Origin of the sequence: Micromonospora sp. H33, assembly GCF_052068455.1 — a bacterium.
GTDB lineage: Bacteria > Actinomycetota > Actinomycetes > Mycobacteriales > Micromonosporaceae > Micromonospora.
In genome coordinates this window covers 55,452-383,978 of record NZ_JBQHDE010000005.1, presented here as the reverse complement: position 1 = coordinate 383,978, position 328,527 = coordinate 55,452, and the positions used below count along the sequence as shown (strand labels likewise).

Annotated in this window: 287 protein-coding genes, 9 pseudogenes and 2 riboswitches; of the genes and pseudogenes, 160 read left to right on the top strand and 136 right to left on the bottom strand. The window is 73.9% G+C overall.

Going from position 1 to position 328,527, the window contains the following annotated elements; genetic code table 11:
* Together ACTMS0_RS15710 and ACTMS0_RS15705 are read right to left on the bottom strand one after the other, a co-directional pair.
* The coding region (locus tag ACTMS0_RS15710; RefSeq protein WP_441155912.1) for a hypothetical protein at positions 1-275 on the bottom strand (275 nt) is incomplete at its 3' end.
* 225 nt (positions 276-500) lie between these two features.
* On the bottom strand, positions 501-1,256 hold the full coding sequence (locus ACTMS0_RS15705; RefSeq protein WP_441155911.1) for a GAF and ANTAR domain-containing protein: 756 nt from the start codon (positions 1,254-1,256) through the stop codon (positions 501-503).
* A 346-nt stretch (positions 1,257-1,602) separates the two neighbouring features.
* Between ACTMS0_RS15705 and ACTMS0_RS15700 the strand changes: the two genes are divergently transcribed.
* The gene (locus tag ACTMS0_RS15700; RefSeq protein WP_441155910.1) at positions 1,603-1,875 is read left to right on the top strand and encodes an STAS domain-containing protein; all 273 of its coding nucleotides are present in this window, start codon (positions 1,603-1,605) and stop codon (positions 1,873-1,875) included.
* A gap of 207 nt (positions 1,876-2,082) precedes the next feature.
* On the opposite strand, the gene ACTMS0_RS15695 is transcribed toward ACTMS0_RS15700, so the two are convergent.
* From ACTMS0_RS15695 to ACTMS0_RS15675, 5 genes and pseudogenes are all read right to left on the bottom strand, one after another.
* A complete protein-coding gene (locus ACTMS0_RS15695; protein WP_441155909.1) occupies positions 2,083-2,928 on the bottom strand; it encodes a class II fructose-bisphosphate aldolase in 846 nt (281 codons plus the stop codon).
* Positions 2,928-3,842 carry a 1-phosphofructokinase family hexose kinase gene (locus ACTMS0_RS15690; RefSeq protein WP_441155908.1) on the bottom strand — a complete coding sequence of 305 codons (915 nt, stop codon included), beginning with the start codon at positions 3,840-3,842 and terminating at the stop codon, positions 2,928-2,930. The genes ACTMS0_RS15695 and ACTMS0_RS15690 overlap by 1 nt, the downstream gene beginning before the upstream one ends.
* A gap of 20 nt (positions 3,843-3,862) precedes the next feature.
* The gene (locus tag ACTMS0_RS15685) at positions 3,863-5,683 is read right to left on the bottom strand and encodes a YncE family protein (RefSeq protein ID WP_441155932.1); all 1,821 of its coding nucleotides are present in this window, start codon (positions 5,681-5,683) and stop codon (positions 3,863-3,865) included.
* 54 nt (positions 5,684-5,737) lie between these two features.
* Positions 5,738-5,821 (bottom strand): annotated as a pseudogene (locus ACTMS0_RS15680) (twin-arginine translocation signal domain-containing protein); the annotation flags it as partial.
* A 144-nt stretch (positions 5,822-5,965) separates the two neighbouring features.
* Positions 5,966-7,234: a Gfo/Idh/MocA family protein gene (locus tag ACTMS0_RS15675; RefSeq protein ID WP_441155907.1), complete on the bottom strand. Its 1,269-nt coding sequence runs from the start codon at positions 7,232-7,234 to the stop codon at positions 5,966-5,968.
* A gap of 149 nt (positions 7,235-7,383) precedes the next feature.
* On the opposite strand from ACTMS0_RS15675, the gene ACTMS0_RS15670 reads away from it, so the two are divergent.
* The 7 genes from ACTMS0_RS15670 (at position 7,384) to ACTMS0_RS15640 (ending at position 14,603) form a co-directional block, all read left to right on the top strand.
* The gene (locus tag ACTMS0_RS15670; protein WP_441155906.1) at positions 7,384-8,625 is read left to right on the top strand and encodes an ABC transporter substrate-binding protein; all 1,242 of its coding nucleotides are present in this window, start codon (positions 7,384-7,386) and stop codon (positions 8,623-8,625) included.
* Between the two features lie 64 nt (positions 8,626-8,689).
* A complete protein-coding gene (locus tag ACTMS0_RS15665; protein ID WP_441155905.1) occupies positions 8,690-9,589 on the top strand; it encodes a carbohydrate ABC transporter permease in 900 nt (299 codons plus the stop codon).
* The gene (locus tag ACTMS0_RS15660) at positions 9,586-10,482 is read left to right on the top strand and encodes a carbohydrate ABC transporter permease (protein WP_441155904.1); all 897 of its coding nucleotides are present in this window, start codon (positions 9,586-9,588) and stop codon (positions 10,480-10,482) included. Before ACTMS0_RS15665 ends, ACTMS0_RS15660 begins: the two co-directional genes overlap by 4 nt.
* 2 nt (positions 10,483-10,484) lie before the next feature.
* A complete protein-coding gene (locus ACTMS0_RS15655) occupies positions 10,485-11,483 on the top strand; it encodes a hydroxyacid dehydrogenase (protein WP_441155903.1) in 999 nt (332 codons plus the stop codon).
* Positions 11,484-11,539: 56 nt separating this feature from the next.
* On the top strand, positions 11,540-12,421 hold the full coding sequence (locus ACTMS0_RS15650) for a Gfo/Idh/MocA family protein (RefSeq protein WP_441155902.1): 882 nt from the start codon (positions 11,540-11,542) through the stop codon (positions 12,419-12,421).
* Between the two features lie 101 nt (positions 12,422-12,522).
* Entirely contained in the window at positions 12,523-13,539 is a 1,017-nt protein-coding gene (locus ACTMS0_RS15645; RefSeq protein ID WP_441155901.1) for an NAD-dependent epimerase/dehydratase family protein, read from the top strand.
* Between the two features lie 11 nt (positions 13,540-13,550).
* Entirely contained in the window at positions 13,551-14,603 is a 1,053-nt protein-coding gene (locus tag ACTMS0_RS15640; protein WP_441155900.1) for a dihydrodipicolinate synthase family protein, read from the top strand.
* 50 nt (positions 14,604-14,653) lie between these two features.
* Here the strand turns inward: ACTMS0_RS15640 and ACTMS0_RS15635 are convergent, their stop codons facing one another.
* Positions 14,654-15,874: a hypothetical protein gene (locus tag ACTMS0_RS15635; protein WP_441155899.1), complete on the bottom strand. Its 1,221-nt coding sequence runs from the start codon at positions 15,872-15,874 to the stop codon at positions 14,654-14,656.
* Between the two features lie 81 nt (positions 15,875-15,955).
* On the opposite strand from ACTMS0_RS15635, the gene ACTMS0_RS15630 reads away from it, so the two are divergent.
* Genes ACTMS0_RS15630 through ACTMS0_RS15615 form a run of 4 tightly spaced genes read left to right on the top strand, consistent with a single transcriptional unit; the run spans position 15,956 to position 19,486 of the window.
* A complete protein-coding gene (locus tag ACTMS0_RS15630) occupies positions 15,956-17,128 on the top strand; it encodes a DegT/DnrJ/EryC1/StrS family aminotransferase (RefSeq protein WP_441155898.1) in 1,173 nt (390 codons plus the stop codon).
* Entirely contained in the window at positions 17,125-18,021 is an 897-nt protein-coding gene (locus ACTMS0_RS15625; protein ID WP_441155897.1) for a dihydrodipicolinate synthase family protein, read from the top strand. The genes ACTMS0_RS15630 and ACTMS0_RS15625 overlap by 4 nt, the downstream gene beginning before the upstream one ends.
* Positions 18,018-18,758 (top strand): amidohydrolase family protein, encoded by a 741-nt coding sequence (locus ACTMS0_RS15620; protein WP_441155896.1) that lies wholly within the window; start codon positions 18,018-18,020, stop codon positions 18,756-18,758. Before ACTMS0_RS15625 ends, ACTMS0_RS15620 begins: the two co-directional genes overlap by 4 nt.
* Entirely contained in the window at positions 18,755-19,486 is a 732-nt protein-coding gene (locus ACTMS0_RS15615; RefSeq protein ID WP_441155895.1) for an amidohydrolase family protein, read from the top strand. The genes ACTMS0_RS15620 and ACTMS0_RS15615 overlap by 4 nt, the downstream gene beginning before the upstream one ends.
* Before the next feature lie 55 nt (positions 19,487-19,541).
* Here the strand turns inward: ACTMS0_RS15615 and ACTMS0_RS15610 are convergent, their stop codons facing one another.
* On the bottom strand, positions 19,542-20,579 hold the full coding sequence (locus tag ACTMS0_RS15610) for a hypothetical protein (protein ID WP_441155894.1): 1,038 nt from the start codon (positions 20,577-20,579) through the stop codon (positions 19,542-19,544).
* A gap of 1,615 nt (positions 20,580-22,194) precedes the next feature.
* Here ACTMS0_RS15610 and ACTMS0_RS15605 point away from each other — a divergent pair.
* From ACTMS0_RS15605 to ACTMS0_RS15595, 3 genes are all read left to right on the top strand, one after another.
* Entirely contained in the window at positions 22,195-23,190 is a 996-nt protein-coding gene (locus ACTMS0_RS15605; RefSeq protein ID WP_441155893.1) for an IniB N-terminal domain-containing protein, read from the top strand.
* Between the two features lie 163 nt (positions 23,191-23,353).
* Positions 23,354-23,989 carry a hypothetical protein gene (locus tag ACTMS0_RS15600; protein WP_441155892.1) on the top strand — a complete coding sequence of 212 codons (636 nt, stop codon included), beginning with the start codon at positions 23,354-23,356 and terminating at the stop codon, positions 23,987-23,989.
* Positions 23,990-24,150: 161 nt separating this feature from the next.
* Positions 24,151-25,035 (top strand): hypothetical protein, encoded by an 885-nt coding sequence (locus ACTMS0_RS15595; protein WP_441155891.1) that lies wholly within the window; start codon positions 24,151-24,153, stop codon positions 25,033-25,035.
* Positions 25,036-25,287: 252 nt separating this feature from the next.
* On the opposite strand, the gene ACTMS0_RS15590 is transcribed toward ACTMS0_RS15595, so the two are convergent.
* The 6 genes from ACTMS0_RS15590 to ACTMS0_RS15565 all read right to left on the bottom strand — a co-directional run bounded on the left by ACTMS0_RS15590 (position 25,288) and on the right by ACTMS0_RS15565 (position 34,026).
* Complete coding sequence (locus tag ACTMS0_RS15590) at positions 25,288-25,944, bottom strand: hypothetical protein (RefSeq protein WP_441155890.1); 657 nt, start codon at positions 25,942-25,944, stop codon at positions 25,288-25,290.
* Positions 25,945-26,142: 198 nt separating this feature from the next.
* Positions 26,143-27,378 (bottom strand): MalY/PatB family protein, encoded by a 1,236-nt coding sequence (locus ACTMS0_RS15585; RefSeq protein WP_441155889.1) that lies wholly within the window; start codon positions 27,376-27,378, stop codon positions 26,143-26,145.
* A gap of 224 nt (positions 27,379-27,602) precedes the next feature.
* On the bottom strand, positions 27,603-29,834 hold the full coding sequence (gene katG / locus ACTMS0_RS15580) for a catalase/peroxidase HPI (protein ID WP_441155888.1): 2,232 nt from the start codon (positions 29,832-29,834) through the stop codon (positions 27,603-27,605).
* Complete coding sequence (locus ACTMS0_RS15575; RefSeq protein ID WP_441155930.1) at positions 29,831-30,238, bottom strand: Fur family transcriptional regulator; 408 nt, start codon at positions 30,236-30,238, stop codon at positions 29,831-29,833. Before ACTMS0_RS15575 ends, katG begins: the two co-directional genes overlap by 4 nt.
* A 103-nt stretch (positions 30,239-30,341) precedes the next feature.
* Positions 30,342-31,394, bottom strand: coding sequence for a LacI family DNA-binding transcriptional regulator (locus ACTMS0_RS15570; protein ID WP_441155887.1), 1,053 nt, complete (start codon positions 31,392-31,394; stop codon positions 30,342-30,344).
* A 79-nt stretch (positions 31,395-31,473) separates the two neighbouring features.
* Entirely contained in the window at positions 31,474-34,026 is a 2,553-nt protein-coding gene (locus tag ACTMS0_RS15565) for a GH32 C-terminal domain-containing protein (protein ID WP_441155886.1), read from the bottom strand.
* A gap of 274 nt (positions 34,027-34,300) precedes the next feature.
* Between ACTMS0_RS15565 and ACTMS0_RS15560 the strand changes: the two genes are divergently transcribed.
* The 4 genes from ACTMS0_RS15560 to ACTMS0_RS15545 all read left to right on the top strand — a co-directional run bounded on the left by ACTMS0_RS15560 (position 34,301) and on the right by ACTMS0_RS15545 (position 38,368).
* The gene (locus ACTMS0_RS15560) at positions 34,301-35,386 is read left to right on the top strand and encodes a substrate-binding domain-containing protein (protein ID WP_441155885.1); all 1,086 of its coding nucleotides are present in this window, start codon (positions 34,301-34,303) and stop codon (positions 35,384-35,386) included.
* Positions 35,387-35,484: 98 nt separating this feature from the next.
* Positions 35,485-36,513 carry an ABC transporter permease gene (locus ACTMS0_RS15555; RefSeq protein ID WP_441155884.1) on the top strand — a complete coding sequence of 343 codons (1,029 nt, stop codon included), beginning with the start codon at positions 35,485-35,487 and terminating at the stop codon, positions 36,511-36,513.
* Positions 36,510-37,349 carry an ATP-binding cassette domain-containing protein gene (locus tag ACTMS0_RS15550; protein WP_441155883.1) on the top strand — a complete coding sequence of 280 codons (840 nt, stop codon included), beginning with the start codon at positions 36,510-36,512 and terminating at the stop codon, positions 37,347-37,349. The genes ACTMS0_RS15555 and ACTMS0_RS15550 overlap by 4 nt, the downstream gene beginning before the upstream one ends.
* A 56-nt stretch (positions 37,350-37,405) precedes the next feature.
* Complete coding sequence (locus ACTMS0_RS15545) at positions 37,406-38,368, top strand: carbohydrate kinase family protein (RefSeq protein WP_441155882.1); 963 nt, start codon at positions 37,406-37,408, stop codon at positions 38,366-38,368.
* Positions 38,369-38,386: 18 nt separating this feature from the next.
* On the opposite strand, the gene ACTMS0_RS15540 is transcribed toward ACTMS0_RS15545, so the two are convergent.
* Positions 38,387-39,016: a TetR family transcriptional regulator gene (locus tag ACTMS0_RS15540; RefSeq protein ID WP_441155881.1), complete on the bottom strand. Its 630-nt coding sequence runs from the start codon at positions 39,014-39,016 to the stop codon at positions 38,387-38,389.
* Positions 39,017-39,147: 131 nt separating this feature from the next.
* Between ACTMS0_RS15540 and ACTMS0_RS15535 the strand changes: the two genes are divergently transcribed.
* Genes ACTMS0_RS15535 through ACTMS0_RS15505 form a run of 7 tightly spaced genes read left to right on the top strand, consistent with a single transcriptional unit; the run spans position 39,148 to position 45,217 of the window.
* Positions 39,148-39,924: an SDR family oxidoreductase gene (locus tag ACTMS0_RS15535; RefSeq protein WP_441155880.1), complete on the top strand. Its 777-nt coding sequence runs from the start codon at positions 39,148-39,150 to the stop codon at positions 39,922-39,924.
* Positions 39,924-40,706: an SDR family NAD(P)-dependent oxidoreductase gene (locus ACTMS0_RS15530; protein ID WP_441155879.1), complete on the top strand. Its 783-nt coding sequence runs from the start codon at positions 39,924-39,926 to the stop codon at positions 40,704-40,706. Before ACTMS0_RS15535 ends, ACTMS0_RS15530 begins: the two co-directional genes overlap by 1 nt.
* Positions 40,703-41,686, top strand: a complete 984-nt coding sequence (locus tag ACTMS0_RS15525) for an NADPH:quinone oxidoreductase family protein (protein ID WP_441155878.1) — start codon at positions 40,703-40,705, stop codon at positions 41,684-41,686. Before ACTMS0_RS15530 ends, ACTMS0_RS15525 begins: the two co-directional genes overlap by 4 nt.
* A 47-nt stretch (positions 41,687-41,733) precedes the next feature.
* Positions 41,734-42,489 carry a 3-oxoacyl-ACP reductase FabG gene (fabG, locus tag ACTMS0_RS15520; RefSeq protein ID WP_441155877.1) on the top strand — a complete coding sequence of 252 codons (756 nt, stop codon included), beginning with the start codon at positions 41,734-41,736 and terminating at the stop codon, positions 42,487-42,489.
* Between the two features lie 15 nt (positions 42,490-42,504).
* Complete coding sequence (locus tag ACTMS0_RS15515; protein ID WP_441155876.1) at positions 42,505-42,957, top strand: MaoC family dehydratase; 453 nt, start codon at positions 42,505-42,507, stop codon at positions 42,955-42,957.
* Positions 42,954-43,982: a phosphotransferase family protein gene (locus ACTMS0_RS15510; RefSeq protein ID WP_441155875.1), complete on the top strand. Its 1,029-nt coding sequence runs from the start codon at positions 42,954-42,956 to the stop codon at positions 43,980-43,982. The genes ACTMS0_RS15515 and ACTMS0_RS15510 overlap by 4 nt, the downstream gene beginning before the upstream one ends.
* The gene (locus ACTMS0_RS15505; RefSeq protein ID WP_441155874.1) at positions 43,982-45,217 is read left to right on the top strand and encodes an acyl-CoA dehydrogenase family protein; all 1,236 of its coding nucleotides are present in this window, start codon (positions 43,982-43,984) and stop codon (positions 45,215-45,217) included. The genes ACTMS0_RS15510 and ACTMS0_RS15505 overlap by 1 nt, the downstream gene beginning before the upstream one ends.
* Before the next feature lie 60 nt (positions 45,218-45,277).
* Here the strand turns inward: ACTMS0_RS15505 and ACTMS0_RS15500 are convergent, their stop codons facing one another.
* From ACTMS0_RS15500 to ACTMS0_RS15475, 6 genes and pseudogenes are all read right to left on the bottom strand, one after another.
* A complete protein-coding gene (locus ACTMS0_RS15500; protein ID WP_441155873.1) occupies positions 45,278-46,210 on the bottom strand; it encodes a DUF817 domain-containing protein in 933 nt (310 codons plus the stop codon).
* An 89-nt stretch (positions 46,211-46,299) separates the two neighbouring features.
* The gene (locus ACTMS0_RS15495) at positions 46,300-46,473 is read right to left on the bottom strand and encodes a hypothetical protein (protein ID WP_441155931.1); all 174 of its coding nucleotides are present in this window, start codon (positions 46,471-46,473) and stop codon (positions 46,300-46,302) included.
* A 14-nt stretch (positions 46,474-46,487) separates the two neighbouring features.
* Positions 46,488-46,544, bottom strand: a pseudogene (locus ACTMS0_RS15490) (hypothetical protein); the annotation flags it as partial.
* 14 nt (positions 46,545-46,558) lie between these two features.
* Complete coding sequence (locus ACTMS0_RS15485; RefSeq protein WP_441155929.1) at positions 46,559-46,822, bottom strand: zinc ribbon domain-containing protein; 264 nt, start codon at positions 46,820-46,822, stop codon at positions 46,559-46,561.
* A gap of 912 nt (positions 46,823-47,734) precedes the next feature.
* A complete protein-coding gene (locus ACTMS0_RS15480) occupies positions 47,735-48,169 on the bottom strand; it encodes a CocE/NonD family hydrolase C-terminal non-catalytic domain-containing protein (RefSeq protein WP_441155928.1) in 435 nt (144 codons plus the stop codon).
* A gap of 123 nt (positions 48,170-48,292) precedes the next feature.
* Positions 48,293-49,255 (bottom strand): annotated as a pseudogene (locus tag ACTMS0_RS15475) (CocE/NonD family hydrolase); the annotation flags it as partial.
* A 640-nt stretch (positions 49,256-49,895) separates the two neighbouring features.
* Here ACTMS0_RS15475 and ACTMS0_RS15470 point away from each other — a divergent pair.
* From ACTMS0_RS15470 to ACTMS0_RS15455, 4 genes are all read left to right on the top strand, one after another.
* Positions 49,896-51,479, top strand: a complete 1,584-nt coding sequence (locus tag ACTMS0_RS15470; protein WP_441155872.1) for a BCCT family transporter — start codon at positions 49,896-49,898, stop codon at positions 51,477-51,479.
* Positions 51,480-51,741: 262 nt separating this feature from the next.
* The gene (locus tag ACTMS0_RS15465; protein ID WP_441155871.1) at positions 51,742-53,274 is read left to right on the top strand and encodes an amino acid permease; all 1,533 of its coding nucleotides are present in this window, start codon (positions 51,742-51,744) and stop codon (positions 53,272-53,274) included.
* Positions 53,275-53,495: 221 nt separating this feature from the next.
* The gene (locus ACTMS0_RS15460) at positions 53,496-54,230 is read left to right on the top strand and encodes a DUF899 domain-containing protein (RefSeq protein ID WP_441155870.1); all 735 of its coding nucleotides are present in this window, start codon (positions 53,496-53,498) and stop codon (positions 54,228-54,230) included.
* A gap of 145 nt (positions 54,231-54,375) precedes the next feature.
* Positions 54,376-55,119, top strand: a complete 744-nt coding sequence (locus ACTMS0_RS15455; protein ID WP_441155869.1) for a YqjF family protein — start codon at positions 54,376-54,378, stop codon at positions 55,117-55,119.
* Between the two features lie 3 nt (positions 55,120-55,122).
* On the opposite strand, the gene ACTMS0_RS15450 is transcribed toward ACTMS0_RS15455, so the two are convergent.
* The 10 genes and pseudogenes from ACTMS0_RS15450 to ACTMS0_RS15405 all read right to left on the bottom strand — a co-directional run.
* Positions 55,123-55,986 carry an energy-coupling factor ABC transporter ATP-binding protein gene (locus ACTMS0_RS15450; RefSeq protein ID WP_441155868.1) on the bottom strand — a complete coding sequence of 288 codons (864 nt, stop codon included), beginning with the start codon at positions 55,984-55,986 and terminating at the stop codon, positions 55,123-55,125.
* Complete coding sequence (cbiQ, locus tag ACTMS0_RS15445; RefSeq protein ID WP_441155867.1) at positions 55,980-56,723, bottom strand: cobalt ECF transporter T component CbiQ; 744 nt, start codon at positions 56,721-56,723, stop codon at positions 55,980-55,982. Before cbiQ ends, ACTMS0_RS15450 begins: the two co-directional genes overlap by 7 nt.
* Positions 56,724-57,041 (bottom strand): energy-coupling factor ABC transporter substrate-binding protein, encoded by a 318-nt coding sequence (locus ACTMS0_RS15440; protein WP_441155866.1) that lies wholly within the window; start codon positions 57,039-57,041, stop codon positions 56,724-56,726.
* Positions 57,038-57,721, bottom strand: a complete 684-nt coding sequence (locus ACTMS0_RS15435; RefSeq protein WP_441155865.1) for an energy-coupling factor ABC transporter permease — start codon at positions 57,719-57,721, stop codon at positions 57,038-57,040. Before ACTMS0_RS15435 ends, ACTMS0_RS15440 begins: the two co-directional genes overlap by 4 nt.
* A gap of 29 nt (positions 57,722-57,750) precedes the next feature.
* A riboswitch (cobalamin riboswitch) is annotated at positions 57,751-57,922 on the bottom strand.
* A 217-nt stretch (positions 57,923-58,139) separates the two neighbouring features.
* A complete protein-coding gene (locus tag ACTMS0_RS15430; RefSeq protein WP_441155864.1) occupies positions 58,140-59,285 on the bottom strand; it encodes an alanine racemase in 1,146 nt (381 codons plus the stop codon).
* Positions 59,282-60,880 carry an IucA/IucC family protein gene (locus ACTMS0_RS15425; protein ID WP_441155863.1) on the bottom strand — a complete coding sequence of 533 codons (1,599 nt, stop codon included), beginning with the start codon at positions 60,878-60,880 and terminating at the stop codon, positions 59,282-59,284. Before ACTMS0_RS15425 ends, ACTMS0_RS15430 begins: the two co-directional genes overlap by 4 nt.
* A complete protein-coding gene (locus tag ACTMS0_RS15420; RefSeq protein WP_441155862.1) occupies positions 60,877-62,502 on the bottom strand; it encodes an IucA/IucC family protein in 1,626 nt (541 codons plus the stop codon). Before ACTMS0_RS15420 ends, ACTMS0_RS15425 begins: the two co-directional genes overlap by 4 nt.
* Positions 62,499-63,668 carry an ATP-grasp domain-containing protein gene (locus tag ACTMS0_RS15415; protein WP_441155861.1) on the bottom strand — a complete coding sequence of 390 codons (1,170 nt, stop codon included), beginning with the start codon at positions 63,666-63,668 and terminating at the stop codon, positions 62,499-62,501. Before ACTMS0_RS15415 ends, ACTMS0_RS15420 begins: the two co-directional genes overlap by 4 nt.
* An 88-nt stretch (positions 63,669-63,756) precedes the next feature.
* A complete protein-coding gene (locus ACTMS0_RS15410; RefSeq protein ID WP_441155860.1) occupies positions 63,757-65,322 on the bottom strand; it encodes an MFS transporter in 1,566 nt (521 codons plus the stop codon).
* A 49-nt stretch (positions 65,323-65,371) separates the two neighbouring features.
* Positions 65,372-65,668 (bottom strand): annotated as a pseudogene (locus tag ACTMS0_RS15405) (SIP domain-containing protein); the annotation flags it as partial.
* Positions 65,669-65,879: 211 nt separating this feature from the next.
* Here ACTMS0_RS15405 and ACTMS0_RS15400 point away from each other — a divergent pair.
* The 3 genes from ACTMS0_RS15400 to ACTMS0_RS15390 all read left to right on the top strand — a co-directional run bounded on the left by ACTMS0_RS15400 (position 65,880) and on the right by ACTMS0_RS15390 (position 70,149).
* Positions 65,880-66,938: a S8 family peptidase gene (locus ACTMS0_RS15400; RefSeq protein ID WP_441155859.1), complete on the top strand. Its 1,059-nt coding sequence runs from the start codon at positions 65,880-65,882 to the stop codon at positions 66,936-66,938.
* Positions 66,939-67,069: 131 nt separating this feature from the next.
* A complete protein-coding gene (locus tag ACTMS0_RS15395) occupies positions 67,070-68,728 on the top strand; it encodes an FAD-dependent oxidoreductase (RefSeq protein ID WP_441155858.1) in 1,659 nt (552 codons plus the stop codon).
* Positions 68,725-70,149, top strand: a complete 1,425-nt coding sequence (locus ACTMS0_RS15390; protein ID WP_441155857.1) for an ATP-binding protein — start codon at positions 68,725-68,727, stop codon at positions 70,147-70,149. The genes ACTMS0_RS15395 and ACTMS0_RS15390 overlap by 4 nt, the downstream gene beginning before the upstream one ends.
* A 13-nt stretch (positions 70,150-70,162) precedes the next feature.
* Here ACTMS0_RS15390 and ACTMS0_RS15385 read toward each other — a convergent pair whose 3' ends face one another.
* Both ACTMS0_RS15385 and ACTMS0_RS15380 read right to left on the bottom strand, forming a co-directional pair.
* Complete coding sequence (locus tag ACTMS0_RS15385; RefSeq protein ID WP_441155856.1) at positions 70,163-71,155, bottom strand: glycosyltransferase family 2 protein; 993 nt, start codon at positions 71,153-71,155, stop codon at positions 70,163-70,165.
* A gap of 48 nt (positions 71,156-71,203) precedes the next feature.
* Complete coding sequence (locus ACTMS0_RS15380; protein ID WP_441155855.1) at positions 71,204-72,985, bottom strand: hypothetical protein; 1,782 nt, start codon at positions 72,983-72,985, stop codon at positions 71,204-71,206.
* Between the two features lie 259 nt (positions 72,986-73,244).
* Here ACTMS0_RS15380 and ACTMS0_RS15375 point away from each other — a divergent pair, with 259 nt between their 5' ends.
* A complete protein-coding gene (locus ACTMS0_RS15375) occupies positions 73,245-74,621 on the top strand; it encodes an FAD-dependent oxidoreductase (protein WP_441155854.1) in 1,377 nt (458 codons plus the stop codon).
* A 79-nt stretch (positions 74,622-74,700) separates the two neighbouring features.
* Here the strand turns inward: ACTMS0_RS15375 and ACTMS0_RS15370 are convergent, their stop codons facing one another.
* Positions 74,701-76,038, bottom strand: a complete 1,338-nt coding sequence (locus ACTMS0_RS15370) for a carbohydrate-binding protein (protein WP_441155853.1) — start codon at positions 76,036-76,038, stop codon at positions 74,701-74,703.
* 213 nt (positions 76,039-76,251) lie between these two features.
* Here ACTMS0_RS15370 and ACTMS0_RS15365 point away from each other — a divergent pair, with 213 nt between their 5' ends.
* The 5 genes from ACTMS0_RS15365 to ACTMS0_RS15345 all read left to right on the top strand — a co-directional run bounded on the left by ACTMS0_RS15365 (position 76,252) and on the right by ACTMS0_RS15345 (position 81,072).
* Positions 76,252-76,890 (top strand): TetR/AcrR family transcriptional regulator, encoded by a 639-nt coding sequence (locus tag ACTMS0_RS15365; RefSeq protein ID WP_441155852.1) that lies wholly within the window; start codon positions 76,252-76,254, stop codon positions 76,888-76,890.
* Complete coding sequence (locus ACTMS0_RS15360) at positions 76,877-77,668, top strand: hypothetical protein (RefSeq protein ID WP_441155851.1); 792 nt, start codon at positions 76,877-76,879, stop codon at positions 77,666-77,668. Before ACTMS0_RS15365 ends, ACTMS0_RS15360 begins: the two co-directional genes overlap by 14 nt.
* A gap of 114 nt (positions 77,669-77,782) precedes the next feature.
* Positions 77,783-78,241, top strand: coding sequence for a hypothetical protein (locus tag ACTMS0_RS15355; protein WP_441155850.1), 459 nt, complete (start codon positions 77,783-77,785; stop codon positions 78,239-78,241).
* Entirely contained in the window at positions 78,238-80,211 is a 1,974-nt protein-coding gene (locus ACTMS0_RS15350; RefSeq protein ID WP_441155849.1) for a permease-like cell division protein FtsX, read from the top strand. Before ACTMS0_RS15355 ends, ACTMS0_RS15350 begins: the two co-directional genes overlap by 4 nt.
* 87 nt (positions 80,212-80,298) lie before the next feature.
* On the top strand, positions 80,299-81,072 hold the full coding sequence (locus tag ACTMS0_RS15345) for a peptidylprolyl isomerase (RefSeq protein WP_441155848.1): 774 nt from the start codon (positions 80,299-80,301) through the stop codon (positions 81,070-81,072).
* A 52-nt stretch (positions 81,073-81,124) separates the two neighbouring features.
* On the opposite strand, the gene ACTMS0_RS15340 is transcribed toward ACTMS0_RS15345, so the two are convergent.
* Positions 81,125-82,435 carry an aminotransferase class V-fold PLP-dependent enzyme gene (locus ACTMS0_RS15340; RefSeq protein ID WP_441155847.1) on the bottom strand — a complete coding sequence of 437 codons (1,311 nt, stop codon included), beginning with the start codon at positions 82,433-82,435 and terminating at the stop codon, positions 81,125-81,127.
* 138 nt (positions 82,436-82,573) lie between these two features.
* Between ACTMS0_RS15340 and ACTMS0_RS15335 the strand changes: the two genes are divergently transcribed.
* Positions 82,574-83,167 carry a TetR/AcrR family transcriptional regulator gene (locus ACTMS0_RS15335; protein WP_441155846.1) on the top strand — a complete coding sequence of 198 codons (594 nt, stop codon included), beginning with the start codon at positions 82,574-82,576 and terminating at the stop codon, positions 83,165-83,167.
* Here ACTMS0_RS15335 and ACTMS0_RS15330 read toward each other — a convergent pair.
* Both ACTMS0_RS15330 and ACTMS0_RS15325 read right to left on the bottom strand, forming a co-directional pair.
* The gene (locus ACTMS0_RS15330; protein ID WP_441155845.1) at positions 83,164-84,024 is read right to left on the bottom strand and encodes a diacylglycerol/lipid kinase family protein; all 861 of its coding nucleotides are present in this window, start codon (positions 84,022-84,024) and stop codon (positions 83,164-83,166) included. The genes ACTMS0_RS15335 and ACTMS0_RS15330 overlap by 4 nt on opposite strands.
* Positions 84,025-84,026: 2 nt before the next feature.
* Entirely contained in the window at positions 84,027-85,592 is a 1,566-nt protein-coding gene (locus tag ACTMS0_RS15325; protein ID WP_441155844.1) for an FAD-binding oxidoreductase, read from the bottom strand.
* 46 nt (positions 85,593-85,638) lie between these two features.
* On the opposite strand from ACTMS0_RS15325, the gene ACTMS0_RS15320 reads away from it, so the two are divergent.
* Positions 85,639-87,165: a glycerol-3-phosphate dehydrogenase/oxidase gene (locus ACTMS0_RS15320; RefSeq protein ID WP_441155843.1), complete on the top strand. Its 1,527-nt coding sequence runs from the start codon at positions 85,639-85,641 to the stop codon at positions 87,163-87,165.
* A 215-nt stretch (positions 87,166-87,380) separates the two neighbouring features.
* Here the strand turns inward: ACTMS0_RS15320 and ACTMS0_RS15315 are convergent, their stop codons facing one another.
* The 4 genes from ACTMS0_RS15315 to ACTMS0_RS15300 all read right to left on the bottom strand — a co-directional run bounded on the left by ACTMS0_RS15315 (position 87,381) and on the right by ACTMS0_RS15300 (position 91,180).
* Positions 87,381-88,172 carry an endonuclease/exonuclease/phosphatase family protein gene (locus tag ACTMS0_RS15315; protein ID WP_441155842.1) on the bottom strand — a complete coding sequence of 264 codons (792 nt, stop codon included), beginning with the start codon at positions 88,170-88,172 and terminating at the stop codon, positions 87,381-87,383.
* Positions 88,173-88,344: 172 nt separating this feature from the next.
* Positions 88,345-88,731 (bottom strand): DUF2267 domain-containing protein, encoded by a 387-nt coding sequence (locus ACTMS0_RS15310; protein ID WP_441155841.1) that lies wholly within the window; start codon positions 88,729-88,731, stop codon positions 88,345-88,347.
* A gap of 186 nt (positions 88,732-88,917) precedes the next feature.
* Positions 88,918-90,294: a glycosyl hydrolase family 18 protein gene (locus tag ACTMS0_RS15305; RefSeq protein ID WP_441155840.1), complete on the bottom strand. Its 1,377-nt coding sequence runs from the start codon at positions 90,292-90,294 to the stop codon at positions 88,918-88,920.
* A gap of 247 nt (positions 90,295-90,541) precedes the next feature.
* Entirely contained in the window at positions 90,542-91,180 is a 639-nt protein-coding gene (locus ACTMS0_RS15300; protein ID WP_441155839.1) for a TetR/AcrR family transcriptional regulator, read from the bottom strand.
* Between the two features lie 139 nt (positions 91,181-91,319).
* Here ACTMS0_RS15300 and ACTMS0_RS15295 point away from each other — a divergent pair, with 139 nt between their 5' ends.
* Positions 91,320-91,775 (top strand): MarR family winged helix-turn-helix transcriptional regulator, encoded by a 456-nt coding sequence (locus tag ACTMS0_RS15295; RefSeq protein WP_441155838.1) that lies wholly within the window; start codon positions 91,320-91,322, stop codon positions 91,773-91,775.
* Between the two features lie 77 nt (positions 91,776-91,852).
* Here ACTMS0_RS15295 and ACTMS0_RS15290 read toward each other — a convergent pair whose 3' ends face one another.
* From ACTMS0_RS15290 to ACTMS0_RS15280, 3 genes are all read right to left on the bottom strand, one after another.
* The gene (locus ACTMS0_RS15290; RefSeq protein ID WP_441155837.1) at positions 91,853-93,448 is read right to left on the bottom strand and encodes a glycoside hydrolase family 64 protein; all 1,596 of its coding nucleotides are present in this window, start codon (positions 93,446-93,448) and stop codon (positions 91,853-91,855) included.
* A gap of 198 nt (positions 93,449-93,646) precedes the next feature.
* The gene (locus ACTMS0_RS15285; protein ID WP_441155836.1) at positions 93,647-94,033 is read right to left on the bottom strand and encodes a hypothetical protein; all 387 of its coding nucleotides are present in this window, start codon (positions 94,031-94,033) and stop codon (positions 93,647-93,649) included.
* Between the two features lie 230 nt (positions 94,034-94,263).
* Positions 94,264-95,496 (bottom strand): hypothetical protein, encoded by a 1,233-nt coding sequence (locus tag ACTMS0_RS15280; protein ID WP_441155835.1) that lies wholly within the window; start codon positions 95,494-95,496, stop codon positions 94,264-94,266.
* A gap of 156 nt (positions 95,497-95,652) precedes the next feature.
* Here ACTMS0_RS15280 and ACTMS0_RS15275 point away from each other — a divergent pair, with 156 nt between their 5' ends.
* The gene (locus ACTMS0_RS15275; RefSeq protein WP_441155834.1) at positions 95,653-96,726 is read left to right on the top strand and encodes an SRPBCC domain-containing protein; all 1,074 of its coding nucleotides are present in this window, start codon (positions 95,653-95,655) and stop codon (positions 96,724-96,726) included.
* Positions 96,727-96,772: 46 nt separating this feature from the next.
* On the opposite strand, the gene ACTMS0_RS15270 is transcribed toward ACTMS0_RS15275, so the two are convergent.
* The 3 genes from ACTMS0_RS15270 to ACTMS0_RS15260 all read right to left on the bottom strand — a co-directional run bounded on the left by ACTMS0_RS15270 (position 96,773) and on the right by ACTMS0_RS15260 (position 99,121).
* Positions 96,773-97,048, bottom strand: coding sequence for a hypothetical protein (locus ACTMS0_RS15270; RefSeq protein WP_441155833.1), 276 nt, complete (start codon positions 97,046-97,048; stop codon positions 96,773-96,775).
* Positions 97,049-97,065: 17 nt separating this feature from the next.
* Complete coding sequence (locus ACTMS0_RS15265; RefSeq protein ID WP_441155832.1) at positions 97,066-97,464, bottom strand: DUF2267 domain-containing protein; 399 nt, start codon at positions 97,462-97,464, stop codon at positions 97,066-97,068.
* Positions 97,465-97,639: 175 nt separating this feature from the next.
* Positions 97,640-99,121, bottom strand: coding sequence for a S1 family peptidase (locus tag ACTMS0_RS15260; protein ID WP_441155831.1), 1,482 nt, complete (start codon positions 99,119-99,121; stop codon positions 97,640-97,642).
* A gap of 458 nt (positions 99,122-99,579) precedes the next feature.
* Here ACTMS0_RS15260 and ACTMS0_RS15255 point away from each other — a divergent pair, with 458 nt between their 5' ends.
* The 3 genes from ACTMS0_RS15255 to ACTMS0_RS15245 all read left to right on the top strand — a co-directional run bounded on the left by ACTMS0_RS15255 (position 99,580) and on the right by ACTMS0_RS15245 (position 102,861).
* A complete protein-coding gene (locus tag ACTMS0_RS15255; protein ID WP_441155830.1) occupies positions 99,580-101,718 on the top strand; it encodes a hypothetical protein in 2,139 nt (712 codons plus the stop codon).
* Between the two features lie 73 nt (positions 101,719-101,791).
* Complete coding sequence (locus tag ACTMS0_RS15250) at positions 101,792-102,211, top strand: hypothetical protein (RefSeq protein WP_441155829.1); 420 nt, start codon at positions 101,792-101,794, stop codon at positions 102,209-102,211.
* A gap of 152 nt (positions 102,212-102,363) precedes the next feature.
* Positions 102,364-102,861 (top strand): pyridoxamine 5'-phosphate oxidase family protein, encoded by a 498-nt coding sequence (locus tag ACTMS0_RS15245; RefSeq protein ID WP_441155828.1) that lies wholly within the window; start codon positions 102,364-102,366, stop codon positions 102,859-102,861.
* Positions 102,862-102,864: 3 nt separating this feature from the next.
* Here the strand turns inward: ACTMS0_RS15245 and ACTMS0_RS15240 are convergent, their stop codons facing one another.
* Positions 102,865-103,587, bottom strand: a complete 723-nt coding sequence (locus ACTMS0_RS15240) for a DUF2306 domain-containing protein (RefSeq protein WP_441155827.1) — start codon at positions 103,585-103,587, stop codon at positions 102,865-102,867.
* 200 nt (positions 103,588-103,787) lie between these two features.
* The gene (locus ACTMS0_RS15235; protein WP_441155826.1) at positions 103,788-107,132 is read right to left on the bottom strand and encodes a BTAD domain-containing putative transcriptional regulator; all 3,345 of its coding nucleotides are present in this window, start codon (positions 107,130-107,132) and stop codon (positions 103,788-103,790) included.
* Positions 107,133-107,285: 153 nt separating this feature from the next.
* On the opposite strand from ACTMS0_RS15235, the gene ACTMS0_RS15230 reads away from it, so the two are divergent.
* Positions 107,286-108,164, top strand: a complete 879-nt coding sequence (locus ACTMS0_RS15230) for an alpha/beta fold hydrolase (protein WP_441155825.1) — start codon at positions 107,286-107,288, stop codon at positions 108,162-108,164.
* A gap of 157 nt (positions 108,165-108,321) precedes the next feature.
* Positions 108,322-109,494, top strand: coding sequence for a PQQ-dependent sugar dehydrogenase (locus ACTMS0_RS15225; protein WP_441155824.1), 1,173 nt, complete (start codon positions 108,322-108,324; stop codon positions 109,492-109,494).
* A 70-nt stretch (positions 109,495-109,564) separates the two neighbouring features.
* Here the strand turns inward: ACTMS0_RS15225 and ACTMS0_RS15220 are convergent, their stop codons facing one another.
* The 5 genes from ACTMS0_RS15220 to shbA form a co-directional block, all read right to left on the bottom strand.
* Complete coding sequence (locus tag ACTMS0_RS15220) at positions 109,565-110,815, bottom strand: family 16 glycosylhydrolase (RefSeq protein WP_441155823.1); 1,251 nt, start codon at positions 110,813-110,815, stop codon at positions 109,565-109,567.
* Between the two features lie 296 nt (positions 110,816-111,111).
* A complete protein-coding gene (locus ACTMS0_RS15215) occupies positions 111,112-111,462 on the bottom strand; it encodes a hypothetical protein (RefSeq protein ID WP_441155927.1) in 351 nt (116 codons plus the stop codon).
* Between the two features lie 44 nt (positions 111,463-111,506).
* A complete protein-coding gene (locus tag ACTMS0_RS15210; protein WP_441155822.1) occupies positions 111,507-111,953 on the bottom strand; it encodes a hypothetical protein in 447 nt (148 codons plus the stop codon).
* Positions 111,954-112,247: 294 nt separating this feature from the next.
* Positions 112,248-113,057, bottom strand: coding sequence for an anti-sigma-D factor RsdA (locus tag ACTMS0_RS15205; RefSeq protein WP_441155821.1), 810 nt, complete (start codon positions 113,055-113,057; stop codon positions 112,248-112,250).
* Positions 113,054-113,635, bottom strand: a complete 582-nt coding sequence (gene shbA / locus ACTMS0_RS15200) for an RNA polymerase sigma factor ShbA (RefSeq protein ID WP_441155820.1) — start codon at positions 113,633-113,635, stop codon at positions 113,054-113,056. The genes ACTMS0_RS15205 and shbA overlap by 4 nt, the downstream gene beginning before the upstream one ends.
* Before the next feature lie 164 nt (positions 113,636-113,799).
* Here shbA and ACTMS0_RS15195 point away from each other — a divergent pair, with 164 nt between their 5' ends.
* From ACTMS0_RS15195 to ACTMS0_RS15135, 13 genes are all read left to right on the top strand, one after another.
* Entirely contained in the window at positions 113,800-114,795 is a 996-nt protein-coding gene (locus ACTMS0_RS15195) for an ABC transporter ATP-binding protein (RefSeq protein ID WP_441155819.1), read from the top strand.
* Entirely contained in the window at positions 114,792-115,559 is a 768-nt protein-coding gene (locus ACTMS0_RS15190; RefSeq protein ID WP_441155818.1) for an MlaE family ABC transporter permease, read from the top strand. The genes ACTMS0_RS15195 and ACTMS0_RS15190 overlap by 4 nt, the downstream gene beginning before the upstream one ends.
* Position 115,560: 1 nt before the next feature.
* Complete coding sequence (locus ACTMS0_RS15185) at positions 115,561-116,364, top strand: MlaE family ABC transporter permease (RefSeq protein ID WP_441155817.1); 804 nt, start codon at positions 115,561-115,563, stop codon at positions 116,362-116,364.
* A 2-nt stretch (positions 116,365-116,366) separates the two neighbouring features.
* Positions 116,367-117,656 (top strand): MCE family protein, encoded by a 1,290-nt coding sequence (locus ACTMS0_RS15180; RefSeq protein ID WP_441155926.1) that lies wholly within the window; start codon positions 116,367-116,369, stop codon positions 117,654-117,656.
* Positions 117,653-118,684 carry an MCE family protein gene (locus tag ACTMS0_RS15175; RefSeq protein ID WP_441155816.1) on the top strand — a complete coding sequence of 344 codons (1,032 nt, stop codon included), beginning with the start codon at positions 117,653-117,655 and terminating at the stop codon, positions 118,682-118,684. Before ACTMS0_RS15180 ends, ACTMS0_RS15175 begins: the two co-directional genes overlap by 4 nt.
* Positions 118,681-119,664 carry an MCE family protein gene (locus ACTMS0_RS15170; RefSeq protein ID WP_441155815.1) on the top strand — a complete coding sequence of 328 codons (984 nt, stop codon included), beginning with the start codon at positions 118,681-118,683 and terminating at the stop codon, positions 119,662-119,664. Before ACTMS0_RS15175 ends, ACTMS0_RS15170 begins: the two co-directional genes overlap by 4 nt.
* A complete protein-coding gene (locus ACTMS0_RS15165) occupies positions 119,664-120,890 on the top strand; it encodes an MCE family protein (RefSeq protein ID WP_441155814.1) in 1,227 nt (408 codons plus the stop codon). Before ACTMS0_RS15170 ends, ACTMS0_RS15165 begins: the two co-directional genes overlap by 1 nt.
* Before the next feature lie 8 nt (positions 120,891-120,898).
* Positions 120,899-122,284, top strand: coding sequence for an MCE family protein (locus tag ACTMS0_RS15160; RefSeq protein ID WP_441155813.1), 1,386 nt, complete (start codon positions 120,899-120,901; stop codon positions 122,282-122,284).
* Positions 122,281-123,519 (top strand): MlaD family protein, encoded by a 1,239-nt coding sequence (locus ACTMS0_RS15155; protein ID WP_441155812.1) that lies wholly within the window; start codon positions 122,281-122,283, stop codon positions 123,517-123,519. The genes ACTMS0_RS15160 and ACTMS0_RS15155 overlap by 4 nt, the downstream gene beginning before the upstream one ends.
* A 119-nt stretch (positions 123,520-123,638) precedes the next feature.
* Positions 123,639-124,331, top strand: coding sequence for a hypothetical protein (locus ACTMS0_RS15150; protein ID WP_441155811.1), 693 nt, complete (start codon positions 123,639-123,641; stop codon positions 124,329-124,331).
* A 26-nt stretch (positions 124,332-124,357) separates the two neighbouring features.
* On the top strand, positions 124,358-124,867 hold the full coding sequence (locus tag ACTMS0_RS15145) for a hypothetical protein (protein WP_441155810.1): 510 nt from the start codon (positions 124,358-124,360) through the stop codon (positions 124,865-124,867).
* A gap of 152 nt (positions 124,868-125,019) precedes the next feature.
* A complete protein-coding gene (locus tag ACTMS0_RS15140; RefSeq protein ID WP_441155809.1) occupies positions 125,020-126,852 on the top strand; it encodes an AMP-dependent synthetase/ligase in 1,833 nt (610 codons plus the stop codon).
* A gap of 209 nt (positions 126,853-127,061) precedes the next feature.
* A complete protein-coding gene (locus ACTMS0_RS15135) occupies positions 127,062-128,396 on the top strand; it encodes a metallophosphoesterase (RefSeq protein ID WP_441155808.1) in 1,335 nt (444 codons plus the stop codon).
* Between the two features lie 40 nt (positions 128,397-128,436).
* Here ACTMS0_RS15135 and ACTMS0_RS15130 read toward each other — a convergent pair whose 3' ends face one another.
* The 3 genes from ACTMS0_RS15130 to ACTMS0_RS15120 are packed head-to-tail and all read right to left on the bottom strand — an operon-like array spanning position 128,437 to position 131,637.
* The gene (locus tag ACTMS0_RS15130; protein ID WP_441155807.1) at positions 128,437-129,513 is read right to left on the bottom strand and encodes an alcohol dehydrogenase catalytic domain-containing protein; all 1,077 of its coding nucleotides are present in this window, start codon (positions 129,511-129,513) and stop codon (positions 128,437-128,439) included.
* A complete protein-coding gene (locus ACTMS0_RS15125; RefSeq protein WP_441155806.1) occupies positions 129,510-130,928 on the bottom strand; it encodes an aldehyde dehydrogenase family protein in 1,419 nt (472 codons plus the stop codon). Before ACTMS0_RS15125 ends, ACTMS0_RS15130 begins: the two co-directional genes overlap by 4 nt.
* A gap of 43 nt (positions 130,929-130,971) precedes the next feature.
* Positions 130,972-131,637, bottom strand: coding sequence for a TetR/AcrR family transcriptional regulator (locus tag ACTMS0_RS15120; RefSeq protein WP_441155805.1), 666 nt, complete (start codon positions 131,635-131,637; stop codon positions 130,972-130,974).
* Positions 131,638-131,728: 91 nt separating this feature from the next.
* Between ACTMS0_RS15120 and ACTMS0_RS15115 the strand changes: the two genes are divergently transcribed.
* Positions 131,729-132,877 carry an acyl-CoA dehydrogenase family protein gene (locus tag ACTMS0_RS15115; protein WP_441155804.1) on the top strand — a complete coding sequence of 383 codons (1,149 nt, stop codon included), beginning with the start codon at positions 131,729-131,731 and terminating at the stop codon, positions 132,875-132,877.
* Between the two features lie 44 nt (positions 132,878-132,921).
* Positions 132,922-134,094, top strand: a complete 1,173-nt coding sequence (locus ACTMS0_RS15110) for an acyl-CoA dehydrogenase family protein (RefSeq protein ID WP_441155803.1) — start codon at positions 132,922-132,924, stop codon at positions 134,092-134,094.
* Between the two features lie 68 nt (positions 134,095-134,162).
* Here ACTMS0_RS15110 and ACTMS0_RS15105 read toward each other — a convergent pair whose 3' ends face one another.
* On the bottom strand, positions 134,163-134,936 hold the full coding sequence (locus ACTMS0_RS15105) for a peptidoglycan DD-metalloendopeptidase family protein (RefSeq protein ID WP_441155802.1): 774 nt from the start codon (positions 134,934-134,936) through the stop codon (positions 134,163-134,165).
* A gap of 243 nt (positions 134,937-135,179) precedes the next feature.
* Here ACTMS0_RS15105 and ACTMS0_RS15100 point away from each other — a divergent pair, with 243 nt between their 5' ends.
* Positions 135,180-135,491 (top strand): CU044_2847 family protein, encoded by a 312-nt coding sequence (locus tag ACTMS0_RS15100; protein ID WP_441155801.1) that lies wholly within the window; start codon positions 135,180-135,182, stop codon positions 135,489-135,491.
* On the top strand, positions 135,488-140,539 hold the full coding sequence (locus ACTMS0_RS15095) for a trypsin-like peptidase domain-containing protein (RefSeq protein WP_441155800.1): 5,052 nt from the start codon (positions 135,488-135,490) through the stop codon (positions 140,537-140,539). The genes ACTMS0_RS15100 and ACTMS0_RS15095 overlap by 4 nt, the downstream gene beginning before the upstream one ends.
* Before the next feature lie 97 nt (positions 140,540-140,636).
* Here the strand turns inward: ACTMS0_RS15095 and ACTMS0_RS15090 are convergent, their stop codons facing one another.
* The 5 genes from ACTMS0_RS15090 to ACTMS0_RS15070 form a co-directional block, all read right to left on the bottom strand.
* Positions 140,637-141,851, bottom strand: a complete 1,215-nt coding sequence (locus ACTMS0_RS15090; RefSeq protein WP_441155799.1) for a PH domain-containing protein — start codon at positions 141,849-141,851, stop codon at positions 140,637-140,639.
* Between the two features lie 3 nt (positions 141,852-141,854).
* Complete coding sequence (locus tag ACTMS0_RS15085; RefSeq protein ID WP_441155798.1) at positions 141,855-142,208, bottom strand: helix-turn-helix transcriptional regulator; 354 nt, start codon at positions 142,206-142,208, stop codon at positions 141,855-141,857.
* A gap of 75 nt (positions 142,209-142,283) precedes the next feature.
* On the bottom strand, positions 142,284-142,580 hold the full coding sequence (locus ACTMS0_RS15080; RefSeq protein ID WP_441155797.1) for a BON domain-containing protein: 297 nt from the start codon (positions 142,578-142,580) through the stop codon (positions 142,284-142,286).
* Positions 142,581-142,631: 51 nt separating this feature from the next.
* Positions 142,632-143,180: an STAS domain-containing protein gene (locus ACTMS0_RS15075; RefSeq protein ID WP_441155796.1), complete on the bottom strand. Its 549-nt coding sequence runs from the start codon at positions 143,178-143,180 to the stop codon at positions 142,632-142,634.
* Complete coding sequence (locus tag ACTMS0_RS15070) at positions 143,177-143,524, bottom strand: hypothetical protein (RefSeq protein ID WP_441155795.1); 348 nt, start codon at positions 143,522-143,524, stop codon at positions 143,177-143,179. Before ACTMS0_RS15070 ends, ACTMS0_RS15075 begins: the two co-directional genes overlap by 4 nt.
* 141 nt (positions 143,525-143,665) lie before the next feature.
* Here ACTMS0_RS15070 and ACTMS0_RS15065 point away from each other — a divergent pair, with 141 nt between their 5' ends.
* Genes ACTMS0_RS15065 through ACTMS0_RS15055 form a run of 3 tightly spaced genes read left to right on the top strand, consistent with a single transcriptional unit; the run spans position 143,666 to position 146,249 of the window.
* Complete coding sequence (locus tag ACTMS0_RS15065; RefSeq protein WP_441155794.1) at positions 143,666-144,340, top strand: response regulator transcription factor; 675 nt, start codon at positions 143,666-143,668, stop codon at positions 144,338-144,340.
* Positions 144,337-145,689, top strand: coding sequence for a sensor histidine kinase (locus ACTMS0_RS15060; protein ID WP_441155793.1), 1,353 nt, complete (start codon positions 144,337-144,339; stop codon positions 145,687-145,689). Before ACTMS0_RS15065 ends, ACTMS0_RS15060 begins: the two co-directional genes overlap by 4 nt.
* Positions 145,686-146,249: a GerMN domain-containing protein gene (locus ACTMS0_RS15055; RefSeq protein WP_441155792.1), complete on the top strand. Its 564-nt coding sequence runs from the start codon at positions 145,686-145,688 to the stop codon at positions 146,247-146,249. Before ACTMS0_RS15060 ends, ACTMS0_RS15055 begins: the two co-directional genes overlap by 4 nt.
* Before the next feature lie 93 nt (positions 146,250-146,342).
* On the opposite strand, the gene ACTMS0_RS15050 is transcribed toward ACTMS0_RS15055, so the two are convergent.
* Positions 146,343-147,722 carry an FAD-dependent oxidoreductase gene (locus ACTMS0_RS15050; RefSeq protein WP_441155791.1) on the bottom strand — a complete coding sequence of 460 codons (1,380 nt, stop codon included), beginning with the start codon at positions 147,720-147,722 and terminating at the stop codon, positions 146,343-146,345.
* Positions 147,723-147,783: 61 nt separating this feature from the next.
* Positions 147,784-149,100, bottom strand: coding sequence for an acyltransferase family protein (locus ACTMS0_RS15045; RefSeq protein ID WP_441155790.1), 1,317 nt, complete (start codon positions 149,098-149,100; stop codon positions 147,784-147,786).
* A 345-nt stretch (positions 149,101-149,445) separates the two neighbouring features.
* On the opposite strand from ACTMS0_RS15045, the gene ACTMS0_RS15040 reads away from it, so the two are divergent.
* Genes ACTMS0_RS15040 through ACTMS0_RS15030 form a run of 3 tightly spaced genes read left to right on the top strand, consistent with a single transcriptional unit; the run spans position 149,446 to position 152,545 of the window.
* Positions 149,446-151,692 (top strand): hypothetical protein, encoded by a 2,247-nt coding sequence (locus ACTMS0_RS15040; RefSeq protein WP_441155789.1) that lies wholly within the window; start codon positions 149,446-149,448, stop codon positions 151,690-151,692.
* Positions 151,689-152,078 (top strand): hypothetical protein, encoded by a 390-nt coding sequence (locus ACTMS0_RS15035; protein ID WP_441155788.1) that lies wholly within the window; start codon positions 151,689-151,691, stop codon positions 152,076-152,078. The genes ACTMS0_RS15040 and ACTMS0_RS15035 overlap by 4 nt, the downstream gene beginning before the upstream one ends.
* Before the next feature lie 50 nt (positions 152,079-152,128).
* On the top strand, positions 152,129-152,545 hold the full coding sequence (locus ACTMS0_RS15030; protein ID WP_441155787.1) for an SgcJ/EcaC family oxidoreductase: 417 nt from the start codon (positions 152,129-152,131) through the stop codon (positions 152,543-152,545).
* A 38-nt stretch (positions 152,546-152,583) separates the two neighbouring features.
* Here ACTMS0_RS15030 and ACTMS0_RS15025 read toward each other — a convergent pair whose 3' ends face one another.
* On the bottom strand, positions 152,584-155,853 hold the full coding sequence (locus ACTMS0_RS15025; RefSeq protein ID WP_441155786.1) for a BTAD domain-containing putative transcriptional regulator: 3,270 nt from the start codon (positions 155,851-155,853) through the stop codon (positions 152,584-152,586).
* Between the two features lie 236 nt (positions 155,854-156,089).
* On the opposite strand from ACTMS0_RS15025, the gene ACTMS0_RS15020 reads away from it, so the two are divergent.
* Together ACTMS0_RS15020 and ACTMS0_RS15015 are read left to right on the top strand one after the other, a co-directional pair.
* On the top strand, positions 156,090-156,758 hold the full coding sequence (locus ACTMS0_RS15020; RefSeq protein WP_441155785.1) for a DUF899 domain-containing protein: 669 nt from the start codon (positions 156,090-156,092) through the stop codon (positions 156,756-156,758).
* A gap of 40 nt (positions 156,759-156,798) precedes the next feature.
* Positions 156,799-158,409 (top strand): MFS transporter, encoded by a 1,611-nt coding sequence (locus ACTMS0_RS15015; protein WP_441155784.1) that lies wholly within the window; start codon positions 156,799-156,801, stop codon positions 158,407-158,409.
* 232 nt (positions 158,410-158,641) lie between these two features.
* Here the strand turns inward: ACTMS0_RS15015 and ACTMS0_RS15010 are convergent, their stop codons facing one another.
* The 9 genes from ACTMS0_RS15010 to ACTMS0_RS14970 form a co-directional block, all read right to left on the bottom strand.
* A complete protein-coding gene (locus tag ACTMS0_RS15010) occupies positions 158,642-159,628 on the bottom strand; it encodes an NAD-dependent epimerase/dehydratase family protein (RefSeq protein WP_441155783.1) in 987 nt (328 codons plus the stop codon).
* Positions 159,625-160,971: a nucleotide sugar dehydrogenase gene (locus ACTMS0_RS15005; protein ID WP_441155782.1), complete on the bottom strand. Its 1,347-nt coding sequence runs from the start codon at positions 160,969-160,971 to the stop codon at positions 159,625-159,627. Before ACTMS0_RS15005 ends, ACTMS0_RS15010 begins: the two co-directional genes overlap by 4 nt.
* Positions 160,972-161,017: 46 nt before the next feature.
* Positions 161,018-162,325, bottom strand: coding sequence for a lipopolysaccharide biosynthesis protein RfbH (rfbH, locus tag ACTMS0_RS15000; protein WP_441155781.1), 1,308 nt, complete (start codon positions 162,323-162,325; stop codon positions 161,018-161,020).
* 55 nt (positions 162,326-162,380) lie between these two features.
* Positions 162,381-163,442: a glucose-1-phosphate thymidylyltransferase gene (locus tag ACTMS0_RS14995; protein WP_441155780.1), complete on the bottom strand. Its 1,062-nt coding sequence runs from the start codon at positions 163,440-163,442 to the stop codon at positions 162,381-162,383.
* A gap of 33 nt (positions 163,443-163,475) precedes the next feature.
* Positions 163,476-164,630, bottom strand: a complete 1,155-nt coding sequence (locus ACTMS0_RS14990) for a DegT/DnrJ/EryC1/StrS family aminotransferase (RefSeq protein WP_441155779.1) — start codon at positions 164,628-164,630, stop codon at positions 163,476-163,478.
* A gap of 159 nt (positions 164,631-164,789) precedes the next feature.
* Entirely contained in the window at positions 164,790-166,133 is a 1,344-nt protein-coding gene (locus ACTMS0_RS14985; protein WP_441155778.1) for a nucleotide disphospho-sugar-binding domain-containing protein, read from the bottom strand.
* A 46-nt stretch (positions 166,134-166,179) separates the two neighbouring features.
* On the bottom strand, positions 166,180-166,971 hold the full coding sequence (locus ACTMS0_RS14980) for an SAM-dependent methyltransferase (protein ID WP_441155777.1): 792 nt from the start codon (positions 166,969-166,971) through the stop codon (positions 166,180-166,182).
* A gap of 71 nt (positions 166,972-167,042) precedes the next feature.
* Complete coding sequence (locus ACTMS0_RS14975) at positions 167,043-167,528, bottom strand: SgcJ/EcaC family oxidoreductase (RefSeq protein ID WP_441155776.1); 486 nt, start codon at positions 167,526-167,528, stop codon at positions 167,043-167,045.
* A gap of 34 nt (positions 167,529-167,562) precedes the next feature.
* Positions 167,563-168,030 carry an SgcJ/EcaC family oxidoreductase gene (locus ACTMS0_RS14970; RefSeq protein ID WP_441155775.1) on the bottom strand — a complete coding sequence of 156 codons (468 nt, stop codon included), beginning with the start codon at positions 168,028-168,030 and terminating at the stop codon, positions 167,563-167,565.
* A gap of 403 nt (positions 168,031-168,433) precedes the next feature.
* Here ACTMS0_RS14970 and ACTMS0_RS14965 point away from each other — a divergent pair, with 403 nt between their 5' ends.
* The 9 genes from ACTMS0_RS14965 to treY all read left to right on the top strand — a co-directional run bounded on the left by ACTMS0_RS14965 (position 168,434) and on the right by treY (position 178,926).
* Entirely contained in the window at positions 168,434-169,615 is a 1,182-nt protein-coding gene (locus ACTMS0_RS14965) for an acyl-CoA dehydrogenase family protein (protein ID WP_441155774.1), read from the top strand.
* A gap of 92 nt (positions 169,616-169,707) precedes the next feature.
* Positions 169,708-171,282, top strand: a complete 1,575-nt coding sequence (locus ACTMS0_RS14960; RefSeq protein WP_441155925.1) for a GMC family oxidoreductase — start codon at positions 169,708-169,710, stop codon at positions 171,280-171,282.
* A gap of 60 nt (positions 171,283-171,342) precedes the next feature.
* The gene (locus tag ACTMS0_RS14955; RefSeq protein WP_441155773.1) at positions 171,343-171,798 is read left to right on the top strand and encodes an SgcJ/EcaC family oxidoreductase; all 456 of its coding nucleotides are present in this window, start codon (positions 171,343-171,345) and stop codon (positions 171,796-171,798) included.
* Between the two features lie 119 nt (positions 171,799-171,917).
* Complete coding sequence (locus ACTMS0_RS14950) at positions 171,918-172,685, top strand: HisA/HisF-related TIM barrel protein (protein WP_441155924.1); 768 nt, start codon at positions 171,918-171,920, stop codon at positions 172,683-172,685.
* Between the two features lie 11 nt (positions 172,686-172,696).
* Positions 172,697-172,978 (top strand): ubiquitin-like small modifier protein 1, encoded by a 282-nt coding sequence (locus ACTMS0_RS14945; RefSeq protein WP_441155772.1) that lies wholly within the window; start codon positions 172,697-172,699, stop codon positions 172,976-172,978.
* Complete coding sequence (locus tag ACTMS0_RS14940) at positions 172,975-173,724, top strand: HAD family hydrolase (protein WP_441155771.1); 750 nt, start codon at positions 172,975-172,977, stop codon at positions 173,722-173,724. The genes ACTMS0_RS14945 and ACTMS0_RS14940 overlap by 4 nt, the downstream gene beginning before the upstream one ends.
* Positions 173,721-175,076 carry a glycogen synthase gene (locus ACTMS0_RS14935; protein ID WP_441155770.1) on the top strand — a complete coding sequence of 452 codons (1,356 nt, stop codon included), beginning with the start codon at positions 173,721-173,723 and terminating at the stop codon, positions 175,074-175,076. The genes ACTMS0_RS14940 and ACTMS0_RS14935 overlap by 4 nt, the downstream gene beginning before the upstream one ends.
* Positions 174,983-176,614, top strand: a complete 1,632-nt coding sequence (gene malQ, locus ACTMS0_RS14930; protein WP_441155923.1) for a 4-alpha-glucanotransferase — start codon at positions 174,983-174,985, stop codon at positions 176,612-176,614. Before ACTMS0_RS14935 ends, malQ begins: the two co-directional genes overlap by 94 nt.
* Positions 176,614-178,926 carry a malto-oligosyltrehalose synthase gene (treY, locus tag ACTMS0_RS14925; protein WP_441155769.1) on the top strand — a complete coding sequence of 771 codons (2,313 nt, stop codon included), beginning with the start codon at positions 176,614-176,616 and terminating at the stop codon, positions 178,924-178,926. The genes malQ and treY overlap by 1 nt, the downstream gene beginning before the upstream one ends.
* Positions 178,927-179,045: 119 nt before the next feature.
* Here treY and ACTMS0_RS14920 read toward each other — a convergent pair whose 3' ends face one another.
* Positions 179,046-180,155, bottom strand: a complete 1,110-nt coding sequence (locus ACTMS0_RS14920) for an RNA-guided endonuclease InsQ/TnpB family protein (protein ID WP_441155768.1) — start codon at positions 180,153-180,155, stop codon at positions 179,046-179,048.
* 94 nt (positions 180,156-180,249) lie between these two features.
* Here ACTMS0_RS14920 and ACTMS0_RS14915 point away from each other — a divergent pair, with 94 nt between their 5' ends.
* Positions 180,250-181,494: an MFS transporter gene (locus tag ACTMS0_RS14915; protein ID WP_441155767.1), complete on the top strand. Its 1,245-nt coding sequence runs from the start codon at positions 180,250-180,252 to the stop codon at positions 181,492-181,494.
* A 122-nt stretch (positions 181,495-181,616) separates the two neighbouring features.
* On the opposite strand, the gene ACTMS0_RS14910 is transcribed toward ACTMS0_RS14915, so the two are convergent.
* From ACTMS0_RS14910 to ACTMS0_RS14900, 3 genes are read right to left on the bottom strand one after another with little or no spacing between them, the layout of a single operon-like run.
* Positions 181,617-182,402, bottom strand: a complete 786-nt coding sequence (locus ACTMS0_RS14910; protein WP_441155922.1) for a TIGR03084 family metal-binding protein — start codon at positions 182,400-182,402, stop codon at positions 181,617-181,619.
* 17 nt (positions 182,403-182,419) lie between these two features.
* The gene (locus ACTMS0_RS14905) at positions 182,420-183,076 is read right to left on the bottom strand and encodes a copper resistance CopC family protein (RefSeq protein WP_441155766.1); all 657 of its coding nucleotides are present in this window, start codon (positions 183,074-183,076) and stop codon (positions 182,420-182,422) included.
* 1 nt (position 183,077) lies between these two features.
* Positions 183,078-183,674: a hypothetical protein gene (locus ACTMS0_RS14900; protein ID WP_441155764.1), complete on the bottom strand. Its 597-nt coding sequence runs from the start codon at positions 183,672-183,674 to the stop codon at positions 183,078-183,080.
* 400 nt (positions 183,675-184,074) lie between these two features.
* On the opposite strand from ACTMS0_RS14900, the gene ACTMS0_RS14895 reads away from it, so the two are divergent.
* The 3 genes from ACTMS0_RS14895 to ACTMS0_RS14885 all read left to right on the top strand — a co-directional run bounded on the left by ACTMS0_RS14895 (position 184,075) and on the right by ACTMS0_RS14885 (position 187,492).
* A complete protein-coding gene (locus ACTMS0_RS14895; protein WP_441155921.1) occupies positions 184,075-184,605 on the top strand; it encodes a DUF5987 family protein in 531 nt (176 codons plus the stop codon).
* Positions 184,602-186,257 (top strand): FAD-dependent oxidoreductase, encoded by a 1,656-nt coding sequence (locus tag ACTMS0_RS14890; protein WP_441155762.1) that lies wholly within the window; start codon positions 184,602-184,604, stop codon positions 186,255-186,257. Before ACTMS0_RS14895 ends, ACTMS0_RS14890 begins: the two co-directional genes overlap by 4 nt.
* Positions 186,258-186,418: 161 nt before the next feature.
* On the top strand, positions 186,419-187,492 hold the full coding sequence (locus tag ACTMS0_RS14885; protein WP_441155761.1) for a carboxymuconolactone decarboxylase family protein: 1,074 nt from the start codon (positions 186,419-186,421) through the stop codon (positions 187,490-187,492).
* Here ACTMS0_RS14885 and ACTMS0_RS14880 read toward each other — a convergent pair.
* Positions 187,425-188,480, bottom strand: coding sequence for an SDR family NAD(P)-dependent oxidoreductase (locus ACTMS0_RS14880; protein ID WP_441155759.1), 1,056 nt, complete (start codon positions 188,478-188,480; stop codon positions 187,425-187,427). The genes ACTMS0_RS14885 and ACTMS0_RS14880 overlap by 68 nt on opposite strands.
* Before the next feature lie 254 nt (positions 188,481-188,734).
* On the opposite strand from ACTMS0_RS14880, the gene ACTMS0_RS14875 reads away from it, so the two are divergent.
* From ACTMS0_RS14875 to ACTMS0_RS14835, 9 genes are all read left to right on the top strand, one after another.
* Positions 188,735-189,811, top strand: a complete 1,077-nt coding sequence (locus ACTMS0_RS14875) for a carboxymuconolactone decarboxylase family protein (protein ID WP_441155758.1) — start codon at positions 188,735-188,737, stop codon at positions 189,809-189,811.
* Positions 189,812-189,872: 61 nt separating this feature from the next.
* Positions 189,873-190,850 carry a DUF1702 family protein gene (locus tag ACTMS0_RS14870; protein WP_441155757.1) on the top strand — a complete coding sequence of 326 codons (978 nt, stop codon included), beginning with the start codon at positions 189,873-189,875 and terminating at the stop codon, positions 190,848-190,850.
* Between the two features lie 191 nt (positions 190,851-191,041).
* Positions 191,042-192,016: a DUF1702 family protein gene (locus ACTMS0_RS14865; RefSeq protein ID WP_441155756.1), complete on the top strand. Its 975-nt coding sequence runs from the start codon at positions 191,042-191,044 to the stop codon at positions 192,014-192,016.
* Positions 192,017-192,019: 3 nt separating this feature from the next.
* Positions 192,020-193,987, top strand: coding sequence for a CRTAC1 family protein (locus tag ACTMS0_RS14860; protein WP_441155755.1), 1,968 nt, complete (start codon positions 192,020-192,022; stop codon positions 193,985-193,987).
* A 5-nt stretch (positions 193,988-193,992) separates the two neighbouring features.
* Positions 193,993-194,982, top strand: a complete 990-nt coding sequence (locus tag ACTMS0_RS14855; protein ID WP_441155754.1) for an enediyne biosynthesis protein — start codon at positions 193,993-193,995, stop codon at positions 194,980-194,982.
* Positions 194,979-200,747 (top strand): SDR family NAD(P)-dependent oxidoreductase, encoded by a 5,769-nt coding sequence (locus ACTMS0_RS14850; RefSeq protein ID WP_441155753.1) that lies wholly within the window; start codon positions 194,979-194,981, stop codon positions 200,745-200,747. The genes ACTMS0_RS14855 and ACTMS0_RS14850 overlap by 4 nt, the downstream gene beginning before the upstream one ends.
* A 4-nt stretch (positions 200,748-200,751) precedes the next feature.
* On the top strand, positions 200,752-201,216 hold the full coding sequence (locus ACTMS0_RS14845; protein ID WP_441155752.1) for an acyl-CoA thioesterase: 465 nt from the start codon (positions 200,752-200,754) through the stop codon (positions 201,214-201,216).
* Positions 201,216-201,752 (top strand): flavin reductase family protein, encoded by a 537-nt coding sequence (locus ACTMS0_RS14840; RefSeq protein WP_441155751.1) that lies wholly within the window; start codon positions 201,216-201,218, stop codon positions 201,750-201,752. Before ACTMS0_RS14845 ends, ACTMS0_RS14840 begins: the two co-directional genes overlap by 1 nt.
* The gene (locus ACTMS0_RS14835) at positions 201,749-203,107 is read left to right on the top strand and encodes a cytochrome P450 (protein WP_441155750.1); all 1,359 of its coding nucleotides are present in this window, start codon (positions 201,749-201,751) and stop codon (positions 203,105-203,107) included. Before ACTMS0_RS14840 ends, ACTMS0_RS14835 begins: the two co-directional genes overlap by 4 nt.
* A 175-nt stretch (positions 203,108-203,282) precedes the next feature.
* Here ACTMS0_RS14835 and ACTMS0_RS14830 read toward each other — a convergent pair whose 3' ends face one another.
* Positions 203,283-204,068: a helix-turn-helix domain-containing protein gene (locus ACTMS0_RS14830; RefSeq protein WP_441155749.1), complete on the bottom strand. Its 786-nt coding sequence runs from the start codon at positions 204,066-204,068 to the stop codon at positions 203,283-203,285.
* Positions 204,069-204,568: 500 nt separating this feature from the next.
* On the opposite strand from ACTMS0_RS14830, the gene ACTMS0_RS14825 reads away from it, so the two are divergent.
* Positions 204,569-205,201, top strand: coding sequence for a MerR family transcriptional regulator (locus ACTMS0_RS14825; protein ID WP_441155748.1), 633 nt, complete (start codon positions 204,569-204,571; stop codon positions 205,199-205,201).
* 426 nt (positions 205,202-205,627) lie between these two features.
* Here the strand turns inward: ACTMS0_RS14825 and ACTMS0_RS14820 are convergent, their stop codons facing one another.
* Entirely contained in the window at positions 205,628-207,139 is a 1,512-nt protein-coding gene (locus ACTMS0_RS14820; protein ID WP_441155747.1) for a DivIVA domain-containing protein, read from the bottom strand.
* A gap of 281 nt (positions 207,140-207,420) precedes the next feature.
* Here ACTMS0_RS14820 and ACTMS0_RS14815 point away from each other — a divergent pair, with 281 nt between their 5' ends.
* Positions 207,421-208,320: a siderophore-interacting protein gene (locus ACTMS0_RS14815; RefSeq protein WP_441155746.1), complete on the top strand. Its 900-nt coding sequence runs from the start codon at positions 207,421-207,423 to the stop codon at positions 208,318-208,320.
* A gap of 113 nt (positions 208,321-208,433) precedes the next feature.
* On the opposite strand, the gene ACTMS0_RS14810 is transcribed toward ACTMS0_RS14815, so the two are convergent.
* The 5 genes from ACTMS0_RS14810 to ACTMS0_RS14790 form a co-directional block, all read right to left on the bottom strand.
* Positions 208,434-208,922 (bottom strand): Rieske (2Fe-2S) protein, encoded by a 489-nt coding sequence (locus tag ACTMS0_RS14810; protein WP_441155745.1) that lies wholly within the window; start codon positions 208,920-208,922, stop codon positions 208,434-208,436.
* A gap of 29 nt (positions 208,923-208,951) precedes the next feature.
* A complete protein-coding gene (locus ACTMS0_RS14805) occupies positions 208,952-209,578 on the bottom strand; it encodes a DUF6529 family protein (protein ID WP_441155744.1) in 627 nt (208 codons plus the stop codon).
* On the bottom strand, positions 209,578-210,333 hold the full coding sequence (locus ACTMS0_RS14800; RefSeq protein ID WP_441155743.1) for a hypothetical protein: 756 nt from the start codon (positions 210,331-210,333) through the stop codon (positions 209,578-209,580). The genes ACTMS0_RS14805 and ACTMS0_RS14800 overlap by 1 nt, the downstream gene beginning before the upstream one ends.
* Before the next feature lie 156 nt (positions 210,334-210,489).
* Positions 210,490-210,939: a hypothetical protein gene (locus ACTMS0_RS14795; protein WP_441155742.1), complete on the bottom strand. Its 450-nt coding sequence runs from the start codon at positions 210,937-210,939 to the stop codon at positions 210,490-210,492.
* Positions 210,932-212,287 (bottom strand): molybdopterin-dependent oxidoreductase, encoded by a 1,356-nt coding sequence (locus tag ACTMS0_RS14790; protein ID WP_441155741.1) that lies wholly within the window; start codon positions 212,285-212,287, stop codon positions 210,932-210,934. Before ACTMS0_RS14790 ends, ACTMS0_RS14795 begins: the two co-directional genes overlap by 8 nt.
* A 182-nt stretch (positions 212,288-212,469) precedes the next feature.
* Between ACTMS0_RS14790 and ACTMS0_RS14785 the strand changes: the two genes are divergently transcribed.
* On the top strand, positions 212,470-213,597 hold the full coding sequence (locus ACTMS0_RS14785) for an NAD-dependent epimerase/dehydratase family protein (RefSeq protein WP_441155740.1): 1,128 nt from the start codon (positions 212,470-212,472) through the stop codon (positions 213,595-213,597).
* A gap of 80 nt (positions 213,598-213,677) precedes the next feature.
* Here ACTMS0_RS14785 and ACTMS0_RS14780 read toward each other — a convergent pair whose 3' ends face one another.
* A complete protein-coding gene (locus ACTMS0_RS14780) occupies positions 213,678-215,147 on the bottom strand; it encodes a hypothetical protein (protein ID WP_441155739.1) in 1,470 nt (489 codons plus the stop codon).
* A gap of 144 nt (positions 215,148-215,291) precedes the next feature.
* Here ACTMS0_RS14780 and ACTMS0_RS14775 point away from each other — a divergent pair, with 144 nt between their 5' ends.
* Genes ACTMS0_RS14775 through ACTMS0_RS14765 form a run of 3 tightly spaced genes read left to right on the top strand, consistent with a single transcriptional unit; the run spans position 215,292 to position 217,302 of the window.
* Positions 215,292-215,966 (top strand): glycosyltransferase family 2 protein, encoded by a 675-nt coding sequence (locus ACTMS0_RS14775; RefSeq protein ID WP_441155738.1) that lies wholly within the window; start codon positions 215,292-215,294, stop codon positions 215,964-215,966.
* Positions 215,963-216,643 carry a TIGR04282 family arsenosugar biosynthesis glycosyltransferase gene (locus ACTMS0_RS14770; protein ID WP_441155737.1) on the top strand — a complete coding sequence of 227 codons (681 nt, stop codon included), beginning with the start codon at positions 215,963-215,965 and terminating at the stop codon, positions 216,641-216,643. The genes ACTMS0_RS14775 and ACTMS0_RS14770 overlap by 4 nt, the downstream gene beginning before the upstream one ends.
* Positions 216,640-217,302, top strand: coding sequence for a methyltransferase domain-containing protein (locus tag ACTMS0_RS14765; RefSeq protein ID WP_441155736.1), 663 nt, complete (start codon positions 216,640-216,642; stop codon positions 217,300-217,302). Before ACTMS0_RS14770 ends, ACTMS0_RS14765 begins: the two co-directional genes overlap by 4 nt.
* Positions 217,303-217,316: 14 nt before the next feature.
* On the opposite strand, the gene ACTMS0_RS14760 is transcribed toward ACTMS0_RS14765, so the two are convergent.
* Together ACTMS0_RS14760 and ACTMS0_RS14755 are read right to left on the bottom strand one after the other, a co-directional pair.
* The gene (locus ACTMS0_RS14760; protein ID WP_441155735.1) at positions 217,317-219,059 is read right to left on the bottom strand and encodes a sulfatase-like hydrolase/transferase; all 1,743 of its coding nucleotides are present in this window, start codon (positions 219,057-219,059) and stop codon (positions 217,317-217,319) included.
* A gap of 174 nt (positions 219,060-219,233) precedes the next feature.
* Positions 219,234-219,941: pseudogene (locus ACTMS0_RS14755) on the bottom strand (CDP-alcohol phosphatidyltransferase family protein); the annotation flags it as partial.
* Between the two features lie 93 nt (positions 219,942-220,034).
* On the opposite strand from ACTMS0_RS14755, the gene ACTMS0_RS14750 reads away from it, so the two are divergent.
* Genes ACTMS0_RS14750 through ACTMS0_RS14720 form a run of 7 tightly spaced genes read left to right on the top strand, consistent with a single transcriptional unit; the run spans position 220,035 to position 225,632 of the window.
* Complete coding sequence (locus ACTMS0_RS14750) at positions 220,035-221,015, top strand: dehydrogenase (protein WP_441155734.1); 981 nt, start codon at positions 220,035-220,037, stop codon at positions 221,013-221,015.
* 5 nt (positions 221,016-221,020) lie between these two features.
* Positions 221,021-221,419, top strand: coding sequence for a 6-pyruvoyl trahydropterin synthase family protein (locus ACTMS0_RS14745; protein WP_441155733.1), 399 nt, complete (start codon positions 221,021-221,023; stop codon positions 221,417-221,419).
* Positions 221,416-222,450 (top strand): glycosyltransferase family 4 protein, encoded by a 1,035-nt coding sequence (locus ACTMS0_RS14740; protein WP_441155732.1) that lies wholly within the window; start codon positions 221,416-221,418, stop codon positions 222,448-222,450. Before ACTMS0_RS14745 ends, ACTMS0_RS14740 begins: the two co-directional genes overlap by 4 nt.
* Positions 222,447-223,280 (top strand): SAM-dependent methyltransferase, encoded by an 834-nt coding sequence (locus tag ACTMS0_RS14735; RefSeq protein ID WP_441155731.1) that lies wholly within the window; start codon positions 222,447-222,449, stop codon positions 223,278-223,280. The genes ACTMS0_RS14740 and ACTMS0_RS14735 overlap by 4 nt, the downstream gene beginning before the upstream one ends.
* A gap of 50 nt (positions 223,281-223,330) precedes the next feature.
* Positions 223,331-224,281, top strand: coding sequence for a lysylphosphatidylglycerol synthase transmembrane domain-containing protein (locus tag ACTMS0_RS14730; RefSeq protein ID WP_441155730.1), 951 nt, complete (start codon positions 223,331-223,333; stop codon positions 224,279-224,281).
* An 11-nt stretch (positions 224,282-224,292) separates the two neighbouring features.
* A complete protein-coding gene (locus ACTMS0_RS14725; RefSeq protein ID WP_441155729.1) occupies positions 224,293-224,946 on the top strand; it encodes a GTP cyclohydrolase II in 654 nt (217 codons plus the stop codon).
* Positions 224,943-225,632 (top strand): RibD family protein, encoded by a 690-nt coding sequence (locus ACTMS0_RS14720; RefSeq protein ID WP_441155728.1) that lies wholly within the window; start codon positions 224,943-224,945, stop codon positions 225,630-225,632. The genes ACTMS0_RS14725 and ACTMS0_RS14720 overlap by 4 nt, the downstream gene beginning before the upstream one ends.
* Here ACTMS0_RS14720 and ACTMS0_RS14715 read toward each other — a convergent pair.
* Genes ACTMS0_RS14715 through ACTMS0_RS14695 form a run of 5 tightly spaced genes read right to left on the bottom strand, consistent with a single transcriptional unit; the run spans position 225,602 to position 231,272 of the window.
* A complete protein-coding gene (locus ACTMS0_RS14715; protein WP_441155727.1) occupies positions 225,602-226,189 on the bottom strand; it encodes a GNAT family N-acetyltransferase in 588 nt (195 codons plus the stop codon). The two genes, ACTMS0_RS14720 and ACTMS0_RS14715, sit on opposite strands and share 31 nt — an antisense overlap.
* The gene (locus ACTMS0_RS14710; RefSeq protein ID WP_441155920.1) at positions 226,182-228,296 is read right to left on the bottom strand and encodes a penicillin acylase family protein; all 2,115 of its coding nucleotides are present in this window, start codon (positions 228,294-228,296) and stop codon (positions 226,182-226,184) included. The genes ACTMS0_RS14715 and ACTMS0_RS14710 overlap by 8 nt, the downstream gene beginning before the upstream one ends.
* 32 nt (positions 228,297-228,328) lie before the next feature.
* Positions 228,329-229,138, bottom strand: coding sequence for an ABC transporter ATP-binding protein (locus ACTMS0_RS14705; RefSeq protein ID WP_441155919.1), 810 nt, complete (start codon positions 229,136-229,138; stop codon positions 228,329-228,331).
* Between the two features lie 53 nt (positions 229,139-229,191).
* Positions 229,192-230,220 carry a FecCD family ABC transporter permease gene (locus tag ACTMS0_RS14700; protein WP_441155726.1) on the bottom strand — a complete coding sequence of 343 codons (1,029 nt, stop codon included), beginning with the start codon at positions 230,218-230,220 and terminating at the stop codon, positions 229,192-229,194.
* Positions 230,217-231,272, bottom strand: coding sequence for a FecCD family ABC transporter permease (locus tag ACTMS0_RS14695; protein WP_441155918.1), 1,056 nt, complete (start codon positions 231,270-231,272; stop codon positions 230,217-230,219). Before ACTMS0_RS14695 ends, ACTMS0_RS14700 begins: the two co-directional genes overlap by 4 nt.
* A 112-nt stretch (positions 231,273-231,384) precedes the next feature.
* Between ACTMS0_RS14695 and ACTMS0_RS14690 the strand changes: the two genes are divergently transcribed.
* The 5 genes from ACTMS0_RS14690 (at position 231,385) to ACTMS0_RS14670 (ending at position 237,830) form a co-directional block, all read left to right on the top strand.
* A complete protein-coding gene (locus tag ACTMS0_RS14690) occupies positions 231,385-232,422 on the top strand; it encodes an ABC transporter substrate-binding protein (protein WP_441155725.1) in 1,038 nt (345 codons plus the stop codon).
* 138 nt (positions 232,423-232,560) lie between these two features.
* Complete coding sequence (locus ACTMS0_RS14685; RefSeq protein WP_441155724.1) at positions 232,561-234,162, top strand: pyridoxal phosphate-dependent decarboxylase family protein; 1,602 nt, start codon at positions 232,561-232,563, stop codon at positions 234,160-234,162.
* A 31-nt stretch (positions 234,163-234,193) separates the two neighbouring features.
* Positions 234,194-235,480: a lysine N(6)-hydroxylase/L-ornithine N(5)-oxygenase family protein gene (locus ACTMS0_RS14680; protein WP_441155723.1), complete on the top strand. Its 1,287-nt coding sequence runs from the start codon at positions 234,194-234,196 to the stop codon at positions 235,478-235,480.
* A complete protein-coding gene (locus ACTMS0_RS14675) occupies positions 235,477-236,046 on the top strand; it encodes a GNAT family N-acetyltransferase (protein WP_441155722.1) in 570 nt (189 codons plus the stop codon). Before ACTMS0_RS14680 ends, ACTMS0_RS14675 begins: the two co-directional genes overlap by 4 nt.
* Entirely contained in the window at positions 236,043-237,830 is a 1,788-nt protein-coding gene (locus ACTMS0_RS14670) for an IucA/IucC family protein (RefSeq protein WP_441155721.1), read from the top strand. The genes ACTMS0_RS14675 and ACTMS0_RS14670 overlap by 4 nt, the downstream gene beginning before the upstream one ends.
* Here the strand turns inward: ACTMS0_RS14670 and ACTMS0_RS14665 are convergent.
* A pseudogene (locus tag ACTMS0_RS14665) lies at positions 237,811-237,973 on the bottom strand (GNAT family N-acetyltransferase); the annotation flags it as partial. The gene ACTMS0_RS14670 and the pseudogene ACTMS0_RS14665 overlap by 20 nt on opposite strands.
* A gap of 97 nt (positions 237,974-238,070) precedes the next feature.
* Positions 238,071-239,636 (bottom strand): NAD(P)/FAD-dependent oxidoreductase, encoded by a 1,566-nt coding sequence (locus ACTMS0_RS14660; protein ID WP_441155720.1) that lies wholly within the window; start codon positions 239,634-239,636, stop codon positions 238,071-238,073.
* 152 nt (positions 239,637-239,788) lie between these two features.
* Between ACTMS0_RS14660 and ACTMS0_RS14655 the strand changes: the two genes are divergently transcribed.
* A complete protein-coding gene (locus tag ACTMS0_RS14655) occupies positions 239,789-241,027 on the top strand; it encodes a hypothetical protein (protein WP_441155719.1) in 1,239 nt (412 codons plus the stop codon).
* Here ACTMS0_RS14655 and ACTMS0_RS14650 read toward each other — a convergent pair.
* On the bottom strand, positions 241,020-242,033 hold the full coding sequence (locus ACTMS0_RS14650; RefSeq protein WP_441155718.1) for a LacI family DNA-binding transcriptional regulator: 1,014 nt from the start codon (positions 242,031-242,033) through the stop codon (positions 241,020-241,022). The two genes, ACTMS0_RS14655 and ACTMS0_RS14650, sit on opposite strands and share 8 nt — an antisense overlap.
* Positions 242,034-242,234: 201 nt before the next feature.
* Here ACTMS0_RS14650 and ACTMS0_RS14645 point away from each other — a divergent pair, with 201 nt between their 5' ends.
* The 3 genes from ACTMS0_RS14645 to ACTMS0_RS14635 are packed head-to-tail and all read left to right on the top strand — an operon-like array spanning position 242,235 to position 245,749.
* On the top strand, positions 242,235-243,068 hold the full coding sequence (locus ACTMS0_RS14645) for a response regulator transcription factor (RefSeq protein ID WP_441155717.1): 834 nt from the start codon (positions 242,235-242,237) through the stop codon (positions 243,066-243,068).
* A 48-nt stretch (positions 243,069-243,116) separates the two neighbouring features.
* A complete protein-coding gene (locus ACTMS0_RS14640; RefSeq protein ID WP_441155917.1) occupies positions 243,117-243,500 on the top strand; it encodes a hypothetical protein in 384 nt (127 codons plus the stop codon).
* Positions 243,500-245,749, top strand: a complete 2,250-nt coding sequence (locus ACTMS0_RS14635) for a DUF4132 domain-containing protein (protein WP_441155716.1) — start codon at positions 243,500-243,502, stop codon at positions 245,747-245,749. Before ACTMS0_RS14640 ends, ACTMS0_RS14635 begins: the two co-directional genes overlap by 1 nt.
* Before the next feature lie 46 nt (positions 245,750-245,795).
* On the opposite strand, the gene ACTMS0_RS14630 is transcribed toward ACTMS0_RS14635, so the two are convergent.
* Genes ACTMS0_RS14630 through ACTMS0_RS14620 form a run of 3 tightly spaced genes read right to left on the bottom strand, consistent with a single transcriptional unit; the run spans position 245,796 to position 249,285 of the window.
* A complete protein-coding gene (locus ACTMS0_RS14630) occupies positions 245,796-248,087 on the bottom strand; it encodes an FtsX-like permease family protein (RefSeq protein WP_441155715.1) in 2,292 nt (763 codons plus the stop codon).
* Positions 248,084-248,764: an ABC transporter ATP-binding protein gene (locus ACTMS0_RS14625; protein ID WP_441155714.1), complete on the bottom strand. Its 681-nt coding sequence runs from the start codon at positions 248,762-248,764 to the stop codon at positions 248,084-248,086. Before ACTMS0_RS14625 ends, ACTMS0_RS14630 begins: the two co-directional genes overlap by 4 nt.
* Positions 248,761-249,285 (bottom strand): PadR family transcriptional regulator, encoded by a 525-nt coding sequence (locus tag ACTMS0_RS14620; RefSeq protein ID WP_441155713.1) that lies wholly within the window; start codon positions 249,283-249,285, stop codon positions 248,761-248,763. The genes ACTMS0_RS14625 and ACTMS0_RS14620 overlap by 4 nt, the downstream gene beginning before the upstream one ends.
* A gap of 108 nt (positions 249,286-249,393) precedes the next feature.
* Between ACTMS0_RS14620 and ACTMS0_RS14615 the strand changes: the two genes are divergently transcribed.
* Positions 249,394-249,969 (top strand): GNAT family N-acetyltransferase, encoded by a 576-nt coding sequence (locus ACTMS0_RS14615; RefSeq protein WP_441155916.1) that lies wholly within the window; start codon positions 249,394-249,396, stop codon positions 249,967-249,969.
* Here the strand turns inward: ACTMS0_RS14615 and ACTMS0_RS14610 are convergent.
* Both ACTMS0_RS14610 and ACTMS0_RS14605 read right to left on the bottom strand, forming a co-directional pair.
* Positions 249,940-250,572: a TOPRIM nucleotidyl transferase/hydrolase domain-containing protein gene (locus ACTMS0_RS14610; RefSeq protein WP_441155712.1), complete on the bottom strand. Its 633-nt coding sequence runs from the start codon at positions 250,570-250,572 to the stop codon at positions 249,940-249,942. The genes ACTMS0_RS14615 and ACTMS0_RS14610 overlap by 30 nt on opposite strands.
* A gap of 85 nt (positions 250,573-250,657) precedes the next feature.
* Positions 250,658-252,184 carry a chitinase gene (locus ACTMS0_RS14605; RefSeq protein WP_441155915.1) on the bottom strand — a complete coding sequence of 509 codons (1,527 nt, stop codon included), beginning with the start codon at positions 252,182-252,184 and terminating at the stop codon, positions 250,658-250,660.
* Between the two features lie 143 nt (positions 252,185-252,327).
* Between ACTMS0_RS14605 and ACTMS0_RS14600 the strand changes: the two genes are divergently transcribed.
* Positions 252,328-252,741, top strand: coding sequence for a type II toxin-antitoxin system Phd/YefM family antitoxin (locus tag ACTMS0_RS14600; RefSeq protein WP_441155711.1), 414 nt, complete (start codon positions 252,328-252,330; stop codon positions 252,739-252,741).
* Between the two features lie 37 nt (positions 252,742-252,778).
* On the opposite strand, the gene ACTMS0_RS14595 is transcribed toward ACTMS0_RS14600, so the two are convergent.
* The 4 genes and pseudogenes from ACTMS0_RS14595 to ACTMS0_RS14580 form a co-directional block, all read right to left on the bottom strand.
* Positions 252,779-253,843, bottom strand: a complete 1,065-nt coding sequence (locus tag ACTMS0_RS14595) for an ABC transporter ATP-binding protein (protein ID WP_441155710.1) — start codon at positions 253,841-253,843, stop codon at positions 252,779-252,781.
* Positions 253,840-254,672, bottom strand: a pseudogene (locus tag ACTMS0_RS14590) (ABC transporter permease); the annotation flags it as partial. The pseudogene ACTMS0_RS14590 and the gene ACTMS0_RS14595, both read right to left, overlap by 4 nt.
* 30 nt (positions 254,673-254,702) lie before the next feature.
* Positions 254,703-255,485, bottom strand: a complete 783-nt coding sequence (gene modA, locus ACTMS0_RS14585) for a molybdate ABC transporter substrate-binding protein (protein WP_441155709.1) — start codon at positions 255,483-255,485, stop codon at positions 254,703-254,705.
* The gene (locus tag ACTMS0_RS14580; protein ID WP_441155708.1) at positions 255,482-255,907 is read right to left on the bottom strand and encodes a TOBE domain-containing protein; all 426 of its coding nucleotides are present in this window, start codon (positions 255,905-255,907) and stop codon (positions 255,482-255,484) included. Before ACTMS0_RS14580 ends, modA begins: the two co-directional genes overlap by 4 nt.
* A 314-nt stretch (positions 255,908-256,221) precedes the next feature.
* On the opposite strand from ACTMS0_RS14580, the gene ACTMS0_RS14575 reads away from it, so the two are divergent.
* Positions 256,222-257,265: a zinc-dependent alcohol dehydrogenase family protein gene (locus tag ACTMS0_RS14575; protein WP_441155707.1), complete on the top strand. Its 1,044-nt coding sequence runs from the start codon at positions 256,222-256,224 to the stop codon at positions 257,263-257,265.
* Positions 257,266-257,290: 25 nt separating this feature from the next.
* Positions 257,291-257,773, top strand: coding sequence for a Fur family transcriptional regulator (locus tag ACTMS0_RS14570; protein ID WP_441155706.1), 483 nt, complete (start codon positions 257,291-257,293; stop codon positions 257,771-257,773).
* Between the two features lie 56 nt (positions 257,774-257,829).
* Here the strand turns inward: ACTMS0_RS14570 and ACTMS0_RS14565 are convergent, their stop codons facing one another.
* The 9 genes from ACTMS0_RS14565 to ACTMS0_RS14525 all read right to left on the bottom strand — a co-directional run bounded on the left by ACTMS0_RS14565 (position 257,830) and on the right by ACTMS0_RS14525 (position 266,488).
* Positions 257,830-258,798 carry a nucleotide-binding protein gene (locus ACTMS0_RS14565; RefSeq protein ID WP_441155705.1) on the bottom strand — a complete coding sequence of 323 codons (969 nt, stop codon included), beginning with the start codon at positions 258,796-258,798 and terminating at the stop codon, positions 257,830-257,832.
* Positions 258,799-258,948: 150 nt separating this feature from the next.
* On the bottom strand, positions 258,949-259,341 hold the full coding sequence (locus tag ACTMS0_RS14560) for an SCO5389 family protein (protein ID WP_441155704.1): 393 nt from the start codon (positions 259,339-259,341) through the stop codon (positions 258,949-258,951).
* Between the two features lie 132 nt (positions 259,342-259,473).
* Positions 259,474-259,968, bottom strand: coding sequence for an SsrA-binding protein SmpB (smpB, locus tag ACTMS0_RS14555; RefSeq protein WP_441155703.1), 495 nt, complete (start codon positions 259,966-259,968; stop codon positions 259,474-259,476).
* Positions 259,969-259,992: 24 nt separating this feature from the next.
* Positions 259,993-262,167 (bottom strand): hypothetical protein, encoded by a 2,175-nt coding sequence (locus ACTMS0_RS14550; RefSeq protein ID WP_441155702.1) that lies wholly within the window; start codon positions 262,165-262,167, stop codon positions 259,993-259,995.
* A gap of 256 nt (positions 262,168-262,423) precedes the next feature.
* On the bottom strand, positions 262,424-262,936 hold the full coding sequence (locus ACTMS0_RS14545; protein WP_441155701.1) for an NUDIX domain-containing protein: 513 nt from the start codon (positions 262,934-262,936) through the stop codon (positions 262,424-262,426).
* A gap of 93 nt (positions 262,937-263,029) precedes the next feature.
* Entirely contained in the window at positions 263,030-263,671 is a 642-nt protein-coding gene (locus ACTMS0_RS14540; RefSeq protein ID WP_441155700.1) for an SRPBCC family protein, read from the bottom strand.
* Positions 263,668-264,030, bottom strand: a complete 363-nt coding sequence (locus ACTMS0_RS14535) for an ArsR/SmtB family transcription factor (RefSeq protein ID WP_441155699.1) — start codon at positions 264,028-264,030, stop codon at positions 263,668-263,670. Before ACTMS0_RS14535 ends, ACTMS0_RS14540 begins: the two co-directional genes overlap by 4 nt.
* A gap of 32 nt (positions 264,031-264,062) precedes the next feature.
* Positions 264,063-266,114 carry an amylo-alpha-1,6-glucosidase gene (locus tag ACTMS0_RS14530; protein WP_441155698.1) on the bottom strand — a complete coding sequence of 684 codons (2,052 nt, stop codon included), beginning with the start codon at positions 266,112-266,114 and terminating at the stop codon, positions 264,063-264,065.
* On the bottom strand, positions 266,111-266,488 hold the full coding sequence (locus ACTMS0_RS14525; protein WP_441155697.1) for an SCP2 sterol-binding domain-containing protein: 378 nt from the start codon (positions 266,486-266,488) through the stop codon (positions 266,111-266,113). Before ACTMS0_RS14525 ends, ACTMS0_RS14530 begins: the two co-directional genes overlap by 4 nt.
* Before the next feature lie 186 nt (positions 266,489-266,674).
* Here ACTMS0_RS14525 and ACTMS0_RS14520 point away from each other — a divergent pair, with 186 nt between their 5' ends.
* From ACTMS0_RS14520 to ACTMS0_RS14510, 3 genes are all read left to right on the top strand, one after another.
* Positions 266,675-267,031 (top strand): YciI family protein, encoded by a 357-nt coding sequence (locus tag ACTMS0_RS14520; RefSeq protein WP_441155696.1) that lies wholly within the window; start codon positions 266,675-266,677, stop codon positions 267,029-267,031.
* 2 nt (positions 267,032-267,033) lie between these two features.
* Positions 267,034-268,251, top strand: a complete 1,218-nt coding sequence (locus tag ACTMS0_RS14515; protein WP_441155695.1) for an RNA polymerase sigma factor — start codon at positions 267,034-267,036, stop codon at positions 268,249-268,251.
* 129 nt (positions 268,252-268,380) lie between these two features.
* Entirely contained in the window at positions 268,381-269,517 is a 1,137-nt protein-coding gene (locus ACTMS0_RS14510; RefSeq protein WP_441155694.1) for a carboxylate-amine ligase, read from the top strand.
* A gap of 55 nt (positions 269,518-269,572) precedes the next feature.
* Here ACTMS0_RS14510 and ACTMS0_RS14505 read toward each other — a convergent pair whose 3' ends face one another.
* Both ACTMS0_RS14505 and ACTMS0_RS14500 read right to left on the bottom strand, forming a co-directional pair.
* Entirely contained in the window at positions 269,573-271,357 is a 1,785-nt protein-coding gene (locus tag ACTMS0_RS14505; protein WP_441155693.1) for an N-acetylglutaminylglutamine amidotransferase, read from the bottom strand.
* A 193-nt stretch (positions 271,358-271,550) separates the two neighbouring features.
* Positions 271,551-272,312, bottom strand: a complete 762-nt coding sequence (locus tag ACTMS0_RS14500) for a TetR family transcriptional regulator (RefSeq protein ID WP_441155692.1) — start codon at positions 272,310-272,312, stop codon at positions 271,551-271,553.
* 98 nt (positions 272,313-272,410) lie between these two features.
* Here ACTMS0_RS14500 and ACTMS0_RS14495 point away from each other — a divergent pair, with 98 nt between their 5' ends.
* Complete coding sequence (locus ACTMS0_RS14495; RefSeq protein ID WP_441155691.1) at positions 272,411-273,337, top strand: ABC transporter ATP-binding protein; 927 nt, start codon at positions 272,411-272,413, stop codon at positions 273,335-273,337.
* Positions 273,334-274,953 (top strand): ABC transporter permease, encoded by a 1,620-nt coding sequence (locus ACTMS0_RS14490; RefSeq protein WP_441155690.1) that lies wholly within the window; start codon positions 273,334-273,336, stop codon positions 274,951-274,953. The genes ACTMS0_RS14495 and ACTMS0_RS14490 overlap by 4 nt, the downstream gene beginning before the upstream one ends.
* 102 nt (positions 274,954-275,055) lie before the next feature.
* On the opposite strand, the gene ACTMS0_RS14485 is transcribed toward ACTMS0_RS14490, so the two are convergent.
* The gene (locus tag ACTMS0_RS14485; protein ID WP_441155689.1) at positions 275,056-275,970 is read right to left on the bottom strand and encodes an SGNH/GDSL hydrolase family protein; all 915 of its coding nucleotides are present in this window, start codon (positions 275,968-275,970) and stop codon (positions 275,056-275,058) included.
* Positions 275,971-276,241: 271 nt separating this feature from the next.
* Between ACTMS0_RS14485 and ACTMS0_RS14480 the strand changes: the two genes are divergently transcribed.
* Positions 276,242-276,490 carry a hypothetical protein gene (locus ACTMS0_RS14480; protein WP_441155688.1) on the top strand — a complete coding sequence of 83 codons (249 nt, stop codon included), beginning with the start codon at positions 276,242-276,244 and terminating at the stop codon, positions 276,488-276,490.
* A 293-nt stretch (positions 276,491-276,783) separates the two neighbouring features.
* Here the strand turns inward: ACTMS0_RS14480 and ACTMS0_RS14475 are convergent, their stop codons facing one another.
* Positions 276,784-277,842: a hypothetical protein gene (locus ACTMS0_RS14475; protein WP_441155687.1), complete on the bottom strand. Its 1,059-nt coding sequence runs from the start codon at positions 277,840-277,842 to the stop codon at positions 276,784-276,786.
* A gap of 380 nt (positions 277,843-278,222) precedes the next feature.
* Here ACTMS0_RS14475 and ACTMS0_RS14470 point away from each other — a divergent pair, with 380 nt between their 5' ends.
* The 4 genes from ACTMS0_RS14470 (at position 278,223) to ACTMS0_RS14455 (ending at position 281,737) form a co-directional block, all read left to right on the top strand.
* Positions 278,223-278,429 carry a hypothetical protein gene (locus ACTMS0_RS14470; RefSeq protein ID WP_441155686.1) on the top strand — a complete coding sequence of 69 codons (207 nt, stop codon included), beginning with the start codon at positions 278,223-278,225 and terminating at the stop codon, positions 278,427-278,429.
* Positions 278,430-278,573: 144 nt separating this feature from the next.
* Positions 278,574-280,073 carry a plasmid pRiA4b ORF-3 family protein gene (locus tag ACTMS0_RS14465; protein WP_441155685.1) on the top strand — a complete coding sequence of 500 codons (1,500 nt, stop codon included), beginning with the start codon at positions 278,574-278,576 and terminating at the stop codon, positions 280,071-280,073.
* 420 nt (positions 280,074-280,493) lie between these two features.
* Positions 280,494-280,733, top strand: a complete 240-nt coding sequence (locus tag ACTMS0_RS14460; protein ID WP_441155684.1) for a winged helix-turn-helix domain-containing protein — start codon at positions 280,494-280,496, stop codon at positions 280,731-280,733.
* 182 nt (positions 280,734-280,915) lie between these two features.
* Entirely contained in the window at positions 280,916-281,737 is an 822-nt protein-coding gene (locus tag ACTMS0_RS14455; RefSeq protein WP_441155683.1) for an HNH endonuclease, read from the top strand.
* Positions 281,738-282,025: 288 nt separating this feature from the next.
* Here ACTMS0_RS14455 and ACTMS0_RS14450 read toward each other — a convergent pair whose 3' ends face one another.
* The 3 genes from ACTMS0_RS14450 to ACTMS0_RS14440 all read right to left on the bottom strand — a co-directional run bounded on the left by ACTMS0_RS14450 (position 282,026) and on the right by ACTMS0_RS14440 (position 284,229).
* The gene (locus tag ACTMS0_RS14450) at positions 282,026-282,736 is read right to left on the bottom strand and encodes a hypothetical protein (protein WP_441155682.1); all 711 of its coding nucleotides are present in this window, start codon (positions 282,734-282,736) and stop codon (positions 282,026-282,028) included.
* Positions 282,737-282,859: 123 nt separating this feature from the next.
* Positions 282,860-283,588, bottom strand: coding sequence for an HD domain-containing protein (locus ACTMS0_RS14445; RefSeq protein WP_441155681.1), 729 nt, complete (start codon positions 283,586-283,588; stop codon positions 282,860-282,862).
* A gap of 32 nt (positions 283,589-283,620) precedes the next feature.
* Positions 283,621-284,229, bottom strand: a complete 609-nt coding sequence (locus tag ACTMS0_RS14440; RefSeq protein WP_441155680.1) for a glycine zipper family protein — start codon at positions 284,227-284,229, stop codon at positions 283,621-283,623.
* A 127-nt stretch (positions 284,230-284,356) separates the two neighbouring features.
* Here ACTMS0_RS14440 and ACTMS0_RS14435 point away from each other — a divergent pair, with 127 nt between their 5' ends.
* A complete protein-coding gene (locus tag ACTMS0_RS14435; protein WP_441155679.1) occupies positions 284,357-284,797 on the top strand; it encodes an NUDIX domain-containing protein in 441 nt (146 codons plus the stop codon).
* An 81-nt stretch (positions 284,798-284,878) separates the two neighbouring features.
* Here ACTMS0_RS14435 and ACTMS0_RS14430 read toward each other — a convergent pair whose 3' ends face one another.
* Entirely contained in the window at positions 284,879-286,036 is a 1,158-nt protein-coding gene (locus tag ACTMS0_RS14430) for an FAD-dependent monooxygenase (RefSeq protein ID WP_441155678.1), read from the bottom strand.
* Positions 286,037-286,041: 5 nt separating this feature from the next.
* Positions 286,042-286,980 carry an AraC family transcriptional regulator gene (locus ACTMS0_RS14425; RefSeq protein WP_441155677.1) on the bottom strand — a complete coding sequence of 313 codons (939 nt, stop codon included), beginning with the start codon at positions 286,978-286,980 and terminating at the stop codon, positions 286,042-286,044.
* 80 nt (positions 286,981-287,060) lie between these two features.
* Between ACTMS0_RS14425 and ACTMS0_RS14420 the strand changes: the two genes are divergently transcribed.
* The gene (locus ACTMS0_RS14420) at positions 287,061-287,921 is read left to right on the top strand and encodes an NmrA family transcriptional regulator (protein ID WP_441155676.1); all 861 of its coding nucleotides are present in this window, start codon (positions 287,061-287,063) and stop codon (positions 287,919-287,921) included.
* Positions 287,922-287,931: 10 nt separating this feature from the next.
* Entirely contained in the window at positions 287,932-289,056 is a 1,125-nt protein-coding gene (locus ACTMS0_RS14415) for an FUSC family protein (protein ID WP_441155675.1), read from the top strand.
* Between the two features lie 52 nt (positions 289,057-289,108).
* Here ACTMS0_RS14415 and ACTMS0_RS14410 read toward each other — a convergent pair whose 3' ends face one another.
* Positions 289,109-289,810 carry an alpha/beta hydrolase gene (locus ACTMS0_RS14410; protein ID WP_441155674.1) on the bottom strand — a complete coding sequence of 234 codons (702 nt, stop codon included), beginning with the start codon at positions 289,808-289,810 and terminating at the stop codon, positions 289,109-289,111.
* Between the two features lie 176 nt (positions 289,811-289,986).
* Here ACTMS0_RS14410 and ACTMS0_RS14405 point away from each other — a divergent pair, with 176 nt between their 5' ends.
* Positions 289,987-291,204 carry an MFS transporter gene (locus tag ACTMS0_RS14405; protein WP_441155673.1) on the top strand — a complete coding sequence of 406 codons (1,218 nt, stop codon included), beginning with the start codon at positions 289,987-289,989 and terminating at the stop codon, positions 291,202-291,204.
* A 25-nt stretch (positions 291,205-291,229) separates the two neighbouring features.
* On the opposite strand, the gene ACTMS0_RS14400 is transcribed toward ACTMS0_RS14405, so the two are convergent.
* Positions 291,230-291,919: a hypothetical protein gene (locus ACTMS0_RS14400; protein ID WP_441155672.1), complete on the bottom strand. Its 690-nt coding sequence runs from the start codon at positions 291,917-291,919 to the stop codon at positions 291,230-291,232.
* Between the two features lie 154 nt (positions 291,920-292,073).
* Here ACTMS0_RS14400 and ACTMS0_RS14395 point away from each other — a divergent pair, with 154 nt between their 5' ends.
* Positions 292,074-292,415: a hypothetical protein gene (locus ACTMS0_RS14395; RefSeq protein ID WP_441155671.1), complete on the top strand. Its 342-nt coding sequence runs from the start codon at positions 292,074-292,076 to the stop codon at positions 292,413-292,415.
* A gap of 97 nt (positions 292,416-292,512) precedes the next feature.
* Here the strand turns inward: ACTMS0_RS14395 and ACTMS0_RS14390 are convergent, their stop codons facing one another.
* Complete coding sequence (locus ACTMS0_RS14390; protein WP_441155670.1) at positions 292,513-293,250, bottom strand: MBL fold metallo-hydrolase; 738 nt, start codon at positions 293,248-293,250, stop codon at positions 292,513-292,515.
* Positions 293,251-293,412: 162 nt separating this feature from the next.
* On the opposite strand from ACTMS0_RS14390, the gene ACTMS0_RS14385 reads away from it, so the two are divergent.
* The 14 genes and pseudogenes from ACTMS0_RS14385 to cobA all read left to right on the top strand — a co-directional run.
* A complete protein-coding gene (locus tag ACTMS0_RS14385) occupies positions 293,413-293,643 on the top strand; it encodes a helix-turn-helix domain-containing protein (protein WP_441155669.1) in 231 nt (76 codons plus the stop codon).
* A gap of 61 nt (positions 293,644-293,704) precedes the next feature.
* A riboswitch (cobalamin riboswitch) is annotated at positions 293,705-293,834 on the top strand.
* 45 nt (positions 293,835-293,879) lie between these two features.
* The gene (locus tag ACTMS0_RS14380) at positions 293,880-294,014 is read left to right on the top strand and encodes a hypothetical protein (protein ID WP_441155668.1); all 135 of its coding nucleotides are present in this window, start codon (positions 293,880-293,882) and stop codon (positions 294,012-294,014) included.
* A 122-nt stretch (positions 294,015-294,136) separates the two neighbouring features.
* Positions 294,137-297,808: pseudogene (cobN, locus tag ACTMS0_RS14375) on the top strand (cobaltochelatase subunit CobN); the annotation flags it as partial.
* Positions 297,809-297,863: 55 nt separating this feature from the next.
* Positions 297,864-300,185 (top strand): VWA domain-containing protein, encoded by a 2,322-nt coding sequence (locus ACTMS0_RS14370; protein ID WP_441155667.1) that lies wholly within the window; start codon positions 297,864-297,866, stop codon positions 300,183-300,185.
* Positions 300,185-300,796, top strand: coding sequence for a cob(I)yrinic acid a,c-diamide adenosyltransferase (gene cobO / locus ACTMS0_RS14365; protein WP_441155666.1), 612 nt, complete (start codon positions 300,185-300,187; stop codon positions 300,794-300,796). Before ACTMS0_RS14370 ends, cobO begins: the two co-directional genes overlap by 1 nt.
* Entirely contained in the window at positions 300,790-302,145 is a 1,356-nt protein-coding gene (locus ACTMS0_RS14360) for a cobyrinate a,c-diamide synthase (protein ID WP_441155665.1), read from the top strand. Before cobO ends, ACTMS0_RS14360 begins: the two co-directional genes overlap by 7 nt.
* Complete coding sequence (cobI, locus tag ACTMS0_RS14355) at positions 302,142-302,891, top strand: precorrin-2 C(20)-methyltransferase (protein WP_441155664.1); 750 nt, start codon at positions 302,142-302,144, stop codon at positions 302,889-302,891. Before ACTMS0_RS14360 ends, cobI begins: the two co-directional genes overlap by 4 nt.
* Complete coding sequence (cobM, locus tag ACTMS0_RS14350; RefSeq protein ID WP_441155663.1) at positions 302,888-303,730, top strand: precorrin-4 C(11)-methyltransferase; 843 nt, start codon at positions 302,888-302,890, stop codon at positions 303,728-303,730. The genes cobI and cobM overlap by 4 nt, the downstream gene beginning before the upstream one ends.
* Positions 303,730-304,872 carry a cobalt-precorrin-5B (C(1))-methyltransferase gene (locus ACTMS0_RS14345; RefSeq protein ID WP_441155662.1) on the top strand — a complete coding sequence of 381 codons (1,143 nt, stop codon included), beginning with the start codon at positions 303,730-303,732 and terminating at the stop codon, positions 304,870-304,872. Before cobM ends, ACTMS0_RS14345 begins: the two co-directional genes overlap by 1 nt.
* Entirely contained in the window at positions 304,860-306,068 is a 1,209-nt protein-coding gene (gene cbiE / locus ACTMS0_RS14340) for a precorrin-6y C5,15-methyltransferase (decarboxylating) subunit CbiE (RefSeq protein WP_441155661.1), read from the top strand. The genes ACTMS0_RS14345 and cbiE overlap by 13 nt, the downstream gene beginning before the upstream one ends.
* Positions 306,065-307,843: a precorrin-3B C(17)-methyltransferase gene (gene cobJ, locus ACTMS0_RS14335; protein WP_441155660.1), complete on the top strand. Its 1,779-nt coding sequence runs from the start codon at positions 306,065-306,067 to the stop codon at positions 307,841-307,843. The genes cbiE and cobJ overlap by 4 nt, the downstream gene beginning before the upstream one ends.
* On the top strand, positions 307,840-308,046 hold the full coding sequence (locus ACTMS0_RS14330) for a 4Fe-4S binding protein (RefSeq protein ID WP_441155659.1): 207 nt from the start codon (positions 307,840-307,842) through the stop codon (positions 308,044-308,046). The genes cobJ and ACTMS0_RS14330 overlap by 4 nt, the downstream gene beginning before the upstream one ends.
* A 55-nt stretch (positions 308,047-308,101) precedes the next feature.
* Positions 308,102-308,692 carry a precorrin-8X methylmutase gene (locus ACTMS0_RS14325; protein ID WP_441155658.1) on the top strand — a complete coding sequence of 197 codons (591 nt, stop codon included), beginning with the start codon at positions 308,102-308,104 and terminating at the stop codon, positions 308,690-308,692.
* Positions 308,689-310,356 (top strand): annotated as a pseudogene (cobA, locus tag ACTMS0_RS14320) (uroporphyrinogen-III C-methyltransferase); the annotation flags it as partial. The gene ACTMS0_RS14325 and the pseudogene cobA, both read left to right, overlap by 4 nt.
* 38 nt (positions 310,357-310,394) lie before the next feature.
* On the opposite strand, the gene crcB reads toward cobA, so the two are convergent.
* The 3 genes from crcB to ACTMS0_RS14305 form a co-directional block, all read right to left on the bottom strand.
* Positions 310,395-310,754 carry a fluoride efflux transporter CrcB gene (crcB, locus tag ACTMS0_RS14315; protein WP_441155657.1) on the bottom strand — a complete coding sequence of 120 codons (360 nt, stop codon included), beginning with the start codon at positions 310,752-310,754 and terminating at the stop codon, positions 310,395-310,397.
* A gap of 31 nt (positions 310,755-310,785) precedes the next feature.
* Positions 310,786-311,310, bottom strand: coding sequence for a FluC/FEX family fluoride channel (locus tag ACTMS0_RS14310; protein WP_441155656.1), 525 nt, complete (start codon positions 311,308-311,310; stop codon positions 310,786-310,788).
* 182 nt (positions 311,311-311,492) lie between these two features.
* Positions 311,493-312,122 carry a class I SAM-dependent methyltransferase gene (locus ACTMS0_RS14305; RefSeq protein WP_441155655.1) on the bottom strand — a complete coding sequence of 210 codons (630 nt, stop codon included), beginning with the start codon at positions 312,120-312,122 and terminating at the stop codon, positions 311,493-311,495.
* Positions 312,123-312,178: 56 nt separating this feature from the next.
* Here ACTMS0_RS14305 and ACTMS0_RS14300 point away from each other — a divergent pair, with 56 nt between their 5' ends.
* From ACTMS0_RS14300 to ACTMS0_RS14280, 5 genes are all read left to right on the top strand, one after another.
* The gene (locus tag ACTMS0_RS14300; RefSeq protein WP_441155654.1) at positions 312,179-312,691 is read left to right on the top strand and encodes a DUF6766 family protein; all 513 of its coding nucleotides are present in this window, start codon (positions 312,179-312,181) and stop codon (positions 312,689-312,691) included.
* Between the two features lie 97 nt (positions 312,692-312,788).
* A complete protein-coding gene (locus tag ACTMS0_RS14295) occupies positions 312,789-313,754 on the top strand; it encodes a zinc-binding dehydrogenase (RefSeq protein WP_441155653.1) in 966 nt (321 codons plus the stop codon).
* Between the two features lie 106 nt (positions 313,755-313,860).
* The gene (paaK, locus tag ACTMS0_RS14290) at positions 313,861-315,168 is read left to right on the top strand and encodes a phenylacetate--CoA ligase PaaK (RefSeq protein ID WP_441155652.1); all 1,308 of its coding nucleotides are present in this window, start codon (positions 313,861-313,863) and stop codon (positions 315,166-315,168) included.
* A 28-nt stretch (positions 315,169-315,196) separates the two neighbouring features.
* Positions 315,197-315,571 (top strand): hydroxyphenylacetyl-CoA thioesterase PaaI, encoded by a 375-nt coding sequence (gene paaI / locus ACTMS0_RS14285; RefSeq protein ID WP_441155914.1) that lies wholly within the window; start codon positions 315,197-315,199, stop codon positions 315,569-315,571.
* A 40-nt stretch (positions 315,572-315,611) separates the two neighbouring features.
* Positions 315,612-316,178 (top strand): dienelactone hydrolase family protein, encoded by a 567-nt coding sequence (locus tag ACTMS0_RS14280; protein ID WP_441155651.1) that lies wholly within the window; start codon positions 315,612-315,614, stop codon positions 316,176-316,178.
* Positions 316,179-316,221: 43 nt separating this feature from the next.
* On the opposite strand, the gene ACTMS0_RS14275 is transcribed toward ACTMS0_RS14280, so the two are convergent.
* The gene (locus ACTMS0_RS14275) at positions 316,222-318,126 is read right to left on the bottom strand and encodes an AAA family ATPase (protein WP_441155650.1); all 1,905 of its coding nucleotides are present in this window, start codon (positions 318,124-318,126) and stop codon (positions 316,222-316,224) included.
* Positions 318,127-318,445: 319 nt separating this feature from the next.
* Between ACTMS0_RS14275 and ACTMS0_RS14270 the strand changes: the two genes are divergently transcribed.
* From ACTMS0_RS14270 to ACTMS0_RS14255, 4 genes are all read left to right on the top strand, one after another.
* Positions 318,446-321,346 (top strand): helix-turn-helix transcriptional regulator, encoded by a 2,901-nt coding sequence (locus tag ACTMS0_RS14270; RefSeq protein ID WP_441155649.1) that lies wholly within the window; start codon positions 318,446-318,448, stop codon positions 321,344-321,346.
* A 157-nt stretch (positions 321,347-321,503) separates the two neighbouring features.
* Positions 321,504-322,274, top strand: coding sequence for a DUF5995 family protein (locus ACTMS0_RS14265; RefSeq protein ID WP_168002791.1), 771 nt, complete (start codon positions 321,504-321,506; stop codon positions 322,272-322,274).
* A 274-nt stretch (positions 322,275-322,548) separates the two neighbouring features.
* On the top strand, positions 322,549-322,941 hold the full coding sequence (locus tag ACTMS0_RS14260) for a hypothetical protein (RefSeq protein ID WP_441155648.1): 393 nt from the start codon (positions 322,549-322,551) through the stop codon (positions 322,939-322,941).
* Between the two features lie 240 nt (positions 322,942-323,181).
* Complete coding sequence (locus tag ACTMS0_RS14255; protein ID WP_441155647.1) at positions 323,182-324,747, top strand: hypothetical protein; 1,566 nt, start codon at positions 323,182-323,184, stop codon at positions 324,745-324,747.
* Between the two features lie 83 nt (positions 324,748-324,830).
* Here ACTMS0_RS14255 and ACTMS0_RS14250 read toward each other — a convergent pair whose 3' ends face one another.
* Positions 324,831-325,037, bottom strand: coding sequence for a hypothetical protein (locus tag ACTMS0_RS14250; protein ID WP_441155646.1), 207 nt, complete (start codon positions 325,035-325,037; stop codon positions 324,831-324,833).
* A 321-nt stretch (positions 325,038-325,358) separates the two neighbouring features.
* Here ACTMS0_RS14250 and ACTMS0_RS14245 point away from each other — a divergent pair, with 321 nt between their 5' ends.
* Positions 325,359-326,186, top strand: coding sequence for a hypothetical protein (locus ACTMS0_RS14245; protein ID WP_441155645.1), 828 nt, complete (start codon positions 325,359-325,361; stop codon positions 326,184-326,186).
* An 8-nt stretch (positions 326,187-326,194) separates the two neighbouring features.
* On the opposite strand, the gene ACTMS0_RS14240 is transcribed toward ACTMS0_RS14245, so the two are convergent.
* Both ACTMS0_RS14240 and ACTMS0_RS14235 read right to left on the bottom strand, forming a co-directional pair.
* Positions 326,195-327,400 (bottom strand): low temperature requirement protein A, encoded by a 1,206-nt coding sequence (locus tag ACTMS0_RS14240; RefSeq protein WP_441155644.1) that lies wholly within the window; start codon positions 327,398-327,400, stop codon positions 326,195-326,197.
* A gap of 142 nt (positions 327,401-327,542) precedes the next feature.
* Positions 327,543-328,424, bottom strand: coding sequence for a helix-hairpin-helix domain-containing protein (locus ACTMS0_RS14235; protein WP_441155643.1), 882 nt, complete (start codon positions 328,422-328,424; stop codon positions 327,543-327,545).
* Positions 328,425-328,527 lie beyond the last annotated feature (103 nt).

Below are 328,527 nucleotides of genomic sequence, written 5' to 3'. Positions count from 1 at the left end.
CCAGCGTGCGCCAGCACCGCCCGCTCCTGCGCGGGGGTCAGATCGAGGGCGAACCGGTACGCCTGGATCACCCTCATACCACCACGATGCCATGATGGCCATGGCCACAACGTGGAGACCCGCCCGCCCAGATGGCACAACGACCTCGAGTGGTCAACGCACTGACCGGCCGATCCGGCAACGACATCATCACCGAAGCCGTCACCGAATGACTCGACCGCAACCAGCCAGCGAACAACGCTCACTGTGGAGCACCACAGCACGCCATCGACCACTATAGAAGGCTCATCCGACAGCGGTTAGCAACCCCTTGTCGGCGACCCGGAAGTCGAAGCCCTCGCTGTCGATCTCGACCACGTGAGGCAGCGCCAGCGCCAGTTGACGGACATCGTCGGCGTCAGCCATCGAGGTCGCTCCACGACACCGCCCCCTGCATACGCACAGCCTAACCGCGCCCGCCGCGCCGCCGGCCGGCGGCACGACCGGTCGGTAGCGGCAGCTCAGGCGTTCTGGCGGGGCGTCACGAATCCGGGAGCCGGCTGCGGGGACGCGCCGGTCACCTGCGTGATGATCTCCGCGGCGACGTCACGCAGTTTCCGGTTACGGTGCTGAGACGCTTGCCGGAGGAGGGCGAACGCCTCCGTGGCGGTGCACCGCTGCTGGCCCATCAGTACCCCGAGGGCCTGGTCGATGACGCTGCGGGAGGCCATCGCGTCGGTGAGTTGCTGATGCAGGAGGGCCTGGTCGGCCTGGCGGAGGATGATGGCCAGCGCCGCTGCCGCCTGGGCGGTGAACGCCACGGCGTGCTGGCGTGCTCCCTCCGTGAAGGCGCCGGGGAGGGTGGCGTAGAGGTTCAACGCGCCCACGGTCTCGCGGTCGACCGTCATCGGCAGCGACAGTGAGCTGACAATACCGAGCCGGAGCGCGTGCTCCCGGTAGCGGCACCACCGTTCGTCCTCGCGCAGGTCGACGACCTCGACGACTCGTCCACCGCGCAGGGCGTGGAGGCAGGGACCCTCGTCGGCGCTGTACTGGATCTCGTCGGCCTGCGCGGCGAGGTCGTCGCTGGCCGCGACGGTGACGGCACCGCCGTCCCGGCGTACCGTCAGTCCGCAGGCCACGGCGGGGGTCACGACCTCCGCCGCGACCCGGACGACCTGGTCGAGAAACACATCGACGTGCGCCGAGTCGGCGAGCAGGGTCAGCAGCCGGCCGTAGGCGGAAGCCAGGTGAGAATCAGCAGCGTCGTACACCACCGCTACCTCCTGAAAACCACGTGTCCGTTCGGTTCGACTGAAGGTGACGTGACCGTCCCGGCCTGCTCGTGGGGAGCGCCGGCCGGTGCATCTCTTGTTGCTGAGGAGCCCACGCACTCGGACGAGGGGGGTGCGGATCGGGAGGGACGCGGCTAGGGTCGACGTGGGTTCGGACATGAGCCCGGGACCAGTGCCCTCCGCCGAGGGCGGGGCGAGCATCGCCCCGGTCCGGACATCCTCACCGAGGAGAAGTCTCATGTCCGTTCATCAGGCGCCGCCACCGGCACCGCCGGAAACGACCCGTCAGTCCGTCCTGTCTTTCGCGGTCGCCATGGAGGGCCCGGCGATGGTGGTGGAGGTCCGGGGGCCCCTCGACATGGACACTGTGGACCTGCTCGTCGACCTCGTCGACAGGGTGCTGGCCGGCCAACCGCTCCCGGTGCTGGTGCTTGACCTGAGCGGGGTGACCTTCTTCAGCGCCGCCGGGATCACCGCGCTGCTGACGGTGCGCCGGCGCGTCGCCGCGGGGGATTGTGCGCTGGTCGTGCGCAAGCCGTCGCGGATCACCGTCGCCGTCCTGACCATGGTCGGCCTCAGGGACGAATTCACCACTGAATGACCTGCCTTTCGCTCCGCGTCCGTGGTCGTGCAGGGGCTGGCCCGACTCGTTCCGCTCGTCGGCGGCCGGCCGCCTTCGACCCGCGAGCCGCCTGGCCCCACGGAGACGAGGTACCCGAAGTTGATCAAACTAAACGTGCGGAATCGCACAGCGACGGGAGTCGCGGGCGGCCGCGGGCCAGGGCGCGCGCCGCCTCGACGATGGCGCTCACGCCAGGTCGCCGACCACCAGCCGGCAGAAGTGGGCCACCGTTTCGGCCATCGCGTCCCGGGCCGGCGACAGATACCGACGCGGGTCCACCAGCTCCGGCTTCGCCGCCAGCGTGCCCCGCACACTGCCGGTGCAGGCCACGTTCAGCGCCGTACCGACGTTCACCTTGACGATGCCGCCCCGGACCGCCCGCCGCAGCTCCGGGTCGGGGACACCCGACGAGCCGTGCAGCACCAGCGGCACCGCGACCGCCGCGCGCAGCCGCCCGATCAGGGCGTGGTCCAGTACGGCGCTGCGCGTGGTCATGGCGTGCATGGAGCCGACTGCCACGGCGAGGGCGTCCACACCGGTCTGCGCCAGGTAGGACGCCGCCTCGGTCGGGTCGGTACGCGAACCGGGGGCGTGCGGGTCCAGCGGCGGCTCGCCGTCCTTTCCGCCGACGGTGCCCAACTCGGCCTCGACCCACAGCCCGCGGGCGTGGGCGAACTCGGCCGCCGCTCGGGTGGCCTCGACGTTCTCCCGGTACGGCAACCGGGACGCATCGACCATGAACGAGCCGAAGCCGTGCTCCGGCGCCTGGCGCCACAGGTCGGGGGAGACGACGTGGTCGAGGTGCAGCGCCACGTCGACGGTCGCCGTCGCGGCGACGGCCCGGGTCGCGGCGGTGATCGGCGCGAGCCGCCGGCCGTGGAACCGTACGGCGTTCTCGCTGATCTGCAGGATCGCCGGTCGCCCGGCGGCCTCCGCGCCGGCGACGATCGCCTCGGCGTGTTCCAGGGTTATCACGTTGAACGCGCAGACCGGACCTGCGGCGACGATCTGCCCGGTCGGTACCAGCGGCATCACAGCTCCTTGATGGTCACGGCCCGGCGCAGCCGCCGGTAGTCGGTGAGGTCCACGCTTCCCGCGACCGGCGCCCGGACCGCCGCCGCCGAGAGCGCCACCGCGTCGGTGAGCCGTTCCCGCCACGACCGGGGGTGGATCATGCCATGCGTCAGGGCGGCCACACAGGCGTCGCCCGCCCCGGTCGGGTTGCCGTCGAGCGGATCCGGCAGGAATGCGTGCCAGGAGCCCTGTTCCGTCACGGCGAGCAGGCCCGCCGGGCCGAACGAGGCCACGACGGTACGCGCGGCCAGCGCGCGTACCGCGTCGACGGCCGCGGCCGGCCGGGGCAGCGGACCCCCGACCAGACCGGAAAGTTCCTCGGCGTTCGGCTTGACCAGGTCCGGGCCTGCGCGCAGACCGTGGCGCAGGGGTTCGCCGCTGCTGTCCAGCACGGTCCGCGCGCCGGCTTCGCGGGCCGCCTCGATCAGCGCCCGGTACGCGTCCACCGGAACGCCCGGGGGCAGGGACCCGGAGAGTACGACCACCCGCGCGTCGCGTACCAGGTCGGCGAAGCGGCCGAGAAAGGCCGTCCACTCGTCCGGGGTGACCGTCGGCCCCGGTTCCCACAGCCCGGTCGCCGCGGTCGGCTCGGCCACCACCACGGTGCGTCGGGACTCGGCCGCGACCGGCACGAACGCCTCCCGTACCCCCTCGTCAGCGAGCAGCGAGCGGATCCGCGCGCCGCACGCGCCGCCGGCGAGCCCGGTGGCGACGACCGGGTCGCCGAGGGTGTGCAGCACCCGCGCGACGTTGACACCCTTGCCGCCCGCCCGCTCGGCCACCTCGGTGACGCGGTGCGTGGTGCCGGGCACGAGAGCGGGGACGCGGTACGTCACGTCCAGCGCCGCGTTGAGCGTGACGGTGAGGATCATCGGTTGAGTTTCGCGGCCCGCTACTTCTTCGGCAGTGGGAAGCGGGCCAGGTCGTTGCCGAACATGCCCCAGGTCGACGTGCCGTCCGGGGTGAAGTGGAACGCCGGGTTGTTGTACCAGCCGCGCGGCACGTTGTCGTACAGCGTCGTCACCTCGCCGCCGGGGACGGTTGGCAGCTCCGAGATGTCGTTGGTCCAGTGCACCCAGGAGAAGACCCGGCCGTCGACCCCGTTGAACTGGCCGTAGCCGCCGAGGTCGCCCTCCATCACGATGGTGCGGGTGTGCAGGTCGTAGGCGAACCAGGCGCCGCGTGGGCGACGGCCCATGGCGTAGAGCAGGTTGCCCACCACGTACACGCTCTCGTACGACTGCCAGGCCGGCTTGATCTCCTCGCGCCACAGCAGCGTACGGGTGACGATGTCCACCGCCGCCACCTGGGCGACCTTGCGGATCGGGCCGCTGGTGCCCTCGCCGTAGGTGTCGCCGACGATGTACGCGGTGGTGCCCTGCACGGCGACGTCCATGACGCTCTGCTCGGGGAGGAACTCCCGGTGCGTGTCGAAGGTGTTGTCGGTCAGGTCGATGAAGGTCAGCGCGCCGGTGTGCTTCGTGGTCTGCGGGCTGGACGCCACGATGAGCTGGTTCCGCAGCTTGTCGTGGTGGATCCGCTTGGTGCGCAGCTGCTCGTTGCCGAGCAGCCCCAGGACGGTGACGGCGTAGTTGTCGGGGTCGATCGCGACGATCTGGGTGCTCGGGTACAGGCCCGCATACACGACGCCCGCCCTGCCCTCGGCCATCGCCTTGACCTCTCCGTTGACATCGAAGCGGTCGCTCTTCCCGGCCTCCGGCCGGTGCACCGTCATCGCGTAGTGGCCGCCCACCCAGATCTGGTTGCGGGTGTGCCGCATCATCGACTGGATGGTCTCGGGGTAGCCGAAGCCCCGGGTGGCGGTCTGCCACACCGCGGCCTCGCCGCCCGGGGTCGCCTTCCACACGTGGCCCAGCCCGCTGACGCCGAGCAGCGCGCCGCCGGGCAGCGGGGCGAGCAGTTGGTTCTCCACGTCGGCGAGCGGTTGGCCCACCTTGGTCAGGCCGTCGGGCGTCACTTCGTACAGGTTCGTGGTCAGCCGGCACAGCGCGTACACCTTGCCGTCGCTGCCCACGGTGACCTGGTCGATGTAGCGGTCCTCGGCGGGGATGTCGCGGGAGACGCGGTCGGAACCGTCACGACGGAAGGAGATGAGCTGGCGGCCACTGGCCACGTAGATGATGCCGTCGTGGACGAGCATGTCGAGGATGCCCACGGGGGAGGCGCTGAGGTGTGGCGTCAGGTTGGTCGGCGCGCCGCCGGCCTTCGGCCACACCAGCAGGGTGCCGGGGGCGGCCGAGCCGCCGTAGACGTACTCGTCGTCGACCGCCACCGCTGCCGCGTACTGCGAGGTCGAGATTCGGCCGTACGTCTCGACGCCGCCGTCGGCCAGCCGGATCCTCTTCACCGTGCAGTCCGGATAGGTGCCGATGTACAGGTGCTCCCCGTGCACCACCATGTCGTAGTACCAGGTGGTGTTCCCGCCGGCCCGGACCCAGGCCACGACTTCCCGGCTCAGCGGGTCGTACCGGTAGACGTACGCGCTGCCGGCGGGGCCGATGTAGACGTACCGGCCGTCCGCCGCGAGCTTCTGGCCACCGTTGCTGGGAATCGCAAGATCCACGATCGCGCGGGTCTCGCCGGTGTGGACGTCGAACTCGCCCAGGCGCATCTTCCCCTCAGGGGTATTGAAGCGCGAGGTGATGAAGACGCTGTCGCCGATGACGGCGGCGCCGCGAACCGCCGCGGTCAAGGAGGCCGGACCGAAAGTGGTCGGCGCGAGAGTGCCGTCCACCGCGGATGCCGGCGAGGAGAGCGCACCCTGCCCGACTACCAGGGCCGCACCGGTGGCGGCACTGCCTGCGAGGAGTGAGCGACGGCTGAGGGGCATCGTGTCTCCGTTCGTCGGGCGTAATTACGGACCGGACCTTAATCGTGAGGCCAGGGGGCGTCAAGGGTGTGGCAGGCGGCGTGACGGAGGCGGGCCGGCGATTCCACGTCGGGATCGCCGCCTTGGCGTACCTCGTGGCGGCGCTCAGCCGATCCGGACGGGCTCGGCGAGTGCGACCGGGATGCCGTCCGCGAGCCGGCTGCGCTCGGCCGCGAACGCCATCCGGTGACTGTCCAGGGACTCGCGTGGTCCCGAACGCACCGCGGACCGGTCGCCGGTCGCCACCGCGTGCACGAACGCGGCCATCAACCGCATGTCGCCGCCACCGTGGCCGGAGCCGGCGTCCGCGCCTCCGGCCCGCGTGTCGCTGGTGACGGTGGCGCCGGTGACGAAGTCGGTCACGCTCACCGTCTCCCCGTCGCCCTCCAGGTATCCGTGGGTGCCCATGATGCGCGTGCGCCGGTGGCCGCCGGGGGTGAACGCGCTCATGGTCAGGGTCGCGGTCGCCCCGCCGGCGAAGGAGACGGTGACGCTCTGGTGGTCGGCGACGTCGTTGCCGCCGGCGTAGACGCACCGTCCGTACGGGCTGTCGCGCAGTGCGGCGGTCACGCCGCAGGCGGTGAGGTCGCGGGTCATCACGGACAGGGGCCAGTCGTGCCGGTCCGGGTCGGCGAGGCAGTCGTGGTAGAAGCGGACGGCCGAGTACGGGCAACGCGACTCGACGGGGCAGTCCAGGCAGCGGTCGGCGGCGCCGGGGGGCCGGTTGCCGGGGCGGAAGTGGTGCAGCCCCCCGACGCTGCTGACCCGTACCGGAGTGTCGTCCACGACGTAGCGGAGCCAGTCGAGGTCGTGGCAGCACTTGGCGAGCAGGCTGCTGGACGAGGTGTCGGCGCGGCGCCAGTTGCCGCGGACGTAGGAGTGCGCGAAGTGCCACCAGCCGACCGGCTCCAGGTGCTCCACCCCGACGATCCGGCCGAGCGCCCCTCCGTCGACGTACCGCTTCACCTCGTCGGTGTACCGGGTGTAGCGCAGCACGTGGCAGACGGCCAGCAGGACGCCGGTCCGTTCCGCCGCCGCGACGACCGCCGCGCACTCGGCCTCGCTCGGCGCGATCGGCTTCTCGAGCAGCACGTGGTAGCCGAGTTCGGCGAACCGGACGGCCGGTTCGGCGTGCTCGCGGTCGGGGGTGGCGAGCACGACGGCGTCGGCGAGCCGCGGCTGGGCGGCCAGGCTCTGCCACGAGTCGAATCGCCTCGCCTCCGGGACGTGGTGGGCGTCGGCGAGTGCGGTGCGGTGCGCGTCGCGGGGATCGGCGACGGCGACCACCCGTGCGCGATCGGGGGAGCGCAGGGCGTAGCCGGCATAGGTGGTGCCACGGTCGCCGGTGCCGACGACGGCGAGGGAGACGGTCATCGGATTCCTTCGCTATTACGGATATGGATCGATCTGTCGAGGCGATCAGGCGGACAGTGACAATGCGGCCTCGATGCTCCGGGGATCTAGTATCGGCCTGGACCGTAAGTTAATGTACTGCGCACCTGACTCCCCCGGAAGGATGCGAGATGCGTGTTCGGAAGAGCCTGTCGGCCGTGGCGGTGGCGCTCGTCGCCGCTCTCGCGGTCGCGGGCTGTGGTGGTTCCGGCTCCGGTGACTCCGGCGAAAAAACCGTTACGATGTGGACATATCCGGTGATCTTCGACGAGGCGAAGCACCGGGCGCACTGGGACGAGACGATCAAGGCGTTCCAGGCGGCGAACCCCGACATCAAGGTCAAGACGGAGATCTTCCCCTGGGCCAACCGTGACCAGGCGCTCGCCACCGCGATCGCCGGCAACAAGGGGCCGGACGTCGTCTACCTCATCCCCGACCAACTGCCCAAGTACGTCCGCAACATCGAGCCGGTCGACGAGTACCTCGCCAGCGCGGACAAGAGCGACTACCACGAGAACGTGGTGAAGTCGGTGACCATCGACGGCAAGATGCTGGGCGCCCCGATCCTCACCAGCGCCGCCACGCCGATCTGCAACAAGAAGGTCTTCGCCGCCGTCGGCGAGACCACCTATCCCACGAGCTGGAACGACCTGCTCACCCTCGCTCCGAAGTTCAAGGCCAAGGGCTACGACATCACCGCGTACGCCGGTGACGCCAAGCAGACCCTGAACCAGACCTTCTACCCGCTGCTCTGGCAGGCCGGCGGTGACGTGTTCGGCCCCGACGGCAAGTCGGTCGCGTTCAACGACGACGCCGGGAAGAAGGCCCTCACCTTCCTCAAGCAGCTCGTCGACGGTGGCTTCGTCGACAAGACCCTGCTCACCAACGTGCCGCCGATCGAGCAGACGCGCATCGCGCAGAACAAGGTCGGCTGCGTCTGGCACGTCCCGGTGAGCGAGATCGAGAAGTTCTGGGGCAAGGAGAACATCCAGGTCGTCCCGCACTTCACCGAGACCAGGCAGCTCGGCTACGGCACCGTCGGTTCGCTGTCGATGCTGAAGAACGCCAAGAACAAGGAGGCGGCCGGCAAGTGGATCGCCTTCGCCACCAACGCTGAGAACTCCAAGAAGTACGACCTGGCCTCCGGCTTCTTCTCCCCGCGGAAGTCCACCGGCACGCTCTACGCCGACGACCCGGTCCTGGGCGAGCAGGAGAAGCAGGTCGGCAACAGCACCGTGGGCCCGCTGCACGAGAAGGCCCGCGACCTCCAGGGCGTCCTCTCCCCGGAGATCCAGGCCGCTCTGCTCGGCAAGAAGTCGGTGGAGCAGGCGCTCGACGACGCGGCCAAGGCCGCCGCCCCCCTGCTCGGCTGATCCAGTCGCGGCTCGCGGTGGGCGTACCCGGCCCACCGCGAGCCGCCGAGAAAGGTTTTGTCTGATGGTTGCACTACCGGAGAGCCGCGGCCGGCGCCTACGCCGGCCGTCCGCCCGTGAGGCCGGGACGGCACTGCTGTTCGTCCTGCCGTTCCTGCTGCTCTTCGCCGCCTTCCGGTTCGGCCCGGCGATCGCCGGGGTGCTCCTCGGCTTCACCGACTACACCATCGGCGGCGAGACCAGCTTCGTCGGGCTGGAGAACTTCCGTCGGCTCGTCGACGACCCCACGTTCTGGTCGGCACTGCGCGTGACGGTCATCTTCACCGCGTTGTCCGTACCGCTGTCGATGCTGGCCTCCCTCGGCATGGCGCTGCTGACCCGCCGCGCCTTCCGCGGCGCGAAGCTCTTCCGGTCCATCTTCTTCCTGCCCGTCGTGACCAGCCTGGTCCTGGCCGGTGTGGTCTTCACCTGGGTCTTCGCCGAGGGCGGTCCCTGGTCGCGGGCGATGGGCGCGCTCGGGCTGCCGGCGCAGTCCTGGCTCGCCGACAGCGTGCTGGTGATTCCCGCCCTGGTGCTGGTCTCGGTCTGGTCCCGTTTCGGCTACGGCATGCTCATCCTGCTCGCCCGCCTGCAGGACATCCCGGCGGAGCTGGAGGAGGCCGCGCTGACCGACGGCGCCTCCGCCTGGCAGCGGTTCCGGTACGTCACGCTGCCCCAGCTGCGACCCGCGCTCTTCTTCGTCGCCATCATCGAGACCACCGTCGCGGTCCAGGTCTTCGACATGATCTACGTGATGACCGCCGGCGGCCCGGTGCGGTCCAGCTACAGCCTCGTCTACCTGCTCTACGACCAGGGCTTCAAGTACTTCGACCTGGGCTACGCCAGCGCCATCGGGTTCGCCCTGTTCGTCATGACCATCGTCGTGGCGCTGATCCAGCGGCTGACCCTCGGGAGGGAAGAATGACCGACACGATCACGCCCCCGGCCACCACCGCCCCGCCGGCGCTGCCCGGACGCACGCGGCGGCCGTACCGGGCCGGCCGGGCCGGCAGGGGCTGGCTGGTCGGGCGCACCGCGCTGCTGCTGGTCGGCGCGGCGGTCACGCTCTTCCCCTTCTACGCGATGGTCGTCCTGTCGTTCAAGCCGACCGGGCCGGTGACGTTCCCGGACAGCCTGCTGCCCTGGCCGTTCGCCACCGAGGCGTACGACCAGGTGATCGGCGCCAAGAGCGTGCTGCGCTGGATGTGGAACACCCTCGTCTACTCGGTCGTCTCGGTCGTCGGCGTGCTGTTGTTCGCCTCGATGGCCGGCTACGCCTTCGCCAAGAAGCGGTTCCCGGGCAAGGAGACCATGTTCTGGTCCTTCCTGGCGATGCTGATGGTGCCGTACCACGTCACGATGATCCCGACGTTCATCGTCATCTCGGAACTCAACGGCGTGGACACCTACTGGGGCATGATCGTGCCGACCCTGGCCAACGCTCAGGCGGTGTTCCTCATGCGCCAGTTCATCGCCTCGCTGCCCGACTCCCTGTTCGAGGCGGCCCGCCTCGACGGCTGCTCCGAGTGGCGGGTGTACGTCTCGATCGTGCTGCCGCTGATCAAGCCGATCCTCGCCACCCTGGGCGTCTTCGTCTTCCTGTGGCACTGGAACGACTTCCTGTGGCCGCTCATCGTCGGGCAGAGCCTCGACATGCGGACCCTGACCACCGGCATCGCCTCGCTGCAACAGGAGAACGTGGCGTTGAACATGCTGCTGGCGGGCTCGGTCGTCGCGTTCGTACCGATCTTCATGGCGTACCTGATCGGGCAGCGCTACTTCCAGGAGGGCGTCGCCACCACGGGCATCAAGGGGTGAGCGTGATCGCGGTTGCGGCGCCGCCGGACGTCCGGGAGCTGTTCTTCGACGCCGAGGCGTGGGCGGCGCTGCGCCGGTTGGGGGAGGTGCGGCTGCCGGCCGACGGCGACGACGTGGGCGACGAGGCCACACTGGCCGGGTTGCTCGGCGACGCCCAGGTGGTCGTCACCGGATGGGGGTGCGCGCCGCTGTCGGCGGCGGTGCTCGCCGCCGCGCCCCGGCTGCGGCTGCTCGCGCACACCGGGGCCAGCGTCAAGCCGTTCGTCACGGCCGAGAGCTTCGCCCGCGGAGTACGCGTCACGCAGGCCGGTGACGCGATGGCGTACGCGGTGGGGGAGCAGGCCCTCGCGCTCACCCTCGCCCTGCTGCACGGGCTGCACCGCTTCGACCACGCACTGCGGACCGGGGCCGACTGGGCGACCGCGAAGGCCGCGCCACCCCGGCGGGAGCTGCGGGGGGCGACGGTCGGGGTGGTCGGGGCGTCCCGCACCGGTCGCGCGTACGTCGGCCTGGTGCGGGCGCTCGGGGCGCGGGTGCTGGTGGCCGATCCCTACCTGTCCGACACCGAGGCCGCGCGGCTCGGGGTCGAGCGGGTCGACCTCGACGCCCTGCTCGCCCGCAGTTCGGTGGTGTCCCTGCACGCGCCCGTGCTGCCGGAGACCCTCGGGATGATCGGCGCGCGCGAGCTGGCCCTGCTGCCCGGCGGCGCGCTGCTGGTCAACACCGCCCGCTCGGCGCTGGTGGACGAGGCCGCGCTGCTGGCCGCGCTGCGCTCGGGGCGGATCGGCGCCGCGTTGGACGTGTTCGACGTCGAGCCGCTTCCGGTCGACCATCCGTTCCGGCGGCTGCCGAATGTCCTGCTGACCCCGCACGAGGCGGCGGGGACGGTCGAGTCGCGGCGGCGGGCCGCCACGATCGTCGTCGCCGAGATCGACCGGTTCCTGCGAGGGCAGCCGTTGCGGCACGAGGTGCGGGCGGAGCAGCTCGACCGGACCGGTTGACCGGGGGTTGACCTGCGCTGGCGTGACGAAAGGCCGGGTGAGTAGCCTCTGCGCTCATGCGCATCGCACTCGCCGGCCTGGCCACCAGTCACCCCTACGCCGACGCCCGCGCCCTGCGTGACGACGCGGAGCTGGTGGTGTGGGAGCCCGATCCGCAGCGGCTGGCACGGTTCCGGGCCGAGCAGCCGGACGCGGCGGTGGTGCCGGATCTGGCCGCGCTGCTGGCGACCGGCCCGGACGGTGTGGTCCTCACCGTGCCCACGTCGGACGTGTCGGAGGCGTTGGCCCAGGTGCTGGAGCGCAAGCTGCCCTGTTTCGTCAACAAGCCGGCCGCCGCGACCGCCGGGCAGTTGGAGCGGTTGGAGCGCGTCGTGGCGCGCTCCCCGGAGCTGGTGCTCTCCTCCTCGGTGCTGCGTTTCGCGCCGGAGTTCGTGGCGTTCGACGTGCCGCGCGAGGAGGTGCTGTCGGTCCGCGCCACCGTCCGGCACGACGTCGGTCTCTGGGCCACCGGCTACAACCCCTGGCAGGACGACCCGGCGGTGGGCGGCGGCACGCTGGTCATGATGGGCCTGCACGGGGTGGAGCTGCTGGTCGCGCTGCTCGGGCCGGCGGTGCGGCTGGTCGCGGCCGCCGGCACCGTGCGCCGGCACCGGGGGCTGCGCTCGGAGGACACCGGGCTACTCGCCGTGCAGTGGGCCGACGGGGTGCCCGGCACGGTGGAGGTGCTTGGGGTCAGCCAGGACGAGGCGTACGAGGTGACGGTGCACACTGCGGCCGGCGAGCACCGGGTCGTGCTGCGTGGCGGCACCGACGAACTGGGCTACCGCGCCACCATCGACGCGTTCCTGAGCATGGTCCGGGGTGCGCCGAGCCCGGTGCCGTGGGCGCAGACCCGCGCGGTGCTGGACATCCTCGCCGCGGCACGCGCCTCGGCCTGACCCGCTCGGTCCGTCCCGGGCCGACCCCGGTACCGACACCTTGACGCCTCTCCGACCGGAGGTTACGGTCATGACCGTTACTTCGGAAGGGGCTTTGTGGCATGCGTACGGTGGCGGAACTGGAGGAGCGGCTCTCGCGCCCGCGGGACGTCCTGGTGGACGACCTGCGCAAGCTCGACGGCGACATCCTGATCGTCGGGGCGGGGGGCAAGCTGGGGCCGAGCCTCGTCCGGCTCGCGCTGCGCGGGGTCGCGGCGGCGGGCACCGGAGCCAGGGTCGTCGCCGTGTCCCGCTTCTCCGAGGCGGGGCTGGCCGACGCGCTGCGCGACGAGGGCGCGGTGGTGGTCGAGGCGGACGTCACCGACGACGCCGCGCTGGCCGCGCTCCCCGACGCGGCCAACGTGGTCTTCCTGGTCGGCGCCAAGTTCGGCACCTCCGGCCGGGAGCACGCCACCTGGGCCACCAACACCTTCCTGCCGGGCCGGGTCGCGCAGCGCTTCGCCGGGTCCCGGCTGGTGGCGCTGAGCACCGGCAACGTCTACCCGCTGGTTCCGGTGACCGCCGGCGGCTGCGTCGAGCAGACCCCGGTGCAGCCGGTCGGCGAGTACGCGATGTCCTGCCTGGGCCGGGAACGGATCCTCACCCACTTCGCGCTGCGCGACGACACCCCGCTGGCCCTGATCCGGCTCAACTACGCCGTCGAGATGCGCTACGGCGTCCTCGTCGACATCGCCCGAGCCGTGCACGCCGGCGAGTCCGTGGACCTCACCATGGGCCACGCCAACATCGTCTGGCAGGGCTACGCCAACGAGGTCACCCTGCGCGCCCTGCACCACACACGGACACCGCCGTTCGTGTTGAACCTGACCGGGCCGGAGCTGATCTCGGTCCGTCAGGTCGCCACCGCGCTCGCCGCCCGGCTGGACCGTGAGCCGGTCTTCACCGGCACCGAGGCACCGACCGCACTGCTGTCCAACGCCCAGCTCTGCCACCGGCTCTTCGGCTACCCGGACGTGCCGGTCGCCGAGCTGATCGACCTGACAGCGGACTGGGTCGCCAACGGGCAGCCCCTGCTCGGCAAGCCGACCGGATTCCAGCGCCGCGACGGCAACTTCTAGGAGAGACCGTGTTGACCGCATCGAGCACCCGCCAGACCTCGGCCCTGGCCCGGTTCCAGAGTGGCTGCGTCATCCCCGCCCATCCGCTGGCCCTCGACGCCGACCGCAAGCTCGACGAGCGCCGGCAGCGGGCACTGACCCGCTACTACCTCGCCTCCGGCGCGGGCGGCATCGCCGTCGGGGTTCACACCACCCAGTTCGCCATCCACGATCCGGCGGTCGGGCTGCTCGCCCCGGTGCTGGAGCTCGCCGCCGAGACCGCGGCCGGCTCGGACGCCATCCTGGTCGCGGGCGCCTGCGGGGACACCGCCCAGGCGGTCGCCGAGGCGGAGCTCGCCGCCTCGCTCGGCTACCACATGGTGCTGCTGTCGCCGTACGCGCCGCTGGACGAGGAAGCCCTCGTCGAGCGGGCCCGGGCGGTCGGCGAGGTGCTGCCGGTGATCGGCTTCTACCTGCAACCGGCCGTCGGCGGCCGGGAGCTGTCCCGGGGCTTCTGGGCGCGGCTCGCCGCGCTGGAGTGCGTGGTCGGGATCAAGGTGGCGCCCTTCGACCGCTACCGCACCCTGGACGTGCTGCACGGGGTGTGCGCCGCCGGCCGCAACGGCGACGTGGCCCTGTACACCGGCAACGACGACCACATCCTCGCCGACCTCGTGGCACCGCACCGGGTCATCGTGGACGGTCGGGTGGTCGAGGTCGAGTTCGTCGGCGGGCTGCTCGGCCAGTGGGCGGTGTGGGCGGGCACCGCGGTGACGCTGCTGGACGAGGCCCGGCGGGCGCGGGCGGGCGACGACGCCGCGCTGCGCAGGCTGCTCACCCTCGACGGCCACCTGACCGACGCCAACGCGGCCATCTTCGACTCCGCCAACGGCTACCACGGCTGCATTCCGGGCATCCACGAGGTGCTGCGCCGGCAGGGTCTGCTGGCCGGCCGGTGGTGCCTGGACCCGGCGGAGGAGCTCTCGCCCGGACAGATGGCGGAACTGGACCGGGTGCACCGGGCCTACCCGCACCTGCGCGACGACGACTTCGTCGCCGAGCACCTGGACGAGTGGCTGGCCTGACGGTCACCGAGGTGTCCGGTCCGCGCCCACGGGTGCGGACCGGACACGCGTCACAGGGTCAGGCGGTAGAGGGTCAGCGGGCGCCCGCTGGTGCCGGAGGCGAGGATGCCGGTCCGCTCGGCCAGGCCGGCCAGCTCCAGGCGGTGCAGCATGCGTCGGGCCGTGCGCTGCTGCACCCGGAGCTGGTCGGCGACCTCGCGGCTGGTCAGCGGCTCGTCGCCGACCGCCGCCCGCACCTCCCGCAACCGCAGCAGGGTCGGCACCGACAGGCCGACACGCTGGGCGATGACACCCAGACTCACCTCCGCCGGCTGCGGGGGCGGCGTGGTCGACTCGAGCACGATGTCGGTCTCGCCGCGCAGCGACAGCACGGCCGTCGTCGGGCCGACCCGGCGCGCCCGGCTCAGCGCGCGGCGGGCCAGGTTCTCCGCCTCCGCGGCGCTCCGTCCCAGCCCGAAGCCGATCTGCACCGTCTCGTGCCGGTCGGCGAGGCGGCGCAGCATCGGCAGCGCGGTGAACCCGCCGGTCGCGTCGTGCAGCGGGCCGCGGGTGGTGACGATGAGGTACGTGTCGGGGGCGAACCGCGCGAGGGTGCCGCCGAGCCCGGCCACCTCCCGGAGCAGCCCCTCGTCGCCGTCGGACAGGCTGGCCAGCCCGAGCGCGATCTGCGCGTCCTCCTGGGCCTGGCTGCCGACCTGCAGCAGGAGCTGGCGCAGCGCGGTGCGCACCGAGTGGTTCGACGGGGCGAGGCGGAACGCCGGCATCTCGTGGCGCAACACCTCGTACACCGAGCTGATACAGGTGACGGCGACGTCCGCGCCCGCCTTGCGTTGCCGGCGGTGGAACGCGACCACGTCGTCGGAGCTGAGGCCGCTGCGGTACGGCAGCGACCGGACCCCGTCCACCGGCAGGCCCGCCTCGCCGAAGGTGGCGGTGATGTCGGCGCTGGCGACGGTGTCGATCGAGATCCGGGTGACGTCGCGCCCGTCACGCAGCAGCCGCACGGCGGCCTGCAGCAGGGTCGCCCCGGTGTAGTCGACGAAGGCCGCCGGGCGGTTCAGGGCGTTCGCCTCCCGGGCGAGGGTGTACGGCACGACCCCGGTGAAGAGCCACGCCTCCACCTGGCCGGCGTGCGCCGTCACGATCTCCGGGGCCTGCGACTCGTGGTCGTAGTGCAGCCGCCGGGCGCTGACGCCGGGCTGCTCCTCGCAGGTGGCGGCCACGTCGTCGACCAGGTCGTGCGGACCGACCACCCCGATGTCGATGGTCACCGCTGCCTCCTGTCGGGGTTGCATTGTTCGCAGCACAAGATTACGGTCGGGACCGCTATTACTGTAGCCCTGGGAGGGTGCGTGTCGTTCCCCAGCATGGCCGACGCCACGGGCCGGACGATCGGCGCGGAGGAGTTGGCCGCGGTCAGCCGGGTGCTCCAGTCGGGCATGCTCAGCTCGGTCTGGGGCACCGAGGTCCGCGCCCTGGAGCGGGAGATGGCCGACCGCCATGGAGTGTCGCACGCCGTGGCCGCCAGCTCGGGGACCGCAGCCCTGCACCTGGCCGTCGCGGCCGTCGCGCCGGACCCCGGCGACGAGATCATCACGTCTCCGATCAGCGACTTCGGCACGGTCGCGCCCATTCTCGCGCAGAACGCCGTGCCGGTGTTCGCCGACGTCGATCCGTACACCGGCAATCTGGATCCCGCGGCCGTCGCCGCCGCGATCGGGCCGCGCACCCGGGCGATCCTCGCGGTGCACCTGTTCGGCGCCGCCGCCGACCTGCGCGCGGTCGCCGACGAGGCCGGCGTGCCGCTGATCGAGGACTGCGCCCAGGCGTGGCTCACCCGCTACCCGGACGGCACCCTCGCCGGCACGGCCGGCGCGATCGGTTGCTTCAGCCTCCAGCAGTGGAAGCACATCACGTGCGGCGACGGCGGCCTCGCCATCACCGACGACCCGGTGCTGGCCCGGCGGATGCGGCTCTTCGCCGACAAGGGCTGGCCGCGTGACGAGGCTCGCCGGCACGTCGGTCTCGGTCTGAACTACCGGATGACCGAACTGGCCGGCGCGGTCGCCCGCGCCCAACTGACGAAGCTGCCCGGGGTCCTCGCAGACCGGCGGCGCACCGCCCGGCGGCTGGCGGCCGCGCTGGCCGACCTGCCCGGCCTGCACCTGCCGACGGACGGCGACGCGCACGCGTGGTGGCTGTTCCCGATCGTGCTCGACCCGCCGCTGACCAACCACGAGGTGGCCGGCAAGCTGGCCGCCGCCGGGATCCCCGCCCGCGCCGGCTACCTCGACCAGCCGCTGCACTGCGCCCCGGCGCTGACCGAGGCCCCCGTCTACGGCACCTCCCGCTTCCCGCTCACCGTGCCGCCCGCCGACCGGCTGCCGGCCTACGGACCCGGCGCCTTCCCGGTCACCGAGCGGCTCATCTCGCAGACCCTGCTGGTGATCGACTGGAACGAGCGGTACACCGACGCGCACGTCGACGAGATCGCCGAGGCCGTGCGGGCGGCGGTGGGGGCGTGATCGCGTCGGTCGCCGCCGCGCTGCGTGACCGGCTGCGCTGGCGGCTGGTCGCCGCCACCGCCACCCCGATGGACGCGGGCCGGGCGGTCGACGCCGGGGTGCTCGACCGCTACCTGCGGGGGCTGGTCGCCGACGGCGCGGACGCCCTCGCCGTGTGCGCCCACACCGGCCGCGGCCCCTACCTCGACGCGGAGACCCGCGATCTGGTCACCCGGCACGCCGTCGACACGGGGGTGCCGGTGATCGTCGGTGTGGGCGGCCGGCCGGGGGAGCACACCGACGACGTCGCCGCGCAGGCCGCCCGTGCGGCCGCCCACGGCGCGGCCGGCGTACTGGTCTTCCCCGTCGACGGTGACGCGGTCGCCCACCACGACGCCGTCTGGCGGGCCGCGGGCCTGCCGATGCTCGCCTTCGACCTGTACACCCGGCCCTACCCCGCGTCGGCGCTTCCCGCCCTGCTGGCACACCCCGGCGTCGCCGGGATCAAGGTGGCCCGGCTGCACGACGCGCTCGCCTGCCAGGCAGCCCTCGCGGCGGCGCACCGGGCCGACCGGCTCGCGGTCACCGGCGAGGACCGGATGTTCGGGCCGTCGCTGATGTGGGGCGCCCAGAGCGCACTGGTCGGCATCGCCGCCGCCGCCGTGCCGGTCACCGCCGCGGTCCTGCGCGCGTACGCCGACGGCAGGCACGACGACTTCGTCGCCGCCTCCGCCCGGCTGGACCGGCTCGCCGAGGTCACCTTCACCGACCCGATGGAGGGGTACGTGCAGCGCATGCTCTGGATCGCCGCCGCGGAGGGGCGCGTCCCGGCCACTCACGCGGGCGACCCGTACGGCCCGGCGCTGCCCGACGGCGACCGGGACCGGGTGCTGGACGTGGCGGGGTACCGGTGACCGGCAACCCGTTCGTGGCCGGTGACCTGCCGCCGGTCACTTTCGACATCGACGTGCTCGTCGGCCGGTACGCCGACCGACCGGGCCCCTCCGGCGACCCGCGGGACGTCGCCACCATCCTCAGTGCGAACGGCATCGCGCGGGCGGCGGTCGCGAGCCTGCGCGCCGCGCTGTTCGACGTGCCCAGCGGAAATGACGAGGCCGCCGACCTGGCCGGTCCCACCGTGCTGCCGGTCGGCGCGCTCGACCTGCGCGACCCGCTGGGCGCCGAGCGGGAGGTCGTCCGGCTCGCCGAGCGCGGCTTCCGGGCCGTGCGGTTCTTCCCCGACGAGCAGCGCGTCGAGCCGGACTTCCCGTCCGTGCGGCAGGTCGCCCGCCGCGCCACCGAGGCCGGCCTGGTGATCCTGACCGGCGGGGACGTCCGCCGGTTCTGGCGGCCGCTGCGCGGCGCGACCGTGGTCTTTCTCGACACGCACTTCTACCATCTGGGCGACTTCGTGGTGGCGGCCCGCGACGAGCCCGGCTTCCACACCTCCACCCGGCTGCTCAACTCGCCCGACGCGGTGGAGACCGTCGCCGCGCAGGTCGGCGTCGAGCGCCTGCTCTACGGCTCCCGTACCCCGTTCTACGAGCCGGTGGTACCCCGGCTGCGGCTGGCCCGTGGCGGCCTCGGGCCGGCCGAGGTCGCCGCCGTGGCAGGCGGCAACGCCCGGCGGATCCTGGAGGGCCAGGCGTGATCATCGACGTGCACGCCCACTGGGGGCCCTGGTTCTTCAGCATGGAGGTCGGGGCGGTCGCCACCAACCTCGCGGTGATGGACCGCTACGGCATCGACCTCGCCGTCGTCTCCGCCACCGAGGCGGTCATCTACGACGTCGCCGCGGGCAACCGGGCGATGGGCCGGGTGCTGGAGACCAGCGACCGGCTGCTCGGCTACCTGACGATCAACCCGCGCCGGCTCGACGACGCCGAACGGGACCTGCGCGAACTGCTCCCGACCGGCCGGTTCGTCGGCGTGAAGATCCACACTGACTACACCGGCTCCCCGGCGACATCCCCGCAGGCGCGGGCCGCGCTCGAACTGGTCGCCGCGCATGACCTGCCCGCCCTCGTACACACCTGGGATGCGACGCCGCTCGACCTTGCCCAGGCCGTCGCGGACATCCCCGGGCTGCGCGTGATCGCCGGGCACATGGGCGCGAACGGGTGGCGGCACGCGATCGAGGCGGCGAACGCGGTCGACCGGCTCTGGCTGGAACCGTGCTTCTCCCACACCGAGGCCGGCCGGTTCGCCGCGGTGGCCGCGGCGGTGAACCCGCAGCGGCTTCTCTTCGGCACCGACGCCACGCTGATCGACCCGGCCGCGGCCTTCGGGGCGGTGCTCGCCGCCGATCTCGACGCGGAGCTGGCCGAGCGGGTGGCCTGGCGCAACGCCGCCGACCTGTTCCGCCTCGACCTGCCCTGACGCCGTTCCCGGCGCCCCTGGCAGCACCACCGCCAGCGCGTCGGGCATCGTCCGCCTAGTCCGGCATGATCGATTCATCCCCGGTCAGGCCGGCGTACTGGTTGGGTTGCTCGGTCAGGATGGTGCACCCGTTGTTGGTGGCGGCGAGCAGCGCGCTCGCCGTGTCCAGTCGGGCGACGGTGCGGTGCGTGTCGGCGAGGGCCCTCCAGCTGAGCGGGTCAACGGTGAGCACCGCCGCGGCGGGATGGTTGACCAGCAGTTCAAGCCGGTCGGTGTCGGCGACCGACCTGGACGCTTCCGCCAGGCACGTCACGGGTAGCCCGAACAGGTAGCCCTCCTCGGCCACCTGGGCGATCGTCTCGCCGACGGTGGTCGATCCCTTCATGAACGCGAGGATCGCCGACGTGTCGAGGACGACCCGGACCGGCAGGTCGGGGACCGGGCGTCTGCGGGCCGGCCGGTCCGGGCGCGCGGCCTCAACGGATGAGCCCTGCCCGGGTTTCCGTTGTCCCGGAGTGCGCCACATGGGGTAGGCGGTGGTGCCGTCCGGGAGCGTGAACGGTTCGTGGGAGACGTAGCCGTGCCGGGCGTACAGGTCCCGGTCGGTGACGGTTGTCGCCTCCGTGTACGTGGGCAGCAGCGCCTGGCCCATTCGGGCGGTGCTCGCGGCGAGCAGGGCGGTGGCGCGCCTGACGCGATGGCCGTTCGAGGTCACCGCGAAGAACGCCAGGTGGTTGTGAGGTCGGGCGGGTCGGTGGGTGCGCAGGACATCGTCGAGAAGGAGGAAGCGGTCGACGTAGTCACCGCAGGCGGCGGCGAGCCGCTCGCCGTACCCGCGCGCCGGTCGTATGGGACCGTACCGGTGGAGCCACACGGCGGCAGCGGACCGATCCTGCAGGAGGTAGGCCTCCCCGAACAGGAGAGCGTGCTCGGTCCAGACGCGGATGACGGAGCTGAGCACGTGGCGTCGACGACGTTCGTCGGGTACGAGCCACTCACTGATGCGGCTGCCGACGAAGGGGGCGGCGACCAGTTCGACGATGTCGGGGATGTCTGCCCAGCGGGCGCGGCAGACGGGCAGGGTGTTGTTCACAAGTTCTCCCGATGGCAGATGCGGCTGGTTGGGTGTCGGCGGTCGTTGTCGGGGCGGTGCGTGCTCAGGCTGCGACCGGGTCCGGCGTGGCCGTGGCGCCCGGGGGCTGGCCGTGCATGCCGGATCGGGGCCGCTGGTGAAAGCGGTGATGGCTGCGGGAGTGAGGTGGCCGCTCATCGTGGCCATGGCCATCCGGCCGGATGAAGCAGGCAGGAAGCACGCGCAACCGCCGCACCATCCACACCCGACCTCGTGGCCGTCCGCCTTCACGGGCGCGAGGGCTGCTCAGGCGGGTCTGGGGTCCGGTTGAGGCGATCGACCCACGAGCTTGTCGCAGCCACCGACGGAGCAGCCCACAAGCTCCAGGTCCGGGGCCCACGAGGGCAGCGACCCCTCGGCGGGGATGCCTGCCACGACGGCTGCGGATCCACTACCCGCTCTGCTGGCAGGAGCGCCAGGAGCCGATCCGGGGCTGCGGACCGGGTCACCCGGCCACGGCACATGCGTCCTCTCGACAGCCTTGGCTGACCGCTTCTGCTGACCTGCCGTGTCGGATGCCCGTGCCGGTGACGGGTATTGCGGAGAGACCCCGAGGCTCGGTGGGACGGGGCGGGCGATCGCGGCGGACGTGCCGACGGCCGGCGCGTCATCAGCGGGTGCCGGAGCGACGTCGACCGGATCGGCGGGAGGAGCGGACGGCGCAGCGGGCGGACCGATGACCGGCTGAACCAGGCCGAGCACCGGGGCCAGGGTCGACGGCAGAACGTCAACGACCGGCTCAACCACCGGTCGGACAACCCTGCCGACCGGCTCCAGCAGGCCTGTCTCGGAAATCTCCTCGACGACCGGCGACGGGACGCCCACGACCGGACGCGCCACGGAGGCGGCGGCCTCGACGACCGCGTCCACGCCCGGGGCTTGGGCTGCCCCCACCACGTGCCGCGCCGGAACGCGCCTGCTCGACGCCCGCTCACCCGTAGGCACTCGGACCGTCAGCTCCACGCCCGCCCGCCGCTGATCCACGCGTACGACGACCAGCTCGATGCGAGCTCGTTTGTCCTTGTCGGCCGAACGAGATGGTGGGTGCGGCGCACAGAGCAGGGAGCCGCCGGAGGCGGCTCCGTCAGCGTTGAGCAGGTCGCCGAGGGCACAGGACCGAGCCGGCTCGACGGCTTGAGCCCCGTCGTCCACGACCGCTTCGCGAAGGCCCCAGAAGCCGAACACGCCACCAACCAGGAGAACGCCCCGCAGCGTCCACCGAGCCAGTCCGCCTCGACACAACAACGGGGCACCTCCGCAGGGAAACCGAATGTTCACATCAGGCCTTCGATTGTGCCGTGCGTGACCGCCCAGACACCCTTCGACACACGGGAGAAATCAACGCTCGCCGAAGTATCGACAGAGGAGGTGGTGTCTCGGGCGGTGGCGGTTCGGGCGATGGTGTCCCTCGTCGGTGATCCCGGGTGGGGATCCCATGCTCCCTAACGGAGAAGGGGGCCGGTGCCCTAATCCGGGGGAGCAGGTTGCGGGCTCATCCCCGATGCCCGACGACCATCCCCCGCCATACGGTCGCTGTGGACATCAGACCTCGCCTACTTTCGAGGAGCACCCGTACATGGATTCGTACCAGACCGTGCACGCGAGTTCGGACCAGAGCGTGCAGGCGGATTCGCAGCATTCCCTGGATGTGGACTCGCAGCAGACGCTGCACGCGGAGGGGCACGCGACGCTGCAGGACTTCGTGCTGAACCTGCTCACCGACCCCGTCGCGAGGACGGCATTCGACCTGGACTCGGACGGCGTGCTGTCCGCGGCGGGGCTGAGTGGTGTCACGGCCGCTGACGTTCAGGACCTGATTCCGCTGGTGCTCGACCACGCCTCGGCGTACGGGCTGGCGACGGTGGCCCCGGCCACCGGCCAGCTTGGGCTGGACCCGCTGGTCGGCGACGGCATGGACGTGGTTGGGCAGGTGCAGCACGTGCCGCAGCAGACCAGCGTCAGCGGCTCCTACGGCGGGATCGACGTCACCGCCGGCGCTCTGGGCGCCATCGCCGTGGATCCGGGCAGTGCCGCCGCTGGAGCCTACGTGCTGCCGGGTATCGGAGTGGGCGTCGGGCCCGAGGGCCTGGCCACCGACCTGACCGGGGTGCACGACGTCGCGCACACTCTCGACGCCGATGTCGTCGGCGCCGTGGACGCCGCCGCCGACCCGGCCGTCGGTGACGTCGCCGGCGTCATCGGCAACCCCGGCACGGTCCTGGACGCCACCGACTCGGGGCTGCTCGGCATCCCCGACGGCCTGCTCGGCGGCCCGCTCTCCGGCACGCACGGCCAGGTCGAGGGCGTCGTCGGTGCCCTCGGTGTCGACGACACTCTCGGTGGGCTGGGCCTCGGCGACGGCACCGGCGGCGTGGTTCCGTCGGTCGACGTGCCCTCGACCGTCGGCGGCGTCACCGGCCAGGTCGACGGCGTCGTCTCCGACGTTACCGGCACCGTCGGCGTGACCGGCGCCGTCACGGGCGGCGTCGGCGTCACCGGCGGCGGCGCTGAGGTGCACGGCGAGGCGTCCGCCGCCCCGGGTGTCGCGGGACTCACCGACGGTCTGTTCTGACCGAACCACGGGTGCGAGGCCGGACCGCGGTGCGCGGTCCGGCCTCGCACCCGGTCATCCGTCGGTCGCGCTGGGCGTGGAAGGACACCGCCGCACCGAGCCACGGCTGCGAGCTGGCCCTCGGCCACTGATATCCCTCAACGCATCTGGTACGTTACTCGGCGTGATCGGTGAGGATTCCGACCACTCGGTTTCGCATGCGCGCCCGGTGGATCCGGCAGGTACGCGGGACGAGGTCAGCGACGCCTGGGTGCTGGCCGTCGCCGATTCGGCGCGGCTTGACCGTCGAGAGCGGCTGCACGTGTGGTTGACGACCGAGGCCATGTTGGAGGGCGCCACCACGCCGGCAGCCAGCCAGGAGATGTTCGGCCCAGACGATGCGGAAGGCCGCCCGGCTGTGGCCGTCGCCTGGTTCGAGCCGTCCGTCGTCGCACTGGCGGAGACCCTGACCGGGACGCAGTGTGAAGCGCACGTCGAGTCGGCGATCATGCTGGGCCTGCCTCGGTGGGAAGCGCTGACATCGCCGTCCGAGGTGGCAACCTGGTACGTGCGGCCGCACCCGATGGGCCTGGCCCTGCACGACCCGACGGGGCACACCTTCGCCAGAGGCGTCGCGGAGGTACCCGCGACATGGACGACGGCCGCGAGGGCACACGGCTGGGTGGTCGCCGTCTACGGCGTCGGTCGTGAGAGGCGCACACCGCGAGACGCGCCACTCGCCAGCTCGTTACCCGATCGCCTGACGCTCGCCCGGCAGGACGGAACGATCGCCGCGGCCCGCGTCCCGCTGCGCGGCTGACACGGCGACGTCGGCGTGGGCACGCACTGATGGCCGCGCTCGCCGACCCGCTCGCGTCCGACGGCCTCGTCCTCCGCTGGGAGGTGAAGCCCGGAGAACCTGGCGGCACCGCGTGCGGCACCGTGCGGGAACTCCTCGACGTCCGGTCGCGTCTTATCGTCATGAACGTTCGTCGAAGCGGGCGCTTGGCGATCCTGTCGCTACTGTTGCTGCTCTCCACGGCCTGCGGTCAGCAGGGCGGCGTCATCGGCGCCGGACACTCCGATCCTCCGGTGGTGTCCCACCCCGCTGACGCTCTGGTGTTCCGGTTGGACCAGATCGGCGGGTTCGTGACGCCGTCCATGGTCGCCACACGCCTTCCCTCGATCAGCGTCTACGGCGACGGACGGGTGATCATCCAGGGACCGGTCACCCTGGTCCATCCTGGCCCGGCGCTACCGAATCTCCAGGTGGGCACGATCAGCGCCGCGGACATCGAGGACTTGATCATGTCGGCCCGCGCAGTCGGTGTGGGTAGCACGGTGGATTTCGGCACGCCGCCGGTCGCCGACGCGTCCGTGACCCGGCTCACCGTGCTCGGTGAGAACGGAATCGACCAGCTCGAGGTCTACGCGCTCGCCGAGGCGGCCGGCACCGAGTCGGGCCTGACCGCCGGCCAGCGGGCGGCACGGGGCAAGCTGCGAGGGTTCGTCGAGTCGCTGACCAACGGGTCGGGTCCGCTCGCAGGAGTGCAGGGTGGGGGTTCACAACCGTACGTGCCGACCGCCGTCGCGGCCGTCGCCGAGCCGTGGGTCGCCGCCGGCGAGGCCGGCGAGCAGCCCGAGATGCCCTGGCCGGGGCCGGAGCTGCCCGGCGGCGACGTTGGCAGGGGTCTCGGGATGGGCTGTGTGACGGTCACGGGCGACGCGGCGCAGACACTGCTCACGGCAGGCGCCCAGGCCAACTCTGCGACCCCGTGGACCTCGGGCGGCCGGCGCTGGACGGTCACTCTGCGGCCGCTGCTACCCGACGAGACGGACTGCCGCGACCTCACGACCAACCGCTGACTCCGACCGAGAAGAACGTCGCCCTGGGCGCACATCCGGTGGCGCGCTGTGGTGCCGGCCCGCTGGGCCTGTCACCGCACCGATCAGGACGGAATAAGCCATATGCGACGGCTGATCGGCAGTGCCTAGGCAGGATGTACCGAGAGAGTGCGACCAAGGACCAACTGTTCCGGACGGGCGCGGCCGGACGCCTGACCCCAGCAGGAACACGCCGCGCCGCACGGTGCCTGGCGGCTGCCCTCGGGGTGGGGGTCAGCCGCAGCCGCGGATCCAGGTCCAGCCGACGAACCAGTGCCGCGCGGTAACGCCCAGCTCGCACGCGGCGGCCTCGTCGTCGGTCAGCACCACGCCGAGGTGGTGGGTGTTGTGGTACCACGTGCCGGTCACGTCGAAGATGCCGCGGTAGCCGAATTCGGCGTGCTGCTCAAGGCGGGCCGTGGGGCATGGCCGATCGCAGCCGCCCGCCTGCCAGGACTGCGCCGGATACCAGCCGCCGCCCCAGGGCTCACGGTTCCAGTCGGTGTCCACGCTGGTGTCCACCCGGCTGATCCGGCCGTCGGCGGTGCTCCATGTGTGCGTGGCGTAGAGCGCGTTCATCAGGATGCCGCAGCAGTCGTACATCTGCGACCACACCCGCAACCGGCGGTCGCCGTTCCTCTCCCGCGTCGACGGCGCGGGCACCAACCGGACGGCACCGGCGTGCACGGCGCAGTTCTCGTCCACCGTGATGGCCTGCTGCGTGGTCATCCCGTCGGGAGGAGCCGGCAGCCTCGCGTCCAGGCGGACGTCCGCGCAGACCCGGTCGGTCGTAGCCGGGGCCTCGGGCGCCGCGGTCGCGGTCGGCGGGCCGTACCCGATGATCGCGATTCCGACCAGGACGACAGCCATCACGACGAGCCGCTTCCGCATCTGCACCCTTCCCGCACACGAACGGACGGACGAACAGTATGCCCGCGTATACGGACATGTCAGTCCACAAGAGACGAGAGTGGCCGACCTCACGACACCTGCTGGGTCGGTTCGCCGACAGTCGCTGCCGCGGCCGTCCGGGCGGGACCCCGCCCGGTTGCCCGCCCCGGAGTGGCGCGTCACGCTAACCGGGGCGGTTCACATCATGCTCTCGACCGCCCGGCCCATGCGGGTGACGGCGTCGGTGAGGATCTCTGGCGAGGTGGCGAAGTTGAGGCGTACGAAGCCGGCCCCGCCGGTGCCGAAGACGTGCCCGGAGCTGAGCGCGACCCGCGCGCGGTCGAGGAACACCTTCGCGGGCCCGGCGACGTCGCTGGCGACGCCGGGTTGGCCGTCCGGCTGCTCGGTGTCGATGCCCAGCGCCGTGCAGTCCAGCCAGGCGAGGTAGGTGCCCTCGGGATGGTGGTACCGGACGGCCGGCACGTGCTTCGCCAGCAGCGCCGCCAGCAACGTGCGGTTGGTGTCGAGGCCGTCGAGGAGGAGGTCGAGCCACTGTCCGCCGGCGCGGAACGCGGCGGTGTGCGCGATGACGCCCAGGTGGCTGGGCCCGTGGCTGACCTCTTCCGGCATCCGGCTCAGGTCGGCGGCGGCCTGCGGCCCGGCGACCGCGAGCGCCGCCTTGAGGCCGGCGAGGTTCCACGCCTTCGAGGCGGAGATCAGGGCGAACGCGTTCTCGGCGCCGGCCACCGTGAGGTACGGGGTGAAGTGCGCCCCGGGGAGCACCAGAGGGGCGTGGATCTCGTCGGAGATCACCCGCAGGCCGTGCCGGCCGGCCAGTTCGGCGACGGCCTCGAGCTCGTCTCGGCGGTGGACGACCCCGGTCGGGTTGTGCGGGTTGCACATCAGGAACGCCGGCCGCCGGCCGTACTGCCGCGCGCGGCGGAAGGCCTCATCGAGAGCGGCGAGGTCCATGCGCAGGTCGGGCCCGAGCGGGGCCTCGATCACGTGCCGGTCGGCGTGGCTGACGAAGGCGTAGAAGGGCGGGTAGACGGGGGAGCAGACCACCACCGCGTCTCCGGGGTCCGTCACGAGCCGGAGCACCTCGACGATGCCCATCATCACGTCGGGTACGACGGTGGTGCGGTCGACGCGGAAGCTGTTCCAGCCCCACCGCTGGGCGGCGAAGTCGCCGAGCGCCTCGGCGTACGCCGTGCCGTACGCGTATCCGGTGTCGCCGAGGTCGATCGCGCCGCGGAGCGCGTCGGCCACGGCGGGGGCGAGGGACACGTCCATCTCCGCCACCCAGAGGGGAAGCACGTCGGGCGGGTGCATGCGCCACTTCACGCTGGTGCGCTGCCGGAGTTCGGGCAGCGTCAGCCGGGTGAGCGGATTCCGTGCGGGCGAGCCGCCGGCGGAGGGGACAGGGCCTGCCATGCCGCCCACCCTAGTCAGGCCCTACCGTCAGCCGTCGATCCGGCTGATGTTGCGGATCTTGTTGACGCGTCCAGAGCGGCGACCTTGTACACCTCAGCCAGCGTGGGATAGATGTACCGCCCAGGAAGGACGTGACGCATCCGGCCGGCGGCCGTCGAAGCCGGCGTCGGACCGGCAGGGCGGACGGGCCCCGGTCACGTCCTCCGTGACCGGGGCCCGTCGGGTCAGGCGAGGTCGAACCGGTCCAGGTTCATGACCTTGACCCACGCCGCGACGAAGTCCTGGACGAACTTCTCCTGCCCGTCGCCACTGGCGTAGACCTCCGCGATGGCGCGGAGCTGGGAGTTCGCGCCGAAGAGCAGGTCCACGGCGGTGGCGGTCCACGTGACCTCACCCGTGGCGCGATCCCGACCCTCGAACACGTTCTCGGCCGACGTGGACGCCTTCCACTCCGTGCGCAGGTCGAGCAGGTTCACGAAGAAGTCGTTCGTCAGCGTCCCGGGCCGGTCCGTGAAGACGCCGTGTGGGGCCTGCCCCACGTTGGCGTTCAGAGCCCGCATCCCGCCGAGCAGGACCGTCATCTCGGGAGCGGTCAGCCGCAGGAGGTTGGCCCGGTCCAGTAGCAGGGTCTCCGGCGGCAGCTTCTCCCCGGGTCGCAGGTAGTTGCGGAACCCGTCCGCCGTCGGCTCGAGCACGGCGAACGACTCCATATCGGTCTGCTCCTGTGAGGCGTCCGTACGCCCCGGTGCGAACGGGACCGTGACGTCGTGCCCGGCATTCTTCGCCGCTTGCTCGACGGCCGCGCAGCCGCCCAGGACGATCAGGTCGGCGAGCGAGACCTTCTTCCCGCCGGACTGCGAGTCGTTGAACCCCTGCTGGATCTCCTCCAGTTTCCGCAGCACCGTCGCGAGCTCGGCCGGGTCGTTGACCGCCCAGTTCCGCTGCGGCTCGAGGCGGATCCGTGCCCCGTTGGCGCCGCCGCGGCTGTCGGTGCCGCGGAAGCTCGCCGCCGACGCCCAGGCAGTCAGGGCCAGCTGCGAGATGGACAGCCCCGAGGCGAGGAGTTCGGCCTTGAGGGCGGCGATGTCCGCGTCCCCGATCAGCTCGTGATCCACCGGCGGGACCGGGTCCTGCCACAGCTGCGGCTCGGGCACCCACGGGCCGAGGTAGCGCGAGACGGGGCCCATGTCGCGGTGCAGCAGCTTGTACCACGCCTTGGCGAACGCCTCCGCGAACTGGTCCGGGTTCTCCAGGAAACGCCGCGAGATCTGCTCGTACGTCGGATCGGCGCGCAGCGCGAGGTCGGTCGTCGCCATCATCGGGGCGTGCCGGATCGAGGGATCGTGGGCGTCAGGCACGGCATCCGCCCCGGCGCCGTCCTTCGGCTTCCACTGCTTCGCGCCGGCAGGGCTCTCGGTCAGCTCCCACTCGAAGCCGAACAGGGTCTCGAAGAAGCTGTTGTCCCACGTGATCGGGGTGGGCGTCCACGCACCCTCGAGCCCACTGGTGATCGTGTCCCGGCCCTTGCCGCTGCCGAAGGTGTTCCGCCAGCCGAGGCCCTGATGGTCGACGGGGCATCCCTCGGGCTCGGGACCGACGTACTCGGCGGAGGCGGCACCGTGGGTCTTCCCGAACGTGTGGCCCCCGGCGATGAGCGCGACCGTCTCCTCGTCGTTCATCGCCATCCGGCGGAACGTCTCCCGGATGTCCCGGGCGGAGGCCAGCGGATCCGGGGTGCCGTTGGGCCCCTCCGGGTTCACGTAGATCAGCCCCATCTGCACGGCGCCGAGAGGGCCGGCGAGTTGCCGGTCGCCGCTGTAGCGCTCGTCACCGAGCCACGTGTCCTCGGGTCCCCAGAAGATCTCCTCGGGCTCCCAGATGTCCTCGCGTCCGAAGCCGAAGCCGAACGTCTTGAACCCCATCGACTCCAGGGCACAGTTTCCGGCGAAGACCAGGAGGTCCGCCCAGGAGATCTTCCGCCCGTACTTCTGCTTCACCGGCCAGAGGAGTCGGCGTGCCTTGTCGAGGTTGGCGTTGTCGGGCCAGCTGTTGAGCGGGGCGAAGCGCTGAGCGCCGTCGCCGCCACCGCCGCGGCCGTCCTCGATGCGGTACGTGCCGGCGGCGTGCCAGGTCATCCGGATGAACAACGGTCCGTAGTGGCCGTAGTCGGCCGGCCACCAGTCCTGCGACGTCGTCATCACCTCGAAGATGTCCCGCTTCAGCGCGTCGACGTCGAGGGTCTGGAACTCCTCCGCGTAGTCGAAGGCCTCGCCCATCGGGTTGGCCCGGGGTGAGTGCTGATGGAGAACCTGCAGGTTCAGCTGATTCGGCCACCAGTCCTGGTTGGCCCTGGGCCGCCGGGTCGGCTTGGGAGTCGGGGAGGGGATTGCCGGGTTTTCGCTCTCGCTGCCGTGCTCAGGCACGTCGGTCCTTCTCCTGTCGTCTCGTTCGGTCAACTTGTTGCCGAGGCCGGATCACACTCGGGACACGTTCCCCAGTAGGTCACCTCGGCCTCGTCGATCGAGAAGCCCTGGTTGTCGGACGCGGTCAGGCAGGGCGTCTCACCGACGGCGCAGTCGACGTCGGCAATGGCACCGCACGACCGGCACACGACGTGGTGGTGGTTGTCCCCGACTCGCGACTCGTAGCGGGCCACCGAGCCGGAAGGCTGGATGCGTCGCACCAGCCCCGCGGCGGTCAGCGCGTGCAGCACGTCGTACACGGCCTGGTGGGACACCTCGGGAAGGTCCCTCCGCACGGCACCGAAGATGGAGACGGTGTCGGCGTGCGGATGCGCGTGTACGGCGGTCAGCACCGCCAGCCGTGGACGGGTCACGCGCAGCGCGGCGCCGCGTAGCATGCGCTCGAAGTCCGCCGTCGTGCCCACGATGCGCAGTATGCACCACCTTTCTCTTGAATGCATCAAGAATCGGGCGGCGCGCGACGACAGGGCGGAAGGTCGGTCAGTCCCGGTGCGGTCCCGCGATCTCGCCCGAGCCTCGGGGGATCAGCCGGGTCGGCACCAGATGGGTCGTCGGCTGCCACTGCTCCCCGTCGAGGCGCCGGAAGATCAGGGAGGCCGCGACCCGGCCCATCTCGGACGGATTCTGGGCGACGACGGTGACGCCCGGCTGGAGCAGATCGGCGAGGGGGAAGTCGTCGAAGCCGACGAGGGCGACCTCTTGCTGCCGGCCGAGTCGCTGCAGCGCCCGGATGGCGCCGATGGTCACGAGGTTCTGCGAGGTGAACAGGGCGGTGGGCGGGGATTCGCGGGTCAGCAGCCGGCGGGCGGCCTCCTCGGACTCGCGTTCGGTGTGCAGGTCGTGGACGATGTTCGCCGCCGACGGCCGGATGCCGTGGTCGCTGAGCGCCTCCTTGAAACCCCGGAACCGCTGGCGGGCGGTGGAGATGGTCTGCAGGTCGCCCAGGTAGGCGATGTCCCGGTGGCCGTGCCGGACCAGGTGGTGGACGGCGGCAGCGGCGCCCTCGTGGTTGTCGGCGAGGACGGCGTCGACGGGCAGCCCGACCGGGGGACGGTCGACGAACACCACCGGGGTGCCGGCGTTGACCTCGCCCATCAGGTAGCTCTGGTTGTCGCTCGCCGGCACCACCACCAGGGCGTCGGCCTGCCGCATGGTGAAGGCCCGGATCAGCTCGCGCTCCCGCTCCGGGCTCTCGTCGACGCTCCCGGCGAAGATCAGCACCTCCCGTTCCCGCGCCGCGTCCTCCAGCGCCCGGTGCAGAGCCGAGGAGAAGGGGTTGGCCAGGTCCTCGAGGACGGCGGCGATCGCCGCGCTGCGGCCGCCGGCGCGCCGCAGGCTGCTGGCGGTGAAGTTCGGCCGGTAGTCGAGCTGCGTGATCGCCCGCTGCACGGCGGTGATCTTCGACGGCGAGACCCCCGGCTCGCCGTTGACCACCCGCGAGGCCGTCTTCGTGCTCACGCCGGCGAGCAGGGCGACGTCCCGCAGCGTGGGTCGGGCCCGGGCGACCGTCGAACCGGAAACCGCACCGTCCATGAGCGCTCCTAGCGGAGACGACGCCGGGGACCGCGGTACCTGGCCGCGGCCCCCGGACTGTTGATGATCGGAACCCAGGCTATCGCCACACCGACCGCAGCGGACGGACGGTGAGCGACCGCACCAGCACCTCGCCGCCCTCGGCGAAGAGCCGGGTCCGGTCGCTGTCCGGCGCGGGGAAGATCTGGTCGGTGATGGTGGTCTGACCCGCCCCGCCGAACACCTCGACGGAGGAGCGGTCCACGTAGATCGTCATGCGTACCCGGTCGCCGTCGACCGAGAGCGGGCCGGAGTGCACGCCGGGGAAGTGCGGGCTGAACCCGACCTCGCCGGACCGGGTCCGGTCGACGTAGAGGCGCCGCGCGGCGGCGTCGTACCCGATCACGGTCCGCTCGCCGTCGCCGCCGCGGACGTGCAGGCCGAACCGGTCGGCGTCGCGCAGCTCGAACTCGGCCTCGATCTCCAGCACGGTCCCGTCGGCCGCCGCCGGCAGGTCCCGCACGCCGGGCCCGACGACGGCGTCGCGCAGGGTGTACGCCCCCCCGGCCCCGCGGAGCCCGCGGACCTGGCTGACCGGTCGCTGGACCAGCCGTACCTCCCCGTCGATCGTGGCGAGCCCGAACTCCCGGGGCAGCGCCATCGCGCCGCGCCAGGGGGAGGTGGGGATGGCGTCGGCGTACTGCCAGTTGTTCAGCCAGCCGATGAGCACCCGCTCGCCGCCGGGCACCCCGTTGTACGAGACGGCGGCGTAGTAGTCCTTGCCGTGGTCGACCCAGTCGTAGCGTTCCAGTTCGCTCCGGGCCGGCCGGTCGGCAAACATGACGTGGTCGACGAGGATGTGGCCCCAGCCGCCGGAGTTGAAGTCGTTGATCTCCAGGCGGGCCCGCCGGCCGGCCAGCTCGCGGACGTCCCACGCGACCCAGTCGAGGCGCTCGCTGTCCTTGCCGGTGGCGGTGCGCACCACCTCGCCGTCGACGACCAGGTTGACCGCGGTCTCCACCGACCGGGGCAGCACCGGTTCGTCGGTCGCGATCAGGTGGTCGACCAGGAGGTGCCCCCAGCCGCCGGTGTTCTCGTCGACGATGCGCAGCTGCGCGTTGCGGCCGCGATACTCGGCCACGTCCCAGCTGCGCCAGTTCACGAAGCCGGAGAAGTTCCCGGTGCCGGTGCCGACCACCTCGCCGTCGACCAGCAGCTCCACCACCGTCCGCGCGCCCGCGCCGACGTGACCGCCGGCGCCGACGAGCACGCTGAGGTGGTCCCGGTCGATCGGGAACGCCGGCGAGGTGAGGGTACCGGTCGTCGTGTCGGCCTCGTAGAACGTGGTGAGCAGCTTGTCGCCCACGTGCCCGCGCTCGGACCGGGCCGGCCCCACGACCGGCGTCCGGCCGCGCAGCCCGCCGGTGGCCGTCCAGCCCGCCTCCTCGTACGTCCGGCCGTCGGGCAGCTCGAAGTCGAGCACCGTCTCGGCGCCCTCGGGCACGAACTCGGTGGTCGTGCCCGGCAGGTGCGGGTGCGCGCCACCGCCGACGAGGAGGTTCACGAAGTCCCGGTCGAGCGTGAACTCGGGGGAGACCAGGCGCCCCTTCGGCGTGTCGAAGCCGAGGAAGCTGTTCACCAGCGACCGGCCGCGGAAGCCGCTGACCAGTTGCTGGCCGGGGACCGTGCCGGGGTAGGGGGCGGCGCCGAAGGGCCCGGGCCCGAGCGTCGGGTCGTTCTCGACCGTCCAGCCGGCGTAGTCGCCCTCGAAGTCGGCGAAGAGCGTCCCGGCCGGGGGCTCCGGCTCGCCGGTCACCACGTTGTCGGCGGTGAAGGTGGTGCCGTCCCAGTCACCGACGAAGTACTGCGCGCCCGAACCGCCGGCCACCGCCCCCGGGTTCAGGTTGACCACCAGCACCCACTTGGTGCGCCGCGGATCGCCGTCGACCGGCAGCTCGAACAGATCCGGCACCTCCCAGACCCCGCCGGTGGCGTTGGCCGGGCCGAAGTCGCTCAGGTGGGTCCACGACTTCAGGTCGTCGGAGCGGTAGAAGCGCACCTTGTGCTCGGTGGCCAGCACGATCGCCATGACCCAGTAGCCGGCTTCGGCGTCCCAGAAGACCTTCGGGTCGCGGAACTCCCGGGAGCCGAGGTCGAGCACCGGGTTTCCGGCGTACGCCGTCCAGGTCCGGCCGCGGTCGGTGCTGTAGGCGAGTGACTGGGCCTGGATGCCGGTCGCCGGGTACGCGCTGGTGTAGACGGCGACCATCGCCGGCGCGCCGGGGCGGCCGAAGCCGGAGGTGTTCCGCTCGTCGACGACGATCGACCCGGAGAAGATGTGCTCGTCGGCCGAGTAGGGGAGCGCCACAAGCAGCTCCTCCCAGTGGAACAGGTCGCGGCTGACCGCGTGGCCCCACGACATGTTGCCCCACTGCGCGCCCTCGGGGTTGTACTGGTAGAAGAGGTGCCACTCGCCCTGGTACCAGACCAGTCCGTTCGGGTCGTTCATCCAGTTGCGCTCGGGACTGAAGTGGATCTGCGGGCGGTACGGCTCGTCCCTCGTGCCGGCGGTGGCACCGCCGGCGGTGGCGCCGGGCATCGCCGCCACCACGGCCGCGGCGGCGCACGCGGCCAGCCATCGTCGGATCCTCATCCACATCCTCCGTCCGTCGTGGACGCCGGCCGTGCGGCCGGCGGCGGGCGCCCGGCGCGCCCTGGACACCGGTCCGTGGCGGGGCACCGGGTGGGGCGATCCTGCGGGCCTTCTGACATCGATGTCAACAGCTCCGGTACGACTACGCGCAGCTTCTGGAAAACTCTTCTTCATCCCATTGACATCCTCGGGTACGTGACTGGAAACTGCGCTGACATCGTTGTCATCACTCCTCCCCGCGCCGGATGCCGGGGAAGGTTCCGAGGGAGAAGACATGATCCAGCGCATTGGCCGTGGCCGTACGGCGCTGCTGCTCGCCGCCGTAACGGCGAGCAGCATGGTCGTCAGCGGATGCGGCGGCTCCGGCGACGAAGGCTCCGGCGACGGCGACTCGACCGTCGCCGTCTCGCTGATCACCAAGAACTCCACGAACCCGTTCTTCGTGACCATGCAGCAGGGAGCGAAGAAGGCCGCGGACGTCGAGGGTGTGAAGCTCACCGTCGCCGCCGGCAAGGAGGACGGCGACGAGGCCGGCCAGGTGCAGGCCATCGAGGACGCGATCGCCCGGGGCGACGAGGGAATCCTCATCACCCCGAACGGTCCCGGTGTGAACCCCGCCATCAAGAAGGCGCGCGACGCCGGCCTCTACGTGATCGCCCTGGACACCCCGCCCGACCCGGCCGACACCGTGGACATCACGTTCGCCACCGACAACTTCAAGGCGGGTGAGCTCGTCGGCAAGTGGACGGCGGCCCAGCTCGGCGGCAAGCCGGCGACCATCGCGCTGCTGGACCTGTTCAACGACAAGGTCGTCTCGGTCGACTACAACCGGGACCAGGGCTTCCTGACCGGGATGGGCATCGACACCGCCGACAAGAAGAAGAACGGCGACGAGGCGAAGAACGGCAACTACTCCGGCGGCACCTACACCATCGCCTGCAACGAGCCGACCCAGGGCGCCGAGGACGGCGGTCGCACCGCCATGGAGAACTGCCTGACCAGGAACCCCGACATCAACGTCGTCTACACCATCAACGAGCCGGCCGCGGTCGGCGCGTACAAGGCGCTGCAGGCGGCGGGCAAGACCCAGGGCGTCCTGGTCGTCTCCATCGACGGTGGCTGCGACGGGGTACGGCAGGTGAAGGACGGGGTCATCGGCGCCACCTCGCAGCAGTACCCGCTGAAGATGGCCGAACTCGGCGTGCAGGCCATCAAGAAGATCGCCAACGACGGCGAGAAGCCGCAGGTCACCGGCGGCCTCGACTTCTTCGACACCGGCGTCACCCTGGTCACCGACAAGCCGGCCACCGGGGTCGAGAGCATCACCAGCGCCGACGCCACCGGGCGCTGCTGGGGCTGAGCTCACCCTTGTCCCGGTCGAGGCGCCCGGAACCCCGCGTACCGGGCCCTCGACCGGGCGGCCCGTCCGCCTCCGTCGACCACGGCAGGGAGCATCCCGTGACCACGACCAATCCACCGACCACCGCCGCGCAGCAGTTCGCGCTGCGCCGGCACTCACCGCTGCAACGCGTCCAGCACCTGCTGCACGCCCACCCCGCGATCAGCCCGTTCCTCGTGCTGGTCATCGCGTTCGTCGTCTTCTCCGTCCTGAACCCCCGCTTCGCCTCGCCGAACTCCCTGTCGCTCGTCCTGCAGCAGGTGGCCGTGATCGGCGCGCTCGCGGTCGGGCAGACGCTGATCATCCTGACCGCCGGGATCGACCTGTCGGTCGGCGCGATCGTCATCCTGGCGATGATGCTCTCGGCGAAGCTGGCCGAGGGGCAGGGGCTGCCGGGCGTACTCGCCATCCTGCTCGCCCTCGCGGTCGGCGCCGCGGCGGGCGCGCTCAACGGCGGGCTGGTGACGCGACTGAAGCTGCCACCCTTCATCGTCACCCTCGGCACGCTCAGCGTCTTCACCGCCATCGGGCTGCTCTACTCCGACGGCCAGAGTGTCCAGGCCACCGACCTGCCACCCGTGCTCAGCTGGACCGGGGAATCGTTCCCGGTGGGCGAGTTCCGGATCACCTTCGGCGTCGTCGCGGTCGTGCTCCTCTACCTGGCGGTGGGCTACGCCCTGGCCAAGACCGCCTGGGGCCGGCACGTCTACGCGGTCGGCGACGACAAGGAGGCCGCGCGGCTCGCCGGCATCCGGGTCGACCGGGTGCTGCTGAGCGTGTACCTGGTGGCGGGCGCCATCTACGGCATCACCGCCTGGATCCTCATCGGACGGGCGGGCGCGGCCAGCCCGAACGCCATCACCGACGCCAACCTGGAGAGCATCACGGCCGTGGTGATCGGTGGGACCAGCCTCTTCGGCGGTCGGGGAGTGCTCCTCGGCACCCTGCTCGGCGCGCTGATCGTCGGGTTCTTCCGCAGCGGCCTCTCCCTGGCCGGCGTCGACGACCAGTACCGGGTGCTCGCCGTCGGTCTGCTGGTCATCCTCGCCGTGGCCGTCGACCAGTGGATCAGGAAGGTGCGAGCATGACCGCCACCACGCACACCACCGGCAGCCGTCCGCCCGCCGCGGAGCCGGCGCAGCGTACGCCCGTGCTCTCGGCCCGCGGACTGGTGAAGACCTTCGGCAAGGTCGTCGGGCTGGACGGGGTCGACCTCGACCTCTACCCCGGCGAGGTGCTCGCCGTCATCGGCGACAACGGCGCCGGCAAGTCGACGCTGATCAAGTGCCTCACCGGCGCGCTGATCCCGGACGCGGGCGAGCTGTTCCTGGAGGGCCGGCGGGCGCACTTCAAGCGCCCGCAGGACGCCCGGGACGCCGGCATCGAGACGGTCTACCAGAGCCTTGCCGTGGCCCCGGCGCTGGACATCGCGGGCAACCTCTTCCTCGGTCGGGAGAAGCGCCGGCGTGGGGTGCTCGGGTCCGTGTTCCGGATGCTCGACCAGAAGGGCATGCGCCGCGAGGCCGCCCAGGCCCTCGCCGACCTCGGCATCGGCACCCTGCAGAACGTCGCGCAGACGGTCGAGACGCTCTCCGGAGGCCAGCGGCAGGCCGTCTCGGTGGCGCGGGCCGCCGCCTTCGGCAGCAAGGTGATCGTGCTCGACGAACCGACCGCCGCGCTCGGCGTCAAGGAGTCCAACCAGGTGCTCAGGATGATCGAGGAGGTGCGGTCCCGCGGGCTCCCGGTGATCCTCATCAGCCACAACATGCCGCACGTGTTCGAGGTCGCCGACCGCATCCACATCCAACGACTCGGTCGCTGTGCCGGTGTGGTCAGCCCCTCGTCGCACACCATGGCCGAGGCCGTGGCCATCATGACCGGTGCCACCACCCTCGACCAGATCCCCGGCCGCGCGCCGGCCTGATCCACGGCGCCGCTCGGCGACGACGCTCCGCAGAGAGGAAAGATGTGATCACCGTCGTGGGTGAGGCCCTCGTGGATCTGATCGAGGAGACGGCCGGAACGACGGCCGCGTACCCCGGGGGAAGCCCCGCGAACGTGGCCGTCGCCCTGGCCCGGCTCGGCCAGCCCACCACCCTGCTGACGCAGATCGGCGACGACGGACACGGGCGGATGCTCCGCGCGTACATCGAGGGCAACGGCGTACGCCTGGGCCGGCACTCGGTCCTGGACCTGGCGCGGACCAGCGTCGCCACGACGAACCTGAATCCGGACGGCCAGGCCACCTACGACTTCAGCTTCCAGTGGCGAGCCTTTCCGGGGCAGCTGGTCGAGGGACCGCACGGCGACTGCCTGCACACCGGATCACTCGCCACGGTCGTCCGACCCGGAGCCGACGACGTGCTGGCACTGGTGCGGCGGGCGCGCCCGTCGACGATGATCAGCTTCGACCCGAACTGCCGTCCCTCGGTGACCGGCGACCCCGTCGACGCCCGGCGGAGGATCGAGGCCCTGGTCGGCTTGAGCGACATCGTCAAGGTCAGCGCGGACGACCTGGACTGGCTCTATCCCGGCCGCCCGGATCACGAGGCGGGGCGGAGGTGGCTGACTCTCGGCGCGCGCCTCGTGGTCGTCACGCGCGGCGAGGCCGGTGCCTGGGCGGCGACCGACAACCACGAGATCGATGTCGCCGCGCACCATGCGGACGTGGTGGACACCGTCGGGGCGGGGGACGCCTTCACCGCCGGCATGCTCGCCGCCCTCGGCGAGAGCGACCTGCTCGGTGCGGAACGGCGTCCGGCGCTCGCCGCCGCGGACCGTGCCGTACTCACCGAGGTCGTCGAGTTCGCCGCCGAGGTGGCGGCGCGGACCTGCGCTCGTCGCGGCGCCAATCCGCCCACCCGCGGCGAACTCCTCCACCGGTCCGCGAGTGGCACCGGGACGGGGGCCCGCTCAGCGGCCAACTCCCGCCACCGTCGGTAACGGGCCCGCCCGTCGAGGTCATCGCGTCGTTCCGGGAGGTCCGCTGCGGGCGCCGACGATGCGCAGCGCCATCTCGGCGTACTGGTCGGCGATGTGCTCGGGGCTCCAGCCGCCCTCGTCGCGGTACCACCGGCCCAGGTCGACGCCGAGCGACATCAGGGCGGCGCCCGCCATCCGTGGGTCCGGGGTGTCGAAGACCCCGGCGGCGACGCCCGCCTCGATGAGCTGGCGGATCGCCTGCTCGATGCGGTGGCGGATGTCGCGGATCTCGGCGAAATGCTCGGGGTTGAGTGCGGTCAGCTCGTAGTTGACGACCCGCGTACTCGTGTGGTCCCGGGCGTGGACGACCACGAAGTCGTGGACCACCCGCCGTAGCGCGGTGGCCGGGTCGTCCGACGACGCGACCGCGTCCTGAACCAACCGGAGCACGTGGTCGTGCCCGGACCGTGAGATCAGGTAGAGAAGCTCCTCCTTCGATTTGTGATGCACGTAGAGCGCGGCCGGGCTCAGCCCGGCCGCGGCGGCGATGTCGCGCGTCGTCGTGCCGTGAAAGCCTCGCTCGGCGAACGCGGTGACGGCCGCCTCGAGCAGCCGGGCGCGAGTCGCGTCGGCACGGGAGAGCTCGGCGGTGTCGGTCAACGCGTCCATCCTTCCTTCCGGAACCTGCCGGGCATTGATACCACGGCGGCGGGGTCCGACCTGTTGACGGCGGCTGGGGCGCTGCCGCACACTCCATCAAATGTATCCTAAGCAAGCGCTTAGTAACTTCGGAGCCTGTCGTGACCACACCTCGTAACGCATCGATGCTCAAGAGGTTCGCCGGCCGGACGGCGATCGTCACCGGTGCGAGCCGGGGCATCGGTCTGGCCATCGCCGAGCGGCTGGTCGCCGACGGCGCCAAGGTCGTCATCACCGCCCGCAAGCGGGAGGCGCTCGACGAAGCGGTCGCCCGGCTGGGCCCCGAGCACGCGCTCGGCATCGCCGGCCACGCCGACGACGCCGACCATCAGGCCGAGGTCGTCGGGCGCGCGGTCGACACCTTCGGCAGCGCCGACCTGCTGGTCAACAACACCGGCATAAACCCGACGTACGGGCCGATGGTCGAGCTGGACCTGGCGGCGGCCCGCAAGGTCCTCGAGGTGAACTGCCTCGCCGCCCTGTCCTGGGTGCAGCAGGTCCATCGGGTCTGGATGAAGGAGCACGGCGGCGCCGTCGTCAACGTCTCCTCGGTGGCCGGCGTCCGGCCCGCGCCCGGCATCGGCTTCTACGGCGCCAGCAAGGCGATGCTCACCCACCTCACCCAGCAGCTCGCCGTGGAACTCGGTCCGGACATCCGGGTGAACGCCGTCGCCCCGGCCGTCGTGAAGACGAGGTTCGCCACCGCCCTCTACGAGGGTCGGGAGGAGCAGGTGGCCGCGGCGTACCCGCTCAAGCGGCTCGGCGTCGCCGAGGACATCGGCGGTGCCGTCGCGTTCCTGCTCTCCGAGGACGCCGCCTGGATCACCGGCCAGGTGCTGGTGGTCGACGGTGGCCTCACCCTGACCGGAGGTGTCTGATGCCGGTACGGGACCGGGGCGTCGTCGTCACCGGCGCCGGCCACGGCATCGGGCGTGCTCTGGCCGTCCGACTCGCGGGCGAGGGAGCCCGGGTCGTGGTGAACGACCTCGACGCCGACGCGGCCGTCCAGGTGGCCGAGGAGGTCGGGGGCTACGCCGCTCCCGGCGACGCCGCCGGCGAGCAGGGTGTCGCCGCGCTGGTCGAGGCGGCCCGAAACCACCTGGGCGGCATCGACATGTGGTTCGGGAACGCCGGCGTCGAGCGGGGCCGCGGGCTTCGGGCCACCGAGGAGGACTGGGCCGCCAGCCACGAGGTGAACGTCATGGCGCACGTGCGGGCCGCGCGACTGCTGATGCCCGCATGGGTCGAGCGCGGCTCGGGCCGCTTCGTGGTGACCGCGTCCGCGGCCGGGCTGCTCACCGCGATCGGGAATCCGGCGTACTCGGCCAGCAAACACGCATGCGTGGCGTTCGCCGAGTGGCTGTCGGTGACCTACCGGCACCGGGGGATCGTGGTGCAGGCCATCTGCCCGCAGGGCGTGCGCACCCGGATGTTCGAGAACACCGGGCCGCTGCAGGAAATGCTCAGCCACGACGGGGCGCTCTCCCCGGAGGACGTGGCCGAGGCGACGTGGCAGGCCCTCCACGACGACCGGTTCCTCGTCCTGCCGCATCCCCGGGTGGCTGGCTACTACGCACACCGCGCCACCGACACCGACCGGTGGCTGAACGGCATGAACAGGATCCAGCGACAACTCGAGGACCAGGGGGCACTTCGATGAAGGCATGGCGAGTGGCTGCGCTCGGTGAGCCCCAGGACGTGCTGCGGCTCGTCGACGTGGCCGACCCGGAGCCGGGTCCCGGCCAGCTCGTGGTGAAGGTGCTGGCCTGTCCGGCCAACTTTCCCGACGTGCTGATGTGCCGCGGCGAGTACCAGGTCAAGCCGCAGCTCCCGTTCACCCCGGGCGTCGAGCTGTGTGGCGAGGTCGTCGCCCTCGGCGAGGGGGTCGACGGGTTCGCCGTGGGCGACCGGGTGCTCGGCGGCGCGACGCTGCCGTTCGGCGGGTTCGGGGAACTCGCGCTGCTGGACGCGGCGGCGACGTTCCCCGCGCCCGCGGCGCTCGACGACGCCGAGGCGGCCTCGCTCTACATCGGATACCAGACCGGCTGGTTCGGGCTGCACCGCCGGGCCGGCCTGCGCGCGGGCGAGACCCTGCTGGTCCACGCGGCGGCCGGCGGCGTCGGCAGCGCCGCCGTCCAGTTGGGCAAGGCGGCCGGTGCCCGGGTGATCGGCGTCGTCGGTGGCCCGGAGAAGGCCGCGGTCGCTCGGGCACTGGGCGCCGACGTGGTCGTGGACCGTCGCGTCGAGGACTTCGTCGAGGTGGTCAAGGCCGAGACCGGCGGCCGGGGCGCCGACGTCGTCTACGACCCGGTCGGCGGCGACACCTACCAGCGATCGACCAAGTGCGTCGCCTTCGAGGGGCGGATCCTCGTGATCGGCTTCGCCGGTGGGCAGATCCAGTCCGCCACGCTCAACCACGCCCTGGTGAAGAACTACTCGATCGTCGGCCTGCACTGGGGCCTCTACCACCGCTACGACCCGGCGGCGGTCGCCGAATGCCATCGTGCCCTCAGCGCGTTGGCCGCCCAGGGCGCCGTACGGCCCCTGGTCAGCGAGCGCCTCGCACTCGCGGAGGTGGCCGAGGGGATCCAGCGACTCGCCGACGGCGTCACCGTCGGCCGGGTGGTGTACGCCTCGTGACCATCTCTCCTGCCACATCCCCCAACCCAGTGAGGAGTTGACCCCCCATGACCACCACCCGCACCGCGGTCGTCACCGGAGCGGCCCGCGGCATCGGCGCCGCCGTCGCGAAGCGGCTGGCCAGGGACGGCTTCGCCGTCGCGGTCGTCGACCTGGACGAAACGGCGTGCAAGCCGGTCGTCGAGGAGATCGAGGCCGCCGGCGGCCGGGCCCTGGCGGTGGGCGCCGACGTCGCCGACGAACAGGCCGTCCAGGCGGCCGTGGACCGGATCGCCGGCGAGCTGGGCGAGCCCGCCGTGCTGGTCAACAACGCCGGCATCACCCGGGACAACCTGCTGTTCAAGATGACCGCCGACGACTGGGACGCGGTCATGAACGTGCACTTGCGCGGCTCGTTCCTCGTGACCCGCGCCGTGCAGGGCTACCTGACCAAGGCCGGCTGGGGGCGGATCGTCAACCTGTCCAGCACCTCCGCGCTGGGCAACCGCGGCCAGGCCAACTACGCGGCCGCCAAGGCCGGCCTGCAGGGCTTCACCAAGACCCTCGCCCTGGAACTCGGGAAGTTCGGTGTCACGGCGAACGCGATCGCCCCCGGCTTCATCGAGACCGAGATGACGGCCGCCACCGCGGCGCGGCTCGGGGTGCCGTTCGACGACTTCAAGAAGGGCGTTGCGGCGCAGATCCCGGTCGCCCGCACCGGCACGCCGGAGGACATCGCGCACGCCGTGTCCTTCTTCGTCAGCGAGGGCGCCGGTTTCGTGTCCGGTCAGGTGCTGTACGTCGCCGGTGGACCGAAGAACTGAGGGGGACGAGAGACGATGAAGGTCTTCCAGGGCATCGAGGAACTGCGGCAGGCGGTCGGTACGCACCTCGGCTACTCCGACTGGCACACGATCAGCCAGCAACAGATCGACGCCTTCGCCGAGGCGACCGGTGACCACCAGTGGATCCACGTCGACCCCGCGAAGGCGGCCCACAGCCCGTTCGGCAGCACCATCGCCCACGGCTACCTCACCCTGTCGCTGGTGCCGATGCTGATCTGGCAGGTGTACACGGTCGAGGGGGTGAGCATGGGCGTGAACTACGGCGCCAACAAGCTCCGCTTCCCCTCGCCGGTCCCCGTCGACTCCAAGGTGCGTGCCGGAGTGGAGCTGCTGTCACTGGTGCCCGGCGGCGGTGGCTACCAGCTGACGGCGAAGGTGACCGTCGAGCTGGCGGGCGCCGAGAAGCCCGCCTGCGTGGTCGAGACCGTCAGCATCCTGGTCCCGTGACCCGCTCGGCACCACAGGACCCACCGGGCCTCGACCTGGCCCGGCTCTCGGACTGGTTCGCCGCCTCGGTGCCCGGGGCGGCCGGAGGACTGACCGCCCGGCTGATCGCCGGCGGGAAGTCCAACCTCACCTACGAGGTCGGCGACGGGCGGACGACCTGGATCGTCCGGCGGCCGCCACTGGGCCATGTGCTGTCGACGGCGCACGACATGACCCGGGAGTACCGGGTCATGTCCGCGCTGCGGGCCACCGACGTGCCGGTGCCGACGACCTACGCGCTCTGCGCGGACGTCGACGTGGTGGGCGCACCCTTCTACGTGATGGAGCGGGTCGCCGGTACGGCGTACCGGCACGCGGCCGAACTCCAACGGCTCGGCCCGGAACGTACCCGGGTCATCTCGACCCGGCTCGTCGACACCCTGGCCGCCCTGCACGCGGTCGACCCGGCGGCCGTGGGGCTGGCCGACTTCGGCCGGCCGGAGGGCTTCCTGGCTCGGCAGGTGAGCCGCTGGCGGAAACAGCTCGACGCATCGCACTGCCGTGACCTGCCGGCCGCCGACGAGCTGCACACCCGCCTGGCGTCGGGCGTGCCGAGCCAGTCGGCGCCGGGCATCGTGCACGGCGACTACCGCCTCGACAACGTCCTCACCGACGATCGCGACCGCCTCGCCGCGATCATCGACTGGGAGATGGCCACCCTCGGCGACCCGCTGACCGACCTGGCGCTGCTGGTGCTCTACCAGCGTCTCGGCCGGCTCTCCGGAGAGGCGGTCGCCGACGCCTCCTCCGCGCCCGGCTTCCTGACCGAGGACGAGATCCTCGCGCGGTACGCCGCACGCAGCACCCACGCCCTCCCGCCACTCGGCTTCCACCTCGGCCTGGCGGCCTTCAAGCTGGCCGCGATCTGCGAGGGCATCCACTACCGCCACCTGCGCGGGCAGACCGTCGGCGCCGGCTTCGAACGCCTCGGCGAGGTCACCGAGCTGCTGCTCGACGCGGGCCTGACCTACCTCAAGGAGCACTGATGGACTTCAGCCTGGACCCCAGGACCGAAGGGCTGCGCGACAACCTCCTGGACTTCATGGACAGCCACATCCACCCGGCCGAGCCGGTCTTCCACGAGCAGCTCGGGCAGCTCGGCAGCCGCTGGGCCTGGGACTCGGTGCCCGTCCTCGCGGAGCTGCGCGCCGCCGCCCGAAAGCGCGGGCTGTGGAACCTCTTCCTGCCGGGTGAGCACGGGGCCGGCCTGACCAATCTGCAGTACGCCCCGCTCGCGGAGATCACCGGGCGTAGCCCGGTGGCACCCGCCGTCCTCAACTGCGCCGCACCGGACACCGGCAACATGGAGGTGCTGGCGATGTTCGGCACCGAGCAGCAGCGGAAGCAGTGGCTGGAGCCGCTGCTCAACGGTGAGATCCGGTCGTCGTTCGCCATGACCGAGCCCGACGTGGCGTCCTCGGACGCCACGAACATCTCCACCCGCATCGAGCGGGACGGCGACGAGTACGTGATCAACGGTCGCAAGTGGTGGATCACCGGCGCGATGAACCCGAACGCCAAGATCTTCATCGTCATGGGCAAGACCGACCCGAGCGGCGAGCGGCATCGCCAGCAGTCCATGGTGCTGGTCCCGCGCGACACCCCGGGCCTGGAGATCAAGCGGGGCATGGAGGTGCTGGGCTACGACGACCACGACCACGGCGGGCATGCCGAGCTGGAGTTCCACGACGTCCGGGTGCCGGCGGGGAACCTGATCGGCACCGAGGGCGACGGCTTCGCGATCGCGCAGGCCCGGCTCGGTCCCGGCCGCATCCACCACTGCATGCGCTCCATCGGCCTCGCCGAGCAGGCCATCGAGCTGATGTGCGCCCGCGCCGAGCAGCGGACCGCGTTCGGCCGGCCGCTGGCCGAGCAGGGGGTGATCCGGGAGTGGATCGCCGAGTCCCGGGTACGGATCGAACAGCTGCGACTGCTGGTGCTCAAGACGGCCTGGCTGATGGACACCGTCGGCAACAAGGGCGCCCACACCGAGATCCAGGCGATCAAGATCGCCACCCCGGAGACGGTCCAGTGGATTCTCGACAAGGCCATCCAGGTGCACGGCGCCGCCGGCCTCTCCCAGGACTTCCCGCTGGCTGCCGCGTACGCCCGCATCCGTACCCTGCGTTTCGCCGATGGCCCCGACGAGGTGCACAAGAACGCCCTGGCGCGCCATGAACTGCGTCGCCAGGCTGCCGCGAGGCGGAACAGCCACGGCTGACCGGTGGGGGGCGCCGGGGACCGCGCCGACGGGTCGGGGGCGTTGCGACCGCCGACCGGCTCAGCCTGTCCGGGAGACGGGGGCGGGCTGAGCCGCGCCGGCATCCGGCGCTGCGGCCGGTTGTCCGTCGTCGGGCGGCTGCGGCGGCGAGATCCAGGTGACCAGCACGACCGAGATGATCATGAGGAGAAACCACGACGCGAGCTTCGCCGCCGAAACCGGGTGCCAACCGCCCACTTGGCTGGGGTAGAGCCACGCGTTCGACCAGGTGGCGATGTTCTCCGCGAGCCAGATGAAGAAGGCGACGAGGAGAAAGGCGAGCAGGAGCGGCATGCGCCAGCGGAACCGGAATATGCGGAAGTGCATGACACACCGCCCGAACACGAGCGCGACGGCGGCGATGAGCAGCCACCGGACGTCGTACACGTAGTGGTTGGTGAAGAAGTTGGCGTAGATGGCGGCAGCCACGACAGCCGTCACCCGGCGCCTCGGGTAGCGCGCGAAACGCAGGTCGAACAGCCGGTTGACCCGCACGATGTAGGAGCCGACGGCGGCGTACATGAAGCCGCTGAACAGCGGCACCCCACCGAGCCGCAGCACGCCGTCGGGCTCGTAGGACCACGAGCCGATGTAGGTCTTGAACAACTCCATCACCGTGCCGACGACGTGGAACAGGACCACCACCCGCAGTTCGCGGACGGTTTCCAGGCGTCCGGCCACCATGGCGATCTGGATGGCGACCGCGGCGAGGGTGAGGAAGTCGTTGCGGGCCAGTGCCGCGTCGTCCGGGTACCACAGATGCGCCGCGAGGATGACCATCAGCATCGCCCCACCGAATACGCACGCCCAGGCCTGTTTGAGCCCGAAGACCGCGAACTCGGTCAGCCAGCCGGTCGGCCCGCGCCGGGGCAGCCGTGCCAGGATCGCGCGGAAACGGGCATCGATCGCGCGTTCGGCCGTGGTCAGGCTGGCCGGTCCGGACGGGGTGCGCATCGCCCCGACGCTATCGTCTCGGCAGGTCAAGCGGCGTCGGCGGGGTGCGGTCGCGCCGCTGCGTCACCCGCGTGGCGGCCCGCGGTGACTCAGAATCCCAGTACGGCCCGTCCTCCGACCACGGGCAGGTCGCTGTCGTCCGGCACCACGCGCAACCTCGTCCCGCCGAGCGGCAGCAGGGTGTACTCCTGATCGCTGGAGAAGACGACGACGCCGATCGGTGGCCGGCGCGGAAGATGTAGTCCTTCGGCTCCAGGGTCCACCGGTAGTCGTACAGCTTGCCCTGCTTCAGCGGCTCGCTGCGCGACGGGCTCCTGCGGCTCTGCGGGTCCATCCAGCCGTTTCCTCTCATGAAGCAGAAGTAAGCGCATGATCGGATGTCCTGCCTTGCGGTCGGACGGTCCCGGTCTTGCCCGCCGGGGCGGTGCCGGGTAGACGCTTCACAGCCACCAGCCCCGCGGGCGGGGTCTTACGGTCGGCTCCACGTCCGTTTAGCGTCTCCGAGCCACTCCCGGCGACGGTGGCCGCCAGGGCGGCCAGGTTGCGTGCGGCGTTGACGTCCCGGTCGGCGACGAGGCCGCAGGTGGTGCAGGTGAAGGTGCGCTCCGACAGGGCCAGTTTGGTTTCTTCCGCAGGGCGGCATCAAGCTGCCGCGGGTTCGGCACCAGGTCGCCGGTGGACAGCACGGCCAGGTGCTTCACCCCAAGGTCCACGCCGACCGTCGCGCACGGACGGGCGGGTGTGCGGTGCGCGCGCTCGACCTGGCAGGTGAACGAGACGTACCAGCGGTGACCGTCACGGCGCACCGTGGCGGACAGGATCCGGGCGGTGCCGGCCTCCAGCCGGCGGGCCAGCTTTCGGGCCGACTCGTGCAGCTTCAACCGGCCCAGCCGGGGCAGCACCACATGCTGACGATCCGGCTCCACCCGGATGGTGCCGGTGGTGAACCGCACCGATGGGGTCGACCGGCGGCCGGACTTGAACCGGGGAAAGCCGACCGGCCGGCCGGATCGCTTACCCGAGCGGGAGTCGGCCCAGTTCTTCAAGGCCCGGGCGAGGGCGTCCAGGCCGGTGTTGTACGCCTCCTTCGAGTAGTCCCGCCACCACGGCGCCACCTCATCCTTCGCCGCGTTCCACGACCGGCGCAGCGCCGGCAGAGACCAGCCGATCGTGGGGGTGAGCTCGTCGTCGCCGATGCTGTAGCTGCGTTCGGCGCCTCGCTGATCCATCACCGCCTTGACCCGCTCCAGCGCCCAGTTGTGCGCCTTGCGTGCAGCGCCAGCGTGACCAATCACCGCCCGCTGCTGAGCCGGGGTCAGGTCCAACGCGTATCGGTACGCCTGGATGACGCTCAGCCGATCCCGGTGCCCCACGCCGGGCACACTAACCACCCACTACGACATCCACCCCAGCCAGCCACGCCCGGCACCACAGAGGGAGTGGCTTGCGGCGTGGGCGGTGCGTCGTGGCGAGGTGTGGATCAGGGATTCGGAGGCGCTCAAGATCGCCAACGCACACCAACGCCTACTCGACCGGCAACAGCTGACAGCCCCGGGTCACCACGGTGGGCGCGGCGGTGGCGCCGGCCGGGCCGTAGTCGACCAGGTACGCGGTGAGGTTCGCGTCCGGCTTGTTGTCGATCGCCAACCGCAGCCGCATCTCCGGACGCCCCGAGACGCGGATGTCGTGGGTCAGTACGGGGGAGCGGTAGGCGAGCCGGTTGGGGCTCGCCGTGTCCGGGTCGGCCACCAGGGTGTCCGGGTGGACGGTCCGGCCCTCGTCGACGAAGCTCTGCTCGACCTTCGCCCTCGGCCGCCTGCCCGTGGTGAGCGTGCCCGGGGCGGTGGCGTCGGTCGCGGCCAGCTTCAGCGCGACGTCCCGGGCGCCGGGGTCGGGCCAGTTCGCGTACGTGGTGTACGCCCGGTCCTCCCGCTGCAGCACCGCGGTCGGCTCGTCCATGATTCCGTTGCGCACGTCCCACAGCCAGTGGTCGAACCAGCGGTTCTCGGTCTGCTTGTAGGTCCAGGTGCGACCGTCGGGCAGGGTCACCGACGCGTTGCTGCCCGGGCCACCGTGCCCACCCTGGTGCAGCCAGATCTTGCGCGGCACGTCGCGCCTGGTGAGCTGGTCCCACCAGCCGGCGAAGTGTTCGGTCTTCACGTTCCAGTCGTTGAGGCCGTGCACGACGAAGACGCTCGCCCTGACGTTCCGGGCGTCGAGGTAGTCGCGATCCTGCCAGAACGTCGTGTAGTCGCCGGTGACCCGGTCCTGCTCCGCGGTCAGCTCGGCGATCTCGTCGGCGCACGGGCCTTCGGCCCGTGCCCGGCCGGCGGTGAACCTGGCCAGGATGTCGGTGTCCTCGCCCTGGAACGTCCCGGGTGCGACCACCAGACCGTTGGCCCGGTAGTAGTCGTACCAGCTGCTGATCGCGGAGACGGGCACGATGGTCCGGAGTCCCCGGACGCCGGTGGTGGCCACCTGGTTGGGCAGGGTCCCGTTGTAGGAGACGCCGGTCATGCCGACGGCGCCGGTGGTTCAGCCGGCGCTGACCGGTGCGCCGCTCGCGTCGTACCCCTTCGCCCGCCCGTTCAGCCAGTCGATGACCGCCCTGGTGCCGAGCGTCTCAGCCTGGTCGCCGCTGGTCGGGCAGCCGTCCGAGTCGCCGGTGCCGACGCTCTGGCCGAGCACCACCGCGTACCCGCGCGGCACGTAGTAGTCGTCCAGCGAGCCGGGCAGGTTGGCCTTCGCCACCGCACGCTGGGCCTCCAGGTCGGGCGTCCGCAGCCCGGAGCGCCGCGTCACGCCGTTCTGCGGCAGGTCGTCCACCAGCACACTCGGGTACGGCACGTCGCCCCAGACGCCCTTTCGGTACGGGCTGTGTTCGAAGATGACCGGCACCTTGAAGCCCTGGGTGGCGGTCTCCCGGGGCCGGGAGATGTCGATCGCCACCCGGTCGAGGCGGCCGTCGTGGTCGGTGTCCACCGGGGTCTCCACGTACACCCGCTCCTCGATCGCGCCGGCGAGCGAGAACACCGGTTGGGTCATGCCGTCACGGACCACGATGCCGGGTGTGGCCGCCGCCGGCTCAGCCGCCGCTGGTGCCGGGGCTCCGCTCAGAACCAACGCGCCGGACATGCCGACCCCGAGCAGTGCCAGTTGAGGGCGTCGACGCACGCGCGTCTCCCTTCGGTCGGGCTGCTGGCCGGAGCCGGCCAGAGGTGGACACGCATCGATTGACCCACATGCTAGGCCCGATGGGCATTCCCGTCGATCACCATCAGCCGGGCCCGGTCGGCTGACCTTTCCGTCATGCTGGCATTCATCCGCATGAGGTCTTCCTGAGCGATCCGTGCCGTTTGTCCACTGATGCTGTCACGCAACCGTCATGGAATCGCAGGGCCAGCTCAAACATCGACACGAAGAGTGGTGGCCGCATCGTTGCCGACCTCGGGGGAGTCAAAGCCAGCGAAACGTCGCGCTGCCACGTGTGCGTCATCGCGTGATCAGCGACCAGTTGCCAGTTTTCCCGGCCGATGATGTCGGTCGGGATCAGTGCAGAGGCGCGGGCCGACCAGCGTGTGGCGCTGACAACGTGGCCTGCGTCCCGCGACACCACGGAGGTCCACAGACCATGACCGTGCCTGCCACACGTGGGGCAAGTGAGAACGAAGCGCGGCCGGGCGGGGTGCCAGTCCAGCCTGACCGCAGCCCGTGGGACATCGACCGGACGGTGCTGGGCATCGCCGCTGCGGTGTCCGTGCTCTTTGTCCTGTGGGGCATCGTGGCCACCGACAACCTCGCGTCGGTCACCGGTGCGGCGCTCGACTGGGTGGTCAGAGTGTTCGGCTGGGTCTTCGTGCTGGCCAGCGCCGCCTTCGTGGTGCTGTCGGTATGGTTGGCGCTGAGCCGGTACGGCCGGATCAAGCTCGGCCGGGACGACGAGAAGCCCGAGTTCTCCACCGTCTCCTGGGTGGCGATGATGTTCAGCGCCGGCATGGGCATCGGCCTGATGTTCTGGGGCGCCGCCGAACCGCTGTCCCACCTGGGCACACCGCCGCGTGGTCTCACCGAACCGAACTCCCAACAGGCCGCCCGGGTGGCAATGGAGTACTCGTTCTTCCACTGGGCACTGCACCCGTGGGCGATCTACTCCGTGGTCGGTCTGTCGCTGGCCTACTTCACCTTCCGCAAGGGCCGGCGTGGCCTGATCAGCAGTGCTTTCGTCCCGCTCATCGGCGAGCGCGCGGAACGGGGCGCCGGCAGGGCCATCGACATCTTCGCGATCTTCGCGACGTTGTTCGGATCGGCGGTCTCCCTTGGTCTGGGCGCCCTTCAGATCAACAGCGGCCTGACGAACCTCTGGGACGTGCCGAACTCCACTCCGCTGGCGATCGGCATCATCGCGGTGCTCACCGCGGCGTTCGTGATCTCCGCCGTCACCGGCGTCAAGCGCGGCATCCAGTTCCTGTCGAACACCAACATGGTGCTCGCGGTGGCGCTGCTGTTCTTCCTGCTCGTGGTCGGTCCGACGGTCTTCATCTTCAACACGCTTACCGCGTCGACCGGGGGTTACCTGTACGACCTCATCCCGATGAGCTTCCGCACCGGCGCATTCGGCGGCGAGGAGTGGATGGCGGGCTGGACCATCTTCTACTGGGCCTGGTGGATCTCCTGGGCCCCGTTCGTCGGCGCCTTTATCGCCCGCATCTCCCGGGGCCGCACCGTCCGCCAGTTCGTCCTCGGTGTGGTGGCCGTCCCGAGCCTGGTCAGCTTCGTCTGGTTCTCGGTGTTCGGCGGGACCGCCATCGACCTGCAGCTCGGCGGCACCGACCTCTCGGCCGCGGTGGCGGAGAGCCCGGAGGCCGCGCTCTTCGCGGTCCTGCGGGAGTTCCCATTCTTCACCGTCACCGCGATCCTGGTGATGGTGTTGGTGGCGCTCTTCTTCGTCAGCGGAGCCGACGCCGCGTCGGTGGTGATGGGCACCCTCTCCTCCCGTGGCAACATCGAGCCGAAGAGCTGGCTGGTCGCCATGTGGGGCGTCCTGACCGGTCTGGTGGCCGCGGTGCTGCTGCTCGCCGGCGGCCTGTCCGCCTTGCAGTCGCTGACCATCCTCGCCGCACTGCCGTTCCTGTTCGTGATGGTCGGCATGGTCGCCGGGCTGCTCCGCGAGCTGCGGCGCGAACCCGTCACCGCGACGATGGCCCCGGAGATCCGCGCCCTGGCCACCGCCGCCGTGCCGCCGGCGCCCACGAACTCCGACGCCTCCTGACCCACCACACCGACGCGGGCCGGCCCAGGTTGTGGCCGGCCCGCGTCAGCAGTCGGACCAGCAGCGCCGGAACGACCGTCCGCGGCCCGCTCACCCAGAGGGGTGAACGCGCTCCACGGCGTGCCGCCGCATTCAACGCGCGGTGCCGAGGCGGGGACGTGAAACCTTGTCCGTCGCAATCAGGTTTAGTTTCCGGCTTCCCTGGTCAGTCGTTAGCCCGTGGACATCATGAGGCGGTCCGAGACGGTGAGGTGATCCGGTCGTGAGCCTCTTGCGCAGGAAGTCGGTCGAGCAGTCGATCCGTGACACGGAGCAGCCGGAGCACCAACTCCGCAAGGAGCTGTCGGCACTGGACCTCACCGTGTTCGGCGTCGGCGTGATCATCGGTACGGGCATCTTCGTGCTCACCGGCGTGGCCGCCAACCGGACCGCCGGACCGGCGGTGGCGCTGTCGTTCGTCCTGGCCGGCATCGCCTGTGCACTGGCTGCGCTGTGCTACGCGGAGTTCGCGTCCACGGTCCCGGTCGCGGGCAGCGCCTACACCTACTCGTACGCGGCGCTCGGCGAGCTGGTCGCGTGGATCATCGGGTGGGACCTCATCCTGGAGTTCGTGCTGGCCGGTGCCGTGGTGGCGGTGGGCTGGTCGCAATACCTCGCGGTGCTTCTGGAGACGCTCGGGGTGACGCTGCCCGCCGCCATCACCGGCGGCGAGGGCGGCGTGTTCAACCTGCCCGCCACGCTCATCGTGCTGATCCTCACCGCGGTCCTGGTCGCCGGCATCAAGGTCTCGTCTCGAGTGAACGCCGTGGTGGTCACCGTCAAGGTGGCGGTGGTGCTCTTCGTGATCGCCGCCGGCCTGTTCTTCGTCAGGCGCGACAACTACGTGCCGTTCGTCCCGCCGGCCGAGCCGGCGTCGGGCGGCTCCGGCGCCGAGGGCACCCTGCTGGAGGCCATCTTCGGGCAGGCGCCGGCCAACTTCGGCATCAGCGGCATCTTCGGTGCCGCGGCACTCGTGTTCTTCGCGTTCATCGGTTTCGACATCGTGGCCACCGCGGCGGAGGAGACCCGGGTGCCGCAGCGCGACCTGCCGCGCGGAATTCTCGGTTCGCTGGCGATCTGCACCGCGCTCTACGTCGCCGTCTCGCTGGTGGTGGTGGGCATGCAGAACTACGCCGAGCTGGACACGGCGGCACCGCTGGCCGCGGCGTTCCAGGCGGTCGGCCAGCCCTTCTTCGCCAACCTGATCACGGTCGGCGCCCTCGCCGGGCTCACCACCGTGGTCATGATCCTGATGCTGGGTCAGAGCCGGGTAGCGTTCGCCATGAGCCGGGACGGGTTGCTGCCGCGCTGGTTGAGCCGGGTGCATCCGCGATACGGCACACCGCACCGCATCACCGTCATCGTGGGCCTCCTGGTGGCCGTGCTCGCCGGGTTCATCCCGCTGGAGGAACTCGCCGAGCTGGTCAACATCGGCACCCTGTTCGCGTTCGTTCTCGTCGCCGCGGCGGTCATCCTGCTGCGCCGCACCCGGCCGGACCTGCCGCGCGGCTTCCGCGTGCCCGGGGGACCGGTGATACCGGTTCTCGCGATCGTCGCCTGCGTCGTGCTGATGCTGTTCCTCACCGTGGAGACCTGGCTGCGATTCTTCACCTGGATGGTGCTGGGACTGCTCGTCTACTTCCTGTACAGCCGCCGCCACAGCCGGCTCGCCCGCGGTGCGCAGGAGCGCCCGCCGATGCCCGACCGGTCGGACCTCGACACGGGGTTCGGCTCCGCGTCACCCCCGCCGCAATAGGCTGGCTGACGGCGGCCGTCCGGTCCGAGGAACGGTGGGAAGCCCGCTCCGGCCGAGCACCGAGTGGCGCGACCAGCTCAACACATACTTCTTCCGCGAGTCCGGGGGTGCCGACGCGGCACGGCGCCGCATCCATTGAGTCCGCACGACCGCCCGTTCCCGCACATTTACCAATCGTGATGTGATGGTGACTCTCCCCGGATCGGAAGGGTGTACCGCACATGGATGATCTGAAGGTCGTGTCGCAGGACGAGTGGCTGGCCGTCCGCACGGAGCTCCTCGATCGGGAGAAGCACCTCACCCGGTTGCGGGACGAGGTCACCGCGTTGCGCCGCCAGATGCCGGCGGTCGTCGTCGACAAGGACTACCGGTTCGCGGGACCGGACGGGCCGGTACGGCTCCGCGACATGTTCGAGGGACGGCGGCAGCTCATCGTCTACCACTTCATGTTCGACCCGAGCTGGAGCGACGGGTGCACGAGCTGCTCCTTCCTGGTCGACAACCTGGGCCACCTCGCGCACCTGCACGCTGGCGACACCACGTTCGTCGCCGTCTCCCGCGCGCCACTGTCGTCCGTCGCACCGTTCAAGGCCCGCATGGGCTGGACGTTCCCCTGGTACTCGTCCCACGGCACCGACTTCAACTACGACTTCCACGTCACCCTCGACGAGGCTGTCGCGCCGGTGGAGTACAACTACAAGAACCGCGCGACCCTGGAGCGGGAGGGGCTGACGCACCACCTGCACGGCGAGGCGCACGGGCTGAGCGTCTTCGTCGTCGATGCGGACGACCGGATCCTGCACACGTACTCGACGTACGGCCGTGGTCTCGACGCGGTGCTCACCACCTACAGCTACCTCGACCTGACGCCGCTCGGCCGGCAGCGGTACGTCAACGAGTTCCCCCACCACGACCGGTACGAGGCGGTCGCCGCGGACGCCGGGCACTGCCACTGACGACACCCGCCGCGCCCTGCCGGCCACCCCTGCCCGGGCAGGAACGGGGATGGCCGGACCGGCCATGCAATCTCGTTGCCTCGCGGCGGGGCTCCGCTGGCACCGTGGGTCATGGCCGGCCGTCCACCCCAGGCACGATGGGTGTGTGGACATCGAGCCGGTCGACTGTGCGCCTGAGCAGACGTTCCCGCGAGCGATCCTCCGGCAGCGCTGGGAGGATCTCGTCTTCCTGCACTGGGCGGCCGCGCCGGAGCTGGTGGCGCCCCTGCTGCCGGCCGGCACCCGTCCGGACACGCTGCACGGGTCGAGCTACGTCGGCCTGATCGGTTTCCGCATGGTCGGGCTGGACCCGGGCTGCGGGCCCGGGGTGCCGTACTTCGGCACCTTCTGGGAGACCAACGTCCGGCTGTACTCGGTCGACGGCACCGGTCGGCGGGCCGTGGTGTTCCGCTCGCTCGATGCGTCCCGGCTGGTTCCGGTGCTGGTGGCCCGGGCGACGTTGCGGCTGCCGTACCTGTGGTCGGCGATGCGGCTGGACCGGGACGGTGACCGTTTCACGTACCGGTGCCGGCGCCGCTGGCCCGGCCCGGTCGGTACGGCGAGCCGGATGGAGGTCCGGGTGGGTGAGCCGATCACCGACCCCACCCCGCTGGAGCACTTCGTCACCGCCCGGTGGGGGCTGCACACCCGGGCGTGGGGGCGCACGCTGCATCTGCCGAACTGGCATCCCCGCTGGCCGCTGCACCGGGCCGAGCTGTTGCATCTGGACGACGAGCTGGTCACCGCGGCCGGGCTTCCGCCGCCGGCGGGGCCTCCGGCCAGCGTGCTCTATTCGCCGGGTGTCCCGGTCCGGTTCGGCCCACCGGTCGGCCTGCGCCGGCGGAGCTGACCGCTACCGCCGCACCTGGTCCGCGTCGGCCGCCGGCTCCTCGCGACCGAGCAGGGCGGCCAGCTCGGCGGGGGAGCGGGGCCGGGCACCCGCCAGCTCGGGAACCCGGTCGAGCAGCCGGTGCACCAACGGCGCCCAGGCGGGCACCAGGTGGGCCGCGGCCAGCAGCCGCTCGTCGGCCAGCCCGGTGGCCGCCGGCATGCTGCGTACGCCGCCACCGGCGACCACGACCACCGTGTCGGCCCAGCGGAACGCCAGGTCGACGTCGTGGGTGGACAGCACCACCGTCGTGCCGGTGGCGTGCAGGTCGTCCAGGGTCCGCAGCAACGCCTCCACACCGGCCGGGTCGAGGCCGGCCGTCGGCTCGTCCAGGATGAGCAGCCGGGGCCGCATCGCGACCGCGCCGGCGATGGCCACCCGCTTGCGCTGGCCGTAGGAGAGCAGGTGGGTGGGCCGGTCGGCGACCGCCGTCACGCCGAGCGCCGCGAGGGCCTCGTCGCAGCGCCGCCGGACCTGCTCCGCGGGCAGTCCAAGGTTGACCGGCCCGAAGGAGACGTCCTGCCGGACGCTGGCGGAGAAGAGCTGGTCGTCCGGGTCCTGCAGCACCAGCTGCACCTGCTGCCGCACTGCTCGCAGGCCCGACCGGGTGTGCCGCACCCTGGTGCCGGCGACGGCGACGTGCCCCGAGCCAGGCGCCAGCGAGCCGGCCGCCAACCGGAACAACGTCGTCTTCCCGCCGCCGTTCGGCCCCACCACGGCCAGCCGCCGGCCCGCCTCGACCCGAAGGCTGACACCGGTCAGGACCGGACGCTCGGGCTGGTAGGCGAAGTGCACATCGGACAGCTCCAGCAGCGGGCCGGTCACCACCGGGGCCCCAGCCAGGCGGTGGCGGCGACGATCGCCCCGAGCAGCCCCACGCTCGCCGCCACGAACGGTGGCGACACCCGGAGGGCCTCCGCCTGCACCGCGAGCGATCCGCTGTATCCCCGCAACGCCAGCCCCTCCTCCAGTCGGTGGGCGCGGCTGAACGCCCGGACGAACACCGCACCCGCCTGGCCCGCGAGCGAACGGTAGGCGGTGCGCCAGGTCCGGAAGCCGAGCCGCGCCGCCTGCGCCTCCCGTACCGCGCGCACGCTGTCGACGAGCAGGAAGAGCATCCGGTACGTCAGCGCGGCGACCTCGGTGACCGCCGGCGGGACCCCCAGCCGGTGCAGCCGGGGCAGCACCTCGGACAGCGGTGTGGTGGCGCTGAACAGCAGCAGGCAGGCCAGCGCCGCCACCGAACGACCCGCCGTCTGCGTCGCCAGCGGAAAACCGGCGGGGTCGACCGCCAGCCGCGCCGGAGCCGGCACCCTCACCAGCAGCGGCACCGTCGAGGTGGCCACGAACAGCAGCGGCGCCCGCGCCGCCCGTAGCACCACGGCCGGCGGTACCCCGGCGGGACCGAACAGCAGCGCCACTGCCGCTCCACCCGACAGCACCGCTCCCGGCCACGGCGGCAGGCCGACCGCGCAGGCCAGCAGCCCGAGGGACAGCAACGCCTTCTCGGCGGGATGCCGTGACCGCCACGGGCCGGTGTGCGCCGCGACGTCGAGGGCGAACACCTACGCCCGCGGCTGCTCGGCGGCGGCGGCCCGCTGCCGGGTCCGGGCGACCCCGAAGTAGTAGCCCAGGAAGGCGGCGCCCAGCGCGGCCTGGAGCGCGAACAGCGCGGACTCCACCTCGCCCGACGGCGGTTCGTAGATCGGGGAGAACCAGGGCCGGTAGTCCGGGTGGTCTTCCACGATCGCCTGCTCGGCCAGTCCGTCCGAACCGGTGAACGGCTCCTCCTGCGATCCGCCGAGCCCGAGCGCTAGCGGCGCCACCGCCAGGACCACGACCGCGAGCAGCAACAACAGGTTGATCCGGGAGAAGCGCTTCATGCCCGCACCTCCGCCGCCGTCGGCCGCAGCACACCGAGCCGGCGCAGGTCGGCCCCGCTGGTGCGGGTCAGCAGGCGCACCACGAGCACGGACAGCAGCCCTTCGCTGACCGCCAACGGGATCTGGGTCACGGCGAAGATCCCGCCGAACTTGGCCAATGCCCCCACGAACCCGGTCGCCGGGTCGGGGAACGCCAGCGCCAGCTGGACGCTGGTGACGCAGTACGTCGCGAGGTCACCGAGCGCCGCGGCGGCGAACACCGCGACGTCGAGGCTGCCCCCCGCCCGGCGGATCAGCGCGTAGACCGCGTACGCCACCCAGGGGCCGACGACCGCCATCGAGAAGATGTTGGCCCCCAGCGTGCTCAGCCCGCCATGGGCCAGCAACACCGCCTGGAACAGCAGCACGATGCCGCCCAGCACGCTCATCACCGGTGGCCGGAACAGCACCGCCCCCAATCCGGTGCCGGTGGGGTGCGAGCACGATCCCGTCACCGACGGGATCTTCAACGCCGACAGCACGAACGTGAACGCGCCCGCGGCTCCCAGCAGCAGTTTCGACTCCGGATCCCGGCGGACCTGACGGACCAGCGTCCGGCTGCCGTGGACGACGAAGGGTGCGGAGACCGCGAACCACGCCGCGGCCTGCACCGGGGGCAGGTACCCCTCGGCGACATGCATCGAAGACCTTCCTCTCCAGCACCTCGTGGATGAGATCACCCGTCAAGGCCGGTCTCCTGGCTCCCGGATCGACGCTCACTCCGGCCTTCCCAGGCCCGGATGGGCCCAGTGGCGTAGTCGGAGATCGCTACCCGGTCACAGTGGCGAGGGCCGCGCCGGTATTCCACCGGCTTCCCGTGCACCTTGACGGCGAGAGGCTACCGAGCGGGGGGCCGGCTGGGCAAGCGGCGACGGTGGGGCGTGACGTGGACCGCCCGCCGGCCGGCGCGCCGCAGGCCTGATCAGCGTCGGTTTGCCGGCCGCCCCAGGGTGCGCGAAATCCATTGCGGACACTCCCTCGACGCCGGCTGCCATCGCCGCCTTCGGACGTGGCCGACCTGACGCAGCGGTCCGACGCCGGAGCCACCCGTGCTCCGGATCACGACCTGGACGGTCGGGCCGCCCACTCGGCGGCCACCCGGTGCGGATCACCGGTCCGGAACTCCGGCGGCTCGTGCAGCAGGAAGTCCCGGTGGCTGATGTTCCAGGCGTACGCCCCGGCCATGGCGAAGACCAGCACGTCCCCCACACCGATCGGTCCCGCGACGGTCGACCGGGACAGGACGTCCTTGGGGGTGCACAGCTGCCCGACCACGGTGACCGGCCCGCCGTCCGTGCGGGGGCCGTCGGCATCCTGCCGCCGGTGCACCGTGAACGGCTGCGGATGCCCCTTCGCAGCGGGCGTACGCAGGTGGTGCGTGCCACCCTCCACCACGACGAACCACTCGCCGTGCGAACGCTTCACGTCGACCACCTCGGCGAGGTACGCCCCGCAGTAGGCGGTGACCGACCGCCCCGGCTCGACGCGCAGCCGCAGCCGCGGGTGCGCGTCGAGGACGTCCGCCAGCGCCCGGCCGTAGCCCACCCAGTCGAACCGCGCCGCCGGGTCGCCGTAGTCGACGGCCATGCCGCCGCCGACGTCGACCTCCGCGGCGCCGACCTCGGCGACCGACCACCGGACCACGGCGGCGGCGACCGCGCCGGCGAGCGGGGCGTCCAGCCCGCTGGCCAGGTGGGCGTGTACGCCCCGCACCTCGACGCCGGTGGGCGGATGGCGGGCGCACTCCACCGCGTCGGCCGGGTCCATTCCGAACGGGCTGGGCCCGCCGCCCATGACCAGACTCGCCCCGGGCGCGTCCACCGGGAGGTTCACCCGGAGCAGGACCCGGGCCGACGCGCCCGCGGCGACGGCCAGCGCGCCGAGGCGCCGCAGCTCCGCCGGCGACTCGACATGGATGCGGTCCACCCCGGCGGCCAGGGCGGCGGCGAGGTCCTCGTCGGTCTTGCCGGGCCCGGCGTACGCGGCGGGCACCCGTCCGGGCAGCACCTCGGCCATCCGCCGCAGTTCGCCACGGCTGGCGGTCTCGAACCCGTCGACCACCGGGGCGAGGGTCCGCAGCACATCCCGGTCCGGGTTCGCCTTGACGGCGTAGAGCAGCTCGACCCGTCGCGGCAGGGCAGCCCGGATGGACCGGACGTGCGCGGCCAGCCCGTCGAGGTCGTGCACGTAGACCGGCCGGGTCACCGCGGCCCACCGAACGGGTTCGGCACCGGCACGAACGGTGCGGCGCGGTCGGCGTCGCGCCGCCACCGGACCAGGAGGTTCGCCTTGGCCACCAGCGGCTGGCCGCGCAGCAACGCACGCAGTTCGGGCGGGTCGCCGAGGTCGGCGGCCACCGCCGCGACGACCGCCCCGAGCTCCCGCCACAGCTGCGGCTCGATGCCCGGCCGGGCATCGGCGAGCGCGCCGCAGATCCCGGCCAGGTGGTTGACGAACAGGCAGTAGACGACGCGGCGGCGGGCGTCCCGGGGCTCGTACGCGGCCTGCGACGGGACGCCGTCCGGCCAGCTGGTCCACCGGCCGGTGTCCAGCTTCACCCCCTCCAGGTCCCGCAGCAGCATCCGTACCGGGCGGCGTTCGGAGTCGAGCACCGCGACCACGTTCTGCAGGTGCGCCTCGTGCACGACGCCATGACGGAGCCAGCTGTGCAGCACCGCCGGCACGAGCAGCCCGACGTACGCCCGCCACCACGTCACCGGGTCCGCCACCGGTAGGGGCGCGGCGGCCAGCGCCGCCGCCAGCAGCGGGGTGTCCCCTGGCCTCAGGTGCGGGCGCAGGCCGGTGCGCAGGATCGTGCCGTACGCCTCGTCTGCACCCGGAGCGTCGACCGTGCGGTAGGCGGGCTCGGCGAGCAGCGCGACCCCGGCCGGCATCGGCACCCGGGACAGCAGCTCGGTCAGGGCGACCGCGCCGGTGAGCTCGTACCGCGCGTTCTTGCGCAGGCAATTGGTGATCCGCACGTGCAGGCTGGTCTTGACGAATAGGTCGGCCTCGGGGGCGTACAGGGTGCGGACGCTCGCCGTCGGCCGTACCGGAACCCCGGCCGGACCCAGCCGACGGACCCGGGGATGCGCCGGCGGGATCAGCGCCAGCTGCCAGGGATGCACGGGCAGCACCCGGTGCCCCGCCGGCGGGCGCGGGGGTTCGAGGGCCGCCACCAGCGAATCGAACGGTCCGGCGCCCGCGACCAGGTCGTCCGGGACCGCGAGCCAGTGCAGCCGGAACGCGGAGCGCAGCTCCGGCGCGTACGCCCGCCAGCTGTCCGGGTCGCCGCTGCGCCACTTCGGGGCGGGGTGGTGCGGGTGGCCGAAGATCAGCGACTGTTCGGAATCCACGTACGCGTCGATGGCGGGCTCCCCGGTGGGGGCCGGATCCCGTTCCGGCCGGTCGGCCAGCAGCCGGGTCACCGCGTCCCGGCTGGCCCGCACCTGCCCGACGAACTCGTCGTTCGTCCGGCCGGTGCGGGCGGTGAGTTCCGCGGCGACCAGCCCGGCCAGCCGGCTCGCGTCCAGGTCCGTCCACCGGTCGCCGTCGAGCCGCAGCTGCACCGGGCCGGCGTAGCGGTGCGCGCCGAGCGGTGAGATCCGCGCGACGGCGCAGCGCAGCGTCGCGCCGAGGTGCCGTAACCGGAGAAGCGCCGCGCCCCCGCCCACGGTCACGCCTCCGTCGGGCAGGGCGATCTCGCGTACCAGGCAGCCGAAGACGGCGTGGGCGGCGGCCAGGTCGGCGTGCCGGTCGGAGTCGAGGCACGCTCGGGAGCGCAGCCCCGTACACGTCATGGCATCTCCCGCAGATAGTTCGGGCCGGTACGCCGGTAGTACTTGTTGACGTCGGCGCAGCCGAGCCGCTGCTTCGGTAACAGGGTGCCGGCGGTGAGCATCGCCTTGACCGGCAGCCGGGCGGCGCGCAGCACCCGCTCGGTGAAGGACCGCGCCGCCGGCCCGTCGCCCCAGCGGTCGCGGGCCGCGGCCAGCCTCGGTGCCAGCGCGGCGGCCGGCGACGGTACCCGCACCCCCCGGGCGGCGAGGGCGAGCAGGGGCGCCGCCGCGGCCAGATGCAGGGTGATGGTGATGAACACGTCGGCCAGCTCCTGCGGATCGCGCGCCCACATCCGCTCGTCCCGCAGCGGGGGCCCACCGGGCCGGCGATGGCGCGGGTCCAGCCGGGCGCCGTCGTTGTCCTTGTAGAGCAGGCCGACCGTCCCGTCCTGATGCACCAGCAGGTGGATGTTCTGCGGGTGAGCCTCGAGCGCCACCCCGTACCGTAGCCACAGGCAGACGTGCCAGTCGAGCAGCAGGTCCAGATAGGACTCCACAAGCTCCGCGGGCCGCACGCCGACCCGTTCGAGCACGGTGCCCGCCACCGGGTCGGGCGCGGCGAGGGCCGCGACCGGCACCACCCGGACCCCGGCCAGGTCGCGCGGAAACCGGCGGAGCAGGAAGCTGAGCCGGTCGTCGCCGCCGGCGTGCCCGTAGGTGCTCTCGTCGGCGTGCCGGATCCGGCCGGTGAAGGCCGGTTCCGCGGTCGCGATCCGGTCGAGCAGCCCGGCGACTGCCGCGCCGTCGGCGAGGGTGTCGGGATGCAGGGTCCGCCGGTTCCGGGCGCCGAGGGTCGCGGTCGGCAGCGGCAGCTTCAGATGGGTGTACGGGTCGTGCGCGAGCGCCACCGTCCGCATGGAGAGGGTGGGCCGTACGGTGATCGCCGGTAGGTCGGCCACCGGCAGCCGGTAGCGTTCCGCGGTGAGCGGATGCACCGGCATCAGCACCCGGTCGGTCCGCCGCGCCCGCGGCCACCAGGCGGGGGCGTCACCGGTGAGCCGCACCGCCTCGGCGCGGGCGGCGAACCAGCGCAGAGCGAAGCGTGGCGCGTGCTCGGGGGCGTACCGGCGCAGGTCGTCGGCATCGAGCCCGTGCCGGCAGCGGTCGGTGGGGTAGACCGGATGGCCGGCGTACGCGGCGAGCACGTCGTCGAGCAGCGCCGCCGGCATGCCGGCGGGGGTGGCCGCGCGTTCGGCCGCGACCGAGGCGAGCACCCGCCGCCGGGCCCCGGCGGCGAGCCGGCGGGCCGCGAGGTCGGCCCGGCATTCGGCGGTGAACGCCTGCCAGCCGGATTCGGCCTCCGGGTCGTCCTGCGGAGCGAGCAGCGCCAGCAGACCGTCCACGGTGTCCACCTCGTGGGCGTCCCCGTCGGCGGCGAGGACGTGCAGCACCGGCGCGGCGCTGCGGAGGACCTGCTGGAAACCGTCCGCGCGGACCGGGATCCGCAGCAGCCCGGCCCGGTGCCGCACCTCCCACCAGCCGGGGCCGTCCGGCCGGCCGCGGCTGAGCAGGCCGAGATGGTCCTCGCGCAGCAGGGCGTCGAGCACCCGGCCGAACACCTCCCGCTCGCTGTCGTCGGTCATCCGACGATCGTCCACCGCAGGTCGCGTCGGACGGCGGCCAGCGCGTTCCGGACGGTGTCCCGGTCGGGCCCGATGGCGTGCAGCACCGCGAGGTAGTCGCGGTTGGTGCCGGTCCGGTCCGCGACCTGGCCGACCTCCCGCAGGGGCCGGCAGGCCAGCCGGACGCCATCCTGGACGGTGTCCAGCCGGCCGGGAGCGGCGGCGAGCCGGCCCGGCCGGTCGGCGCAGACGTACTCGACGCGGGCGTGCCGGGCGACGGTGGCCGGGGCGGGCAGGCCGAGGGCGGTCAGCGGCTCACCGAGGTGCAGCCGGATGACGTGTTCGAACAGCGGCACGCCGAGCAGTTCGGCGAGGATCAGGTCCATCCGGTCGCCGATCAGGCGGTAGTTCACCTCGATCAGCCGCACCCGGTCGTCCTGGACGACGTACTCGGTGTGGCAGGCGCCGAAGCGTACGCCGAGCGCGTCGAGCCGCGCCCGTAGCTCGATGTCGTCCCGCTCCGCCGGGGGCGACCAGTCGAGGCTCGTCTCGGTGAACGTCGGTGGTGGGCCGACGCCGGTGTGCCATCCGCCGAGGACGGCAAGGCCGGCATCGTCGCCGAGGGTGTCGTACGTCCGCAGATCGCCGGCGAGGTACTCCTCGACCACCAGCGCGACGTCGGGCCGGCGGCGGCGGATCTCGGCGATCCGGGCAGCCAGATCGCCGGGGTCGGTCACCAGGTAGGCGTCCTCGCTGGCGACGCCGTCACGGGGCTTGACCACGGCGGGGAACATCCCGTCCGGCACCTCGGGCACCGCACCGGGGTCGACGGCGACGGCGCGGACCAGGTCGAGCCCGGCAGCGGCGATGGCCCGGCGGGCCGCGGCCTTGTCCTTGCAGAGCCGGGCGGCGTCGGGATCCTTGCCGGGCAGGCCGAGCTTGCGGGCGGCGATCGCGGTCGCTTCCTGGAGATGGTCGCTGTTGGACAGCAGCGCCGCGGGCCGGGCCGCCGCCGTGACGACGGCCGCCGCGTCGCGGACGGCGCACCGGGCGACCGGCGTTCCGGCGGGCCACTGGTCGGGCCGGTCGGTCAGTACGGTGACCGGCAGTCCGAGCGAGGTCGCCGCCGGCAGGAATCCTTCCAGGACGGCGTCGGTGGGGTTGAGCGCGGTGAGGTACAGCCGCATCCCGCCTCCATCGACTGGCCCGATCATCCTGATTAGGATAGCCTATCCTAATAGTCATGGTTTGCGGGGTTCTGCCGGTGTGTCCTGGTCAGCGTTCGGCCGACGATGCGACGGCCGGCGGTGCGACGGGCGACTGCGCGACGGCGTGGCCGGGGGAACCCGACCGCTCCGCCCGGCGCAGCAGTCCGGCGGCGACCAGGCCGCCGGCCAGGACGGCGGCGGCACCCACCGTCTGGCCGGTCTTCAGCGCGGCGGCGAAGGCGACCGTGACCGCTTCGCGGTCCGGACCGGTGCTAGCGGCGGCGAGGGCCGCCGGGAACGATCCGGCGCCGGCCAGGGCGGCCGGCAGCAGGGCGGTGAACCGGGCGTTCAGCACGGCGCCCAGCACGGCGATGCCGAGGCTGCTCCCGACCTCGGTCATGGTGCCGTCGACGCCGGCCCCGGCACCGGCCTTCTGCGCCGGAATGGCGCTCATCACCGCCTCGACGATCGCCGGGTTCGCCAGCGCGCAGCCCGTACCCATGACGAGCAGCCCGCCCAGCAGCACCGCGTAGCCGTCGGACGGGGCGTGGGTGACGAGCGCGAGACCGCCCGCGAGCAGCGTCATGCCGACCGCGATGGCGGCCGGCCTCCCGAGCCGGCGGATCGCCACCGCGGCGACACCGCTGACGTTGAGCAGCACGATGGACAGCGCGAACGGTGCCATCCGCAGACCCGCCTCCCAGGCGGGGTAGCCGCGAACGAACTGCAGGTGCTGGGTGAGCAGGAACAGCGCGCCGGTGGCGCCGAAGGTGATCAGGACGACCCCGGAGACCGCACCGACGAAGCGGCGGTCCCGGAAGAAGTGCATGTCGAGCATCGGGTCGGGGACCCGCCGCTCCCAGTGGACGAAGAGCCCGAGCAGGAGCACGCCGGCACCGCCCGCACCGAGCACCTCGGCCGACGCCCAACCCCGCTCCGGCCCGGAGATGATCGACCAGACGACCGCGGTCAGGCCGGCGGTGGACAGCACCACCCCGCCCACGTCGAGCCGTCCGCCGGCCGATTCCCGCGACTCGGGTATCAGCACCCGGCCGGCGACCAGACAGACCAGCACGATCGGGATGTTCATCAGGAAGATGGCGCCCCAGGGCAGGTGCGCGAGCACGGCACCGCCGATCGGTGGCCCGGCGGCGAAGCCCAGCGCGCTGGTGGCCGCCCAGATGCCGATCGCGCGGGACCGCTCGGCCGGGTCGAAGACCTGCATCGCGACCGCGAGGGTGGCGGTGACCAGCAGGGCGCCGCCGACGCCCATGCCCGCCCGGGCGGCGATCAACTGAGCGTCGGAACCGGCGAGCCCGGCGGCCAGCGAGCCGAGTCCGAACAGGACGAGCCCGGCGAGCAGCATCCGGCGGCGCCCGTACCGGTCGGCGGCACTGCCGGCGGTGAGCAGCAACCCGGACAGCACCAGCGCGTACGCGTTGATGATCCACTGTACGTCGGCGGTGCTGGCACCCAGCTCGGCGGTGAGCACCGGCACCGCCACGGTCAGGACGGTGTTGTCCAGCACCACGACGAGTTGGGCGAGACAGAGCACGGCCAGGATCAGCCACCGGGTGGGGGACCGGGGTGGAGCGTCGCCCGACCGGCCGGCGGCTACCGGATCGGCGCTCATCGCGTCGGCGCGAAGCGGACGAGCGCGGTCAGGGTGCCGAGCCGCCCCGTCACGTGGCTCTCCAGTAGCCGAGGGACGTGACCTGGTGCCTGTCGACGCCCACGGAGCGCCGGATGTGCCGGGTGATGGTGCGCGTGCTGGCCGCCTCGCAGGCGCAGAGGGCGTCGAGCAGGCTGTTCAGCGCGGGCAGGGACGCCGCGTCGCCGGCCAGGTAGAGGTGCTCGGGCGCCGGATCCGGCAGGCGGAACGCAGTGCCCTGGACGGTCGCGTCCCGGCCTCCCATGGCCTTCAGGACCAGGGCCTCCCAGTTCCGTTTCACGCACCCTCCAGGTAAGGTCAACCTTAGTTAGGGCAGGTTAGCCTAAGTTGAGCGCTCGGCGGAAGGCGCGTGTGTCACTCACCGCGGCCCGTAGCGATGTCGAGCCAGGCGGCGGCGCGCGGCTCGGCGAGGGGCTTCTCGACACCGGCCCGGGCGGCGGCATCCATCGCGGCTGTTGCGTCTCGCGCATGATCACCGATCTATAGATGAAGTGCTGTCGCATCTGAGGAGAGGTCTCATGCCGATCGCCCGGTTACTCGCCGGCACCGCGGTGGCCACCGCGCTCGTGGCCGTCGCCGCCATCCCCGCGAGCGCGTCTGTCAACGATCCGTTGTACGACAAGCAGTGGGGCCTGCGGCAGATCCACGCCGAACAGGCCTGGCGGACCAGCACCGGGGCGGGTGTGGTGATCGCGGTGGTCGATACCGGCGTCGACCTTGGGCACCCCGACCTGAAGGCCAAGCTCGTGCCGGGCGCCACGTTCATCGACTGCGGCCCGACGTCCTGCGGAAACGGCGACTGGCGCGGCCCCAACGGCAAGCCCGACGCCTCGGACGAGCACGGCACCCACGTGGCGGGCATCGCCGCCGCGGCCACCGGCAACGGGGTCGGTGTCGCGGGAGCCGCGCCCGACGCGAAGATCATGCCGGTCAAGGTGCTGGAGGCGGGCAGTGGCAGCTTCGCCGACATCGCCGCCGGCATCCGGTACGCGGTCGACCACGGCGCCAAGGTGATCAACCTCAGTCTCGGCGCGCTGCCCGGCGCCCAGGCCCTCACGCTGACCGGGCTGGAGTCCGCCGCGACCGAGGCGATCGCGTACGCGCAGGCGAAGGGCGTCGCCGTCATCGCCGCCGCCGGCAACGAGACCGCACCACTGTGCGGCACCCCGGCCTGGGAGGCCGGCGCCCTCTGCGTCGCGGCCACCGACCGGAACGAGGTCAAGGCGGCGTACTCCAACCTGGGCGTGAAGCTCGACCTGAAGGCGGTCGCCGCCCCGGGCGGCGCCGGCACCCTCAACTGCGACGACGACGTGTGGTCCACCGTCCCGAGGGGTACCGGCTCGGCCGACTGCGGGCAGGGCGAATACGACGCCTACGCCGGCACGTCGATGGCCACGCCCTACGTGGCGGGAGTGGCGGCGCTGCTCTTCGCTCAGCAGCGCAGCCTCGACAACGTGTACTCGGTGCTGATGTCGACCTCCCGCACCCCCGTCCTGGGGCTGCGCGGCGTCTACACGCCGCTGTACGGCTGGGGCATCGTCGACGCCCAGGCCGCCGTCGCCGCCCCCCGTACCTGACCGAGGCGGCATCGCAGGCCGCCGCCACGGCGGACGCCCCAGCTCAGGCGAACCTCCCTGAGCTGGGGCGCCCTCGACGGTGGAAGCGGTGACCTCTCAGCCTTCTCGCGGGAGGTGCTTTAGTTGACGCCATGCCCAACGCCGCGATCCTCACCGTCGACGACGACCCGGCCGTCTCCCGGGCGGTCGCCCGCGACATTCGTCGCCGCTACGGCGACCGCTACCGGGTGGTGCGGGCGGACTCCGCCCAGACGGCGCTGGAGGCGCTCCGCGAACTGAAGCTGCGCGGCGAACAGGTGGCCGTGCTCATCGCCGACTACCGGATGCCCCAGATGAACGGCATCGAGTTCCTCGAGGCCGCCATGGATCTGTTCCCCGCCGCCCGCCGGGTCCTGCTGACCGCGTACGCCGACACCGACGCCGCGATCAACGCGATCAACGTCGTCGACCTCGACCATTACCTGCTCAAGCCGTGGCACCCGCCGGAGGAGAAGCTCTATCCGGTGCTTGACGCGCTGCTGGAGACCTGGCTGGCCACCGGCCAGACGCCCACCAACGACCTGCGCGTGGTCGGGCACCGCTGGTCGGCCCCGTCCTTCGCGGCACGTGACTTCCTGGCCCGCAACCTGGTGCCGTTCCGCTGGGTGCTCGCCGACGAACCCGAGGGCGTCGAGTTGCTCGCGGCGGCGGGGGCGAGCGCGAACGACGTACCCCTGATCGTCACGGCCGACGGGAAGTCGCTGGTGCAGCCGACGGAGGCCGACCTGGCCGCCCACGTCGGGCTGGCCACGACGCCGGCGGCGGACTTCTACGACCTGGTGGTCGTCGGGGCCGGCCCGGCCGGGCTCGGCGCCGCCGTCTACGGCGCCTCGGAGGGGCTGCGGACGGTGCTGATCGAACGGCGGGCAACCGGTGGCCAGGCCGGGCAGAGCAGCCGGATCGAGAACTACCTCGGTTTCCCCGACGGTGTCTCCGGTGCCCAACTGACCGACCGGGCCCGCCGCCAGGCGCTGCGGTTCGGCGCCGAACTGCTCAGTGCCCGTGAGGTGGTGGCGCTGGAGGACGGCGGCGCGGCGCGCGTGCTGCGGTTCGCCGACGGAAGCACCGTCGCCGCCCACACGGTCGTGCTCGCCTCCGGCGTCTCGTACCGGATGCTCACGGCACCCGGGCTGGCGGAGCTGACCGGCCGCGGCTGCTTCTACGGCTCGGTGGCGAGCGAAGCGCCGAACTGCTCGGGGGAGGACGTCTACATCGTGGGCGGGGCGAACTCGGCCGGCCAGGCGGCCGTGCACTTCTCCCGGTACGCCCGGCGGGTGCACCTGCTGATCCGCGGCGCCGACCTGACCCGGTCGATGTCCCGCTACCTGATCGAGCAGATCGCGCGGATCGACAACATCGAGGTCCACCCGAACACGGAGGTGGTCGGCGGAGCCGGCGGGAAGCACCTGGAGGAGCTGACCCTGTGCGACACCCGCAGCGGCCAGACCCGTAGCGTCGCAACCTCGTGGCTCTTCGTGTTCATCGGAGCGGAGCCCTGCACCGACTGGCTCGACGGTGCGGTCGCGCGCGATCCGCGCGGCTTCGTCCTCACCGGCCCCGACCTGACCCGGGGCGGCCGCCGACCGCCGGGCTGGACTCTGCCACGCGACCCGTACCACCTGGAGTCCAGCATGCCGGGCGTCTTCGCCGCCGGTGACGTACGGGCCGAATCGGTGAAGCGGGTGGCCTCGGCCGTCGGCGAGGGTGCGATGGCGGTGTCGCTCGTGCACCGGTATCTGGAGGCACAGTGACCAGGGAATCGGACCGGCTCACACCGGACGAGCTCAGGAGCCTCTTCCTCTTCGAGGCGCTCACACCGGACCAGTTGGCGCATCTGTCCGAGCACGGCCGGGTCGAACAGCGCCGCGCCGGTGGGGCCGTGTACGTCGAGGGTGAACCGGCGAGCTGCTTCTACGTGCTGCTCAGCGGCACGGTGGCGATGCGCCGCCGGGTGCAGGGCGACGACGTCGAGGTCAGCCGTACCGGCCAGCGCGGCGTGTACGGCGGCGCGACGCAGGCGTACATCGGTGACCTCGCCGAACAGCGGTACGCGAACAGTCTCTTCGCGGTGACCGACTGCGAGGTCCTCGCCCTGCCCGCCGCCGTCATCGCCGACGCGATGCGCACCTGGTTCCCGATGGCCACCCATCTGCTGGAAGGCCTGTTCATCGGGATGCGGACCATGCAGACCGTCGTCGGTGAGCGGGAACGGCTGCTGGCCCTGGGCGCTCTCTCGGCGGGGCTGACGCACGAACTCAACAACCCGGCGGCGGCCGCGGTCCGGGCGACCTCCGCGCTGCGCGGCCGGGTCGCGAAGATGCGCCACAAGCTCGCCATGATCGCCGACGGTCGGCTCGACGGCCGGCGCCTGCACGACCTCGTCGCGCTGCAGGAGGAGGCGGTGAAACGCGCCGCCGAGGCGCCGCCGTTGACGCCGCTGGCGGCCAGCGACGCCGAGGACGAACTCGCCGACTGGCTCGACGAGCACGGCGTCCGCGGTGCGTGGGAACTCGCCCCGACGCTGGTCGCCGGCGGCATCGACAGCGGGTGGTTGAGCCAGGTGGACGCCGCGGTCGGCGACGACGACATCGAGTCGGCGATCCACTGGATCGCGTACACCATCGACACGGAACTGCTGATGGGCGAGATCGACGACGCGGTCAGCCGGATCTCCGGGCTCGTCGGCGCCGCGAAGCAGTACTCCCAACTGGACCGGGCGCCCTACCAGACCGTCCACGTCCACGACCTGCTCGACGCCACCCTGGTCATGCTCCAGGCCAAGATCCCGCCGGGGGTGCGGGTGGTGAAGGAGTACGACGAGAACCTGCCGGCCATCCCGGCGTACGCCGCCGAACTGAACCAGGTCTGGACCAACCTGATCGACAACGCGCTCGCCGCGATGGGCGGAACCGGCACGCTGACCGTCCGGACCGGCCGCAAGGAGGACCGGCTGATCGTGGAGGTCCGCGACACCGGCGGCGGGATCCCGCCGGAGATCCGGCCCCGCATCTTCGAGCCGTTCTTCACGACCAAACCCGTCGGCGAGGGCACCGGCCTCGGGTTGGACATCTCCTACCGGATCGTCGTCAACAAACACCACGGCGACATCCGGGTGCGGTCGCGGCCGGGTGACACCCGGTTCGTCGTGCTGCTGCCGACGGGGCCGGCATAGCCGACGCTGTCGCCTACTGCTCCCGCACGTCACCCACCGGCTCGCCGGTGGCCCGACGGAGGGGACGGTGCCGGGAGAGGTCCTCGGTCTCCTGGACCAGGTAGTGCGGCCGGCGCTTGGTCTCGTAGTAGATCCGGCCGATGTACTCCCCGATCACGCCCAGGATCGTCATCTGGAGGCCACCGAGACCGATCACGCTGACGATGATGGTGGTGTAGCCCGGAACGTCGATCCCCTTGCTGATGGCGTCCGCGACCACCCAGGCCATGTACACCACCGCGATCAGGGTGAGGAACAGGCCGCCGTAGATCGCCAACCGCAGGGGTCGGTTGTTGAACGACAGCAACCCGTCGAACGCGTAGTTGAACAGCTTGCCGAACGTCCACCTGCTCCGGCCCGCCTGGCGGGACTCGTTGCGGTGCGCGACCACCACGGTGCGGAAGCCGATCCAGGAGAACAGGCCCTTGGAGAACCGGTTGTACTCCGGCATCGCCAGCACCGCGTCCACCGCGAGCCGGGACAGCAGCCGGAAGTCACCGGCCCCGTCCAACAGCCGAACGTCGATCCACCAGTTGACGAGCCGGTAGAACGACCGCGAGGCCAGCATCCGCAGGAACCGGTCACCGCTCCGGTCCCGGCGGGCGATCACCTGGTCGAAACCCTGCCGGTACAGCGCCACCATGGGGGGCAGCAACCGCGGCGGATGCTGCAGGTCGGCGTCCATGATGACGACCGCGTCCCCGGTGGCCCGTTCCAGGCCGGCCAGCATCGCCGCCTCCTTGCCGAAGTTGCGGCTCAGCGACGTGTACCGCACGGACGGATCGGCGGCGGCGAGCCGGCGCAGCGCCACGAGCGTGCCGTCCTCGCTGCCGTCGTCGACGTACACCAGCTCGAGGTCGACGTCGGACAGCTCCGCGACCGCGGCGGTCACCGCCGTGTGCAGCTGCTCCACCGACGCTTCCTCGTTGTAGCAGGGCACCACGATCGACAGGCGCACGTCCGTCACCCCGCCCGGTCCGAGGAGGCCCGATCGGCACACGGCCCGGTGCCGTGGTCACAGGCGATAGACCAGCACACCGTCGATGTCCTCCCGGGTGATGCCCAGGCCGTCGATCGGCCGGGCCGCGATGCCCTCCCACGGCGTCCCGGCGGCCCAGCCCGGCAGGGCCACCACGGACCGCACCCCGATGCTCCGCAGGTACGCCACGCTGCCCGGATCGGGGAAGGCAGCCGTCGCGGCCCGCGTCCGCGCCTGGCTGGCGGGCTCGAAGCCGGCCAGGCCGTTCGTCACCCGGGGAAAACCGTCGGTCGTCCACAACATGAAGATCAGGTCGACCGCGCCGCCGGCGGGCAGCACCAGCATCGGCTCGGCCGCCGCACGCATCGCGGCCGGTGGCGGCGGCACCACCGGATGCGGCGTCCGGTTGACCCCCTCCAGCCCGACGAGGGCCAGCGGCGCCAGCAGGACCACCGGCACCAGGACACGTGACCAGCGGGCCGACCACTGCCGCACCTCCTCGGCGAGCACCGTCACCGCGCCCGCCGCCAGCACCGCCAGCAGCAGGCTCGTCCAGTGCATCATCCGGCCCGGCGTCCGCAGCGCGTCCCACCCGGGCAGGTGCTCGGACAGCGTCAGGTAGCCCGGATCGCCGTCGCCACCGAGGGTGGCGCCCAGGCCCAGCAGCACTGTGCCGAGCACGCCGAGCCCCAGCGCGACCCGGTGCCGGGCCGGATACGCCGAGAGGAACAGCCCCGCCCCGGCCAGCCCGAGCAGGGTCATCCCGGGCAGCAACGCCATCTCCGGCGGCCAGGCCAGCTGGTCCCGGGCCGCGGCGTGCCGCTCGCCCCACAACCACGAATCCGCCGGTGCGGTGGCGAACCCGATCAGCGGCGGCGAGAAGTGCCTCGTCCAGTCCAGGGTCCGCTCCGCCTGCGGATTGAGGTCCACGACCCGCAGGTACACCAGGCCCAGCAGCAGCGTCACCGCGCCGAAGACGGCTCCGCCGGCCAGATCCGCGACCAGCAGCCGCCGGCCGAACGCGGGCCGCTGCCTCCGCCGCCACCACGACCAGCCGTAGCCGCCGGCCGCGACCAGCACCGCGGCCAGCAGGAAGTACACCAGCGGCAGCCCGATGGCGAAGCCCAGGCTGACCTGCCAGGCGGCGACGAGCCACCCCGCGAGCGCCCAGCCCGGCCGCCGTCGTTCCGGCCGGTACCCGTACCGCAGCGACCAGCCGTGACCGCGGGCCAGCATCGCCAGGCACAACGCGATCCCACCGCTGGACAGGATGTTCAGGTGACCGGCGTGCGCCAGGCGCCACGGCGCGAACGCCCACGCGAGCCCGGCGAGCGCTCCGCCCAACCGGCCCGCGCCGAGCTGACGGACCAGCGCGTACGCCCCGACGAACGCCAACGCGTGCACCAGCACGTACATCGCGTTGTACCGGATCAGGGCGGCCTCGAAACCCGAGCCGAGCAGCCCCGCCGGGGCGTACCCGAGCAGGGTGTCGCTGTAGGCGTACGTGTAGGTCTCGGGGAAGAACGTGTTCGATTGCCAGAGGCCGGACGGGTGAGTGAGCAGGGCATGCCCGGCCCACGCCAGCTGCCACGCCTGCAGGGTCGGGTCGCCGATGTCGCCGGGGACCGTGCTCGCCGGATGGCGCAGCGTCGGCCAGGTCAGCGCCACCGCCAGCAGCAGTCCACCGAGCACCGCCACCGTCCACTCGTGTCGCAGCCAACGCCAGCGGGTCCATCGGAGGCGGTCCCGCGCGGCGGAGACCTGGTCGCGGTCGGCGGTCTCGGCGGGTGGTAGGGCGTCGGTGGAGCCGGTGGTCATAAAGATAGATGATCGGCGATCAGCCTCTCCGTGTCGATCCGCGCCCGGGATGTGGGCTGCCCACCGCCGCAGGAGCTTTCCCACTGTCGGCATTCCGGCTGATGGCGAGCGCGGTCATCCGGACGACGGGTGCGTTCCGCTCCGGCGTGCGGTGCGGCAGAGTGCTAAGGCGAACATGCCGAGGACCCGGTGGACGACTTTCCGGCTGTCAGTCCGCCAACCCCACGTCACCGGCCCACCTCGACCCTTGGAGAGCAAGATGTCCCTCGCCCCGGCTCGGGTCTTCGCCGCGCTGAACGCGGTGCGACCGCCCGACCAGGCGTCGCCGGTCATGGGCAAGGCCGTCGTCATCGGCGGCAGTGTCGCCGGACTGCTGGCCGCCCGGGTGCTGTCCGACCACGCGGACAGCGTCGTCATCATTGAGCGGGACGACCTGCACGACACCGGCCATCGGCCGGGCGTGCCACAGGGCACGCAACTGCACGCGCTGCTCCCCGGCGGCTTCCTCCAACTCGAGCGCCTGTTCCCGGGATTCCGCGAAGAGGCCCTGGCGCAGGGAGCGATCGAGGCTCCACCCGCGGCGCGGCGGAACTACCTCGACGGCCGGCTGAAGGTCGTCGTACCCGACGACGCCGACAGCCTGGCGGGCAGCCGGCCCCTGCTGGAAGGGCTGATCCGTCAGCAGGTCCTCCGGCTGCCCAACGTGAAGACGGTCCGTGCCCGTGCCACCGGTCTCGTCCTCGACGGTGCCGTGACCACCGGGGTCCGCTGCGACGTCGGTGGAGCGTCCGGCGTCGAGAGCGGTGACTTGGTGGTGGACGCCATGGGCCGCTCGAGCAGGCTGTCCGAGTGGCTGGAGCAGGCCGGCTGGGAACGGCCCGTCACGCGGCGGATGACCGTGCACCTCAACTACGCGACGGCGCTGTTCCGACGCCGCGAGGCGAACCCGGAATTCACGGTCGTCCTGGCACTGAACAGCCCGAAGGTGTCGTCGGACGTGGCCGGCGCGGCGTTCTTCGCCATCGAGGACGGCCGGTGGATGGCCATGATGGCCGGTTACGGGGACAACCGCCCGGGGCACACCGCTGAGGACTTCGTACTCCGGCTGCGGGAGCAGTTCCCGCCGGAGTTCGGCGAGGTCGCCGGGAGCGAGATGCTCGGCGACGTCCAGACCTACCGCCATGCCGACAGCCGGCGCCGTGACTTCCACCCGCTGGCGCGGTTTCCGGCCGGGCTGGTCAGCGTCGGTGACGCGGTCGCGTCGTTCAACCCGGTGTACGGGCAGGGGATCACCGCGGCGGCGCTGCACGCGGCCTGCCTGTCGACGTACCTGCGGTCGAACCCGGACCCGGGCGTGCCCGCGCGCCGGTTCTTCGCCCTGCAGAAGGTCGTCGTCGACGCGGCCTGGTCGTTGTCGACCTCCGCCGACCTGGCTCTGCCGCACGTCCACGGTCCCTACCCGCGCGGCTACCGGTTCTCCAGTTGGGTCAGCGGGCAGATCATCGACGCGACGGTCACCGACGTGGGGATCGCGCGACGGTTCAACGACGTCGTCTCCATGCGTGAGCACCCCGGGACGCTGGCCCGGCCCGGCGTGATACTCGGTGCCCTGCGCGCCAACCTCCGCGCACGCTGACCCGGTCGCTCGCTCGGCGGGTCCCGCCTCCGGGCGGATGCCGGGCTCCGCGAGGAGCCTCGGCATCCGCCCGGCCGGGTCAGCGGCCCTGGAGGGCCTTGACGTTGTCGCCGAAGGTCCAGCCCTTCGAGCCGTCCCAGTTCAGTGACCAGGTCATCAGCCCCTTCAGGCCACCGCGGTAGGTGCTCCACGCCTGCGCCACCGTCGACGGAGCCATCCAGCCGCCACCGGCGCCGGGCTGCGCCGGCAGGCCGGGAACCTGCTTGTCGTACGGGACGCGGATGGTGGTGCCCTGGATGACCAGCCCGGCGTTGAGGCAGTCGGTCTGCGCGACGAAGCCCTGCACGGTGCCGGCCGCGTACGAGTCACCGGAGCAGCCGTACATGCTGCCGTTGTAGTACTGCATGTTCAGCCACCAGAGCCGGCCGTTGTCGGCGTACCGTTTGATGATCGGCAGGTACGCGCCCCAGATCGACCCGTAGGTCACGCTGCCGCCGGTGACGTACGCGGTCTCCGGCGCCATGGTGAGGCCGAAGGTCGGCGGCATCTGCGCGAGCACCCCGTCGATGATCCGGATCAGGTTCGCCTGCGACGTGGAGAGCTGGGAGATGTTCCCGCTGCCGGTGAGCCCGGTCTCGATGTCGATGTCGATGCCGTCGAAGTTGTACCGCTTGAGGATCGGCACGACGGTCGCGACGAACCGGTCGGCGACCGCCGCCGAGCTGAGGTCGATCCCGGCGGTGGCGCCGCCGATGGACATCAGGATGGTCAGTCCGGCGGCCTTGGCCCGGCACATCTCGGCGGGGGTGGGAACGCGGACCGTGGCGTCCATGCCGTCCTCCCACAGCACTGTGCCGTCGGCGCGGATCACCGGGAACGCCGCGTTGATCACGTTGTAGCCGTGCGCGGGGATGCGCGGGTCGGTGATCGGGATCCAGCCCAGCGGCGGGTGGACGCCATTCGACGCGCCGTCCCAGTTCTCCCAGTAGCCCTGGAGCACCTTGCCGGCCGGCTTCGGCTTGCCGGCGCAGGTGTCGGGGCCGGGCGGGGTGGGCGTTCCGGTGGGTGTGGGCGTGGGTCTGGGTGTGGCGGTGGGCGTCGGGGTGGGGGAGGGCGGTGGCGTACCGTCGCACGCCCCGAGGTCGGTCCAGAGCGACGGCGTGGCCGCCGGGTTCCAGCCGGCGCCCGGCGGTGGGGTGTGCGCCACCAGCGCCTGGTACAACCGGCCGGCGTAGGTGACGCGGCTGCCGGCGGAGTAGCTGACGCCCTCCGCCCAGGCCGGCGCCGTGCAGGCGACCAGCGTGGTGCTCTGTCCACTCGTGGTCGCCGCGTAGCCGTCGACGCGCGGCAGCGCCGCGGCGGCGGCGACCACCACCGCACCGGCCAGGACGGCGGGCATCATCCGTCGAAGTCCCATAACGTTCCTCCTCATTGATTGATCGGAGGCTATCAATTAACTTTGTTAAGAGTAAGAGACGGCGTGCCGTCGGGTTCGGCTGGGACTTTTCGCGGATGGCGTGAGCGGTGGCGGCTCGTCGTCTCCGGCGGCCCTGGTCAGCCCCGTGCCGTCCGTCCGGCGACGGGCTGTGCGGGGGTTGTGCGGAATAACGGAATGACGTGTCATTCTCCTATGGCCCGAACCGCCGATCCCCACCGCCGACAGTCCATCGTCGACGCCGCCCACTCGGTCTTCGCCCGCAAGGGCTACGCCGCCGCCGGCATCGCCGACGTCGCCGGGGAGTTGGGCATCGGCCACGGCACCGTGTACCGGTACTTCGAGAACAAGCGCGACGTCGCCGCCGCGGTGCTGAACCGGGCGCTCGAGCGGATCGCCGTGGTGGTCACGGCGGAGGACGCGACGGCCACCGGCTCCCTGGCCGAGTACCGGGCGCAGGTGGAGCGGATCGGTCACCGACTGTACGACCTGTTCGCCGCCGACCGGGCGCTCGGTCGCCTGGTCTTCCACGACCTCGGCGCGGTCGACGACGAACTGCGGGAGCGCCTGCACGCCGCCCACGAGACGTTCGCCGAGTACACCGCGTCGTACCTCCGCAACGGTGTGGCCAAGGGGTTCCTGCGCCCCGACCTGGACGTGGAGACGACCGCGCGGGTGGTCAACGGAATGATCTTCGAGGGTGCCGCCCAGGTCACGCGTACCGACGATCCGCGGCCCCTGCGCGACCGGTGGATCCGTGCGGTGGTCGCGCTGATGTTCGACGGAATCGCCCAGCACGGAGAGCCCGGAAGGAGCGATCATGGTCCAGGTTGACGTCTTCTGGTCGTACGCCATCGGCGCGGGGTTCGGCACGGCGGCCGCCTGCGCGGCCGTCGCCGAGCCGGTCCGCCCCCTGTTGTCCGACCGTCGGTTCACCACGACGGTGCTGTTCCTGGCGTGCCTCTTCGCCCCCAGCGGGCTGTGGCTGGTGTGGCAGTTCACCGGCTGGGAGACCATGCACGCGGCGGCGGCGCCCGCCGACCTGCCGGCCTGGTTGGTCGCCGCCTTCGCGGTGACCAACGTGACCCAGGGGATCGTGGGGTACGCCGTGACCCGGCACCTGTGGCGCAGCGGGCACCGGTATCTCTCGTGGCTGCAGATGCCGTTGGGCTACTTCGCGATGTTCTTCGTGCTGGCGTACGGCTGGGACGGCACCGGGTATCGCCGGTTCTTCGCGCCCACCACGGCGGCATGGCGGGCTGGTTCGTACGATCCGTTCGCGTTCCTGACCAGCCCGGTGGCGCTCACGCTGTACGGCATGGGGGCGATCCTGATCCCGACGATGCTGTGGCTGCAGGCGGGGTGGTGGGCCGGCGGTGGACTCGGCCGGGCGCGGGCGGTCGGACTGCTGCTGGTCGTGACCTTCAGCCTCGGACTCGGTACGGCCGCCGCCGCCACCGTCGTGCTGCGTACCCTCGGCGTGCTGCCGGGACTGCTCGCGTGTGCCGTGCTCGTGGTGACCGTCTTCCATCCGCGGGGGCTCGCCGGACCACTGGCACGCACCTTCCCGCTCGCGATCGGGCAGCGTGTTCCGGCGCCGACCGCCGCCTGAAACGCTTTCGCTCACCGATCGCTGTCGGGGGATCGACACAGCCACGCGTCGTCGCTCTACGGACCCCGAAGATTGAGGGGCCAGGGAAATCGTCGGCTCGAATCTGGAGTAGCCATGGGTGTCGACGGACAGGTCCTACCGGTCGACGCGCTCGTCGAGCGCGTGGTCGCCCAGGTGGCCCCCGCGGAGTTGTCCGATGCGCACGCCGCGGATCGACGCCGCCGGGCCGACGACGGCGCGCTCAGCTCGGGCATCGACGTGAATGCCGCCCAGCTCCTGGTGCCGGCGGTCACGTTCGTGTGCAGCGGCGTCGCGGCGACCCTGGTCCAGGGAGCCACCGATCCGCTGCGTGAGCGGGTCACCAGAGGCGTCGAACGGTTCCTGGCCCGTGTTCCCCGCCGTCGGAGAGCCGAGCGGACCGTGCCGATCAACCGCGACTGGACCACCGAGGATCTCGCCCGGATCCGGTCCGTGGCGGTGGCGAAGGCGCGGGCGTTCGGCCTTCAGCAGGTGGAAGCGGAGCTGATCGCCGACGCCGTCGTCGGTGTGCTGGTCAGCGAGCGTGACCGGTGACGCCCACGGACGTGGTGGCCGAGACCGCGGAGGACCGGGCCGCGCCGGTCGACGTCTTCCGGTTCCCGTCCGACACCGCGGTCCTGCTGTCCCTGCTCGCGGGCGCGGTGCTGCTCGGCAACCTGTTCCTCGGCCTGTCGTTCACGCTCAACGTAGCCACGCCGTGGACGCCTCCCACGGAGATCGTCGTGGTCGGGTTGTACCGCGCGTACATGCCGATGAGTCTTGCCCTCTTCGGCTACTACGGCTGGAACTGGTTCCGGGCGAGGAGCCTCAGACCGGTGGACGACGAGGCGGTCCTGGCGCTCGCCGAGGAGATACGCGACGAGCTGGGAATCACCGGTCGGGTGGAGTACCTCCAGGCCGAGCACCTCGGCGGCCGCGCCTACGTGAGTGATCGTGGGCTGCCGCGCAGACGACCCTACGTGGCGCTGGGGCCGGAGCTGTTGGCATTGGCGAGCAGACCGGACCAGCGATCCGAGGCCATCCTGGCGGCGGTGCTGCGGCACGAGTTGAGCCACGTGCGCAATCGCGACATCAGGCAGTATCAGCTGGCCCGGATCCTGCGGACCTCGTACGTGCTCGGCGGTTGCTGGTTCCTGCTGCTGCTCCTGCTGGAGGCCTCGAGCGGCAACCGGTCGCCGGTGGTGGACGGCTGGGTGGTCCTCCGTCTCGCGGCCATCGGCCTGCTGATCGAGGTCACGCTCCGCGCCTTCCTCCGTGCCCGCGAGCACTACGCCGACCTGCGCGCGGCGGAGCACGACAGCGGCGAACTGCAACATGCCCTGCGCTGCACCGGCGCGGTGACGGATCGGGGCGGCTGGCTCCGGCAACTGTTCCGCCGCCATCCCGCCGCGGACGTCCGGGCCGACCGGCTGTCGGAGCCGGGTGACCTGTTGCGGTTCCCGATCGGCTACGCGCTCGCCGGTGGCCTGCTCGCCGGCGTCTCCCTCACCACGGCGCAGACGCTGATGTCGACCGTCTGGCACACCATCGGCGTGGCCGACCTGCGGAGCGCGGCCATTGTCGGCCTGGTTGTCGGCGTGTCGCTCGGTCCCTTTCTCGCTTTCACGCTGTGGCGGCACGCCTGGACCATGCGGCGTCCCGCCCATCTTGTCGCGCAGGCGGCTGCGCTCACCGTCGGCACGATCGCCGGCACCTACCTGGCGCCGTACTACCTGCCCGGCGTCATCGACCGGCGCTACCCGCCCGACGCCTTGTCGGCGCTACTCCTGGCGGCGGGCTTTCTGCTGGTGTCCCACTGGTTGGCGGCGATCGCCTGCACCTGGCGCCGGTTCCGGCCGGACGCCGGTCTGCCCCGGTGGCTGTCCGTCGCGTTGCTGCCGTTCGCGGTGCTGGTCGTCGGGGGCTTCGTCGCGGTGATCTTCCGGGGTACGTTGTCGACCACCGCGTTGATCGTCCTGTCCGCCGCGGCGGTGACCGTGGCCGCCACGACCGCTGGGGTCCCCGCCGGGCGCACCCTCACCTCGGCACTCGCCGACGCCGGCACACTTGTCGGGGTGCCGGTCCTGCTGGCTACCGCCGCGCTGGTCTGGACGTATCCACCGGGCTTCACGATCGTGTCGCCGTACTGTCTGCGGCCGGCCGCGAAGGTGACGGTGTCGGCGTTCCTCTGTCCGAGGACCGGTACCGGGCCGGACGAGTGCGCCGCAGGGCCTCCCACCGACGAGCAGAAGGAGTCGATCCGGGCGGCACTGGCCCGGCTGTCCGGCACCCGCGTCGAGTTCATCGACACGTACCGGGGGTACCAGCGGTTCCGTGCGATGCACGTGAAGGACTGGGACGCATGGGCCACCACGGTGCGGCCCGAGGACCTCCCGGAGTCGTACGAAACCACCGCCGCGCGTCACGATGCCGAACGCACTCGTGCTGAGATCCAGGCACTGCCCGGCGTCGCCGAGGTGGTGATCGACGCCCCGTGCGTCGTGCGCCAGGTGTTCGACGCTTGAGAACTGCGCCGCCGCATCGATCGACATCGCGGCACCGCATCCATAGACTCCGGTCTTTCTGGTACCACGAGTCCAGGGAGGACCCACGTGTCGAGCGAAACCCGACCGCACGCCGCCCCGCCGCTGCTCTCCCGCCTCACCGGCGTCGCGCTGGTGTCCGCCGCGCTGGTCGCCGCGGGTGGCAGCGCCGCGATCGCCGCGCCGCCCAGCGGGACGACGCCCATCGCGACGGCGCCCACGAAGGGCCCGTGCGCGTACACGCCGACGCCGGAGGAGCCGGCCGCCCGGCCGGTGCCGCTGCCGCCGGACCCGCGGCGGACGCCCGACCACGGCACCGTCCGGGTCACCCTGCGGACCAACCAGGGCCCGATCGGGCTGACCCTCGACCGGGAACAGGCGCCATGCACGGTGCAGAGCTTCCTGCACCTGGTCCGGCACACGTTCTACGACCGGACGACCTGCCACCGGCTCACCGCGTACCCGACGTTGAAGGTGCTGCAGTGCGGCGACCCGTCCGGCACCGGCTCGGGCGGTCCCGGCTACCGGTACGCAGACGAACTGCCGACCGACCTGCCGCCGGCGCCCACCGACCCGACCGGGGTCCGCCGGCTCTACGCCCGGGGCACCCTCGCCATGGCCAACGCCGGCCCGGACACCAACGGCAGCCAGTTCTTCCTGGTGCAGTCCGACTCGGCGCTGCGTCCCAACTACACCATCTTCGGCACGGTCGACGAGGCCGGGCTGACCACCCTGGACCGGATCGCGGCCGGCGGGATCGCCGCCACGCCGGAGGATCCGGCGCCGGTCGACGGCGCTCCGGCCCTGCCGGTGGAGATCTGCCGCGCCAAGCGGGGCCGCTGACGGTCCGCCCGGCGGGGGCGGACCGCCGCCCCCGCCGGCGTTCCGGCGCCGCTCACACCAACCCGCGGACCGCCGTCAGGGCTGCGTCGACGTCCGCCTCGCTGTTGGCGATGGTCGCTCCGAACCGCAGATACGAAGGGTTGTACGGCGTGCTGCTGGCGATCACGCCGGCGGCGTACAGCCGGCCCACCGCCTCGCCCACCGGTAGGTCAGCCACGGCACAGCAGACGATGCCGGCGGACAGTTCGGGCGAGCGGGGGGTGACCAGTCGCACCCCGCGGATCCCGGCCAGGCCGTCCTTGAGCCGGTCGGCCAGCTCGCGGGTCCGCGCGCCGACCCGCTCCGGACCGATCCGGCGGTGGAAGTCGAACGCCTCGGCCAGCGCCCACCGGTGCTCGAAGCTGTGGTAGCCCCCGGGCGTGTGCGCCGGGCCGCCGGGCATCGCCGGTCCACCCGTGCCGCCGGACAGCCAGTGGCCGATGCTGCGCCCGTCGAAGGGAGGGATCACCGGTGTCATCCGTGCCCACGCCCGGTCGCTGCCCCAGACCAGTCCGGTGCCACGCGGCCCGAGCAGCCACTTGTGGCAGCCGGAGACGAGCACGTCGCAGCCGAGCTGATCGGGGGTGGCCGACTCGGCGCCGAAGCCGTGCACCCCGTCGACACAGACCAGCGCCTCCGGGCTGCGGGCGCGGACGGCCTCGGCGAGCCGCCGGATCGGCAGCTTCACGCCGGTGCTGGAGTGCACCCAGGTCAGGGCGACGACCCGGGTACGCGGGGTGACCGCCGCCGTGAGGTTGCCGACCACCTCGTCGACGGTGGTCGCCGCCGGGTCCCGGTAGAGGCGTACCCGGCGGACGGACACCCCGTCCCGCTGGGCCCGCAGCCGCAACGACTCGTGCGTGGCGTAGAAGTCGTGCTCGGTGGTCAGGACCTCGTCGCCGGGCCGCAGCCGCACGGCCGTGTAGAGCAGGCCGAGGCCCATCGTGGTCGAGTCGGTCAGCGCGATCTGGTCGGGACGCGTGCCGAGGTGCCCGGCGGCCGCCGCGAGGACGGCGTCGTCGAGCCGTTCCTCGTTGGCGCCCAGGTAACCCACCGCGTCCCGGTCCAGCCCGTCCCGATGCGCGGCGATGGCGGCGCGGACCGGCGCCGGGTGGGGCGCGAAGACGAAGGTGGCCAGGTGCGCCCTGGCGCGGTCGATCGCGAACTGCGCCCGCACGCTGTCCCAGCTCGCCGGATCCCACGGCGGTGCGGTGCCGGCCGGCAGAGCGGCGGGCTCCCGCCGGACCGGCTCGCAGCCGGTCGCCAGGCCGGTCATTCCGGCCGCCGCGGTCACGCCGAGCAGGCCCCGTCGGGTGAACTGCATACGACTCATCGTCCGCTGTCGACGTCACGGACACATCACCGAGCCGTCGCGAGCGGAGCGCCGATCCGGCGGGCGCGGCGCGGCCGGGACGCCGCCGCCGGCGCCCGGCCCGGGCGGGGAGCGTGGTAGACATTCCGCGTGGTGGAGGTGAGCCAGTCCGGCGAACGCGGGGTCGACGACGCGGTCCTGGACGCCGCCCGGGACTGCGTCCTCGCCTACGGCGTACGTCGCACGACCATGACGGACGTGGCGCGACGGGCCAGGGTCTCGCGGATGACCGTCTACCGGCGCTGGCCGGACGTGCAGTCGCTGATCGGGGACCTGATGAGTCGGGAGTGGCATCAGGTGCTGATGGTCACCACGGCCGACGAGGTCGAGGGGCCGGCCCGGTCACGCCTGGTGGCGCGGGTGGTGGCGGGTGCCCGGGTGCTGCGGGAGCACCCGCTGCTGTGCAAGATCCGTGACGTCGACCCGGAGGTGCTGCTCCCGTACCTCCTCGACCGGCGCGGCAACGGCCAGGACGAGATGCTGCGGTTCCTGGTGGCGGCCCTGGCCGACGGCCGCGAGGACGGCTCGATCCGGTCCGGCGACGCCGAGGTCATGGCCCGTGCGGTCTTCCTGACCACACAGTCGTTCGTGCTCTCCGTCCGCACGGTCGCCGACGGCGTGCCGGCCGCCCAGTTCGACCAGGAGCTGGCCCGGCTGGTCGACGGCTACCTGCGACCGGACTAGGAAATGATCCGCAGTGCCCGTGGGCGGACCTCGACGTGCACCTGGTCCATCCGGCCGACGGGGTCGCCGTCGCCGTACACGGCCACCGGGCGGTCGGCGCGTACGGTGACCGAGGTGCCCCGGTAGGAGGTGACCTGCCGGAGCCCTACGTGCCGGCCGGTGCGCATCTGCCGTAGCGCGAATGGGAACAGCAGCTTGGTGGCGTGTCCGATCACGACGACGTCCAGCGCTCCGTCGTCGGGCCGCGCCGCCGGGGCGACGTGCAGCCCGCCGCCGTAGTAGCCGCAGTTGGCGGCCACCACCGTGTACGCGTACACCTGCTCGGTGCGGCCGTCGACGGTGATCGTGTACCGGGTGCGCGGCCAGCGCAGCAGCGCGCGCAGCCCGGTGGTGGGATACACCAGCGACGCGGGCAGGCGGGACCGGTTGGCCAGTTCGTTGGCGGCCGCGTCGAGGCCGGCGTAGACGCTGCCGACGATCGTCTGCCCCGCGACGCGGAGCACGTCGAGGTGCCGGGGCCGGCCGTGCAGCAGCAGCTCGGCGATCGCGGTGGGGGAGTGGGGCAGGCGGAGCTGGCGGGCGAGGTCGTTGCCGCGCCCGGCGGGGACGACGCCGAGCAGGCCGCCGGCGTCGGCGACCGCGCCGGCGAGCAGCCGGATGGTGCCGTCGCCGCCGGCGGCCACGACGACCTCACCGCCGTCCACCGCCCTGGTGGCGCATTGCCGCGCCTCCTCGGCGGTCTGCGTGTACTCCACCCGGATCCGGGCGCCGGCGGCGCGGAGCTGGTGGGCCACCGGCATCAGGCGGGACAGTCCTCGGCGCGCGGCCGGCCCGAGGATCACGGCGAAGGCGCGCACCTTTACGGCACCAGGATGCCGGGGTTGAGGATGCCGGCCGGGTCCAGGTGCCGCTTGACCGCCCGGAGCAGGTCCACCGCGACGTCACCGATCTCGGCGGCGTACCAGGCCCGGTGGTCGGCGCCGACCCCGTGGTGGTGGGTGATCGTGGCGCCGGCGGTGGCGATCGCGTCGCTGGCCGCCGTCTTCGCGGTGCGCCACCGGCCGATCGGGTCCGGGCCGGGGGAGCAGATCACGGTGAAGTAGAGCGAGGCACCGGTCTCGTAGACGTGGGAGACGTGGGCCAGCACCAGGGCCCCGTCGGGCAGCGCGTCGAGGATCGCCTGCCGGACCCCGTGGTGCACCTCCGGCACTGCCGACCAGTACGCCGCGGTCTCCAGGGTCTCCGCGAACGCCCCCGCGTCCAGCAGCGCGTCCCGCAGGTACGGGGCGTCGAAGCGGTGCCGTTCCCACTGCCGCCCCGCCTCCGCACCCAGCGGCACGCCGCCCTGCGCGGCCAGCACGCCGGCGGCCGCCTCGACGGTGGGCAGGACGTCTGCGCCCTCGTACCCGGCGACCAGCAGGCAGCCGCCGTCCGAGCGGCCCGATCCGGCGGCCCCGATCATGGTCTCGACCTCGTCGGACAGCCGCAGCACGGTGGGTCGCGGCCCGTCCTGCGCCAGCCGCCGTACGGCGTGCAGGCCGGCGGCGAACGACTCGAACCGCCAGCCCTCGTAGTGCGACCGCGCCGGCAGGGGGCGCACGCGCAGGGTCACGTCCGTGATGATGCCGAGCGTCCCCTCGCTGCCCAGGAAGAGTTGCCGCAGGTCGGGGCCGGCGGCCGAGGCGGGCGCGCGGCCCACCCGGACGGTGCCGCGGGGCGTGGCGACCGTCAGCGCCAGCACCATGTCGTCGAAGCGGCCGTAGCCGGCCGACGCCTGCCCGGACGACCGGGTGGCGGCGAAGCCGCCGATGGTGGCGTACTCGTAGGACTGGGGGACGTGGCCGAGGGTGAACCCGTGTTCGGCGAGCAGTTCCGCGGCGCGCGGGGCGCGCAGCCCCGCCTGCAGCGTCGCGGTCCGCGACACCGGGTCGACGGCGACGAGCGTGTCCAGCCGGCTCAGGTCGACGGTGACGTGCCGGGTCGCGGTGGGCGTCAACCCGCCCACGACCGACGTGCCGCCACCGAAGGGGACCACCGCCACGCCGTACCGGGAGCAGACGTCGAGGACGGAGACCACCTCGGCGTGGTCGGCGGGGCGGACCACCGCCTGCGGGGCCCGGCGCACCTGGCCGCGTCGGTCCCGCAGCAGGTCCGGCGTCGACATGCCGGACGCGTGGCGTGCCCGCGCCTCAGCGGCGGTGACCACGTGCCCGTCGCCGACCACCTGCCGCAGCGCGGAAAGGACCGCACCGTCCAGGTCGCACTCCGGCACGGCGACCTCCGCCAGCGGCACCACCGGTGGCGGGGGCGTCAGGTCGAGCACCTGCGCCAGCAGCTTCGCGGCGGAGTCCGGCAGCACCTTCGCGTTCGTCGCGGTTCCCCATCGGGCCCAGCCGGCGGGCGACGCTTCCCCTCGCACATCCATGTGTGACAGAGTGACATTGAACGTCACTCCATCGCAAGGAGGGTTCGTGGAGGCATCGCTGACCGCCGTACGCCGCGAGCGGGACCTGGCCGAGCTGGCCGCCGCAACCCCGGTCGACGTCCTCGTCGTCGGGCTGGGCGTCACCGGCGCCGGGGTGGCGCTCGACGCGGCGAGTCGCGGCCTGTCCGTGGTGGCCGTCGACGCCCACGACCTCGCCCACGGCACCTCCCGCTGGAGTTCCAAGCTCGTCCACGGCGGCCTGCGCTACCTCGCCCACGGCCAGGTCGGCATCGCGTACGAGAGCGCCGCCGAACGCCACGTCCTGCTGACCCGCACCGCCCCGCACCTGACGCGCCCCCTGCCGATGCTGCTGCCGGCGACCGCGTACACCACCGGTTGGCAGGATCGCGCCGCGGCAGCCGGCCTTCGCGCCGGGGATCTGCTGCGCACCTGTGCCGGCACCTCCCGCCGGACCCTGCCCGGCACCCGCCGGCTCGGTCCGGCCGAGGCGAGCGCGATGGCACCGGCGCTGCGCCCGGCCGGCCTCCGCGGGGCGCACCTGTCCTGGGACGGCCAGCTCTGCGACGACGCCCGGCTCGTGGTCGGCCTGGCCCGCGCGGCCGCCGCGCGATCCGCCCGGATCCTGCCCCGCTGCCGGGCCGTCGAGCTGCACCGCGACGGTGCCACCATCGAGGACACCCGCACCGGGACCCGGCTGCACGTCTCCGCGCGCGCCGTCGTCAACGCGACCGGTGTGTGGGCGAGCGATCTGACCCCGCACGTACGCCTGCGTCCGTCCCGGGGCACCCACATCGTCCTGTCCGCCGCCCGCCTGGCCGGGCTCTGGGCCGGGCTGACCATCCCGGTTCCCGGCGAGTTCACCCGCTACGTCTTCGCCCTGCCCCAGACCGACGGCCTGGTCTACGCCGGACTGACGGACGAACCGGTGGACGGGCCGGTCCCCGACGTGCCGCTGCCCACCGACGCCGACATCGCCTTCCTGCTCGACGTGCTCAACAGCGTCCTCGACCAGCCCCTGCGACCCAGCGACGTCCTCGGCGCGTACGCCGGGCTCCGGCCGCTGCTCGCCGACGCCGACGCCCGGACCGCCGATCTGTCCCGGCGGCACGCGGTCATCGACGATCCGGCCGGTATCATCAGCGTCGTCGGCGGCAAGCTCACCACCTACCGCCGGATGGCGGAGGACGCGGTCGACACCGCCGTGCGCCGCCGCGGCCTCGCCGCCGGCCCCTGCCGCACCCGTCGCCTCCCGCTGCCCGGCGCCGCGAGCAGAGCACAGCTGGCCCGCGTCCCCGCGCCCCGCCGGCTCGTCCAACGGTACGGCACCGAAGCCGTCGACGTGCTGGCCGAGGCGCCGGCCGAACTCCGCCGGCCGATCGACGCCGACATCCCGGTCACCGGCGCCGAACTGCTCTGGGCGGCCCGACACGAAGTCGCCCTCACCGTCGACGACCTGCTCGACAGGCGCACCCGCATCGGACTCGTCCCGGCGCACCGGGAGGCCGCGCTGCCGATCGCGCGGGACGTTCTCGCCCTCGCCGCCGAGCCGTGAGCTGACCCTGGAAAGCAGCCAGACGACGATCAGGGTCGGCGCGACGAGGCGGTGCCGCAGGCGCCCTCCTCACATGGACGCGGAACAAGATCACCCACGCGGCGAGCGTATTGCAGCGGAACGGGTCTCGGAAGACCCGTGAACAGAGCCGACGTGTGAGTGGGTCTGCCGGACAGTCCTACGGCGGGCGCCAAGGCTCAGTCGGATCGGCTCCGCTAGCGGTCGACCGTGAGGGTGACCAGGAAGCTCGCATGGTCGGTCGTCCCGCCCATGCTGACCGACCGGCTGGAGTGGACGATGAAGTCGCCCGTCGCCATGAGCTGCTGCACGGCGCCGTCGTGGAGGTGCAGGTAGCCCGACGGCACGCAGGCCCGCACGTCGGGTGAGCCGCCGTGCCGGAGGTTGAGGTCGCCGGACAGCACCGCGGGCTGCTGGGGGTCGCGGAGGCGCATGAGCGGGATGGCCGTACCGAGCAGGTAGCCGCACTGCGCGAGCGCGAGGACCGGACTGGTGTACGCCAGGTGCGTGGTGCAGGCGTACAGGGCGCCGGCGGCGTCGACGCAGAGCCAGGCCCGCTCCTCAGGGTCCGTCGCGTCCTGCATCGGGTAGATCCCGCTGTGCACCGTGTGCCCACGGTACGGCGCCGGGATGTGCGCCAGCAGTCCGACGCCGTACGGCTGGCCGTTCAGGCACCGGTAGGGGCCGCCGGTGCGGCCGTTGCGGGCAGCCTTGAAGGCCCCGACGACGGTGCCACCGGCGTGGACGTCCGCCATCGTCCGCTCCAGCGCGTCCACGTCGTCCGCACAGACCTCGTTGAGGGCGACCAGACCGGGCTTCTCGGTGCGGATCACCTTGCTGGCCTCGGTCACCGACCGGCCCGTGTAACAGCCGGCCATACCGCTGTTGCACAGGTTCATCTGGAGCAGCCGTATCGGCGCCGAGGCCGGGCCGGGCACCGACGATCCGGCGGGCAGGGCGGCGACGGAGAGCAGGAAGACGACGGCCACGAATCGCCGGAAACCACGGTACGAACGACCAGCCATTCACCTGCCCCGATCCGGCTTGGGCAAGTGTATCGGCATGCGCCGTTCTGCCGGCACCAGCCGCTCGGGCTCCGGCCCGTCGTCGCGGCAGGCGAGACCCGTCCGTGCGGAGACGGCGGGCCGCGAGTGCCGGAGCTCAACCGCGTGGGGCGGGGACCCCGAAGAGGTCGATGATGCCGCCGGGAAGCTGAGCGAGCAGGTCGGCGCGCTCGTCGTCGTCGAGCGCCTCGGCGATGGTGCCCAGCACCGCCTGGGCGTGCTGGCGCACCAGGTCGGCGTCCGGGCACTGCTCCCGCTGGCCGACGATGCGCAGGAACTCGCCGACGTCCCACGTCCGTCCCTGTGGATTGCGGGTGACGAAGATGTCCAGTCGGTCGGGTAGCTGGGCCGCGAGGTGGTCGGCCTCGCGCCCGGCGAGCCGCTCGCTGAGCGTCGACAGGACGGCTCGCACGGACCGCTCGGCCTCCTCGTCCTTGAGACCGGTGCGACGTCGTACGGTGGCAATCAACTGCTCGTACTCCATGACCCGCTCCTTCCCACGGTCCCGGGTGGGACCCCCTGCGCCCGCGCCGGCGTCAGCGCCCTGACCGCAGCGGCGGGGTGGCACCGATTACCCGGTCCTGGAGAGGGAAAGCCCGTCGGGACCGGATAGTTGCCGGTGTCCTGTCGCCGGCCCCCGTCCGCAGCGCGGACGGGGGCCGCCGGTGGTTCAGGCCGGCAGGCGCCAGACCTGGTTGGCGCCGCCGAAACAGTCCCAGATCTGCAAGCGGGTGCCGTTGGCGGAGCTGTTGTCGGTGGCGTCCAGACACTTGTTCGACTGCGGATTGCGCAGCGTGCCGTTGGACTGGGCCTGCCACACCTGGGCGCCGGTGCCGTTGCAGTCCCAGAGCTGGACCTTCGCCCCGTTGGCCGTGGAGCCGCTGGTGACGTCGGCACACTTGCCCAGCGCGCGGAGGGTGCCGTCGGTGGCCACGGTCCAGTTCTGCGCCGCGGTGCCGTTGCAGGTGTAGAGCTGGATCGCCGTGCCGTTGGCGGTGCCGGCCGCGGCGACGTCGACGCACTTGCCGCCGATGCCGGTGATCGGGCCGGTCCGGCCGCTCGGGGGCGGGGTGCCACCCACGGCGGTGTCGTAGATCGCGCTGACCAGCGAGGTCGAACCGGTCGTGTCCTGGGAGAGTTCCCAGTTCATCATCCCGCCGGCGTTGGCCATCGCCCACTGGGTCTTGCGCTTGACCGTCGGGATGCCGTTGTAGCACTGCTGGACTCCGCCGACCGTGGTGCAGTCCCGGTTGGCGTTGGCGGGGTCCATGCCGACCAGGGCGGAGTACGTGTGGTAGCCGGGCCGGCTGTAGAAGGGCACGCCGAGCACCGCCTTGCTGGCGGGCAGGCCCCGCGACTTCCACCCGTTCACCGCGTTGACCGACCAGTCGTAGTTGGCGTGCGGGCTGCCGCCGTCGTACGCCATGATGTTCAGCCAGTCGACGTAGCCGAACACCGAGGTCGGCACGCCCTGCACGTAGTAGCCCTCGGCGACGACGGCGGCGGTGAGGAGTTTGCCCCGGCTGCGCAACGCACTGCTCAGTTGCTGCATGAGCAGGCTGTAGTTGGAGGCCGAGGTGCCGGGGTCCGGGTACTCCCAGTCCATGTCGACGCCGTCGAGGTTGTACTGGTTGACGAAGTTGACCACGTTGTTGACGAAGGCGCCCCGGGTGCCGGAATTGGCGGCGAGCGCCTCGAACGCGGAGTCGTTGCCGTCGTTCCAGCCGCCGATCGCGATGGACACCTTGACGTTGTTGGCGTGCCCGAGCGACACCAGCGTGGAGAGCTTGCCGGGGTTCTCGACCGGACGCAGGCTGCCGTCGCTGTTGGGCAGCACGAACGCGTAGTTGATGTGGGTGAGCTTGCCGTACTGGACGGTGTTCACGTTGCCGCTCCAGGACGGCAGGTATCCGACGCTCTTGAAGTTGTTCGGCAGGATCGCGGCCTCGGCGGCGGCCGGGGTCAGGGCGAGGGTCGCGCCGGCGGTGGCCAGCGTGAGCAGGCCGGCGGCCAGGGCCGTGCGGCGGCGGGGGCGTGGTGGGGACATCGAGGGCCTTCCCGTTGGCGGGTTGCGGCGCCGTGCCGCCACGGTCTCGGCGCTGGATCGGCCAGCCGCCGGGCCGGGCGTACGGGTGGAACGGGTATCGTCCTCGAGGCAACAAAATCCTAAAGACTATTAACTGAAGGCGTCAATGGCGTCCTTCGATGAAGGGCGGGCCTGGCTGGTGCTCCCTGCTCTCGTTGCGGCCACCTGGGACGCTGCCGGCCGGATCTGACCGGCCGGGACGACCGGTTCAGCGAGGCGTGGCGGTCAGCGCGAGGCTCTCGGGGACCGACCGGTACGCGCGGGCCAGGCCCGTCAACAGGGCGCGGCGACCTCCGTGGCCGTCGCGCCGGACCCAGTCGCGACCGGACACGCTCCAGCACGTGGTGGTCAACTGGGCCAGGACGTGGAGGCGTGGGTCGTCGGGATCCAGGCGGAGCGTGCCGGCGAGACACGAGATCACCTGGTCCTCCACGCCGGTGCGGTAGTGGTCGACGTAGGTCAGCAGGGCGGGGGCGGTGAGGACGAGCCGGCGGGTGGACAGGTAGCGCTGGTCCCACCCCGGGTCCAGCGCCGTGACCGCGTCGGCGAGGCACTGGTGCAGTTCGGCCAGCACGGGTCCGGAGAGTTCCCGGTCGCGCAGGCGGTGCAGGTAGGCCGTCCACAGCTCCACTTCCGCCTCGATCGCCACCGCCTCCTTGGCGGGGAAGTTCCGGAAGAACGTGCTGCGCGAGACCTCGGCCTCGTCGACGAGGTCGTCCAGGGTCGTCGCCTCGAACCCTCGCTCGGTGAACAGGCGCAGCGCGGTCTCCGTCAGGGCGCGTCGCGTACGCAGACGCTTGCGCTCCCGCAGCGGGAGCGACCGGTCGTCGGCGGGGGGAGCGGTCATGCCGACACCCTACCGCTATTGAGATCCCCGCACGCAAAGAAGGGAGTGCCTAAAGACACTTGCAATCTTCTGGAACTGAGTGTCAGATTGATGCTGTCCGGCGGAGGCCGGGCCGGTGCCGACACTGAAGGAGTCCCAGATGTCCACGACCAGCAGCGCAACCTCCCGTCCTCCGTTCGGCACGGCGGTCATCGGGCAGACGGAGAAGGCGCTCAACGCCATCCTGGAGCGGCAGTTGGCCGGTACGGGAATCAGCGAACCCCAGTGGGTCGCGCTGACCCTGACCGTCGTCAACGGCGGCACTCTGACCGGCGACCTGCTCGAGCAGCGGATCTCCCACGTGCTGAAGGTCGACCCGGCGGTGGCGCGTCAGCGCCTCGCCGAGCTGGCCGCCGCCGACTTGGTACGCGCCACTCCCGACGGTGTCGTCGAGCCCACCGAGGAAGGGCGGGCCGTCTGGGGCCGGATCCGTTCCGGCATCGACCAGATCACCCAGCGGCTCTGGGGCGACCTGCCCGACGCGGACCTGACCACTGCCGGCCGCGTGCTGACCACCGTCCTCACCCGCGCCAACGCCCTGCTCAGCGCGGCCTGACCCGGGTGACCCGACGATCGGCCGCTCGGGGCCGAGCCCGGCGGGCCGGCGCTCTCGCGTCGGCCCGCCGGTCGGGCTCAGCCCTTGCGCCACTTCTGGTTGGCGGTGCCGGCGCAGTCCCAGAGTTGGAGCCGGGCGCCGTCGGCGCTGTTCCAGTCCTTGATGTCGACGCACCGGTTGGCCCGCAGGTTGACCAGGTCGCCGGCGGCGGTGAGCGTGAACTGCTGGGCGCCGGTGCCGTTACAGGTGTAGAGCTGGATGACGGCGCCGTTGCCGGTCGCGCCGCCGTCGACGTCCATGCACTTGTTGTTCCGGCTCTGCACCGCGCTGCCGGTGAACGTCCACTTCTGCGCGTCGGTGCCGTTGCAGCCCCACATCTGCAGCGGCACCCGGTCGCTGAAGTTGGAGCTGGGCACGTCGATGCACTTGTTGTTCCAGTTGCTCACCAGCGACACCCCGCTGCCCGGGCCGCCCGGTCCGCCACCGGCGCCGAACGGGCTGAGGATCAGACCGGCCGAGCGGGGGTCGCCGTCGTGGACCAGCGACTCGAAGGCGCCGACGTCGTCGAAGGCGAAGGCGTACGCTTTGCCGTCGACCATGTTGGCGTGGATGACCCGCGCGTAGTGGTTGGTCGGGTTGTTGCGGTAGAACTCGGCCGGGTTGGTGCTGGGCTGGGTGTCGATGGTGCCGAGGGTGCCCCGGTTCAGCGCGGCGCAGAGCGTACGGGAGATCGGGCCGACCACCTGGTCGTTCGGCGCGGGCAGGTCGCCGTCGCAGCCCCACACGCTGGCCGACGAGGGCCGGTTGAAGGAGGCCACCACCTGGCCGGCGCCGTTGGTGAAGGACATGACGGAGCCGGAGGTCCGCCCGAAGTAGCGGATGTGCGGCTGGTTCGCGAACGGCACGACGGTCAGCGTCCTGGTGGTGTACGCGTTCCACGCCGTCGCGATGTACGAGTCCAGGTAGGTGGTGCTGAGCAGGCCCGCTCCGGCCGCCTTGCCGGGCGCCAGTACGCGCAGCACCGTTCCGTCGGAGCGGGTGTGGACGGTGTTCGCCCAGCCGGGCTGTGACCGGATGCCGTCGATGATGGCGGTACGGCCGTTGCTGACCACGTCGCCGGTGCGCTTGGTGACGCCGTCGGCGCCGGTGACGGTGACCGCGTGCGGCACCGCGAACATGTCCACCTGGGAGCTGTTGAGCCACAGGCCGGCGTCGTTGTAGGTGAACTCGCTCCAGTCGAAGAGGATGTCGCGGTTGGCGTCACCGGGTGCCCACGGCGCGGGCTGCACGAGACCGTCGGGGGTCAGGAAGAACTTGAGCTTCTCCCCGAAGGAGAAGTAGACGCGGCCGGAGAAGCCACGCGGGAAGCGGATGGTCGTGCTGCCGCCGGTGCCGGGGCCCGGGATCGACGCGTCCGGCGCGGGCACCGGCGGGATCTGTCCGCCGGACCAGGGGATGAACGTGCCGGCCTGGTTGACGTAGCCGAGGCGCCCGGTGGCGAGCTGGGTGCCGATCACGTAGAGGTGGACGGCCTCGCCGCGGCCGGTGCTGTTGGTGACGGTGACGGGCAGCAGCGCGGGGCCGACCGCTTGGGCGGGGGACGCGGTGACGGTCACCGGGACGGCGGCGACCAGGGCGGAGAGCGCGGCCAGGAGTCTTCTTCGGATACTCACGGCAACTCCTCGGGGTGGCGGGACGGGGTGAGAGAGCGCTCTCTCAGAGTCCAACCGTTAACAACTTGTGTCAATAGATGGACGATGATGTATCGCGCTCGAGCGCCCCGTCGGGGTTCAGCCCGTCCCGGCCGGCTCACCCCCGACCGCCTGTGCCGAGCGGCGCCCGGCGCTGCGCGGCCGGTGATCCGCTGCCGGTCACCCGGCGGGCGCCGCCGGCGGGGCGGGCCGGGCGCGGCTGGTGACGCCGTTGTCCGAGGTTGCCGGGGCGGCGGCGACGCCCAGGGCCTGCCCGATCGCGATGACGATCAGCAGCCACTCGTTGGCGTGCACGCCGCCGAGGATCACCGTGGCCAGGACCTGAAGGCCGGCGAGCAGCGAGGCGACGGCGGTCTTCGTCCACCGGTACCGCGGAGCCAGCGGTACGACGTAGACGCCGACCGCGCTGGCGGTGGCTATCGCGATCGCCACCCACTCGTCCGGGTCGACGACGCCGTCGCCGGAGGATTTCGCATAGAGGGCGGTGAGAGCCGCGAACGCGGTCGCGGCGAGTGCCTTGCCGTACTTGTCGAAGAACGCTTCCACGCCGCATTTCCGACTGGGCGTCGAACCTGTCCCGCCGACCGACGCTGGGCGACACCTCGACTATAGCCACGGAGGTACGGCAAAAGGCCAGCTCAGGATATGCATGATCTTGATTCAGGCCAGTGTGGACGCCGAACTGTCGGTGATCCGACCCGATGGCCGCTCCGGACCGGTCCCGACGGCTCCCGTCTCGCGGACGAGGGGCGGGAGTCGATTGTCGCCGGCCCGGTTCAGGGTCTCGCCGCCGGGCAGAGGAGTGGGTCCACCAGCGGAAGTGAGATCGGGTCCAGGCACACGGTGATCAGCTGGGGCCCGCTCGGCGGTGGTGCGCCGGTCGGCGGCGGTGCCGTGCTCGGCGGCGGTGCCGCGCTCGGTGCCGCCGTGGTGGGAGCCGGACCGGTGGTCGGCCGGACGGTGGGAGTCGGCCCCGGCCCGTGGGCCCCCGTCGCCGGTGCGTCGGTCCCGGGATCCCGCGGCGCGACCACCGGTCCGACATCTGTGGGTCGGCGCATCTTCTGGTCGTCCGGCGTCGCGCCGGGGCGGGTGCTCGGCGACGGGCCGGTCGTCGGCGTCAGCGGATCGGAGGCGCGGGACGGTTCGGCGGCGACGGGCGGCCGGGCGGCGCCGGGGCCCGAGGCGCCGGCCTCCGCCCGGTACGGCTCGCCGGTCGGCGCGGAGCCGAAGACACCGGTGCCCAACGCGACTGCGGTCACCGCCATGGCGACCGCCGTGCCCGCTCGGCGGTCCGGCCGCAGGGCGGTCAGCGGTGCGTCCGCCGGTCGGGCGGGCGGCGGTGGCGTCGGCCGGGCCGCCTCGTGGGCGGCGAGGAGGTCGTCGATCTCGGCGGCGACGGCGGCGCGCTGCCCGGTGGCGGCGGCGAACGCCAGGGTGAGATAGAAGCGGGCGTTCAGGACCGACATGGGCGGAGCCAGGAGCCCGGAGAGGCGACGACCGTCGACGGTGTGCAGTAGCGACAGCGGGGCGTCGGGATGGTGCGCGAGCCCGGAGACGTCCGCGTACCGCCACTCACGCTCGGCGTGCGACCCCGAGAACGTCACCCGCCGATCCGTCACCACAGCCGTGCCGGCATCGAGAACCCGCAGGCCCCGAAGTCTCCTCCGCTCAGGTACGTCGGGGCGTACGCCGGTCGTCACGCCGGGGACCGGGAGCCCGGGGGAGTGCCGGGCCGAGACCTCGACCAACTGCGCCGCCGGCACGACCCGGTAGATGACCTCGCCGTCCTCGAACTCCACCGGCAGGCCGGCGGCCGGGGGCGGGCAACCGCGGAAGCCGGCCGCCTCGATCCGCAGTCGCACCAGGTGATCATGATGTCGCTGCCAGGCCGAGGTCGCTTCGACGTACGCCTGCTGCCGCCGGCCGTCCTCGAGGCGCGCCCACGTGATCCGCCACCGGGCGGCATCCACCGTTACCGAGCCGTCGATGACCGCTGATGTCGCCGTCACACGTGGTACAACCCGTCACGCACCATGAAGGACACGTCACACGGCGTTAATTCCGATTAGTCCTGATGGTCGGGTCCGGTGTGGACCGGGCGGACCGGCGAGGTCCGCGTACCGCCCTCGGAGCCGTCGGCGGTCGACGGGGCGTACAGTCCGACGGTGATCGAGATCGAGGTCGACGGGGAGCTGTATCACCCGCCCACGCGGGTCTGGCAGGCACTGACGGACGGGGATGTGGTGGGCCGTTGGTTCGCCGATCTCCAGAATCCGTCCGGAGCGCTGGAGGGCCCACGCCTCAGGACCGGAGACCTGCCGGGCTTCGAGGCCGCTGTCGACGTGACCGTGCTGGACCGCGAGGCGCCCCTGCGGCTGGCGATGCGCTGGCACGAGGCCGGCCGGCGGAGCCAGGTCACCTGCACCGTCACCCCGACCGCTGCCGGCTGCCGGCTGACGGTGCGGGAGGTCCTCGAGTACGGCACCTGGTCGGCCGAGCTGCACGCCGACCGCGTGCGGTGCTACCGGCAGGCCGTGGGCGGCCGACTGCCCGCCATCCTGGACTGGCTGGCGTTCCAGGAGGTGAACCTCCGGTCGGGCGACGAGGTGGCGAGCAGCGAGGTGTCGGGGGCCGGTCCGGCCGTTCCGGTGGTGCCGGCCCGGTCACGCCGCCGATGGGCGACGATCGGGGTCGCGGCGGCCTGCGCGCTCGTCACCGGGGTGGCGCTGTGGGTGCTCGCACCGGCGGACCCGCGACCGGCGGACGCCGTGGCTGACCCGGCGCCCGCGCTGATCGCCGGGCCTTCGCAGGGAAGCCCCTCGGCGGCGTCCGCGCCGTCGCGCCCCACCACCGGCGCGACCAGCCGGGCCGTCCGGCCCCGCGGCACGCCCACGAAGGGAACCACCCCCAGCCCGTCGGTCAGCCCGTCCCCGGCGGTCCGCCTGACCGCCCGCTACGAAACCTCGTCCAAGCGGATCCTGGGGTGGACGGGCGAGGTGGAGGTCAGCAACCACGGCGCCGCTCCCGCTGCCTGGACCGTGGTGGTGACGCTGGCCCGTGACGGCACCGTCCTCGACGCCAGCGGCGCGACCTGGCGGCAGGACGGGGAGAAGGTCACCTTCTCGGGCGCTCCGGTACCGGCGGGAGGATCCCTGACCTTCAGCTTCGACGTCCGCGACACCCGGGCCGCCGGACCGGAGGCGTGCCGGGTGGGCGAGGCCGCCTGCGCGGGAGTGTGAGGTTCCGGCCGGGACGGCGGCCGGCGAGCCGTCACCGCCCCGACGGTCAGTCCCGGCGATCCTCGTCGGGCGTCGGGATCTCCTGGTTCTGTTCCTGGGCGTCCGCCGGGCTGACGTCGCCCCGTCCCGCGTCGGCGAGGCCGGCGCCGGCACTCGGTGGCGTCAGGACGCCCTGCTCGGCGAGGTCCGCCTCGGTGGCCTCCGGCACCGCGTCCGACACCGTGTCGGCGGGGCCCACCACCATCTCGTCCTGCCGTTGCTCCTGCGCGTCCGCCTCCGACGCCTCGGGCAGCGGGTCGATGTCCCCCCGGTCCGTCGTCATCACGACCCCTCCCGTCGTCAGGCCTGCCGCCGGGCGTACGGCGCGGTCTGGTCGGCGACGTCGCCGTACTCCGCGGGCAGTTGGGTGACCACCTGCTCGTAACCGGTGGGGCCGAGGGCGTCCCGGAGGACGTCGAAGACGGCCGTCACCCCGTCCCGGGCGCGGTCCACGTCGACGTCGGCGCGGCCGCTGACGCGTTGGACGAACACGTCGAGCCCGAACCGCTCGCCGGTCTCGCTGCCGCCGAAGGCGTACGGCCGCAGCCCGGCGGGGAGTTGGCCGGCCAGGTCGCGCGCCTCGCCGCCGTCGATCCGTTCGGCCAGCGTGGTCAGGGTGGCCTGTGTGACAGCGGTGGCCTGCTCCGACGACATTCCGGACCGGGTCGCCACCAGGGCGAGGAACTCGTTGTCGTTCACCGTACGGCCTTCCTCTCGGCGACGGGCCCGGTGAGTTCCCGGGGGCGACGTCCGCAAACGGGCCGCCCGGTTCCGCCTGCGCACGGGCACGTGGAACGGCGGGGCGCGGACCGGAGGGTCCACGCCCCGCCGTGATCGGCTCCGCCTCCGGACGGGTCCGGCGGCGGAGCACCGGTCAGGGGTTGGTGATGCCCAGCGTGTAGCTGCCGGAGCCGCTGTACGCGTGCACCTCGAAGCGGTAGTAGCCCGCGGTGCCGCTGTAGCTGATCGTCTCGTCCGGCCCCGGGGTGTACGAGCCGGCCACGTCGACCCAGGTGGAGCCGTTCCACTTCTGGAGGTAGAGGTCGAAGTCGACCCCGGTCGGCCCGTCGAGGCAGCCGCGGTGGGTACCGGAGACGGACGAGTAGTAGTAGCTGCCGTTCGGCTGGTAGTGGCTCTGGCCGGAGGAGATGCTGCCGGTGTAGGTGGCCTCGTAACCGGAGCAACCGGTCGGCGGCGGCTCCCCGCCACCACCGCTGGTGCGCAGCGTCAGGCCGTACGCCGAGAGGATCTCGTTGACCGGCTGGAAGTAGGTGGTCCCGCCGGAGGTGCAGTTGCCGGAGCCGCCAGAGGTCACGCCCTGCGCCTGCTGACCGGCCAGCCACGACCCGCCGGAGTCGCCCGGCTCGGCGCAGGCGTTGGTGCGGGTCAGGCCGGTGACCGTACCCTGCGGGTAGTTGACGGTCTGGTTCTTGGCCTGGATCGAGCCGCAGCGCCAGCCGGTGGTCGAGCCGGAGCGGCAGATCGCCGCGCCGACCGCGGCCTCCGTGGAGCCGGCGACCGTGACGTTGCCGCCGGAGTAGTTGTTCACCCAGGGCTGCGGGGTCCAGTTCGAGTTCGTCTGGACCCAGGCGTAGTCGTTGCCGGGGAACGACGACCCGCGGAAGGTGCCCTGGGACACCTGGTTGTAGCCCTGGGTGGCGGTGCCGGTGGTGCCGCAGTGGCCGGCGGTGACGAACCCGCCGGTCACCGAGAAGCCGACCGAGCAGCGTCCGCCGCCCATGTAGTACGCGTCGCCGCCGCGGACGTCGTAGAACGTGCGCGGGGCCTCGGCGGTGGTGACGACCCGGATCGCGGCCGCGTCGACGCGGCTCGTCCGCACGAACGCCGTGGCGGCCCGGGTGTCACCGCGAGCGAGCACCACGACGGTGTTGGTGGTGACGTCGACGTACCAACCGGGGACCGACCCGGCGGGCGCCTTGGCGGCGTGGCGGTCCAGCGTGGACTTGACGCGATCGAGTTCGGCGCCGCTGCGGCCGACGATCGTCGCCCGCGCCCCGGCGGCCTTGACCCGTTCGGCCGCCGCCGTGCCGGTGACGGCGACGACAAGGCCGTCGGCGGTGAGCCAGCCACCGGCGTACGCGGAACCCAGCGACCGGCGCAGACTCGCGTCCGTACGGCTGCCCTTCTCGTCGCGGGCGATGCGGGTGCGGGCCGCGTCGGCGGTCAGGCCGAGGTCGCGCTGCATCGCGGCGAGCATCTCCGACGACGCCGCCTCCGCCCGGCCGGCGGCGCTCGTGGTGGTGGGTGACGCCGCGGCGGCGGGTGGCACCGCGATGGTGAGGGCGCCGACGGGGAGCAGCAGGGCTGCTGCCACGGCGGCGAGGCTTCGTCTCATGTCTGGCCTCCTCGGAAGCGGCCGCGGCGTGGGGGTGACGCCGCGGGCGGGACGGTGCGGCCGTGCCCGGCCGCGCCGCGCCCCTCGGGGTCAGGGGGCGCTGCGGCGGGCCCCGGTCCCTGCCGGCCGGACCGGTGTCACGGGCCGCTGGTCTCCGCGACCCGGACGCCGGCCGGTGCGGCAGGTCAGCGTCAACGTAACGAAGTTCAATAGAAATTAATCTATATTAAATGGCTCATACCGCCGGATGGTAGAGCGCACGTCGGGAGATGCGGCCCGCCGCACGGAGCAACCAGGATCCTCAGTGTCCGGGCGGGACCACCGGACACCGGGCGAGACCACCGGGCACCCGCCGGATCCGAAAGGACGCGCGAATCACATCGGAGGGCAGACACGTGCGTGGTAGACCGCAATCGGCCCCGGTCCGGCGAACGGGAACCACGCTGGCGGGACGCCTCGTGGCCGTCGGGTTGACCGTCGTGCTGGTGCTCGGCGGGCAGCCGGCACACGTGGCGGCACGTCCCGACGCTCCGCCGCCCGCGCCGGCGGCGCCGACCACCGTCCGCGACCGGGCCGCCGAGCAGACGTACGAGATCACGCTGATCACGGGGGACCGGGTCACCACGTCGGCCGACGGAACCCGGGTCACCGTCACCCGGGCACCCGGGCGGGACGGCATCCGCTTCAGCAGCTACGGAACGGGCGAGCACCGGTACGTCGTACCGGAGGACGCCCGCCCGCTGGTGACCGACGGGTTGCTGGACCGCCGGCTGTTCGACGTGACGGGCCTGGTCCGGGCGGGCTACGACGACGCGCGCCGCGGCCACCTGCCGCTGATCGTCGCCGGCGGCGCCGACCCGGCGGCCGGCCCCGACCTCCCCGGCGTACGGACGGTCCGCCGCCTGGCCGCGGCCGGCACCAGCGCCGCGCTGCTGCCGAAGTCGGACACGGGACGGGCCTGGCGGGCGATCAGCTCCGGCGCCGCCGGGATCCGGCGCATCTCGCTGGACGCCCCGCAGTCCGATCCGGCCACGTCTCCCGCCGGCCGCACCGGCCGGGGTCACGCGTCCACGGCGCAGGAGACGGAGAGCCACCAGCTCACCGTCGCGCATCTCGACGCCGACGGACGGCCGACGACCCGGGCCGAGACGACCGTGTTCGACCGGGCCGGGGAGATCCGGGCCGTGTTGCACGGGACCGGCGACACCGCCACCGTACGGCTTCCGAAGGGCGACTACGTCCTCGTGGGCGACGTGGTCGACTTCGGACGGCCGGACGCCCCCTGGCACCGTCTGGTCCAGCCCCGGCTCACGCTGGACCGGGACACCAGCGTGACCGTGGACGCCCGCCGGGCAGCGCCGGTGACCACCACCGTGCCGCGCGCCGAGGCGCGTCCGGTCCTGGTCGAACTCGGATTCGACCGTCCGGCGGCCGACGGCGCCGGGTTCCGGCTCTCGCTGATCGCCGACGACTTCGCCGGGCTGTACGCCGGGCACCTCGGCCCCGAGGTCGCCGCCGAGGAGCTGACGTCCTACCTCTCCTCGACCTGGGCGGTGCCCGGCGCTCGCGGCGACTTCCGGAACACCCCGTTCACCTACGGCCTGTTGAACACCCGGCGGGGCAGCTTCTTCACCGGGTTCCGGCGCACGGTGTCCGACGCGGGCCTGGCAACCGTGAACTCCCGGCTCAACCAGCAGGTGCCCGGGCGGCAGGCGACCAAGTCGCTGTTCTCGATCGCACCCGGCGTCACCGGCACGATCGGCTCGCTGCTGCCGTACGACCTGCCGGCCCGGGTGACGCACCACCTCGACGCGAGCCCGGTGGAGTGGAGCGCCGCGTTCGGGGAGAACCGCCCCGACGGGAACGGCCTGCCGGCGGAGGTGACCGCGCTCGGCCAGGGCTACCAGACCTACCAGGCCGGCCGGGCGTACTCCGACCGGTGGAACGCGGCCGCCTTCGGCCCGCTGCTGGACTTCGCCGGTCACGCGGGCCGGCAGGGCGACCGCATGTGGTTCGGCGTCCCGATGTTCTCCGATCAGGACGGCCACCGTGGCGGTTCCCTCACCGACTCGGCGTCCACCCGCCTCTACCGTGGTGACCAGCTCGTCGGCGAGTCGGCCGCGGTCGACGTGACGGCGACCGTGGCGCCGGGGCCGGCGGACTTCCGGGTGGAGAAGCAGATCACCCGGCCGTCCATCTCCGGGCTGTCCGCCAGGATCGACGCGACCTGGACCTTCCGGTCGGAGGGCTCCGGCGCGGACACCGAGTGGCTGCCGATCTGGGTGGTCCGGTACGCCCCCACGGTCGACGACCGCAACCGGTCGCGGGCGACGCCGGTGACGGTCCTGCCGGTCACGCTGATCCCCCAGCCCGAGGCGCGGGTGGGGACCGTGCGGCGGTTGACCGTCCAGGTCTCCGGGGACCAGGGACGCACCTGGCGGTCGGCCCGGGTGGTGCCGGCGGGCGACCGCGCGTACCGGGCGGTCTTCCGTACTCCGCCGGGCGCCCGGACCGTGTCGCTGCGCGCGACGCTCGTCGACTCCCACGGCAACCGCCTGACGCAGACCATCATCAACGCCTATCCGTTGGTCCGGTGACGCCCCGCGGGCGGGCGCACCGACACCGCGCCCGCCCGCCCTGGACTGCACCGGCTGGACGAAGGAGCACGTCATGACGGACATCCGGAGACTGGTGACGGCGGCGTCGCTGACCGCCGCGCTCGCCCTCGGGGGCGCGCCCGCCGCGGCGTACGCCGGGCCGGCGGTGGCCCCGGCAACCACGGCGGCCACGGTGAGCGAGCCGGCGACCTGCGCGACCGCGCCGAGCACGCCGGAGAAGACCCCGCTCGGCGGGTTCGTACGCAGCATCGCCCACAACACCTGCAGCTCGTACGCGGTCTTCTGGCTGCTGCGCTACGAGCCCGGCGGCTCGGGGTGGCGGACGGTGCTGGAGCGGTGGATGGAGCCGCACACGACGGCGCGGCTCGACTTCGACTGCCGGGGAACCGGCCCGTACACCTACCGCTCCGTCATGTGGGACCCGAACATGATGGGTTACCTGACGTCCCCGGACGTGGTGATCGCCTGCTGACCTCCAGCCCCCCACCGACGCCCCGGCGTGCCCCGCGCGGTCCGCCGGGGCACGCCGGTGCCGGCGGCCCGCCGCCTCGCGGCAGCGGTCCGTCCGGGTTACTCTGCGTGCTGATTCCATCACCTGTCATCGTTCATTCGAAAGGGGAACCCATGGTCGACCGTGAGCCGGTCGCGGAACCGTCCTTCGCCAGCGAGGGCTCCACACCGACGCCCTGGTCCCGGGCGCACGAGCGGCTGGCGGAGGCGGGAGAGTTCTATCTGTCCACCGTCCGGCCGGACGGCCGGCCGCACGCCGTGCCGCTGCTCGGGATGTGGCTGGACGGTGCCATGTACTTCTGCTCCAGCCAGTCCGCCCAGAAGGTCCGGAACCTTGCCGCCAACCCGCAATGCGTCCTCACCGCCGCCGGGCCCGACCTCGACCTCTCGGTCGAGGGCACCGCGTCCCGGGTCACCGACAAGGAGACCCTGGAGCGGGTGGCCGAGGGCTACGGGAACAAACACGGCTGGCCGGTGACCGTCGTCGACGGTGGACTCGACGGCGACGGCATCGGCCCGGCACCGTACATCGTCTACGAGGTGAGTCCGGCGAAGGTGATCGGCATGGACAAGGAGTCCGGCTTCAGCGCGACCCGCTGGCGGTTCGGGTGAGGGTCAGCTGAACGCGGGGCGGGGCGGCCGGGCGGTGCGACGCAGCCACCAGTGTGCGATGGCGAGATTCATCAGCCAGCTCAGCCATCCGGCCGCCTCGCCCAGGACGACCGGGTTCACGGTGACCCCGGTCAGCACGGACGTCAGGACGAAGATCCGCCCCCACAGGGTCTGCAGGGCGAAGGCGATGCTGTACGCCATCCACCTGCGGTGCTCGGCGAAGCGCCGCCGGCGGGCCATGTGCAGGCCGACCAGGCTCGTGACGATCCACCCCACGGCCGCCAGCGCACTGCCGAGAAGCCCGACCGGCACCGCGGCGAACGGCATGAGGACGAGTCCGAGCAGCGCGGACGGGACCGCCCCGGCGAACACGTACAGCCGCCCGCTGATCCGGTGCAGAGCCGGGTGGCGCCGCCGCAGCCACGGCCAGACCTGAAGGCACACCGTCACCAGCGCGATCGTGCCGAAGAGGATGTGCGCCACCACGACCGCGTAGTGCGCCGGGAACCCCTCGTTCAGCACGACCCGTGACCGGCTTGGGTCGAGGCCCAGGTAGGGCGGAAGGACGAACAGGAGGAAGGCGGCGTTCAACACCACCAACGGCACCACCCACGGCCGTCGCCACCATCGGGTGGCGGGCCGCCCGGCACCGGTCCCTCCCGCCGTCCCCGGTGGCTGGTCCGCCTGCGTCGCCGGGCCACCGACCTCCTCGACATACCGGGTCACGGTGGGCTCCTCCCAGGTCCCGGACCGGCACCCGGTGCCGGTCATGCCTCGACCTCACCTGCCGTCCCCACCGTAGGTTTCCGGTAACCGGTCGTGCTTCTTCCACCGTGCTCGGCTCAGGGAGTGGTCTCGATGCCCGGCCGGTTGGCGGCATCGTGAAGGGCACCGCTGGAAGAGTGTCCGACCTGTCTGGCACCGACTCAGTCGGTCCCCGCCACGCGAGGAGCGGCAAGGGCCACCCGGGCCGACACCGCGGCGGCGGATCGCCGGTGGTCGGCGGCCTCGTCGGGGCGGCCCAGTGCGGTGGCCAGGGCCGCGAGGTGGTCGGCGACCGGGCCGAGGGTGACCAGGCCGCTGCCCGCCCCGGCCAGTTCGTCGGCGGCGGGGCACAGGTCGGCGTACGTCCGCCGCATGGCGGCACGGTCGCCGAGGATGAGCGCGGCGCGGACGGCGAGGCAGAGGCGCGCCTCGCGGAGCAGGTCGTGCGGCGATTCAGGGAGGGCGCACAGCGCGTCGGCGGCGTCGGCGGGACGCCCGGCGGCGAGCAGCGTCAGCGGGCGGACCCACGGCTCGTGCGGGCCCCACGCGTACCCCTGCCACTCGTCCGCGTAGTCCCGCAACCTGTCCACGTCGGCGGTGACCGGGCCGGCCAGACGTAGCGACAGCAGCGCCAGGGGCAGCAGGCCGTCCTCCATACCGGACATGCCGGCGGATCGCAGGGCCGGCTCCGCAGCCCGGTACGCGGTCTCCGCCGCCGCCACGTCCCCGGTGACGGCGAGCCGCAGCGCGGCGTACCAGCGGGTGAACACGCCGACCAGCGGCAGGTCGTAGCGGTCGGCGAGCCGGTCGGCGGCGGTCGCGTGGGCGTCGGCGGCGTCGAGGTCGGCCAGCGCGCACCGGGCCTGGAGCACGATGAGGTGGCCGAGGACCTCGAAGGTCACCAGCTCGTGCCGGCGGGACAGGTCGACCAGTCCCGCCCCGATGGCGGCCCGCCGCGGAGCCAGGCCGGTCCGGGTGAACGTGTGCATGAAGCGGGCGTTGAGGGCGTACGCCAGCAGTGACGGGTTCCCCAGGCGCCGGGCGATGGCCTCGGCTTCGTCGGCGGCGCGGCGTCCCCGGTCACCGGTGGTGCCCCGCACCTCCAGGGCGAGCGTGCTCAGCAGGCGGCTGCGCTGCTCGGCCCGGTCGGCGGGCAGGGCGGCCAGGGTGCGCCCGGCGGCCTCGACGATGCGCTGGGACAACTGCTCGTCGTCGTTGCGGGTCCAGATCGCCGGCACGTCGAAGGCGGTGAGCACCTGTGCGGTCAGTTCCGGGTCGTCCACCTGCATGGCGGCGGTGAGGGCGGCGGCGCGGTGCCGCCGTGCCTCGGCAAGATGTCCGGTGACGGCGAGCGCGCGGCCCAGTCCCATCAACGACGGCAGCCGCGCAGCCGGGTCGTCGCCGCCGGTCCGCTGCCGGGCGGTCAGCGCCTCCTGCCACCATCGGGCCGCCTGGTGCGGACGCGACAGTCGTTCGGCGCGTTCGGCGGCGGCGGAGGCGTACCGGGCGGCGCGTGCGGCGGTGGCGCGGGTGCCGGCTCGGGCGAAGTGGTGGGCGAGGGTGGTGACGTCGTCCGGGTGCAGGCGTTCGACGGCCTCGCCGGCGGCGGTGTGCCAGCGGGCGCGGCGCGGCGCGGACACGTCGCCGTACAGGGTGTCGCGCACCAGGACGTGCGTGAACCGCAACTGTCCCTCCGCGCCCCGCTCGGTCAGGAGGTCGGCGCGGACCGCGGCGTCGACGGCGTCCAGGACCACGGCTTCGTCCCCGGCCAGCGCCGTGAGGATCTCCGCATCCACGTCCCGACCGAGGACGGAGGCCTGCGTCAGCACCGTTCGCGCGGCGTCGGGCAGCTGGGCCAGCCGGTGCCGGACGACGTCGCGGACGCCGGCCGGGACGGTGTCCAGCGCCGCCGGTCCCTCGGCGGCGAGCAGCCGCGCCAGTTCCCGGACGTAGAAGGGGTTGCCGCCGGTGCGCAGGTGCAGCAGCCGCGTGGCCGACGGGTCGAGGTCCGCCCCGGTGACGGCGCGGGCGAGGTCGCCGGTGGCCGGCTCGTCGAGACCGTCGAGGTACACCCGGACGGGTTCGATCCGGGCGAGCCGGGCCAGCGCGGCGGTCAGCCCGGGCCCGATCCCGGTGGCGCGGAAGAGCCCGAGGACGAGGACGGGACCGGTGACCGGCTCCGGCTCGGTCAGCAGCGCGGTCAGCAGGTCGAGGGTGTCCTGATCGGCCCGGTGCAGGTCGTCGAGGACCAGCAGCACCGGTCTCCGCGCGGCCGCCGCCGTCACGAGCGCCACGGCGGCGCGATGTCGCCGGAACCGGGCCAGCGCCGGGTCGTCGGAGCGCGACGGGAGGGGCGTGACGTCGGTCACCTCGGTCGCCAGCGCCTCGGCGACCTGGGTCCACGGCCAGGCCGCCGGAGCGTCCTCGTACTCCGGGTTCCGGCCCCAGGCCGTGGCCCACCCGGCGTCGCCCAGCCGCCGGGTGAGTGCCTCGGCCAGTGCCGTCTTTCCTGCCCCGGCCCCGCCGGAGAGCAGGGCGATCGCCGGCCGGCGCCGGCGGACGACGTCGTCGGCGGCCTGCGCGAGCCGGGCCTGCTCCGCGTCCCGGCCCACGAACACGCCGGCCCGGCCGGCACCGGTCGGCGCGCCCGCCGGGGTGCCACCGGCGGGGACGGTCCTGGTGTCCCGGCCCGCCACGGTGCCGGCCGCCGGCGCGGGGAGGTCCAGACCGGGCGCCTGGGTCAGGATGTCGGTCTCCAACTGGCGCAACCGGGGGCTCGGATCCAGGCCCAGCTCCGCCGCCAGGGTCTCGCGGGCGCGGCGCAGCGCGGCCAGCGCGTCGGCCTGCCGGCCCGACCGGTACAGCGCGGTGGCCCACAACCGCCACGCGTCCTCACGAAACGAGTGGACGGTGACGTGCTGCTCCAGCTCCACGGCCGCCTCGGCGGCCCGACCCAGCGCCAACAGGGCCTCGCCCCGCCGTTCCGTCGCCAGCATCCGCAGCTCGTCCAGCCGGTTGATCTCGCCGCGCGCCCAGGGGGCGTCGGCGAACTCCGCGTACGCCGGCCCCCGCCACCAGGCGAGGGCCTCGGCCAGCTGGTCCGCCGCCGACGCCGCGTCTCCCTCGGCCAGCGAGCGGCCCGACCCGGTGACGGTCGCCTCGAACCGCCACGCGTCCACGGCGTCGGCCGGCACGCGGAGCAGGTACCCGGGCGGCGCGGTCACCAGCAGCCGCGCCGGCTGCCGGGACGGGCGCCCGGGCTCGAGCGCCCGGCGCAGGTCCGCGACGAAGGTGCGGATCGCGGCGACGGCGCCGTCCCCCGGCGTCTCCCACAGGTCGCCGACGAGCCGGTCGACGGGCACGACCCGGCCCCGGGCGACCAGCAGGCGGGCCAGCACCGCCCGCTGCCGTGGACCCTTGAGGGGTACGGTTCCCCGCCGGTCCACCACCTCCAGCGGCCCCAGCGCCCGGAACGTCACCGCCGGTGCCCCTGCCAGCCCGGTCATGCCACCCACCCTATGCGCCGCCGATCGGTGCGCCTCCGTTGGTCACGGCACTCATCCGGCACTCATCGGCTGCTCATCGCCCGCGGGCAGAGTCGATCCCGGCCGGCACCGCGCCGGCCCTTTGACACGATCCCGAGCAGAGAGGTGTCCCCGGTGAACCCGAGGATCGAAGGTTTCGACCACCAGCGCGTCCCGGTCGGCGACGGCGTGACGCTCCACGCGGCGGTCGGTGGGTCCGGCAGCCCCGTCGTACTGCTGCACGGCTTTCCCCAGACCCACCTCATGTGGCGGCACGTGGCCGCCGACCTCGCCGCCGACCACACCGTCATCTGCCCCGACCTGCGGGGGTACGGCGCCAGCGACAAGCCCGTGGCGACCGACCCGTCGGTCTACTCGAAGCGCACGATGGCGGCGGACATCGTCGCCCTCGCCCGCGCGCTGGGCCACGACCGGTTCGCCCTGGCCGGCCACGACCGAGGGGCCCTGGTCGCCGTCCGCGCCGGTCTGGACCATCCCGACGTGGTCACCCACCTCGCCGCGCTGGACGTCCTGCCGACGCTGGACATGTGGGACGTCATGCGCGGCACCTCCGCCGCCGTCGGGTTCCACCTCTACCTGATGGCGCAACCGCCCGGCCTGCCCGAGCAGCTGATCGGCGCCAGCCCGGACACCTTCTTCGGTCACTTCCTCGACATCTGGACGCGTGACCCGGACGCCATCCCCGCCGACGTGCGGGACGCGTACCTGACGGCCTCCCGGGAGGCGGTGCCGTCCATCGTCGCCGACTACCGGGCCTCCGCCGGCGTCGACGTCGAGCACGATGCCGCCGACCGTGTCGCCGGCACCCGCCTGCGGATGCCGGTGACCGTCCTCCAGCAGGACTGGGGGGCGGCCCTCGGCTTCGACGCCGCCGCCCTCTGGCGCGCGTGGGCGCCCGACCTGCGGCACACGACCGTCTCCTGCGGTCACTTCATGGCCGAGGAGGCGCCCGCCGAGGTCGTCAAGGCCCTCCGGGCGCTACTCGACCGGTAGCGGCCGGCCCCGGGCGGACACCGTCTCCGGGCGTGGTGGCCCGGTGACGGGCCGGTGACGGTCGGCGGCGGACGCTGGGCCGTGACCGCCACTGTCCCGGTCGGCGGCCGTGCCGGTCCCGGCCGGCGCGTTCCCAGCGGCTCAGGGTTGGTGCGGCATGAGAAGACGATCCATTGTCGCCGGTGTCCTCCTCACCGTCTGCGTCGGCGTGTCCGGCCCGCCCACCGTGGCGACCGCCGCCTCCACCCACGCGTCGGCGGCGACCGCCGCCGCCTCCACCCACCCGTCGGCGGCGACCGCCAGCGGGCCGACGGGTGCCGCCGGTTGGCGGGGCGTGGACCTCACCCGCCCGGAGGTGGTCGCGACCGGGCTCGTGGTGCCCTGGGGGCTGGCCTTCCTCCCCGACGGCAGCGCGTTGGTCGGCGAGCGGAACAGCGGGCGGGTGCTGCGCGTCCGCCGAGGGGCGGCGCCGCAGCAGGTCGCGCAGATCGCCGGCGTCTTCGCCGTCGGCGAGGGAGGCCTGCTCGGGCTGGCGGTCTCGCCGCGCTTCCGCCGGGACGGCTACGTGTACGCCTACTTCACCTCGGCCGTCGACAACCGGATCGTCCGTTTCCGGCTCACCGCCCCGCAGGTCCAGCAGCCGATCCTCACCGGCCTCGCGCGGGCAAGCGCCCACAACGGCGGGCGGATCGCCTTCGGTCCCGACGGGATGCTCTACGCGGGTGTCGGCGACGCCGGCGTTGCCGCCACCGCGCAGGACCCGCGCAGCCGCAACGGGAAGATCCTCCGGCTGCGTCCGGACGGCGGTGTGCCCCTCACCAACCCCACCGCGGGCTCCCTGGTCTACAGCCTCGGCCACCGCAACGTGCAGGGCCTGGCCTGGGACTGGCGGGGACGGCTCTACGCGACCGAGTTCGGGGCGAACACCTGGGACGAGGTCAACCGCATCGTGCCGGGTGGCAACTACGGCTGGCCGGTGGTCGAAGGGGTGGCCGGCGACCCGCGCTTCCGCGACCCGATCGTGACCTGGCGGCCCGCCGAGGCGTCGCCGAGCGGCGCGGCGATCGTGGGCGGAACCGTCCTCTACGTCGCGGCCCTGCGCGGCGCGCGGCTGTGGGTCGTACCCCTGAACTTCTGGACCGGCCGTCCCGGCACCCCCACCGCGCACCTCGTCGGCGTCTACGGCCGGCTGCGCACGGTCGAGGAGGCGCCGGACGGCTCGCTCTGGGTCACCACCAGCAACCGTGATGGCCGGGGCACACCGGCGGCGGACGACGACCGGATCGTGCGGTTCCCGCCGCGGGGCTGGTGGTTCCCGCCCGCCGCCTGACCGTTGCGACCGCTCTCCGGTGGTGCGGCGGATCGGGCCTTCCGCGCGGAAGGCCCGATCACGGTCCGGGTCAGACGCGGGACCACTTCTGGTTCGCGCCACCGGTGCAGTCCCACAACTGGAGCTTGCCGCCGTTGGCGCTCACCCAGTCGCGTACGTCCACGCACCGGTTGGCGTTGAGGTTGACGAGGTCGCCGGCGCCGTTGAGGGTGAACCGTTGCGCCGGGTTGCCGTTGCAGCTGACCAGGTTGACCTCGGTGCCGTTCGCCGTGCCGGCCCAGGCCGGGTCCATGCACTTGCCCATCGCCCGCACCGTGCCGTCGGAGGCGAACGTCCACGCCTGCGCGGCGGTGGTGTTGCAGTCCCAGATCTGGAGCTTGGCACCCTCGACGGGGTTGGCACCGGGGATGTCGATGCAGCGGCCGCTGTGCAGGCCGCGGATCCGGGTGGTGCCGCCGCCGTCGCCGGCGGTGTAGCCCGAGACCCGGACGTAGTCGACGAGCATCTGTTGCGGGAACTGCGTCGAGCCGTCCGGGTAGCCGGGCCAGTTCCCGCCGACCGCCACGTTCAGGATCATGAAGAACGGGTGGTCGAACACCCAGCGGTTCCCACCGAGCCGGCTCGGGTCGACGCGGTGGTACTCGACGCCGTCGAGGTACCAGATGATGGAGTTCGGCTCCCAGTCCACCCGGTAGGTGTGGAAGGCGTCGGCGAGCGGCTGGCCGATGGTGCGGCTGCCGGTGATGCCCCCTCCACCGGAGTATCCGGGGCCGTGGATGGTGCCGTAGACCGTGTTCGGCTCCCGGCCGATGTTCTCCATGATGTCGATCTCGCCGGCGTTCGGCCAGCCGACGCTGCCCATGTCGTTGCCGAGCATCCAGAACGCGGGCCAGATGCCCTGCCCGCGCGGGATCTTGATGCGGGCCTCGAAGCGGCCGTACGCCTGGGTGAACGTCGCGGCGGTGAGCAGGCGGGCCGAGGTGTACTCGCACCGGCCGTAGTGGCACTGGTAGTTGGCCGGGTTCTCCCGGCGTGCCGTGATGACGAGGTTGCCCTGGCCGTCGTGCACGGCGTTGCTGGTGCTGTTCGTGTAGTACTGCCGTTCGTTGTTGCCCCAGCCGTGGCCGCCGATGTCGAACCGCCACCGGCTCTGGTCGACGGGCGTGCCGGCGGGGGCGTTGAACTCGTCCTGCCAGGTGATCCCGCCGATGGCGGCTCTGGCCGGGTCGGCGGGAGCGGGCAGGACGAGGGACGCGGCGAGTGTGACGGCAGCGACGGCGGCGACGAGCAGTCGCCGCCCGAGGGGACGGGCTCTGCGCATGGGAATCTCCGTGATCGGTGGTGGACGTCGGTGTGTGCACGGGCCTCCGCCGCGGCGCGCCGTCACCGTGGAGAGGGGCCTTGAGAGCGCTCTCCCGAACGAAGTGTGTCGATGCCCGAAACATCTGTCAAGACTGTTACCAATGCGTCCCGGCTACTCCCGCCTACTCCGGGAGTTCTGGCAGCTCACCGGCCCGGCCGCGACCCCGGCTCGAAACCCGTCGCGTCGGGACGTGGACCCGCCGGTCGCAGCGGTCGGGCCTGGTTCTCCGTCGACATCCGCCGGCCGGCCGGTGGCTACGGCCGGTCGAGTTTGCGGCGGTCCTCGCGGAGCGCGTACCGGATGGACCGGAGGGTCGCGTCCGGCGCGAAGATCAACGCGTACCAGCGGTCCAGCGTCGCGCGGAGCTCGGCGACCGTGATCTGGAGCCGCCGGGCCCGTTCGTCGGACGCCCGCAGCTGCTCGCGGGTGGACTGTGCCTCCGCCTCCAGTTCGGACACCCGCGCGCGCATCGGCTGCACCAGGGTCAGAGCGGTGTCGGTGAGCAGATCCGCCGCCTCGGCACGGAACTTGCCCCGCTGCACCACCACGGCGGCGATGGCGGCCAGGCCGCCAGCGCCGCCGAGGACGCCGAGCACCGACAGCAGGATCTGCACCCAGTCGGGTGCGGCGGTGGTATTGGGCGCCGGTGTCACGGGAACCTGCCGAAGATGTCGCCGGGGTATGGCTGTCGTGGCCGGGCCAGCCCCCGGAGGTCACGGATGATCTCCGCCGACCGCCACCACGACCCGATCGCCACGGCGGTGATGAACGACGCGGCCGCGACTGCCATCCGGCCGGAGAACACCGCCAGCGCGACCGCGTACATGCCCGCGAGGGTGCCGAGCATCAGCATCGACGCCAGTTCGATGCCCAGAGCGGTGGCACACCGGCCCGGCCAGAACAGTCCGGTGAGACCGACCAGGCCGGCGACGATCAGCCCGAGCACCCAGCCGACACGGACCGGCCCCGGCATGGCAACCTCCACCGCGGGGGGACGGACCTGCAGGGTGACCATCAGGACGCCGCACACAGGAGCGGTGGCGACGACCGCGTTCTGGAACGGTTGTCGGTTACGCCAGATCCGCATCTTCGGCACCGCAGCTCCTCCCGCCGGAACCGCCGCCGCACGGCCTCCGCTCGACGGGCCGGCCCGTGCGGTAACGGGATGTGACGGCTCGCGTCATTGGTGGCCGGTACTCAAGTCATACCACCCGCACACGCGACCACCAAGTGTCAAGACCCAACAATGCGCAGGTCAAGAGCCTTCTGGCGGGCGGGTGGAGGGCGTCGCCAGCGCCGTCGACCCGGTCCGCGTCGAGCCTCCACCGCTACTGAGCGTCGATGGTGGACCGACTTGTTCGGGCCAAGCCGCGAGGTGTGGACACAGGCCCTAGTCCAGGATGTCCAGCGTCGGCAGCGGCAGCCCGGGCAGCGACGACGGATCCGGGAGCGGGCTCAGCCCGGGCGGCGAATTCGGTTTCGGGCTCACCCCGGGCAGCTGGGGTAGCGGCACGACGACCAGAGGCGACGACGACGGGCGTGGCGACGACGACGGCGCCGGGGCCTGCGGTCCGGCGCTGCCCGGGGGCGACGGCGGCGTCGTCGTGGGCGTGGTCGACGGGCCGGGGACCGGTGGCGCGGGCGTCGGCACCGTGGCGACCAGGTCGCGGTGCAGGGCGTCGATCTCCGCGGCGAGGCGGCGGGCGGTGGACGGGTCCTCGACCGACGTGAGCCGCCGCCGTGCCTCGTCGAGCAGGTCGCGCGCCTCGTCCGGGCGGCCGGCGGCGAGGGCGGACCGGGCCTGGCGGATCGTGTCCTCGATCATCCGTACCTCGGCCTGCTCCGGGTGCAGCATCTGCGTCAACGCCCACAGCGGGCTGCTCGGCCCCGCCTCGCGGCTCCCGATCCCGAGCCCGGTGGCGACGCCGGCGAGGACGACGACGGCTGCCGCGACACGGACGAGCGGCCGTCCGAGCCGTACCGTCCGGGGCAACGCCTGCGGGAGCGCGGGCGCCGCGGGGCGGACGGGTTCGTCGTCGACCGCCGCACCGAGGTCGTCACGCCAGGCGGCCAGCATCGCGGCGAGGTCGTCGCCCTCCGGCGCCGGCTCGCCGCAGCCGAGCGCGTCGAGCAGCTCGTCGTCCCGGGCGATCGTCGCCAGGTCCACCTCGCCGCCGCTCTCCGGCGTCCGCCCGTTCATGCCGCCACCTCGCCAAATGTGTCGCCCGCCAGGGTACGGAGGCGGGCCAGCGCCCGGGACTGGGCCATCCGGACGGCCGCCGCCGTCATCCCGACGATCGTGCCCACCTCGTCGGCGGAGAGCCCGACCGCGACCCTGAGGAGGACGATCTCGCGCTGCATCTCGGGCAGGCGGTCGAGCAGCACCGACAGCCGGCGGGCCAGGTCGGTGGCGACCGCCCGCTGCTCCGGGCCCGGATCCGCGTCCGGGTGCTCCGGCGGTGCGTCCTCAGCCGTGACGGTGGCGGCCCGCACCGCGGCGCGATGGGCGTCGGCGACCTTGTGCGCGGCGATGGCGTAGACGAACGCCGAGAACGGCCGCCCTTGATCCCGATAGCCGGGCAGGGCCCGCAGCACCGCGAGGCAGATCTCCTGGGCGACGTCGTCCGCGGTGGTGTACGCCCCGCCGATGCGGCCCAGCCGGGCCCGGCAGTAGCGCACCAGACCCGGGCGGAGGCCGGCGAGCAACGCCGCGACGGCGGCGCCGTCACGGCGGGCCGCCCGGCGGACGAGCTCGGCCTCGGGCTCGGTCGTCGTCATCATCGGATCTGAATACACCTCTGTTACCGGCGAGTTAACTGGCACGCTATCGAGCCCGGCGCGGTTTGCCTAGCCCGCTGACGGTGGCTGCGGGACTGCGCAAAGTAGTTGTTGCGCTCGGCTGGACGGTCGCGATGTCTCCAGTAGCGAGGTGGGGAGGCAACGTGGGCGTCGAAGTGGCCGTACGGGGACTGACGAAGTCCTTCGGTGGTCAGCCGGTCTGGTCGGACATCAGCCTGACCCTGCCGGCCGGCGAGATCTCCGTGCTGCTCGGTCCGTCCGGCACCGGGAAGTCCGTGTTCCTCAAGACCCTCGTCGGGCTGCTTCGGCCCGACCGGGGGGACATCGTGATCGAGGGCCGCAACCTGCCCCGGCTGCCGGAGCGGGAGCTGTACGAGGTCCGGAAGCTCTTCGGCGTCCTGTTCCAGGACGGCGCGCTGTTCGGCTCGATGAACATCTACGACAACGTGGCCTTTCCGCTGCGGGAGCACACCCGCCGGTCGGAGTCGGAGATCCGGGCCGTGGTCAACGAGAAACTCGACATGGTGGGCCTGGTCGGGGCCGAGAAGAAGCTGCCGGGGGAGATCTCCGGCGGGATGCGCAAGCGGGCCGGCCTGGCCCGGGCGCTCGTCCTCGATCCGCAGATCGTGCTCTTCGACGAGCCCGACTCCGGGCTCGACCCGGTCCGCACCGCCTACCTGAACCAGCTCATCATCGACCTCAACCAGCGGACCGAGGCGACGTTCCTGATCGTCACCCACGACATCAACACCGCCCGGACGGTCCCGGACAACATCGGCCTGATCTACCACGGGCACCTGGCCATGTTCGGGCCCCGGGAGATGCTGCTGTCCAGCACCGAGCCGGTGGTGCGGCAGTTCCTCAACGCCCAGCGGATCGGCCCCATCGGCATGGCCGAGGAGAAGGACGCCGAGGAGTTGCAGGCCGAGGCGCTGGCCGGCGTCGAGCTTCCGCCCCTGCCGCCCATCCCGGTGCAGCTCCAGCCCTCCGACGGGCGGCGCCGGCGGGCCGAACGGCCACCCGGTCAGTGGTGCCGCGACCACGGTGTCGAGCCGCCGCCCGGCTCGTTCGCCGGGCCGGACGGGCAGCCGACCCTCGAGCTGCCGAGGGTCGGTACGCGCGACGGGGTGCTCGGATGAGCGGCCCGGCGGTGCTTCGCGAGTCCGGCCACTTCTTCGCCTTCTGCCTGGACACCCTCCGGGGGCTGGGCCGCCGGCCCGTGCAGGTCCGCGAGTTCGTCCAGCAGGCGTGGTTCATCAGCTCGGTGTCGATCCTGCCGGCGGCGCTGGTGTCGATCCCGTTCGGCGCGGTGATCGCCCTCCAGCTCGGCTCCCTGGTCCGCCAGCTCGGCGCGCAGTCCTTCACCGGCGCCGCGTCGGTGCTCGCCGTCGTCCGCGAGGCCGGGCCGATCGTGACCGCCCTGGTGATCGCCGGGGCCGGTGGCTCGGCGATCTGCGCCGACCTCGGCTCCCGCCGCATCCGGGAGGAGCTCGACGCGATGGAGGTGCTCGGCATCAACCCGATCCACCGGCTGGTGGTGCCGCGGGTGCTCGCCTCGATGCTGGTGGCCGTGCTGCTCAACGGCCTGGTCAGCGTCGTCGGGGTGAGTGGCGGCTACCTGTTCAACGTCGTCATGCAGGGCGGCACACCGGGCGCGTACCTGGCCAGCTTCCAGGCCCTCGGGCAGCTGCCCGACCTGCTGGTGGGGGAGGTGAAGGCGCTGCTGTTCGGCGCCGCGGCCGGGTTGATCGCCTCGTACAAGGGATTGACCGCCAAGGGCGGCCCGAAGGGCGTCGGCGACGCGGTGAACCAGAGCGTCGTACTCACCTTCATGGCCCTGTTCGCGCTGAACTTCGTCGTCACCGCCGTGTACTTCCAGCTCGTACCGCAGAAGGGGAGCTGACGTGCCGGCCCTGCGATACCTCGACGACCTCGGCGGCCAGCTCGCCTTCTACGTGCGGGCCTTCGCCTGGACGCCGCGCACCGTACGCCGGTACAAGCGGGAGGTCGTCCGCCTTCTCGCCGAGGTCAGCTTCGGCACCGGGGCCCTGGCGGTGCTCGGCGGCACCGTGGGCGTCATCTGCTTCCTCACCTTCTTCACCGGCACCGAGGTCGGACTCCAGGGCTACCAGGCGCTCAACCAGATCGGCAGCAGCGCCTTCACCGGCTTCATCTCCGCGTACTTCAACACGCGGGAGATCTCCCCGCTGGTGGCGGCGCTGGCCCTGTCGGCGACGGTGGGCTGCGGATTCACCGCCCAGCTCGGCGCGATGCGCATCTCCGAGGAGGTCGACGCGCTGGAGGTGATGGCGGTGCCCTCGCTGCCGTTCCTGGTCACCACCCGCATGATCGCCGGGTTCATCGCGGTGATCCCGCTGTACGTGGTCGGGCTGCTCTCCAGCTACCTCGCCACCCGGACCATCGCGGTGTCCTACTTCGGGCAGTCGGCCGGCACGTACGACTACTACTTCCACCTGTTCCTGCCGCCCGGGGACGTCCTGTGGTCCTTCGGCAAGGTGCTCGTCTTCAGCGTGATCGTCGTCCTGGTCCACTGCTACTACGGCTACACCGCCAGCGGCGGGCCGGCCGGCGTCGGCGTCGCCGTCGGCCGCGCCGTCCGCCTGGCCATCGTGGCGGTCAACATCGTGGACTTCTTCCTGTCGCTGGCCATCTGGGGCGCGACCACCACCGTCCGGATCGCGGGGTGACCATGAAGAATCGGATCCTCGGCGTCGTCTTCATCGCCGTTCTGACCGCGGCGCTGACCGCCTCCGTCCTCCATTACCACCGGGCCTTCACGCCGGTCGCCTGGGTCACCCTGCACACCGACCGCGCCGGGCTGCAGCTCAGCGACGGCGCCGACGTCAAGGTACGCGGCGTCGTCGTCGGCGACGTGCGCTCCGTGCGCAGCGACGGCGGCGGAGCCACTCTGCGGCTGGCGCTCGACCCGGCCCTGACCCGGCGGATCCCCGCCGACGTGACCGCCCGCCTGCTGCCGAAGACGCTCTTCGGCGAGCGGTACGTCGAGCTGGTCCCGCCGACGGCCACCGGCGCCGGACCGATCCGCGACGGCGCGGTCATCACCCAGGACCGCAGCCGCACCGCCGTCGAGCTGGAACGGGTCCTCGACGAGGCGTTGCCCCTGCTCCAGGCGGTCCGCCCCGACCAGCTCGCCGTGACGCTCGGCGCGCTGGCCGCCGCCCTGGACGGCCGCGGCGAGCAGCTCGGTGCGAACCTGAGCCGGCTCGCCGCGTACCTGAGGCAGCTCAACCCCGCCCTGCCCACGATCGAGGAGGACATCCGGACGCTCGCCACCGTCCTGGACGGCTACGACGCGGCGCTGCCCGATCTGCTGGCGCTGCTGCGGGACGTCACCGTCACCGCCCGTACCGTCACCGACCAGCGCAGCCAGCTCGCGGCTTTCCTGGCCGAGACCACCGACACCGCCGACGTCACCCGAGGGTTCCTCGACCGGCACGGCGACCAGCTCATCCGGCTCGGTCAGGTCAGCCGGCCGGTCCTGGAACTGCTCGCCGCGTACGCCCCCGAGTACCCGTGCCTCATGCGGGGTCTGGTCGCCCTGCAACCGCGGGTGGAGGAGGTCTTCGCCGGCGGGCGGATGCACATCTCCCTGGAGGTCACCCGGGACGGCGGCAAGTACGAGCGCGGGCGCGACGAACCGGTCTACGGCGCGAGCGGCGGACCAAACTGCCGCGGGCTGCCGCGACCGGGGGCCCCCGCCCCCGAGGTACCGATCAACGACGGATACGACTACTCCGGCGACCGCCACCACCCGCTGCTGCCGGTCGGCGTACCGGCTTCCGGTGCCGCGGCCCCGGCCGCGCCGGTCGAGATGGGACGTGCCGGCACGGAGGAGGAACAGGCCCTCGTCGACCCCATCGTCGGCGCTGTCACCGGCACCCCGCCGGCGGAGGTGCCCGACATCGCGGTCCTGCTGTGGGGACCGCTGCTGCGCGGAGCGGTGGTGAACACGCGATGACCGGGAAGACCACCGCCTCGCTGCTCAAGCTGAGCCTCTTCGCCGCCGTGACGCTGCTGCTCACCGCCCTGCTCGCGCAGACCCTCGGCGCGTTCCCGGCCGGCGGCCCGACCTACCGCGCCCGGTTCACCGACGTCACCGGGCTGCTGCCCGGCGACGACGTGCGCATCGCCGGCGTCCGCGTCGGACAGGTCCGCGACATCCGGGTGGTCGACAACACCGTCGCCGAGGTGTCCTTCACCGTCCGCGACGACGTGCCGCTGGCCACCGGCGTCCACGCCAAGATCCGCTACCGCAACCTGGTCGGCCAGCGCTACCTGGCGCTGACCGAGGGCCCCGGCGAGCGCCGGCCGCTGCGACCCGGAGGGCTCATCCCGATCGGGCAGACCACCCCGGCGCTGGACCTGACGGTGCTGTTCAACGGGTTCCGTCCACTGTTCACCGCGCTCGACCCGCAGGACGTGAACAAGCTCGCCTACGAGATCATCCAGGTCCTCCAGGGTGAGGGCGGCACCGTCACGAGCCTGCTGCACCGCACCGCGTCGCTGACCAACACCCTCGCCGACCGGGACGCCGTCATCGGCCGGGTCGTCACCAACCTCAACACCGTCCTGGCCACCCTCGCCACCCGCGACCGCGAGCTCGACCAGACGATCCGGCAGCTGCAGCAGTTCGTCTCCGGGTTGGCCGGCGACCGGACCGCGATCGGCGAGGCGCTGGTCAGCATCGGCGACCTCACCAGCGCCACATCCGCGCTGCTGGGCGACGCGCGACCACCGCTCGCCGCCGACATCCGGGCCCTCGACACGCTCGCCGGCACCCTCAACCGCAACGCGGCCGTCATCGACGGCACGCTCGGCCGGCTCCCCGAACGGTACGAGTCGCTGACCCGGGTCGCCTCGTACGGGTCGTGGTTCAACTTCTACCTCTGCGACTTCGACGGCCGGGTCACGGCCGGCGGGCAGACCCTCAACCCCGTGACGTTCAGCGCGCCGGCCGCCCGGTGCGCGACCGGAGGTAGCCGATGAGACCGTTCCGGGAACGCAATCCCGTCGCCGTGGGCGCCGTCGGCCTCGCGTTGGTCGGCGCCACCCTGGTCGGCGCCTTCCAGCTCGACCGGCTCGCGGCGCTGACCGGGCGCGCCTACCAGGCGGCGTTCTCCGACGCCAGCGGGCTGGCGGTGGGCAACGAGGTGCGAGTCGCCGGTGTGCGCGTCGGCAAGGTCACCGCCGTGGAACTGGCCCGGGACACCGGCCCGTACGTGCGGGTCCGCTTCCGCGTCGACGACGACGGCGTACGCCTCGGCGACCGGACCGCGGCGACGATCCGGATCAAGACGGTGCTGGGTCAGAAGTACCTGGCGCTGGCGCCCGACGGCGGGGGACGGCTGCCCGAGGGTGCCCAGATCCCCCTCGAGCGCACCGCCGCGCCGTTCGACGTGGTGCAGGCCGTCACCGGCCTCGCCGACACCCTCGACACGATCGACACCGACCAGCTCGCCGCCGCCTTCGCCACCCTGTCGGAGACGTTCGCCGACACCCCCGACACGGTCAACGCCTCGCTGGTCGGGCTGTCGCGGCTCTCCCGTACGGTCGCCGACCGCGACGCCGAACTGCGCTCGCTGCTGGCCCGCGCCCGGACGGTCACCGACGTGCTTGCGACCCGCGACGAGGAGTTCCGCGCGCTGGTCACCGACGGCGAGGCCCTCCTGGCCGAGGTACGCCGCCGCCGGGACGCCATCCACGAGCTGCTCGTCGGCACCAACGACCTGGCCACCCAGCTCTCCGGTCTGGTCGCCGACAACCGCGCCCAGCTCACCCCGGCCCTGCGCCAACTGCGGGACGTGATCGCCATCCTGCAACGCAACCGTGACGACCTCGAACTCACCGTCCAGCGGATGGCGCCGTTCGTCAGCGCGTTCGCCAACGTGGTCGGCAACGGACGGTGGTTCGACTCGTACGTGCAGGGGCTCGTCCAGCCATTCCAGCCCACGACGGGAGGACGCTGATGCCCGGTCCCGTACGCCGGTGGCGCCGACCGGTCGCCGCCGCGACCGTCCTGGTCACCGTGGCCGCCGCTGTGGCGGTGCTGCGCCCCGGTCCGCCGCCCCGCCGGGTCGTCGCCCACTTCACCGGTGCGGTCGGCGTGCACCCGGGCTCCGACGTGCGGGTGCTCGGCGTCCGCATCGGCGAGGTGGTCTCGGTGCAACCGCAGGGCCGCACCGTGCGGGTGACCATGCGCTACGACCGGCAGGTGGAGGTGCCGGCCGGGGCGCAGGCCGTGATCGTCCCGCCCAGCGTGGTCAGCGACCGCTACGTGCAGCTCACCCCCGCGTACGGCGGCGGCGCGGTGCTCGCCGACGGCGCCGAGATTCCGGTCGATCGCACCGCCACCCCGATGGAGATCGACGACATCTACCGGGCGCTCGACGACTTCAACCGCGCGCTCGGGCCGGAGGGCGCCAACGCCGACGGCGCCCTGTCCGACCTCGTCGCCACCGGCCGCGCCAACCTGGAGGGCAACGGCGACGAGCTGCACGACACCCTCGACGGGCTCTCCCGGGCGTTGACCACGCTCGCCGACGGGCGGCAGGACCTCTTCGGTTCGGTGGCCAACCTGCAGCGCTTCACCACCGCCCTGGCCCGCAGCGACCAGCAGGTCCGCGCGTTCAACCGGCAACTGGCCGAGGTGGCCGGGCAACTGGCCGGCGAGCGGGACGAACTCGCCGCCGCGTTGCGCAACCTGGCCACCGCGCTGGCCGACGTCACCACCTTCGTCCGGCAGAACCGGGACGTGCTGACCGCCGACGTCGCCGCCCTGGCCGACATCACCGGCGTGCTGGTCCGCCAGCAGCGGGCGGTCATCGAGATCCTCGACGTCGCCCCGCTGGCGCTGAACAACCTCGCGCTGGCCTACAACCCCCGCTCCGGCACACTGGACACCCGCGACAACGCGACCGGCCCGTACGACCCGGCCAGCTTCGTCTGCTCCCTGCTGGTGGACCAGGCGCCCGCGAAGGTGCCCGCGACGTGCCACGCCCTCGCGCAGACCCTGCACGCCCGAAAGCTTCCGATGACCGACCAGCTCCGGAAGCTGCTCAAGCTGCCGCCCGGCGCGACCCGCCCGGCTCCACCGGCCACACCCTCACCGGTGGCGCCCGGCGCGGCGGTGCCGTCGCCGGCGCCGGGCGGCCCCGACCTCACCCTCGGCGGAATCCTGCGGGGGCCGGCATGACCCGCCGGATGCGTCGCACGATGACCGTCGCCCTGGCGGTGGCACTGCTGCCCGCCGGATGCGGGCTGCCCGAGGTGACCGAACTGCCGCTGCCCGGCGGCGCGCCGGACGGCCGCGGATACCGGGTCACCGCCGAGTTCCGCGACGTGCTGGACCTGGTCCCCCAGGCCGCCGTGAAGGTGGACGACGTGACGGTGGGCAGCGTCGAGAAGATCTCGCTGGCCGGCTGGACCGCGCAGGTCGTCCTCCACATCGACACCGACGTCCGGCTCCCGGCGAACGCCACCGCAGCCGTCCGGCAGAGCAGCCTGCTGGGGGAGAAGTACGTGACGGTGGCCGCGCCGTCCGGCCCGTCCGCCACCGGCACGCTCGCCGACGGCGACATCATCCCGCTGTCCCGCACCACCCGCGGCGTCGAGGTCGAGGAGGTGCTCGCCGCCCTCGGCCTGCTGCTCAACGGTGGCGGTCTGGCCCAGCTGCGCACCATCAACCAGGAACTCGCCACGGCCCTCGACGGACGGGAGCCGGCCGTCCGGGACGCCCTGCGGCAGCTCGACACCTTCATCGGCGGCCTCGAACGGCAGAAGACCGACATCGTCCGGGCCGTCGAGGCGCTCGACCGGCTGACCGACCGGCTGGCCCGGCAGCAGCAGGTGATCGGCGACGCGGTCGACTCCCTCGCCCCCGGCCTGACCGTGCTCGAAGAGCAGCGCGAGCAGCTCACCGGCGTGCTGACCGCGCTCGGCGACCTCGGCCGGGTCGGCACCCGGGTGGTCGAGAGCAGCCGCGCCGACACCGTGGCCAGCCTGAAGGCCCTGAAACCGATCCTGGAACAGCTCGTGCGGGCGGGCGACGACCTGCCGAAGTCTCTCGACTTCATGCTGTCGTACCCGTTCCCGCCGAACATCACCGGCGCGATCGTCGGCGACTTCGTCAACCTGGCCGTGACCGCCGACCTGGACGCGGCCGGCATCCTGGCGAACCTGGTGGCGGCGGCCCCGCCGCCCGCCCGTCCGGCCGCCCGGTCGGACACGCCGGCGGCACCGCGTCCCCCGGCCGGCTCCCTGGTCCCGCAGCCCGGCACCAACGGGAACCTCGGCCTGCCCCTGACCGAGTGCCTGCCCGACCCGGAGAACTTCCCGGCGACCTGGGTCCCACCGGCGAAGTGCCTGCTGCCCGAGGGCTGCACCCTGCTCAAACCGGGCTCACCAGTGCCCGTCGGCGGGCTGATCCTGCCCAAGGGACTGGTGCCGGCCGGAACGGCGTTCCCGGCCGGGACGGAACTGCCCGCCGGAACCGTCCTGACCGCCGATTGCCTGCTTCCGGTGACCGGCGAGAGCCTCGGCCAGGTCGGTGACCTGCCCGACGTCCTCGGAGGAGGGCTACTGCCATGATCGGACGCTCGACCCGGCTCAAGGTGCTCGCGTTCGTGGTGGTCAGCCTGCTCGGCGTCGCCTACGTGGGCCTGCGCTACGTCGGTCTCGGTGACACGCTGCTCGGTGGGGCATACCGCGTCCACCTCGACCTCGCCCGGGCCGGGGGAATCTTCCCCCATGCGCCGGTCACCTACCGCGGCGTTCCCGTCGGCCGGGTCACCGGCGTCGAGCTGCGCGACGGTGGCGTGCGTGCCGACCTGCGGATCGACCGCGGTGTACGGATCCCCGACGACCTCCGTGCGGTGGTCGCCCAGCGCTCCGCGGTCGGCGAGCAGTACGTCGACCTGCGCCCGGAACGCGACGGAGGGCCGTACCTGCGCGACGGGGCGGTGATCCCGGCCGACCGGAGCGGCGTGCCGTTGCCGCCCGAGGTGCTCCTGACGAACCTGGACGCGCTGGTCCGGTCGGTCGGCCCCGAGGACCTCGCCGTGGTGGTCAGGGAGCTCGGCACCGCGTTCGAGGGCAACGAGGCGGCGCTGGCCCGGCTCCTGGACGCCGGCGACGCGCTGCTCGCCGACGCCAACGCCGCCCTGCCGGAGACCCTCGCCCTGATCCGCGACGGCCGGACCGTCCTGCGCACCCAGGCCGAGTCGGCGGAGGCCCTGCGACGCTGGGCCGCCGACCTGGCGGCGCTCGCCGCCACCGTCCGGGCCGCCGACCCCGACCTGCGCCGGCTGCTCGCCGCCGGACCGCCCGCCGCCACCGAGGTCACCGCGCTGCTGCGGGGACTGGAACCGACGGTCGGCACGCTGCTCGGGAACCTCGTCACCGTCAACGGCATCGCCGCCCGGCGGCTGCCGGGCATCGAGCACGTGCTGGTGGTGTACCCGATAGCGGTCTCGGGCGGCTTCACGGTCACGCCGGGCGACGGCACCGCCCACCTCGGCATGGTGCTCAACCCCAACGACCCGCCGTCCTGTGTGTACGGCGGCGGCGGCCGGCAGTGCAGCGCCAAGGACCGGGCGGCGGGGGCGAGCGTACGCGGATCGGCCAACGCGCCACGGGCCGGCGGCCGGCCGGCCCCGGCGCCCGCCGCCCCGCCGCCCGCGTACGCTGCGGGATTCGACCCGGCGACCGGGCTGGTGCTCGGCAGCGACGGGCGGCCGTTGCAGTTCGGCGCGGCGGGCGGCCAGTACCGGATGGCGGGGGACCAGTCGTGGAAGCAGTTGCTGCTCGCCGGGCTGACCCCGTGACGGACCGATCGAAGGAGGTGGCCGTGCCGACCCGGAGGGACCGCACGTTGAAGGTGATCAAGGGAAGCAGGTCCGGTACGCCGGGGCGGTCCGCCCAACGCAGGGTGGTCCTCCGACCGGTGCGGACGCCGATTGAGGACGCGCTGGAGCGGATCGACGAGGAGCCGGTCGAGGACCTGGTGGACGGCGGCGTCCCGACCGCGACCGCCGATCCCGGCCAGGTCGAGGACCGGCCCGAGGCGGGCGACGCGCCCGACGACGACCCCACGGCGGCGGACGACGATCCGGCGGCGGCGGACGATCGCGCCGCGGCGACCGCCGGTTCCGGCCGCCGTCGCGTCCTGATCGGACTGCTCGTCGCCCTGCTCGCCGGGTCCCTCGCCCTCGCCGGCCTGTACGGCCACCGCTGGTACGGCCACCGCGCGCTGGAGGAGGCCCGCCAGGGCGCGCTCGCCGCGGCCAAGCAGACCAGCGTCAACTTCGTGTCGGTGAGCGCGGCCAGCGTGGACCGTGACCTCCAGCGGATCGCGGACGGGGCGACGGGCGAGTTCAAGGAGGAGTTCACCCGGGGCCAGGCCCAGGTCCGGACGGCGGTGGTGGAGAACAAGGTCGAGTCGCGGGGGTCCGTGCTGCGGGCCGGGCTGGTCTCCGGTGACCGCCGCCGGGCGGTCGTCCTGGTCGCCGTGGACGCCACCGTGAAGAACGCGAAGGCGCCCGCCGGCCGGGCGGCGCACTACCGGATCCAGCTGGACCTGGTCCACGACCGGGACTCGGGTCAGTGGCTGGTGTCCCGTCTGCAGTTCGTCGGGTGACACCGGCACCGACCGAAGGAGGACGTATGCGTATCCCGGATCTCCGGCCGTGGCGCCGCGGATGCCGATTCCCCCTCGTGCCGGCGCTGGCGGTGGCGATCGTGCTGGCCGCCGCTGTCGCCGCCGTGGGTTGGCAGCGGGACCGTGACGCCGCGCGCACCGACACCGCCGCGAAGCGGGCCCTTGCCGTCGCCCCGGCCGCGGCGAAGGCGATCTTCTCCTACGACCACCGCACCTTCGACGAGAGCGTGGCCAACGGCCGCAGCTTCGTCACCGGATCCTTCGCCGACGAGTACGCGCGGACCACCGCCGCGTTGAAGCAGACGGCGGTGAAGCAGCAGGCGGTGGTGCTGGCGGAGGTGTCCTCCACCGGTGTGGTCACCGCCGGCCCGGACCGGGTCGAGCTGCTGGTGTACCTGAACCAGTACCGGCGCAACGTCACCACCGCGGGAGAGAAGGTCGACCAGAACCGGGTGGTGCTCACCCTGGTCCCGGTCGACGGCGAGTGGAAGGTGACGGCGGCGATCGCGATCTGAGGCCCGGCGCGTCGACCTCCTACCACGCGGCCCCGGGACCGGGGGCGGGTTTCGCCGATAGCCGCCCCCCGGGCCGGAGGCGGCGGCAGCATGACCGTACGGCCGGCCGCCACGTCCGGTGTGCCGGGAGTACAGGTGGTGGGGGTGTCGAGGTGCAGGACGTCGCTGTCGCGCCGGTGGACGTCGGGGCGGTGGTGCCGGGCCTCGCGGAGCGCGTGTGGGTCAACGCCCGGGAGGCTCCGCAGGCGGTGCAGTTCGTGCGCCCGGCACCGGTGTCGCGGGCGTGGCCCGCGCCGCGGTCGGTGCAAGGCGGCGACCTGACGGTGACGTGCGAGCAGTTCCGGGACGACGTCCTCACCCTGGCCCGCGGGTTCGTCGCCGCCGGCGTGGGCCACGGTGACCGGATCGCGCTGATGAGCCGCACCCGGTACGAGTGGACCCTGGTCGACTACGCCCTCTGGGCGATCGGCGCGGTGCCGGTGCCGGTCTACGAGACGGCCAGCTCGGACCAGGTCGGGTGGATCCTGTCGGATTCGGGCGCGGTGGGGTGTGTGCTCGAGACGTCGGGCCACGCGGAGCTGGTCGCCAGCCTGCGGCCGGACCTCCCGGCGCTGCGCGACGTGTGGCAGATCGACGCCGGTGACCTGATCGCCCTCGCCGGCCAGGGCCGCACCGTCGACGACACGCGGATCGACGACCGCCGCAAACGGGTGACCGGCGGCGACGTGGCCACGATCGTCTACACCAGCGGCACGACCGGCCGCCCCAAGGGTTGCGTGCTGACCCACCGCAACATCCACTGCGACGTCACCGGCGCGGTCGCGGTGCTGTCGCAGCTGCTGAACCCCGGGGCGTCGACGCTCCTGTTCCTGCCGCTGGCGCACGTGTTCGCCCGGATGATCCAGGTGGGGGTGGTGCAGAGCCGGGCGACCATGATCCACAGCGCCGACGTCGCCGGGGTGCTGGACCAGCTTCGGCGGCACCGGCCCACGTTCATCCTGGCGGTGCCGCGGGTCTTCGAGAAGATGTACAACCGGGCCCGGCAGAAGGCCGACGACGCGCGGCGCGGCCGGCTGTTCGCCGCCGCCGCGGGGGTGGCGGTTCGCTACAGCCGCGCCCTCGACACCCCGCGCGGGCCGAACCCGCTGCTACGGCTGGCCCGGGGCGTGTTCAACCTGCTGGCGTACCGGAAGCTGCGGGCCGCGCTGGGCGGGCGGTGCCGGACGGCCATCGTCGGCGGCGCACCCCTCGGCGAGTGGGTGGGGCACTTCTTCCGGGGCGCGGGCATCGTGGTGCTGGAGGGGTACGGCCTCACCGAGACGTCACCGGCCCTGACGGCGAACCTGCCGTCGGCTCAACGGATCGGCACCGTCGGTCGACCCCTGCCCGGGGTGGAGATCCGCATCGCCGACGACGGCGAGGTGCTGGCCCACGGCGAGGCGGTGTTCCCGGGGTACTGGAACAACCCGGACGCCACCCGGGAGACCTTCACGCCGGACGGATGGCTGCGCACGGGCGATCTCGGCGCCCTCGACCCGGACGGGTTCCTCCGGATCACGGGCCGCAAGAAGGAGATCATCGTGACGGCGGCCGGCAAGAACCTGGCGCCCACGCCGATCGAGGAGGCCGTCCGCGCCCATCCGCTGGTCAGCCAGTGCATGCTCGTCGGCGACGACCGGCCGTACGTGGCCGGGCTGGTCACCATCGACCCGCAGGCCTGGCCGCGCTGGCGGTCCGCGCACGGCCTACCGGACGCCTCGGTCGCCGAACTGCGGGACGACCCCGCGCTGCGCGACGAGATCCGGACCGCGGTCGACGGGGCGAACCAGACCGTGTCGAGGGCGGAGCAGATCAAGACGTTCGCCATCCTGCCGCGGGACTTCACCGAGGCAGACGGCGAGCTGACCCCCACCCTGAAGGTCAAGCGCGACGTCGTCGAGGAGCACTTCCGGGCGGACATCGAGGGGCTCTACCGCGGCCACTGATCCGATTCGCGATGCCGTCTCGTTCCGGTTCGCGCCCGACCTGGTCCCCACCGATCGGTAGCGGCGGGTCGGGCGCCGTCGCAAACCGACTACTCTTCGTGAACACGCCAGGCACGCGCAGTCGTCGCGAGGTAGACGGGCGCGGTCGGCGGCCTGCCGTAGCATCCCCGGGAGCCGGCGACCGCCGGTGACCTGGCGGGAGGTGTCCGATGCGGATCACGCGGACCATCGTGGCGGTCGTGGTGGTGCTGTCGGCCGGCGCCCTCGCGGGCGTCGCCAACGCGGTCGGCTCGTCCCCGTTCACGGTGGTGAACGGCACCATCCGGCCCGCCACCGGCACGCCGGTGCCGCCGTCGGGCACGCACGCCACGCTCTGGCGCGACGGCAGCTCCGCCACGACCACCATCGAGGGCTCCGGGCGGGTCGTGGTCGGCGCGATCGGCGACCACTGCGACGGCTGGCCGGTGGTCCGGGTCCGGGTGGACGGCGCGGCCGCGGGCGAGGTCACCATCGGCAGCGCGACCGACTACGGCAGGCACCCGGTCGGCCCGGAACTGGGCGACGGTACGCGGAGCGTCACCGTCGAGCTGGTCAACGACCGCTTCACCGCCGAGTGCGACCGCAACGTCCACGTGGCGTACGCGCGGATGGAGACCGTGCCGGGGGGCACCGACACCCGGTTCGCCTTCGCGGTCGTGCCGGACACGCAGGAGGAGGTCCTGAGCGCGGGCGACCGCCGGTTCCGGCAGCGCTCCGACTGGTTGGTCGCCAACCGCTCGGCTCTGGACCTGCGTTTCGCCACCCACATCGGCGACGTGGTCAACTTCGACACTTCTGACCACGTGCAGTACGCCCGCGCCCGCGACGCGCTGCGGCCGCTGGAGACGGCCGGCGTGCCGTACTCCCTCGCCGTCGGCAACCACGACGGCCAGGTCTACGGCCCGGACGGCAAGCGGCGCCGCCCCGCCGGGCCGTTGCTGCGCGACACCACCGTGTTCAACCGGTACTTCACGGCGGACCGGTTCGGCGCCGTCCGGGGGCAGTTCGAGGCCGGCAAGGTCGACAACGCGTACGCCACCTACCCGGCCGGCGGCGTGCAGTGGCTGGTGCTGACCCTGGAGCCGTGGCCCCGACCGGAGGCGGTCGCCTGGGCCCGGGATGTCGTGGCCGCCCACCCCCGGCACAACGTCGTCGTCGTGACCCACCACTACCTCGAGGCCGACGGGACGATCGGGCGCAGCGCCGGCTACGGGTCCACCAGTCCGCGGCACCTGTTCGACAATCTGATCTCGCGCTACCCGAACATCCGCCTCGTCTTCTCCGGCCACACCGGCACCGCCGCCCACCGGGTCGACACCGGCGCGCACGGCAACCGGATCCACTCGTTCCTCCAGACGTTCCACTCCCGGCGCACCAATCCGGTCCGCCTGGTGGAGGTCGACACCGCCGGCGACTCGCTGCGCACCTGGATCTACGCCCCGCACACGGCGGAGGCCTTCCCGGTCCACGACCGGACGCTCACCAACCTCCGCCTGATCCGCTGAGGGGTCCCGCCTGGGCGTTCCCGGCGGTCCACCGGCGCCCCTAGTCGAACAGCACTACCGTGCGCGCACCTTCGCCGCGGGCCATCCGGTCGAAGGCTGCCGGCGCCCCGTCCAGCGTCGTCCGGTCGGAGATCAGGGGAGCGAGGTCCAGCGTGCCGTCGAGCACCGCCCGGGCCAGCTCGGGGACGTCCCGGTCGGGGTCGGAGGAGCCGTACACCGAGGAACGCAGCGTCCGCGCCGAGTGGAAGATGTCGAGGGCGCTGAGGCCGACGACGTCGTCCTTCGACCCCATTCCCACCACGATCACCTGGCCGCCCCGGCGTGCGGCCCGCCAGGCGGCGCGGATCGTCGCGCTGCGCCCGACGCACTCCAGCGCGTGGTCGACGCCGCGTCCGTCGGTCAGGCCGCGGATCGCCCGGCCGAGCGACTCGTCGCCGAGGAGGAAGTCGGTGGCGCCGGCCGCGCGCGCCAGCTCCGCCTTGGCCGGCGACACGTCCACCGCGATGACCGGGGCGGCGCCGGCCGCCCGGGCGGCGGAGACCGCCGACAGGCCCACCCCGCCGAGACCGATCACGGCCACCGAGTCGCCCGGGGCGACTCCCGTCGTGCGGCGTACCGCGCCGACGCCGGTGAGCACGGCGCAGCCCAGCAGCGCCGCCGCCGCGAAGGGCAGCTCGGCCGGCACCGGGATCACCGCCTGCTCCGGCACGACCACCTGCTCGGCGAGGGCCCCCAGGCCGAGGGTGACGTGCAGCGGCTCCCCGGACGACGTCCGGCCACCGGGCGCGGCCGGCATGTCGGTCCGGTCGCACAGCCACGGCTCGCCGTGCCCGCAGTGCCAGCACTCCCGGCAGGGCGGCGCCCAGTTCAGCACGACGTGGTCGCCGGGGACCACGCGGCGCACGCCGTCGCCGACCTCGGCCACCACCCCGGCCGCCTCGTGCCCGAGCACGAGCGGGTACGGAGGTCGCAGCGTGCCGTCCACCATGGACAGGTCGGAGTGGCAGACCCCGGCGGCGCGGACGTTGACGCGTACCCGCCCGGGACCCAGGGCCGGCGGCTCGACCTCCTCGACGCGCGGCGTGCCGCCGACCTCGCGGACGACCAGCGCCCTCATCGCTGGATCGCCTTGGTCTGCAGGAACTCCTCCAGCCCGTAGGTGCCCAGCTCCCGGCCGAGGCCGGACTGCTTGTAGCCGCCGAACGGGGCGAGGGGGTTGAACGGGGCGCCGTTGACGTCGACCGCGCCGGTGCGCATCCGCCGGGCCACCGCGAGGGCCCGCTCCTCGTCGCCGGACCAGACGGCGCCGGCCAGGCCGTACCGGGAGTTGTTGGCGACCGCGACGGCGTGCTCGTCGTCGTCGACCGGGATGACGGCCAGGACCGGCCCGAAGACCTCCTCCTGGGCCAGCGCGCTGTCCGGGTCGACGTCCGCGATCACCGTGGGGGCGACGAACCAGCCCCGCTCGGGCAGGGGCGCGTCCGGTCCGCCGGCGACGAGCCGGCCCCCGTCGGCCAGGCCACGTGCCACGTGGTCGCGTACCCGCTCCCGCTGCGCCGCCGAAACGAGCGGGCCGAGCCGGGTGGCCGGGTCGAAGGGGTCGCCGAGGCGGTAGCCGGCGGCGGCCTTCGCCGCCAGGGCGAGCGCCTCGTCGTACCGGTCGCGGTGCACCAGCATCCGGGTCCACGCGGTGCAGGTCTGACCGGAGTTGAGGAACGCGTTGCCGACCCCGACCTTCACCGCGGTGGCCAGATCGGCGTCGTCGAGGATCACGTTGGCCGACTTGCCGCCCAGTTCCAGGGCGACCCGGGCGATCCGGTCGGCGGCCAGGTGCGCGATGCGCCGGCCGGTGGCGGTGGAGCCGGTGAACGAGACCATGTCGACGTCGGGGTGGGCGGCGACGGCCTCACCGACCACCGGGCCGGTGCCGGGGACCAGGTTGACCACGCCGGGCGGGAAACCCGCCTCGTCGATCGCGTCGAAGAGCAGGTACGCCGTCAGCGGCGTCAGCTCGCTGGGCTTGAGCACGACCGTGCACCCGGCGGCGAGCGCGGGAGCGAGCTTGGCCACGACCTGGTGCAGCGGGTAGTTCCACGGGGTGATGGCGCCGACCACGCCGACCGGTTCCCGGACGACCAGGGAGTTGCCGACGGTCTCCGGCGCCGGTGGATGCCCGGCCAGGTCGACGTAGCCGCGTAGCACGGTCAGCGGCAGCCCCGCCTGCACCCGGGTGGCCACCTTGAGCGGGGTGCCCAGCTCCAGCGCGACGGTCCGGGCGATCTCGTCGGCGCGGGCGGTCAGCGCGGCGTGCAGCCGGTCGAGGCGGGCCGCTCGGTCGGCCGGCGCGGTGGCGGCCCAGCCGTCGAACGCGGCCCGCGCGGCGGCGACGGCCCGGTCCACATCGGCCGCCGAGCCGGCCGGCACGGTGGCGACGACCTCCTCGGTCGTCGGGTTGTGGACCTCCAGGGTCTTCCTGGACGACGCCGTGACCCAGTGGCCGTCGAGGTAGAGGTCGGTCCGTGCCAGATCCATCGCGCCCCTCACGTCGCCAAAACTAGCGGTGCAAGTTTCGACTCTAGTACGGCTCGGCGGACGGCGGGAGGGGCGGAAGCGGTCCCACGACCTGTTCGTACGTGCGGGACAACCCGTCGATCAGGGCGTCCAGGCCGAGTGCGAAAGCCCCCTCGTCGACCTGTTGCTGGTGCTCGGCGAGGCGGTGCGCCTGGGTGAGGTGCGGGTACTGGTCGGCGTAGAGCGACGGGTCCTCGACGAAGCCGCGGGCGAACGAGCCGAGCGCCGAGCCGGCCACGAAGTACCGCATGAGCGCCCCGATGTGGGTGGCCCGGGCCGGCGGCCAGCCCGCCTCGACCAGCCCTCCGTACACGGCGTCGGCCATGGTCAGGGCGGCGGGCCGCCGTCCCGGGCCCTGGGCGAGGTACGGCACGATGTGCGGGTGGGCCGCGAGCGCCGCCCGGTAGGAGTGCCCCCATCGGCGCAGCGCCTCCCGCCAGTCGACGCGGCCGAAGAACGACACGTCCACCTGGCGCGTGATGCTGTCGGCGACGGCGTCGAGGATCTCGTCCTTCGTGGCGAAGTGGTTGTACAGCGACGGCCCGCGTACCCCGAGTTCGGCGGCGAGACGGCGGGTGGAGAACCCCGCCAGCCCCTCGGCGTCGATCAGCGCGGCGGCGGTCTCGACGATCCGCTGCCGGCTGAGCAGCGCCTGTCGCGGCCGGGGCATGTCCGTCATCCTCCTCTGCTCGGTCGTCCGCCCGGAACTTTGCCACATCGAGGTCTGGACAGCCGAAAACTTGCACCGCTAGTTTACGGGCATGGACCTTCACCTCTCCGCCGAGCAGGCGGCGGTCCGCCGGCTCGCCGCCGACTTCGTCGACCGCGAGGTGGTGCCGCACGCCGCGGCGTGGGACCGGCGCGAGTCGGTCGACCCCGGCATCGTCGGCAAGCTCGGCGAGGTGGGCTTCCTGGGCCTGACCATCCCGGAGGAGCAGGGCGGGTCCGGCGGGGACCACCTGTCGTACTGCCTGGTCCTGGAGGAGCTCGGGCGCGGTGACTCGGCCGTACGCGGCATCGTGTCGGTCTCCCTCGGCCTGGTCGCCAAGGCGATCGCCGCGCACGGCAGCCCCGAGCAGCGGGAGCGGTGGCTGCCCGCACTCTGCTCCGGCACCGCGCTCGGCTGCTTCGCGTTGACCGAACCGGACAGCGGCTCGGACGCCGCCGCCCTGACCACCCGCGCGGTCCGCGACGGCGGCGACTGGGTGATCACCGGTCGGAAGACGTTCATCACCAACGGCACCACCGCCGACGTCGCGCTCCTGTTCGCCCGTACCGGCGGCTCCGGGCACCGCGGCATCACGGCGTTCCTGGTGCCGACCGGCAGCGCCGGCCTCACCCGCCGGGAGATCCACGGCAAGCTCGGCCTGCGCGGGCAGGCCACGGCGGAACTCGTCCTCGACGGGGTCCGCGTCCCCGACACCGCCCGCCTCGGGGCGGAGGGCGGCGGCTTCCGGCTGGCGCTCGCCACCCTCGCCAAGGGACGGATGTCCGTCGCCGCCGGCTGCGTCGGCGTCGCCCAGGGCTGCCTGGACGCCGCCGTCGAGTACGCGGGTCAGCGCACCCAGTTCGGCAAGCCCATCACCGGGCACCAGCTCGTGCAGCAACTGCTCGCCGGCATCGCGGTCGACACCGCCGCCGCGCGCCTGCTGGTGTGGCGGGTCGCCGACCTGATCGACCGGAGCGAGCCGTTCGCCACCGAGGCGTCGATGGCCAAGCTCTTCGCCAGCGAGGCCGCCGTCCGCGCGGCCAACGACGCGATCCAGGTGTTCGGCGGGTACGGCTACATCGACGAGTACCCGGTCGGCAAGTACCTGCGCGACGCCCGCGTCGCCACCCTCTACGAGGGCACCAGCCAGATCCAGCAATTGCTCATCGGACGAGCGCTCACCGGCGTCAACGCCTTCTAGACCCGGGGACGACCGGGCCGCACCACAGATGACCAGGAGGGGACATGGACTTCGCGCTGTCGGACGAGCAGCGGGCCATCCGGGACACCGCCGGCGACTTCATCCGCCGGGAGGTGATGCCGCTGGAGCAGGAGGTGCTGCGCCGCGAGCGGGCCCACGGGCCCGGCCTGGAGCGGAGCGAGCTGCGGGAACTCCAGCTCAAGGCCCGCCGGTTCGGCTTCTGGGGGCTGGCCACCCCCGAGGAGTACGGCGGGATGGACCTGCCGGCGGTCACCCAGTCGCTGATCTGGACCGAGCTGGGCCGGTCGTTCGTGCCGTTCCGCTTCGGCGGGGAGGCGGACAACATCCTCTTCCACGCCAGCGAGGAGCAGAAGAAGGAGTTCCTCGTCCCGACCATCGAGGGGGAACGGGTCTCCTGCTTCGCCATCACCGAGCCCGGCGCCGGGTCGGACGCGGCGAACATCAAGCTGCGCGCGCGGCGCGACGGTGACGACTGGATCCTGGACGGTGAGAAGACGTTCATCACCAACGGCAACGACGCCGACTTCGCCATCGTCGTCGCGGTGACCGACCCGGACCGGGGTGCCCGCAACGGCGGCGCCACCGCGTTCCTGGTGGACCGGGCGATGGGCTGGCGGTCGGAGTTCATCCAGACCATGGGCGAGGGTGGGCCCGCGTCGCTGATCTTCGACGGCGTGCGCGTGCCGCACCGGAACATCCTCGGCGAGGTCGGGCAGGGCTTCACGCTCGGCATGGAGTGGATCGGCAAGGGCCGCTACACCATCCCGTCGCACGCGCTCGGAATCGCCGAACGGGCCCTCCAGATGGCGATCGACCACGCCAACACCCGGGAGACGTTCGGCGCGAAGATCGGCACCAACCAGGCCATCCAGTGGATGATCGCCGACTCCGAGACCGAACTGGAGGCGGCCCGCTGGCTGGTGCTGCGCGCCGCCTGGACGGTCGACGCCGGTCTCGACCCCCGGCACGCCTCCTCGATGGCGAAGCTCTACGGCGCGGGGATGGTCAACCGGGTGGTGGACCGGGTGCTCCAGATCCACGGCGGCATGGGCTACACCCGGGAGCTGCCGATCGAACGCTGGTACCGGCAGGTACGCCTCTACCGCATCTTCGAGGGCACGGACGAGATGCAGCGGCTCATCATCGCCCGCGACCTGCTGCGCGGCTACACGAAGGTGGGGGCCAACCTGGCCTGAGGGACCGAAAGGAAGGGCCCCTTGTCAACGCCGGGCGTTGTACAAGGGACCCTTCCTAACCTGGCGGGTCAGCAGCGCGGCACGTTCGGGATGTACCCGTCGTGGCCGGTGTAGACGTACGCGTCGGCGATGTAACGGCCGGTGCCGATCCGGTCCCAGATCGAGCTGGTGCCGTACGTGCCGGTGACGGTGGTGCCGCTGGTCTGGCAGTAGATGGTGACGGTGGCGCCGTCGGCGACGGTGCCGACGGCGTCGTAGCCGGTGCCGGGGCCGGAGCGGACGGTGAGCGGGGTGCCGCTGGTGTTGACGGTGCCGGTCGCGGTGCTGCCACCGCAGCCGTTGTCGCTGGTGTACGTCTTGGTGCCCCAGTAGAGGGCCAGGGCGCCGTTGAAGCGGACCTGGATGTCGCTGCCGTTGAGGCGCTGCTCGTAGTGCAGGTGCGGGCCGGTGGAGCCGCCGGTGCTGCCGACCCAGCCGATCACCTTGCCGTAGCCGACGCTCTGCCCGACGGAGACGTTGAAGCCGTTGAGGTGCGCGTAGTAGGTGGTGTAGCCGTTGCCGTGGTTGATCCGGACGTACTTGCCGTAGCTGGTGCCGCCGAGGTCGGTCACCCGGTCGACCGTGCCCGACGCGCTGGCCACCACCGGGTCACCGAGGTCGTCGGTGCGGTTGAAGTCGATCGCGTACGCCGGGCTGTGGTCGGTGCGGGTCTGCCCGGACCAGGACTGGCCGCACGGGAAGGGCACCTTGAACGTCGGCGCGGCCGCCGCCGGCGCTGCCGGCAGCAGCACGCCGAGCGTCAGCAGAACTGCCGCGAGCAGGCCGGTCCATCGCTTACCCATCCAGCACCTCCAATGTCGAAAACCTTCGATGGCTTGGGTCAAGCCTGACGGATTTCGCCACTGAAGGGAAGGGGCCGGTAGGTGGGGGGATGCCGAGCTTCATGCCGGATCCCCCTCGATGTCACCTCCGCCGGTGGCGCGGGACACCCGCATCGGTCGGGCACCCGACAGCTCGCGGTATCCCGATCGGTCGCGTGATCGGTACGCTGGGTGCTCCACAGTGGTGACCGAGGGGTGCGCGAGTTGTCCGAGTCCACCGTGCCGGAAGACGTGTTCGTGCAGGTCGTCGAGACCGACGGTGGGCGGGAGATCGCCTGGGGCGCGAACGTCACGGAACGGCTCCGCGACCGGCTCGACGAGCTGCGGGCCGCGGTCGTGGCCGGCGCGCAGGTGGTGAACGCCGACCTGGACCAGCTTCCGGAACGGCCGCACTGGCGGGTGAGCGAGCTGTCCGCGACGTTCGGCGTCACGCTCACCGCCGACGCGGGAGTCCTGCTGTCGCGGGCCGGTGCCGAGGCGACCTTCGAGGTGACGGTCACGTTCAGCCGGACATGAGCGACGGGTGCGTCCTCGCCGGGGCGAAGGTCCGGGGCTGCGGCTTCCTGCTGACCGAGCGTACGGTCCTGACCGCGGCGCACGTGGTCCGGGACCGGCGGGTCGACGAGTTGGCGTTCGTCACGGAGACCGGCCGCCGCGTCGACGTGGCGGCCGTCCGGGCGGTCCCGGAGATCGACGCCGCCACGCTGACCCTCGCCGAGCCGGCGCCGGACCCGCCGATGCGGGTCGGCGGGCCCGCGGCACCCGGCGCTCCCTGGCGGGTGACCGCGCGTCCGGAACCCGCGTCCGTCCAGCTGACCGGCACGGTGTCCGCGGTGGACCACCGCGTGGTGAACGCTCAGCGGCACGAGATGGTGGTGCTGCAACTGGCGGTGGCGGAGGAGCTGGGGGAGTACCAGGGCTACTCGGGCGCCGCCGTGACGGTCGACGGCGCCGTGGTGGGTGTGCTTGTCGAGCAGGTCCGGGAGCGCATCACGGCCTCCGGTGCCCGGCGGGCGAGCAACGTGCTGTACGCGGTGCCGGTCGGGGACGTCCTCGACCACCTCGGGCTGCACCGGCCCGTCCAGGCGCCGGTCGGCTGGCGCGAGGACCTGCGGCGGCTGCTCGACGAGCTGGCCGAGGACCCCGACCTTCCGGACGAACTGTGCCGGCCGGAAACGGTTGCCGTGCAGGCGTACGCGGTGCTGGCCGCCGCCCTCAGCGGCGGAAGCGCGACCGATCCGGAACGGCTGGCCGACCGGATCCGCCGGCAGGCGCGCCGGTCGGCCGCTGAGGAACCGGTGTACCGGCTGGCCGCCGCCACGCCGCTCACCGCCGGCTCGCTCCGGTCGATGCTCGATCGGCTCGCCCGGGTGCACGCGACGGCGGCCGCGCTGCCGACGCACCTCCGGCGGCCCCGGTACCTGATCGAGGCGCCGGGCACCGTCCTCGCCGATCCGGTGGCGGAGATCGACCGGTGGCTCGCCGCGCGGCTGGCCGACGTCGGCGACGACGACCGGTACGACGTCGAGGAGACCCTGCGCGGGATGCGCGACCGCCTCGACCCGCCGATGTTCGACCGGGACCCGGCCGGCGAGGTGATCGCCCTGCTCAACAACGCCGGGTGGGACGCGCCGGCACGGACCGCGGAGCGGCTGGTGCGGGAGGTCTTCACCCGGGGCGCCGACGCCGCCGACCTGGAAGCCGGCCTGGAGCGGATCCTCACCCGCGGCGCACCGACCGAGGTGACCGCGCTGACGGCGGCCCACCGTCAGCCGGCCACGGTGACCCGGGACGACCACGGCTACCTGGTCAACCGGCAGCCGACCCTCTACCACCTCGAGCACGGGTACTTCGCCGCCACCGACGTCCTCGACGAGTTCGAACGCGCGTACTGGTCGTGGTACGAGCAGGCGGTCGTGGAGTCGGCGCGCACGGGCCGGTCCGTCGTGCCGATGTTCTGGATCACCGGGCCGTCCGGGGCGGGCAAGAGCGTGCTGCTGCTGCAACTCCTCGCGCGGCTCAACGCGCGGTCCGGCGTCTCGGTGCTGCTCCCACCCGCCGGCACGCGACTGAGCCGGGCCACCCGGTGGGCCGGCGAGCTGTCCCCCGCGCGGCACGTCGTCGTCGGCGTCGACGACCCGCTGTCCTGGACCGAGGACGACGGGCGGGCGGCGTGGCCGGAGGTGTTCCACGCCCTCGCCCACCGCCGGCAGACCGGGTCCACCCTGGACCTGCCGGTCTTCGTCTGCTGTGCCCCCACCGAGCACCGGGCCGAGTTCGTGGCCGAGTACCGCCGGCACGTGCTCGTCGGCGGCATGGCGCTGGATCCGTACCGGCCGGAGTTCACCGAGCAGCTGCGGACCTGGTACACCGCCCGCACCGGCGCGGCGCCACCTCCGGTGCCACGGCGAGGCGTTCCGCTGCCGGCCCAACTGTTCCTGGAGTGGCGCAGCGGGGAAGGCATCGAGGAGTACGCCGAGCGGTTCCAGCGGCGCATCACCAGCCAGGGGCTGCCCGAGCTCGCCGATTTCTTCGCCCACCTGCTCGCGGTCAACCGGCTGTACGTCGGCTACCCCCAGGAGGCCGTCGACGCGTTGTCGGAGGAGACCCGGCAGGCGTTCGCCGCCTACCGGGAGGACATGCACGTCCAGCTCTCCGGCGAGGGCGGCCGGCCCGGCTACTGGTTCGCCCACCCGCACGTCGCCGACCTGATGTACGAGGTGTGGTTCCCGCCCGGTACGCGCGAGCCGGAGCGGACCGCACACCTGCGGGACGCGCTGCTCGAAGCGCTCGCGGCCGTACCCCGTGGGTGGGCCGCCGTGCCCCTGCTGCGTCGGCTGCGCTCCGCGGCGGGCGGCGGGGCGGGGCCGGCGGCGGGGGAACGGGACGTGGCCGCCGCCCGTGCCCCGCAGGCGTCCGTGCGGTCGGCGCTGGCGGACGTGGCCGACCGGCTCGGTCCCGAGCTCGCCGACCTCGCCAGCCCGGTGCTCGCCGAGTGGATCCGCATCGAGCACCAGGTCTGGCCGTCCCGCTCCGACCGGCGGCCCCGGGAGTGCGCCATCGTCCGGCTCGACGGACCGCCGGACCAGGGCATGGACGAGCTGCTGCGGGCACTGGTCGAGCTGGACAACCCGGGCGTCGATGCCGAGGTGTGGGCGTACCTGCAACGGCACCTGGAGTGGGAGGGCTGGCTGACGGTCGCGGGCCCGCTCGTCCGGCGTAGGGCATTGTCCCGCGACGTCGATTTGCTCGCCCAGGTCATCGAGACCACCCTGGCGCGGCAACCCGCGGCGGCCATGCTGCTAGCCGACGTGCTGGAGACCGCCGCCGACAACGGTCCCCTCGTCCGGCTCGCCCACCGGCTGGTGACCGGTGAGCTCCCCGTCGACGCGCCGCTGGCCCCGGTGGTCGCGGCCCTGTACCGGCGGGACCGCAACCGGATGCGGGGCCGGAGCCCGCTCGCCGCGCCGATCCACCGGGGACTGGTCCGGGACTGGTTGGCGGCCGACCCCCGCCCCGAGCACCGGACGGTCTACGAGGAGGTCCTCACCGGGCCGGTGCCGCCGATGCTGCGGCCCGCCCTGGAGGCGTGGGTCCGGGCCTTCCCGGCGGAACGCCTCGCCGGAACCGCCCTCGCCCAGTGGGTGGACCGGCCGTGGCTGGACGGGGAGGAGCGGCGCGAACTGCTGCACACCCACCTCGAGCGGTGCGACGACGTGGACCCCCGCCTGGCCGGGAAGGTGCGCCACCTGCTGTCGCACGACGGTCGGGGCTGGGCGCGGCTGTTCACGCTGCTGCCGGAGACCTGGGTGCGGGACCCGCAGGTGCGGGTCGCGGCGCTGACCTGGCTGCGGGGGCAGCGAGCGCCTGCGGCCTGGCACTGGGTGTACACCCACCTGTGCCGCAGCACCGGCGAGCCGGACGACGAGCTGCGCCGGCTCGGCGCGGGCCACCTGACTGCGTGCGGGGAGGAGCACAGCTGCGTCTACACGCGCTACTGGCTGCTCCAGGTCACGGCGGCACCGGGGCGCCCGGGCGCGGCGCGCGACACGTTCCGGTGGCTGCGGGACCGGCCGGGCCTGACTGCGGCCTGGTGGCTGCTGGCGGGCCAGATCCTGCGGGCGGCGCCACCCGACGACGCCGACGAGGTCGTCGACGTCTTCGTGACCTGGGTTCGGGACCACCCCGACGACGGGGCGGCCGGGCACGTGCTCTCCGCCAGCCTGGCGGCGGAGACGTCCCCGGCCGTGCGGCGGCGACTGCTGGCCTGTGTCGAGGAGTGGCTGTCTGCACCGCGACCGGGCTGGGCCCGCACCTACGCGGCCGCCCGGCCGTTGCTCGACGTCGACCGGGGCGCCGCGCTCGCGCTGCCCTGGCTCCTGCGATCGGCCGACGACAAGGGCTGGCTCCGGGTGTTCTTCGCGACCGTCGACCAGCTCGACGCGGCGCAGCTGGCCACGGTTGTCCGCGCGTGGTTCGCCACGGCGGGGTCGACCGCGTTCGCGGCGCGTCCGTTGTGGCGGGTCGCGGTCGAGGAGGGGCCGTGCGCCGCGCTGGTTCGCGACCCGTCGTTCCGCGCGGTGGTGGTCGCCTGGCTGGCCCGCGGCGGCGGCACCGCCGCGTGGCGCCCGATCACGCTGAGCCTGGTGGCCGCCGACCCCGCCGACCCGGCACCGCTGCGCGTGGTCCTGACCGGCGGGATCCCGCTGCACAGCGTGTACGGGTTCGCCGACGACCTGGAGGAGCTGCTGCGGACCCGACCCGACGTGGCCGGGTCGATGCGCCGGCTGCTGGCCGCCGTCGATCGCACCCCGGCGTGGCGGATCGTGTGGCGCAGGCTGCTGTCGGTCGAGCCGGACGACCACGGCTGGCAGGTGTCCCTGGCGCTGCTGCCGGAGGAGCCGCCCGACGCGTTCGCACCGTTGTGGGTCCGGCTGTGGGACGCGTACCCGGACGACGACCGGCGGGACGCGCTGCGGGCCCTCGCCGAGCGGCGGCTCGCCGGCCAGCCGGTCGACGACCCGGTGTGGCGTCACGTCCGCCGCAAGCTGGCCTCCGGCCTCGCTGAGGGCGACCCCGCCCCGGACCCGGAACCGGTCGTCGGGGTGGGCGTTCCGCTGCCATCCCTTCCGGCCCCCCGCGCGGGGGACGGGACGTCCGCGCCGTGGCAGTGCCGGCTGGAGTGTCCGCACTGCGGTGTGCCGTTCGACGTCACCAGCGGCGACGGCACCCGGCAGGCCCGGTGGACCTGCCTGCGATGCGACCACGACCTGACCATCGACACGGAAACGCTGGCGATGACCGCGCGGCGGATGACGCGTACCGCCGGGCGGCTGGTGTCGGTCGCGGGCCGGGCACCGCGGTGGCGGCCGCGGGTCCACTGCGACCGGTGCGGGCGGGGGATCGTCGCGAACGTGCCCGCCCCGGAGGGGGGACACGTCGCGGTGGACCGTCAGTGCCGGCGGCTGTACGAGGTGACGGCCGCCGAGGTGACGGACTTCGTCGAGCACGCCCGGTACGTCGAGGCGGGCCGGACCGCCGAGGGGCGCGGCCCGGCAACCTAGGTCGGGGGCCGGTGGCGACCACCCGGCTCCGGCCGGACGGATCGTCGGCCATGTCGTCCTTCCCTTGGATGCGCAGGTCAGGGTCACGTCGCGGCGGTCACTCGCCGGTGTCGGCGAGCGGGTCGGCGCGGGGCCGCCGGGGGCGCAGGACCGGCCGGGTGACCGGCGGGTCGGCGGAGATGACCGGGGGCGTCTCCTCCGGTTCGGCGACCGACGGGTCCGGGGCGCGTCCGGCGACCCCGTCCGGTCCGGGATCGAGCCGGCGGATCGCCTCGGCCAGCGCGGTCAGCTGGGTGGACAGCTCGGCGACCCGCAGGATCACCTCCCGCCGTACCGCCGCCGGGTCGGGCAGGTCGACCGGCCGGTACGGCTCGAGCGGCGCCTCGCCGTACCCGGACGACGGCGCGGTGTGCGGGCCGAAGGCGAGGTCCAGGTCGGACAGATCGTCGGTGTCGCCGTGCAGGTCCGTCACCTCGCCGCCCAGGCGGGCCTCCACCGCGTCCGGCTCGTACATCTCCTCGACCAGGCGCAGATAGAGCTCGTTGGGGTTGGGCAGGTCGACCACCCGGCGCAGGGCGTTGCGCCGGCTCGCCGACTCCAGTTGGAACGAGCCGTAGTTGAGCAGGCGGCCGAGCGGCGACTGGACGTAGCGCATGTCGGTCACGCGCAGCAGCGGGATCATGCCCACCCGGCGGACGAACACGCCCTCGGTGGACATGAGTCGCTTGTTCGTGATCACGAACCGGCCGAGATACCACGCCAGGCCACGGTGCGCGACCAGCAGCACCGCGACCACCAGCACCACGGCGATCACCCAGCCGGTGTACCGGGGCTCGATGCGCCGCTCGGCGGCCAGCACGCCGAGCACGGCGTAGATCGTGACCACGCCGATGCTCTTGAGCGGGTGGATCCAGTGCCGGCGCCACTCGCCCCGGTACCGCTCGGTGGGGAACAGGTACCGGGCGACCCCGGGCGTGGGCTCGTCCTCCAGTGGCAGGACCGGTCGGGCGCCCAGCAGGTCGTCGCCGACCGCGTCCTCGGCGCCCGGTTCCCGGCCGACGAGCCGGCGCAGCCGGGCGAGCAGGGCGGAGGAGAGGAAGCCCAGCCCGGTGCCGAGCTTGAACAGCTTGCCGGGGCGGTCGTTGATGACCGCCGCGAGCTCCTCGGCGCGCACCTCCGCCCTCGGGTCGTCCCGGTAGCGCAGCCGGGCCGACCACGTGACCAGCTTCCGGCCGAGCCACGGCGACAGGTCGGTCATCTCGTTGACGACCAGCCCCAGCACCAGCGCCAGGACCACCTCCACCGTGCCCACCGGTCAGACCGCCGGCCTGGGGTGTCCGTGCCGGCCGAAGCCGGGAGCCGGGCGCGGGCGCGGCGGTGGCACCCGGGCCGGCGCGAGCACCTCGCGGCGGGCGGCCTCGGCGCCGCTGGCGGTGAGCCGGTAGTACCGCCGCCGGGGTCGGGCCGGAGCGCCGGCCGGCAGTGGCTGCCACGTCCCGGTGATCCAGCCGGCGTCCTCCAACTGGTCGAGCACCGCGTAGACCGTCGGGCCCGAGCGCCGCACCGACCGCATGATCTGCCAGCCGTGCACCTCGGTCTGCTGGTCCCACGCCTCGAGCAGGAGCCCGAGCACGTCGAGCAGGGCGCTGGTGATCCGGGGCCGGGCCATGGCCCATTCTAAGACCGACTCACCACAGTGGAAGGTGTCGGCAATCGGACGACGTCGGCGGGCCGGCGGGGGCGGTCAGCGGCGCCGGCGCCGCTCCACCACCCGGAGGGTGTTGCAGACGTCGGCGACTCCGGGGACGTCCCAGGCGAGCTCCCCGGCCGCCCGGCGGGCGTCCGCGTCGGCGACCGTGCCGGCGAGGATCACCACGCGGTTCTGCACCATCACCGTGATCTGCTGACGGCGGGTCGTCCAGTCGATGCTGAGCCGCTGCGCCGCCAGCGCCGCCAGCCGCGTGTCCTCGTCGTCCGGCTGCGGCGGGTCCCACGCGGGGTGGAACGGGTCGTTCTCGGGCAGGGGCCAGGGCATGACCATGTTGCTGTCCTCATCCTCGGGACGGGGTTGCGGGAGGAACGGCGTACCCGCTCAGACAAGCACCTCGGGCTCGGTGGCGCTGCCGGACCGGGCCGCGACCACCGGGAACGCGGCCTGCAGGCGCATCGTGTGCAGCACGGTCAGCACGAACCGGGAGGGGTCGCCCAGGCACAGCACCAGGCCCCGCTGGCGCGCCTCCTGCCGGGCGCGGACCAGCAGTCCGAGGCCGACGGAGTCGATGTGCGCGACGGCGGAGAGGTCGACCGTCACCCAGCCGTCGTGTTCCTCCGCCTCCGCGAGTGCCGCGCGCAGCGCGTCCGTCCCCGGCTCGGCGGTGACCGGCACCGGATCGTCGATCTCGTCGAGGTCGTCGATCCCGAGGTGGTGCAGGCCGGCCGCAGCCTTTCCGGCGGTGGGGAGCGGGGTGCACCGCGGGCACCGGTGCGGGCCGGTGGCGAACGGGGATCCGGTCCACCCGTGCTCGGACACCAGGGTCCAGACGACCTCGGCGTCGGGCAGGACGACGGCCGTGCTCGCGGCCGTGTCGCCGCAGCCGTCGCAGATCAGGGTCATCGTGTTCTCGTCCGGGACCACGGTCATCGGTGCTTCCCTTCCTGGTCCGCCGGCACGGTGGTCGGGTCGGTGGCGGGCCGCCACCGGTTCGTGGCGCGGTCCGCCGACCGCGGCGCCCGCCCCGCCGCGGCGACGGCGAGCACGACCGCGGTACCGGCGAAGCCCGCCTGGACGGCCAGCCGGAGCAGGCTGGGCGCGGCCACGTCGACCCCGGCGACCCGGGCGGTGATGGTGCCGAGCAGCGCGGCGCCGACGCCCACCGCCAGGGTCAGCCAGACCGGGGCGACCGGCCGTCCCGGGAGGACGAGCCGCCCCAGCGCACCGACGGCGAGCCCGACGACGAGGGCGTGGACGAGTGCGTTGCCGGTCATCGACGCTTCCCTTCGGGCATGCCTTACACCCTCCAAGTCGATCCTGTAGCGGCCCGCGCGGTTGTATGACAGTCACGTGACAAATCCGCCGGTGATGCACCGGAGGTGGGCGCCTGCCGTGCTGGCAGGGATGATTCCGGTATGACAGCCGTACTGGTGATCGAGGACGACGACCGTATCCGGCTGGCGCTTCTGCTCGCGCTCGAGGAGGAGGGGTACGCCGCGCGGGGCGCGGCGACCGCCGAGGAGGGGCTGCGCCTCCAGCGTTCGGAGCCGGCGGACTACGTCCTGGTCGACCTCATGCTGCCCGGTCTGGATGGGTTTGAGTGCATCCGGCAGCTGCGCCGGGACGACGACGTCCCGATCGTCGTGGTCAGCGCCCGCGACGACACCCACGACATCGTCGCGGCGCTGGAGGCCGGCGCCGACGACTACGTGGTCAAGCCGGTCGCCATCAAGGAGCTGTCGGCGCGGCTGCGGGCCCTGCGCCGCCGGGGGCGGGCCCTGACCGCGCCGGTGCCGGTGCAGGTGATCGGCGACCTGGAGATCAGCCCCGACGCGGGGGAGGTACGCCGGGCCGGGCAGCCGGTGCCGTTGACCCGGACCGAGTTCCGGCTGCTCTGCGAGCTGGCCGAGCACGCCGGCCGGGTGCTGTCCCGGCAGCAGCTGCTCCAGCGGGTCTGGGGGTACGACACCGGGGACGAGCGCCTCGTCGACGTCCACGTCGGGCGGCTGCGGCAGAAGATCGAGGCGGAACCGGCCAACCCGCGGCACCTGGTCACCCTGCGCGGGCTCGGCTACAAGCTCCAGCGATGAGACGGCTCGGGCTCCGCGCGCGGGTGACGGCCGGGTTCGCCGTCGGCGCCGCGCTGCTGGCCGCGTCGATGGCGTTGATCTCGTACGACCTGACCCGGCGGTCCCTGCTCGACGAGCGGGAACGCACCGCGGTGCGGGCGGCGTACTTCGACGCGGCGGTGGTGCGTACCGGGCTGGACACCGAGCGCCCCGACGTCGTCGAGGTGCTGCGGTCGCTGGACACCGGCAGCGCCCGGCGCCCGCTGCTGCACCTGGACGGCTCCTGGTACGCGCGTACCGCCGAGACCGCCGCGACCGGCGTACCCGAGGCGCTGCACCAGCGCGTGCGCACCGGCCAGCCCGCGGTGCAGCGGGTGCGGCTGGCCGGGCAGCCCACCCTGCTGGTCGGTGTGCCGCTGTCGGACCGGGCGACCTACTACGAGCTGACCTCGCTGCGCGAGCTGGAGGAGACCTTCCAGGTGCTCGCCCTGGCGCTGACCGCCGTGGCGATCATGGTGGCGGGTTCCGGCGCGGCCTTCGGCTGGTACGTGACGCGGCACAGCCTCCGCCCGCTGACGGCGGTCGCGGACGCCGCCGAGAAGATCGCCGCCGGCGACTTCGCCACCCGCCTGACCCCGACCACCGACCCCGACCTGACCCGCCTGTCGACCTCGTTCAACGACATGGTCGACCAACTGGCGGGGCGCATCGAGCGGGACCGCCGCTTCGCCGCCGACGTGAGCCATGAGCTGCGCTCGCCGCTGCAGACCCTCTCCGCTGCGGCGAGCGTCCTCACCCGCCGCCGCGACCACCACGACGAGCGGACGGCCACCGCGGCGGGACTGGTCGCCGACGAGATCGACCGCTTCCAGCAACTCGTCAACGACCTCATCGAACTCGCCCGCGCCGACCAGCCCGCCCACCGGGAGCACGTGGACGTGGCGGCGCTCGCCCGCGAGGTGTGCCGCGCCCGGGCGCTCCCCGAGGACCTGGTGCGCGTCGAGCCGGACACCCGGACCGGCTGGCGGGTCGACCGGCGGCGTACCGAGCAGCTGCTGGTGAACCTGCTCGACAACGCGGACCGGTACGGCGGCGGCCCGGTCGCGGTGCGCCTGTCCGTCGACGGCGGCACCGGCGTGGTCGAGGTGGACGACGCGGGCGCGGGCGTACCGGAGGAGGACCGCGACAGCATCTTCGACCGCTTCGTCCGCGGTCGCGCCGCCCACGCCCGCGCCGGGACCGACGGCACCGGCCTCGGGCTGGCCATCGTCGCGCAGCACGCCGCCGCGCACGGCGGGCGCGCGACGGTGGGGGACCGGCCCGGCGGCGGCGCCCGCTTCCGGGTGGAACTGCCGGGGAGTGTCGAGTGACCGCCCGGGCGGCGGCGGCCGTCCTGCTGGCCGTGCTCCTCGCCGGCTGCGGCGTCCCCACCGACGACCGGCCGCGCGCCGTGGAGGTGCCGCCCGGTCCGTTCCCCACCCCGGGTACGGCCACCTCCACCGCCCCGGCCGGCCAGGTGGACGAGGTGCTGTGCTTCGTCCGCGACGACCGCCTCGTGCCCGTCGTCCGGCGGATCGACACGCCGCCGACGCTCGACCGCCAGCTCCAGCATCTGCTCGCCGGCCCGAACCAGGCCGAGCGCGACACCGGCCTCACCACCGCGCTGCCCGGCGGGGTGACCGTCGTGGGGGCGCGGCTCGCCGGTACGCGGGCCGAGGTCGAGGTGCCCGAGGCGGGCGACGAGATCGGCCGCAGCGACGAGGTCCTCGCGTTCGGGCAGATCGTCTGCACCCTCACCGCGCGCGCGGAGGTCGACGCGGTGTCGTTCCTGCGCGACGGGCAGCCGCTCGGGGTGCCCCGCGCCGACGGGGCGCTGTCGCAGGCGCCCCTCACCGCCGCCGACTACGCCGAACTGACCCGTCCCGGCTGAGAGACCGTCGGGGACCTCGCGGCGGCCGCGCCACGGCGGGGCCGCACCCCACACCTGGTCCCGCACCCGCCCGGCGTTCCGGCGGGCCGGGACTCAGGTGCGGTCGTCGGCCGTCGGCCGGGCAGCGTCCGCCCGGACCGGCGCCGCCGGCCGGCCGCCCCGGCGCAGCACCCGCAGCATCACCGACGGCCGCATGATCGCCTGGGGCGGGTCGATGAGGCCGGCCACCCGCAGGAACGCGTCGGTGACCCGCGCGTCCCGCGTCGCCGCGGCCTGCACCCGCGCCAGGTACGCGTTGGCGATCCGCACCATGAGCCCGCGCCGGCCCTCCGCCCCGGGGTGGGCGAGGTCGCCGCCCGCCGCGACCTCCCACGGCGCGTCCAGGAGCCGGGCGACCTCGGCGAAGAACCTGCCCGGACGCGGCGCGGCCACGGCGGCCAGGTGCCGGCGCAGGAGCAACGCCTCCAGCGCGGCGACCGTCATGCCCTGCCCGTAGACGGGGTTGAACGTGCAGAGCGCGTCGCCGACCACGAGCAGCCCGTCCGGCACGCGGGGCAGCCGCTCGTACCGCCGTCGGACGCTCGCCGGGAAGCGGAACGAGACCGGCTCGTCGAGGAACTCCGCGTCCCGCACCGCGTCGATCACGTCGGGCACCGGCAGCGACGCCGCGTACGCGAGGAAGCCCTCCCGGTCGGTCGGCGGCTCGTCGCCGAGGACGCCGGTCAGCGAGAGCAGCCCCCGGTCCTCGCCGAGGGTGGCCAGGAACGCCCCGCGCGGGTGGGCCGGCGTGGCCACCGGGTTGATCGAGACGTCGCCGTGGAACGGGTCGTCGCGGAACCGGAACCGGGCGCTGGTGTACGTCAGTCCGATCTTGACGCGCTCCTCCGGGACCGCCGGGTACCCCAGCTCGGCGAGCCAGGTCGGGGTCCGCGAGCCGCGGCCCGTCGCGTCCACCACCAGGTCGGCGTCGAGCACCTCCGGGGCGTCCCCGTCCCGGCGGTGGATCCGGACGCCGGTGACCCGGGTGCCGTCCGCCGCGGTGACCGGCGCGACGACGTCGGTGCCGTCGACCAGCCGTACCCCCGGCAGGGCGAGGACCTTCCGTCGTACCAGGGCCTCGATTCCCGGCCGCCAGCCGCCGACCACCAGCAGGCCGGTCTCCGTCGGGGCCAGGCGCCGGCCGTCGAAGTACCAGCGGATCCGGGTGCCCAGGTCACCGGAGCGCATGCCCGAGGCGGTCAGTTCGGCGGTGAACCCCGGGAACAGCTCCTCGATGGCCCGCTGCCCCCGGGCGAGCAGCCCGTGCAGGTGCCGGCCCTGCGGAACCCCGCGGCGCGGCGCCGCCCCGTCGGTGAACCGGTCCCGGTCCACCAGGATCACCTCCCGGTACGCCTCCGCCAGCACCTTCGCGGCGAACAGCCCGGCCATGCTCGCGCCCAGGACGACGGCCCTGTCCCTCGGGGTCCCGCTCATCGCCTCTCCCTCCGTTCCCACCGGGCGGACCTCCCGCCCGCGTACCGCCGGTCCGGCCTGGTCAGTTCACCGGCGTGGCCGGCGCGGCCGTCTCGGCGGCCCACTGCGGCAGCGCAGCGGCGACGACCGGCTGCTCCGGCACCGTCCGGGGCGCCTCAGCGCCGGGATCGACCGGGGCGCGGCCCAGCCAGGGCCGCAGCCGCATGGCCGGCCGCTCGACGAGGTACCAGCTCGCGGTCGCCGTCACCACGCTGGCGCCGAGGACCGTCGCCGTCACCAGCCAGAAGTTGCCCGTGCCCAGCGGCGCGCCGGTGAGGCCGAACCAGAGCCACAGGTGGAACACGTGCCAGAGGAAGACCCCGTAGGAGATCCGGCCGAGGAAGGCCACCACCGGGTTCGCCAGCACGGCGCGCATGTACCGGGGACGTCCGGTCGGCAGGGCCAGCGGCGCCACCGCCAGCACGGCGATCACCAGGTAGAGGGTGTGGTCGACCATCGCCGCGCCGAGCGGCGGGTAGTTCATCTCGTTCGGGCCGCTGAGCGGTGAGCAGGCCAGCGCGTACGCCGCCAGCGCACCGAGCCACGCCAGGCCGGGGAACCGGCCGAGGAACCGGTACACCGCCGGCTGTCGCCCGGGTGCCACCTCGGCGGCCGCCGACAGGGTCGCCACGATCATGCCGGCGGCCAGGTAGCCCACGTACTCGGTGGGCCACAGGTGCTGGGTCGGGAAGGGACCCATGGACGGCAGGTGGTGGTACGCGGCGAACCCGGCGCCGACGAGCACGACGCCGCCCAGCGGCAGCACGATCCGCCGTACCCGCGCGGCCGGGTCGGCGACCCGGCGCGCCCACCGACGCAGCGCCCACGCCACCAGGGGGAGCGTGAGGTAGAACGCGACCTCGGTGGCGAGGCTCCACGTCTGTTCCATGCCGGTCGGCATCGTGGCCGGGTCGTAGACCTGCAGCAACAGCAGGGGGAACAGGACGTCCCGCGGCCCGTCCACGGCGTCGGCGTTCAGCACCACCAGCGCGACGACTGTCAGCAGCCAGTACGCCGGCAGGATCCGCAGCGCCCGCCGCCGGAAGTACGGCCGCAGCGGCATCGCCGGCCGGTCGGTGAGCGTGGCCAGGGCGAGCGGCCGGTAGAGCACCAGCCCGGAGAGGACGAAGAAGATCGGCACGCTGACGTCCATCGTGTTCAGCACCGGCCCGGCCACCGGATTGCCGGGCGCGCCGTACATGTCGGAGGCGATCACGCCGGTGGTGAGCGCCACGTGGGTCAGCATCACCATCACCGCGGCGACTCCGCGTAATCCCTCCAGCTCCGGAAAGAAGGTCCTCGCCCGTCTCCCTGTTCCGCCCTCGCGTACCGCCGTCATCACCGGCTCCTCACCGCGGCCGTGCCCACCGGGGTGGTCACGGCCGCCTGGTCGATGCGGAGGCTCCCTCGCGTCCGCCCTCCACACCGTCGGATCGTGCGGCCGCGACCGGGTACGGCGCATCTTCCACCGTGCGCAGCCGGCGGAGCGGACCCGGGAAAGCGCACGGTGGAAGATGCGCGCCGCAGGACGGCCGGAGAACGATGCGGACGAGGGACACCGGTCACCGCCCGGCGCGCGCCGGCCGGTGGCCGGTCGAGCGCGGAGGTGCGGGACGTGGGCGGGGAGCGGTCACCGGACGGCACAGGTCGACCAGGTCGCGGGACCGGGCGGGCGCTGGTTTCCGTGCTGCTGACCGCCGTCCTGACGCTGACCGCCCCGCCGGCTCTCGCCGCCCCGGCCGCCGGGACCCGGCCGGGGAATGCGACACCCGGTGTCCACTCGGGAGCGACGGCGGCGGGCGCGGTCGGGTCGAGCGTCCAGCGGTCCGCGTCGGCCGGCCCGCCGTCGGCGGCGCCGGCCCGGTACACGGTCACGCTGCTCACCGGCGACCGGGTCACCACCTCGGCCGACGGTGCGCAGCTGAGCGTCACGCCGGCCGCCGGCCGGGCCGGGATCCGGTTCACCAGCCTCCGCTCGGGCGACCGGCGTCTCGTGCTTCCGGAGGACGCGCGTCCGCTGGTCACCGCCGGCCTGCTGGACCGGCGGCTGTTCGACGTCACCGAACTGGTCCGCGCGGGGTACGACGACGCGCGGAGCCCCGCGCTGCGCCTGCTCGTCACCCGACGCGGCGCCGACCCGGCGGCCGGGCTCACCGGGCCGGGTCTGCGCACCACCGCCCGCGTACCGCACGCGGGTGCCGGCGCGGTGACCGTCACGAAGTCGGCGGCCCCGGCGGCGTGGGCGGCGATCCGGGCCCAGCGGTCGCAGCTCGCGCGGATCCGGCTCGACACCGCGACAGCCGTCGCGTCCGCGCCGGAGGGCACCGCCACGTCGGGCGGCGCGTCCGGGCCGGGGAGCACCGCCACGTCGGGCGGCGCGGCGACGCCGGCCGAGACCCACACGCTGACGGTGCGCCACGTCGGCCCGGACGGGCGGGCGAGCGGTGTCGCCGAGACGATGGTCCTCGACCTCACCGGCGAGGTGCGGGCGGTGCTGAGCAGCACGGGCGGGGCGTCCTCCGCCGAGCTGCCCCGGGGGACGTACGTCCTGGTCGCCGACGTGGTCGACTTCGGCGACACCGACTCCACGTGGCACCGGCTGGTCCAGCCCGAGCTGGTCCTCGACCGGGACGCCACGGTGACCGTGGACGCGCGGCGGTCCGCTCCGGTACGCACCTCCGTCCCCCGGCCCGACGCCCGTACCGCGCTGGTGGATCTCGGCTTCGAGCGGCGCGACGGCGAGCGCCCCGGGTTCGCCCTCTCGCTCGCGACGGACGGCTTCGACGGCCTGTACGCCGGGCAGATCGGCGGGGACGTCGATGCCACGCAGATGACCGGGTACCTCGCCTCCACCTGGGGGGTGCCCGGGCCACGCGGTGACTTCGCGGACACCCCGTACACGTACGGCCTGCTGGACACCCGCCCCGGCGGCTTCTTCACCGGCTTCGAGCGGACCGTCGACGAGAGGGACCTCGGCGCCGTCGACACCCGACTCGTCGCGCAGGTGCCCGGCCGGCCGGCGACCAAGGCCCACTTCGCGACGGCCCCCGGCGTGACCGGCACGCTGGCCGCCCTGCTGCCGTTCCGCCTGCCGGCCCGCACCACCCACCTGCTCGACGCGGGGGACACCCAGTGGAGCGGCGCCTTCGGGGAGAACGTCCCGGGGCCCGGCGGGCTGCCCACCGAGGTCACCGCCCTCGGCCAGGGCTACCGGAGCTACCGGGCCGGCCACAGGTACACCGACCGGTGGAACGCGGCGGTGTTCGGGCCGATGTTCGACTTCGCGGGCCACGCCGGCCGGCGGGGCGACACCGTCTGGTTCGGCGTCCCGATGTACTCCGACCAGGACTCGCACCGGGGCGGGTCGCTGACCGACACCGCGTCCACGCTGCTGTACCGCGACGGCGTGCTGCTCGCCCGCTCCGGCGCCGGGAACCTCGAGGCGGAGGTTCCGCCCGGGCCCGGGACGTTCCGGGTGGAGAAGCGCACGACCCGGCCGTCCTTCTCCGACCTGTCCACGCGGGTGGACTCGGTGTGGACCTTCCGCTCCGACACGACGGGGGAGGAGGGGGAGTCGTTCCCGCTCTGGGCGGTCCGGTACGCACCGCCGGTCGACGACCACAACCGGGTACGCCACGGACGGGTGACGGTGCTGCCGGTGACGGTGATGTCCCAGCCGGGCGCCCGGGTCGGCGCCGTACGGGAGCTCACGGTCGAGGTCTCCGGTGACGGAGGCCGCACGTGGCGTCGGGCGCACCTGGTGCCGTCGGGCGGCGCCGGCCACCGGGCGGTGGTGGCCACCCCGTCGGGCGCGGCGTCGCTGTCGCTGCGGGCCGTCCTGGTGGACACCGACGGCAACCGGCTGGAGCAGACCATCGTCGACGCCTACCGGTACGCGCCCGAGCGGCGCACCGGACAGGAGGAACCATGAGGCTGATCACCCGGATCGCGTGCGCGGCGCTCATCGCCGTCTGCGCGCTGGCGGCGGCCACCCTCGGCCCCGCCCCGGTGCGGGCGGACACCGCGCCGGCGACGTGCGTGACCGCACCGAGCACCCCGACGCTGAGCCCGACCGGCGTGTCCGTACGCAGCGTGGCGACCAACGGCTGCACGGTCTACGCCATCTTCTGGCTGATGCGCTGGCAGTCGACCGACACCGGCTGGCGGACCGTGCTGGAGCGCTGGATGGACCCGGGCACCGTCAACCGGCTCGACTTCGCCTGCCGGGGCAGCGGCACCTGGACGTACCGGGCCGTCGTCTGGGATCCCAACATGATGGGCTACCTGACCTCGCCGGACGCCCGGATCACCTGTTGAGACGCACCCACGCCGCTCGGCGTGCCGGTGGGACCACGAGGAGGTAGGACATGTCCGCAGGCGACACCGCCGTGCTGACCGACGACGAGACGGCGGTGCGGGACGTGGCGGCCCGCATCATGGCCGCCTGGGCGGCCAACGACGCCGACGGCTTCGCGGCGATCTTCACCGAGGACGGGACCCTCATCGGTGACTCCTACATGAAGGGTCGGGACGGGATCCGGGCGTTCATGGCCGCCGGGTTCGCCGGCCCGTACGCGGGGACGCGGGTGCACGTCGAGCCCCTCGACGTCCGCTTCCTCGCCGGCGACATCGCCCTGCTGGTGACGCGGGGCAGCGTGCTGCTGGAGGGCGAGAGCGGGATCGTCCCGGAGCGCGGCTTCCTCGCCACGTCCACGGTGGTGCGGCGCGACGGGCGGTGGCACATCGCCGCGTACCAGAACTCGAAGGGCACCACCGACGGCTGAGCGACTCCGGCCGGGTGGTGGCGTGGCCGCCCGGCCGGTCAGGCCGGCCGACCCACGGCCGCCACCGACCCGTACGCCTGCTCCGGCCGCAGCGCCGTGCCCCGGTCGAACTCCTCGGTGAACGCCGCAGCGCCCAGCGCCGCACGGGCGGCGGCGGTGATCCGGTCCACGTCCCCGCGTTCCCCGTCCGGCAGCGGCGCGCCCACCGAGGCCCGCGCCACCGCCGCCGCGCCGAGCAGCCGGGCCGCGTCCGCGGGGCGGCCGTCGATGGCCGCCGCACCCGCCAGCCCTTCCAGCGCCAGCGCCTGCGCGCGCGGGTCGCCGATGGCGGTCGCCACGGCGAACGACTCGGCGTGGAGGTCGCGCGCGGTTGACGCGGCGCCACGCAGCTCGGCGACGAACCCCAGCTCCGCCAGGAGCAGCGCCCGCACGACCTCGGCGTCCAGGCCCGGCTGCCGGGTCCACTCCAGAACGCCCCGCAGCAGCTCCTCCGCCTCGCTGAGGCGGCCCTCCCGGCGGGCCCCGAGCCCCAGCCCGATCTGCGCGTACAGCTCACCGGGCTTGCAGTTCTGCTCGGCGGCCAGCCGGAGCGCCCGCTCGTGGAACTCGCGCGCCCGGTCGTAGTCGCCGGCCAGCAGCGCGATGCGGCCCAGGCCGGAGAGCCGGTCCGCCGCCTCCAGCCACAGCCCCAGCTCCTCGGCCATCCGCAGGCTCTCCCGGTGCAGCCGGGCCGCCTCCGCGTAGTCCCCGGTCGCCTCCGCGCGGGAGCTGAGCGGGAAGGACGCCTGCAACTGGCCCCACCGGTCACCCAGCTCGCGGAAGAGGGCGACGCTGCGTTCGGCGTCCCGGCGGACCGCGGCCAACTCGCCCCGGGCCTGCGCCTGGTTGGCCCGCAGGCTCAGCGCGGTGGCCACGCCCCACCGGTCGCCGAGCCGCTCGAACTCCGGCAGCACCTCGTCGACGAGGGCCGCGCTGCTGGCCACGTCGCCGGTGTTGAGCAGGGCGAGCCCGAGGAAGCAGGTCGCCCGTGCCCGCCCCGCCGGGTCCGCCCCGGACGGCCAGCCGGCGAGCGCCGGGGCGACCAGCGGCGCGTGGTCACCGCCGCCCTCCAGCAGCGCCAGCCCGGCGCGCCAGCAGGCCGCCGCGGCCCGCAGCGTCTCCGGGGCGGGGCCGGGTACGGCGAGCGCGGCCTCGATCGACCGGCGTGCCTCCCGCAGCCGGCCGCGCAGGTAGCCGTACCAGGCCAGCGCGGTGGTCAGCTCCAGCGCCCCCACCGGGTCGCCGTCGGCCACCGCGCCGTCCAGCGCGTGGCGCAGGTTGGCGCTCTCCTGGTCGAGCCGGGCCAGCCACTGCCGCTGCTCGGGGCCGCGCAGCGCCTCGTCGGCCCGCCGCGCCAGCGCCGCGTAGTACCGCCGGTGGCGGCGGCGGACGGCGGCCACCTCGTCGGCCTCGCGCAGCCGCTCCACGCAGTACGCGGCCACTGACTCGAGCAGCCGGTACCGTGGCCCGGCCGGCGTCTCCGCCATCACCACCAGCGAACGGTCGACCAGTCGGGCCAGCAGCTCGAGCACCTGGTCGGCGGGGAGGCCGTCGTCGGCGCACACCGCCTCCGCGGCCTCCAGCGCGCACCCGTCCGCGTGCACCGCCAACCGCCGCAGCACCACCTGCTCGGGCTCGCCGAGCAGCTCCCAGCTCCAGTCGATCATCGCGCGGAGGGTCTGCTGGCGGGGCGGGGCGCCCCGGTGCCCGCTGGTCAGCACCCGGAACCGGTCGTCGAGCCGCGTCAGCAGGCCGCGGACACCCAGGGACCGGACCCGGGTGGCGGCCAGCTCCAGTGCGAGCGGGATGCCGTCGAGCCGGTGGCACAGCTCGGCGACGTCGCGGGCGTTCGTCTCGTCGAGCGCGAAGGCGGGAGCGGCGGCGGTCGCGCGGGTGACGAAGAGCCGGACCGCGCTGGCGCGGGCGAGCACCGCCGGGTCGCCGGCTGCCGGGTCCGGCAGGGCCAGCGGGGGTACGGCGCACACCTGCTCCCCGGCCACGCCCAGCGGCTCCTGGCTGGTGGCCAGCAGGCGGACGCCCGGCGCGTGCCGCAGCACCCGGTCGGCCAGCTCGGCGACGGGCTCGACGACGTGCTCGCAGTTGTCCAGCACCAGCAGGAGCGTGCGACCGCGAAGCGCCTCCACCAGGTGCTCGGCCGGCGTGGCGGGGGCGAGCTCCACGCTCTCGCGGACGCCGAGCACCGCGAGGACGGACGCGGCCAGCGCCGCCTCGTCGGCGCGGCGCAGGGCCGCCAGCTCGACCAGCCACACCCCGTCCGGGTAGTCCCCGGCGAGCTGGTGGGCCGCCGCGACCGCCAGGCGGGTCTTGCCCACCCCGCCGGAGCCGACCAGGGTCACCAGCCGGGCGGCGTCGAGCAGGTCGTGGATGTCCCGTACCGCCGCCTCCCGGCCCACCAGGTCGGTCAGCGGGACGGGCAGGTTTCCCCGTACCTCCGGCGCGGTCGCGGAGGCCGGCGGTGCCGGCGCGACCGTGACCGGACCGGTCGTCGCCGGCGGGGCGAGCAGCGCCGGGTCGTGCGACAGGATCGCCCGGTGCAGGGCGACCAGCTCCGGGCCCGGGTCCACGCCCAGCTCGTCGGCGAGCCGCCGGCGGAACCGGTCGTAGCAGTCCAGCGCCTCACCCTGCCGGCCCGCCCGGTACAGCGCCCGCAGGTGCAGGGCGCGCAGGCGCTCCCGGTACGGGTGGCGTGCCACCAGGTCGGCGAGTTCCCCGGTGAGCAGGTGGTGCTCGCCGAGCGCGAGCCGGGCCTCCGCCCGGTCCTCCGTGGCGGCCAACCGCTGCTCGTCCAGCCGGGCGGCGAGCGCCGTGGCGAACGGCGCCTCGGGGAAGTCGGCCAGCACCGGACCGCGCCACAGCCCGAGTGCCTCGTCGAGGAGCGCCGCCCGCGCACCCGGCCCGGTCGTGGCGGCGGCCCGCTCCACCAGCGCCGTGAACCGCTCGGCGTCGGTCGGGTCCGGGCCGGTGCGCAGCAGGTACCCCGGGGGGTGGGAGACCACCCGGTCCCGGGCACCGGGTTCGGCGGCGTTCAAGGCGCGGCGCAGCTGCCAGACCTTCGTCTGGAGCGCTCCGGTGGGGTTGGCCGGCGGGCGGTCCCCCCAGACGTCCTCGACGAGCCGGTCGATCGACGCAGGGTGCCCCTCGTGGACCAGCAGGGCGGCGAGCAGGACACGGACCTTCAAATCGGGCACGTTGACCGGCGCGCCGTCCGTCGTCCAGACGCCCAGCGGACCGAGGAGCCCGAAACGCATGGTGTCACCGTAACGCAGTGGTCCGGCGACGGGCCGTCACGTCACCGGGGGCGACCGCGAGTGGACCGGGAGTGGACCGAGAGCGGCGTCGGACAGGGTGGATCAGGGTGCCGGAGCACGGCCGGCCGTGGGTCCCCCGTACGGGCCACGTCCCCTCGCCGTGACCCGCGCGTGCGCGCGGTCCGGCCGCCGGCACCCCCCTCAGAAAGCGTCACCACCACGAACGGAGAGACATCATGAACCTGCCACCGGTCGTGTCCACGGAGGAGTGGCAGGCCGCGCGCGAGCGGCTGCTCGTCAAGGAGAAGGAGGCGACCCGGGCCCGGGACGCGCTCGCCGCCGAGCGCCGCCGGCTGCCGATGACCCGGATCGACAAGGAGTACGTCTTCGAGGGCCCGGCCGGCAAGGCCCGCCTGGCCGACGTGTTCGAGGGGCGGCGGCAGCTCGTCGTCTACCACTTCATGTTCACGCCGGGCTCGTCGCACCGCTGCGAGGGCTGCTCCATGTTCGTCGACAACCTCGGGCATCCGGCCCACCTCAACGCCCGGGACACCACGCTCGCCCTGATCTCGCGGGCCCCGCTGGCCGAGATCACGCCCTTCAAGGAGCGGATGGGCTGGACGCTGCCGTGGTACTCGTCGTACGGCACCGACTTCAACACCGACCTCGGGCTGACGTCGGAGGCGGGGGAGTCGTTCGGCCTCAGTGTCTTCCTGCGCGACGGCGACGACGTGTACCGCACGTACTTCACCACCGCCCGCGGCGTCGAGGCCCTCGGCAGCAACTGGACGTTCCTCGACCTCACCCCGCTGGGCCGCCAGGAGACCTGGGAGGACACCCCGGACGGGCGACCGCAGACCACGCCGTACAGCTGGTGGCGGCTGCACGACGACTACGACAAGTAGGCCTGGGCGCTTCCGCGTACCTCGGACGGAAAGGACCACCATGGACGTCAACGAGAGCGAGGCCGGACTCCGGGCCGGTCGGCGGGAGTGGATCGGGCTCGCGGTGCTCGCCCTGCCCACGCTGCTGCTGGCGCTCGACCTCAACGTGCTCTATCTGGCGCTGCCGCACCTGAGCGCCGACCTGGCGCCGGACGCCGCCCAGCTGCTGTGGATCATGGACATCTACGGGTTCATGATCGCCGGGTTCCTGGTCACGATGGGCACCCTCGGCGACCGGATCGGCCGGCGGCGGCTGCTGATGATCGGTGCGGCCGCCTTCGGCGCGGCCTCCGTCGTCGCCGCGTACTCCACCAGCGCCGAGATGCTGATCGCCACGCGGGCGCTTTTGGGCGTCGCCGGCGCGACGCTGATGCCGTCGACCCTGTCGCTGATCAGCAACATGTTCCGCAACGCGCAGCAGCGCACCATGGCCATCGGCATCTGGATGAGCTGCTTCATGATCGGCTCGATCGTCGGGCCGTTGATCGGCGGCGCCCTGCTCGAGTCCTTCTGGTGGGGCTCGGTGTTCCTGCTCGGCGTTCCGGTGATGATCGTGCTGCTGATCGCCGCGCCGGTGCTGCTGCCGGAGTACCGCAACCCCGACGCCGGCCGTCTGGACCTGGTTAGCGTCGCGCTCTCCCTGACCACCGTCCTGGCGGTCGTCTGGGGCCTCAAGGAGCTGGCCAAGGACGGCTTCGGCGCCCAGCCGCTGCTGGCCATGGTGGTCGGCCTCGTGATCGGTGTGGTCTTCGTCCACCGGCAGCGCCGGCTCGCCCATCCGCTGCTGGATGTGCGCCTGTTCGCCAACCGCACCTTCAGCGCCGCCCTGCTCATCATGCTGATCGGCGGGGCCACCATCGGCGGCATCGCGCTGCTCTTCGCGCAGTACGCCCAGCTCGTCGAGGGCCTCTCGCCGCTGCGGGCCGGTCTGTGGATGCTGCCGTACGCGGTGTCCATGCTGGTCGGGTCGATGCTGGCGCCGATGGTCGCGCAGCGCGTCGCGCCGGGCTACGTCGTGGCCGGCGGCATGGTGATCGCCGCGGTCGGCTACGCGCTGATCGGTCTGGTGGGCAGCGCCGGCGGGCTCGGCCTGGCGGTGACCGGTCTGGTGATCGTCTACCTCGGCTTCGGCCCGGGGGCGGTGCTGGGCACCGACCTGATCATCGGTGCGGCGCCGCCCGAGCGGGCCGGCTCCGCGTCGTCGATGTCCGAGACCAGCACCGAGCTCGGCGTCGCGCTCGGCGTCGCGCTGCTGGGCAGCGTCGGCACGGCGGTCTACCGCGGCGAGGTCGCCCCCGCCGTCCCGGCCGGCCTGCCGGGCGACGTCGGCGAGGCGGCCGAGGAGTCCCTCGCCGGTGCCACCGCAGTCGCCGGTCAGCTCCCCGACCAGGCCGGCGCGGCGCTGCTGGAGGCGGCACGGGACGCGTTCACCAGTGGCTTCAACATCGCGGGCGTGGTGAGCGCCGGGCTGGCCGTGCTCCTCGCCGTCCTCTCGGCACTGCTGCTGCGCCGGGTCCGCCCGACGGCGGAGGAGCCGGCGGCCGACGCGGAGCAGGGGAGCGGGGAGCCGGCGGCCGGCGCCGACGGCTCCCCGGAGCCCGCCCGGAAGTAGCCCCACCGACCGCGCACGGCGGCCGGGGCGTTCCCCCCCGCACCCCGGCCGCCGTGCGCACCTCCGTGCCCGCCTCCGCTCCTCCTGCCTCTGGTTGATCAAGAGGTTTTCGTCCTCCGGCAGCGCGATCCGGGACGAAAACCTCTTGATCAACGCTGGTGCCGGACGGGTACGCACGACGGCGCCGCCCGGTCCCCGGACGGGGGGCGGGCGGCGCCGGTTGGTTGGTGGGTCAGGAGGCTCCGGTGTCGGGTAGGGCGAGCCACCACGGGTTCTCCCGGGCCCACCGGACGGTGCGGGCCAGACCGTCGCGCAGCGGCACCTCGCACTTCCAGTCCAGCGTCGTGCGGGCCCTGGTGGTGTCCGGGATACGGCGGGCCAGGTCCTCGTAGGCGGTGCCGAGCGCCGTCCGGGTGTCCACCTCGGACCGCGCGTCGCTGCCGGTCAGGGCGCCGATCAGCTCCACCACCTCGGCGATGGTGTGCTCCACCGTGCTGCCGATGTTGAACGACTCGCCGACGGCCTCCGGGCGGTCCGCCGCGGCGAGCGTGCCGGCGACCGCGTCGTCGATGAACGTGAAGCAGCGCGTCTGCCGACCCCGGTCGTAGACGACCACCGGCCGCCCGTTCAGCGCCCGGTGCACCGACCGGCTGACCAGGTACGCCGGCCGCTGCCGGGGGCCGTAGACGTTGAAGTAGCGCACGATGGTCGCCGCCAGCCCGTGCTGCCGGCCGAACGCGTACGCCAGGTGCTCGGTGAGTGCCTTGCTCGTCGAGTACGTCCAGCGGTCCGCCGACGTCGCGCCGAGCACCCGGTCGTCGTCCTCCCGCCACGGCACCGCCGGGTTCTTGCCGAACACCTCGCTGGTGCTGGCGAGCACCACCCGGGCGTCCGCCCGGGAGGCCAGGTCCAGCACCGTGCGCGTACCGGTGACGTTGATGTCGATGACGTCCAGCGGGCGGGCGAGGTACTGGTCGACCCCGACCACGGCGGCCAGGTGGTAGACCACGTCGACGCCGGGGGCGATCGCCTCGGCGAGGCGCCGGGCGTCGCGGACGTCGCCCTCCACGAACCGGACGTGCCCGGCCCACGCCGGACGTCCCGTGGCCGGGCGGGCGCCGTCGACGACGGTGACCTCGTCGCCCCGCGCCACCAGCCGGTCCACCAGGTGGGCGCCGATGAAGCCGTACCCGCCGGTCACCACGACCCGCGCGCTCACCGGCCGATCCCCCGGTAGTGGAAGCCGGCCGTCCGCAGCTCGGCGATCCGCTCCCGGCTGTAGTACGCCCGCCCGTCGAGCACCAGGCAGGGCCGGGTGACCGGCAACGCGGTGAAGTCGATCCCGGCGAACGGGCGGTGGTGCGCCAGCACCGCGACGCAGTCCACCTCCCGTACGGCCGCGTCGAGGTCCGCCACCGGGCGCAGCCCGAACAGCTTCTCCGCCTCGTCCGGGTCCACCAGGGGGTCGTGCAGGCGCACGTCGCACCCGGCCTCACGCAGGGCCTCGACCGCCGGCAGCACGGGCGTGGCCCGCAGGTCCCCGGTGTCGTTCTTGAAGGCCAGGCCGAGCACCGCCACCCGCGCCCCGCGGGCCGGGCGGCCGAGCGCGGCCAGCTCGTCGAGGATCAACCGCGCGGTGTACGCGGGCATGCCGGCGTTCACCCGCCGGCCGGCCGGCGCGGTGAGGATCTCCAGGCCCCGCTGCTGCGCGGAGTGCCAGACCATCCACGGGTCCTTGGTCAGGCAGGAGCCGCCGACCCCGACGCTGGGCAGCAGGATGTTGATGGTGCCGGTGCCCTTCGGGATGCCGTTCGCGGCCTGGATGACCTCGAGGACGTCCACCTCGTACAGCGCGCTGAACTTGGCCAGCTCGTTGGCGAGCGCGATGTTGAGGTCGATCCACCAGTTGTCGGCGAGCTTGACGATCTCCGCGGCCTCCAGCGACTCCACCGGGACCACGTCGACACCCAGCGCGCGCCGCCAGAACGTCTCCGCGTCCCGCGTGCTGCCCGCGTCGAGGCCGCCCGCGACGATCGGGAAGGTCCGCAGCTCCCGCAGCGCCGTACCCTCGGCGAGCCGCTCCGGGGTGAACGCCAGCCCGAAGTCGGCGCCGCCGACCAGCCCACCGCCGGCCAGCAGCGGCAGCACGAAGTCCCGGGTCGTGCCCGGCGGGACGGTGCTCTTGACCACGACCAGCTGGCCCCGGCGCAGGTGGCGGCTCAGCTCCACGCAGGCGCCGCGCAACTGCTCGTCGGCGAGCGACCCGTCCAGCCGTACCGGGGTGCCGACGGTCACCAGGATGACGTCGGCCTCGGCGACCGCCGCGTAGTCGGTGCCGACCCGCAGCCGGCCCGTGTCGGCGCCCGCCCGGAGCAGCTCCGCGAGGCCGGGCTCCTCGAAGCGGCAGTGCCCGCGGCGCAGCTCGTCGACCAGGTGCGGGTCGACGTCCACGCCGGCCACGTCGAGGCCCCGCTCGGCCAGCACCGCCGCGATGCAGGCCCCGACGTAGCCGAGGCCGATGACCGCCACCCGGGGGTCTCGTCGGTCGGTCAGAACACCCATCTCAGGCTCCAATCAGGACGCCGGTCGGCCCCGCCGGGCCGGCCGGTCAGCCGTAGGTCTTGACGAACTCCCGGATCGACGAGACGACGTAGTCGATCATCTCGTCGGTGAGGCCGGGGTAGACGCCGACGTGGAAGGTCTGGCTGGTGACGATGTCGCTGTTGGTCAGGTCGCCCACCACCCGGTAGGGCTGGTCGGCGTACGCGGGGTGCCGGGTGAGGTTGCCGGCGAACAACCGCCGCGTGCCGATCCGCCGCTCCTCCAGGAAGTCCACCAGCTCCGGCACGGTGAAGGGCGCCCCCGGCACGACCGTGATGACGAAGCCGTACCAGCTCGGGTCGCTGCGTGGAGTGGCCTCCGGCAGCAGCAGGTGCGGCACCCCGTCCAGGCCGTCCCGCAGCCGGCGCCAGTTGTGCCGTCGGGTGGCGCAGAACTCGTCGACCCGGGCCAGTTGGGCGAGCCCGAGGGCGGCCTGGAGGTCGGTGGTCTTCAGGTTGTAGCCGACGTGCGAGTAGATGTACTTGTGGTCGTACCCGTCGGGCAGCGAGCCCATCCGGTGCTCGAAGCGCTTCATGCAGGTGTTGCTCTCGCCGGGCGCGCACCAGCAGTCGCGTCCCCAGTCCCGCAGCGACTCCACCACCCGCGCGAGCACCAGGTTGGACGTCACCACGCAGCCGCCCTCACCCATCGTCATGTGGTGGGCCGGGTAGAAGCTCGCCGTGGCCAGGTCGCCGAAGCTGCCGGTCGGCCGGCCGTCGTAGAACGACCCGACCGCGTCGCAGTTGTCCTCGATGAGGAACAGCCCGTGCTCCCTGGCCAGCTCGGCCATCTCCGCCACGGCGAACGGGTTGCCGACCGCGTGGGCGAGGATGATCGCCCGGGTCTTCGGGCCGATCGCCGCGGCGACCCGGTCCACGGTGGCGTTGTAGGTGCCCAGCTCGATGTCGACGAAGACCGGCACCAGCCCGTTCTGGAGGATCGGGTTGACCGTGGTGGGGAACCCGGCGGCGACGGTGATCACCTCGTCGCCGCGCCGCAGCCGCCGGTCGCCGAGCTGCGGCGACGTGAGCGCCGAGACCGCGAGCAGGTTCGCCGACGACCCCGAGTTGCACAGGTGCGCCTTGCGGACCCGCAGCTTGCGCGCGAACGCGGACTCGAACTTGCGGGCGTTCCGTCCCGCCGCGATACGCAGGTCCAGCGCGGCCTCGACCAGCGCCACCCGTTCCTCGACGCCCAGCACCGCACCGGACGGCCAGATCTCCGTCACGCCCGGGACGAAGGGCCGGTCCTCCTGGATCTCCTGGTGGTACTTGCGGACGCTGTCCAGCAGCAACGCCTTCTGTTCGTCGCTCATCGCATCTCCCTTGCGGATTCGGCCCGGCAGCGGCCGGCCGGGTGGCCGGGGCCGGTCATGCGGCGATCTCGACCCGGGTGTGGTCCCCGACGACCAACCGGCTCCCGGCCGCCGGGCCGGGACGGACCGTGGCGGACCGGCCGATCAGCGAGCCGTGCAGGCCGCGGACGGCGGTGATGGAGGCGCCCTCCAGGACGATCGAGTCCGCCACCTCGGCGTCGGTGAGCCGGCAGCCGCGACCGATCGCGGTGTGCGGCCCGATGCGGCAGCCCTCGACCACGGCGTCCGCGCCGATCACCACCGGCCCCTCGACGCGGGACGCGACCACCCGGGCCCCGGGTGCCACCACCACCGGCCCGGTCAGTTCGCTGGCGGCGTCCACCTGACCGGCCACGTCGCGGGCCAGGCCGTCGAGCAGGTGCCGGTTGCAGGCCAGCAGGTCCTCCACCCGGCCGGTGTCCCGCCAGTAGCCGTGGTACTCGCTGGCGCGGACGTCCGCGCCGGCGCTGACCAGCCACTGCACGGCGTCGGTGATCTCCAGCTCGCCCCGGCCGCTCGGGGTGATCGCGTCGACCGCGGCGTGGACGGCCGGGGTGAAGAAGTAGACCCCGACGAGGGCGAGGTCGCTGCGCGGGTGCCGGGGCTTCTCCACCAGCCGCCGCACGGCCCCGTCCGGGCCCAGCTCGACCACGCCGAAGGCGCGCGGGTCGGCGACCTTGTGCACGAGCACGTGCGCGGCCGGCCGGAGGGCGCGGAACTCGTCGGCGTACCGGGCCACGCCGTCGGGCAGCATGACGTCGCCGAGGTACATGAGGAAGTCGTCGTCGCCGAGGAACCCGCGCGCCACCCGGACGCAGTCGGCCAGGCCACGCGGCTGGTCCTGGCGCAGATACGTCAGCCGGACGCCCAGGCGGGAGCCGTCGCCGAGGGCGTCGGCGATCTGCTCGGCCCAGCCGCCCACCACGACCCCCACGTCGGTCACACCGGCGGCGCGCACGGCGTCCAGCACGTGCTCCAGCACCGGCCGGTTGCCCACCGGCACGAGCTGCTTGGGCATCGAGTAGGTCAGCGGGCGCAGCCGGGTACCGGAGCCGCCGGCGAGCACCAGGGCCTTCACCGGAGCCGCCCTCGGGACCGCCCGGCCGTCCGGTCAGCCACCGGCCCGGGCCTGTCGCTGGTCGACGGACTTGCGCAGGCTGTCGGCCACCGTTCGTACGTCTGCATCGGTCAACCCCTGGTGCATCGGTAGGAGGAGAGTGGTCCGCGCCGCCTCGTCGGCGCCGGGCAGGTGCCCGCCGCCGCCGTACGCGGGAACCCGGTGCAGCGGCGCGTACCGGAAGGTGGTGTAGATCCCGAGGTCCAGCAGGTCCGCCGCCACCTGGTCGCGGATCGCCGGGTCGAGCTGGACCCAGTGGAAGTAGTGGGAGTTGACCTGCCCGTCGGGCAACGGCGGCGGGAGCCGGACACCCTCGGCGTCGGCCAGCAGCCGGTCGTACGTCTCAGCGATCGCCCGCCGGCGGGCCACGAACTCCGGCAGCCGGCGGAGCTGTACCAGGCCGATCGCGGCGGTCAGGTCGTTGCCGACCACCCGGCGGCCGTACTCCCGGACCGTCAGCTCCCACCAGCGGTGCGGCACGCCCTTGCCGGCGGCGGAGAAGCCGCTGGCATGCTCGAGGCCGTGGTACGCCAGCCGGTGTGCCCGCCGGGCCAGCTCGTCGTCGCGCACGTGCAGCATGCCGCCGTCGCCGGTGACCAGGATCTTCATCGCGTCGAAGCTCCACATGGCGATGTCGCCGAAGCTGCCGCACGCACGGCCGTCGACGGTGGACGCCACGGCGCACGCCGCGTCCTCCACCAGTGCCAGCCGGCGGCGCCGGCACAGCTCCGCGATCGCGGCCACGTCGCCCGGCACGCCGCCGTAGTGCAGCACGATCACCGCCTTCGTGGCGGGGGTGAGCGCCCGCTCCACGTCGGCGACCGTCGGGTTGAGGGTGCGCGGGTCGACGTCGCAGAAGACCGGCCGGGCGCCGGCGGCCGCGATCGCGTTGGCCGCCCCGACGAAGCTGATCGACGGCAGGACCACCTCGTCGCCCGGCCCGAGGCCGAGCAGTTCCACGGCGAGGAAGAGGCCGGCGGTGGCCGAGGTGATGAAGATGGTCCGCTCCGGCGCCAGCCCGGCGTGCTCGGCGAACTCCCGCTCGAACTGCCGGGTGCGCGGCCCGTGCCCCAGCCAGTTGCTGTCGAACACGTCGCGGACGGCGTCGAGTTCGGCCGCGCCCAGCGTCGGCTGGAATACGTTGATCATCGGTTCTCCCGGTGGTCGGGCGGGCGGGTCCGCCGGGCGGCGGGACGGGCGCGGATCGGCTCAGGGGCGTGCGAGGGCGCGCGAGGGCAAGAGAGGACGTGAGAGGACGCCCCGGCGGCGCCGCACGTGCGGGCCGCCGCCGGGGGAGCGCCAGCGGGGTCAGGCCCGGTGCTGCCGGGTCAGCTTCTCCAGCACGGGCACGATCTCGGTCGGGCTCGGCGTGGCGAGCAGGTCCTCGTAGAGCGAGTCCGCGCCCTCCCGGAACGACGGCTCGTCCAGCACCCGGACCAGCTGCTTCTGCATCGCCTCCACGGACAGGTTCTTGATGTCCAGGACGAGCCCGGCACCCCGCCGTGCCACGCACCGCGCGGTCACCGACGACTCGATGTGCTTGGTCGCCATCGACCATTCCATGCCGTCGGCCTCGATGGTGATCATGCCGTTGTCGTCGTCGGAGTCGGTGATCAGCTGCGGCACCCGCAGCGCGGCCGCGCTGGCGAACGTGCCCATGCCGCCGTGGTGCACGAGCGCGGCGCAGGACGGCAGCAGCTGGGTGAGCGGCAGGTAGTCCAGGGCCCGGACGTTGTCCGGCAGCTCGGGGATCCCGGCCAGCTGGTCGGCGTTCAGCGTGGCGACCACCTCCACGTCGAGGTCGGCGACCATCTGGAGCAGCCCGGGCACGTGGTCCCAGCCGCCCTTGAAGTACATCCGCTGCGACAGGCCGAGCGACAGCGCGACCCGGGGCCGCTCGGGTCGCCGGTGCAGCCAGCGCGGCAGCACCTCCTGCGCCGCGAAGGGCACCCACCGCACCGGCACGGTCCGTACGCCGGTCGGCAGCCGTACGCCGGCCGGCGTGGGGTCTACCGTCCACTGGCCCAGCAGCAGCTCGTCGTCGACGTCCAGGCCGTGCCGCTCGGCGCCCGGGCGCATCGTCTCGGCCAGCGGGTTCGCCTCCGGGCCGGGGCCCGGCCGCGCGGCCCGCTCGGCGAACCGGTCCATCGTCCAGGCGAAGTAGTCCAGGCCCCACAGCAGCCGGGCGTGCGCCGCGCCGGCGGCCCGCGCCGCCACCGCCCCGGCCGGGAAGCACGGGTCCCACAGCACCAGGTCCGGCTGCCACGCCCGGGTGAACTCGACCAGGTCGTCGAGGACCGGGTGCGGGTCGGCGGCGGTCGAGCCGACCGGGTGGAAGTCCCACATGGACGGCAGCATGAACTGGTAGAAGACGTCCCAGACGTCCTTGTCGGCCGGCGACAGCTCCAGCGCGGCGGTGATCCGGTCGAGCCGCTCCCTGACGCTGCGCGGCTGCGGCCGGCCGGGGCCCATCGGCATGAGCTCCGGGTCACCGACCGCGACCGGGGTCAGCCCGACGGCCTTCGTGCTGTCGGCCAGGATCGGATGGGAGGCGACGCGGACCTCGTGCCCGGCGCTCTGCATCGCCCAGGCGAGCGGGACCAGCGGGTACAGGTGGGCCGGGTTCGGCCACAGGGCGAAGACGACGCGCATGTCTCTCCTCTGGTGTGCGCGGGGGCCGGGTGGTCTGCGGGTGGCGTCAGGGCTTGCGTCCCACGCCGGCGTACATCCGCTCGGTCGACGTGGCGTCCGTCCCGTCGGGCCGCCACCGGCCGGTCGGCACCAGGCCCGGCGGCACGAGGATGAAGCCGTCGAACAGCTGGCGGATCGCCGTGGTCGACCGGTAGACCATCGGCGCGGTGGCGTTGCGGTAGCTCTCCTCCATCAGCGCGCGCTCCTCGGCCGGCGAGCCCTCCACGGCGAGGTGGGACAGCGCCAGGTACGACCCGGGCGCCATCCGGTCCCGGAACGCCCGGATGATCGACGCCGGGTCCTCGCTGTCCCGGACGAAGTGGAAGACCGCGATGAACAGCACGGCGACCGGCTGGGAGAAGTCGATCAGCGCCTTCGTGTCCGGGTGGTCGAGGATGGCGGCGGGGTCGCGCAGGTCGGCGGTCAGGATGGCGGTGTTGGCCCGCTCCTGCGCGGTGAGCAGCCGCGTGCCGTGCTCGGCGACCGCCGGGTCGTTGTCCACGTAGATGACCCGCGGCGCGGTCACCGCCCGCTGCGCCACCTGGTGGGTGTTCTCCTGGCTCGGCAGCCCGGCTCCGATGTCGATGAACTGCCGGATCCCGCACTCGGCCGCCAGGTACCGCACGACGCGGCCCAGGAACCGGCGGTTCTCCCAGACCACGTCCCGGGTCAGCGTCTGACCGACCCGGCCGATCACCGCCTCCGCCGCCGCCCGGTCCACCGGGTAGTTGTTGGTGCCGTGCAGGAAGTAGTCGTACATCCGGGCCGGTGAGGGCCGCTCCACGGACTCTGTCGACATCGGAGACTCCTCGGTGGTCGGGTGGGGGGATGGATGGGGCGGGGCCGGCCCGTCCGGGCCGGCCCCGCCGGTCAGCCGCTGACGGGGCTGCTCTGGTGGGACATCAGCTGCGGGCGCTCGCCGTCGCGCCGCACGATGATCCAGGTCGCGCGAATGTGCCGGTCGGGCGCGATCCCGCTCTCGCCGGCGAGGATGATGCCGCCGCCGGTGACCACCATCGCCGCGTCCGGATTCAGCATCCGCAGGGCGACCGGGTAGCCCTTGACGTACGCGCCCCGGTAGGGCCCGCCGAACCCCTTGGCCATGTACGCGCGGATCTCCTCGCGGCTGGTCAGCTGCTCGTCGCCCATCAGCAGGCTGCCGTTCTCGGCGAAGATGTCGGCGAAGAAGTCGGCGTCGTTGGCCTTCCAGGCCGCCTGGATGAGCTGCGGGACGGCCAGGATCGCGCGCTCCTCGGGGCTGGGGAAGTCGCGGACGTAGGCGGGGTCCTCGGTGACGCCGGCGGCGCCGAGGATCTCCGTCGCGTCGCCCCACCGCGTCGTCGCTGTGGTGGTCATGGTGCGCTCCTCGCAGGGTGTTGTCGGGCCGGGGTCACCAGCGCAGGGTGGCGCCGGCGCCGCGGGGGCTGTTCTGGTAGCCGGCGAGCTTCCACTCGCCGTCGCGCTTGACGCAGACCCAGGTGGAGCGGACGGCCAGCTCGGGGGCGATCTCGGTCTCGCCCGGGGCGAGGATGCCGCCGTGGGTGCGCAGCAGGGCGACCTCGTCGTTGACGAAGCGCACGTCGACCGGGTTGCCGGTCACGCCGGTGCCCTTGAACGGGCCGGCGTAGGCGGCGGCCATGAAGGAGTAGATCTCGTCGCGACCCTTCTTGAACACGTCGCCGGGGAGGATGAGGATGCCGTCGTCGGTGAAGGTGTCGGCCACACCGGCGGCGTCGTTGCGGCTCCAGGCGGCGACCAGGCGCAGCGGAACGCCCAGGACCTCCTTCTCCTTCTCGCTGGTGAAGGGGCCGTAGTAGGCGTCGAGGTCGGGCCGGGTGGCCTGGGTGGTCGTGGACATGGGGTGTTCCCTTCCCTCGGGTGCGGCGGGGACCGGCCGGACGCCGGAACTCCTCGCCGGGTACCGGTGGTGATCGCTACCTGGAATCGTGGCCGGGGTTCGTCACTCAGCGCATCTTTGTGATTGCGCTACCCGGCCCCGGTCGACCCCCGCCGCTCTCCGGCGGCGGCCGGACGCACCGGCAACATCGCACTTCGAAAGATGCGGGGCTGCGCGTGCGCCGCCGACGATGCCAAGGGCACCCGGGGCATGCGGGGACCGGCCGGCCCGGTCCGTCCCGCCGCCCGTGCCGGGGCCGCCCCGTGCCGGGGTTGCCGACCCGTGGCACACCCCGCGACCCGGCACGCACCGTACGCCCGGGGCGGGTGGAACCGCCGAACCGACGACTTGCGAGGAGGTCAGGGTGGACGTCACCCAGACAGTGCCCGGCCCGGAGCTGGTGCGCCGCGCGGCCGAGCTGGTGCCGCTGTTGCAGAAGCACGCGAGCTGGTCCGAGGAGAACCGCCGCCTGCACGACGAGGTCGTCGAGGCGATGGCCGACGCCGGTCTGTTCCGCATGCGCGTCCCCCGCCGCTACGGGGGGTACGAGTCCGACACCCGTACCCTCTGCGAGGTGGCCGCCCACCTGGCCCGCGGTGACGGCTCCGCCGCCTGGACCGCCTCGGTGTGGTGGATCCCCGGCTGGATGGTGGGGATGTTCCCGGACGAGGTCCAGGACGAGGTCTTCGCCACGCCCGACGTCCGCGTCTGCGGCACGCTCAGCCCGACCGGCAGCGCCGAGCCCCGCCCGGGCGGGGTGCTGCTCAACGGCCAGTGGGGCTTCATCAGCGGCGCCCTGCACAGCCAGTGGCAGGAGATCATCGCGATGGGCGCGGCGCCGGACGGCACGCCGATGCCGGTGATGATGCTCGTGCCGATGACCGAGCTGGAGGTCGTCGACGACTGGTACACCGCCGGGATGCGCGGCTCGGGCAGCGTCACCACCGTCGCGCGGGACGTCTTCGTCCCCGCCGAGCGGGTGCTGCCGCTGCCGGCGATCCTCCAGGGCCAGTACGCCTCGGAGCGCAACGCCGACTCGCCGATGTACCGGGCGCCGCTGCTCGGCGTCGCCGCGGCCTCGTCGGTCGGCACGGTGCTCGGTCTGGCCCGGGCCGCCCGCGAGGCGTTCCTCGAGCGGCTGCCCGGCCGCAAGATCACGTACACCAGCTACGACAGCCAGGCCGAGGCGCCGGTGACCCACCTCCAGGTGGCCGAGGCGACGCTCAAGACCGACCAGGCCGAGTTCCACGCCCACCGGGTCACGACGCTGGTCGACGAGAAGGGCCGCTCCGGCGAGCCGTGGACGCTGGAGGAGCGGGTCCGCTCCCGGGCGGACGTCGGCGCGGTCTGCCAGCTCGGCCGGGCCGCGGTGGACGTGCTGGCCCTGGCCAGCGGCGGCTCCTCGATCTACAGCTCGGTGCCGATCCAGCGGATCGCCCGCGACGTGCAGACGGTCAACCTGCACGCGCTGATGACCCCGCAGACCAACTACGAGCTCTACGGCCGGGTGCTCTGCGGCCTGGAGCCGAACAGCTTCTACATCTGACGTCGGGCCGGCCGCCGGCGGCACCGGTGGCCGGCTCCCGCACCACGCTGCGCCGGCGGCACGCCTGGCGGCCCGGCGACGAGGAGGGGTGGATGTACGACTACGTGATCGTGGGCGCCGGTTCGGCGGGCTGCGTGCTGGCCGCGCGACTGAGCGAGGACCCCGACGTCCGGGTCTGCCTGATCGAGGCCGGCCCGGCGGACACGGCGCAGAACGTGCACGTCCCGGTGGCGTTCGGCCGGCTGTTCCGCACCCAGCTCGACTGGGACTACGACACGCACGACGAGCCGTACCTGAACCGCCGCCGGATCTACCTGCCCCGCGGCCGGGTGCTCGGCGGCACCAGCTCGATCAACACGATGATCTACATCCGCGGCCACCGCTCCGACTTCGACGGCTGGAACCAGCCCGGGTGGAGCTACGACGAGCTGCTGCCGTACTTCAAGCGCTCGGAGGACAACGAGCGGGGCGAGTCGGCGTACCACGGGGTCGGCGGGCCGCTCGCCGTCTCCGAGGGCCGGGCCCGCAACCCGATGTCCGCGGCCTTCGTGGCGGCGGCGCAGGAGGCCGGCTTCGGCGCCAACGACGACTTCAACGGCGCCGAGCAGGACGGCTTCGGCCTGTTCCAGCTGACCCAGCGGGACGGCCGGCGGGCCAGCACCGCGACCGCCTTCCTGCACCCGGCCGCCGGACGGCCCAACCTCACCGTCGAGACGAACCTCCAGGTGCACCGGGTGCTCATCGAGAACGGCCGCGCGGTCGGCGTGATCGGCCAGCGCCTCGGCGAGGACGTCGAGATCCGCGCCGAGCGCGAGGTGGTGCTCTCCGCCGGGGCGTACAACTCGCCGCAACTGCTGATGCTCTCCGGCATCGGGCCGGCGGCGCTGCTGACCGCGCTGGGCCTGCCGGTCGTGCTGGACCAGCCACAGGTCGGGCAGAACCTCCAGGACCACGTCCTGGTGCCGCTGATCTACGCCCACTCGCACCCGGTCAGCCTGCTCGCCGCCGGCACGCCGGAGCACCTGGAGCAGTTCATGACCGAGGGCCGGGGGCCGCTCACCTCGAACGGGCCGGAGGCCGGCGGGTTCGTGCGGACCAACGGCGGCCTGCCCGCGCCGGACGTGGAGTTCCTCGCCGCGCCGGTCATGTTCGCCGACAACGGGCTGGGCACGCCCACCGACCACGCCCTGTCGTACGGCCCGTCGATGCTCGCCCCGCGCAGCCGGGGCAGCGTCCTGCTGGCTCTGGACGACCCGACGGCCAAGCCGAAGATCGTCCACAACTACTTCGCCGAGGAGTCCGATCTGGACGACGCGGTGGCGGCGCTGCGGATCGGGCTGGACATCGCCCGGCAGCCGGCGCTCAAGCCGTACACCGAGCGGCCGTTCCGGCCGCCGGCCTCGGAGTCCGACGCCGACCTGCGCGACTACGTCCGCCAGTACGCGCACTCGATCTACCACCCGGCCGGCACCTGCGCGATGGGCGCGGTCGTCGACGCGGAGCTGCGCGTGCTCGGCGTCGACGGGCTCCGCGTCGCCGACGCGTCGGTGATGCCCCGCCTGGTCAGCGGCAACCCGAACGCCGCGACGATCGCCATCGGCGAGAAGGCCGCCGACCTGGTCCGGGGTGTGCCCGCCTCGGTCGAGGCGGCGCTGACGGCCGGCTGACCCGACCCCGTGTCCACCAGCCCGGCGCCCCGCGCCGGTGAACCCCGCGAGGAGCACACCATGAGCACCAAGGCAGCGTCGCTGGTCACCCAGGCCAAGCAGTGGGCCACCAACTACGGCGCCTACAGCAACGGCGAGGAGGGCCACTCCCTGACGGCCCCGCTGCGGGTCCGCGCCAACTGGGACGCGGGCGACGCCGACGCGATCGCCGCGATGTTCACCGACAACGGCAGCATGCTGATGGGTGACGAGCAGCTGAAGGGCCGGGAGGAGATCCGGTCCTGGCTCGCCGACGCCTTCGCCGGCCGGTACAAGGGCACCCGGATGCGCTTCGAACCGGTCGAGATCAAGATGCTGCACCGCGACTGCGCCTTCATGGTCGCCGAGGGCGGCCTCCTGCTGGCTGACGAGGACGAGGTCGCCCCGGAACGGTCCAGCCGGATCACCTTCGTCAGCGTCCGCGCCGACGACGACTGGCGGGTTCTGTCGTACCAGTCCAGCCCGGTCAAGGGCTGAGCCCACCCCTTCCCCTGACGGCGCGCGGGATGGACGCGGCCGGCTCCGGCCGGCCGCGTACCGCCGCCCCCCGACCGGCCACCGCCCGGTGGCCGCGACAGAAAGGTGTTCCCTTGTCCGTGGAGACGTTGCCGGAGCGGGATCTGGCGGAGCCGTGGCTGGTGCTGGGTGGCCGCGAACTGACCTCCCGGCTCCTCGTCGGTATCGAGCAGTACACCTCGCCCGCGGTGGTCCGGCAGGTGCTGGAGGTGACCGGGTCGCAGATCTTCATCACCACCGTCGACCCGGACAACCGACGGTCCAGCCTCCTGCTGTCCGATCTGGACGACGAACTGTCGTTGGACCGCTACCTCTGGGTCGGCACCACGTCGTTCGCCCGGTCCGCCGAGAGCGCCTGGAGGACGGTCGAGATCCTGCGCGACTCGTACGGCATCGAGGTGTTCAAGCTGGACGTGCGGGACGGCACCAACCTGCCGGACAACCGGGCGACCATCGAGACCACCGGCCGGCTGCGCGAGGCGGGCTACGAGGTCATGCCGTTCATCCTGCCCGACCTGGACACGGCCCGGGCACTGGAGTCGCTCGGCTGCTCGGCGCTGCGCGTGATGGCCGCGCCGGTCGCCTCCGGTCGGGGCGTGCCGGACCCGGCGCCGATCCGCCGGATCATCGACGAGGTCGGCATCCCGGTGGTGGTCGAGGGCGGCCTGGGCAGCGCCCGGCACGTCACCCTCGCGATGGAGTTGGGCGCGGCGGCGGTGCTGGTCAACACCGCGCTGGTCCAGGCGAAGGAGCCGCTGACCATGGCCGCCGCCATGCGGCACGCCGTGTCGGCCGGCCGGCTGTCGTACCTCGCCGGCGCGATGCCCGGCGACGAGATCCCCACCTGAAAGGAGCTTCCGTGGCCGTGCACGTGACCGTCCCGACGGTCTTCCGGCAGTACACCAGCGGCGACAAGCAGGTCACCGCGGACGGCGCGACCCTCGCCGACGTGCTGTCCGACCTGGCCGCCCGCCACCCGGGCCTGCACTCGCGGCTGGTCACCGACGACGGTAGCCTGCGCCGATTCGTCAACCTGTACGTCAACGACGTCGACGTCCGCGAGAGCGGGCTGCTCGACACCCGCACCAGCGACGGCGACGTGCTCGTCATCCTGCCCGCCGTCGCCGGCGGGGCCGGGTGAGCGTGCGGGAGTTCGCCGGCGTCCTGTGGGACCTGGACGGAGTCCTCATCGACTCGAGCCGGGCCATCGTGGCGCTGTGGCGCCGGATCGCCGCCGGGTACGGGCGCTGGCCCGACCCGGCGGCGATCCGGCGTGACGTGCTCGGGTGCGCGCCGGAGCACACCGTCGCGGCGCTCTTCGGCGACCTGCCGGAGGACGACCGGCAGGACGTGCTGCGCCAGGTGCGCGAGGCCGAGCCGGCGCTGGACTTCGTCGCTGTACCCGGCGCGGTGGCGCTGGTCGGCGCGCTGCGTGACGCGCGGGTGCCGATGGCGCTGGTGACCGGGGCGTCCGACCGGCGGGCCCGCCGGGTGGTCCGCGAGCTGGGCCTGGCCGGCGCGTTCACCGCGATGGTCACCTGGGGCGAGACGCCCCGGGGCAAGCCGGCCCCGGACTGCTACCGGCTCGGCGCCGAGCGGCTGGGCCTGGATCCGGCCCGCTGCCTCGTGGTCGAGGACTCCAGCGGGGGCGTCCGCGCCGCGACGGCCGCCGGAGCGGCGAGCGTCGGGGTCGGCGAGCAGGCGGGCCTGACCGCAGCCGGCGCCACGTGGACGGCGCCCGCCGTCGCCGCGCTGCGTGCCGCGCCGGGTCCCGAGGGGGTCCGCCTCGACATCGCCGGGGCGGCCGCCGTCCTGCTCCGTGCCGCGCCACCCGCCGCACCGGCCGCACCGGCGGCACCGTCCACCGCTGCGGGGGTGCGCCGGTGAGCGCGCCGCTGCGGATCCTCTTCGCCACGTCGGAGGTCGCCCCGCTGGTCAAGGTCGGCGGGCTCGGCGACGTCGCCCAGGCGCTGCCCAAGGCGCTCGTCGCGCGCGGGCACCGGGTCGAGCTGGTCCTCCCCGGGTACGCCGGCCTGCCCACCGGCCGTCCAGTCGGGACGGTGCCGGTGGCGGCCGGCCGCGTCCGGGCCCGCTTCCACGTCACCGACCTCGGCGACCACGACGGGGTCCGCTACTACACGTTGGCCTCGGACCGGCACCCGGACTGGGAACGGCCCGAGGGGTACGTGGAGCGCCACCTCGCCTCGTTCGTGCTCTTCTCCCGCGCGGTCGCGGAGCTGGCCGCCCACCCCCGTCACCGGCCGGACGCGGTGCACTGCAACGACTGGCACGTCGGCCACGTGCCCGCCGAGCTGCGCCGGCGGCCCACCGCACCCCGCTCGGTGCTGACCATCCACAACCTCGCCTACCAGGGGCTCTTCCCCTACGACAAGGCCACCGAGCTGGGCCTGACCGGTTACGGCAGCGGCAACCTGCTGGCCCAGGGCATCCGGTACGCCGACGCGGTCACCACCGTCAGCCCGCGCTACCGCGACGAGACGCTCACCCCGGCGCACGGCTCCGGGCTGCACCACCTGCTGCGCTCCCGGGGCGGCGACTACCACGGCATCCTCAACGGGGTCGACTACGACCACTTCGATCCGTCGACGGACCGCTTCCTCCCGGCCCGGTACGACGTCAACGACCTGTCCGGCAAGGCGGTGGACCGGGAGGCGTTGCAGCGGGCCAGCGGCCTGCCGGTCGACCCGGACGTGCCGCTGTTCGCCTTCGTCGGCCGGCTGGTACCGCAGAAGGGCGTCGAGGCGCTGCTGGAGGGCATCGACGAGATCGCCGCGCTCGGCATCCAGCTCGTCGTGGTCGGCACGGGCGCCGCGTACGAGCGGGCGTTCGTCCGGGCCGCCCGCTGGCACCCGGGTGTCGCCTTCCACCCGGACAGCGGCGAGGCGACCGCGCGCCTCGCGTACGCCGGCTCGGACGCCTTCCTCGCGCCGTCCCGCTACGAGCCGTGCGGCCTGGCGCCGCTGATCGCCCTGCGCTACGGCTCGGTCCCGGTGGTGAGCCGGGTCGGCGGCATGGCCGAGACGGTCGGCGAGTCCGGGCTCGGCGTCGCGTTCGACGGCGACCGCGCGGCCGACCTGGTCGCGGCCGTCCGTGCGGCGGTGGCCCGGCACGCCGACACCGCCGGCTGGGCGGCGCTGCGCGACCGGGGCATGCGGGCCCGGTTCACCTGGGACGACGCGGCGCGGCGGTACGAGGCCCTCTACCGCCCCGCCGACTGACCGCACCCGCCCCGACGACGGAGAGGACGACACGCGCGATGCTGACCCGACGCAGCGGCATCCTTCTGCACCCCAGCTCCCTGCCCGGGCGGTACGGCGTCGGCGAGCTGGGTCCGGCCGCCGAGGAGTGGCTGGAGTTCCTGGCCGCGGCCGAGCAGTCGGTCTGGCAGATGCTCCCGCTGAACCCGGTGGGCGCGGAGGGCTGCCCGTACCAGTCGCCGGCGACGCTGGCCGGCAGCCCGCTCTACATCAGCGTGGACCGGCTGCGCGACGACGGCCTGCTCGACGCCGCGGACCTGGCCGCCGAGCCGGAGCTGCCGGGGGAGCGGGTCGACTACCGGGCCGCTCTCGCCGTGAAGCGGCGGCTGCTGGCCCGGGCCCACGCGGCCTTCACCCCGGACGCCGACTACCGGGCGTTCTGCCGGCACCAGGCCGGCTGGCTCGACGACTACGCCCGGTTCATGGTGCTGCGGGACCGCCACGGCGGCCCGTGGACGGACTGGCCGGCGCCGTTGGCGCGCCGGGACCCGGCCGCCCTGGCCCGGCTCGACGAGAGCGCCGCCGACGAGCTCGACCGGTATCGGTTCGAGCAGTACCTGTTCGCCCGGCACTTCGGGGCCGTCCGTGCCCGGGCCGCCGCGCTGGGTGTCGAGCTGATCGGCGACATCGCGATGTTCCCGGGCGTCGACAGCGTCGAGACCTGGTCCCGTCCGGATCTGTTCGACCTCGACGCCGACGGCCGGCCCGCCGCCGTGGCCGGTTTCCCGCCGGACGAGTTCAGCCACGAGGGGCAGGTCTGGGGCAACGCGCTCTACCGATGGGACCGGATGGCCGCCGAGGACTTCGCCTGGTGGGTGGCGCGGGTCCGGCGGATGACCGAGTGGTACGACATGGTGCGGCTGGACCACTTCCGCGGCTTCCTGCGCTACTGGGCGGTCCCGGTGCCGGGCCGGGCCGGCGACGGGTCCTGGCGGGAGGGGCCCGGCCTCGCGCTGTTCCAGCGGCTCCGCAAGGATCTCGGCGACGTGACCCTGCTGGCCGAGGATCTCGGGCCCGCCTCCGCCGAGGTGCAGCAGCTGCGCGTCGACGCCGGCATCCCCGGCATGCGGCTGGTCCAGTTCGCGTTCGGCGGCGACGAGAACCAGCACCTGCCGCACCACCACCCGGTCGACTGCGTCGCCTACCCGGGCACCCACGACAACGACACGACCCTGGGCTGGTGGGCCGAGCGCAGCGCTGACGAACGGTCCCGTGTGGAGCGCTACCTCGGGGGCTTCCCCGACGGCATCTGCTGGTCGATGGCGCGGGCGGTGTTCGGGTCGGTGGCGTACCTCGCGGTGCTGCCGGTGCAGGACCTGCTGGAGCTCGGCTCGGAGGCCCGCCTCAACGTCCCCGGCCGCTCCGACGGCAACTGGGCGTGGCGGCTGCCGCCGCGGTCGCTCAGCCCGGGGCTGGAATTCCGGCTGCGCCGGCTCACCGAGACGTACGGGCGGGACCGGCGGGCGGCCAGCCGGCGGCCGAGCGGGTTCACCGGCTGATGGCCGCGCCGACCAGCACGTACCGCCTCCAGGTCACGCCCCGGTTCACCCTGACCGACGCCGCCGACCTGGTCGACTACCTGGACCGGCTCGGCGTCGGCGCCCTCTACACGTCGCCGCTGCTGGCCGCCACGCCCGGCTCCGACCACGGTTACGACCTCACCGACCCGTCGCGCGTGGACCCCGACCGGGGCGGCGAGGCCGGCCGGCGCGCACTCGTCGACCGGCTCCGCCGGGCCGGGCTCGGCCTGGTCGTGGACGTGGTGTGCAACCACATGGGCGTCGCCGACGCGTACGCGAACCCGTGGTGGTGGGACGTGCTGCGGCAGGGGCCCGGCTCGCCGTACGCCGGGTTCTTCGACGTCGACTGGTCCGCCGGGCCGCTGCTGCTGCCCGTCCTCGCCGACGACGGCGACGGCGGAGTGGCCGCCGAGCGGGACCTGAAGGTCGTCGACGACACCCTGACCTACCACGAGCACCGGTTCCCGCTCGCCCCCGGCACCGGGACCGGCCCGGTCGGCGAGGTGCACGCCCGGCAACACTACCGCCTCGTCGGCTGGCGTCGCGGGGTCGCCGAGCTGACCTACCGCCGGTTCTTCAACATCGACACGCTGGCCTGCCTGCGTACCGAGCGGGACGAGGTGTTCGACGCGGTGCACGCGCTGCCGCTGCGCTGGATCGCCGACGGCGAGGTCACCGGGCTACGGATCGACCACCCGGACGGGCTGGCCGATCCGACCGGGTACCTGCGCCGGCTGCGGTCGGCCGCCCCGCACGCCTGGCTGGTGGTGGAGAAGGTGGTCGCGGTCGGCGAGGACCTGCCGGCCAGCTGGCCCGTCGACGGCACGACGGGCTACGAGGCGCTGCGCGAGATCTGCGGGGTGTTCGTCGACCCGGCCGGGCGGGACGGCCTGGCCGCCGCCGCGGGACTCGCCGGCCGGACCCGGTTCGCGGCGGTCGCGCGGGCGGCCCGCCGGCACGTCGTCGACACCCTCCTCGTGGCGGAGGCCCGCCGGATCGCGGCGGCGGCCCGGCCGCTGCTGCCGGAGCGGCCCGCCGAGATGGTGACCGACACGGTCCGCGAGCTGCTGGTCGCGATGCCGGCCTACCGCGCCTACCTGCCCGCGCACCGCTGGGCGCTGGACGAGGCGGTCGCCACGGTCGCCCGCGACCATCCCCGGCTCGCTGGACCGGCCCGGCGACTCCGCGACGAGATGGTGGCCCGTCCGGCGGGCGCGCTGGCGGTCCGCTTCCAGCAGAGCACCGGCGCGGTGAGTGCCAAGGGCGTCGAGGACACGGCCTTCTACCGCCACCAGGTGCTCGTGGCGCTGGGCGAGGTCGGCGGCGACCCGGACCGGTTCGGCGTGCCGCCGGCGGAGTTCCACGCCGCCAACGCCCTCCGCGAGTCGGCCTGGCCCCGGACGATGACGACGCTGTCCACACACGACACCAAGCGCTCGGAGGACGTCCGGGCCCGGCTCGCCGTCCTCAGCGAGCTGCCCGGCGAATGGGCCGAACGGGTCCGGCGCTGGTCCGCCCGCTGCCCGGTCGGCGACCCGGCGGTCGAGCCGCTGACCTGGCAGACCCTGGTCGGGGCGTGGCCGATCGGCGTGGACCGGCTCACCGACCACCTGGTCAAGGTCGTCCGGGAGATGCGGACGCGCACCGACTGGCTGCGCCCGGACCCGGCGTACGAGGGGGTGGTCCGGGACTGGCCGCGGCGGGTGGCCGCAAACCGGGACCTGCTGGCCGAGGTGGCCGCCTTCGTGGGCCGGATCGCCCCGCCCGGCTGGTCCAACGCCCTGGGCCAGAAGCTGCTCCAGCTCGCCGGCCCCGGTGTGCCTGACGTCTACCAGGGCACCGAGCTGTGGGACCACTCCCTGGTCGACCCGGACAACCGCCGGCCGGTCGACTTCGCGCTGCGGCGGCGGCTGCTCGACCGGATCGACGCGGGCTGGTTGCCGCCGGTGGACGAGACGGGCGCGGCCAAGCTGCTGCTCACCGCCCGGACGCTGCGGCTGCGCCGCGCCCGGCCCGAGCTGTTCTGCGGCTACCGCCCGGTGAGCGCCGAGGGGCCGGCCCGGGCGCACGTGGTCGGCTTCCACCGCGGGCCCGGCCTGGTGGCGGTCGCCACCCGGCTCCCGGTGGGCCTCGCGGCGGCCGGTGGCTGGCGCGACACGGTGCTGACGCTGCCCGGCGCCGGGTGGATCGACGCCCTCACCGGGCAGCGCCACGACACGCCGCATCCGCGCGTGTCGGACGTCCTGGGGTGGCTGCCGGTCGCCCTCCTGATGCAGAGTACGGAGTCTTGACCTCCTCCACCGTCCTGAGGGGCGGGGATTCCCTCGGTCACCCGAGGGGGTTCCTGTTTCACCGGGTCGCGCCTTCACCGCGTGCGCGGGTCGGGTCTTACCGTCCCTCCACAGGCGTTTTACCTCTCCGCCAGCCCGGCGGCGAGGATGTTCCTAGCAGCGTTTACGTCCCGGTCGTGTTTCCGGCCGCAGCCGGGGCACGTCCAGCGGCGGACGCCGAGGTTCATGGTCGTGTTGATCCGCCCGCATCCCGAGCAGGTCTTGGTCGACGGATACCACCTGTCGACCGCGATCACCGTCCGGCCGTACCAGGCGGCCTTGTACTCCAACATGGCGCGCAGGTCGGACCACGCGGCGTCGGAGATGGCGCGGGCCAGCCGGTGGTTGCGGAGCATGTTGTGCACGGTGAGGTCCTCGATCACGACCGTTTGGTTCTCGCGGACGAGTCGAGTGCTCAGCTTGTGCAGCAGGTCCCGTCGCCGGTCGGTGATACGGGCATGGATCCGCGCCACCTTGATCCGGGCCTTGGCCCGGTTTGCGGAGCCCTTCTCCTTGCGGGACAGCGTCTTCTGCGCCTTGGCGAGCTTCCTCCGGTCAGTGCGCTCGTGATGGGGGTTCGTTACCTTCTCCCCGCTGGAGAGCGTGACCAGGCTCGTGATTCCGGCGTCCACCCCCACGACCTGATCAGTCGGCGGCAACACTGCGACGGCCGTGTCGACCAGGATCGAGACGAACCACCGGCCAGCCGGGTCGCGGGACACCGTGACTGTGGACGGCTCAGCGGCGGCTGGAAGCGGCCGAGACCACACGATGGCCAGCGGGGCGTCCATCTTGGCCAACGTGATCTGGCCGTCGCGCCAGCGGAACGCCGACCGGGTGTACTCGGCCGACGCCCGGGACTTGCGCTTCGACTTGAACCGCGGGTAGCGCGCCCGCTTCCCCCAGAATGCCGCAAACCCGGCCTGCAGGTGCCGCAGCGCCTGCTGCAACGGAACCGAGCTGACCTCGTTGAGGAACGCCAACTCCGCGATGCGTTTCCACTCGGTCAGCCACGCCGATGTCTGCACGTAGGTGGTGCGCTGACGGTCCACCGCCCATGCGCGGGTGCGCGTTTCCAATGCTCGGTTATAGACCAAGCGGACGCATCCGAACGTCCGGTTCAACTGGTCTGCCTGCTCGGGCGACGGATAGAAGCGGTACTTGTATGCCCGCCTAACCGACTCACCCACGCCTCACAATCTACCACTGGTTCATGTGAAACTATCAATGAAGGGAGGGAGCGGCGTTTCCTCCCCGCCTGAAGGCGGGGGTATCCACGCCGCAATGCTGATGAGTGGATCGACGGACATCACCGAACGCGGGCGGTCGACGGCGGCGTTGATCGGCGGGGTCGCCATCACCAACACCTCCATGGTCGGGGCGAGCACGGTCGCCACGCTGATCGGCGCGGACCGCCTCAGTGCCACCTGGAGCGGCGTACCCAACGCCGCCGGCGTGGTCGGCACCGCCGCCGGCACCCTGGGGCTGGCCGCGTTGATGAGCCGGCGCGGCACCCGCCTCGCCCTCACCGCGGGGTACGCGGTGGCGCTGCTCGGCGCCGCCGTCGCCGGGTACGCCGTCGTCGTCGGCGCGATGGTCCCCTTCCTCCTCGGCATGGTGCTGCTCGGCGTGGGCAACGGGGGCGCTCAGCTGTCGCGCTACTGCGCCGCGGAGCTGTACCCGCCGCACCGCCGCGGCTTCGTGGTCGGCCTGGTGGTCTGGATCGGCACGGTCGGCGCCATCGTCGGCCCGAACCTGATGCAGCCCAGCAGTGCGGGCGCGGCCGCCGCCGGTCTGCCCGCGCTGACGGGGCCGTTCCTGGTCGCCGTGGTGGCCGCGGCCGGCGCGCTGGCCGCCTCGGCGGCCCTTCCCCGGCTGCGGATCGCGGCCCGGAGCCGGCCCGCCGGCCGGGTTCCCGGCGCCGTGTGGCGGCAGCCCGCCGTGGTGACCGCGCTGAGCGCGATGGTGGCCGGCCAGGTCGCCATGGTGACGCTCATGACGATGACCCCGCTGTACATGCACGACCACCACCACGGTCTGGGCGCCGTCGGGCTCGTGCTCACCTTCCACCTGATCGGCATGTTCGGGCTCGCCCCGCTCAGCGGTCACCTGGCCGACCGGTTCGGCGGGCTGGTGGCCTCGCTGACCGGCGTCGGCGTGCTCGTCGTGTCGGTGCTGCTCGCGTCGCTCGGCCCGGCCCCCGGGCTGGCCCGGTTGACCGTCGCGCTCTTCCTGCTCGGGCTCGGCTGGAACTTCACGTTCGTCGGCGGGAGCAGTCAGCTCACCGGCGCTCTCGATCCGGCGTACCGCACCCGCGTGCAGGGTGGCGTCGACGCGGTGGTCTGGAGTGCCTCGGCGGTGGCCAGCGTGGCGGCGGGGGCGGTGCTGGCGGCCGGCGGTTTTACCGTGCTCGCGGTCGCCACCGGGGTGGTGGCGGTGCTGCCGGTGCCGCTGCTGCTGCGCGCGCTGCGCCGGTCGCCGGAGCCGTCGGCCGGACCGGTCCAGCGGCCGTCCGCCGTCCGCCGCTGATCGCGCGTCCTGCCGGCCGCGGCCCGGTCCGCGCAGTCGTCCCACCGCCGCCGGTCTCGGGGCGGCCCGCCCGTAACCGGGCCGCCCCACCGTCCGGCGCCGTCCGGCGCCGGTACGTCCGGTCAGCGCCGGTCCAGCTCGGCGAACTGGCCCGGCTGCCGGCCGGGGCCGGCCGGACCCCGGTAGGCCTGGGCGATGTCCAGCCAGTGGTCGGCGACGTCACCGGTCGCCCGCAGCGCCAGGTCGTCGCGGTGGCGCCGGCGGCAGACGAGCAGGCAGAAGTCCCACGCGGGGCCGGTCACCTTCTCCGTCGCGTCCTCCGGACCGAAGGTCCACACCCGACCGGACGGGGCGGTCAGTTCGAAGCGCAGCGTGGTCTCCGGCGGGGTGAGCCCCCGGGCCAGGTAGCCGAAGTCCCAGGTGCGGACGGCGAACCCGACCAGGTGACCGACCCGGTCGGTCGGCGTCCGGCGGACCCCGAGCGCGTCGGCGATGTCCTGCCCGTGCCCGAACAGCTCCATCATCCCGGCGGCGGCGAGGACGCCCGGCGGCAGCGGCCGGACCAGCCACGGCACCAGTTGGGTGGGCGGCACCGCGGCGAGGGCCTTCTCGGCGGTGGCCCGTTCGGCCCGCCACCGCTCCAGCAGCACCTCCGGCGGGTCGGCGAGGTACTCGGACAGGGCGGCCTCCACGTTGCCGTTGAAGTCGCCGCTGAGCCGGGACACCATCGCCGTGAAGGCGTCCGGCTGGGCCGCCGCCATCCCGGCGAGGCGGAACGTGGCCGCCAGGTGGGCGATCTGGTGGGCGACCGTCCACCCCGGAGCCGGGGTGGGCAGGGCCCACTGCTCCGGGGCCAGCCCGGCCACCAGCCCGTCGACCTCCTTGCCCTCGGCCACCAGTGCGGCCATCACGTCCTGCTGATCGGTCACGTCGTACCCCTTCCGGTTGTCCGGTCGTCGAAGTGGGCGGGGCCGGGGTCGCCCGGCTCCGCCCCTGGGCGGCGGGTCGGTGTCCCGCCGAACTCGGCGGGCAGGCGCCAGGCCCGCGGGCGGCGCGGATCGCGGACCGCGAGGAGGGTGACGGCGCCCAGCACCACCACCGCGTTGACCAGGAGCAGCACCGCGCTGAGCGGGTCGATGCGGTGCGCGTGGCTGTCCAGGAGCTCGGCCGTGGCCCGGTCGAGCGCCGGCCCGGCCGGCGCGGGCGGGCGACCGGTCCCGACGCTGAACCGCAGCGTCCCGCGGCTCTGGCCGCCGTCGCGGAAGCCGACGTGCCAGGCGACGGTCACGTCCCCGGTCAGCCCGGCGGCGACCGGCTGCCGCAACGTCCGCCCGTCCACCCGTCGCGGCTCGCCGGTGCTCACCACCGCCGCGCGGCCGTCGAGCACCGTGACGTGGGAGTCGGCGAGGTCCGGTTCGCCGGCGAAGGTCAGCTCGACCGCCGCCGGCGCCGTCGCGAGGGCCGCCCCGGCGGCCGGGTCGCTGCCGGCGAGGCCCCCGTCGGCGCGGGCCGTGCCCGGACCCGCCAGGACGGCGAGCGCGGCCACGGCCAGCACCGCCACGGTGTGCGCCGACCAGCCCATCTCAGGCCGGGGCCGGCGCCGCCGGCAGGCCGAGGTTGCGCTTCTGCGCCGCCAGGCAGCTGCACGACGCGGCGTGCAGCTCCGGGTCGGACGGGCGCAGGTGCCGGTACATCGCGATCACCATCGGGATGAAGACCACGCTGTTGTAGAACAGGTGCAGCTCGACCCGGCCGACGAGCAGTTGGATGACGCTGGTGGGCACCGCCTGGCCGAACAGGTACGTCCCGGTCTGCGCCTGCACGAACAGCAGCAGGTGCTCGAGGTGGTGCCAGAACTGGAGCGCCAGCGCCACCGTCCACCAGGTGCGTGAGCGACCGGTGAAACCGGGCTGCAGCAGGAACAGGCCGACCAGCATGACCAGCGCGTAGCCGTAGTGCAGCCACTCCGAGCTCACCAGCCACGGGAACCACTGCCCGAGGACGCCGCGGGACTGCGGCCGGGGCATGCCCAGCACCCAGATCTGGTACGCCTGCACCAGGTGCTCGGCCCAGTGTCCGATCACGACGACCAGGTACGCGGTGAGCGCCGCCCGGTGGTGGCGCCCGTTGAGCCGGCCGACGAGACCCTCCCGACGCGGTGTGCTGCTGACGGTTGCCATGCGGAATCCGTCCCTCCTGCCTAGTGCTTTCCCGGCCAGGCTAACGACGCTTCCGGTCCGGTTCTTCTTCGAATTTGCGCAGTTCTTCCGCAGCCATCGTCCGCGCAATTCCCATCGCAATTTCCGCCGCCCCGCCACCCGCGACGCGCGCCCTTTCCGTGCGCCCGGGCGTCCGCCGGCTGAGCACGTCCGAAGATGCGTCCCAGGGGTGGCGGGCGCAAGCTGTAACGGCGGAGAACGGCGCCGTGGGCGCGGAATCGGCCGTGCTGGTCCCGGCCGCAGTCACGTTCCGCCCCGACGCTGTCCGGCCAGTCGGCCCGGTTCTCCGTCGTCTGATCCCCGACGCATGTGAAAGGAGGGATGACCCGTGCACGACAGCGCCCAGGACGACGTGACGACAATGACGCTCGAAGCATTTGCCGACACCATTCTGCCCGGGGAGAAGCGGTTCCCCGGCGACGTCGCCGTGGCCGGCGCGGCCGTCGGTGGCGGCGCGGTCGCCTCCGGGGCCGTCGCCGTGCTCCGCACCGACGAGGGCGGCATGGCTCCCGCGCTGGACAACCTCGCCGAGGCGCTCAACGGGCACGCCGGCGGGTACGCGGCCGAGCGCGGTCTGAGCCTCGACCCCGCGGTGCCGCCGTTCGTCGCCCTCTCCTTCGCCGACCGCACCGAGCTGGTGGCGCGGTTGACCGCCCCCACCCATCCCGAGCGGGACATCTGGGTCAGCGTGGCGATGTTCAGCACGATCGCCTTCGACGCCGCCGCGCACCTGCACACCCTCGACGCGCTCGCCGCCGGGCATCCCGGGATGACCACGATGGGGTTCAAGCCGCCGGAGGCGGACGGCCTCTGGCGCTTCCCGGAGTTCTCCTACGGCCGGCAGCTCGCCCGCCCCCACCCCGACACGACACCCTCAGGGAGCCCGGCATGACGGCCATCGAGAGCACCGACGTCGTGGTGGTCGGCAGCGGGTTCGGCGGCGCGATCACCGCGTACCACCTGGCCGCCGGCGGCGCCCGGGTGGTGGTGCTGGAGCGCGGGCCGTGGCTGACCGGGCAGGACTTCGACCAGGACTTCAAGTTCGGCGCGTCGTCGACCCGGGCCTTCGACTTCACCATCGGCGACGGCATGAGCGTGCTGGCCGGCAACTGCGTCGGCGGCGGCAGCGTCGTCTACTTCGCCGCCTTGCCGCGCGCACCGCGCTTCGTCTTCGAGCGGCACGGCAGCATCGGCCGGCGGATGTGGCCCGCCGCCATCAACCGGGACACGCTCGAACCCTGGTACGACCGGGTCGCCGAGGCGCTGCCCGTCACCCGTCAGGACTGGTCCGACGTGCCGTACGCGGGCGGCCTGTGGGCGGCGGCCTGCCACCACGCCGGGCGTACCGCGAACCCGGTGCCGGTGGCGATCGACAACGAGCGGTGCGTCAACTGCAACTGGATGATGTCCGGCTGCCGCTTCGACGCGAAGCGGTCGCTGCTGCTCAACTACCTGCCGGCCGCGATCGCGCACGGCGCCCGGATCCGGCCCCTGCACGAGGTCCAGCGGCTGGAGCGGACCGACGGCGGCGGCTACCGCCTGCACTACACGGTGGTCGACGACGTGGATTACCGGGTCGAGGTGGGCGGCGGGGCGATCGACGCGAAGATCGTGGTGCTCGCGGCGGGCGCCGGGGCCACCCCGGTGATCCTGCAACGCTCCTCCGACACGCTCGGCCCGATGCCGGCCGCCGTCGGCCGCTACTTCTCCGGCAACGGCGAGCGGCTGAACACGGCGGTCGTCAACGAGGACCGGGTGCGCGACGTGCTGGGCCTCAGCCGCTCCGACGGGGTGCCGTACGAGGCGTACCAGATCGGCAAGGGGCCCTGCGTGGCGACCTGGGACCGGCTCGACGGGTCGCTGCCGGAGTACCTGCGCTTCTCGCTGGAGCAGCTCTACTTCCCGCCCGGCTTCGGCACCATCCTCGCCCAGGTGCCCGACGCGGCCGGACCCACCTGGTTCGGTGTGGAGAAGAAGGAACTGCTCCGCCACTGGAAGTCCTGGCTGACCATCTTCACGATGAGCGAGGACGACAACGAGGGTGTCTTCGGCCCGCCGCCGCCCACCGGCAACGCCGTCCGGGTCTCGCAGCAGATGCTGGGCCGGGGGGCGCTGCGCTACCGGCCCACCGCGAACACGCTGCGCGGCTGGGCCGCCTCCGACGCGGAGGTGCGGGACATCCTCGAACGCGACGGACTGGCCCGCGTCATGCCGTGGACCAACGACGTGGTCGGGGCGTACACCGTGCACCCGCTGGCCTCCTGCCGCATCGGCGACGACCCGGCCACCTCCGCGCTCGACGACCGCCATGAGCTGCGCGGCCACCCGGGCATCTTCGTCACCGACGGCTCGGCGGTGCCGGGCGCGCTGACGGTGAACCCGGCCATGACCATCGCGGCACTGGCCGAGCGGGCGGTCCCCGGCATCGTCGAGGCGGCCCGGCAGCGCGGTGTCGCGGTGCGGTACGGCGCGCCCGCTCCGGACGGCGCCACCGCCGGCCGGAACGCGGCGCTGCCCCTGGTCGGCGGCCGCGCCGGCCGGTAGCCGAGGAGTCTGCCCGGTCCGGCGGGGACGGTGCGCCGACCCCGCCGGGCCCGCCGGCCGCGCCGACGACCGGTCGAGCCGCGCGGAGACCCGCCCACGGCCGCGCGCCGGGCCGACCGGGGCCGCGCCGCCGGGTGGGCGACCACAACGAGGAGGGCACCGTGGTCAACAGGTTCGCCCGGGCCGCCGTCCGCCGCTCGCTGGGGCGCGTGCGGTACGTCCGCCCGGTCCCCCCGGCGTCGGCGCCGCCGGCCGTACGCCGGGTGTACGACCCGCTGGAGCGCGAGTTCGGCGTGCTGGCGCCGCCGGTGGCGCTGCACGCGCCGCAGCCGCGGGCGCTGGCCGCCGCCTGGGTGATCCTGCGGGAGACGCTGGTGGCCCGGGGCCGCTGCACCCGCGCCGCCCGGGAGGCGGTCGCCGCGGCGGTCTCCCTCGGCAACGCCTGCCCGTACTGCGTCGACGTGCACGCCTCCACACTGCACGGGCTGGTCCGCGGGCCGGACGCCGCCGCCGTCGCCGCCGATCGCGTCGACGCGGTCGCCGACCCCGCGGTTCGCGACCTGGTGCGCTGGGCCCGGGGACCGGCCCCCGGCGGCCCGCCGCCGTTCCCCGCCGAGCAGGCCCCCGAACTGGTCGGCGTGGCGGTGGCGTTCCACTACCTGAACCGGATGGTGAACGTCTTCCTGGACGGCTCGCCGTTGCCGCCGGCCGTGCCCGGCCGGCTGCGCGGCGGGGCCCGCCGCCTCCTCGGCGCGATGATGGGCCCGGCCGCCCGCCACGAGGCCCACCCCGGCGACGCCCTGGACCTGCTCCCACCCGCGCCGCTCCCGGCGGACCTCGACTGGGCCGCCGGCCGCCCCACCGTCGCCGCGGCGTTCGCGCGGGCGTCGGCGGCGGTGGACGAGCTGGCCGACGCCGCCGTCCCGGCCCTCGTGCGGGACCTGGTGGGGGCGCGGATCGCCGGCTGGGACGGAAGCCCTCCGGGCATCAGCCGGGCCTGGGCCGCCGACGCCGTGGTCGCGCTGCCGCCCGCGTACCGGCCCACGGCACGGCTGGCGCTGCTCACCGCGATGGCCTCCTACCAGGTCGACGGCGCCGTGGTCGACGACCACCGGCGCCGGATGCCGGGCGATGCGGACCTGGTCGCCGTGACGGCCTGGGCCAGCCTCACCGCGGCCCGGCGGCTGGGTGCCCGGATGGCGCGGCGGCCGGCCGACCGGCCTGGCGCGGGCTGATCCGGCCGGTCGCGACCAGCCAGGCCATCGTGTCGGCGAGGGTCCGCTCGAACGGCACGATCGCGTCGCCCAGCAGCCGGTCGGTGGCGGTGGTGTCCACCGGTCCGGCCACCGCGCACGTGTAGATCGCGCCGTACTCGGCGGGCAGGTGGACGGGCGTGACGCGCTGCACCAGCCCGGTCAGCGCGCCGACCGGCAGCATCGCGGCGGCCGGCAGGCGCACCGCCGGCAGCGCCCGCCCGGTCACCCGGCGGAGCACGTCCAGGTACTCCCGCGTGTCCACGTAGCGACCCGGGCCCAGGTACCGGCGCGGACCCCGGCCCGGCTCCAGTACCGCCGCGTGCAGGCGGGCCACGTCCCGCACGTCGCCGACCGGGAAGCCGCCCCGCGGCCACACCGGCATCAGCCCGCGCAGGGCGTTGCGCAGCCGGGCGGTCTGGTCGCCGAGGTGCGGGTCGTGCGGCCCGAGCGCCGCCAGCGGGTACGTCACGACGACCGGCGCACCCTCGGCCTGGTGCCGCCGGGCCACCCGGTCGGCGCGCGCCTTGCTGTCCAGGTACGTCTCCCGGGGTGCGCCCACCTCGGCGTCGGGGGTGATCGGCGTCCGGCGCGCCGGCAGCAGGGCGCCGAAGCTGGACACGTGCACCACCGGGTCCAGCCCGGCGGCGACGGCGGCCCCGAGCACCAGTTCGGTGCCGCGGACGTTGACCGCCCGCATCCGGGCGTGGTCGCGGGTGTCGAAGCTGTACACCGACGCGGCGTGCAGCACCGCGGTGCACCCGCCGACGGCGGCGGCCACCGCGTCGGGGTCGGTCACGTCGCCGGTGACCACCTCGACCGCGGACGGATCGACCCCCAGCGGCCGCAACGCCGCCGGGACCCGTGCCGGATCCCGGGCCAGGAGGCGTACCCGGTGCCCGGCGGCGCGCAGCGCCGCCACCGAGTGCGATCCGATGAAGCCCGTACCGCCGGTCACCAACACCGTCATCGGGACCTCCTCCTCCGGTGTGCGGCCCGTCCGGCGATTATCGGCGGCCGGACGGCGGTGGATCTTCTCGCAACGTGCGGCGTCCGCGACGGTCCGGAGTCGACGGTCCCGGACCGGGCGGCTGCGCAATCTGGAATATCCACACCGGCGGGCGACTGCCGCATGCTTGGGTGAGCGGATCGCTACACACCGTCGCCGCGGGGGCGTGCCACCATGCCGTGACCCCTCGGCGACACTCCACGGGGAGGCGGGCAATGGTTGCCGGACGGGTGGTCTCGTCGGTCGTCCAGCGCCAGGTCAGGTACGTCCGGCCGGTGCCGGCACCGGAGGCCGCGGGGGTGGTCGGCGCGGTCTACGCCCAGGCCGCCTCCGAGCAGCGCATCGTCAGTCCTCCGGTGCTGCTGCACTCGCCGGCGCCGCCGGTCCTGGCCGCGTACTGGATGCTCATGCGGGAACCCCTGCTGGCCACCGGCCGCGCCGGGCGGCTGGCGAAGGAGGCGGTGGCCGCCGCCGTCTCGGTGGCCAACATCTGCCCGTACTGCGCCGACATGCACAGCACCGGGATGTACGACCTGAGCGACGCGGGCGACGCGGAGGCGATCGTCGCGGACCGGGTCGAGCAGGTGCGCGACGACGCGGTCCGCCAGGTGGCGGGCTGGGCCCGGTCGGCGCACCTCGCCGACCTGCCGGGCGCCGCCGACGCCCCGTTCGAGGAGGCGGACCGCCCCGAGCTGGTCGGCGTGCTGGTCTCCTTCCATTACCTGACCCGCATGGTCAACGTCTTCCTCGCCAACTTCCTGCTGCCACCGGGCCTGGGGCCGGCCGCAAGGCGCCGGCTCAAGCAGGGCATCAGCCGGCTGCTGCGGCCGACGCTGCGCGAGCCGTACCCGCCGGGCCGCTCGCTGCCCCTGCTGCCGCCGGCGGACCTGCCCGCCGACGCCCGGTGGGCCGCCGGCAACCCGACCGTGGCCGCGGCCGTGGCCCGCTCCTACGCCGCCTTCGAGGCGGCCGGCCGGCGGACGCTCGGGCCGGCGGTCCGCGACCTGGTGCTCCGCCGGCTGGACGACTGGCGTGGCGAGGAGACCGGCCTCAGCCGGCAGTGGTGCGAGGACCTGATCGCCGACCTGCCGCCCGCCGACCGTGCCGCCGCCCGTCTCGCCCTGCTCACCGCGCTCGCCTCCTACCAGGTGGACGAGGAGGTGGTGGGAGAGTTCCGCGCCCACCACCCCGACGACCGCAGCCTGGTGGAGACCGCCGCCTGGGCGAGCTTCGTCGCGGCCCGCCGGGTGGGCAGCCACCACCTGCCGCGAGCGCGCCTCGCCGGCCGCTGACCGGCTCCGCAACCGGCGCGCGGCCCCGTGTGCCGTCCACCACCGATCCTGGGGAGGATCCATGGCAACCGCAGTGGGTTCGGTGCGCCGGATGCTGCTGGCGCCGGCCCTGGCCGACGTCTCGTTCCGCCGGCGGGGCTTCCCGGCGACGCCGTCGGCGACCACCGAGCGGCTGGAGGCGGTGCCGCGGGCGGTGATCTGCGGCTTCGAGTGGGGCGTCGACACCCGCGACCAGTGGGAGCTCGAGCGCCGCCTGGAGCTGGTGGACGAGGAACTGCGCGGCTTCGCGTACGAGGGCGCCACGATGGCCTGCACGGTGCTGGACGTCATGCCGGGCCGCTCGGACCGCACCCGGACGCTCCTGCTCGGGCCCGGGCGGCCGCACGTCTTCCTCGCGTACATCGGCATCGGCTTCGCCATGGCCCGGCTTCCGCGGCTGCTCTGGCGGAAGGTGCTGCCGGACCTGACCGGCATCCCGTACCACCCGACGATGAGCTGGCTGGCCGTCGACGGGTACGGCTTCGACCGGGCCTACTTCGACACCGCCCGGATCGTCGACCGGCAGGAGCGGCTCGCCCCGTACCCGTGGCAGGGTGCGGCGGAGTACTTCCCCCGGGCGGTGGACCAGGGGATCGGCCGCGCCCTCTGGTTCATCCACGGTGGACGCGTCCCCGACGTGGCGGCGGGGATCGGCCGGTTCGCCGCCGACCGGCACCCGGACCTGTGGAGCGGTGTCGGCCTCGCGGCCACCTTCGCCGGCGGCTGCGACGCCGGGCCGCTGCGCCGCGCCGCCGGCGAGCACGCGCCGGACCTCGCCCAGGGCGCCGTGTTCGCGGCGAAGGCCCGCTCCTGGTCCGGATGCGTCCCGGAGCACACCCGCGCGGCTCTGCTCGGGCTGACCGGGATGACGGTGGAGGCGGCCGCGGAGTTCGCCGACGAGGTCGCCGTCTCCGGCGCCGCCGGTGGGCGGGTGCCGCCGTACGAGATCTGGCGGAACCGGGTGCGCGCGCGATTCCACGCGGCGCCGGCGCGCGGTTGACCGCGCCGCGTCCACCGCCATTCGCGACGACGCCCACGCATTAGTGGGTACCGGCACTCTCCACTTTCGTCGCAATTGACAAGCGCCGTTCTTTCAATTCGCACAGTCGAAGAAGACATGACGTATCGACCACTGGCAGCATTTCATCCACAGTCGTCAGAGGACGAGCGCGTCCTCAGTTGGGGGAGACCGTGACCAGTGCCTGGCGTACGCTCAGACGTCGCATTCTCACGCCCGACGTGTCCGCCACGAACCTCGACGTGCGCGGATTCAAGGCCAAGGATCCGGCGGCGCGGGAATTGCTCGAGACGATCGGGCGCAGATTTCTCACCGGCTATTCCTACGCCGCCGAGACGCCCGCGCCCGGACCGTTGTCGCAGCGGCTCGACCAGATCCCGACGCGATTTCGCGGGTTCGCGTACGAAGGTGCGGCGATGGCCCTGGCGGTGCTCGACGCCTTACCCGGCCGGAGCCGCCACGTCGGGCGGTTCCTCGCCGGCCCCGGCGACCCCCACGTGTACATGGCGTACGTCGGGGTGGGCTGGGCGATGGCCCGGCTGCCGCGGTTCCGGTGGTCGACGCTGACCGCGCCCGACCCGCTGCTGCGCTGGCTGGTGCTGGACGGCTACGGCTTCCACCAGGCGTACTTCGCCACCGACCGGTACGTGTACGGCCAGTACCGCGAGGCCGCCTTCCCCTGGCCGCCGGGCGGCGCCCACCGCGGGTACGCCGACCGGGCCATCGACCAGGGCATCGGCCGGGCGCTGTGGTTCGTCTGCGGGACCGACGCCGAGCAGGTCGCCGAGACCATCGAGGGCTTCGCCCCGGACCGCCGGGCGGACCTGTACAGCGGCGCCGGCCTGGCGGCCACGTACGCCGGCGGGGCCGACGAGGAGGAGCTGCGGGCGTTCTGGCAGCGCGCCGGTGCGCACCGCCCGCAGGTCTCCCAGGGCAGCGTCTTCGCCGCGTCGGCCCGCGTCCGGGCGGGGCTCGTGGTCCCGCACAACGAGGTGGCCACGCGGGCGCTGTGCGGCATGACCGTGGCCGAGGCCGCCGACCTGGCCGACCGCCGCCGGCCGTCCGGGGAGATGCCGGGCGGGCCGCCCGCGTACGAGGTCTGGCGGCAGGGCGTGGCGGACGAGTTCGTCGTGATCGGAAGGAACTGACAGATGTCTATGACAGTGGGATGGCTGCGCCGCCAGCTGGCCGGGGTGCTGGCGCTCGTGCTGATGGTGGGCCTCTTCTTCGCCTCCCGGCTGCCGTCCGCCTCGGCCGACGAGCGGGAGGACCTGGCGGACCGCTACCGGTTCGCGCCGACGACGATCTCGCTGCCGGGCGGGTTCCCGCAGCAGACCATCCGTCGGGTCAACCAGGACTACAAGCACATCGACGCGTGGATCTCGTCGGTCGGCTCCGCCATCGCGATGAACGACCTCGACGGTGACGGCCTCGCCAACGACCTCTGCGTCACCGACCCCCGCACCGACCAGGTGAGCGTCACGCCCGTGCCCGGCCGGGGCGGTGACCGGTACGCGCCGTTCGCGCTGCGCCCGGACCCGCTGCCGATGACCACGCCGATGGCGCCGATGGGCTGCGTGCCCGGTGACTTCAACGAGGACGGCCGGATGGACCTGCTGGTCTACCTGTGGGGCCGGACGCCGATCATCTACCTGGCGAAGGCCGGCGTCACCGGGCTCTCCGCCGCCGCGTACCAGCCGACCGAGCTGGTCCCCGGCGCCGCCGACCGGTACACCGGGCCGCTGTGGAACACGAACACCGTCGCGGTCGACGACTTCGACGGCGACGGTCACGTGGACATCTTCGTCGGCAACTACTTCCCGCACGGGCCGGTGCTCGACGACACCCGCAGCGGCGGGGTCCAGATGAACGACTCGATGTCCAACGGCGTCAACGGCGGGGAGGACTACTTCTTCCGCTTCACCGGCGGCACCGCCGGCCCGGCCCCGACGGCGCGCTTCGCGCAGGTCGACGACGTCCTGCCCCGGAACGCGTCGAAGGGCTGGGCCCTCGCGGCCGGCGCGAACGACCTCGACGGGGACCAGCTGCCCGAGCTGTACGTCGCGCACGACTTCGGCCCCGACCGGCTGCTGCACAACCGCTCCACGCCCGGCCAGTTCAGGTTCGCGCTGGTGGAGAGCGCCGTCGGCCGGGCCGTCGTGCCCAAGTCCAAGCGGATCGGCCTGGACTCGTTCAAGGGCATGGGCGTCGACTTCGGTGACCTCGACGGTGACGGCCGGTACGACATGTTCGTCAGCAACATCACCACCTCCTTCGGCATCGAGGAGAGCCACTTCGCCTTCATCGACACCGCGAAGGACGACGCCGACCTGCGCCGGCAGTTCGCTCAGGGCCGCGCCCCGTACGCCGACCGCAGCGCGCCGCTCGGTCTCGCCTGGTCCGGCTGGGGCTGGGACGCCAAGCTGGCCGACTTCGACAACCGCGGCGAACTGGTCGTGGCCCAGACCACCGGCTTCGTCAAGGGCGAGGTGAACCGCTGGCCCCAGCTGCAGGAGCTGGCCACCGCCAACGACGAGCTACTGCGGCACCCGCTGTCGTGGCCGCACGTCACCGCCGGCGACGACATCGGCGGCAGTCAGCGACTGCACTTCTTCGCCAAGGGCCCCGACGGCCGCTACGTCGACCTGGCCGGTGAGCTCGGCCTCGCCGTCCCGGTGCCCACCCGGGGCATCGCCACCGGTGACGCCGACGGCGACGGCCGGCTGGACTTCGCGGTGGCCCGGCAGTGGGACGAGCCGGTCTTCTACCACAACCAGAGCCCGTCGCCCGGTGCGTACCTCGGGCTCCGGCTGATCCACGACGGTCCCGCCGCGCCGGCCGATGCCGGGCTGCCGGCACCGGGCTCACCGGTTGTGGGCGCCCAGGTACGGGTGACCACTGCCGACGGCCGGACCTTCGTCACCCGCGTCGACGGTGGCAGCGGCCACTCCGGCAAGCGCAGCCACGAGGCGCACGTCGGCCTGGGCCGGGACGTCACCGGTCCGGTCCGGGTGGACCTGCGGTGGCGCGACCGCACCGGGCAGGTCCGACAGCAGGAACTTCAGTTGACCCCGGGCTGGCACACGCTGCGGCTCGGCTCCCAGGCCCAGGAGAGGTGAGCGACATGACCGCGACCCCGACCGCCGCGCCCCGCCACGACCCCAAGGTGATCATGGCGCTGCGCAACTTCGCGATCTCGATCACGGTGTTCAACATCTTCGGCTACACCGTGCTGGGTTTCGAGCAGCCCTGGCTGTGGCCGTTCGTCGCCCTCGCCACCGGCTACGCGCTGGAGATCGTCCTCGAGACGGTGGGCGCCCGGGCGGAGGGCCGCGCCCCGCGCTACCTCGGCAACGGGCTGCGCGGATGGGTGGAGTTCCTCTACCCGGCCCACATCACCAGCCTCGCGATGAACATGCTGATCTACGTCAACGACCAGATCCTGGTGCTGATGTTCGGCGTGGCCGTCGCGATCGGCGCCAAGTGGGTCCTCCGGGCACCCCTCAAGGGCCGGATGCGGCACTACATGAACCCGTCGAACTTCGGCATCGCCGTGATCCTGCTGCTCTTCCCCTGGGCCAGCATCGCCCCGCCCTACCACTTCACCGAGCACATCACCGGCTTCTGGGACTGGTTCGTGCCGGCGATCATCATCGTCGGCGGCACCATGATCAACGGGAAGCTGACCGGCCGGATGTGGCTGATCCTGGGCTGGGCGTCCTTCTTCGTGGTCCAGGCCGTCGTCCGCGGCCTCATCCTGGACGTCTCGATCCCCGGCGCGCTGGCCATGATGACCGGCACCGCGTTCGTGCTGTTCACCAACTACATGGTCACCGACCCCGGGACCAGCCCGTCCCCGCCCGCCGCGCAGTTCGCCTTCGGTGCCGGCGTCGCCGTCGTCTACGGCTTCCTGACCGGCGCGGGCATCGCGTACGGGATCTTCTTCGCCACCGCCCTGGTCTGCCTCGCCCGCGGCGGCTTCCACTGGGCGCTGCACTTCGTCAACCAGGCCCGTGAGCGGCGCGAGGCCCAGGCGGGCCCGCCCGTCACCCGGGCGTCGACCGTCCCCGTGGTCGCCGCCCCCGATTCCGGCAAGGAGGTTGTGCCGGCATGAGCAGGATCGCCATCGTCGGGATGGCCAACCGCTACCCCGACGCCACCTCGCCCGGCGAGCTGTGGGAGAACGCGGTCGCCGGTCGTCGCGCCTTCCGCCGCCTCCCGGACGTGCGGATGCGGCTGGACGACTACTGGGACCCGGACCCGGCGACCCCGGACCGCTTCTACGCCCGTACCGCCGCCGTCATCGAGGGGTACGAGTTCGACCGGATCGCCTACAAGATCGCCGGCAGCACGTACCGGTCCACCGACCTCACCCACTGGCTGGCGCTGGACGTCGCCGCCATGGCCCTGGCCGACGCGGGTTTCCCGATGGCCGAGGGACTGCCCCGCGAACGCACCTGCGTCGTGATCGGCAACAGCCTCACCGGGGAGTTCTCCCGCGCCAACCAGCTGCGGCTGCGGTGGCCGTACGTGCAGCGGATGGTCGCCGCCGCGCTCAAGGAGCAGGACTGGGACGACGACCAACTCGCCGCGTTCCTCGCCGACTTCGAGGCCCGCTACAAGGCGCCGTTCCCCGGGATCGACGAGGACACCCTGGCCGGCGGCCTGTCCAACACCATCGCCGGCCGGATCTGCAACCACTTCGACCTCAAGGGCGGCGGGTACACCGTCGACGGCGCCTGCTCGTCCTCCCTGCTCTCCGTCGCCACCGCCTGCAAGACGCTGCTCGACGGCGAGGTCGACGTCGCGGTGGCCGGCGGGGTGGACATCTCGATCGACCCCTTCGAGATCATCGGCTTCGCCAAGACCGGCGCGCTGGCCCGCAGCGAGATGCGCGTCTACGACCGCCAGTCCAACGGCTTCTGGCCGGGCGAGGGCTGCGGGATGATCGTGCTGATGCGCGAGCGGGACGCCCTCGAGGCCGGCCACCGCGTCTACGCCACCATCGCCGGCTGGGGCATCTCCTCCGACGGCAAGGGCGGCATCACCCGGCCGGAGGTCAGCGGCTACCAGCTCGCGCTGCGCCGCGCGTACGAGCGGGCCGGGTTCGGGATCGACACCGTGGGCCTGTTCGAGGGGCACGGCACCGGCACCGCCGTCGGCGACGCCACCGAGCTCAAGGCCCTCTCGTTGGCCCGCCGGGCGGCCGACCCGCGCGTTCCGAAGGCCGCGATCAGCTCCGTGAAGGGCATGATCGGGCACACCAAGGCGGCGGCCGGTGTCGCCGGCCTCATCAAGGCCGCGATGGCGGTGCACCACGAGATGATCCCGCCGGCGATCGGCTGCGTCGACCCGCACGAGCTGCTCACCGCCGACGACGCGGCGCTGCGGGTGCTGCACCGGGCCGAGCCGTGGCCCGAGGACACCCCGGTACGCGCCGGCATCACCGCGATGGGCTTCGGCGGCATCAACACCCACGTGGTGCTGGACAAGCGGGAGCCGAAGCGGCGCACCAGGATGGACAGCCGCACCCGCAACCTGAGCCGCTCGGTGCAGGACGCGGAGCTGCTCGCCGTCGACGCGGACTCGGCCCGGCTGCTGCGCGACCGGGTGCAGCAACTGCTGGACTTCGTCCCCCAGGTCGCGTACGCCCAGCTCGGCGACCTGGCCGCCACCCTGCACCGAGAGCTGCAGGACCGGCCGTACCGGGCGGCGGTCGTGGTCTCCTCGCCGGAGGACGCGGAGCGCCAGCTGCTGCGCGTCCGGGACGCCTTGGACGCCGGCGAGACCCGCCTGCTCACCGCCGACGGGCGGGCCTTCTGCGGCCACGTGGTCGAGGAGGGCCGCATCGGCTTCCTCTTCCCCGGCCAGGGCTCCGGCCGCGGCACCAGCGGCGGCGCCCTGCGCCGCCGGTTCGGCCGGGCCGAGGACGTGTACGAGCGGGCCGCGCTGCCGACCAGCGGCGACATGGTGGCCACCGCGGTCGCCCAGCCCCGCATCGTCACCGGGTCCATGGCCGGCCTGCGGGTCCTCTCCGACCTCGGGATCGAGGCGCGCGTGGCCGTCGGGCACAGCCTCGGCGAGCTGTCCGCCCTGCACTGGGCGGGCGCGATGGACGGTGACACGCTGCTGCGGGTCGCCGGCGTACGCGGCCGCACCATGGCCGAGCACAGCGCCTCCGGCACCATGGCCAGCCTGGCCGCCGCGCCGGACGCGGTGGCGGGCCTGCTGGCTGGGCAGCCGGTGGTCGTCGCTGGCTACAACGGCCCGCAGCAGACGGTGGTCGCGGGGCCGGTCGACGCCATCGAGGCGGTGAGCCGGGCCGCGAAGGACGCCGGCATCAACGCCACCCGGCTGTCCGTGTCGCACGCGTTCCACTCACCGCTGGTGGCGCCCGCCGCCGCGGCCTTCGGCGAGCGGCTGGCCGAGGAGCACTTCGGACCGGTACGCGAGCCGGTGGTCTCCACCGTTACCGGCGAGGTGCTCGGCCCGGACACCGACATCCCGGCGCTGCTGCACCGGCAGATCACCGACCCGGTGCTCTTCGCCCAGGCCGTCGCCCTCGCCGCGAAGGACATCGACCTGTTCGTCGAGGTCGGCCCCGGCCGCGTGCTCAGCGGCCTGGCCGCCGGGGTGACCGACGTGCCGGCTGTGGCGCTGGACACCGACGACGAGTCCCTGACCGGCCTGCTGCGGGTGGTGGCGGCCGCGTACGTCACCGGCGCCGCCGACGTCCACCCGGGCCTGTTCCACGGCCGGCTCATCCGGCCGGTGCAGCTCGGGCAGCAGTTCAGCTTCTTCGCCAGCCCCTGCGAGGCGGCTCCCGCCGTCGACGTCCGCGTCGTCCCGGCCGCGGCGCCCGCCACGGCCGAGCCGGCCACCCCGACCGAGGGTGGTGGTGAGTCCGGCCTGGAGCTGCTGCGGCGGCTGGCCGCCGAGCGGGCGGAGCTGCCGTTGGAGATGGTGCGCGACGACAGCCGGCTCCTCGACGACCTGCACCTCAGCTCGATCACCGTCGGCCAGGTGGTCAACCAGGCCGCCCAGCAGCTCGGCATCGGCGCCGCCGAGACGCCGACCAACTTCGCCACCGCCACCCTGCGTGAGCTGGCGGAGGCGTTCGACGAGCTGCACCGGACGGCCCGCCCGGCCGACGCCGAGCGGGGACCGGCGGTGGCCGGCGCCGCGCCGTGGTCCCGGTCGTTCCGGCTGGACCTGGACCCGGTGCCGTTGCCGGCGCGCGGCCCGGCCGAGGAGAACGGCCACTGGCGGGTGTACGCGCCGGACGGCGACCCGTTGGCCGAGGAGCTGCGGCGCGGCCTCGAACGTGGCCAGCTCGGCTCCGGCGTGCTGGTCTGCCTGCCCGCCGACTGCCGGGAGGAGCACCTGGACCTGGCCCTCCAGGGCGCCCGGGCCGTCCTGAGCGGCCAGCTCGGCGACCGCTTCGTCGTCGTCCAGCGCGGGCGCGGCGCGGCCGGCCTGGCCAAGACGCTCCGGTTGGAGGCCCCGAACGTCCGGGTGACCGTCGTGCACACGCCACCGGCGGGAGCGGCGGCCGAGCGGGTGCTGGCCGAGGTCGCCGCCACCGAGGAGTTCGCCGAGGTCCACCACGACCAGCAGGGACGCCGGCTCGTGCCGAGCCTGCGGGCCATGCCGGTACGGGCGGCGCGGCCCGTACCGCCGCTGGGCGCCGACGACGTGCTGCTGGTCACCGGCGGCGGCAAGGGCATCACCGCGGAGTGCGCGATCGTCGTCGCCCGCGACACCGGGGCGCGGCTCGCCCTGCTGGGCCGCTCCGACCCGGCCGCCGACGAGGAGCTGGCCGCGAACCTGCGGCGGATGACCGAGCAGGGCCTCACTGTCCACTACGCCCGCGCCGACGTCACCGACGCCGGGCAGGTCCGGGCGGCGGTGGCCGAGGTGACCGCCGCGCTCGGCCCGGTCACCGGCGTGCTGCACGGTGCCGGCCGCAACGAACCGGCCGCGCTGACCAACCTCGACCGGGATGCCGTCCGGCGGACGTTCGCGCCGAAGATCGACGGCCTGCGCGCGGTGCTGGACGCGGTCGACGCGGACCGGCTGAGGGCGCTCATCACCTTCGGCAGCATCATCGGCCGCAGCGGCCTGCGCGGCGAGGCGCACTACGCGATGGCCAACGACTGGCTCGCGGACCTCACCACCGAGTTCGGCCGCCGCCACCCGGCGTGCCGCACCCTCTGTCTGGAGTGGTCGGTCTGGTCCGGGGCCGGCATGGGGGAGCGGCTGTCCGTGGTCGAGGCCCTCGAACGCGACGGCGTCACGCCGATCACGCTCGACCAGGGCGTGGAGATCATGCGCCGGCTGCTGGTCGACGCGGACGCCCCGCCGGTCGTGGTCGTCAGCGGCCGTACGCAGGGCATCGACACGGTCCGGCACCACGTGCCCGACCTGCCGCTGCTGCGCTTCGTCGACCGGCTGCTGGTCCACTACCCCGGCGTCGAGCTGGTCTCCGAGACCACGCTCAGCCCGGACACCGACCGTTACCTTCCCGACCACCTCCTCGACGGCAACCTGCTCTTCCCGGCGGTGTTCGGCATGGAGGCGATGGCCCAGGTCGCGACCGCGCTGACCGGCCGCCGGTCGGTCCCGGTGATCGAGGGGGCGGAGTTCGTCCGGCCGATCGTGGTGCCGCCCGACGGCAGCACCACCGTCCGGGTGGCCGCGGTCGTGACCGACGACGACACGGTGCAGGTGAGCATCCGCAGCGCGGAGACGGGCTTCGCCGCCGACCACTTCCGCGCCCGCCTGCGCTTCGCCGACGACCCGGCGCCGGCCGGCCCGCCCGAGCAGGTCGGGCCCGGGCTGCCGGACGTTCCGCTGGTGCCGGACCGTGACCTGTACGGCGACGTCCTGTTCCAGGGCGAACGGTTCCAGCGGCTGCGCCGCTACCACCGCGCCGCCGCCCGGGACGTCGACGCGGACCTCGCGGTGCGCCCCGACACGGACTGGTTCGCCGGCTTCCTGCCGGCGGAGCTGATCCTCGGTGACCCCGGCATGCGGGACGCGCTGATGCACGGCAACCAGGTGTGCGTCCCGCACGCCACACTGCTGCCCGCCGGCATCGAGCGGGTCCACCCCGGCGGGCCGGCCCTGGCGGCCGCGGGGGAGGTGCGTTACTGCGCCCGCGAACGCAGCCGCGACGGGGACACGTACGTCTACGACATCGCCGTCCGGGACGCCGACGGGCGGGTCCTGGAGCGCTGGGACGGGCTGCGGTTGCAGGCCGTCCGCAAGCGCAGCGACGTGCGCTGGGTGGCGCCGCTGCTCGGCCCGTACCTCGAACGGGAGTTCGGCGACCTGCTCGGCGCGCCGATCGCGGTCGCGGTGGAGCCCGACGCGCCCGGCGACGGCGGTGCCGGCGCCGCCGGCCGGGGCCGCACCGCCCGTGCCGCCGGCCGGGCCGTCGGCCGCGCGGTCGACCTGCGGTACCGGCCTGACGGGCGTCCGGAGTTCGACGGCGACCGGCAGCTGTCCGCCGCGCACGGCGCCGGCCTCACGTTCTGTGTGGTCGGTCCCGGTCCGCTGGGCTGCGACGTGGAGCCGGTGGCGGCCCGCCCGGTGCCCGAGTGGGACGGGCTGCTCGGCCTCAACCGCGGCCTGGCCGATCTGATCGCCGCCGAGACCGGCGAGGACCTCGCGGTCGCGGCGACCCGGGTCTGGACGGCGACCGAGTGCCTCCAGAAGGCCGGGCTGCCGCAGCGCTCGCCGCTGGCCCTGCTCTCCGCCGGGGACGGGCGGGTGCTGCTCGCCTCCGGGGACCTGCGGATCGCCACCGCGCCGGCCACCCTGCGCGACCAGGCCGCGGCGGTGGTCTTCGCCGTGCTGACCGGGAAGGACGGCTGACGCGATGGCGGACTACTACGAGTACCGGCACACCGTCGGGTTCGAGGAGACGAACCTGGTCGGCAACGTCTACTACGTCAACTACCTGCGCTGGCAGGGCCGTTGCCGGGAGATGTTCCTCTTCGAGCGCGCCCCGGAGGTGCTCGCCGAGGTCCGTGACGACCTGAAGCTGTTCACCCTGAAGGTCGACTGCGAGTTCTTCGCCGAGATCACCGCCTTCGACGAGCTGTCCATCCGGATGCGGCTGGTCGACCTCGCCCAGACGCAGCTCGAGTTCAGCTTCGACTACGTCCGACTCGACCCGGGCGGCGGCAGCACGCTCGTCGCCCGGGGCCGGCAGCGGGTGGCCTGCATGCGGGGACCGAACACCCGGACCCAGCCGGCCCGCGTGCCGGAGGCGCTGGTGCGGGCCCTGCGCCCGTACCGCGCCCCGACCGGGGGGCAACTGGCCGGAACCAGGAGGACCTGATGAGCATCGACCATCTGACGTCCGTCGCGGCCACCGACCCGGACGGTCTGCGGGGGGCGTTCGGGACCTTCGCGACCGGGGTGACGGTGGTGTCCGTCGGCGGCCCGCTGCCGCACGGCATGACGGCCAACTCGTTCACGTCGGTCTCCCTCGACCCACCGCTGGTGCTGGTCTGCGTGGACCGCCGCGCCGTCATGCACGACCGGCTCCTCGCCGCCGGGGTCTTCGGGGTCTCCGTGCTCGCCGACGACCAGGAGAAGGTGGCCCGGCACTTCGCCGACCGCCGGCGCCCGCTGGGCGCCGCCCAGTTTGAGGCGGTGGACTGGACGCCGGGCCGGGTGACCGGGGCACCGCTGATCGACGGTGCGCTGGCCCGGTTCGAGTGCGCCGTCTGGCAGGTGTACGACGGCGGCGACCACAGCATCTTCACCGGGCGGCTGCTGTCGGCCGAGCGGCGCGGTGACGAGGATCCCGTGCTGTTCCTCCGGGGCCGCTTCCGCCGCGTGGTGGCCGAAGCGAGCGGGGTGGCGACGTGACGCTGGTGGCGGCCGGCCGGCGCTATCCCGGACCGACCGGCCCCGCCCTGCTCCGGTCGCTGTGGCAGCTCGGCCGGGACCGGCTGGGCCTGATGAGCTCCGCCGCCCGTTACGGCGACGCCGTGCGGCTCGGGGCCGGACCCCGGTCGCTGTACTTCTTCAACCACCCCGACCACGCCAAGCACGTCCTGGCCGACAACAGCCAGAACTACACCAAGGGGATCGGGCTGGTGCACGCCCGGCGGGCGCTCGGCGACGGCCTGCTGACCAGCGAGGGCGAGCTGTGGCGCAAGCAGCGGCGGGTGATCCAGCCGGTGTTCCAGGCCAAGCGCATCGCCGGCCAGGCCCACGCGGTGGCGGAGGAGGCCGACCGCCTCCTCGCCCGGCTGCGGGCCCGCCGGGGCGCGGGCCCGGTGAACCTGACCGACGAGTTCACCGCGCTCACCCTCGGCGTCCTCGGCCGGACGCTGCTCGACGCCGACCTCGACGCGTTCACGTCCGTCGGGGCGGCGTTCGAGGAGATGCAGAACCAGGCCATGTTCGAGATGGCCTCGATGAGCGTGGTGCCGATGTGGGTGCCGCTGCCCCAGCAGCTGCGGTTCCGGCGGGCCCGCCGGGAACTCGAGCGGATCGTCGGCCGGCTGGTCGCCGACCGGACCGCCCGCGGCGACGTGGTGGGCGCCGACGATGCGTTGTCCCGGCTGATCGCCTCCACCCGCGACGAACCGGATCCCCGGGTCGCCCGCCAGCGGATGCGCGACGAGCTGGTGACGCTGCTGCTGGCCGGGCACGAGACCACCGCGAGCACGCTCGGGTGGACCTTCCACCTGGTCGACCGGCACCCGTGGGTACGGCGGCGGCTGCGCGAGGAGGCGGTCGAGGTCCTCGGCGACCGGCTGCCGGAGTACGCCGACCTGGCTCGGCTCACGTACACGAAGATGGTGGTCAGCGAAGCCATGCGGCTCTACCCGCCGGTGTGGATGCTGTCCCGCCGGGCGCGCGGCGCGGACGTCGTGGACGGGTATCGGGTTCCGGCCGGGGCGGACGTGCTGATCTGCCCGTACACGCTGCACCGGCACCCGGCGTTCTGGCCGGAGCCGGAGCGGTTCGACCCGACGCGGTTCGACCCCGAGGCGACGGCGGACCGGCCCCGGTACGCCTACGTGCCGTTCGGCGCCGGGCCGCGGTTCTGCGTCGGGAACCACCTGGGCCTGATGGAGGCGGTGTTCGTGGTGGCGATGGTGTCGCGGGAGTTCGACCTCGTGGCCCCTGCGGGGCAGCGGGTGGTCGCCGAGCCGATGCTGTCGCTGCGGGTGCGGGGCGGCCTGTCGATGACGGTCCAGCCCGCGGCCTGAGTCCGCGCGACCGGTGGGCGGGTGCGGAAGCACCCGCCCACCGTCGTGCGTGCCGCCCGCCCCGCCGGGCGACGTCGTCGTCGCCGCCGTGCGCCCCGGGACGCGGCGAGACGCCGACGGGATCCCCTGTGGACCCCGCCGGCGTCCCAATTGGGCAGGCGGGTCGCGCGGACGCTCAGGCGGCCGCTGCGGCCAGTTCCCGGCGGCTCTGTTCGTGCACCGCCGCGCGGCGGACGTCGAGCAGGGCCAGCAGCACCGGCGGGTCGACCGAGCGGGTCGGCGAGAGCTGGAGGTCGCGGGACCGCGTGACGGTGCCACGTCGCACCGTCAACGGCCCCACGCTGCCGACACAGGCCGGGTACGGCTCGGCCAGCGAGCCCTCCGGGTCGTTGCCGGCGACCGAGTGGGCGAGCAGGTACCACTCGCCCTCGGGCACCCGGTCGAGGTGCAGGTGGCCGGGCTCCCGCATGATCGCGCAGCGGACCGGACGCCCCTCGGGGATCCGGTCCGGGAACAGCCCCGCGAAGATGAGGGCGGGCTCGTGGGACGACGAGGCCCGGATGGCGCCGCTCACCGACCCGGTGGCCGACTCCGGCAGGGCGTGGTCCATGACGGGTACCTGTGGCGTGAAGCCTCCCAGCCGCCGGTAGGTGGTGGGGGAGAGGCCGACACTGCGGCTGAACCGTGAGCTGAAGGTCCCCACGCTGGTGTAGCCGACCTGGATGCTGATGTCCGCGACCGTCATGGACGTGGAGACCAGCAACTGCTTCGCGCGCTGCAGTCGCAGCGCCGACAGGAATCGCGCCGGGGTCACCCCGGTCGCCTTCTGGAAGATGCGGGAAAAGTGGAATTTGCTGAACATGGCGGTGCGTGCCATCTCATCAATGGTGAGTTGCCTGCTCAGATCATTGTGCATCAACTCGATGACACGCTCGGCAACTTTCTCGACAGTATGCGACAACTTCGTCTCCCCCAGGTTTTGTCGAAAATGGTTGCCCAGTACCGTCGAACGCGCGGTGCCGACATTTCCGGTCGCCGGTCGGGCGAATCGCTCTACGTCGGGGCGCGCTCCTTCTCCAGCGGTTTCTGGAGTGACCGGCCTGGTTGCGGATCAGGACGTTCAGTCAATCATTCAATGGCTGTCGGCGTCCGTTCAATAAACTCCCCAGGAACATGGACAGGCAGGTCAGAACGGAATGGATATTAGCCGACACGATTGTGTGCGGCAACGCCCTACCGTGTGTCGGCCGACCGTCGGTGACGCTTCGTAACCGGCAAGAATGAGAATCCCAGGGGTGCCCGGGCGGGGCGGTCGACAGTAGTAATCACTGGTGTCCATGATGTACCTCCGAGCCGACATGTGTGGATGTAGAGTTGCCCTCCGATCGGCGCTCCCGCTGCCGGTCGGCCGCTGTGGGACACTATGGCGTGCGAGGTCGGCGGCGAGTGTAATGGAATTTGATGCGCATTTCGGAGCTCAGCAAGCAGAGCGGTCTGTCCGTCCCGACAATCAAGTTCTACCTGCGTGAGGGGCTACTCCAGCCCGGCGTGCGCACCGGTCGCAACCAGGCGGAGTACGCCGAGGAGCACCTCGCCCGCCTGCGGTTCATCCAGGTCCTCACCGGCCCGGGGCGGCTCGGGATCTCGGACGTGCGCGAGGTGCTGGCGGCGATCGACTCGCGGGGCCGTCCACTACGTGGACTGTGTACGGTGATCAACGCCACGGTGGCGGCGATGCCGGCGGTGGACGGCGAGGACGACCTGTGCCGCGAGGTCGACGGGTACGTCGACCGGCTGGGCTGGCAGGTGGGCGACGACGCGGCGGAGCGGCGGACGCTCGCCCAGGTGCTGGCCATGCTGCGCCGGCTGGGCTGGTCGGACGGTGTCGAGGTGTTCGACGCGTACGCCGAGGCCGCGCGCGAGCTGGGCGCGTACGAGGCCGCGGACCTGCCGGCCGACCCACCGGACGCGGAGGCGTGCATGCGCCTGACCGCGCGGCTCGTGCTGCTGGACGTGGCGTTGACCGCGCTGCGGCGGATGGCACTGACCCACCACGCCGGCACGCGTCGTCACTCGGATGCGCAAGTTCCATAGCGGAGCGTGTTCGATCCTGCACCAGTGGCGCAATCTCAGAGAAGATCAACTCGGGGGACGCCGGGGGCGGGCGGGCGCGGCCGACGGCCGCCGAGTGTGAATGGCGGATCGCTTTTCGTGGCTGATCCGCGCCGGCGGGAAATGCCCGTGCCACCCGCTGCGGTCACCCCCGCTCGGGGCCGCCGGGAACGCTGGGGAATTCCCGGGCCGGTACCGGGGAAGGCGGAACTCCACGTCGGACGGTGGCGATTCTCGCCAGCCGACCGGCATCGGCGGAAAAGGACCGCCGCGTGACCGTTCGGCCGAAGCGACCGGCGCGACTCGACGTACCCCGCTCCGCCAATCGCCGTACCGGATGAGCCGAACGGCCGAGCCGGAAGCCGGCGCGGCCGTTCGGGGGCGTCAGGTTGTCGCGGCCCGGCTGTCTCAGCCGCCGGCCGCCACCGTCTCCTTCGCGCCGCCCGGATCCGCCGCCAACGCCTCCGGCTCCTCGTCGGACGGTCGCTCGTCGCCGGCCGGCTCGTCGCCGGGCTGCTCCGGCCGTTCGTTCGCCGCCGGGTGGACACCCGGATGGTGTGGTCCGGGGGCCTCCGGTCGCCCGCTGGCCTCGGCCGGCACGTCCGGCTCCGGTTCCCCGGCCGGCGCGGCGTCGGTACCGGTGCGAACGACCACCTGTGGATACTCGGCCGTCTCGCCGCCTCCGGCGGCGGCCGCCATCACCGCCGCGGCGGCCAGGTCGGCCACCCGCTTCGCCTCCCGCTTGACCCGCGCCCGCACCTCCTTGGCGTGCTTCTCGGCGGAGTCCGCGGCGCGTCGGGCCTCCTCCAGCCGGTGCAGCTGGTCGGCCAGCTCCCGCCGGGCCTCACCGAGGCGCTGCCGCACCGTGACCAGCTCCCGCTCGGTGGTGTCCCCCTCCTGGCGGACCTGCTCGAGCTGCTGCTGGGTGGTCTCCAAGTCGGACTGGAGCCGGGTGAGCGTCTCGCGGCGGTCCCGGATGCCCTGCTGCACCGTGGTGAGCTGCTGCTGGTGGGCGGCGGCCTGCTCGTCGGCGCGCTGGCGCACCTTGGCGGCGTACTGCTGCGCCTCGGCGATGAGTGTGGCGATCTCCTGCTCGGCGGCGCTGCGCTGGGCGGTCAGCTCCCGCTCGGCGGCGGCGTGCTGCTCGGTCAGCTCCTGCTCGGTGGCGGTGCGTCGGTCGTTCAGCTCCCGCTCCACGGTGGCCTGCCAGCGCGCCAGCTCCTCCTGCGTCCGGCTGCGCGCGGCCTGCACCTCCTGCTGGATCTGGGTCCGGGCGGAGGTCAGGAACGCCTCGGCCTCGGCCCGGGCCTGCTCGACCTTCTGGGCGCTCTGCTCCTCGATGCGGGCCGCCTCCTGCCGGGCCCGCTCGTGGGCGGCCTCGCCGGCCTCCCGCAGCTGCTCGGCCGCGGCCCGGATCTCCGCCAGCTCGGCCTGGGCGGCGGCGCGCCGCTCCTCGTCCACCTTCTCCTGCGTGGCGCGGCGGGTGGCCAGGTCCTCCTCGAACTCGCGCAGGGTCCGCGCCGCGTGCTCCCGCGCGTTGGTGAGCGCCTTCTCCGCCTCGGCCTCCATCTCGGCCGCCCGGGCTCCGGCGGCCTCACCGATCACCTCGGCCTGCCGCTCGGCCAACGCCAGGATCTGCTCGACCATCGGGCCCAGGTCGCGGAACGCGGCCCGGTCGACCCGTGCCGGCCGCTCGCGCAGGTCGGCGACCTCCGCCTCCAACTGCGTGAGGTGCGCGGACAGTGCGTCCAGCCGGGAGTGCGCCTCGTCGCGGTCGGCCACCGTCCGCGCCAGCTCACCGTCGAGCTGGTCGAGGTACCGGTCCACCTGCCGTTTGTCGTAACCCCGAAGGGCGAGGTCGAAGGTCGGCCGCGACGTGTTGTCGTCGCGGACCGCGAACGGCTCGTCGCCGTGGGACATGCTGCATCCTCCGTACGATCGCGAGCGCCACGCCGGGGAGGGACCGCCCCACGGGCAACGATGTGGCGACACGCTACCGCCGCCGGCGTACGGGTAGAACCCCTGCCCCGCTCCTCGGCGCGCAGAGGTGGCGGAGTGGTCGGCCGGACCGGGACGTTCGGACCCGAGGGGGCCCCGCGTCTTGACAGAAGATCAGGTAAGGCTAACCTAACCACATGTCGAGTGCAGTGCGGCCGAGCGTCGCCACCCCCGCGCGGTAGCGCCCGTCCCGGAGAGGCACCATGACCCAGACCCTGCCCGTCGCGCCGTGGCGGCTGTTCACCGTCGAGGTCCGCGCGGCACGCCGGCTCAGCCCGTCGTTCGTGCGGGTCACCTTTACCGGCCCGGACCTCGACCGGTTCGCCGACAACGGCTACGACCAGCGGATCAAGCTGGCGCTCCCGCTGCCCGGCGAGCGCGGCGCGCGGCTGCCGGAGGGCCCCGACTGGTACGCGCGGTGGCGGGCGCTGCCCGAGCACGAGCGCAACCCGATCCGCACCTACACCGTCCGCGCGGTCCGGCCGGAGCTGTCCGAGGTGGACGTCGACCTCGTCCTGCACGGCGACGGCGGCCCGGCGACCCGGTGGGCGCGCCGCGTACGACCCGGCGACGGGATCGCCATCCTCGGTCCCGACGCGGGCTTCGACGGCGACCACGGTGGCGTCGAGTTCCGGCCGCCCGCCGCCGGGCACCTGCTGCTGGCCGGCGACGAGACGGCGGTGCCGGCGATCAGCGCCATCCTGGAGCGGCTGCCGGCGACCGCCCGGGGCCGGGTGCTGCTGGAGGTGCCGGAGGCCGACGACGTGCTGCCGGTGAGCGCACCGCCGGGCGTCACGGTGAGCTGGCTCGCCCGCTGCGGCGACGCGCACGGGGCGCGGCTCGTGCCGGCGGTGTCGGCCGCCGCGGCCGACCTGCTCGCCGGTGCAGCGGGCGGGGAGTCGGTCGTCGACGTGGACGTCGACGCGGAGATCCTCTGGGAGGTCCCCGTGCCGGCCGCCCCCGTGCCCGTCTACGCGTGGCTGGCCGGTGAGGCCGGCGTCATCCGTACGCTGCGCCGCCACCTGGTGAGCGAGCGCGGGCTGGACCGGCGGGCCGTGGCCTTCATGGGCTACTGGCGCTTCGGCCGCGCCGACCCGGCCTGACCCCGACCCCAACCCGCCGATCTTGCACTTTCCGCCCCGGCGAAACGGGCACACCGGGACAGAACAAGGGCCGAAAGTGCAAGATCGCGGGGGTGTGGGGGAGTGGGGAGACCTCAGGCCAGGCGGACCGCGTCGCCCTCCACCGTCACCGCGGCGGGCGGCAGTGGCTGGCCGGCGGGGCCGCCCCGGACCGAACCGTCGGCGATGTCGAACCGGCTGTTGTGGCAGGCGCACACGATCGTGCCGTCGGCCACCGACGTGACCGTGCAGCCCGCGTGCGTGCACTTCGCGGAGAAGGCCTTGACGGTGCCGGCCGTGGGCTGGGTCAGCACCACCCCCTGCTCGGCGAAGATCCGTCCACCCCCGACCGGGATGTCGGCGAGGCGCGCCAACGCCGGAGCGGCGTCCGCCTCCGGTGCGGCACCGTCCCCGGCCGCCGCGGGCGGTCCGGCCGTCCCGGTCGCCGCCGACGGCACCGGAGCCGCCGGTGCCGGGGCGGAGGCCACGCCGTACGTCTGGCAGCCGGCCAGCACGGCGACGCCGGCCGTCCCGGTCCCCGCCAGCACCGCCCGGCGTGACGCCGTACCCGCGTCCTCGCTCATGGGCCTGTCCTCTCCGGGAGGGGTCCGCGTCACCGCTGGAACCCGAACGTCGTGAAGTACCAGACCGACGAGGTCAGCCAGACCAGCATCAGCACGGTGAAGACCGCACCACCGACGACCGGCAGGACCCAGCCGGCGAGCCCCCGGCGGGGCAGCGCGAGCATCTTGGTGGTGAACGCGCCGAAGAAGAAGCAACCGAACACCGAGTGGGCGAGCGTCCGCAGGTCGTGGTCGGCGAAGCCGAGCGCGTAGAGGCAGTGCACGGCGACCGGCACGGCCAGCAGGAAGGCGATGCGTCCGGACCAGCGGTGCGCGCCGCCGGCCCAGGACGCCGGTACGCGGCCGAGCCGGCCCCACATCGCCAGCGCCGACAGCAGCTGCACCACGGCGAAGAACGCCGCCCCGGTCCCGAGCCACACCTTCACCGTCTGCGGCCCGGAAAAGCCGGCCACGTTGACCGCGATCCCGGTCGGGGTGTGCGTACGGCCGTAGACGCCGAGCGCCACCGCGACCGCCGCGCCCACCAGCAGCGGCCCGACGACCGAGGCGCGCGGCGCGGGGGCGGGCGGGTCCGCGAACGGATCCGGCAGCACCTGGACGGTCGGCGCGTCGAGGTCGGGAAGGGCGTGCGTGCCGCCCCGGCGGTGGTCCGCCATCACCGACCCGTCCCGGCGTCGGGCAGGACCGGTACGGCGGTGATCGTGACGCCGTTGACGATCGTGGTGCCGAAGGCCGGGTCGAGCGGCGGCGCCGAGATCGGCTTCCCGTTCCACGTCACCACACCGACCTGGGTGCCGTCGGCGAGCAGGATCCAACCGCCGTCGACGCCGGCGTCGCGGACCTGCGCCGTGGCCCGGTACAGCGCCGGGGACGTGCCGCCGGTGGCGGTGGCGGTGAAATCCCACCGCTTGTCGCCGACGCGTACCTCACCGCTGACCCGGTCGCCCTCGACCGTGCCGGTCAGCCGCGCGCCGTCCTTGCCGCTCAGGTCCAGGTCGTTGCCGGTCACCGTGCCCCGCAGCCAGATCTCCAGGCTGCGGCCGTCGCAGACGTACGCGACCGCCCGGCCCTGCTTGACCGTCAGGGCGATCGTGGCGCCGCTGTCGAGGCGGCCGGTCCAGGTGCCGTCCACCGCAGCGGTCTCCGGCGCGGGCGACGCGGCGGGCGCGGACGGCGGCGGCGACATGGCAGCCGGTTGGGCGCCCGGAGTGGCGGGCTGGTCGGCGGGCGCCTCGGCCGCGCCGGAGGCGTCGGGGGCCGCCCCGGGACCGGCGCCCGGTGGCGCGGCCGCGTTCGCCTGCCCGGGGTCCGCCGCCGGGGCCGGTGGTGCCGCCTGGGCACTCATCGTGAACAGCACGGCCGCGAGCACGGTCCCGGTCGCCAAAGTGAGCATCGGGGTCATCCGCTTCATGGCATCTCCTCCACCCGGACGTACGGCTGCCGGGCCCGGGTCGTTCAATCCACTCCCGAGATGCTCCGGGTGTTCCGTCCGGACGCGCCCGGTATCCGCCGGCATGTCCGCAGCACCGGCCCCCGCCCGCTGACGTGAGCGTCCCGGCTGAGCCGCCTACCCTCGGCGGCGCCACCGCCGCACGGCGTACGCGACAGCGCTGGCCAGGAAGAACAGCGCACTGAGCGCCAGCCAGCGGCCCAGCAGCGGGGTCGGCTCCCGGCCGGTCGCCGACCGGTAGGTGGTGCCGCCGAGGCCGAGGATCCCGGGCAGGTACACCAGGAACAGCAGCGCGGAGGCGAGGGCCGGGACGCGGACGTGGTTGAGCGGCGCCGGCCGGTGGACGGCCCGCCGCAGCACCCGGTCCACCGTGGCGTAGACCGGGAAGAGGACCAGGTCGTGCACCACCACCGCGCCGAGGAACCAGAGCAGCATCCGGACGGCGTCCGCCTCGCCGGCCAGCCGCAGCGCCACCCAGCCGGTGAGCGCGAAGCAGGCCAGCAGCGCCAGCAGGTGCCGTGGCCCGACCCCGTACGCCGCCCGCAGCCGCGCGGCCCGCTCAGCCATCGGTCCAGAAGTCAATGGCGGCGACCCACTTCGTGCAGTGCACCCCGGGCAGGGCCGGCACGACGATCCGGGCCGGGTACCCGTGGTCGGCGGACAGGTCGGCGCCGTTGACCCGCAACGCCAGCAGCGAATCCCCGTCGAGGACCTGGTTGGCCTGGAGGGTGGCCTGGTTGAACAGGCCGGCCCGCTCCAGGGACCGCACGTGCGCCGAGGCCGGGTCGGCCACTCCGACCAGGGCGGCGAGGTCCCGCAGCCGGACGCCGGTCCAGGTCTGCCGCGTGGACCAGCCCTCCACGCAGGCGATCGGCAGCCGCGCGGTGTGCTGCGCCATGGCGAGCAGGGCCGTCCGGTCCAGGGCGACCTCCCGACCGCCACCCCGGAGGGTCAGCCGCCAACCGGCGCCGGTGTCCCCGGCGGAGATCCCGGCCGCCGCGGCGCTGCGGTTGACCGGGAAGCCGTTCGGGCCGCTCTCCGGGTCCTGCCCTCGGGGCAGCAGCAGCGCGGTACGCCGCAGCGGGCCGTCCAGACTCTGCCCGACGGTCAGCGCCCCGAGCAGGAGCGCACTCCCGCCGACCAGGGCCACCGCGCCTCGCCGGCTGACCGTCGCCGGCCCGGGCCGCGACGCCACCAGGCCGTCCGGGTCGGGCGGCTCCGGCCGGGTCGCCGTCGTGTCCGTCCGCGCCTCGGTGGCCGGCGGCCGGGACCGCAGCGCGGTGAGCATCCGGGGCAGCTTCAGCGACACGTGCGCCACCAGGGCGCCCGTGAAGACCCACGCCCCGAAGTAGTGCGCGGTGTAGAAGTCGAACCCGAACAGGTACGCGTACTGGATGTTGAGCAGGCCGGTGGCGATCTCGAAGAGGATGCCGCCGACCAGCAGGAGCAGCGCGAGCCGTTCGAGGACCTGCGCCACCGAGCGGGCCGGCGGCCAGTCGAACAGCTTCGGGATCACCGACCACAGCTTCGCCAGCACCACCGGCACCAGCATGATCCCCAGCGTCACGTGCAGCCCCTGGGTGACCCGGAACAGCCAGGACGGGCGGGTCGGCCAGTCGACCGGCGGCAGCCGCAGCCATCCCACGTCGCTCGGGAAGGCCTGGCCGAACTGCGGCCCGTAGGCCAGGTAGTCGAGGAGTCCGGTGAGGAAGACCAGGGGGAGCGTGGCGAGCAGCACCGCGCCGTACACGGAGGTCAGCCACGGCCCGCGCACCGGGCTGCGCCAGCCCCGCGCGGTGGCCCCGGCGCCCGGCGGGCGATGCCGGGCGAGCGCCCGCCACAGCGGCGCGGGAAAGCCGTCCGCCTCGGGCCTCGCGCTCCCGCCGGCCGGCCCGCCGTCGCCTCGCCCGGCCATGGTCGCTCCTCACTGTCGCCGGTCCCATCCGCGACGCTAGACCGGGCGCCGGCGACCACGTCCCGGTTACGGCATTACGAGCCGCTTACCGCCACGGCGCGGGTCCCACGTCCTCTTACGAACTCGTGACGGTCCGGCCGAACCGCCCGGACGCCCCGCCCGGCCGGCCTACCGTGACCGGAATGCGGATACTCGTCACCGGCTCGGCCGGCTTCGTCGGGTCCCACGTCGTCGACCTGGCGGTCGCCGAGGGGCACGAGGTGGTCGGCCTGGACGCGCTGCTCCCGCAGGCGCACGGCGGTGAGCTGCCCGACTGGTCACGGGAGCACCGGCCGGTCGTCGGCGACGTCCGGGACGCGGCGCTGCTGGACCGGCTGCTGCGTGGCGTGGACACGGTCTGCCACCAGGCCGCCATGGTCGGCCACGGCCTCGACCCGTCCGACGCCCCGGCGTACGCCAGCCACAACGACTACGGCACGGCGGTGCTGCTGGCCGCCATGCACCGGGCCGGGGTGACCCGACTCGTGCTGGCCAGCTCCATGGTCATCTACGGGGAGGGGGCGTACCGGTGCGCCGCCCACGGCGCCGTCCGCCCCGCCCCGCGCCGCCCCGCCGACCTGGCCGCCGGCCGGTACGACCCGAGCTGCCCCGCCTGCCACCGCCCGCTCACCCCGGCCCTCGTGCCGGAGGACGCGCCGCTGGAGCCCCGCAGCACGTACGCGGCCAGCAAGCTGGCGCAGGAGCACCTGGCCGCCGCCTGGGCCCGGCAGACCGGCGGTGGCGTGTGGGCCCTGCGGTACCACAACGTCTACGGGCCCCGGATGCCCCGCGACACCCCGTACGCGGGCGTGGCCTCGATCTTCCGCTCCGCCCTGGCCGCCGGACGGCCGCCCCGGGTGCTGGAGGACGGCCGCCAGCGCCGCGACTTCGTGCACGTCACCGACGTGGCCCGGGCCAACCTCCGGGCGCTGGCCGCCCCGGCGCCGGAGGGCCTCGTGCCGGTCAACGTCTGCTCCGGCGAGCCGCACACCGTCGGCGAACTCGCCACCACCCTCGCCGAGGCGATGGGCGGGCCCGCGCCCCTCGTCGTCGGCGGTGCCCGCGCCGCCGACGTACGCCACGTCGTCGCCGACCCCCGAAGGGCCGCCGACCTGCTCGGGTACACCGCGCGGGTCGGCTTCGCGGAGGGTGTGGCCGCGTTCGCCGGCGACCCGCTGCGGGAACCGGCGGCCCTGCCCGCCGGCGGCCCGTCCCCGGCGGCCCCGTCCGCGCCCGTCGTGTCGGCGGAGCCGTCCGCACTGCCGGCCTGACCGTCCGGGCGCCGCGCGGGTTGCCGCATCCTGCGGTTCGTCGGCCGACGGACACCGCCGGATGCCGCACCCGGCGATCGTCAGCTGACCGTCCACAGGAGGTGGTTGACCGCGAGGGCGATGCCGGCCTGCCCGGCGAGCCACCACCGGTGGGTGCGCGGCGGCAGGTGCGCGGCGGCGACCAGCAGCCACACCGCGAACGGCAGCCAGATCCGCTCCACCTCGGCCTTGCTCAGGCCGGACAGGTCCGCCGCCAGCACGGCCAGTGCCGCGGCCACCGGCAGCACGAGGGTCGGCCCCGCACCGCGCATGGCGCCCGCCGTCGCCGACCACCACCGCGCGGCGGACCCCGCGCGGGCCGGCCCAGCAGGTCCGGTGACCACGGTGCCGCTGGCGGGCGCGGCGGCGAGCGGCGCGAACGCGCCACGTACCGGCACGGCCGCGGCCAGCAGGGCCCGCCGCAGCGCCGGCCCGACCACCGGTCCGGCGGACAGCAGCAGCGCCGCCAGGTTCGCCCACACCCAGTAGGCGTACGGGCGCTCGGCCGCCCAACCCTGGTAGTAGCGCTCGACCACCAGGCGGTAGCCGTCCCACCACCAGAACCCGGCGACGCTGAACGCCGCCACGACGGCGGCGACCCCGGCGAGGGCGGCGCCCAGCGCCCCCCACCCGCCCCGGGGCCGCAGCGCCAGCACGGCCACCGCGAGCAGCCCGACCAGCACGAACCCGTACGACAGGTGCAGCGCGAAGCCCAGCACCAGCCCGCCGGCGGCGGCGACCCACCGGCCCCCGACCGCGAGCAGCGCCAGGCCGGCGGCGACCACGCCGGTGAACACGCCGTCCGCCGACGCCCCCACCCACACCGCACCCGGCAGCAGCACCAGGAACGGCACCACGGCCCGGGCGGCGTCGGCGGCCCCGAGCGCCCGCAACGTCACCGGCACCGACACCGCGACCGTGGCGCCGGCCAGGACGCAGGCCAGGCCGGCCGCCGTGCCGCCGCCGAGCCCGATCCGGTCCAGCCACACGAAGACCAGCAGCGCCCCGGGCGGGTGTCCGGCCGTGTGCGTCGACCAGGAATCCGGCTGGAAGTCGAGGATCCGCCCGCTGAAGCCGGCCAGCATGGCCGGCACGTCGGTGACCGCGGGGACCTCGTACAGGTACTCCGCCTGCGGGGTCAGCCGCTGGGCGAGCCCGGCCGACCAGCCGTCCACCAGGGCCAGTGACAGCGTCCACGTCACGGCCGCCAGGTAGGCGGCGGCGAGCAGCCGGGCCCAGGGGGCGGTCCGCGCCCACGCCACGCCCCAGCCGAGCACCACCACCGCGACCAGCACCGTCCCGGGCGTACCCCAGCCGACGTGGGGGCGCCAGGTGGCGTAGAGCGGGGCGGCGTCCGCGTACAGGCCGGAACCCCGGTCGTTGAGGACCGCGCCGACCACCACGGCGGCGGCCACCAACCCCACCTCGACGGCGAGCACCACCAGGTCGGCCCGGCCCCGGCGTGCGGGCGTCGCGGTGCGGGCGGCGGCCCGCGTCGGAGTGGACGTCATGACGACCGGACGGTACGGGCGTCGACGCCGGGGCGCAGGCGAAGCGCCGTCCCGTCACCGATCGGTAAGAATCTGTCCCCCGGTAAGCGATCCGTAAGCACGTTCCGGCCGCCGCGGACCGGGCCGCGCCCTAGCGTCGGAGGCATGCCCACACAGATCGACGTGGTCCTGCCGTGCCTCGACGAGGCGGCGGCGCTGCCCGGTGTCCTCACCGCGCTGCCACCCGGGTACCGGGCGCTCGTGGTGGACAACGGTTCGCGGGACGGGTCGCCGGAGGTGGCCGCCCGCCACGGCGCCCGGGTGGTGCACGAACCCCGCCGCGGCTACGGCGCCGCCGTCCACACCGGGCTCCTCGCCGCCGGGACCGAGCTGGTGTGCGTCCTGGACGCGGACGGCTCCTTCGACCCGGCCGAGCTGCCGGCCCTGGTCGCCCCCGTGGCGGACGGCTCGGCCGACCTCGCGGTCGGACGGCGGCGCCCGGTCTCGGCGTCCGCCTGGCCGTGGCACGCCCGGGCCGGCACCGCGCTGATCGCGGCGCTGCTGCGCCAGCGCGGCGTGCCGCTGCGCGACCTGAGCCCGATCCGGGTGGCCCGGCGCGAGGCGCTGCTCGGCCTCGGCGTCACCGACCGGGCCTTCGGCTACCCGCTCGAACTGCTGATCCGGGCGGCCGCCGCCGGCTGGCGCATCCGTGAGCTGGACGTCACCTACGCGCCCCGCGCCGCCGGCACCCGCTCCAAGGTCTCCGGCTCGGTCCGCGGCACCCTGCGGGCGACCCGGGACTTCGCCGGCGTGCTGCGCAGCATGGGCGGCACCCGGTGACCGTCCTGCTCGTGGTGGCCAAGGCCCCGGTCCCCGGTGCGGTGAAGACCCGCCTGTGCCCGCCCGCCACACCCGGGCAGGCGGCCCGGGTCGCCGCCGCCGCGCTGCGCGACACCCTCGACGCCGTCGCGGCGACCCACGGCGTGACCCCGGTGCTCGCCCTGCACGGGCGGTTCGCCGACGGCGAGGACGCCGCCGCGCTGCGCGCCGCCCTCGCCGGCTGGACCGTCCTGCCGCAGCGTGGCGCCGGCCTGGGCGACCGGCTCGCCGCCGCGTACGCGGACGTCGCGGCGGCGTACCCCGGGCGGCCCGTGCTCCAGATCGGCATGGACACCCCCCAGGTGTCCCCGGCCCTGCTGGGCGCGGCGGCGCGGCGGTTCCCCGGCGCGGAGGCGCTGCTCGGCCCCGCCGCCGACGGCGGCTGGTGGGCGCTGGGTCTGCGCGAGCCTCGGCACGCGGCCGTCCTGCGGGACGTGCCCATGTCCACGCCGGAGACCGGGCGCCGCACCGTCGCGGCGCTCGTCGGGCGTGGTCTGCGGGTGGAGCCGCTGCCGGTGGTCCGCGACGTCGACGAGTGGGCCGACGCGCTGGCCGTGGCGGCGGTGGTGCCGGACAGCCGGTTCGCGCGGCAGGTCGCGGCGGTCGGGCCGGTCTTGCTTCCCGGCGGCCGCCGGTGACCGTCCTCGCCGCCGGACCGGCCCCTGGTGGCTTCGCGGCGGCGCTCGCCACCGCGACCGGGACGCACTGGCTGGTGGACGCCGAGGGGCGGTGGACCCGCCTGCCGGTCGAGCGCTGGCACGCCGGGGCGGAGCCGGCCCTGCGCGCGGTCCTGCCCCGGTGCGCCGGCCCGACGCTGGACGTCGGGTGCGGGCCCGGCCGGGTCACCCGCGCGCTCGTGGAGGCCGGTGTCACCGCCGTCGGGATCGACGTGTGCGCCGAGGCGGTCCGCCGCACCCGGGCCCGGGGCGCGGTCGCCCTACGCCGGGACGTGTTCGAACCGCTGCCCGGCGAGGGGCGCTGGGCGCACGTGCTGCTCGTCGACGGCAACGTCGGCATCGGCGGCGACCCGGTCGCCCTGCTGCGCCGCTGCCGGGACCTCCTCCGTCCGCCGGGCACCGTCCTGGTCGAGGTGGAGCCGGCCGGGCCCGGCCTGTGGCGCGGCCACAGCCACCTCGCGTACCGGACGGCCGACGGCGTGCCGGGCCGGGGGCCGTGGTTCTCCTGGGCCCGGCTCGACGAGCGGGCGCTGCCGCGCGTCGCCGCCGCGGCCGGCCTCGCGGTGCGTGACCTGGTCGACGGTGACGGCCGCCGGTTCGCCGTCCTCGGGCGGCCCTGACCGGCGGCGGCGGATCAGCGGGGCGGGCCGGCCACCGCGGCGGGTGGGTCGAGCCCGGGGGAGAAGGTGGTGAGGAAGCGGTCCCGGAAGGCGTCCATCCGCCAGACCGGGGCGTCGGGTCCCGGCCGCAGGCCGTCCTGCCAGTTCCACCCGGCGATCCGGTCGAGCACCGCCCGGTCCCGGGTGATGAGGCTGATCGGCACGTCCCGGCTGGCGTCCGGGCCGGTGACCACCGGCGCGGGCTGATGGTCACCGACCACGATCAGCACCAGGTCGTCGTCGCCGTACCGCTGGACGTACGAGATGAGGGCGCCCAACGTGTACTCGATCGACCGGCGGTAACCGAGCCGGGGCTGCTTGGACGAGCTGCGCTCGGTGGCGTCGCGGAACACCCGGCCGTCGCCGAGGCCGTCCCAGTCGACCAGCCGGGGGATGTGCGTCCAGGGGGAGTGGCTGGAGACCAGGGCCAGCTCCGCCATCACCGGCCGGCGGTCGGCGGCGGCACGTTCCCGCTGCTGGAACACCGACAGGGTGTACTGGTCGGGCATCGGGGCGAAGCTGAACCGCGGGCCCCGGTAGCCGAGGCTGTGCTCGTCGTAGAACTGCTCGTAGCCGTAGAACGCCCCCTCCGGCCACGGCTGGTTGGCCGCCGGCATCACGCCCACGGTCCGCCAGCCGGCCCGCCGGAAGGCGGTGCCGAGCGTGCTGCGGTCGCTGGCCAGCAGCGTACGGTGGCGCTGGTCGTTGTCGATCCACAGGCCGGAGAGCAACGTGGCGTGCGCCAGCCAGCTGCCGCCACCGGTGGTGGGCGAGGTGAGGAACGCGCTGCGGGTGCCGTAGCCGGCGGCACCCAACCGCCGCTGTCCCTGGTCCAGCACCACGCCGATGTTGGCGAACTCCTCCTCCTGCACCGCGTCGCGCCCGTAGCTCTCGACGAAGGCGACCAGCACGTCCTTGCCGCGCAGCGCGCTGAGCAGTTGGTCGCCGGGGGCGTCCCCGTACGGGTCGGTGTCGACCTCGCCGGCGAACACCGCCCGGTCGCGCAGCCGCGCCTGCACCTGCGCGGCGTGGGCACCGACCAGCACGGTCGCGGAGGCGTCGGCCACCGGCCCGCCCGGCGCGATCTGCACGCCGGTGGCGGCGCCGACGAGCCAGAGCACCACCAGCGCCGCCAGCGCCCGGCGGGACCGGTCCGGGTGGCCGACCAGCAGGCGGGTCAGCCGCAGGACCGCCCAGGTGAGGGTCGCGAGCAGCCCGACGGCCAGGAGCGCCGCGGCGACGGCGGCGGCGACGGCGCCGGCCCGCCCGACCGAACCGCTCACGAAGTTGAACGTCTCGTCGAGCAGCGCCCAGTCGAGGACCAGGTCGAACGGCCGGCCGAGCGTCGAGCCGAAGCCGAGGTCGGCGGCCTTGAGGACCACCAGCAGCCCGAGCGTCACCCCGGCCAGCGTCGCCACCGGGCGGCGGGCCCGCGCGGGCAGCGCGAGCAGGACCGCCGCCAGCACCAGCCCCTCCAGGGGGATCCGGACCAGCGCGGCCGGCGTCAGGTGGCCGGGCCGGTGCGGCGCGCCGAGGGCGACCAGCACCAGCACCACGGCCGCCGCCGTGGCCAGCCACCCCGCGACCCGCCGCCACCGCGCCGCCGCCTTCGCGGTACGCCCCGAGTCCGGTTCCGTGCTCTCGTTCGGCTGCGCGGTGCTCTCGTTCGGCTGCGCGGTGCTCTCGTTCGGCTGCGCGCTGCTCTCGTGCTGCTGCACTGTGCTCCTCGGTCAGTCGTTGACGGCGACGAGTTCCCGACGGGCGGCCGGCCGCCCCGGGCGGGCCCCCGGCACCCCCGCCACGCCCGGCCGCGGCGCGCCGGCGACCGGTGCGGCGTGGTCCGCGACCGGTGCGGCGGCGACCGGAGTGCCCGCGTTCGGAGTGCCCGCGTCCGGCGCGGAGACCGGCGCGGAGCGGTGCCGCCAGAGCCAGAGCACGTCCCGACCGAACGACTCCACCTGCAGCGCCAGTGCCCCCAGGAGCAGCGCCACCGCGGCCACCGGCGGCAGCACCTGCGACGCGGCGACCAGCAGCAGCACGCCCAGCGCCGCGGCGGTGACCTTACGCCAGTACCGGTGCGGCAGCGGCCGGCACAGCCACGGCGCCGCCCAGCCGGCGGCGACGAACGCGTACCGCATCGCGCCGAGCGCGAGTACCCAGACCCCGGCCGCCGGCGCGACGTGCAGGCTGAGCACGGCGACGAGGACGCTGTCGATCTCCATGTCGAACCGGGCGCCGAGCGCGCTGGCGGTGCCGGTGCGGCGGGCCACGTACCCGTCCACGGCGTCCAGCGCGAGCGCCACCGCGGTGAGGACGGTGAGCAGCGCGACCGGCACCGGCCGCCCGGCGAACCCGTCGGCGACCAGCGCGGTGACCGCGCCGACGAGCACCGCCCGGCCGAGCGTCACCCAGTCGGCCGGCCCCAGCGAGGCGGCACCCGCCCGGTGCAGGCCCCGGCCCAGCGCCAGGCACACCACCAGCCCGTACGCGAGACCGGCGAGCCCGCCGGCGGGGCCGAGACCGACCGTCCCGGCGAGCCCGGCCAGCAGGACAATCTGGACGACCAGCCCGATCAGCGGACCGTTTCGAACCGTGGCCACCGTGCCTCCGTGTCTATGATCGACAGCTCCCTGACTGGGAACTACGAAAAAATCGGCGGTCCGGTTCGCCCCGGACGCGGAAAGGAGCAGCCGGTGACGCGGACGGCCCGGGCCTTCTGGCTGCGGACACCCGGCCAGGGCGAGATCCGGCCGGCGCCGCTGCCCGCCCCCGGCCCCGACGAGGTGCTCGTCCGGGCACTCCGCTCCGGCGTGAGCCGCGGCACCGAGACGCTGGTCTTCACCGGCGGCGTCCCCGCCGGCCAGTACGCGGCGATGCGTGCCCCCTTCCAGGAGGGCGACTTCCCGGCCCCGGTCAAGTACGGCTACCTCAGCGTGGGCGTGGTCGAGGAGGGCCCGGAGCAGCTGCGCGGCCGCACCGTGTTCTGCCTGCACCCCCACCAGACCGCGTACGTGGTCCCGGCCGACGCGGTGGTGGTCGTACCCGAGGAGGTGCCGGCGGCCCGCGCGGTGCTGGCCGGCACGGTGGAGACCGCGGTGAACGCGCTGTGGGACGCTCCGCCGCTGGTCGGCGACCGGATCACCGTGGTCGGCGCCGGCATGGTCGGTGCCACCGTCGCGGCCCTGGCGGCCCGGTTCCCCGGCGTGCGGGTGCAGCTCGTCGACGTCGACCCGGCGCGGGCGGCGCTGGCCGCGGCCCTCGGCGTCGAGTTCGCCCCGCCGGCCGACGCGGCCGGCGGGCGCGACCTGGTGGTGCACGCCAGCGCCACCTCCGCCGGCCTGCGGCGCTGCCTGGAGCTGGTGGCGCCGGAGGGCACGGTGCTTGAGCTCAGCTGGTACGGCGACCGCGAGGTGACGCTGCCGCTGGGCGGCGAGTTCCACTCCGGGCGGCTCACCCTGCGCAGCAGCCAGGTGGGCCGGATCGCGCCCGGCCGGCGGAACAGCCGCAGCTACGCCGACCGCCTCGCGCTGGCGCTGGACCTGCTCGCCGATCCGGTGTTCGACGTGCTGCTCACCGGGGAGTCCCGCTTCGCCGACCTGCCCGACGTGCTGCCCCGGCTCGCCGACGGGCGGCTGCCCGCCTTGTGCCACCTCATCACCTACGACGGAGAGTGAGAACCGTGTTCAGCGTGACCGTCCGTGACCACATGATGATCGCCCACAGCTTCCGGGGCGAGGTGTTCGGTCCGGCCCAGCGCCTGCACGGCGCCACCTTCGTCGTCGACGCCACCTTCCGGCGCGCCGACCTCGACGCCGACGGGATCGTGGTCGACATCGGCCTGGCCACCGAGCAGCTGCGGGCGGTGCTCGGCGAGCTGACCTACCGCAACCTCGACGACGAGCCGGCGTTCGCGGGCGTGAACACCACCACCGAGGTGCTCGCCCGCACCGTCGCCGACCGCCTCGCCGAGCGGGTGCACGCCGGTGACCTCGGCGAGGGCGCGCGCGGCCTGGCCGGCATCACCGTCACCCTGCACGAGTCGCACGTGGCGTGGGCCAGCTACGAACGGTCGCTGTGACGGGCACCGTCCACGCGGTGCTGCCGGGCGACATCGACGACCCGGCCACACCGAGCGGCGGTAACCGGTACGACCGGCGCGTCCTCGACGGCCTGACCGCCGCCGGCTGGACCGTCCACGAGCACCCGGTGCCCGGCGGCTGGCCGCACCCGGAGCCCGCCGACCGGGCCGCACTCGCCCGGGTGCTCGACGCGCTGCCCGACGGGGCGGTCGCCCTGCTCGACGGCCTCGTCGCCTCGGTCGTGCCGGAGGTCCTCGCGCCCCGCGCCGGGCGGCTGCGCCTGGTCGTGCTCGTGCACCTGCCGCTGGACCACGACGCCGAGCGCGCGGCGCTGGGGTGCGCGGCGGCGATCGTCACCACCAGCGGCTGGACCCGGCGGTGGCTCCTCGACCGGTACGCGCTGCCCGCCGCGAGAGTGCACGTCGCGGCGCCCGGCGTCGATCCGGCACCCCCGGCCGCCGGCTCGGCGACCGGCGGGGAGCTGCTGTGCGTCGCGGCGGTCACCCCGCTCAAGGGGCACGACACCCTGGTCGACGCACTCGCCCGGGTCGCCGACCTGCCCTGGCGCTGCGTCTGCGCCGGGTCGCTCACCCGGGACCCGGAGTTCGTCGACCGGCTGCGGCGGCGCGTCGCCGACCACGGGCTCGCCGGGCGGGTGCACCTGGCCGGGCCGTACGCCGGGCCCGCGCTGGACACCGCGTACGCCGCCGCCGACCTGCTGGTCCTGGCGTCGCGGATCGAGACGTACGGCATGGCGGTCACCGAGGCCCTCGCCCGGGGCGTACCAGTGCTCGCCACCGCGACCGGCGGGCTGCCCGACACCCTCGGTCGCGCCCCGGACGGCACCCCGCCGGGGCTGCTCGTACCCCCCGGTGACCCGGCCGCCCTGGCCGGCGCGCTGCGGCGCTGGCTCACCGACCCGGCGCTGCGCGGACGCCTGCGCCGGGCCGCCCACGAGCGGCGGGACGCCCTCGACGACTGGACGACCACCACCACCGCGCTGGCGACGGCGCTGGAAGGAGCGGCGTGACCGTGGACCTGGACCTGCCGGCGGACTTCGCGGACTGGCTCACCCTGCGCGAGCCCGCCGACGCCGCGGCCCGCGCGACGGACCTCGTCGACCGGGTCCGCGCCCGGCTCACCGGCACCCGACCGCTGGTCGTCCACGACCTCGGCAGCGGCACCGGTTCGATGGGCCGCTGGCTCGCCCCGCTCCTGCCCGGTCCGCAGCACTGGATCCTGCACGACGGGGACGCCGACCTGCTCGCCCGCGCCGCCGCCGACCTGCCCCCGGCCGCCGCTGACGGCACCCCGGTGACCGTCGAGACCCGCCGTGGTGACCTGACCCGGCTCACCGCCACCGACCTGGCCGGCGCCTCCGTGGTCACCGCCTCCGCGCTGCTGGACATGCTCACCGCCGAGGAGGTCGAGCGGGTCGCCGCCGCCTGCGCGGGCCGGCCCGCCCTGTTCGCCCTGTCCGTCGTCGGCCACGTCCGGTTCGACCCGGTCGACCCCCTCGACGCCGAGATCGCGGCGGCGTTCGACGACCACCAGCGCCGTACCGTCGGTGACCGTCAACTGCTCGGGCCGGACGCCGTCGACGTGGCGGCCGGCGCGTTCGCCCGGCACGGCGCCGACGTCGTGCGGCGGCCGAGCCCGTGGCGGCTCGGCCCGAAGGACGCGGACCTGTTCGAGGAGTGGTTCACCGGCTGGCTCGACGCGGCCTGCGAGCAGCGGCCGGCGCTGGTCGGCCCGGTCGGGGCGTACGCGCGACGCCGGTACGCCCACCTCGCGGCCGGCCGGCTCACTGTGCTGATCGACCACCGCGATCTGCTGGCCCTGCCTACGGTGAACCCGTGACCGCCGCCGTACGTGCCTACCCACGGGGAAAGATCGTGAGGGAGGTCCGGATGGACTCGGAGGCGACCACCGCACCGGCCGGCCGGAGGGCTTGGGCGTGGGCCCGGACACTGGCCGGTGTCGGCATGCTCGCGGGGCTCCTGTGCTGGGTCGGCGCCGGCCCGTTCCTCGACGGGCTGCGGCTGATCGACGCCCCGGCGCTGGCGGCGGCCCTGGCCATCGGCGTGCTCACCACGGTCTGCTGCGCGTGGCGGTGGAGCCTGGTCGCCGGTGGCCTCGGCGTCCGGCTGCCGCTGCGGACGGCCGTCGCGCACTGCTACCGGGCGGTGTTCCTCAACGCGACCCTCCCCGGCGGGATCCTCGGCGACGTGCACCGGGCGGTCCGCCACGGGCGGGATTCCGGCGACGTCGGGCGGGGTATCCGTGCCGTCGTGTGGGAGCGGAGCGCCGGCCAGGTCGTGCTCGCCGCGGTGGCGGTGGTGGTGCTCGCCGCGTTCCCGTCCCCGGTCCGGCCGTACCTGCCGGCGGTGGCGGGGGTCCTGGCCACGCTCGGTCTCGGCGTGTTCCTGCTGGCCCGGGCGCTGCCGGTGGCCGGCCCGTCCCGCTTCGCGCGGGCGGTCCGCGCCGCGGTCGCCGACGTCCGCGCCGGCCTGCTGGCCCGCCGCACCTGGTGCGGGGTGCTGCTCGCCTCCGCGCTGGCGGTCGCCGGGCACCTGGCGACGTTCGTGCTCGCCGCCCGCACCGCCGGCTCCACCGCGCCGCTGTCCCTGCTGGTGCCGCTGACCCTGCTGGCCCTGCTCGCCATGGGCGTGCCGGCGAACGTCGCCGGCTTCGGGCCCCGCGAGGGCGTGGCCGCGTGGGCGTTCGGCGCCGCCGGCCTCTCCGCCGCCGAGGGAGTCTCGACCGCGATGGTGTACGGAGCCCTGGTGCTCGTCGCGAGCCTTCCCGGTGCCGCCGTCCTGGTGGCCCGTCGTGTCCGCGTGCCGGCCGGCACCGTCTGACGAGGAGAACGATGCGTTCCGCACCCCCCGCCACCACGATCCGCACCGAGGTCACCGTCCCGCTCCGCTTCCCCGACGGGTACACCACCACCGCCCGGGTCTTCTCCTTCGAGGGCCTGGCCGACGGGCGGGAGCACCTGGCGTTCGGGCTCGGCGACCGGGCCCGTCCCCTCGACCCGGCGGGGACGCGTCGGCCCGTGCCGCTGGTCCGCCCGCACAGCGAGTGCCTCACCGGGGACGTGTTCGGCAGCCAGCGCTGCGACTGCGGCCCGCAGTTGCGGGAGGCCGTCGAGCGGATCGCCGACACCGGCGGGTACCTGCTCTACCTGCGGCAGGAGGGCCGCGGCATCGGCCTGTACGCGAAGCTGGAGGCGTACGCGCTCCAGGACGCCGGCCTCGACACGTACGAGGCGAACCTGGCGCTCGGCCACCGCGAGGACGAGCGGGACTACACGGTGGCGGCGCAGATGCTCGCCGCCCTCGGCGTGGACCAGGTCGCGCTGCTCAGCAACAACCCGGACAAGGCCAGCCAGTTGCGCGCGCTCGGCGTCACCGTCACCGAGCGGGTGCCCACCGGCGTGTTCGTGTCCCCGGCCAACGCCGGTTACCTGGCCGCGAAGGTGACGCGCGGCGACCACGCCCTCGACCTACCCTTCGTCCCATGACGGAGCGGCCGTACGTCGTGCTCAGCTGCGCGGCGTCGATCGACGGCTACATCGACGACGCCACCGGGCAGCGGTTGTTGCTGTCCAACGACGCCGACCTGGACCGGATCGACGAGGTACGGGCCGGATGCGACGCGATCCTGGTCGGCGCGGGCACGGTCCGCCGGGACGATCCGCGCCTGCTGGTGCGCTCGGACGCGCGCCGCGCCGACCGGGTCGCCCGGGGGCAGCCGGCCTCGCCGGCGCGGGTGACGCTCACCGGCTGCGGCGACCTCGACCCGGAGGCCCGGTTCTTCACCGTCGGTGACACCGACCGGTTCGTCTACTGCGCCACGTCGGCGGTCGAGAAGACCCGCGAACGCCTCGGCGACCGGGCCACGGTGGTCGACGCCGGGGAACCGGTCGTCCCGGCCCGGGCGCTGGCCGACCTGGCCGCCCGGGGCGTACGCCGGCTGATGGTGGAGGGCGGTGCCAGCGTGCACGCCCAGTTCCTCACCGCCGGGCTCGCCGACGAGCTGCACCTGGTGGTCGCACCGTTCTTCGTCGGCGACAGCCGCGCCCCGCGTTTCGTCGGCGACGGCTGCTTCCCCTGGCACTCCGGCCGCCGCGCCCGCCTCGCCGAGGTCCGCCAGATCGGCGACGTCGCGCTGGTCCGCTACGCGCTCTCCGACCGCTGCGCCGGCTGAGCGGCTGTCCTCCTCACCGGGCGGTCCAGGAACATCAGCCGGGCCCGCTTGTCCGGCAGGTCCACCAGCGGGCCGTCCACGAAGCCGGTGCGGCGCAGCCGCGCGAGCGCCCGGTCGTTGCGCGCGTCGGGCTCGGCGACGATCCGCCGGTGCGCCGGGTCGGCGAAGACGAACGCGACCAGCACCCGGAGCAGGTGGCCGGTGAAGCCGGGCTCAGGTCGGGACGGCGGGCCGATGAGCAGGTGTACGCCGTGGTCGCCGGGCTGGACGTCGTACACCTCGCCGACCGGGTCGGCGTCCGGTTCGTACGTCTGGAACAGCGCCGCCGGTTCCCCGTCCCGGTGCGCCAGCCAGGCGTGGTGGGTGGGGAGCGAGTCCACGTACCGGTAGATCTCCGCCACCCGGTCCCGGCCGGCGTCGCGCATCCCCCAGAAGCGGGCCCGCTCCTGGCTCACCCAGCCGTGGATGAGGTCCGCGTCGCGGTCCGGGTCCACCGGCCGCAGCTCGACCCGGCCGAACCCCGCGATGTCCCGCCCGAACACCACCCGGTCAGTCATCCCGCTCTCCGCCATGCTGCTCCTCACCGTCCCGTTCCTCGGTCAGCTCGTCCCAGTCGGTGACCACGGGGAGCAGGTCCCCGCGCCGCCACGACTCGAGCTGGTCGTCGTGGTGCGCCGTGCCGGGCACGCCGTCCGCGCCGAGCGGCACCACCCACCGGCTGTCCGCCCGCCGGGCCAGGTCCCACGCGTACCGGGCCGCCGGCCCGCGCAGGCACAGGTCGGTGACGCCCGGCACGCTGGACGTGGCCAGCACGCAGTCGTGGTCCCCGTCCAGCTCCGGCCCGGTCTCCACGCCTCCGCTCGCCGTGCCCGCCGGCGCATCGGGCAGGGCGCGCCACGGGGCGAGCCGGTGCCGCGCTCCCCAGCGGGCGCCCGCGCCGCCGACGGCCGGGTCCAGCGCACCGCCGGCGACCTCCACCAGCGCCGCGCGGGCCAGCGCCGCCGTGGCCAGACCGGGCAGCACACCCGGCGCGAGGAGCGTGCCGAGCGCCGTCCCCACCCGCGGCGTCAGCGCCAGCCAGGGCGCGAACAGCGCCGGGTACGCCGGCGGCTCGGCGAGCGCCGCGAGGGCCGGGTGGGCGGCGACCCGCCGCACCAGGGCGGCCCGGACGGCGGCGTACGCGCCCGCGTCACCGCTGTCGGCGGCCATCCGGCGGTCCCAGCGCAGCAGCCGGTCCCGCAGCGCGGCCGCCTCCGGCGGCAGATCGTCCAGGTCGGACAGGAGCGCGAGCAGCGGCTCGGCCGCGGCCGCGTACGTGTCGGTGTGCACCTCGCCCATCCGCCCGGCGGCCCACCCGGAGGACGCGTCGAGCAGTTCCCGGATGCGCCGCGCCCGGTGCGGGGGCGCGAACTCCACCCCGAGCGGCGCGGAGACGCCGCGTTCGTTGGCCATCACCGCGACGTCGGGCACCTCGGCGCGGGGCATCGCGTGCCAGCCCTGCCAGGCGTGCCCCGGCTCCCAGGCGGGCACGACGCGCAGGCGGTTGTCCGGGTGCCGGACCGGCACCGCCCCGGCGACGCGGTGCAGCAGACCGCCGGCGGTGTCCGCGGCGAGGACGACGTTGACCGGCTCGACCCAGCGGTCCACGGCGGCGTCCACGTCGGCGACGGTCCGGGACCGCAGCAGCGCCGGCAGCGCGGCGAAGCCCAGCTCGCCGGTGACGCGGGGCGGATAGCGGAGGCTGATCGCCTCCGGCGCGTCCGGCCCGCCGACCACCACCGGCCCCCGGTCGGTCTCGACGATCTCCACCTCGACCGGATCGCCGCCGGCCACCGCGATCGTCTCCGTGTGCGTCCGCGCGGGCCGCCACCCGTCCGGCCCGTACGCCTCGACGCCGCCGCCCTGGCGGCGCAGCCGCTCGGCGTACAGATCCTGGTAGTCGGCCATCGCGTTGGTGATCGCCCAGGCGACGTCACCGGCGTGTCCGAAGTGGGCGATGCCCGGCACCCCCGGCACCGCCAGGCCGACCACGTCGTACTCCCGGCAGGCCAGCCGGATCTGCTGGTAGATGCCGGGGTCCTCGATGTACCGGTGCGGGTCGCCGGCCAGCAGCGCGGCGCCGGTGGCGGTGCGGTCCCCGGCGAGCAGCCAGCCGTTGCTGCCGGAACTGGTCGGCCCGTCGGCGTGGAACAGCGTCACGGCGTCCGGGCCGAGTCGCCGGGCCACGTGCTCGCGCCAGAGCTTGGTGGGGAAGCCGGCGAAGAGCACGTGGTGGGTCAGCCAGATCGCCAGTGGAGTCCACGGCTCCCACCGGCCGGGAGCGAGGCCGACGGCGGCGAACCGGGGGTCGCGGGCCGCGCCGGCGGCCAGCCCGGCGTTGACCCCGTCGACGTACCGGGCCACCCACGTGACGGTGGCCTCGTCCAGCCGGGCGTGGCAGCGTCGGGCGGTGTCGTCCAGGCGGGCCTGCCGGGCGAACCGGTCCCACGGTACGGCGTCGGCGCCGAGGAAGGCGGCGCTGACGCCGAGCGACCGGTGCCGCTCGACCTCGATCTGCCAGGCCCGGTCGTACGCGGTCACCCGGCCCTGCGCGTGCGCCAGTTCGCCGGGTTCGTCGGCCCGCAGGTGCGGCACCCCCCAGCGGTCCCGGAACACGCGGGCGATGCTGTGTCGCCGGGTTCGCTCGGCGCGCTCGTTCACGCGGGCACCTCGCTCGGGGTGCGGCGGCGGGCCGCCGGCACGACCAGCGGGGTGCCGGTCTCCGGGTCGTCGATGACGCGGCAGGGCAGCCCGAACACCTCCTCGACGAGGGCGGCCGTCACCACCTCGCGGGGCGGGCCGGCGGCGACCATCCGCCCGTCGCGCATCGTGATCAGGTGGGTGGCGTACCGGGCGGCGTGGTTCAGGTCGTGGAGCACCGCGACCAGCGTACGGCCCTGCTCCTCGTGCAGCCGCGCGCAGAGGTCGAGGATCTCGATCTGGTGGGCGATGTCCAGATAGGTCGTCGGTTCGTCCAGCAGCAGCAGCGGAGTCTGCTGAGCGAGGGCCATCGCGAGCCACACCCGCTGCCGCTGCCCGCCGGAGAGTTCGTCGACCGGGCGGTCGGCGAGGTCCGCGACGCCGGTGGCGGCCATCGACTCGGAGACCACCCGCTCGTCCTCGCGGGACCACTGCCGCAGCAGCCCCTGGTGCGGGTAGCGGCCCCGGGCGACCAGTTCGGCGACGCCGATGCCGTCCGGCGCGACCGACGACTGCGGCAGCAGACCCAGCGTCCGCGCGACGGCCCGCGCGGGCCGCCGCTGGATGTCCTCGCCGTCCAGCAGCACCGCCCCGACGGCCGGCCTGAGCAGCCTCGACAGGGCGCGCAGCAGGGTTGACTTGCCGCACGCGTTCGGGCCGATGACCACCGTGAAGGAGTGGTCCGGGATGTCGACGGTCAGGTCGCGGGCGATGGTCCGCCGATCGTACGCGAGGGTCATCGCGGTGCCGCGCAACCGGGACTGCATGCTCGGTGCTCCGTTCTCGTTCGTGGCCGTCACCGCCGGCTCGTTGGTGGCCGTCACAGCCGGCCGGCCCGGCGCTCGCCGGCGAGGAGCCAGATCAGGTATCCGCCGCCGAGCACCCCGGTCACGACGCCCACCGGGAGTTGGTGGCCGGGGAAGGCGCGCTGCGCCACCTGGTCGGCGGCGACCAGCAGCAGCGCCCCGAGGGCGGCCGAGGGCAGCAGGTTCGGCCCGGGCGCGCGGGTGAGCCGCCGGGCCAGGTGTGGCGCGGTGAGCGCGACGAAGTTGACCGGCCCGGCGGCGGCCGCGGCGAGGGACACCAGCAGCACGGCCGTGGCGAGCAGGGCCAGCCGCAGCCGCCGCACCGGGACGCCGAGCGCGCTGGCGGCGTCGTCGCCCATCTCCACCAGCCGCAGCGCCGGCCCGGCACCGGCCAGCACCACCGTCCCCAGCACGGCGAGAGCGATCAGCAACGGTACGGCGTGCGCCCAGCCGCGCCCGTCCAGGCTGCCGGTGAGCCAGAGCACGGCCCGGGCGGCCTCCATCAGCGGGGCGCGGGTGAGCAGCCACCCGTTGACGCCGGTGAGGATCGCGGCGACGCCGATGCCGACGAGGACCAGCCGGTACCCGTGTACGCCGCGCCGCCACGCGAGCGCGTACACCAGTACGCCGGTGGCGAGCCCGCTGGCCACGGCGGCGCCGGACAGCAGCGCGCTGCTGCCGCCGACGACGACCACCACGAGTGCGCCGGTGGCCGCACCCTGGGTGAAGCCCAGAATGTCCGGGCTGCCGAGCGGGTTGCGGACGAGCGACTGGAAGACCGCACCGGCCAGCGCCAGCGCGGCGCCGACCGCGACGGCGGTGACCAGGCGGGGTAGCCGCAGCTCGTGGACGATGAAGTCCTCGGCCGGGGTGCCGTCGCCGGCCAGGGTGCGCAGCACGTCGGCGGCGCTCATCGGGTAGTCGCCGCTGCCGAGCGCGAGCACGCCCACCACGAGGGTGAGCAGCGCGGCGGCGGCGCCGACGGCGAGGGCGCGGGGGCGCAGGCGCAGCGACAGTCCGCCGGGGGTACGCAGGACGATCACAGGTGGGCCACCCGTCCGCGCAGCACGAGCCAGAGGAAGAGCGGTCCGCCGAGCACGGCGGTCACCATGCCGACCTGGAGCTCGCCCGGCCGGCTCAGCACCCGGCCGAGCACGTCGGCCCCGAGCAGGAGCACCGGCGCGAGCACCGCGCAGTACGGCAGCAGCCAGCGCAGGTCCGGCCCGGTGAGCGCGCGTACCAGGTGCGGCACGAGCAGCCCGACGAACACGATCGGCCCGCACGCGGCGGTCGCGGCGCCGCAGAGCAGGGTGACCGCCACGATGACCGCGCCGCGGATCAGGGCCGGCCGTGCGCCGAGCGCCCGGGCGGTGTCGTCGCCGAGCGCGAGCGCGTTGAGCGGCCGGCCGACGGCGAGGGCGACCAGCAGCCCGGCCGCGATGAACGGGGCGACCGTGCCGACGGTGGCGGCGTCGGCGCTGGCGAGGGACCCGACGGTCCAGAACCGCAGCCGTTCCAGCGAGGCGGTGTCGAGCAGCATGACCGCGCTCACGTACGAGTAGAGCGTCGCGTTGAGCGCCGCGCCGGCCAGGGCCAGCCGGGCGGGGGTGGCACCGCGCCCGCCACCGACCACGTAGACGGCGGCCGTGACGGCGGCGGCGCCGAGCAGCGCGAACCACACCTGCCCGCCAACGGTGGCGACGCCGACCAGGGCGCTGCCGGTGGCCACCGCCGCCGAGGCGCCGGCGTTGATGCCGAGCAGGCCGGGATCGGCGAGCGGGTTGCGGGTGAGCGCCTGCATGACCGCGCCGGCCACGCCGAGCGCGACGCCGGCGAGCAGGCCGAGCAGCGTACGCGGCAGCCGCATGCGGTGGACCACGGCGTACTCGGGGGCGCCCGGGTCGAGGAGGCCGCGCCACACCTCGGCGAGGGGGAGCGCCTTCGCGCCGACGGCGATGCTGAGCACGGCGACGGTGGCGAGCAGGAGCGTGGCGGCGACGAGCCCGCCGGCCCGTGCGGCGGCGCGACCGCGGCGTGACGGCGCGGCTGGGCCGCCCGCCACGAGATCGGACAGTGGTGGGTACGTGACGGACAGTGTGAACTCCGATGTGGTGCGAAACGCCGGGCCGGGCTTGACAGCTTCTTAGGTTAGGTTAACCTAACCCCGCTGTCCATGGTCACCGCGACCCCGACCGAAAGACCGTGCCATGTCGTATTCCGTGTCCGCCCGCCGACTGTCCCGTCGCGGCCTGCTCGCCGCCGCCGGCGGTGCCGGCCTGGCCGCCCTCCTCGCCGGCTGCGGCCGTGACGACACCGCCTCGCCCTCCGCCGGCGCCACCTCGGGCGGGCCGTGGTCGTTCACCGACGACCGCACCGAGAAGCTCTCCGCCGCCACCCGCCCGACCCGGGTGGTCGCCTTCACCGGCGTGGCCGCCGCCCTGGTCGACTTCGGCCTCGACAAGCAGATCGTCGGCGTCTTCGGGGAGACGAAGCGCGCCGACGGCAGCAAGGACCCGCAGGCCGGCGACCTGAACGTCGAGGGCGTCGAGATCCTGGGCAACGTGTGGGGCGAGTTCAACCTGGAGAAGTATGCGGGTCTGCGCCCCGAGCTGCTGGTCACCCACATGTACGACCCGGGCGCGCTCTGGTACGTCCCGGACGAGAGCAAGGACAAGATCGTCCCGCTCGCGCCGGTCGCCGCGATCACCACCGCGCGGGTGCCGATGACCAAGCCCATCGAGCGGTACGCGCAGCTCGCCGAGTCCCTCGGCGCCGACCTGTCGGCCCCGAAGGTCACCGACGCCAAGGCGCGCTTCGAGGCCGCCGCCGAGTCGGTCCGCCAGGCCGTGAAGGCCAACCCCGGCATCAAGGTCATGGCCTGCTCCGGCAGCCCCGACCTGTTCTACGTGTCCAACCCGAAGGTCAGCACCGACCTCATGTACTTCGCCGAGCTGGGCGTCGACATCGTGGTGCCCACCAAGCTCGAGGCCGGCGACTACTTCGAGGCGCTCAGCTGGGAGAACGCCGGCAAGTTCCCGGCCGACCTGATCCTGCTGGACAACCGCAGCACCGCACTGCAACCCAAGGACCTCACCGCCAAGCCCACCTGGACCCAGCTGCCCGCGGTCAAGGCCAACCAGGTCACCCCGTGGGACGCGGTGCCCCGCTTCTCGTACGCGGGCGCCGCGCCGCTGCTGGAGAACCTGGCCACCGCCATCAAGGGCGCGAAGAAGGTCACCAGCTGACGGGAGCGTCCCCGGCCGCCGGTGCCGCCGGCCGGGGACGCGCCCCCGGAACTCCACACCGCACCCGCCGCCGACGCACGGCATCGGCGGACGGTGGCGGCTGCCCGCAACCAGACGCCAGGAACGTGAGGATCGAGCATGACCCTCGTCGACGCCGACCCGACTTCCCCACCCGACCGCCGCACCGCCCCGCCCCACGCCCCGGCCGCCACGCCGGCGACGCGGGCCGCACCGACGGACCTGTCCGCGCACCTGTTCGCCGACGGTTCGGTGGACCGTTACCGGCGGGTGCTCGCCGACGGGGTCGACCGGGTGGCCCGCCGCGTCGCCGCCGTCGACCGTCCCTTCACCGGGGTCACACCGGACGAACTGGCCCCCCTCGTCGGCGGGATCGACCTCGACCGGCCGCTGGGCGACCACCACGCGGCGCTGGACGAGCTGGACGAGGTCTGGCTCCGCGACGCCGTCTGGTTCCACCACCCCCGCTACGTGGCCCACCTCAACTGCCCGGTGGTGATCCCCGCGCTGCTGGGCGAGGCGATGCTCACCGCGGTCAACCCGTCCCTGGACACCTGGGACCAGAGCGCCGGCGCCACCTTCATCGAGCGCCGCCTGATCGACTGGACGGCTACCCGGATCGGCCTCGGCCCGACCGCCGACGGCGTGTTCACCAGCGGCGGCACCCAGTCCAACCTGCACGCGCTCCTGCTGGCCCGGGAGGAGGCCTGCGCGGGTGCGGACGCCGCCGCCCGCGCCGAACTGCTGCCGCGACTGCGGATCCTCGCCTCGGCGGCCGGGCACTTCAGCGTCCAGAAGGCCGCCAAGCTGCTCGGGCTCGCCCCGGACGCGGTGGTCACCGTCGAGACCGACCCCACCCGACGGATGCGGCCGGAGGCGCTGGACCGGGAGCTGGACCGCTGCCGGCGCGCCGGCCTGCGGGTAATGGCCGTCGTCGCCACCGCCGGCACCACCGACTTCGGCACCATCGACCCGCTGCCCGACATCGCCCGGCGGTGCGCCGACGCCCGGGTCTGGCTGCACGTCGACGCCGCCTACGGCTGCGGCCTGCTGGTGTCGCCGACCCGCCGGCACCTCCTCGACGGCATCGAGCGGGCCGACTCGGTGACCGTCGACTACCACAAGTCGTTCTTCCAGCCGGTCAGCTCCAGCGCGCTGCTGGTCCGCGACCGGCGGATGCTGCGACACGCCACCTACCACGCGGACTACCTCAACCCGGCCCGCGCGGTCGCCGAGCGCATCCCCAACCAGGTCGACAAGAGCCTCCAGACCACCCGCCGGTTCGACGCCCTCAAGCTGTGGCTGACCCTGCGCGTCATGGGCCCGGACGCGGTCGGGGCGCTCTTCGACGAGGTCTGCGACCGCGCCGACGAGGCCTGGGCCCTCGCGGACGCCGACCCCCGCTTCGAGGTCGTCACCAGGTCGCCGCTCAGCACCCTCGTCTTCCGCTGGTGCCCCGCCGGCACGCCGGACGACCTGGCCGACGAGGCGAACCGGCACGCCCGGACGGCCCTGGCCGCCGCCGGTGCCGCCATGGTCGCCGGCACCACCGTCGACGGCCGCCAGCATCTGAAGTTCACCCTGCTCAACCCGGCGACCACGAACGCGGACATCGGCTGCGTCCTCGACCTGATCGCCGAGCACGCCGGCCGGTACGCGCACACCCGCACCGCCGCGGGAGGCGCCGCCCGCCCCGCCGACCTGTCCTGCCCGGTCGCCTGAGCGGCCGGTGAACCCGCGCCTGGAGGGCCGGATGACGACCCACGACTTCATCGCGATCGGGCTGGGCCCGTACAACCTGGGCCTGGCCTGCCTGACCGCCCCGATAGCCGAACTGGATGGCCTGTTCCTGGAGAGCCGCCCCGACGTCGCCTGGCACCCCGGCATGCTGCTGGAGTCCGCCCGGCTGCAGACGCCGTTCCTGGCCGACCTGGTCACCCTCGCCGACCCGACCTCGCCGTACTCCTTCCTCAGCTACCTCAAGGAGACCGGCCGCCTCTACCCCTTCTACATCCGGGAGAACTTCTTCCCACTGCGGGTGGAGTACGACGCGTACTGCCGGTGGGCGGCGGCGAAGCTGCCGAACCTCCGGTTCGGACACACCGTCACCACCGTCGCGTACGACGAGGCCGACGGCCGCTACGTGGTGCACGCCGACACCGCCGACGGACCGGTCGTGCACCGCGCCCGGCACCTGGTGCTCGGCACCGGCACCCCGCCGCACCTGCCCGACGCCTGCGCCGGCCTCGGCGGCGGCGCGATCCACAACTCCCGCTACCTGGAACACCGCGCCGCGCTGCGGGCCAAGCGGAGCATCACGATCGTCGGCAGCGGGCAGAGCGCCGCCGAGATCTACCACGACCTGCTCGGCGACATCGACACGTACGGCTACCAGCTCACCTGGGTGACCCGCTCGCCCCGGTTCTTCCCGCTCGAATACACCAAGCTGACGCTGGAGATGACGTCACCGGACTACGTGGACTACTTCCACGCGCTGCCCGAGGACACCCGCTACCGCCTGGAGGCCGAGCAGAAGGGCCTGTTCAAGGGCATCGACGCCGACCTCATCAACGGCATCTTCGACCTGCTGTACGAGCGCAGCGTCCACGGCCCGGTCCGCACCCGGCTGCTCACCAACACCGAACTGGTGAGCGCCGCCCACGACGCCGGCACCTACACGCTGGGCCTGCGCCACGTCGAGCAGGGCCGCGACTTCACCCTCAGCACCGAGGGTCTCGTCCTCGCCACCGGCTACCGCTACCGGGTCCCCGCGTTCCTCGACCCGATCCGCGACCGCCTCCGCTTCGACGCCCACGGTCGGCTCGACGTGGCCCGCAACTACAGCGTCGACCACACCGGCCGCGGGATCTTCCTCCAGAACGGCGGCACCCACACGCACAGCGTCACCTCACCCGACCTGGGCATGGGCCCGTACCGCAACTCGTACATCATCCGGGAACTGCTCGGCCGGGAGCACTACCCGGTCGAGAAGAGCATCACCTTCCAGGAGTTCGGTGCTCCGGCGGGGGTGGTGTCGTGACCGTCCACACCCGACAGGACCCGCGGCTGGGGGAGTTCGCCCTGCGTACCCTCGACCCGGACGCGGACGCCGCGCTGCTGCACCGCTGGGTGACGCATCCCAAGGCCGCGTTCTGGCTCATGCAGGACGCCGACGTCGCCGAGGTCGCCGCCGAGTACCGGCGCATCGCCGCCCACCCGCACCACGACGCGTACCTCGGCCTGCACGACGGCGCACCGGCGTTCCTCGCCGAGCGCTACGACCCGGCGCACGTCGAGCTGGTCGGCCTGTACGACGCCCGCCCGGGCGACGTCGGCATGCACTTCCTGTGCGCCCCCACCGACACGCCGGTGCGCGGGTTCACCCGGGCCGTCATCACCACCGTCATGGACTGGCTCTTCGCCGACCCCGCCACCGAGCGGGTCGTGGTCGAGCCGGACGTGCGCAACAGCGCCGTCCACGCCCTCAACGCCGCCGTCGGCTTCGAGGTGGTCGGGCCGGTCGACAAGCCCGAGAAGACCGCCCTGCTGAGCATCTGCACCCGCGCGGGATTCCGCGCCGCCACCGCACAGGGAGCACCGGCATGACGCCCCGCGACGCCGTCGCCCACCTCACCCCCGCGCACTGGGACCGGGCCAACCGGCTGCTGGTCCGCAAGGCCCTCGCCGAGTTCGCCCACGAGCGGCTGCTGACGCCGCGACCGCTGCCGAACGGCCGCTACGCGGTGGCGAGCGACGACGGCACCGTCGAATACCGCTTCGCCGCGCGGCGGTACGCCCTCGACCACTGGCAGATCGACGCGGACAGCATCACCCGGCACCACGGGTCGGCGGAGCTGCCGCTCGACGCCGTCGACCTCTGCCTGGAGCTGCGCGGCGCGCTCGGCCTCAGCGACCGCGTGCTGCCGCTCTACCTGGAGGAGATCACCTCCACCCTCGCGGGCACCGCGTACAAGCTCGCCCGGGGCGGCCCGTCCGCCGAGAAGCTCGTCGCCGCCGACTTCCAGGCCGTCGAGGCGGCGATGACCGAGGGCCACCCGTGCTTCGTGGCCAACAACGGCCGGCTCGGCTTCGGCATCGACGAGTACCACCGGTACGCCCCCGAGACCGCCGCCCCCGTACGCCTGATCTGGCTCGCCGCGCACCGCGACCACTCCACCTTCGCCTGCTCGGCGGACCTGGACTACGACACGCTGACCCGGGCGGAGTTGGGGGAGGAGACCCTGGCCCGGTTCGCCGCGACGCTGGCCGGGCTCGGTCTGGACCTCGCCGACCACCATCTCATCCCGGTGCACCCGTGGCAGTGGTGGCACAAGCTGTCGGTCACGTTCGCCGGGGAGGTGGCCCGCCGGCACCTGGTCTGTCTCGGCGAGGGGCCGGACGACTACCGCGCCCAGCAGTCCATCCGAACCTTCTTCAACCTCAGCGAACCCGGCCGGCACTACGTGAAGACCGCCCTGTCCGTCCTCAACATGGGGTTCATGCGGGGCCTGTCGGCGGCGTACATGGAGGCCACCCCGGCCATCAACGACTGGCTCGCCGACCTGATCGCCGGGGACGAGACGTTCCGGGCCACCGGCCTCACCATCCTTCGGGAGCGGGCCGCCGTCGGCTACCGGCACCGGCAGTACGAGGCGGCGACCGACCGGTACTCCCCGTACCGGAAGATGCTGGCGGCGCTGTGGCGGGAGAGCCCGGTCGGCGGGCTGGAACCCGGCCGCGGGCTGGCCACGATGGCCTCGCTGCTGCACCTCGACCCGGACGGCCGCTCGTACGCGGCCGCGCTGATCGCCGCGTCGGGGCTCACGCCGGCGGCGTGGCTGCGCCGGTACCTCGACGCCTACCTGGTGCCGCTGCTGCACGCCCTCTACGCCCACGACCTCGCGTTCATGCCGCACGGCGAGAACGTCATCCTCGTCCTGCACGAGGGCGTGGTCGAGCGGGTGATCTTCAAGGACATCGCCGAGGAGATCGTGGTGATGAACGCCGACGTCGACCTGCCGCCGGCGGTGGAACGGATCCGGGCGGACGTCCCGGAGGACATGAAGCTGCTGTCCATCCTCACCGACGTCGTGGACTGCTTCCTGCGCCACCTCAACGCGATCCTCGTCGACGGGGGCGTCTGCTCCGAGGAGACGTTCTGGCGGAGCGTCGCCGAGTCGGCCACCGGCTACCTCGCCCGCGTCCCGCACCTGGCGCACCGGTACGACCTGTTCGCCCCGGAGTTCGCGCTGTCCTGCCTCAACCGGCTCCAACTGCGCGACAACCAGCAGATGGTCGACCTCGCCGACCCGTCCGCGGCGCTGCAACTCGTCGGGACGCTGCGCAACCCGCTCGCTCCGTACCGGCCGGTCACAGCTCCTGGTACATGACGTGCAGGCCGACCCGGCCCAGCGTGGGATGCCGGAACCGTGCCCACCACCGCGAATCCCTCCCGCCGGTAGAGGTCGACCGCCCGGGTGTTGCTCTCGACCACCGCGTTGAACTGCATGCCCGCGTACCCCCGCTCGCGGGCCCTCGTCGGGGGAGAGCGCCCGCTGAGTGGGGCTCAGCCGGGGCGCCATCCGGCGCACACTACCCCCGGCCGGGCGCCCGGGGCTGTCCCCGCTGGCTCAGCTGGGGCGTACTCCCGTGGGGCGGGTGGCGCGGCGGTCGCCGTCGGCGTCGACCGCGACCGTCACGCTGGCCGAGGGGCGCAGCGGTGGGGCGGGCATGAGCGGCGCGTCCCGGCCGGTGCCGCCATGGCCGTCGCTCTTCGCCGTCTCCTCGTGGTAGTCCTGCTCGACGTTGACCGCCCAGACGTCGTGACGCGTGCCCCGCACGATGTTCTCGGCGGTCAGCATCGCCGTCAGCATGGAGTGGTCCTGGTTGTTGTAGCGGTGCATGCCGTTGCGTCCCACCGGGTGCACGTTGGGCACCTCGCGGGCCAGCCACTCCCGGATCACGTCGACGTTGCGCTGGTAGCGCTCGTCGTAGACCGGGTACGCCTTCGGCATCCGCACCACGTAGCCGGCCTCGACGACGCCGGGGCGCACCAGCCCCAGCCTCTCCAGCTCCGCCGTCGCCGAGGCGATCAGGTCGGCGTCGGGCGTCCGCCAGGTCTCGTCGTCCACCGAGACGAAGTACTCGAGGCCGAGGCAGGTGCGGCCGTCCTTCACCAGGTGGGGTGACCAGGAGCCGAAGTTCTGGATCCGGCCGACCTGGACACCCGGGTCGTGCACGTAGATCCAGTTGTCCGGGAACGAGAACTCGGCCGGGACCACCAGCGCCACGGTGAGGAAGTCCCGGTACCGCAGATCCTCCGCGGCGGCCCGGACCTCCGGCGGCGGCGCCGGCCGCAGCGCGGCCACCAACTCGGAGATGGGCATCGAGGAGACGACGTGGTCGGCCGGCTCGGTCCGCCGCCCGCCGGCGCCGTCGACGGTGACCGCGACCGCCCGGCGGTGCTGCGGATTCCGGTGCACGGCGGTGACCCAGGTGCCGGTGTCCACTCGGCCGCCGCGCCGCCGGACCTCCTCCGCGCAGCGCTCCCACATCATGCCGGGCCCCAGCTTCGGGTACTGGAACTCCTCGATCAGGCTGGTCACGTCCTTGCGGTTGCGCTTCGGCAGCACCGCGTTGCGGACGGCCTTCGCCAGCGAGAGGTTCTTGATCCGCTGCGCCGCCCAGTCGGCCTGCAACCGGTCGGCCGGCATCCCCCAGACCTTTTCCGTGTAGGTCTTGAAGAAGATCGAGTACAGCCGCCAGCCGAACCGGGCCGACACCCACCCCTCGAAGTGCGACTGGTCGCGCGGCGGCCGCAGTCGGGCCCGCGCGTACGAGCCCATGCACCGGGCGGCCTCCCACAGCCCCAGGTTCCGTAGGGCGTTGGTGGCGTTCAGGGGGTAGTCGTAGAGCGCTCCCCGGTAGTAGATCCGACTCATCCGGGGCCGGAGCAGGAAGTCCTCGTCGGGGAGGATCTCGTGCCAGAAGTCCTCGACCCGGGACACCTTCGTGAAGAAGCGGTGGCCGCCGATGTCGAAGCGCCACCCGTCCCGCTCCACGGTCCGGCTGATCCCGCCGACCACCTCGTCGGCCTCGAACACCCGCACCGGGGCGCCCCACCGGAGCAGTTCGTACGCGGCGGTCAACCCCGCCGGACCCGCACCGATCACCACGGTGCCGTGCTCGTCGCCCATACCCCGCCGCCTCCGTACCCCGTCGACACCCCGTCGACCGACGGCCGGCCGCTTACCCGGCCCGGCGGCGATGTCACCTGCGGACAGCAGGTGTGGACGGCGGCGGACCGGGTACGCGGGACCGTTCGTGGCGGGACGCTTTCGGGGGGCGGATGGTCGACGGGAGGCGGGTGCGGCGGCTGCTCGCGCGGGTGCCCGCCCCCTGGCCGTACGTGCTCGCGGTCTTCGTCGGCACGAAGGTCGTCCTCAGCCTGGTCGGCGTGCTCACCCTCGCCGCGTTCGACGACGTGCCCTGGGCTCCGCCACCGGACGAGACGCTGATGCGCCAGCAGCAGCGGGAGGTCTCACCGCACCGGTGGCTCTCGCTCTGGTTCGCCTGGGACTCGTTCCTCTACGACCACCTGGCCCGCCTGCCGCTCGACGAGCCGTGGCGGGACTTCGGCTTCCCACTGCTGTACCCGTTCCTCGCGCGGCCGCTCGCCCCGCTGCTCGGCGGCGACACCGCACTGGCGCTGCTGGTCGTCGCCAACGCGGCCCTCGTCGGGCTGCTGTACTACGGCCACCGCCTCGGCGAGCGGCTGCTCGGCGGCAACAGCGGCAACAGCCGCGACGGCGGCGGCAACGATGACGGCGGCGACAGCGGCGACGCGGCGGCCCGGCGGTTCGTCCGCTACCTGGTGCTGCTGCCGGCCGCCTTCCTGTTCCACGCGGCGCTGACCGAGTCGCTCTTCCTCTGCCTGGCGCTGGCCGTCTTCCACTACGCGGAGGACCGGCGCTGGCTACTGGTCGGGGTGATCGGCTTCTTCCTCGCGCTGAGCCGGTCGGTCGGGTTCTTCGTGGCCCTTCCGCTGGCCCTGGTGCTGCTGCGGCAGCACGGCTACCGGCTGGGCCCGCGCGCCCTGTGGACGTACGTGCGCACCGGCTGGCCGCTGCTGCTGGTGCCTGCCGGCTGGCTCACCTTCATGGCGTTCTGCCGGTGGCAGAGCGGGGACTGGTTCGCCTACAAGCACACCCAGGAGGAGGGCTGGGGCATCCGCGTGCAGAACCCGCTCGGCGTGCTCTGGCACGGCCTGACCGGGACGCCGCCGCGCGACGCCGTGCGGGTCTGGATCGCCGTCGTGGTCCTGGCCGTCCTGGTCGCGGGCGCCCGCCGGCTCGGACTGCCCTACCTGGTGTACGGCGTGATGATGGTGCTGGTGCCGCTGTCCATGGGGCCGCCGGTGTACAAGAGCCTGCTGCGCTACCTGATCGCGGCCTTCCCGGTGGCCCTGGTGCTCGCCCGCTGGGCCGGGCGGGTCACCGTCGACGTCTGGTTGACCGCCACCCTCGCCCTGCTCCAGGGCGCGTTGTTCGTGACCTGGCTCGCGTACTGGACACACTTCATCATCTGACCGGGCCGGCACTGTCGCGGCGGACCAGCTCGGCCGCGAGCACCTCGACCCGGGGCGCCGCGGCGCCCGGGTCCAGCGCCAGCGCCATCGCCCGCGCCCCCATCTCGACCAGCGGCAGCCGGACCGTCGTCAGGGCCGGGGTGACGTCCCGGGCGATCGGCATGTCGTCGAAGCCGGTCACCGTCACCTGCTCCGGCACCGCCACCGAGCGGGCGCGCAGGGCGGCGAGCGCCCCGATCGCCATCGTGTCGTTGAGCGCCACGATCGCGGTGATCGCCGGTTCCGCGTCGAGCAGCGCGCCGGTCGCGGCGAGGCCGCCGTCCCGGTCGAACTCCGCGTACCGGATGCGGTGCTCCGGCAGGTCGCGACCGTGCTCGGCGAGCGCGGCCCGCAGCCCCGCGAGCCGGTCGGTGGTGGTGGTGAGGACCTCCGGCCCGGCGACCACGCCGATCGCTCGGTGCCCGAGCCGGCACAGCTCGGTGCCGAGCAGCCAGCCGCCGGTGCGGTTGTCCGGCATCACCGCGTCACCGGAGTGCTCGTGCCGCCCGATGACCGCTACCCGGCCGCCGGTCGCCTCGTACGCGGCCAGCTTCTCGTTGAGTAGGCGGGTGAACGCCACGTCGTGGTACCCGGAGCCGGCCAGGATGATCGCCGCCACCTGCTGCCCGCGCAGCAGTTCCACGTACTCCAGCTCGCGGTCCGGGTCCCGGTAGCTGTTGCAGATCATCAGCAGCCGGCCCTGGTCGCCGGCGACCCGTTGCAGCCCTCGGGTGATCTCGGCGAAGTACGGGTCGGACACGTCGTGCACGATCACGCCGACGGCGCTGCGGTGCGCGCGGGCCAGGAACTGGGCGTGCGCGTTCGGGACGTACTGCAACTCGGCGACGGCGCGCAGCACCCGCTCGCGCAGCTCTTCCGTGACCGGCTTGCTGCTGCCGTTGATGACCCGCGACGCGGTGGCGGGGGAGACGCCGGCCCGCCGCGCCACGTCCGACAGGGTCGCCATTCCCGCCCCTCCCGCTCGCCATCGACGGTCAGCTCACCGTACCCGATCAAGAAAAGGCCTTGCCTGAACAGTTGCAGCGGCCTGCACCCACGACCTGCGGTGGTGATCCACGCCCGCCCACCGATCCGTCGGGCCGTCGGATGCGTACTCCAGGGCCCGGGCGCACGGGTCGGCGCGCCCGGCAGCGACGGAGCGGGCGAGGTGGCGGTGCGGATCGGGCGGAACGCGGTGTCGGTGCCGGTCGCGAGCCGGCCGGTCGACGGCCGCCGGCGGAGCGTGCTGGTGGTGGCGGGTGACGCGGCGGAGGCCGCGACGGTGCGGCGCGACCTGGAGCGGGTCGGGCTCGTGGTCGGGTTGGCGCCGGACGCCCGGCGCGGGCTGGACCGGTGGCGCTCGGAACGCCCCGACCTCGTCGTGGTCGCCCGGCGGCTGCCGGCGGTGGACGGGATCGACTTCTGCCGGGTCCTGCGGTCGCACTCGGACGTGCCGATCCTGGTCCTCGTCGACCGCCCGACCGGCGTGCCCGGGCCCGCCGGTGGCCCGCCGGTGCCGGGACCCGGCCCTGCGGTGCCGGACGCTGGGGTCGGCGAGTCGTCGGACGCCGGGGACACGACGCTGCGGGCCCTGGACGCCGGCGCGGACGACGTGCTCGCCGTCCCGTACGCCGTGCCGGAGTTCGCGGCCCGGATCCGGGCGCTGCTGCGGCGTGCGCCGGCACCGGGGGCGGACGCCGTCCTCCGGGTCGGCGCACTGGAGATCGACACCCGCGCCGTCGAGGTCCGCCTCGGCGGCGTCCGGGTCGAGTTGACCGCCCGCGAGTTCAACATCCTCGCCGTGCTGGCCCGCGCGGCCGGCCGGGTCCACTCCCGACGGCAGATCATCGACGTCGCGTACGCGGCCGACCGGTACGTCTCCGACCGCGCCGTCGACGCGCACATGGTCAACCTGCGGCGCAAACTGGACGCCGCCGCGCCGGGCACGCCGTACCTGCGGACCGTGCACGGAAGGGGCTACCTCCTGGCCGAACCCCCGTAGGAGGCGCGGATCTGTCGGTGGGCGTGCCTAGAGTCCCGGGCCGTGGTGATGGTGAGGTTCGTCGACGAGACGACGTCCGGCGCCCGGGACGAGGCGTGGCATCTGGAGATCTTCGAGGAGCGGCTGCCGTTGCGGGAGCTGATCCGCCGCCGGGTGTTCCAGGAGGTGGCCGAGCACACGCGCCAGCCGGAGGTGTTCCGAGGGCTGGTGCAGCCGGGCGGCACCGAGCGCACCCTGAACGGCTACCGGATGCGGGAGCGGCGCCGGGTCGACGCCGAGGAGCAGTTCGCCCGGGCGGTGGAGGCGTTCATCCGCAACGGGTTCGTGGTGCTCGTCGACGACCGGCAGGTGGAGGAGCTGGACGTCGAGGTCGACCTGCGGGCCGGCACCGAGGTGTGCTTCCTCAAGCTCGTCCCGCTGGTGGGTGGCTGATGGCCGTCCTGCCGTCCGTCCTGCGTCGACTCACCGGCACCGAGCAGGGCATGCGCGAGCAGCTCGACGCGGCCTCCCGGCGGTGGACGTACTGGCCGCTCGACCAGCTCGCGTGGCTGTGCCGGGAGGTGCGGCGGATCGACGGCGAGCTGCCCGGCCCCGCCGTGGCGGTGGTCCGCCGCACGGTGCTGGCGACCTACCACACCAGCGGTCCGCTGCACGACGTGCTGGCCACAGTGGACGCGCCGTTGCTCAGCCCCGGCGAGGCGTGGGCCGACCAGGTGCTCGCCGACCTGCCCGACCTCGGGGCGGGCTGGCCCGAGCTGGTGACCCACGCGCTGACCGCCACCTCGGCGCGCCCGTCGGCCCGTTGGGAGCGGCAGGCCCGGGCCCTGCTCGACGCGGTGGGTTGCGCCGCGTACCGCGACACGGTGACCGGGTGGCTGGCACTGGTCGGGCGGCCCCGCACCTTGCCGCTCGACCGGGGCGACTACGACCCCGACATCGCCCACGCGTACGACCCGTACAACGCGACCGCCCTGCGGGGTCTGGTGTGGCTGCTCGCCCTCGCCGTCGACGGCCCGGCCGACACCGCCACCGCCCGCACGCTCGGCGGCCTGGTCGAGACGTCGCTGCGCAAGGTCGCCGGCATCGGTCCGCGCAACCCCAAGGTCGCCAACGCCGCGGTGTGGGCGCTGGCCCGGCTGGACGGTGACCACGCCCTCGCCCAGCTCGCCCGGCTCGCCACCGGGGTCACCTACAAGGGCACGCTCAAGGAGCTGACGGCCGCGCTGGACCGACGCGCCGAGGCCCTCGGCCTGTCCCGGGCCGAGGTCGAGGAGCTGGCGGTGCCGACGTACGGGCTGACCGAGGTGGGCCGCCGGGTGGAAACGCTCGGTGGGGCGACCGCCGAGCTGACGGTGGAGGCCGGTGCGGTGTCGCTGACCTGGCGCACCGCGGCCGGCCGGGTGGTGAAGAGCCCACCGGCGGCGGTACGGCGGGACCATCCCGAGGAGCTGCGCGAGTTGAAGGCGGCGGTCAAGGACGTCGAGAAGATGCTGGCCGCCCAGGCCGAGCGCCTCGACCGGCAGGTCCTCGGCCGGCGCAGCTGGCCGTACGCGACATGGCGGGCCCGCTACCTCGACCATCCCCTGGTCGGCACCCTGGGCCGGCGGCTGATCTGGCTGGTCGACGACCAGCCGTGCGGGTTCGCCGACGGTGCGCTGCGGACCGTCGACGACGGGCCGGTCACGGCGGCCGACGACGCCACCGTGACGCTGTGGCACCCGATCGGGCGGGACGTGGCCGAGGTCCTGGCGTGGCGCGCGTGGCTGGAACGGCACGGCGTCGTGCAGCCGTTCAAGCAGGCGCACCGCGAGGTCTACCTGCTGACCGCCGCGGAGGAGCGCACCGGGGTCTACTCGAACCGCTTCGCCGCCCACGTCCTGCGCCAGCACCAGTTCCACGCGCTGGCCGCCGTGCGGGGCTGGCGCAACCGGCTGCGGCTGATGGTGGACGACGAATACCCACCGGCGACCCGGGAACTGCCCGAGTGGGGCCTGCGGGCCGAGTTCTGGGTCGAGGGCGCCGGTGACGAGTACGGCGTGGACACCAGCGACTCGGGGGCGTACCTGCGCGTGGTGACCGACCAGGTGCGCTTCTACCCGCTGCACGCCCCGGAGAACCTGGCCCACGCCGGCGGTGGCGGGTACGAGCAGTGGGTCCGGGGCGGCGACGGGCCGGTCGCGCCGCTACCGCTGGACCAGGTCCCGCCGCTGGTGCTCAGCGAGGTGATGCGCGACGTCGACCTGTTCGTCGGCGTGGCGAGCGTCGGCAACGACCCGACGTGGTCCGACGGCGGGCCCACCGGCCGGTACCGCGAGTACTGGCACTCGTACGGGTTCGGTGAGCTGTCCGCCACCGCGGAGACCCGCCGGGACCTGCTCGCCCGGCTCGTGCCGCGGCTGGCCGTCGCCGACCGCTGCCGGGTGGACGGCCGTTTCCTGCGGGTCCGGGGCGACCTGCGCGAATACAAGATCCACCTCGGGTCGGACAACATCCTGATGAGCCCCAACGACCAGTACCTGTGCATCGTCCCCAAGCAGACGGTGGAGGCCGGGCCGGCCGGCGTCTTCCTACCCTTCGAGGGCGACCGGACGCTGGGCGTCATCCTCAGCAAGGCGTTGCTGCTCGCCCGGGACACACAGATCACCGACCCGACCATCACCTCGCAGATCCGCCGCCGCTGACGGCGGACGGCCGGGGTGGTGCCAGCGCGCACCACCCCGGGTCGGGCTACTCGGTGCGGATGCCGTCCGGTCTGGTCAGCCGCCACAGAGCCGGCAGGCTCGACGCGGTGACCAGCAGGACCACCGCCGCCCCGAGCCCGGTGGAGACCCCCACCACCGGCCACGCCACCCGGACCGGCTCGTGCACCATCCGCAGCAGCACGACGCCGAGCGCGAGCCCGAACACCACGGCCAGCGCCAGGCCGATCACCACCGGCACCGCGGTCTGCCACAGAACCGACCAGCTCAGCGTGCCGCGCCGGGTGCCGACCGCGACCAGCATCGCCAGCAGCCGGCGGCGCTCGCGCAGCTGTTCGAGGATGCCGACGAGCATGCTGGCGGCGATCAGCAGCAGGGTCACGACCGCGCCGATGTAGAGGCCCCGCTGCACGTTGACGAACCGCCGCGCCTGCCGGGTCTCGCTCAGCGCGCTCACCGACGCGAACAGGTCCACCTCGGCCACGACGTTGCGGAGGTGCTCCTCGGCGTCGGGGTGGTCCCGGTCCACGCGCAGGTACGCGTCCACCATCGGCGCGTCGATCCCGACCCCGGCCAGGGCGGCCGGGGTGACGAGCAGCCCGCTGGTGGGCCAGCCGGCCGGGTCGAGCCGGCCCGGGACGGTCCGCGTGGTCGTTGGTACCCGCCACGGCACGGCGCGCTCGCCCAGCCGCACGTCGTCGCCCGGCCGCACGTCGGTGCCCTCGCCGGGTTCCGGCCGGACCAGGAAGGCGTCGCCGTCGGCGCAGCGGTCCAGCCGCGCGAACTCGGACAGCGCGGCGCAGTCGCCGATCTTCAGCATCGCGAACCCACCGTCGCCGCCGTCACCCCGGACTGCGGAGGTGCCGAGGGTGACGGTACCGCCGGTGACGCCCGGCGCGGCGGTCAGCCGGTCGACGACCGCCCGGGCCCGGTCCGCGTCCGGCGCGTTCAGGTGGACGACGGCCTGCGCCCGGGCGGTGTCGTGGCCGGTGTCCTCGGTGAACCGGTCGGCGACGCCGGTGAAGAGCATCTGGAGGCCGATGGTGCCGGCCACCGCGACGGCGACCCCGTTGACCAGCCGGGCGGAGGCGGCGCTGTCGACCTGGAGGCGGCGCACGGCGAGCTGCCACGGCACCGGGCCGCCCCGCAGCCGGCGTACCACCAGGTCGGTGACCCAGGGCAGCAGCGTGACCGTGCCGATCAGCAGCAGCACCGCGCCGGCCGCGGTCTGGTTCTCGGTGCCGGCGGGGGTGACGCCGGCGGCGGTCGCCGCGAGCAGGCCCAGCCCGGCCGCCGGCAGGAGCAGCCGCCAGGCGACGCGGCGGCGTACCGGCGTGGTGCGGCGGGTGACCCCGAGAGGCTCGACCACCACCGCCCGCAGCGCCACGACGGCGACCAGCATCGCGAGGGCCGGCACGGCGACGGCGACGGCCACCACCAGCGGCGCCGGCGGGCGCAGGTCGCTCGCGTACACGCTGAGGTCCATGACGGTGACCAGGGATGCCACCTGGCGGCCGAGCGCGAAGAGGGCCCCGCCGACGGCGACGCCGAGCACGGCGGCGGCGGCCGCCTCGCCGGCGGCGATCCACCGGATCATCGCCGCGTCCGCGCCGACCAGGCGCAGCGCCGCGAGCCGGCGGTCGCGGCGCTCGCCGCCGAACCGGACGGCGGCGCCGAGGAACACCGCGATCGGCAGCAGCAGGACGACGAAGATGACCACCACGAGCAGGATCAGCACCGGCCCGAAGCCCTCGCCGGGCAGGCCACCCCCGAACGCGTCGAGCCGCATCGCGCCGTCGTCGGCGCTGAGCCGGTCGCTGCCCAGGTAGAACGCCAGCTCCCGCGGCCCGGCCAGCCCGTCGTCGCCGATGGTGCCGACGACGCGGGCGCCAGCCAGCCGAGGTGCGAAGAGCGGGCCGTCGGCCGAGTCGAGCAGCTCGCGCAGGGCGGGGGAGACCACCACTTCGCCGGGCCGCGGCAGGGCCGCCACGCCGGGCGGCACCGGCGCGTCCGGCCCCTCCGCGCGCAGCACCCGCCCCCGCACCGGCTGGTCGCGGAACTCGGTGTCCAGATGGCGGACCAGCAGGGTGTTCGCGGCGGCCGGGATCTGCTCGCCGAGCCGCAGGTCGTCCCGGGCGTCACCGCGCGCCTGCCGGGCGTCGAGCGCGGCCGGCACCGAGGCGGCGAGCAGCAGCATCGCCACGCCGATCCCGACGCCGAGCGCGGTCAGCACGGTCCGCAGCCAGCCGTCCCGGCCGCCGGTGACCGCCATCCGCGCGCCCATCACGAGGTCGGCCGCCCGACCGGGCAGGCCGGTCACGCGGCCACGTGGAGGTCGCGGGTGCGGCCGTCGCGCACCACCACCTCCCGATCGGAGTACGCGGCCACCCGCGCCTCGTGCGTCACCAGCACCACGGCGGCGCCGGTCTCCCGGGCCGCGGCGGTCAGCAGCCGCATCACCCGCTCGCCGTTCAGCGAGTCCAGCGCGCCGGTGGGCTCGTCGGCGAACACCACGGACGGCCGGGTGACCAGCGCCCGCGCCACCGCGACGCGCTGGCCCTGACCGCCGGAGACCTCGCCGGGCCGCTTGCCGGCGACGTCGATGACCTCCAGCCGCTCCAGCCACTCGCCGGCCCGCCGCTCCGCCTCGCGGCGACCCACCCGGTCGAGCCGCAGCGGCAGGGCGACGTTCTCCAGGCAGGTCAGCTCGGGCACGAGCTGGCCGAACTGGAACACGAAGCCGAACGCGGCACGGCGCAGCGCGCTGCGCTCGGCGTCGGGGAGAGCGCCGAGATCGCGGCCGTCGAACAGCACCCGTCCCGAGTCCGGCCGGACGATTCCGGCCAGGCAGTGCAGGAGGGTGGACTTGCCGGAGCCGGACGATCCCATCACCGCGACCACCTCGCCCCGGTCCACCCGCAGGCTGGCCCCGGCCAGAGCCCGGGTCGAACCGAACGAGCGGTGCAGGTCCTCGGCGACGAGCAGCGGGGCGCTCATGACAGCACCTCCTTGGTGAGCTCGTCGAGGCGGGCGGCGGTCAGTTCCAGCCAGCGCAGATCGGCCTCCAGGTGGAACAGCGCGTGGTCGCAGATGAGCTGCTCGGCCAGGTCGCCGTCGCGCTTGCGGCGGGTCAGGTCGCGCATCATCCCCAGGTGCTCCGCGCGCTGCACGTCGAGCAGGTCGGCGGCGCTGCGGCCGGTGAGCAGGGCCAGCACGACCTTCGTGTAGAGGGTGCTCTGCAGGTACGGCTCCGGCCGCTCCGGCCGGGCCAGCCAGCCCTCGACGTCGGTGACGCCGGCGTCGGTGATCGCGTACCGCTTGCGCTCCGGGCCCTCGCCGGGTTCGACCGCCTCGACCTCGACCAGGCCGCTGCGCAGCAGCCGGGACAGGGTGGCGTAGACCTGCCCGTACGCGAGCGGCCGGGCGTGGCCGAACCGCTCGTCGTAGAGGCGCTTGATGTCGTACCCGTGCCGGGGTGCGGCCTCGAGGAGGCCGAGGAAGGTCTGTCCGATCGACATGCGGAGGACTATACACACCGTGTATACGCGGTGTGTATAGCAGTACCGGGCTGCGACGGCGGCCGATGATCGGCAAGGATGGAGCCCGCCACACGGGGAGGTAACGAAGTGTTCGCGCTGCCGTTGACCGAGGACGTCGTCCTGCGTCCGCTGGAGCCCTGGCGGGCCGAGGAGTTCCTCACCCACCTCGACCGGGCCCGCGAGCACATCCGGCCCTGGGTGGGTCCGTCGTTCGTGGCCACCGACCTCGACTCCGCCCGCGCGGTGCTTCAGCGGCACGCCGACCGCTGGGCCCACGACGGCGGCGGCATCTGGGGGCTGTGGGATCGCGGGACCCTCGTCGGCGGGGTGCTGTTCGTGTCGTTCGACGCCGCCCTCGGGCTCTGCGAGGTGGGGTGCTGGCTGGAGCCGGCGGCCGAGGGGCGGGGGCTGGTCAGCCGGGCCGTCACCCGGCTGGTCGACTGGGCCGTCCACGAGCGCGGAATCCAGCGGGTGGAGTGGCGCTGCAACGCCCGCAACGAGCGCAGCATCGCCGTCGCCCGCCGGCTGGGGTTCTCCCTCGACGGCACGCTGCGCTCGGTCTACCCGGCGACCGTGGGCGAGGGGCGGGTTGACATGGAGGTCTGGTCGGTGCTCGCCGACGAGTGGCGGGGATCAGACGTGGTCGAGCACCGCGTGCAGTGACCGGGGTGCCCGGTCCGGGTGCAGCGCGTCGACCAGCAGCCGGGCGTACGCGGCCTTGCGGCCCGACCGGGTGCCGATGAAGCGGCGCAGCTGCGCCTCGACCGGCCGCCCCCGCTGCGCCGGCTGCCGCTGGAACAGGTCCCACGAGTGCAGGTCACCGGCCGCCGTGAGGACTACCCGCACCCCGTCCACACCGGCGGCCCGGATGAGTTCGTCCTCCAGGTCGGCGACGCAGACGTGGAAGCCGTACGCCGCGAGGTCGGTGCGGGTGAGCGCGGCGCCGAGGCCGGCGCGGGCCAGGCCGCGACGGACGAACCCCTCCTCCGCCGCGTCGTAGAGGCCGGCCAGGCGCAGCCCGAGACCCTGCGGCCCGAGGGCGTCGAGGAAGTGGCCGACGTTCGTCACGCCGCCCATCGGCAGCACCCGGATCCCCTCGGCGGGCAGGTCCCGACCCAACTGGGCGGCGAGGGTCTCCAGGGCGACGCGGTCGCTGGCGCCCTCGACGAGCACGACCGCGCGGACGTCGTCGTCGAGGGACGGGACCAGGGCGTGTGTCGACGTCCCGGCGCGGCCGGGCGGTGACGTCGACACAGGCCCTTGCACGGGCGACCTCCTCATCGCCCGCCATCATCGTGCGCGGGACGCGGGTCCGCCCAGCGAATTCCGGGCGGACCCGCGTCCCGGTGCGTCAGGGCAGCGCCTTCAGGAACGGCCCGTGGCTCAGCCGGAACTCCCAGTTGTAGTACCGGTCCCAGTTGACCGACCAGGTCATCAGTCCCCGGAAGTTCGGGTTGGTACCGCTGCGCGGGGCGTACGAGCCGCAGCTCTGGCCCTTGACCAGGCAGTTGACGGCGGCCTGGATGCCGGCCGGTGCCACGTACCCGTTGCCGGCGCTGACCGACGACGGCGCGCCGAACGCGACCTGGTCCTCGCGCAGGGCGGGGAAGACGCGGTCCGGGTTCCCGGCCACCGGGAAACCGGCGAGCAGCATGTCGGTCATGGCGATGTGGAAGTCCGCGCCACCCATGGTGTGGTACTGGTTGTCGAGCCCGACGATCGGGCCGGAGTTGTAGTCCTGCACGTGCAGCACGGTGAGGTCGTTGCGCAGGGCGTGGATCACCGGCAGGTACGACCCGGCGCGCGGGTCCTGCCCGCCCCACGGCCCGGGCCCGTAGAACTGGTAGCCGAGCTGCACGAAGAACGTCTCCGGCGCCATGGTGAGTACGAAGTTGGCGCCGTACCGCTGCTTCAGCGTGCGGATCGCGGAGATCAGGTTGACGATCACCGGCGTGGTGGGGCTGCGGAAGTCGGTGTCGCCGGCGTTCAGGTAGAGCGAGTGTCCCTCGAAGTCGATGTCGAGGCCGTTCAGGCCGTACCGGTCGATGATGGCCGACACCGAGCGGACGAAGGTGTCCCGCGCGGCGGTCGTGATGAGCTGGACCTGGCCGTTCTGTCCGCCGATGGAGAGCAGCACCTTCTTGCCCTGCTGCTGCTTGGCGCGGATCGCCGCGACGAACTGGGCCTCCGTCTCGACGCCGGGGCACTCGGTGGGCGGGCAGAGCTGGAAGCGGATGTCGCCCGAGGTCACGCTGGTGGGTTCGCCGAAGGCGAGGTTGATGATGTCCCAGTCGGCCGGTACGTCGGCCATCCGCAGGTAGCCGGAGCCGTTGGCGAAGCTGGCGTGCAGGTAGCCGATCAGGGCGTGTTTCGGCAGCCCGCCCGGCGGCGGCGTGGTCGGGGGCGGGGTGGTCGGCGGGGGTGTGGTCGGCGGTGGCGTGGTGGGCGGCGCGGTGGTGGGCGGGGGAGTCGTGGTGGGCGGGGTGGTCGGGGTGCCGCCGCCGCAGGGCGCGCCGTTCAGGGTGCAGTCGGTGGGGGAGCCGGGGCCGGTGGCGAGGAAGCCGAAGGAGACCGAGGCGCCCGGCGCGACGGTGCCGTTCCAGGACCGGTTCGTGAAGGTGTGCCGCCCGCCGGAGCTGGTCACCGTGGCGTCCCAGTACGAGCCGAGGGTGGTGCCGGGCGGCAGGGTGAAGGCCACCTGCCATCCGGTCAGCGTGCTCGTTCCGCCGTTGGTGATCGTGTACTTCCCCTCCCATCCGGTGCCCCAGTCGGAGGTCTTGACGAACGTGGCGGTGGGACCGGCCGCCCGGGCGGGCGCGGCCAGGACCAGCGTGGTGCCGGCGACGGTGACGAGGGCCGCGACGGCGGCCAGCAACAGGTTTCGGGCAGGGCGACGCATCCGGACCTCCCGGTACGTGGAGCCGTCGGATCGACGGATGCACAATTATTAGGATTGTTAACTGTAGTTGTCCAGGCTTGGACATCGACGGTTCTGTCGTACCCCGGGCGCACCATGCATCCATGGCTGTCCCCGCCCTCACCCCTGACGCCGGCCGGCCGCGCTCAGTGCCGCTGCGCGAGGCGCGCACCCGGTTCACCCAGCTCGTCGCGCTGGCCGAGCTGACCGACACCGTCACCGTCCTCACCCGCGACGGCGATCCCCGGCCGGTCGCCGCGATCGTCCCGGCCGCCGCCGCCCGCACCGCCGCCCAGGCCCGCGCCGACGCCGACCGCCTCGCCACGGTCACCGCCGGCTGGGCCCGCCGCCTGGACGAGGCGCACCGCCGCAGTGCCCAGCGGCACGCCGCCGAGCTGCGCGCGGTCACCACGGCGCTCGCCGAAGCGTGGGCCGAGCTGGACCGGCGAATCCCGCCGGGAAGCGACCCGGCGCTGGCCCGGCTGCGGGCCGCCCACGCCGACCTGCTGGCCGACTGACGCGCCGCCGCGCGCCTGCCGCCGGCGCGATGTCGGCTCACACCGCCGGGTACGCGCGCGTCTCCGCCGCCTTCACCGCGGCCCAGACCGGCTGGCCGGGCACCAGGCGCAGGGCGGCCGCGGCGGCGGGCGTGACGTCGGCGGCGACCGCGATCGGTCCGTCGAGCTGGACGCGCAGGTTGTCGCCGTGCCGCTGCACGCCCGCCACCGTCGCCGGCCAGGTGTTGCGCGGGCTGCCATCGGGTCGGGCGGGGTGCAGGGCCACCGCCGACGGCCGGAACGCCACGAAGGCGTCCCCGTCGAGCCGGTCGGCGACGGTGAGGACGAGCCCGTCGGCGACCCGGACGCGCTGCCCCTCGGCCCGGCCCCGGTGCAGGTTCAGGCCGACCAGACGGGCCACGTAGTCGGTCCGGGGTCGCGCCGTCACGCTCGCCGCGTCGCCCTCCTGCACCACCCGGCCACCCTCCACGATGACCAGCCGGTCGGCGAGCACCAGCGCGTCCAGCGGGTCGTGCGTGACCAGCACGGTGGCACCCGGGTGGGCGGCGAGGTGCCGGTGCAGCTCGGCGCGGGTGTCCAGCCGGGTGCGCGCGTCGAGCGCGGCGAGCGGCTCGTCCAGCAGCAGCAGCGCCGGCGCGACCGCGAGGGCGCGGGCCAGCGCCACCCGCTGCGCCTGCCCGCCGGACAGCTGCCGGGGCCGCCGGTGGGCGTGCTCGGCCAGCCCCACCCGGCCCAGCCATTCGCGGGCCGTCTCCCGGGCGGCGCGCCGGTCGGCGCCGTGCCGGCGCGGCCCGAAGGCCACGTTGTCCAGCGCGCTCAGGTGCGGGAAGAGCAGGTAGTCCTGGAAGACCACGCCGACCGAGCGGCGCTCGGTGGGGGTGAACGCGCGCCGGTCCGGGCGGTCGAGATCGGTGCCGCCGACGGTGACGTGGCCGGCGGTCAACGGTTGGAGGCCGGCGAGGGCCCGCAGGGCCGTGGTCTTGCCGGCGCCGTTCGGGCCGAGCAGAGCCACGACCTCACCGGCCGCCACGCGCAGTGGCACGTCCAGGCGGAACCCGCCCCGGTCCACGACGACGTGCGCGTCGAGCAGATGGGCGGTCACGGCGTCGTGATCCAGCGGTCGCGCAGGCCGGCCAGGATCGCGACCGAGACGACGAGCAGGATCAGGCTGAGCACGACGGCGGACTGCACGTCAGTCTCCAGCGCCAGGTACACGGCGAGCGGCATGGTCTGCGTCCGGCCCGGATAGTTGCCGGCGAACGTGATCGTCGCGCCGAACTCGCCCAGCGCCCGCGCCCAGCACAGCACCGCCCCGGCGGCCAGCCCCGGGGCGACCAGGGGCACGGTGACGTGGGTGAACGTCGTCCAGCGGCTCGCGCCCAGGGTCGCCGCCGCCTCCTCGTACCGGCGGTCGGCCCCGCGTAGTGCCCCCTCCACCGCGATGACGAGGAAGGGCATCGCGACGAACGCCTCGGCGAGCACCACACCGGTGGTGGTGAACGGCAGCGTGATCCCGAACGTCGAGTCGAGCCAGCCGCCGAGCAGGCCGCGCCGCCCGAACACCAGCAGCAGCGCCACGCCGCCGACCACCGGCGGGAGCACGAGCGGCACGGTCACCAGGGCGCGGACCAGGCGCCGGCCGGGGAACTCGACCCGGGCGAGCAGCCACGCCAGCGGCACGCCGAGCACCAGGCAGAGCAGGGTGGCCAGGGTGGCGGTGAGCAGCGACAGCCGCAGCGCGGTGAGCACCCCCGGCTCGGCCAGCCGCTGCGGCAGGGTGATCCACGGGGTCCGGGCCAGCAGGCCGGCGAGCGGCAGGACGAGAAACACCAGGCCGAGCACCGCCGGCAGCAGCAGCGCCACGGGTACGCCGGCCGCCCGCCCCCGTACGCCGAGGGCGCGCCGCCGCTCCCGGTCGGTCGGCGTCCCGGCCCCCGGAACCGTCCCGGCGCCTGGAGCCGTCACGGCGCTTGGAACCCGGCCTCGGTGAGCACCGCCTGACCCGGCGCGGACCGCACGTACGCGACGAAGGCCCGCGCCCCGGCCGGGTTCGGGGCGTCGGTCAGGACGGCGATCGGGTAGTCGTTCACGGCCTGCGCGGACTCGGCGAACTCCACGGTCGTCACGTCTGCGCCGGCGGCCCGCGCGTCGGTGCGGTAGACGAGGGCGGCGTCCACCTCGCCCAGCCGTACCTTCGACAGTGCGCCCTTCACGTCCTGCTCGAGGGTGACCGGGGTCAGGGTGACCCGGGCCGCGTCGAGGGTGGTGCGGGCCGCCGCACCGCACGGCACCTGCTCGGCGCAGAGCGCCACCTTCAGCCCCGGCCGGGCCAGGTCGGCCAGGCCGCGGACGCCCTCGGGGTTGCCGGGCGCGACCGCGACGACGAGCTGGTTGCGGACGAAGACCGCGGGCTCGCCGTCGGCGCCGCCAGCCTCGGTGACGGTGGCCATGTTCCGCGGCGAGGCGGAGGCGAAGACGTCCGCGGGCGCGCCCTCGGCTATCTGTGTGGCGAGGGCGGAGCTGCCGGCGAAGTTGAACACCACGGTGGTGCCGGGGTTGGCCGTCTCGAAGTCCCGTCCGATCCGGGTGAACGACTCGGTCAGCGACGCGGCGGCGAACACGGTCACCGTCCCCGTCACGCCGCCGCCGGCCGACCCGCCGGCATCCCGGGACCCGCCGCAGGCGGCCAGGGCCAGCGTGGCGGCGACGGCCACGGCGACGGTACGGACGACGCCTGCTCTCATGACGCCTGCCGTCCCCGGGGACCGGCGGCCGGCGTGGCGCGCTCCACCACCACCGTCGTGGACTTGATCACCGCGACCGCGAGGGACCCGACCCGCAGGTCCAGCTCGTCGACCGCCTCCCGGCTCATCAGCGAGACGATCCGGAACGGGCCGGCCTGGATGTCGACCTGCGCCATCACGGTGTCCTTGACGACGTTCACGACGATGCCGCCCAGCCGGTTGCGGGCCGACGACGCGTCCGCCCGCTCGTCCGGGTGGGCCGCCTGGGCCCGGGCGAACGCGGCGAGGTCCACCCCGTCGACCGTGCGGTGCCCGTGCTCGTCGCGGACCGCGCGCAGGCGGCCGGCGTCCACCCAGCGGCGGACGGTGTCCGCGCTCACGCCGAGCAGCTCGGCCGCCTCGCCGATCCGGAACATCGCCACGCCGGCCACCCTAATCTCTCGCATCCGCAAGGACAATCGCCGATCCACCTGGCCTCTGCCAGCCACACCCCCGTGACTCCACCCGCATCCGCCGGCCAGACATCATCGGCGATCATGGAGTTGTGGTGCCCCGCAAGAGCCGCGAGACGGCACGAATCGGCCACCGCAAGTTCATGATCGACGAACGGCAGGTGGGCCGGGACGGGTCGGTGAGGCGGGCCACGGTCCGTGGTGGGGGTGGTGGCGGGACCGCTAGCCTCGGCGGGCGGTGTCGCAGTGCGGCGGCGCCGGTCCTGAGCAGCGGAGGAGAGCCCGTGCGTGCCACCGTGATCCACGCGCCGTTCGACATCCGGGTCGAGGAGGTGCCCGACGCCGCCGTCCGGAACCCGACCGACGCGGTCGTCCGGGTCGTGCAGGCGTGCGTCTGCGGCAGCGACCTGTGGGCGTACCGGGGGGTGGCCACGCGCCAGCCCGGGCAGCGGATCGGGCACGAGTTCCTCGGCGTGGTTGAGGAGACCGGTGCCGAGGTGAACTCGGTCCGCCGGGGTGACCTGGTGGTCGCGCCGTTCGTCTGGTCGGACGGAACCTGCGACTTCTGCGTCGAGGGCCTGCACACCTCCTGCCCGCACGGCGGCTTCTGGGGCCAGCCCGGCTCCGACGGCGGCCAGGGCGAGGCCGTGCGCGTCCCGTACGCCGACGGCACGCTGGTGCGGCTGCCCGCCGAGGCGGCCGGCGACGACCGACTGCTCACCGCGATCCTGGCGCTGTCCGACGTGATGTCCACCGGGCACCACGCCGCCCTCGCCGCCGGTGTGCGGCCGGGTGCGACGGTGGCCGTCGTCGGCGACGGCGCGGTCGGGCTGTGCGGGGTGCTCGCGGCCCGCCGGCTCGGCGCGGAACAGATCATCGCGCTCGGCCGGCACACCGCGCGGACCGACATCGCCCGCCGGTTCGGCGCCACCGACGTGGTCGCCGTGCGCGGCGACGCCGCCGTCGCGGCGGTCAAGGAACTGACAAAGGGGCAGGGCGCGCATGCGGTGCTGGAGGCCGTCGGCACCGAGGAGTCGATGCGGACCGCCATTTCGGTGGCGCGCGACGGTGGCGCGGTCGGCTACGTGGGCGTGCCGCACGGCGGCAGCGCCGGCGTGGACATCCGCCAGATGTTCGGCCGCAACGTGCGGCTCGGCGGCGGCGTCGCCCCGGCCCGCGCGTACATCCCGGAACTGCTCGCCGACGTGCTGGCCGGCCGGATCGACCCGTCGCCGGTCTTCGACCGCACGGTCACCCTCGACGGGGTGCCGGACGGCTACCGGGCGATGGACGAGCGCACGGCCCTGAAGGTGCGGATCACGCCGTAAGGCCGGTGCCGGCCGGACGCGCATAATGGTGGGCAGCCGGCGACGGTGTCGGCCCGGGACCGCTGGTCGCGGTCGGAGCAGGGGAGATGGCGGGAGTACGGTGACGCAGGCGATCCCGAACGTGACCCGGAACACCCGGCAGCGCGCCGAGGTGTTGGCGCTGCTGCGGGAGGTCGAGGGCTTCCACACGGCGCAGCAGCTGCACCGGATGCTCTGCGACCGCGACGCCCGGGTCGGCCTGACCACCGTCTACCGCACCCTTCAGCTGCTGGTCGACGCCGGCGAGATCGACTCCACCCGGCTGCCCGGCGGCGAGCAGCTGTTCCGCCGGTGCAGCCAGAGCCGCCACCACCATCACCTGGTCTGCCGCTCCTGCGGGCGGACGGTCGAGGTGGCCGGCCCGGCGGTCGAGCGCTGGGCCGACCAGGTGGCGGCCGAGCACGGCTTCACCGACGTCGACCATACGCTGGAGATCTTCGGCACCTGCGCGGACTGCGCCAAGGCCTGACCGGACGACTCCGCCGGCCCGGACGGGCTCCGCGTCACCCCGACCTGGCGCCGCTCTCACCCGGCCACGGGCGCGCTCAGCGCCGACGGGCCGAGGACGAAGTCCGGGTCGATCTGGCGCGTCAGGTCCGTCCCGGCCCGCTCGTTCGCCCAGGCGGCCGCGTTGCGGCGGTGGAACTCGTGGGCGTACCGGGTGAACCGGTCCCAGTCCTGTGCGGTGGTGTCGACCGCCTCCGCCAATCGCGCGAGCACGGCCCGGTTCGCCGGCTCCAGCTCGGCCAGCGGGCCGACGGTGCCGCGCTCGGCCCGCCGCACGTACGCCGACCGGCTGACCCAGGTGAGCAGGTCCGCGCCGACGTGCTCGCGGAGGAAGTCCACGTCCGCCGCGTCCTCGACCTTGTTGCCGACCACCGACAACGCCACGCCGTAGTCGCGGGCGTAGCTGGCGTACTGGCGGTAGACGCCGACGCTGCGCAGGGTCGGCTCGCATACCAGGACGGTGCGGTCGAAGCGGGTGAACAGGCCGGAGGCGAACGAGTCGGCACCGGCGGTCATGTCCACCACCACGTACTCACCGGGACCGTCGACCAGGTGGTTGAGCAGCAGCTCGACGGCGCCCACCTTCGAGTGGTAGCAGGCGACACCGAGGTCCGCCTCGGTGAACGCGCCGGTCGCCGCGAGCCGGACCCCACCGACGGGACGGACGCAGGCCGCGTACACCGGGTTCTCCTCGACCACGCGCAGCAGGCGGGACCCGCGTCCGGGCGGGGTCGTCTTCACCATCTCGGCCGCCGAGGCGATCCGGGGGTTGTCGCCGCGCAGGTACTCCTTGATGGCCGGCAGGTGCTCACCGAGCGGCGGAAGGGTGGCCTCCTCGGCCGGGGCGCCGAGCGCCGCCGCGAGGTGCTGGTTGATGTCGGCGTCGATCGCCAGCACCGGCCGGCCGGTCTCGACCATGTGGCGGGCGAACAGGGCCGCGAGGGTGGTCTTGCCGCTACCGCCCTTGCCGACGAACGCAATCTTCATCCGAGCTGCTCCACGCTTCATGAAAATGGAAACTGTTTCCACCAAGGACACTCTAGCGGACTCCGCCGCCGGAGACCCGCGACACCCGTGACGGCGCGCCGGCGCCCTCCACCAGCAGGAGCGGGTGACGGACGCCGGCCGGTGCCGAGCTCAGCAGTCACGCAGCTCGGGGGACTGGTTCAGCAGTTGGCCGCGGGGCGAGATGAACCGCCGGTACGCGTCGGAGTCGACCGCCGCCGGCCGGAACGCGGCGACCCGGTGGCAGTTCTGGAAGGCCAGCTTCACGCCGAAGTGCCGCTCCAGGCCGGCCCGGATCGCGTCGCTGGCCAGGGCACGCAGCAGCTGCCCGCGCTCGGCTTCGCTCGGCGGCGGAATCTCGTTGTCGGCGTGGTCGGCGCCGTCGGCCTCCAGTTCGGCGACGACCCGGCTCACGGTCTGCCAGGCGTACGGGAGCGACTCGCGGACGCAGGCGACGAAGTCGGCGTCGGAGACCGGGCCGCGCTCGGCGGCGTCGAGCAGGGCGGGCGGGACGGTGAGAGACATGCTCCTCCTCGGGTCGAACGGTAATGACTACGGTTGTCATTACGCGGACCCCCGCAGCACACCACGACCCGTCGACCCCGTCAACACACTCCGGGCACGCCACGCCGACACGCCGTGACCGTCGGCGCCCGGTCAGCCCCGACGCTGCGGGCGACCCTTGAGGCGGCGGCCCAGCTCCCGGGCGATCTCCCGCTGCGCGTCACGCTCGGCGAGCGCCTGCCGCTTGTCGTACGACTTCCTGCCCCGCGCCAGCGCCAGCTCCACCTTGGCCCAGCCGTTCGAGAAGTACATCGACAGCGGCACCAGGGTGAATCCGCCGTCGCGCAGCTTCTCCCGGATCCGGTCGATCTCCACCCGGTGCAGCAGCAGCTTGCGGGTGCGCCGGGGCGCGTGGTTGGTCCACGTGCCGTAGCCGTACTCAGCGATGTGCAGGCCGTACAGCATCAGCTCGCCGTCGCGTTCCTGCGCGAACGCGTCGACCAGAGACGCGCGCCCCTCGCGCAGCGACTTGACCTCCGTGCCGGCCAGCACGATCCCCGCCTCGTACGTCTTGAGGACGGTGTAGTCGTGCCGGGCCTTCTTGTTCGAGGCGATCAGCGTGCGCTCGGGCTTCTGGGCGGTGCTCACCCGGTGCAGGATATGCGGGCCCCGTCAGGGGGCCCGGCGCAGCCGGTCCGCCAGCTCCCGGACGGCGTCGGCGAAGCGCGGGTCGGACTCGGCCGGCCAGTGCCCGACGATCGGCGGCGGGACACTGTCGCCGGGCGGGATGACGACGGCCCACGGGTCGCGCAGCCGACGGTCGACCGAACCCGCCGGCCCGGTGACGGTGGGCGGCTCGCCGGGCCGGTGCGCAGAGAACATCCAGCCACCGATCGGGTCGGTGTCCCGCCACAGGTTGAGCCAGCGCCAACCGATCCGCTCGCCCACCTCGCGCAGGACGTCATCGCCGACGTACGCCGGGAACCACCGGGAGTAGAGCCGGCGCAGGGGCGACCCGTACGTCAGCAGCGCGACCCGGTCACCGGCGCCCGGCGGGAGCTGGAGCACGGTCGCCGCGAGCAGCACCGAGCCGTGACTGTGCCCGGTGAGCAGCACGGCGTGCCCCTGGCCCGTCAGCCAGGCGATCCGGCGGCTCAGCTCCGGCACCGCCCGTTCCGCGTAGCAGGGTGGGGCGAAGGGGTGCGCCGCCCGGGGCCAGAACGTGCCCAGGTCCCACAGCACGCCCACGTAGCGGCGGAACTCGGCCGTCCGGTACGCGAAGATGCCGCCGAGCACCAGGCCGAGGAGGAGCAGGGCGATCACCCAGCTGCCGACGCTGATACCGAAGTGCACCAAGCCGTCGGGGATCCCGAGCCACCGGTCGAGCGCCTCGCCGGGGTCCAGCCCGAACATGCCGACGGCGCTGGTCGCCATGCCGAAGCCGGCGAGCCAGGCGTACGTGAGGGTGAGCGGGGCGAGCCGTTCGGTGAACCGGGCCCGCGCGATGACCTTCTCGACCTGCCGCAACCGGGGTCCCGCCTCGGGCGGCGCGTCCGGGAAGTCCCGCCCCAGGGCCGCCGCCGCCGCCCGGTGCCGCGCCGGCCGGGACACGACCGCCACCACGGCGGCGACCGCCGCCGCAGTCACCACCGCCACGAAGAACCCGAAGATCGTCCACTTGTACGTCAAGGGCGGGCCGGTCGCCATCCGGTCAGCGGTCGGGGCGTCGCGCTGCAGGAGATCCGCCACCCGGTAGACCAGCTCGGCGGAGAAGGCCACCGCCAGACCGGTCGCGACCGCACCGAACACGAGCGGGCCGGATGCCCGCAGCGGCGGCCCGCCATCGCCCCGCGACCAATTCACCACCCCCCAGAGAACGGTCAGCAGGCAGGTCTGCGCGAGGAAGAGTCTGGCGACCGTCACGCCGTACCCGGGCAGCCCGCCGTCCGTCGACGGCGGCGCGGGATCGGCCGCGACCACGACGACGACCACGACGGTCAGCGCGCACGCGAGCGTCCGCAGGATCGAGGTCACCCGGTCGATCCGTCCCGCCTCGGGCCGATCGATCAGCGGATGCGCGCAGACCAGGACGACACAGGCGGCCAGGACCGCGCCGGTCAGGACGCTGAGCGTCACCGTGGCGGGCGACGCCCGGACGTGGGCGCGGACGGTGAGCAGGACGGCGTCCAGCGTGGCGAACGCGGCGGCGACGTGGATCGAGCGCAGCCGCCCGACCAGCGGCGCCTGGTCCCACTGCCCGACGGCGGTGAGCTGGTGCGCGCCGGTGACGGTCGGGGGTGTGCGGAACGACGCGAACATCCGCTCCGGACGGGCTCCGAGCCACCAGACCAGCCCGATGGCGGCGGCCGGGACGAGCGACAGCACCGCCAGCCGCAGCCCGACCGGCCGGCCGCCGAGCCAGGACAGCCAGCTCCGCCCGGCCAGGCACGGCGGCGACGCCATGCACTTCCAGGCCACCAGGTCGAGCGCCACCCCGGCCACGGCGAGCACGTACAGGGCGGTGAGCGTCAGCGCGAGCACCCGGCAGAGGCCCTTGACGGTGGCGGCCCGGCCTTCCGAGCTGGTCGGCCGCATCCACAGCGCCACGTTGCAGAGCATGAACGGCAGCAGGAACACCAGCGACAACGTGCGGACCGCGGTACCCGAGGGCAGGTCGCTCCAGCGGTACGCCTCCAGGACGACCCCGCCGGGGCCGGTGGTGTCCGGGTAGCCGGGGCGGGGCCGGTAGAAGCCGCCATTGTGGTCACCGCTGACCTGCCGGACGTTCGGGCGGTCCAGCACCTGTTCGGCGCTGGAGCCCGAGGCGCCGTGCACCCGCAGTTCCACGACGTCGTCCGGGCGTCCGCCCGACGGTGCTGGCGCGTCCGACATCGGCCCCCCGGAGGCGTCGTACGGCGGCACGGCCGCCCGGGCGGCGTGCGCGTGGGCGCGGTCTACCCGTTCGGCGCCCGGTCACGCCTGCCGCCCCGACGGTCGATCCGGTGGCGGCGGGCCGGGGCGGGCGGCCACAATCCGGGCGTGGATGACCCGCGGCTGGTCCGGCTGAGCAAGCGCTACCCGGCCGCCGGCTGAACCACCCGGCTCAGCCGGCGTGCCGGGCGAGGAAGTCGGCGAGCACGCGCGTGTGGGTGGAGAACGCCAGCTCGACCGGCTCGGTGAGCACCAGCCACTCGGTCGCCTCCTCGGTGGGCGCCGACGGCGGGAGCGACGCGGCCGGCCGGGCCGGCAACTCCCCGAAGACCATCATCGTGCCGCCGGCCGGGGCGCTGTGCACCGCGAACAGCGTCGCGTCGGCCGGCTCGGCGGGCAGGCCGGTCTCCTCGCGCAGTTCGCGTACCAGAGCGTCCTGCCACTCCTCGCCGTACTCGATGAAGCCGCCCGGCAACGCGAGCTGCCCGCGCGCCGGCTCGATGTCGCGGCGGACGACCACCACACCGAGGCCCGCGTCGGTGTGCACCGGCAGCACCGCCACCGCCACCGGCAGCGGGTTGCGCCAGACGGTCTCGCCGCAGGCCGCGCAGAGCCGGGGCCACACGGCCGCCGGCGGGTACGCCGTGCCGCAGTAGGAACAGTGCGAGTACGCCGTGCCGGTCATGCCGCCGCACGTTACCCGCCGCGAGGCCGGCCGTGCGATCGTCCCGAGGCCGCCGGCACGACGTTGTCCCGCATCCGGCGGCCTCGGGACGGATCAGGCCTCCGGGACTCCGGTGTAGAAGGCGGTCGTCCGGTCGGCGGCGGCCCGCGCCTCCGCCTCGTCGGTGCCGTCGGCGACACTCGCGTCGCGCCACCGCTCGCTGCTGAACGCGACGAACCGCCGGCCCTCGTCGGAGGCGATCCAGGCGGCGCTCTCCTCGGGGGTGACGCCCGCGCCCGCGCCGCCCAGGTGCGAGGCGAGGCCGAGCAGCGCCAGGTCCCAGCCGACGCCCACCGCTCCGGGGCCGTACTGGTCCCAGAACTCCTGGGCGACGTGGGCGACGTGCTCCAGCTCGAACCGCGTGCGCCCGTCCTCGACCGGGGTGAGCCGCACCTCGATCCAGCTCACGTCGCCGCCCATCTCCCAGGTGGCGGCGAAACTCTTCGGCGGGTCGCAGCGCTCGACGGTGCCGCCGGCGTTGCCCTCCAGCTGGTAGCGGCCGCCCAGCCGCAGGTCACCGGAGACCGGCAGGAACCAGCGGGGGATGCGTTCGGGGTTTGTGCAGGCGTCCCAGACGTCCTCCAGCGGCGCGTCGTACGTCTGGCTGATGGTCATCACCCGGGCCTCGCCGGCCTCCAGGACCCGCCGGCCGAGTTGCCGGCGGACGGTGCTGATCTGGCTGGTGGCGTCGGTCATCGTTCACTCCTGTCGTCAGCGGACGGCTCGCGTCGCCGCCGCTCGCGCTGGCCCCGGGCCAGCTCGGTGGCCAGTGCCTGGAGGGGATTGGTCCAGAACCGGCGGAAGTGGTCCAACCACTGGTCGACCTCCCGCAGCGGGCGGGTGTCGACGGCGTACAGCCGGCGGGTTCCCGCCGGCCGGACGGTGGCGAAGCCGTTGTCGCGCAACACCTTCAGATGCTGGGAGACGGCCGGCTGGGAGATCCCGAACTCCGCCCGGACCACCTCCACCAGCTCGCCGGCGGTCATCTCGCCCTCGGCCAGCAGCTCCAGGATCCGGCGTCGCACCGGATCACCGAGCACATCGAACGCGTGCACGGGCCCTTTATATCAGGCCACGCTTATTTAAGCTAGCTATGATGGCGGGCCGTGCCGATGGCGTCCTTCCGGCCCCACCGGCCCGGGATGTCCAGCAGCTCGACGCGCCCGAACCGCGCCGGCACCTCCGGCGCCACCACCAGGTGCTCACCGTAGGGCTCCAGCCCGAGCAGCGTGCGGACCAGCAGGAAGGGGGCGCTCGTCGCCAGCGCCTGGGGGCTGTTCGCGGCCGGGTACCGCACCGGGTAGCCGGTCCGCTGCCGGTCGAACCCGGCGAACGCCTCTGGCAGGCGGGCATCGAAGTAGGCCGACGCCGCGATGATCCCCTCCGCGATGATCCCGGCTTCGCGCCGGAAGCCGTACTGCCGCAGTCCGGCGGCGATCAGCGCGTTGTCGAAGGGCCAGACCGTGCCGACGTGGTAGCCGAGCGGGTTGTACCGGGTCTGGCCCGCCGCCAGGGTGCGCACCCCCCAGCCGGAGAACAGCCGAGGGCCGAGCAGGTGCTCGGCCACCGCCGCCGCCCGTGAGTCGTCGACGATGCCGCTCCACAGCAGGTGCCCGATGTTCGACGAGAGGGCGTCGACCGGGGTGCCGTCGCTGTCGAGGGCGAGCGCGTAGTAGCCGTCGTCGGCCAACCAGAAGTCCCGGTTGAAGCGCACCTTCAGCTCGCTGGCCTCCTGATCCAACCGGTCGGCGTACGCGGGGTCGCCCCAGATCTCGCGGGCCAGCCGGGCGCCCCGCCGCTTCGCGTCGTACGCGTACCCCTGAAGTTCGCAGGTCGCCCGGGGCAGGCCCGGCCGGCGGCCGTCGCGGTAGCAGATCGCGTCGGGGGAGTCCTTCCAGCACTGGTTGACCAGGCCGCTGCTCTCGTTGCGGCGCTGGTACCAGACGTACCCGTCACCGCGGATGTCGCCGTACTCGTCGATCCAGTGCAGCGCGGCCCGGGCCTCGTCCTCGTACTCGCGCACCAGCGCGGTGTCACCGGTCCAGCGCTCGTACTCGTCCAGCAGGACGACGTAGAGCGGCGTGGTGTCGGCGCTGCCGTAGTACGGCGCCTGCGGCTTCTCCTCGAACGCGGTGAGTTCCCCGTACCGGAACTCCTGCAGGATCTTGCCGGGCTCCTCGTCGCGGAAGTCGTCGAGCACCGTGCCCTGGTCGGTGCCGAGCAGCCGCAGGGTGGTGGCGGCGAGCTCGGGCGCGACGGGCAACGCCTGGAAACTGGTGAGGATGCTGTCCCGGCCGGTGGCGGTGGCCACCCAGGGCAGGCCGGCGGCGGGCATCGCCTCGTCGGGCAGGACCAGCGGCGAGTACCGCAGGCCGGCGAGGTCCACCAGGCTGCGCCGCCACGTGTCCGTCAGAACGTCCCAGTCGGAGCTGAGCTGGGGCGTCCTGGCCAACCAGCGGTCCAGGTCGAGGCGGAGCCGCGGCGTGCCGCCGCTGCGGCGGGGGGCAGCCCGTTGGCGGACGTCCTCGCCGTCGGGTTGCAGCACCAACCCCCGTACCCGCAGCGTCGTGGTCCACCGGGCGTTGCGTTCGATCCGTACGCGGTAGGTGAGCCCGCAATCGTCGACCTCGGCGGGTTCGGTGCTGGACACCACCGTCTCCCGCCGGTACCGCTCCCGCCGGTACCCCAGGCGTAGCGAGCCGTCCTCGATCCGCCGGTAGAGGCGCCCCGGGCGCTCCGCTGCCTGGTGTGGCATCTGCACCTCGTAGAGGGGCCGGAAGTCGCTGTCGACGTCGATCCGCACCGTGTACTCGACCGGCTCGGGACGGTGGTTGATGACCGTGAGCGTCTCGACGAAGTTGCCGTCGGCCACGACGCGGTCGCGGATCACCGACACCTTCGCGTCGACGTAGTGGGTCGGGATTCCGGGCACCAGGAAGAACCGGACCTCGAAGTAGTGCACCTCACGGATTGCGAGGGGGTGCAGCCGCTCGCCGTTGACGGTGAGCCGCCAACGGGACAGGAAGCGGGTGTCGAACCCGAAGTATCCGGACGGGTTCGGGCCCCCCTCGATGTCCCCGTTCTCCTCGCTGAGGACGAAGATGTTGCCGTCCAGGACGCGGACGAGGTCGCCGTTCACATCTCGTCCCGTGGCACCGGGGCGACGTCCCGAGGGTGGCGGCCGCCGGGCGGCGGGGCGAACAGGCGTTCCAGCAGGATGACGAACCGGAACTGGCCCTCGGTGGTGATGTCGTTGCGCAGCCAGGCGGGCAGGGGCTTGACCTCGCCGCGGGTCATCCGCTCGAACAGGGACTCCTCCGTCCGGATCACCGTGTCGGCGGTGCCGGCCTCGCGGGAGACCCGCACCACGCCCCGGTCGATGGCCACCAGCCAGTGGTCGGTCCCGCCCGGACGGGTGAGGTCGAAGCGGATCGAGCCGCTGGTCTTGCGGGACAGGCGGTCGTGCCCGTGCCGGACGAGCCCGGCGAAGAACTCCTCCGTCGCCTTCGACATGCCCCCGCACCCCCGGGGCCGACTCTACCGACCGGGTCCGAAATGCGAGGGTTCTTCCCCCAGGGTCGCCGGTGCGCCAGGCGTCGCCGCAGAAATCTCGGGGCGTGCTGTCGAAACCGGCGGTGCCCGTTCGTGTGGAGGATGAGAGGCCGGCGCGGGTGCCGGCCGCCCCGCGAGGAGGAGCCCATGAAGCAGTACCTGGTGAGCATCTACCAGCCCGCCGGCCCGGGGACCCCGGACCCCGAGTTCCTCGCCGGCGTCATGCGGGAACTCGGCGCGATCCGGCAGGAGCTGGAGGCCAGCGGGTGCTGGGTCTTCGGCCAGGGCCTGCACGATCCGTCCACGGCCACCGTGCTGCGCCCCAAGGAGGGCGAGGTGCTGGTCACCGACGGCCCGTTCGTCGAAGGCAAGGAGTACCTGGGCGGTTTCACCATCCTCAAGGCCCCCGACCTGGACGCCGCCCTGGAGTGGGGCCGCCGGTACGCCCTCGCCACCACCCTGCCGATCGAGGTGCGCCCGTTCCAGGGCGAGGCCGAGGACTGACCGTGCCCGACGTGGAAGCGGTGTTCCGCGCGGAGTACGGCCGCGCGGTCGCCGTCCTCGTCCGCCTCCTCGGCGACATCGACCTCGCCGAGGAGGCGGTGCAGGAGGCCTTCGCCGTCGCGGTCGCCCGCTGGCCGGAGACGGGGGCGCCGCCCAGCCCCGCCGGATGGATCATCACCACCGCCCGCAACCGGGCGATCGACCGGCTGCGGCGGGAGGCGTCCCGGGGCGAGCGGCACGCCGAGGCCGCGCGGCTGCACACCGCCGACGACCCGCCCGAGGAGGGGCCCGTGCGCGACGACCGGCTCCGCCTGATCTTCACCTGCTGCCACCCGGCGCTGGCGCCCGCCGCCCGGGTCGCCCTGACGCTGCGCCTGCTCGGCGGCCTGACGACCGCCGAGATCGCCCGCGCCTTCCTGGTGCCGGAGCCGACGATGGCCCAGCGGATCACGCGGGCCAAGGCCAAGATCCGCGACGCCCGGATCCCGTACCGGGTGCCGCGCGACGCCGACCTGCCGGACCGCCTGCACACCGTGCTCGCCGTCGTCTACCTGACCTACACCGAGGGGCACACCGCCAGCGCCGGCCCGCGGCTCGTCCGCGACGACCTCTGCGCCGAGGCGGTACGGCTCGCCCGACTGCTGGTCGAGCTGATGCCGGACGAGCCGGAGGCGCTGGGGCTGCTCGCCCTGCTGCTGCTCACCGAGGCGCGCCGGCCGTCCCGCACCACCGCCGAGGGCGCGCTGGTGCCGCTGGCCGAGCAGGACCGGTCCCGGTGGGACGCCGCGCCGACCGCCGAGGGGCAGGCGCTGGTCCGCCGCTGCCTGCGGCGAAACCGGCCCGGGCCGTACCAGATCCAGGCCGCGATCGCCGCCGTGCACAGCGTCGCACCCGACGCCGCCGGCACCGACTGGGCCCAGATCCTCGCCCTGTACGACCAGCTCGCCGCCGTCGCCCCCGGGCCGGTGGTGGCCCTGAACCGGGCGGTGACGCTGGCCGAGGTGGCGGGGCCGGCCGCCGCGCTGGCCGTGGTGGACGGCCTCGACCTCGCCGGCTACCACGTGTTCCACGCGGTCCGCGCCGACCTGCTGCGCCGGCTCGGCCGGACCGCGGAGGCGGTGGCGGCCTACCGGACGGCCGCGGCGCGGACGGACAACGCGGCCGAACGCGCCCACCTCGCCGCCCGCGCGGACGAGGTGCAAGGAAGGGCCCCCTGTTAACGCCTGCGGTAGAGAAGGGGACCCTTCTCAACGGCGGGCCCCGCCGGCCGGTCCCCGGCGTTTTCCGTTGCACCGGCCGGGAAGGCGGTGAGGGCACCCGGCAGCCCGACGAACGGACGCCCACCGCCCATGACGCACCGTCCGGCCACCGCCCTTCCCGACCTGACGACGCTCACCCTCGGCGTGGAGGAGGAGTACCTGCTGCTCGACCCCGGGACGGGCGAGAGCATGCCGGTCGCCGACCGGGTGCTCGACGGGCTGTCCGGCGCCGCCCGCGAACAGAGCCGGCAGGAGTTCCGGCACAGCATGGTGGAGATGGTCACGCCGGTCTCGGCCGACCTGACGGAGCTGCGGGAGCACCTGGTCGCGCTGCGTACGGCGGTCGCCGACGCGGCCGAGGCAGCCGGCGCGCGCCTCGTCGCGGTGGGCGCCACGCCGGTGCACGAGCCGCACCGGACCGTACCGGACAAACCGCGCTACCACGCCATGTCCCGGCGGTTCGGCCCGGTCGCGCACGACCCGGCGGTCTGCGGGTGCCACGTGCACGTCGGCGTCCCGGACCGGGAACTCGCCGTGCAGGTCTGCAACCACCTGCGCCCCTGGCTGCCGGTGGTGCAGGCGATCACCGCCAACTCGCCGCTGCACGACGGCCGGGACACCGGGCACGCGAGCTGGCGGTCGATGCAGCTGGAACGCTGGCCGAGCATCGGCCCCACCCCGCACTTCGAGTCGGCCGCCGACTACGACGCCACCGTCGAGGATCTGATCAGGGCGGGCATCATGCTGGACGCGGCGATGGTCTACTGGTACGCCCGCCCGTCCGTCGCGTACCCCACGGTGGAGGTCCGGGTGGGCGACGTCTGCCCGACCGTCGACGACACGGTGCTGGTCGCCGGGCTCGTCCGCGCCCTCGTCGCGACCGTGGCCGACGACGTCCGCGACGGCGTCCTCGCCCCGCGGATCCGGGACTGCCTGGTCTCGGCCGCGCACTGGCGGGCCGGCCACGACGGGCTCGACGGCGACCTCATCGACCTGCGCTCGGGCCGTGCCCGGCCGGCGTGGGACCTGGTCGACGACCTGTTCGCCGCCGTCGCGCCCGCGCTGGTGCGCCACGGCGACCTCCGGTACGTGCTCGACCAGCTGCACCGGGTCCGGCGCGAGGGCAACGGCGCGGCCCGCCAGCGCCGCGTCCTGGCCCGCACCGAGTGCGACGTCCGCGCCGTGCTGGACCACCTGGCCGCGCAGACCCGCCCAGGGGACGCGTGATTGCAGGGGTCCCTTGTACAACGCCAGGCGTTAACAAGGGGCCCTTCCTTTCACCTCAGCGGATGTCGTGCGTCTGGAGCCACAGCTCCAGCAGCCCGAGCTGCCACAGCTTGTTGCTGCCGGCCGCCGACTGCGCCGCCTCCGGGTCGGCGAGCAGCTCCTCGACGTACGCCGGCCGGAACAGGCCCCGCTCCCGCGCGGCCGGCGCCCGCAGCGCCTCGACGACCAGGTCCCGCACCGGGCCGTCCACGTTGCGCAGGACCGGCACCGGGAAGTAGCCCTTCGGCCGGTCGATCACGTCGGCGGGCAGCACCTCCCGGGCGACCTGCTTGAGCACCCCCTTGCCGCCCTGCGCCACCTTGTGCTCCGGCGGGCAGGCCGCCGCGAGGGCCACCAGGTCCTGGTCCAGGAACGGGGTCCGCACCTCCAGCCCCCAGGCCATGCTCATGCTGTCCACCCGCTTCACCGGGTCGTCGGGGAGCATCCGGTGGGTGTCCAGGCGCAGCACCGCGTCCAGCGCGGTCTCCGCGCCCGGCGCGGCCAGCTCGGCGGCGAGCAGCTCGCGGCTGGCGTCCCGGTCGCAGGCGTACGCCGGGTCGACCACCCGGGTCAGCTCGGCGTGGTCGCGGTCGAAGAAGGCCGCCGCGAACGCCTCTGCCGCGCCGTGGCGAGGCACCGCCACGAGGGGCTGGTGGTAGCCGTACCCGGCGAAGACCTCGTCGGCGCCCTGCCCGGACTGCGCCACCTTCACGTGCTTCGCCACCTGCTCGCTGAGCAGGTGGAAGGCCACCACGTCGTGGCTGCCCATCGGCTCGGTCATCGCGGCCACCGTCGACCGTACCGCCGGCACGAGGTCGTCGTCCGCGAGCCGGATGCGCTGGTGGTCGGTGCCGTACGCGCGGGCCACGAGGTCGGACCAGCGGAACTCGTCGCCGGCCTCGCCGCCGCGACTGTTGAACCCGATGCTGAACGTCCTGAGGTGCTGCTGCCCGGCCTCGGCGAGCAGCGCCACGATGAGGCTGGAGTCCAGACCGCCGGAGAGCAGCACCCCCACCGGCACGTCCGCGACCAGCCGCCGCCGCACGGCCGTACGCAGCGCGCCACCGACGGCGGCCTGCCAGTCCCGGGCGTCCATGCCGTCGTGGGCGGGCTCGCGGACGTACTCCGGCTGCCAGTACACCCGCTCCCGGCTGCGCCCGTCCGCCTCGACGACCCGCACCGTCGCCGGGGGCAGCTTGCGGACGCCGCGCAGGACGGTGCGGGGCGCCGGCACGATCGAGTGCCAGGACAGGTAGTGGTGCAGGGCCACCGGGTCGATGCCCGTGTCGACGTCGCCGCCGCGCAGCAGCGCCGGCAGCGTCGAGGCGAACCGCAGCCGCCCGGGGGACTCGGCGAGGTACAGCGGCTTGATGCCGAGCCGGTCGCGGGCGAGGACGAGGCGCCGTCGCGCCCGGTCCACCAGGCCGATCGCGAACATGCCGACCAGGTGGTCGACGAACGCCTCACCCCACTGCGCGTACGCCACCAGGATCACCTCGGTGTCGCTGGTGGAGCGGAAGCTGTGCCCGGCGGCCCGCAGCTCCTCGCGCAGCTCGGGATAGTTGTAGACGCAGCCGTTGAAGACCAGCGCCAGCCCCAGGTCCTCGCGGAGCATCGGCTGGGCCCCGGCGTCGGACAGGTCGATGATGGTGAGCCGGCGGTGCCCGAGGGTCACCCAGCCGTCGCTCCACAGGCCCTCGCCGTCCGGCCCCCGCAACCGCATCGCGTCGGCCATCCGGGCCACCGCGCCCGCGTCCGGTGTCGACCCGTCGAACCGCGCCTCCCCGCCGATGCCGCACATGGTCAGCACCCCCTCGACCGCTGCCGGGTGGCCGTGACGAGGCGACCGTCCAGCACCGGACCCATCCGCCACCATCCCGTCGCGCCGGCCGCGCCACCGTACGCGGCCCGGTCCCGTCCGCCGGACGGGCGCGTCGGCTACCCGCCGTCCGAGCGCTCAAACGGGTCTCAAAACCGTCGCGAAACCCGTCTCATTATTCCACCCCGGATCCGTCCAGGTGCCGGTAGACCGTCGCCCGGGACACCCCGAGCGCTGCGGCGATCTCGTCCACCGAGTGGGTGCCGGCGGCGTGCAGCCGCCGCGCGGTGCGGACCTGCTCCGGGCCCATCGACCGCGGCCGTCCCGGCCGGCGCCGCCCGGGGCGTCCGGCGTCCGCCGCCGGTCCCGCGCCGCCCTCCGCCTCCGCGCCGCCGGCGTCACCCAGGAGCCGGCGTACGCCGTCGAGCATGTCGGCCCGTAGGGTCTCCTCGGGTACGTCCGCGAAGAACAGGATCGGGTCGCTGCACGCGGCGATCGCCTGCACGGCGCGGACCCGCTCCCGGCGCCCCGCGTCCGGCCCGGCCACGATCTCGTTGGCACGCATGGCGATCCGCATCAGGCGGTGGTACGTCGCCCCCCGGGAGACCAGGGCGATGTCGTGGAACAGCATGCCCAGCGAGCGGCGGTGGGCGAGCATCGTGTCCACCCAGCCGGCGAGCAGCGCGTCCCGGGCCCGCGGGGGCGGCAGCGCGGCGGTGGCGTCCAGCATCGTCTCCAGGTCCCGCAGGAGCGGTTCGGACAACGCGGTGAGCAGGTCCTCCTTGGCGGGGAAGTGGTAGAGGATCGCCGCCTTGGTCAGCCGCAGCCGCTCGGCGATCTGGCGCAGGGACGTGCGCTGGTAGCCGTGCTGGGCGAACAGGTCGAGGGCGACCCGCAGGATGCGGGTACGGGTGTCGTCGGGCGCCTCGGCGGTCATGCGGCCCAGCGTAGCCGTGGTCCTGACCGGCGGGTTGAATCCACTGACCGTCGGTCAGTACGCTGAGGGTGGCGAACCGGATTCGACAGGAGGCGCCCATGCCCGTCATCGCGATCGACGGCCTGGTCAAGAGTTTCGGCGCGGTCCGCGCGCTCGACGGGCTCGACCTGCGGGTCGAGGCGGGGGAGGTGCACGGCTTCCTGGGTCCTAACGGCTCCGGCAAGTCCACCACCATCCGCGTCCTGCTCGGGCTGCTGCGGCGCGACGCCGGTGAGGTGAGGGTGCTCGACGCCGATCCCTGGCGTGACGCGGTGGCGCTGCACCGGCGGCTCGCGTACGTGCCCGGCGACGTGAACCTGTGGCCCAACCTGTCCGGCGGCGAGGCCATCGACCTGTTCGGTGCGCTGCGCGGCGGGCTGGACCGGCGCCGCCGCGACGAACTGCTGGAGCGCTTCGACCTCGACCCCACCAAGAAGTGCCGCGCGTACTCGAAGGGCAACCGGCAGAAGGTCGCCATCGTCGCCGCGTTCGCCTCCGACGTCGAGCTGTACGTGCTCGACGAGCCGACCTCCGGGCTCGACCCGCTCATGGAGGCCGTGTTCCAGGAGGAGGTCCGGCGGCTCACCGACGGCGGCGCCACCGTGCTGCTCTCCAGCCACGTCCTGGCCGAGGTCGAGGCCCTCTGCGACCGGGTGAGCATCATCCGCGCCGGCCGCACGGTCGAGTCCGGCACCCTCACCGAGCTGCGGCACCTGGCCCGGACGACGGTCACCGTCGAGACGGCACGTCCCCTGACCGGCCTCGACGGGCTGCCCGGCGTCCACGAGGTGCGCTCCGTCGACGGCCGTATTCGGCTGGAGGTGGAGCCGGAGCACCTCGACGAGCTGCTGGCGTACCTGGTCCGCTTCGGCGTCCGCGCGCTCACCAGCGCCCCGCCGACACTGGAGGAGCTGTTCCTGCGGCACTACGACGGCGCCTCCCCGAACGGGCGGGTCGCCGCGACCGAGGTGGAGCGGGCCCGATGAACGCGTACACCGGCACCGGCCGGCTGGCCCGGCTCGCCCTGCGCCGCGACCGGATCAAGCTGGGGATCTGGGTGGTCGGCGCGCCGCTGCTCGGCATCGGCCTTGCCGGCAGCGTCGCCGGCGTCTACCCGGACGAGCCGGCCCGCGTCCGGTACGCCGAGACCGCCGCCACCAGCGTCGTCGCGCGCGCGTTCAACGGGCCGATCGTCGGTCCCGACCTCGGTGCGGTGGTGGTCGCCGAGACGTACATCACCCTCGCCGTGCTCGCCGCGCTGGTCAGCACGTTCGCCGTCGTCCGGCATACCCGGCAGAACGAGGAGACCGGCCGGGCGGAGCTGCTCGGCGCCGCCGTCGTCGGCCGGTACGCGCTGCTCACCGCCGCCCTGATCGTCGTCGTCGGGGCGAACGTGGCATCCGGCGTACTCCTCGGGTTGGCCTTCGCCGCGACCGGCCTGCCGCTCGCCGGGTCGCTCGCCGCCGCCGGGGCCGTCGCCGGGGTCGGTGTCGCCTTCACCGCCGTCGCCGCCGTCACCGCCCAGCTGTCGGTCACCTCGCGCGGCGCGAACGCGCTCGCCGCCGCCAGCGTCGGCGTCGCGTTCCTGCTCCGCGCCGCCGGGGACGTCCTCGGCGAGCGGGACGGCCTGCGGGTGGAGAGCGCCTGGCCGTCGTGGCTGTCCCCGCTCGGCTGGGGCAACCAGGTACGCGCGTTCGGCGGGGAACGCTGGTGGGTGCTCGGGTTGCCGGTCGCGCTCCTGGTCGCCGGCACGGCGCTCGCCTTCGTGCTCGCCGGCCGCCGGGACCTCGGCGCCGGGCTGCTCGCCGCCCGCCGGGGGCCCGCCCACGCCGCCGCCGGGCTGCTCAGCCCCGCCGGGCTGCTCTGGCGGCTGCACCGCGGCGCCCTGCTCGGCTGGGCGGTCGCGGTGGTGATCCTCGGGCTGTCGATGGGCATCGCCGCCGACGAGGTCAACGACATGATCGCCGAGAACCCGGCGGCGGCCGAGGCCATCGGGGCGCTCGGCGGCGGGACGGACCTCATCGACGCGTTCCTCGCCGCCATGCTCGGGCTGTTCGCGCTGACCATCGGGGCGTACGTCGTGCAGGCGCTGCTGCGGACGCGGGCTGACGAGTCCGACGGGATCCTGGAGGCGGTGTTGGCCACGGCCGTCGGTCGGCATCGCTGGCTCGGGACCCAGGTCGTCGGTGCGGTGCTCGGCGCGGTGGTGCTCGTGCTGCTCGCGGGGCTCTCGACCGGTCTGGGCTACGGGATCGTGGCCGGAGATGTGGTGGGGCACGCCCTGGAGCTGAGCGGGGCGGCGCTGCTGCGGCTGCCGGCGCTGCTCGTCGTCGCCGGGGTGGTCACCGCGCTGTTCGGGCTCGCGCCCCGCTGGTCGGTGGTGCTGTCCTGGGCGGTGCTGATCGTGTTCCTGCTGCTCGGGCAGCTCGGCGCGGTGCTCGACCTGCCGCAGACGGTGCTCAACCTGTCCCCGTACACGCACGTGCCGTCGGTGCCGGCGGTCGACCCGGCCGTGCTGCCCCTCGCCGTGCTTACCGGGGTGGGCGCGCTGCTGCTCGCCGCCGGCCTGGCCGGCTTCCGCCGCCGCGACGTCCCGAGCTGAGCGGTAAGGAAGGGGCCCCTATTATCGCCTGGCGTAGAGAAGGGGCCCCTTCTCAACACTCGGAGTCGCGGTTCGGCGGCACGTGCCCCGGGTGGTCGGTGGCTAGGCCAGGGCGGGCGGGGGCTGCCCGGCGCGGGCCGTCGGATCGACCTCTTCCGTCGGGTCGCCGGTGCAGCTAGCGAGGGCGGCGGCCAGGTCGCGGCCGAGGCGGTCGTCGAGGCGGCGGGCGTCGCCCCGCATCGTGTACCAGGACTCGGCGGCGGCCAGCCAGAGCAGCTGCGGCACCAGGTCGGTGCAGCGGTCCCGTACCCACCGGGTGCCCTTCACGGCCATCCAGGTCAGCTGGGCCGCCCGGGTCGGCGGCGGGTTGCCCGGTCGCGGGTCCGGGCGGCGGTGCACCGGCAGGCCCCACTCCCGCAGCAGGTCCGCGTACGCGCCGGCGAGCAGCCGGTGCCCCCGCTCGCTCGGGTGCAGGCGGTCGACGCTCCACATGTCGCGGCGGTACGTGTCCGGGTGGTTCGCCGCGTCGAAGTGGACGGTGCCGTGCAGCGCCGCCGCGTGGTCGGCGACCGCGTTCACCGCGGCGATCCGCCGGGCCAGGGGCCGGGCCAGCCCCGGCGGCAGGCCGAACATCCGGCCCGGCTCCGGTAGCCGCGCGGTGAGCACCACCGCCCCGGCCCGGCGCAGCGCGCCGACCGTCCCCAGCAGCGCCGCGCTGATCGCCGGCACGTCGAAGCGGGCGCGCAGCGTGTCGTTCACCCCGACGACCACGGCGGCCATCGTCGGTCGCAGGTCGAGAGCGGCCGGGAGTTGGTCGCGGAGCACGTCACCCGTGAGCGCGCCGGGGCGGGCGAGATTGTGGAACTGGAGGTGGGGCCCGGGCGGGGCCAGGCTCTCGGCCAGCAGCGCGGCCCACCCGCGCCACGTCCCGTCGGGCATCGGGTCGCCGAGACCCACGGTGATCGAGTCACCGAGCGCCACGAAGCGCACGGCTGTCGGAGCGTCCGGAGTACGCACGCCGGTACGGTCCACCGCCCAGGTCACGAGCGCCCCACGAGCCGGCGAACAGCGGGCGAAGATCGACGTGCACCCCGTCGTCGATGCGTGCGCCAAGATCCAATACGTTCCACCGACTCGACACGCCGGGCCTCCTGCCGCTCACGCGTATCCGATCTTGCATATCACGGTTGGCTCGGTGCGTGGTTGTCGTCCACAGTGACGTTCTTGTCCACAGGAGCGAGTGTGTGGCGGTTGCTCGGTCGAGGTCGGGGCGGCAGGGTTCCGGCGCGTGGACGGGGTGCTGCGTGATCTGGTGGAGGCTCATGGCGGGGTGGTCGCCACTGCACTGGCTCGGCAGGTCGTGCCCGAGTGGACGCTGCGGCGGGCGTGCCGGTCGGGGTACCTCGTTCGGGCGCTGCCTGCGGTGTATGTGGCCGGGGACCTGGTCCTTGGGGAGCAAGACGCCTACCGTGCCATCGGTCGCGTCGCGCCGATCGTGGGCCGCCGCGTCGCGCTGGCCTGGGCCGGCGGCCGGTGACGCGGCTTGAGTCGGCGCTGGTCGACTCGTGGCCGCTGCTCCCGCTCGCCGAGCGGCACGGGCCGGTGATCAGGGCGGTCAACGACCGGCTCACCACTCCCGACCGGCTGCGGGCCGCGCTCACGCCCTTACCGCGGCTGCCCGGCCGCGCCGCGCTGCGTACCCTGCTCACCCGTCTCGCCGATGGCTGTCGTGACCGTCCGCTTCTCCCACCGTCGCCTGGTCCACGAGCCGGACGAGGTCCGCCGCGAAACCCTCGCCATCCTCTCCGGCCGTGGCTGAGCGGGTTTGGCTCAGCCTTTCTCCGAGTTCGGTGGCGAACCTGCCGCGTCGGGGCTGGTCGGGCGCCCTGGGCTGGTCGGGCTGTCCGGACTGACTCGGCGGTCCGGGCTGGTCGGGTGGTCCGGGCTGGGCGGGCGCCCCCTGCCGTCGGAGGCTCGGCCTGCCCGCGGCTGGGTCGGTGCGGGCTTCGGGGGCACGTTGAGTTCGGTGAATGGATCGAAGAAGAGGTGGCGGCGGCGCTGGCGGAGGAGGTCGCCGGTCCACTGTGCGGCGGCCCGCTGCTCGGCCATCGTGTGCTCCCAGGCGCGGGCCAGCCTCTCGCGCAGCTCCTCGGGCACGTCGGCGCCAGCCAGGTCGGCCAGGATCGCCGCCCACTGCCGGTTGATCCGCTCAGCGTACTGCGCGCGCCGCGTCTGCTCCTCGTACTCGCAGTCCAGCGTGATCAGGCGTTCCCAGTACGGCTGGAGGGCTCGCCGGACCCGCTCGTCGAGGCGTACCCACGCCTCCGGCCGGCAGGTGACGGTCCTTCCGCCGCGTTCGAACGACCACGGCTCCTGCCGACCGAGCACCCGCTGCAACCGTTCCTCCAGCTCGACCGCGCGCTGCGGCGGGACGGTACGGGCCAGGTCCGCCGCGATCCGGGTCAGGCGCTGGGTCGCCTGCGGCATGAAGTAGTGCGCGTACCAGGCCAGCTGGTCCGGCCGCAGACCCTGCGCGGACCAGGTGAACGCGGCGCGGACGGTGAAGGCGAACACGTACCCCCGCGCCGGCACGGTGATCGGGCCGGCCAGCTCGCGTCGCTCGACCGGATCCTCTGGCGGGGGAGGGGGCGGGCCCTCGCGGGCCGCGGCGTTCACCCTCCGCGCGATCCCGACCAGCCACGCCCACAGTCGCCGTGATCCCAGGACCAGCCACGGCCGGAGGCGCTGCGCCCCGGCGACCAGCCATGCCCACGTCCGCCGTGACCCGGAAGCCGTACGGGACCGTGCCCGACGGGCGACCTCACGGCTCCGGTCGACCCACGGCCGGCGGTCCGGCGAGGTCACCTCCGGCTGCGGGTCGTCAGCCATGTCCCCCTCCGTCGTCCGTGGACCGGTCCACGCGTCATCGAGCGGCCGGGCGGGACGCGTCCGGATGGACGCCCGGCCGAGGGGGATGCCCGACGGTATGCGGCGGCGCCGACGTCCTCGGTGCGAGGTCGCGCCGTGTTCCCTCACGTTAACAAGGACGGAGCCGCCCACTCGTCAGCCGCGCGGGGGCGCGCCCACCGACGTGGCGGGAGAACGGCCCCGGGTGACCCGGCGACAACGGGCAGGATGGATCCGATGGCCGGGTAATGGGATCGTCACGCTGTCCAGGCGGCTCCGGCAGGCCGCCGTCGCCGGTTTCCCGACAGCCTCCGGCGGTCCTGGCGGCGTACCGTCTGCGGTTGAGCGTACGGGGGAGTCGCATGAGTCTTCTGCAGCCGGCTGAGCAGTCGCCGGACACTGAGCGGATGTTCGACGCGGATACGAAGGCGATGGGCTACCTGTCCAACTACACCAGGTTGTTCGCCCACAGCCCCGCCGTCCTCAGCGCTGCCGGGGCTGAGCCCGATCCGCAGTACGAAGAATGCCTCGACGTGGATCTGCGGCAGGCGCTGAGCTTCGGCGGCTAGATCCACGCCCGACGGGGTGGTGGCGGCGCGGTGCGTCCTCGTTGTCGGCGTGTCGTGGGTTGCGGTCGGGCCGGGCGGGTGCGGCAGACTGTGCGGGTGAGCCCAGTAAGCCGTGGTCGACGCCGCAACGGGAAGAAGCGATCGGTGCGCGGCGGTGCGCCGCTCGTCGTGGTGGGTGCACCGGACGAGTGCGACTGCCCGTACTGCACCGGGGCGGAGGCGACGCCGGGGCAGGTTGGCGACCTGCTCCCGCAATCGGTCGACATCGACGCCATGCAGGATCCGATCGAGGTGGAGATCAGCGCCTCGATGTTGCTGGCGATCGGGGCGTCCATGAGCGACGACTTCGACCGGGCGGTGCTGGGTCTGTTCGTGCCGACATTCGAGGCGAAGGCCACCCCGGAGGCGCGGGCGATGCTGGCGGCAATCGCGTCGGTCACCGACGGTGAGGTCAGCCGGGCTGCGACGGCGGCGGCCCGCCGACTCACCGGTGCCGGAGTCACCGCGCCACCTTGGCTCGCCGAACTGGACGCGCCGGTCACGCTCGACGAGGGCATCCGGTTCGCCGAGCCGGCGGGGTCGACGATCATGCTGGCTGGCAGGTTCCAGCGGGCCGGTCGGTCACACGTTGCCGTCGTCAGCCTGGACGGCTGCGACTGCGGTGCCGCCGGTCAGATCCTGTTGATCGAGGCGGACCGGTGGGGCGAGGCGATCGAGGCGCTCCTGTCCGACCTGCGCGCCGGTGGCGTCGACGTTACGAAGAAGAGGCTGCGGCCGGTGGACTTCCGCCGCGCCGTGGAGGACGCACTGGACGCCCGCGTCGAGCACGACGAGGGCGACCCCGAGGTGCTGGACGACCTCCTCGACGAGGACGGTCCCGGCTACCCTGCTCTGGCCCTGCTGGTTCGCAGCTGGATACGGTCGCTCCCCGAGCCCCGACGTCGCAGACGGGGTCCCGGGCACGACGGCGAACTGGACGTCGCCTCGATCTCCGCGCTGCTCGATCTCCTGATCCCCGGGCAGCGGGGCGGTGCCGTACCGGCCCAGCGTCGACCCGTCAGCCTGCCGGCGAAGCGCAAGAAGTCCGACGGACCGGCGCCGATCTACCAGGTCAAGGTGAGTCTCCGGGGTGCCCGTCCGCCGATCTGGCGGCGTCTCGAGGTGCCCGCCGACGTCAGCCTCACCCGGCTGCACGAGCTGATCCAGATCGCCTTCGGCTGGAACGACAGCCACCTGCACGTCTTCGAGACCCCGTACGGCAGCTTCGGCCGCCTGGACGCGGAACTCGGCCACCGCGCCGCGTCGCGGGTCACCCTGGAGCAGGTCGCCCCCGCCGTCGGGGACAAGCTGCGGTACACGTACGACTTCGGCGACAACTGGGAACACGACATCCTCGTGGAGAAGGTCCTCGACCGGGACGCGTCCGTGGCGTACCCGCGCTGTGTCGGCGGGCGGCGTGCGGCGCCGCCGGATGACTGCGGCGGAGTGTGGGGGTACGCCGATCTGGTGGAGATCCTCGGCGACCCCACCCATCCCGAGCACCAGGACCGGCTGGACTGGCTGGACCTGGACGAGCCGACCGACTTCGACCCGGCCCGCTTCGACGCGAAGGCGGTGACCGCCGCCCTGCAGCAGCGGCGGTAGGACCAGTCTGCTAACTGACATGCAGGTGTGGCCGGACGGAGCCGCGACCGCGCCCAAGGTGCGGGAGCGCGGGACCGTGCGCCTCGATGAACGGTGACGAACGAGACGAAGATCCTTTCCGGTGCAGCCGGGAGCGAAGGCTCGGTCGGTAGGTGGAAGGGCGGGCCGTCCGCACGCCGGCCGCGGACGACCCGCCCGCTCCGCCGCCGCAGCTCAGTTCAGCGGTACGACAGCGGAGCAGTCCGGTGGGTCGGGACGGGCACGCGCACCCGCCCCGACCAGGGGGATGCCTCTGCTCCTTGTTGCCACGCAAGGGGAGAGGCGGTCTTCAACTTAGCTGTCCCAGTCACCTTAGTCAAACGATGAGTTGTTGCGGGGTGTCGTTGCGTGATCGAATTGGCATGCCACGCAGGGGGAGTCATGCCGATCACCGCCGACTACATCCGCATCGCCGACGAGATCGTCGCCGACATCAGAGCGAAGAAGCTCAAGCCGGGAGACAAGCTGCCTTCAATCACGCAGCTTGCTGCAATGCACAAGGTCAGTCCGTCGACCGTCAAGCAGGTCTACGTGCGGCTGGAAGCCTTGCGGGTGATCTGGCGCCATCAGGGCAAGGGTGTCTTCGTCAACGACCCGAAGCTCTGGATGCGCGAGCCCTGAACCCGAATCTCTCGAACGCATCGACCGATCAGCCGGTAGCGAAGAGATCAACGTAAGGGCATGGTCGTCTCGTGAGGGCCTACGTTGGTGTGACCGACGAGAGGTGGTACCGCTTTCTGGCGGCTCGGCCACATCTGAACGAGGTGAACTTCTGGCGACCGTCGGGAGGTAGCTTCCGTGCCTTGACGATCGGAGAGCCCTTCTTCTTCAAGGCACACCATCCGCTGAATCGCGTCATAGGGGGCGGCTTCTTCAGCGGCTTCGAGCGACTCCGCATCTCTGAGGCGTGGGAACTGTTCGGCGAGGCCAACGGTGCCGCGACCGTGGCGGACATGCGCAACAGCGTCGGGCGCTACCGCAAACAGGCGATCGGATCGGACGAGGATCCGTTCATCGGCTGCATCTTCATTCGCGACGTGAACTTCTTCGGTGACACGTCGACGGTCGGGCCGCCTCGGGACTTCGCGCCGAACGTGGTGCAGGGCAAGACGTACGACCTCGCTGACGTTCAGACGCGCGACTACTTCGAGCTGTTGATACATCGCCTCATCGGCACGACCGTGGACCTCGACCTCAGCCAGCCATGGCACCGGCCGGGCCCCGTGTACGGCGACCCGAGACTGGCGCCGCAGCGCCTCGGTCAGCAAGCGTTCAAGGCTGTCGTGCTCGGCGCTTACGGGCGCCGTTGCGCGATAACCGGCAACAAGGTTCAGCCCGTGCTTCAGGCGGCACACATCCGACCGCTACCGAAGGGCGGCGAGCACCGCCTGGACAACGGCCTGCTGCTCAAGTCAGACGTGCACATCCTCTTTGACCGTGGCTATCTGGGTGTGGATCCCAGGTACCGTCTGGTGGTGAGCCCGCGGCTTCGCAGCGAGTTCGGGAACGGCGATCAGTTCTACGCCAAGGCAGGGGAGCTGATCACTTTGCCGGAGCAGCGCAGGGATCGTCCGAACCCGGAGTTCCTTGAGTGGCACCTTGACACTGTGTTCAAGGCCGCCTGACAACGCTGGGATGCTGGCCTTCGTGGCCCTGCACAGCGGCTTCGGCCCGGACGCCGGGCAGTTGCTGCTCGCGACCGCCGGGGTGCTGCTCGGCCTGCCCACGGTGGCGATCGTGCGCATGTTCGCCCCGCCGCCCCTGCTCGCCGAGCCCCTGCACGCACCTCCGGTTGAACGGGCGGCGGTGACCCGAAGCCTTGGGGAACCTCGGAACGCGGTCAGGCCCGCACGCCGGTACGGCGCACGGGCCCGACTGGTGAACGTGACGGTCAGCTCTCCGTCACGGTCGGATCAGAGCTTGGTGAAGTCGATGACGTCGCTCGCGGCGGGCTTCTTGATCTCCGGGAAGGGCTCCCCGAACTCGCTGAAAGCCAACTGGCCCAGGTTGTCGGGGCCGATGGTGAGCAGCGGGTACGGCTCACCGGTCGTCGCCACGTACAGCGTGCTCTTGTCGGATTCGTCGACGAGGGTGATCACCGGGCTGGCGTCGATGGTCTTGGCCTCGCCTTTGGTGGCCTTTCCGTCCGGCTCGAGATTCCCGGCCGCCTCGGCGAGCTTGAAGAGGCTGCCGAAGTTCTTGTCGTCCCGGGCCACCTTGACCCACCGGTCGCCGATCAGCTGGGCCATGCCCTCTCCCCGCGGACCGCTCTCCTTCCAGAAGGTCTCGTCGGCCTTGAAGTACGGCTGGCCGCCCACCAGCAGCAGTTGAAGGCTCTGGCCGCTCAGACCGAGCGTGCCCGCCAGATCCTTCCCCTTGACCTTGAGGTCGACGGACAGCTTGCTGCCCTCGTCGTTCAGCTCGCCCTTGACGTGGAACGACCCCGCCTCCTTGAGGGCCGCGTTCGTCTTCTTCAGGATCTCCTCCGCCGTCAGGTCGGCGACGCCGTTGCCGGCCGGTGCCGACGGAGCCGACCAGGTGGCGCCGCCGGTCGTGCGGTCGCCGCAGCCGGCGAGCACCATGCCCGCGACGGCCAATGGCACGAGTACGCGTGCCACACGCATGATTGCGCCTCTCTCTCGTCCCCAGCCCCCATGATCAGGGGAAACCTCGCAGAGCATAGGCAGCTCCACCGGTCGCGTGGGGTCCGGAGCCGGCCGCGGGGGTGCCGGAGGCGATCCCGCCGGTCAGTTCGGGTGTGCCGGCGCGTCGAGGATCGCGCTGAAGCGCTCCTCGGCCAGGTCGAGCTGGTCGAGGATGTGCCGCTTCACCGGCGGCGCCAGCGGCGTGTCCGGGCGGGTGACGAGGTCGCGCAGCACCGGTACCAGGGGGCGGTACTTCGCGGCCCAGGTCGGCACCTTCGGCCCGACCGAGTGGATCACGCCCACGCCGTTGTCGGTGAAGTCGGAGACCTTGATGACCCGCGCCCACGGCTCCTGGTCGAGGCTGGCCGCCACGTGCTCCCGGTACTGGACGTGGCGGTCGCGGTCGGGGTCGTACACCGGGTTGGTGACGGCGGCGACGAGGCGCGCGACGCGCGGGCCGAACCGGTCGGCGAGCGTGGCCAGCGCGGCGGCGCGGACGTCCCCGGCCGCGCGGTCGCCGGCCAGTTCGGCCGGATGGTCCTCGACGGTGTCGTGCAGCAGGCCGGCGACGATGACGTCGACGTCGCGTACCCGGTAGTGGTGCAACATGCGGATCGCCACCCGCAGCAGGTGGTTGAGGTACGGCTCACGGACCCGCCGGTCGTCGCGGTGCAGGCGGGCCGCGAGGTCCAGGGCCTCGGTGAGGCGCTCCCGCTCGGCCTCGTCGAAGTCACGGATCTCGAGCCGGAACCGGGCGAGCAGGCCCGGCTCGCCGTGGATCTCGGTGATCGCGTGCATCGGCATCGTGGCGAGGTGCGCGGGGAACTCCATGACCCACTTCTACCCGACCCGCGCCACGGGGTTCAGCGGGGTGGCCGGCCCTGGACGCGGTACGCGTGCGCCTCGTGCCAGACGTGCGGGTAGACGCCCACCTCGAAGTACCGGCGAATCCGGTCGATCGGGGCACCCGCGTGGTCGTGCCAGAGCCACCAGATGGGCAGGACGGTGAACAGCACGTAGTTGGCGGCGACCAGTGGCAGGTATAGCGGGCCGAGCAGGCGCGCCTGGAGGATGTGCGTGTCCTCGTGCCGCTGGATGCGCGGGTTGCTGCCGGCGCAGACCGTGCCGAGGGTGGTCGCGTACCGGGGCCAGACGCCCTCGACGACGCTGACCCGGCAGGCGTGCCGGGAGCACGACGCGTCGAGGGTGTGCCCGGCCGCCAGGTGCAGGGCCAGGTAGATCGCGCCGAGCGCGGTGTTGGGCAGGCTCCAGGTGTGGTCGACCAGGAACAGGGCGACGCCGCGCCGTCCACCGGGGTAGGCCCCGGTGGCCGCGACCGCCCCGCCGAACACGGCACCCGGGATCAGCCCCGAGGCCGCTCCGGCGAGCAGCCCGACCGGGCCGGCGACCAGGGCGCCCAGCGTGGCGCCCGCGACGACGTGCAGGACCGCGCTGACGATTCCGGCGACCATGGCCCGCTCCCTCGCGTCGGGAACCTGAGTCCATGGTGGCACCGGAAGCGGGAGATGACGCCGTCGGGTTTTGGGCACCGGGGCCACGCAAGCCTCGCCGTCGGTGGCGCCCGCTACGCTGCCCGGCATGGTTCCGATCTCCTGCGTGCTGCTCGTCGATCCGCACGGCCGGCTGCTGATGCAGCTGCGCGACGGCAACGCGCCCTACTACCCGCACACCTGGGGCCTGCCAGGCGGGCACGGTGAGCCGGGGGAGAGCCCCGAGGAGACGGCTCTGCGGGAGCTGCACGAGGAGACCGGGCTGTCCCCGGCCGGGCCGCTCCGGCTCTTCGCCCGGCAGGACCTGCCGGAGCAGGGCCTGGCCAAGCACTACTTCTGCGGCGCGACGCGTGCGCGGCAGGAGGACGTGGTGCTCGGCGAGGGTGCGGCGATCGTGTTCCTCACCGTCGACGAGGTCCGCGACGGCCGCCCCTACACGCCGGGCACCGCCGAGATGCTGGCGCGTTTCCTCGACTCACCGGCGTACGCGGACCTGACCGCCAGCGCCGCGGAGCCGGCCGTCCGCTGACGGGCCAGCGCGACCGGAGCCGGCCGCGCGACCCGAGCCGCCGCCGCGACCCGGGCCGCCCGCCGGGCGGGCCGCGCACCGTCAGCGGGACGCGGCCGGCGGGTGCCAGTCGGCGTACCGGGCCATGTTCCGCAGCGCCAACCGGGTGGGGGTCAGGCGTATCAGCGTGTTCCGCACCGCGACGGCCGCGGGGTTGCGCAACTGCTGGCCGAGCCGTCCCATACCGAACGAGGCGCGGGCGATCGCCTGGCTGCGGGGGCGGCGCTGCTGGTCGTACCCGCGCAACGCCTCCGGGACCCCGGCGGCCGTCGTGCCGGCGCAGACCGCGCCGAGCACCACCGCGTCCTCCATGGCCTGTCCGGCGCCCTGCCCAAGGTTCGGCGTCATCGCGTGCGCGGCGTCGCCGAGCAGCGCCACCCGGCCGCGCACGTACGACGGCAGTGGCGTGGCGAGGTGGTACAGGTCGGTGCGGATCACCGACTCCGGCGGTGTCGCCGCGAGCAGGGCGGGGATCGGGTCGTGCCAGTCGCCGAACCGCTCCCGCACGGCGGCCGGCTCGTCCGGGACCGCCAGGCCCGGCGGGGCGGCGACCGCCGCGAACCAGTAGATCCGGTCGCCGCCGATCGGCACCATCCCGAACTCGGTGCCGCGGCCCCAGCTGATCGCGGTCGGCACCGGCCCGGCGACGGTGGTCACCGCGCGCCAGGCGGTGCTGCCCGCGTACACCGGGGACGGGATGTCGGGCCAGAGCCGGTTGCGGAGGACGCTGCGCAGCCCGTCGGCGCCGACCACCAGGTCGGCCCGGAGGCTGGTCGACCCGCGCAGGCGCACCTCGCCGGTGTCCGGGTCGACGTCGGTCACCTCGGACCCGGTGCGCAGGGCGCCGGACGGGAGCGCGTCGCGCAGGATCCGGTGCAGCTCGGCGCGGTGGATGCCGAGCGCGGTGGTGCCGAGGAGCCGGGTCACGTCGGCGGCGTCCACCCGGGACAGCCACCGGCCGGACGACGTGCGCAGCCCGCCCGGCGTGTCCGGCACGCCCCGGGACCGGATCGCGTCCCCGAGCCCGAGTGCGTCGAGCGCGCGCAGCGCGTTCGCCATCAGGGTCAGCCCGGCGCCCACCTCACCCAGCTCGGCGGCGCGTTCGAGGACGCTCACCCGCCAGCCGTGCCGGTGCAGCGCGACCGCCGCCGCGAGCCCGCCGATCCCGCCACCCACCACGATCGCGTGCCGATCCGCCATGCCGGTCAGCCTTCCACGGCGGCCAGGCGGTGGTCGCGGGGGCTCACGCCCCGGACCCGCCGGAACGCGGTGCTCAGCGCGAACGGGCTGCCGTAGCCGACCTGGCGGGCCACCGCGCCGAGGGTGGCGTCCGGCTCGCGGAGCAGGTCGGCGGCGAGCGCCAGCCGCCAGCCGGTCAGGTACGTCATCGGCGGCTCGCCCACGAGGTCGGTGAAGCGGCGGGCCAGGGCGGCCCGGGAGACCCCCACCTCGGCGGCGAGGGCGGCCACCGTCCAGGGGCGGGCCGGGTCGTTCTGGAGCAGCCGCAGGGCCGGGCCGACCACCGGGTCGGCGGCGGCCACGTACCAGGCGGGTGCCGCGCCGGGCCGCGCGAACCAGTGCCGCAGCGCGGCGATCAGGAGCAGGTCGAGCAGCCGGTCGAGGACGGCCGCCTGACCGGGGGCGTCGCGGATGACCTCCTCGGCGAGCAGCGGCACCAGCGGGCTGCGCCAGTCGTCGCCGTTCACCGTGACCAGCGGCGGCAGGGCGGTGAGCAGCCGCCGGCCCGGCTCGCCGGGGAGCTGGTAGGTGCCGGTCAGCAGCACCGTCGCGCCGGTCGGGCTGGTGCCCCACGTACGCACGCCGAGCGCCCTGCTCTCCGCGAGGGGCTCGCCGTAGATCGTGGTGCACCGCTGGCCGGGGTGGATGACCACCTGCGGCGGGGTGGCCGGGTCGTCGGCCACCAGGTAGCCGTCGGGCCCGCGCAGCACCGCCACGTCGCCGGGGTGCAGCCGGACCGCCGGCCCGTCGTCCGGCGCCACCCACGCGTCGCCCCGGACCAGCGCCACCACGGTCAGCGGGGCGCGGTCCTCGATGCGCAGCGAGAACGGCGGGTCGAGCATCGACCGCAGCAGGAAGGCGCCCCGGGCCCGCGGCCCGTCGAGCAGTCCGGTGAGCGGATCCACGCTCTTACTGTAGACGTACGCGTATGGCAGCACGACCCTCAGCCATTCACCGTCTCGCCGCCGACGGCTTGACTGTCCACATGACAGCGAACCTGACTCTCGTCCTCGGCGGCACCGGCAAGACCGGCCGCCGCGTCGCCCACCGCCTCGCCGACCTCGACGTTCCGGTCCGGCTCGGCTCCCGCGCCGGCACCCCGCCGTTCGACTGGACCGACCCGGCCGGCTGGGACCCGGTCCTCTCCGGTGTCGAGGCGGCCTACCTGACGTACCAGCCGGACCTGGCCGCGCCCGGCGGCGCGGAGGCCGTCGCGGCGTTCGCGCGGCGCGCCGCCGCGCACGACGTTCGCCGGATCGTGCTGCTCTCCGGCCGCGGCGAGCCGGAGGCCGAACACGCCGAGGCCGCCGTGCGGGACGCCGGGGTGCCGGGCACGGTGCTGCGGGCCAGCTGGTTCCAGCAGAACTTCAGCGAGAGCCACCTGGTCGACCCGGTGCGCGCCGGCGTCGTCGCCCTGCCCGTCGGGGACGTGCCCGAACCGTTCGTCGACGCCGACGACATCGCCGACGTCGCGGTCGCGGCGCTCACCGGGGACGGGCACGCCGGGCAGCTCTACGAGCTGACCGGACCCCGGGCGCTGACCTTCGCCGAGGCGGTCGCCGAGATCGCCGCCGCGACCGGCCGCGAGGTCCACTTCACGACGGTCACCACCGAGGCGTACGCGGCGCAGCTCGCCGCCGAGGGCGTCCCGGGCGAGGTGGTGGGCCTGCTCACGTACCTGTTCACGGAGGTCCTGGACGGCCGCAACGCGCACCTGGCCGACGGCGTCGACCGGGCCCTCGGCCGGCCCGCCCGCGACTTCGCCGGCTACGCGGCCGCGACCGCGGCGACCGGGGTGTGGGAGCCCGGACCGGCGTCCGACGTTACGCTCGCCGCCGGGCGGTGAGGAGGCGGCGATGATCCGGTGGGGGTGGGCTCGGACGGCCGCCGGGCGGCTGCGGCACGGATGGCGGCCGGTGGTCGAGGCGACCCTGGCCGCGACCGTCGCCTGGTTCCTCGCCGCCGACCTGGTCGGCGACCCGCAGCCGTTCTTCGCGCCCGCCGCCGCGCTGATCGTGCTCGGGCAGGCGCGCGGGCAGCGGATCCGCCGGGCAGTGGAGGTGGTGCTCGGGGTCACCGCCGGCGTCCTGGTCGCCGACCTCGTGGTGCAGGCGCTCGGCCCGCGCACCACCGGGACGGTCTTCACGGTCATCCTGCTCACCGTCGCCCTGGCGGTGACCGTCGGCGCCACCGGCGTGACCCTCGTGCAGGCGGCCGTCTCCGCCCTGTACCTGGTGGCGGTCCCGCCGCCCGGTGACTCGCTGGTGCCGTTCCGGTTCGTCGACGCCCTCATCGGCGGGGCGGTCGCGGTCGTCGTGAGCCAGCTCGTGGTCGCGCGCCGGCCGCTCGCCCCGCTGACCGGGGAGGTCCGGGACACCTTCGACGGGCTGGCCGGGCTGGTCACCGAGGTCGCGGACGCGCTCGACCGCCACGACTCCGAGGCCGCGCTCGCGATCCTCGAGCGGGCCCGGGGGATGGACGCCGCGGTGGACCGGCTCCGCGACGGCGTCCGCGCCGCCGGGGAGGCGCTGCGCCTGCACGTACGCCGTCGGCGGCACCTCGGGCGGCTGGAGTCGGTCGACGGCGCGCTGCACCAGATCGACTACGTGGTCCGCAACGTCCGGGTGCTGGCCCGGGCCGGGGTGACCCTGAGCCGGCTGCCCACCCCGCCGCCGCCAGCGCTGGGCGACGTCCTGCGTCGCCTCGCCGGGGCCGTCGAGGCGGCCGGCGCGGCGCTCGCCGCGGACCTCGACGGCGCCGGCGCCGAGGCCGACCGGCACGCCGAGCGGGCCGAGCGGGACGCCCTGGCGGCGGTCCGGGCCGCCGGCCGGCTGTACACGCCGGGCGGGACGCTGCCGCTCGCCATGATCGTCGGTCAGGTCCGGGCCACCGCCATCGACCTGCTGCGGGGCGTGGGCGCCGAAGACGACGCCGCCGTGCTGACCCGGGTCGACGAGGCGCTCGGGCTGCCCGGCCGCTGAGTGGGCACGCGGCCGGGCGGGCGCGGACCGGGGTTCGCGCGGCGGCGGCCGGTCAGGTGCCAGTGAGCCAGCTCGCGGCCTCGGCGCGGATCTCCGCGGGCACCTCGTGCCCGTCGGGGAACTCGTGGTAGGTCACGTCGTAGCCGAGCGAGCGCAGCCGGGGCACCAGCCGCCGGCTGCACGCGTCGACCGGCAGGACCGGGTCGGTGACGCCGTGCGAGACGTACACCCGCGGCTGGCCGTGGGTGACCAGGGGCGCGGCGAAGCCGGGGGAGAAGGCCACCACCGCGTCGACCAGGTCGCCGTTGGTCAGGCCCAGGGAGAGGGCGTACGAGGCGCCGTCGGAGAACCCGCCGAACGCCACCCGGTCGACGGGGTGGCCCGCGAACACGCTGGTGAGCAGCGTGTCGATGCGGCGGACGTCGACGCCGAAGCCCTCCACGATCAGGTCCCAGCTGCTGGCGGCGGCCTGCGGGGCGACCAGCAGCAGGCGGTGCGTGTCGGCGACCGGGAGCAGCAGGTCGAGGCCCTGCCGGGCCGAGCCGCCGGCACCGTGCAGCAGCAGGACCAGGCGGTACGGCCGGCCGTCCGCCGGCTCCGGGGCGTACACCATCGCGAGGGGATCGCCCGCGGCGTCGGTCAACGGCACCAGGCCGGTGGCGGCCCGGACCGACGGCGGCCCGGGACGCGCGGTGAGCCGACCGTGCCGGGGGTTCTCCTCCGGCGCCCGGTGCGGCGTCGCGGGTTCGGCCACGGGCTCCCGTCCCCTCGTCCTCGGTAGGTGTGCGCGGGTTACCCGGCTGGCCACCGGTAAACCCGGCGCGCCGCCGTCCCGCTGGTTGGTAAGGAGCGCCATGGTCGATGGTGGTGACGGTGCGGGCTGTGAGAGGGTTCCCGGGAGAACGCTCCCACCGGAGAGGATCATCGCTCGTGAGCAGCGTCATCGCCCCGGCCGGCCCGTCCGTCACGCCCCGGCAGGTGCTGGCCGCCCGTACCGGCGTCGCGGTGGTCTTCGCCCTCAACGGCCTCGCCGTCGCCTCCTGGTTCTCCCGGGTGCCGGCCGTCCGCGAGGCGCTCGACCTGAGCGCCGGCCGCCTCGGGCTGCTGCTGCTCGCCATGTCGGCGGGGGCGATCCTGGCGATGCCCACCTCCGGTCTGGTCGCCCAACGCCTCGGGACCGCGCGGACGGTCGTGCTGGCGACCCTGCTCGTCGCGCTCGGCCTGGCGGTCGCGGGTATCAGCGCCGGGACGGCCGGCTCGCTGGCCGGTGTGGCGATCGGTCTGTTCGCCCTCGGCTACGGTTCCGGCACCTGCGACGTCGCCATGAACATCGAGGGCGCGGCCGTCGAGCGGCGGCTCGGCCGCACGATCATGCCCCGGTTCCACGCCGCGTGGAGCCTCGGCTCGGTGGCCGGGGCGGGGCTCGGCGCCGGGGCCGCCCGGCTCGGCGTCCCCGTGTCCGTCCACCTCGCCCTGACGGCGGTGGTGGTGCTGGCCGGAACGGTGCTCGGCGCCCGGGCCTTCCTGCCGGCCGCCGAGACGACGCCGGCCGCCGACACCACCTCCCCGGCGACCCGCCGCCGCGCGCTGCTCGCCGCCTGGCGCGAGCCCCGGACCCTGCTCATCGGACTGTTCGTGCTGGTCATGGCGTTCGCCGAGGGCAGCGCCAACGACTGGGTCGCGGTCGCGTTCGTCGACGGGTACGACCTCAGCGAGGCGGCCGGAGCCGCCGTGTTCGGGGTGTTCGTCGTGGGCATGACGCTCGGCCGCACCCTCGGCACCCTCGCCCTGGACCGGTGGGGCCGGGTGCGGGTGCTGACCGCGACGATCCTGCTCGCCGTGTTCGGCGCGGGCGTGGCGGTGCTCGCCGGCTCCGGGCCGGTGGCCGTCGCGGGTGTGGCGCTCTGGGGGCTCGGCGCGTCCCTCGGCTTCCCCGTGGGGATGAGTGCGGCGGCCGACGAGGAGGACCGCGCCCCCGCCCGGGTAAGTGTGGTCGCCGTGATCGGCTACACCGCCTTCCTCGCCGGCCCGCCGCTGCTGGGCCTGCTCGGCGACCGGGTCGGTACGCTGCACGCCCTGCTCGTCGTGCCGATCCTGCTGCTGCCGACCCTCGCGCTGGTGCCGGTGACCCGCCCGCCGTCCCGCTGAGACCGAGCGGCCTACCGGCGGCCGGTCAGTCGTGGAGCCAGACCCGGAGGGGGCCGATCGGTCGGAAGCCGGCCGACCGCGCCACGGTGAGGTCGTCGCCGGACTCGTAGCCGACCAGCGCCGCCCCTGGGGCGGCCCCGACCAGCGCCGCCCAGATCTCCGCTGGCGGGACGGTGCGGGCGAAGACGTTGGAGACGCCGACCGCCGGCCCGGAGCGGTGCAGGATCGCCCCGCCGGCGACCGCGCCCGCGTCGAGGCGGGCCAGGACGGTGACCCGGGGGTCGGTGAGCAGGGCCGGCCGGAACAACGGGCCGCCGCCGTGCGCCTCGGCCCACGCGCCGAGCGCCTCGGCCGTGGTGACCGGGGTCAGCGGCGGGCCGTGCCGGCCGGCGGCGGAGTCGTGCGAGGCGAGGGCGGCGTCGGGCGGGCGGTGGATCCACTGTGCGTCGAAGAGGATCCGGAAGCCGTACGGGGACAGGTCGAGGTCGGCGAAGCTGTCCTTCACCGAGGCGCCCGGATCGGCGTCGATGCGGTCGAGCAGTCTGGTCGCGTCGACGCCGGGCCGCAGCGTCACCGCGTCCGGGTACCAGGTCGGCGAGCGGCGCGGCACCGACCAGGCATCGGCGTCGCTCACCCCGGTCAGGCCGTGCGTGCGGCACACCAGATCGCACCAGGCCGCGTTGTCCCGTACCGCGTCCTCGGTCGCCACACCCACGCGCGCAGCCTAGCCGCCCATGATCAGGTGATGGAGTGCCGGGCGAACCGTGGGGATTCGACCGGCACGTCATCATCCGATCACCAGGGGCCGTACAGGGAACTGCCAGGTGACGGTGGTGCACTGGAGGTCACGCCGAGGGGAAGGAGCTGCGATGGGCTGGTTCAGCCGGCGGTCGCGTACGCGGGGGGCCGACGGGCCGCCGACGAAGCTCGACCGCGAGGGCACCCGGGAGGACCTGGCGGCGCTGGAGGCGTTCGTGGCCAGCCGGGCCGGCGTGGAGTTCTACCTGGAACCGGAGACCACGGCGACGGACACGACGGTGGTGGCGATCGCCCACGACGGCGAGTGGATCCGCCGCCGGACCGGCTCGCCCCGGGTGGCGGCGGCCCTCGCGAACCGGCTCGCCCTGCCGCTGTACGAGGCCGCGAAGACGGGTTACCCGGAGCGGATGCGGGCCTGGAACCGGGCCCACCCGGAGCGCCGCGCCCGCTGAGCACGCCCGGCCGCCGACGCGGAGATCCACGCCATGACGCCGGCATAGCGCCATCCGGGATGGCCCGGACCGCCCGATGCCGGCGGCATCGAGTGGATCACTCCGCCACGGCCGCGCGCGCCTCGTCGAGGGTCATCGTCGGGCTGTGGCTGGAGACGTACCAGTCGATGTCGTCGGTGAGCAGTCGGCGGACCAGGGGCAGGTCGGGGCCGTCGTCGGGTGAACGCAGGTGCAGCGGCGGCGGGTACCAGCTGTCGCCGAGGATCATCACCCCCGAGCCCGGATCGGCGATCACGGTCGAGTCGGGGGCGTGGTGGCCGCCGACGTGCCGGACCAGGACCCCGGTGGGCAGCTTCAGCTCGTCGGTGAACGTCCGCGTCGGCGGCAGGATCGTGAAACCGTCCCAGGAGTCCATGGCGAGCGCCCGGGCCCGGAAGCTCGGCCCGAGTCGCGGGTTGGCGCGAACCTGCTCGCGCAGGTAGCGGGTGCTCCAAGGCCGGGCCGCGTCGGCGCGCAGCAGGTCCGCGCCGGTGACGTGACCGACGATCTCCACGCCCGGCCAGGCGCAGGCGCCCCAGACGTGGTCCCAGTGGTGGTGGGTGTAGACCAACCAGCGCGGCTCCGGCAGCCCGGCGGCCCGCAGCGCCGTCTGGATCTCGGCGGCGTGCGCCGGGCTCTGACCCGCGTCGACCAGCACGCTGCCGCGCTCGTCCGCGATCAGCGCGACGGACGGCTGGACCCAGTCCGGATCCGGGTCGAAGGGGGTCACCCACACCCGGCCGGCGACGTGATGGAACTCGATCCCGGTGGTGCCTTGCTCATCGGTGTCCGACACCCGTTCGATTCTAGATGGACCCGACCATGCCATGGAGGTAGTCAACTGTCGGCAGTCGAGCAGGGGTTGGTGCGCGTTGGCGCGTTGTGGCGGGGTGTTGATCGGGTGTCCGTCGGGCGCGGTGCAGCGGGGCGCGGCTGGTTGGGGTTGATGTCGTAGTCGGTGGTTAGTGTGCCCGATGTGGGGCACCGGAAGAGGCTGAGCGTCATCCAGGCGTACCGGTTCGCCCTCGACCTGTCTCCGACGCAGCAGCGGGCGTTGGCGGGCCATGCGGGCGCTGCCCGCACGGCGCACAACTGGGCGCTGGAGCGGGTGAAGGCGGTGCTGGATCAGCGGGCTGCCGTCCCACCGCAAGGCAGGACAACCGATCATGAGCTCACTCCCGCTCCATGAACGGAACGGCGCGTTGACCGGGCGCCGACGGTGTGGCAGCATTCGCGGCCGGACGGCAGTGAAGGAAGCCGGTGCGATTCCGGCGCGGTCCCGCCACTGTCACCGGGGAGCGATCCCCCCTCGCGAGTCACGACCGCGCGTGCGCGGTTGGAAGGCCGGGGGTGAGCGTCGATCCGGGAGCCAGGATACTTCGGCCGTCGGTACACCCCAGGGCGTGGACACCCGAGGAGGACCCGATGACGCACCGCGTCTCCGCCATTGACGACGATCGTCGTATCCGCTCCGTGCGTGCCAGCGCGCCCGCGACCGGCCACCGGGCCGGCAGCGTGCTCGACGCCCCGCCGGCAGGTCATCCCACCGCGCGCCGCTGACCGCTTGCGCCGCCACGCCGACGCGCCGGGTGACGTGACACCGGCGCCGTCGCGCTGATCCGCCCCTCCCGCCTCGTCCAGCCGAGTCCACCACCGGCGCGGGCGTCACTCTCCGGAGCCCCCTCGTGCGCATCCTGCTGCTGTCCACCGCCGACACCGACCTGCTCGCCGCCCGGGCCAGCGCCGCCGACTACCGCCTGGCCAACCCGGCCCGGGTCGCCGCCGACGCCGTACCCGGGCTGGTCGACGGCACTGACCTGGCCGTCGTACGCCTGCTCGGCGGCCGGCAGGCGTGGCCGGACGGGCTGGCCGCGGTGCTCGCCTCCGGTGTGCCGACGGTGGTGCTGGGCGGGGAGAGCGTGCCGGACGCGGAGCTGATGGCGGCCTCCACGGTGCCCTCCGGAGTGGCCACCCAGGCCCTGTCCTACCTGGTCGAGGGCGGTCCGGAGAACCTGGCGCAGCTGGCCCGGTTCCTGTCCGACACGGTGCTGCTCACCGGCGAGGGCTTCGCCCCGCCGGCCCCCACCCCGGCGTACGGGATCCACGGCGACCGGCCGGCCGAGCCGGACCGGCCGACCATCGGGATCGTCTTCTACCGGGCGCACGCCCTGGCCGGCAACACCGCGTTCGTCGACACCCTCGCCGATGCCGTCGAGGCAGCCGGCGCGAACGCGCTGCCGATCTTCTGCGGCTCGCTGCGCGGGCTGACCGCCGGCGCGGGCCCGCTGCGGCTGTTCGCCCGGTGCGACGCCCTGCTGGTCACCGTGCTCGCCGCCGGTGGCACGGTGGCCGCCGACGCCTCCGGCGGCGGTGACGAGGACGCCTGGGACGTCGGCGCGCTGGCCGCCCTCGACGTGCCGGTGATCCAGGCCCTCTGCCTCACCAGCACCCGTGAGCAGTGGGCCGGCAGCGACGCCGGGCTGTCCCCGCTGGACGCGGCCATGCAGGTGGCGATCCCCGAGTTCGACGGGCGGATCGTCACCGTGCCGTTCTCGTTCAAGCGGATCGACGCCGACGGGCTGTCGGTGTACGAGCCGGACCCGGAGCGGGCCGCCCGGGTGGCCGGCATCGCCGTGCGGCACGCCCGGCTGCGGCACGTGCCCAACGCCGGCAAGCGGCTCGCGGTGGTGCTCAGCTCGTACCCGACGAAACACTCCCGGGTCGGCAACGCCGTCGGCCTGGACACCCCGGCGAGCGCGGTGCGGCTGTTCACCGCGCTGGCCGACGCCGGGTACGACCTGGGTGACACACCCGTCCCCGACGACGGGGACGCGCTCATCCACGCGCTCATCGCCGCCGGTGGCCACGACGTGGAGTGGCTCACCCCGGAGCAGCTCGCCGCCGCGTCGGCGCGGGTGCCCGGGGAGACGTACCGGCGGTGGTTCCAGGAGGTGCCCGCGGAGCTGCGCGAGGCGATGCGGGAGCACTGGGGTGAGCCGCCCGGCGAGCTGTACACCGACGGCGGCGACATCGTCCTCGCCGGGCTGCGCTTCGGCAACGTGGTGCTGCTGATCCAACCGCCCCGCGGTTTCGGGGAGAACCCGATCGCCATCTACCACGACCCGGACCTGCCGCCGAGCCACCACTACCTGGCCGCGTACCGATGGCTCGCCGCACCCGTCGCGGACGGTGGCTTCGGCGCGGACGCCGTGGTGCACCTCGGCAAGCACGGCACCCTCGAGTGGTTGCCTGGCAAGGGCCTGGGGCTGGCCGCCGACTGCGCCCCGGACGCCGTGCTCGGCGACCTGCCGCTGGTCTACCCGTTCATCGTCAACGACCCCGGCGAGGGTACGCAGGCCAAGCGCCGCGCCCACGCCGTCGTCGTCGACCACCTGGTGCCGCCGATGGCCCGCGCCGAGACGTACGGGGACCTGGCGAAACTGGAGCAGCTCCTCGACGAGTACGCGACCGTGCAGGCCCTCGACCCGGCCAAGGTGCCGGTGGTCCAGGGGCAGATCTGGGACCTGGTGCGGGCCGCCGAGCTGCACCACGACCTGCACCAGGCCGAGATGCCAGGCGCCGACGACTTCGACGACTTCGTGCTGCACCTCGACGGCTACCTGTGCGAGGTCAAGGACGTGCAGATCCGCGACGGCCTGCACGTGCTGGCCGCCGCGCCCACCGGCGAGGCGCGGGTCAACCTGGTGCTCGCCGTGCTGCGCGCCCCGCAGGTGTGGGGCGGCGCCCGCGCCCTGCCCGGCCTGCGCCAGGCGCTCGCCGAGAGCTACGGCCTGGACGAGCAGGCGTTGCTCGCCGCGCCGGGGCAGCGGATGACCGTGCCCGAGGCGCTGACCGACACGGTCGACGGGCCGGCCGCCACCGCCGCCGACGCCGTCGACCTCGTCGAGGCCCTGGCCCGGCGGCTCGTGCTCGGGATGGAGACGCTCGGCTGGGACGCCGGCACGGCCGAGGCCGTCGTCGAGGAGGTCACCGGCCGGCCGGTCCCGGACGCCGCCGCCGTGCTGCGCTTCGCCGCCACCGAACTGGTGCCCCGGCTGGACCGGACCACCGACGAGATCGACCGGGTGCTGGGCGCGCTCGACGGGGGCTTCGTGCCGCCCGGCCCGTCCGGCTCGCCCACCCGCGGCCTGGTCAACGTGCTGCCCACCGGCCGCAACTTCTACTCCGTCGACCCGAAGGCCATCCCCAGCCGCAACGCCTGGGATGTGGGCGTTGCCCTGGCCGACTCGCTGCTCGCCCGGCACCTCGCCGACACCGGCGAGTATCCGCGCTCGGTCGGCCTCACCGTCTGGGGCACCAGCGCCATGCGCACCCAGGGCGACGACATCGCCGAGGTGCTCGCGCTGCTCGGCTGCCGGCCGGTCTGGGACGACCGGTCCCGGCGGGTCACCGGCGTCGAGGTGGTGCCCCTCGCCGAACTGGGCCGGCCCCGCGTGGACGTGACCGTGCGCATCTCCGGCTTCTTCCGGGACGCCTTCCCGCACGTGGTGGCGCTGATCGACGACGCGGTACGGCAGGTCGCCGGGCTGGACGAACCGCTCGAGCAGAACTTCGTCCGCGCCCACGTCACCGAGGACCTCGCCGGGCACGGCGACGAGCGCCGGGCCACCGCGCGCATCTTCGGGTCCAAGCCCGGGGCGTACGGGGCCGGGCTGCTGCCGCTCATCGACTCCCGGAACTGGCGCAGCGACGCCGACCTCGCCGAGGTGTACGCGGTGTGGGGCGGCTACGCGTACGGGCGCGGGCTCGACGGGCGGGAGGCGCGCGCCGACATGGAACGCTCCTTCGCGCGCATCGCCGTCGCCGTGAAGAACCAGGACACCCGCGAACACGACATCGTCGACTCCGACGACTACTTCCAGTACCACGGCGGGATGGTGGCGATGGTCCGCCACCTCACCGGCGCCGCGCCGGCCGCGTACGTCGGTGACTCGGCGATGCCACACGACGTCCGTACCCGCACGCTCGGCGAGGAGACCCGGCGGGTGTTCCGCGCCCGGGTCGTCAACCCGCGCTGGATCGCCGCGATGCGCCGCCACGGCTACAAGGGCGCGTTCGAGCTGGCGGCCACCGTGGACTACCTGTTCGGCTACGACGCCACCGCCGGCGTCGTCGACGACTGGATGTACGAGCGCCTCGCCGAGGCGTACCTGTTCGACGACGAGACCCGCGCGTTCCTGGAGCAGTCGAACCCGTGGGCGCTGCGCGGCATCACCGAGCGGCTCCTGGAGGCCGCCGACCGCGGCCTGTGGGCCGAGCCGGATCCGGACACCCTGGACCGGCTCCGCGAGACGTACCTGGCCAGCGAGGGCGACCTGGAGGACCGACGGTGAGCGCGAGGAGTGAGCCGGGTCTGCGAGCCCCGCAGTCGCGAACGGAGGTGGCGCGGTGAGCGCGAGGAGTGAGCCGGGTTTGCGAGCCCCGCAGTCGCGAACGGAGGGCGACGCCGTGACCGGGTACCCGTTCTCCGCCGTCCTCGGCATGGACGACATGCGCCTCGCGCTGCTGCTCAACGCGGTCAGCCCGGCCATCGGCGGGGTGCTCGTCCGGGGCGAGAAGGGCACCGCCAAGTCCACCGCCGTCCGGGCCCTCGCCGCGCTGCTGCCGCCGGTGGACCGGGTGGTCGGCTGCCGCTTCGCGTGCGACCCGGCCGCGCCCGACCCCCGCTGCCCGGACGGGCCGCACCCCACCGAGCCGGTCGTCGAGCGCCGCCCGGCCGCGCTGGTCGAGCTGCCCGTCGGCGCCGCCGAGGACCGGGTCGTCGGGTCGCTCGACCTGGAGAAGGCCCTCGCCGAGGGCGTACGCGCGTACGAGCCCGGCCTGCTCGCCGCCGCCCACCGGGGCGTGCTGTACGTCGATGAGGTCAACCTGCTCCACGACCACCTGGTCGACCTGCTGCTGGACGCCGCCGCGATGGGCCGCTGCCACGTCGAGCGGGAGGGCGTCTCGGTCAGCCACGCCGCCCGTTTCCTGCTCGTCGGCACCATGAACCCCGAGGAGGGGGAGCTGCGGCCCCAGCTGCTCGACCGGTTCGGGCTCACCGTGGAGGTGGCCGCCAGCCGCGACCCGGCCGTCCGGGTGGAGGTGGTCCGCCGCCGGCTCGCCGCCGACGCCGACCCCGCCGGCTTCGCCGCGCGCTGGGCCGACGCGGACGCCGCCGTCGCCCGCCGGGTGGCCGACGCCCGCGCGCGGCTCGACCGGGTGGTGCTGACCGACGCGGCGCTGCGCCAGATCGCCGAGGTGTGTGCCGCGTTCGACGTGGACGGTATGCGCGCCGACATCGTCACCGCCCGCACCGCCGTCGCCCACGCCGCCTGGCAGGGCCGGGAGCGGGTCGGCCCGGAGGACGTACGGATCGCCGCCCGGCTCGCCCTGCCGCACCGGCGGCGCCGCGACCCGTTCGACACCCCGGGGCTGGACGAGAAGCTCCTCGACGAGGCGCTGCAACGGGCCCAGGAGGAGCATCCCGACGACCCGGACGACAGTGCCGGCCCGGCTGGCCCGGACGGCGGGCCCGGTCCGGACGGCGGCCCGCGTGGCGGTGCCGGTCCGGACGGCGGGCCCGGTCCGGACGGCGGGCCCCGTCCGGACGGTGGCCCGCGTGACGGTGCCGGCCCGGACGGCTCGCCGGTGGACGGCTCCCGTCCGGACGGCGGTGTCGTTGACGGGCGGGCGGGAGACGACCCGTCGGGCGGTCGGGCGCCGACCGACTCCGGTGGCCTGGACGACGGCGGGCTCGCCGACGGCGACCCGGCCGGCACGGGTCGACGCCGGCCCGGTCCGGTCGGGGAGCGCCGATCCGGGCGGTCGAACGGCCAGCGTCCGGACCAGACGGCCGGTGCGGTGGCCGTACCGCAGGGCGGGTTGCGGGCCCGGTTGTTCACCGCACCAGGCATCGGGGAGGGCGTGCCGGGGCGGCGGTCGCGGGCGCGGACCGGACGGGGTCGCACGACGGGCGCGCGGGTGCCGACCGGTCGGCCCGGCGCCCTGCACCTACCGGCGACGGTCCGGGCCGCCGCCCCGCACCAGGCCACCCGTGGGCGGCACCACGGTCCGCTGCGGCTGCGCCCGGCCGACGTGCGGGAGGCGGTCCGTGAGGGGCGCGAGGGCAACCTCGTGCTGTTCGTCGTGGACGCCAGCGGGTCGATGGGTGCGCGGCAGCGGATGAGTGCCGTCAAGGGAGCGGTGCTCGCCCTGCTCACCGACGCGTACCAGCGCCGGGACAAGGTCGCCGTGATCGCCTTCCGGGGCACCGGCGCGCAGACGCTGCTGCCGGCCACCTCCTCGGTTCTCGCGGCCTCGGCCCGGCTGGCCGAGCTGCCCACGGGCGGGCGCACTCCCCTGGCCGAGGGCTTGCTCGCCGCCGCCGACCTGCTGCGCGTGGAACGCCTGCGGGACCCGAGGCGGCGGCCTCTGGTCCTCGTCGTCACCGACGGCCGCGCCACCGCCGGCCCCGACCCGCTACACCGGGCCGGGCAGGCGGCGACGGTCCTGCGTTCCACCGGCGCCCCCTGCGTCGTCGTCGACTGCGAGTCCGGCCCCGTCCGCCTGAACCTGGCCCGCCGCCTCGCCACCCACCTGGCCGCGACATACCACCCCCTCACCCACGTCACCACCGCCCAGCTCACCGCAGATCTTGGAAGGAAACGGCCCCTCCAGGCGCCGGAACCTTCCAAGTTCGCCGCCGTCACCGACAGGAGCGTCGTCTGATGCCGCAGGGAAAGCCGTCGCACGTTCCGGCTGACGGGTTGACGACCCGGCAGCGGAGGAACCGGCCACTGACGATCGTCCATACCGGGCAGATGAAGGGGAAGTCCACCGCCGCCTTCGGGTTGGCGCTGCGGGCGTGGACCGCCGGGCTGCCGATCGGGGTGTTCCAGTTCGTCAAGAGCGCCAAGTGGCGGGTGGGGGAGGAGAACGCCTTCCGCGCGCTCGGCGAGGTGCACGAGCGCACCGGCCAGGGCGCCCCGGTCACCTGGCACAAGATGGGCGAGGGCTGGTCGTGGATCCAGCGCGGCGGCGAGGCCGACCACGCCGCCGACGCCCGCGAGGGGTGGCGCCAGATCCAGCGCGACCTGGCCGCCCAGCGGTACGGCCTGTACGTGCTCGACGAGTTCACCTACCCCATCAAGTGGGGCTGGGTGGACGTGGACGAGGTGGTCGACACCCTCGCCAACCGGCCCGGCTTCCAGCACGTCGTCATCACCGGCCGCGACGCCGACCCGCGCCTCGTGGCCGCCGCCGATCTGGTGGCCGAGCTGACGAAGGTCAAGCACCCGATGGACGCCGGCCAGAAGGGCCAGAAGGGCATCGAGTGGTGAGCGGACCCTGGGCGCTGCCCCGGATCGTCGTCGCCGCGCCGGCCAGCGGGCACGGCAAGACCACGATCGCGACCGGGCTGCTCGCCGCGCTGCGCCGCCGGAGCCTGGTGGTCAGCCCGCACAAGGTCGGCCCCGACTACATCGACCCCGGCTACCACGCGCTCGCCGCCGGCCGACCCGGCCGCAACCTCGACCCGTGGCTGGTCGGCGAGGAGCGGATCGCCCCGCTGCTGCGGCACGGCGCGAGCGTTCCCACCCCGGCCGACGTCGCCGTGGTCGAGGGCGTGATGGGGCTGCACGACGGCGCGGTCGGCCACCGAGGGTACGCCTCCACCGCCCACGTCGCCCGGCTGGTCGACGCACCCGTGCTGCTGGTGCTCGACACCACCGCGCAGGGCCGGTCCGCGGCCGCGCTGGTGCTCGGCATGCGCGCGTTCGACCCGACCGTGCGCATCGGCGGGGTGATCCTCAACCGGGTCGGCTCGCCCCGCCACGAGACCCTGCTGCGCGACGCCCTGGCCGAGATCGGCGTACCGGTGCTGGGCGCGGTGACCCGCGCCGCCGAGGTCACCGCCCCGTCCCGACACCTGGGGCTGGTCCCGGTCGCCGAGCGGGCCCCCGAGTCGCTCGCCGTGGTCGACGCGCTGGCCGCGCTGGTCGAGTCCACCGTGGACCTCGATGCCGTGCTCGACCTGGCCCGCAGCGCCCCGCCGCTGACCGTACCGGCGTGGGACCCGGCCACCGCCGTCGGCGGCCCTGCCCGGTCCGACCGTCCGGTGGTCGCGGTCGCCGGTGGTCCGGCCTTCACCTTCGCGTACGCGGAGACGACCGAACTGCTCGCCGCCGCCGGCGCGGCCGTCGTCCTGTTCGACCCGCTGCGCGACCCGGCGCTGCCGGCCGGCACCCGCGCGGTGGTGATCGGCGGCGGCTTCCCTGAGGTGCACGTCGACGCGCTCGCCGCCAACATCGGGCTGCGCGCCGACCTCGCGGCGTTCGACGGGCCCGTGGTGGCCGAGTGCGCCGGGCTGCTCTACCTCGGGCGCGAGCTGGACGGCGTGCCCATGTGCGGCCGGCTCGACCTCACCGCCCGGATGACCGGGCGGCTCACCCTCGGCTACCGGGACGCCGTCGCCGCCACCGACTCGCCCCTGCACACGGCCGGCGACGCGGTACGCGGCCACGAGTTCCACCGCACCGCCACCGATCCCGGCCACGGCGACCGGCCGGCGTGGCGCTGGACCGGCACCGCCCACGGTTTCGTCGCCGGCCGGGTGCACGCCTCCTACCTGCACACCCACTGGGCGGGCCACCCCGGCACCGCCCGGCGGCTGGTCGAGGCGGCCCGGTGACCGCCACGCTGACCGGGATCGGGGTGGGCCCCGGCGACCCGGACCTGCTCACCCTGCGTGCCGTACGCGTCCTGCGCGAGGCCGAGCTGGTGTTCGTACCCGTGCTGGACCGGCTCGACGGCGACGGCGCCGCCGCCCCCGGACGGGCCGAGACCACCGTCGCCCCGCACGTCCCGCCGGACCGGCTCCGCCGGCTGCCGTTCGCCCTCGACGACCGGGGCGGCGTGACCGCCCGCCGGGAGCGGGCCTGGGACGGCGCCGCCCGGGCCGTGGCGGCCGCCGTCGACGGCGGCGCCCGGACCCTCGCCTTCGCCACCATCGGCGACCCCAACGTGTACTCCACCTTCGGCTACCTGGCGCAGACCGTCCGGGAGCTGCGGCCGGAGGTCACGGTGGAGACCGTCCCGGGCATCACCGCGATGCAGGAGCTCTCGGCGCGCAGCGGTGTCCCGCTGTGCGAGGGGCGGGAGCCCCTCACGCTGCTGCCCGCCACCGCCGGCCTGGCGCTCTTCGCCGACGCCGTCGCCGGCCCGGGCACGGTCGTCGCCTACAAGGGCTGGCGCCGCCACCCCGAGCTGCTCGCCGAGCTGCGCCGGCAGGGCCGGCTCGCCGACGCCGTGCTGGGCCGCGGGCTCGGCCTGCCCGGCGAACACGTCGGGCCGGCGGCCGAGGCCGACGGCGACCTGCCGTACCTGTCGACGCTGCTGGTCCCGGCCCGCCGGGACCGACGGGGAGGAAAACTGTGACCACCACCGGCACCGTGTGGTTCGTCGGCGCCGGGCCCGGCGCGGCGGACCTGCTGACCCTGCGCGCGGCCCGGGTGATCGCCACCGCCGACGTGGTGGTGTGGGCTGCCAGCCTGGTGCACGCCGACGTGCTCGCCCACGCCCGGCCGGACGCCGAGATCGTCGACTCCTCGCAGCTGCCCATCGAGGGGGTGCTGCCGCTCTACGAGCGGGCCGCGGCCGAGGGGCTCACCGTGGCCCGGATCCACTCCGGTGACCCGGCCCTGTGGGGCGCGATGCAGGAACAGCTCGACCTGTGCCGGGCGCTCGGCCTCGCGGTGGAGGTCGTCCCCGGTGTCTCCTCGTTCACCGCCGTCGCCGCGCTCGTCGGCCGGGAGCTGACCATCCCCGAGGTGGCCCAGTCGGTGATCCTCACCCGCCTGGAGGGCGGCAAGACGCCGATGCCGCCGGGCGAGCGGGTCCGCGATTTCGCCCGGCACGGCACCACGATGGCGCTGTTCCTCTCCGCCGCCCGCTCCGGGCAGGTGCAGGCCGAGCTGCTCGCCGGCGGCTACCCGGCCGACACCCCGGCGGTCGTCGCGTACCAGGCCACCTGGCCCGACGAGTTGGTGGTGCGGTGCACCGTCGGCACCCTGGAGGCCACGGTCAAGGAGCACCGGCTCTGGAAGCACACCCTCTTCCTGGTCGGGCCGGCGCTGGACGCGGCCGGCACCCGCTCGCACCTGTACCACCCCGGGCACTTCCACACCTACCGCCGGGCCGAGCCGGCGGCCCGCGCCGCGCTGCGCCGAGCCCGCACCGACCGCGCCGCGCCGCCGGCCGCCGACGAGCCGGCCTGATGGCGTACGACCTGCCGCCGCTGCGCGAGCCGGACCTGCCGCGTACCGCGAAGGTCCGGCCCACCGCCCTGCGCACCGGCTGGACCACCGGCGCCTGCGCGACGGCCGCGGCGAAGGCGGCGCTGACCGCGCTGGTCACCGGCGTGCCGCAGCGGGACGTGGAGATCGGCCTGCCCGCCGGCCGGCGGGTGTGCTTCCCGGTGGCCCGCTGCGACGTCGACCCGGCGCGCGCCGAGGCGGTCGTGGTCAAGGACGCCGGCGACGATCCGGACGTCACCCACGGCGCGGAGCTGACCGCCACGGTCGCCTGGCGGGAGGTCCCCGGGCTGGCCCTGGAGGGCGGGCCGGGCGTGGGCACGGTGACGAAACCCGGGCTCGGACTGCCGGTCGGGGGGCCGGCGATCAACGACACCCCCCGCCGGATGATCGGCGCGGCCGTCGGCGAGGTGGTCGACCTGGCGACGGTCGGCGTCCGCGTGGTGATCAGCGTGCCGCGCGGCGAGATCATGGCGCGCAAGACCACCAACCGCCGGCTGGGGATCCTCGGCGGCATCTCCATCCTGGGTACGACCGGGATCGTCCGGCCCTTCTCCACCGCCTCCTGGCGGGCGAGCGTCGTGCAGGCGGTGCACGTGATGGCCGCCCAGGGCGAGCGGACCGTCGTGCTCTGCACGGGCGGGCGGACCGAGCGGGCCGCCCGCGCGCTCCTGCCCGACCTGCCGGAGGTGTGCTTCGTCGAGGTCGGCGACTTCACCGGCGCGGCGGTCACCGCGGCGGTCGCCGACGGCCTGACCGGGGTGGTCTTCGTCGGGATGGCCGGGAAGCTGGCCAAGCTCGCCGCCGGCGTGCTGATGACCCACTACACGCGCTCCAAGGTGGACCTGTCGCTGCTCGGCGCGGTCACCGCCGAGGCCGGTGGGGACGCCGACCTGGTCGCCGCGGTCACCGCCGCCAACACCGGGCGGCACGCGTACGAGCTGTGGGAGGCCGCCGGTCTGCTCGGCGCCGCCGGTGACCTGCTCTGCCGCCGCGTCCGGGCGGTGCTGCGGCGCTTCGCGGAGGACGCGCTCGACGTCGACGTGGCCCTGGTGGACTTCACCGGCTCCCGGGTCGTCGCCTCCTCCGGGCGGTGGCCCGCGTGACCGCGCCCGTGACCGTGGTCGGCGTCGACGCCGCCGGTCACCCGGCGCATCCCGCGCTGGCCGGGGTGCTGGCGGAGGCGGGACTCGTGGTCGGGGCGGCCCGGCACCTCGCCGCCGCGCCGGTGAACGCGGAGACCGTGGCTCTCGGGCCGCTGGCGCCGGCCCTGGACCGGCTGGCCGCCGCCGTCGCCGCGGGCACGCCGGCCGTGGTGCTGGCCAGTGGGGATCCCGGGTTCTTCGGGATCGTCCGGCGGCTGCGGTCGGCCGGCCTGCCGGTGCGGGTGCTGCCCGCGGTGTCCAGTGTGGCCGCCGCGTTCGCGCGGCTCGGCCTGCCGTGGGACGGCGCGGCCGTGGTCACCGCCCACGGGCGGGACGTGCGCCCGGCGCTCAACGCCGCCCGGGCGCTGCCCCTGGTCGCGGTGCTGACCGCACCCGGTGCGGGTGCCGCCGAACTCGGCGCCGGCCTGATCGGCTGGTCCCGCCGGCTGGCGGTCGCCGAGCACCTGGGCACCGACGCCGAGCGGGTCACCTGGACCACTCCGGCGGAGGCCGCCGCGCGCTCCTGGTCCGACCCGCACATCGTGCTGAGCCTCGGCACACCACCGGACGGGATGCGCGTCGACAACCAGCCGGCCGCCGCGCCCGGCGGGGGATGGGCGCTGCCCGAGAGCGCGTACGCCCACCGCGACTCCATGATCACCAAAGCGGAGGTACGCGCCCTCGTGGTGGCCCGGTTGCGGCCCCGGCTCGGCCGGCTGGTCTGGGACGTCGGCGCCGGCAGCGGCTCGGTGGGCATCGAGTGCGCGCTGCTCGGTGCGGCCGTCGTCGCCGTCGAGCGGGACCCGGCGGCGGTGGACCTGGTCCGTGCCAACGCGACCCGGCACGGCGTCGACGTGCGGGTGGTGCGCGGTTCCGCGCCGGACGCCCTGACCGGGCTGCCCGAGCCGGACGCGGTCTTCGTCGGCGGAGGCGGCACCGACGTGCTCGCCGCCGTCGCGGCCCGCCGGCCGGCGCGGGTGGTCGTCGCGCTCGCCGCCGTGGACCGGGTCGCCCCGGCCCGCGACCTGCTGCGCGACGCCGGCTACGCCGTCGAGGGCGTCCAACTGTCCGCCGCCCGCCTCGCCGACCTGCCCGGCGGGTCGGTCCGCCTCGCGGCCACCAATCCGGTGGTCGTCCTCACCGGGGAGCGTCCGTGACCCACCCTGACCTCGCCGCGGTCCCTCGCCGGATCGGACTCGTCGCCGTCACCGCGGCCGGGCGGCGGCACGCCCGGATCCTCGCCGACGCGTGGCCGCACGCCCGACCGGTCGAGGCGGACAGCGTGGCCGACGCGCTGCGGGAGGCGTGGGCCCGGTGCGACGGGATCGTGGCGTTCCTGGCCACCGGCGCGGTGGTGCGGATCCTCGCCCCGCTGCTCGGCGACAAGCGCACCGACCCGGCGGTCGTCGTCGTCGACGAGGCGGCCCGGCACGCGGTCGCCCTGCTCGGCGGGCACGCCGGCGGCGCCAACGCGCTCGCCGCCGAGGTCGGCGCCCTGCTCGACGCCGCGCCGGTGGTCACCACCGCCACCGACGCGGTCGGCCTGCCCGGATTGGACACCCTCGGCTGGCCGGTCGAGGGGGCGGTCGCGGCGGTGAGCCGGGCCGTCCTGGACGGCGAGCCGGTCGCGTTGATCGCCGACGCCACCTGGCCGCTGCCCGCCCTGCCGGAGAACGTCCACGTCGTCACCCCGGCCCGTCGGCCCGCCGAGCACTCCGCGACGGACGCGACGGACGCGACCGGGACGCCGTCGCCTGACGGGGCGGGGTACCGGTTGCTGGTCACCGACCGGCTCGTGCCGCTGGACGGGCGGACCGCCGTGCTCCGGCCGCCGTCGCTGGTGGCGGGCGTCGGGGCGAGCCGGGGCGTACCGGCCGGGGAGGTGCGGGCCCTGCTCGACCGGGTGCTGGCCGAGGCGGGCCTCAGCCCGGCGAGCCTGCGCTGCCTGGCCAGCGCCGACGTCAAGGCCGACGAGGCGGGCATCCGCGCGACCGCGGACGCGTTGCGCGTACCCCTGGTGACCTGGCCGGCGGCGGAGCTGGCGGCGGTCGACGTGCCGAACCCCAGCGAGGTGGTCCGGGCCGCCGTCGGCACCCCGAGCGTCGCGGAGGCCGCGGCGCTGCTCGGCGGTGACGCGGAGCTGCTGGTGCCGAAGACCGCGACCGCGATGGCGACCGTCGCGGTCGCCCGGCACGCGCCGCGCGGCCGGCTCGCGGTCGTCGGTCTCGGCCCCGGCGCGCCCGACCTGCGCACGCCCCGTGCCGTGAGCGAGCTGCGGCGGGCCGCCGTGGTGGTGGGCCTGGACCAGTACGTCGACCAGGTCGGCGACCTGTTGCGCCCCGGCACCCGGGTGCTCGCCAGCGGGCTCGGCGCGGAGGAGGAACGGGCCCGCGCCGCCGTCGCCGAGGCCGCCGCCGGCCACGCCGTCGCCCTGATCGGGTCCGGCGACGCCGGGGTGTACGCGATGGCGAGTCCCGCCCTGGAGTACGCCGACGAGCGGATCGACGTGGTCGGGGTGCCCGGGGTGACCGCCGCCCTGGCCGCCGGGGCCCTGCTCGGGGCGCCGCTCGGCCACGACCACGCCTACCTGAGCCTGTCCGACCTGCACACCCCGTGGGAGGTCATCGCCCGCCGGGTGACCGCCGCCGCCGAGGGGGACTTCGTGGCGCTGCTCTACAACCCGCGCAGCCGCGCCCGGGACTGGCAGCTGCCGGAGGCGCTGCGGATCCTCGCCGCCCACCGGCCGCCGGACACGCCCGTCGGCGTGGTGCGCAACGCCAGCCGCGACGGCGAGCGGGTGCACCTGGCCACCCTCGCCACCCTCGACCCGGCGGTGGTCGACATGTACAGCGTCGTCGTCGTGGGCAGCAGCCGGACCCGCGTGGTCGCCGGCCGGATGGTCACCCCGCGCGGCTACCGGTGGCGCGGATGAGCCGCCCCGCGCCGGTCACGGTCGACGCCTGCCAGGGCTGCGGCGCCTGCCTGCTGACCTGCCCCACCCACGCCATCTGGCCAGTGGCCGGCGGTCTCGTCGTCCGCGCCGACCGCTGCACCGGCTGCCTGGAATGCCTGGAGATCTGCCCGGTCGACGCCATCCGCGTCACCGACCCCGACCACAGTGGAGGAACCCGATGAGTACGACCACGGCCAGCGTCGCGACGGCCCCCGCGGCCGGCGCCGGGGAGGACAGGTGAGCCGGGCCGTGCACCCGATCGAGGTGGAGTCGTACCGGATCCTGCGGGAGCGGGTCGACCTCGGCCACCTGCCGCCGCTGAGCCGGGCCGTCACCGAGCGGGTCGTGCACGCCAGCGCCGACCTGGACTACGTCACCGGCCTGGTGTGCGACGAGGCGGCCCTGGCCGGCGGGCTGGCCGCGCTGCGCGCCGGCGCCCCGGTCGTGGCGGACGTGGCCATGGTCGCCGCCGGCATCACCGGCCGGGAGACCGTCTGCCCGGTCGCCGAGGCAGCCACGGCCGAGCTGGCCCGCCGGGCCGGGATCACCCGCTCGGCCGCGGCGATGCGGGTCGCCCTGGACCGGGTCGGTGCCGGCGCGGTGTGGGTGGTCGGCTGCGCACCGACGGCACTGGTGGAGCTGCTCACCCTCGACGCGCGGCCGGCGCTGGTGGTCGGCCTGCCGGTCGGCTTCGTCGGCGCCGCCGAGTCCAAGGCCGCGCTGCGGGCCAGCGGCCTGCCCGGGGTCTCCAACCGGGGCGAGAAGGGCGGGTCGGCGGTCGCCGCCGCCGCCCTCAACGCCCTGCTCTACGCGGAGGAGAGGGCATGAACGAGCGGAACGACGCACACCGTGCGCTGGTCATCGTCGGGCACGGCACCCGCAGCGCGGCCGGTGTCGCGCAGTTCGCGGCGCTGGTGGAGCGGGTCCGCCGCCGTACGGAGGTCGGCGACGTCGAGGGCGGCTTCATCGAGCTGTCCCGCCCGCCGCTCACCGACGCGGTCGGCGCGCTGGTCGACCGGGGCCACCGGTCGCTGGTCGCGCTGCCGCTGGTGCTGACCGCGGCCGGGCACGGCAAGGGCGACATCCCCGCCGCGCTGGCCCGCGAGCAGCAGCGCCACCCCGGTCTCCGGTACGCGTACGGGCGGCCGCTCGGCCCGCACCCCCTGCTGCACACCGCACTGGAGGAGCGCATCGACGCCGCCCTGGCCGGCGACGACCGGGACGGCACCTGGGTGGCGCTGATCGGACGCGGCTCCACCGACCCGGACGCCAACGCCGAGGTCGCCAAGGTGGCGCGCCTGCTGTGGGAGGGACGCGGCTACGCCGGCGTCGAACCGGGCTTCATCTCCCTCGCCGAGCCGTCCGTGCCGGAGGTGCTGGACCGGCTGCGCCGGCTCGGCGCCCGGCGGATCGTCGTCGCCCCGTACTTCCTCTTCGCCGGCGTGCTGCCCGACCGGATCGTCGCCCAGTCCCGGGAGTACGCCGCCGCCCACCCGGACCTGGACGTACGGGTGGCCGGCCTGATCGGTGACTGTGACGCCCTCGCCGACCTGGTCCTCGAACGCCACGCCGAGGCGGTGCGCGGTGACATCCGGATGAACTGCGACACCTGCGCGTACCGGGTGCTGATGCCCGGCTTCGCCGACAAGGTGGGCCGGCCGCAGACCCCGCACGACCACCCCGACGACCCGGTGGGCGGGCATCATCACCACGGTCACCACCACCACAACGAACCGGCGCTACCTGCCGGTCACGTCGCCATCGTCGGCGGCGGGCCGGGGCCCGACGACCTGATCACCGTACGCGGCAGGGCGCTGCTCGACTCCGCCGATGTGGTGGTGGTCGACCGGCTCGCCCCGCAGGGGCTGATCGCCGGGCTGCGCCCCGGCGTGACCGTGGTCGACGCGGCGAAGGTGCCCCGGGGACCGTCGGTCGGGCAGGACGCCATCAACACCGCGCTCGTCACGCACGCCCGCGCCGGGCGGCGGGTGGTCCGGCTCAAGGGCGGCGACCCGTACGTCTTCGGGCGCGGCCACGAGGAGGTCCAGGCCTGCACGGCCGCCGGGGTGCCGGTGACCGTCGTCCCCGGCGTGAGCAGCGCGGTCGCCGCGGCGGCCCTGGCCGGCGTGCCGGTCACCCACCGGGGCGTGGCGCACGAGTTCACCGTCGTCTCCGGACACCTGCCGCCCGGACATCCGGAGTCGCTGGTCGACTGGGCGGCCCTCGGCCGGGCCCGCGGCACCCTGGTGCTGCTCATGGCCGTCGACACCGTCGCGGCGATCGCCGCGGTGCTGCTGGCGCACGGCCGTGCCCCGGACACGCCGGTCCTCGCCGTGCAGGATGCCGGCCATCCGACGCAACGGTTGGTGCCGGCACGCCTGGACGAGATCGCGGTGGTCGCCGCCCGGGAGGGCGTCCGCCCGCCAGCGGTCTTCGTGATCGGCCCGGTCGCCGCCCTGACCCAGGCGCCCGGAGCCCCGGCTGGCGGCCGCCCTGGTGTCGCGGCAGGAGGTGCCGGAGGGAGTGCGGGTCAGGCGAAGGCCCCGGCCAGCGCGTAGCCGAGGGTGGCGGCCGTGAGGGTGGCTGTCACGCTGAGCAGGGCGTTGCCCAGCGCGTGCCCCGGTCGGCCCGACCGGGCGAGGCGGAGGGTCTCGTAGCTGAACGTCGAGTAGGTGGTCAGCGCGCCGCACAGGCCCGTGCCGAGCGGCGCGCCGATCGTCGGGGAGACCGGCAGGCCCACCAGGATCCCGAGCAGCAGCGATCCGGCGACGTTCACCGTCAGCGTGCCCCAGGGGAACGCCGTTCCGAAGCGGGCCTGCACCGCGCGGTCGGTGAGGTAGCGCAGCGGCGCTCCGACCGCCGCGCCCAGCGCGATCAGCAGCACGGTCATCCGCCGGCCCCCGGCGCGATCGGCAGCGCGGTCACCGGGCGGCCTCCGGCGGGCCGGCGTCGCGGTGCTCCAGCGCGGCCGACCGGCGTGCGATCAGGCGGTCGGCGACGGTGTGACCGGCCCAGACGGCGAGCAGCGCACCGACCAGGGTGGTAGCCAGGTACGCCAGGGCGGTCGCCGGGGCGCCGGCGACCGCGAGCTGGTGTGCCTCGACCGCGTAGGTGGAGAACGTGGTGTAGCCACCGAGCACCCCGACGCCGAGGAACGGCCGGGCCAGGGCCGGCCCGCCACGTCGGGCGAGCACCGCCATCAGGACCCCGATCAGCAGGCATCCGCTGACGTTGACCGCGAACGTCCCCCACGGGAAGCCGGTCGGACCGTGCGGCAGCGCGGCCGACAGGCCGGCCCGGGCGAGCGCACCGAGCGCACCGCCCGTGGCGGCCGCCCCGAGCACCGCCGCCGGGTGGGCGGCCAGCTCGGCCCGGTCGGCGGGTACGCGCAGGTCGACGTCGGGGTCGACGCGCCGCTGCTCCGGACCGGACACCCGCCCTCCCACCTGCTCCGGCGTCGAACCGGGCCACCCTATCTCGTGATCGACTCCATGCCGGAGGCATCGTGGCATCCGGACGTGCCCGATACCGCCGTGCCGCCCGCACGGAGTGGATCATGCCGGCCTGACCGGGCGCCCGAGGCGGGCCGCGCCGGGCCGGGTGGACGGGCGGGACCGGGACGGCCGGGTCAGCGGACGCCGGCGACGGCCGCGTCGGCGCCGCCCCGCCACACCGTGCCGACCTCGGTGAACCCGGCCTCGGTGAGCGCGGCGAGGTGCCAGGAGACCGGGGGGTTCCACTCCGGACTGTGCCCCGTCGGGTAGATCCGGTGCCGCTCGGCCACCAGCGGTGCCAGCGCCCGGTCCGCCGCCGCCAACTCCCACCACTGCGACCAGGACGGGACGGCGCCGGCGGCGTACCGGGCCTCCCGCCAGGTCCGGGCCCGGTCGAGCAGGCGCTTGGTCAGGTCGGGCAGCGTGTCGTCCGGCATGTGGTCGGCGTTGACCAGGAGGCCGCCGGGCCGGAGCAGGTCCCGAAGCTCGGCGTAGAGGGCGGCGAGGCGCTCCGCGGGCAGCCAGTGCAGCGCGGTGGCGGTGAGGACCGCGTCGTACTCGCGGTGGGGGAGCGGGTCCCGCCATCCCGGCGTGCTGTCCAGACCTTCCTGCCAAGGATTTGCAACTACGTAAGAACGGCGTTGCGGTGATCGGCGTGGGGCCGGGGAGGTGTCCTCCCCGGCCCCGACGCGTCCTCGCGCGACGTCGGCCGTCCGGAGCCCCTGAGGGGCGGCGCCGGGAGCCAGGCGGGCTGTGCGAGCCACCTGCCGCACTTCGGACGGCCCCGATCGACGCGACTCTCTGTTTTGGTCCGGTCACGATGGGGCACCGTTTCGACGCAGACGCTGCGGGGCATATGCCCGACCAGCGAATAGGGAGAGAGGGGATCGTCATGGCCGGCAGCACCACGGCAGCCGATGGGCGTCGGTCCGCGCCGGAGTCGAGCGGCCGAGGGACCAGCGGCCGCGGCAGGCGAGCGTCCGGCCCACCCTTCCGCAAACCGAGATGGCCCAAGGCGTACGCGTTCGCGCTGGTCACCGGTGCGCTGTTCCTGTTGTCCTGGCTCGGGCAGTTCGTCTTCCAGGCGGTCGTGGAGAGCAACGAGGCGAGCCAGCACGGCCAGTCGTTCGCCTGGGTCGACTTCCTGCCGCAGTTCCTCGCCAGCACGTTCGAGAACTGGCAGTCCGAGTTCCTCCAGCTCATCTGGCAGGCCGCCGGGCTCGCCCTCTTCTACTACTGGGGCTCGTCCCAGAGCCGGGAGTCCGACGAGCGGATCGAGGCCAAGCTGGACGCCCTGCTGCGCGAACGGAACCTGGACCCGGAGAAGCCGTGACCCGTGGCGCGGCTCACCGCGCGTCCGGTTGACCTCAACCCGACTTGAGCTCCGACGCTCGACGTGTCGAGCAGGCGAGGAGCGATGGGAGGGCGACATGCGGGTGATCGAGGTGGCGCGGTTCGGCGGTCCGGAGGTGCTCACCCTGACCGAGGCGCCGGAGCCGGCGCCGGGCCCGGGTGAGGTCGTCGTCGACGTGGCGGTGGCCGACGTGCTGTGGGTGGAGACGATGATCCGCCGCGGCCGGGGTGGCCCGTACTTCCCCGTCCGGCCGCCGTACCGCCCGGGAGTCGGAGTCGCCGGGACCGTGTCGGCGGTCGGCGTGGACGTCGACCCGTCCTGGCTCGGCCGGCGGGTGGTCACCCGTACCGACGAGCGGGGCGGCTACCTGGAGCGTGCGGTCGTCCGGGCCGAGTCCACGGTGCCGGTGCCCGACGGCGTCCCGCTGGCGGACGCGGCGGCGCTGCTGCACGACGGGACGACCGCGTACGGGCTGCTCGACATGGTGCCCGTGCGGGCGGGGGACCGGGTGCTGGTCACCGCCGCCGCCGGCGGGCTCGGAGCCCTGCTCGTGCAGGCGGTACGCGCCACCGGCGCCATGGTCGTCGCGGCGGCCCGGGGGCCCGTGAAGCTGCGCGCCCTCGGCCGGTTCGCTCCGGACGCCCTGGTCGACTACTCCGAGCCGGGCTGGATCGAGCGGGTCCGTGCGGTGACCGGCGGCGTGCACGTGGTCTTCGACGGTGCCGGCGGGGCGTACGGCCGCGCCGCGTTCGACCTCCTCCGCGACGGCGGGCGGTTCTCCGCCCACGGCACGCCGGCGGGGGAGTTCGCGGTGCCCGACCCGGACGCGGCCCGAGCCCGGGGGATCACCGTCACCGGCATCGCGGATCTCCAGTTCGACCCCGAGCAGGCACGCCACCACCTGCGGGCGGCGCTCGACGCCGCGGCGGCGGGGCGGATCACGCCCCTGGTCGGTCAGACGTATCCCCTGGACCGGGCGGCGGACGCCCACCGCGCGCTCGAGGAGCGGGCGGCGGTGGGCAAGGTGCTGCTCACGGTGTGACCGGGGCGGCGGGCCGCCGGTGGTGGCCGGCACGGAGCGGGCGTACGGTACCAAGATCGGCGGTGTGCTCCCTCCGCCGGCAGCGGCAGGAGTGAGGAGGGCCGCGATGGAGGACCGTACGCCCCGCCCCGAGGAGCTGGAGCCGATCGAGCGGGCGGGCGTCGACGAGCTGCGCGCGGTGCAACTGGATCGGCTGCGCCGGTCGCTGCGGCACGCGTACGACAACGTCCCGCACTACCGCCGGGCCTTCGCGGCGGCCGGCGTGCACCCGGACGACTGCCGGGACCTCGCCGACCTGGCCCGGTTCCCGTTCACCACCAAGGCCGAGCTGCGCGACAACTACCCGTACGGGATGTTCGCCGTGCCGCGCGAACGGGTCGCCCGGCTGCACGCCTCGTCCGGCACCACCGGCCGGCCCACCGTCGTCGGCTACACGGCGGAGGACGTGCGCACGTGGGCGCGGCTGATGGCCCGCTCGATCCGGGCCGCCGGGGGCCGCCCCGGGGACCGGGTGCACGTCGCGTACGGGTACGGGCTCTTCACCGGCGGCCTCGGCGCGCACTACGGCGCCGAGGAACTGGGCTGCACGGTCATCCCGGTCTCCGGCGGGATGACCGAGCGCCAGGTGCTGCTGATCCGCGACCTCGAACCCGAGGTCATCATGGTCACCCCCAGCTACATGCTCGCCATCGTCGACGAGATGGAACGCCAGGGCGTCGACCCGCGGGCCACGTCACTGCGGGTCGGCATCTTCGGCGCCGAGCCGTGGACCGAGGACATGCGCCGCGAGATGGAGCAGCGCCTGGACATGCACGCCGTCGACATCTACGGCCTGTCCGAGGTGATGGGTCCCGGCGTGGCCGTCGAGTGCGTGGACACCAAGGACGGCCTGCACCTGTGGGAGGATCACTTCTACCCGGAGATCATCGACCCGGTCAGCGGGGCGGTGCTGCCCGACGGGGAGCGCGGCGAGCTGGTCCTCACGTCGCTCACTCGGGAGGCGATGCCCGTCGTCCGCTACCGCACCCGGGACCTCACCCGGCTGCTGCCGGGCACCGCCCGGCCGATGCGCCGGATCGAGAAGATCACCGGCCGGACCGACGACATGATGATCGTGCGGGGCGTGAACGTCTTCCCGACCCAGATCGAGGAGTTGATCCTGCGTACGCCCCAACTGTCCCCGCACTTCCAGTGCGTCCTGGACCGGCAGGGGCGGATGGACACGCTGACCGTCCGGGTCGAGCGGCGGGCGGGCGCGGACCGGGAGGCCGCCGAGCGGGCCGGCGCGGCGCTGGTCGGCCTGGTCAAGAACACGATCGGGGTGAGCGTGGCGGTCGAGGTGCTCGACCCGGACGGCGTGGAGCGGTCCATGGGCAAGATGCGCCGGATCGTCGACCAGCGGCGGGGCGGGTGACGTGGGGGAGCGCAACGCCGCGTACGACATGTTCGACGCCGACCTCGCCTCACGCGCGCTCGGCATCGAGCTGGTCGAGGCCGCCGACGGGGCGGCCGTGGCCCGGATGCGGGTCACCGCCGCGATGGTCAACGGGCACGCCATCGCCCACGGCGGCTACGTCTTCCTGCTCGCCGACACCGCGTTCGCGCTGGCCTGCAACAGCCATGGGCCGGTGACCGTGGCCGCCGGGGGTGACATCACGTTCGTCCGGCCGGCCCGCGAGGGGGACCTGCTCCTCGCCCGGGCCACCGAACGCACCCGGTACGGCCGCAGCGGCATCTACGACGTCACCGTCACCCGCGACGACGGTGAGGTGGTCGCGGAGTTCCGCGGTCGCAGCCGCACGCTGAACGGGGCCTGAGCCGGACGCGGTGCGTCGCGGCGTCCGGCAGGATGTGCACATGGGACACGTCGCGCTCTTCCACTCCGTGTACGGGTTGCGGCCCGCCGTGCTCGCCGCCGCCGACCGGCTGCGCGCCGCCGGGCACCAGGTGGTCGCCCCCGACCTGTACGGCGTCCCGGCGGCGGAGACCGTCGAGGAGGGGATCGGCCTGCTGGACAGGATCGGCTGGGAGACCGTCGTGGAGCGGGCCCGTGCGGCGGTCCGCGACCTGCCGGCCGACGTGGTGTTCCTCGGGTTCTCGATGGGCGCCGGGGTGGCCGGCGCCATGCTGCGCGACCGTCCCGCGACCGCGGGGCTCGTGCTGCTGCACGCCGCCAGCGGCAAGCCGGACAGGGTGCGGTCCGGCCTGCCGGTGCACGTGCACCTCGCCGACCCCGACCCGTGGGAGCCGCCGGACGAGTTCGACGCCTGGCAGCGGGAGATGATCGCGGCCGGCGCCGACCTCACCGTGCACCGGTATCCGGGCGTCGGCCACCTGTACACCGACCCGGACGTACCCGACTACGACGAGGCCGCCGCCGAGCGCACCTGGGAGCGGGTCCTCACCTTCCTCGACCGCGGCTGACCGCCGATGCCGTCGCGGCCGGACCCACGTGGGTCGATCCCCGTCAGGCCGCCCGGACCGCCGGTGTCGCGGAGGCCCAGCCGCGCCGGTACGGGACACCGCCCACCGCCTCATGACGCTCTCGTCGCACCCGCCATCGGGCCGGCCGTGACGTCACGACCCCGGACGGCGCGGTGGCCGGATGCGGTCGCGGCTGTGCGAGCGCGCCGATCGTCTCGGTCGTGCCGGTTCGTGGCTGCGCCAGCGTTCCGGTCGTGCCGGCGCGGGGGGAGCCGTCGCGGGCGGCCGGGGCGAGCAGCTCGGTCCGGGCGAGCAGCTCGGTCCGGGCCGCCCGGGTCAGCCGGGCGGCGGCGACTGCGGCGACCACCGGGTCGCCCACGGCGTACCCGGCGGGCCGCAGGGTCAGCAGGTCCCGGTCGACCAGTTCGCGCAACGCCGCGACCGCCCGGCCCGGGGCCCAGCCGAGCACGTGGTCCACGGTTGCGGCGTTGACGGGCGTGCCGGCGGCCGCGGCCGCCATGAGCACTGCCCGCTGCGGGCCGTCGAGCCGGTCCAGCCGGGTGTCGACGGTCCGGCGTACCGGGTCGGGCACCGGCAGCCGCGCCGGGTCGGCCCCACCGGGCGGCAGCGCCGCCACGTAGGCCGCGGCCCGCCCGGGGATCCCGTCCACCAACGGCAGCAGGGCCGCCACCAGCGGCGCCGGCTGGCCGGCCCGGCGCAGCAGGTGGCGCAGCAGCCGGCCGGACTCCACGGTGGACAGCCGGGGCAGCGGGATTCGGCACCCCCGGTCGCCGGGCCGGGCGTTGGCCCGGTCCGGGCCGTGCAGCGCCACCACGGCGAGCGGCAGGGCTCGGGTACGGGCGGCCGCGAGGAGCCGGTGCAGGAAGTGACCCAGCTCCGGGGCGCCCCGGTCGAGGTCGTCGACCGCCACCACCACCGGCTGCCGCTCGGCGAGCGTGAGCAGGCACTCCTGCCAGACCGCGGCGCCCCGCAGGGCGTCGGTGCCGGCGTCCGGCCCGGCCAGCAGCCCCTCGAGCGCGTACACCGCCTCGGTCCGGCGGGGCGCCGGGACCAGGTCGGCCACGGCGGTGGTGAGCTGTCGGCGTACCACCGGGGGTGGGTCCTGCGCGCGGACGCCGGCGAACGCGCGGACCTGGTCCGCGACGGGCGCCAGGGCCTCGTCCGGGTACGGCGGGCAGTGCGCCACGCACCAGCGGACCGGGGTCCCGTCGACCGCCGCGACGGCGCGGACCAGTTCGTGCAGCAGCCGGCTGCGTCCGCTGCCCGCCGGCCCGACCAGCGACACCCACCGGGGCCGGCGCTCCCGGACCGTCCGGACGAGCTGGTCCCGGACGGTGGCCAGCTCCCGCCGCCGCCCGATCAGCGGCCCGGCGTGCCGGGCGGGCGTCGGCTGGGCAACGTCGGTGGCGTGCCACACGTCCAGCGGCAGCGCCTTGCCCGCGACGGCCACCGGCGGCACCGGACGCTGGTCGATGAGCCCGTCGGTCGCCCGGTGGGTCGCGGCGCAGAGCGCCACCCCGCCCGGCGGGGCGTACTCCTGGAGGCGTGCGGCCAGCGTGATGACCGCGCCGCTCGCCGTGCCGTGCCCCCCGTTCCGGGTCGCGGCCAGGTCCACCACCGCCTCGCCGGTGGCCACCCCGACCCGGACCCGCAGCGCCGGCCCCCCGACCAGCGGCCGCCGGTCCAGCGACCGCTGGATCTCCAGCCCCGCCCGCACCGCCCGGTACGCCTCGAACCCGTCGGACTCGCGCGCGCCGAAGAGCGCCATCACCGCGTCGCCGATGTACTTCTCCACCACGCCGTGCCAGCGGCCCAGCACCCCCGCCACGGTGTCGAAGTAGGCGCGCTGCAACGCCCGGACGTCCTCCGGGTCCAACCGGTCGACCAGCGCGGTGGACCCGACGATGTCGGCGAAGAGGACGGTCACGGTGCGTCTCTCCTCCGGCACCGGCCAGCGCTCCGGCGGATCGGCGGTGTGCCGCGTGTGACGCGTCGGGACCGTGCTGAGGGTCCGATCGACGCGCCCCGGACCAGCGGCGATGGTGAACATGGGCATCGCACCTGCCCTTCCCCCCGGGGTTGTGCCTGATGACGATCGGAGACTGTCACCCCTGGGCCGACCGGGGATCGGCAGAACGACGTATGTCCGCCGGCCGCAACCTTTGGTCGCAATGTCGACGCGATGAGTACGAGAGGGCCGAAAGGCCTGTAGAACGGGCCGGGGACCTGTGACTAGGCTGCGTTCCATGGCCAGCGATGTGGACGGTGCACCGCTCGTCGGCCGGGCCGACCTGGTCCAGGCGGTACGGTCCGCGCTGCTCGGGACCGTCGCCCAGGGGCACACCGCGGCGGTCTTCCTCTCCGGTGAGAGCGGAGTGGGCAAGAGCCGGCTGCTGCGCGAGGTGGGCGCCGGGCTGCGGGACGCGGGCGCCCTCGTGCTCACCGGCGCCTGCCTGGACATCGGCGACGCCTCACCGCTGCATCCGCTGCTGCAGGCGCTGCGCCGGTTCGACGCCGAGCTGACCGCCTCGCACGCCCGGACGGCGTCCTCCGTCCGGGGGCTGCTCGGGATGTTCGCCGAGGAGACCGCCGGCCCGGACGGCGCCGGGGCGCTGCTGGAGCGGGTCTCGCGGGGCCTGCACCTGATCGCCGAGGGGCGGCCGCTCGTGCTCGTCCTCGACGACCTGCAATGGGTCGACCGCAGCACCCGGCAGCTTCTGCTCTATCTGCTGGCCGGCCTGGGCGACCTGCAACTGTCGGTGCTGGCCGCCGTCCGGGCCGAGTCGTTGCAGGGCGCGCACCCGCTGCGCCGGGTGCTCACCGAGCTGCGCCGCCTGCGCACGGTGCAGGTGATCGACCTGGCCCCGCTCGAGCGCGCCGCCACCGAGCAGCTCGCCGCGGCGGTCGTCGGCCGGCCACTGACGCCAGAGGCCGCCGACATGGTGTGGCAGCGCAGCGGCGGCAACCCGTTCGTCGTGGAGGAGCTGGCCCGCGACCTGCGCGACGGCCGGGACGGCCTCTCCGACACCCTGCGCGAGATCTTCCTGTCCCGCGTGGACGCGCTGCCGCAGCACGCGCACACGGTGGTGCACGCGGTGGCGGCCGGCGTGGAGCCGGTGGAGCACTGGCTGCTCGCCAAGGTGGTACGCCTGCCGGAGGACGAGCTGATCGAGGCGGTCCGGGCGGCGGTCGCGCACCGGCTGCTGGTCGGCGCCGACGACGGCTACCGGTTGCGGCACCGGCTGGTCGCCGAGGTGCTGGAGCACGAGCTGCTGCCCGCGGAGCGGGCCGCCCTGCACCGGCGGTACGCCGAGGCGCTGACCGCCGCGCCGGCCGAGCTGCATCAGGCCCGGCTGGCGCACCACTGGCGGCTGGCCGGCGAGCCCGCCCGCGCCCTCCCGGCCGCGGTGGCGGCCGCCGAGGAGGCGGAGCGCCTGCACGGCTACGCCGAGGCGCACCGGCACTGGTCCGCCGCCCTGCACCTGGCCGACGCGCCCGCCGCCGGGCCGGACGTCGACCGGGTCACCCTGCTGGAGCGGGCCGCCGAGGCGGCGCACCACTGCGGCGAGCACGCCCGGGCCCTGGCCCTGCTGGAGGAGCTGGCCGCCTCCGACGCCGACCGGCCGGCCTGCGCGCTGCACATCCGCCGGGCGCGCTACCTGGCGGCCGCCGGCCGGTCGACGCTGGCCGAGGCGGAGTACCAGCGCGCCCTCGACGACCCCGACTGCACGCCCCGCGAGCGGGCCACCGCCGCGGCCCACCTCGCCGAGCTGCTGCTGCACCTCGGCCGGTACGCCGACGCCGGCCGGCGCGCCCGGGAGGCGCTCGAGCTGTCCGCGGCGGTGGAGGGCTCCACCTCGGAGGTTGTCCTCGCCAGCGCGGCGCTGGGCTTCTCCGAGGCGTACCTGGAGGACCCGGACTCGGGCCTGGCCGCCGTCCGCCGGGCGCTGGACACCGCCGAGCGGGCCGGCCGCCCGGAGGACGTGGCGTGCGCGTACCTGCACCTCGCCGAGCTGCTCACCGGCCCGCTGAACATCCTCGAGGAGGGCGTCGTGGTGGCCCGGCGGGGCGCCGAGCGGGTCGCCGAGCTGGGGCTGGGCCGCACGTACGAGACGCGGCTGCTCGCTATCGCCACCAACGGGCTGTTCCGGGTCGGCCAGTGGGCCGAGGCGGAGAAGGTGGTGGCGGCGGCGCTGCGTCACCGGCCGTCCGGCGCGGACGCCGTCGAGCTGCTGCTGGCCCGCTGCCGGCTCTCCGTCGGGTACGGCGACATCGAGGCCGCCGACCGGGACCTGGACTCGGTGGCCACGGTGCTCGCCGGCGGCGGCGCCCGCCACGTGATCCCGCTGCTCACCCTGCGCGCCGGGCTCGCGATGTGGCAGGGCCGGCACGACCTGGCCCGGCAGGCCGTGCAGCGCGGTCTCACCGAGAGCCGCTCCGACGACGTGACCATCCTCGCCGCGCTGGTCTGGCACGGCCTGCGGGCCGAGGCGGAGGCACACGCCAGCCGCACCGTCGACGTCGACGAGACGGCGGTACGGCGGCTGCGCGAGGCCGCCGACCGGGTGGCCCGCAAGAGCGCCTCGGCGCCGCCGGCGGTCCGCAGCGTCGTGGACGCCTTCCTGGCCCTGTGCGCCGCCGAGGTGAGTCGGCTCGACGCCAGCGACCCGGAGCTGTGGGCGCGCTCGGTCGCCGAGTGGGACCGGCGCAACCACCCGTACCCGGCGGCGTACTCGCGGCTGCGCCAGGCCGAGGCGCTGCTCGCCCGGCGCGGCCGCAGCGCGACCGCGGGGAAGCTGCTGCGGGCGGCGTACCAGGTGGCGCAGGGGTTGGGTGCGGTGCCGCTGACCTCGGAGATCCGGACCCTGGCCGGGCGGGCGCGGGTGTCGCTGGAGGAACGGGACACCGCGTCCGGCGCGTCGGCGACCGGCACCGCGTGCGACGGGGACGAGCTCGCGGTGCTCACGGCCCGGGAGCGGGAGGTGCTCGCGGCCGTGGCCGAGGGACTGACCAACAAGGAGATCGGCCAGCGGCTGTTCATCAGCGAGCGGACCATCGGAGTGCACGTGTCGCACATCTTCGACAAGCTGCACGTCCGCACCCGGGTCCAGGCGAGCGCGATCTTCCTACGCAACCGCCCCGCCTGACGACTGTTCCGGGTCGCGGCGCGGCGTCAGACGCGCCGAGCCGGAATGGTCGTCGCGTACGTATACGTCGTTCTACTGATTCGGCCGGCCGCCGCCGGCTGGAAGGCTGTGCACCGTCGCCGGCACCGGTGACGTGGGGGGAGCAGGTGGAGGAGAGATGACCGAACCGGTTTGGGGGCCCGTGCACCGGGACATCGTCGACCTGCTCGCCGATCGTCCCGCGGACGTGCCGGCCGTCGTGGACCACCTCACGAAGTTGCAGGACCTGCTGGTCCGGCTCCCTCCGCTGGAGGAGAGCTGCCCTCTCGCCGACTTCAACAAGCTCTACCTGACCATCACGGAGAGCGTGCTGAACGGCCTCTACGACGACTTCTTCGCCGACCCGGTCTTCCTGTCCCGGCTGGACGTCGAGTTCGCCGCGCGCTACTTCGACGCGATGCGGTTCTGGACCGACTCCAGCCCGAACTGCCCGAAGGCGTGGTCGTGCCTGTTCGAGCGGATGCGCGGCCCGGACGCCCGGCCGCTGCCGTCGGCGGCCGCCGGGGTCAACGCGCACATCAACTACGACCTGCCGTTCGCGTTGGTGACGACGTTCGACAGCCTCGAGTCGGAGCCGGTGGACGGCACCGACCAGCACCGCGACTACCTCAAGATCAACGACATCTTCGCCGACAAGATCCCCGGCCTGCGGCGTGGCTACCTGGACCAGTGGCAGTTGATGATCGACATGCTCAACGGCGACATCGACGACTGGTACCAGGGGGAGCTGGTCGAGTACACGCGCGACGTCGCCTGGCGTAACGCGCAGAAGATCTGGCGGTGCCGGCACGATCCGACCGCCCACGAGTGCGAGCGGGCGCGGCTGGACGACAACGCCGCCCTGCTCGGCCGGTTGCTGCTGTCGCCCCTCGGGGCGTTCCTGCAGTAGCCGGGACGGGGGGTCCCCGCGCTCCGCCGCGGCGCGGAGCGCGGGGACGCGTCCCGCCCGCCTGCGCGGCGGGTGGGCGCGATCCGGCCGCGCGAGGGGGAGCGGCCGAGCGGGCCGGCCGGCCCGGGGGGTGTCGGCCGGCCCGCACCGGGTACGCGCGCGCCATGACCTGCCCGGCTCGGCGGCCCGCCGCCCGACCCCGACCCCGACCCGCCGTCCGACCGCGGCCCGCCCGGCCCGGGGACACCCGCCGCATCCGCCGGGACGGCCGCACGTGACCGGCCCGGTCCACCGCTTCCCGTTCCGCTTCGACCGGCGGTTCCGCCCGGCGCTGGCGGTGCTCGGCGTCCGGCCGGAGACCGCCTCGGTACGGGTCGACGACGACGAACTGGCCGTGCGGTTCGGCCCGTGGCGGCTGCGGACCGCACGGGGGAACGTGACCGGCGTCGAGCGGGGCGGGCCGTACCGCTGGTGGCGGGCGATCGGGCCGCACCTGTCGCTCGCCGACGCCGGTGTCACCTTCGGCAGCAGCACGGTCGCCGGTGTCTGCGTGCGCTTCGCCGAGCCGGTGCCCGCTCTGCTGCCGGGCGGCTGGCTGCGGCACCCGGGGCTGACCGTGACGGTGACCGATCCCGACGCGCTGGTCCGGCTGCTCGCCGGAACCTGATCGCGGCCCCGTCGCGCTGGCGCACCCCACCTCGCCCGGGCATCGGCGACGATGGCCGATCGCCCGGTATCGTGCCCGAACCCAGCAATATGAAGGCGAGTGGGTGATTCATTCACTTACTCGACCTACTGCCCGTTTCCTGCCCGTACCGTGACGTTTGGTGACGACCGCGTGGTCGCTGCCCCGCCGCCCGGATCGGAGCGGCCGTGTCAAGGCACGAGGGAGAGGCAGGAAAGCTGGATGTCCACGTATCACGACAGCCGCCGACCATCACGGGCCCGGCGGCGGTCCCGCAGGCTCCTCGCCGGTGGGCTGGTGGCGGGCAGCCTCGTCGCCGGCGCGGCGGGCCTCGTCGGCATGGCGGGTACGGCCGCGGCCCGCGACCTGCCGCACGTCGGCGAGAACGCGTCGACCGTCCGGGACGCCCGGGCCCACGAGGAGGAGGGTCGTCACCGAGCCGGCCGCGAACCGGTTGGCGGGGACGCCACGGGCCGGGACCGGGCCGGTAGCGACGGGGCCGGCCGGGACGAGCAGGGCGCGGAGGACGGGAGCGGCCGCGGCCGGGAACGGGAGGCCGTCTCCGTCCCGTGCGACGCCACCAAGCTGATCCTCGCGCTGGTCCGGGTCAACGCCGAGGGCGGGGGTGCGCTGCGGCTCGCTCCGAAGTGCACGTACACGCTCACGGGGGCGTTCCAGCAGCCCGACGACTACGACGGCGGCATCCGCGACGCGCGGGAGGCGGCGGACACGGCGGAGAACCCCGGTGACGCCGAGGCGCCGCCGCGCAACCCGGCCGACGACAAGGCCGGGCTACCGGTGATCTACCACACGGTCACCATCGAGGGCGCGGGCGCGACGATCGAGCGCGCCACGCACGCCGAGGTGTTCCGGTTCTTCACCGTCCGCGACGGCGGGGAGCTGACGCTCCGCGACGTCGCGCTGGTCAACGGGCGCTCCGCCGCCGAGGGCGGCGCCGTCCACGTGGTGCACGGCGCGTCGGCGATCATCGAGCGGGTGACGGTGCTGCGAAGCAGGTCCCTCTCGAAGGAGGGGGGCGGTGGCGCCCTGTTCAACGACGGCAACATGGTCGTGCGGGACAGCACGTTCATCGACAACCACGCGACCGGCACCGCGGGCAAGGGCGGGGGCCTGCTCAACGGTGGCGTGCTGACCCTGTACTCGTCGACCTTCAAGGACAACAGCGCGGTGGCGTACGGCGGCGGACTGGGCAACTACCGCGGGGCGGCGGAGGTGCACAAGAGCGTGTTCGCGCACAACACGGCGGCGCAGGGCGGCGGCCTGGCGAGCTTCGCGGCCCGGACCCGGGTCGCCGACACCGAGGTCGTCCGCAACAGCGCGCACACCGGCGGTGGGATCGCGAACTCCGACGCGTTGATCTTCCTGCGTGGCCTGGAGATCCGGGACAACACCGCCACCGGCAACGGCGGCGGACTCTCCACCTTCCAGGGGCTGGTGCCGCTCGACGACAGCGTGGTGGCGGGCAACACCGCCCACGGCCACGGCGGCGGCATCCACGCCGCGAAGTCGAACCTGCTGGTGCGGGACAGCGCCGTGAAGCAGAACCACGCCGTCGAGGCGGGGTCGAAGGGCGGCGGCATCTCGGCGAGCATGGGCCGGATCGCCCTCTACCGCAGCGCGGTCGTCGACAACCGGTCCCGCGGGCCGGCGGGCGGCATCCACGCCGACAAGCTCCAGGCCAAGGTCGACGAGGAGAGCGTGATCTCGGGCAACAACCCCACCAACTGCGCGGGGAGCACCGTCCCGGTCTCCCACTGCTTCCGATAGGCACGATCAGGGTTCGCGCCGGGGACGGTCCGCCGTTCCCCGGCGCGAACCCGTGTTCGGCGCGCGCCCGAAGGCTCGGTGTCCTACTCGGACGGCTGGGGCAGCTCGCAGTCGACCTTCGGGTTGGCGCCGACGTAGTTCAGCGGCCCCGCAACGATGGTCACCAGGATGGTGCCGGCCTCGGCGCAGTTGGTGTCGTCACCCGAGAAGTAGCCCCGCTGACCGGCGGCGATCGCGCCGATGAGCAGCCAGATGACGACCAGGACTCCGAATATCGACGTACCACGCATCGCGGGCCTCCGAGGGATGTGGTGGATTTCGAGGTGGAGCCCATGTACCCAATCCGGTTACGCCGCTAACGGTGCCGCCGAACGGCCGACGCGGGTCAGCTGCCGGTGCCGTCGGCTCAGCCGGAGGTAGGGCGGCGGGTCACCCGGGGGTGCCGCCTGGGCGCCGATCGCTATCGGATCGACGACCGAGAGGTTCGTCCGGCACACCGATCGGCGTAGAACGTGCTTGGCGGTGTCTCGACGCCCCGGGCCGGCCGCGCCTCGCCGCAGCTCGCGCCCCGGCGTCGAGACTCCGCCGAAGGGCACGGCGCTGGAGGACTGATGGACGTCTGGACACCCCACCTGCACCTGGACCGCCCGGGGGACGTGGCCGCCGCGGCCCGGGCGGTGGCCGGTGGTGCGGTCGTCGCGGCCGCCTTCGGGAACTTCTACGCCCTGGTCACGCGCCCCGACGCGGTCACGGTCCGCCGGGCCAACCTCGTCAAGGGACGCCCGGCGGAGCAGGTCGGCAGCATCACCGCCCCCGCCGACGGCATCCCGGCCCTGTTCGACTGGTCGCGGTTGCCGTACCGCCTGCCGGTGGGCCGCGTCCGGCAGCTGATGGGCGCGCTGTGGGACGCGGGGCCGTTCGGCTTCCGGGGCCCGGCCGCCGACTGCCTGCCCGCGCACCTGACGCGTCACGACCGGGGAGTACGCACGGTGCAGGTGATCGCGCCGGGCGCCCGTTGCCCGTCGAACGCGTTCCTGCGACGGGCGGTCGCCGAGGCCGGTACCGATCACCTGCACATCACCTCGGCGAACCGCTCCCGGCACCGGGCGGGCGCGGGCGACGAGCCGGCGCACTGGAAGGCGACGGGCATCGCCGCCGACTTCGCGCACGCGGCCGACCTGGTGGTGCTCGCCCACCCGGACGAGGCGGCCGCGCGGGCCGCGTACCCCCGGCACCTGCCGACCTCGGTGACCGTGCTGTCGTTCCACGCACCCGAGGGCGACCCGGAGGAGCCGCCGGTGCTCATCGTCGACCGGCACGGCTCGCTGCACGTCGACGACGTGCGGCGGGCCGCCGCGCCGCTCGGGCTCCAGGTCCGGCTCGGCGCCACGGCGGGCCGCCGGCTGGGGGTACGGGGGTATGCCGCGGCGCTGGTGTGACGCGGGGGTCAGTGCGGCGGCGCGGGAGCCTCGGGCGGGCGCCCGTGACTGCGCCGGGCGTCGGCGATCGCCACTCCGGCGAGGACCAGCATGGCCGCCGTCGCGGCGAACAGCGCCGGCAGGAACAGCACCGCCGGCGCGACGGTGAGCAGGGCCAGCAGTCCGCCCGGGCGGGACAACGACACCCGGCTGAACACCTCGTACTCGAAGATCGAGCGGCCGAGCAGGAACAACGCCGGCCCGCCGAGGATGACGGCCGCCCAGGCCGGCGGCGTGCGGCCCTCGGGCGCGTGCAGGACGAGGTCGAAGCCGGCGGCGGTGGTCACCACCCCCGCGACCATGAGCAGGTGCGTGTACGGAGCGGTGAAGAGGAACTTGCTCGGCTCCCGCGCTGTGGCGATCGCCAGCGGGAGCAGTTCGCCGGACTTGTGCACGTAGATCCGCCAGAGCAGCAGCGTGGTGGCGAAGGCCACCGAGAAGGCGCCGATGTTCTCGGCCTCGTGCCGCTCCAGGCTGAACATGGTGCCGATGGTCAGGATCGCGTCGCCGAGCGCGATGATGAAGAACAGTTGGTAGCGCTCGGCGAGGTGCTCTGCGGTCACGTTGCGCTGGGCCTCGGGCACCACGCCGAGCCCGGGCACCGGATAGGCGAGCCGGAAGCCGAGGTAGTCGATGGCGAGCGCGAGGGTCCAGAGGGTCAGGCGCCCGTTACCGGAGACGAAGGCGCCCGCGATCCACGGCACCGCCGAGACGACGAACCAGATGAAGATGCGGGCGGCCCGCCTCTGGGTCTGCGGGTCGCGGCGGACGGCCGGCATGAGGAACAGGCCACGGCCGAGGTGGATGGCGACGTACGTGCCGGCGAAGACGAGACCGCGGGCGCCGAACGCCTCCGGGATGGCGGTGGTCATCAACAGCGTGCCGAACATCACCGCCGAGATCAGCAGTTTGATCTCGGAGCGTTCGGGGTCGTACATGTCGGTGACCAGGGTGGTGATGGCCCAGGTCCACCAGATGGCGGCCAGGATGACCAGCGCCTGGCCGGCCCCGTGCCAGTCGAGCTGCTCGACGAGGCCGCGCGAGATGAGGGCGAGCGCGACCACGTAGACGAGGTCGAAGAACAGTTCCAGCAGCGTCACCCGGCGGGGTGACTCGTTGTGCCGTGTCGGCGGGCCGCCCCGGCGCGGGGCCGGCTCCGACGAGGCGGACTGCACGGGCGGCTCCTGCGGTACCGGGATCGGCGCGGCCGGTGGGCCGCCCTCGTCCGACGGTAGCGAGAGCTGTGTCGGTTCATGCGGGGGATAGGCAGAATGCCCGGCGGTCCCGCTGGGCGGGACCGCCGGGCACCGGCGTCGGTCAGGCGTCCTCGCCGTCGCCGGTGGGGAGCACCTTCGCCGCCTCGGGCGCCCCCGCCAGGACCCGGGCCTGCTGCGGCCAGGTCGCGAGGCTCGGCGCGGCCCGCAGGCCGGCGGCGCGGATGGTCTCCCGCAGCGCCGCCTCGTCCAGCTCAGCGAGCTGCTGGTACGTCCGGATGCCGGCCGCGTTCAGGGCGGCGGCCATCTTCGGCCCGATGCCCTGGATACGCCGGAAGTCGTCGGCGGCCTCCGCGGCCGCCTTCGGCCGTACCGGCGGGGTGGCCACCGGACCGCGCGCCGCCGGCACGGCCGCCAGCTCGGGCGCGACCTCGGCCGGCTCGGGCGCGGCCTCGGGTTCGGCACCGGCCTCCACCGCGACCGCCGCGGGCTCGCCCGCCTCCGGGCGGGCCGGTTCGGCGTCGACCTCGGCCGCCGGGGCCGGGCGCGGGGCGACCACCGCGACGTCCGCCTCGTCGGCGGCGACCGGCAGGATCGGCGGGGTGTCGTCGGTGGCCGGTGCGGCGTGGTCGGGTGCCGGCACCGGGTCACCGGTCAGCGCCATGTCGGCGTGGTCGACCGGGTCGGCGGCAGCGGTGGCCACCGGAGCCGGCGCGGGCTCGTCGTCGGCGCGTCCGTCGGTCGCCACGTCCCGGGTGGAATCGGCGACCGCCGTGGTAGCGGCGTCGACGGTCGCGTCCGGACCTGCGGTGTCGGTGGTGGCGGCGGGGGCGGGCTCGTGCACGACGGCGGTCGTGGCGGTGGCCGGCTCACCGTCCACTGTGGGTGTGGCCGGCGCGCTGCCCCGCCGCCGGAGGATCGCCCACCCGGCGGCGACGCCCACCGCCAGAGCCACGACAACTATCAGCCAGTCCGACCACGCCACGGCAGACCTCCCTATCGGTTCGCGAGTTAGTCGAAGAAAACTCGCCGCAGCTTGCCACATGCCCTGGTCGGTACGACAGCACGGCTCGACGGCTGGCCCCGTA

Bases quoted from the DNA above. Each gene is read 5' to 3' on its own strand.
- ACTMS0_RS15050 (WP_441155791.1), bottom strand. From the start codon at position 147,722: ATGAGCGGGACCCCGAGGGACAGGGCCGTCGTCCTGGGCGCGAGCATG.
- ACTMS0_RS14345 (WP_441155662.1), top strand. From the start codon at position 303,730: ATGGCGTACGACCTGCCGCCGCTGCGCGAGCCGGACCTGCCGCGTACC.
- ACTMS0_RS15645 (WP_441155901.1), top strand. From the start codon at position 12,523: ATGCGTACGGTGGCGGAACTGGAGGAGCGGCTCTCGCGCCCGCGGGAC.
- ACTMS0_RS14525 (WP_441155697.1), bottom strand. From the start codon at position 266,488: ATGTCGAAGGCGACGGAGGAGTTCTTCGCCGGGCTCGTCCGGCACGGG.
- rfbH (WP_441155781.1), bottom strand. From the start codon at position 162,325: ATGAGCGACGAACAGAAGGCGTTGCTGCTGGACAGCGTCCGCAAGTAC.
- ACTMS0_RS15235 (WP_441155826.1), bottom strand. From the start codon at position 107,132: ATGACCGGGCTGGCAGGGGCACCGGCGGTGACGTTCCGGGCGCTGGGG.
- ACTMS0_RS14955 (WP_441155773.1), top strand. From the start codon at position 171,343: ATGAGCACCAAGGCAGCGTCGCTGGTCACCCAGGCCAAGCAGTGGGCC.
- ACTMS0_RS15025 (WP_441155786.1), bottom strand. From the start codon at position 155,853: ATGCGTTTCGGGCTCCTCGGTCCGCTGGGCGTCTGGACGACGGACGGC.
- ACTMS0_RS15360 (WP_441155851.1), top strand. From the start codon at position 76,877: ATGGTCCAGGTTGACGTCTTCTGGTCGTACGCCATCGGCGCGGGGTTC.
- ACTMS0_RS14440 (WP_441155680.1), bottom strand. From the start codon at position 284,229: ATGGTCGCCGGAATCGTCAGCGCGGTCCTGCACGTCGTCGCGGGCGCC.
- ACTMS0_RS14725 (WP_441155729.1), top strand. From the start codon at position 224,293: ATGCGTTCCGCACCCCCCGCCACCACGATCCGCACCGAGGTCACCGTC.
- ACTMS0_RS15530 (WP_441155879.1), top strand. From the start codon at position 39,924: ATGCCGGTACGGGACCGGGGCGTCGTCGTCACCGGCGCCGGCCACGGC.
- ACTMS0_RS14500 (WP_441155692.1), bottom strand. From the start codon at position 272,312: ATGACCGCCGAGGCGCCCGACGACACCCGTACCCGCATCCTGCGGGTC.
- paaI (WP_441155914.1), top strand. From the start codon at position 315,197: ATGTTCGACGCCGACCTCGCCTCACGCGCGCTCGGCATCGAGCTGGTC.
- ACTMS0_RS15180 (WP_441155926.1), top strand. From the start codon at position 116,367: ATGAAGAATCGGATCCTCGGCGTCGTCTTCATCGCCGTTCTGACCGCG.
- ACTMS0_RS14420 (WP_441155676.1), top strand. From the start codon at position 287,061: ATGACAGCGAACCTGACTCTCGTCCTCGGCGGCACCGGCAAGACCGGC.
- ACTMS0_RS15435 (WP_441155865.1), bottom strand. From the start codon at position 57,721: ATGCATGTCGCCGAGGGGTACCTGCCCCCGGTGCAGGCCGCGGCGTGG.
- crcB (WP_441155657.1), bottom strand. From the start codon at position 310,754: ATGACCGTGCTGCTGATCGCGCTGGGCGCGGCGGTCGGAGCGCCGCTG.
- ACTMS0_RS15540 (WP_441155881.1), bottom strand. From the start codon at position 39,016: ATGGACGCGTTGACCGACACCGCCGAGCTCTCCCGTGCCGACGCGACT.
- shbA (WP_441155820.1), bottom strand. From the start codon at position 113,635: ATGACGACGACCGAGCCCGAGGCCGAGCTCGTCCGCCGGGCGGCCCGC.
- ACTMS0_RS14255 (WP_441155647.1), top strand. From the start codon at position 323,182: ATGTCCACGTATCACGACAGCCGCCGACCATCACGGGCCCGGCGGCGG.
- ACTMS0_RS15135 (WP_441155808.1), top strand. From the start codon at position 127,062: ATGCGGATCACGCGGACCATCGTGGCGGTCGTGGTGGTGCTGTCGGCC.
- ACTMS0_RS15670 (WP_441155906.1), top strand. From the start codon at position 7,384: ATGCGTGTTCGGAAGAGCCTGTCGGCCGTGGCGGTGGCGCTCGTCGCC.
- ACTMS0_RS15605 (WP_441155893.1), top strand. From the start codon at position 22,195: ATGGATTCGTACCAGACCGTGCACGCGAGTTCGGACCAGAGCGTGCAG.
- ACTMS0_RS14805 (WP_441155744.1), bottom strand. From the start codon at position 209,578: ATGGCGGACCACCGCCGGGGCGGCACGCACGCCCTTCCCGACCTCGAC.
- ACTMS0_RS15045 (WP_441155790.1), bottom strand. From the start codon at position 149,100: ATGACGGCGGTACGCGAGGGCGGAACAGGGAGACGGGCGAGGACCTTC.
- ACTMS0_RS15245 (WP_441155828.1), top strand. From the start codon at position 102,364: ATGGTCGACCGTGAGCCGGTCGCGGAACCGTCCTTCGCCAGCGAGGGC.
- ACTMS0_RS14670 (WP_441155721.1), top strand. From the start codon at position 236,043: ATGACGCCCCGCGACGCCGTCGCCCACCTCACCCCCGCGCACTGGGAC.
- ACTMS0_RS15700 (WP_441155910.1), top strand. From the start codon at position 1,603: ATGGTGGTGGAGGTCCGGGGGCCCCTCGACATGGACACTGTGGACCTG.
- ACTMS0_RS15115 (WP_441155804.1), top strand. From the start codon at position 131,729: ATGGACCTTCACCTCTCCGCCGAGCAGGCGGCGGTCCGCCGGCTCGCC.
- ACTMS0_RS14790 (WP_441155741.1), bottom strand. From the start codon at position 212,287: ATGGCCGGGCGAGGCGACGGCGGGCCGGCCGGCGGGAGCGCGAGGCCC.
- ACTMS0_RS14380 (WP_441155668.1), top strand. From the start codon at position 293,880: ATGACGCACCGCGTCTCCGCCATTGACGACGATCGTCGTATCCGCTCC.
- ACTMS0_RS14810 (WP_441155745.1), bottom strand. From the start codon at position 208,922: ATGAGCGAGGACGCGGGTACGGCGTCACGCCGGGCGGTGCTGGCGGGG.
- ACTMS0_RS14860 (WP_441155755.1), top strand. From the start codon at position 192,020: ATGTCTATGACAGTGGGATGGCTGCGCCGCCAGCTGGCCGGGGTGCTG.
- ACTMS0_RS14985 (WP_441155778.1), bottom strand. From the start codon at position 166,133: ATGCGCGTCGTCTTCGCCCTGTGGCCGAACCCGGCCCACCTGTACCCG.
- ACTMS0_RS14910 (WP_441155922.1), bottom strand. From the start codon at position 182,402: ATGGCCGCACTGGTGGCCGAGGGCAAGGAGGTCGACGGGCTGGTGGCC.
- ACTMS0_RS15250 (WP_441155829.1), top strand. From the start codon at position 101,792: ATGACGGACATCCGGAGACTGGTGACGGCGGCGTCGCTGACCGCCGCG.
- ACTMS0_RS14430 (WP_441155678.1), bottom strand. From the start codon at position 286,036: ATGGCGGATCGGCACGCGATCGTGGTGGGTGGCGGGATCGGCGGGCTC.
- ACTMS0_RS15155 (WP_441155812.1), top strand. From the start codon at position 122,281: ATGATCGGACGCTCGACCCGGCTCAAGGTGCTCGCGTTCGTGGTGGTC.
- ACTMS0_RS14460 (WP_441155684.1), top strand. From the start codon at position 280,494: ATGCCGATCACCGCCGACTACATCCGCATCGCCGACGAGATCGTCGCC.
- ACTMS0_RS14705 (WP_441155919.1), bottom strand. From the start codon at position 229,138: ATGCAGTCCCGGTTGCGCGGCACCGCGATGACCCTCGCGTACGATCGG.
- ACTMS0_RS15065 (WP_441155794.1), top strand. From the start codon at position 143,666: ATGACAGCCGTACTGGTGATCGAGGACGACGACCGTATCCGGCTGGCG.
- ACTMS0_RS15565 (WP_441155886.1), bottom strand. From the start codon at position 34,026: ATGAGGATCCGACGATGGCTGGCCGCGTGCGCCGCCGCGGCCGTGGTG.
- ACTMS0_RS15410 (WP_441155860.1), bottom strand. From the start codon at position 65,322: ATGAGCGCCGATCCGGTAGCCGCCGGCCGGTCGGGCGACGCTCCACCC.
- ACTMS0_RS15505 (WP_441155874.1), top strand. From the start codon at position 43,982: ATGGACTTCAGCCTGGACCCCAGGACCGAAGGGCTGCGCGACAACCTC.
- ACTMS0_RS15460 (WP_441155870.1), top strand. From the start codon at position 53,496: ATGGATGATCTGAAGGTCGTGTCGCAGGACGAGTGGCTGGCCGTCCGC.
- ACTMS0_RS14850 (WP_441155753.1), top strand. From the start codon at position 194,979: ATGAGCAGGATCGCCATCGTCGGGATGGCCAACCGCTACCCCGACGCC.
- ACTMS0_RS15295 (WP_441155838.1), top strand. From the start codon at position 91,320: ATGTCCACGACCAGCAGCGCAACCTCCCGTCCTCCGTTCGGCACGGCG.
- ACTMS0_RS15440 (WP_441155866.1), bottom strand. From the start codon at position 57,041: ATGAAGCGCTTCTCCCGGATCAACCTGTTGTTGCTGCTCGCGGTCGTG.
- ACTMS0_RS14855 (WP_441155754.1), top strand. From the start codon at position 193,993: ATGACCGCGACCCCGACCGCCGCGCCCCGCCACGACCCCAAGGTGATC.
- ACTMS0_RS14870 (WP_441155757.1), top strand. From the start codon at position 189,873: ATGGCAACCGCAGTGGGTTCGGTGCGCCGGATGCTGCTGGCGCCGGCC.
- ACTMS0_RS14330 (WP_441155659.1), top strand. From the start codon at position 307,840: ATGAGCCGCCCCGCGCCGGTCACGGTCGACGCCTGCCAGGGCTGCGGC.
- ACTMS0_RS15325 (WP_441155844.1), bottom strand. From the start codon at position 85,592: ATGGATGTGCGAGGGGAAGCGTCGCCCGCCGGCTGGGCCCGATGGGGA.
- ACTMS0_RS15190 (WP_441155818.1), top strand. From the start codon at position 114,792: ATGAGCGGCCCGGCGGTGCTTCGCGAGTCCGGCCACTTCTTCGCCTTC.
- ACTMS0_RS15370 (WP_441155853.1), bottom strand. From the start codon at position 76,038: ATGGGACTTCGACGGATGATGCCCGCCGTCCTGGCCGGTGCGGTGGTG.
- ACTMS0_RS14505 (WP_441155693.1), bottom strand. From the start codon at position 271,357: ATGTGCGGCATCGGCGGGGAGGCGCGGTTCGACGGGTCGACACCGGAC.
- ACTMS0_RS14635 (WP_441155716.1), top strand. From the start codon at position 243,500: ATGGCCGTCCTGCCGTCCGTCCTGCGTCGACTCACCGGCACCGAGCAG.
- ACTMS0_RS15310 (WP_441155841.1), bottom strand. From the start codon at position 88,731: ATGGAGTACGAGCAGTTGATTGCCACCGTACGACGTCGCACCGGTCTC.
- ACTMS0_RS15365 (WP_441155852.1), top strand. From the start codon at position 76,252: ATGGCCCGAACCGCCGATCCCCACCGCCGACAGTCCATCGTCGACGCC.
- ACTMS0_RS15260 (WP_441155831.1), bottom strand. From the start codon at position 99,121: ATGAGACGAAGCCTCGCCGCCGTGGCAGCAGCCCTGCTGCTCCCCGTC.
- ACTMS0_RS15425 (WP_441155863.1), bottom strand. From the start codon at position 60,880: ATGACGTGTACGGGGCTGCGCTCCCGAGCGTGCCTCGACTCCGACCGG.
- ACTMS0_RS15340 (WP_441155847.1), bottom strand. From the start codon at position 82,435: ATGCAGTTCACCCGACGGGGCCTGCTCGGCGTGACCGCGGCGGCCGGA.
- ACTMS0_RS14265 (WP_168002791.1), top strand. From the start codon at position 321,504: ATGACCGAACCGGTTTGGGGGCCCGTGCACCGGGACATCGTCGACCTG.
- ACTMS0_RS14960 (WP_441155925.1), top strand. From the start codon at position 169,708: ATGTACGACTACGTGATCGTGGGCGCCGGTTCGGCGGGCTGCGTGCTG.
- ACTMS0_RS14690 (WP_441155725.1), top strand. From the start codon at position 231,385: ATGTCGTATTCCGTGTCCGCCCGCCGACTGTCCCGTCGCGGCCTGCTC.
- ACTMS0_RS14895 (WP_441155921.1), top strand. From the start codon at position 184,075: ATGACGCTCGAAGCATTTGCCGACACCATTCTGCCCGGGGAGAAGCGG.
- ACTMS0_RS15415 (WP_441155861.1), bottom strand. From the start codon at position 63,668: ATGCGGCTGTACCTCACCGCGCTCAACCCCACCGACGCCGTCCTGGAA.
- ACTMS0_RS14840 (WP_441155751.1), top strand. From the start codon at position 201,216: ATGAGCATCGACCATCTGACGTCCGTCGCGGCCACCGACCCGGACGGT.
- ACTMS0_RS14545 (WP_441155701.1), bottom strand. From the start codon at position 262,936: ATGACCGGCACGGCGTACTCGCACTGTTCCTACTGCGGCACGGCGTAC.
- ACTMS0_RS14680 (WP_441155723.1), top strand. From the start codon at position 234,194: ATGACGACCCACGACTTCATCGCGATCGGGCTGGGCCCGTACAACCTG.
- ACTMS0_RS15575 (WP_441155930.1), bottom strand. From the start codon at position 30,238: ATGCTACGCGGCGCCGCGCTGCGCGTGACCCGTCCACGGCTGGCGGTG.
- ACTMS0_RS14565 (WP_441155705.1), bottom strand. From the start codon at position 258,798: ATGAAGATTGCGTTCGTCGGCAAGGGCGGTAGCGGCAAGACCACCCTC.
- ACTMS0_RS14980 (WP_441155777.1), bottom strand. From the start codon at position 166,971: ATGTCGACAGAGTCCGTGGAGCGGCCCTCACCGGCCCGGATGTACGAC.
- ACTMS0_RS14295 (WP_441155653.1), top strand. From the start codon at position 312,789: ATGCGGGTGATCGAGGTGGCGCGGTTCGGCGGTCCGGAGGTGCTCACC.
- ACTMS0_RS14510 (WP_441155694.1), top strand. From the start codon at position 268,381: ATGACGCACCGTCCGGCCACCGCCCTTCCCGACCTGACGACGCTCACC.
- ACTMS0_RS15560 (WP_441155885.1), top strand. From the start codon at position 34,301: ATGATCCAGCGCATTGGCCGTGGCCGTACGGCGCTGCTGCTCGCCGCC.
- ACTMS0_RS14990 (WP_441155779.1), bottom strand. From the start codon at position 164,630: ATGATCAACGTATTCCAGCCGACGCTGGGCGCGGCCGAACTCGACGCC.
- ACTMS0_RS14660 (WP_441155720.1), bottom strand. From the start codon at position 239,636: ATGGGCGACGAGCACGGCACCGTGGTGATCGGTGCGGGTCCGGCGGGG.
- ACTMS0_RS15145 (WP_441155810.1), top strand. From the start codon at position 124,358: ATGCGTATCCCGGATCTCCGGCCGTGGCGCCGCGGATGCCGATTCCCC.
- ACTMS0_RS14905 (WP_441155766.1), bottom strand. From the start codon at position 183,076: ATGGGCTGGTCGGCGCACACCGTGGCGGTGCTGGCCGTGGCCGCGCTC.
- ACTMS0_RS14715 (WP_441155727.1), bottom strand. From the start codon at position 226,189: ATGACTGACCGGGTGGTGTTCGGGCGGGACATCGCGGGGTTCGGCCGG.
- ACTMS0_RS15120 (WP_441155805.1), bottom strand. From the start codon at position 131,637: ATGCCCCGGCCGCGACAGGCGCTGCTCAGCCGGCAGCGGATCGTCGAG.
- ACTMS0_RS15020 (WP_441155785.1), top strand. From the start codon at position 156,090: ATGAACCTGCCACCGGTCGTGTCCACGGAGGAGTGGCAGGCCGCGCGC.
- ACTMS0_RS14245 (WP_441155645.1), top strand. From the start codon at position 325,359: ATGGACGTCTGGACACCCCACCTGCACCTGGACCGCCCGGGGGACGTG.
- ACTMS0_RS14495 (WP_441155691.1), top strand. From the start codon at position 272,411: ATGCCCGTCATCGCGATCGACGGCCTGGTCAAGAGTTTCGGCGCGGTC.
- ACTMS0_RS15225 (WP_441155824.1), top strand. From the start codon at position 108,322: ATGAGAAGACGATCCATTGTCGCCGGTGTCCTCCTCACCGTCTGCGTC.
- ACTMS0_RS14815 (WP_441155746.1), top strand. From the start codon at position 207,421: ATGACCCAGACCCTGCCCGTCGCGCCGTGGCGGCTGTTCACCGTCGAG.
- ACTMS0_RS14415 (WP_441155675.1), top strand. From the start codon at position 287,932: ATGATCCGGTGGGGGTGGGCTCGGACGGCCGCCGGGCGGCTGCGGCAC.
- ACTMS0_RS14570 (WP_441155706.1), top strand. From the start codon at position 257,291: ATGGTGGGCAGCCGGCGACGGTGTCGGCCCGGGACCGCTGGTCGCGGT.
- ACTMS0_RS15650 (WP_441155902.1), top strand. From the start codon at position 11,540: ATGCGCATCGCACTCGCCGGCCTGGCCACCAGTCACCCCTACGCCGAC.
- ACTMS0_RS14490 (WP_441155690.1), top strand. From the start codon at position 273,334: ATGAACGCGTACACCGGCACCGGCCGGCTGGCCCGGCTCGCCCTGCGC.
- ACTMS0_RS14800 (WP_441155743.1), bottom strand. From the start codon at position 210,333: ATGAAGCGGATGACCCCGATGCTCACTTTGGCGACCGGGACCGTGCTC.
- ACTMS0_RS14975 (WP_441155776.1), bottom strand. From the start codon at position 167,528: ATGACCACCACAGCGACGACGCGGTGGGGCGACGCGACGGAGATCCTC.
- ACTMS0_RS15270 (WP_441155833.1), bottom strand. From the start codon at position 97,048: ATGACGACGGACCGGGGGGACATCGACCCGCTGCCCGAGGCGTCGGAG.
- ACTMS0_RS15480 (WP_441155928.1), bottom strand. From the start codon at position 48,169: ATGGACGAGCCGACCGCGGTGCTGCAGCGGGAGGACCGGGCGTACACC.
- ACTMS0_RS14825 (WP_441155748.1), top strand. From the start codon at position 204,569: ATGCGCATTTCGGAGCTCAGCAAGCAGAGCGGTCTGTCCGTCCCGACA.
- ACTMS0_RS14880 (WP_441155759.1), bottom strand. From the start codon at position 188,480: ATGACGGTGTTGGTGACCGGCGGTACGGGCTTCATCGGATCGCACTCG.
- ACTMS0_RS14620 (WP_441155713.1), bottom strand. From the start codon at position 249,285: ATGTCGATCGGACAGACCTTCCTCGGCCTCCTCGAGGCCGCACCCCGG.
- ACTMS0_RS14845 (WP_441155752.1), top strand. From the start codon at position 200,752: ATGGCGGACTACTACGAGTACCGGCACACCGTCGGGTTCGAGGAGACG.
- ACTMS0_RS14780 (WP_441155739.1), bottom strand. From the start codon at position 215,147: ATGACGTCCACTCCGACGCGGGCCGCCGCCCGCACCGCGACGCCCGCA.
- ACTMS0_RS15525 (WP_441155878.1), top strand. From the start codon at position 40,703: ATGAAGGCATGGCGAGTGGCTGCGCTCGGTGAGCCCCAGGACGTGCTG.
- ACTMS0_RS15590 (WP_441155890.1), bottom strand. From the start codon at position 25,944: ATGCGGAAGCGGCTCGTCGTGATGGCTGTCGTCCTGGTCGGAATCGCG.
- ACTMS0_RS15585 (WP_441155889.1), bottom strand. From the start codon at position 27,378: ATGGCAGGCCCTGTCCCCTCCGCCGGCGGCTCGCCCGCACGGAATCCG.
- ACTMS0_RS15660 (WP_441155904.1), top strand. From the start codon at position 9,586: ATGACCGACACGATCACGCCCCCGGCCACCACCGCCCCGCCGGCGCTG.
- fabG (WP_441155877.1), top strand. From the start codon at position 41,734: ATGACCACCACCCGCACCGCGGTCGTCACCGGAGCGGCCCGCGGCATC.
- ACTMS0_RS15595 (WP_441155891.1), top strand. From the start codon at position 24,151: ATGAACGTTCGTCGAAGCGGGCGCTTGGCGATCCTGTCGCTACTGTTG.
- ACTMS0_RS15070 (WP_441155795.1), bottom strand. From the start codon at position 143,524: ATGACCGGCAACGCACTCGTCCACGCCCTCGTCGTCGGGCTCGCCGTC.
- ACTMS0_RS15085 (WP_441155798.1), bottom strand. From the start codon at position 142,208: ATGGCCCGGCCCCGGATCACCAGCGCCCTGCTCGACGTGCTCGGGCTC.
- ACTMS0_RS14685 (WP_441155724.1), top strand. From the start codon at position 232,561: ATGACCCTCGTCGACGCCGACCCGACTTCCCCACCCGACCGCCGCACC.
- ACTMS0_RS14890 (WP_441155762.1), top strand. From the start codon at position 184,602: ATGACGGCCATCGAGAGCACCGACGTCGTGGTGGTCGGCAGCGGGTTC.
- ACTMS0_RS14775 (WP_441155738.1), top strand. From the start codon at position 215,292: ATGCCCACACAGATCGACGTGGTCCTGCCGTGCCTCGACGAGGCGGCG.
- ACTMS0_RS15175 (WP_441155816.1), top strand. From the start codon at position 117,653: ATGACCGGGAAGACCACCGCCTCGCTGCTCAAGCTGAGCCTCTTCGCC.
- ACTMS0_RS14300 (WP_441155654.1), top strand. From the start codon at position 312,179: ATGGGGCACCGTTTCGACGCAGACGCTGCGGGGCATATGCCCGACCAG.
- ACTMS0_RS15170 (WP_441155815.1), top strand. From the start codon at position 118,681: ATGAGACCGTTCCGGGAACGCAATCCCGTCGCCGTGGGCGCCGTCGGC.
- ACTMS0_RS15355 (WP_441155850.1), top strand. From the start codon at position 77,783: ATGGGTGTCGACGGACAGGTCCTACCGGTCGACGCGCTCGTCGAGCGC.
- ACTMS0_RS15205 (WP_441155821.1), bottom strand. From the start codon at position 113,057: ATGAACGGGCGGACGCCGGAGAGCGGCGGCGAGGTGGACCTGGCGACG.
- ACTMS0_RS15570 (WP_441155887.1), bottom strand. From the start codon at position 31,394: ATGGACGGTGCGGTTTCCGGTTCGACGGTCGCCCGGGCCCGACCCACG.
- ACTMS0_RS15550 (WP_441155883.1), top strand. From the start codon at position 36,510: ATGACCGCCACCACGCACACCACCGGCAGCCGTCCGCCCGCCGCGGAG.
- ACTMS0_RS15110 (WP_441155803.1), top strand. From the start codon at position 132,922: ATGGACTTCGCGCTGTCGGACGAGCAGCGGGCCATCCGGGACACCGCC.
- ACTMS0_RS15165 (WP_441155814.1), top strand. From the start codon at position 119,664: ATGCCCGGTCCCGTACGCCGGTGGCGCCGACCGGTCGCCGCCGCGACC.
- ACTMS0_RS15030 (WP_441155787.1), top strand. From the start codon at position 152,129: ATGTCCGCAGGCGACACCGCCGTGCTGACCGACGACGAGACGGCGGTG.
- ACTMS0_RS14650 (WP_441155718.1), bottom strand. From the start codon at position 242,033: ATGGCGACCCTGTCGGACGTGGCGCGGCGGGCCGGCGTCTCCCCCGCC.
- ACTMS0_RS14600 (WP_441155711.1), top strand. From the start codon at position 252,328: ATGGCTGTCCCCGCCCTCACCCCTGACGCCGGCCGGCCGCGCTCAGTG.
- ACTMS0_RS15080 (WP_441155797.1), bottom strand. From the start codon at position 142,580: ATGGTCATGCCCTGGCCCCTGCCCGAGAACGACCCGTTCCACCCCGCG.
- ACTMS0_RS15500 (WP_441155873.1), bottom strand. From the start codon at position 46,210: ATGCGCACCCCGTCCGGACCGGCCAGCCTGACCACGGCCGAACGCGCG.
- ACTMS0_RS14625 (WP_441155714.1), bottom strand. From the start codon at position 248,764: ATGAGCGCCCCGCTGCTCGTCGCCGAGGACCTGCACCGCTCGTTCGGT.
- ACTMS0_RS15375 (WP_441155854.1), top strand. From the start codon at position 73,245: ATGTCCCTCGCCCCGGCTCGGGTCTTCGCCGCGCTGAACGCGGTGCGA.
- cobO (WP_441155666.1), top strand. From the start codon at position 300,185: ATGCCGCAGGGAAAGCCGTCGCACGTTCCGGCTGACGGGTTGACGACC.
- ACTMS0_RS14395 (WP_441155671.1), top strand. From the start codon at position 292,074: ATGGGCTGGTTCAGCCGGCGGTCGCGTACGCGGGGGGCCGACGGGCCG.
- ACTMS0_RS14795 (WP_441155742.1), bottom strand. From the start codon at position 210,939: ATGGCTGAGCGGGCCGCGCGGCTGCGGGCGGCGTACGGGGTCGGGCCA.
- ACTMS0_RS15395 (WP_441155858.1), top strand. From the start codon at position 67,070: ATGCCCAACGCCGCGATCCTCACCGTCGACGACGACCCGGCCGTCTCC.
- ACTMS0_RS15105 (WP_441155802.1), bottom strand. From the start codon at position 134,936: ATGGGTAAGCGATGGACCGGCCTGCTCGCGGCAGTTCTGCTGACGCTC.
- modA (WP_441155709.1), bottom strand. From the start codon at position 255,485: ATGAGAGCAGGCGTCGTCCGTACCGTCGCCGTGGCCGTCGCCGCCACG.
- ACTMS0_RS15515 (WP_441155876.1), top strand. From the start codon at position 42,505: ATGAAGGTCTTCCAGGGCATCGAGGAACTGCGGCAGGCGGTCGGTACG.
- ACTMS0_RS14435 (WP_441155679.1), top strand. From the start codon at position 284,357: ATGGTTCCGATCTCCTGCGTGCTGCTCGTCGATCCGCACGGCCGGCTG.
- ACTMS0_RS15695 (WP_441155909.1), bottom strand. From the start codon at position 2,928: ATGCCGCTGGTACCGACCGGGCAGATCGTCGCCGCAGGTCCGGTCTGC.
- ACTMS0_RS14280 (WP_441155651.1), top strand. From the start codon at position 315,612: ATGGGACACGTCGCGCTCTTCCACTCCGTGTACGGGTTGCGGCCCGCC.
- ACTMS0_RS14730 (WP_441155730.1), top strand. From the start codon at position 223,331: ATGGACTCGGAGGCGACCACCGCACCGGCCGGCCGGAGGGCTTGGGCG.
- ACTMS0_RS15305 (WP_441155840.1), bottom strand. From the start codon at position 90,294: ATGTCCCCACCACGCCCCCGCCGCCGCACGGCCCTGGCCGCCGGCCTG.
- ACTMS0_RS15665 (WP_441155905.1), top strand. From the start codon at position 8,690: ATGGTTGCACTACCGGAGAGCCGCGGCCGGCGCCTACGCCGGCCGTCC.
- ACTMS0_RS15075 (WP_441155796.1), bottom strand. From the start codon at position 143,180: ATGACCGTGGTCCCGGACGAGAACACGATGACCCTGATCTGCGACGGC.
- ACTMS0_RS14655 (WP_441155719.1), top strand. From the start codon at position 239,789: ATGGTCGACGGGAGGCGGGTGCGGCGGCTGCTCGCGCGGGTGCCCGCC.
- ACTMS0_RS15220 (WP_441155823.1), bottom strand. From the start codon at position 110,815: ATGCGCAGAGCCCGTCCCCTCGGGCGGCGACTGCTCGTCGCCGCCGTC.
- ACTMS0_RS15130 (WP_441155807.1), bottom strand. From the start codon at position 129,513: ATGAGGGCGCTGGTCGTCCGCGAGGTCGGCGGCACGCCGCGCGTCGAG.
- ACTMS0_RS15380 (WP_441155855.1), bottom strand. From the start codon at position 72,985: ATGACCACCGGCTCCACCGACGCCCTACCACCCGCCGAGACCGCCGAC.
- ACTMS0_RS14445 (WP_441155681.1), bottom strand. From the start codon at position 283,588: ATGGAGTTCCCCGCGCACCTCGCCACGATGCCGATGCACGCGATCACC.
- ACTMS0_RS15060 (WP_441155793.1), top strand. From the start codon at position 144,337: ATGAGACGGCTCGGGCTCCGCGCGCGGGTGACGGCCGGGTTCGCCGTC.
- ACTMS0_RS15160 (WP_441155813.1), top strand. From the start codon at position 120,899: ATGCGTCGCACGATGACCGTCGCCCTGGCGGTGGCACTGCTGCCCGCC.
- ACTMS0_RS14250 (WP_441155646.1), bottom strand. From the start codon at position 325,037: ATGCGTGGTACGTCGATATTCGGAGTCCTGGTCGTCATCTGGCTGCTC.
- ACTMS0_RS14970 (WP_441155775.1), bottom strand. From the start codon at position 168,030: ATGTCCACGACCACCCAGGCCACCCGGCCCGACCTCGACGCCTACTAC.
- ACTMS0_RS15125 (WP_441155806.1), bottom strand. From the start codon at position 130,928: ATGGATCTGGCACGGACCGACCTCTACCTCGACGGCCACTGGGTCACG.
- treY (WP_441155769.1), top strand. From the start codon at position 176,614: ATGGCCGCGCCGACCAGCACGTACCGCCTCCAGGTCACGCCCCGGTTC.
- ACTMS0_RS14915 (WP_441155767.1), top strand. From the start codon at position 180,250: ATGCTGATGAGTGGATCGACGGACATCACCGAACGCGGGCGGTCGACG.
- ACTMS0_RS14720 (WP_441155728.1), top strand. From the start codon at position 224,943: ATGACGGAGCGGCCGTACGTCGTGCTCAGCTGCGCGGCGTCGATCGAC.
- ACTMS0_RS14820 (WP_441155747.1), bottom strand. From the start codon at position 207,139: ATGTCCCACGGCGACGAGCCGTTCGCGGTCCGCGACGACAACACGTCG.
- ACTMS0_RS15400 (WP_441155859.1), top strand. From the start codon at position 65,880: ATGCCGATCGCCCGGTTACTCGCCGGCACCGCGGTGGCCACCGCGCTC.
- ACTMS0_RS15420 (WP_441155862.1), bottom strand. From the start codon at position 62,502: ATGACCGACGACAGCGAGCGGGAGGTGTTCGGCCGGGTGCTCGACGCC.
- ACTMS0_RS14270 (WP_441155649.1), top strand. From the start codon at position 318,446: ATGGCCAGCGATGTGGACGGTGCACCGCTCGTCGGCCGGGCCGACCTG.
- ACTMS0_RS15675 (WP_441155907.1), bottom strand. From the start codon at position 7,234: ATGACCGTCTCCCTCGCCGTCGTCGGCACCGGCGACCGTGGCACCACC.
- ACTMS0_RS14875 (WP_441155758.1), top strand. From the start codon at position 188,735: ATGGTTGCCGGACGGGTGGTCTCGTCGGTCGTCCAGCGCCAGGTCAGG.
- ACTMS0_RS15690 (WP_441155908.1), bottom strand. From the start codon at position 3,842: ATGATCCTCACCGTCACGCTCAACGCGGCGCTGGACGTGACGTACCGC.
- ACTMS0_RS14540 (WP_441155700.1), bottom strand. From the start codon at position 263,671: ATGACCGACGCCACCAGCCAGATCAGCACCGTCCGCCGGCAACTCGGC.
- ACTMS0_RS14640 (WP_441155917.1), top strand. From the start codon at position 243,117: ATGGTGAGGTTCGTCGACGAGACGACGTCCGGCGCCCGGGACGAGGCG.
- ACTMS0_RS14520 (WP_441155696.1), top strand. From the start codon at position 266,675: ATGAAGCAGTACCTGGTGAGCATCTACCAGCCCGCCGGCCCGGGGACC.
- ACTMS0_RS15015 (WP_441155784.1), top strand. From the start codon at position 156,799: ATGGACGTCAACGAGAGCGAGGCCGGACTCCGGGCCGGTCGGCGGGAG.
- ACTMS0_RS15095 (WP_441155800.1), top strand. From the start codon at position 135,488: ATGAGCGACGGGTGCGTCCTCGCCGGGGCGAAGGTCCGGGGCTGCGGC.
- ACTMS0_RS14450 (WP_441155682.1), bottom strand. From the start codon at position 282,736: ATGCGTGTGGCACGCGTACTCGTGCCATTGGCCGTCGCGGGCATGGTG.
- ACTMS0_RS14785 (WP_441155740.1), top strand. From the start codon at position 212,470: ATGCGGATACTCGTCACCGGCTCGGCCGGCTTCGTCGGGTCCCACGTC.
- ACTMS0_RS15300 (WP_441155839.1), bottom strand. From the start codon at position 91,180: ATGACCGCTCCCCCCGCCGACGACCGGTCGCTCCCGCTGCGGGAGCGC.
- ACTMS0_RS14900 (WP_441155764.1), bottom strand. From the start codon at position 183,674: ATGGCAACCGTCAGCAGCACACCGCGTCGGGAGGGTCTCGTCGGCCGG.
- paaK (WP_441155652.1), top strand. From the start codon at position 313,861: ATGGAGGACCGTACGCCCCGCCCCGAGGAGCTGGAGCCGATCGAGCGG.
- ACTMS0_RS14470 (WP_441155686.1), top strand. From the start codon at position 278,223: ATGAGTCTTCTGCAGCCGGCTGAGCAGTCGCCGGACACTGAGCGGATG.
- ACTMS0_RS15035 (WP_441155788.1), top strand. From the start codon at position 151,689: ATGAGGCTGATCACCCGGATCGCGTGCGCGGCGCTCATCGCCGTCTGC.
- ACTMS0_RS14475 (WP_441155687.1), bottom strand. From the start codon at position 277,842: ATGGCTGACGACCCGCAGCCGGAGGTGACCTCGCCGGACCGCCGGCCG.
- ACTMS0_RS14560 (WP_441155704.1), bottom strand. From the start codon at position 259,341: ATGTCTCTCACCGTCCCGCCCGCCCTGCTCGACGCCGCCGAGCGCGGC.
- ACTMS0_RS15005 (WP_441155782.1), bottom strand. From the start codon at position 160,971: ATGGGTGTTCTGACCGACCGACGAGACCCCCGGGTGGCGGTCATCGGC.